The sequence below is a fragment of the Streptomyces lasalocidi genome, from assembly GCF_005280215.1.
Classification (GTDB): Bacteria; Actinomycetota; Actinomycetes; order Streptomycetales; family Streptomycetaceae; genus Streptomyces; species Streptomyces longwoodensis.
The window spans coordinates 4,350,941-4,801,708 of the sequence record NZ_SZNQ01000001.1 but is presented as its reverse complement, the minus strand read 5'-3'; the positions used below and the strand labels follow the sequence as shown (position 1 = coordinate 4,801,708).

General features: G+C 72.4%; 427 protein-coding genes, 4 tRNA genes, 3 rRNA genes and 2 riboswitches (2 of these 436 only partly in view). Of the genes, 146 read left to right on the top strand and 288 right to left on the bottom strand.

The features are described from left to right. Positions 1-506, top strand: partial view of an acetyl/propionyl/methylcrotonyl-CoA carboxylase subunit alpha gene (locus E4U91_RS21780; protein ID WP_137308386.1) — the final stretch only. It extends 1,270 nt beyond the left edge of the window; the window shows 506 of its 1,776 coding nt (coding positions 1,271-1,776); the start codon falls outside the window, past its left edge; the stop codon is at positions 504-506. 101 nt (positions 507-607) lie between these two features. Here the strand turns inward: E4U91_RS21780 and E4U91_RS21775 are convergent, their stop codons facing one another. Both E4U91_RS21775 and E4U91_RS21770 read right to left on the bottom strand, forming a co-directional pair. Further along, positions 608-1,552, bottom strand: a complete 945-nt coding sequence (locus E4U91_RS21775; RefSeq protein WP_277755334.1) for a DeoR/GlpR family DNA-binding transcription regulator — start codon at positions 1,550-1,552, stop codon at positions 608-610. A 213-nt stretch (positions 1,553-1,765) separates the two neighbouring features. Next, a complete protein-coding gene (locus tag E4U91_RS21770; RefSeq protein ID WP_067239958.1) occupies positions 1,766-3,214 on the bottom strand; it encodes an NAD(P)H-quinone dehydrogenase in 1,449 nt (482 codons plus the stop codon). A gap of 103 nt (positions 3,215-3,317) precedes the next feature. On the opposite strand from E4U91_RS21770, the gene E4U91_RS21765 reads away from it, so the two are divergent. The 4 genes from E4U91_RS21765 (at position 3,318) to E4U91_RS21750 (ending at position 7,786) form a co-directional block, all read left to right on the top strand. Further along, positions 3,318-3,755, top strand: coding sequence for a gamma-glutamylcyclotransferase family protein (locus tag E4U91_RS21765; protein WP_137308384.1), 438 nt, complete (start codon positions 3,318-3,320; stop codon positions 3,753-3,755). Positions 3,756-3,843: 88 nt separating this feature from the next. Further along, entirely contained in the window at positions 3,844-4,668 is an 825-nt protein-coding gene (locus tag E4U91_RS21760; protein ID WP_137308383.1) for a purine-nucleoside phosphorylase, read from the top strand. Positions 4,669-4,766: 98 nt separating this feature from the next. Continuing rightward, positions 4,767-6,413, top strand: coding sequence for a phospho-sugar mutase (locus E4U91_RS21755; RefSeq protein ID WP_137308382.1), 1,647 nt, complete (start codon positions 4,767-4,769; stop codon positions 6,411-6,413). Positions 6,414-6,592: 179 nt separating this feature from the next. After that, positions 6,593-7,786 carry a hypothetical protein gene (locus E4U91_RS21750; RefSeq protein WP_404765839.1) on the top strand — a complete coding sequence of 398 codons (1,194 nt, stop codon included), beginning with the start codon at positions 6,593-6,595 and terminating at the stop codon, positions 7,784-7,786. 16 nt (positions 7,787-7,802) lie between these two features. Here the strand turns inward: E4U91_RS21750 and E4U91_RS21745 are convergent, their stop codons facing one another. Beyond that, positions 7,803-8,501, bottom strand: coding sequence for a PH domain-containing protein (locus E4U91_RS21745; RefSeq protein ID WP_137308381.1), 699 nt, complete (start codon positions 8,499-8,501; stop codon positions 7,803-7,805). A gap of 129 nt (positions 8,502-8,630) precedes the next feature. On the opposite strand from E4U91_RS21745, the gene deoC reads away from it, so the two are divergent. From deoC to E4U91_RS21730, 3 genes are read left to right on the top strand one after another with little or no spacing between them, the layout of a single operon-like run. Then, a complete protein-coding gene (deoC, locus tag E4U91_RS21740; protein WP_174867841.1) occupies positions 8,631-9,596 on the top strand; it encodes a deoxyribose-phosphate aldolase in 966 nt (321 codons plus the stop codon). A gap of 6 nt (positions 9,597-9,602) precedes the next feature. After that, complete coding sequence (locus E4U91_RS21735; RefSeq protein WP_137308380.1) at positions 9,603-11,039, top strand: aldehyde dehydrogenase family protein; 1,437 nt, start codon at positions 9,603-9,605, stop codon at positions 11,037-11,039. Next, entirely contained in the window at positions 11,032-12,045 is a 1,014-nt protein-coding gene (locus tag E4U91_RS21730; RefSeq protein WP_241678654.1) for an aldehyde dehydrogenase family protein, read from the top strand. Before E4U91_RS21735 ends, E4U91_RS21730 begins: the two co-directional genes overlap by 8 nt. A 91-nt stretch (positions 12,046-12,136) precedes the next feature. On the opposite strand, the gene E4U91_RS21725 is transcribed toward E4U91_RS21730, so the two are convergent. Continuing rightward, on the bottom strand, positions 12,137-12,544 hold the full coding sequence (locus E4U91_RS21725; protein WP_137308379.1) for a hypothetical protein: 408 nt from the start codon (positions 12,542-12,544) through the stop codon (positions 12,137-12,139). A 59-nt stretch (positions 12,545-12,603) separates the two neighbouring features. Here E4U91_RS21725 and E4U91_RS21720 point away from each other — a divergent pair, with 59 nt between their 5' ends. Next, positions 12,604-13,383, top strand: a complete 780-nt coding sequence (locus E4U91_RS21720; RefSeq protein WP_241678653.1) for a uridine kinase — start codon at positions 12,604-12,606, stop codon at positions 13,381-13,383. A 254-nt stretch (positions 13,384-13,637) separates the two neighbouring features. Here E4U91_RS21720 and E4U91_RS21715 read toward each other — a convergent pair whose 3' ends face one another. Next, on the bottom strand, positions 13,638-14,375 hold the full coding sequence (locus E4U91_RS21715) for a SigE family RNA polymerase sigma factor (protein ID WP_137308378.1): 738 nt from the start codon (positions 14,373-14,375) through the stop codon (positions 13,638-13,640). Between the two features lie 262 nt (positions 14,376-14,637). On the opposite strand from E4U91_RS21715, the gene afsQ1 reads away from it, so the two are divergent. From afsQ1 to E4U91_RS21690, 5 genes are all read left to right on the top strand, one after another. Beyond that, positions 14,638-15,315 carry a two-component system response regulator AfsQ1 gene (gene afsQ1, locus E4U91_RS21710; protein WP_174867840.1) on the top strand — a complete coding sequence of 226 codons (678 nt, stop codon included), beginning with the start codon at positions 14,638-14,640 and terminating at the stop codon, positions 15,313-15,315. Beyond that, positions 15,312-16,958 (top strand): sensor histidine kinase, encoded by a 1,647-nt coding sequence (locus E4U91_RS21705; RefSeq protein WP_137308376.1) that lies wholly within the window; start codon positions 15,312-15,314, stop codon positions 16,956-16,958. The genes afsQ1 and E4U91_RS21705 overlap by 4 nt, the downstream gene beginning before the upstream one ends. After that, positions 16,955-17,566, top strand: coding sequence for a hypothetical protein (locus tag E4U91_RS21700; protein ID WP_137308375.1), 612 nt, complete (start codon positions 16,955-16,957; stop codon positions 17,564-17,566). The genes E4U91_RS21705 and E4U91_RS21700 overlap by 4 nt, the downstream gene beginning before the upstream one ends. A 93-nt stretch (positions 17,567-17,659) precedes the next feature. Beyond that, positions 17,660-18,211: a VanZ family protein gene (locus tag E4U91_RS21695; protein WP_137308374.1), complete on the top strand. Its 552-nt coding sequence runs from the start codon at positions 17,660-17,662 to the stop codon at positions 18,209-18,211. Positions 18,212-18,308: 97 nt separating this feature from the next. Beyond that, on the top strand, positions 18,309-18,509 hold the full coding sequence (locus E4U91_RS21690) for a PspC domain-containing protein (RefSeq protein ID WP_137308373.1): 201 nt from the start codon (positions 18,309-18,311) through the stop codon (positions 18,507-18,509). Between the two features lie 89 nt (positions 18,510-18,598). Here the strand turns inward: E4U91_RS21690 and E4U91_RS21685 are convergent, their stop codons facing one another. Continuing rightward, positions 18,599-18,955 carry an ATP-binding protein gene (locus E4U91_RS21685; RefSeq protein WP_137308372.1) on the bottom strand — a complete coding sequence of 119 codons (357 nt, stop codon included), beginning with the start codon at positions 18,953-18,955 and terminating at the stop codon, positions 18,599-18,601. Between the two features lie 135 nt (positions 18,956-19,090). Next, positions 19,091-20,254 (bottom strand): adenosine deaminase, encoded by a 1,164-nt coding sequence (locus tag E4U91_RS21680; RefSeq protein ID WP_137308371.1) that lies wholly within the window; start codon positions 20,252-20,254, stop codon positions 19,091-19,093. Between the two features lie 113 nt (positions 20,255-20,367). On the opposite strand from E4U91_RS21680, the gene E4U91_RS21675 reads away from it, so the two are divergent. Then, positions 20,368-21,129 carry an alpha/beta hydrolase gene (locus E4U91_RS21675; RefSeq protein WP_137308370.1) on the top strand — a complete coding sequence of 254 codons (762 nt, stop codon included), beginning with the start codon at positions 20,368-20,370 and terminating at the stop codon, positions 21,127-21,129. A 39-nt stretch (positions 21,130-21,168) separates the two neighbouring features. Here E4U91_RS21675 and E4U91_RS21670 read toward each other — a convergent pair whose 3' ends face one another. Then, a complete protein-coding gene (locus tag E4U91_RS21670; protein ID WP_137308369.1) occupies positions 21,169-22,131 on the bottom strand; it encodes a LysR family transcriptional regulator in 963 nt (320 codons plus the stop codon). A gap of 63 nt (positions 22,132-22,194) precedes the next feature. Here E4U91_RS21670 and E4U91_RS21665 point away from each other — a divergent pair, with 63 nt between their 5' ends. Both E4U91_RS21665 and E4U91_RS21660 read left to right on the top strand, forming a co-directional pair. Further along, the gene (locus E4U91_RS21665; protein WP_137308368.1) at positions 22,195-23,493 is read left to right on the top strand and encodes an MFS transporter; all 1,299 of its coding nucleotides are present in this window, start codon (positions 22,195-22,197) and stop codon (positions 23,491-23,493) included. 213 nt (positions 23,494-23,706) lie between these two features. After that, positions 23,707-24,723, top strand: a complete 1,017-nt coding sequence (locus tag E4U91_RS21660) for a sigma-70 family RNA polymerase sigma factor (RefSeq protein ID WP_137308367.1) — start codon at positions 23,707-23,709, stop codon at positions 24,721-24,723. Here the strand turns inward: E4U91_RS21660 and E4U91_RS21655 are convergent. The 8 genes from E4U91_RS21655 to E4U91_RS21620 all read right to left on the bottom strand — a co-directional run bounded on the left by E4U91_RS21655 (position 24,607) and on the right by E4U91_RS21620 (position 33,459). Then, entirely contained in the window at positions 24,607-24,960 is a 354-nt protein-coding gene (locus tag E4U91_RS21655; RefSeq protein ID WP_137308366.1) for an STAS domain-containing protein, read from the bottom strand. The two genes, E4U91_RS21660 and E4U91_RS21655, sit on opposite strands and share 117 nt — an antisense overlap. Positions 24,961-25,048: 88 nt before the next feature. Continuing rightward, the gene (locus E4U91_RS21650; RefSeq protein ID WP_137308365.1) at positions 25,049-26,332 is read right to left on the bottom strand and encodes a thymidine phosphorylase; all 1,284 of its coding nucleotides are present in this window, start codon (positions 26,330-26,332) and stop codon (positions 25,049-25,051) included. A gap of 72 nt (positions 26,333-26,404) precedes the next feature. Beyond that, positions 26,405-26,809, bottom strand: a complete 405-nt coding sequence (locus E4U91_RS21645) for a cytidine deaminase (RefSeq protein ID WP_137308364.1) — start codon at positions 26,807-26,809, stop codon at positions 26,405-26,407. Continuing rightward, a complete protein-coding gene (locus E4U91_RS21640; protein ID WP_137308363.1) occupies positions 26,806-28,068 on the bottom strand; it encodes an ABC transporter permease in 1,263 nt (420 codons plus the stop codon). Before E4U91_RS21640 ends, E4U91_RS21645 begins: the two co-directional genes overlap by 4 nt. Beyond that, positions 28,068-29,192, bottom strand: a complete 1,125-nt coding sequence (locus E4U91_RS21635; RefSeq protein ID WP_067239995.1) for an ABC transporter permease — start codon at positions 29,190-29,192, stop codon at positions 28,068-28,070. The genes E4U91_RS21640 and E4U91_RS21635 overlap by 1 nt, the downstream gene beginning before the upstream one ends. Continuing rightward, positions 29,189-30,811, bottom strand: coding sequence for an ABC transporter ATP-binding protein (locus E4U91_RS21630; protein WP_241678652.1), 1,623 nt, complete (start codon positions 30,809-30,811; stop codon positions 29,189-29,191). Before E4U91_RS21630 ends, E4U91_RS21635 begins: the two co-directional genes overlap by 4 nt. A 268-nt stretch (positions 30,812-31,079) precedes the next feature. Beyond that, entirely contained in the window at positions 31,080-32,129 is a 1,050-nt protein-coding gene (locus E4U91_RS21625) for a BMP family lipoprotein (protein ID WP_137308361.1), read from the bottom strand. Positions 32,130-32,385: 256 nt separating this feature from the next. Then, a complete protein-coding gene (locus tag E4U91_RS21620) occupies positions 32,386-33,459 on the bottom strand; it encodes a BMP family lipoprotein (protein WP_174867839.1) in 1,074 nt (357 codons plus the stop codon). 331 nt (positions 33,460-33,790) lie between these two features. Between E4U91_RS21620 and E4U91_RS21615 the strand changes: the two genes are divergently transcribed. After that, on the top strand, positions 33,791-34,264 hold the full coding sequence (locus tag E4U91_RS21615; RefSeq protein WP_137308360.1) for a carboxymuconolactone decarboxylase family protein: 474 nt from the start codon (positions 33,791-33,793) through the stop codon (positions 34,262-34,264). A gap of 184 nt (positions 34,265-34,448) precedes the next feature. After that, a complete protein-coding gene (locus tag E4U91_RS21610) occupies positions 34,449-36,086 on the top strand; it encodes a cellulase family glycosylhydrolase (protein WP_137308359.1) in 1,638 nt (545 codons plus the stop codon). Between the two features lie 88 nt (positions 36,087-36,174). Here E4U91_RS21610 and E4U91_RS21605 read toward each other — a convergent pair whose 3' ends face one another. Both E4U91_RS21605 and E4U91_RS21600 read right to left on the bottom strand, forming a co-directional pair. Further along, positions 36,175-36,870 (bottom strand): class I SAM-dependent methyltransferase, encoded by a 696-nt coding sequence (locus E4U91_RS21605; RefSeq protein ID WP_174867838.1) that lies wholly within the window; start codon positions 36,868-36,870, stop codon positions 36,175-36,177. 78 nt (positions 36,871-36,948) lie between these two features. Next, complete coding sequence (locus tag E4U91_RS21600; protein WP_137308358.1) at positions 36,949-37,248, bottom strand: hypothetical protein; 300 nt, start codon at positions 37,246-37,248, stop codon at positions 36,949-36,951. 398 nt (positions 37,249-37,646) lie between these two features. Between E4U91_RS21600 and E4U91_RS21595 the strand changes: the two genes are divergently transcribed. Beyond that, the gene (locus E4U91_RS21595) at positions 37,647-38,888 is read left to right on the top strand and encodes an amidohydrolase (RefSeq protein WP_137308357.1); all 1,242 of its coding nucleotides are present in this window, start codon (positions 37,647-37,649) and stop codon (positions 38,886-38,888) included. A gap of 45 nt (positions 38,889-38,933) precedes the next feature. On the opposite strand, the gene E4U91_RS21590 is transcribed toward E4U91_RS21595, so the two are convergent. The 5 genes from E4U91_RS21590 to E4U91_RS21570 form a co-directional block, all read right to left on the bottom strand. Then, on the bottom strand, positions 38,934-39,272 hold the full coding sequence (locus E4U91_RS21590; protein ID WP_137308356.1) for a DUF1330 domain-containing protein: 339 nt from the start codon (positions 39,270-39,272) through the stop codon (positions 38,934-38,936). A 130-nt stretch (positions 39,273-39,402) separates the two neighbouring features. Further along, positions 39,403-40,488 carry a hypothetical protein gene (locus tag E4U91_RS21585; RefSeq protein WP_137308355.1) on the bottom strand — a complete coding sequence of 362 codons (1,086 nt, stop codon included), beginning with the start codon at positions 40,486-40,488 and terminating at the stop codon, positions 39,403-39,405. A gap of 56 nt (positions 40,489-40,544) precedes the next feature. Next, positions 40,545-41,483, bottom strand: a complete 939-nt coding sequence (locus tag E4U91_RS21580) for an N-acetylneuraminate synthase family protein (protein WP_137308354.1) — start codon at positions 41,481-41,483, stop codon at positions 40,545-40,547. 14 nt (positions 41,484-41,497) lie between these two features. Further along, complete coding sequence (locus tag E4U91_RS21575; protein WP_137308353.1) at positions 41,498-42,718, bottom strand: acylneuraminate cytidylyltransferase; 1,221 nt, start codon at positions 42,716-42,718, stop codon at positions 41,498-41,500. Between the two features lie 86 nt (positions 42,719-42,804). Further along, positions 42,805-44,130, bottom strand: a complete 1,326-nt coding sequence (locus E4U91_RS21570) for a DUF6716 putative glycosyltransferase (protein ID WP_137308352.1) — start codon at positions 44,128-44,130, stop codon at positions 42,805-42,807. Between the two features lie 197 nt (positions 44,131-44,327). On the opposite strand from E4U91_RS21570, the gene E4U91_RS21565 reads away from it, so the two are divergent. The 4 genes from E4U91_RS21565 to E4U91_RS21550 all read left to right on the top strand — a co-directional run bounded on the left by E4U91_RS21565 (position 44,328) and on the right by E4U91_RS21550 (position 49,752). After that, positions 44,328-45,311, top strand: a complete 984-nt coding sequence (locus E4U91_RS21565; protein WP_137308351.1) for a glycosyltransferase family 2 protein — start codon at positions 44,328-44,330, stop codon at positions 45,309-45,311. After that, positions 45,311-46,750: a polysialyltransferase family glycosyltransferase gene (locus E4U91_RS21560; protein ID WP_137308350.1), complete on the top strand. Its 1,440-nt coding sequence runs from the start codon at positions 45,311-45,313 to the stop codon at positions 46,748-46,750. Before E4U91_RS21565 ends, E4U91_RS21560 begins: the two co-directional genes overlap by 1 nt. Positions 46,751-46,888: 138 nt before the next feature. After that, positions 46,889-48,061, top strand: coding sequence for an acyltransferase family protein (locus E4U91_RS21555; protein WP_174867837.1), 1,173 nt, complete (start codon positions 46,889-46,891; stop codon positions 48,059-48,061). Then, a complete protein-coding gene (locus E4U91_RS21550) occupies positions 48,058-49,752 on the top strand; it encodes a hypothetical protein (RefSeq protein WP_137308349.1) in 1,695 nt (564 codons plus the stop codon). Before E4U91_RS21555 ends, E4U91_RS21550 begins: the two co-directional genes overlap by 4 nt. 26 nt (positions 49,753-49,778) lie before the next feature. Here E4U91_RS21550 and E4U91_RS21545 read toward each other — a convergent pair whose 3' ends face one another. From E4U91_RS21545 to E4U91_RS21520, 6 genes are all read right to left on the bottom strand, one after another. Continuing rightward, positions 49,779-51,047, bottom strand: coding sequence for an NAD(P)/FAD-dependent oxidoreductase (locus E4U91_RS21545; RefSeq protein ID WP_137308348.1), 1,269 nt, complete (start codon positions 51,045-51,047; stop codon positions 49,779-49,781). Further along, complete coding sequence (locus tag E4U91_RS21540) at positions 51,044-51,490, bottom strand: GtrA family protein (protein ID WP_241678651.1); 447 nt, start codon at positions 51,488-51,490, stop codon at positions 51,044-51,046. The genes E4U91_RS21545 and E4U91_RS21540 overlap by 4 nt, the downstream gene beginning before the upstream one ends. Further along, positions 51,477-52,550 (bottom strand): glycosyltransferase family 2 protein, encoded by a 1,074-nt coding sequence (locus E4U91_RS21535; RefSeq protein WP_241678650.1) that lies wholly within the window; start codon positions 52,548-52,550, stop codon positions 51,477-51,479. The genes E4U91_RS21540 and E4U91_RS21535 overlap by 14 nt, the downstream gene beginning before the upstream one ends. Before the next feature lie 87 nt (positions 52,551-52,637). Further along, a complete protein-coding gene (locus E4U91_RS21530; RefSeq protein ID WP_137308347.1) occupies positions 52,638-53,984 on the bottom strand; it encodes a polysialyltransferase family glycosyltransferase in 1,347 nt (448 codons plus the stop codon). Then, the gene (locus tag E4U91_RS21525) at positions 53,981-54,964 is read right to left on the bottom strand and encodes a glycosyltransferase family 2 protein (RefSeq protein ID WP_137308346.1); all 984 of its coding nucleotides are present in this window, start codon (positions 54,962-54,964) and stop codon (positions 53,981-53,983) included. The genes E4U91_RS21530 and E4U91_RS21525 overlap by 4 nt, the downstream gene beginning before the upstream one ends. A gap of 118 nt (positions 54,965-55,082) precedes the next feature. Next, positions 55,083-55,733, bottom strand: coding sequence for a TetR/AcrR family transcriptional regulator (locus tag E4U91_RS21520; protein ID WP_137308345.1), 651 nt, complete (start codon positions 55,731-55,733; stop codon positions 55,083-55,085). A gap of 98 nt (positions 55,734-55,831) precedes the next feature. Between E4U91_RS21520 and E4U91_RS21515 the strand changes: the two genes are divergently transcribed. Then, positions 55,832-57,343, top strand: a complete 1,512-nt coding sequence (locus tag E4U91_RS21515) for an FAD-dependent monooxygenase (RefSeq protein WP_137308344.1) — start codon at positions 55,832-55,834, stop codon at positions 57,341-57,343. A gap of 25 nt (positions 57,344-57,368) precedes the next feature. Here E4U91_RS21515 and leuE read toward each other — a convergent pair whose 3' ends face one another. From leuE to E4U91_RS21480, 7 genes are all read right to left on the bottom strand, one after another. Then, positions 57,369-58,079, bottom strand: a complete 711-nt coding sequence (gene leuE / locus E4U91_RS21510) for a leucine efflux protein LeuE (protein WP_137308343.1) — start codon at positions 58,077-58,079, stop codon at positions 57,369-57,371. A gap of 79 nt (positions 58,080-58,158) precedes the next feature. Next, positions 58,159-59,739 (bottom strand): acyl-CoA mutase large subunit family protein, encoded by a 1,581-nt coding sequence (locus E4U91_RS21505; protein WP_137308342.1) that lies wholly within the window; start codon positions 59,737-59,739, stop codon positions 58,159-58,161. Between the two features lie 417 nt (positions 59,740-60,156). Continuing rightward, the gene (locus tag E4U91_RS21500; protein WP_137308341.1) at positions 60,157-61,224 is read right to left on the bottom strand and encodes a hypothetical protein; all 1,068 of its coding nucleotides are present in this window, start codon (positions 61,222-61,224) and stop codon (positions 60,157-60,159) included. After that, positions 61,224-61,886, bottom strand: coding sequence for an RNA polymerase sigma factor (locus tag E4U91_RS21495; RefSeq protein ID WP_137308340.1), 663 nt, complete (start codon positions 61,884-61,886; stop codon positions 61,224-61,226). The genes E4U91_RS21500 and E4U91_RS21495 overlap by 1 nt, the downstream gene beginning before the upstream one ends. Before the next feature lie 312 nt (positions 61,887-62,198). After that, positions 62,199-63,056, bottom strand: coding sequence for a hypothetical protein (locus tag E4U91_RS21490; RefSeq protein WP_137308339.1), 858 nt, complete (start codon positions 63,054-63,056; stop codon positions 62,199-62,201). A 123-nt stretch (positions 63,057-63,179) separates the two neighbouring features. Then, positions 63,180-63,797 (bottom strand): RNA polymerase sigma factor, encoded by a 618-nt coding sequence (locus E4U91_RS21485; protein WP_137308338.1) that lies wholly within the window; start codon positions 63,795-63,797, stop codon positions 63,180-63,182. Between the two features lie 324 nt (positions 63,798-64,121). Beyond that, complete coding sequence (locus E4U91_RS21480) at positions 64,122-64,475, bottom strand: STAS domain-containing protein (RefSeq protein WP_137308337.1); 354 nt, start codon at positions 64,473-64,475, stop codon at positions 64,122-64,124. An 899-nt stretch (positions 64,476-65,374) separates the two neighbouring features. On the opposite strand from E4U91_RS21480, the gene E4U91_RS21475 reads away from it, so the two are divergent. After that, positions 65,375-66,421 (top strand): fatty acid desaturase family protein, encoded by a 1,047-nt coding sequence (locus E4U91_RS21475; RefSeq protein WP_137308336.1) that lies wholly within the window; start codon positions 65,375-65,377, stop codon positions 66,419-66,421. 125 nt (positions 66,422-66,546) lie between these two features. Then, positions 66,547-67,638, top strand: a complete 1,092-nt coding sequence (locus tag E4U91_RS21470; protein WP_137308335.1) for an IS630 family transposase — start codon at positions 66,547-66,549, stop codon at positions 67,636-67,638. On the opposite strand, the gene E4U91_RS21465 is transcribed toward E4U91_RS21470, so the two are convergent. Continuing rightward, positions 67,635-68,255, bottom strand: coding sequence for an RNA polymerase sigma factor (locus E4U91_RS21465; RefSeq protein WP_137308334.1), 621 nt, complete (start codon positions 68,253-68,255; stop codon positions 67,635-67,637). The two genes, E4U91_RS21470 and E4U91_RS21465, sit on opposite strands and share 4 nt — an antisense overlap. Positions 68,256-68,409: 154 nt before the next feature. Here E4U91_RS21465 and E4U91_RS21460 point away from each other — a divergent pair, with 154 nt between their 5' ends. The 4 genes from E4U91_RS21460 to E4U91_RS21450 all read left to right on the top strand — a co-directional run bounded on the left by E4U91_RS21460 (position 68,410) and on the right by E4U91_RS21450 (position 71,198). Continuing rightward, positions 68,410-68,892 (top strand): Asp23/Gls24 family envelope stress response protein, encoded by a 483-nt coding sequence (locus tag E4U91_RS21460; RefSeq protein WP_137308333.1) that lies wholly within the window; start codon positions 68,410-68,412, stop codon positions 68,890-68,892. Positions 68,893-68,964: 72 nt separating this feature from the next. Further along, positions 68,965-69,132: a hypothetical protein gene (locus E4U91_RS38130; RefSeq protein WP_168218143.1), complete on the top strand. Its 168-nt coding sequence runs from the start codon at positions 68,965-68,967 to the stop codon at positions 69,130-69,132. A 307-nt stretch (positions 69,133-69,439) separates the two neighbouring features. After that, positions 69,440-69,595, top strand: coding sequence for a DUF6131 family protein (locus tag E4U91_RS21455; protein WP_137308332.1), 156 nt, complete (start codon positions 69,440-69,442; stop codon positions 69,593-69,595). 379 nt (positions 69,596-69,974) lie between these two features. After that, the gene (locus tag E4U91_RS21450; RefSeq protein ID WP_137310941.1) at positions 69,975-71,198 is read left to right on the top strand and encodes a PP2C family protein-serine/threonine phosphatase; all 1,224 of its coding nucleotides are present in this window, start codon (positions 69,975-69,977) and stop codon (positions 71,196-71,198) included. 56 nt (positions 71,199-71,254) lie between these two features. Here the strand turns inward: E4U91_RS21450 and E4U91_RS21445 are convergent, their stop codons facing one another. The 5 genes from E4U91_RS21445 to E4U91_RS21425 form a co-directional block, all read right to left on the bottom strand. After that, entirely contained in the window at positions 71,255-71,812 is a 558-nt protein-coding gene (locus tag E4U91_RS21445; protein WP_137308331.1) for a hypothetical protein, read from the bottom strand. Positions 71,813-71,818: 6 nt separating this feature from the next. Further along, positions 71,819-72,355, bottom strand: coding sequence for a DUF5994 family protein (locus E4U91_RS39610; protein ID WP_277755333.1), 537 nt, complete (start codon positions 72,353-72,355; stop codon positions 71,819-71,821). A 169-nt stretch (positions 72,356-72,524) separates the two neighbouring features. Next, positions 72,525-72,932, bottom strand: coding sequence for a hypothetical protein (locus E4U91_RS21435; protein WP_137308329.1), 408 nt, complete (start codon positions 72,930-72,932; stop codon positions 72,525-72,527). 140 nt (positions 72,933-73,072) lie between these two features. Next, complete coding sequence (locus E4U91_RS21430) at positions 73,073-73,645, bottom strand: hypothetical protein (protein WP_137308328.1); 573 nt, start codon at positions 73,643-73,645, stop codon at positions 73,073-73,075. 172 nt (positions 73,646-73,817) lie between these two features. Further along, a complete protein-coding gene (locus E4U91_RS21425; RefSeq protein ID WP_422070908.1) occupies positions 73,818-75,476 on the bottom strand; it encodes a beta-N-acetylhexosaminidase in 1,659 nt (552 codons plus the stop codon). Positions 75,477-75,630: 154 nt separating this feature from the next. Here E4U91_RS21425 and E4U91_RS21420 point away from each other — a divergent pair, with 154 nt between their 5' ends. From E4U91_RS21420 to E4U91_RS21400, 5 genes are all read left to right on the top strand, one after another. Continuing rightward, positions 75,631-76,347 (top strand): 2-oxo-4-hydroxy-4-carboxy-5-ureidoimidazoline decarboxylase, encoded by a 717-nt coding sequence (locus E4U91_RS21420; RefSeq protein WP_277755332.1) that lies wholly within the window; start codon positions 75,631-75,633, stop codon positions 76,345-76,347. Between the two features lie 217 nt (positions 76,348-76,564). Then, entirely contained in the window at positions 76,565-76,945 is a 381-nt protein-coding gene (gene sdhC / locus E4U91_RS21415; protein WP_137308327.1) for a succinate dehydrogenase, cytochrome b556 subunit, read from the top strand. Between the two features lie 5 nt (positions 76,946-76,950). Beyond that, a complete protein-coding gene (locus E4U91_RS21410; protein ID WP_137308326.1) occupies positions 76,951-77,433 on the top strand; it encodes a succinate dehydrogenase hydrophobic membrane anchor subunit in 483 nt (160 codons plus the stop codon). A gap of 19 nt (positions 77,434-77,452) precedes the next feature. Then, positions 77,453-79,207: a succinate dehydrogenase flavoprotein subunit gene (gene sdhA, locus E4U91_RS21405; protein WP_137308325.1), complete on the top strand. Its 1,755-nt coding sequence runs from the start codon at positions 77,453-77,455 to the stop codon at positions 79,205-79,207. Then, a complete protein-coding gene (locus E4U91_RS21400) occupies positions 79,207-79,986 on the top strand; it encodes a succinate dehydrogenase iron-sulfur subunit (RefSeq protein WP_137308324.1) in 780 nt (259 codons plus the stop codon). The genes sdhA and E4U91_RS21400 overlap by 1 nt, the downstream gene beginning before the upstream one ends. A gap of 82 nt (positions 79,987-80,068) precedes the next feature. On the opposite strand, the gene E4U91_RS21395 is transcribed toward E4U91_RS21400, so the two are convergent. The 3 genes from E4U91_RS21395 to E4U91_RS21385 form a co-directional block, all read right to left on the bottom strand. Beyond that, positions 80,069-80,332: a TM2 domain-containing protein gene (locus E4U91_RS21395; protein ID WP_067240044.1), complete on the bottom strand. Its 264-nt coding sequence runs from the start codon at positions 80,330-80,332 to the stop codon at positions 80,069-80,071. A gap of 239 nt (positions 80,333-80,571) precedes the next feature. Beyond that, positions 80,572-80,982 carry a DUF2752 domain-containing protein gene (locus E4U91_RS21390; protein WP_241678869.1) on the bottom strand — a complete coding sequence of 137 codons (411 nt, stop codon included), beginning with the start codon at positions 80,980-80,982 and terminating at the stop codon, positions 80,572-80,574. A 28-nt stretch (positions 80,983-81,010) separates the two neighbouring features. Further along, positions 81,011-81,505 carry a TM2 domain-containing protein gene (locus E4U91_RS21385; RefSeq protein WP_137308323.1) on the bottom strand — a complete coding sequence of 165 codons (495 nt, stop codon included), beginning with the start codon at positions 81,503-81,505 and terminating at the stop codon, positions 81,011-81,013. Between the two features lie 181 nt (positions 81,506-81,686). Here E4U91_RS21385 and E4U91_RS21380 point away from each other — a divergent pair, with 181 nt between their 5' ends. The 5 genes from E4U91_RS21380 to E4U91_RS21360 all read left to right on the top strand — a co-directional run bounded on the left by E4U91_RS21380 (position 81,687) and on the right by E4U91_RS21360 (position 84,632). After that, positions 81,687-82,097, top strand: a complete 411-nt coding sequence (locus tag E4U91_RS21380; RefSeq protein ID WP_137308322.1) for a VOC family protein — start codon at positions 81,687-81,689, stop codon at positions 82,095-82,097. A 109-nt stretch (positions 82,098-82,206) separates the two neighbouring features. Continuing rightward, the gene (locus tag E4U91_RS21375; protein ID WP_137308321.1) at positions 82,207-82,614 is read left to right on the top strand and encodes a hypothetical protein; all 408 of its coding nucleotides are present in this window, start codon (positions 82,207-82,209) and stop codon (positions 82,612-82,614) included. Continuing rightward, complete coding sequence (locus E4U91_RS21370; RefSeq protein WP_397907627.1) at positions 82,611-83,159, top strand: thiol-disulfide oxidoreductase DCC family protein; 549 nt, start codon at positions 82,611-82,613, stop codon at positions 83,157-83,159. The genes E4U91_RS21375 and E4U91_RS21370 overlap by 4 nt, the downstream gene beginning before the upstream one ends. Before the next feature lie 9 nt (positions 83,160-83,168). Further along, positions 83,169-83,924, top strand: a complete 756-nt coding sequence (locus tag E4U91_RS21365; protein ID WP_137308320.1) for a TetR family transcriptional regulator — start codon at positions 83,169-83,171, stop codon at positions 83,922-83,924. 90 nt (positions 83,925-84,014) lie between these two features. After that, positions 84,015-84,632 carry a Uma2 family endonuclease gene (locus E4U91_RS21360; protein ID WP_137308319.1) on the top strand — a complete coding sequence of 206 codons (618 nt, stop codon included), beginning with the start codon at positions 84,015-84,017 and terminating at the stop codon, positions 84,630-84,632. Here E4U91_RS21360 and E4U91_RS21355 read toward each other — a convergent pair. Then, a complete protein-coding gene (locus E4U91_RS21355) occupies positions 84,625-87,036 on the bottom strand; it encodes an MMPL family transporter (RefSeq protein ID WP_137310936.1) in 2,412 nt (803 codons plus the stop codon). The genes E4U91_RS21360 and E4U91_RS21355 overlap by 8 nt on opposite strands. 158 nt (positions 87,037-87,194) lie before the next feature. On the opposite strand from E4U91_RS21355, the gene E4U91_RS21350 reads away from it, so the two are divergent. Both E4U91_RS21350 and E4U91_RS21345 read left to right on the top strand, forming a co-directional pair. Then, positions 87,195-87,884 (top strand): response regulator transcription factor, encoded by a 690-nt coding sequence (locus E4U91_RS21350; protein WP_137308318.1) that lies wholly within the window; start codon positions 87,195-87,197, stop codon positions 87,882-87,884. After that, positions 87,881-89,359 (top strand): sensor histidine kinase, encoded by a 1,479-nt coding sequence (locus tag E4U91_RS21345; protein WP_137308317.1) that lies wholly within the window; start codon positions 87,881-87,883, stop codon positions 89,357-89,359. Before E4U91_RS21350 ends, E4U91_RS21345 begins: the two co-directional genes overlap by 4 nt. A gap of 15 nt (positions 89,360-89,374) precedes the next feature. Here E4U91_RS21345 and E4U91_RS21340 read toward each other — a convergent pair whose 3' ends face one another. The 3 genes from E4U91_RS21340 to E4U91_RS39050 all read right to left on the bottom strand — a co-directional run bounded on the left by E4U91_RS21340 (position 89,375) and on the right by E4U91_RS39050 (position 91,411). After that, the gene (locus E4U91_RS21340) at positions 89,375-89,782 is read right to left on the bottom strand and encodes an ATP-binding protein (RefSeq protein ID WP_137308316.1); all 408 of its coding nucleotides are present in this window, start codon (positions 89,780-89,782) and stop codon (positions 89,375-89,377) included. A 126-nt stretch (positions 89,783-89,908) separates the two neighbouring features. After that, positions 89,909-91,153: a metallophosphoesterase gene (locus E4U91_RS21335; protein WP_137308315.1), complete on the bottom strand. Its 1,245-nt coding sequence runs from the start codon at positions 91,151-91,153 to the stop codon at positions 89,909-89,911. 18 nt (positions 91,154-91,171) lie between these two features. Continuing rightward, positions 91,172-91,411 (bottom strand): SCO4848 family membrane protein, encoded by a 240-nt coding sequence (locus E4U91_RS39050; protein WP_067240058.1) that lies wholly within the window; start codon positions 91,409-91,411, stop codon positions 91,172-91,174. Between the two features lie 91 nt (positions 91,412-91,502). On the opposite strand from E4U91_RS39050, the gene E4U91_RS21330 reads away from it, so the two are divergent. Beyond that, positions 91,503-92,849 (top strand): D-alanyl-D-alanine carboxypeptidase family protein, encoded by a 1,347-nt coding sequence (locus tag E4U91_RS21330; RefSeq protein ID WP_323179201.1) that lies wholly within the window; start codon positions 91,503-91,505, stop codon positions 92,847-92,849. Here E4U91_RS21330 and E4U91_RS21325 read toward each other — a convergent pair. The 4 genes from E4U91_RS21325 to E4U91_RS21310 are packed head-to-tail and all read right to left on the bottom strand — an operon-like array spanning position 92,803 to position 95,681. Beyond that, complete coding sequence (locus E4U91_RS21325) at positions 92,803-93,708, bottom strand: YihY/virulence factor BrkB family protein (RefSeq protein WP_137308314.1); 906 nt, start codon at positions 93,706-93,708, stop codon at positions 92,803-92,805. The genes E4U91_RS21330 and E4U91_RS21325 overlap by 47 nt on opposite strands. Next, on the bottom strand, positions 93,696-94,142 hold the full coding sequence (locus tag E4U91_RS21320) for a GtrA family protein (protein ID WP_388118353.1): 447 nt from the start codon (positions 94,140-94,142) through the stop codon (positions 93,696-93,698). The genes E4U91_RS21325 and E4U91_RS21320 overlap by 13 nt, the downstream gene beginning before the upstream one ends. Next, positions 94,136-95,119, bottom strand: a complete 984-nt coding sequence (locus E4U91_RS21315; RefSeq protein ID WP_137308313.1) for a decaprenyl-phosphate phosphoribosyltransferase — start codon at positions 95,117-95,119, stop codon at positions 94,136-94,138. The genes E4U91_RS21320 and E4U91_RS21315 overlap by 7 nt, the downstream gene beginning before the upstream one ends. After that, a complete protein-coding gene (locus E4U91_RS21310; protein WP_168218142.1) occupies positions 95,112-95,681 on the bottom strand; it encodes a phosphatase PAP2 family protein in 570 nt (189 codons plus the stop codon). The genes E4U91_RS21315 and E4U91_RS21310 overlap by 8 nt, the downstream gene beginning before the upstream one ends. Positions 95,682-95,813: 132 nt before the next feature. On the opposite strand from E4U91_RS21310, the gene E4U91_RS21305 reads away from it, so the two are divergent. Together E4U91_RS21305 and E4U91_RS21300 are read left to right on the top strand one after the other, a co-directional pair. Further along, positions 95,814-97,169 (top strand): decaprenylphosphoryl-beta-D-ribose oxidase, encoded by a 1,356-nt coding sequence (locus E4U91_RS21305; RefSeq protein ID WP_137308312.1) that lies wholly within the window; start codon positions 95,814-95,816, stop codon positions 97,167-97,169. A gap of 54 nt (positions 97,170-97,223) precedes the next feature. After that, positions 97,224-97,979, top strand: a complete 756-nt coding sequence (locus E4U91_RS21300) for a decaprenylphospho-beta-D-erythro-pentofuranosid-2-ulose 2-reductase (RefSeq protein WP_137308311.1) — start codon at positions 97,224-97,226, stop codon at positions 97,977-97,979. Between the two features lie 25 nt (positions 97,980-98,004). Here the strand turns inward: E4U91_RS21300 and E4U91_RS21295 are convergent, their stop codons facing one another. The 5 genes from E4U91_RS21295 to E4U91_RS21275 form a co-directional block, all read right to left on the bottom strand. Further along, positions 98,005-98,589, bottom strand: coding sequence for a 2'-5' RNA ligase family protein (locus E4U91_RS21295; RefSeq protein ID WP_137308310.1), 585 nt, complete (start codon positions 98,587-98,589; stop codon positions 98,005-98,007). Between the two features lie 139 nt (positions 98,590-98,728). Beyond that, the gene (gene trpS / locus E4U91_RS21290; RefSeq protein WP_137308309.1) at positions 98,729-99,745 is read right to left on the bottom strand and encodes a tryptophan--tRNA ligase; all 1,017 of its coding nucleotides are present in this window, start codon (positions 99,743-99,745) and stop codon (positions 98,729-98,731) included. Between the two features lie 122 nt (positions 99,746-99,867). Continuing rightward, positions 99,868-101,316, bottom strand: a complete 1,449-nt coding sequence (locus E4U91_RS21285; protein ID WP_137308308.1) for a glycine hydroxymethyltransferase — start codon at positions 101,314-101,316, stop codon at positions 99,868-99,870. 33 nt (positions 101,317-101,349) lie between these two features. Beyond that, positions 101,350-101,437: riboswitch (ZMP/ZTP riboswitch) on the bottom strand. Positions 101,438-101,512: 75 nt separating this feature from the next. Continuing rightward, positions 101,513-102,703: a glutathionylspermidine synthase family protein gene (locus tag E4U91_RS21280; RefSeq protein WP_137308307.1), complete on the bottom strand. Its 1,191-nt coding sequence runs from the start codon at positions 102,701-102,703 to the stop codon at positions 101,513-101,515. Between the two features lie 55 nt (positions 102,704-102,758). Further along, complete coding sequence (locus E4U91_RS21275; RefSeq protein WP_137308306.1) at positions 102,759-103,097, bottom strand: hypothetical protein; 339 nt, start codon at positions 103,095-103,097, stop codon at positions 102,759-102,761. A gap of 137 nt (positions 103,098-103,234) precedes the next feature. Here E4U91_RS21275 and E4U91_RS21270 point away from each other — a divergent pair, with 137 nt between their 5' ends. Next, positions 103,235-104,095 (top strand): DMT family transporter, encoded by an 861-nt coding sequence (locus E4U91_RS21270; RefSeq protein ID WP_137310932.1) that lies wholly within the window; start codon positions 103,235-103,237, stop codon positions 104,093-104,095. Between the two features lie 72 nt (positions 104,096-104,167). On the opposite strand, the gene pdxR is transcribed toward E4U91_RS21270, so the two are convergent. Then, positions 104,168-105,550, bottom strand: coding sequence for a MocR-like pyridoxine biosynthesis transcription factor PdxR (gene pdxR, locus E4U91_RS21265; RefSeq protein WP_137308305.1), 1,383 nt, complete (start codon positions 105,548-105,550; stop codon positions 104,168-104,170). Positions 105,551-105,597: 47 nt separating this feature from the next. On the opposite strand from pdxR, the gene E4U91_RS21260 reads away from it, so the two are divergent. From E4U91_RS21260 to E4U91_RS21250, 3 genes are read left to right on the top strand one after another with little or no spacing between them, the layout of a single operon-like run. Beyond that, positions 105,598-106,140, top strand: a complete 543-nt coding sequence (locus E4U91_RS21260; protein WP_137308304.1) for a carboxymuconolactone decarboxylase family protein — start codon at positions 105,598-105,600, stop codon at positions 106,138-106,140. Continuing rightward, complete coding sequence (locus tag E4U91_RS21255) at positions 106,137-106,583, top strand: carboxymuconolactone decarboxylase family protein (RefSeq protein WP_137308303.1); 447 nt, start codon at positions 106,137-106,139, stop codon at positions 106,581-106,583. The genes E4U91_RS21260 and E4U91_RS21255 overlap by 4 nt, the downstream gene beginning before the upstream one ends. Then, positions 106,580-107,350: an isocitrate lyase/PEP mutase family protein gene (locus tag E4U91_RS21250; RefSeq protein WP_137308302.1), complete on the top strand. Its 771-nt coding sequence runs from the start codon at positions 106,580-106,582 to the stop codon at positions 107,348-107,350. Before E4U91_RS21255 ends, E4U91_RS21250 begins: the two co-directional genes overlap by 4 nt. A 10-nt stretch (positions 107,351-107,360) precedes the next feature. On the opposite strand, the gene E4U91_RS21245 is transcribed toward E4U91_RS21250, so the two are convergent. Further along, entirely contained in the window at positions 107,361-108,293 is a 933-nt protein-coding gene (locus tag E4U91_RS21245; protein ID WP_137308301.1) for a LysR family transcriptional regulator, read from the bottom strand. Between the two features lie 93 nt (positions 108,294-108,386). On the opposite strand from E4U91_RS21245, the gene E4U91_RS21240 reads away from it, so the two are divergent. Next, positions 108,387-109,784, top strand: a complete 1,398-nt coding sequence (locus E4U91_RS21240) for an MFS transporter (RefSeq protein ID WP_137308300.1) — start codon at positions 108,387-108,389, stop codon at positions 109,782-109,784. A 250-nt stretch (positions 109,785-110,034) separates the two neighbouring features. Here E4U91_RS21240 and E4U91_RS21235 read toward each other — a convergent pair whose 3' ends face one another. The 4 genes from E4U91_RS21235 to E4U91_RS21220 all read right to left on the bottom strand — a co-directional run bounded on the left by E4U91_RS21235 (position 110,035) and on the right by E4U91_RS21220 (position 113,564). Next, on the bottom strand, positions 110,035-111,024 hold the full coding sequence (locus tag E4U91_RS21235; RefSeq protein ID WP_137308299.1) for a malate dehydrogenase: 990 nt from the start codon (positions 111,022-111,024) through the stop codon (positions 110,035-110,037). Between the two features lie 288 nt (positions 111,025-111,312). Next, a complete protein-coding gene (locus tag E4U91_RS21230) occupies positions 111,313-111,810 on the bottom strand; it encodes a helix-turn-helix domain-containing protein (protein ID WP_137308298.1) in 498 nt (165 codons plus the stop codon). A 232-nt stretch (positions 111,811-112,042) separates the two neighbouring features. After that, positions 112,043-112,720, bottom strand: coding sequence for a DUF3017 domain-containing protein (locus E4U91_RS21225; RefSeq protein WP_241678647.1), 678 nt, complete (start codon positions 112,718-112,720; stop codon positions 112,043-112,045). Further along, positions 112,710-113,564: a bifunctional methylenetetrahydrofolate dehydrogenase/methenyltetrahydrofolate cyclohydrolase gene (locus tag E4U91_RS21220; protein WP_137308297.1), complete on the bottom strand. Its 855-nt coding sequence runs from the start codon at positions 113,562-113,564 to the stop codon at positions 112,710-112,712. The genes E4U91_RS21225 and E4U91_RS21220 overlap by 11 nt, the downstream gene beginning before the upstream one ends. Positions 113,565-113,817: 253 nt before the next feature. Between E4U91_RS21220 and E4U91_RS21215 the strand changes: the two genes are divergently transcribed. Continuing rightward, positions 113,818-114,420, top strand: a complete 603-nt coding sequence (locus E4U91_RS21215; protein WP_137308296.1) for an RDD family protein — start codon at positions 113,818-113,820, stop codon at positions 114,418-114,420. A 121-nt stretch (positions 114,421-114,541) separates the two neighbouring features. On the opposite strand, the gene purH is transcribed toward E4U91_RS21215, so the two are convergent. Together purH and purN are read right to left on the bottom strand one after the other, a co-directional pair. Further along, on the bottom strand, positions 114,542-116,104 hold the full coding sequence (gene purH, locus E4U91_RS21210; RefSeq protein WP_137308295.1) for a bifunctional phosphoribosylaminoimidazolecarboxamide formyltransferase/IMP cyclohydrolase: 1,563 nt from the start codon (positions 116,102-116,104) through the stop codon (positions 114,542-114,544). Continuing rightward, on the bottom strand, positions 116,101-116,730 hold the full coding sequence (gene purN, locus E4U91_RS21205; RefSeq protein ID WP_137308294.1) for a phosphoribosylglycinamide formyltransferase: 630 nt from the start codon (positions 116,728-116,730) through the stop codon (positions 116,101-116,103). The genes purH and purN overlap by 4 nt, the downstream gene beginning before the upstream one ends. A 296-nt stretch (positions 116,731-117,026) precedes the next feature. Here purN and E4U91_RS21200 point away from each other — a divergent pair, with 296 nt between their 5' ends. Further along, the gene (locus E4U91_RS21200; RefSeq protein ID WP_137308293.1) at positions 117,027-117,857 is read left to right on the top strand and encodes a hypothetical protein; all 831 of its coding nucleotides are present in this window, start codon (positions 117,027-117,029) and stop codon (positions 117,855-117,857) included. Between the two features lie 16 nt (positions 117,858-117,873). Here E4U91_RS21200 and E4U91_RS21195 read toward each other — a convergent pair whose 3' ends face one another. Then, positions 117,874-119,793, bottom strand: a complete 1,920-nt coding sequence (locus tag E4U91_RS21195) for a cell division protein PerM (RefSeq protein WP_137308292.1) — start codon at positions 119,791-119,793, stop codon at positions 117,874-117,876. A 95-nt stretch (positions 119,794-119,888) separates the two neighbouring features. Here E4U91_RS21195 and E4U91_RS21190 point away from each other — a divergent pair, with 95 nt between their 5' ends. Continuing rightward, positions 119,889-120,752, top strand: a complete 864-nt coding sequence (locus tag E4U91_RS21190) for an RNA polymerase sigma factor (RefSeq protein ID WP_241678646.1) — start codon at positions 119,889-119,891, stop codon at positions 120,750-120,752. Positions 120,753-120,839: 87 nt separating this feature from the next. Here E4U91_RS21190 and sucD read toward each other — a convergent pair whose 3' ends face one another. The 7 genes from sucD to E4U91_RS21155 all read right to left on the bottom strand — a co-directional run bounded on the left by sucD (position 120,840) and on the right by E4U91_RS21155 (position 129,977). Further along, a complete protein-coding gene (gene sucD / locus E4U91_RS21185; protein WP_137308290.1) occupies positions 120,840-121,724 on the bottom strand; it encodes a succinate--CoA ligase subunit alpha in 885 nt (294 codons plus the stop codon). Between the two features lie 26 nt (positions 121,725-121,750). Next, the gene (gene sucC / locus E4U91_RS21180; RefSeq protein ID WP_137308289.1) at positions 121,751-122,929 is read right to left on the bottom strand and encodes an ADP-forming succinate--CoA ligase subunit beta; all 1,179 of its coding nucleotides are present in this window, start codon (positions 122,927-122,929) and stop codon (positions 121,751-121,753) included. A 529-nt stretch (positions 122,930-123,458) separates the two neighbouring features. Next, positions 123,459-123,851 carry a hypothetical protein gene (locus tag E4U91_RS21175; RefSeq protein WP_137308288.1) on the bottom strand — a complete coding sequence of 131 codons (393 nt, stop codon included), beginning with the start codon at positions 123,849-123,851 and terminating at the stop codon, positions 123,459-123,461. A gap of 107 nt (positions 123,852-123,958) precedes the next feature. Then, complete coding sequence (locus tag E4U91_RS21170) at positions 123,959-124,987, bottom strand: hypothetical protein (protein ID WP_137308287.1); 1,029 nt, start codon at positions 124,985-124,987, stop codon at positions 123,959-123,961. 225 nt (positions 124,988-125,212) lie between these two features. Further along, a complete protein-coding gene (locus tag E4U91_RS21165) occupies positions 125,213-126,415 on the bottom strand; it encodes a VWA domain-containing protein (RefSeq protein ID WP_174867836.1) in 1,203 nt (400 codons plus the stop codon). Beyond that, the gene (locus E4U91_RS21160) at positions 126,412-128,826 is read right to left on the bottom strand and encodes a DUF5682 family protein (protein WP_168218141.1); all 2,415 of its coding nucleotides are present in this window, start codon (positions 128,824-128,826) and stop codon (positions 126,412-126,414) included. Before E4U91_RS21160 ends, E4U91_RS21165 begins: the two co-directional genes overlap by 4 nt. Further along, positions 128,823-129,977, bottom strand: coding sequence for an ATP-binding protein (locus tag E4U91_RS21155; RefSeq protein WP_137308286.1), 1,155 nt, complete (start codon positions 129,975-129,977; stop codon positions 128,823-128,825). The genes E4U91_RS21160 and E4U91_RS21155 overlap by 4 nt, the downstream gene beginning before the upstream one ends. Before the next feature lie 147 nt (positions 129,978-130,124). On the opposite strand from E4U91_RS21155, the gene E4U91_RS21150 reads away from it, so the two are divergent. Next, a complete protein-coding gene (locus tag E4U91_RS21150; RefSeq protein WP_137308285.1) occupies positions 130,125-131,501 on the top strand; it encodes an SWIM zinc finger family protein in 1,377 nt (458 codons plus the stop codon). A 127-nt stretch (positions 131,502-131,628) separates the two neighbouring features. Next, positions 131,629-133,254 carry a DUF5691 domain-containing protein gene (locus E4U91_RS21145; RefSeq protein WP_137308284.1) on the top strand — a complete coding sequence of 542 codons (1,626 nt, stop codon included), beginning with the start codon at positions 131,629-131,631 and terminating at the stop codon, positions 133,252-133,254. A gap of 116 nt (positions 133,255-133,370) precedes the next feature. Here the strand turns inward: E4U91_RS21145 and E4U91_RS21140 are convergent, their stop codons facing one another. Next, the gene (locus E4U91_RS21140; RefSeq protein ID WP_067240128.1) at positions 133,371-133,793 is read right to left on the bottom strand and encodes a coenzyme B12-dependent isobutyryl CoA mutase small subunit; all 423 of its coding nucleotides are present in this window, start codon (positions 133,791-133,793) and stop codon (positions 133,371-133,373) included. A gap of 512 nt (positions 133,794-134,305) precedes the next feature. Here E4U91_RS21140 and E4U91_RS21135 point away from each other — a divergent pair. Then, positions 134,306-135,187, top strand: a complete 882-nt coding sequence (locus E4U91_RS21135) for an esterase/lipase family protein (RefSeq protein WP_137308283.1) — start codon at positions 134,306-134,308, stop codon at positions 135,185-135,187. Between the two features lie 187 nt (positions 135,188-135,374). After that, a complete protein-coding gene (locus E4U91_RS21130) occupies positions 135,375-136,922 on the top strand; it encodes a M23 family metallopeptidase (protein ID WP_241678645.1) in 1,548 nt (515 codons plus the stop codon). Between the two features lie 99 nt (positions 136,923-137,021). On the opposite strand, the gene pcrA is transcribed toward E4U91_RS21130, so the two are convergent. Further along, positions 137,022-139,493, bottom strand: coding sequence for a DNA helicase PcrA (pcrA, locus tag E4U91_RS21125; RefSeq protein WP_137308281.1), 2,472 nt, complete (start codon positions 139,491-139,493; stop codon positions 137,022-137,024). 230 nt (positions 139,494-139,723) lie between these two features. Next, a riboswitch (cyclic di-AMP (ydaO/yuaA leader) is annotated at positions 139,724-139,899 on the top strand. A 7-nt stretch (positions 139,900-139,906) separates the two neighbouring features. Between pcrA and E4U91_RS21120 the strand changes: the two genes are divergently transcribed. Both E4U91_RS21120 and E4U91_RS21115 read left to right on the top strand, forming a co-directional pair. Next, entirely contained in the window at positions 139,907-141,109 is a 1,203-nt protein-coding gene (locus E4U91_RS21120) for a C40 family peptidase (RefSeq protein WP_137308280.1), read from the top strand. Between the two features lie 122 nt (positions 141,110-141,231). Continuing rightward, positions 141,232-142,230 carry a tellurite resistance/C4-dicarboxylate transporter family protein gene (locus E4U91_RS21115; RefSeq protein WP_137308279.1) on the top strand — a complete coding sequence of 333 codons (999 nt, stop codon included), beginning with the start codon at positions 141,232-141,234 and terminating at the stop codon, positions 142,228-142,230. Here E4U91_RS21115 and E4U91_RS21110 read toward each other — a convergent pair. Further along, the gene (locus E4U91_RS21110; RefSeq protein ID WP_137308278.1) at positions 142,208-142,561 is read right to left on the bottom strand and encodes a hypothetical protein; all 354 of its coding nucleotides are present in this window, start codon (positions 142,559-142,561) and stop codon (positions 142,208-142,210) included. The two genes, E4U91_RS21115 and E4U91_RS21110, sit on opposite strands and share 23 nt — an antisense overlap. 468 nt (positions 142,562-143,029) lie before the next feature. Between E4U91_RS21110 and E4U91_RS21105 the strand changes: the two genes are divergently transcribed. After that, entirely contained in the window at positions 143,030-144,109 is a 1,080-nt protein-coding gene (locus E4U91_RS21105) for a C40 family peptidase (protein WP_137308277.1), read from the top strand. Between the two features lie 45 nt (positions 144,110-144,154). Here E4U91_RS21105 and E4U91_RS21100 read toward each other — a convergent pair whose 3' ends face one another. After that, positions 144,155-144,880 carry a LuxR C-terminal-related transcriptional regulator gene (locus E4U91_RS21100; protein ID WP_137308276.1) on the bottom strand — a complete coding sequence of 242 codons (726 nt, stop codon included), beginning with the start codon at positions 144,878-144,880 and terminating at the stop codon, positions 144,155-144,157. Next, entirely contained in the window at positions 144,877-146,169 is a 1,293-nt protein-coding gene (locus tag E4U91_RS21095) for an ATP-binding protein (RefSeq protein WP_137308275.1), read from the bottom strand. The genes E4U91_RS21100 and E4U91_RS21095 overlap by 4 nt, the downstream gene beginning before the upstream one ends. Positions 146,170-146,596: 427 nt before the next feature. Here E4U91_RS21095 and E4U91_RS21090 point away from each other — a divergent pair, with 427 nt between their 5' ends. Beyond that, on the top strand, positions 146,597-148,090 hold the full coding sequence (locus E4U91_RS21090; RefSeq protein WP_241678868.1) for a PspC domain-containing protein: 1,494 nt from the start codon (positions 146,597-146,599) through the stop codon (positions 148,088-148,090). Further along, positions 148,077-148,379: a hypothetical protein gene (locus E4U91_RS39045; protein WP_241678644.1), complete on the top strand. Its 303-nt coding sequence runs from the start codon at positions 148,077-148,079 to the stop codon at positions 148,377-148,379. The genes E4U91_RS21090 and E4U91_RS39045 overlap by 14 nt, the downstream gene beginning before the upstream one ends. A 236-nt stretch (positions 148,380-148,615) precedes the next feature. Here the strand turns inward: E4U91_RS39045 and E4U91_RS21080 are convergent, their stop codons facing one another. The 3 genes from E4U91_RS21080 to E4U91_RS21070 all read right to left on the bottom strand — a co-directional run bounded on the left by E4U91_RS21080 (position 148,616) and on the right by E4U91_RS21070 (position 151,685). Beyond that, a complete protein-coding gene (locus E4U91_RS21080) occupies positions 148,616-149,146 on the bottom strand; it encodes a DoxX family protein (RefSeq protein WP_137308273.1) in 531 nt (176 codons plus the stop codon). Between the two features lie 147 nt (positions 149,147-149,293). Further along, positions 149,294-150,571 (bottom strand): hypothetical protein, encoded by a 1,278-nt coding sequence (locus tag E4U91_RS21075; RefSeq protein ID WP_137308272.1) that lies wholly within the window; start codon positions 150,569-150,571, stop codon positions 149,294-149,296. A 319-nt stretch (positions 150,572-150,890) separates the two neighbouring features. After that, complete coding sequence (locus E4U91_RS21070; RefSeq protein ID WP_137308271.1) at positions 150,891-151,685, bottom strand: class II aldolase/adducin family protein; 795 nt, start codon at positions 151,683-151,685, stop codon at positions 150,891-150,893. Positions 151,686-151,838: 153 nt separating this feature from the next. Here E4U91_RS21070 and E4U91_RS21065 point away from each other — a divergent pair, with 153 nt between their 5' ends. Further along, complete coding sequence (locus tag E4U91_RS21065; protein WP_137308270.1) at positions 151,839-152,327, top strand: pyridoxamine 5'-phosphate oxidase family protein; 489 nt, start codon at positions 151,839-151,841, stop codon at positions 152,325-152,327. An 80-nt stretch (positions 152,328-152,407) separates the two neighbouring features. On the opposite strand, the gene guaA is transcribed toward E4U91_RS21065, so the two are convergent. Further along, on the bottom strand, positions 152,408-153,988 hold the full coding sequence (gene guaA / locus E4U91_RS21060) for a glutamine-hydrolyzing GMP synthase (protein WP_137308269.1): 1,581 nt from the start codon (positions 153,986-153,988) through the stop codon (positions 152,408-152,410). A gap of 260 nt (positions 153,989-154,248) precedes the next feature. On the opposite strand from guaA, the gene E4U91_RS21055 reads away from it, so the two are divergent. Together E4U91_RS21055 and E4U91_RS21050 are read left to right on the top strand one after the other, a co-directional pair. Continuing rightward, positions 154,249-154,530 carry a chorismate mutase gene (locus tag E4U91_RS21055; RefSeq protein ID WP_168218140.1) on the top strand — a complete coding sequence of 94 codons (282 nt, stop codon included), beginning with the start codon at positions 154,249-154,251 and terminating at the stop codon, positions 154,528-154,530. 607 nt (positions 154,531-155,137) lie between these two features. Continuing rightward, the gene (locus E4U91_RS21050; RefSeq protein WP_241678643.1) at positions 155,138-156,298 is read left to right on the top strand and encodes an LAETG motif-containing sortase-dependent surface protein; all 1,161 of its coding nucleotides are present in this window, start codon (positions 155,138-155,140) and stop codon (positions 156,296-156,298) included. A gap of 205 nt (positions 156,299-156,503) precedes the next feature. Here the strand turns inward: E4U91_RS21050 and E4U91_RS21045 are convergent, their stop codons facing one another. The 8 genes from E4U91_RS21045 to E4U91_RS21010 form a co-directional block, all read right to left on the bottom strand. Next, positions 156,504-158,249, bottom strand: a complete 1,746-nt coding sequence (locus E4U91_RS21045; protein ID WP_137310927.1) for a GMC oxidoreductase — start codon at positions 158,247-158,249, stop codon at positions 156,504-156,506. Between the two features lie 182 nt (positions 158,250-158,431). Continuing rightward, the gene (locus E4U91_RS21040) at positions 158,432-160,051 is read right to left on the bottom strand and encodes a succinic semialdehyde dehydrogenase (protein WP_137308267.1); all 1,620 of its coding nucleotides are present in this window, start codon (positions 160,049-160,051) and stop codon (positions 158,432-158,434) included. A gap of 117 nt (positions 160,052-160,168) precedes the next feature. Next, on the bottom strand, positions 160,169-162,013 hold the full coding sequence (locus E4U91_RS21035) for a serine/threonine-protein kinase (protein WP_137308266.1): 1,845 nt from the start codon (positions 162,011-162,013) through the stop codon (positions 160,169-160,171). A gap of 56 nt (positions 162,014-162,069) precedes the next feature. Continuing rightward, complete coding sequence (locus tag E4U91_RS21030; protein WP_168218139.1) at positions 162,070-163,839, bottom strand: serine/threonine-protein kinase; 1,770 nt, start codon at positions 163,837-163,839, stop codon at positions 162,070-162,072. 103 nt (positions 163,840-163,942) lie between these two features. Beyond that, complete coding sequence (locus E4U91_RS21025; protein WP_137308264.1) at positions 163,943-165,634, bottom strand: serine/threonine-protein kinase; 1,692 nt, start codon at positions 165,632-165,634, stop codon at positions 163,943-163,945. Between the two features lie 95 nt (positions 165,635-165,729). After that, complete coding sequence (locus E4U91_RS21020) at positions 165,730-167,526, bottom strand: serine/threonine-protein kinase (protein ID WP_137308263.1); 1,797 nt, start codon at positions 167,524-167,526, stop codon at positions 165,730-165,732. A 170-nt stretch (positions 167,527-167,696) separates the two neighbouring features. Continuing rightward, complete coding sequence (locus E4U91_RS21015) at positions 167,697-170,171, bottom strand: protein kinase (protein WP_137308262.1); 2,475 nt, start codon at positions 170,169-170,171, stop codon at positions 167,697-167,699. 201 nt (positions 170,172-170,372) lie between these two features. Continuing rightward, positions 170,373-172,382, bottom strand: coding sequence for a serine/threonine-protein kinase (locus tag E4U91_RS21010; protein WP_137308261.1), 2,010 nt, complete (start codon positions 172,380-172,382; stop codon positions 170,373-170,375). Positions 172,383-172,628: 246 nt separating this feature from the next. Between E4U91_RS21010 and E4U91_RS21005 the strand changes: the two genes are divergently transcribed. Then, on the top strand, positions 172,629-173,675 hold the full coding sequence (locus E4U91_RS21005; protein WP_137308260.1) for a serine hydrolase domain-containing protein: 1,047 nt from the start codon (positions 172,629-172,631) through the stop codon (positions 173,673-173,675). Positions 173,676-173,828: 153 nt separating this feature from the next. Here the strand turns inward: E4U91_RS21005 and E4U91_RS21000 are convergent, their stop codons facing one another. Then, positions 173,829-175,535, bottom strand: coding sequence for a glycerol-3-phosphate dehydrogenase/oxidase (locus tag E4U91_RS21000; protein ID WP_137308259.1), 1,707 nt, complete (start codon positions 175,533-175,535; stop codon positions 173,829-173,831). Positions 175,536-175,817: 282 nt separating this feature from the next. On the opposite strand from E4U91_RS21000, the gene E4U91_RS20995 reads away from it, so the two are divergent. Then, positions 175,818-177,026, top strand: a complete 1,209-nt coding sequence (locus E4U91_RS20995) for a nucleotide sugar dehydrogenase (protein WP_137308258.1) — start codon at positions 175,818-175,820, stop codon at positions 177,024-177,026. 276 nt (positions 177,027-177,302) lie between these two features. Here the strand turns inward: E4U91_RS20995 and E4U91_RS20990 are convergent, their stop codons facing one another. The 4 genes from E4U91_RS20990 to E4U91_RS20975 all read right to left on the bottom strand — a co-directional run bounded on the left by E4U91_RS20990 (position 177,303) and on the right by E4U91_RS20975 (position 182,223). After that, positions 177,303-178,427: a GuaB3 family IMP dehydrogenase-related protein gene (locus tag E4U91_RS20990; RefSeq protein ID WP_137308257.1), complete on the bottom strand. Its 1,125-nt coding sequence runs from the start codon at positions 178,425-178,427 to the stop codon at positions 177,303-177,305. A gap of 183 nt (positions 178,428-178,610) precedes the next feature. Beyond that, a complete protein-coding gene (gene guaB, locus E4U91_RS20985; protein ID WP_137308256.1) occupies positions 178,611-180,119 on the bottom strand; it encodes an IMP dehydrogenase in 1,509 nt (502 codons plus the stop codon). A 153-nt stretch (positions 180,120-180,272) separates the two neighbouring features. Then, positions 180,273-180,863, bottom strand: coding sequence for a sigma-70 family RNA polymerase sigma factor (locus E4U91_RS20980; RefSeq protein ID WP_067240270.1), 591 nt, complete (start codon positions 180,861-180,863; stop codon positions 180,273-180,275). Between the two features lie 748 nt (positions 180,864-181,611). Then, the gene (locus E4U91_RS20975) at positions 181,612-182,223 is read right to left on the bottom strand and encodes a response regulator transcription factor (protein WP_003948568.1); all 612 of its coding nucleotides are present in this window, start codon (positions 182,221-182,223) and stop codon (positions 181,612-181,614) included. Between the two features lie 380 nt (positions 182,224-182,603). Here E4U91_RS20975 and E4U91_RS20970 point away from each other — a divergent pair, with 380 nt between their 5' ends. Then, on the top strand, positions 182,604-182,930 hold the full coding sequence (locus E4U91_RS20970) for a WhiB family transcriptional regulator (RefSeq protein ID WP_137308255.1): 327 nt from the start codon (positions 182,604-182,606) through the stop codon (positions 182,928-182,930). A gap of 137 nt (positions 182,931-183,067) precedes the next feature. On the opposite strand, the gene E4U91_RS20965 is transcribed toward E4U91_RS20970, so the two are convergent. Continuing rightward, entirely contained in the window at positions 183,068-183,985 is a 918-nt protein-coding gene (locus E4U91_RS20965) for a LysR family transcriptional regulator (RefSeq protein ID WP_137308254.1), read from the bottom strand. 80 nt (positions 183,986-184,065) lie between these two features. Between E4U91_RS20965 and E4U91_RS20960 the strand changes: the two genes are divergently transcribed. From E4U91_RS20960 to E4U91_RS20950, 3 genes are all read left to right on the top strand, one after another. After that, positions 184,066-184,734 (top strand): MOSC domain-containing protein, encoded by a 669-nt coding sequence (locus E4U91_RS20960; RefSeq protein ID WP_137308253.1) that lies wholly within the window; start codon positions 184,066-184,068, stop codon positions 184,732-184,734. Positions 184,735-184,828: 94 nt separating this feature from the next. Continuing rightward, a complete protein-coding gene (locus tag E4U91_RS20955) occupies positions 184,829-185,602 on the top strand; it encodes an SDR family NAD(P)-dependent oxidoreductase (RefSeq protein WP_137308252.1) in 774 nt (257 codons plus the stop codon). Positions 185,603-185,702: 100 nt separating this feature from the next. Then, positions 185,703-186,410 (top strand): ester cyclase, encoded by a 708-nt coding sequence (locus E4U91_RS20950; protein WP_137308251.1) that lies wholly within the window; start codon positions 185,703-185,705, stop codon positions 186,408-186,410. Between the two features lie 85 nt (positions 186,411-186,495). On the opposite strand, the gene groL is transcribed toward E4U91_RS20950, so the two are convergent. From groL to E4U91_RS20930, 4 genes are all read right to left on the bottom strand, one after another. After that, entirely contained in the window at positions 186,496-188,118 is a 1,623-nt protein-coding gene (gene groL, locus E4U91_RS20945; RefSeq protein WP_137308250.1) for a chaperonin GroEL, read from the bottom strand. A 138-nt stretch (positions 188,119-188,256) separates the two neighbouring features. After that, positions 188,257-188,565: a co-chaperone GroES gene (gene groES, locus E4U91_RS20940; protein ID WP_039652762.1), complete on the bottom strand. Its 309-nt coding sequence runs from the start codon at positions 188,563-188,565 to the stop codon at positions 188,257-188,259. Positions 188,566-188,806: 241 nt separating this feature from the next. After that, on the bottom strand, positions 188,807-189,613 hold the full coding sequence (locus tag E4U91_RS20935; RefSeq protein ID WP_137308249.1) for a polysaccharide deacetylase family protein: 807 nt from the start codon (positions 189,611-189,613) through the stop codon (positions 188,807-188,809). Next, positions 189,610-190,587: a polysaccharide deacetylase family protein gene (locus E4U91_RS20930; protein WP_137308248.1), complete on the bottom strand. Its 978-nt coding sequence runs from the start codon at positions 190,585-190,587 to the stop codon at positions 189,610-189,612. Before E4U91_RS20930 ends, E4U91_RS20935 begins: the two co-directional genes overlap by 4 nt. 90 nt (positions 190,588-190,677) lie before the next feature. On the opposite strand from E4U91_RS20930, the gene E4U91_RS20925 reads away from it, so the two are divergent. Beyond that, positions 190,678-191,844 carry a THUMP-like domain-containing protein gene (locus tag E4U91_RS20925; RefSeq protein ID WP_241678641.1) on the top strand — a complete coding sequence of 389 codons (1,167 nt, stop codon included), beginning with the start codon at positions 190,678-190,680 and terminating at the stop codon, positions 191,842-191,844. Between the two features lie 499 nt (positions 191,845-192,343). On the opposite strand, the gene E4U91_RS20920 is transcribed toward E4U91_RS20925, so the two are convergent. The 9 genes from E4U91_RS20920 to tsaB all read right to left on the bottom strand — a co-directional run bounded on the left by E4U91_RS20920 (position 192,344) and on the right by tsaB (position 200,956). Continuing rightward, complete coding sequence (locus tag E4U91_RS20920) at positions 192,344-193,645, bottom strand: RNA polymerase sigma factor (protein WP_137308246.1); 1,302 nt, start codon at positions 193,643-193,645, stop codon at positions 192,344-192,346. Positions 193,646-193,689: 44 nt separating this feature from the next. Continuing rightward, entirely contained in the window at positions 193,690-194,046 is a 357-nt protein-coding gene (locus E4U91_RS20915; RefSeq protein ID WP_137308245.1) for a YciI family protein, read from the bottom strand. A 144-nt stretch (positions 194,047-194,190) separates the two neighbouring features. Then, complete coding sequence (locus E4U91_RS20910; RefSeq protein WP_137308244.1) at positions 194,191-195,279, bottom strand: LCP family protein; 1,089 nt, start codon at positions 195,277-195,279, stop codon at positions 194,191-194,193. A gap of 79 nt (positions 195,280-195,358) precedes the next feature. Continuing rightward, positions 195,359-196,723: a glycoside hydrolase family 10 protein gene (locus tag E4U91_RS20905; RefSeq protein ID WP_137308243.1), complete on the bottom strand. Its 1,365-nt coding sequence runs from the start codon at positions 196,721-196,723 to the stop codon at positions 195,359-195,361. Positions 196,724-196,898: 175 nt separating this feature from the next. Next, positions 196,899-198,008 (bottom strand): LacI family DNA-binding transcriptional regulator, encoded by a 1,110-nt coding sequence (locus tag E4U91_RS20900; RefSeq protein WP_137308242.1) that lies wholly within the window; start codon positions 198,006-198,008, stop codon positions 196,899-196,901. A 402-nt stretch (positions 198,009-198,410) separates the two neighbouring features. Beyond that, positions 198,411-198,662 carry a hypothetical protein gene (locus tag E4U91_RS20895; RefSeq protein ID WP_137308241.1) on the bottom strand — a complete coding sequence of 84 codons (252 nt, stop codon included), beginning with the start codon at positions 198,660-198,662 and terminating at the stop codon, positions 198,411-198,413. Next, positions 198,659-199,789 carry a tRNA (adenosine(37)-N6)-threonylcarbamoyltransferase complex transferase subunit TsaD gene (gene tsaD, locus E4U91_RS20890; RefSeq protein ID WP_137308240.1) on the bottom strand — a complete coding sequence of 377 codons (1,131 nt, stop codon included), beginning with the start codon at positions 199,787-199,789 and terminating at the stop codon, positions 198,659-198,661. The genes E4U91_RS20895 and tsaD overlap by 4 nt, the downstream gene beginning before the upstream one ends. Further along, positions 199,782-200,297, bottom strand: coding sequence for a ribosomal protein S18-alanine N-acetyltransferase (gene rimI / locus E4U91_RS20885; RefSeq protein ID WP_168218138.1), 516 nt, complete (start codon positions 200,295-200,297; stop codon positions 199,782-199,784). The genes tsaD and rimI overlap by 8 nt, the downstream gene beginning before the upstream one ends. Beyond that, entirely contained in the window at positions 200,294-200,956 is a 663-nt protein-coding gene (gene tsaB, locus E4U91_RS20880) for a tRNA (adenosine(37)-N6)-threonylcarbamoyltransferase complex dimerization subunit type 1 TsaB (RefSeq protein WP_137308239.1), read from the bottom strand. Before tsaB ends, rimI begins: the two co-directional genes overlap by 4 nt. A 165-nt stretch (positions 200,957-201,121) precedes the next feature. Here tsaB and E4U91_RS20875 point away from each other — a divergent pair, with 165 nt between their 5' ends. Beyond that, positions 201,122-201,679: a L,D-transpeptidase gene (locus E4U91_RS20875; protein WP_137308238.1), complete on the top strand. Its 558-nt coding sequence runs from the start codon at positions 201,122-201,124 to the stop codon at positions 201,677-201,679. Between the two features lie 204 nt (positions 201,680-201,883). Here E4U91_RS20875 and E4U91_RS20870 read toward each other — a convergent pair whose 3' ends face one another. The 7 genes from E4U91_RS20870 to glmS all read right to left on the bottom strand — a co-directional run bounded on the left by E4U91_RS20870 (position 201,884) and on the right by glmS (position 209,203). After that, positions 201,884-202,078 carry a hypothetical protein gene (locus tag E4U91_RS20870; RefSeq protein WP_137308237.1) on the bottom strand — a complete coding sequence of 65 codons (195 nt, stop codon included), beginning with the start codon at positions 202,076-202,078 and terminating at the stop codon, positions 201,884-201,886. 154 nt (positions 202,079-202,232) lie between these two features. Beyond that, on the bottom strand, positions 202,233-202,745 hold the full coding sequence (tsaE, locus tag E4U91_RS20865; protein WP_137308236.1) for a tRNA (adenosine(37)-N6)-threonylcarbamoyltransferase complex ATPase subunit type 1 TsaE: 513 nt from the start codon (positions 202,743-202,745) through the stop codon (positions 202,233-202,235). Further along, positions 202,711-203,964, bottom strand: coding sequence for an alpha/beta fold hydrolase (locus E4U91_RS20860; RefSeq protein ID WP_137308235.1), 1,254 nt, complete (start codon positions 203,962-203,964; stop codon positions 202,711-202,713). Before E4U91_RS20860 ends, tsaE begins: the two co-directional genes overlap by 35 nt. Positions 203,965-204,050: 86 nt before the next feature. Then, on the bottom strand, positions 204,051-205,226 hold the full coding sequence (gene alr / locus E4U91_RS20855) for an alanine racemase (protein ID WP_137308234.1): 1,176 nt from the start codon (positions 205,224-205,226) through the stop codon (positions 204,051-204,053). A gap of 117 nt (positions 205,227-205,343) precedes the next feature. Then, complete coding sequence (locus E4U91_RS20850) at positions 205,344-206,783, bottom strand: NAD(P)H-hydrate dehydratase (RefSeq protein WP_137308233.1); 1,440 nt, start codon at positions 206,781-206,783, stop codon at positions 205,344-205,346. Between the two features lie 57 nt (positions 206,784-206,840). Next, positions 206,841-207,212 carry a holo-ACP synthase gene (locus E4U91_RS20845; protein WP_137303139.1) on the bottom strand — a complete coding sequence of 124 codons (372 nt, stop codon included), beginning with the start codon at positions 207,210-207,212 and terminating at the stop codon, positions 206,841-206,843. Positions 207,213-207,355: 143 nt separating this feature from the next. Then, a complete protein-coding gene (gene glmS / locus E4U91_RS20840) occupies positions 207,356-209,203 on the bottom strand; it encodes a glutamine--fructose-6-phosphate transaminase (isomerizing) (protein WP_137308232.1) in 1,848 nt (615 codons plus the stop codon). 176 nt (positions 209,204-209,379) lie between these two features. Here glmS and coaA point away from each other — a divergent pair, with 176 nt between their 5' ends. Both coaA and E4U91_RS20830 read left to right on the top strand, forming a co-directional pair. Then, on the top strand, positions 209,380-210,348 hold the full coding sequence (gene coaA, locus E4U91_RS20835) for a type I pantothenate kinase (protein WP_168218137.1): 969 nt from the start codon (positions 209,380-209,382) through the stop codon (positions 210,346-210,348). Positions 210,349-210,379: 31 nt separating this feature from the next. Further along, entirely contained in the window at positions 210,380-211,360 is a 981-nt protein-coding gene (locus E4U91_RS20830) for a DUF389 domain-containing protein (RefSeq protein ID WP_137308230.1), read from the top strand. A gap of 46 nt (positions 211,361-211,406) precedes the next feature. On the opposite strand, the gene glmM is transcribed toward E4U91_RS20830, so the two are convergent. The 4 genes from glmM to E4U91_RS20810 all read right to left on the bottom strand — a co-directional run bounded on the left by glmM (position 211,407) and on the right by E4U91_RS20810 (position 215,458). Beyond that, entirely contained in the window at positions 211,407-212,765 is a 1,359-nt protein-coding gene (gene glmM, locus E4U91_RS20825; protein WP_137308229.1) for a phosphoglucosamine mutase, read from the bottom strand. 252 nt (positions 212,766-213,017) lie between these two features. Further along, positions 213,018-213,530, bottom strand: coding sequence for a 30S ribosomal protein S9 (gene rpsI, locus E4U91_RS20820; RefSeq protein ID WP_067240319.1), 513 nt, complete (start codon positions 213,528-213,530; stop codon positions 213,018-213,020). 41 nt (positions 213,531-213,571) lie between these two features. Beyond that, the gene (gene rplM, locus E4U91_RS20815) at positions 213,572-214,015 is read right to left on the bottom strand and encodes a 50S ribosomal protein L13 (RefSeq protein WP_137303147.1); all 444 of its coding nucleotides are present in this window, start codon (positions 214,013-214,015) and stop codon (positions 213,572-213,574) included. A 204-nt stretch (positions 214,016-214,219) separates the two neighbouring features. After that, complete coding sequence (locus E4U91_RS20810; protein ID WP_137310925.1) at positions 214,220-215,458, bottom strand: glycosyltransferase family 87 protein; 1,239 nt, start codon at positions 215,456-215,458, stop codon at positions 214,220-214,222. Between the two features lie 80 nt (positions 215,459-215,538). Between E4U91_RS20810 and E4U91_RS20805 the strand changes: the two genes are divergently transcribed. Next, entirely contained in the window at positions 215,539-216,414 is an 876-nt protein-coding gene (locus E4U91_RS20805) for a hypothetical protein (protein ID WP_137308228.1), read from the top strand. 34 nt (positions 216,415-216,448) lie between these two features. Here E4U91_RS20805 and E4U91_RS20800 read toward each other — a convergent pair whose 3' ends face one another. From E4U91_RS20800 to E4U91_RS20780, 5 genes are all read right to left on the bottom strand, one after another. Next, positions 216,449-217,534 (bottom strand): C40 family peptidase, encoded by a 1,086-nt coding sequence (locus E4U91_RS20800; protein ID WP_137308227.1) that lies wholly within the window; start codon positions 217,532-217,534, stop codon positions 216,449-216,451. Positions 217,535-217,555: 21 nt separating this feature from the next. Further along, positions 217,556-218,038 (bottom strand): poly-gamma-glutamate biosynthesis protein PgsC/CapC, encoded by a 483-nt coding sequence (locus E4U91_RS20795; RefSeq protein ID WP_137308226.1) that lies wholly within the window; start codon positions 218,036-218,038, stop codon positions 217,556-217,558. A gap of 54 nt (positions 218,039-218,092) precedes the next feature. Further along, the gene (gene pgsB, locus E4U91_RS20790) at positions 218,093-219,697 is read right to left on the bottom strand and encodes a poly-gamma-glutamate synthase PgsB (RefSeq protein ID WP_137308225.1); all 1,605 of its coding nucleotides are present in this window, start codon (positions 219,695-219,697) and stop codon (positions 218,093-218,095) included. Positions 219,698-219,703: 6 nt separating this feature from the next. Further along, positions 219,704-221,953 carry a HAMP domain-containing protein gene (locus E4U91_RS20785; protein ID WP_174867942.1) on the bottom strand — a complete coding sequence of 750 codons (2,250 nt, stop codon included), beginning with the start codon at positions 221,951-221,953 and terminating at the stop codon, positions 219,704-219,706. A gap of 206 nt (positions 221,954-222,159) precedes the next feature. Beyond that, positions 222,160-223,326 (bottom strand): CapA family protein, encoded by a 1,167-nt coding sequence (locus tag E4U91_RS20780; protein WP_137308223.1) that lies wholly within the window; start codon positions 223,324-223,326, stop codon positions 222,160-222,162. A 104-nt stretch (positions 223,327-223,430) separates the two neighbouring features. On the opposite strand from E4U91_RS20780, the gene E4U91_RS20775 reads away from it, so the two are divergent. Then, positions 223,431-224,360: a hypothetical protein gene (locus tag E4U91_RS20775; RefSeq protein WP_241678640.1), complete on the top strand. Its 930-nt coding sequence runs from the start codon at positions 223,431-223,433 to the stop codon at positions 224,358-224,360. Positions 224,361-224,385: 25 nt separating this feature from the next. Here E4U91_RS20775 and truA read toward each other — a convergent pair whose 3' ends face one another. From truA to E4U91_RS20580, 38 genes are all read right to left on the bottom strand, one after another. After that, positions 224,386-225,249 (bottom strand): tRNA pseudouridine(38-40) synthase TruA, encoded by an 864-nt coding sequence (gene truA, locus E4U91_RS20770; protein ID WP_137308222.1) that lies wholly within the window; start codon positions 225,247-225,249, stop codon positions 224,386-224,388. A 139-nt stretch (positions 225,250-225,388) separates the two neighbouring features. After that, positions 225,389-225,889 carry a 50S ribosomal protein L17 gene (rplQ, locus tag E4U91_RS20765; protein ID WP_137308221.1) on the bottom strand — a complete coding sequence of 167 codons (501 nt, stop codon included), beginning with the start codon at positions 225,887-225,889 and terminating at the stop codon, positions 225,389-225,391. A gap of 182 nt (positions 225,890-226,071) precedes the next feature. Further along, entirely contained in the window at positions 226,072-227,094 is a 1,023-nt protein-coding gene (locus E4U91_RS20760; RefSeq protein WP_003966937.1) for a DNA-directed RNA polymerase subunit alpha, read from the bottom strand. 146 nt (positions 227,095-227,240) lie between these two features. Continuing rightward, complete coding sequence (gene rpsK, locus E4U91_RS20755; protein ID WP_055718826.1) at positions 227,241-227,645, bottom strand: 30S ribosomal protein S11; 405 nt, start codon at positions 227,643-227,645, stop codon at positions 227,241-227,243. A gap of 65 nt (positions 227,646-227,710) precedes the next feature. Next, a complete protein-coding gene (gene rpsM, locus E4U91_RS20750) occupies positions 227,711-228,091 on the bottom strand; it encodes a 30S ribosomal protein S13 (RefSeq protein WP_067240336.1) in 381 nt (126 codons plus the stop codon). A gap of 194 nt (positions 228,092-228,285) precedes the next feature. Then, positions 228,286-228,399: a 50S ribosomal protein L36 gene (gene rpmJ / locus E4U91_RS20745; RefSeq protein ID WP_004984509.1), complete on the bottom strand. Its 114-nt coding sequence runs from the start codon at positions 228,397-228,399 to the stop codon at positions 228,286-228,288. Between the two features lie 64 nt (positions 228,400-228,463). Further along, positions 228,464-228,685, bottom strand: a complete 222-nt coding sequence (gene infA, locus E4U91_RS20740; protein WP_004927214.1) for a translation initiation factor IF-1 — start codon at positions 228,683-228,685, stop codon at positions 228,464-228,466. Positions 228,686-228,868: 183 nt separating this feature from the next. Continuing rightward, positions 228,869-229,705, bottom strand: coding sequence for a type I methionyl aminopeptidase (gene map / locus E4U91_RS20735; RefSeq protein WP_137303151.1), 837 nt, complete (start codon positions 229,703-229,705; stop codon positions 228,869-228,871). Between the two features lie 98 nt (positions 229,706-229,803). After that, complete coding sequence (locus tag E4U91_RS20730) at positions 229,804-230,466, bottom strand: adenylate kinase (RefSeq protein WP_067240341.1); 663 nt, start codon at positions 230,464-230,466, stop codon at positions 229,804-229,806. Then, positions 230,466-231,779: a preprotein translocase subunit SecY gene (gene secY / locus E4U91_RS20725; RefSeq protein WP_137308220.1), complete on the bottom strand. Its 1,314-nt coding sequence runs from the start codon at positions 231,777-231,779 to the stop codon at positions 230,466-230,468. The genes E4U91_RS20730 and secY overlap by 1 nt, the downstream gene beginning before the upstream one ends. A gap of 188 nt (positions 231,780-231,967) precedes the next feature. Then, positions 231,968-232,423 (bottom strand): 50S ribosomal protein L15, encoded by a 456-nt coding sequence (rplO, locus tag E4U91_RS20720; protein ID WP_133043286.1) that lies wholly within the window; start codon positions 232,421-232,423, stop codon positions 231,968-231,970. A gap of 2 nt (positions 232,424-232,425) precedes the next feature. Next, positions 232,426-232,608, bottom strand: coding sequence for a 50S ribosomal protein L30 (gene rpmD / locus E4U91_RS20715; RefSeq protein WP_009190145.1), 183 nt, complete (start codon positions 232,606-232,608; stop codon positions 232,426-232,428). A 2-nt stretch (positions 232,609-232,610) separates the two neighbouring features. Continuing rightward, positions 232,611-233,216, bottom strand: a complete 606-nt coding sequence (rpsE, locus tag E4U91_RS20710; RefSeq protein ID WP_019753099.1) for a 30S ribosomal protein S5 — start codon at positions 233,214-233,216, stop codon at positions 232,611-232,613. A 36-nt stretch (positions 233,217-233,252) separates the two neighbouring features. Further along, a complete protein-coding gene (gene rplR / locus E4U91_RS20705) occupies positions 233,253-233,636 on the bottom strand; it encodes a 50S ribosomal protein L18 (RefSeq protein ID WP_067240348.1) in 384 nt (127 codons plus the stop codon). Positions 233,637-233,639: 3 nt separating this feature from the next. Beyond that, complete coding sequence (rplF, locus tag E4U91_RS20700; RefSeq protein ID WP_137303154.1) at positions 233,640-234,179, bottom strand: 50S ribosomal protein L6; 540 nt, start codon at positions 234,177-234,179, stop codon at positions 233,640-233,642. 24 nt (positions 234,180-234,203) lie between these two features. Further along, on the bottom strand, positions 234,204-234,602 hold the full coding sequence (gene rpsH / locus E4U91_RS20695) for a 30S ribosomal protein S8 (protein WP_014674378.1): 399 nt from the start codon (positions 234,600-234,602) through the stop codon (positions 234,204-234,206). Between the two features lie 237 nt (positions 234,603-234,839). Then, positions 234,840-235,025 (bottom strand): type Z 30S ribosomal protein S14, encoded by a 186-nt coding sequence (locus E4U91_RS20685; RefSeq protein ID WP_003956452.1) that lies wholly within the window; start codon positions 235,023-235,025, stop codon positions 234,840-234,842. A gap of 5 nt (positions 235,026-235,030) precedes the next feature. Further along, a complete protein-coding gene (gene rplE, locus E4U91_RS20680) occupies positions 235,031-235,591 on the bottom strand; it encodes a 50S ribosomal protein L5 (RefSeq protein ID WP_137303155.1) in 561 nt (186 codons plus the stop codon). Next, on the bottom strand, positions 235,591-235,914 hold the full coding sequence (rplX, locus tag E4U91_RS20675) for a 50S ribosomal protein L24 (protein WP_003992365.1): 324 nt from the start codon (positions 235,912-235,914) through the stop codon (positions 235,591-235,593). The genes rplE and rplX overlap by 1 nt, the downstream gene beginning before the upstream one ends. Positions 235,915-235,916: 2 nt before the next feature. Continuing rightward, positions 235,917-236,285, bottom strand: a complete 369-nt coding sequence (gene rplN, locus E4U91_RS20670) for a 50S ribosomal protein L14 (protein WP_003998823.1) — start codon at positions 236,283-236,285, stop codon at positions 235,917-235,919. Between the two features lie 96 nt (positions 236,286-236,381). Next, positions 236,382-236,666, bottom strand: a complete 285-nt coding sequence (gene rpsQ / locus E4U91_RS20665) for a 30S ribosomal protein S17 (protein WP_039656223.1) — start codon at positions 236,664-236,666, stop codon at positions 236,382-236,384. Continuing rightward, positions 236,663-236,887, bottom strand: a complete 225-nt coding sequence (gene rpmC / locus E4U91_RS20660; protein WP_059079052.1) for a 50S ribosomal protein L29 — start codon at positions 236,885-236,887, stop codon at positions 236,663-236,665. Before rpmC ends, rpsQ begins: the two co-directional genes overlap by 4 nt. Beyond that, complete coding sequence (gene rplP / locus E4U91_RS20655) at positions 236,887-237,306, bottom strand: 50S ribosomal protein L16 (RefSeq protein WP_009190136.1); 420 nt, start codon at positions 237,304-237,306, stop codon at positions 236,887-236,889. The genes rpmC and rplP overlap by 1 nt, the downstream gene beginning before the upstream one ends. Before the next feature lie 5 nt (positions 237,307-237,311). Then, positions 237,312-238,136, bottom strand: coding sequence for a 30S ribosomal protein S3 (rpsC, locus tag E4U91_RS20650; RefSeq protein ID WP_137308219.1), 825 nt, complete (start codon positions 238,134-238,136; stop codon positions 237,312-237,314). Beyond that, positions 238,136-238,483: a 50S ribosomal protein L22 gene (rplV, locus tag E4U91_RS20645; RefSeq protein ID WP_003974262.1), complete on the bottom strand. Its 348-nt coding sequence runs from the start codon at positions 238,481-238,483 to the stop codon at positions 238,136-238,138. The genes rpsC and rplV overlap by 1 nt, the downstream gene beginning before the upstream one ends. A gap of 44 nt (positions 238,484-238,527) precedes the next feature. After that, positions 238,528-238,809 carry a 30S ribosomal protein S19 gene (rpsS, locus tag E4U91_RS20640; RefSeq protein WP_137308218.1) on the bottom strand — a complete coding sequence of 94 codons (282 nt, stop codon included), beginning with the start codon at positions 238,807-238,809 and terminating at the stop codon, positions 238,528-238,530. 12 nt (positions 238,810-238,821) lie between these two features. After that, positions 238,822-239,658 carry a 50S ribosomal protein L2 gene (rplB, locus tag E4U91_RS20635; protein ID WP_067240357.1) on the bottom strand — a complete coding sequence of 279 codons (837 nt, stop codon included), beginning with the start codon at positions 239,656-239,658 and terminating at the stop codon, positions 238,822-238,824. Between the two features lie 40 nt (positions 239,659-239,698). Next, the gene (rplW, locus tag E4U91_RS20630; protein ID WP_067240359.1) at positions 239,699-240,118 is read right to left on the bottom strand and encodes a 50S ribosomal protein L23; all 420 of its coding nucleotides are present in this window, start codon (positions 240,116-240,118) and stop codon (positions 239,699-239,701) included. Next, positions 240,118-240,774 (bottom strand): 50S ribosomal protein L4, encoded by a 657-nt coding sequence (gene rplD / locus E4U91_RS20625; protein WP_137308217.1) that lies wholly within the window; start codon positions 240,772-240,774, stop codon positions 240,118-240,120. Before rplD ends, rplW begins: the two co-directional genes overlap by 1 nt. Before the next feature lie 7 nt (positions 240,775-240,781). Beyond that, a complete protein-coding gene (gene rplC, locus E4U91_RS20620; RefSeq protein WP_007384065.1) occupies positions 240,782-241,426 on the bottom strand; it encodes a 50S ribosomal protein L3 in 645 nt (214 codons plus the stop codon). Positions 241,427-241,443: 17 nt separating this feature from the next. Continuing rightward, positions 241,444-241,752: a 30S ribosomal protein S10 gene (gene rpsJ, locus E4U91_RS20615; RefSeq protein WP_003948644.1), complete on the bottom strand. Its 309-nt coding sequence runs from the start codon at positions 241,750-241,752 to the stop codon at positions 241,444-241,446. Between the two features lie 437 nt (positions 241,753-242,189). Beyond that, the gene (locus E4U91_RS20610) at positions 242,190-242,624 is read right to left on the bottom strand and encodes a hypothetical protein (RefSeq protein ID WP_137308216.1); all 435 of its coding nucleotides are present in this window, start codon (positions 242,622-242,624) and stop codon (positions 242,190-242,192) included. A gap of 160 nt (positions 242,625-242,784) precedes the next feature. Then, positions 242,785-243,135, bottom strand: a complete 351-nt coding sequence (locus E4U91_RS20605) for a hypothetical protein (protein WP_137308215.1) — start codon at positions 243,133-243,135, stop codon at positions 242,785-242,787. 218 nt (positions 243,136-243,353) lie between these two features. After that, positions 243,354-244,547 carry an elongation factor Tu gene (tuf, locus tag E4U91_RS20600; protein ID WP_137308214.1) on the bottom strand — a complete coding sequence of 398 codons (1,194 nt, stop codon included), beginning with the start codon at positions 244,545-244,547 and terminating at the stop codon, positions 243,354-243,356. 153 nt (positions 244,548-244,700) lie between these two features. Then, positions 244,701-246,827, bottom strand: a complete 2,127-nt coding sequence (gene fusA / locus E4U91_RS20595; RefSeq protein ID WP_137308213.1) for an elongation factor G — start codon at positions 246,825-246,827, stop codon at positions 244,701-244,703. Positions 246,828-246,866: 39 nt separating this feature from the next. Beyond that, positions 246,867-247,337, bottom strand: coding sequence for a 30S ribosomal protein S7 (gene rpsG, locus E4U91_RS20590; protein WP_067240370.1), 471 nt, complete (start codon positions 247,335-247,337; stop codon positions 246,867-246,869). Between the two features lie 2 nt (positions 247,338-247,339). After that, the gene (gene rpsL / locus E4U91_RS20585; protein WP_003948652.1) at positions 247,340-247,711 is read right to left on the bottom strand and encodes a 30S ribosomal protein S12; all 372 of its coding nucleotides are present in this window, start codon (positions 247,709-247,711) and stop codon (positions 247,340-247,342) included. A gap of 251 nt (positions 247,712-247,962) precedes the next feature. Continuing rightward, positions 247,963-248,916, bottom strand: a complete 954-nt coding sequence (locus E4U91_RS20580) for a glycosyltransferase family 2 protein (protein ID WP_266810290.1) — start codon at positions 248,914-248,916, stop codon at positions 247,963-247,965. A gap of 245 nt (positions 248,917-249,161) precedes the next feature. On the opposite strand from E4U91_RS20580, the gene E4U91_RS20575 reads away from it, so the two are divergent. Continuing rightward, a complete protein-coding gene (locus E4U91_RS20575; RefSeq protein ID WP_137308211.1) occupies positions 249,162-250,436 on the top strand; it encodes a glycosyltransferase family protein in 1,275 nt (424 codons plus the stop codon). A gap of 27 nt (positions 250,437-250,463) precedes the next feature. On the opposite strand, the gene E4U91_RS20570 is transcribed toward E4U91_RS20575, so the two are convergent. Further along, positions 250,464-250,943 (bottom strand): DUF1707 and DUF4190 domain-containing protein, encoded by a 480-nt coding sequence (locus E4U91_RS20570; RefSeq protein ID WP_137308210.1) that lies wholly within the window; start codon positions 250,941-250,943, stop codon positions 250,464-250,466. 287 nt (positions 250,944-251,230) lie between these two features. Between E4U91_RS20570 and E4U91_RS20565 the strand changes: the two genes are divergently transcribed. Continuing rightward, complete coding sequence (locus E4U91_RS20565; protein WP_067240376.1) at positions 251,231-251,500, top strand: hypothetical protein; 270 nt, start codon at positions 251,231-251,233, stop codon at positions 251,498-251,500. Between the two features lie 94 nt (positions 251,501-251,594). Here the strand turns inward: E4U91_RS20565 and E4U91_RS20560 are convergent, their stop codons facing one another. The 11 genes from E4U91_RS20560 to E4U91_RS20505 all read right to left on the bottom strand — a co-directional run bounded on the left by E4U91_RS20560 (position 251,595) and on the right by E4U91_RS20505 (position 265,829). Next, complete coding sequence (locus E4U91_RS20560) at positions 251,595-255,494, bottom strand: DNA-directed RNA polymerase subunit beta' (RefSeq protein WP_137308209.1); 3,900 nt, start codon at positions 255,492-255,494, stop codon at positions 251,595-251,597. 102 nt (positions 255,495-255,596) lie between these two features. After that, a complete protein-coding gene (rpoB, locus tag E4U91_RS20555; protein ID WP_137308208.1) occupies positions 255,597-259,082 on the bottom strand; it encodes a DNA-directed RNA polymerase subunit beta in 3,486 nt (1,161 codons plus the stop codon). 571 nt (positions 259,083-259,653) lie between these two features. Then, the gene (gene rplL / locus E4U91_RS20545) at positions 259,654-260,037 is read right to left on the bottom strand and encodes a 50S ribosomal protein L7/L12 (RefSeq protein WP_174867835.1); all 384 of its coding nucleotides are present in this window, start codon (positions 260,035-260,037) and stop codon (positions 259,654-259,656) included. 106 nt (positions 260,038-260,143) lie between these two features. Beyond that, the gene (rplJ, locus tag E4U91_RS20540) at positions 260,144-260,674 is read right to left on the bottom strand and encodes a 50S ribosomal protein L10 (protein ID WP_067240382.1); all 531 of its coding nucleotides are present in this window, start codon (positions 260,672-260,674) and stop codon (positions 260,144-260,146) included. Positions 260,675-260,961: 287 nt separating this feature from the next. Further along, complete coding sequence (locus E4U91_RS20535) at positions 260,962-261,849, bottom strand: SCO4651 family lipoprotein (protein WP_137308207.1); 888 nt, start codon at positions 261,847-261,849, stop codon at positions 260,962-260,964. Positions 261,850-261,945: 96 nt separating this feature from the next. Beyond that, positions 261,946-262,797: an SCO4651 family lipoprotein gene (locus tag E4U91_RS20530; RefSeq protein WP_137308206.1), complete on the bottom strand. Its 852-nt coding sequence runs from the start codon at positions 262,795-262,797 to the stop codon at positions 261,946-261,948. A 160-nt stretch (positions 262,798-262,957) separates the two neighbouring features. After that, complete coding sequence (rplA, locus tag E4U91_RS20525) at positions 262,958-263,683, bottom strand: 50S ribosomal protein L1 (RefSeq protein WP_067240387.1); 726 nt, start codon at positions 263,681-263,683, stop codon at positions 262,958-262,960. A gap of 79 nt (positions 263,684-263,762) precedes the next feature. Further along, positions 263,763-264,197, bottom strand: a complete 435-nt coding sequence (rplK, locus tag E4U91_RS20520; protein WP_055515278.1) for a 50S ribosomal protein L11 — start codon at positions 264,195-264,197, stop codon at positions 263,763-263,765. Positions 264,198-264,377: 180 nt separating this feature from the next. Continuing rightward, positions 264,378-265,280, bottom strand: coding sequence for a transcription termination/antitermination protein NusG (gene nusG / locus E4U91_RS20515; protein ID WP_137308205.1), 903 nt, complete (start codon positions 265,278-265,280; stop codon positions 264,378-264,380). 80 nt (positions 265,281-265,360) lie between these two features. Further along, positions 265,361-265,648: a preprotein translocase subunit SecE gene (gene secE, locus E4U91_RS20510; RefSeq protein ID WP_137308204.1), complete on the bottom strand. Its 288-nt coding sequence runs from the start codon at positions 265,646-265,648 to the stop codon at positions 265,361-265,363. A gap of 108 nt (positions 265,649-265,756) precedes the next feature. Continuing rightward, positions 265,757-265,829: transfer RNA gene (locus E4U91_RS20505), tRNA-Trp, on the bottom strand. A 228-nt stretch (positions 265,830-266,057) separates the two neighbouring features. Between E4U91_RS20505 and E4U91_RS20500 the strand changes: the two genes are divergently transcribed. Both E4U91_RS20500 and E4U91_RS20495 read left to right on the top strand, forming a co-directional pair. Next, entirely contained in the window at positions 266,058-267,284 is a 1,227-nt protein-coding gene (locus tag E4U91_RS20500; RefSeq protein ID WP_067240393.1) for a pyridoxal phosphate-dependent aminotransferase, read from the top strand. A 135-nt stretch (positions 267,285-267,419) separates the two neighbouring features. Next, the gene (locus tag E4U91_RS20495) at positions 267,420-268,460 is read left to right on the top strand and encodes an adenosine deaminase (RefSeq protein ID WP_137308203.1); all 1,041 of its coding nucleotides are present in this window, start codon (positions 267,420-267,422) and stop codon (positions 268,458-268,460) included. Positions 268,461-268,529: 69 nt separating this feature from the next. On the opposite strand, the gene E4U91_RS20490 is transcribed toward E4U91_RS20495, so the two are convergent. From E4U91_RS20490 to E4U91_RS20465, 6 genes are all read right to left on the bottom strand, one after another. After that, entirely contained in the window at positions 268,530-269,585 is a 1,056-nt protein-coding gene (locus E4U91_RS20490) for a UDP-N-acetylmuramate dehydrogenase (protein WP_137308202.1), read from the bottom strand. 214 nt (positions 269,586-269,799) lie between these two features. Beyond that, positions 269,800-270,228, bottom strand: coding sequence for a MaoC family dehydratase (locus E4U91_RS20485; RefSeq protein WP_137310922.1), 429 nt, complete (start codon positions 270,226-270,228; stop codon positions 269,800-269,802). Between the two features lie 8 nt (positions 270,229-270,236). Next, a complete protein-coding gene (locus tag E4U91_RS20480; RefSeq protein WP_137308201.1) occupies positions 270,237-270,713 on the bottom strand; it encodes a MaoC family dehydratase N-terminal domain-containing protein in 477 nt (158 codons plus the stop codon). A 137-nt stretch (positions 270,714-270,850) separates the two neighbouring features. Beyond that, on the bottom strand, positions 270,851-271,015 hold the full coding sequence (rpmG, locus tag E4U91_RS20475) for a 50S ribosomal protein L33 (protein ID WP_003948671.1): 165 nt from the start codon (positions 271,013-271,015) through the stop codon (positions 270,851-270,853). A 90-nt stretch (positions 271,016-271,105) separates the two neighbouring features. Beyond that, positions 271,106-271,178, bottom strand: a tRNA-Met gene (locus E4U91_RS20470). Positions 271,179-271,224: 46 nt separating this feature from the next. After that, a tRNA-Thr gene (locus E4U91_RS20465) sits at positions 271,225-271,297 on the bottom strand. A gap of 293 nt (positions 271,298-271,590) precedes the next feature. Here E4U91_RS20465 and E4U91_RS20460 point away from each other — a divergent pair. Further along, positions 271,591-272,850: an amidohydrolase family protein gene (locus tag E4U91_RS20460; protein ID WP_137308200.1), complete on the top strand. Its 1,260-nt coding sequence runs from the start codon at positions 271,591-271,593 to the stop codon at positions 272,848-272,850. Positions 272,851-272,962: 112 nt separating this feature from the next. Next, entirely contained in the window at positions 272,963-273,619 is a 657-nt protein-coding gene (locus E4U91_RS20455) for an SDR family oxidoreductase (RefSeq protein WP_137308199.1), read from the top strand. A 96-nt stretch (positions 273,620-273,715) separates the two neighbouring features. Here the strand turns inward: E4U91_RS20455 and E4U91_RS20450 are convergent, their stop codons facing one another. Beyond that, positions 273,716-273,928 carry a hypothetical protein gene (locus E4U91_RS20450; protein WP_067240403.1) on the bottom strand — a complete coding sequence of 71 codons (213 nt, stop codon included), beginning with the start codon at positions 273,926-273,928 and terminating at the stop codon, positions 273,716-273,718. A 98-nt stretch (positions 273,929-274,026) separates the two neighbouring features. Between E4U91_RS20450 and E4U91_RS20445 the strand changes: the two genes are divergently transcribed. Next, positions 274,027-274,314: a hypothetical protein gene (locus tag E4U91_RS20445; RefSeq protein ID WP_137308198.1), complete on the top strand. Its 288-nt coding sequence runs from the start codon at positions 274,027-274,029 to the stop codon at positions 274,312-274,314. A gap of 133 nt (positions 274,315-274,447) precedes the next feature. Here the strand turns inward: E4U91_RS20445 and E4U91_RS20440 are convergent. Continuing rightward, positions 274,448-274,529 (bottom strand) — tRNA-Tyr (locus tag E4U91_RS20440). A gap of 253 nt (positions 274,530-274,782) precedes the next feature. Between E4U91_RS20440 and E4U91_RS20435 the strand changes: the two genes are divergently transcribed. Continuing rightward, complete coding sequence (locus tag E4U91_RS20435; protein WP_137308197.1) at positions 274,783-275,271, top strand: YajQ family cyclic di-GMP-binding protein; 489 nt, start codon at positions 274,783-274,785, stop codon at positions 275,269-275,271. A 91-nt stretch (positions 275,272-275,362) separates the two neighbouring features. Here the strand turns inward: E4U91_RS20435 and E4U91_RS20430 are convergent, their stop codons facing one another. Continuing rightward, a complete protein-coding gene (locus tag E4U91_RS20430; RefSeq protein ID WP_067240408.1) occupies positions 275,363-275,629 on the bottom strand; it encodes a GlsB/YeaQ/YmgE family stress response membrane protein in 267 nt (88 codons plus the stop codon). A 154-nt stretch (positions 275,630-275,783) separates the two neighbouring features. Between E4U91_RS20430 and E4U91_RS20425 the strand changes: the two genes are divergently transcribed. After that, positions 275,784-277,034 (top strand): APC family permease, encoded by a 1,251-nt coding sequence (locus E4U91_RS20425; protein ID WP_137308196.1) that lies wholly within the window; start codon positions 275,784-275,786, stop codon positions 277,032-277,034. Between the two features lie 155 nt (positions 277,035-277,189). Here the strand turns inward: E4U91_RS20425 and E4U91_RS20420 are convergent, their stop codons facing one another. From E4U91_RS20420 to E4U91_RS20360, 13 genes are all read right to left on the bottom strand, one after another. Then, positions 277,190-277,786, bottom strand: coding sequence for an SMI1/KNR4 family protein (locus tag E4U91_RS20420; RefSeq protein ID WP_137308195.1), 597 nt, complete (start codon positions 277,784-277,786; stop codon positions 277,190-277,192). 250 nt (positions 277,787-278,036) lie between these two features. Continuing rightward, the gene (locus tag E4U91_RS20415) at positions 278,037-278,429 is read right to left on the bottom strand and encodes a YccF domain-containing protein (protein WP_137308194.1); all 393 of its coding nucleotides are present in this window, start codon (positions 278,427-278,429) and stop codon (positions 278,037-278,039) included. Then, positions 278,426-279,286, bottom strand: coding sequence for a zinc metalloprotease HtpX (gene htpX / locus E4U91_RS20410; RefSeq protein ID WP_137308193.1), 861 nt, complete (start codon positions 279,284-279,286; stop codon positions 278,426-278,428). The genes E4U91_RS20415 and htpX overlap by 4 nt, the downstream gene beginning before the upstream one ends. Positions 279,287-279,484: 198 nt before the next feature. Beyond that, complete coding sequence (locus E4U91_RS20405) at positions 279,485-281,008, bottom strand: NADH-quinone oxidoreductase subunit N (RefSeq protein WP_137308192.1); 1,524 nt, start codon at positions 281,006-281,008, stop codon at positions 279,485-279,487. Continuing rightward, entirely contained in the window at positions 281,005-282,579 is a 1,575-nt protein-coding gene (locus tag E4U91_RS20400) for a complex I subunit 4 family protein (RefSeq protein ID WP_137308191.1), read from the bottom strand. Before E4U91_RS20400 ends, E4U91_RS20405 begins: the two co-directional genes overlap by 4 nt. 6 nt (positions 282,580-282,585) lie before the next feature. Further along, complete coding sequence (locus tag E4U91_RS20395) at positions 282,586-284,580, bottom strand: NADH-quinone oxidoreductase subunit 5 family protein (RefSeq protein ID WP_137308190.1); 1,995 nt, start codon at positions 284,578-284,580, stop codon at positions 282,586-282,588. Next, complete coding sequence (gene nuoK, locus E4U91_RS20390) at positions 284,577-284,954, bottom strand: NADH-quinone oxidoreductase subunit NuoK (RefSeq protein WP_067240444.1); 378 nt, start codon at positions 284,952-284,954, stop codon at positions 284,577-284,579. The genes E4U91_RS20395 and nuoK (E4U91_RS20390) overlap by 4 nt, the downstream gene beginning before the upstream one ends. Further along, positions 284,954-285,661 (bottom strand): NADH-quinone oxidoreductase subunit J family protein, encoded by a 708-nt coding sequence (locus E4U91_RS20385; protein ID WP_137308189.1) that lies wholly within the window; start codon positions 285,659-285,661, stop codon positions 284,954-284,956. Before E4U91_RS20385 ends, nuoK (E4U91_RS20390) begins: the two co-directional genes overlap by 1 nt. Then, positions 285,658-286,482, bottom strand: a complete 825-nt coding sequence (locus tag E4U91_RS20380; protein ID WP_137308188.1) for a NuoI/complex I 23 kDa subunit family protein — start codon at positions 286,480-286,482, stop codon at positions 285,658-285,660. Before E4U91_RS20380 ends, E4U91_RS20385 begins: the two co-directional genes overlap by 4 nt. After that, a complete protein-coding gene (locus E4U91_RS20375; protein ID WP_067240449.1) occupies positions 286,483-287,451 on the bottom strand; it encodes a complex I subunit 1/NuoH family protein in 969 nt (322 codons plus the stop codon). After that, a complete protein-coding gene (locus E4U91_RS20370) occupies positions 287,448-288,854 on the bottom strand; it encodes an NADH-quinone oxidoreductase subunit C (protein WP_137308187.1) in 1,407 nt (468 codons plus the stop codon). Before E4U91_RS20370 ends, E4U91_RS20375 begins: the two co-directional genes overlap by 4 nt. Further along, positions 288,851-289,516, bottom strand: a complete 666-nt coding sequence (locus E4U91_RS20365; protein ID WP_422070907.1) for an NADH-quinone oxidoreductase subunit B — start codon at positions 289,514-289,516, stop codon at positions 288,851-288,853. Before E4U91_RS20365 ends, E4U91_RS20370 begins: the two co-directional genes overlap by 4 nt. After that, entirely contained in the window at positions 289,507-289,899 is a 393-nt protein-coding gene (locus E4U91_RS20360; RefSeq protein ID WP_079084420.1) for an NADH-quinone oxidoreductase subunit A, read from the bottom strand. The genes E4U91_RS20365 and E4U91_RS20360 overlap by 10 nt, the downstream gene beginning before the upstream one ends. A 195-nt stretch (positions 289,900-290,094) precedes the next feature. Between E4U91_RS20360 and E4U91_RS20355 the strand changes: the two genes are divergently transcribed. The 5 genes from E4U91_RS20355 (at position 290,095) to E4U91_RS20335 (ending at position 297,076) form a co-directional block, all read left to right on the top strand. Then, positions 290,095-291,306 (top strand): sensor histidine kinase, encoded by a 1,212-nt coding sequence (locus E4U91_RS20355; protein WP_137308186.1) that lies wholly within the window; start codon positions 290,095-290,097, stop codon positions 291,304-291,306. Positions 291,307-291,573: 267 nt separating this feature from the next. After that, on the top strand, positions 291,574-292,941 hold the full coding sequence (locus E4U91_RS20350) for a sensor histidine kinase (RefSeq protein ID WP_137308185.1): 1,368 nt from the start codon (positions 291,574-291,576) through the stop codon (positions 292,939-292,941). A gap of 307 nt (positions 292,942-293,248) precedes the next feature. Further along, on the top strand, positions 293,249-293,920 hold the full coding sequence (locus tag E4U91_RS20345; protein WP_067240461.1) for a response regulator transcription factor: 672 nt from the start codon (positions 293,249-293,251) through the stop codon (positions 293,918-293,920). 155 nt (positions 293,921-294,075) lie between these two features. After that, a complete protein-coding gene (locus E4U91_RS20340) occupies positions 294,076-296,004 on the top strand; it encodes a 2-oxoacid:acceptor oxidoreductase subunit alpha (protein WP_137308184.1) in 1,929 nt (642 codons plus the stop codon). Beyond that, the gene (locus tag E4U91_RS20335; protein ID WP_137308183.1) at positions 295,997-297,076 is read left to right on the top strand and encodes a 2-oxoacid:ferredoxin oxidoreductase subunit beta; all 1,080 of its coding nucleotides are present in this window, start codon (positions 295,997-295,999) and stop codon (positions 297,074-297,076) included. Before E4U91_RS20340 ends, E4U91_RS20335 begins: the two co-directional genes overlap by 8 nt. 18 nt (positions 297,077-297,094) lie before the next feature. Here E4U91_RS20335 and E4U91_RS20330 read toward each other — a convergent pair whose 3' ends face one another. Beyond that, entirely contained in the window at positions 297,095-297,505 is a 411-nt protein-coding gene (locus tag E4U91_RS20330) for a winged helix-turn-helix transcriptional regulator (protein WP_137308182.1), read from the bottom strand. A 92-nt stretch (positions 297,506-297,597) separates the two neighbouring features. Here E4U91_RS20330 and E4U91_RS20325 point away from each other — a divergent pair, with 92 nt between their 5' ends. Together E4U91_RS20325 and rarD are read left to right on the top strand one after the other, a co-directional pair. Then, positions 297,598-298,452, top strand: a complete 855-nt coding sequence (locus E4U91_RS20325; RefSeq protein ID WP_137308181.1) for an NAD(P)H-binding protein — start codon at positions 297,598-297,600, stop codon at positions 298,450-298,452. Between the two features lie 146 nt (positions 298,453-298,598). Continuing rightward, entirely contained in the window at positions 298,599-299,639 is a 1,041-nt protein-coding gene (rarD, locus tag E4U91_RS20320) for an EamA family transporter RarD (RefSeq protein WP_137308180.1), read from the top strand. A gap of 64 nt (positions 299,640-299,703) precedes the next feature. On the opposite strand, the gene E4U91_RS20315 is transcribed toward rarD, so the two are convergent. Continuing rightward, a complete protein-coding gene (locus E4U91_RS20315) occupies positions 299,704-300,321 on the bottom strand; it encodes a CGNR zinc finger domain-containing protein (RefSeq protein WP_137308179.1) in 618 nt (205 codons plus the stop codon). Between the two features lie 21 nt (positions 300,322-300,342). On the opposite strand from E4U91_RS20315, the gene E4U91_RS20310 reads away from it, so the two are divergent. Further along, the gene (locus E4U91_RS20310; protein WP_137308178.1) at positions 300,343-300,810 is read left to right on the top strand and encodes a VOC family protein; all 468 of its coding nucleotides are present in this window, start codon (positions 300,343-300,345) and stop codon (positions 300,808-300,810) included. Positions 300,811-301,026: 216 nt separating this feature from the next. Further along, positions 301,027-301,974: a M28 family metallopeptidase gene (locus tag E4U91_RS20305; RefSeq protein WP_137308177.1), complete on the top strand. Its 948-nt coding sequence runs from the start codon at positions 301,027-301,029 to the stop codon at positions 301,972-301,974. A 104-nt stretch (positions 301,975-302,078) separates the two neighbouring features. On the opposite strand, the gene E4U91_RS20300 is transcribed toward E4U91_RS20305, so the two are convergent. Then, positions 302,079-303,464: a tetratricopeptide repeat protein gene (locus tag E4U91_RS20300; protein WP_137308176.1), complete on the bottom strand. Its 1,386-nt coding sequence runs from the start codon at positions 303,462-303,464 to the stop codon at positions 302,079-302,081. Positions 303,465-303,683: 219 nt separating this feature from the next. Here E4U91_RS20300 and E4U91_RS20295 point away from each other — a divergent pair, with 219 nt between their 5' ends. Next, a complete protein-coding gene (locus E4U91_RS20295; protein ID WP_137308175.1) occupies positions 303,684-304,205 on the top strand; it encodes a hypothetical protein in 522 nt (173 codons plus the stop codon). Between the two features lie 158 nt (positions 304,206-304,363). Continuing rightward, on the top strand, positions 304,364-304,942 hold the full coding sequence (locus E4U91_RS20290) for a flavodoxin family protein (protein ID WP_137308174.1): 579 nt from the start codon (positions 304,364-304,366) through the stop codon (positions 304,940-304,942). A gap of 12 nt (positions 304,943-304,954) precedes the next feature. On the opposite strand, the gene E4U91_RS20285 is transcribed toward E4U91_RS20290, so the two are convergent. The 4 genes from E4U91_RS20285 to E4U91_RS20270 all read right to left on the bottom strand — a co-directional run bounded on the left by E4U91_RS20285 (position 304,955) and on the right by E4U91_RS20270 (position 309,662). Further along, positions 304,955-305,842, bottom strand: coding sequence for an ABC transporter permease (locus tag E4U91_RS20285; RefSeq protein ID WP_137308173.1), 888 nt, complete (start codon positions 305,840-305,842; stop codon positions 304,955-304,957). Beyond that, positions 305,829-306,890 carry an ABC transporter ATP-binding protein gene (locus tag E4U91_RS20280; protein ID WP_137308172.1) on the bottom strand — a complete coding sequence of 354 codons (1,062 nt, stop codon included), beginning with the start codon at positions 306,888-306,890 and terminating at the stop codon, positions 305,829-305,831. Before E4U91_RS20280 ends, E4U91_RS20285 begins: the two co-directional genes overlap by 14 nt. A 25-nt stretch (positions 306,891-306,915) precedes the next feature. Beyond that, on the bottom strand, positions 306,916-308,160 hold the full coding sequence (locus tag E4U91_RS20275) for a LolA family protein (protein ID WP_137308171.1): 1,245 nt from the start codon (positions 308,158-308,160) through the stop codon (positions 306,916-306,918). A gap of 491 nt (positions 308,161-308,651) precedes the next feature. Further along, positions 308,652-309,662, bottom strand: a complete 1,011-nt coding sequence (locus E4U91_RS20270; RefSeq protein WP_137308170.1) for a polyprenyl synthetase family protein — start codon at positions 309,660-309,662, stop codon at positions 308,652-308,654. Positions 309,663-310,373: 711 nt separating this feature from the next. Here E4U91_RS20270 and E4U91_RS20265 point away from each other — a divergent pair. Then, positions 310,374-310,859 carry a transglycosylase SLT domain-containing protein gene (locus tag E4U91_RS20265; RefSeq protein ID WP_137308169.1) on the top strand — a complete coding sequence of 162 codons (486 nt, stop codon included), beginning with the start codon at positions 310,374-310,376 and terminating at the stop codon, positions 310,857-310,859. A gap of 52 nt (positions 310,860-310,911) precedes the next feature. Here the strand turns inward: E4U91_RS20265 and E4U91_RS20260 are convergent, their stop codons facing one another. Next, positions 310,912-311,751 carry an HAD family hydrolase gene (locus E4U91_RS20260; RefSeq protein WP_137308168.1) on the bottom strand — a complete coding sequence of 280 codons (840 nt, stop codon included), beginning with the start codon at positions 311,749-311,751 and terminating at the stop codon, positions 310,912-310,914. A gap of 344 nt (positions 311,752-312,095) precedes the next feature. On the opposite strand from E4U91_RS20260, the gene fahA reads away from it, so the two are divergent. The 8 genes from fahA (at position 312,096) to E4U91_RS20220 (ending at position 321,870) form a co-directional block, all read left to right on the top strand. Then, positions 312,096-313,307, top strand: a complete 1,212-nt coding sequence (gene fahA / locus E4U91_RS20255; protein ID WP_137308167.1) for a fumarylacetoacetase — start codon at positions 312,096-312,098, stop codon at positions 313,305-313,307. A 158-nt stretch (positions 313,308-313,465) separates the two neighbouring features. After that, on the top strand, positions 313,466-314,404 hold the full coding sequence (locus E4U91_RS20250; RefSeq protein WP_137308166.1) for a M56 family metallopeptidase: 939 nt from the start codon (positions 313,466-313,468) through the stop codon (positions 314,402-314,404). 310 nt (positions 314,405-314,714) lie between these two features. Then, positions 314,715-315,503 carry a GntR family transcriptional regulator gene (locus E4U91_RS20245; protein WP_067240493.1) on the top strand — a complete coding sequence of 263 codons (789 nt, stop codon included), beginning with the start codon at positions 314,715-314,717 and terminating at the stop codon, positions 315,501-315,503. A 144-nt stretch (positions 315,504-315,647) separates the two neighbouring features. Then, the gene (locus tag E4U91_RS20240) at positions 315,648-315,875 is read left to right on the top strand and encodes a 4Fe-4S dicluster domain-containing protein (protein WP_067240494.1); all 228 of its coding nucleotides are present in this window, start codon (positions 315,648-315,650) and stop codon (positions 315,873-315,875) included. Between the two features lie 14 nt (positions 315,876-315,889). After that, positions 315,890-317,248 (top strand): ABC transporter substrate-binding protein, encoded by a 1,359-nt coding sequence (locus tag E4U91_RS20235; RefSeq protein ID WP_422070906.1) that lies wholly within the window; start codon positions 315,890-315,892, stop codon positions 317,246-317,248. Further along, positions 317,245-318,183: an ABC transporter permease gene (locus E4U91_RS20230; RefSeq protein ID WP_137308165.1), complete on the top strand. Its 939-nt coding sequence runs from the start codon at positions 317,245-317,247 to the stop codon at positions 318,181-318,183. The genes E4U91_RS20235 and E4U91_RS20230 overlap by 4 nt, the downstream gene beginning before the upstream one ends. Further along, entirely contained in the window at positions 318,167-318,979 is an 813-nt protein-coding gene (locus E4U91_RS20225) for an ABC transporter ATP-binding protein (RefSeq protein ID WP_137308164.1), read from the top strand. Before E4U91_RS20230 ends, E4U91_RS20225 begins: the two co-directional genes overlap by 17 nt. 11 nt (positions 318,980-318,990) lie before the next feature. Next, a complete protein-coding gene (locus E4U91_RS20220; RefSeq protein ID WP_137308163.1) occupies positions 318,991-321,870 on the top strand; it encodes a fumarate reductase/succinate dehydrogenase flavoprotein subunit in 2,880 nt (959 codons plus the stop codon). Positions 321,871-322,069: 199 nt separating this feature from the next. Here the strand turns inward: E4U91_RS20220 and recQ are convergent, their stop codons facing one another. Continuing rightward, the gene (gene recQ, locus E4U91_RS20215; protein WP_168218268.1) at positions 322,070-324,079 is read right to left on the bottom strand and encodes a DNA helicase RecQ; all 2,010 of its coding nucleotides are present in this window, start codon (positions 324,077-324,079) and stop codon (positions 322,070-322,072) included. 465 nt (positions 324,080-324,544) lie between these two features. On the opposite strand from recQ, the gene E4U91_RS20205 reads away from it, so the two are divergent. Continuing rightward, a complete protein-coding gene (locus tag E4U91_RS20205; protein ID WP_137308162.1) occupies positions 324,545-325,135 on the top strand; it encodes a hypothetical protein in 591 nt (196 codons plus the stop codon). 103 nt (positions 325,136-325,238) lie between these two features. On the opposite strand, the gene nuoN is transcribed toward E4U91_RS20205, so the two are convergent. From nuoN to E4U91_RS20135, 14 genes are all read right to left on the bottom strand, one after another. Beyond that, positions 325,239-326,888 carry an NADH-quinone oxidoreductase subunit NuoN gene (gene nuoN, locus E4U91_RS20200; RefSeq protein WP_137308161.1) on the bottom strand — a complete coding sequence of 550 codons (1,650 nt, stop codon included), beginning with the start codon at positions 326,886-326,888 and terminating at the stop codon, positions 325,239-325,241. Beyond that, the gene (locus E4U91_RS20195) at positions 326,885-328,456 is read right to left on the bottom strand and encodes an NADH-quinone oxidoreductase subunit M (protein WP_137308160.1); all 1,572 of its coding nucleotides are present in this window, start codon (positions 328,454-328,456) and stop codon (positions 326,885-326,887) included. Before E4U91_RS20195 ends, nuoN begins: the two co-directional genes overlap by 4 nt. Before the next feature lie 5 nt (positions 328,457-328,461). After that, positions 328,462-330,426: an NADH-quinone oxidoreductase subunit L gene (nuoL, locus tag E4U91_RS20190; RefSeq protein ID WP_137308159.1), complete on the bottom strand. Its 1,965-nt coding sequence runs from the start codon at positions 330,424-330,426 to the stop codon at positions 328,462-328,464. Positions 330,427-330,441: 15 nt separating this feature from the next. Further along, positions 330,442-330,741: an NADH-quinone oxidoreductase subunit NuoK gene (gene nuoK / locus E4U91_RS20185; RefSeq protein WP_067240510.1), complete on the bottom strand. Its 300-nt coding sequence runs from the start codon at positions 330,739-330,741 to the stop codon at positions 330,442-330,444. Next, positions 330,738-331,604: an NADH-quinone oxidoreductase subunit J gene (locus E4U91_RS20180; RefSeq protein WP_137308158.1), complete on the bottom strand. Its 867-nt coding sequence runs from the start codon at positions 331,602-331,604 to the stop codon at positions 330,738-330,740. The genes nuoK (E4U91_RS20185) and E4U91_RS20180 overlap by 4 nt, the downstream gene beginning before the upstream one ends. After that, positions 331,601-332,251 carry an NADH-quinone oxidoreductase subunit NuoI gene (gene nuoI / locus E4U91_RS20175; RefSeq protein WP_137308157.1) on the bottom strand — a complete coding sequence of 217 codons (651 nt, stop codon included), beginning with the start codon at positions 332,249-332,251 and terminating at the stop codon, positions 331,601-331,603. The genes E4U91_RS20180 and nuoI overlap by 4 nt, the downstream gene beginning before the upstream one ends. Then, positions 332,244-333,608, bottom strand: coding sequence for an NADH-quinone oxidoreductase subunit NuoH (gene nuoH, locus E4U91_RS20170; protein ID WP_137308156.1), 1,365 nt, complete (start codon positions 333,606-333,608; stop codon positions 332,244-332,246). Before nuoH ends, nuoI begins: the two co-directional genes overlap by 8 nt. After that, complete coding sequence (locus E4U91_RS20165; protein WP_137308155.1) at positions 333,605-336,109, bottom strand: NADH-quinone oxidoreductase subunit G; 2,505 nt, start codon at positions 336,107-336,109, stop codon at positions 333,605-333,607. Before E4U91_RS20165 ends, nuoH begins: the two co-directional genes overlap by 4 nt. Further along, the gene (nuoF, locus tag E4U91_RS20160) at positions 336,106-337,452 is read right to left on the bottom strand and encodes an NADH-quinone oxidoreductase subunit NuoF (RefSeq protein WP_137308154.1); all 1,347 of its coding nucleotides are present in this window, start codon (positions 337,450-337,452) and stop codon (positions 336,106-336,108) included. Before nuoF ends, E4U91_RS20165 begins: the two co-directional genes overlap by 4 nt. Next, positions 337,452-338,324 carry an NADH-quinone oxidoreductase subunit NuoE gene (gene nuoE / locus E4U91_RS20155; protein WP_137308153.1) on the bottom strand — a complete coding sequence of 291 codons (873 nt, stop codon included), beginning with the start codon at positions 338,322-338,324 and terminating at the stop codon, positions 337,452-337,454. The genes nuoF and nuoE overlap by 1 nt, the downstream gene beginning before the upstream one ends. Beyond that, the gene (locus E4U91_RS20150) at positions 338,321-339,661 is read right to left on the bottom strand and encodes an NADH-quinone oxidoreductase subunit D (RefSeq protein WP_137308152.1); all 1,341 of its coding nucleotides are present in this window, start codon (positions 339,659-339,661) and stop codon (positions 338,321-338,323) included. Before E4U91_RS20150 ends, nuoE begins: the two co-directional genes overlap by 4 nt. After that, a complete protein-coding gene (locus E4U91_RS20145; RefSeq protein WP_137310918.1) occupies positions 339,658-340,401 on the bottom strand; it encodes an NADH-quinone oxidoreductase subunit C in 744 nt (247 codons plus the stop codon). Before E4U91_RS20145 ends, E4U91_RS20150 begins: the two co-directional genes overlap by 4 nt. Before the next feature lie 365 nt (positions 340,402-340,766). After that, positions 340,767-341,321: a NuoB/complex I 20 kDa subunit family protein gene (locus E4U91_RS20140; RefSeq protein ID WP_067240525.1), complete on the bottom strand. Its 555-nt coding sequence runs from the start codon at positions 341,319-341,321 to the stop codon at positions 340,767-340,769. Between the two features lie 13 nt (positions 341,322-341,334). Beyond that, the gene (locus tag E4U91_RS20135) at positions 341,335-341,694 is read right to left on the bottom strand and encodes an NADH-quinone oxidoreductase subunit A (RefSeq protein ID WP_007383963.1); all 360 of its coding nucleotides are present in this window, start codon (positions 341,692-341,694) and stop codon (positions 341,335-341,337) included. Positions 341,695-342,448: 754 nt separating this feature from the next. Here E4U91_RS20135 and E4U91_RS20130 point away from each other — a divergent pair. Beyond that, on the top strand, positions 342,449-343,276 hold the full coding sequence (locus E4U91_RS20130; protein WP_137308151.1) for a C40 family peptidase: 828 nt from the start codon (positions 342,449-342,451) through the stop codon (positions 343,274-343,276). 94 nt (positions 343,277-343,370) lie between these two features. On the opposite strand, the gene E4U91_RS20125 is transcribed toward E4U91_RS20130, so the two are convergent. After that, positions 343,371-344,624, bottom strand: coding sequence for a geranylgeranyl reductase family protein (locus E4U91_RS20125; protein ID WP_137310917.1), 1,254 nt, complete (start codon positions 344,622-344,624; stop codon positions 343,371-343,373). Between the two features lie 238 nt (positions 344,625-344,862). Here E4U91_RS20125 and E4U91_RS20120 point away from each other — a divergent pair, with 238 nt between their 5' ends. Then, the gene (locus E4U91_RS20120; protein ID WP_137308150.1) at positions 344,863-345,393 is read left to right on the top strand and encodes a GNAT family N-acetyltransferase; all 531 of its coding nucleotides are present in this window, start codon (positions 344,863-344,865) and stop codon (positions 345,391-345,393) included. Between the two features lie 109 nt (positions 345,394-345,502). Then, positions 345,503-345,817, top strand: coding sequence for a PASTA domain-containing protein (locus tag E4U91_RS20115; protein ID WP_277755330.1), 315 nt, complete (start codon positions 345,503-345,505; stop codon positions 345,815-345,817). A 22-nt stretch (positions 345,818-345,839) separates the two neighbouring features. Here the strand turns inward: E4U91_RS20115 and E4U91_RS20110 are convergent, their stop codons facing one another. The 4 genes from E4U91_RS20110 to E4U91_RS20095 are packed head-to-tail and all read right to left on the bottom strand — an operon-like array spanning position 345,840 to position 350,333. Beyond that, positions 345,840-346,535, bottom strand: coding sequence for a demethylmenaquinone methyltransferase (locus E4U91_RS20110; protein ID WP_137308148.1), 696 nt, complete (start codon positions 346,533-346,535; stop codon positions 345,840-345,842). Positions 346,536-346,558: 23 nt separating this feature from the next. Beyond that, the gene (locus E4U91_RS20105; protein ID WP_137310916.1) at positions 346,559-347,650 is read right to left on the bottom strand and encodes an acyltransferase family protein; all 1,092 of its coding nucleotides are present in this window, start codon (positions 347,648-347,650) and stop codon (positions 346,559-346,561) included. Positions 347,651-347,685: 35 nt separating this feature from the next. Then, positions 347,686-349,911 carry a bifunctional polysaccharide deacetylase/glycosyltransferase family 2 protein gene (locus E4U91_RS20100; protein ID WP_137308147.1) on the bottom strand — a complete coding sequence of 742 codons (2,226 nt, stop codon included), beginning with the start codon at positions 349,909-349,911 and terminating at the stop codon, positions 347,686-347,688. Between the two features lie 20 nt (positions 349,912-349,931). Continuing rightward, complete coding sequence (locus tag E4U91_RS20095; protein WP_174867832.1) at positions 349,932-350,333, bottom strand: hypothetical protein; 402 nt, start codon at positions 350,331-350,333, stop codon at positions 349,932-349,934. A 169-nt stretch (positions 350,334-350,502) separates the two neighbouring features. Between E4U91_RS20095 and E4U91_RS20090 the strand changes: the two genes are divergently transcribed. Then, positions 350,503-351,483, top strand: a complete 981-nt coding sequence (locus tag E4U91_RS20090; protein ID WP_137308146.1) for a chitinase — start codon at positions 350,503-350,505, stop codon at positions 351,481-351,483. Between the two features lie 37 nt (positions 351,484-351,520). On the opposite strand, the gene E4U91_RS20085 is transcribed toward E4U91_RS20090, so the two are convergent. From E4U91_RS20085 to E4U91_RS20065, 5 genes are all read right to left on the bottom strand, one after another. Further along, the gene (locus tag E4U91_RS20085) at positions 351,521-352,126 is read right to left on the bottom strand and encodes an amidohydrolase family protein (protein ID WP_137308145.1); all 606 of its coding nucleotides are present in this window, start codon (positions 352,124-352,126) and stop codon (positions 351,521-351,523) included. A 7-nt stretch (positions 352,127-352,133) separates the two neighbouring features. Then, complete coding sequence (gene mqnC / locus E4U91_RS20080; protein WP_137308144.1) at positions 352,134-353,348, bottom strand: cyclic dehypoxanthinyl futalosine synthase; 1,215 nt, start codon at positions 353,346-353,348, stop codon at positions 352,134-352,136. A gap of 78 nt (positions 353,349-353,426) precedes the next feature. Continuing rightward, positions 353,427-354,227, bottom strand: coding sequence for a prepilin peptidase (locus E4U91_RS20075; RefSeq protein ID WP_137308143.1), 801 nt, complete (start codon positions 354,225-354,227; stop codon positions 353,427-353,429). A 5-nt stretch (positions 354,228-354,232) separates the two neighbouring features. Further along, positions 354,233-356,056 (bottom strand): serine/threonine-protein kinase, encoded by a 1,824-nt coding sequence (locus E4U91_RS20070; RefSeq protein ID WP_137308142.1) that lies wholly within the window; start codon positions 356,054-356,056, stop codon positions 354,233-354,235. Positions 356,057-356,127: 71 nt separating this feature from the next. Continuing rightward, entirely contained in the window at positions 356,128-356,976 is an 849-nt protein-coding gene (locus E4U91_RS20065) for a menaquinone biosynthetic enzyme MqnA/MqnD family protein (RefSeq protein WP_137308141.1), read from the bottom strand. A 298-nt stretch (positions 356,977-357,274) separates the two neighbouring features. On the opposite strand from E4U91_RS20065, the gene E4U91_RS20060 reads away from it, so the two are divergent. Both E4U91_RS20060 and E4U91_RS20055 read left to right on the top strand, forming a co-directional pair. Further along, positions 357,275-357,478 carry a cold-shock protein gene (locus E4U91_RS20060; RefSeq protein ID WP_067240544.1) on the top strand — a complete coding sequence of 68 codons (204 nt, stop codon included), beginning with the start codon at positions 357,275-357,277 and terminating at the stop codon, positions 357,476-357,478. 212 nt (positions 357,479-357,690) lie between these two features. Beyond that, positions 357,691-357,981: a hypothetical protein gene (locus E4U91_RS20055; protein WP_137308140.1), complete on the top strand. Its 291-nt coding sequence runs from the start codon at positions 357,691-357,693 to the stop codon at positions 357,979-357,981. A gap of 26 nt (positions 357,982-358,007) precedes the next feature. Here E4U91_RS20055 and E4U91_RS20050 read toward each other — a convergent pair whose 3' ends face one another. From E4U91_RS20050 to E4U91_RS20040, 3 genes are all read right to left on the bottom strand, one after another. Beyond that, positions 358,008-358,496, bottom strand: coding sequence for a hypothetical protein (locus tag E4U91_RS20050; RefSeq protein WP_179959688.1), 489 nt, complete (start codon positions 358,494-358,496; stop codon positions 358,008-358,010). 41 nt (positions 358,497-358,537) lie between these two features. Then, a complete protein-coding gene (locus tag E4U91_RS20045; RefSeq protein WP_137308138.1) occupies positions 358,538-360,457 on the bottom strand; it encodes an AMP-dependent synthetase/ligase in 1,920 nt (639 codons plus the stop codon). Positions 360,458-360,711: 254 nt separating this feature from the next. Then, positions 360,712-361,998: an acetyl-CoA C-acetyltransferase gene (locus E4U91_RS20040; protein ID WP_137308137.1), complete on the bottom strand. Its 1,287-nt coding sequence runs from the start codon at positions 361,996-361,998 to the stop codon at positions 360,712-360,714. 117 nt (positions 361,999-362,115) lie between these two features. Between E4U91_RS20040 and E4U91_RS20035 the strand changes: the two genes are divergently transcribed. Together E4U91_RS20035 and E4U91_RS20030 are read left to right on the top strand one after the other, a co-directional pair. Then, entirely contained in the window at positions 362,116-363,432 is a 1,317-nt protein-coding gene (locus E4U91_RS20035; protein WP_137308136.1) for a 3-oxoacyl-ACP reductase, read from the top strand. Further along, the gene (locus E4U91_RS20030; protein ID WP_137308135.1) at positions 363,432-364,346 is read left to right on the top strand and encodes a MaoC family dehydratase; all 915 of its coding nucleotides are present in this window, start codon (positions 363,432-363,434) and stop codon (positions 364,344-364,346) included. The genes E4U91_RS20035 and E4U91_RS20030 overlap by 1 nt, the downstream gene beginning before the upstream one ends. A 12-nt stretch (positions 364,347-364,358) precedes the next feature. Here the strand turns inward: E4U91_RS20030 and E4U91_RS20025 are convergent, their stop codons facing one another. The 8 genes from E4U91_RS20025 to E4U91_RS19990 form a co-directional block, all read right to left on the bottom strand. Beyond that, positions 364,359-365,027 carry a TetR/AcrR family transcriptional regulator gene (locus tag E4U91_RS20025; protein WP_137308134.1) on the bottom strand — a complete coding sequence of 223 codons (669 nt, stop codon included), beginning with the start codon at positions 365,025-365,027 and terminating at the stop codon, positions 364,359-364,361. Between the two features lie 61 nt (positions 365,028-365,088). Then, complete coding sequence (locus E4U91_RS20020; RefSeq protein WP_067240557.1) at positions 365,089-365,391, bottom strand: DUF4229 domain-containing protein; 303 nt, start codon at positions 365,389-365,391, stop codon at positions 365,089-365,091. A gap of 97 nt (positions 365,392-365,488) precedes the next feature. Further along, positions 365,489-366,013 (bottom strand): GNAT family N-acetyltransferase, encoded by a 525-nt coding sequence (locus E4U91_RS20015; RefSeq protein WP_137308133.1) that lies wholly within the window; start codon positions 366,011-366,013, stop codon positions 365,489-365,491. 32 nt (positions 366,014-366,045) lie between these two features. Beyond that, complete coding sequence (mqnE, locus tag E4U91_RS20010) at positions 366,046-367,209, bottom strand: aminofutalosine synthase MqnE (RefSeq protein WP_137308132.1); 1,164 nt, start codon at positions 367,207-367,209, stop codon at positions 366,046-366,048. Between the two features lie 38 nt (positions 367,210-367,247). Beyond that, positions 367,248-367,703: an Lrp/AsnC family transcriptional regulator gene (locus E4U91_RS20005; protein WP_137308131.1), complete on the bottom strand. Its 456-nt coding sequence runs from the start codon at positions 367,701-367,703 to the stop codon at positions 367,248-367,250. A gap of 105 nt (positions 367,704-367,808) precedes the next feature. Then, complete coding sequence (locus tag E4U91_RS20000) at positions 367,809-368,492, bottom strand: UbiX family flavin prenyltransferase (protein ID WP_137308130.1); 684 nt, start codon at positions 368,490-368,492, stop codon at positions 367,809-367,811. Between the two features lie 85 nt (positions 368,493-368,577). Further along, positions 368,578-369,480 carry a menaquinone biosynthesis prenyltransferase MqnP gene (gene mqnP / locus E4U91_RS19995; protein ID WP_137308129.1) on the bottom strand — a complete coding sequence of 301 codons (903 nt, stop codon included), beginning with the start codon at positions 369,478-369,480 and terminating at the stop codon, positions 368,578-368,580. Further along, positions 369,477-370,928 carry a menaquinone biosynthesis decarboxylase gene (locus tag E4U91_RS19990; protein ID WP_137308128.1) on the bottom strand — a complete coding sequence of 484 codons (1,452 nt, stop codon included), beginning with the start codon at positions 370,926-370,928 and terminating at the stop codon, positions 369,477-369,479. Before E4U91_RS19990 ends, mqnP begins: the two co-directional genes overlap by 4 nt. 195 nt (positions 370,929-371,123) lie before the next feature. Between E4U91_RS19990 and E4U91_RS19985 the strand changes: the two genes are divergently transcribed. The 3 genes from E4U91_RS19985 to E4U91_RS19975 all read left to right on the top strand — a co-directional run bounded on the left by E4U91_RS19985 (position 371,124) and on the right by E4U91_RS19975 (position 373,143). Beyond that, positions 371,124-371,513, top strand: a complete 390-nt coding sequence (locus E4U91_RS19985; RefSeq protein WP_137308127.1) for a PLD nuclease N-terminal domain-containing protein — start codon at positions 371,124-371,126, stop codon at positions 371,511-371,513. Between the two features lie 112 nt (positions 371,514-371,625). Continuing rightward, a complete protein-coding gene (locus E4U91_RS19980; RefSeq protein ID WP_137308126.1) occupies positions 371,626-372,627 on the top strand; it encodes a quinone oxidoreductase family protein in 1,002 nt (333 codons plus the stop codon). Between the two features lie 66 nt (positions 372,628-372,693). Then, positions 372,694-373,143 (top strand): nucleoside deaminase, encoded by a 450-nt coding sequence (locus E4U91_RS19975; RefSeq protein WP_137308125.1) that lies wholly within the window; start codon positions 372,694-372,696, stop codon positions 373,141-373,143. Between the two features lie 22 nt (positions 373,144-373,165). On the opposite strand, the gene E4U91_RS19970 is transcribed toward E4U91_RS19975, so the two are convergent. From E4U91_RS19970 to hemL, 8 genes are all read right to left on the bottom strand, one after another. Further along, positions 373,166-373,561, bottom strand: coding sequence for an SRPBCC domain-containing protein (locus E4U91_RS19970; protein ID WP_137308124.1), 396 nt, complete (start codon positions 373,559-373,561; stop codon positions 373,166-373,168). Between the two features lie 25 nt (positions 373,562-373,586). Then, positions 373,587-374,666, bottom strand: coding sequence for a c-type cytochrome biogenesis protein CcsB (gene ccsB / locus E4U91_RS19965; protein WP_137308123.1), 1,080 nt, complete (start codon positions 374,664-374,666; stop codon positions 373,587-373,589). Next, positions 374,663-376,381 carry a cytochrome c biogenesis protein ResB gene (gene resB, locus E4U91_RS19960; protein WP_137308122.1) on the bottom strand — a complete coding sequence of 573 codons (1,719 nt, stop codon included), beginning with the start codon at positions 376,379-376,381 and terminating at the stop codon, positions 374,663-374,665. Before resB ends, ccsB begins: the two co-directional genes overlap by 4 nt. A 3-nt stretch (positions 376,382-376,384) precedes the next feature. Further along, positions 376,385-377,158: a cytochrome c biogenesis CcdA family protein gene (locus E4U91_RS19955; protein WP_137308121.1), complete on the bottom strand. Its 774-nt coding sequence runs from the start codon at positions 377,156-377,158 to the stop codon at positions 376,385-376,387. A 1-nt stretch (position 377,159) separates the two neighbouring features. After that, positions 377,160-377,864, bottom strand: coding sequence for a TlpA family protein disulfide reductase (locus E4U91_RS19950; protein WP_137308120.1), 705 nt, complete (start codon positions 377,862-377,864; stop codon positions 377,160-377,162). Between the two features lie 82 nt (positions 377,865-377,946). Next, positions 377,947-379,275 carry a polysaccharide deacetylase family protein gene (locus tag E4U91_RS19945; RefSeq protein ID WP_137308119.1) on the bottom strand — a complete coding sequence of 443 codons (1,329 nt, stop codon included), beginning with the start codon at positions 379,273-379,275 and terminating at the stop codon, positions 377,947-377,949. A 137-nt stretch (positions 379,276-379,412) separates the two neighbouring features. Beyond that, on the bottom strand, positions 379,413-380,111 hold the full coding sequence (locus E4U91_RS19940; protein WP_137308118.1) for a histidine phosphatase family protein: 699 nt from the start codon (positions 380,109-380,111) through the stop codon (positions 379,413-379,415). After that, positions 380,108-381,454 (bottom strand): glutamate-1-semialdehyde 2,1-aminomutase, encoded by a 1,347-nt coding sequence (hemL, locus tag E4U91_RS19935; RefSeq protein ID WP_137308117.1) that lies wholly within the window; start codon positions 381,452-381,454, stop codon positions 380,108-380,110. The genes E4U91_RS19940 and hemL overlap by 4 nt, the downstream gene beginning before the upstream one ends. Before the next feature lie 362 nt (positions 381,455-381,816). Between hemL and E4U91_RS19925 the strand changes: the two genes are divergently transcribed. After that, positions 381,817-382,449, top strand: a complete 633-nt coding sequence (locus E4U91_RS19925; protein ID WP_174867831.1) for a hypothetical protein — start codon at positions 381,817-381,819, stop codon at positions 382,447-382,449. Positions 382,450-382,468: 19 nt separating this feature from the next. On the opposite strand, the gene E4U91_RS19920 is transcribed toward E4U91_RS19925, so the two are convergent. Continuing rightward, positions 382,469-383,500, bottom strand: coding sequence for an aminoglycoside phosphotransferase family protein (locus E4U91_RS19920; protein WP_137308116.1), 1,032 nt, complete (start codon positions 383,498-383,500; stop codon positions 382,469-382,471). Between the two features lie 59 nt (positions 383,501-383,559). Here E4U91_RS19920 and E4U91_RS19915 point away from each other — a divergent pair, with 59 nt between their 5' ends. The 4 genes from E4U91_RS19915 to E4U91_RS19900 all read left to right on the top strand — a co-directional run bounded on the left by E4U91_RS19915 (position 383,560) and on the right by E4U91_RS19900 (position 386,835). After that, entirely contained in the window at positions 383,560-383,955 is a 396-nt protein-coding gene (locus tag E4U91_RS19915; protein ID WP_137308115.1) for a TOBE domain-containing protein, read from the top strand. Positions 383,956-384,098: 143 nt separating this feature from the next. Then, positions 384,099-384,956: a molybdate ABC transporter substrate-binding protein gene (modA, locus tag E4U91_RS19910; protein ID WP_137308114.1), complete on the top strand. Its 858-nt coding sequence runs from the start codon at positions 384,099-384,101 to the stop codon at positions 384,954-384,956. After that, a complete protein-coding gene (modB, locus tag E4U91_RS19905) occupies positions 384,953-385,759 on the top strand; it encodes a molybdate ABC transporter permease subunit (protein ID WP_137308113.1) in 807 nt (268 codons plus the stop codon). The genes modA and modB overlap by 4 nt, the downstream gene beginning before the upstream one ends. Next, positions 385,756-386,835 carry an ABC transporter ATP-binding protein gene (locus tag E4U91_RS19900; RefSeq protein ID WP_137308112.1) on the top strand — a complete coding sequence of 360 codons (1,080 nt, stop codon included), beginning with the start codon at positions 385,756-385,758 and terminating at the stop codon, positions 386,833-386,835. Before modB ends, E4U91_RS19900 begins: the two co-directional genes overlap by 4 nt. A gap of 566 nt (positions 386,836-387,401) precedes the next feature. On the opposite strand, the gene E4U91_RS19895 is transcribed toward E4U91_RS19900, so the two are convergent. The 4 genes from E4U91_RS19895 to E4U91_RS19880 form a co-directional block, all read right to left on the bottom strand. Next, positions 387,402-388,832: a sensor histidine kinase gene (locus tag E4U91_RS19895; RefSeq protein WP_137308111.1), complete on the bottom strand. Its 1,431-nt coding sequence runs from the start codon at positions 388,830-388,832 to the stop codon at positions 387,402-387,404. Then, positions 388,833-389,585, bottom strand: a complete 753-nt coding sequence (locus E4U91_RS19890) for a response regulator transcription factor (protein WP_137308110.1) — start codon at positions 389,583-389,585, stop codon at positions 388,833-388,835. It lies immediately after the preceding gene. Positions 389,586-389,766: 181 nt separating this feature from the next. Continuing rightward, complete coding sequence (locus E4U91_RS19885) at positions 389,767-390,348, bottom strand: FMN reductase (RefSeq protein ID WP_137308109.1); 582 nt, start codon at positions 390,346-390,348, stop codon at positions 389,767-389,769. Continuing rightward, a complete protein-coding gene (locus E4U91_RS19880; protein WP_137308108.1) occupies positions 390,345-391,484 on the bottom strand; it encodes an LLM class flavin-dependent oxidoreductase in 1,140 nt (379 codons plus the stop codon). The genes E4U91_RS19885 and E4U91_RS19880 overlap by 4 nt, the downstream gene beginning before the upstream one ends. Positions 391,485-391,676: 192 nt before the next feature. On the opposite strand from E4U91_RS19880, the gene E4U91_RS19875 reads away from it, so the two are divergent. Further along, entirely contained in the window at positions 391,677-392,558 is an 882-nt protein-coding gene (locus E4U91_RS19875; protein WP_137308107.1) for a helix-turn-helix transcriptional regulator, read from the top strand. On the opposite strand, the gene E4U91_RS19870 is transcribed toward E4U91_RS19875, so the two are convergent. Together E4U91_RS19870 and E4U91_RS19865 are read right to left on the bottom strand one after the other, a co-directional pair. Beyond that, positions 392,530-393,072 carry a MarR family winged helix-turn-helix transcriptional regulator gene (locus E4U91_RS19870; RefSeq protein WP_137308106.1) on the bottom strand — a complete coding sequence of 181 codons (543 nt, stop codon included), beginning with the start codon at positions 393,070-393,072 and terminating at the stop codon, positions 392,530-392,532. The two genes, E4U91_RS19875 and E4U91_RS19870, sit on opposite strands and share 29 nt — an antisense overlap. Before the next feature lie 14 nt (positions 393,073-393,086). After that, a complete protein-coding gene (locus E4U91_RS19865) occupies positions 393,087-393,593 on the bottom strand; it encodes a hypothetical protein (protein ID WP_241678639.1) in 507 nt (168 codons plus the stop codon). 132 nt (positions 393,594-393,725) lie between these two features. Between E4U91_RS19865 and E4U91_RS19860 the strand changes: the two genes are divergently transcribed. The 3 genes from E4U91_RS19860 to E4U91_RS19850 all read left to right on the top strand — a co-directional run bounded on the left by E4U91_RS19860 (position 393,726) and on the right by E4U91_RS19850 (position 396,409). Further along, complete coding sequence (locus E4U91_RS19860; RefSeq protein ID WP_137308105.1) at positions 393,726-394,061, top strand: YnfA family protein; 336 nt, start codon at positions 393,726-393,728, stop codon at positions 394,059-394,061. 225 nt (positions 394,062-394,286) lie between these two features. Beyond that, positions 394,287-395,072 carry an SDR family NAD(P)-dependent oxidoreductase gene (locus tag E4U91_RS19855; protein WP_137308104.1) on the top strand — a complete coding sequence of 262 codons (786 nt, stop codon included), beginning with the start codon at positions 394,287-394,289 and terminating at the stop codon, positions 395,070-395,072. An 11-nt stretch (positions 395,073-395,083) separates the two neighbouring features. Next, complete coding sequence (locus tag E4U91_RS19850; RefSeq protein WP_137308103.1) at positions 395,084-396,409, top strand: GNAT family N-acetyltransferase; 1,326 nt, start codon at positions 395,084-395,086, stop codon at positions 396,407-396,409. Here the strand turns inward: E4U91_RS19850 and E4U91_RS19845 are convergent. Further along, entirely contained in the window at positions 396,381-397,574 is a 1,194-nt protein-coding gene (locus E4U91_RS19845; protein WP_137308102.1) for an RtcB family protein, read from the bottom strand. The two genes, E4U91_RS19850 and E4U91_RS19845, sit on opposite strands and share 29 nt — an antisense overlap. 204 nt (positions 397,575-397,778) lie before the next feature. On the opposite strand from E4U91_RS19845, the gene E4U91_RS19840 reads away from it, so the two are divergent. The 3 genes from E4U91_RS19840 (at position 397,779) to E4U91_RS19830 (ending at position 401,129) form a co-directional block, all read left to right on the top strand. Further along, positions 397,779-398,609, top strand: coding sequence for a DUF3558 domain-containing protein (locus E4U91_RS19840; protein ID WP_137308101.1), 831 nt, complete (start codon positions 397,779-397,781; stop codon positions 398,607-398,609). Between the two features lie 131 nt (positions 398,610-398,740). Next, the gene (locus E4U91_RS19835) at positions 398,741-399,757 is read left to right on the top strand and encodes a DUF3558 domain-containing protein (protein WP_137308100.1); all 1,017 of its coding nucleotides are present in this window, start codon (positions 398,741-398,743) and stop codon (positions 399,755-399,757) included. A 103-nt stretch (positions 399,758-399,860) separates the two neighbouring features. Beyond that, complete coding sequence (locus E4U91_RS19830; protein WP_241678638.1) at positions 399,861-401,129, top strand: DUF2637 domain-containing protein; 1,269 nt, start codon at positions 399,861-399,863, stop codon at positions 401,127-401,129. A gap of 92 nt (positions 401,130-401,221) precedes the next feature. Here E4U91_RS19830 and lysS read toward each other — a convergent pair whose 3' ends face one another. Beyond that, positions 401,222-402,964, bottom strand: a complete 1,743-nt coding sequence (gene lysS, locus E4U91_RS19825) for a lysine--tRNA ligase (protein WP_137308098.1) — start codon at positions 402,962-402,964, stop codon at positions 401,222-401,224. 137 nt (positions 402,965-403,101) lie between these two features. On the opposite strand from lysS, the gene argS reads away from it, so the two are divergent. The 5 genes from argS (at position 403,102) to E4U91_RS19800 (ending at position 409,464) form a co-directional block, all read left to right on the top strand. Then, positions 403,102-404,874, top strand: coding sequence for an arginine--tRNA ligase (argS, locus tag E4U91_RS19820; RefSeq protein ID WP_137308097.1), 1,773 nt, complete (start codon positions 403,102-403,104; stop codon positions 404,872-404,874). A gap of 80 nt (positions 404,875-404,954) precedes the next feature. Continuing rightward, positions 404,955-405,437: a DUF6507 family protein gene (locus tag E4U91_RS19815; RefSeq protein ID WP_338326674.1), complete on the top strand. Its 483-nt coding sequence runs from the start codon at positions 404,955-404,957 to the stop codon at positions 405,435-405,437. After that, the gene (locus E4U91_RS19810) at positions 405,434-407,698 is read left to right on the top strand and encodes a YwqJ-related putative deaminase (protein ID WP_137308095.1); all 2,265 of its coding nucleotides are present in this window, start codon (positions 405,434-405,436) and stop codon (positions 407,696-407,698) included. The genes E4U91_RS19815 and E4U91_RS19810 overlap by 4 nt, the downstream gene beginning before the upstream one ends. Beyond that, positions 407,698-408,066 carry a toxin-antitoxin system YwqK family antitoxin gene (locus E4U91_RS19805; protein ID WP_241678636.1) on the top strand — a complete coding sequence of 123 codons (369 nt, stop codon included), beginning with the start codon at positions 407,698-407,700 and terminating at the stop codon, positions 408,064-408,066. Before E4U91_RS19810 ends, E4U91_RS19805 begins: the two co-directional genes overlap by 1 nt. A 150-nt stretch (positions 408,067-408,216) precedes the next feature. Continuing rightward, positions 408,217-409,464 (top strand): DUF6177 family protein, encoded by a 1,248-nt coding sequence (locus E4U91_RS19800; RefSeq protein WP_338326673.1) that lies wholly within the window; start codon positions 408,217-408,219, stop codon positions 409,462-409,464. On the opposite strand, the gene E4U91_RS19795 is transcribed toward E4U91_RS19800, so the two are convergent. After that, positions 409,456-409,869 (bottom strand): ATP-binding protein, encoded by a 414-nt coding sequence (locus E4U91_RS19795; RefSeq protein ID WP_137308093.1) that lies wholly within the window; start codon positions 409,867-409,869, stop codon positions 409,456-409,458. The genes E4U91_RS19800 and E4U91_RS19795 overlap by 9 nt on opposite strands. A 113-nt stretch (positions 409,870-409,982) precedes the next feature. Here E4U91_RS19795 and E4U91_RS19790 point away from each other — a divergent pair, with 113 nt between their 5' ends. The 3 genes from E4U91_RS19790 to E4U91_RS19780 are packed head-to-tail and all read left to right on the top strand — an operon-like array spanning position 409,983 to position 411,831. Beyond that, positions 409,983-410,810, top strand: a complete 828-nt coding sequence (locus E4U91_RS19790) for a helix-turn-helix domain-containing protein (protein ID WP_137308092.1) — start codon at positions 409,983-409,985, stop codon at positions 410,808-410,810. Then, positions 410,807-410,992 (top strand): DUF397 domain-containing protein, encoded by a 186-nt coding sequence (locus E4U91_RS19785; protein WP_137308091.1) that lies wholly within the window; start codon positions 410,807-410,809, stop codon positions 410,990-410,992. Before E4U91_RS19790 ends, E4U91_RS19785 begins: the two co-directional genes overlap by 4 nt. Positions 410,993-411,039: 47 nt before the next feature. Continuing rightward, positions 411,040-411,831 carry a DUF4253 domain-containing protein gene (locus E4U91_RS19780; protein WP_137308090.1) on the top strand — a complete coding sequence of 264 codons (792 nt, stop codon included), beginning with the start codon at positions 411,040-411,042 and terminating at the stop codon, positions 411,829-411,831. An 18-nt stretch (positions 411,832-411,849) separates the two neighbouring features. Here E4U91_RS19780 and E4U91_RS19775 read toward each other — a convergent pair whose 3' ends face one another. From E4U91_RS19775 to hemB, 3 genes are all read right to left on the bottom strand, one after another. Further along, positions 411,850-413,073: an aminotransferase-like domain-containing protein gene (locus tag E4U91_RS19775; protein WP_137308089.1), complete on the bottom strand. Its 1,224-nt coding sequence runs from the start codon at positions 413,071-413,073 to the stop codon at positions 411,850-411,852. Between the two features lie 130 nt (positions 413,074-413,203). Beyond that, entirely contained in the window at positions 413,204-414,103 is a 900-nt protein-coding gene (locus tag E4U91_RS19770) for an SAM-dependent methyltransferase (protein WP_137308088.1), read from the bottom strand. A 114-nt stretch (positions 414,104-414,217) separates the two neighbouring features. After that, positions 414,218-415,210, bottom strand: coding sequence for a porphobilinogen synthase (gene hemB / locus E4U91_RS19765; protein ID WP_137308087.1), 993 nt, complete (start codon positions 415,208-415,210; stop codon positions 414,218-414,220). Positions 415,211-415,384: 174 nt separating this feature from the next. Between hemB and E4U91_RS19760 the strand changes: the two genes are divergently transcribed. Further along, on the top strand, positions 415,385-416,245 hold the full coding sequence (locus tag E4U91_RS19760; protein WP_137308086.1) for an alpha/beta fold hydrolase: 861 nt from the start codon (positions 415,385-415,387) through the stop codon (positions 416,243-416,245). A gap of 234 nt (positions 416,246-416,479) precedes the next feature. On the opposite strand, the gene E4U91_RS19755 is transcribed toward E4U91_RS19760, so the two are convergent. The 5 genes from E4U91_RS19755 to E4U91_RS19735 form a co-directional block, all read right to left on the bottom strand. Beyond that, positions 416,480-418,180, bottom strand: coding sequence for a bifunctional uroporphyrinogen-III C-methyltransferase/uroporphyrinogen-III synthase (locus tag E4U91_RS19755; RefSeq protein WP_137308085.1), 1,701 nt, complete (start codon positions 418,178-418,180; stop codon positions 416,480-416,482). Then, positions 418,177-419,169: a hydroxymethylbilane synthase gene (hemC, locus tag E4U91_RS19750; RefSeq protein ID WP_137308084.1), complete on the bottom strand. Its 993-nt coding sequence runs from the start codon at positions 419,167-419,169 to the stop codon at positions 418,177-418,179. Before hemC ends, E4U91_RS19755 begins: the two co-directional genes overlap by 4 nt. After that, on the bottom strand, positions 419,166-420,944 hold the full coding sequence (locus E4U91_RS19745; RefSeq protein ID WP_137308083.1) for a glutamyl-tRNA reductase: 1,779 nt from the start codon (positions 420,942-420,944) through the stop codon (positions 419,166-419,168). Before E4U91_RS19745 ends, hemC begins: the two co-directional genes overlap by 4 nt. Then, positions 420,941-421,702: a redox-sensing transcriptional repressor Rex gene (locus tag E4U91_RS19740; RefSeq protein WP_137308082.1), complete on the bottom strand. Its 762-nt coding sequence runs from the start codon at positions 421,700-421,702 to the stop codon at positions 420,941-420,943. Before E4U91_RS19740 ends, E4U91_RS19745 begins: the two co-directional genes overlap by 4 nt. A 280-nt stretch (positions 421,703-421,982) precedes the next feature. Continuing rightward, positions 421,983-422,267, bottom strand: a complete 285-nt coding sequence (locus tag E4U91_RS19735; RefSeq protein WP_107119741.1) for a glutaredoxin family protein — start codon at positions 422,265-422,267, stop codon at positions 421,983-421,985. A gap of 106 nt (positions 422,268-422,373) precedes the next feature. On the opposite strand from E4U91_RS19735, the gene E4U91_RS19730 reads away from it, so the two are divergent. From E4U91_RS19730 to E4U91_RS19720, 3 genes are all read left to right on the top strand, one after another. Continuing rightward, on the top strand, positions 422,374-423,288 hold the full coding sequence (locus tag E4U91_RS19730; RefSeq protein WP_137308081.1) for an HAD family hydrolase: 915 nt from the start codon (positions 422,374-422,376) through the stop codon (positions 423,286-423,288). Between the two features lie 407 nt (positions 423,289-423,695). Further along, positions 423,696-424,529: an ECF subfamily RNA polymerase sigma factor, BldN family gene (locus E4U91_RS19725; protein WP_137308080.1), complete on the top strand. Its 834-nt coding sequence runs from the start codon at positions 423,696-423,698 to the stop codon at positions 424,527-424,529. Positions 424,530-424,799: 270 nt separating this feature from the next. Further along, on the top strand, positions 424,800-426,038 hold the full coding sequence (locus E4U91_RS19720) for a DUF5667 domain-containing protein (RefSeq protein WP_137308079.1): 1,239 nt from the start codon (positions 424,800-424,802) through the stop codon (positions 426,036-426,038). 88 nt (positions 426,039-426,126) lie between these two features. Here the strand turns inward: E4U91_RS19720 and E4U91_RS19715 are convergent, their stop codons facing one another. The 12 genes from E4U91_RS19715 to E4U91_RS19660 form a co-directional block, all read right to left on the bottom strand. Next, entirely contained in the window at positions 426,127-427,224 is a 1,098-nt protein-coding gene (locus tag E4U91_RS19715; RefSeq protein WP_137308078.1) for a lysophospholipid acyltransferase family protein, read from the bottom strand. Between the two features lie 14 nt (positions 427,225-427,238). Continuing rightward, positions 427,239-428,330, bottom strand: a complete 1,092-nt coding sequence (locus E4U91_RS19710; RefSeq protein ID WP_137308077.1) for an NAD-dependent epimerase/dehydratase family protein — start codon at positions 428,328-428,330, stop codon at positions 427,239-427,241. Positions 428,331-428,546: 216 nt separating this feature from the next. Then, positions 428,547-428,645, bottom strand: a complete 99-nt coding sequence (locus tag E4U91_RS19705) for a 30S ribosomal protein bS22 (protein ID WP_003948845.1) — start codon at positions 428,643-428,645, stop codon at positions 428,547-428,549. Between the two features lie 134 nt (positions 428,646-428,779). Beyond that, a complete protein-coding gene (locus E4U91_RS19700) occupies positions 428,780-428,992 on the bottom strand; it encodes a helix-turn-helix domain-containing protein (protein WP_158101684.1) in 213 nt (70 codons plus the stop codon). 129 nt (positions 428,993-429,121) lie between these two features. Beyond that, entirely contained in the window at positions 429,122-429,937 is an 816-nt protein-coding gene (locus tag E4U91_RS19695) for a phosphatase (RefSeq protein WP_137308076.1), read from the bottom strand. Positions 429,938-430,037: 100 nt separating this feature from the next. Then, positions 430,038-431,213 carry an acetoin utilization protein AcuC gene (locus E4U91_RS19690; protein WP_137308075.1) on the bottom strand — a complete coding sequence of 392 codons (1,176 nt, stop codon included), beginning with the start codon at positions 431,211-431,213 and terminating at the stop codon, positions 430,038-430,040. Then, positions 431,164-432,387: an MFS transporter gene (locus E4U91_RS19685; protein WP_137308074.1), complete on the bottom strand. Its 1,224-nt coding sequence runs from the start codon at positions 432,385-432,387 to the stop codon at positions 431,164-431,166. The genes E4U91_RS19690 and E4U91_RS19685 overlap by 50 nt, the downstream gene beginning before the upstream one ends. 66 nt (positions 432,388-432,453) lie before the next feature. Then, on the bottom strand, positions 432,454-433,188 hold the full coding sequence (locus E4U91_RS19680; protein ID WP_241678635.1) for a VC0807 family protein: 735 nt from the start codon (positions 433,186-433,188) through the stop codon (positions 432,454-432,456). A 69-nt stretch (positions 433,189-433,257) separates the two neighbouring features. Continuing rightward, positions 433,258-433,902 (bottom strand): HAD family hydrolase, encoded by a 645-nt coding sequence (locus E4U91_RS19675; RefSeq protein WP_137308073.1) that lies wholly within the window; start codon positions 433,900-433,902, stop codon positions 433,258-433,260. Positions 433,903-433,966: 64 nt separating this feature from the next. Next, positions 433,967-434,083: ribosomal RNA gene (gene rrf / locus E4U91_RS19670) — 5S ribosomal RNA — on the bottom strand. A 93-nt stretch (positions 434,084-434,176) separates the two neighbouring features. Next, positions 434,177-437,298, bottom strand: a 23S ribosomal RNA gene (locus E4U91_RS19665). 296 nt (positions 437,299-437,594) lie between these two features. After that, positions 437,595-439,120 (bottom strand): 16S ribosomal RNA (locus E4U91_RS19660). Together the 16S, 23S and 5S rRNA genes form the textbook arrangement of a ribosomal RNA operon. 782 nt (positions 439,121-439,902) lie before the next feature. Between E4U91_RS19660 and trpS (E4U91_RS19650) the strand changes: the two genes are divergently transcribed. Then, positions 439,903-440,916 carry a tryptophan--tRNA ligase gene (gene trpS, locus E4U91_RS19650; RefSeq protein WP_137308072.1) on the top strand — a complete coding sequence of 338 codons (1,014 nt, stop codon included), beginning with the start codon at positions 439,903-439,905 and terminating at the stop codon, positions 440,914-440,916. On the opposite strand, the gene E4U91_RS19645 is transcribed toward trpS (E4U91_RS19650), so the two are convergent. After that, a complete protein-coding gene (locus tag E4U91_RS19645) occupies positions 440,868-441,899 on the bottom strand; it encodes a GlxA family transcriptional regulator (protein ID WP_137308071.1) in 1,032 nt (343 codons plus the stop codon). The genes trpS (E4U91_RS19650) and E4U91_RS19645 overlap by 49 nt on opposite strands. A 73-nt stretch (positions 441,900-441,972) precedes the next feature. On the opposite strand from E4U91_RS19645, the gene E4U91_RS19640 reads away from it, so the two are divergent. Continuing rightward, complete coding sequence (locus E4U91_RS19640; protein WP_137308070.1) at positions 441,973-442,557, top strand: cysteine hydrolase family protein; 585 nt, start codon at positions 441,973-441,975, stop codon at positions 442,555-442,557. Positions 442,558-442,588: 31 nt separating this feature from the next. Here the strand turns inward: E4U91_RS19640 and proC are convergent, their stop codons facing one another. The 6 genes from proC to E4U91_RS19605 form a co-directional block, all read right to left on the bottom strand. Then, a complete protein-coding gene (gene proC / locus E4U91_RS19635) occupies positions 442,589-443,401 on the bottom strand; it encodes a pyrroline-5-carboxylate reductase (RefSeq protein ID WP_137308069.1) in 813 nt (270 codons plus the stop codon). 187 nt (positions 443,402-443,588) lie between these two features. Continuing rightward, positions 443,589-444,380 carry an ABC transporter permease gene (locus tag E4U91_RS19630; RefSeq protein ID WP_137308068.1) on the bottom strand — a complete coding sequence of 264 codons (792 nt, stop codon included), beginning with the start codon at positions 444,378-444,380 and terminating at the stop codon, positions 443,589-443,591. Then, positions 444,377-445,249, bottom strand: a complete 873-nt coding sequence (locus tag E4U91_RS19625; protein ID WP_422070905.1) for an ABC transporter ATP-binding protein — start codon at positions 445,247-445,249, stop codon at positions 444,377-444,379. Before E4U91_RS19625 ends, E4U91_RS19630 begins: the two co-directional genes overlap by 4 nt. A gap of 57 nt (positions 445,250-445,306) precedes the next feature. After that, positions 445,307-446,107 (bottom strand): class I SAM-dependent methyltransferase, encoded by an 801-nt coding sequence (locus E4U91_RS19620; RefSeq protein ID WP_137308067.1) that lies wholly within the window; start codon positions 446,105-446,107, stop codon positions 445,307-445,309. Between the two features lie 67 nt (positions 446,108-446,174). Further along, positions 446,175-446,678, bottom strand: coding sequence for an EamA/RhaT family transporter (locus tag E4U91_RS19615; RefSeq protein WP_137308066.1), 504 nt, complete (start codon positions 446,676-446,678; stop codon positions 446,175-446,177). A 251-nt stretch (positions 446,679-446,929) separates the two neighbouring features. Continuing rightward, a complete protein-coding gene (locus E4U91_RS19605; RefSeq protein WP_137308065.1) occupies positions 446,930-447,307 on the bottom strand; it encodes an SH3 domain-containing protein in 378 nt (125 codons plus the stop codon). A gap of 181 nt (positions 447,308-447,488) precedes the next feature. Between E4U91_RS19605 and E4U91_RS19600 the strand changes: the two genes are divergently transcribed. After that, on the top strand, positions 447,489-449,771 hold the full coding sequence (locus E4U91_RS19600) for a serine/threonine-protein kinase (protein WP_137308064.1): 2,283 nt from the start codon (positions 447,489-447,491) through the stop codon (positions 449,769-449,771). A gap of 87 nt (positions 449,772-449,858) precedes the next feature. Here E4U91_RS19600 and ilvD read toward each other — a convergent pair whose 3' ends face one another. Then, positions 449,859-450,768, bottom strand: the 3' end of a protein-coding gene (gene ilvD / locus E4U91_RS19595) for a dihydroxy-acid dehydratase (RefSeq protein ID WP_137308063.1). 944 nt of this gene lie beyond the right edge of the window; 910 of the gene's 1,854 nt are visible here — the last part of the coding sequence; its start codon lies off the right edge, out of view; the stop codon is at positions 449,859-449,861.

Sequence of the window (450,768 nt, the reverse complement as noted above, 5' to 3'; positions counted from 1 at the left end):
GCGACCCGGCCTTCGCGCCGGAACTGACCGGTTCGCAGGACCCGTTCACGGTCCACACCCGGTGGATCGAGACCGAGTTCGTCAACGACATCAAGCCCTTCACCGCCCCGGCCGACGCCGAGGCGGACGAGGAGGCGGCCGGCCGTGAGACGGTCGTCGTCGAGGTCGGCGGCAAGCGCCTGGAGGTCTCCCTCCCGTCCTCGCTGGGCATGAGCCTGGCCCGCACGGGTCTGGCGGCCGGCGCCAAGCCCAAGCGCCGCGCGGCGAAGAAGTCCGGCCCCGTCGCCTCCGGCGACACCCTCGCCTCCCCCATGCAGGGCACCATCGTCAAGGTGGCCGTGGAGGAGGGCCAGGAGGTCAAGGAGGGCGACCTGGTGGTCGTCCTGGAGGCCATGAAGATGGAGCAGCCCCTCAACGCCCACAAGAGCGGCACCATCAAGGGCCTCAGCGCCGAGATCGGCGCCTCGGTGACGTCGGGCGCGGCGATCTGCGAGATCGCGGACTGACCCGCCCGCACCCCGTCCACGGTTCCCCGCGTCCCCACCAGGGCGCGGGGAACCGTGCGTTCGGGGGCGCCGTCCGGACGTCCGGCGTCCTCCCGGCGGGGTCAGCGGCGGCGCATGTCCGCGACGCGGGCCCGTTCCTGGGGGGCCGGCTGGTCGCGGTCCCGGTCGCCCAGGGCGGTGGCGGCGCGGAGCCCCGGGCCGCGTCGTGGCGCGGGCACGGGCACGTCCTGGTGGTGCCGGCGGGTCGCCGGGCCGCTATCACCGCCCGGGCTGCCGTTTCCCGACGGGGTCGCCCCCGCCACGGCGATCTGGACGCCCTGGTCGGCCAGGGCCTGGAGTTCGGTCTGGGCCCGGTCGTCGTGCGCCGGGGGTTCGTCCGTCACCAGGCGGGTGATGAGGTCCGTCGGCACGGTCTGGAACATGGTGTCGGTGCCCAGCTTGGTGTGGTCGGCGAGGACCACGACCTCCGCGGCGGCCTGCACGAGCGCGCGGTCGACCGAGGAGGAGAGCATGTTGGACGTGGACAGGCCGCGCTCGGCGGTCAGACCGCTGCCCGAGAGGAAGGCCCGGGACACCCGCAGTCCCTGCAGGGACTGTTCGGCCCCGCTGCCGACGAGGGCGTAGTTGGAGCCGCGCAGGGTGCCGCCGGTCATCACGACCTCGACGCGGTTGGCGTGGGCCAGGGCCTGGGCCACCAGCAGGGAGTTGGTGACGACCGTCAGCCCGGGGACACGGGCCAGCCGGCGCGCGAGTTCCTGGGTGGTGGTCCCCGCCCCGACCACGATGGCCTCGCCCTCTTCGACGAAGGTGGCGGCGAGGTCGGCGATGGCCGTCTTCTCGGCGGTCGCGAGATGGGACTTCTGCGGAAAGCCGGACTCCCGCGTGAACCCGCCCGGCAGTACCGCACCGCCGTGCCGGCGGTCGAGGAGTCCTTCTGCCTCCAGTGCGCGCACGTCCCGCCGTACGGTCACTTCGGAGGTCTGGACGACGCGGGCGAGCTCCCGGAGCGACACGGCCCCGTTCGCGCGCACCATTTCGAGGATCAATTGGCGACGTTCTGCAGCGAACACGAAACTGACAGTAACGCGGGCGACCGTCTGCTTTCAGCTCTTTGCGCCGAATAACAGAAGTTGTTCGCACGGTGGGGCGGGAAGTGGTATAGGGGTCGAATTACCCCTGTCGTACCCCTGCCGCACCCCTCCCGGGCCCCGCGCGTCACGGTCGGCCCCCGCCGACCTGCGGGGGAGCCGGTGGCGCGGTCAGACCTCGCCGGCCGTCTTCCGGGTGTGCAACTGCCGTGCCACTTCCGCGATCGAGCCGGAAAGGGACGGGTACACGGTGAAGGCGTTCGCGATCTGTTCGACCGTCAGGTTGTTGTCGACGGCGATCGAGATGGGGTGGATCAGTTCCGAGGCGCGGGGCGCCACGACCACGCCGCCGACCACGATGCCGGTGCCCGGACGGCAGAAGATCTTGACGAAGCCGTCGCGGATGCCCTGCATCTTGGCGCGCGGGTTGCGCAGCAGCGGCAGCTTGACCACCCGGGCGTCGATCTTGCCCCCGTCCACGTCCGCCTGGGTGTAGCCGACGGTGGCGATCTCGGGGTCGGTGAAGACGTTGGAGGAGACCGTCTTGAGGTTCAGCGGGGCCACCGCGTCGCCCAGGAAGTGGTACATGGCGATGCGGCCCTGCATGGCGGCGACGGACGCGAGGGCGAACACACCGGTCACGTCACCGGCGGCGTACACGCCCGGCGCGGTCGTGCGGGAGACCTTGTCGGTCCAGATGTGGCCCGACTCGCGCACCTTGACGCCGGCCTCCTCCAGGCCCAGCCCCTCGCTGTTGGGGATGGCGCCGACGGCCATGAGGCAGTGGCTGCCGGTGATGACCCGGCCGTCGGCGAGGGTGACCTCCACCCGGTCCCCGACGCGCTTGGCGGACTGGGCACGGGAGCGGGCCATGACGTTCATCCCGCGGCGGCGGAAGACGTCCTCCAGGACGGCGGCGGCGTCCGGGTCCTCGCCGGGCAGCACCCGGTCGCGGGAGGAGACGAGGGTGACCTTGGAGCCGAGGGCCTGGTAGGCGCCGGCGAACTCGGCGCCGGTCACGCCGGAGCCGACCACGATCAGCTCGTCGGGCAGCTCGGTGAGGTCGTAGACCTGGGTCCAGTTGAGGATGCGCTCGCCGTCCGGCTGGGCGTCGGGCAGCTCGCGCGGGTGACCGCCGGTGGCGAGCAGCACGGCGTCGGCGGTGAGGGTCTCCTCGGTGCCGTCGGCGGCGGTGACGACGACCTTGCGGGAGCCGTCGAGGGACTGCATGCCCTCCAGCCGGCCGCGGCCGCGCAGCACCCGGGCGCCGGCGCGGGTGACGGAGGCGGTGATGTCGTGCGACTGGGCGAGCGCGAGGCGCTTGACCCGGCGGTTGACCTTGCCCAGGTCCACGCCGACCACCCGGGCCGCCTGCTCCAGCGGCGGGGTGTCGTCGGCGACGATGATGCCCAGCTCCTCGTAGGAGGAGTCGAAGGTGGTCATCACCTCGGCCGTGGCGATCAGGGTCTTCGACGGCACGCAGTCGGTCAGCACCGACGCCCCGCCCAGACCGTCGCAGTCCACGACGGTCACCTCCGCGCCGAGCTGAGCGGCCACCAGCGCCGCTTCGTAGCCGCCGGGTCCGCCACCGATGATCACGATCCGAGTCACGTACCCCATTGTCCCGCACGCTTCAAGGTGCTTCCGCCCGGGGGCGCCGGGCGGGTCACCGGGGGCCGCTGGGACGCGGGTGGCGCGCGGGCCGCTGCCGTACCCTCGTCGCATGTCGCTCTACGCCGCGTACGCCGGCAATCTCGACGCCCGGCTGATGACGCGCCGCGCCCCGCACTCGCCGCTGCGCGCCACCGGCTGGCTGAGCGGCTGGCGGCTCACCTTCGGCGGCGAGCACATGGGCTGGGAGGGCGCGCTGGCGACGCTCGTCGAGGACCCGGTGTCCCAGGTCTTCGTGGCGCTGTACGACATCGCCCCGATGGACGAGGACTCGCTGGACCGCTGGGAGGGCGTGGGCCTCGGGATATACCGCCGGGTCCGGGTGCGGGCGCACACGCTGGAGGGCGAGGAGAACGCGTGGGCGTACGTCCTCGACGGCTACGAGGGCGGCCTGCCCTCGGCCCGCTACCTCGGGGAGCTCGCCGACGCGGCGGAGTCGGCGGGAGCGCCGTACGACTACGTGATGGAGCTGCGCAAGCGCCCCTGCTGACGCTCGTTGGAAACGACAAGACAACGATCGCCTTCCCGTGCGCTCTGTCATCTACGCGCGTAGGCCGGGACCGGCTACCCTCATCGGCGTGAACGCATCTCTTCTCCCGGACGACATCCAGGGCGACCCCCTCGCGGCCGCCGACGCCGCCGCCGCGCGCCTGCGCGCACTGACGGGCGCCGAGACCCACGACGTCGCCCTCGTGATGGGCTCCGGCTGGGCCCCGGCGGTGGACGCCCTGGGCGCCCCCGACGCCGAGCTCCAGGTCACCGAGCTGCCCGGCTTCCCGCCGCCGGCGGTGGAGGGCCACGGGGGCAAGATCCGCTCGTACCGCATCGGCGACAAGCGGGCGCTGGTCTTCCTCGGCCGTACGCACTTCTACGAGGGCCGGGGCGTCGCGGCGGTCGCGCACGGGGTGCGCACCGCGGTGTCCGCCGGCTGCAAGACGATCGTGCTGACCAACGGCTGCGGCGGTCTGCGCGAGGGCATGCGTCCCGGGCAGCCCGTCCTGATCAGCGACCACATCAACCTGACGGCGACCTCGCCGATCGTCGGGGCGAACTTCGTGGACCTGACCGACCTGTACTCGCCGCGGCTGCGCGCGCTGTGCAAGGAGATCGACCCGACGCTGGAGGAGGGCGTGTACGCCCAGTTCCCCGGCCCGCACTACGAGACGCCGGCCGAGATCCGGATGGCGCGGGTCATCGGGGCCGACCTGGTGGGCATGTCGACGGTGCTCGAGGCCATCGCGGCGCGGGAGGCCGGGGCCGAGGTGCTGGGGATCTCGCTGGTCACCAACCTCGCCGCCGGGATGACCGGGGAGCCGCTGAACCACGAGGAGGTCCTCCAGGCGGGCCGCGACAGCGCCACCCGCATGGGCTCCCTGCTGGCCCAGCTGCTCGGCCGCCTGTAGCCGGAGCGCCGGGGGGCCCGCCCGGCCCCCTGGTCCCGGACGGTCCGAACGACGGGCCCCCACGGCCCACCGCACCCCACACGAGAGGCTGACCCGACGTGCACGACGACCTGACCTCCCGGGCCCGGGCGTGGCTCGCCGAGGACCCGGACCCCGAGACCCGCGACGAGCTGGCCGCCCTCCTCGCGTCCGGTGACACCGCCGAGCTCGCCGCCCGCTTCGCCGGCACCCTGCAGTTCGGCACCGCCGGGCTGCGCGGCGAGCTGGGCGCCGGCCCGATGCGCATGAACCGCTCGGTCGTCATCCGCGCCGCCGCGGGCCTGGCCGCGTACCTCAAGAAGAACGGCACCCCCCACGGCGGCGCCGACGCCGGCCTGGTCGTCATCGGCTACGACGCCCGCCACAAGTCCGCGGACTTCGCCCGCGACACCGCCGCCGTGATGACCGGCGCGGGCCTGCGCGCGGCCGTCCTGCCCCGCCCGCTGCCGACCCCGGTGCTCGCGTTCGCCATACGGCACCTCGGCGCGGTCGCCGGCGTGGAGGTCACCGCCAGCCACAACCCGCCGCGCGACAACGGCTACAAGGTCTACCTGGGCGACGGCTCCCAGATCGTCCCGCCCGCCGACGCCGGCATCGCCGCGGAGATCGACGCGATCGCCGCCCTCGCCGACGTTCCGCGCCCCGACGGGGGCTGGCTGACGCTGGACGACTCCGTGCTGGAGGCGTACCTCGCGCGCACCGACGCCGTGCTGTCGCCCGGCTCGCCGCGCACCGCCCGCACCGTGTACACGGCGATGCACGGGGTCGGCAAGGACGTCCTGCTCGCCGCGTTCGCCCGGGCCGGGTTCCCCGCGCCCGTGCTGGTCGCCGAGCAGGCCGAGCCCGACCCGCTGTTCCCGACCGTGGCCTTCCCCAACCCGGAGGAGCCCGGCGCGATGGACCTCGCCTTCGCCAGGGCGCGGGAGACCGACCCGGACCTGGTGATCGCCAACGACCCGGACGCCGACCGCTGCGCCGTGGCCGTCGAGGACGGCGGCGCCTGGCGCATGCTGCGCGGCGACGAGGTGGGCGCGCTGCTCGGCGCGCACCTGGTGGCCCGCGGCGCGCGCGGCACCTTCGCCGAGTCGATCGTCTCCTCCTCCCTGCTCGGCCGGATCGCCGAGAAGGCGGGCCTGCCCTACGAGGAGACCCTGACGGGCTTCAAGTGGATCGCCCGCGTCGACGGCCTGCGCTACGGCTACGAGGAGGCACTCGGCTACTGCGTGGACCCCGAGGGGGTGCGCGACAAGGACGGCATCACCGCCGCCCTGCTCGTCACCGAGCTCGCCTCCGTCCTGAAGGCCGGGGGCCGCACCCTCGTGGACCTGCTGGACGACCTCGCCGTGGAGCACGGGCTGCACGCCACCGACCAGCTGTCGGTGCGGGTGCAGGACCTGTCGGTCATCGCCGACGCCATGCGCCGGCTGCGCGAGCACCCGCCGACGCAGCTGGCGGGCCTGCCCGTCACCCGCGCGGAGGACCTCGAGCGGGGCACGCAGACCCTGCCGCCGACCGACGGCCTGCGCTACACGCTCGACGGCGCCCGGGTGGTGGTCCGCCCCAGCGGCACCGAGCCGAAGCTGAAGTGCTACCTGGAGGTGGTCGTCCCGGTCGACGCCCACGCCGCCCTCCCGGCGGCCCGCACCCGGGCCACGGAACTCCTCGCGGCGATCAAGCGGGACCTGTCGGCGGCGGCCGGCATCTGAGGTCCCGGGGGGCGCACGGACCGTCCCCCGCACGGGTGCCGCGCGGCCCACGTCGTGGCACTCCATCGGGTGAATCCCCCGCGACAGCCGACGCACGCTGCGCGCGGGGTCGCTCCGGGCGGGCAACGGTGGACCGGTACGACCGTCCGCCCACCGAGTCCGTGCCCGGAGCCGCCGCCGTGACCTCCACCCTCCCCGACACCGCCCGCGGCGCAGGCGTCCCGGGCACCCGGCGCCGGTCCCCCGCCCCGGCCGCTCCGCGCGCGTACCGGCCGGGCCCGGCGTACGCGGCGCCCGCCCTGCTGGCGTACCTCGCGGTGCGGCTCACGGGGCTGCTGTTCCTCACCGTCTGGGCGCACCGGCGCCACCACGGCGTCTGGCCGATCCTGGCGACCCACTGGGACGCCGACTGGTACCTGGGGATCGCCGACCACGGGTACGCCCGCACCCTGGGCACCGCGTTCGACGCGAACAACCTGGCGTTCTTCCCGCTGTATCCGGTGCTGGTCAAGGCGGTCGCGGCGGTCACCCCGGGCAGCCGGGCCACGACGGGCCTGTGCCTCGCGGTCGCCGCCTCGTTCGCCGCCGCGTGGGGGATCTTCGCCGTCGGCGACCGCCTGCACGGCCGGCGCACGGGGGTGCTGCTGACCGTGCTGTGGGCGGCGCTGCCGGTCGGGCTCGTGCAGTGGATGGGGTACACCGAGTCGCTGTTCACGGCGTGCGCGGCCTGGGCGCTGTACGCGGTGCTCGCGCGGTGCTGGATCACGGCCGGGGTGCTGGCGTCGCTGGCCGGGCTCACCCGGCCGACCGGCGTCGCGGTGGCCGCCGCGGTCGCCGTGGCGGCGCTGCTCGCCCTGCGCGGGCGGCCGGTCCCGCCGCGGGCCCTGGCCGCGGTGTTCCTCGCCCCGCTCGGCTGGTGCGCGTACGTCGGCTGGGTGGGGCTGCGCCTGCACCGCTGGGACGGCTACTTCGCCGTACAGCGGCTGTGGCACAACGAGTGGGACGGCGGGGCGGAGACCCTGCGCCGGTTCCGGGAGCTGCTGGGGCGGGACTCGACGCCGGAGCTGTTCCTCGTGGTGGTGACGGTGACGCTGCTGGTGTCGGTGGTGCTGTACGGGCTGTCGCTGGCGGACCGGCAGCCGGTGGCGCTGCTGGTGTTCACCGGGGTGCTGCTGGTGATCGTGCTGGGCAGCGGCGGGGTGTACTTCCCGCGGGCCCGCTTCCTGCTGCCCGGCTTCCCGCTGCTGCTGCCCGTGGCCCTGCACCTGCACCGGGCCTCGCGGCGCTTCCTGGCGCTGGCGCTTGCAGCGGCGGTGCTGGGCGGCGCGTACTGCGGCGCCTACATGTCCCTGGTGTGGACGAGCGCCCCCTGAGCGCGCCGCCGCCCGCTCAGCCGACGGCGATGAGGATCACCAGGAGCACCGCACCCGCGAGCGCCGGGCCCAGGATCTCCCAGGCCCACCGCACGGTGACCCCGTCCGGCCCGGCCGGTGCGGGTCCCGCGGTCTTCTCGTGGTCCGCGTGCAGGTGGCGCAGCTCGTCCATCACCTTGTCGGTCTCCGCCCGCAGGGGGCCCTCGGGCACCTCCGGGAGCACGGCGCCGCGCCCACCCCTCGTAGCGCGTCCCTCACGCCCGGCCGCGGCCTCGGCCCGCACCCGCGCCTCCTTGCGCGAGGCGCGCTTGCGGGCGCGCAGGGACACCGGGACGGCCCACAGCTGGTACTTGTCGCCGTCCGCGGTGACGGCCTCGTTGGAGAAGCCGGACCGCAGCGAGACGACCTGGCCCCAGGGCAGCACGACGACCCGGAAGGGGTTGCGCACCCGCAGCCGCTCGGGGTCCGCGAACACGGCGGGCCGCAGCGTGAAGGCGACCACCAGCGGGACGCCGAGGAGCAGCGAGGCGAGCGCCAGCCAGGGGACGCGGCCCTCGCCGACGACGAGCGCGTCGATGCCGAGCCATCCCATGAGGGCGAGCAGCAGCACCCCGCCGGCCATGCCCGCGGGCGACCGGTAGATCCGGTCCTTGACGGCAGGGACGGCGGGGACCGGGGACTGCGGCTCGGGTGACTCGTGGTCGGGGGTCGTCATGCGCCCGATTCTGCCTCAGCGCCCCGCGGCCGGCCCGACCGCCTCCGCGCGCCGTTCCGCCCGCCCGCGGTGGGCCGCCGGTCACCGCCGAGGCTGTACAGCCGCTACGCGCGTAGATATGCTCGTCTGGTGACCATGCCCACTACCGCACCCACAGCCAACGCTCTCGCCGACGTCACCGCGTCCGACAGCACGCTGCGCCGCTTCCTGCACGGGCTGCCCGGCGTCGACGCGGTCGGCCTGGAGGCGCGCGCCGCCTCGCTAGGCACCCGTTCCATCAAGACCACCGCGAAGGCGTACGCGATCGACCTCGCCATCTCGATGGTCGACCTGACGACGCTGGAAGGCGCGGACACCCCGGGCAAGGTCCGGGCGCTCGGCGCCAAGGCGGTCCTGCCCGACCCGACCGACCGCACGGCGCCCGCCACGGCCGCGGTCTGCGTCTACCCCGACATGGTGGCCGTCGCCAAGCAGGCCGTCGCCGGCTCCGGCGTGAAGGTCGCCTCGGTCGCCACCGCCTTCCCCGCGGGCCGCGCCGCGCTGGAGGTGAAGCTCGCCGACGTGCGCGACGCCGTCGCCGCCGGCGCCGACGAGGTGGACATGGTCATCGACCGCGGGGCGTTCCTCGCGGGCAAGTACCTCAAGGTGTACGACGAGATCGTCGCCGTGAAGGAGGCCTGCGGCGGCGACGCCCGCCTGAAGGTCATCTTCGAGACCGGCGAGCTGTCGACGTACGACAACATCCGCCGGGCCAGCTGGCTCGGGATGCTCGCCGGCGCCGACTTCATCAAGACCTCGACCGGCAAGGTCGCCGTCAACGCGACCCCCGCGAACACCCTGTTGATGCTGGAGGCGGTCCGCGACTTCCGGGCGCAGACCGGCGTCCAGGTCGGCGTGAAGCCGGCGGGCGGCATCCGCACCAGCAAGGACGCGATCAAGTTCCTGGTCCTGGTCAACGAGACCGTGGGCGAGGACTGGCTGGACAACCACTGGTTCCGCTTCGGCGCCTCCTCGCTCCTGAACGACCTGCTGATGCAGCGCCAGAAGCTGGCCACCGGCCGCTACTCCGGCCCCGACTACGTGACGGTGGACTGATTCCCCATGGCTTCCGCATTCGAGTACGCACCGGCGCCCGAGTCCCGCTCGGTCGTCGACATCGCCCCGTCCTACGGCCTGTTCGTCGACGGTGAGTTCACCGAGGCCGCCGACGGCAAGGTCTTCAAGACGATCAGCCCCAGCACGGAGGAGGTCCTCTCCGAGGTCGCCCGCGCCGGGGCCGAGGACGTCGACCGCGCCGTCCGGGCCGCCCGCAAGGCGTTCGGGACGTGGTCGGCGCTGCCGGGCGCCGAGCGCGCCAAGTACCTGTTCCGCATCGCCCGGATCATCCAGGAGCGCAGCCGCGAGCTGGCCGTCCTGGAGACGCTGGACAACGGCAAGCCGATCCGGGAGACCCGCGACGCGGACCTCCCGCTGGTCGCCGCGCACTTCTTCTACTACGCGGGCTGGGCCGACAAGCTGGAGCACGCCGGCTTCGGCGCGCACCCGCGGCCCCTCGGCGTCGCGGGCCAGGTCATCCCCTGGAACTTCCCACTGCTGATGCTGGCGTGGAAGATCGCCCCGGCGCTGGCGACCGGCAACACGGTCGTCCTCAAGCCCGCCGAGACGACGCCCCTGTCGGCGCTGTTCTTCGCGGACGTCTGCCGCCAGGCGGGCCTGCCCCGGGGTGTCGTGAACATCCTCCCCGGCTATGGCGACGCGGGCGCCGCGCTGGTCGCGCACCCGGACGTGAACAAGGTGGCCTTCACCGGCTCCACGGCCGTCGGCAAGGAGATCGCGCGCACCGTCGCCGGCACCCGCAAGAAGCTGACGCTGGAACTGGGCGGCAAGGGCGCCAACATCGTCTTCGACGACGCCCCGATCGACCAGGCGGTGGAGGGGATCGTCAACGGCATCTTCTTCAACCAGGGCCAGGTGTGCTGCGCGGGCAGCCGCCTGCTGGTGCAGGAGTCCGTCGAGGAGGAGCTGCTGGACGCCCTCAAGCGCAGGCTGTCCACGCTGCGCCTCGGCGACCCGCTGGACAAGAACACCGACATCGGCGCGATCAACTCCGAGGAGCAGCTCACCCGGATCACCCGGCTCGTCGAGCAGGGCGAGGCGGAGGGCGCCGAGCGCTGGTCCCCGAGCTGCGAGATCCCCTCGGCGGGCTACTGGTTCGCGCCGACGCTGTTCACGAAGGTCACCCAGGCGCACACGGTCGCCCGCGACGAGATCTTCGGCCCGGTGCTGTCGGTCCTGACCTTCCGCACCCCGGACGAGGCGGTCGCCAAGGCGAACAACACGCCGTACGGCCTGTCGGCGGGCGTCTGGACGGAGAAGGGCTCGCGGATCCTGGCGGTGGCGGGCAAGCTGCGCGCGGGCGTGATCTGGTCCAACACGTTCAACAAGTTCGACCCGACCTCGCCGTTCGGCGGTTACAAGGAGTCGGGGTTCGGCCGCGAGGGCGGCCGCCACGGCCTGGAGGGGTACCTCGATGTCTGACAAGACGCACAAGGGCCACAAGGCCCAGAAGGCCCACAAGGCGGGCACGTCCCACCAGGCCGCCGCGGACGTCGAGGCCGTCCCGGCCGTCCCGGGTGACGGGGCGGGCCCGGCCGCCGGGGCCGGGCCGCGGGTGACGGTCCTCAAGACCTACAAGCTGTACGTGGGGGGGAAGTTCCCGCGTTCCGAGAGCGGTCGGGTGTACGAGGTGACTGACTCCGAGGGCAACTGGCTGGCGAACGCGCCGCGGGCGAGCCGCAAGGACGCCCGGGACGCGGTGGTGGCCGCGCGCAAGGCGTTCGGCGGCTGGTCCGGCGCGACCGCCTACAACCGCGGCCAGGTGCTGTACCGGGTCGCGGAGATGCTGGAGGGCCGCCGGCACCAGTTCGTGCGCGAGGTGGCCGACGCCGAGGGCCTGTCCGAGGCGCGGGCCGCCGGGGTCGTGGACGCCACGATCGACCGGTGGGTCTGGTACGCGGGCTGGACCGACAAGATCGCCCAGGTGACCGGCGGCGCCAACCCGGTGGCCGGCCCGTACTTCAATCTCTCCTCGCCCGAACCGACGGGCGTGGTCGCGGTGCTGGCCCCGCAGGAGTCGTCGTTCCTGGGCCTGGTCTCGGTGCTCGCCCCGGTGATCGCCACGGGCAACACCGCGGTGGTGGTGGCCAGCGAGCGCGCCCCGCTGCCCGCGCTGTCCCTGGCCGAGGTCCTGGCCACCTCCGACGTGCCGGGCGGGGTCGTCAACGTCCTGTCCGGCGGTACGGCGGAGCTCGCGGCGCCCCTGGCCGCGCACCAGGACGTCAACGCGATCGACCTCGCGGGCGCCGGCGAGCAACTGGCGAAGGAGCTGGAGGTCGCGGCGGCGGACAATCTGAAGCGGGTACTCCGTCCACAGCCTGTGGATTACTTCGCGACCCCCGGCACCGACCGCATGACGGCGTTCCTGGAGACCAAGACGGTCTGGCACCCCACGGGTTCCCTGGGCGCGTCGGGCTCGTCGTACTGACGGCCGGCCACCCCGGGGCGACACCCACCCCCTGACCAGGGCCGCGGCTCCTCCCCGTCCGGAGGGACCGCGGCCCTGCGCATGCGTGCCGTCAGGCGCCGAGCAGCCCCGTCACCTGTCCCACCAGCGGCATCGAGCCGATCGACGCCGCCTGGGCGACCGGCCGGGTCAGCATCTGGGAGTCGAGGGGCCGGAAGTCGGCGAGCTGGGTGCCGACGCCGTTGTCGAGCGGGTCGACGCCGGTGCCCGCGAGCGGGTTGGGCTTGAGGTTCGTCAGGGCGCCGGTCGCGTACGGCAGCGCTTCCGTCAGTGCCCGCAGGCCCGACTGGGGGTCGATGTGGCCGAGGGAGGTGGGACGGGTGTGCACCCCGCCCAGCAGCGGCGCGGTGTCCGCCGCGGCCGCGGCACCCGCGCCCGCACCGAGGGCGACTCCCGCGGTGGCGAGGACGGCCAGGGCACGCCGGCCGGCGGTGGTCGGGGAGGAGAGGTGTCGGGCCATCACTGCTGCCACCTTTGTGTGCGGAAAGTAAGCGGTTCAGCGCAGAGGGTAGTTGAGATGTGACGCGCGCTTCAAAGCCGACCCGCGGGGTCGTGGGCGGGCCGGGGGATGCCGCACACTGGTGTCCCGTGAGTTCCCATCCCCTCCCGCCCACGCGAGTCGTGCTGCTCTGCGGCCCTTCCGGCTCCGGCAAGTCCCTCCTCGCCGCCCGCTCGGGCCTGCCGGTCCTCAGGCTCGACGACTTCTACAAGGAGGCCGGCGACCCGACGCTGCCGCTGGTGGCGGGGAGCTCCGACATCGACTGGGACCACCCCGACTCCTGGGACGCGGACGCGGCCGTCGCGGCGATCGCCGAGCTGTGCCGCACGCGCCGTACCCGCGTCCCGGTCTACGACATCTCCCTGAGCGCCCGCACCGGCGCGGACGCGCTCGACATCGGGCCGACCCCGCTGTTCATCGCGGAGGGCATCTTCGCGGCCGAGATCGTGCGGCGCTGCCGGGAGCTGGGCCTGCTGGCGGACGCGCTGTGCCTGAGCCGCGGCCCGGTGAAGACGTTCCGCCGCCGTTTCCTGCGGGACCTGCGCGAGGGCCGCAAGTCGGTGCCGTTCCTGCTGCGCAGGGGCTGGCGCCTGATGCGCCAGGAACGCTCGATCGTGGCCCGCCAGACCGCGCTGGGCGCCCACGCCTGCGACCGCGACGAGGCCCTGGACCGGCTGGCGGCCGCGGGGACGGGCGGGGTCGGCGTGCCGGGCGCGCGGGCCGCGCACGAGGTGCGGGACGTGCCGGCCGTACGGGCCGTGCCGGACGTGCGGGACGCCCAGGAGCCGACCCCGGCGTGACGGGAGCGCCCACGGCCCTCCCCACGGAACACACGGAAGCGGGACCGGACGGACCCCCCGGCCCTCCGGTCCCGCTCCCTTTCGGTGCTCCCCCGTGCTTCCCCCTTGCTGTTCCCCCGTGTTCCCCCCGGTCGCGGTACCGCTCCCCGTACGTCCCCCGTCGGGTCCCCCCGGTACCGCTCCCGTGTTCCCCCGTGCGTTCCCCCGTGCGTTCCCCCGTTGCCGGGCCGGGGCCCGGTGTTCCCCCGTGACCCTCAGGCGACGAGCTCCCCGAAGGCGTCCTCCTCGTCACGGCCGAAGCTGAGGACCTCGTCCTCGCGCAGCCGGCGGAGCGACCGCCAGATGCTCGACTTCACCGTGCCGACACTGATGCCGAGGATGTCGGCGATCTCCGGGTCGGTGCGGCCCTCGTAGTAGCGCAGGACCAGCATCGTCCGCTGGGTCTCGGGCAGCCGGGCCAGCGCCTGCCACAGGACGGCGCGCAGCTCGGTGCCGCGCATCGCGTCCGTGTCGCCGGGCGTCTCCGGCAGCTCCTCGGTCGGGTACTCGTTCAGCTTGCGGCGGCGCCACGCGCTGATGTGCAGGTTCGTCATGGTGCGGCGCAGGTAGCCCCCGACCGCGGCCTTGTCGCTGATCCGCTCCCAGGCCCGGTAGGTCGAGAACAGCGCGCTCTGCAGCAGGTCCTCGGCCTCGAACCGGTCGCCGGTGAGGTGGTAGGCGGTGGCGTACAGGGAGGCGCGGCGCTCCTGGACGTAGGCGGTGAACTCCGCCTCCGTCAGGGAGCGGCGCTCCCCCGTCCCCTCCCCGTACGCGGCTCCCCCGTCAGCCGCCTGCTCCCCCGCGTCGGCCACGGCCACCAGGGCCGTGTGCTGACGTCCGGCGCCGCGAGCGCACCCCCGCCCGATCGCAACACCGGACTTCTCCGCACCCCGGTTCACGTCGTGCAGGCGCGTGACCACTGCGCTGGTGCTCATGCCGTGCAGCGTGTTCATCTCGCGCCCCCCGTCGTGGACTTCCGTGGTGTCCGTCTGCTCGGGCGTACGTCCTTGCCCGTGCCGAAAAGCTTGCCGAGGGGACTTCATCGCCGTGTCCGCCGACTGTCACAGACCTGTCACAGGGGCCGGTCCCGGCCGTCGTACCGCGTGTCGCGGCGACGGCCTCACGGAGGGACGGACGCGCGGTGCGGCGGGGCGGTTGCGAGTCCGGCGGCCCCACAGGTCGAACAGAACCCCCCGCATGGGCCAGAATGAGCCCGTGCCTTCCCTGTTGCTGATCGAGGACGACGACGCCATCCGTACGGCCCTGGAGCTCTCCCTGACGCGCCAGGGACACCGGGTGGCCACCGCTGCCAGCGGTGAGGACGGTCTGAAGCTGCTGCGCGAGCAGCGGCCGGATCTCATCGTGCTGGACGTCATGCTGCCCGGCATCGACGGCTTCGAGGTGTGCCGGCGCATCCGGCGCACCGACCAGCTGCCGATCATCCTGCTGACCGCGCGCAGCGACGACATCGACGTCGTCGTCGGCCTGGAGTCCGGGGCGGACGACTACGTCGTCAAGCCCGTGCAGGGCCGGGTGCTCGACGCCCGGATCCGGGCGGTGCTGCGGCGCGGGGAGCGCGAGTCGAACGACGCGGCGGCCTTCGGCAGCCTGGTCATCGACCGGGCCGCCATGACCGTCACCAAGAACGGCGAGGACCTCCAGCTGACGCCGACCGAGCTGCGGCTGCTGCTGGAGCTGAGCCGCCGTCCCGGACAGGCGCTGTCCCGGCAGCAGTTGCTGCGGCTGGTGTGGGAGCACGACTACCTCGGTGACTCGCGCCTGGTGGACGCCTGCGTCCAGCGGCTGCGCGCCAAGGTCGAGGACGTGCCCTCGTCACCGACGCTGATCCGCACGGTCCGGGGTGTCGGCTACCGCCTGGACGCGCCTCAGTGACACGCACGCACGGGGGGTTCCGCGGCTGGGCCGCGGATCGTACGGGACATCTGACCCGACTGCGCTTCACCAGCCTGCGCCTGCGGCTCGTGGTGGTGTTCGGGCTGGTCGCCCTCACCGCCGCCGTCTCGGCGTCCGGCATCGCCTACTGGCTCAACCGCGAGGCGGTGCTCACCCGCACCCAGGGCGCGGTGCTGCGCGACTTCCAGCAGGAGATGCAGAACCGCGCCGGGGCCCTGCCCGCCCACCCCGAGCAGGACGAACTCCAGCACACCGCCGGGCAGATGGCCAACAGCAGCCAGCGTTTCAGCGTGCTCCTCGTCGCCACCGGCACCGACGGCCGGACGGTCTACGGCAACTCCGGCGGGCTGAGCGGGTTCTCGCTGGACGACGTGCCGGCGTCGCTGCGCACGGCGGTGAACAAGCAGCAGCCGCTCACCGGCGGCAACAAGTCGCCGTACCACCTGTACTGGCAGCGGGTCGTCGACCACGGCACGCCGTACCTCGTCGCGGGCACGCGGGTGATCGGCGGCGGGCCGACCGGCTACCTGCGCAAGTCGCTGGAGCCCGAGGCGAAGGACCTCAACTCGCTGGCCTGGTCGCTGGGGATCGCCACCGGGCTCGCGCTGATCGGCGCCGCGCTGCTCGCGCAGGCCGCCGCCACGACCGTGCTGAAGCCGGTGCACCGGCTGGGCGTCGCCGCCCGGCGGCTCGGCGAGGGCCGGCTCGACACCCGGCTGCGGGTGTCCGGCACCGACGAACTCGCCGATCTCTCGCGGACGTTCAACAACGCCGCCGAGGCACTGGAGAAACGGGTCGCCGACATGGCCGCCCGCGACGAGGCGTCCCGGCGCTTCGTCGCCGACATGAGCCACGAGCTGCGCACCCCGCTCACCGCCATCACCGCCGTCACCGAGGTGCTGGAGGAGGAGCTGGAGGCCGAGACCGGCAGCATGGACCCGATGATCGAACCGGCCGTACGGCTGGTGGTCAGCGAGACCCGGCGGCTGAACGACCTGGTGGAGAACCTGATGGAGGTCACCCGCTTCGACGCGGGCACCGCCCGGCTGGTGCTCGACGACGTGGACGTGGCCGACCAGATCACCGCCTGCATCGACGCCCGCGCCTGGCTCGACGCGGTGGACCTGGACGCCGAGCGCGGCATCCACGCCCGCCTCGACCCGCGCCGCCTCGACGTCATCCTCGCCAACCTCGTCGGCAACGCCCTCAAGCACGGCGGCTCGCCGGTGCGGGTGTCGGTGCGCGCGGAGCGGGCGGACGCGCCGGGCAAGGAGACCGGTGACGGCGGCGACGGCGGTGAGGAGTCCGTGGTGATCGCCGTGCGCGACCACGGGCCCGGCATCCCCGAGGACGTCCTGCCGCACGTCTTCGACCGGTTCTACAAGGCCAGCGCCTCCCGGCCGCGGTCCGAGGGCAGCGGCCTCGGCCTGTCCATCGCCCAGGAGAACGCGCACATCCACGGCGGTGCCATCACCGCCGCCAACTGCCCGGAAGGCGGCGCCGTGTTCACGCTGCGGCTGCCCCGGGACGCCTCGGACCTGGCCGAGCAGCCGGGCGAGCGCGCGGGCGCGGTCCAGGTCACGGGCCGGGGCGCGGGGCAGGGCCAGGAGGACGCCCGATGAACATACGCCGACTGCCGGGCCTGCTCGCGCTGCCCGTGCTCGCCGTGCTGCTCGCCGGGTGCGGGATCCGGTCCACCGAGGTGCCGACCGACTTCGGGCCCGCGCCCTCCCGGGTGCGGTGCTCGCTCGCCGACCCCGGCCGGGCCACGCAGGGCGGCGCGGGCGTGCCCGTGCAGGTGTTCCTGCTGTGCGGGTCGTCGCTGGTGGCGGTCGACCGGGCGGTGCCGGTGCCGGACGGCGCGGCCGGCGCCGAGCGGCGGGTGCTGGTGGCGCAGGGCCTGCTCGACCAGCTGGCGCAGTCGCCGTCGGCGGCCGAGAAGGAGGCCGGGTACACCACCGACGTGCGCGGCGGCGTGACGGTGAGCGGCCCGGGCGCGGACGACCCGGATGACGCACTGCGGCTGTCCGCGGCCCCCGGCTCGCTCACGTCGTACGCCCTCGCCCAGGTGGTGTGCACGCTGTCCGACTCGGCGGCCACCGAGGGCGACGGCTCGGTGGTCCTCGGCGGCCCGGGGACGCAGCCGCCGCGCCGCTACGCCTGCACCTCCGGGGTGCGCTCCCGCCCCGGCAGCAACGAACCGCCGTCCTCCGAGGTCACCGACGGCTGAACGGTCGCGGGGCGAAGGATGTGGCGCACGCCTCGTCCGCCGGTTCGGTGGTGGTCCGGAACCGATCGTCCAGCGGCGGGCGTCTAGTGGGTCGTGCAGCGTCAAGGCTCCGTCGGCGGCAGCGCCGCGTACCGCATCCGTGTGGCCGGGGGTGTTCTCCTGGCCGCACACCTCGCGTTCGTCGCCTGGTACGCGCTGCGCCCGCTGGACGTCCCGTGGGTCGTGCCCACGAACCTGCACCCGTTCGCCGGCATCCGCGCCGACGTGGCGCTCGGCTGGCCGCAGGCGGCCCGCCGCATCGGCACCGGTCTCGGGCTGCTCGCCCCGCTGGGCGTCCTGCTGCCGCTGGTGCACGGCCGGCCGGCCGTCTCCCCGCTCGCCTCGCTGATCCGCACGGTCCTGGCGGGCGCCCTGCTGTCGCTGGTCATCGAGCTGCTCCAGACGGGCGTGCCGGGCCAGGTGGTCGACGTGGACTCGCTGCTGCTCAACACGGCCGGGGTGGGTCTCGCCCACGCCCTCGTCGTCCCCGCGGTCCGCACCCGGCTCCGCCGCAGGGCGGACCGCCGGCTCCTGCGGGCCCCCCGCCAGGAGGAACCGGTTCAGGGTCGCACCCCGACGATTCCCAGGGTCGGGATCGCCCCGTAGAGCGACGCTCGGGCGGATTCGTCCCCCTACCGTGGAAGGCACAGTCGAGGGGCCACCGGGGTCACCTCCGACGGACGTCCGCGAAGGAGCCGCTTCCATGTCCAGCCTCGCCCGACCCACCCACGGACGCGTGATCGGCGGCGTGTGCGCCGCGCTGGCCCGGCGGTTCGGCACGTCCGCCACGACGATGCGCGTGATCTTCCTGGTCTCCTGCCTGCTGCCGGGACCCCAGTTCCTGCTCTACCTGGCACTGTGGGTGCTGCTGCCCTCGGAGGACAAGGCCCGCACCGCCTGGTGACCGGCCGGCGCGCCGCGTCCGGCGCGCACCCGAACGCCGTCGGGGCGCACCGGAGTCGACCGGTGCGCCCCGACGGCGTGCGGGCGGGCTCAGCCCAGCGGGACCCCGTTCACGGGCAGGCCGTGCGTCGGCAGGCCCTGCACCGGCAGGCCGCCGAGGAGGCCGGCGACCGGCTTGGTCGGGCCCTCGGCGACGAGGCGCTCCGCGATCGGCTGGACCGCGGTCAGGCCGCGGCCGACCGCCGGCTGGGCCTGCTTCAGCGCCTGGCCGGCCCCCGGCAGCGCCTGGGCGACGGTCTCCGCCGGCAGCGTCCGGGTGACGCCGTCCAGGGTCTGGGCGGCGTCCGGCAGGGCGGCGGGGGCGGCGTTCGCCGCACCCGCGCCGGCGGCGGCGAAGGCGGCACCGAGGGTGGCGACGCCGAGGGTCTTGGCAGCAGACTGCTTCATGAATGCGTCCTCGAATGGGATACGGGGAACCGAGCGGTCCACGACCGTAAACATGCATGGGTGCCCACCGCAAACATCGAAATGCGGACGGATGGTGAAATCCTGTCCGCACTCCGCACCGCACTACCGCCCCGGTCAGCCCTCCTGGGCCGAAGAATCCCTGGTCGAAGCGGTCTGCTGGAACAGCCATTCGGATTTCAGCTCGGCATAACCGGGCTTGATCACGTCATTGATCATGGCCAGTCGTTCATCGAAAGGAATGAACGCTGATTTCATCGCATTGACGGAGAACCATTGCAGGTCGTCGAGCGTGTAACCGAATGCGTCGACCAGGTGCTCGAATTCCCGGCTCATGCTGGTGCCGGACATCAGCCGGTTGTCGGTGTTCACGGTGGCCCGGAAGTGCAGCCGCCGCAGCAGCCCGATCGGGTGCTCCTCGCACGAGGACGCCGCCCCGGTCTGGAGGTTGGAACTGGGGCACAGCTCCAGCGGGACCCGCTTGTCGCGCACGTACGACGCGAGCCGCCCGAGCTTCACGGTGCCGTCCCCGGCGACCTCGATGTCGTCGATGATGCGCACCCCGTGCCCGAGCCGGTCGGCGCCGCACCACTGGAGCGCCTGCCAGATGGACGGCAGCCCGAACGCCTCGCCGGCGTGGATGGTGAAGTGGTTGTTCTCCCGCTTCAGGAACTCGAAGGCGTCCAGGTGCCGGGTCGGCGGGTGGCCGGCCTCGGCGCCCGCGATGTCGAAGCCGACGACGCCCGCGTCCCGGTAGCGGTTGGCGAGTTCGGCGATCTCCAGGGAGCGGGCCGCGTGCCGCATGGCGGTCAGCAACGCCCCGACGCGGATGCGGTGGCCGTGGGCGCGGGCGGTGCGCTCGCCCTCCCGGAAGCCCTCGTTGACGGCCTCGACGACCTCCTCGAGGGTCAGTCCGCCCTCGAGGTGCTGCTCGGGGGCGTAGCGCACCTCGGCGTAGACCACGCCGTCCTCGGCGAGGTCCTCGGCGCACTCGCGGGCGACCCGCACCAGCGCGTCGCGGGTCTGCATGACGCCGACGGTGTGCGAGAAGGTCTCCAAGTACCGTTCCAGGGAACCGGAGTCGGCGGCCTCGCGGAACCAGACACCGAGCTTGCCGGGGTCGGTCTCGGGGAGGTGCGCGTAGCCCGTCGCGCGGGCGAGGTCCACGATCGTGCCGGGACGCAGCCCGCCGTCGAGGTGGTCGTGCAGCAGGACCTTGGGCGCCCGGCGGATCTGCTCCGGGCTGGGCGTGACGCCCGTCGCGGTGGTCTGGCTCGTCATTGCGGCACTCTAACTCCTACGCGCGTAGATCACCCGTCGCGCACGGCCGTCGATACGCAACGGTGACCCCCCGGCAGGGTGGCGTACACCAGCGCTTCTGACACTGTTCTGCCATGGCACAACAAGCGACGCCGGCCCGAACGGCCCGGCTGGGCAGGGCGATCGGACCGGAACCGACGTCGGTGAGCGGGGTCGTCCTGCTGCTGCCCGGCGGCGAGGAGGTCTCCGACCGCAGACCCTCGCCGCTGCGCGCGGCGGCCTCCGTGCGTGGCCTCGGCCGGCGGCTGGCCCGCGCCGGCCGGGACGAGGGACTGGCCACCCACGTCGTGCACTACCGCTACCGCGGCTGGAACGGCAGTGACGCCCACCCGGCGGCGGACGCGGCCTGGGCCGCGGACGAGGCGGTACGGCGCTACGGCGACGTCCCCGTGTGCCTGGCCGGTCCGGGCATGGGCGGGCGGGCGGCGCTGCGCGCGGGCGGGCACGAGGCCGTCACCTCCGTGCTGGCCCTCGCGCCCTGGCTGCCGGAGGAGGACGTGGCCGGGACGCCGGAGCCGGTACGGCAGTTGGCGGGACGGCGGGTGCTGATCGTGCACGGCACGAACGACCGGCGGACCGATCCGGAGCTGTCGTTCCGGCTGGCGGAGCGGGCGAAGAAGGCCAACCGGGAGGTGTGCCGCTTCGAAGTGCACGCCGACGGGCACGGGTTGCACCAGTACCGGGACGAAGTGCACTCGCTGGCCGAGGACTTCGTGATCGGCACCCTGTTCGGGCGGTCGTTCTCCCGCCCGGTGACGGACGCCCTCGCCGCGCCGCCGCCGCTGGGCCTGCGGATGCCCCTGGCGGCGGGGTTCGGGCGCTCGCTGCGGCGGTGACGCCCGGACGGCGCCGCGCGCCGGCGGCCGGGCGGCGCCTCAGTCGGGGAGCAGGGCGCCCCGGCGCGAGAGCAGGAACTTCTTGAAGGCCGCCACCGGCGGGGTGTCCGGGCGGTCGGCCAGCCAGGCCACCCCGATCTCGCGGACCGCCCGCGGGGCGGTGACCGCCAGCTCCACCACACCCGGCCGGGGCACCGTCGGCGGGGGCAGCAGGGCCACGCCGAGACCGGCCGCGACCAGGCCCCGCAGGGTCTCCGCCTCCTCGCCCTCGAAGGCGACCCTGGGCCGGAACCCGGCCTCGCGGCACAGCGCGTCGGTGATGCGGCGCAGCCCGTAGCCCGGTTCCAGGGTCACGAAGGTCTCCTCGGCGGCCTCGGCGAGGCGGACCCGCCTGCGGCCGGCGAGCCGGTGCTCGGCGGGGACCACCAGGCGCAGCTTCTGCTCGTCCAGGCGGCGCGCGACCAGGTCCGGCGCGTCCGGCACCGGCGAGGTCAGGCACAGGTCCAGCTGCCCCGCCCGCAGCCCCTCCAGCATCGCCTCGCCGTGGTTCTGGACCAGGCCGAAGCGCACGCGCGGGTGATCGGCGCGGAAGGCGTGCAGCAGGGCGGGTACGGTCTCGGCGCCCATGGTGTGCAGGAAGCCGAACGCGACCTTGCCGGTGGCCGCGTCGGCGTCGGCGCGGACCTCGTCGGCGGCGCGCCGCACCTCGGCGAGGGCCCGCTCGACGGAGGTGAGGAAGGTCCGGCCGGCGGGCGTCAGCGACACCGTCCGGCCGTGCCGGGCGAACAGGTCGACGCCCAGGTCCTGCTCCAGGCGGGCCATCGCGCGCGAGAGGGTGGACTGCGGGACGTTCATCTCCTGCGCGGCCCGGGTGACGTGCTCGGTGCGGGCCACACCGGCGAAGTGGGCGAGCCGCGGCGCGAGCAGCATCCCCATGTCGGTCGTGTCTTCCGTGTCACCGGACGGTGACAGGCGGGCCCCGGACCTCTGCTGATGCACCATGGGAACGATTATGGACAGTCCGTGCATTGGACGGATGAGTGGGGCGTCCGTAGCGTCGTCGGCATGTCTCCCGCCGATACCGGGGCGTCCACGACCGTGGGCGCCCGCCTGCCAGCCTGCCCCGATTCCCCGACGGACACCCCGACGGACACCCGCATGACCCCGGGCGGCCCCGGCTACCGCCGGATGAGCCTCGCCCTGTTCCTCGCGGGCGTCGCCACCTTCGCCCTGCTGTACTCCACCCAGGCGCTGCTGCCGCTCATCTCCGGGGAGTTCGGGGTCGCGGCGGGCGAGGCGAGCTGGACGGTCGCGGCGGCGACCGGCGGCCTCGCGCTGTTCGTCCTGCCGATGAGCGCCCTGTCCGAGCGCTACGGCCGCCGTACGGTGATGACGGCCTCGCTGGCGGTCGCGGTGGCCGTCGGCGTCCTGGTGCCCTTCGCGCCGTCGATCGGCGCGCTGGTGGTGCTGCGGGCGGTGCAGGGCGCCGCGCTGGCCGGGCTCCCGGCGTCGGCGACGGCGTACCTCGCGGAGGAGGTGCGGCCCAAGGCGCTGGTGACGGCGATCGGCCTGTTCGTCGCGGGCAACAGCGTCGGCGGGATGAGCGGCCGGGTCATCACCGGCTGGGTCGCGCAGGAGTGGGGCTGGCGGGTCGCCGTCGGCGTGATCGGCGCGCTCGCCGTGGCCTGCGCGGTGGCGTTCCGGCTGCTGCTGCCCGCGCCCCGGCACTTCACCCCCGGCTCGCTGCGCCCCCGGGTGCTGCTCGGCACGGTCCGCGACCACCTGGCGAACCCGCTGCTGCGCCGGCTGTACGCGATCGGCGCGCTGTTCATGACGGTGTTCGGCGGGGTCTACACGGTGATCGGCTACCGCCTCACCGAGCAGCCGTTCGGACTGCCGCAGGGCGTCGTCGGCTCGATCTTCCTGGTCTACCTGGTCGGCACCGTGTCGGCCTCGACGGCCGGCCGCCTGGTGGGCCGCCTCGGCCGCCGGGGCGCCCTGTACCTGGCGGGCGGCACCACGGCGGCGGGCCTGCTGCTGTCCCTGGGCGACCGCCTGGCGCTCGTCCTGCTGGGCCTGGTGCTCATCACCGCGGGCTTCTTCGCGGGCCACGCGGTGGCGTCCTCGGCGGTCAGCCGGACGGCCACCACGGGCCGCGCCCAGGCCTCCGCGCTCTACCAGTCCGCCTACTACGTCGGCTCCAGCGCCGGCAGCACGGTGGGCGCCCTGGCCTTCCACTCCGGCGGCTGGGCCGGGACGGTCGGCGTGGGCCTGCTCGCGGTGCTCGGCGTAGTGGGCATCACCCTGTGCGGCACGCGCGCGGCGCGGGTGGCGGCCCGCCGGGAGCCGGTGCCGGCGCACTGAGGACCCCGCCCGGCGCCCCGCGCCGGGCCCCGCGCGCCCGTCGGGTGCACGGGAGCCCAGGACGGGAGCCCAGGGCGGAAGCCCAGGTCGGAACACCCCTTCCGACCTGGGCTTTCGTGCACTCGACGGGCCGTTGTCAGTGGGCTGCGGTAGCTTCCGGAGTAGTGGCGCGAAGGCGCGGCACAGGACGGCCACAGGGGCGGGTGGACGACGATGACGGACGGCACGGCGACGGTCGAGGACCTCGACGTCAGGCTGGAGAGGCACCGGACCGAGCTGACCGGGTACTGCTACCGGATGCTCGGCTCCTCCTTCGAGGCCGAGGACGCGGTGCAGGACACGCTGGTGCGGGCCTGGCGGAGCTACGCCACGTTCGAGGGCCGGTCCAGTCTGCGCTCCTGGCTCTACCGCATCGCGACCAACGTCTGCCTGGACATGCTGACCGCGGGCAACAAGCGGGCCCGTCCGATGGACCTCCAGGAGGCCACGCCGCTGGCGCGGGCCGCCCTCTCCCCCCGCCCCGACCACACCTGGCTGGAACCCATGCCCGACGCGCGCGTGCTGCCCACGGTGGAGGACCCGGCCGAGGCAGCCGTGGCCAAGGAGTCGGTGCGGCTGGCGTTCATGGCGGCACTGCAGCAGCTGCCGCCCAAGCAGCGGGCGGTGCTGATCCTGCGCGAGGTGCTGGCCTGGCGGGCCAGTGAGGTCGCCGAGCTGCTCGGCACGTCGGTCGCGTCGGTCAACAGCGCGCTCCAGCGGGCCAGGGCGACCCTCGCCGAGCGGGACGACAAGGCGGCCTCGGCGGCCGTGTCCGACCCGCTGGACGACGAGCAGCGCAAGCTGCTGGACCGCTACGTGGCGGCCTTCGAGGGGTACGACATGACGGCGCTGACGGCACTGCTGCACGAGGACGCCGTCATGACGATGCCGCCGTTCGACCTGTGGCTGACCGGCCACGACGACATCGCCGGCTTCATGACCACGTTCGGCTCCGCGTGCGCGGGCTCACGGCTGCTGCCGGTGGAGGTCAACGGCCTGCCGGGGTTCGCGCAGTACAAGCCCGACCCGGAGAAGGGCGGCTACGCCCCCTGGGCGATCCAGGTGCTGGAGATCTCAGACGGCCGCCTCACCGGGTTCCACTTCTTCCTCGACACCCAGCGGTGGTTCCCGCTGTTCGGGGTCCCCCTCCATCTCGAAGGGGATGCCGACCAGGCCGAGCAGGGCGCGTAGCGCGGGATCGGCGCCGCGCAGCCGGAGGTGTCCCCCGGCCCGCCGGGCGGCCAGCTCCAACCGGGCCAAGGTGTCCACGACGGGCAGGCCCGGCGGTCCGGCCCCGGTGACGTCGCAGACGACCACCCGGCCGGCGGTGACCTCCAGCAGCGCCCGCACGGCGTCGCAGAGCCCCGCCACCTCGGAGCGGGTGGCGGGACCGGTCAGCGTGAGCACGGGCGGTGTCGTCGGGTCCACGTACGGTATGACCGCGGCGGACCCCCCGACTCATCGGTGCCCGGCGGCCGAGCGGGAACCGCCCCGCCCGGCCCGGTCTCCGTCGGTGTCAGGCGATGCGCTCCAGCACCACCGGCGACGGGGTGAAGGACGTGCCCGGCGCCGCGATGTCCCAGGAGCCCTCGACGGCCTGGAGCGCGTAGTCGAACCGCTCGGGGGTGTCGGTGTGCAGGGTCAGCAGCGGCTGCCCCTCGGTCACCGTGTCGCCGGGCCTGGCGTGCAGCTCGACGCCCGCGGCGGCCTGCACCGGGTCCTCCTTGCGGGCGCGGCCCGCGCCGAGGCGCCAGGCGGCGATGCCGATGTCGTAGGCGTCCAGCCGGGTCAGCACCCCGCTCGCGGGCGCCTTGACCACGTGCTGTTCCTTGGAGGTGGGCAGCGCGGCGTCCGGGTCGCCGCCCTGGGCCGCGATCATCCGGCGCCAGACGTCCATCGCCGAGCCGTCGGCCAGCGCCTTCGCCGGGTCGGCGTCGCGCACCCCGGCCGCGTCGAGCATCTCCCGCGCCAGGGCGAGGGTCAGCTCGACCACGTCCGCGGGGCCGCCGCCCGCCAGCACCTCCAGCGACTCGCGGACCTCCAGCGCGTTGCCCGCGGTCAGGCCGAGCGGGGTGGACATGTCCGTGAGCAGCGCGACGGTGCGCACACCGTGGTCGGTGCCGAGGCCGACCATGGTCGAGGCCAGCTCGCGGGCGTCCTCCACCGTCTTCATGAAGGCGCCGCTGCCGACCTTGACGTCCAGCACCAGCGAGCCGGTGCCCTCGGCGATCTTCTTGGACATGATGGACGAGGCGATCAGCGGGATCGCCTCCACCGTGCCGGTCACGTCCCGCAGCGCGTACAGCTTCTTGTCGGCGGGGGCCAGTCCGTCGCCGGCCGCGCAGATCACCGCGCCGGTGGTGTCGAGGACGTGCAGCATCTCCTCGTTGGACAGCAGCGCGCGCCAGCCGGGGATCGACTCCAGCTTGTCCAGCGTGCCGCCGGTGTGGCCGAGGCCGCGGCCGGACAGCTGCGGGACCGCCGCGCCGCAGGCGGCCACCAGCGGGGCGAGCGGCAGCGTGATTTTGTCGCCGACGCCGCCCGTGGAGTGCTTGTCGGCGGTCGGCCGGGACAGCGACGAGAAGTCCATGCGCTCGCCGGAGGCGATCATCGCGGCGGTCCAGCGGGCGATCTCGCGCCGGTTCATGCCGTTGAGCAGGATCGCCATCGCGAGGGAGGACATCTGCTCGTCGGCGACCTCGCCGCGCGTGTACGCGTCGATGACCCAGTCGATCTGCTCGTCGCTGAGCTCTCCGCGGTCCCGCTTGGTGCGGATGACGGAGACGGCGTCCATGGCCATGGCGTTCCTTCCGGGTGGTTCAAAACGTGCGCGGCCCCTCCGGCCTGACGGACTCGGAGGGGCCGCGCGATGTCACTTGGTGAGGTGGTCCGGCCCGAAGGCCTGCGGGAGCATCCGGGCCAGCGGGAGGACGCCCTCGGGGGTCTCCAGCAGCAGGTCCGGCCCGCCGAACTCGTACAGCAGCTGCCGGCAGCGGCCGCACGGCACCAGCACGTCGCCGTTGCCGTCCACGCACGTGAAGTGCGTCAGCCGGCCGCCGCCGGTGCGCTGCAGCTCGGAGACCAGCCCGCACTCGGCGCACAGGCCGAGCCCGTAGGAGGCGTTCTCCACGTTGCAGCCGGAGACCGTGCGGCCGTCGTCGACGAGGGCGGCGACCCCGACCGGGTAGCCCGAGTAGGGGGCGTACGCGTGGCGCATGGCCTCGTGGGCCAGTGCGCGCAGCGCCTCCCAGTCGCAGGTCTCCTGGGGCCGGGTCACTTGCCCTGCCCCTTCCGGTACGGCAGACCGTCCGCCTTCGGCATCCGCAGGCGCTGCGCGGACAGCGACAGCACCAGCAGCGTGACGACGTACGGCGCGGCGGTGACGACCTGGCGCGGGACCTCGTCGGTGCCGGCGTACCAGAGGAACATCACCGCGGAGATCACCAGCGTGATGACCCCGCTGATCAGCTTGCGGCGCCACAGCAGGTAGACACCGCCGACCACCAGCAGCATGGCGAGCAGCAGGATCAGCGCGTGCACGTTGGTGGTGCCGCCGCGCAGGTTGAGGCTGTCGGTGTAGCCGAACAGGCCGGCGCCCAGGGCGAGGCCGCCCGGCATCCAGTTGCCGAAGATCATCGCGGCGAGGCCGATGTAGCCGCGGCCGGCGGTCTGGCCGTCGAGGTACACGTTGGACGCGACGATCGACAGGAAGGCGCCGCCGAGGCCGGCGAAGCCACCGGAGATGATCACGGCGATGTACTTGTACTTGTAGACGTTCACGCCGAGGGACTCGGCGGCGACCGGGTTCTCGCCGCAGGAGCGCAGGCGCAGCCCGAACGCCGTACGCCACAGCACCCACCAGGTGGCGGGGACCAGGGCGACCGCGACGACGGTCAGCGGCGAGAGGTTGGTGACCAGGCCGCCGACCAGGCCGGCGATGTCGGAGACCAGGAACCAGTGCTTCTCGTTGAGCGTCTGGAGCCAGCTCGACAGGCCGGGGATGTCGAAGGTGCCCAGCGAGTCGATCGGCGGGGACTGCTTGGAGGAGCCCTGCGGGGCGTCCTCGAAGGTGAACTTCGACAGGTAGCGGGTGGTGCCGAGGGCCAGGATGTTCAGCGCCACACCGGAGACGATGTGGTTGACGTTGAACGTGACGGTGGCGATGGCGTGCAGGACGGCGCCGAGCGCGCCGCCGATGATGCCGAACGCGACACCGGTCCACGGGCCCCACTGGTAGCCGGCCCAGGCGCCGAACCAGGTGCCGAGGATCATCATGCCCTCGAGGCCGATGTTGACCACGCCCGCGCGCTCGGCCCACAGGCCGCCGAGACCGGCGAGGCCGATCGGCACGGCGAGCCGCAGGGCCGTGGACATCTGGCCGGTGGAGGTGATGCCGTCCGCGCCGGAGATCAGCCGGACGACGGAGGTGAGGACCAGCACGCCCGCGATGATCAGCAGGAGTACCGGCAGGGAGAGACGGCGGCTGCCCTTGCCGGGCTGCTGCGCCGTGGGCTTGGCGACGGTCGCGGTGCTCATCAGGCAGCCACCTCCTTCTGGGCGTTCGGGTTGGCGGCCTCGGCCGCGAGCTGGGCGCCGACCTGCTTCTGCTGGCGGCGCAGGCCCCACTGCCGTACGGCCTCGTACGAGATGACGACCGCGAAGACGATCAGGCCCTGCATGATGGTGGCGATCTCCTTCTCGTACGCCACCGGGACGGCGTAGTCGAGGGCGGGGGACGCCTTGTCGAGGAAGGCCCAGAGCAGGGCGGCCAGGGCGATGCCGCCCGGGTTGTTGCGGCCGAGCAGGGCGATGCCGATGGCGGTGAAGCCGAGGCCCGCCGGGAAGCTCAGCGAGTAGGTGTGCACGTCGCCGAGGAGCAGCGGCAGGCCGGAGATGCCGGCCACCGCGCCGGAGATCAGCATCGCGGTGAGCACCATGCGCTTGGCGTCGACGCCGGAGGCCGCGGCGGCGGTCTCGGACTCGCCGGTGGCGCGCAGGTCGAAGCCGAAGCGGGTGCGGTTGAGGACCAGCCAGTAGGCGATGCCCAGGGCGATCGCGAGGAAGACCAGGCCGTAGATCTCGCCGACGTCCTGGCCCAGGTCGATCCCGGGCACCCAGCCGGAGTCCTTCATGATGCCGGTGGTGACGTTGTCGCCGACCAGCACGCCGAGGTTGTCGGTCAGGGTGAGGTAGCCGATGACGCTGGTGGCGATCGAGTTCAGCATGATCGTCGCGACGACCTCGCTGACGCCCCGGGTCACCTTCAGCACGCCGGCGATGCCGGCCCACATGGCGCCGGTCAGCGCGCCCACCAGCAGCAGCATCGGGACCTGCAGGAAGGACGGCAGGGCGACGTGGGCGCCGACCACGGCCGTCATCATCGCGCCGAGGCGGTACTGGCCGTCGACGCCGATGTTGAACAGGTTCATGCGGAAGCCGAGGGCGACCGCGATGGCGGCGATGTAGTACAGCGACGCCTGGTTGACGATCAGCACCTGGACGTCGGAGTACCCGGCCTGCTCCAGCATCAGCCGGTACGGCTCGAACGGGTTCTTGCCGGAGGCGATCAGCACGACCGAGGTCAGCAGGATCGCCGCGACGAGCGCGATGACGGGGCCCGCCACCGCGACGAGCACGCGCTCCTTGTCGAACTTCTTCATCGGGCCTCGTCCTCCGGGGCGGTGTCCGCCGCGCTGTCTTCGGAATGGTGCAGGTGCCCGGTCGCGGCGCCGGTCATCGCGGAACCGAGCTCCTCCGGGGTGATGGTGGCGGGGTCGGCGTCGGCGACCAGCCTGCCGTCGAAGATCACCCGCAGGGTGTCCGACAGTCCGATCAGCTCGTCGAGGTCGGCGGAGATCAGCAGCACCGCCAGGCCCTCGCGGCGGGCCTCGCGGATGCGGTCCCAGATCTGGGCCTGCGCGCCGACGTCCACACCGCGGGTGGGGTGGGCGGCGATCAGGAACTTGGGGTCGTGGCTCATCTCGCGGCCGACGATCAGCTTCTGCTGGTTGCCGCCGGACAGGGAGGCCGCGGTGACGTCGATGCCGGGGGTGCGGACGTCGTACTGCTCGACGATCCGGCGGGTGTCGGCCTGGGCGCCCTTGGGGTTGAGCCAGAAGCCCTTGGCGTTCGGGGCCTCGGTGACGTGGCCGAGGATGCGGTTCTCCCAGAGCGGGGCCTCCAGGAGCAGGCCCTGGCGGTGGCGGTCCTCGGGGATGTAGCCGATGCCGGACTCGCGCCGCTTGCGGGTGGCCCAGGGGGTGATGTCCTCGCCGAGGAAGACGATCTGCCCGGAGTCGGCGGCCTTGGTGCCGATCAGCGCGTCGATCAGCTCGGTCTGGCCGTTGCCCTCGACACCGGCGATGCCCATGACCTCACCGGCGTGGATGGTGAAGGTGACGTCGTCGAGGATCTTCTTGACCTGGCCGGCGGGCGCGAACTCGGTGAGGCCCCCGGCGGCGGGCTCCTCCTCCGTGCCCAGGGACACGGCGCCGCGGGCGTGCACGGTGAGGTTCCTGACCTCCAGCACCGCGCGGTCGGTGACCGTGGACTCGGCGGTCTCCGGGGTGGGCAGCTCGCTGCCGACCATCATCTCGGCCAGCTGGCGCGGGGTGGTCTGCGCGGGGACGGCCGTCCCGACGGTCGTGCCGCGCCGGATGACGGTGATCTCGTCGGCGACGGAGAGCACCTCGCCCAGCTTGTGGGAGATGAAGATGACGGACAGGCCCTCGGACTTCAGCCCGCGCAGGTTGGCGAAGAGCGCGTCGACCTCCTGCGGCACGAGCACGGCGGTCGGCTCGTCGAGGATGAGGGTGCTCGCGCCGCGGAAGAGGACCTTGAGGATCTCGACGCGCTGGCGGTCGGCCACGCCGAGGTCCTCGACCAGGGCGTCGGGGCGCACCCCGAGGCCGTAGCGGTCGGAGATCTCCTGGATCTTGCGGCGGGCGCCGCCGCCGATGCCGTGCAGCTTCTCGCTGCCGAGGACGACGTTCTCGAGCACGGTGAGGTTGTCGGCCAGCATGAAGTGCTGGTGGACCATGCCGATGCCGCGCGCGATGGCGTCGGCGGGGCTGGAGAAGCTCACCTGCTCGCCGCCGACCGCGATGGTCCCCTCGTCCGGCTTCTGCATGCCGTAGAGGATCTTCATCAGGGTCGACTTGCCGGCGCCGTTCTCGCCGACGAGGGCGTGCACGGTGCCCTTGCGGACGGTCAGGTGGATGTCGTGGTTGGCGACGACACCGGGGAACCGCTTGGTGATGCCCGTGAGCTCCACCGCCACTGTCGACGGAGCGGTGAGCGGAGGGCTGCTGGACGCGTCGATGGCGCACTCTCCTCGGGAAAGGGGCCGCTCTACGCGCGTAGCGCCCCTGCTTTAAATAGTGCCCGGACCTGATCGCACTGCTTCCAGTCTGATCCGTTCCGAGCATTGTGCCGCGCGAACGGGGCGCGGGGAGGCCATCCTCCCCGCGCCCCGTTCCGTGGCCGTAACGCTGTCATGACAGCGTCCTCTTGGCCATGGTCCGTACGGCCTCGGCGGCCGCGCCGGGTCAGGAGGTCTTGACGGTGATGGTGCCGTTCTTGATGCCTTCCTCGGCCTTCTTCACGGCGTCCTGGATCGCCTGGTCGCCCGAGAACTTCGGGTTCGAGGACGACAGGCTCACGCCGCCGTTGGCCAGGCTGCCGCGGATCTCACCGGTCTCCGGCTTGCCGTCGTGGACGGACTTGGCCAGGCCGTAGACCGCGCCCTCGACGTTCTTCATGGCCGAGGTGAGGATCGAGGCCTTGTACTTGGCCAGCGCGTCCTGCTTGTACTGGTCGGAGTCGACGCCGATCGCCCAGACGTTGTGCGCCGCGGCGGCCTTGATCACGCCCTGGCCGGACAGGCCGGCGGCGGCGTAGAGGACGTCCGCGTGGGCGTCGATCTGGCCGTCGGCCGCGCTCTCGCCCTTGTCGGGGCTGGAGAAGCCACCCTCGGCGGCGGTCTCGGTCAGGTACTGCGACTTGACCGTGACGCCCTTCTTGGTGTCCGCGACGCCCTGCTTGAAGCCGGCCTCGAACTTGTGGATCAGGGGCACGTCCACGCCGCCGATGAAGCCGACGACGTTGGTCTTGGTGGCCTTGGCGGCGGCCACGCCCGCCAGGTAGGACGCCTGCTCCTCGTGGAAGACGAGGTTGGCGACGTTCTTCGCCTGGAAGGAGTTGTCGTCGACGATGCCGAAGGTGGTCTTCGGGAACTTCGCGGCCACCGCCTTCACGGCCGGCGCGTACGCGAAGCCGACGCCGATCACCGGGTTGTACCCCTGCTTGGCGAGGGTCTCCAGGCGCTGCGTCTTGTCCGCGTCGGACTCGCCGTCCTGCGGCTCGACCGCGGCGGACTTGTAGCCGAACTCCTTGTCGGCCTTGTCCAGGCCGGCGGTGGCCGCGTCGTTGAAGGACTGGTCGCCCTTGCCGCCGACGTCGTACGCCAGCGCGAGGCCCAGGTTCTTGTCACTGCTGCTGGAGGAGGACGACGTGGACGAGCTTCCGCAAGCGGAAACCGTCACGGCGAGGGCTGCGGTAGCAACACCCGCAACCGCGATACGGGACACCCGGCGCATGGAACGAGACTCCTTTGTGCAAGCGCCCATACCAGGCGCTGGTTCCGCCGCAGCGTAACGCGCGTAGACCAGACGGAAAAACCCTTCTGTCCGGTCCGTTATCGAGCTGTGGCCGCATTTTGCCGCCAGACTACGGACAGCAATGCGCCCCTTGCGGGAGGCAAGGGGCGCACGGATCGCAAAGGGCCCGGAGGGCCCAGTGACCCCGGCAAAAGTCAGACCTTTGGATTCCGCCGGGGCCCGGCTGCGACAGCGGTCACTGGGTCTTGACGGTGACCTTGCCGGAGGTGATGTCCTGCTTGGCCTTGTCCACCGCGCCGACCACGTCGGTCATCGCCTTGTACTTCGGGTTGGAGTCGGCGAAGCCGACGCCGTCGTTGGAGAGGCTGCCGCGGACCACGCCGCTCAGCGGCTTGCCGTCGTGGACCGACTTGACCAGGTCGTAGACCGCGCCGCCGACGTTCTTCAGGGCCGAGCCGAGGATGTGGTCCTTGTACGCGGCCAGCGAGCTCTGGCTGTACTGGTCGGAGTCGACGCCGATGACCCAGATCCCCTTGGACGCGCCCTCGGAGATCACACCCTGACCGGACAGGCCGGCCGCGTGGTAGATCACGTCGACGCCCTTCTCGATCTGGCCGCTGGCACCCTCCTTGCCCTTGTCGGGGCTGGAGAAGCCGCCCTCGGCCGGGGTCTCGGTGAGGTACTGCGACTCGATCTTGATGTTCGGGTTGACCGACTTGGCGCCCTGGACGTACCCGGCCTCGAACTTGTGGATCAGCGGGATGTCGACACCGCCGATGAAGCCGATGTGCGCCTTCTTCGACGCCTTCGCGGCGGCCACGCCGGCCAGGTAGGACGCCTGCTCCTCGTGGAAGACCAGGTCGGCGACATTCTTCGCCTGGACGGTCTCGTCGTCGATGATCCCGAAGGTGGTCTTCGGGAACTTCGCGGCCACCGCCTTCACGGCCGGCGCGTAGATGTAGCCGACGCCGATGACCGGGTTGTAGCCGGCCTGGGCCAGCTGGGTCAGGCGCTGCACCTTGTCCGCGTCGGACTCGCCGTCCTGCGGCTCGACGTCCCGGCCGCCGAGGCCGAACTCCTTCTCGGCCTTCTGGAACCCGGCGTAGGCCGCGTCGTTGAAGGACTGGTCGCCCTTGCCGCCGATGTCGTACGCGAGGCCGATGCCCTTGCCCTTGTAGCCGCCGGCGGACTCCTTGTCACCGCCCTTGGAGCTGGTGCTGGACTCACCGCACCCGGCGGCCGCGAGCGCGAGGACCGCGACGGCCACCGCTGCCTGGGAGACCCTGCTCCCCCGAGAGATCAGACGCATGACAAGCACCCTTCGTCCCCGCGGCACCGCCGACTGCGCCGGCCCGCATCCCCGATCGGCCACCTGCGGTGGCGATTCCGGCGCACAGTAACGCGCGTAGAAGGGGAGCGGAACGGGGTTCCTCGCGGCCGTTATCGATTCGTGCCGCCCCCGGGTCGCGGGCGGGTCCCGGCGGTTACGGCCGGGTGTCAGGACGGGGCGAAACGGGGCGTACCAGGCGGCGCCATCCTCCTCGTGCGTGCTGAGACGCAGGTCACATCCAGGGCTGTCACATCCGTCCGGGCCGTTCCGTCAGAGAAGTACAACCCGCTACCACGACAGAGGAGTTCTCATGGAAGCCCGGCTGAACCTCTTCGCCAACCCTTTCTTCGGCAAGGTCCTCAAGCACATCAACTCCGCGGGCAAGGCCGTCTCGGACTCGTCCCTGCCCGCCGCGACCCAGGAACTGGTGAAGATCCGCGCGAGCCAGATCAACGGCTGCGGCTTCTGCACCGACATGCACACCAAGGACGCCGCGCACGCCGGGGAGAGTGCGCAGCGCCTGCACCTGGTCGCCGTCTGGCGTGAGGCCACGGTGTTCACGGAGGCCGAACGGGCCGCCCTGGAGCTGACCGAGCAGGGCACCCGGATCGCCGACGCGGCCGGCGGCGTGTCGGACGAGGTGTGGCAGAACGCGGCCAAGCACTACGACGAGGAGCAACTCGCCGCGCTGGTCTCGCTGATCGCCATCATCAACGCCTACAACCGGGTCAACGTGATCAACCAGCAGCCGGCCGGCGACTACCAGCCGGGCATGTTCGGCTGACGGGCGCGTCGTGCGGCGGAGGGGCCGGCGCCCACGGGCGCCGGCCCCGCTCTTGTCGAACGCGCCCTTCGATCACCCACCCCGATCTCGGCGGCCCGCCCGCGCGCGAGCCTTGACGTGTACTTGGCGACCTTAGTTCCATGGGAGCGCTCCCACCCCTGTCCCCCCTCTCCCAGGAGCCGCCGTGAGACCCCCGAGAAGCGTCCTGACCGCCCTCGTCGGATTACTCGCCCTGTTCGGCCTCGCCCTGACCGCCCCCGCCGCCCACGCCGCCCAGCCGCCCCAGCCGCTCGCCGCGACCGGCCTGCACATCAGCGACGGCCGGCTGGTGGAGCGCGACGGCGACGACTTCGTGATGCGGGGCGTCAACCACGCCCACACCTGGTACCCCGGCGAACTCCAGTCGCTCGCCGACATCAAGGCGCTCGGCGCCAACACCGTCCGCGTGGTCCTCGCCGACGGCCATCGCTGGGCCGCGAACAGCGCCTCCGACGTCGCGAACGTCGTCGCCCAGTGCAAGGCGAACCGGCTCATCTGCGTCCTGGAGGTGCACGACACCACCGGCTACGGCGAGGACGCGGCGGCCGGCACCCTCGACCAGGCCGCCGACTACTGGATCGGCCTGAAGGACGTGCTGGCCGGGCAGGAGGACTACGTCGTCATCAACATCGGCAACGAGCCCTGGGGCAACACCGAACCGGCCGGCTGGACCGACCCCACCATCGCGGCGGTCAAGAAGCTGCGCGCCGCCGGGCTCCAGCACACGATCATGGTGGACGCGCCCAACTGGGGCCAGGACTGGCAGGGCGTCATGCGCGCCAACGCGCAGGCGGTCTACGCCGCCGACCCCACCGGCAACCTCCTGTTCTCCATCCACATGTACAGCGTGTTCGACACCGCGCAGGAGGTCACCGACTACCTGAACGCCTTCGTCGGCGCCCGGCTCCCCCTCGTGATCGGCGAGTTCGGCGGTCCCGCCGACCAGTGGGGCGACCCGGACGAGGACACCATGATGGCCGCCGCCCAGCAGCTCCGGCTCGGCTGGCTGGCCTGGTCCTGGAGCGGCAACACCGATCCGGTCCTCGACCTGGCGACCGACTTCGACCCGACGCGGCTCAGCGCCTGGGGCGAACGCATCTTCCACGGGGTCGACGGCATCGCGCAGACCGCGAAGGAGGCCGGCGTCTACGGCGGCGGCTCCGGGGACACCCGGGCGCCGACCGCCCCGGGCACTCCGGTCGCCTCGGCGGTCACCGCGAGCTCCGTCACCCTGACCTGGCCGGCGTCCACGGACGACGTCGGCGTCAGCGGGTACGACGTGGTCCGCGTCAGCGGCACCACCGAGACCGCGGTCGCCGCCTCCACCGCGCCCACGGCGACGGTGACGGGGCTGGGCGCGAGCACCGCGTACACGTTCGCGGTGTACGCCCGGGACGCCGCCGGCCACCGCTCGGCCCGCTCGGCGACGGTGACCGTCACCACCGGAGCCGGGACGCCCACCGGGACCTGCTCGGTCGGCTACCGGGTCGTCGGCCAGTGGCCCGGCGGCTTCCAGGGCGAGCTCGTCCTGCGCAACACCGGCACCGCCGCCCTGACCGGCTGGACGCTGGCCTTCACCTACGCCGACGGCCAGGCCCTGAGCAGCATGTGGGGCGGCACGTACGCCCAGAGCGGCGGTGCGGTGACCGTGAAGCCCGCCGCCTACACCGCCACGGTGCCGGCCGGCGGTTCGGTGACGGTCGGCTTCCTCGCGTCGAAGGGCGCCACCAACACGGCACCGACCGCGTTCACGGTGAACGGCACGGCCTGCGCGACGGGCTGAGCCGGCGCACGCGGCGCGCGGTAGCGCCGGGGGGCCGGTCCACCGAGCGCGGTGGACCGGCCCGTCCGTCGTCGGTGCCGGGCCCGTCCTACGCGGGCCGGCGGGCCAGGACGTAGCCCCGGGGCATCCGCAGCAGGGACGGTCCCTCCGGGGCGAGGACGGCGCGGGCCCGTACCTCCAGGCCCGCGCCGGTCAGGAGGCCGGCCACCGTGTCCGGGGTGCGCCAGTGGTAGCGCAGGTCCACCGGCCGGCCGTAGCGCTCGGCCAGGTGCCGGCCGTCGAGGTCCTCCTCGAACTGGAAGAGGAGCATCACGTGGCCGCCCGGGGCCAGCACGCGGCGGAACTCGGCGAAGACCGCCGGCAGGTGCTCGTCCGGGACGTGGATGATCGAGTACAGCGCGGTGATACCGCCGAGCGTGGCGTCCGGCAGGTCGAGCGCGGTCATGGAACCCACGTGGAAGCGCAGGTGGGGGTGGGCGCGGCGGGCCAGCGCGACCATGCGGGGCGAGACGTCCACGCCGAAGACCGGCACCCCGAGGGCGTGCAGCCGGGCGGTGACGTACCCCGGTCCGCTGCCGACGTCGGCCACCGGTCCGCCGCCCGCCTCCTTCACCAGGTCGGCGAAGGCGGTGAGCAGGGCGCCGTACAGCGGGCCGTCGCCCAGGCCGTCGGGATGCTCCTCGGTGTAGTCCTCGGCGATCGTGTCGTACGAGTCCCGGGCGGCCCGGAGGGCGTCCGCCAGGTCCGCCCGCGTGGTCGTGGTCCCTGCGTCGGAGTCGGTCACGGGAGCGGACTCTACCCGCGGCGGACGGGCGCGTGCGGTGAAGTGACCTGACGGGCGCGGGTGTTGGCCGGGGCGGGGTCACGGCGGCGAGTCGTCCTCGTACCGGGTGAAGCGGGCGAGCAGCCGGCCGGCGTCCGTGAGGACGGCCTCCTCGTCCGGTACGAGCCGCCGGGCTCGGGCGCGGGCGCGGCGGCCGCGCCATCCCGCGAGCCACACCAGCGTGGCCAGCACCCAGCCGGCGAGACCCGTGAGCACGATCATGGCGAGGACCATGCCCAGGAGCAGGGAGACGGCGTCGAACACGCCGAGCCGGAGCAGGGTGAAGGGATCCGGGGCACATCCGCATGCCTGCACGAGGTCGTTCGCCGGGGTCGCCATGGGGGCACCGTGCCCGGTGGCGGGGTGGGGGTCACGCCGTGTGGCCGAACCGCCGCGCGGTGGTGATGGTTCCGCCACCTGACGGACCGGGCACGGCGGCGGTGGCCGGTTCGCTGGATGGACAACTCCAGCGTTTCTGTGGCGACGCGTGGTATCCGTGGAAGAGGAAGAAAGTAGAAGGAAAGCCGGAGGAAGAGGAGGAAAGAGCAGGAGGCACGAGGAGTGCACGACGGGTGGAGCCCATGATCGGCTCGGCCGGAGGACGGGCGAGTTTACCCACCCGACACAACCGCCATGCGCCGCGCGGCCAATTTTTCTTCGCCTGACGGGTTGAAGTTTGGTGATCGTGGGTCGGTTGACCGCCCCGGCGTCCTACCCTTCAAAGGGTGAAGCAACTGATGTCCCGAGAGTCCGAGGCCGATCCCGCCGCCACCGCCGGGCACGCAGCGCTCCCCGGCGCCCTCCCGGAGGAGCTGCGCGCCGAGCTCGTCGCCTTCCGCCGCGACCTGCACATGCATCCCGAGCTCGGCAACCAGGAGTTCCGCACCACGGCCGCGATCAAGGCCCGCCTGGAGAAGGCGGGCCTGCGACCGCGGGTGCTGGGCGGGGGCACCGGCCTGATCTGTGACATCGGCGACGTCGACCCGGTCACCGGCTCCGTGATGGCGCTGCGCGCGGACATCGACGCGCTGCCCATCCCGGACACCAAGATCGACTGCGCGTACCGGTCCACGGTGCCCGACCGCGCGCACGCCTGCGGCCACGACGTGCACACCACCGTGGTGCTGGGCGCCGCCCTGGTCCTGGCCGAGCTGCACCGCGACGGCCTGCTGCCGCGCCCGGTGCGGCTGATCTTCCAGCCCGCCGAGGAGGTGCTGCCCGGCGGCGCGGCCGACGCGATCGCGTGCGGCGCGCTGGACGGGGTGGGCCGGATCATCGCCGTGCACTGCGACCCGCGGGTGGACGCCGGCCGGATCGGGCTGCGGGTCGGGCCGATCACCTCGGCCTGCGACCGGCTGGAGATCTCCCTGGAGGGCCCCGGCGGCCACACCGCCCGCCCGCACCTGACGACCGACCTGGTGACCGCGGCGGCCCGGGTGGTCACCGACGTCCCGGCGCTGGTCGGCCGGCGCATCGACACGCGCAGCGGGCTGGCGGTCACCTGGGGCCGCATCGACTGCGGTCACGCGCCGAACGTCATCCCGCAGCACGCCGAGCTGTCCGGCACGGTGCGCTGCCTCGACATCGAGGCCTGGCGGCTGGCGCCCGACATGGTGGTCGCGGCGATCGACGAGGTGGCCAACCTGCACCGGGCCAAGTCTGAGATCAACTACGTGCGGGGCGTGCCGCCGGTCGTCAACGACGCCGAGGTCGTCGACCTGCTGGACAGCGCGATGACCGCGCGCCGGGGCGCCGACTCCGTGGAGAGCACCGAGCAGAGCCTCGGCGGCGAGGACTTCTCCTGGTACCTGGAGCACGTCCCCGGCGCCATGGCCCGCCTCGGCGTCCGCCCCCCGGGCGAGCGCACGGTGCGCGACCTGCACCAGGGCGATTTCGACGCGGACGAGTCGGCGATCCGGGTGGGTGTGGAGCTGTTCACGGCGGCGGTCCTGCTGGACGCCCGCACGCGCACCGCGTAGGTCCCGCGAGTGGCCCTCTGACCGGTGCCGGCCCGCCGGCACCGGTCAGAGGGCCGCCCGCAGCGTGGCCGCCGTCGCGCGGGGGTCGTAGTCGGGCGCCACGCCCTCCGCCAGGACGATGTCCCCGGCGATGTGGTCCGTGCGCAGGTGCAGGATCTCCCGGTAGGCGGGGGACGCGTACCAGGCGCGGGCCTCGGCGAGGCCGGGGAACGCGATCAGCACGAGGTTGCCCTCGAAGCCGCCCTCCACCACCTCGGCCGGCGGGCCGTGCAGCAGGAACCGGCCCTGGAAGGGGTCCAGCGTGTCCTGGATGCGGTCGATGTACTCGACGACGTCCGGGTGCAGGGCGCTGTGGTGCAGGTGGGCAAAGGCGTAGGCGGTCATGTCCGGCTCCTTCGGCACGTCTGCTGGGGCGACGCGTCGAACGTACCGACGCCGGAGCGGGGTCGCGATTACCCGGGAGGTAAGGGCCCCCGCTCCGGTCCCGGTCGGCGCGCACGGGACCGCCGCACGCCTACGCCGGGGTCACCGCCGCCAGCCGGTGGACGCCGCGGGCCGTGGTCGTGACGCCCGCGAGAAAGCCTTCGGCGCGCGGGGAGGCGTGCTCGGTCAGCCAGCCGGGGTCGATGTCGCAGACCACGATGCGCACCTCGGTGCCGGCCAGGGCCAGCGGCAGGGTGTGCACGACCGTGGAGGGGAAGCTGAGCACGGTGCGGCCGACCGGGCCGCGGCGGGCGATCAGTTCCAGGGGCAGCTCGGGCCGGACGACCTCCAGGCCGGTCTCCACGGCCAGCCGGTGCAGCTTGTCGGCGCTCTCGCGCCGGTGGGCGAAGTAGCGGTGCACCCCGTGCGCCTCGGCCAGGGTGCGGACGGCCTCCAGGTAGCGCTCGCCGTCCACCACACCGGTCTCCACCAGGGAGGTGCCGACCAGGTCGGCGCCGTTGATCAGGTGGGGCGGGCCGAAGCGCTCCCGGGTCCAGGCGAAGGCGTTGGCGGTGACCGTGACGCCCTCGGGCCTCTCCTCGACCGGCATGGCGGAGAACACCTCCACCGTCCGGTTCCCGGCCGGGGACAGCCGGCGGCGCGCCCGGGCCGACACCGGCGCGAAGAGCAGGTCGCGCGGGGCGGGCCGGCCGCCCTTGCGGTGCCAGCGCACCAGGCGCTCGCCGCGCGCGAGCTGGGCGACGAACTCCATCGTCGCGGTGCCGTCGTCGACGACCACCAGGGACCGGGCCCGGGTGATCGTCAGCAGCAGCTGGACGTAGCGGGAGAACGGGTCGCCCATGACGACCCGGTCGGCCCGCCGCAGCAGGCCGGCCAGGGAACCGACGGTGCGGAAGGGGGCCGTGGCGCCGCCACGGGCCTCCTCCCAGCGCACCTCGTGGCCCTCCTCGCGGGCCAGCTCGGCCATCCGGCGCAGCTGGCCGCGGGTCATCGGGTCGGTCGGCGACAACACGACCAGGGTGAACCCCGCGCCGGGCTCCTCGCGCGGGCGCAGGCCCTGGGCGTGGGCCCACTCCAGCACGTTCAGGAGCTGTACCGGACTCTCGACGAAGGCGAGGGTGTGGGGGGTGCCGGTGTTCCCGGCGCGGGGGCTCATCCTCGTACGACCATCCCGTCGTGGGGCGCTGTCGGGGTGCGGATCGGCGGCCGGGGTTAGACCGTCAGGGGCTCGCCCGCCGCGGCCGCGATCTCCGCCTCGGCGACCACGCCGGTGACGCGGCGCAGCTTCTTCATCGGGCCGCGCTCGGACTCGTAGACCTTCTTCACGCCGTCGCCGAGGGACGCCTCGATGGTGCGGATGTCGCGCACCAGGCGGGTCAGGCCCTGGGGTTCGACGGAGGCGGCCTGGTCGGAGCCCCACATGGCGCGGTCCAGGGTGATGTGGCGCTCGACGAAGGCCGCGCCGAGGGCGACCGCGGCCAGCGTGGTCTGCAGGCCGGTCTCGTGGCCGGAGTAGCCGATCGGGACGTTCGGGTACTCCTTCTCCAGCGTGTTGATCACGCGGAGGTTGAGCTCCTCGGCCCTCGCCGGGTAGGTCGAGGTGGCGTGGCACATCAGGATGTTGTCGCTGCCGAGGACCTCCACCGCGTGGCGGATCTGCTTCGGGGTGGACATGCCGGTGGACAGAATGACCGTGCGGCCGGTGGCGCGCAGGGCGCGCAGCAGCTCGTCGTCGGTGAGGGAGGCGGAGGCGACCTTGTGGGCCGGGACGTCGAACTTCTCCAGGAAGGCCACGGCCTCGGTGTCCCACGGGGAGGCGAACCAGGCGATGCCCTTGTCCTTGCAGTACGCGTCGATCTGCCGGTACTCGTCCTCGCCGAACTCCACGCGGTGGCGGTAGTCGATGTACGTCATCCGGCCCCAGGGGGTGTCGCGCTCGATGTCCCACTGGTCGCGCGGGGTGCAGATCTCGGGAGTGCGCTTCTGGAACTTCACGGCGTCGCAGCCGGCTTCGGCGGCCACGTCGATCAGCTTGAAGGCGTTCTCCAGCTCGCCGTTGTGGTTGATGCCGATCTCGCCGCAGATGTAGACGGGGCGGCCCGGGCCGACCTCGCGGGAACCGAACGTGCGCAGGCGGGAGTTGGTGCTCATGGCAGGAACTGTCCTTAGGTGTGGAGGGAGTCGAGGGAGGGGCCGAGGATCCAGCCGGCGATCTCTCGGATCGCGCCGTCGCCGCCGGGGACGGTGGTGACCGCGCGTGCGGCGCCGCGTACGACGTCGTGGGCGCTCGCGACCGCCACCGGCCAGCCCACGAGGGCGAAGCACGGGAGGTCGTTGACGTCGTTGCCGACGTAGAGCACGCGCTCCGGCGCGATGCCCTGCTCCTCGCACCACTGCTTCAGCGCGAGGTCCTTGCGGTCGACGCCGTGCAGCACCGGGAGCCTCAGCTTCCGGGCCCGGGCGGCGACCACCGGGTTCTGTTCCGTGGACAGGACCAGCATCGCCAGGCCGCTGCGGCGCAGGGCGGCGATGCCCAGTCCGTCCCCGCGGTGCACGGAGACGAACTCCCGTCCGTCGGCGTCGATCAGCACCCGGTCGTCGGTCTGGGTGCCGTCGAAGTCCAGGACGACCGCGTCGATGTCACCGGCGGTCGGGAGGGCGCCCGGGCGGTCCGCGTCGAGCAGCGGGGCCAGGGCGCGGGCGCGGGCCAGGTCGTGCGGGTCGTCGATCTCCAGGACGCGCGCCGGGTCGGTGCGGACCAGTTCGGTCCGGCCGAAGAAGCGGTGGCCGTGGGTGCGGAAGCCCGCCGCGTCCATCGCGTAGGCGGCGCCGGTCTCCAGGTAGTCCTGGGGGCGGTCCTGGCGGCGCGGCCGGTGGGCCCGGTCGTGGTTGACGCCGGTGCCGCCCTCGGAGGCGTCCTCGGCGTCGCGCCAGACGAAACCGTGGAAGGGGGCGACGGTCACGGCGGTGTCGGCGCCGCGCTCGGCGACCGCGCCGGCCACCGCGTCGACGTCCTCGTGGACCAGGAAGGGGCTGGTGCACTGGACGAGCAGCACCACGTCGACGGGGGCGCCGCGCAGGGCCTCGTGGGCGTCCAGGGCGTGCAGCACGGCGGCCTCGGAGGTGGCGGTGTCACCGGCGATGGCGGCGGGCCGCAGCACGACCTCGGCGCCGGCCTGGCGGGCCACGGCGGCGATGGCCTGGTCGTCGGTGGACACGACGACGTCCGTGACGAGCCGTGCCGCCAGGCACGCCCGGACCGCCCGCACCACCAGCGGGACCCCGCCGACGGGGGCCAGGTTCTTGGCGGGCACCCCCTTGGAGCCGCCGCGCGCGGGAATCACGGCGAGCACCCGGCGCACCGGGGGGCCGTCGGGGTGGGGCATGGGGTGAACTCCTCGGTCGGGGGACGGGTGCGGCGGGGGCGGGGCGGGCTCCGTGGCTCCACCGCCCCGTGCGGCCGCGGCGGGGGTCACAGCTCGCCCATGCGGCGGATGACCGGGGCCACGCGCTGGACGCCGTGCCGGTAGGCGCCGCGGGCGGCGCGCCGGACGATCTGGCGGACGGGGCCGGGCTCCCGGTCGGCGGCCGGGGCGCCGGGCAGGAGGGAGCCGTCGGGGGCGAGGTGGTGGCGGGCGAGGACGCCGGGCAGGTAGCCGGGGGCGGTCTCGGGCGTGTAGTACGGCGCGAGCGGCGGCAGTCCCCCGGGCCGGCCGAGCAGCTCGGCGATGCGCTCGCGGGCCGCGTCGAAGGCCGACCCGTACCCTCCGTCGGCCGCGACGCCCTGCCGGGCCACCCACTCCTCGTCCGGCACGGGCCGGTGGCCGGCGTCGAGCTGGTCCCAGGAGGCGAGGCAGCCGGAGCCGACGAAGTGGTGGTTGCCGAGCGCCTCGCGCACCCCGAGGTCGGTCAGCACGACGGTGGGGACGCGGCGGTGCAGGGACTCCAGGGCGGCCGTGGAGCTGACCGTGACCATCAGGTCGGTGCGGTCCAGGACCTCGCCCATGTTGCCGTACACCAGGCGGAAGTTGGGCGGCAGGTCGAGGCGCTGCGCCAGCTTCTGGTAGGGCAGCTCCTCCAGGTGGGTGGTGTGCTCGCCCGGCCGGGAGCGCAGCTTCAGCAGCACCTCGCGCCCGGGGTGCAGCCGGGCGTGCCGGACCAGCCGCTCCAGCAGGTAGGTGCGGTCCCGGCGGGTTTCCGGCACGGACGGCTGGGCCGCGAACACCACGGTGTACGGCTCGTGTTCGCCGGTGTAGGGCGCGCCGCCGAGGAACGGCAGGGCCACCTCGGTCACCGACGAGGCGTCGGCGCCGACCCCTTCGTACACCTGCCGGAACCGCTCCGCGTCCTGGCGGGAGTTGGCGAGGACGAGGTCCGCGCCGTGGCGCAACAGCAGCCCGTCGGCGAGCTTTTCGTACACGACGCCGACGTAACCGGTGACGACGACGGGCCGGTCGGTGCGGTCCTCCCAGACCCGGCGCAGCCCGTGCAGCACGGCCTGCACACCGCCCCCGACGAGCGCGAGGACCAGCACGTCGTACGACTCCCGCGCCATGACGCGCAGGAACTCGGCCGCGGTGACCTCGCGCAGGGAGTCGGCGCGCACGCCCACCTCGGCCAGCTGGCGCGGGGTGGGGGTGGCGCGGCCGCGCAGCAGGAACCCGTCCACGACGGGCGCGGCGGGCGCGGCGGGGGCGGCGGGGGCGACGCGTCCGGCGGTCGACGCCCCCCATTTCCAGCGGGTGTCGGAGTCCGCGAGGACGGCGATCCGAAGGCTCTTCGTATTGCTCGGTGGCACGGTCAAGACGCTAGAAAGCGAAATCCAGCGACGTGCCAACCACAAGTCAACAGTGAGTTAACAACACATCACCTGGGGCCGAATCGGCTTGATTTCGGCCGGGAAGCAGAAGCGGGGCACTGTCCCGACACATCGAGTTCACCTGCTGTATCCCGGGCGGAAATTCCTGCCGCCCCGATGCGTCCTAGGGTTTCGCCGTGCCAAAGCTTTCCGTGATCGTGCCGTTCTACAACGTGCAGCAATACGCGCCGGACACCCTGGTGAGCCTGCGTGCGAACACGCGGGAGGACTTCGAGTTCCTTCTGGTCGACGACTGTTCGACCGATGCGACCCCGGACATCCTCGAGCGTGCGGAGCGCGAACTGCCGGGGGCCGTGCTCGTCAGACACGAGCGGAACGGGGGGCTGGCCACCGCGAGAAACACCGGCATCGACGCGGCGCGCGGCGATTATCTGACTTTCCTGGACGGGGACGACTGGCTCGCCCCCGGGTATTTCCCCCGGCTCCTCGCCGCCATCGAGGAACTGGGCTGCGACTTCGTGCGCACCGACCACGTCCAGTGCACCGGGCGGGCGCGCAGCATCCACCGGGTGCCGCTGGGCCGGCGCGGCACGGTGCTGAACCCGCGGGACGGCATCCTGCCCGCCGACCGGTCCACCTCGGTGGACTACGCCTACGCCTGGGCCGGCATCTACCACCGCCGCCTGGTCGACCGGGGGCTGCTGCACTTCACCGACGGACTGCGCACCGCCGAGGACCGGCCCTGGATCTGGAAGCTGCACCGGCAGGCGGACAGCTTCGCCGTGGTGGGGCTGCTGGGCGTCCACTACCGGCGCGGGGTGGCCTCCTCGCTCACCCAGATCGGCGACGTGCGGCAGCTGGACTTCATCCGCGCCTTCGACCAGGTGATCGAGGAGACCGCGCGCGACCCCGAGGCCGACCGGCTGCTGCCCAAGGCCGTGCGCACCTACTGCGCGATCATGACCCACCACCTCGGCACGATCGAGAGGTTCGAACCAGCGGTGGCCCGCCAGTTGCGCTCCCTGTGCGCGGCCGCCCTGCGGCGCATGCCGCAGGACGTCCTCGCCGAGGTCATGGACTCCATGGACACCGAGCGGGCGACCACGCTGCGGCGGGTGCGGCGCCGTCCCACGGCGGCCCGGTCGGCGGTGGCCGTCTGATGCCCGGCACCACCCGCATCTTCTGCGTCTCCACCCTGTTCGGCGCCGCGACCCTGGCCGCCGCCCTGGACGCCGGGCTGTTCGCGCCGACGGACCGCCGGCTGCTGCTGGTCACCAACAACGCGGCCAACCCGGAGACCACCCCGTCCGTCGACACGATGCCCGGCTTCGACCGGATCCGTGAGCGGTTCGACGACGTGCTGTCCTGGAACGCGACCATCACCCCCTTCCACCCCGGCGGCTGGGGCCCCCGCGCGGACGACGTCCCGATGTGGGAGCGGTACGTGAGGCTGCTGTGGGGCCTCGGCGACGACGAGGTCCACCTGGCCGTGGAGTCGATCCAGGTGAACCCGGCGCTGGCGCTGGCCCAGCTGTTCACCGGCGCCCCCCTCGACGTCTACGCCGACGGCCTGATGAGCTACGGCCCCACCCGCGACAAGATCGACCCGCTGGTCGGCACCCGCATCGACCGGCTGCTCCACCTGGACCTGGTGCCAGGCCTCACCCCGCTGCTGCTCACCGAGTTCGGCGTGCCGCCGGTGCTGGTGCCCTCGGAGGCGTTCCTGAAGGTGCTCGGCGAGCTGGCCGAGGCGGAGACCGGCATCCAGGCGGAGACCGGCACCCGGGCGGAGACCGGCACCGAGGCGGAGACCGGCACCCGGGCGGAGACCGCCACCACGGCCGGCGCCGGTCCCGGGGAGCGGCCCGCGCTGCTGCTCGGGCAGTACCTCTCGGCGCTCGGCATCCTCGGGGACGCCGAGGAGGAGCAGCTGCACCTGGCGATGGTGCGCGGCGCGGTCGCGCTCGGGCACCGCCGGCTGGTGTTCAAGCCGCACCCCACGGCACCGGCCCGCTGGTCGCGGCTGCTGGAGGAGGAGGCGCAGCGGCTGGGCGCCCGGCTGACGCTGCTGGAGCGGCCCGTCCTCGCGGAGGTCGCCTACCAGCGGCTGCGTCCGGCCCTCGTCGTCGGCTGCTTCTCCACCGCGCTGCTCACCGCGGCCGGTCTGTACGGCCTGCCCGTCGCCCGGGCCGGCACCGGCACCGTGCTGGCCCGGCTCGCGCCGTACCAGAACAGCAACCGGGTGCCGCTGACCATCGTCGACGCCCTGCTGCCGGACGTCGAGGACGGGGCGGCGGTCGGAGCGTGGAGCATGCCGGGCCCGGAGCGGGTGGCGGAGCTGGCCGCGCTGCTCAGGGCGGTCGGCTTCGCGATGCAGCCGAAGATCCACCCGTCCCTGCGGGGCGAGGCCGAGCGGTACCTCGCCGCGCACCTGGACCCGCACACCTGGCGCTACTTCAAGCGCCGGCGCCTGGCCGCGCTGGCCCTGCCCGGTGCCGTGCCGGCCCAGCTCGCCTTCCTCCCGCGCAACGCGGCCGTGCGCCGCATCGCCCGCCGGGCGCGGGCCCTGAAGAGGGGCGCCTCCGGCAACCGGCGCTGAGGGGGCGGAGTCGGGCCGGCCAGCCATTCATCCGATCGTCATGTTCACGCCCCCGGCGGGTCAGCCGTCCCTCATTCCTCATGCGCGGGAGGTCCCTAACGTGCACGCGTCCACCGACTCCCACGGAAGGTCCCCAGGATGAGCGCGGCTGACCAAGCCACGGCACCGGCACCCCCGCCGGCGCCGGCCCCGCGGCGGAACGCCCTCCTGCCCGAACCGGCCCCGGTCCGGCCCCGGGCGGAGGGCCGGCTGCGTGCGCTGGACGGGCTGCGGCTGCTGGCGGCGCTGATGGTGTGCTGCTACCACTACGCCGGCAAGAACGGCGAGGTCGCGCAGTCCTGGCACCAGTCGCCCAGCGAGGTGTTCCCGACCCTGTCGCAGTTCGCGACGTACGGCAGCCTCGGGGTGCAGTTCTTCTTCCTGATCAGCGGGTTCGTCATCTGCATGAGCAGCTGGGGCCGCAGCCTGGGCGACTTCTTCCGCTCGCGCGTGGCCCGGCTGTACCCGGCGTACTGGGCGGCGATCGTCGTCGTCACGGTGGCCGCGTACCTCCTGCCGGTGGTGACGAAGCCGCTGCGCTCGGACGAGCTCCTGGTGAACCTCACCATGCTCCAGCAGCCGATGGGCGTGGACCGGGTGCTGGGCGTGGACTGGACGCTGTGGGTCGAGGTCCGCTTCTACGCCCTGTTCGCACTGTGCGTGGTCTGGCGGGGCGTCACCTACCGGCGCGTGGTGGTGTTCTGCTGCCTGTGGACGCTGGCCGGGGCCTTCGCCCGGGTCGCGGACACCCCGCTGACCGACGAGCTGGTGATGCGCGACCACGCCCCCTACTTCATCGGCGGCCTCGCCCTCTACCTGATCCACCGCTACGGCAACGACCTGCTGCTGTGGGGCATCGTCGTGATGAGCTTCCTGCTCGGCCAGCGCTACTCGGTCACCGCGCTGTGGCACCCGGGGCCCCAGGGCGACTTCCACCGCGACCCGCACGTCATCCAGCTGATCGTCCTGGTCGCCTTCGCCGCCGTCGCCGCGGTGGCCGTGGGCTGGACGAGCCGGGCGAACGGCAGGTGGCTCACCGTGGCCGGCGCGTTGACGTACCCCTTCTACCTGATCCACGAGCACCTGGGCTGGTTCGCGATACGCGTCCTGCACCGGGGCCTCGGCCTGGACCCGTACGTCACGATCACCGGCAGCATCCTGAGCATGCTCGGGCTGGCCTGGCTGCTGCACAAGTGCGTGGAGAAACCGATCGGCCCGCGACTCAAGCGGGCCCTGGTCGTCCGCAGGGTCGAGGACCCCGCGCGGTCGTGACCGGCATGCCCACCCGGATACGTCCGGCCTCCCCCGCCGGCTGGACGACCACCGTCGTCACCGCGGGGCTGCTGCTCGCGACCACGCTCACCACCGGCGTGTTCCTCGACCTGCGGTACGTGCTCGCGGCCCTGCGCACCACGGGCCGGGCCGGGCTGTCCCCGTCGGAGGTGTTCGCGCACCGGCCGTTCTTCTACCGCTGGCTGATCGCCGGGCTCGACGCGCTCACCGCCGGGCCGGACGCGGTGCGCGAGGCGCTGATGCGGTGCGTCGGCCTGCTCCTGTGCGCGGGCGCCGGCCTGCTGCTGCACCGGGTCCTGCGCGCCCGGATGCCGGAGCGCGACGCGCTGCTCGTGTCGGGGCCGACCGCGCTCACCCTCGCCTTCGCTCCGGTCATCGACTACCTCCAGCCCGAGTGGTTCGCCCTCGTCTTCTCCGTGGTCGCCGTCGCCGCCGTGCTCGGGGTGCGCAGCCGGTGGCGGGCCGCCGCGCTCGCCGCCGCGCCGCTCGGTCTGGCCGTGCTGATGAAGTACTCGACGGCGGGCACTGCGGCGATGGCGCTGCTCGTGGTGTTCGCCGTGGACCGGCTGCGGGCCGTGCTGCTGGCCGCGGCCACCGCCGTCGCCACCGGCCTGCTGTTCGCGGTGAGTGCCTGGTCCGGCTCGCGCGAGGTGCAGTGGCTGCGCGACATGCCGCACATCAACGCGCACGCCTGGGGCAACGACCCCGTGGTCGCCTCCGAGGTGTTCCAGCGGACCGCGTACTACCTGGGCGACCGCACGGTGCTCACGCCGGTGCTCGCGCTGCTGCCGGGCGCCCTGCTGTTGTTCGCGCTGACCCTCGCCTCCCGGCGGCAGCGCGTGGAGGCGACGCTCGTCACCGTGCTGCTGGTGCTCTGCGGTGCGGCCGTCGTCGTCTACCAGGGCAACTGGTTCGCGTACCACGGGGAGAACCTGCCCGTGGTGGCGGCGGCCCTCACCGGCCTCGCGATCGGCCGCTGGTACGGCCGGCACGGCCGGCCCCCGCTCTGCCTGACCGCGCTGGCGCTGCTGCTGGGCGTGCTCACCCCGCTGCTGGCGACCGTCCGCCAGGACGTGGACGCGGCCGTGCTCGCCGGGTACGCCGCCGCCCTGGCCCTCGGCGCCGCGCTCGTCGACGTCCTGCTGTCCCGTGGCCCCCGCGGGGCGCGCGGCCCCCGGGTGCCCGCCGCCCTGCCCGTGCTGGCGCTGGTGGTGTGCCTGGCGGTGACCGTGTGGCCGTCCTCCGGGGTCCGGATCATTCTCGGCCGGCTCGTCACGACCAACGCCGAGCTGAAGGCGCAGGCCCGCTCGGCGAAGGACGCGGCCGAGCAGGTGGACGCCCGGCTGCCGGCCGGCGCCGAGGTGCAGTACCTGGTGTTCGGGCAGCAGGCGTACTACATCGGCCACCCGACGCGCTGCCGCTACCCGTTCCCGACGTTCCTCAACGTGCCCAAGCAGCTCACCGAGGTGCCGTCGCTGACGTCCGCCCGGGAGAACGTCCGCTGCATCACCCAGGAGCACCCGCCCGCGTACGCCGTCTACCAGCCCAGCTGGCTCTCGCTCGGCGTGATCGACCCGCGCATCGCCTCCGCCATCCGCACCACCTACCGGTGTCCCAGGCCCACCGACGGGCAGCAGTTGGTGGTGTGCACCCTGCGCCACCCGCACTGAGTCACTGAGTCACCGCGTCACTGTCCTCAGGCGGCCCCGGCGATGCGGGCCGCCTTGTGGCCCAGCTCCACCGAATAGCTCTGCCCGCGGTCCTGCGGATAGATCTGCGCCATCGTCGCCAGCGTCACCCCGTCGAGGTGGGTGCGGTGCCCGGGGATCAGCGCCTTGTACGCGGGCGTGACCACGGGCTGCGCGAAGGGCGCCCGGGAGAAGTGCCAGTCCTGGATCCAGGTCCGGTCGAACTCCGGGTTGATGCGCCGGAGCCACGGCAGGTACCGGTCCAGCAGCTCGGCCGGCTCGGTGGTGAAGCGCCAGTCGTCGCGCTCCACGTAGTTGCCGACGTAGAGGATGTGCCGCCCGCCGTACTCGGCCGGGTCGACCATCCGGGTGTGCTCGACGACGGCGAGGAACGGGAAGTCCGGCTCGTTGATGTTGAGCCAGTAGTACGGGATGGCGCTGCGGTCCAGTTCCAGGACGAAGCAGGTCGCGCCCAGGTACTGGTTGCGCCACACCGCGTCGTCGGCGGGGGCGTCGGCGGCCTTGGCGAAGGCCGGCTGCGGGGTGGTGACGATCAGGTGGTCGAAGGCGTAGGAGGCGCCGTCGGCGGTGCGCACGGTGACCGGCCCGCCCGCGTCGGGCTGCCGGATCGTGTCCACCCGCTTGCCGAACTCCACCTTGCCGCCGCGCTCTGCGATCCGGTCCCGCAGGGTGGCGTAGACGCGCTCGAACCCGCCGTCCAGGTAGCCGAGTTCGAAGGTGCGGCAATGCACGCGGGCCCACAGCCAGGCCATCGACACCTCGTCGGCGCGGTCGCCGAACTTGCCGCGCAGCAGCGGCTCCCAGACCGCCTCCGTGGCCCGCCGCCCGGCCCACTTGTTCAGCCAGCCCAGCGCCGTGCGGTCGGTGAAGCGCTCACCGTCGCGCACGACCTTCAACCAGGCCGACGACAGCCCGAAGCGGATGCCCGCGGGCAGCCCGTACAGGGGCGAGCGCAGCATCTCCAGCGGGGTGCTGAAGGGGTACGTGCGGCCGCCCCGGAACACGCCGGTCGTCGCCTTGTGGAAGCGCAGCGCACCGCCGAGGCCGAGGTCCTCGATCAGCTCGATCATCTGCCGGTCGCTGCGGAAGATGTGGTGGTAGTAGCGCTCCAGCGGCACTCCCCCGACGGTGATCGACGCGGCGAGTCCGCCGAGTTCGTCGGCGGCCTCCAGGACCGTGACGGCGTGGCCCTGCCGGACCGCGTCGTACGCGGCGGTCAGGCCGGTGGCTCCCGCGCCGATGACGCCGAGGTTCATCCGAAACTCCACTTTCTGTTGAGCGCGAACTGGAAGAGCAGGACGACGGGCAGCGAACCGGCCTTGACGAGGTTCGGGTCGATGCCGAGGCCCCGGGAGAACACCGCGAGCAGCACGAAGGTCAGCGCGATGCCGGTCAGGCCGACGGCGTAGAAGCGCAGGTAGCGCACCAGCAGGCGGTCCCGCCTGCGGAAGGTGAACAGGGCGTTCAGCACGAAGTTGTTGGTGATGCCGATGCTGGTGGACAGGACGTTGGCCCGCTGCTCGTGCCAGCCGGCGACGTCGTAGAGCAGCAGGAAGGCCGCCAGGTCGAGCAGCACGCCGCTCCCGCCGACCAGCGCGTACGTGATCAGCTGCCGCACGTCACGGGCCCGGCCCGGGGCCTCGGGGCACGCGGGGGTCGTGGTGCCGGTGCCGGCGGGCATCAGGTCATCGGTCGCCATGGCCGGTGTCGTCACCGCCCACGGAGACGGGAGCGGGGACGGACACGTGGACGGGGGCGGGCGCGGTGTCCGTCCCGTGCGCGATGACCTGCCGCACCGTGTACAGGGGCCTGCCCTGCACCTCGCTGTAGGTGCGGCCGATGTAGCTGCCCAGCACGCCGAGCGACAGCATCTGCACGCCGCCGAGGAAGAGGACGACCACCATGAGCATCGTCCAGCCCGACACCGTGATGTCCGGGCGCAGCACCTTCATGCCGAGCGCGTAGAGGATGCCGAGCAACGACAGCGCGAGCACCCCGAAGCCCAGCTTGGTGATCAGGCGCAGGGGCGCCGTGGAGAAGCCGGTCAGCCCGTCGACGGCGAGGCGCGCCATCTTCTTCAGCGGGTACTTGGTCTCCCCGGCGAACCGCTCGTCGCGGTCGAAGTGGACCTCGCTCTGCCGGAAGCCCATCGAGGCGACCATGCCGCGCACGAACCGGCTGCGCTCGCGGAAGCGCCGCAGCTCGTCGGCGGCGCGGCGGTCCATGAGCCGGAAGTCCCCGGTGTCCAGGGGGATGTCGACGTCGGTGGAGGAGCGCAGGACGCGGTAGAAGGCGTGCGCGGTGGTCCGCTTGAAGAACGTGTCCTGCCGGCTGCGCCGGCGGGCGTGCACGATCTCCGCGCCGTCGCGCCAGGCGTCGATCAGCTCCAGGCTGACCCGGGGCGGGTCCTGCAGGTCGGTGTCCATGACGACGACGGCGTCGCCGCGCGCCATGTCGATCCCGGCCGTGATGGCCATCTGGTGGCCGAAGTTGCGGGCGAAGTCCACGACCCGGACCCGCCGGTCGTTCTTCGCGATGTCCTCCAGGACGGCGAGCGTGCCGTCCGAGGAACCGTCGTTGACGTACACCAACTCGTACGCGTACTCGGGTCGTTCGCGCAGGGCCGCCACGAGTTCCTCGTGGAAGTGACGGATCCCGTCGAACTCGTTGAAGACGGGCAGCACATAGGAGACGAGCGCGGCGCCACCACGCTGGCGCGGCACGTGCACCTGTGGCGCCCGGCGGGATATGTCTGGCATCCGCCGAACCTAGGGGGACCATGTGAACGTGCCGCTAACGCGTGGTAAGCGGTGCGATGCCGTGAGTCGACGCGCCCCGCCCCGCCGTTACGCGGGGCGTGCCGTCGTCCGCAGCCGCCGTACGGCCCGGCGGACGGCCGGGTGGCGGCGCAGCGCCTCGGCGCGGACCTGGGCGCCGCCGGGCAGCCGCAGGCTCGTCAGCCGGCGGCGCTTGAAGTACCGCTGGTACTCGGTGAGGTGGGCGGCGAGCCAGAGCGCCGTCTCCTCGCGCAGGGCGTGGTGCTTGCGGGACTGCATGCAGTACCCCACGGCCCGCACCAGCGGGGTCAACTCCTCGGCGATGCCTTCGAGTTCCAGCGGGGTGCCGACCTCATCGCGCTCGGCGTCGGGCAGAGCCGCGTCGATGAGGGTGAGCGGCACCCGGTTGCTGTTCTCGTAGGGCGTGATGCGCTCCAGCAGCAGGTCGGTGCCGACGCGGGCGACGGGTATGCCGTAGAAGGCGGCGGCGGTCATCAGGGCCGTGGAGAAGCAGCCGATGACGAGCTTCGGCCGCAGGAACGCGAAGACCGTCTCGGCGAGGACCGGCTCGTTCAGCACGGTGAGCCGGACGCCGAGTTCACCGGCGGCCGTCTCCAGCGACTCGTTGTAGACGGAGGGCGCGCTCGGGTGCGGCTTGAACAGCACGTCCCGGTGCCCGGCGCGGGCGGCGGCCCGCAGCATGCGCAGGTGCAGTCCCTGTTCCTCGTCCTGGCTGATCAGGCCGATGGCGGAGAGGTACTGCCCGAGCAGCACGGCGGTGGGCGGGTGGTCGGCGGGCAGCAGCCCGGCGAGCAGACCGGCACCGGACGCGCCGAGCTGCGCGAGGACCTCGACCATCGCTTTGCTGGGCACGGCCTCGGGCTCGACGCCGTACTCGGACAGCAGCAGGGGCCGCAGTCCGGGCACCAGGTCGAGGTGCAGGACCCGCTCGATGCGGCTGCTCATGCCGTGCGGGATGCGGTTGCGGGTGGGGCCGTAGGTCATCAGGCCGTCTGCGTACACGTGCAGAGGGCTGTCGGCGAAGATGTCGGCGACCGCGCGGGAGGGGTTGGCCTGGATCGACTCGCAGGCGATCTCCACCGGTTCGTCGCCGAGGTCCCAGGCGAGGCGTACGGCCTTCTCCCACAGCGGGGCGTCCTGGGCGCGCGGCGCCCAGCCGGCCGGGTGGTGCGGGGAGATGAACTCGTTCCAGGAGCGCACCTCGTCGAACTCGGGCCGCAGCGTCTCGAAGCCCGGCATCCGGTCCAGCGGCGTGCTGACCTCCGGGACGGCGGCGACGTTGCTGACCACCAGGATGCGGCGGACGCCCTCACGGGGGCCGAACTGCCCGGCGCGGATCGCGGCGGTCACCGTCGCCGCCGCGTACTGGGTCGCCGAGAAGAACATCTGGATCATGCCGCCACTCCCTTCAGGCCACCGCGCACCCGGCGCAGCAGGTGTACGCGTTCCTCGCCCATCCCCACGACGGCCTTCCCCAGCTCGTCCTCGCTCATCGCGCGCAGCGCCTCGGCGGCCCGGCGCTTGAGCTCCGCGGCCACCCCGCGCTCGAACCGCCCCCGGTCCAGCAGCTGGTGGGCGATCACGACGCAGTAGTTGCGCAGCGCCTTCGTGCGCAGCCGGCCGGCCTCGGGGTCGTCGGCGAGTTCGGCGAGGACCAGGTCGAAGGAGCGGAAGAAGTCCAGCTGGCGCACGTCGCCGATCTGGGTGAGCGAACTGGCCACGCCCCGGCGGTAGAAGACCCCGCGCAGGCTGGCGACCACGTAGGACTCCGCCCTGCGGTGCAGGCCCCAGATCCACGGGCGGTCCTCGGCGGTGCGCAGCCCGTCGTGGAAGCGCAGCAGCCCCTTGTCCAGCAGGCGGCGGTGGTAGACGCCGGCCCAGGCGTAGGGGTAGTCGACCATGGTGGTGTCGTCGACCGGCAGGATCGAGGTGCGCGGGTCCAGCGGGGTGTGGCGGCGGCCCTCGGGAGCGCGGTGGACGGCCCGTTCGACGCCGGTGACCTGGACGTGGTCGGTGCGCACGAAGTCCACGTCGAACCGTTGGGCGACGTCGACGAGGCGGGCCAGGTAGCCAGGCGCCAGCCAGTCGTCGCCGTCGAGGAACGTGAGGTAGCGGCCCTCGGACGCGTCGATGCCGGTATTGCGGGCCGTGGCGAGTCCGCCGTTGTGCTCGTGCCGGATCACCCTGCTGCGCGGCAGCCGTTCCGTCAGGGCGAGCAGCGCCTCGTAGGTCCGGTCCTTGGTGGACCGGTCCTCGACGAAGACGAACTCGAAGTCGTCCCGTGCGTTGTTGACGAGGCTGGTCACCGTTTCGGAGACGTACGCCTCGATGTTGTAGCAGGGGACGACGACGGACAGGGTCGGTGTGTTGGCCACGGGTGCGCACCTGGATTCTGAGCGGGGAGTCAAGTGACTCTAAGAAAGTAAGATCAGCACCTTCATGTCCCGTCGACGACAGCCGGGTGAACTCGCTGTGACATCCGCGTCGGCGCCGTCAGGCGTGGCCGTACCGTGCCGCGATCCCGCTGATCACCAGCTCCAGGCCCTCCTCGAAGTGCCGGTCGTAGTCGGCGAAGATCTCCGGGCCGGCCGCCGCCGACAGCGGGAAGTCGGCCAGCAGCCGGGCGCGCTCCTCGACGTCGTAGCCCTCGCGGCGCTCGCCGGGCAGGGGCCGTACGCCCTGTTCCTCGATGACGAAGCCGACGGTGTACGCGTACGCCGTCGAGGAGGCCCGGACCGCCTCGGCGAGGGTGAAGCCGGCCGCCGTGAAGACGCGCAGGGTCACCTCCATCTGCACGGCGTGATCGGTGCCGGTGAAGCGTGAGCCGCTGAAGACCCGGGCCCCGTCCCGGTGGGCGAGCAGGGCCGAGCGCAGCCCGTGGTGGGTGGCGCGCAGCCGCTCCTGCCAGGTGCCGCCCGGCGCGGGACCGACGTCGGCGACCATCCGGCGGTACATCGCGGTCGCCATCTCGTCGAGCAGTGCCTGCTTGTCCTTGAAGTGCCAGTACAGCGCGGGCGCCTTGACGTCGAGCTCACGGGCGATGGCGCGCAGGGTGAGGCCGTCGAGGCCGACCTCGTTCAGCAGCGCCAGGGCGGTGTCGGCGACGCGGGCGCGGTCCAGGGGGGCTCGGCGTTCGGTGCTCACCCGGCCAAATTAACACCGTTAAGCGGCGGGCTTGACTCCTTAACGACGTTAAGGGCAGGCTGGTCGACGACGAAACTTAACAACGTTAAGGAGCAGGCATGGGCACAGGAGAGACCCGCACGGACGTCGTGATCGTCGGCGCGGGGCCCACCGGCCTCGCGCTCGGCATCGACCTGGCGCGGCGCGGGGTGGACGCGCTGGTGGTGGAGCGGGGCGGGCAGCTCGCCCCGGGCTCGCGCGGCAAGGGCTTCCAGCCCCGCACGATGGAGGTCTTCGAGGACCTCGGCGTGCTGGACGCGATCCTGGCGGCCGGGGGCACCTACCCGGTGGGCATGGTCTGGCGGGACGGCCGGCAGCTGGGCGAGCACCGGATGTTCGACCCGGCCGAGGACGGCGAGCCGCACTCCCGCTTCACCGTCCCCTGGATGGTGCCGCAGTGGCGGACCACGAGGATCCTGCACGCGCGGCTGACGGAACTGGGCGGCCGGGTGGCCTTCGGCCGCGAGGCGGTGGGCGTCGACCAGGACACCGACGGCGTGACCGTCCGCTTCGCCTCCGGAGCGCCGGTGCGCGCCCGGTACGCGGTCGCGGCCGACGGGGGCCGCTCGGTGCTGCGCCGGGCGCTGGGCATCGGCATGACCGGGGAGACAGTGGACCCGGACCCGATCCTGGTGGCGGACGTGCGCGTCGAGGGGCTGGACCGGGGGTTCTGGCACCTCTTCCCGCCGGGCGAGGCGGGCAGGGCGAGCGAGGCGCGTGAGACCGGCGGCTCCGGTGACCCCGGTGGCCCCGGTGAGTCCGACGGGAGCGGTGGGCGCCGCGGCTTCCTGGCGATCTGCCCACTGGCCGGCACGGAGGACTTCCAGCTGGTGGCGCAGTTCCCCGGCGCGGACGGGCCCGACACCTCCCTGGAGGGCATCCGCAAGGTCGTCGGCGAACGCACCCACCTGGCCCCCGAGTCGGTGACGGGGGTCGGCTGGTCCTCCGACTTCCGCCCGCGCGCGGCCCTCGCGGACCGCTTCCGCGCCGGCCGCGTGTTCCTCGCCGGCGACGCGGCCCACGTCCACTCCCCCGCGGGCGGACAGGGCCTCAACACCAGCGTGCAGGACGCCTACAACCTCGGCTGGAAGCTGGCCGCCGTGCTGACCGGGGCGGCGCCCGAGGCCCTGCTCGACACCTACGAGGAGGAGCGCCGCCCGATCGCCGCGCACATCCTGGCCCTGTCCACGGCGATCCACCGCGACCAGGCGCGGCGCGGCGCGGCTACCCGTCAACTGGGCCTCGGCTACCGGGAGTCGTCGCTGGCCGTGGCGGACCGCGAGATCCCGGGCGGGGTGCGGGCGGGCGACCGCGCGCCCGACGTGCAGGTCGACGGCGCACGCCTGCACGCGTCGCTGGCGGGCCCGCGGTGGACGCTCCTCGCGATGGGCACGCGGGCCCCGCGGACGCCGGAGGGCGTACGGGTGCTGTCCTGCCCGCCGGTGGAGCCGTTCGGCACAGGCCTGTACCTGGTCAGGCCGGACGGCTACGTGGGCTGGACGGGCACGGACCCGGAGGGCCTGGCGGCGTACGCGGCCCGGGTGGGGGCCGGAGCGGGCGCGGGAACATGACGAACGACCGCCGGGGACGGGGGCGTCAGGCGCTGGCCAGCGTCAGCTTCACCGCGAAGCCCAGGAACAGCGCGCCCGCCGCGCTCGTGGCCCCCGCGGCCAGCCGCCGGCGCCGCCGGAACGCCGCCGCGAGCCGGGTGCCGCTGAAGATCAGGGCACTGAGGTACAGGAAGCTGGCGACCTGGGCGAAGGCCCCGAGGACGACGAAGGACAGCGCCGGGTAGGCGTAGGCCGGGTCGACGAACTGGACGAAGAAGGCGACGAAGAACAGGATCGCCTTGGGGTTGAACAGGCTGACGACGAGGGCGCGCCGGTAGGGCCGTTCCTCAGCGACGGCGGGCGCACCGGCACCCGCACCAGCGCCAACACCAGCACCAGCACCAGCACCCGCCGACGGCCCGGCCAGGTCCCCGGCCGCGTCCCGCTCGCGCCGGGAGCGCCACATCCCCCACGCGGCCCGCATCATCCCGACCGCGAGCCACGTCAGGTAGCCGGCGCCGGCGTACTTCACGATGCCGAACAGCAGGGCGTTGGCCTGGAGCAGCGAGGCGACGCCCGCGGCGGACAGGGTCATCAGCACGGCGTCCCCGCACCAGACGCCGGCCGCCGCCGTGTACCCGGCCCGTACGCCCTTGCGGGCGGCGACGGACAGCACGTAGAGCGAGTTGGGGCCTGGCAGCAGGACGATCAGGACGAGTCCTGCCAGGTAGGTGGGGAGGTCGATGACGCCGAACATGGCAGGAGTGTCGCACGCGGGTGCGGCACTCCTCACCGTGGTTTCGCTCACCCGTCGGACGGCGTCCCCCGGGCGCGTCCTAGAACGCGTCCGTGGGCACGTACGTCCCCCACACGTCCCGCAGCGCGTTGCACACCTCGCCGACCGTCGCGCGGGCCCTGAGCGCGTCCTTCATCGGGTACAGGACGTTGTCCTCGCCCTCCGCGGCCTTCCTCAGCGCCGCGAGCGCCGAGTCCACCGCCGACTGGTCCCGCTCCGCGCGGAGCCGGGCGAGGCGCTCGGCCTGCTGGGCCTCGATGGCGGGGTCCACGCGCAGCGGCTCGTAGGGCTCCTCCTCGTCGAGCTGGAAGCGGTTGACGCCGACCACGACGCGCTCGCCGGCGTCGGTCTCCTGGGCGATGCGGTAGGCGTTGCGCTCGATCTCGTTCTTCTGGAAGCCGTGCTCGATGGCGGTGACCGCGCCGCCCAGGTCCTCGACCTTGCGCATCAGCTCCCGCGCGGCCGATTCGACCTCGTCGGTCATCTTCTCGATGACGTACGACCCGGCGAACGGGTCCACGGTGGCGGTCACGTCGGTCTCGTACGCGAGGACCTGCTGCGTACGCAGCGCCAGGCGGGCGGACTTGTCGGTCGGGAGCGCGATCGCCTCGTCGAAGGAGTTGGTGTGCAGGGACTGGGTGCCGCCGAGCACGGCCGCGAGGCCCTGGACGGCGACGCGCACCAGGTTCACCTCGGGCTGCTGCGCGGTGAGCTGCACACCGGCCGTCTGCGTGTGGAAGCGCAGCATCAGGGACTTCGGGTTCTTCGCCCCGAACTCCTCCTTCATCACCCGCGCCCAGATCCGGCGGGCGGCACGGAACTTGGCGACCTCCTCCAGGATCGTCGTACGGGCGACGAAGAAGAAGGACAGCCGGGGCGCGAAGTCGTCGACGTCCATGCCGGCCGCGACCGCCGTGCGGACGTACTCGATGCCGTCCGCGAGCGTGAAGGCGATCTCCTGCGCGGGGGACGCGCCGGCCTCGGCCATGTGGTAGCCGGAGATCGAGATGGTGTTCCACTTCGGGATCTCGGCCCGGCAGTACTTGAAGATGTCGGCGATCAGGCGCAGCGACGGCTTGGGCGGGAAGATGTACGTCCCGCGCGCGATGTACTCCTTCAGCACGTCGTTCTGGATGGTGCCCGTGAGCTGGTCGGCGCCGACGCCCTGCTCCTCGGCGACGAGTTGGTAGAGCAGCAGCAGGAGGGCGGCCGGGGCGTTGATCGTCATCGACGTGGACACCTTGTCCAGCGGGATCCCGCCGAACAGCACCCGCATGTCGTCGATGGAGTCGATGGCGACGCCGACCTTGCCGACCTCACCCGAGGCGATCGGGGCGTCGGAGTCGTGGCCCATCTGGGTGGGCAGGTCGAAGGCGACCGACAGGCCCATCGTGCCGTTGGCGATCAGCTGCTTGTAGCGGGCGTTGGACTCCGACGCCGTGCCGAAACCGGCGTACTGGCGCATCGTCCACGGCCGGCCCGTGTACATCGACGGGTACACACCGCGCGTGAACGGGTACGACCCCGGCTCGCCGAGCTTCTCGGCGGGGTCCCAGTCGGCCAGGGCGTCGGGTCCGTAGACCGGTTCGATGGGCAGTCCGGACTCGGACTCGCGTGCCATGCTCTGCCTCCGCGCTCTCATGGTTACTCGCCGGTACGGCCGACTCCTCGCCACGGACTGTAGCGGCGGCCGTGCGCCCTATGGAGTGGCCCACGCTGGGACCTTCCTCACAACGATGCCGTGTCGTACGCGACGCGTCATCCGAGGAGCGCGTCCTAGGGGTACGGGCGACCGGAAGTGGGGTGGGGAGGGGCGGCGACGGGGGGGGTGCCGCGAGGCGGAGTGGGGCGCGGGCGGGACCGGGGGAACGTGCCCCGCCCGCGCCAGGTGCACGAGCCGTGGGTACGGGGGGAACCCCGGCTCCGTGCGACGGCCGATGACCAGTCGGCTCACTAGTAACTGCGTGGCGGGGCCGGAAAATGTCACACCCCGGGCGGATAATTTTCGGGGAGGGGGATCGTCGCAGGTCAGAGGGGGTCAGGAGGCGTGGGCGGAGTGACTTCCGGGGGTGGGGGCGGCGTTGCGGTCCTGCCCCTGGCCGCCGTGATCATGGCCTTGGCCCTGGCCTCGGGGGGTGCCGTCGTTGCCCTGGCCCGTGCCGCCGCTGTTGGCGTTGCTCCCGCCGGCGTTCCCGTTGCCCTTGCTGCCGTTCCCGTTCCCGTTCCCGTTGTTGCCCTGGCCCGTGCCGCCGCTGTCGGCCTTGTTCCCGCCGGCGTTCCCGTTGCCGCTGTTGCCATTGCCATTGCCGTTCCCGTTGCCCTGGGTCTTGCCCTTGCCGGAGCCGCCCTTCTGCTCCTCGAGGAGGTCGGTGCAGTAGGCGGTGATGCGGGACGGGCCGCCGGCGCGGTTCTCCAGGGTGTGGCGCAGGACGGGGTTCAGGGTCCTGCCCTGACGGACCGCGCGGCAGGCGGCGGCGACCTCGGGCGGGGTGCCGTGCGCGGAACCGGGCTCGGCGGGACCGGTCGTGGTGCCGCCCTCCGAGCCGTCGACGGTGGCGGAGTCCCCCGCGCGGGGTGAGGGAGTGGGGTCGGGGTGGTCGCCGGGTCCGGGAGTGGCGGAGACCGAGGTGGCGGGCTCCGGACCGGTCCCGCCGAAGGGCTCGGGGAGCACACCGGTGCCGGCCGCTACGGCGACCCCGCCGACGGTACCGACGATCAGCGCGGCGGCCAGTCCCAAGCGGACGGAGTGCCGGCGGCGGGAGGAACGGGCGGTGCCCCGCTGCCCGGGACGGCCGATGCGGACCAGGCCGCTCCCGGTACCGGCGGGCTCCTCGCGGGCGGCGCGGAAGGCGGCGAGGGCGGCGGCCTCGCCGGGGAGTTCACCGGAACGGTCACCGAGGGCGGAAGCGGGGGCCGGGGCAGAGGCGGAGGCGGGGGCTGGCTCCGCCGCAGCGGACCCGGTGAGGGAGGCGGACAGGGCGTCGAGGGTGCGGGAGAGCCGTTCGGCCTGCTCACGGGCGGCCGGGGGGACGGTGTCGTCCGGTGACTCGCCGCGCAGCAGGCGTTCGGCCGCCTCGCCGTCCAGCCACCTGTACTCGTCGGCCATCACATGTCCTTCTGCGTCCGCGGGCACGCGTGCGTCACACCGGCGGAGGTCACCGCGCCCGAGGGCGGTCGTCGCTGGAGCGGCAGGGCGTCGAGCACCCCGGCCGTCTCCGGGTCGTCGCCGATCAGCTCGGCGAGCCTCTTCAGCCCGCGGTGGGCGGCGGTGCGGACGGCGCCGGGCCGCTTGCCGAGGGTCTCGGCGGCGGTCTTGGCGTCGAGGCCGACGACGACGCGCAGCACGACGGCCTCGGCCTGGTCCTGGGGCAGCTTGGCTATGAGGGAGAGCGTACGGCCGGTGGCGAGCGCCTCGATGGCCTCGCCCGCGGTGTCGGACGCGGCCGGCCGACCGGTCAGTTCGCTCTCGTCACCGCCGATGGCGGGGCGGCGGCCGCGCATGCGGATGTGGTCCAGGGCGCGGTTGCGGGCGATCCTGGCGGCCCAGCCGCGGAAGCGGTCGGCGTCGCCGCTGAAGCGCTGGAGGTCGCGGGCGATCTGGAGCCAGGCCTCGGAGGCGACGTCCTCGGCGTCGAGTTCGCCGACCAGGGTGCGGACGTAGCCGAGGAGCCGAGGGTGCACGGCGCGGTACACGGCACGGAACGCCGTCTCGTCCCCGCCCTGCGCCGCAAGCACCGCGGCTGTCAGCTCCGCGTCGTCCCCCAGCACCCTGTTCCTCGGTCGATGGTCGCGGTGGTCCGGCCGCCCCGCACTCGGCGCGAAAGGCACGTTACGGCGTGAAACCGCAGCGCGTCCATGTACGTCCAACATGCAACTATCTCGTGACACGGACGATGCGGACCGGGGTGTGACACAAAACGCCCGCCCGGCGCTGTAGGGAGTACGGACCGCGGCGCGGTCCGTGCCGCGCGACGGCCGGGGCCTCTCCTGTGGGGGGTGGCGGCCCCGGCCGTCGCCTCGGTACGGCCCCTCGCCCGCACCGGACACCCGACGCCCCCGGCGAGGTGTGCCGGGCCAGGGTCACGGACCCTTGCCGCCGCCGGTCTTCCCGCCGCTGGACTGTCCCTCGGACTGTCCGTTGCCCTGTCCGCCGTCCTGTCCCTTGCCCTGGGTGCCCTGGCTGCCGTTCGTGGCCGCGGCCCCCGGGGAAGCGTCGGCGCCGTTGTCCCCGGCCTTCGCGTGGGCCGTGCCCGGGGTGGCGGTGTTGCCCCGGGCCGTCCTGCCCGGCGGGGAGGCGGTCGCGGTGACGTGGGCGCAGTACGCGGTGACCCGGTCCTCGCCGCCCGCCGCCGCGACCAGCCGCTGCCAGGCGGTGGCCGTCATGGCCTTGCCGCCTTCACCGCCGGTCTTCTCGTACGCGCGGCACCGGGCCGCGGTCTCCTTCGCGGTGGCCGGGCGGGCCGGGAGCACCGGGGCGGAGGCCGGGCCGGCGGGCTCCGCGGTGGGGTGTCCGCCGGACGCGGCGGCCGACGCGGACGGGCGGGCCGTGGGGCGGGCGCCGGAGATGTCGTCGCCGGAGGAGCCGACCGTGCCGATGGCCGCGACGGCGACCCCGCCCAGGGTGAGGCTCGCGACGGCCACGGTCAGCGTGGCCCTGAGCGAACGTGCGGTGCGCCGCTGCCCCTGCTGCCGCCAGTCGTCGCGGCGGCGGGTGCGGGCACGGTGGGCGCCGGCGTCCCGGGCGGCGCGGAAGGCGGCCACGGCCCGCTGCTCGCCGTCGCCGGCCGGCCCGGTCCCGGGGCCGCGCAGGACGAGGGCCAGGAGTTCCTCCAGCCCGGCCCGGTCCCCGGTACCGGGCGTGCCGGACGCGGTGGCGCCAGGGTGCACGCACCGTCGGCGGCCGTCCGCGGCCCCGCGGTCGTCCTGCCGTTCACCCATGTCCGTTTCCGTCCCTGTCCGGTTGGTCACCGCTCACGGGACCCGGGGCCCCGCGGACGCGGGAGGCCGCCGCCCCCGGAGCGCGCGGGTCCCCCACTTCATACGGTCCGGCGCCGTCGCCGTTCATTTCGACTCACCCAGCGTCCGGGGAGCGTCATCCGTCACACCCTCCACGCCGAGCTGCCGGGCGAGCCGCTTCAGCCCTCGGTGGGCCGCGGTGCGGACGGCACCGGGCCGCTTGCCGAGCACCCGCGCGGCCGAGGGCCCGTCGAGCCCGATCACCACCCGCAGCAGCACGGCCTCGGCCTGGTCCCGGGGCAGCCCCCTGACCAGGGCCAGGGCCCGCTCGGTCGACAGGCTCTCCAGCACCTCGTCGTGCGTGCTGCGCGGCCCGGGCAGGTCGAGCACGTCCTGCTCCAGCGCGGCCGACCGGGGCCGTACCCGCATCCGGCGCAGGTGGTCGAGCGCGCGGTGCCGGGCGATCGTGGCGGTCCACCCCCGGAACCCGGCCCCGTCGCCCTGGAACCGCCCGAGGTCGCGGGCGATCTCCAGCCAGGCGTCGGAGGCGACGTCCTCGGCGTCGTCCCCCACGATCCCGCGCAGGTAGCCGAGCAGTCCCGGCTGCACGATCCGGTACGCCACCGCGAACGCGGCCTCGTCGCCGCCCTGGGCCCGCGCGACCGCCGCGCCCAGTTCCCCGTCGTACGCGTGCGCGCGCCGGGGTTCCCCTCCCTGGCCCAAGACTGTCCTCGTTCGTACGGAGTTCGTGGCGGGCGCGTGGTCCTCGTGCCGCACCGACGGTCCGGTCACCGCCACGCCCCCACGGTGATCAGCGCCCGTGTGCATGGAAGTGTCACAGTGCAACAGGCGGCCACCCGCCGGGCCGCCCGTGCGGGACCACGGAACGGGGGCGCGGAAAGCCCCCCGGGCGCCCACGCCGGGAGGCGGTTGGCGCTGCTCGCCGAGTGGTTGCGGATCCAGCCGGCCGCCGTCCGCGCCGCGGCCGGCCGGCCCGTCCGGGATGCGGGCCGCTGCGGACGTACTGTCCGCCGGAACGCCGACCCATCATCCCTGGCGCTGGGGCATTCCCTCCCCGGTGGTGCGCACCTGGCCGAGGAGGAACGCGGAGCCGGTGATGTCGAGGACGCGGGTCATCGCCCGTGACGGGTGGTGCAGGCGCAGGGTCCCTCCGGCGTCCGTGGCGAGCAGGGACGCCAGGAGGAAGGCGTTGAGGCCGCTCGCATCGCAGAAGGTGACCGCCGTGAGGTCGACGTCGATCCTGTGGATGCCGTCGTACAGGCACCGGCCCAGCACCTCACGCACCAGTGGCGCCGTGACCAGGTCGATCTCGCCGACGAGGGTGATCAGGGTGTCGGTGTCGCGGTCGTGCCGGGCGACGTTCAGCTGGGGAAGGGTCATGATTCCTCTGTTTGGGGCGGGCGCGTGGGGGGGCGGCGTCAGAGCGGGCGCGGGTCCGGGCGCCGCGTGGCACGGGCGGAACCGCGGCGCCGGGCGGAGGCCCTCGGCCGGGCGGTGTCGCCGTCCCGGCCGACGGCGGCGGCGGCGGTTGCACCTTCTTGCGGTCGTCCGGTGACCCGGGCCACGGGGTGTCAGGCCGCCGTCGGCCGGGGCAACGGCCGTCCCTGGCGGCCCGGCACGGGGTCACCGCGGACGCAGCGGCCGGATCCGCGTCGTCGGGGTGCTCGGGCACGGGAGCGGGGTCCTGCCTCGTGCGACGGGTTCGTGGGCCCCGTGTCAGCCTTCGGGGTCCCGGACCGCCGTACGGGCCCGGTCGGCCCCGGACGCCGCACGGGTGCGCGCCGCCCCCTCGTCCTCCATCAGCAGGGACGGACGAGGAGCGGAGAAAGCATAGAAAGCAGAGAAACGGGAGGAACTCGGCAACCGGTGTTCTTCGAGCGTCGGCGAGCCGTAACTGGTCGCAACCATGACGCGAACCCTGCCCCGGACCGACCGTGATCGGCCCGGCCTATTCGATCACCGGGAACGACACGGGCGTGGAAACCGGTGTGTGGAACATCCTCGGTGCCCCGAGCCTACTCCCCACGGGAGAGCAATGGAGCGGGATACCGCCTCGGCCGTCCTTGCGGCTCGGTGTGGGACGCGGCCGCCGGGGAACCCGGCGCGTACGAAGGGCCTGCGCTGCTCCCGACAGACGAAGCAGACGTCGTCCTTGCTCCGCGATCGCGTGACGCGCGTTCTCCCGGAGCGGAAGCGCACCCCACCCACGGCCCGGCCCCTGCGACTCCCGAGGCGGCACCGAGCCGGTCTGCCTCCTCAGGAGAGAGAGTTGCACCCCCATGACCAGTGACACGGTCCGGCCTCCGCGCTCGGAGACGTCCGGCAGTGATTTCGCGCGGCTGTCGAGGAAGATCGCCGATGCGGGCCTGATGGGGCGTCGCCCCGGCTACTACGCCCTGCGGAGCGCGGTGGTGGCCGGACTCTACGTCGGCAGCTGGGTCACCGTCGCGCTGCTCGGCGACAGTTGGTGGACCCTGGCGGTCGCCGCCTTCCTCGCCGTCGTCTTCGGACAGGTCGCCCTGCTCGCCCATGACGCGGCGCACCGGCAGGTGTTCCGCAGGCGCCGGGCCAGCGAGGTGTCCGGACGGATCGCCGGTGCCGGTGTCGGGATGAGCTACGGGTGGTGGCAGGACAAGCACACCCGCCACCACGCCAACCCCAACCACGAGGACCTCGATCCCGACCTCGACCCCAATCTGCTGGTCTGGTCCCCGGACCAGGCCCGGGCCGCCCAGGGTCTGCCCCGCCTGATCGGACGTCACCAGGCGTTCCTGTTCTTCCCGTTGCTCACCCTGGAGGGGTTCAACCTGCACGTGTCGAGCGCGAGGGCCCTGGCCGATCGCTCGCTCAAGCACCGCGCCCTCGACGGCACACTGCTCTACGGCCACTTCGCCGTCTACCTGGCCCTGCTGTTCTGGCTGCTGCCGCCCGGCATGGCGATCGCCTTCCTCGCCGTCCACCAGTGCCTGTTCGGGGTCTACCTCGGCTCCCTCTTCGCACCCAACCACAAGGGCATGCCGATCCTGACGGGCGAGGACCGCCCGGACTTCCTCCGTCGCCAGGTGCTCACCTCGCGCAACGTGCGCGGCGGCAGGCTCACCGACATCGCGCTGGGCGGGCTGAACCACCAGATCGAGCACCACCTGTTCCCCAGCATGCCCAGTCCCAACCTGCGCAGGGCCCGGACCATCGTGCGGCGCCACTGCGAGGAACTCGGCCTGGACTACGTCGAGACCGGGTTGATCGCCTCCTACCGTCAGGCCCTCGCCAGTCTCCACCGGGCCGGAGCGCCTCTGCGGCAGCCCCGGCTCTCCGTCGCACGCTGACGGGTCCGGCTTCCGTGGCGGCAGGTGCAGCGCACCGGTGCCCCGCGTCGGCCACGGGGTGTCCCGCGGAGACATCCCCTAGTCTTCTGAGTCAGAAGTTCCTTATATAACTGTAGGCTTGCGGTATGGCTCGTACGGGGCGGCCGAAGGCCGAGTTGGTGCTGTCGGTAGAGGAGCGGGCGGCGCTGGAGGGGTGGGTGCGGCGTCGCTCAACTCCTCAGTCCTGGGCGGTGCGGTGCCGGATCATCCTGGCCTGCGCAGACGGCATGTCGAACAAGGATGTCGGTGCCTTGGTGGGCATGACGGGGCAGTCGGTGGGCCGCTGGCGGGCGCGTTTCAACGAGCATCGGATCGCCGGCCTGGGTGACCTGCCAAGATCCGGCGGTCCCCGCTCGGTGAGCGACGAGCAGGTCGCCGCAGTAGTGAAGCGGACGCTGGAGTCGACACCGAGGAACGCTACGCACTGGTCGACGCGGGCGATGGCCAAGGAAGTGGGCCTGTCCCAGTCGACCGTGTCGCGGATCTGGCGTGCCTTCGGGCTGCAGCCCCACCGCTCGGAGACCTTCAAGTTGTCGACGGACCCGTACTTCGTCGACAAGGTGCACGATGTCGTGGGCCTGTATCTGGACCCGCCCGAGCGGGCGCTGGTGTTCTGCGTGGACGAGAAGACGCAGATCCAGGCCCTGGCCCGCTCCCAGCCGGTACTGCCGATGATGCCCGGGGTTCCTCAGCGGGTCACCCACGACTACGTCCGGGCCGGCACCACCACCTTGTTCGCGGCACTCGAGGTCGCCACTGGGAAAGTGATCGGATCCCTGCACCGCCGGCACCGGGCCGAGGAGTTCAAGAAGTTCCTGCTCAAGCTTGACCAGGAGATCCCGGCAGATCTTCAGGTGCACCTGATCCTCGACAACTACGCCACCCACAAGACGCCGGCCGTCAAGACCTGGCTGATCGCCCACCCTCGATTCCATCTGCACTTCACGCCCACCGGCTCGTCCTGGCTCAACCTCGTGGAGCGGTGGTTCGCAGAACTGACGAACAAGCAGATACGCCGAGGGACCCACAAGAGCGTCCAGGCCCTTGAGAAGGACATCCGCACCTGGATCGCCGCATGGAACACCGACCCCAAACCCTACGTCTGGACCAGGACCGCAGACGAGATCCTCGAACGCCTCGCCAGTTATTTACGCAGAATTCCTGACTCAGAAGACTAGCGCCATGGCCCCATCGTGTCCTGCAGGGACCGGCGTGCCCTGGACAGCCTTCCCCGCACGGTCGGTTCACTGGTCCGCGTCACGCAGGCGATCTCCCGGTAGGACAGGCCCTGCATCTCCCGCAGGACCCAGCAGACGCGCTGCCCGGCGTCCAGGTCCGCCAGGGCGTGGGAGAGGGCGACGGTGGCCGCCTGCTGTTCCGCGGAGCGCGAGGGCTGGCTCCCGGGGTCGCCCGCCGCGGGCTCGACCACGATGTCCAGCGAGAGGGTGGACGGCCGGCGTCGGCGCATGGTCAGGCAGCGGTTGACGGTGATCCGGTGCATCCAGGTGTGGAACTCCGCGCCGTGGCGGTACTCCGGAAGTCGCCGCCACGCACTCACGAAGGCGTCCTGCACGGCCTCCTCGGCGTCCTCGGCGTTGCCGAGCAGGCCGCGGGCCAGGGCGAGCAGGGAGAGACGGTGCCGCAGGACGAGGACGGAGAAGGCTCCCTCGTCCCCCTCGGCCGCCCGTGCGGCCAGGAGGCCGTCCGGCAGGCCGCGGCCCGCCGGACCGCCGTCCAGGGCCGCACGTACCCGCCGGTCGCGTACCGCCGGAGGGGAAGCAGTGCGTTCGGTCATGACGCTCCCGCCTGAGGCTCGGACCTCCCGGGTACCCGGGAGGCGGCATGTGACGCACATCACTTCACTTGGCCGTGAGGAACGAGCCTCGCCGGGTGTCCAACCTGCGACGGGCGCCGCACCGGTGTCCGGACGACTGATCGAGGCGACCGCCATGACGGACAACATCACCAGCGTCGGCGCAGGCAGCCGGCCCGATGCGGGTGTCAGCGCGCTCAGGGGCCGTGCCGGGACGGGGGCTCCGGCCGAGACCCGGGGCAGGACGACCATCGCGGACGGCGTGGTGGCCAAGATCGCGGGAATGGCTGCCCGTGAGGTACCGGGCATCCACAACCTGGGAGCCGGCATGGCCCGTGCTTTCGGCGCCATGCGGGAGCGCGTGCCCGGCTCGGGCGGAGGCGTCACGCGGGGAGTGAAGGTCGAGGTCGGTGAGCGGCAGGCCGCAGTGGACCTGGACGTCGTCGTCGAATACGGCGTCTCCATCGTCGACATCGCGGGTGACGTGCGCACCAACGTGATCAACGCCGTGGAACGCATGACGGGCCTGGAGGTCGTCGAGGTGAACATCGCCGTCGCCGACGTCCACCTGCCCGACGAGGAAGAGGAGGCCGCACCGGACGAGGGCCGCGTGCGGTGATCCACCGCCGCCCCTGGGGGCCGACGGCGAGTGCCCGGACGGTAGACGGCGCACGGGACGGACGTGGGTGAGATGAACGCAGCGACGACGGGCCTGGCGGCAGGCATGGCCCTGGGCTTCGCCGGTTACTTCGGTGGCTTCTGGGCCTTCCTGCTGGTCCTGGTCCTGGGCGCGGTCGGGCTGACCATCGGCCTGGCCGTGCAGGGCGACCTCGACCTGCGCTCCCGGGGACGACGGTGACAGCGCGGCGCCGTCCCCCTGGACCGGGGGCGGTTCCGCGGGCGCCCGCGGCCGGCTCCGGCCGGTCACGTGCGTGCCGCGTCGGCCGGTTGGCGCGCGGGCGGGGCGGGCGTCACGGTCCAGCGGCCGGCATGGGTCGCGCCCGCGATCCGGGGGCGCCGCGCCGTCACGTCCACCGACGTCAGCCCGCCGGACGCGGGCCCCACACCGCCACGCGCGGAGCGAGGAGGGGACCAGCCGTTACCGTGCCGCTTTCCGCGGTCCTGCGGGAACCGCGGAACAGGGGCTCAGCTCCCTTGGAGGAATCATGATCATCCTTGGCGTCATCCTGCTCGTCGTGGGCTTCCTCACCGGGATATCCATCCTGTGGACCATCGGGATCATCCTGGCGGTCATCGGCATCGTCCTGTGGATCGTCGGAGCGACGGGACACGCCGTCGGGGGCCGGCGCCACTACTGGTGACGGTACGACCGGTCGGCCGCCCCGCCGGCGGTCGTCCCGACCAAGCGGTGGACCGGTCCGCGGGCCCGCCGGTGTCCCCCGCTGCCCCGCCGTGCGGTCCGGCCCGGCCGCCGGACCGCACGGTCGCGTCGGGACGCGGCAACAGGACGACCTGAGCGCCCGCCGCCGTGCGGGCCGGGGCGGGGCGGGGCGGGCGATCCTGGGGCCGGGACGCCGGTCGCCGCAGCGGGGCGTCGGCCAGGACGGCCGTCCGGCACAACGCCGGCCGGCCGGCTCGTGTCGGGAGTGCGCATGGTTCGCGAATTGCACCGGGGAGGCGCTGCCCGTGAAGGCCGACGGCCGCACGGGACGCCTCCGGACCCCCGGCCGGGCCGCCACGATGACGCACGGTGAGGCACGGGGTGGCGAAGGTACCGCAGCCGACCGGTCGGAGGGCCTCGGGGAGCGGCTCCTGGGGACGTTGCTCGACGGGGGACACGAGCTTCCGCCGTACCGCCTCGGCGCGCTCGTCGCCCGGCAGGTCGCCGCGCTCGCCGGCCGCGACGCCACGATCCTGCTGCAGGACTACGGCCAGACATGGCTCGTCCCGCTGCCGGGCGAGGGGCTGGCAGCGGGGGGACCCCACCCGATCGACGGCTCCGACGCCGGTCGCGCCTTCAGGGACACGCAGCCCGTAGAGGTGCCGCAGGCCGACGGCGGTGTGCGGGTCCACCTGCCCCTGCTGGACGGCGGCGACCAGGTGGGCGTCATGGCCGTCACCCTGGACGCGGTCGACGACGACGACCGGCGGCTCCTGCGCCGGCTGGCCGCACTCGTGGCCGACATGCTGGTGACCAAGCACGCGTACACGGACCTCTTCTTCCGGGTACGGCGCAGGGAGCCGATGAGCGTGGCCGCGGAGATCCAGTGGTCGCTGCTGCCGCCGCTCGCGATGTCCACACCCCGGGTGGGACTGGCCGGGATCCTGGAACCGGCCTACGACGTGGCCGGGGACAGTTTCGACTACGCCCTCAACGGCGACGAGTTGCACGTGGCCATGGTCGACGCGATGGGGCACGGGCTGGACGCGGCCACCATGGCGACGGTCGCCATCGGTGCGTACCGGCACGCCCGCCGGAGCGACGTCGGACTGGCCGGCATCTACGCGTTCATGGACCGGGCCGTCGCCGAGCAGTTCGGCCCCGACCACTTCGTGACCGCTCAGATGATGAGGCTCGACACGGTCACGGGCCGGCTCCAGTGGGTGAACGCCGGCCATCCGGCGCCCCTGTTGATCCGGGGGCACCGCGTCGTGCGGCGGCTGCTCGGCCCGACGACGCTGCCCGTCGGCTTCGGCGGTCACGAGCCCCTGATCAGCGAGGTGGCCCTGGCCCCGGGAGACCGCGTCATGTGCTTCACCGACGGGCTCGTCGAGGAACGTGACGCACGGGGCGAGGAGTTCGGCGAGGAACGGCTCATCGCCCTGGTCGACGGCCTGGAGCGGACGCCGCGGGAGATCCGGTCAGTGGCCCGGTCCCTGTCCCACGGCCTCAAGCGCGCGCGGGGCGGATCCACCTCGGACGACGCGACGCTCCTGCTGGTCGAGTGGCGCGGACCCGGTTGACCGGGCCGCCGGCGGCGTCCCTCCCCCGGCCGGGTGCGGCCGGCGGACGTGGCCGTTCAGGGCGCCGCCTCCTCCTCGGGGGGAGCGGCGCCCCGCGGTGCTGACCGTGCCCGTTCCGGCACTGTTTGTTCGGCTCCTCGCGGGGTCAGCGAGAGGAGACCGGGCGTGCCGTCCGCGCCCCATGCGACGTCGATGAAGCCGGCGGCCTCCAGGCGGGCGCAGGTCGGGGCCATGGCCCCGACGGGGATGCCGAGGTCGACGCCCAGTCGCGCCCCGTCGACGACGACACGGGCCGGGGCCCGGGCGGCCCGGTGCAGCGCCCGCATGATCTCGTCCCGGTACACCTGCCGCTCCCGCAGGATCGCCATGACCTGGCGTGCCCTGGCTCCCACCGCCGGACGGAGGTCCGCGCTGCGCGCGCGTGCCGTCGCCGCGGGCCGGTCCAGGGCCGGCGCGCCGGGCCCGGGTGCGGGTGACGGGGGACCGGTCCCCGGCGGTGCATCGCCGCCGCGGACGTCGGCGACCGTGGTGTCGTGCCGGGCGTCGAGCCGGTGGATCAGTACGCAGCCGAGGGCGGCCAGGATGAGCAGGACGGCGACGAGCAGGGCGGTCACTACTCCTCACCGCCCCGGACGCCGGTCCGACACCCGGGCGAGGCCGCAGCGGGGCACCCGGAACGGCAGGGTGCCCGCTGAGTCGTCGGCCCCCGGAGCCTGCCGCACGTCGCGGGCACCCGCCCGCTCGGCCGTACGCTCCGGATCCGGGACGCCGACGAGGCCATCCGCCAGCAGCCGCCGGGCGCGCTGCGCACCGGCTTCGGGCGGGATCACCAGCACGTCCCGGCGACCATGGGCACATTTCAGGGTCAGTCGGTGGGGGTCCTGCGTACCGGTGGCGGAGTCCACCCGCACCGTGCGACCGCGAACGGACACCCAGTGCGGGACGACGGGCCAGCAGGCCGGACTGATCACGACCTCCGTGACGCGCCCCCAGGGCCCGTCGAGGGCGGCCGTCAGACCCGGCAGCTCACGGGTCAGGGCCCGGGACCGGGGCCACCAGACGCCGTCCAGGCCACCGGGGGCAGGCGTCAGGGACAGGCGGACCGGAAGCGGGGGAACGCGCGGGCCGGGGGTCCTGCGGTGGATGGTCACGGACATGGCGCGGACCCGTCCCCGGGCCGTGGTGCGACCCGGCGTCGTCGATCACCGGGAACGGCACCCGCGGCGGAGCCGGTACACGAAGAACTCCCGGTGACGGCCAGCTTACTCCGCGCACCCCGTCCGGGCCGGTGGCAGGTCGCGGCGGCCGGACGGAGCACGCCCGGCCTCAGCAGCCGCTCGCGTCCCGGCACAGCAACCGCAGCGACCCGTGGCCCGCGAAGCAGCGGTGGGACTCCTCGATCGGGTTCCAGAGGCGGCCGTCGGGGGTGCGGACCCAGTGGTCGCCGTCGCCGCTCCACCACTCGCCGCCGGTCTCACGGACGATCACCTCGCCCGCGTACGCCCCGAGTCCGCGCAGGACCTGGTCCATCGCGGCCGGGGGCGCGCCCTCGCGGCGTATGTCGTCGATCATCCGGTCGACCCGCCACAGGCTCCGCGCCGAGTAGTCCAGGTGCAGCCGTGCGCCCTCGCGCAGCGTGGCCACGGCGTCGGCCGCCCAGCGCACGGGCTTGGCGGCGGCGTGCGGCCGGGGCTGCTGGGGCGTCGTCGTCTCGTCGGGCGTCGTCTCGCTCATCGCACTGGTCACATGAACAAGAGCGGGCCCGGCGCGCCCGGTGTCACTGTTCCCGCGTGCCCTCCGTCGGAAGGGCGCGGGAACGGCGCACGGTCACCGCAACGCCCCCATACCGTGACCCCGCTGTGAGGGGCCCGCCCTCACGCCGTGCGCGCCCTCCGGGACACCGCCGCCCGCAGCACCCTCCTGCCCTCCGTGGACACCTCCAGCGCGCGGCGCAGGCCCTGGGGGCCGTGTTCGGAGAGGAGTTCGAGGACGGTGACCTGGCGGCGCAGCTCGGCCGCGGCGAGCGGCGGCATGCCCTCCGTTCGGCCCGCGCGGCGGGTGTCGACGTCCTCGGGGTCCTGCGCCGGGTCCAGCAGCCGGTGGATCCGCAGCGCGGCGACGGAGCAGGTGTCGGCCCACTCCCGCAGCTCCGCCCCGGTGCGCCGGTCCGGCGCCGCGTCGAGCATCCGGCGGGCGAGGGCCACGGCCTCCACCACGGCGGGCTCCTGGCCGGCATCCCCGTCCGCGGCCGCCTCCAGCTTGCCCCGCACCTGCTCCACCAGCTCGCCCCACCGCGCGGTGTCGGAGTCCTCCATGAGGTTGCCCCACAGCGGCCGCAGGGTCTCGTCGTCGCCCCCGAGCAGCGCCACGCACCGATCCGAACAAGCCAATCCGGCCGCGGCCAGGCCCCGCTCGTCGGCCCGCGCGATCAGTTCCACCAGGCTCATCAACGCCTCCCTCCCCGGGGCGCCATCCCTCACGGAGCCCGCACTTCCCCTTACTGCGTGCCACAGCGCCGGAGTGTCACAGACCTACCACGGCACGGCGCGCCAGGAGGCGGAACGCAAGGATTCAGCCAAGGAAGGGAGGGACGACGAGGGACGGCACGGTCCGGCGGGGTCAGCCCAGCCGTCCCGCCAGCGCCTGGAACTGGGTCCACGTCAGCGTCGGCCGACGGGCGTCCCACAGCTTCTGGGCCGTCGCCCGCAGGGGCATCCGGATGCCGGCCGCCACCTGGTCCTCGGTCTGCGCGTTCGGGTAGTCGCCCCACACGGCGAAGGACCCGCCGAGGATCTGGGCGTCGTAGCGCGCGGGAACGGCGGTCGAGCCGCGCAGCACCCTCGGCGTCCACTGCTCGTAGATGAGCCGTCCGGTCGGGTAGAAGAAGTCGTTGGGCTGCCCGAGGACGTAGTACAGGTACTTGTCGTTGTAGTTGATCACCTTGCGGCCGGCACTCAGGTACTCCACGGGCGGCCGCGCCCCGATCTCCTTGCCCGTCCAGTACCCGACCCGGATGTCCTTGTCGGGCTGCACGGACGTACCGCGGAAGAAGCCGTCGTTCCACGCGCGCGGGGTGCGGTGGTGGGCGCGGACCGTGGCGGCGCGGTCGTTGAGCCAGCCGGTGGTCAGGTCGGCGACGGTGCCGCCGGAGCCGTAGGCCGAGCGGGCCGCGGCGGCGAGCTGCGGGTAGGACGCCTCGGGGTTCGAGACCACGAGCGCCTGGTACTCGTCGCCGCCGAGGTTCCAGTCGGCGCCGGGGAACAGCCCGGCGTACTCGTCGAGCAGGTCGTCGACGATCTCGGCGGAGGCGTCCTTGGAGATGTCGATCGCGCCCCGCGTGGCGGTGCCCTGCGCGTTGCGCAGCTGGAGGTCGGGGTGCGCGGCGATGACGGCGCCGAGGTGTCCCGGCGAGTCGATCTCCGGCACGACGGTGATGTGCCGGGCGGCCGCCAGTTGGACGATCTTCTTCACCTGCGCCTTGGTCAGGTGCCGCTGCGACACGATCTCCGGGTGGGTGTCGGAGGCGATCCGGAAGCCCTGGTCGTCGGAGAAGTGCAGCCCGAGCTCGTTGTACTTCAGGTCGCCCAGCTCGCGTACCCGGTCCTCGATCCAGCCGGCCGTGTAGTACTTGCGGGCGATGTCCACCATGAAGCCGCGCCTGGGCTTGGCCGGCTGGTCGCGCACGACGCCCTCGGGCGCGGTGGAGCCGCCGTGCACCTCCTGCTTGAGCGTGCGGGTGCCGTAGAAGACGCCGGCGTCCGTGGGCCCGCTGATGGTGACCCGCCCGCCGCGCACGGTCATGGTGTACGACTCCGGGTTCGCGCCCTTGCCGGCGTTCAGCGTCAGCCGCAGGTCCCCGGCGCGTTCGTCGGACTTCTGCCCGGCGTACGCCAGCCCCAGCTCCCCGGCGATCAGCCGGCCCTCGTCGGCGAGGCGGGGATCGTCGACGACGACCCGCTTCCCGGCGGCGGGCTTCCACCCCGGCCCGCGGGCCGGCGTGTGCGACCCGACGGCGGGAATGGTCCTCGGCGCCTGCGACAAGGGGTACGTGCGGGTCGGCGCGGGGGCCGCGCTGTGCGAGCCCGCGCCCGTGGCGTCCCGGCCGGGCTCGCGCTCCCCGGCGCCCGCCGCCGACGCGTTCCCGCCGTCGCCGTCGCCGGACGTCGAGGCCCACACGCCCACGCCCACGCCGAGCCCGATCGTCGCGACGAACGCCCCGGCGATCACCGCACGCTGCCTGGTCCTGCCCTGCCGTGCCCGGCGCCTGTGACTGCTCACCCAGCCAACCTACGACTCGTACGTCCCGGAGGTGTCCACCACACGTTCCGAAACTCTCCCGTTCGAGTGAAATTCGGGCATCCGTCGGACACAGGATGACCGCTGTCGATAACGTGGCGTCACTGTTCTCACAGCATCCCCTGCCACATCGCTCGTGACGCGAGGATCCACGCTGTCCGCCCACCGCCTCCCCCACTGCCCGGGTTCGTCCGGCCGCGCGGCCATACCGGCCCTGCCCGAACAGCCCCGCCCCTGCTCCCCGCCGGTCCGCACGGCCGCCGCGACGGCCACGGCCGCCGCGACGGCCACGGCCACCGCGAGGGTCACCGCGGCCCGCACGGCCGCCCCGGCGCACGCCGTCTCCCCCGCGACCGGGCTCGCCCTGTTCAACGCCCTGACCGCCGACGAGGCGCGCTCCGTCCTGCTGGCCTGTCTGCACAGCCCGCGCTGGGCCCGTCGCGTGGCCGACCACCGTCCGTACCCGACGGTCGACGCCCTGCTCGCCGCGGCCGACGAGGCGGCGTACGACCTCGGCCCCGCGGACCTCGCCGACGCCCTGGCCGCCGAGGCGCTGCCGCCGCTGCCGGCCGGCACCTACGAGGCGGCCCACACGGCCCTGCGCGCGGCGCACGCGGCGTACGAGGCCCGCTTCGGCCACGTCTTCGTGATCTACCTGGGCGACACCCCCACGGGCGAGACCCTGGACCGCCTCCTCGAAGGCATCCGGTCACGATTGACCAACGATCCCGAGGAAGAACGGGTGCTCGCGGCCGAGGAACTGCGGCGGCTGGCGGGCGGACGGCTGCTGTCCCGCCTGACGGGCACGGCGGACAGCACGACCTGCCACGACGGCGCGGGGCGCGGCGCCTGACCGGTCCGCCCCGCGGCCCGGCCCGAGACACCCCCTAGCCCGTCCGGTGCCACCTCGATCACACGTCCGGTGCCTCTTCGATCACACCGGCAGGCCCCCCGTGAGCACCGGCTCAGCGGGTGGATACCATGCTGGGGGCCGGTGGACCGTACCCGGCCGGGCCCGACCGACACCGAAGCCGGCGCGGCCCTAGTCCCCGCTCCCGGAGGGTTCTTCCGTGCCGGCTGGAACGCTGTACCGCGGCCGGGAAGGAATGTGGTCCTGGGTGGCTCATCGAGTCACCGGCGTCCTCATCTTCTTCTTCCTGTTCGTCCACGTGCTGGACACCGCTCTCGTGCGTGTCTCCCCCGAGGACTACGACAAGGTCGTAGCCACGTACAAGACGCCGATCGTCGCCGTGCTGGAGTACGGCCTCGTCGCCGCCATCCTCTTCCACGCGCTCAACGGCCTGCGCGTCATCGCCGTCGACTTCTGGATCAAGGGCGCCCGCTACCAGAAGCAGATGCTCTGGACCGTGGTCGGCCTGTGGATCGTGCTGATGCTCGGGGCGGTCTACCCCGTCCTCGGCCACGCCGCTCGAGAACTGTTCGGGAGCTGACGCGCATGTCCACGACTGAAACCACCGCGTCCGGGATCGGCCCCGTCGAGGGCGGCTCGGTCTACAACGTCGACAACCCCGCGCCCCTCATCGAGGCCCCGCGCAAGCGCACCAAGAAGTCCCCGAAGTCGACCCGGGGCAACTTCGAGATGGCGGCCTGGCTCTTCATGCGCCTGTCCGGCGTGGTGCTGGTCGTCCTGGTCATCGGCCACCTGCTGATCCAGCTGGTGCTGGACGGCGGCGTCTCCAAGATCGGCTTCGCCTTCGTGGCGGGCCGCTGGGCGTCCCCGTTCTGGCAGGTCTGGGACCTGCTGATGCTGTGGCTCGCGATGCTGCACGGCGCCAACGGCCTGCGCACGATCATCAACGACTACGCGGAGCACGCCCAGACCCGGCTGTGGCTCAAGGGCCTGCTCTACACCGCCACGGTGTTCACCATCCTGCTGGGCACGCTGGTGATCTTCACCTTCGACCCGAACATCCGCTAGGCACGGGGCTGCGAGAATCATGAAGATCCACAAGTACGACACCGTCATCGTCGGCGCCGGTGGCGCGGGCATGCGCGCGGCCATCGAGTCGACGAAGCGCAGCCGCACCGCCGTGCTGACCAAGCTCTACCCCACCCGCTCCCACACGGGCGCCGCGCAGGGCGGCATGGCCGCCGCGCTGGCCAACGTGGAGGAGGACAACTGGGAGTGGCACACCTTCGACACGGTCAAGGGCGGTGACTACCTGGTCGACCAGGACGCCGCCGAGATCCTGGCGAAGGAGGCCATCGACTCGGTCCTCGACCTGGAGAAGATGGGCCTGCCGTTCAACCGCACGCCGGACGGCACGATCGACCAGCGCCGCTTCGGCGGTCACTCCCGCAACCACGGCGAGGCCCCGGTCCGCCGGTCCTGCTACGCCGCGGACCGCACCGGCCACATGATCCTCCAGACGCTGTACCAGAACTGCGTCAAGGAGGGCGTGGAGTTCTTCAACGAGTTCTACGTCCTGGACCAGCTGATCACCGAGGTCGACGGCGTCAAGCGCTCGGCCGGCGTCGTGGCGTACGAGCTGGCGACCGGCGAGATCCACGTCTTCCAGGCGAAGGCCGTGATCTACGCGTCCGGCGGCTGCGGCAAGTTCTTCAAGGTGACGTCGAACGCGCACACGCTGACCGGTGACGGCCAGGCCGCGGTGTACCGGCGGGGCCTGCCGCTGGAGGACATGGAGTTCTTCCAGTTCCACCCGACCGGCATCTGGCGCATGGGCATCCTGCTGACGGAGGGCGCCCGCGGTGAGGGCGGCATCCTGCGCAACAAGGACGGCGAGCGCTTCATGGAGAAGTACGCGCCGGTCATGAAGGACCTGGCGTCCCGTGACGTCGTGTCCCGGTCCATCTACACGGAGATCCGCGAGGGCCGCGGCTGCGGTCCCGAGGGCGACCACGTCTACCTGGACCTCACGCACCTCCCGCCGGAGCAGCTGGACGCCAAGCTGCCCGACATCACCGAGTTCGCGCGCACCTACCTCGGCATCGAGCCCTACACGGACCCGATCCCGATCCAGCCCACCGCGCACTACGCGATGGGCGGCATCCCGACGAACGTCGAGGGTGAGGTCCTGGCGGACAACACCACCGTCGTGCCGGGCCTGTACGCCGCCGGCGAGGTCGCCTGCGTCTCCGTGCACGGCGCCAACCGCCTGGGCACCAACTCGCTGCTGGACATCAACGTCTTCGGCAAGCGGGCCGGCATCGCGGCGGCGGAGTACAGCCAGAAGGCCGACTTCGTCGAGCTGCCGGAGCGCCCCGAGGCCCTCGTGGTCGAGCAGATCGAGCGGCTGCGGACCTCGACCGGCACCGAGCGGGTGTCGACGCTGCGCCGTGAGCTGCAGGAGACCATGGACGCCAACGTCATGGTGTTCCGCACGGAGCAGACGATCAAGACGGCCGTCGAGAAGATCGCCGAGCTGCGCGAGCGCTACAAGAACGTGGCGATCCAGGACAAGGGCAAGCGGTTCAACACGGACCTGCTGGAGGCCATCGAGCTGGGCAACCTCCTCGACCTGGCCGAGGTCATGGCGGTCTCCGCGCTGGCCCGCAAGGAGTCGCGCGGCGGTCACTACCGCGAGGACTACCCGAACCGCGACGACGTCAACTTCATGCGTCACACCATGGCGTACCGCGAAGTCGGCGCCGACGGCTCCGAGACCGTCCGTCTGGACTACAAGCCGGTCGTCCAGACCCGCTACCAGCCGATGGAGCGTAAGTACTGATGGCTACCCCTGTTCTGGAGAAGGACGACGCGGCCGGCCGCCCCGAGCCCGGTTTCGCCGACTCCCCGTACATCACGGTCACCGTCCGGGTCCGCCGGTTCAACCCGGAGGTCGCGGCCGAGGCGACCTGGGAAGACTTCCAGCTGGAGATCGACCCGAAGGAGCGCGTCCTGGACGCCCTCCACAAGATCAAGTGGGACCTGGACGGCACGCTGACGTTCCGCCGGTCCTGCGCGCACGGCATCTGCGGCTCCGACGCGATGCGGATCAACGGCAAGAACCGCCTCGCGTGCAAGACGCTGATCAAGGACCTCAACCCGGAGAAGCCGATCACGGTCGAGCCCATCAAGGGCCTGACGGTCCTGAAGGACCTGGTCGTCGACATGGAGCCGTTCTTCCAGGCGTACCGGGACGTGATGCCCTTCCTGATCACGAAGGACACCAACGAGCCGACGCGCGAGCGGCTGCAGTCCGCCGAGGACCGCGAGCGCTTCGACGACACCACCAAGTGCATCCTGTGCGCCGCGTGCACGTCGTCCTGCCCGGTGTTCTGGAACGACGGCCAGTACTTCGGCCCGGCCGCGATCGTGAACGCCCACCGCTTCATCTTCGACTCGCGTGACGAGGCCGGGGAGCAGCGGCTGGAGATCCTCAACGACCGCGACGGCGTGTGGCGCTGCCGTACGACCTTCAACTGCACGGACGCCTGCCCGCGCGGCATCGAGGTCACCAAGGCCATCGCCGAGGTCAAGCGGGCGCTGATCACCCGCCGCTTCTGAGCCGGCCGGCACACAGCACGACGGCGAGGGCCCCCTCCGGTGGGATACGGAGGGGGCCCTCGCCGTCGGTGCGCCGGTGGCGTCAGCCGCGCAGGACGCGGCCCTGCTTGTCGGTGCGGTCGTTGCTCGTCAGGAACAGGATGCCGTCGATCAGGGACCAGATGCCCAGGCCACCGCAGGTGAGCAGCTGCGCGACACCGACGCCGACGGAACCGACGTAGAACCGGCCGATGCCGAGCCCGCCGAGGAAGATCTGCAGGAGGCCCGCGACGATCTTCGACTTGTCGGAGTAGGGACGGCCCTGCGGGTCGAAGCCGAAGGGGGCGTCAGGGGTGGGGACGGTCATGTGCACTGCTCCTGGATGACGTGCTGCGAGAGTCCGGAGCGGGACGGCTCCGGAACGGAGGGCGCACGGACCCATGGCTCGGCCCACCCCCCGTAAGCGGTGAGCCTAGAGAGCGGGACGAGACCGCGGGGAGGGCCTCGGGGTGATCGTTCCTGTTCCGTGATCAAATCTTCGTCAAGTTCCGGCCTGATCCGGCCCCTGACGGGTATGAGGGTGAGTTGCCGTCAGTCCTGCGGGCGTCAGGCCAGGTTGCGGACGACGGTCCAGGTGACGGCGAGGGCGAGGATCAGCAGCTGGCCGCGGGGGCCGACGCGGGGCTGCCAGCGGCGGCCGCGCAGGCCCTCCGTCATCCAGCGGCCGAGCATCGCCAGCGCGAAGGGCGCGGCCAGCAGCAGGGCGCGGTTGTCGAGCCAAGCCTCGGTGAGGTGACCGTGCATCAGGTCGTACGCCATGCGCGTGCCGCCGCAGGCCGGGCAGAGCAGCCCGGTGACCAGGCGGAAGGGGCAGCGCGGCAGGAAGTGGCCGGGCTCGTGCGGGTCGGTGACGTACACGTAGGCGCTGCCCGCAGCGCCGGCGGCGAGCACCGCGAGGGGGCCCGCCGCCGGGTGCCGCAGCAGCGCGCGCGCCGAGGGGCGGGCCGGCGGGGGCACCGACGGGGGTGCCGGCGGGGGTGCCGCCTCAGCCACGCAGGACCCGTCCCTGGGCGTCGGTGGTGTTGCTGCTGGTCAGCAGGATGATGCCGTCGATCAGGGCCCAGATGCCGAAGCCGCCGCAGGTGAACAGCTGGGCGAGGCCGAGGCCGACGTTGCCGATGTAGAACCGGCCGACGCCGAAGGTGCCCAGGAACAGCTGGAGGATGCCCGCGACGATCTTCGACTTGTCGGAGTAGGGGCGCCCGTAGGGGTCGTAGCCGTACGGGGCGTTCGGGTCGCCGGTGTAGGAGCCGGGCGGGACGGCGCCGCCCTGGGGGTAGCCGTATCCGGGCTGCTGGTAGCCGCCCTGGGTGTAGCCCTGCTGCCCGTAGCCCGGCTGGCCGTACGCCTGCTGGCCGTAGCCCTGCTGCGGGGAGCCGTAGGGGCCGGCCTGGCCCGCCCCGTACGGGCCCTGGCCGGCGTTCGGGTAGCCGTACCCCGGCTGGGGCGGCTGCTGCGGCTGCTGCGGCTGTTCGGTCACGGCGGTGTCTCCCCGTTGGCACATGGACGGAGCTGTCGGCTCCGGCAGTGAAGTGAGTTCAGGTCATCTTGCAGGAGGGAGCGGCCCGCTGAGAAGCCGGGTCCGGGCCCGGGGCGGCGGCCGTGCGGGGCGGGGCGCGCCCCTCACGGGTTCGCGGGCGGTCCGCACCTATTCTGACGGTATGTCAGATGACCAGTCGTACGAGCTGCTCGGATTCGACAACGTCCTGCTGCCCGTCGGGGACCTCGGCGAGGCCGTGGGGTTCTACGAGCGGGCCGGGTTCGTGGTCGGCTTCCGCTTCGACGAGGGCGGGATCGCCCTGCTGAAGGTCGGGGGCGAGACCCCCGGCGTCCTGCTGCGCCGGGAGGACGGACTGGGACACCGGCCGCCGCCCTGGCCGTCCCCGCGGGTGTGGCTGGAGGTGCCGGACGCGCGGGAGGCGGCGCGCAGGCTCGCGGCGGCCGGGATCCCCCCGCTGGACGAGCCGTTCGCGGTGGCCACGGGCTGGACGGTCGAGGTGACCGACCCCTGGGGCAACGTCCTCGGCTTCACGGACTACACCAAGCGCCCGGAGCTGGGCCGCCGCGACTGACCCCGGACCGCCGGCTCCCTCCGGCCACCCCCGTCTTGAACGTGTTCAAAAACAGGTCTACAGTCACCCCCGTCAGCGTTTTTTGAACGCGTTCAAGAAGGGGTGGGGCATGGACCGCACCGTCATCGCCTACGTCATCTACCTGGTCGTCAGCATCGCGCTGACCGTCTGGGTGGCCCGGACCCTCAGCCGCAACGGCCGGGTCTTCCTCGCCGACGTGCTGCACGGCGACGAGAAGCTCGCGGACGCCGTGAACCACCTCCTGGTGGTGGGCTTCTACCTCGTCAACCTCGGCTTCGTCGCGCTGTACCTGAGCGGCGACGACACCATCGACGACGCCCGCGGCGTCTTCGAGGCCCTGTCGACCAAGCTCGGGGTCGTGCTGCTGGTGCTCGGGGTGATGCACCTGGGCAACGTGTACGTGCTCAACCGGATCCGGCGGCGCGGGCTGCTGGAGCGGGAGCAGGTGCCGCCGGTGCGGCCGCAGGGCCGCGTCGCTGCCACGCCGGGCGCGTGATCCCGGTGCCGGCCGAGGCGGCCCGCGTCCCGGTGCGCGGCCTGACCGTCCTCTACGACGCCGACTGCCCGCCGTGCGCCTTCCTGCGCGACTGGCTCGTACGGCAGCCGCAGCTCGTGCCGCTCGCCCTGGTCCCGGCCGGGTCGGAGCAGGCCCGGCGGCTGCTCCCGGGGCTCGACCATGCCGCCACCCTCGACGAGATCACCGTCGTGGACGACGCCGGTCAGGTCTACCGGGACGCCGCCGCCTGGGTCGTCACCCTGTGGGCGCTGCGCCGGCACCGGGCCCTGGCCCACCGGCTGAGCACCCCCTCGGGGCTGCGGCTCGCCCGGGGGGCGGCGCTGGCGGCGGCCAAGTGGCGCGGGGCCCACCGCGGGCGGGCGCCGGCCTGGCCGACCCCGTACGGGCCGCCGCAGGCGCAGGACCGGCCGTGGGGTGGGCAGGGCTACCGGCGGGCCGACGGGTGGGTGTACGACCCCGCCGCCGGCTGGACGTACCGGCCGGGCGGCGACGGCTGTGCCGGTGGGACCTGCGCCACTCGTTAGGCTCTGTCCGTGTCCGCGAAGAACCAGGGCGCCGGCCCCGAGGAGCCGGCCCCCGTCCCCAGCAAGTCCGAGCAGACCCGCGCGCTGATCCTGGAGACCGCGATGCGGCTGTTCCAGGAGCGCGGGTACGACAAGACGACGATGCGGGCCATCGCCCAGGAGGCCGGCGTCTCGGTCGGCAACGCGTACTACTACTTCGCGGGCAAGGAACACCTGATCCAGGGCTTCTACGACCGCCTCGCCGCCGAGCACCGGCAGGCGGTCCGCGCGGTCCTGGACCGGGAGACCGACCTGGAGGCCCGGCTGGCGGGCGTGCTGCGGGTGTGGCTGGACGTGGCGACGCCGTACCACCAGTTCGCCGTGCAGTTCTTCAAGAACGCCGCCGACCCGGACAGCCCCCTCAGCCCGTTCTCCCCGGAGAGCGAGCACGCCCGCGAGGAGGCCATCTCCGTGCACCGCGAGGTGCTGGCGGGGGCGACGCGGACCAAGGTCCCCGAGGAACTTCGGGACGTGCTGCCCGAGCTGATGTGGCTCTCCCAGATGGGCCTCGTCCTGTACTGGATCTTCGACCGCACGCAGGACCGCGAGCGCAGCTACCGCCTCGCCGAACGCGGGGCCCGCCTCACGGCCCGCGGCGTCTCCCTCGCCCGCTTCCGCCTCCTGCGCCCCCTGGTCCACGAGGTCCACGAACTCTTCACGGACTTCCTGCCGGGCATGACACGGGCACTGCCGGACCCGGGGAAGGGACGCGGGGACCGGAAGTGATCACTTACGGGTGAACGGCGTCCGTCCGGACGTGCGGGCTCGCGCCTGCCTACCATGATGCTCTCGACACCAGCCCCTAGGAGGCACGCGATGTCCGCCGCATCCGTCGAGCAGCCTTTCGACGCCGACGAGCCGTTCTCCCTCACGGCCATCGCCGACGAGGTCATGGAGCGCCATCCGGGCTACCGCGTCGAGATCATCGGAGGACATCTCCTCGTGACCCCTTCACCGGATGCCCGACACGGCCATGTGCTGACCGACCTGATGATTCCCTTCCTCGCCGCCGGGCTGCACGGAGGGGAGACCGTGGTGATCCAGAACGTCGGCATCTGGCTGCCCAGCGGCGCGGAGGACTACGCGATCCCGGATCTCGCGCTATTGGACGCCGACTACGACGATCATCACGTCGAGCGCAACGCCTACGACCCCCTCTGCTTCCGGCTCGTCGTCGAGGTCACCTCCCGCAACTGGAAGGACGACCTCAAGACCAAGGCCGCCGCCTACGCCGAGGCGAAGGTCCCGGTCTACGTCGTCGTCGACCGCAAGCACCAGCGGCTGCACGTGCTCACCGAGCCCGACGGGGGCGCGTACGCGAACCACCGCGTGCACGCCCCCGGGGAGACCGTCACCCTGCCGGACGTCATCGGGGCCGAGGTCGCCCTGGACGTGGAGGGCATCGTCACGGCCGGCCGGCGATCGGCTAGTTGACCGCGTCCACCCCGCCCCCCGTCAGTTCCACGTCGTGGGTCAGGGGGGTGTCGGGCACCGCGATGTGGCGGGCGTTCGAGTCGTGGGTGGGGGACGTCGTGGCCAGGAGGTAGGTGCCGGGGGCGGGGACCGTGAGGATGTAGGAGCCGTCGGCCAGGGTGGTGACGCGGTCCAGTTGGCGGCCGCCCTTGGACAGCAGGGTCACCGCCGCGCCGTCGACCGGGGCGCCCGAGGCGTCGCGGACGAAGCCGTGGACCGCGGAGGAGGGGCCGTCGGCGTCGGGGGCGGCCTCCGGGGCCGGGTCCTCCGCCGGTTCCACCGCCAGGTGGGGCAGGTGCCGGTCGAGCCAGGCCGGCAGCCACCAGTTGGACGTGCCGAGCAGGTGCATCGCCGCCGGGACCAGCGCCGTGCGCAGGATGAACGCGTCCAGCGCCACCGCCGCCGCGAGACCCACGCCCGCCATCGCCGCGCCCGAGTCGCCGCTGAGGACGAAGGCGAGGAAGACGCACACCATGATCAGCGCCGCCGAGTTGATGACCCGGCTGGTCTCCGCGAGGCCGACCCGCACCGCCCGCGCGTTGTCCCGGGTGTGCACCCACTCCTCGTGCATCCGGCTCACCAGGAACACCTGGTAGTCCATCGACAGGCCGAAGAGCAGGGACAGCATGATGACCGGGAGGAACGCGTTGATCGGGCCCGCCCTGCCGAGGGACAGCAGGTCCAGGCCCCAGCCCCACTGGAAGACCGCGACCAGCACGCCGAACGAGGCCGCCGCCGCGATCAGGTTCATCACCGCCGCCGTCAGCGGCACCACCAGCGAGCGGAACGCCACCAGGAGCAGCAGGAAGCCCAGCCCGATGATCGTCGCGACGAACAGCGGCAGCCGGTCTCCGGTGACCGTCGCGAAGTCCTTGGACACCGCCGTCACCCCGCCCACGTGCGCCGACGCCCCGGCCCGCGGGATCACCTCGTCGCGCAGGGTGTCGATCAGCTCGTCGGTCTCCTCGGACTGCGGGGACGTCGTCGGGACCACCTGGACCACCGTCACACCGCCGGCGGGCGGCAGCGCCGCCACCCGGGCCACGCCCTCGGTGCCCTGGATGCCCTTGACCAGCGCCGCCGTGTCGCCGCCGTCGGCCACGACCTGGAGGGGGCCGTTGAAGCCCGGCCCGAAGCCCTCGGCGAGCAGGTCGTACGCCTGGCGGGTGGTCGTGGTGGTGTCGTCGTTGCCCTGGTCGGTGGCGCCGAGGCGCAGCGACAGCACCGGCAGCGCCAGCACCGCCATGACGACCAGCGCGAGCGCCGCGACCGTACGGGGCCGCCGCTGCACGCCCGACGACCAGCGGGCCGCGAGGCCGCTCGTGCGCTCCGGCTCGGGCCCGGCCTCCGCGAGCCGGCGCCGCTGCCGGCGGCTGAGGACCCGCGGGCCCAGGAAGCCCAGCAGGGCCGGCAGCAGGGTCGTCGCCGCGAGGACGCTCAGCACCACGGTGAGGGACGTGCCGATGACCACGCCGTCCAGGAAGCGCAGGTTCGTCACCAGCATCCCGGCGAGCGCGATGCACACCGTGCCGCCCGCGAACAGCACCGCCCGCCCGGAGGTGTTCATCGCGGTGACCACCGACTCCTCCGGGTCGAGGCCGCGCAGGATGCCGCGCCGGTGCCGGGTGACGATGAACAGCGCGTAGTCGATGCCGACGCCGAGGCCGATCAGCGAGGCGAGCAGCGGGGCGAGGTCGGGGATGTCGGTGCTGTGGCTGAGCAGTTGGGTGCCGAACAGGCCCATGCCCACGCCGAAGACCGCCACCGCGATCGGCAGCAGCATCGCGAACACGGAGCCGAAGGCGAGGAAGAGCACGACGGCCGCCGCTACCAGGCCGACCATCTCGGCGAGGCCCGTCGGGGGCTCCTGCACGCGCTGGATGGCCTGGCCGCCCAACTCGACGCGCAGCCCGTCCCGTTCGGCCCCCTGTGCGGTGTCGACGACGTCCTGCACGAGCTCCTTGGGCACCTCGTTGGCCCGCTGCGTGAAGGTGACCTGCGCGTACGCGATCCGCCCGTCCCGGCTGACCTGCGCCGCGCCCTGCGCCCCGGTGTACGGGCCGGCGACGTCCCCGACGCCCTTCATCCCGGCGATCTCCTCGAGCGCGGGCTGGATGCGGGCGCGCACGTCCGCGTCGCGCACCGAGCCCTCGTCGACCTTCCACACGACGGTGTCGGTGTCGCCGGCCCGGGCCGGGAACGCCTTCTCCATCAGGTCGTACGCCTTCTTGGAGTCCGTGTTCGGGAGGGAGAAGACGTTCGCGTAGTCCGTGCCGGCCGTCGAGGCCGAGAACCCCAGGCCGAACAGCGCCCCCACCCACAGCAACAGGACCACCAGCCGGTGCCGATGGCACCACCGCGCCAATGCCGCCACGCTCAAACTCCTTCTTCGGTCGGTTCCCCCGGGTCCTGGCACCAGCATGGGTGCCCGTGCGCGCGCGAGGCCGTCGTCCGCGGCGACTCTCAAGGAACTCCAAAGCAACGGGCCGCCCGGGCACCGGCGGACCGCCCGATACTGGGGGCATGACGACGGCCCCCGGGACGGTACTGGTGGTGGAGGACGAGCCGAGCATCGCGGACGTCCTCGCCATCGCCCTGCGCTTCCACCGCTTCGAGGTGATGACCGCGGCCACGGTCCGCGCGGCGCTGGCGCTCGCCGAGCGCACCCGGCCGGACGTGGCCCTGCTGGACGTGATGCTGCCGGACGGCGACGGCCGCGAGCTCGGCCGGCGGCTGCGCAGCGAACAGCCGCAGCTGGGGCTGGTGTTCCTCACCGCGCGGGACGCGCCCGCGGAGATCGTCGGCGCGCTCGGCTTCGGCGACGACTACATCACCAAGCCGTTCGACATCGACGTGGTCGTGGCCCGGATCGGCGCGGTCGTCCGCCGCACCCGCCCGGCCGACGTCCTCCCCCGGCACGCCCCGCTGCGCCACGGCGACCTGGAGCTGGACGAGACGACGTACAGCGTCCACCGCGCGGGCCGCACCGTCGAGCTGACGCCCACCGAGTACGCGCTGCTGCGCTTCCTGGTGCGCAACGCCGGGCACATCGTGCCCAAGGAGCAACTGCTGCGCCACGTCTGGCAGTACGAGCACACCCCGCCGGAGTCCACGGTGGTGGAGACGTACATCAGCTACCTGCGGCGCAAACTCGCCGCGCTGGGCCCGCCGATGATCACGACCCGGCGCGGGGTCGGGTACGGGCTGGCATGAGGCGCCCCCGGCTGCCGGAGAAGGCGCCCCGGGCGCGGCGCGCGATCCACTCGCTGCGGGTGCAGCTCACGCTCGCCAACGTGGCGCTGCTCGCCCTCGGCATCGTGGCCACCACGGCGGTCAGCCTGATGGGCATGCGGTACTACCTGCTGGACCAAGTCGACTCCGGGCTGACCAAGACCCGCACGTCGCTCGCGAGCACCCGGCTGACGATACGTCAGATCGACTCGCTGACCGTGCTGTCGTTCGTCCGGGACCGGCTGGCGCCCGGGCAGTTCGACAAGCGGGCGACCCCCGACTCGATCTTCACCGCGGTGGACGCGCGGGGCCGCACGCAGACCCTGTTCGGCGTCGCCCCGACCCCCGCCCAGCGGGACCTGGCCGCCGCCTTCGGCGACCCGGCCGCCCTCACCTCCGACCCCGACCCGCGCTCCGTCGCCGTGCACGGCGCCGCCTACCGCGCCACCGCGGCCCGTCTCGCCGACGGCACGTACGTCCTGCTGGCCACCTCCACCGACGGGCTGCACAAGGGCATCGGCAAGGCCCTCAAGCTGGACCTGGCCGTGGGCACACTGCTGCTGGCGCTGCTGGCGTGCCTGACGCTGTTCAGCGTGCGGCGGCGGATGCGGCCGCTGGAGGACATGGTGGAGACCTCCTCGGCCATCGCCGAGGGCGACCTGACCCGGCGCGTGCCGTCGCGGCACCACTCCACCCGGGAGGTGGAACAGCTGCGCCTCGCGCTCAACTCGATGCTGCACCAGGTGGAGTCGGCGTACCGCACCCGCGAGCACAGCGCGGCCCAGCTGCGCCGGTTCGTCGCGGACGCCTCGCACGAGCTGCGCACCCCGCTGTCCGCGATCCGCGGCTACCTCCAGTTGTACGACCAGGGGATGCTGCGCGAGGCGCAGGAGCGGCGCCGGGCCTGGGACCGGATGAACGGCGAGGTGGACCGCATGGGCCGGCTCGTGGACGAGCTGCTCACCCTGGCCCGGCTGGACCAGCGGCCCGAACTGCGGCTGCGGGACGTCGACGTGGGCCGGCTGGTGCGGGACGCGGCCGAGGACCTGCGGGCGCAGCAGCCGCGGCGGCCGCTCACCGTGGACGCCGCCGCGCCGGTGCGGGTGCGCGCGGACGAGTCGGGGCTGCGCCAGGTGCTCGGCAACCTCGTCGCCAACGTCCGCACGCACACGCCCGCGGACGTGCCGGTGGAGCTCGGCGCGGAGCGGGTCGGGGGCGCGGAGGGCGTCGTACGGCTGTGGGTGCGGGACGAGGGGCCGGGGCTGGCCGAGGACGACGCGGCGCGGGTCTTCGACCGCTTCTTCCGCGCGGGCGGCGGCGCGGGCAGCGGCCTGGGGCTGGCGATCGTGCAGGGCGTGGTGCACGCCCACGGCGGCGAGGTGTCGGTGCGCACGGCACCGGGCGAGGGGCTGACCGTCACGGTGGACCTGCCGGCCCGGCGCGAGGAGTGCGACTAGGGCATGCCTTCCGGGTCAGCGGGGCGGGTCGGCGTGGACCAGGGCCCAGACCGTCTTGCCGTCGTGGCCGCGGGTCCACACGCCCCACGCGGCGGCGAGGTGTTCCACCAGGTGCAGTCCGCGGCCGTGCTCGGCGGCCGCGCCGACCCGCCGCGGGCGGGGTTCGCGCAGGCCCCCGTCGGACACCTCGACGAGGCAGGAGCCGTCGGCGAGGGCGGTGACCGCCACCTCGAACTCCCGCTCGCTGCGCGGCCCGTGGCGTACGACGTTGGTGGCCAGCTCGGACACCAGCAGGACCGCGTTGGCGAGCGCCGGGTCGTCGGGGCCGTGCCCCCAGGCGGCCAGGTGGTCACGCACCCCGCGGCGGGCGAGCGCGACGGACGCCGGGTGCCGGGGCAGCCGGAAGGAGTGGCGTCTCAGCACATCGGCTCCTCACCCCGTACGAGCCCCCGTCACAACGCGCCCGTGGGGTGACTGCCCGTCAGCGGGCACACGCATGCACGAACCGCCCACGGGACGCGGGTCCGGGGCCGCGGGTCCAGGGGCCGGTCAGGCGCGGGTCGACGCCAGTTCGATCACCGTGATGTCCGAGGGCGCCCCGACCCGGGTCGGCGGCCCCCAGGCGCCCGCGCCGCGGGAGACATAGAGCTGGGTGTCGCCGTAGCGGTCCAGGCCGGCCAGCGTCGGGTTCGCGGCGGCGGCGATGAAGTTGCCCGGCCAGAGCTGGCCGCCGTGGGTGTGGCCGGAGAGCTGGAGGTCGACGCCGTGCCGCACGGCCTCGTGGATCTGGACGGGCTGGTGGGCGAGCAGCACGCAGGCGCGGGCGGTGTCGCGGTCGTCGAGGGCCTTGGCGTAGTCGGGGCCGTGGCCCTCGCGCTCGCCGGTCACGTCGTTGACGCCGGCCAGGTCGAACCAGGGCAGTTCCGCGCGGGCGTTCTCCAGCGGGCGCAGACCGAGCCGCCGTACCTCCGCGACCCACTGCTCGGCGCCGGAGAAGTACTCGTGGTTGCCGGTGACGAACCAGCTGCCGTGCCGTGCCTCCAGCTGCGCGAGGGGCGCGGCGGCCGGGCCGAGGTCCTTCACGCTGCCGTCGACCAGGTCGCCGACCACCGCGATCAGGTCGGGCCGGGTGGAGTTGACCGTGTCGACGACCGTCTGCGCGAAGCCGCGGCCCAGGATCGGGCCCAGGTGGATGTCGCTGACCACCGCGATGCGGTACCCGTGCGCCGCGCGCGGCAGCTTGGCCAGCGGCACGGTGACCCGCTTCACCCGCGGGCCGCGCAGGACGCCGTAGGTGCCGTACCCGACGGTCCCCACGGCCGCGGCGGCCGCGGCACCGGCGACGACCCGGGAGACCAGGAGCCGGCGGGAGGGGCCGGGCTGCGCGGGCGCGGCGGGCTCGGCCGGGGGCGCGGGCTCGGCCGGGGGCGCGGCCGGGGCGGGGGACGGCGCCGGCGCGGCCGGCCGCGGGGCCCGGCGTTCCAGGACGCGCCGCAGCAGCGGGCGCACCACCTCGCCGGCCAGGACCGCGAGCAGCAGGTAGACCGACAGGGCCAGCCACAGGAACCCCGGCCAGGCCAGGACCCGCTGGAGCAGGAACGGGGCGCCGGCGCGCTCGGCCACCAGGGCGCCGACCGCCAGGATCCAGCCACCCGCGATCACGACCACTCCGGTGCGGCGCGCGCGGCCGGGACCGGTGGTCGTGTCCCGGAACAGGCGCCGCCACAGGTACCAGTTGGCCGCGACCAGCACGGCCAGGACCGCCAGGGCGAGCAGCACGTAGACGATCACCATGCGTCGTGTCCCCGTGCCCTATGACGTCCGACGCAGTGCGCGCAGGCCGCGCAACCCGATGCCCCCGATGACCGTCCCCAGTACGAAGGAGACGACGGCCAGCGTCAGGTGCACCCAGAAGAACGCGGTCGGCTGCCCGTCGTCGAAGGCCTGCCCGCTGCTGTCCTTGACCAGGTTCTTGACGAAAGTGACCCAGATGACCCAGCTCCACACCCCGAAGGCGAGCAGGAACCAGGAGAGGGGGCGGCTGAGCTTCATGGGTTCAGTATCGCCGTCCCGTGGCCGGTTCCGGGACCGGGGTGGGGAGGGCGGCGGGACTTCCCGTCGCGCGCCCGGTACGTTCTGCCTCGTGCCCGCACCGAAGATGCCGGCCGGCAGGCGGTCCCTGCTGGTCACCTCCGCCACCCTCGTGTCCCTCGCCTCGTCCCTGGCGCTCGCCGCGCCCGCCGCCGTCGCCGCGCCGACACCGACGCCCGGCCCCTCCGCCAGTCCCTCGGCCCGTCCGTCCGCCACTCCCCCGGCGGCCATGTCAACCGTCGGCGGGGCGCGCCTCGGGCAGCCCGGCACCCAGGTGCAGCTCGCGGGCGGCGCCCCCGTGCTGCCGAAGGACCTCACCGCACGCTCGTGGATCGTCGCGGACGCCGAGTCGGGCCAGGTGCTGGCCGCGCACAACGCGCACTGGCGGCTGCCCCCGGCGAGCACGCTGAAGATGCTGTTCGCGGACACCGTGCTGCCCCGCTTCCCCCGGACGCAGACCCACCAGGTGACCGTGCAGGACCTGGCGGGCGTCGGTTCGGGCTCGAGCATGGTCGGCATAAAGGAGGGCGAGACGTACACCGTCCACGACCTGTGGCTCGGGGTGTTCCTGCGCTCCGGCAACGACGCGGTGCACGTGCTGTCGGCCATGAACGGCGGTGTCCCCGCCACCGTGCAGGAGATGAACGCGCACGCCGAGGAGCTCCAGGCCCTCGACACGCACGTGATCACCCCCGACGGCTACGACGCGCCCGGCCAGGTCTCCTCGGCGTACGACCTGACGCTGTTCGCCCGCTCGGGGCTGCAGAAGAAGGACTTCCGGGAGTACTGCTCGACCGTCCGGGCGAAGTTCCCGGGCGCGACCACGACGAAGAAGGGCAAGTCGGCCCGCTCGTCCTTCGAGATCCAGAACACCAACCGGCTGCTCGCGGGCGACTACGACATCTCCCAGTACCCGGGCATCGCGGGCGTGAAGAACGGCAACACCACCAACGCGGGCGCCACCTTCACGGGTGTCGCCGAGCGGGGCGGGCGGGTGCTGCTGGTCACCGTGATGAACCCGGAGAAGCCGGACCACAACGAGGTCTACAAGGAGTCGGCGGCGCTGCTCGACTGGGGCTTCCAGGCAGCCGGCAAGGTGACCCCGGTGGGCGAGCTGGTCCGGCCCCGCGGCGGCGCGGGGGCCAGTGCGCAGCCCGGCGCCGGCGACTCGGGGGGCGAGTCCGGCCAGGCGGGCGGCGGGTCGGGCGCCTCCGGCGGGGCGGGCGCTTCGGCTAACCCCTCCGGCAGCCCGGTCGCGGCCGCCACGGGTTCGGGCCACGCGACCGGGGTGGGCACGGCGATGGCGATCGCCGCGGGCCTGATGCTGCTGCTGGGCGGGGGCGCGTTCCTCGTCAACCGTCGCTGGCCGCTGCCGGACCTGGTGCGCCGCCGACGGTGATGCCCTCCTCCGCCTTGCTGCCGGTCGCCGTCCACGCGGCGCAGTACAGGACCAGCTTCGCCGTGAAGTTGATCCACAGCAGCAGGGCGACCGGCACGCCGAACGCGCCGTACATGCTCTTCGTGGCGACACCCTGCATGTAGCTGCTGAGCAGCAGCTTGAGCAGTTCGAAGCCGACCGCGCCGACGAGCGCGGCGACGAAGAGCCGGTGGCGCGAGGGCTCGACTCCGGGCAGCAGGGTGAGGGCGTACAGCAGGACCAGGAAGTCGGCGAGGACGGCGACGGCGAAGGCCAGCACCCGCAGCAGGACGGTGCCCCAGCCGTGCTCGTCGAGGCCGAGCTGGCGTGACGTCCAGCCGATGGCGGCCGAGGCGACGGCGGACGCGGCGAAGGTGAGCAGGACGGCGCCGCCGAGGCCCAGCAGGACGCCCGCGTCCTTGGCCTTGAGCAGCAGGGGGTTCTGCTCGCTGTCGGGCAGCTCCCACACGGCGCGCAGGCAGTCGCGCACCTGGCCGACCCAGTTGATGCCGGTGAACAGCAGCACGGCACCGGCGATGAGCCCGACGGTGCCCGCGTTCTGCACGAGCGAGCCGATGTTCAACTGCTCGGAGATGCCCGGGACCTGATCGGCGATCTTGCTCTCCAGGGTCTTCTGCCGGTCCTCGCCGAGGGTGGCCGCGGCGATCGCGGCGACCACCGTGAGCAGCGGGAAGAGCGAGACGAAGCTGATGAAGGTCATGGCCGCGGCGAGCCGCGTCCACTTCACCCGGTCCAGCCGCTCGTACGACCGCCACGCGTGGGTGGTCATCAGCCGGGCGATGTACGGCCCGACGCCGGGGAGCTTCTTCAGCCAGTCCATGGTCCGACTCTGCCCTCGTCCCCGCGGAACACCCATGTGCGGGTGCCCCAGAAGCGCAGGGCCGTGGCCAGGACCATGCCGACCCCGGCCCAGGAAAGCGTGTCCGCCCGCTGGGAGGTGAGGCCGAGGCCGTAGTGGCTGACGAGGAGGCAGAGGAACTGCACCAGGGCGCCCGCCGCGTTCACCGCGAGGAAGGCGGCGCCCGAGCGCAGGGTGCGGGCGGACCGGTGGCGGTAGGTGCCGAGCGCGTTGCCGGCGTAGGCCACCGCGCAGCCGGCGAGGAACGACAGGGCCTTCGCGGTGAGCGGGTCGACGCCGGCCGGTCCGCGCAGGCCGGTGAAGACGGCGAGGTCGGCGGCGTAGGCGAGCAGGCCCACGGCGGCGAACCCGGCCAGTTCCCGGCCGCGCACCGGTCCGGCGTGCGAGGTCACCAGTCGGCCACCGCCAGCCCGTACATGGCGAGCCAGGCCAGGCCGATCAGGGCGAGGGCGCGGTCGCCGAGGACGACCTCCTCGGGTTCGCCGGCGGTGCCGCGGTCGGCGAAGACGGCGTAGCGCAGCACGGCGAGGATGAAGGGGACCATGGACAGCTGGCGCCAGGGCAGCACGCCGGTGTGCGGGACGCCGCCCTCCTCCAGCGCCCACAGGCAGTAGGCGAGGACGGCGACGCCGGCGGCGAGCTGCCAGACGAAGCGGAGGTAGCCGGTGGTGTACTCGGACAGCAGCGCGCGGGTGGCGCCGGCCGTGCCGGCCATCTGCACGGCTTCGGAGTAGCGCTTGGCGGACACCATGAACAGCGCGCCGAAGCCGGTGGTGATCAGGAACCAGCGGGACAGCGGGATGCCGAGCGCGAGTCCGCCGATCATCGCCCGCATCAGGAACCCGGTGGTGACCACCGCGAGGTCGACGACCAGCACGTGCTTGAGGCTGACGCAGTACGCCAGTTGCATGCCGAGGTAGGCGGTCAGCAGCGCGGCGACGGCGGGGGCGGTGAGCCAGACGGCGAGCGCCGGGGCGAGGACGGCGAGGGCGCCGCCGACGCCGTAGGCGACCGGGACGGGCACCTGGCCGGCGGCGACCGGGCGGTGGCGCTTGGTGGGGTGGGCGCGGTCGGCGTCGGCGTCGCGGGCGTCGTTGATCAGGTAGACGGCGGCGGCGCAGGCCGTGAACAGGGCGAAGACCAGGGCCAGTCGGCCGGCCGCGGTCCAGGAGAACAGCTGTCCGGCGGCGGCCGGGGCGGCGGCCACCAGGACGTTCTTGACCCACTGCTTGGGGCGGGTGGTCCGCAGCAGGCCGCCGAGGAGGGTGCCGGGGCGGCGGCTCGGGGGCGTGGGCCTCGGGCGCCGGGTGCGCTGTTCGAGGAGGGTGCCCGCCGGGCGTGCGGTGTCGGCGAGGGGGGCCGCCTCAGTCATGCGCTCCTCCTCGCACGCCGTGGGTGCCGGCCGGCGAGCCGGGCAGGCCGGCGCGCATCCAGCGTGCTCCCAGGCGCGCGGTGAGGGCGCCGAGGGCGGCGCCGGCGGCCACGTCGGACGGGTAGTGGACGCCGACGACCAGGCGGGACAGGCACACTGCGGCGGCGAGCGGCGGGACGGCGCGGGCGGCGCCGACGCCCAGCGCGGTGAAGGCGACGGCGGCGGCGGCCGAGGAGGTGGCGTGGGAGCTGGGGAACGAGTGCCGGCCGGCAGTGCGCACCAGGGGGTCGACGTGGGCCGGGCGGGGGCGGCGCACGAGACGCTTCACCCCCATGCTGGCGGCGTGCGCCCCGGCGGTGAGCGCGGTCGCGCGCAGCCAGGCGCCGCGCCGGTCGCGGTCCACGGCGGCCCCGGTGAGGCCCGCCGCGAGCCACAGCGCCCCGTGTTCCCCGGCCCAGGACAGGGCGCGCGCGGCGCCCGCGACGCGCGGGTCGGCGCCGCGGGCGCGCAGCGCGGAAAGGAGCCGGTGGTCGATTCCGTGTCTCTTCTCCATCTGGTCCATGTCGACTCACTGTTCACGCCCGCGGCGCCGGACCTCTGGCAATATCGGGCGACATACCATTAATCACCCATTTCGGGTAGAGCGGTATGTTTCCCGGCTGATCGCCCGGAGGTCGGCGATACGGTCACCGACATGCCTGCCGAGACCGCTTCCGTCACCGGGTGGGGCCGCACCGCCCCCTCCGTCGCCCGTCTGATCCGCCCGAGGACGTACGAGGAGGCCGTGGCCGCCGTCCGCACGTGCGGGGCGCGCGGCGGCATCCCGCGGGGGCTGGGACGGGCGTACGGCGACGCCGCGCAGAACGCGGGCGGTGCCGTGTTCGACATGACCGGCCTGGACCGCGTGCACGCGGTCGACGCCGACGGCGGCACCGTGCTGTGCGGCGCCGGGGTCTCCCTGCACCGGCTGATGGAGGTCCTGCTGCCGCTCGGCTGGTTCGTGCCGGTGACCCCCGGCACCCGTTACGTCACGGTCGGCGGCGCGATCGGCGCGGACATCCACGGCAAGAACCACCACGGCTCCGGCTCCTTCTCCCGCCACGTGCTGGCGATGGAGCTGCTCACCGCCGACGGCACCGTGCAGTCCGTGCGCCCCGGCACCGACCTGTTCGACGCCACGGCCGGCGGCATGGGCCTGACCGGGGTCATCCTCACCGCGACCCTGCAACTGCAGCCGGTGCAGACGTCCCTGATGAGCGTGGACACCGAACGCGCCACGGACCTCGACGACCTGATGGCCCGGCTGACCGCCGGCGACGACCGGTACCGCTACTCGGTCGCCTGGATCGACCTGCTCGCGCGCGGCGCCGCCACCGGCCGGGCGGTCCTCACCCGCGGCGACCACGCCCCCCTGGACGCGCTGCCGGCCGGCTCCCGCGCCCGGCGCGACCCGCTGGCCTTCCGCCCCGCCCGCCTCCCCGCGGCCCCCCGGCACCTGCCCGGCGGCCTGCTCACCCGCCGCAGCGTCGGCGCCTTCAACGAGCTCTGGTACCGCAGGGCCCCCCGGCTGCGCCGCGGCCAGCTGCAGAGCATCGCCGCGTTCTTCCACCCCCTCGACGGCGTCCCGCACTGGAACCGGATCTACGGCCGCGGCGGCTTCGTGCAGTACCAGTTCGTCGTCGAGTACGGCCAGGAGGACGCCCTGCGCCGGATCGTGGACCGCATCGCCGCCCGGCGCTGCCCGTCCTTCCTCGCCGTCCTCAAGCGGTTCGGCGACGCCGACCCCGGCTGGCTGTCCTTCCCGCGCCCCGGCTGGACCCTCGCCCTGGACGTGCCGGCCGCGCTGCCGGGCCTCGGCGCCTTCCTCGACGAGCTGGACGAGCAGGTCGCCGCGGCCGGCGGGCGCGTCTACCTCGCCAAGGACTCCCGGCTGCGCCCGGAGCTGCTCGCCGCCATGTACCCCCGGCTGGACGACTTCCGCGCCCTGCGCGCCGAGCTGGACCCGCGCGGCGTGTTCGTCTCCGACCTCGCCCGCCGGCTGTCGCTCTAGACGCCCTCCGGATCCGCTCACGTAGTCCCCCCACGCCCCTTAGGAGCTGCTGTCGTGAAGGACGCCTTCGGTCTTCCCCAGTCCCTGCTGGTCCTCGGCGGCACGTCCGAGATCGCGCTGGCCACGGCCCGCCGGCTGATCGCGCGCCGCACCCGCACCGTGTGGCTCGCCGGCCGCCCCTCCCCCGCCCTGGACGAGGCCGTCCAGGACCTGCGGGCGCACGGCGCGGACGTGCGCACCGTGGCCTTCGACGCGCTGGACCCCGACACCCACGAGGAGGCCCTGGGCAAGGTGTTCGCCGAGGGCGACATCGACCTGGTGCTGCTGGCCTTCGGCGTCCTCGGCGACCAGGCCCACGACGAGCGCGACCCGTCGGCCGCCGTGCGGGTCGCCCGCACCAACTACATCGGGGCGGTCTCCGCCGGTCTGGTCGCCGCCCGCGCCCTGCAGACCCAGGGCCACGGCTCGCTGGTGGTGCTCTCCTCGGTCGCGGGGGAACGTGCCCGGCGCGCCAACTTCATCTACGGCTCCAGCAAGGCCGGTCTCGACGCGTTCGCGCAGGGCCTCGGCGACGCCCTCCAGGGCACCGGCGTGCACGTGATGGTCGTGCGCCCCGGCTTCGTGCGCACCCGGATGACGGCCGGGCTGCCCGAGGCGCCGCTGGCCACCACCCCCGAGGCGGTCGCCACGGCGATCGAGCTGGGGCTGCGGCGGCGGTCGGAGACGGTGTGGGTGCCCGGGGTGCTCCGGGTGGTGATGTCGGCGCTGCGGCACGTGCCGCGCGGGCTGTTCCGCCGGCTGCCCGTGTAGGCGGCCGGGGCGGGCCGCCCGGGGCTCAGTGGGCCGGCAGGGTGCCCTGTTCCAGCGGGGCGGACGCCTGCGGCGGGACGACCGGGCCGCCGCCGAAGGCGTAGTCGCGCAGCTTGCGCCACACCCCGTCGGGGCCCTGCTCGTACAGGGCGAACCCGGTGCAGGACCACAGGGCCTCGTAGTCGGCGAGTTCCGCGAAGGCGCGGTCCATCGCCGCGTCCTCGATGCCGTGCGCCACGGTGACGTGCGGGTGGTACGGGAACTGCAGCTCGCGGGCCACCGGCCCGGAGGTGTCGCGGACCTGCTGCTGGAGCCGGGTGCAGGCGTCCGCGCCCTCGGCGACGCGCACGTACACGACCGGGGACAGCGGCCGGAAGGTGCCGGTGCCCGACAGCCGCATCCGGAACGGCCGGCCGGCCGCGGCGACCTCGCTCAGGTGCGCCTCGACGGCCGGCAGCGCCGCCGCCTCGACCTCGGTCGGCGGCAGCAGGGTGACGTGCGTGGGGATGCCGTGAGCCGCGGCGTCGCCGAAGCCCGCGCGCCGCTCCTGGAGCAGGCTGCCGTGGGGCTCCGGGACCGCGATCGACACGCCGATCGTTACGGTCCCCACGAGGTCTCCTGTCATCGTGTGGTCCCGGGCGGCGGGTGCCCGCCCGGGCAGCTCTCAGCTATCGACTGTACGACCGCCGCCGCCGTGTTGGACGGCCGCGGCGGTGTGCTCTACGGCTCAGTGCCCGCGAACGCCGGCTTCAGTGCTTCGCCGGGAGGAAGCCGATCCGGTCGTACGCCTGGGACAGCGTCTCGGCGGCGACGGTCCGGGCCTTCTCGGCGCCCTTGGCGAGGATCGAGTCCAGCGTCTCGGGGTCGTCCAGGTACTGGTGGGTCCGCTCGCGGAACGGCGTGACGAACTCCACCATGACCTCGGCGAGGTCGGTCTTCAGCGCGCCGTACATCTTGCCCTCGTACGCCTGCTCCAGCTCGGCGATCGTGCGGCCGGTGAGCGTGGAGTAGATGGTGAGCAGGTTGGACACGCCGGGCTTGTGCTCCGCGTCGTAGCGGATCACGGTGTCCGTGTCGGTGACGGCGCTCTTGACCTTCTTCGCGGTGGTCTTCGGGTCGTCGAGCAGGTTGACGAGGCCCTTCGGCGTGGACGCCGACTTGCTCATCTTGATCGACGGGTCCTGGAGGTCGTAGATCTTCGCCGTCTCCTTCAGGATGTACGGCGACGGGATCGTGAACGTCTCGCCGAAGCGGCCGTTGAAGCGCTCGGCGAGGTCGCGGGTCAGCTCGATGTGCTGGCGCTGGTCCTCGCCGACCGGGACCTGGTGGGCCTGGTACAGCAGGATGTCGGCGACCTGGAGGACCGGGTACGTGAACAGGCCGACGCTCGCGCGGTCGGCGCCCTGCTTGGCGGACTTGTCCTTGAACTGGGTCATGCGGCTGGCCTCGCCGAAGCCGGTGAGGCAGTTCATCACCCAGGCCAGCTGGGCGTGCTCCGGGACGTGGCTCTGCACGAACAGGGTGCAGCGGTCCGGGTCCAGGCCGGCGGCGAGCAGCTGCGCGGCGGCCAGCCGGGTGTTGGCGCGCAGGTCCGCGGGGTCCTGCGGGACGGTGATCGCGTGCAGGTCGACGACCATGTAGAACGCGTCGTGGCTCTCCTGCAGCGCCACCCACTGGCGGACGGCGCCGAGGTAGTTGCCGAGGTGGAACGAACCGGCGGTGGGCTGGATGCCGGAGAGCACGCGGGGGCGATCTGCAGTGGCCATGGGGCCCATTCTCGCAGAGCCCCGGGGTGGGCCGGGCCGGGAGGTGGGGGTGGTCCGGTGCGTGGGAGACGGGGTGACCGGACCCGGCCGGTCACCCCGTCCCGCACGCCCCTGCGGGCTGCTCAGCCCAGGTCGACCTCGGGGTACAGGGGGAAGCCCGCGACCAGGTCCGTGGCCCGCTGGGAGATCTCGTCGGCGACCTTGGCGTCCAGGACGTGCGCCGCCTTGGACGGGGCGCCCGACTTGGTGGTGCCCGCCTCGGTGGTGGTCAGCACGCGGTCGATCAGGCCCGCCACCTCGTCCATCTCCGCCGTGCCGAGGCCCCGGGTGGTGAGCGCGGGGGTGCCGACGCGGATGCCGGAGGTGTACCAGGCGCCGTTGGGGTCGGCCGGGATGGCGTTGCGGTTGGTGACGATGCCGGACTCCAGCAGCGCCGCCTCGGCCTGGCGGCCGGTGAGGCCGTAGGAGGAGGCCACGTCGATGAGGTTCAGGTGGTTGTCCGTGCCGCCGGTGACCAGGGTCGCGCCGCGGCGCGTGAGGCCCTCGGCCAGGGCGCGGGAGTTGTCCACGATCCGCCGGGCGTAGTCCTGGAAGGACGGCTGGCGGGCCTCGGCCAGGGCGACCGCCTTGGCGGCCATGACGTGCGGGAGCGGGCCGCCGAGGACCATCGGGCAGCCGCGGTCCACCTGGTCCTTGAGGGAGTCGTCGCACAGCACCATGCCGCCGCGCGGGCCGCGCAGGGACTTGTGGGTGGTGGTCGTCACGATCTGGGCGTGCGGCACCGGGTCGAAGTCGCCGGTGAGGACCTTGCCCGCGACCAGGCCGGCGAAGTGGGCCATGTCGACCATCAGCGTCGCGCCGACCTCGTCGGCGATCTCCCGCATGATCCGGAAGTTCACCAGCCGGGGGTAGGCGGAGTAGCCGGCGACGATGATCAGCGGCTTGAACTCGCGGGCCTGCGCGCGCAGGGCGTCGTAGTCGATCAGGCCGGTCGCCGGGTCGGTGCCGTAGGAGCGCTGGTCGAACATCTTGCCGGAGATGTTCGGGCGGAAGCCGTGGGTGAGGTGGCCGCCGGCGTCCAGGGACATGCCCAGCATGCGCTGGTTGCCGAACGCCTGGCGCAGCTCGGCCCAGTCGGCGTCGGTCAGGTCGTTGATCTGCCGGACGCCGGTCTTCTCCAGGAAGGGCACCTCGACGCGGTCGGCGAGGACGGCCCAGAAGGCGACCAGGTTGGCGTCGATGCCGGAGTGCGGCTGGACGTAGGCGTGCCGGGCGCCGAACAGCTCACGGGCGTGCTCGGCGGCCAGGGACTCCACGGTGTCGACGTTGCGGCAGCCGGCGTAGAAGCGGCGGCCGATCGTGCCCTCGGCGTACTTGTCGCTGAACCAGTTCCCCATCGCGAGCAGCGTCGCCGGGGAGGCGTAGTTCTCGGAGGCGATCAGCTTGAGCATCTCGCGCTGGTCGTGCACCTCCTGGCCGATGGCGTCGGCGACGCGGGGCTCGACGGCGCGGATCACGTCGAGGGCGGCACGGAAGGCGGTGGACTCGGTGGACAGCGGCTCGGCTGGCATGGGGACCTCCGGACGTCGGCGTTCAGCGTTCACGGGTACGGCCCAGGCGCACGGCACTGTGTCGAACGGGCCGCTCCCCGATGGTCGGTCCCATCCCAGCGCGCCAGTCACGGCCCACCGCCAGCCTACCGGGCGGGGCGGGCGACGCCGCCGGGCCGTCCACCATCCGGGCCGGCCGGGGCGGCGGCGGACCCGGTCAGAGGATCACGTGGGGCAGGAAGCGGGCGTACCCGTCCGTGACCAGGCCGGACGACTCGCGGATGCCGAGGCCGGCCGCCTCGCCCTCGACGACCCAGGTGCCCAGCACGACGTGGTTGCCGTCGAAGGCGGGCAGCGGGGCGAGCTGCTGGTAGCAGCAGGGTTCGTCGCGCGGGACGGGCGCGCTGCCCGCCTCGTGGACGGTGACGCCGTCGCCCTCGCGGCCCAGGAGCGGCTTGGCGACCCAGCCGGGGCCGTCGGCGTCGGCCAGCTCGCGGGGGCCGTCGAGGTGGGCCGGGAGCAGGTTGGGGTGGCCGGGGTAGAGCTCCCACAGGACCGCGAGCAGCGCCTTGTTGCTGAGCAGCATCTTCCAGGCGGGCTCGATCCACAGGGTGGAGCCGGTGCCGCCGCCGTTGTCGAGGGTGTCGAGGACGTGCCCGGCGAACCGGTCGGTGGTCAGCCACTCCCAGGGGTAGAGCTTGAAGCAGCTGCGGATGAAGCGGAGCCGGTTGTCGACGAACCGGCCGGACAGCGGGTCCCAGCCGATCTCCTCCACGGAGATCCAGTCGGTGTCCAGGCCGGCCTGCTCGGCGGTCTCCTTGAGGTAGGCGACCGTCATCAGGTCCTCGCCGAGCTCGTCGTCGGAGGAGTGCGCGAAGTACAGCGGACCGCCGGGCGGCAGCAGCTTCCCCTGGGTGCGCCAGGCGGCGACGAGCCGTTCGTGCAGGGAGTTCCACTGGTCGGCGCCGGGGAAGCGCTCCTCCATCCAGAACCACTGCGGGGACGCGGCCTCCACCAGCGAGGTCGGGGTGTCGGCGTTGTACTCCAGCAGCTTCGCCGGGCCGGTGCCGTCGTAGCGCAGGTCGAACCGGCCGTAGACGGAGGGCAGTTCGGCGCGGCGGTGCCAGGCCTCGGTGACGGCGGCGGCGACGCGCGGGTCGGTGATGCCGAGGTCGGCGAGGCGGCCGGTGGCGACGATGTGCGCGGCGGCCGCGAGGCACATGCGGTGCAGCTCCGCGACGGTCTCCTCCAGCGCCTCGACCTCCTCCAACGAGAAGACGTAGTAGGCGCTCTCGTCCCAGTAGGGCAGCAGGGAGCCGTCGGGATGGCGGGTGAGCGGGTAGATCAGGCCCTGCGCCTCGACGGTCTGCTGCCAGCCGGGGCGGGGTGCGACGGTACGGCGTTCCATGGGCGGTCGGGTCCTCGCGTCCTCGGCTCGTCGGGCTCTCGGTGCTCGGGCCGGCTCAGCCGCCGCCGCTGCCCTTGCCGCCGCCGAAGCCGCCGCGGTCGACGCCGCCGCCGTGGCCGCCCGAACCGCCGCCGCCCTTGCGGGGCTTGCTGAGGGAGCCGCCGTCGACCCAGCCGTTGCGCTTCTTGCCGCCGTAGTACCAGACGCCGGTGCGCGAGCCCGACTTGCAGTTCTTGTCCGAGACGACCTTGTAGCCCTTGGACATGGTGTAACTGTCGCGGTCCACGCAGCGCTTGTCCGGGTCCGAGGAGCAGGCGGTCAGGGCGGCGGCGAGCAGTCCCATGCCGCCGAGGACCACCGTGCCCGAGCGCAGTCGTCGCCGTGTGTCGGCCATCGTTTCCCCCGTGGTGCGTTCGCTTCCGTCGGACGTGGCGTCCGGTTCCCGTCGTCCAGCCTAGGGGCCGGTGTGACCGGCCCCGCAAGGACCCCTGCCCGGTGACCCTCGCCTACAGTCGCCTCGTGCTCTTCGGAATGGTGTGTGCCCTGGCCGCGGCCCTCTGCTTCGGTACCGCGACGGTGTTGCAGGCGATGGCCGCGCGGGCCGCCGGGACCGGCGGCGGCGAGGCCGCGCTGCTGCTGCGGGCGCTGCGGCAGTGGCGGTACCTGGCCGGACTCGCCCTGGACGGGCTGGGGTTCGTCTTCCAGATCGCCGCCCTGCGGTCCCTGCCGATCTACGTCGTGGGCGCCGCCCTGGCCTCCAGCCTCGCCGTGACCGCGGTGGTCGCGGCCCGGCTGCTGCGGGTGCGGCTGAGCCGGCGCGAGTGGGCCGCGGTGGGCGTGGTGTGCGCCGGGCTGGCGATGCTGGCGCTGGCGTCCGGGCCGGAGGGCGAGGACAGCGGGCCGCGGGCGCTGCCCTGGGTGATGCTGGGCGCGGCCGGGGCGGTGCTGGTGCTGGGCCTGGCGGGGACCCGGCTGCGGGGGCGGTCGCGGGCGCTGGTGCTGGGTCTGGGCGCCGGGTGCGGGTTCGGGGTGGTGGAGGTGGCGGTGCGCCTGATCGACTCGCTGCGCCCGGCCGACCTGTTGACCGACCCGGCGGCCTACGCCCTGCTGCTCGGCGGCGGCGCCGCGTTCCTGCTGCTCACCTCGGCCCTCCAGCGCGGCTCGGTGACCACGGCCACGGCCGGCATGGTCCTCGGCGAGACGATCGGCCCGGCCGCGGTCGGCGTCGTCTGGCTCGGCGACCGCACCCGCCCGGACCTGACCTGGCTGGCCGCCCTCGGCTTCACGGTCGCCGTGGCGGGAGCACTGGCCCTGGCACGGTTCGGGGAGGCACCGGCGGAGACCGGCACGGAGGCGGACACGGAGACCGACGCCCTGCGGGAACGAAGCTGAGCTGATCAGCGGGCGCCCCTGAAGAGCCGCCCGCTCCTCTCGGTCACCCCGCCGCACAGCCCCCGTCCACCCCTACGGCAGCACCCGGCACAAGGCCTCCAGCGCCGCCGGCCAGGCCCGGTCCGTCGGGCCTCCGTAGCCCACCACCAGGGCGTCCAGGAGGTCGGCGCGGGCCTCGGTGTGGCGGAAGCGGGACAGGCCCATCAGGGCGAGGCCCTGCCACGCGGCGGCGCGCACGACGGAGTCCTCGATGCCGGGCGGGAGCTGGAGCACGGCGTGCAGTCCGGCGGCGATCCCGGTCACCCGCACGTCCGGCGCCTGGGCGGCGACCGCCTCGACCAGGGCGTCCCGGCGGCGCCGGTACCGCAGCCGGGAGGCGCGGACATGACGGTCGTAGGCCCCGGAGGTCAGGAACTCGGCGAGGGTCAGCTGGTCGAGCACGCCCGTCGTGGGGCTGCCGACGAGCCGGGTCACCTCCCGGGTGAGGGACGGCGGCAGGACCAGCCAGGCGAGGCGCAGTCCCGGGGCGAGGGACTTGCTGGCGGTGCCGAGGTAGGCGACGTGGTCGGGCCCGAGGTCCTGGAGCGCGCCGACGGGCTGCCGGTCGTAGCGGAACTCCCCGTCGTAGTCGTCCTCCAGGACCAGCCCGCCGGTGCGCCGCGCCCAGTCGACGGCGGCGGCCCGCCGCTCGGGCCGCAGCGCGACGCCCATGGGGAACTGGTGGGCGGGGGTGAGCAGCACCGCGCCCTCGCCGTCCAGGTCCTCGGTGCGGGTGCCGTGCGCGTCGAAGGGCAGCGGCGCGGTGCGCAGCCCGGCCCGCTCCAGCAGGCTCCAGTGCGGCGGCAGGCCGTAGGACTCGACGGCGACGGTGCGCGCCCCGCGCGCGTGCAGGGCCTCGCCCAACAGCCGCAGCCCGTGGGCGAACCCGGAGCACACGACGATGTGCTCGGGGTCGGCGCGCACGCCCCGGGCCCGGGAGAGGTAGGCGGCGAGCGCGGTGCGCAGTTCGGCGCGGCCGCGGGGGTCGCCGTAGCCGAGGGCGTCGTTCGGGGCGGCGTTCAGGGCGCGGCGGGCGGCCCTGAGCCACTCAGCGCGCGGGAACGCGGCGAGGTCGGGGGTGCCGGCGTCGAGGCTGTGGGTGGGGCGGCCGGGCGCGCGCGGGTGCGGCGGCGGCGCGGGCGGCGCGGACACCGCCCGGTCGGCGACCCGCGTGCCGGAGCCCTGGCGGGCGGTCAGCCAGCCCTCGGCCACCAGGTCGGCGTACGCGTCGGCGACGGTGTTGCGGGCGATGCCGAGGTCGGCGGCGAGCGAGCGCGAGGACGGCAGACGGGTGCCGGGCGCGAGGCGCCCGCTGCGCACGGCCTCGCGCAGCGCGTCGGTCAGTCCGCGCCGCACCCGCGGCCCGGTCGGCCTCAGGTGCAGGTCGACACCCAGAGTGGCCCATGATTCCGGCATGGGAATGGACCATACTCCTGGGCTGCTTCGCTCCTAGGGTCGAGGGCATGAGTGCACAGACCACCACCCCCGACACCCCCGCAGACACCCCCGCCCCCACCGCGGACAACACCGCCCGCGCCGCCGAGCACGCCCCGCGCCTGTCCTGGACCGAGCGCGCCCCGGAGGTCTACAAGGCCATGGTCCGGCTGGACGCGGCCGCCCGGCGGGGCCTGGACCCGACGCTGTACGAGCTGGTCAAGATCCGCGCGTCGCAGATCAACCACTGCGCGTTCTGCCTGGACATGCACACCAAGGACGCCCTGGCGGCGGGCGAGAGCGTCGAGCGGATCATCCAGCTCAGCGCGTGGGAGGAGTCGCGGCACTTCTACACGGAGAAGGAGCTGGCCGCGATCGAGCTGACCGAGGCGGTCACCGTGCTCACCGACGGCTTCGTGCCGGACGAGGTCTACGAGCGGGCGGCGCGCCACTTCGAGGAGACCGAGCTGGCGCAGCTGATCGCCGCGATCACGGTGATCAACGCCTGGAACCGGTTCGGCGTGAGCACCCGCATGACGCCGGGCCACTACCAGCCGGGGCAGCACGCGTGACGACGCGCACGGGACACCTGGACCAGGCCGTCGCCCGGGCGCTGTCCGGGCTGAGCGCCGCCGCGAAGAAGGGCCTCGGCGACCCGGCGCTGGCCGAGCTGGTCGTCATCCGGGCCTCGCAGCTCAACCACTGCGCGTTCTGCCTGGACATGCACCTGCGGATCGCCCGGGAGCACGGCGTGCCCGAGCGGCAGCTCGACCTGCTCGCCGCCTGGGAGGAGGCCGGGGACGTCTTCGACGAGCGGGAGCGGGCCGCGCTCGCGCTGACCGAGGCGGTCACCGTGCTCACCGACGGCTTCGTGCCGGACGAGGTGTACGAGCGGGCGGCCCGCCACTTCGACGGGACCGCGCTCGCCCACCTGATCGGGCTGGTCGTGGCGATCAACAACTGGAACCGGGTGATGGTGAGCCGCCGGATCCCGCCCGGGGGGTACACCCCGTGAGTGCCCCGCAGACGCCCGGCGGACCGTCGGGCACGGGCAGGGCGGCGAGGTTCCGCGCCCTGCACCGGCGCCCCTCCCCCGACGACCCGCTGGTCCTGGCCGGCCCCTGGGACGCGGCGGCCGCGCGGGTGTGCGCCGACGCGGGCTTCCCCGCGCTCGCCACTCCCAGCGCGGGCGTGGCCGCTTCCCTCGGGTACGCGGACGGCGAGACACCGCCCGAGGAGATGTTCGCGGCCGTGGCCCGCATCGCCCGGGCCGTGGACGTGCCGGTCTCCGCGGACGTCGAGGACGGGTACGGGCTGGCGCCGAAGGAGCTGGTGGAGCGGCTGCTGGAGGCGGGCGCGGTCGGCTGCAACCTGGAGGACTCGGCCGGGGGCGTCCTGAAGGACCCGCGGGCGCACGCCGACTGGCTGGCCGAGGTGTGCGCCGCGGCCGGCGACGACCTGTTCGTCAACGCCCGCGTCGACACGTTCGTCCGTGGCGTCACCGACCCCGACCGGGCCATCGAGCGGGCCGCGCTGTACGTCGCCGCGGGCGCCGGCTGCGTGTACCCGATCGGCGCCCCGGTGGACGTGCTGCCGCTGCTGCGGTCCGGCATCCAGGGCCCGGTCAACGTGTTCGCCCGGCCCGACGGGGGGCCCGCCCCGTCCGAGCTGGGCGAACGGGGCGCCACCCGCGTCACCTTCGGGCCGGGCCTGCAACGGCTGGCGGCGGCGGCCCTGGCGGAGATCGCCGCCGACCTGGCGCCCCGCGGCACCGGCAGCTGACCCGGGCGGCTCAGCGGGCCGTCGGCCGGGCGGCCGACCAGTCCCGCACCAGGTCGCGCACGGTCCCGCGCAGCCAGGCGTGGGCCGGGTCGGCCTCGTGGCGCGGGTGCCAGGCCAGGCCGAGGCGCAACGGGGGCAGGGGCAGCGGGATCTCGAAGGGCACCAGACCGAGGGTGTCGGCGAGCGGCAGGCCCCAGGAGTGGACCAGGCCGACGAGGTCGGTCTCCCGGATGACGAACAGCGAGGCCGGGAGGGTGCCGACGGTGCCGGTCACCCGGCGGCGCAGCCCCAGCTCGGCGAGCGCGGCGTCGACGGGGCCGTGCAGCCGGCCGCGCCGGGAGACGATCAGGTGGTCGGCCGCCGCGAACCGCTCGGCCGTCACCTCCCCCTCCAGCAGCGGGTGTCCGGACCGCGCGACCCCGAGCATCCGGTCCTCGTGCAGGATCTCCACGTGCACCTCGGGCGCGGTGGAGTCGACCACGCCGACCTCGAGATCGGCGGTGCCGTCGCGCAGGAACGGCGCGTCCACGTGGCTCTCGCTGAGGAAGCGCAGCCGGATGCCGGGCGCCTCCTCGGCCGCGCGGGCGAAGAGCACCGCCCCGTGCGCGGCGGGCACGGCGTCGTGGCACAGGACCGTGAACGTCCGGCTGACGGTGCGCAGATCGGTGTCCGCGGCCGGTGCGAACAGCGCCCGCGCCCGCTCCACGACCGCACTCACCTCGGCGCGCACCGCGAGGGCGCGGGGGGTCGGCACCATGCGCCGCCCGGCCCGCACCAGCACCGGGTCGTCCAGCGCCCGGCGGATCCGGCCGAGCGTGCGGCTCATGGCCGGCTCGGACAAGTGCAGTCGGCGCGCGGCGCCCTGCACGCTCTGCTCCTCGAGCAGCACGTCCAGGGCGAGCAGCAGATTGAGGTCGATCCCGGTGGATTGCGTCATGTGCATGTATCCCCTGCAAAGGTTGCACTGGAGTGCAGGCCAGTGTCGCGCCTACGGTGACAGGGCATCCCACCCCTCGTCCAGCTCCCGGGAGGAGCCGTGCCCGCGCACGCCCTGAAACGCTCGACCCTGCTCACCCTGTGCGCCTGCGTGCTCGTCGCGCAGAGCATGGTGGCCGCCATCAACCTCCTCATCCCGCAACTGGGTTCGTCGTCCCTGCACCCCTCGCACACCGAGGTCCTGTGGACCGTCGACGCCTACGTCATCGTCTTCGCGGGCCTGCTCGTCCCGGCGGGCGCGCTCGGCGACCGGCACGGCCGCAAGGGCGCCCTGCTCGCCGGGCTGGCCCTGTTCGCCGCGGGCGCCGCGACCAGCGCGCTCGCCCCCGCCCCGGCCCTGCTGATCGCGGGCCGGGGCCTGTCCGGCGCGGGGGCGGCGCTGATCACCCCGGCGACGATGTCGATCCTGGTCCGGCTGGCCGGTCCCGAGCGCCGGGCGCAGGCGCTGGCGTCCTGGACGCTGGCCCTGGGCGTGGGCGGCCTCGCGGGCAACCTGGGCGGCGGCCTGGTCGGCCAGTTCCTGTCCTGGCGGGCGCTGTTCTGGGCGATGGTGCCGCTGGCTGCGGTGCTCGCCCTCGCCGTGGCGGTGACGACCCCGCGCACCGCCCGCTCCGCGCAGGGCAGCCCGGACCCGGTCGGCACGCTGCTGCTGACGGCCGGTCTGGTCGCCGTGCTGTTCGGCATCATCGAGGGCCCCGGCCACGGCTGGACCTCGGCGCGCATCTTGACGGCGTTCACGGCGGGCGCGCTGCTGCTGGCTGCCTTCACGCTGCACGCGCTGCGCTCGGCCGAACCCCTCTTCGACCCGCGGGTGTTCCGCTCCCGCGGCCTGCGCACGGCGACGCTGGGCCTCGCCACGGGCTTCTTCGGCCTGTTCGCGCTGTTCTTCGTCAACTCCCAGTACCTGCAGGAGGTGAAGGGCTTCCCGCCGGCCGTGACGGGCCTGGCGATCGTGCCGCTGATCGTCGGTATGGCGCTGGTGCCCCGGTTCGCGGCCCGCTGGGCGGCGCACCCACGTCCGGTGGTCGGCACCGGGCTCGCCCTGATCGGCCTGGGCCTGCTGGCCGCCTCCACGGCCGACGCGCACACGCCGTACCCGCTGTACGCGTGCTGGCTGCTGGTCCTGTCGGCCGGGACGGGCCTGGCCATGCCCGCGCTCACGCTGGGCGTGGTGGTGTCCCTGCCGGAGCACCGGGCGGGGCTCGGCTCGGGCCTCGGCACCTCGGCCCGGGAGGTCGGCGCTGCGCTCGGGGTCGCCGTGGCCGGGACCGCGCTCGCGGGCCACGCCGACTTCGCGTCCGGGATGGGCCCGGCGCTGCGGGTGGTGGGCACGGTGGTGCTGGTGGCGACGGCGGTCGTGGTGGCCGGCTACCGCGGCACGGGCGGCGCGGCCCCGGTGGCGTCCGGTACGGCGCCCGCGAAGGAGCCGGTGGCCTGAAACGGGACGAGTCCCGCCCCGCGCGATGCGGGACGGGACTCGTTTCTCGGAGCGCCGGGCAGGCCTTGCACCTGCATCTCCCCGCAGGAAGCGGGGCGTCTTTCCTTGGACCACCAACGCACAGTCGGCTTCCGGGACTTCCCGGCGGCCGGTGTGTGATCAACTATAGCGCATCTGCGGGCCGACGATCACACACCGGCCGGGTACGGGCTGTCGGCCGTACCCGGGGGCCCCGGCGGGCCGACGTGGCTCAGAGCAGGCCGAGGGAGCGGACCGCCTCGCGCTCCTCCGCGAGCTCCTTGACGGAGGCGTCGATCCGGGCGCGGGAGAACTCGTTGACCTCCAGGCCCTGGACGATCTCGAACCGGCCGTCCTTGGTGGTGACCGGGAAGGACGAGATGAGGCCCTCGGGGACGCCGTAGGAGCCGTCCGACGGGATGCCCATGGAGGTCCAGTCGCCCTCGGCGGTGCCGTTGACCCAGGTGTGGACGTGGTCGATGGCCGCGTTGGCCGCGGAGGCCGCGGAAGAGGCGCCCCGGGCCTCGATGATGGCGGCGCCGCGCTTGGCGACGGTCGGGATGAAGTCCTCGGCCAGCCACTTCTCGTCGTTGACGACCTCGGCGGCGTTCTTGCCGGCGACCGTGGCGTGGAAGATGTCCGGGTACTGGGTGGCGGAGTGGTTGCCCCAGATCGTCAGGCGCTTGATCTCCGAGACCGGCGTGTTCGTCTTCTTCGCGAGCTGGGTCAGCGCGCGGTTGTGGTCCAGGCGGGTCATCGCGGTGAAGCGGTCGGCCGGTACGTCCGGGGCGGCGGCCTGGGCGATCAGGGCGTTGGTGTTGGCCGGGTTGCCGACGACGAGGACCTTGATGTCGTCCGCGGCGTGGTCGTTGATGGCCTTGCCCTGGGGCTTGAAGATGCCGCCGTTGGCCTCCAGGAGGTCACCGCGCTCCATGCCCTTGGTGCGGGGGCGGGCGCCGACCAGGAGGGCGACGTTGGCGCCGTCGAAGGCGACGTTCGGGTCGTCGGTGATGTCGATGCCCTGGAGCAGCGGGAACGCGCAGTCGTCCAGCTCCATCGCGGTGCCCTCGGCGGCGCCGAGCGCCGGGGTGATCTCCAGCAGGCGCAGCTTGACCGGCACGTCCGCGCCGAGCAGCTGGCCGGAGGCGATGCGGAAGAGCAGGGCGTAACCGATCTGGCCGGCCGCGCCGGTGACGGTGACGTTCACGGGAGTGCGGGTCATGGCGTTCTCCGTATGACAGCTGGCGGGGGCGTCCCTGCCCCGGGGCGGGAACGGATGATCGATCTCTTGGCGTCAAGAGATCCACCGGTCAGGCTATCGCGCATCCGCCATCCCCGACCGCCGGGGCCGTGTGGCCCGTCCCACAGAGTGGACACCTCGTGGGGCGGCGGCCGCCGGTCCGGGAGGGGGGTGGACATGACGGCCGCCGTGGGGGGACCGGGCATCCGGGCTCCCGTGGGGGTACGGATCGCGTGCCCCGTCGGGGGCGCCCCATGCGCGCTCCGTCCGCTAGCCGAACACCAGGGCGGACACCAGTACGGCCACCAGGAGTACCGAGAGCAGCGCGACCGCCGCCAGCAGCAGGCGGCCGGGGCCCCGCGGCCGGTGGCCGGACGGGGCGTGTTCCTCCAGCCGCTCCCACCACGGGACGGTCGGGTCGTCCTCGTAGCCGCCGCCCTCGCCCCCGCCCCCGTGCCCGTCTCCCGGGCCGACGCCCTGCGCCGCCGCCGGACGCGGCCACGCCTCGACCGCCAACTCCCAGCGCACGCCGTGCCGTTCGGCGTCGGTGCCGGTCAGTCCGGCCACCCGGCACAGCGCCGCGACGGCGTGCCGGGGAGGGGGCTGGACGCCGTTGAGGTACCGCTGCCAGGAGGACTTGCTGTACGCGGTGCGCGCGCCGAGCGCGGCGAGGCTGAGTCCTGTGCCGTCCTTCAGCCGGCGCAGGTGGTCCACGAAGTGCCGTACCTCCGGCGGCAGCCCGTCCGGCAGCGGCTGCCAGGAACCCATCCCCCACCTCCACGGCGTCGTCCCCGGTCGCCCGGTCCGCCCGGCGCACCCGGCTCGTCCGGGTCCGCTCCGGGGGACGACGACGGACGGCTGTCCGGTTCCGTAGCGGAACGGTCACTTCCGTGCCACAGCGGGCTGACAGCTGTTGAACGGCACGTTCACCGTGCGGGAGCGTGGGACGCGTCGGCGGCCCGCCCTCGCTCGGGGGAGGGGACGGGCCGCCGACGTGCCGTCAGTTGCTGACCGTGAAGTGCAGGGTGTCCTTCAGGAACGGGATCTGCAGCCACGGATCGGGCTGCGCCATCAGCGCCAGCAGCACGATCGCGGCGCCCAGCACGCCGTACGTCACGATGTCGGTGAAGCGCGATCGCACGGCCAGCATGCCGACGCCCGGCAGCAGCCAGCGCAGGGCCGCACCGGCCAGCAGGGCGACGCCGATCAGGACACAGCCGACGCGGAACACGTCCAGCGCGGTCAGCAGCAGGCCCAGCGCCACCAGGCCCAGGACGGCGAGCATCGGCCACTGCCGGGCGGGCGCCGGCGCGTCCCGGGGAGCGGCCCGGCCGCCGCCCTCGGGGCGGGCGGTGTCCCGGGTGAACAGCGGGAAGCGGCGCGTGACACGGCGGGGCCGGCCCTCGGCGTCGGGTGCGCTGACCGGACCGCGGACCAGCGGCTTCTCGAACGCCTCGGCCCCCTCGGGCACGGGGCCGAGGGACCCGTCGGCGTCGTCGGGGCCCTGGGCGTCGTCCGGGTCCGGGGTACCGTCCTGGTCCGGGGCGCCGGGCGAGTCGGGGGTGTCCTGGGCGTCTTGGGCACCCTGGGTGTCCCGCGAGGGGGACGCGTCCTCCGTGGCGTCGGCGCCCTGCGGCGCGTCCTGGGCGCGGAGTTGCCGCCGTGGCTCAGCCGACACTGCGCTCCGCCGCCTCGACCACGTTGACGAGCAGCTGCGCGCGGGTCATCGGGCCGACCCCGCCGGGGTTCGGGGAGATCCAGGCGGCGACCTCGCGGACGTCGGGGTGGACGTCGCCCACGATCCGGCCCTCGGCGTTGCGCGAGACGCCGACGTCGAGGACGGCCGCACCGGGCTTGACGTCCTCCGCGCGGATCAGGTGCGCGGAGCCGGCCGCGGCCACGATGATGTCGGCGCGCTTGAGGTGCGCGGACAGGTCACGGGTGCCGGTGTGGCACTGGGTCACCGTGGCGTTCTCGCTGCGCCGGGTCATCAGCAGCGGCATCGGCCGGCCGATGGTCACACCGCGGCCGACGACCACCACTTCGGCGCCCTTGGTCTCCACGCCGTAGCGGCGCAGCAGCGTGAGCACGCCGTTGGGGGTGCAGGGCAGCGGGGCCGGCTCGTTGAGGACGAGGCGGCCGAGGTTCATCGGGTGCAGGCCGTCGGCGTCCTTGTCCGGGTCCATCAGCTCCAGGATGCGGTTCTCGTCGATGCCCCTGGGCAGCGGGAGCTGGACGATGTAACCGGTGCAGGACGGGTCCTCGTTCAGCTCGCGGACGACCGCCTCGATCTCCTCCTGCGTGGCCGTGGCGGGCAGTTCGCGCTGGATGGAGGCGATGCCGACCTCGGCGCAGTCGCGGTGCTTGCCGGCGACGTACTTCTGGCTGCCGGGGTCGTCACCGACCAGGATCGTGCCGAGGCCGGGCGTCACGCCCTTCTCCTTCAGCGCCGCCACACGGGCGGTCAGCTCGGACTTGATCTCGGCTGCGGTGGCCTTGCCATCGAGAATCTGGGCGGTCATGCCTCCATCCTCGCGGATGACCGGCCCCCGGTTCCAATCAGGGTGGCCCGCGGGCGGCCCGTTCGCCGTTCCCGTGGTGACCTCCGATGTTGCACTTGCACAACAGCCGTATATCCGACTGGACAAGTACTCGTCCGGCACATGACGATGAGCGGCGCATCACTGCGGTCCGGCAGGGGGACGAACCGCTCACGCCCACCCGTTCCTCCGCGGCATCCGCGACGTCCCCAGAGGCAACGGAGGAAACACAGTCATGAGCTTCGGCCAGCCCGGCGGCAACCCTTACGGGGAGCAGCCGCAGAACCCCCAGCAGCCCGGTTACCCGGCCTACCCGCAGGCCCCGCAGGGCATCCCGCCGCAGCAGGGCTACGGCTACCCCCAGCAGCAGCCCGGTTATCCGCAGCAGGGCTACGGCTACCCGCAGCAGCCGGGCTACGGCGCCCGCCCCGAGCTCGCCCACTGGGGCCTGCGGGTCGGCTCGTTCCTGCTCGACGGCCTGATCATCGCCGGCCCGATGTACGCGCTCATCGGCATCGCGGCCGCCATGGGCAGCGACTCGGCGGGCGGGGGCATCATCACGCTGATCGGCGTCCTGTACGCCATCGGCATGGGCTTCTACCAGCTGTACCTGGAGGGCAAGACCGGCCAGTCCACCGGCAAGAAGGTCGTCGGCACGCGCGTGCTGCGCGAGGCCGACGGCAGCACGCTGGGCTTCGGCATGGCCTTCGTCCGCCGCCTGGCGCACATCGTCGACGGCCTGCCCTGCTACCTCGGCTACCTGTGGCCGCTGTGGGACGACAAGAAGCAGACGTTCGCCGACAAGATGTGCTCGACCCTGGTGGTCCGCGCCCAGTGACCGGCGCCCGGCAGCACCGCACCACATGAGAGGGCCCGCCGACCGGAGGAACGGTCGGCGGGCCCTCTCATGCGCTCAGGGGCTCGGCCGGGCACGGCTCAGCGCTCAGCGGCTCAGCGGCTCAGTGGAAGAAGTGCCGCGTCCCCGTGAAGTACATCGTCACGCCCGCCTCCTTGGCGGCCTCCACGACCTGCTCGTCCCGGATCGAGCCGCCCGGCTGGACGATGGCCCGCACCCCGGCGCCGATCAGGATCTGCGGGCCGTCGGGAAAGGGGAAGAACGCGTCGGAGGCCGCATAGGCACCCCGGGCGCGCTCCTCACCGGCCCGCTCGACGGCCAGCTTGCAGGAGTCGACGCGGTTGACCTGGCCCATGCCGACGCCGACCGAGGCGCCGTCCTTGGCGAGCAGGATCGCGTTGGACTTCACCGCGCGGCAGGCCTTCCAGGCGAAGGCGAGCTGCTGGAGCTCCTCGGGGGACAGGGCCTCGCCGGACGCCAGCGTCCAGTGGGCCGGGTCGTCGCCCTCGGCCTGGAGCCGGTCGGCGACCTGGAGCAGCGCACCGCCGTCGATCGGCTTGACCTCGACCGGGCGGGCCGGGCCGTCGGGACAGCGCAGCACCCGGATGTTCTTCTTCTTGGTGAGGGCCTCCAGGGCCCCCTCCTCGTAGTCCGGGGCGACGATGACCTCGGTGAAGATCTCCGCGACCTGCTCCGCCATCTCCTTGCTGACCGGCCGGTTGACGGCGATGACCCCGCCGAACGCGGACAGCGGGTCGCACGCGTGCGCCTTGCGGTGCGCCTCGGCGACGTCCGAACCGACCGCGATGCCACAGGGGTTGGCGTGCTTGATGATCGCGACGCAGGGCTCGGCGTGGTCGTACGCGGCACGGCGGGCGGCGTCCGTGTCCGTGTAGTTGTTGTACGACATCTCCTTGCCGTGCAGCTGCTCGGCGGCCGCGAGCCCGCCCTCGCCGGAGGTGTAGAGGGCGGCGGGCTGGTGCGGGTTCTCGCCGTAGCGCAGGGTGTGCGCGCGCTGCAGCGAGGAGGCGACGAACTCGGGGAACTGCGAGTCGTCGGCGGGGGCGTAGGAGGACGCGAACCAGGAGGAGACGGCGATGTCGTACTCCGCCGTGTGCCGGAACGCCTCGGCGGCCAGGCGCTTGCGGGCGGCGAGGTCGAAGCCGCCGTCCTTGACGGCCGCGAGGACGTCGGCGTACCGGCCGGGGCTGGTGACCACGGCGACGGAGGGGTGGTTCTTGGCGGCGGCGCGGACCATCGACGGGCCGCCGATGTCGATCTGCTCCACGCACTCGTCCGGGGTGGCGCCGGAGGCGACGGTCTCGCGGAACGGGTAGAGGTTGACCACGACGAGGTCGAACGGCTCCACGCCCAGCTCGGCGAGCTGCTCGCGGTGGCTGTCCAGGCGCAGGTCGGCGAGGATGCCGGCGTGCACCTTCGGGTGCAGGGTCTTGACCCGGCCGTCCAGGCACTCGGGGAAGCCGGTCAGCTCCTCGACCTTGGTAACGGGGACACCGGCGGCGGCGATACGGCCGGCCGTCGACCCGGTGGAGACCAGCTCCACGCCGGCCTCGTGCAGCCCGCGGGCCAGCTCCTCCAGGCCAGTCTTGTCGTAGACGCTGACGAGCGCGCGACGAATGGCCCGCTTGTTGCTCTCGGCGGTCACTGGATAACTACCTTTCGTCCCTCAATGCGATAGCCGTTGCGGGCGAGCCGCCCCACGACCTCGACGAGCAGCCTTCGCTCGACGTCCTTGATGCGCTCGTGCAGAGCGCTCTCGTCGTCCTCGTCCCGGACCTCCACCACGCCCTGCGCGATGATCGGCCCGGTGTCGACGCCGTCGTCGACGAAGTGGACGGTGCAGCCGGTGACCCTGGCGCCGTACGCGAGCGCGTCACGGACGCCGTGGGCGCCGGGAAAACTGGGCAGCAGCGCGGGGTGGGTGTTCACGAACCGCCCGCCGAACCGCGCGAGGAACTCCTTGCCCACGATCTTCATGAACCCGGCGGACACCACCAGGTCCGGCTCGTGCGCGCCGACGGCCTCCGCGAGCGCGGCGTCCCACGCCTCGCGGCTGTCGTGGTCCTTGACCCGGCACACGAAGGTGGGCAGCCCGGCGCGCTCGGCGCGGGCCAGCCCCTCGATGCCGTCCCGGTCCGCCCCGACGGCGACGACCCGCGCTCCGTACGACTCGGCTCCGGTGCGCTCGATCTCGTCGAGCAGCGCCTGCAGGTTGGTGCCTGATCCGGAGACCAGGACGACGAGGCGCTTGGCCACGGGCTTGGCGGCCACGGTGGGGCCCTTTCTCGGGGAAGCGGTGGCGCGGTCGGCGTGCGTACGGCCGCTTTGTACGGTCGTACGAATGCTTCGCGCCCCCGGATACGGGGAAGTCTACGAAGCGGCCGACCGTCAGCAACGATACCGGCACTCCGGACGGCCCCCGTGGGACGGGGGCGTGGCCGGAAGGTAGCGTCTGCGGGAGCGGTCCCGGGAACGCCGTGGAGGCACGGCACGTTCCCCGGGTGAACGCTCACGAAGACAGCAATTCTTCGGTCACCTATTGGTCACCTAGGGGAAGACGCCTTTTGATGCCGGACCGCAGCCTGCGACCCCTCACGTTCCCCCCGCACCCCGCCCAGGGAGGGGAGCGCGTCCCGGCGCTGCTGCGGGAGCGTCCGACGTCACCCCCCGACGCACCCGGCGCTTCCGACGAGCACCGCGGGGGCGGGGACCGGCCCGGCAGGGACCACGGGGCCGACGAGGACAACCCCTTCGCGCCGCCGCCCGAGGGCACCCCCGACCGCCCCTGGCAGCCCCGTCGCCCCGCCCAGGGCTCCGACGACGACCAGGGCCACCCCCCGGCGACCGGGCAGGACCCCTCCGGGCACGGTCCGGCCGGCGCCCCGTGGGGCAGCCAGTGGAGCGACCGCCAGCCCGGCCGCTCCTCCGGCGGCTTCGGCGAGCGTCCCGGCAGCGGCCCCGAGGGCCCGGCCGGCGCCGGCGCACCCGGCCCGCGCTGGGACCCCATGGACCCCGCCCAGCGCCGGGCGCGCTACGCCCTGCTCAGCGGCATGTGGGGCTTCTTCTTCGCCCTGTTCGGCTGGCCCTACGTCGCCCTGCTGCTGGGCGCGCTCGCCCTGTACTGGGGCATCAGCGCCCTGCGCGCCAAGCCCCGCACCCCGGACCCGGAGACCCCGGCCGCGCCCGAGCCGCCCGGCCGCCCGAAGACCACGGCGGCGATCACCGGCCTGGTCACGGCGTCCCTCGCGCTGGCCCTGGTCGCGGTGGGCTTCACGGCCCAGCTGGTGTACCAGGACTACTACACGTGCACGAAGGACGCCCTGACCCACGAGGCGAGGCAGTCCTGCAGCGACCTGCTGCCGAAGGAACTGCGGGGCGTGCTGGGGACGAACGGGTAGCGGGGCGGGAGGACGGTCAGGACGTGCCCCGGTCCTGGGGGGACGGGGGCGCGGGGGGTTCGGCTTCGGCTTCGGCTTCGGCTTTCACTGTGGGAGGTTCCGGCTCGGTGTTCGCCGGGGCCTCTGGTTCCGGGGTGCGTTGCCTCAGCTCGTCCCGCAGCGCGTCCCACCGTGCCCGCAGCGCCTCGTCCCGCCAGACGTCCTCCACCGGCTCGTCCGCCGGGAGCAGGTCGTAGGCCTCGGACTCCTTCGGGTGCGGCACGGGCCGCGGGCTCGGGGGCGCGGTCGCTTCGGGGGCCACGGGGGTCACCGTCTTCTTCCGGAGGGTCACGCCGTCCCTGGGGGCCACCACGGGTGTCCTGGGGGACTTGGAGGGGCCCGACAGCTTGGACGGCTTGGCCGGTTTGGCAGGTTTGGCCGGGGTGGAGGACTTGGCGGCCGTCGCCTTGGAGGGCTCGGTCGCCTTCGGAGGGGCCGCCTTCTGCGGCGTCGCCCTGGAAGCCTCCGTCGTTCGGAAAGCCGTCGTCGTTCGGGAAGCCGTCGCCCTGGCCTCTGCCAGGGAGAGCGCCCTGGAAGCCTCCTCGGCGGCCTTGGCCGCGGCCTTGGTCACGGCCTTGGTGGCCGCCGCCGTCCGCCACCGCGCGACCCACCCGCCGCACACCCGGACCACCACCGCCACCGGCACCGCCACCCCCACGCCCCAGGCCAGCGCCGCGCCCCCGACCTGCCACCACACGGGCCCGAACCGCGCCAGCACCCCCACGCCCAGCGGGCCGCCGGCCATCCCCGCCGCCACCGCCAGCACCGCCGCGCACACCGCCGCGGCCAGCCCGGCGATCACCGCGGTCCGCCGCACGGACCACCGCATCCCGCCCCGCCCCACGAACCACCCCATCGTCACCCCGGCCGCCAGGGGCACCACCCCGGCCGCCCAGTTCCACGGGGTCCCGGCCCCGGCGTCCGGCACGGCCGCCAGCAGCGGGAACGGCGGCAGCATCGGCGCCGGGTCGGACACCCACGGCCCCACCCCGTGCCCGGCGCCCAGCGCGAACCCCGGCCCGAGCGCGTACGCCGCCCCCCACACCGCCGCGTTGGGCACCAGCGTCACGCACAGCAGCAGCACCGCGCACCGCCCGGACCACCCCTCGGTCAGCCGCAGGAACGCCTCCCGGGCCACGTCCCCGTGCCACACCGACGACACGGCGACCAGCCCGGCCCCGCCCCCGACGGACACCGCCACCGCGGCCCCGGCCGCCCGCACGGCCACCAGGAACTTCTCCCGCCCCCGCGGGCCGAGCAGCACCCGCCGGGCCCCGGGCGGCAGCAGCCGCAGCAGCCGGTCGACGGGCCCGCGGGGACGGCCGTACGCCGTCCACACGCCCGTGCCGGCCGAGAGCGCGACGACCGTGGGCAGGCCGAGCACGGTCCAGGCCCAGGAGGGCCGCAGCGATCCGCCCGCCGCGTACAGGGCGGTGCCGGCGCCGACGGTCAGGTAGCCGAGGACGACGCCCGCCCACGCCGTACGGGCGCTCACCGGTGGGACGACGCCGTCCTCGTCGGCGTCCACGGCGTCGCGCGCCGCCCGGTGGACCAGCCACACGGGCACCACGGAGAGCAGCAGTGGAGTGACGCCGACCGGGGCGGGGACGCCGGAGAGGGTGTCGGCGCGGACCAGTTCGACCCCGTGGGCCAGGAGCCACAGCGCGGCGGCGACGTGCAGCGCGCCTCCCGGCCCGCTGTCGGGGTAGGGCGAGCTGATCCACAGCACCATCACCAGCACGGTGAGCGCGCCGAGCCCCAGCCCGGCCGCGACCGCCCCGCCCACCAGACCGGCGGCCAGGCCGGGCGAACGGTCGCGCACCCGGGTGAGCAGCTGCGAGGAGGACGGTCGGCGCGGGGAGGAACGGCGAGCGGTCATCGGGATCACGCCCGTCATGCTCCCAACGACACGCGCTTTTCCCGCGTACCCGACGAAGCCCGTTGTGTCGCTCAATATATGTTTATGTACTTTTTCGTACGAGAGGGTGCCCGGTGACCCAGAGTTCCGCCACCCCGCTCCCCGCCCCCGAGGAGCGCCGAGGCCCGTGCGGGGCGGCCTCCCTGACGCCCGCTCAGGCCTTCGACGCGCTCTACGCGCTCTGCGCCCCCGCCCTCGTACGGCAGACCTTCCTGCTCACCGGCCGCCGGGAACTCGCCCGTGAATCCGTCGAGCGGGCCTTCCAGTACGCCTGGGAGCGCTGGCCCGAGGTGGCCCGCGACCCCGATCCGCCGGGCTGGGTGCGGGCCGCGGCCCACGAGTACGCCCTCTCCCCCTGGCACCGGCTGCGCCCCCGCCACCGGCACCCCGAACCCCCGCCCGCCGCACCGCCCGACCGCGCGCTGCTCGAGGCGTTCCTGACGCTGCCCCCGACGTACCGCCGCACGGTGCTCCTCTACGACGGCGTCGGCCTGGACCTGCCGGAGACGGCGGCGGAGACGGAGGCGAGCACCCCGGCAGCGGCCCACCGCCTGCTGAACGGGCGCGCGGAGATCGCCGCGCTGCTGCCCGACCTCGCCGACCCCGCCGCACTGCACCGGCGGCTGACGGAGGTGGCCTCGGCGGAGCGGCTGCGGGCCGCGAAGCCGCCGGCCGTGCGCCTGGGCAGTGAGCGCCGCGCCCGGTTCTGGACCCGCGCGGCGGTCGCCTTCACGCTCGCCGTCATCGGCGCGACGGCGCTGACCCTGCGGACGGCTCCCACGAAGTACGAGGCCCCGGTGCCGGCCGGGGAGACGGTGCGCGGGGTCCCGCCCAAACCGGCCCCGGGCACGCTCTCGGACACGGAGCTGGAGCTGCGCGCGAAGCTGCGCGCGCAGACGGTCCACGGGCCGGAGAGGCTGCTGCCGGAGGCGCGGTGAGGCGGTCCCGGGACGCGGAAGGGTCCGCGTCCCGGGGGACGCGGACCCTTCCTGCTGCCGGTTGCCGGCCTGTCGTCACGCGTGACGTCAGGCGCTCAGGATCTCCCGGGCCAGCTTCGCCGTCTCGGTCGGCGTCTTGCCGACCTTGACGCCGGCGGCCTCGAGGGCCTCCTTCTTGGCCTGGGCGGTGCCGGAGGAGCCGGAGACGATGGCGCCGGCGTGGCCCATGGTCTTGCCCTCGGGCGCGGTGAAGCCCGCGACGTAGCCGACGACCGGCTTGGTCACGTTCTCCTTGATGAAGGCCGCGGCCCGCTCCTCGGCGTCGCCGCCGATCTCACCGATCATCACGATCAGGTCGGTGTCGGGGTCGTCCTGGAAGGCGGCCAGGGCGTCGATGTGCGTGGTGCCGATGATCGGGTCGCCACCGATGCCGACGGCGGTGGAGAAGCCGATGTCCCGCAGCTCGTACATCATCTGGTACGTCAGCGTGCCGGACTTCGACACCAGGCCGATGCGGCCCGGCTTGGTGATGTCGCCCGGGATGATGCCGACGTTCGACTGGCCCGGGGTGATGATGCCGGGGCAGTTCGGGCCGATGATCCGGGTCTTGTTGCCCTTCTTGCCGGCGTACGACCAGAAGGAAGCCGTGTCGTGCACGGCGATGCCCTCGGTGATCACGACGGCCAGCGGGATCTCGGCGTCGATGGCCTCGACGACCGCGTCCTTGGTGAACTTCTCCGGCACGAAGATGACGGAGACGTCGGCGCCGGTCTTCTCGATGGCCTCCTTGACGGTCCCGAAGACGGGTACCTCGGTGCCGTCGAAGTCCACGGTCTGACCCGCCTTGCGCGGGTTGACGCCGCCCACGACGTTCGTGCCGTCACCGAGCATGAGCTTGGTGTGCTTCATGCCGGTGGCGCCGGTCATGCCCTGGACGATGACCTTGCTGTCCTTGTTGAGCCAGATAGCCATGGTGGTGTGAGTCCTCGTCCTCGTGCTTACTTGGCGGCGGCCAGCTCGGCGGCCTTGTCGGCCGCGCCGTCCATGGTGTCGACGCGCTGCACCAGCGGGTGGTCGGCGTCCGTGAGGATCTTCCGGCCCAGCTCGGCGTTGTTGCCGTCGAGGCGGACGACGAGCGGCTTCTCGACCTTCTCGCCGCGGTCCTCCAGGAGCTTCAGGGCCTGCACGATGCCGTTGGCGACCTCGTCGCAGGCGGTGATGCCACCGAAGACGTTCACGAAGACGGACTTCACGTCCGGGTCGCCCAGGATGATCTCCAGGCCGTTCGCCATCACCTGGGCGGAGGCGCCGCCGCCGATGTCCAGGAAGTTGGCGGGCTTGACGCCGCCGTGCTTCTCACCGGCGTACGCGACGACGTCCAGGGTGCTCATGACGAGACCGGCGCCGTTGCCGATGATGCCGACCTCGCCCTCGAGCTTGACGTAGTTGAGGTTCTTCTCCTTGGCGGCGGCCTCGAGCGGGTTGGCCGCGGCCTTGTCGTGGAGCTCCTCGTACTCGGGGTGACGGAACTCGGCGTTGTCGTCGAGCGACACCTTGCCGTCCAGGGCGATGACGTCGCCGGAGGCGACCTTCGCCAGCGGGTTGACCTCGACGAGGAGGGCGTCCGACTTGATGAAGGTGTCCCACAGCTTGACGAGGACGTGCGCGACCTTGTCCGCGACCTCGGCCGGGAACTTGGCGGCCGCGACGATCTCGCGGGCCTTGGCCTCGTCCACACCGTCGATCGCGTCGATCGGCGTCTTGGCGACGGCGTCCGGACGGGTGGCCGCCACCTCCTCGATCTCCATGCCGCCCTCGACGGAGGCGATGGAGAGGAAGGTGCGGTTCGCACGGTCGAGGAGGAAGGAGACGTAGTACTCCTCGACGATCTCCGGAGCGGTCTCGGCGATCATCACCTTGTGGACCGTGTGGCCCTTGATGTCCATGCCGAGGATGTCCGTCGCGCGGGCGACGGCCTCGTCCGGGGAAGCGGCCAGCTTGACGCCACCGGCCTTGCCACGACCACCGACCTTCACCTGCGCCTTGACGACGGACTTGCCGCCCAGACGCTCGGTGATCTCGCGCGCCGCCTCAGGCGTGTCGATGACTTCACCGGCCAGCACCGGTACATCGTGCTTGGCGAAGAGGTCCCTCGCCTGGTACTCGAACAGGTCCACGCGCTTCCGTCCCTATCAGTGATCTCGCGGTTCGTTGGATGCGTGGGCGTGCCGCGAAGGGCAACGTGACGACGTCCGCATGTGTCACAAGGGATGCGCACACGGTGTCCGAGCGCGCGGCATGTCCGTCTCGCAGGTTATCGCTGCTTCCGGGGGCCCCCTAAATCGCGAGTCACACCTGAGCGGTGATACCTGTCACATGATGCCGCCCTCTCTGGCACGGGGTGCCGGAGGTGAGGTGGCGGGTGGGGTCGCGCGGCACGGGTCGGGGGTCGTTCCGCGGCGCGGAGTCGACTCGGGTCCCACCGGGCTGGGGTCGGCCCGGTGGGACCCGGGGCAGCCCCGGAGGGCTGCGGTCGGCGGGTCGTCGCCTCACCCCATGAGGGCGACCCGCCTCCTCCCCGCCCCGCCGCCCGAACGGGTCCGACGGCTTTCGGCCGTCCGGGCGGCGGATGCGGCGGAGCTTGGGGGGTGTGGGGGTGTGGGGGTGTGGGGGTGTGGGGGTGTGGGGGTGTGGGGGTGTGGGGGGTCAGCTCCCGTACGGGGTGGTGGGCGCGGTGCCGGTGGGGTTTTCACCGAACAGGTGGATGGGGTTCTCGCCGACGAAGTGGGTGGAGTTCTCACCGAACAGGTGGATGGGGTTCTCGCCGACGAAGTGGGTGGAGTTCTCACCGAACAGGTGGGCGGCGTCGCGCCGGCCCTGGGCGGGGGTCGTGTCGGCGAGCAGGGCGGCCGCCCGCTCCTGCAGGGCCATGGCGTGGGCCCGGGCCGTGGCGCGTGCCTTCTCCGTGGCCCGCGCGGCCCGCGCCGCACGGGCGCCCTGGATGGCCTGGGCGGCCCGACCCCTGGGGGTCCGTACGGCGGGGGCGGGGCCGGTGGCTCCGGCGGCCGTCATGAGGGAACGGTGGGTGTTCGTGGTCATGCGCGCGTCGCATCCTTAGGGGATTCCGAGACATCGGAAGGCTGGGGGACATTCCGGGGAACCACCCGTCCGGGCACAGGGGGTGCGGACGGGCGGGAAGGTCTTCCCTAAGCGGGGAAAACGGGAATGTCCCGGTACCTGTCCCGGGTCTCGGTCGCCTCCGCACCCACGGCACCGCCGGCCAGGAGCCGCAGCGTCACCGGGTGGTGCGGGGTCACGGCGTGCGCGTCACCGTGCCGCGGCGCGCCGTTGTCCATCGCGGGCGCGTTGCCCAGCACGCCGTCGGGGTGGCCGCTGCCCGGGGCGTGCTGCGCGGGAGCCGGCGGGCTCGGCCGCGCGCCGCCGTGGTGGGCGACGCCGTGCGCCGGCCTGTCGTCGGCGCTCTGACGCGGTGCGTCCCAGGGGCCGTAGGAGGTCCCTTGGGCACGGGTAGGGGCATGGGCAGGATCGACAGGCGTGGTCGTTTGCGTGGCCGCAGCGGCCCGCCCCTGTTCCGGCGCGTGCGGCGCCGGCGTCACCGGGGTGGCGCCCTGCTGCGGCAGCTCGTCGACCGGCGCGGGCAGCGTGGTCACCGGCGGCTCGGACCCGCCGGATCCGTCGGACCCGTCGGACGGCCCGGGCACACCCGGCAGGCCGGGCAGCTGGGGAAGCTTCGGCAGGGTCGGCTCCGACGGCACGGACGGGAGCCAGGGGAGCGACGGAAGCGACGGGAGCGTGGGCAACGCGGGGAGCGAGGGCAGGGTCGGGAGCGAGGGCGACGAGGACACCGGCGGTAGCTGCGCCTGCACCCGTCCCAGTCCCTCGGCCACCGACCGCACCACATGCCCGACGGGACGTGCGACGCCCTCCCCCACGATCCGCACGACCTGCCCGGTGGGAGGGGTGGTCCCCGCGGCGGCCGGGTCCGTCGGCGAGGCGGTCTCCCCGGCGGGGTCCGCCCCGTTCGGGGCGGGTTCAGCGACCGGCCGCGACCCGGTGTCCTGCGGACCCTCCGCGGCCTGCGCCTGCCCGCCGAAGAGGAGGCCCAGCGCGAACAGCCCGCCCACCAGCAGCAGCACCCGCAGCGCATGCCTGCCCACCGCCGTGCGCGCGACGCGCAGAGCGGCGGCTCGGGGCGGAGCCGTGGGCCGGAGCAAGACGGACGGGCCTCCGTTGCGGCGGTACGGGTCGGTGTCCTGACGAGCGGTCAGGGCACGGCCGGTGCCCCGAGGGGCACGGGCCGGGGCCCTGCGGGGCGTCGAGAGGCACCGATCCTCGCACGCACGTCCCACGCTCGCGCAAGCCCCCCGTTACCGATGGGTAGGCATGTCCCGTTTTGCTGGCGGGAACAGGTCGACAAGTCGTCAGCCGCCGGGCCCGCCTCAGGCGCCGTCCGGTATCGGCAGCGGCCGCTTCTCGATCGCCGCCGCCATCACCTCCGGGAACAGGTCGGGCGTACAGGCGAACGCCGGTGCCCCGAGCGCCGCCAGGGCCGCCGCGTGCTCCCGGTCGTAGGCCGGCGCGCCCTCGTCCGACAGCGCGAGCAACGCCACGAACTGCACCCCCGACGCCTTCATCGCCGCCACCCGCTTCAGCATCTCCTGCCGTATGCCGCCCTCGTACAGGTCGCTGATCAGCACGACCACCGTGTCCGCGGGCCGGGTGATGCGGGCCTGGCAGTAGGCGAGCGCCCGGTTGATGTCCGTACCGCCGCCCAGCTGGGTGCCGAACAGGACGTCCACGGGGTCGTCGAGCTGGTCCGTGAGGTCGACGACGGAGGTGTCGAACGCGACCAGCCGCGTGGTGAGCGACCGCATCGAGGCGAGCACCGCCCCGAACACCGACGCGTACACCACCGACGCCGCCATCGACCCCGACTGGTCGATGCACAGGACCACGTCCTTGCGCACCGACCGCGCCGCCCTCCCGTACCCGACGAGCCGCTCCGGCACGACGGTGCCGTGTTCGGGCAGGTAGTGCTTGAGGTTGGCGGCGATCGTGCGGTTCCAGTCGATGTCGTGGTGGCGCGGTCTGCTGACGCGCGCACTGCGGTCGAGGGCGCCGGTGAGGGTGGCGCGCGTGCGGCTCGCGAGCCGCTTCTCCAGGTCGTCGACCACCTTGCGCACCACGGCCCGTGCCGTCTCCCTGGTGGTCTCCGGCATCGCCTTGTTGAGCGAGAGCAGCGTGCCGACGAGGTGCACGTCGGCCTCCACCGCCTCCAGCATCTCCGGCTCCAGCAGCAGCGTCGACAGCCCGAGCCGGTCGATGGCGTCCCGCTGCATGACCTGGACGACGGAGGCGGGGAAGTACGTCCGGACGTCGCCCAGCCAGCGCGCCACCGACGGCGCGGACGCCCCGAGCCCCGCCGAACGGTCCCGTCCCGCCTGCCCCTTGTCGTCCCTGCCGTACAGCGCGGAGAGCGTCTGGTCCATCGCCGCGTCCTGCCCGGACAGCCCGTGCCCGGTGCCGTCGGCCGTGTCTCCCCCGAGCACCAGCCGCCACCGCCGCAGCCGCTCGGCCGCCCCGCCGTCCGTCACCCCGGCCCCCTCGCCGTACTCGCTCCCGCTCCCCGCCTCGTCCGTCATCTCCCCGCCCCCGCCAGGCCGTCCCGCTGCCGCTCCGCTTCCTTCTCCGCCGGGTCCGTGCCGAGCAGCAGCCGCACCACGGGGAGCACGGCGGCCGCCCGCGCGGTGTCCGGCTCGGCCGCGAAACCGGCGACCCCCGCCCCGATGCCGGTGACGCCCGCCCGCTCCCCCGGTCCGCGGCGCACCAGCTCGCCCAGCGTCCGGCGCACGCCGGGTTCATACGCGGAGAACGTCCGCCGCAGCAACGGCAGGACGTCCGTGAACGCCTCCGCCGACACGCCCGTCAGCCAGCCGTCGACCAGCGCCAGCAGCCGTTCGTCGTGGACCAGCAGCATCCCGCCCCCGGCACCGCCCCCGACGAACCCCTCGATCCACGCGGCCGCGTCCGCCGGCGGTGTCCCCACCGACAGGGCGAGCCCCATGAGCCGGGCCGCCTCGTCGGCGTCCACCTCACCCCCGTCCAGCAGCAGGCGTACCGCCCGCCCCCGTATCCCCCCGGGCACGCGGTCCCGCCCGGACAGCACCCGCAGCACCGACCGCCAACGGCCGCGCAGGTCCGTGTGGCGCGGCGCGGGGCCGTCCCCCAGCAGCCCCACCGCCCCGTGCACCGCGTCCACGTGCCGCCGCATCTCCTCCGCGGCGTCGGCGTCGAGCCCCGCACACGCCGGAGGCAGTCCGACGAACACCCGCTCCGCCAGGCCCGCCGCGACCTCCGCCAGTGCCGCGGTGTCCGTGCCGCGCACGTCGCCGTAGCGCAGCGACCGGACGAGCGCCGGCAGGGCCTGGGCGAGGTGCCCGACGTCGGTGTCCAGGGCCGCCCGGTCGGCGAGGACCCGCATGACCGCCGGGAGCGCGTCCGACAGGCCGGCCAGGAGACAGCTCTCGGCGAGGCCCGTGACCTCGGCGAGCCCCGGCGCGGCGACCGCGTCCGCCTCGGCCCTGGCGGTGGCCGCCGCGAGCACCGTCGTGCCCCACATGCCCGCCTCGGCGACCCGCACCGACAGCTCCGGCTCCCACCGCAGCCGCCAGGTCTCCCGGAACGTCCCCGTGCTCCCCCGCGACACGATCCGCTCGCCCCACGCCACGCCGAGCAGCCCCAGCCGGTGCAGGAGCCTGCTGCGCTCGGCGTCGGTCTCCTTGCGCAGGTCCAGCTCCACCTCCCGCTCGCGTGCCTCAGGCTTGAACCGCAGCCGCCGCTGCTGCCGGTCGAGGTCCCGCTGCAACGGCACCGCGGGCGCGCTCGCCGGCACTTCCCCGAGCACGTCCCCGACGACCAGCCGGTCCCGGACCAGCGCCAGCGGCACGTCCGAGCCGTCGCACATCACCGCCCGCACCGCGTCGGTCGTCTCGCCCAGCCCGGGCAGCGGGCGGCCGCGCAGCACCGCGAGCGCCTCCGCCAGCCGGACCGCCTCGATGACGTGCGCCGAGGAGACGAGGCGGTCCTCCTCCCGCAGCAGCCCGGCCACCTTGGTCATCCACCGCTCCACGGGCCGGTCCGGCGCGCCGAACAGGTGCCCGTACCAGCCGGGCGAGTCGATCCCCGCGCCGTACCCGCTCGCCCGCGCCAGTCGCCGGTGCGTCCACGGCACCCAGGTCAGGTCCGCCTTGATCTTGGGCAGCCCCTTGAGCAGGGCCCGGTCGGCGGCGACGGACGCCCGCCGCCGCAGCGCCGGCACGTGCCACGCCCCGCACACCACGGCCACCCCGTCGTCCCCGACCTCCCGCCCCGCCGCCCGCGCCTGGAGCCGCATGTACGCCTCGCGTACGGCGTCCCGCTCGTGGCCCCCGTCGCCGTAGGTCTCGCGGAGCGCCCCCATCGCCTCCTCCAGCGCGGCGAACGGCGCGAACGGGTCGCCGTCCCCCACCCCCCGGTGCTCGACGACGTCCTCCCACCACCGCTCGGGGTCGTCGTACCCGGCGGCCTCGGCCAGCGCCCGGAGCGGATCGAGCCGCACGACCGCGTGCGGCGCCCCGTCAGCGGCGGCGTCCTGGTCTGCGTCGCCGTCGCTCGGGGCCTCCTCGTTCTCCTTCTCCTTCTCCTTCTCCTTCTCCCAGGCCAGCGTGTGGGTGGCGGGCAGGTCGATGAAACGGGCGGGGACGCCGTGCTCCAAGGCCCAGTGGATCGCGACCCACTCGGGGGAGAACTCGGCCAGCGGCCAGAACGCCGAGCGGCCGGGCTCGTCGACGGCATGGGCGAGCAGGGCGACCGGCGGGCGCATCCCCTCGTCGGCGGCGAGCGGGACCAACGCGTCGGCCTCGGGCGGCCCCTCGATCAGCACGACGCGCGGCCGTGCCGCCTCCAGAGCCGCCCGCACGGCCCGGGCCGACCCCGGCCCGTGGTGCCGTACGCCCAGCAGCAGGGGGCCCTCCTCGGCCGCGCCGCCACCGCCCCGGGGCGCGTCCCCGCTCACCCGCTCACGTCCCGGCAGGCGCGGTAGAAGTCGGTCCAGCCCTCGCGCTCGCGGACCACCGCTTCCAGGTACTCCTGCCAGACGACCCGGTCGGCGGCCGGGTCGCGCACGACCGCACCGAGGATGCCGGCCGCGACGTCGCCGGGCCGCAGGACGCCGTCGCCGAAGTGCGCCGCCAGGGCCAGCCCACCCGTCACCACGGAGATCGCCTCGGCCGTGGAAAGCGTGCCGCTGGGCGACTTGACCTTGGTGCGCCCGTCGGCGGTGATGCCGTCGCGCAGCTCCCGGAAGACGGTCACCACCCGGCGGATCTCGTCGATGCCGTCGGGCACGGCGGGCAGGTCCAGGGAGCGTCCGATCTGGTCGACGCGGCGGGAGACGATGTCGACCTCGGCCTCCACGCTCGCCGGGAGCGGCAGCACGACCGTGTTGAACCGGCGGCGCAGGGCGCTCGACAGCTCGTTGACGCCGCGGTCGCGGTCGTTGGCGGTGGCGATGAGGGTGAAGCCGCGGACCGCCTGCACCTCCTGGCCGAGCTCCGGTATCGGCAGCGTCTTCTCCGACAGGATGGTGATGAGGGTGTCCTGCACGTCGGCGGGGATGCGGGTCAGCTCCTCGACGCGGGCCGTCATGCCCTCCGCCATGGCCCGCATGACGGGGCTGGGCACGAGGGCGTCCCGGCTGGGGCCGTTGGCCAGCAGCTGGGCGTAGTTCCAGCCGTAGCGGATGGCCTCCTCCGGGGTGCCGGCCGTGCCCTGCACGAGGAGGGTGGAGTCGCCGCTGACCGCGGCGGCCAGGTGCTCGGACACCCAGGTCTTGGCCGTGCCGGGGACGCCGAGCAGCAGCAGGGCGCGGTCGGTGGCGAGCGTGCTGACGGCGACCTCGACGATGCGGCGGGGGCCCACGTACTTGGGGGTGATCACCGTGCCGTCCGGCAGGGTGCCGCCGAGGAGGTAGGTGGCGACCGCCCACGGCGACAGCTTCCAGCGGGGCGGGCGCGGGCGGTCGTCGTGGGCCGCGAGCGCGGTGAGTTCGTCGGCGAAGGCGTCCTCGGCGTGCGGCCGCAGGGGCTCTCCCGTACCTGCCGTGTTAGCGGGCGCGGAGTGGGTCCCGCCCGGTGTGGCGGACGTGTTGTCGGCGGTGACGGACATGGCTGGGAGTCCCCCTCCAGCTCGGCCGGTTCGGATCTGGTGACCACCTTGCACCATCCCACTGACAGTCCGTCCCGACCTGCGGAAATACCGTTCCGGGGGCGATCGGGGAACGCATTGTCAGTGGGGGGATCTACCGTCGTCGGCATGACTCAGCAGGGGGTGCGCTGGACCGCGGACCAGGTGCTGGCACTGGCGCCTGACGACGCGTCACGCACGGCGGGCAGCAGACTCGGCTCGGCCGGTGCGTGGTCGCGGACGGGGAGTTCGCGGGAGGGGGCGGTGTGGGGTCTGTGCAAGGGCAGCGGCGCGACGCCGTACCGGACGGTCGTCGACCTCGCGGACCCCTCGGGTCCGGCGTACCGGTGCAGTTGCCCCAGCCGCAAGTTCCCGTGCAAGCACGCTCTCGGACTGCTCCTGCTCTGGTCGGGCGGGCAGCCGGTGCCGCCGGCCGAGCCGCCGGAGTGGGCCGGGCAGTGGCTCACCGAGCGGCGCGAACGCCTCGGGAGGGAGCAGGCGGGGGAGGGGGAGGAGAAGGCGGAGGGGTCGGCGGCCGACGCGGCGGGGGGTGCGGCGGACCCGGAGGCGGCGCGGCGTCGTGCGGAGCGCCGGGCCGAGCGGATCGGCGCCGGCGCGACCGAGCTGGAGCAGCGGCTGGCGGACCTGCTGCGGTCCGGCCTGGCCTCGGCCGAGCAGTCGGGGTACGGGCTGTGGGAGGAGACGGCCGCCCGCATGGTCGACGCCCAGGCGCCCGGGCTGGCGGGGCGGGTCCGTGAGCTGGGCGCGATACCGGGGTCGGGACCCGGCTGGCCGGCGCGGCTGCTGGAGGAGTGCGCGCTGCTGCACCTGCTGGACCGCGGCTGGCTGCGGCGCGCCGAGCTGCCCGACGGCCTGGCGGCGACGGTGCGCAGCCGGGTCGGTCTGACCGGCACGGCGGACGGCCCGCCGGTGCGCGACAACTGGCTGGTCCTCGCCCAGTACGACACGGCGGACGCGAAGCTGACCACCCGCCGCATCTGGCTGTACGGCACCGGGTCCGGCCGCACGGCCCTGCTCCTGTCCTACGGGCCCGTGGGCCGCTCCCCGGAGCTGGCCCTGCCGGTCGGTCTCGCGCTGGACGCGGAGCTGTCCGCGTACCCGGACGCGGGCCGGCAGCGGGCCGCGCTGGTGGAGCGGCACGCCCCGCCGGAGCCGACCCCGGTGCGCCCACCGGGCGTGACGACCGTCGAGGCCGCCGCCCGCTACGGCGACGCCCTGCGCGACGACCCGTGGCTGGACTCGGTCCCGGTGACATTGGACGACGTCGTGCCGACGCCGGACGGCGACTCCTGGCAGCTCGCGGACGCCGACGGCGGCACCGCCCTGCCGCTCACGTCCTCCGCCGCGTCCCGTCCGGGCCTGTGGCGCCTGGTCGCGCTGTCGGGCGGGGCCCCGGTGAAGGTGTTCGGCGAGTGCGGCCACCGCGGTTTCACCCCGCTGACCGCCTGGCCGTCCGGCGCGGGAGAGGCGGTCCCGCTGTGCTGAGCCCCCACCGCTGCCCGCCGCCGTTCCCTCACGTCACCGCCGTATACAGGCATATCTCCGGTCACATCGGACACCCGGTTCCGTACGACGGTTCCAGCACTCGGGGATTGCGCCGGAAAGGAACGTCATGAAGGGCACCGCAGCCGCGCTGCCGCCCAGCGGCGGCACGGACACCTGGGAGGAGCTGGTCACGGCCGCCCTCCTCGGCACCGACCGGCGCACGCCGCCGGGCGTGGCCCCGGGGCCGTCGGCGCCGCTGGCCCTGCTGGACAGGGCGGCCGCCGAGACCGTACGGCGCAGGGCCGGGCTGCGGCCGGGCCCGGCCGCCCGCCGCCCCGAGCCGGCGCCCGCGGACCCGCGTCCGCCGCTGCCCGCCGCCGCGGCCCGCAGGCTAGCGATGCTGCTCGCCGACCGGCCGGGCGCGGCGTCCGGCGGCCGGCGCGGCGCGGCCCCCGACCTGATGGAACTGCTGCCCCAGTGGCTCGCCACCGCCAACGCGCGCGGGTACGCCCCTCCCCCGCAGCTCCTGGCCGCGCTGCTCGACGCGGCCCGCGGGCGCACGGACCTGCGTCCGGCCGCGCTGGAGTTCGCCGGGCCGCGGGCCCTTTGGCTGGCCCGGCTCAACCCGGACTGGCGGTTCGCGCTGCGCGCGCTGCCCGGCGGCGGGGCGGCCCTGCCCCGCCCCGAGGAGACCGACCGGGTGCGGAGGCTGTGGGAGGAGGGGCTGTTCGCCGAGCGGGTGGCCCTGCTCGCGGCCGTGCGCTCCCGCGAGCCCGACACCGCGCGCGAGCTGCTGGCGACGACCTGGGCGACGGAGCGGGCCGAGGACCGCCTGATGTTCCTGGACTCCCTGCGCACGGGCCTCGGGCCGCGCGACGAGCCCTTCCTGGAGCAGGCCCTCGCCGACCGCTCCCGCAACGTCCGGGCGACCGCGGCCGAGCTCCTGTCGGCGCTCCCGGAGTCCGCCCTCGCCGCCCGAATGGCGGTACGGGCCGCCACGTGTGTCGCCCTGGACCGCACCCGGCCCGAGCCGGCGCTCGTCGTCGAGGCTCCGCACGAGTGCGACGCGGGCATGGAGCGGGACGGTGTGGTGCCCAGGCCGCCGGCCGGGCGGGGCGAGCGGTCCTGGTGGTTCGGCCAGCTGGTGGAGGCCGCCCCGCTGGCCACCTGGCCCACGCGTCTGGGCGGCCGTACGCCGGAGCAGATCGTGGCGCTGCCGGTCGCCGACGACTGGCAGGGCGAACTGCACGCGGCCTGGTGCCGGGCCGCCGTGCGCCAGGGCGATCCGGCCTGGTCACGGGCGCTGCTGGGGCCTCCCTCGGCGCCCGAGGCGGGAGGTCCTGGGGCCGTCTCGCTCGCCGAGCGGGCCAAGCTGCTGGGCGCCTTGCCGACCGGGGAGCGGGCCGAGTGGGTGGCCGGGTTCATCGCCACGCACGGCTTGTCGGAGGCGTTCCAGCTGCTCGGCGTGTGCGCGGTCCCGTGGGCCGCGCCGCTGGGGCGGGCCGTGGTCGACGCGCTGAACATCGCCCGGGATGCGGGCAGCTACCCATGGAGTTTCAGTGGCGTCATGGGTCTCGCCGAACGCTGTCTCGACCCGTCGGAGGCCGGTCGCCTCGACGCCCTCATGGCCGTCCCGGACGAGCCGGAGGACGCGTCACCGGGTGCCGGGGGCTACTGGGCGGAGGCGTTCCAGAGGCTGGTGACGACGCTCAGGTTGCGAGGGGTGATGAGGGAGGAGCTGGAGGCGCCATGACGCTCGGTCCCGTTCACGACACGCCCGCCCACAGCCCGACGGGGCGCCCGGAGCCACGGTGGCCGTGGCTCCCGGTGGGCGCCCGTCCCGGTCCGTCCGTGCGGGGAGGCCGGGTGTCAGCTACCGGAGCCCGCCGGCTGCCGGACGTTCGCCCGCACCCAGTCGACGATCGACTGCGTCGTGGCCCCGGGCGTGAAGATCTCGGCGACGCCCTTCTCCTTCAGCGGCGGGATGTCCGCCTCCGGGATGATCCCGCCCCCGAACACGAGGATGTCCGCCGCGTCCCGCTCCTCGAGCAGGGCGATCACGGCGGCGAAGAGCGTGTTGTGGGCGCCCGACAGGATGGACAGGCCGATCGCGTCGGCGTCCTCCTGGATCGCGGTGTCCACGATCTGCTCGGGGGTCTGGTGGAGCCCGGTGTAGATGACTTCCATACCGGCGTCGCGCAGGGCACGCGCGATCACCTTGGCCCCGCGATCGTGGCCGTCGAGCCCCGGCTTGGCCACCACCACGCGGATCGGACCGGCTGCCACACCCATCACTGCCTCCATGAAGCGACTCCGTCCATCCGTACCCGCCCCGGTGCGACCTTGCACACCCGCCAGTACTCCGGACGCCCGCACCACAGCGTGCGGGGAAGTGAACGAACGTTATCGCCAGCATCCCGCAACCGGCCGTTTCACGGTGGGGACCGAGGGGGAAATCACACGGTGGGACACATTCACCGCGCGTCGATCCCCCTCCTGGCGGGGGACCAAGCGCACCGGGAGCCGCAACGGGGTCGCCGTACCGCAGCGCCGCAGGCCGTGCGGCGCGAGGACACGGCGCACCGACGCCGGCACGACGGACACGCAGGACAGGTACGGCACGACAGCGGAACGCCTCGTCGCCACACCGACACGGGGCCCCGTCCGGTCACCGGCGCCCGCGCCGTTCGCCGCTCCTTCCCGCCGCGGTGCCGCCGTGCCCCGTCGCCTTCCTCGCCCACCGTCTCCCACGAGGGCACACGGGGGTCGCAGGTGGTCCCCGGCGTGCCGACAGGAGGTCGGCCATGAAGGTCACCGACGCGTTCGAGCCGTTCCTCCCGCTGTGCCAGCGGCTGCTGCCGTGCCGGCTGGCGGGACTCTCCGTGGCCCTCCTGAAGGCGACCGCGCTGGAGTTCGCGATCCTGGCCGGGCACCTGCTCCTCTACCCGTCCGGCCTGATGCAGGAGCGCCGGGAAGCGGCCGCGCTGGAGTCCGCCGAGGGCGCCGAGGACCCGGCGCGCCTGCCCACCCAGGGGCCGCCCCCGGTCGTGCTGCTGCACGGCTTCATCGACAACCGCTCGGTGTTCGTGCTGCTGCGCCGCAGCCTCGTCCAGCACGGCAGGCACCGGGTCGAGTCGCTCAACTACTCGCCGCTGACCTGCGACATCCGCACCGCCGCCGAGCTGCTGGGCCGCCACATCGAGGAGATCTGCGACCGCACGGGCAGCCCGCAGGTCGACGTCGTCGGGCACAGCCTGGGCGGCCTCATCGCCCGCTACTACGTGCAGTGCCTCGGCGGTGACCTGCGCGTGCGGACCCTGGTCACGCTGGGCACCCCGCACTCGGGCACGCGCGTGGCGCCGCTGGCCAACGCCCACCCGATCGTGCGCCAGATGCGCCCCGAGTCCCCGCTGATCCAGGAGCTGCAGGCGCCCGCGCCCGGCTGCCGTACGCGGTTCGTCAGCTTCTGGAGCGACCTCGACCACCTGATGGACCCGCTGGAGTCCGCCTGCGTCGCCCACCCCGACCTGCGCGCGGAGAACGTGCGGGTGACCGGCGTCGGCCACCTCGCCCTGCCCGTGCACCCGGCGGTCGCCACCGGGATCCGGCAGGCCCTCGACGGGACGGGCACCCGGGACACGAACGGCACGACGAAGACGCACCGGGGCGGCCTGACGGTCGCCTGAGCCCCTCACGACTTCGAACAGAGGTCGAACATAGGGCCAAGGTCGTGCCCGCCGTCCCCCGAAACACGGCCGAATGCCCGTTTCCAGCGCGCGCGAAACCGGTCGAAGATTGTCGCGCCCGCATACCGCCGGGTACAGTCGCCGCACTGCTCTGCCAGCCCCTGTTGTCGAGGCGAAAGAGAAGTTGGTGAACGACCGTCACCCGTCGGGGACTCTGACCACCCCGACCACGGCCTCCGAGGCCGCCTCGGCGCCCTATGCGTCGTACGGCAGCCAGGAGGCCCAGTACGACGGTTACGCCACGTACGACTCCGGCTTCGACGCACAGGGTTCCCCGGGCGTCCACAGCACGGATGCCCACACTTCTGGTTTCCACGCTTCCGGCGCTTACACCCAGGATTTCACCCCGTCCGGTGCCGACCACGGCTCCCCCGCCGACCACGGCACCGCCCACGCCTACGCGACGGGCACGTACGACACCACCCAGTGGGTGACCGGCACGCACCACACCCTGCACTACGACCCGTACGCGGCCCAGCACCACGCCGCCTACGACACGGGCGCGTACGACACCACCAACTGGTCCGCGGGCTACGAGCAGTTGTCGGCCATCCCGCAGCAGACCGCGGCGCCCGACACCAGCGGCCAGTGGGACGCGAGCGCCTGGCTCCAGCCCGACCCGTCCGGCAGCCCCGCCGACCAGACCCAGCAGTGGGACTGGAACGCGCAGGGCCTCGACCAGCCGTACGACACGGGCACGTTCGACACCGGCGCCTACGACGCCACCCAGTGGAACTCCGACGGGGACACCGCGGCACCGGACGCGCACGAACAGGGTGGCGAATCGTTCGACCAGCAGGTGACGTCCGGGTACGAGGACGCCCCGGGCGACGACGGGCTCACCGCCACCGGCGAGTTGCCCGCCGTGGAGCCGGGCCCGCTCCTCGACGAGCAGGAGGAGACCGCGCCCGCCCCGCGCGCGGCCACCCGCAGCGCGAACCGCTCCCGGCGCAGACCACCCCCGAAGCGCTCCGCGCTGCTGACCGTGGCGGTGCCCTCGGTCTGCGTGATGGGCGTCGCCGGGATCGCCGCCGCGTCGGTCGGCACGTTCACCGACGACGGCAAGGAGACCAGCGCCTCCGCCGCGGAGACCAAGTCGGTCAAACCGTCCGCCGCCAACAACACGCTGGACACGCAGCTCGAGACCCTGAGCGCCGAGGCCGACAACTTCGCCGACCGGGCCAGCCGCACCCAGGAGCGCATCGACCTCAAGGCGCAGCAGGAGGCCGAGAGGAAGAAGGCGGCGGCGGAGGCGGCCCGCAAGGAGCGGCTGCGCCCCAAGTACGCCCTCCCGGTCGCCACTCGCGGACTCAGCGCCTACTTCGGCCAGTCCGGCGTCAACTGGATGTCCCTGCACACGGGCATCGACTTCCCCGTCTCCTACGGCACCACCGTGATGGCCGCGACCGACGGCACCGTGCGCACGCAGTGGAACAGCGCCTACGGCAACATGATGATCATCACGGCCAAGGACGGCACGGAGACCTGGTACTGCCACCTCTCCAGCTACCGCGTCCCCTCCGGGACGACGGTCAAGGCCGGCGAGCCCGTCGCGTACTCCGGGAACTCCGGCAACTCCACCGGCCCGCACCTGCACTTCGAGGTACGGCCCGGTGGCGGCTCGGCGATCGACCCCCTGCCGTGGCTGCGCAGTCACGGCCTGGACCCGACCTGAGCCGGAAGCCGCTGGAAGCCCCCGCCCGTCAGCGGGGGCTTCGTCATGTCACGTCAGGCGTCCCCGCCCCGGGCCCACTCGCCTCGGAGCCGGCCCACCTCAGAGCTTCTCCACGGGCGCGTACCGCAGCAGCAGCCGCTTCGGCTTGGTGTCGCCGAAGTCGATCGTCGCCTCCGCGTTCGCCCCGGTGCCCTTGACCCCGACGACGGTGCCGAGCCCGAACTGGTCGTGCGTGACCCGGTCGCCCACGGCCAGCGCGACCACCGGCTGCTCCGCGGTGCGCCGGGTGGCGAAGCCGGACGCGCCCGAGGCCGACGAACGCGACCGGGTCGACGACAGCGACGCCGCCACGCCCGAGGCCGCGGACGCGGCCGGCGCACCCGTGCGCTTCCAGTCGACGTACGAGCCCGGGATCTCCTCCAGGAACCGCGACGGCGGGTTGTACGACGGCTGTCCCCAGGCGCTGCGCATCGTCGAGCGGGTCAGGTAGAGCCGTTCCCGCGCGCGGGTGATGCCGACGTAGGCCAGGCGGCGCTCCTCCTCCAGCTCCTTGGTCTCGCCGAGGGCGCGCATGTGCGGGAACACGCCGTCCTCCATGCCGGTGAGGAACACCACCGGGAACTCCAGGCCCTTGGCGGTGTGCAGGGTCATCAGGGTGATGACGCCGGAGCCGTCCTGCTCCTCGTCGGGGATCTGGTCGGAGTCGGCGACCAGCGCGACCTGCTCGAGGAAGTCGGCCAGCGTGCCCGTCTCCCCCTCACCGCGCTCCTGCTCGAACTCCAGGGCGACGGCGGCGAGTTCCTGGAGGTTCTCGATGCGGGTCTCGTCCTGCGGGTCGGTGGACGCCTGCAACTCGGCGAGGTACCCGGTGCGTTCCAGCACGGCCTCCAGGACCGTGGCGGGACCGGCGCCCGACTCGACGATCGTCCGCAGCTCCTCCATCAGCGCGTTGAACCGCTTGACGGCGTTGGTGGAGCGCGCGGCCATGCCGTACGCCTCGTCGACGCGCTTGAGCGCCTGCGGGAAGCTGATCTTCTCGCGCTGGGAGAGGGCGTCGATCATCGCCTCGGCGCGGTCGCCGATGCCGCGCTTGGGGACGTTGAGGATGCGGCGCAGCGGCACCGAGTCCTCGGGGTTGGCGAGGACGCGCAGGTAGGCCAGGACGTCCCGGACCTCCTTGCGCTCGTAGAAGCGGACGCCGCCGACGACCTTGTAGGGCAGGCCGACGCGGATGAACACCTCTTCGAAGACACGGGACTGGGCGTTGGTGCGGTAGAAGACGGCGACGTCCCCGGCCTTGGCGTCCCCCGCGTCGACCAGGCGGTCTATCTCGTCGGCGACGAACTGCGCCTCGTCGTGCTCGTTGTCCGCGACGTAGCCGGTGATGCGCGCACCCGCGCCCGCGTTGGTCCACAGGTTCTTGGGGCGGCGGGACTCGTTGCGCTCGATGACCGCGTTGGCGGCGGACAGGATCGTCTGCGTGGAGCGGTAGTTCTGCTCCAGCAGGATCGTCGTCGCGTCCGGGTAGTCCTCCTCGAACTGGAGGATGTTGCGGATGGTCGCGCCGCGGAAGGCGTAGATCGACTGGTCGGCGTCGCCCACGACACACAGCTCGGCGGGCGGGACCACGGCCTCGGGCGGCACGTCCACGGCGTGCTCGCTGCTGCCGACCAGCTCGCGCACCAGGGCGTACTGGGCGTGGTTGGTGTCCTGGTACTCGTCGACCATCACGTGCCGGAAGCGGCGGCGGTAGTGCTCGGCGACGTCCGGGAAGGCGCGCAGCAGGTTGACCGTCGTCATGATCAGGTCGTCGAAGTCGAGGGCGTTCGCCTCGCGCAGCCGCGACTGGTACAGGGCGTAGGCCTGGGCGAGGGTCTTCTCGAAGCCGTCGGTGGCCTGGGCGGCGAAGTCCTCCTCGTCGATCAGCTCGTTCTTGAGGTTGCTGATCTTGGCGCTGAAGGACTTGGGCGGGAAGCGCTTGGGGTCGAGGTCCAGGTCACGGCAGACCAGCGCCATCAGGCGCTTGGAGTCGGCGGCGTCGTAGATCGAGAAGGACGAGGTGAAGCCGAGCTTCTTGCTCTCGCGGCGCAGGATGCGCACGCACGCGCTGTGGAAGGTCATGACCCACATCGCGTTCGCGCGCGGGCCGACCAGCTGCTCGACGCGCTCCTTCATCTCGCCCGCGGCCTTGTTGGTGAAGGTGATCGCGAGGATCTGGCCCGGGTGGACGTCGCGCTCGGCGAGCAGGTGGGCGATGCGGTGGGTGAGCACGCGGGTCTTGCCGGAGCCGGCGCCGGCGACGATGAGCAGGGGCGTGCCGGCGTGCACGACCGCGGCGCGCTGGTTGTCGTTCAGCCCGTCCAGGAGCGCCGCCGGGTCGAGCACCGGGCGCGGGGCGCCGTCGCGGTAGTGGGTCTCCCGGTCCGGGGGCGCGTCGAACTTCCCGGCGAACAGATCGTCCGGAAGCGGTTCCGGCAGGTGATCGTCCTCGGGGGGCGGCGGAGGTTCCTCCTCGTGGCCCCGCGGGGCCTGGAGGTTCGCCAGGAAGCTGTCGTCAAAGAGGCTGCTCATCGCTCTACGAGTCTAGGGGGCCCCACTGACACCCCGGTCGCCCTCCCGGAAACTGGGCAGTCGTGACGCTCCGCGCCCTTCGCGACACACTGTGCTCCGGTGCAGATCCGGACACGCCGAGGTCACGAAAATGTATCGGGCATATCACCCGTCAACCTTCCCAGGCGCCCCACGCGTTGGCTACCGTTCCGGCAGGCCGTACGACACCCACCGGCGAACGTCGCCGGGCCGCGCGGCCTCCGCCGAGTCCGGCCCGCCCCCGACGGCAGCCGGAGCCGGGGACCCACCGAGATCCTTGGGGTGAATCGGCCCGTCCTCCCGCGGGGGGACACGGCCGTAGGGCAACCCTTCCGACCGACCGCCCGAACCCGACAGCTAACCCGGTAGGCGGACCGTGGAAGGAGTCGCCTCCCTTGGCGTCGCAGCACCGCAAGCCCCGCTCCGCGGGACCACGGGTGGCCGGGATACGCCCGCCCGTCCTCGCCACCGCCGCCCTCACCTCGGTGGCCCTGCTCTCCCAGACGGCGCACGCCGCGCCCGCCGACGACGGCAGGCCCAGTCTGGAAGAGGTCGAGAAGAAGGTCGACGACCTGTACCGCCAGGCGGAGTCGGCGACCGAGAAGTACAACGCCGCCAAGGAGCAGACCGCCACCCAGCGCCGGCGCGTCGACGGCCTCCTCGACGACGTCGCCCGGCGCACCCAGGAGCTCAACACCGCGCGCGAGGACCTGGGCACCTTCGCCGCCGCCCAGTACCGCACCGGCGCCACCACCCCCGGCACGGCGACGTTCCTGCTCGCCGACACCCCGCAGGACTACTTCGACCAGACCCAGCTCATGGGGCGGATGACCGAACGGCAGAAGAGCGCGGTCGACGACTACGTGACCGAGCAGGCGGCCACGATGAAGAAGCGCCAGGAGGCCTCGCAGAGCCTGCGGACGCTCTCCGACACGCAGAGCGACCTGCGGACCGCCAAGGCCACCGTCCAGCAGAAGCTCACGGCCGCGCGCGAGCTGCTGGCGCAGCTGACGGCGCAGGAGAAGGCGCGGCTCGCCGCGATCGAGAAGCGCAAGCAGGAGGAGGCCGCACGCCAGGCGGCCGCGCTGGCGAAGCAGCAGGCCGCGGCGCGGGCGGCCCAGCAGGAGAGCGCGTCCGGGTCCAGGTCCGGGTCGGGGGCGGCATCAGGGTCGGGGTCGGGGGCGGGCTCAGGGACGTCCTCGCCGTCCGCGGGCTCGGCCGCGACGGACCCCGCCTACGCCACCAGGGCCGACAAGGCGCTCGCCTTCGCCCGCGCGCAGATCGGCAAGCCGTACGTCTGGGGCGCCACCGGCCCCGGCTCCTTCGACTGCTCCGGCCTCACCCAGGCCGCCTGGAAGGCCGCCGGCGTCACCCTCCCACGCACCACCTACGACCAGGTCGACGCGGGCACCACCGTCCCGATCTCCCAGGCCCGGCCCGGTGACCTGGTCTTCTTCTACGGCGACGTCAGCCACGTCGGCCTCTACATCGGCAACGGCATGATGATCCACGCCCCGAAGCCCGGCGCGTACGTCCGCGAGGAGTCCGTCTACTACGACGGCGAGTCGGCGATCCACAGCGTGGTGCGGCCGGCGTAGCGGCGGCGTCTTCACGGGCGCACGCGCGCGTGGCCCGCTCGCACGGCGCCCGACGCTTCCCGGGTCGTGTCGGCTTTCGCGGGGCAAGCGCGACTTTGCGGACACGGCCTAGCATCGGGCGCATGTCCGGGACCTCACCTCTGCGCGCCTGGTGGGCGCACCGTCCGCCCGCTGCCGGGGCCGCCGTGATGGCGACCGGCATCCTGTCGGTCGGGCTGCGCCTCACCGGCCACGACCTCCTGTCCCGCCTCGCCCTGCTGGTGACCGCCGTCGCCTGGGTCGCGCTCGCGGCGGACTTCGTCGTACGGCTGGCGCGCGACCGTGCGCGGTGGCTGGCCGATGCGGGCACGCCCGGGGCGCTGACGGCCGTGGCGGCCACGACGGTCCTCGGGACGAGGATCTCGGTGGCGGGGTGGCAGTCGCTCGCCGCGGCGCTGCTGGCGCTCTCCGCACTGCTCTGGCCGGTGCTGCTGGTGCGCGTCGTACGGCACGTGCGGCCGCGCATGCCGGGAGCGGTGTTCCTGTGCTGTGTGGCCACCGAGGGGCTCGCCGTGCTCGGGGCGACGCTGGCACGGGCCGACGCGGTGGCGTGGCTCGCGCACACGGCGCTGGTGTTCTTCTGGCTGGGGCTGCTGCTCTACCTCTTCGCCCTCAGCCGTTTCGACCTGCGGCAGATCGCCACGGGCGCCGGTGACCACTGGGTGGCCGGCGGGGCCCTCGCGATCTCGGCGCTGGCGGGCACGAAGCTGCTGGCCGCGGACGACGCCGGCCTGTACCTGTGGAACGGCGACGACACCGACGTCCTGCGCACCGTCACCGGGGCACTGCTGGTGCTCGACCTGGCGTGGTTCGTGGTCCTGCTGACCGCGGAGCTGCTGTGGCGGCGCCCCGGCTACGACGTGCGCCGCTGGTCGACGGTGTTCCCCCTCGGCATGACGGCCGTGGCCACCCTGTCGGTCGCCCCCGCCCTCGACGTGCCCTGGCTCAAGGGGCCGGGGCAGGTGCTGCTGTGGATCGCGGTCGCGGCCTGGCTGGCCGTGGCGGCGGGAGCGCTCACCACGGCCCGGGCGGCGCTCGCCTCGCGCGGGTGGGGACCTGCTAGGTCCACAGGACCGCGATGAACACGTTGGCCACGGTCAGCAGGCCGACCAGGCCGAACAGGCCCTTGTCCACCTTCTCGTCGTCGCGCTTCACGTAGACGAGGCCGAGGATCACGATCAGCAGCGCCAGCTTCACGCCGATCTTGACGTTGTTGACGTGCTGGTCGTCCGCCTGGTTGAGGCCGACCAGGATCACGCCGGTGACCAGCATCGTCGCCGCGCCGTGCAGCATGGCCGGAACGAAGCGGGCGGTGCCCCGGCCCATCGCCTTCATCTGGGTCAGGAAGCCGCCGAGGAGCGCGGCGATGCCGATGATGTGCAGGCCGACGAAGAGATGGATGAGTACGTCCATGGGGCCGGACTCTAATCAGCCGCCCGGACGCCCCTCGACACCGGCCCCGTGACAAGCGCCCACGGCACATCCACCCACTCGCATATATGCGTCCATAGCAGCGCGCCCCTCCCTCGCGCCTCCCCTTCCCCACATCGGTCAGCGCGCCCCGCGAAGTCGACGCCGCCGGACCTCCGACACGGTCACATGCGGTCCTCGCTCGATCCACTCGTGTCATTTCCGTACATCTCGTCACCGGGTCGACACGGACGGGCCTAGCGTCCTCCCCCAGGTGACCGGCTCTCCACCGCCGCCCGGGCCAGGGCGGCGGTCGGGCACCACCGCCGAAAGGTCCGGCGGCGCCCCCGCTCCCCCGTGCGGGGCGTCGCCGGACCCGCCCGCCGTCCCCCGCGGCCGGGCCCGAGCTCCCCGGCACCTCGCCCCTCACGAGGGCGGGGGACGGTCGTACGAAAGGACGTGCAGTCCCACGTGGCAGCGCACCGCAAGTCCCGACAGCGCTCGCTCGGCGGCCATACGGTCCGCACCGCGGCCACCCTCGCGCTCGCCGGCGCGGCCACCGCGACCGCCTTCGACGGCACCGGCCACGCCGAACCGGCGCTGACCCCGGCGCAGGTCAAGGCCAAGGTGGACAAGCTCTACCAGGAGGCGGAGGTCGCCACCGAGAAGTACAACGGCGCCAAGGAGCGGGCGCACCAGGCCGAACAGCGGCTGGAGTCGCTGCGGGACGAGGCCGCACGCAAGGAAGAGCGGCTCAACTCCGCCCGCGAGGCGCTGGGTTCCGTGGCCGCCGCGCAGTACCGCAGCGCCGGGCTCGACCCGGCCGTGCAACTGGCCCTCTCCGACGACCCCGACCAGTACCTCGACGGCGTCGCCCTCGCTGAACGCGCCGGTGACCGCCAGTCGGCCGCCGTCGCCGGCGTCCGCAAGCAGCTGCGGGAGATCGAGCAGGTGCGCGGCGCCGCCCGCGTCGAACTGTCCGCCCTGAAGACCCGGCGGGCCGAGCTCCAGCAGCAGAAGAAGACGGTCACCGACAAGCTGGACGCGGCCCGCCGGCTGCTGTCCCGGCTGACCGCCCGGGAACGCGCCCGCATCGCGGCGGACACCGCGGCCTCCGGTGCTTCCGGCCGCGCCTCACGCACCGCGCCCGGCGCGCGCACCGGCCTCGCGGCACCCGGCTCCGCGACCGCCCAGGCCCCCACCTCCCGCGCCGCCGCGGCCGTCGCCTACGCCTACTCCAAGCTCGGCAGCCCCTACGTGTGGGGCGCGACCGGCCCCAACGCCTTCGACTGCTCGGGACTCGTCCTGGCCGCCTACCGCTCCGCCGGCGTCTCCCTGCCCCGCACCACCTACGCCCAGATCGACGCCGGCCGCCGGGTCTCGCGCTCCGAACTCCGCCCCGGCGACCTGGTGTTCTTCTACTCCGGCATCAGTCACGTCGGCCTGTACGTCGGCAACGGCCGGATGATCCACGCCCCGAACCCCTCGGCCCCGGTGCGCATCGCCCCCATCGACGAAATGCCGTTCGCGGGAGCGACCCGGGTGGCGTGAACGGGCCGAGGGTGTCAGCGCATGCGGTCACCGGGAGCTGCTCGCTCAGACAAGTCTCCGGGCCGTCGCCCACCGGGTGAGCTCGTGGCGGTTGGACAACTGGAGCTTGCGCAGGACCGCCGAGACGTGGGACTCGACCGTCTTCACCGAGATGAACAGCTGCTTGGCGATTTCCTTGTAGGCGTAGCCCCGCGCGATGAGCCGCAGCACCTCGCGCTCGCGCTGGGTGAGGCGGTCGAGGTCCTCGTCGACCGGCGGGGCGTCCGTGGAGGCGAAGGCGTCCAGCACGAACCCGGCCAGCCGGGGGGAGAAGACCGCGTCGCCCTCCTGGACCCGGAAGATGGAATTGATCAGGTCGGACCCGGTGATCGTCTTGGTGACGTAGCCCCGCGCACCGCCACGGATCACGCCGATCACGTCCTCCGCCGCGTCGGAGACCGACAGGGCGAGGAAGCGGACGGGCTGCGCGGCGTCCGCCATCAGCGCGGCGCAGCGACGCAGCACCTCGACCCCGCCACCGCCCGGCAGGTGCACGTCGAGGAGGACGACCTCGGGCCGGGTCGCGGTGATCACCGTGACCGCCTGGTCGACGTCCGCGGCCTCTCCCACGACCTCCACGCCGGTCTGCTCGGTCTGGCCGATCTCCGCCTGCACCCCCGTGCGGAACATCCGGTGGTCGTCGACGAGGACCACCCGCACATGGCGCCGGCCGGCGCCGTCGGCTGCCTGCTCCCCCGCCGCCGTCGCGTTCGTCTCGGTCGGATCGCTCATGACGTCTTCTCCGCCCTCTCCATCTCCAGCTCGACCTCCGTGCCGCCGTCGGGCACCGCCCGCAGCCGCGCCGTACCGCCGTTGCGCTCCATGCGGCCGATGATCGATTCTCTGACACCCATGCGGTCGGCGGGTATGGAGTCGAGGTCGAAGCCGGGACCCCGGTCGCGCACGGACACGAAGACCGTCCTCCCCTCGACTTCGGCGTAGACCTGTACGGCGCCGCCCTCGCCACCGTACTTGGCGGCGTTGACCATCGCTTCGCGCGCGGCCTGCATCTGTGCCGCGATGCCTTCGTCGAGCGGGCAGTCCCCGACGACCACGACCTCGATGGGCACCCCGTGCTTGTCCTCGACCTCGGCGGCGTTGCGCCGGACCGCGTCGGCGAGGGTGGCCGGCTCGTCGGCCTCGTCCTTGCCGGTGCCCTCCGGCTTGTACAGCCAGGTGCGCAGGTCGCGCTCCTGGGCGCGGGCCAGGCGGCGCACCTCCGCGGCGTTCTCCGCGTTGCGCTGGATCAGGGTCAGGGTGTGCAGCACGGAGTCGTGCACGTGGGCGGCCACCTCCGCGCGCTCCTGGGCGCGGATGCGCATCAGCCGCTCCTCGGACAGGTCCTGGGTCATCCGCACCAGGTACGGTCCGGCGAGCAGGGTGATGCCGACGAGGACCGCAAGCGCCGCCTGGAGGACCGAGCCGAGGTGGGCGACCGAGCCCTGGAGGACGAAGACCCCCGAGACGCCGGCGGTGACCAGCAGGACGCCGCCGACCGTGCGCAGCAGGGTCAGGGTGCGTCTGCGGCGCCCGACCTCGACCCAGCGGGCCCGGCGGGCGTTGTCCGCCTGCCGCCACACCAGCGCGACGCCGGCGCCGACGAGGACGGCCGGCAGCAGGTAGGCCTTGGCGCCATTGCCCAGGTTGACGTTGCCGACGAAGACCACGGCGACGACGACCATGAGGAGCAGGGCGACGATCTGGCCCTTGTCCGGCTTGCGCGCCACGAGTCTGCGGCGGCCGTCGGGCGACGTCTCGGTGGTCACCAGGGACGGTGGCCTCTGCGCCTCCACCCCGCCGACGCCGAGCGGCACGAAGAACCAGAAGGCCGCGTACAGCAGCGCCCCGAGCCCGTCCGCCATGAACAGGCCCACGAACACCAGTCGCACCCAGATCACGGGCAGCCCGAGGTGCCCGGCGAGCCCCCGCGCCACACCACCCAGCCAGCGTCCGTCGCTGCTGCGGTAGAGCTTGCGCGGCGGCCGCAGTTCGACGAGTGGCGCAGTGGCGGCTTCCGGCATGCCAACGATGGTCACACGGCGGGCGGGCCCGGGCATCAGGGTTCTCCCCCGAGACGTCCCTGATCTGGAGCGTCGCCGCGCCTCGAACGCCTCCCGGCCCGGCCTCAGGGCCGATCTCAGGGTCCGACCAGGGTCGTTCCGACTGCCGCGACGGCGCCTCGCCCGCCACCATGGACCCATGACGGATCACCAGCACGCCGGGGATGCCGTGCCCGACGGGGGCGCCGCGTCCGACGCGGCCACCTCGTCCTCGCCGGCGACGCCCGGCGCCGCGGGTGAGGAGCCGCGCGCGCACGAGCGGGCGGGCGGGCGCGCGGAAGAAGGGGTGTCCGCGGGGCCCGCAGCGGGTGGGTCCGGTGCCGGTGGAGAGAGGGGTGCGCCCGAGGGGGCGGGCCGGGGTGGGGAGGCGAGCGTGGGAGAGCAGAGGGTGAGGGACGGGGTGGCAGCGGACACCGGGGCGGGTCCGGCGGGCGGGCGTCCCGAAGGTGCAGGTCCCGTCGGGTCGGGTTCCGTAGGAGCAGGGCCCGTCGGAGCGGCGGGCGCCGGGGAACGGCACACGGACGGCGACATCGGCGACGTCGGTGACGTCCGCGACGGCGGAGGGGCGACCGCGCCGGGCGGCGTCACGGGCGGCGCACCGGGGGCACCGCACCACTTCCGGCGGGACCGGGAGCACAAGATGCTCGCCGGGGTCTGCGCGGGACTGGGGCGGCAGTGCGACATGGACCCGGTGATCTTCCGGATCACCCTGGCCGTGCTGTCCGCGACCGGCGGCATAGGACTGATCTTCTACGGCTTCGCCTGGCTCTTCGTGCCGTTCGCGGACGACGACCAGAACGAGGTGCGCCGGCTGCTCACCGGCCGGGTGGACGGCCAGGCGCTGACCGCGGTGCTGTTCGCGCTGGTCGGCTGCGGGGTGTTCCTGACGATGCTGAGCAACGGCGGGGTGCTGACCTTCGCCGTGATCCTCTCCCTGCTCCTGGCCGGCGCCGGGTACTGGTCGCAGCGGCGCGGGGCGCCCGACCCCGACCCGTTGGCCGCCCAGGCCGTCGCCGACGCCCCGCCCGAGGCCCAGGCGCCACCGGTACCGGCCGCCTACCCGTCGTGGTGGCGCGAGCCGATAGTGAAGGACGGCACGCACGTCGGGGGCACTGGGTACCTGTGGGGTCCGCGCGACTCCCGCGACCACGACATCCTCGGGGCGGTCGACATCGGCCTCGACCCGTCCTACCCCCACGGCCGCGAGTCGGTGCGCGTACCGCACCAGCAGGCGGCGCGCAGGGCACGCGGTCCGCGCTGGATCGGTGGCTGGCTGTTCCTGCTGGCGCTGCTGGCGGGTGGCCTGACCAGCCGACTGGTCTGGGACGAGCACCCGCTCGGCACCAGCCTGCAGGCCGGTTTGTCGGCGGCGCTGATCGTGCTGGGCGTGGGCATCGCGGTCAGCTCCTTCCTGGGGCGGACCGGCGCCGGGTCGGTGTTCCTGGCGATCGTCACGGCGGGCCTGCTGGCCGGCTCGACGGCGCTGCCCCGGGACATCAGCACCCACTGGACGACCACGACGTGGCGCCCGGCCGCGGTGGCGGACCTGCGCCCGTCGTACGACCTCGGTACCGGCGACGCCACGCTGGACCTGTCCCGGCTGAGACCGCCCGCGGGACAGTCACTGAGCACCGATGCCGAGGTGGGACTGGGCCGGCTGCGGGTCGTCGTGCCGAGGGACGTGACGGTGCGGCTGACGATCGACGTGGGCCTGGGCGATATCCAGCTGCCGGGCGACGACCGGAAGGACGTGGACGTGCAACCCCACAAATACAAGCAGGTGACGCTGACGCCCGTCTCGGGCGGCGGGAACACCGGGACGCTCGACCTGGACCTCCAGGTCGGTGCGGGACAGGCGGAGGTGAGCCGTGCTGCGTCATGAGTTCCGGCCGGGCCGGCTGGTCGCGGGCACGTTCTTCGTCCTCGCGGGCGTCACGTTCGCGGGCGACGCGGGCGGGCTGTGGGACACGCCGTGGTTCGCGATGATCCCGATCGTCGCGGTCGGCCTCGCGCTGGCCGCCGTGACGGCACTGCTGGCCGGGGGGATACGCAGGCGCCGCCGGGGGACGGACGGCGCGGGCAGTGCGTCCGGCGGGGGTGGTGCTTCCGGCGGGGCCGAGGGCCGTGGCGGGGCTACGGCGTCCGGGGCGTGGAGGGGGCCGACGGGCTGAGGGGAGCTCGGCCGACCCGCACAGCCGGCAGACCGGTCCAGGGGTCCGTCGAGGCTGCGATGGACGTCCGTGGGGGCGCGCGTGGGCGGACGGCGAGGACTGCGTGCGGACGACGGCGCCACCCGAGCGGAAGAGTCTGCGCCGGACCGGCCCCGGCGCAGAAGCTCAGCGCCCGTCACGGCTGGCACAGGAGCTAGCGCCCGTCACCCCTGCTCAGAAGGCACCCGCACGGCTGCTCAGTACGTACCCGTTCGCCGTCGCCGTCGGGCCCGCAGTGCCGCGTCCAGGGAGAGGACCGAGGATCCGGCGAGGACCAGCGGCAGCCAGGCCATCAGGTAGGCGAGGTCGTTGCCGTAGTAGTAGGGGTCGGACGCCCAGCTGACGGTCAGCCACAGGCTGAGGGAGATGAGCGCTCCGCCGAGGGCGGCGAGGCGGGAGAAGAGGCCGAGGAGGGTGCCGATGCCGACGGCGAGTTCGCCCAAGGCCATGGCGTAGCCGAAGACGGGTGGGTTCTTCAGGGCGAAGTCGACCAGGGCGGGGATGGCCGAGGAGTCGCGGACGGCGCGCATGGTCTCGCCGATGGAGCCGGCGCCGGAGTCCTTCATGAAGGAGCTGGAGGTGAGCTTGTCCAGGCCCGCGTAGATGAACGTGACGCCGAGGAAGACCCGGAGGGGGACGAGGGCGTAGCGGGTGGCGGTGTCGCGCCAGTCCCGGTGGCCGCTGTCGGGGTAGGGGGTCTGGGTGTCGGTCCGCATGCTGTGAGTCATCTCCCGTAGCCGCCTCTCGCCCGCTGGGATGAGCTCTCACCAGACACTACGTACGAAAGGGGCGGTGCGCTCAATGGATCGGTGGACGGATCGGGTGACGGTCGCCCGGGTGGCTGTCGCCCTGTTGTCCGTCGCCCTTCCCGGTCGTCATTCGGTCACGTCGATCGTGTACCGGTTGGTCTCCACGCCGGCCGCGGTCACCACCTGGACCTCCAGCCGGCCGGGCTCCACGTCCGCCGGGACGGGGACGGTGAGGACGGCGTCCGTGGGGTTGCTGAAGCCGCCGGTGACGGGGACGAGGGGCACATGGACGTGGACGGGCCCGATGCGGACGACCATGCGGGAGAGGCGGTCGGCAGTGTGGGCGCCCGGCGGGACGAACCCGGCGCCGCGGATCTCGATGTCGTCGCCGGTGCGGATCGGGCCGTCGAGGTCGCCGGCCTCGCGGGAGCGGACGACGGAGAGGACGACCGGGCGGCCGCCCTCGGCGTACTTGCCGGCGACGTACGTGGCGGCGGAGACCAGGACGGCGACGGCCAGTCCCCAGGGCAGGTCGGGCAGCTGGTCGGGGCGGCGGGCGAGGCGCACGGCGGCGAAGGTCAGGGCGACGCCGCTGAGGACGACGTACTGGATGTCGGCGAAGGTCCCGCGGCCCGAGTCGTCGGTGAGCAGGTCGGCGGCGCGGGGGCGGTCGGCGCGGACCTTCTGCAGGCGCTGGGTCAGGACGCGCAGGCCCACCACGCGGCGCACCAGCACGGCGATCCCGCACACCACGGCGAGGACGGTCACCACGCCGGCGCCGCGGGCCAGGTCGAGGCCGGCGATGAGGGCGTCGCGCTCGGCGGGGCCGGAGGCGGCGGCCAGCCGGGCGGCCAGGACGAGGACGGCGTACCCGACCAGCAGCACCCAGGCGGTGGCGACCGCGCGGGAGGTGGACAGGCGGTTGTCCTCACCGATGACGGGAGCCAGTGCGCCACCCCGGGCACGGTGGAACCAGGAGGCCGCGGTGAGGGCGCCGGCGACGACGAGTGAGGCGAGCAGGCCGGCCGTGCGGGCGGTGGTCCAGCCCGCGCCGATCGCCGTGAGCGACTGGGCGAGCAGCAGGACGACGACGGCCGCCCAGACCGTGCAGGTGGTGCGCAGCCAGAGGCGGGCCAGCCAGGCCTGGCCCTCGGCGCGGCGGCGTTCGGCGACGAGGTCGGCGGACTGGGTGAGTTCCTCGGAGACCCACTGGCGGGAGGCCGAGGCGGAGTGGGCCACGGCCGCGGGCAGGCCCTGTCCGGCCGCGAACTCGTCCCGCTGCACCAGGAACGCGGCCACCGCGCGCCGGTGTCCCTCGCGGGCGCCGTGCGGGCAGTCGCCGCAGGTGCAGCCGCCCGCGTGCGTGCCCGGCTCCGTGTTCTGTCTCGCCTCCTGGACCGCCACGTGTGACGCCCGCCTTCCCCGCGACCCCTCAGGACGGCGGGGTTCCGCGGACCGCGGGCACCGCCGTGCAACTCCCGTACAACTGCCATGCGACGAGAGCGAATTGTGCCCTACGCGACACGTGCTCCGCCCCCCGGGTCCGGTGGGCGGACGGGACCGGCCGCGCGGGGGTGGCATCTGCGCAGGACCTGGGGCCGGCCGGGGTCGGCAGGGCCTGAAAGCCAGTTCTCCCATGGCGGGTGATGCAGGGGTCACCGTGTTGACCCCCCTTCCGGTCCCCACGGTGGAGCCGCCCCGTGCCACCCCGCCGGGGCGCGGCTCAGCTCAGCAGGTCGGGTTCGCTGCGGCTGATGTCCTGCCAGAGGGGCTGGTAGTTGATCCATGCGACCAGGTCGCCGCCGAGCTGTTCCCGGGTGGCGACGGCCTGCCGGTGGTCGATGAGCACCGGGCGGCCCGCTGCGCGGGCGGTCAGTTGCACCTGGCTGGACCGCTCCATGGACACGAACCACCAGGCGGCCGCGTCCACCGAGTCGCCGACGGTCAGCAGGCCGTGGTTGCGCAGCACCAGCGCCTTGTGGGTGCCGAGGGCGGCGGCGATGCGGCGGCCCTCCCCGGCGTCCACGGTGACGCCGGAGTAGGCGTCGTAGAGGCTGTGATCTTCGTAGAAGGCGCAGCTCTCCTGGGTGATCGGGTCGAGGAGGTCGCCCAGGGCGGCGAGGGCGCGGCCGTGCACGGAGTGGCAGTGGGCGACGGCGACCACGTCGGGGCGGGCGGCGTGCACCTGGGCGTGGACGGTGAAGGCGGCCTGGTTGACGTGGTAGCGGCCCTCGACGACCTGGCCGTCGGCGTTGACCATGACGAGGTCGCTCACGGTGACGTGCTTGAAGGGCAGGCCGAAGGGGTTGACCCAGAAGCAGTCGCTGTACTCGGGGTCGCGGGCGGTGATGTGTCCGGAGACGCCGTCCTCGAAGCCGAGGCGGCCGAAGATGCGCAGGGCGCCGGCCAGCCGTTCCTTGCGGTGCCGGCGTTCGTCCTCGACCGATTCGTGCCGGGGCGGCATGGCGAACTGCAGCCGGTCGGTGGGCAGCGGGGCGGGGGGTGTGGGCCCGTGCATCGGTCCTCCAGCACTGGGTTGCTTTACCGGGCGGAAGTTACCGTCGGTCAGCGTGGGAAAACAGTGCTGTTGATGAAGAGATGAGGGAGCGGTGAGGGAGTGCCGCTCGAATACCGGACAGGAGATGTCTGCTTTATGGGGGACGCTGGGTGCATGAGCGCGTTGCAGACCCCTGTGAACTGGGCGGCCTTCGCCGCCGCGGAACCCGATCTCGCCCGGACCGTCGAGGAGCGGTTCGGCGCCTTCACGCACCATGTCCTCGCCACGCTGCGCCGGGACGGGTCCCCGCGGACCAGCGGCCTGGAGGTGCGCTTCCTGCACGGGGAGCTGTGGCTGGGCATGATGCCGCGGTCCCTCAAGGCCCTCGACCTGCGGCGCGACCCGCGCTTCGCGCTCCAGGCCAACCCCGGGGAGGGGCAGTCGATGGGCGGGGGCGACGTACGGATCGGCGGCCGGGCGGTCGAGGTGACGGACGCCGGGGCCAAGGCGGCGTACGCACGAGAGGTGGAACCGCCGGAGCCGTTCCACCTCTTCCGTGCCGAGCTCACCGAGGTCGTGCGGACCTACGTCGAGGACGATGCCTACCTCGTCCTGCAGACCTGGAAGCCGGGCGGGCCCGTGCGCACCGTCAAGCGCGCCTAGCCCGCCATCCCCACAGACCCCGCCGTCCCCGACGTCCCCGTCGGCCTCGTCGTCCTCGTCCTCGTCGTCCTAAGGAGCGGTCACTCCCACTCGATCGTCCCCGGCGGCTTCGACGTGACGTCGAGGACGACCCGGTTGACGTCGCGGACCTCGTTCGTGATGCGGGTGGAGATCTTGGCGAGGACGTCGTACGGCAGGCGGGACCAGTCCGCGGTCATGGCGTCCTCGCTGGACACCGGGCGCAGCACGATCGGGTGGCCGTAGGTGCGGCCGTCGCCCTGGACGCCGACCGAGCGGACGTCCGCGAGCAGGACCACCGGGCACTGCCAGATGTCGCGGTCCAGGCCGGCCGCGGTCAGCTCCTCGCGGGCGATCGCGTCGGCCTCGCGGAGCAGGTCGAGCCGCTCCTTGGTGACCTCGCCGACGATCCGGATGCCCAGGCCGGGACCCGGGAACGGCTGGCGCTGGACGATCTCCTCCGGCAGGCCCAGCTCCTGGCCGACCATGCGGACCTCGTCCTTGAACAGCTGGCGCAACGGCTCGACGAGCTTGAACTCGAGGTCCTCGGGGAGGCCGCCGACGTTGTGGTGGGACTTGATGTTGGCGGCGCCGGTGCCGCCGCCGGACTCGACGACGTCCGGGTAGAGCGTGCCCTGCACCAGGAACTCCACCGCCGGGCCCTCGTCCGCGATGATCTCGGCCTGGGCCTGCTCGAAGACCCGGATGAACTCCCGGCCGATGATCTTGCGCTTCTCCTCGGGGTCGGAGACCCCGGCCAGCGCCGCGAGGAAGCGCTCCTCCGCGTCCACGACCTTCAGCTGGACGCCGGTCGCCGCGACGAAGTCCTTCTCGACCTGCTCGGTCTCGCCCTTGCGCATCAGGCCGTGGTCGACGTACACGCAGGTCAGCTGGGAGCCGATGGCCTTCTGGACCAGCGCGGCGGCCACCGCGGAGTCGACACCGCCGGACAGGCCGCAGATCGCGCGCTTGTCGCCGACCAGCTCGCGGATCGCCGCGACCTGCTCCTCGATGACGTTGTCCGTGGTCCAGCTCGGCTGCAGGCCGGCGCCGCGGTACAGGAAGTGCTCCAGCACCTGCTGGCCGTGCGTGGAGTGCATGACCTCGGGGTGGTACTGGACGCCGTAGAGCTTCTTCTCGTCGTTCTCGAAGGCGGCGACCGGGACGACGTCCGTGGACGCGGTGACCGTGAAGCCGTCGGGGGCGGCGGAGCAGGCGTCGCCGTGCGACATCCACACGTGCTGCTCGGCCGGCGTGCCCTCGAAGAGGGTGGAGGAGGCCTTGGCGACGTGCAGGTCGGTCCGGCCGTACTCACGCGCGCCGGTGTTGTCGACGGTGCCGCCCAGGGACTGCGCCATCAGCTGGAAGCCGTAGCACATGCCGAAGACGGGGACGCCGGCCTCGAAGAGCGCGCGGTCGAGACGGGGGGCGCCCTCCTCGTACACGGACGAGGGGCCGCCGGAGAGGATGATCGCCGCCGGGTTCTTGGCGAGGATCTCCTCCACCGGCGTGGTGCTGGGGACGATCTCGCTGTAGACCCGGGCCTCGCGGACTCGGCGGGCGATGAGCTGGGCGTACTGCGCGCCGAAGTCGACGACCAGGACGGTGTCGGGGGCGGCGGCAGTAGGAGTCGCTGATGACACGGGGGCCTTCCGGCGGTGGGCGGGGTCTTGGTGCTGTCCGATTCTACCGAGTGGACGCCGTGGCATACTGTCCGCATGCTCACGCACCCGACCTCCGTCTCTACCTATGGCATCCGGCCCGCCGGCTGCCATGGTCGTGCTGCTTGAGCCAACCGCCAAGCGACTTCCCAGGCGCCCCGGGCCGACAAGGTCCGGGGCGTCTGGCGTTTTCCCGGGCCGTGCCGGTCCGGGGCTCCGCCCCCCAGACCCCAGGAGCCCCCATGACCACCCTCGACGTGACCGGCGCCCGCACCTCCGACGCCGCCGACGTGATCACCGGTGCCCGGGAGCGCATCGACGCGCTCGACGACCGGATCATCGGGCTGATCCAGGAACGGATGGCCGTCTCCGCGGTGATCCAGGAGGCCCGGATCACCTCCGGCGGCCGGCGCGTGAACCTCTCCCGCGAGATGGAGGTCCTCGGCCACTACCGGGACGCGCTGGGCAAGCCCGGCACCCCCCTCGCCATGACGCTGCTCGAACTGTGCCGCGGTCGCATCTGAGTTCGACCCCGCTCTCACCCGTACGGCGCGTGACCGGCCCGGACGGCCTTCGTTGGTCCCGGTGTCCGCGTCAGCCAGGGGCGGGCCCGGAAGAACCACGCGTGGCTCGCTGGAGCGATGAGGCGTGCGGAGTGCCGCAGGCCGTGGGACCTCGCTCCAGGGAAGTGACCGGACGGCAGGGGACAGCAGCCCGGTCACCCAAGGGAACGGCCGGCCCCGGGGACGCCCGGGGCCGGCCGGCGGAACGACACCCCGCCCCCGGGCGGATCGAGACCAGCGGCGCAACCCCCCGGCGCCGCTCCCAGGCACCGGCGCTGCCCTGACGCCGGTGCTGACGAGAGAAGGGCCCCGCGGCTCCGTCCCGCGGGGCCCTTCGTCGTGCCGTTCAGCGAGGCCGCCGAGCCACCGCGCCGCCGTGCCGTGCCGCGGACGGCACGGGAAAGCCGTGACGCAGGCCACATGAGAATCTCGTCAGATCAGGCACAACCATTCACCGGCCTCACCGATCAAACGTCCAGAACCACGGGCCCTGTCCGCGCTGCGCGTGCGGAGGCCTCCCACCGTGCCGCGGTTCCGCCGGGGCACGACTGATCGTTTCGAGGTCTACATGAAGCTTCGCCGCGCCATGGTCACCGCGGCGGCGACGGCTGCCATCGTGCCGCTCGCCCTGCTGTCCGCTCCCGCCGCGTTCGCGGACACGGCCCCGACGTCGGGCACCTCCTCGTCCCAGGAGACGTCCTCGTCGCAGACCGGGGAGGGCCAGGCCTCGGACGGCGACACCAGCACCGGCACCGGCACCAGCAGCGAGGCCGACTCCGGGTCGCAGGGCCAGGACTCGCAGCAGTCCGGGGACTCGAAGGACGAGGGCACCACGGAGGGCGACGGCACCGCGCAGGGCGACGGGACGACGCAGGAGGACAACGGCTCGCAGGAGGGCAACGGCGGCCAGGACGACACCAAGCCCGGCGAGGACGACACCAAGCCCGACCAGCCGGGCGACGGCAAGCCGAGCCCGAGCAAGTCCACCCCCGAGGAGCCCTCCGAGGACCCGAGCGAGTGCCCGGTCGACGAGGACGGCGTGGACGTCGACTCGCAGCTGAGCCTCGACGTCACCGGACTGCCCGGCAAGATCGTCGCCGGCAGCGGCTGGCACACCTTCAAGCTGAGGGCCGCCAACCACAGCGACAAGGCGCTCGGCACCGTGCAGTGGCTCGCCGCGGTCGACAACGACTCGATGAGCGACGACGAGGACACCTGGCTGAGCGAGTTCGCGCAGCTGCAGTTCTTCAACCCGCAGACCAAGGCCTGGGAGTCCATCGCGGACCAGGTGGGCAACGGCTTCTACTTCGGCGAGACGACCCTCGGCGCCCGGCAGACCGTGGACATCAAGCTCCGCGTCAACATCGCCAGGAACGCGCCCGTCGGTGACGGCTACACCGTCGGCCTCGGCGGCTACGTCGACTCCGAGAAGAACTGCGTGCACAACGCGTTCGCGCTGTTCGAGTTCACGGTCCTCAAGCCCGGCAGCAGCAACGACGACCCGGGCACGGCCAAGCCGGGCAAGGCCAAGCCGGGCAAGGGCGAGCAGCCGGGCGGCGGCAAGCAGCCGCAGGGCGGCGCCGAGGAGCTCCCGGCCACCGGCAGCCTCGCCGAGACCGGTTCGAGCTCCGCGCTGCCGGTGATCGGTGCCGTCGGCGGCATCGCCGTGCTCGCCGGTGCCGGTGTGGTCTTCGCGGTGCGCCGCCGCAGCTCCGGGGCGCACGCCTGACGCACCACCGGTGGCCGTGCGCGTCGCGCGTGACGGTACGGCCCGCCACCGGTGCCGTGCCCGTCCCGCGGGACGACGGTGCGGCCCGCCCGTGAACCACAGAGGGACCTGCGCTCGGAGGGGGGCGCAGGTCCCTCTGTCGTGACGCGGGTCCCTCTTCATGACGCGGGGGCCCGGCGACGGGCCCGGCGGGTCACTGCTCGGGTCACTGCCTGGGCGGCACCGTCGGCATCCCGAGGAACGGCAGCCGCAGCGCGCCGAAGGCGTCCGCCGGGACCACCGGGCTCTTCGGCTCGACCGGCTTCAGCCGCTCGTACGCCGCCCCCTGCGCCGGACGCGGGTCCGCGTCGCCCTTGTTGGGCCAGAACGACATCGCCCGCTCGGCCTGCGCGGTGATCGTCAGCGACGGGTTCACGCCCAGGTTCGCCGAGACCGCGGCGCCGTCGACGACCGAGATGCCGGGGTGGCCGTACAGCCGGTGGTAGGGGTCGATGACGCCGGTCTCGGGCGAGTCGCCGATGGGGCAGCCGCCGAGGAAGTGGGCCGTGAGCGGGGTGCCCATCAGCTCGCCCACGTTCGATCCGGCGAAGCCGTTGATGTCGGCGGCCAGCACGGAGGCGGCCTCCGACGCCGCCTTGATCTGCGTCGGGTTGGGGGCGCCGTGGCCCTGGCGCGCGGTGAGCAGGCCCTTGCCGACGCCGTCCGGCTTCAGGTAGGTGGTCAGGGAGTTGTCCAGCGACTGCATCACCAGGCCGATGATCGTCCGCTCCGACCAGCGCCGGTTCGACAGCGACCGCAGGACCAGCAGCGGGTGTCGGGCCGCGTTGCGCAGCCACGCCAGCGCCCGCGACGAGCCCTGTGCGTAGGGGACCTGGAGGATCGACAGGCTGCCCATCGCGTTGGAGCCCCGGCCGTAGCGGACCGGCTCGATGTGGGTGTTCTCGTCCGGGTGGATGGACGACGTGATCGCGACACCGCGGGTGAAGTCGGCCCTGGGGGCGCCCGTCACCTTGCGGTAGCGCCGGTTGTCCGTCTGCGCGCCGACCAGCGCCTCGGAGTTGGTCCGGGTCAGCTCGCCCAGCCGCTTCGAGATGTACGGCAGCTGCCCGCCGGCCTTCATGCGGTGCAGCAGGGTCTGGGTGCCGTAGGTGCCGGCGGCCACGACGACCCGGCGGGCCGTGAAGAGGCGGCCCTCGGCGCTGCGGTCGTCGGTCGGCAGGGTGGCGACCGCGTACCCGCCCCGTGAGTCGTCGGTGATCGACACGACCGTCGTCATCGGGTGGACGACCGCGCCGGCCTTCTCGGCGAGGTAGAGGTAGTTCTCGTTGAGCGTGTTCTTGGCGCCGTGGCGGCAGCCCGTCATGCACTCGCCGCACTCGGCGCAGGCGGCTCGCTCCGGGCCCACGCCGCCGAAGTACGGGTCGGGCACCCGCTCGCCCGGCCGGGCCGTCGTCCGGCCGTCGGCGTCCTGGCCGTCGCCGAAGAACACGCCGACCGGGGCCAGGTGGAAGGTGTCGCCGACGCCCATCCGCTCGGCCGCCGCCTTCAGGTGGACGTCGGAGGGCGTCATCGTCGGGTTGAGCCGGACGCCGAGCATCCGCCGCGCCTGGTCGTAGTACGGCTTCAGCTCCTCCTGCCAGTCGGTGATGTCCCGCCACTGCGGGTCCTCGAAGAACGCCGTGGGCGGTACGTAGAGGGTGTTGGCGTAGTTCAGCGACCCGCCGCCGACGCCCGCGCCCGCCAGCACCATGACGTTGCCGAGCAGGTGGATGCGCTGGATGCCGTACATGCCGAGCTTCGGCGCCCACAGGTAGTTCTTCAGGTCCCAGGAGTTCTTCGGCAGGGTCTCCCGGGTGAAGCGGCGGCCGGCCTCCAGCACCCCCACCCGGTAGCCCTTCTCGGTGAGGCGCAGGGCGGTGACGCTGCCGCCGAAGCCGGAGCCGACGATGATTACGTCGTAATCGTGGGCGTCGTCGGCTTCGTGGGCGTCCTGGGCGTCACGGGCGACGTCGTGGTCGGAGCCGTCGGAGCTGCGGGAGCTGTCGGAGCTGTCCTGGGACACGTGCTCTCCTCGTCGAGAACGGGTGGGGCCGGGACGGACCGCGCCCGGCCCGGATTCCGGTGCGGCGGGTCCTACTTGAGGCGCAGGGCCTTCATCAGCCGCAGGCTGCGGCTCATGAACTGCGCGTACTTCTCGTCCGTCATCCCCAGCGCCGGCGCCATCGGCAGCAGCCGCTGCTGGGCCACCGTCTGGGCCTCCGTGTACTTGAGGATCCCCTCGGAGCCGTGGCGGCGGCCGAGGCCGGAGTCCTTCATGCCGCCCATCGGGGACTGGACGCTGCCGTACGCGGCGGCGTAGCCCTCGTTGACGTTGACCGTGCCGGCGCGCAGCCGGGCGGCGATCGCGCGGCCCCGGCGGCCGTCCCTGGTCCATACGGAGGCATTCAGGCCGTACGGCGTGGAGTTGGCCAGGTCGACGGCCTCGTCCTCGGTGCGGAAGCGGTAGACGGAGACGACCGGACCGAAGGTCTCCTCGGTGCACACCGCCATCGGCTCGGTGACGCCGTCGAGGACCGTCGGCTCGAAGAAGTACGGCCCGACGTCCGGGCGCGCGACGCCGCCGGCGAGGACCCGCGCGCCCTTGGCCACGGCCTCCTCGACGTGCCGGGTGACGGTCTCGAGCTGCCGCTCCCCCACCAGCGAGCCCATGTCGGCGCCGTAGGCGAGGGCCGTGCCCAGGCGCATCGCCCGGGTGCGGGCGGCGAAGCGTTCCAGGAAGGCGTCCGCGATCGACTCGTGGACGTACAACCGCTCGATGGAGATGCACAGTTGGCCCGCGGAGGAGAAGCAGGCGCGCACCGCGCCCGCGGCCGCCCGGTCGAGGTCGGCGTCCTCCAGGACCAGCATGGCGTTCTTGCCGCCGAGTTCGAGGGAGACGCCGACCAGGCGGGCGGCGGCGCCCTGCGCGACCTCGCGGCCGGTGCGGGTGGAGCCGGTGAAGGAGACGTAGTCGGCGTGCCGGACCACCTCGGGACCGACGACCGGGCCGTCGCCCAGGACGACCTGGAAGACCTCGGCCGGCAGGCCCGCCTCGACGAGCAGGTCGCGCGCCCACAGCGCGGTCAGGCAGGTCTCGGTGTCGGGCTTCATCACCACCGCGTTGCCCGCCACGAACGCCGGCAGGGCGTCGCCCACGGACAGCTCCAGCGGGTAGTTCCAGGGGGCGATCTGGCCGACCACTCCGCGCGGGTGGCGCAGCTCGGTGACCTTCGTCAGGGTCGGCATCGCGCCGGTGTGCCGCTTGGGACGCAGGTAGGCGGGGGCCTTGCGGCCGTAGTGGCGGGCGGCGACCGCGACGGCCTGGACCTCCTCGTGGGCGTGCAGCCGGGCCTTGCCGGTCTCCAGCTGGATCAGGTCCAGGACCTCCGCCTGGCGCTCCAGGACCAGGTCATGGAAGCGCAGCAGCACGGCAGCGCGCTCCCGTACGGGTGTGCGCTCCCACACGGCCTGCGCGGCGCGGGCCCGCTCGAAGGCGGCGGCCACGTCCTCGGGCGTGGACTCCGGCAGGTCGGCGAGCTTCTCGCCGGTGAACGGCGTGTGGTTGGCGGTCCGGCCCGAGCCGGCCACCCCCTTGGTGAGCTGGGCCACCAGCTCCGGCGTGACCACGTCGGCCGCGGTGCGGACGCCCGGCGGGACGGGGGCGACGGGGTTGGTGCCGGTAGCGGCCTTCTCAGGAGCCTGCGCGTCGGTCATGAGGCGCAGGGTATGCCGCCGGGCGCCCTTTGTGTACCCGTCGGTAACAGGGATTCACGCACCGCTCACACGCCGCCAGTGATCACTGGCACGAATGCCCTGATCAGGGGCCTTCGCTCAGCCCGGGAGGATGACGAGCCGGTCCCGAGCCGCCTTGAACAGCGCGGCCCCCTGCTTCTCCTCCGCCGACCCCTTGGGCATCTCGACCCGCAGCTCGTACTGGCGCCCGTCCTCGGTGCGGACGAAGAACTCCAGCACCCGGTGCCGGGCGTCCTGGTCGCCGTAGACGGTGTCGGACTGGACGGCGTCCCGGCCGCGCAGCGAGGTGACCGTGTACTGCGTGGTGTGCTCGTCGAAGTACGTCCAGGTCCGCGCGTGCTGCTTCGCCTGGCTCATGAGGTCGCCGCCCGGTGAGGAGTCGTACTGCACGAGGCGGACCTGGACCGAGCCGGCCGCGTACTCCACCATGCGGGGCTGGACGGTGTCGTTGCCCTGGCGGGCGAACTCCGTGTAGGCGGTGGGGAGGGAGAGCGTCGCGCGCATCGCCTGCTCGGGGTGCGCGGTCCAGCCCGCGGCGCTCGGGGCGGAGGTGGTGCCGGGGCCCGGCTTCCCGGACGACGGGCTGTGCGCCGCCGTGTTCCTCGTGTCCGCGCCGTCGTCGGAGTCGAGGACGAAGGCGGACCCGAACCAGACGGTGCCGACCAGGACCCCGCCCAGGAGGGCGAGCGGAAGGGGGCGGCGGTGGAGGGAGCGGCGCGGGGGCGACGCGGGGGCCTCCGGCCCGGTCGGTGGGGGTGGGGGCTCGACCGTCGTGCCGGGTCGGTTGGGGGTGTCGTCGTTGGAAGGTGTGCGGACGGCTGCGGGTATACGGTCGGCTTCCCGCTCGTGGACTCCTTCCGGCACGCCGTCGGCCCCGGGCGCGGCGGGCCGTGTCGCCAGCCGTCGCGTGCGTATGTCCTCGGCGAACTCCCGGAGCGCGCGCGGCTCCTGGGCTGCGGGGCCGCTCCCCGTCGACACCTCCGGTGCGGGCCACGCGTCGGCCGCGGGTACGTCCCCGGCGGCCTCCGGCACCGGTTGCGTACCGTCGGCCACCGCCCGCAGCACCGCCTCCGCCTGCTCGGCGTCCGGGCGCAGGGCGGGGTCCTTCACCAGCAGCCGGGTGAGCAACGGGCCGAGGGCTCCCGCCCGTTGCGGCTCCGGCGCGTCGGCGGTCAGGATCGCGGCGAGCGTCGACTCCAGCGACGTGCGGCGGAAGGGGGACCAGCCCTCCACGGCGGCGTACAGGAGGACGCCCAGGGACCACAGGTCGGAGGGCGGGCCGGCGATGCGGCCGGACATGCGCTCGGGGGCGACGAACTCCAGCGAGCCGACGAACTCGCCGGTCGCGGTGAGGGGGTCCTCACCCTGGACGTGGGCGATGCCGAAGTCGGTGAGGACGACCCGGCCGTGCGCGCCGAGCAGGACGTTCGCCGGTTTGACGTCCCGGTGGACGATGCCGACCGCGTGCGCGGCACGCAGGGCGCCGAGGACGGCGAGGCCGATGCGCGCGGCCTCCGGGGGCACCAGCGGGCCGCGCCGCAGCAGCTCCTGGAGGGACTCGCCGCGGACCAGCTCCATGACGATCCAGGGCAGTACGTCGAGGCCGGCCGCCCCGACCACCGGGTCGGCGCCCTCGCCGTCCGCCTCCTCGGCGACCACGTCGTGGATGGAGACGGCCGAGGGGTGGTCGACGCGGGCGGCCGCGCGGGCCTCGCGGTAGAGGCGGTGGGCGGCCCGGCGGTGCGACTCGTCACCGGGTTCGCCGGGCAACCGGGGTTCCTTGACGGCGACTTCACGGTCGACGAGCTCGTCGTGCGCCCGCCAGACCGTGCCCATGCCGCCGGAGCCGATGCGCTCCAGCAGCCGGTACCGGCCGCCGACGGTCCGCCCCTTGGCGCCCGCGGCGTCCCGGTCGTTGCTCATGCCCCATGACTACCGTGCGCGGCCCCCGGTTGTCGACGCGGCCGGCGCCCGCCCGGTCAGAGCGTGTCCACGTCCAGGTTGGCGATCGCGGTGCGGGCCACCTCGCGGCCCCGGCCGGTGAAGTCGCCCTTGCCCGGATAGGACACGGTGAGCTTGTACATGTCCCCTGCGGAGGACCGGTAGTAGAAGATCTGCACCTCGCGCGGGAGGGGGCTGCGGCTGTCGTCGGTGACGTACCTGACCGTGTTCCGGGCCGCCTTCCTGCCGTGGAAGGTGACGTTGTCGTCGGTCGCGGTGCGCGGGTGCTCGGGCATGTCGAGGCGGTAGTCGCCGCTCGCGAGGAAGTCGCCGTTGTCGGCGTACATCTCGGCCGCCGCGGACTCCTTGATGTCGGTGCCGCGGTCCTCCGACCTGCGGGCGACGGACAGCGCCAGGGAGATCGCGCCGCTGGGGTCGGTGTAGGCGACCCAGTGCCCGTCGTCCGGCGCCTTCTCGGGCACGCTCCGCACGTACGCGTCGGGGTGGGCGACCGTGGCCGTGAGGTCCTTCTCGTGGCCCTTGGACCAGTGGTCGGGCAGCGGCCCGGCGAAGGGGTCGGCGAGCACCAGGTAGGCCGCCACCGCCGCGGCCACCACGGCCGCCCCCAGCCCGATCCACGCCGTGCGCCCCAACGACCGCCTCGGGCCTGGGACTTCCACCTCGCGCACGACCGGCGCCGGCTGCGGCACGGGCGGGTTCGCCGCGGCCTGGAGCAGCGCCCGCACCCGGGCGGCGTCCGGGCGCCGGGCCGGGTCCTTCTCCAGCAGCCCGTTGATGGCCTCGGCGAGCGGACCGGTCGCCGCGGCGGGCGGCGCCGGCACGGCGTGCAGCACCGACTGGAGGGTGGCGGGGGTGTTGCTGCGGCGGAACGGCGAGACGCCTTCGGTCGCTGCGTACAGCACGACGCCCAGCGACCACAGGTCGGACGCGGGTCCCGGCCGCCGGCCCAGCACCCGCTCGGGCGCGATGTACTCGGGGGACCCGACGAACCCGCCGGTGTCGGTGAGGTTGCTCTCGCCCTCGATGTGGGCGATGCCGAAGTCGGTGAGGACGACGCGGTCGTGGCGGCCGAGCAGCACGTTGTCCGGCTTCACGTCCCGGTGCAGGATGCGCGCCGCGTGCGCGGCCTCCAGCGCGCCGAGCACCTCCAGGCCGATCCGGGCCGCCTCGCGGGCGTCGAGCGTGCCCTCCTGGAGGACGTCGCCCAGGGAGCGCCCGTGGACCAGCTCCATCACGATCCACGGGCGGCCGTCGACGACTGCCACGTCGTGCACGTTCACGACGGCGGGGTGGTCGAGGCGGGCCGCCGCGCGTGCCTCGCGGCGCATCCGCTCGAAGGCGTTGGCCCGTTCCCGCTCGGGGAGGTGGTCCGGTACCCGCGGCTCCTTGACGGCGACCTCGCGGTCCACCGTCTCGTCCTCGGCCCGCCACACGGTGCCCATGCCGCCGTGCCCGAGCCTGGCCAGCAGCCGGTAGCGCCCCGCGACGAGGCGCCCGACCCCGGGGTCCTGGGAGACGGGCGGGGGCGCGGCCGGGGCCGGGGCCTGGCCCGGTGCGGGCGTTTGCGTGGGGGACACGGGGGCCGCCGGTGCCGGGGCCTGCCCGGTGGGCCCGGAGGCCGAGGCCCACGCGGCGGACGCGGGAGACGCGGAGCCCGGTGCCTGCGCGGGAGACTCCGGGGCCGTCGGGGCCGGGCCCTGGGCCGGTACCGGCGCCGGCCGTGGCGGCTGCAGAACGAAACTCGTCGTGTCCTCGGCCCCGTGCGGGGCTCCCCCGTTGCTGCTCATGCGTCCATCCCTATCGCGCCCGGCGCCCGCCGCTCCACTCCCGGGCCCCACCGGTCACAGAGCCGTGACGTACCGGGCACGTGCCCGCTGCCCCCCCGTGGCCTCACGGGGCCATGAACGTGTCGACGGCCACGTCGAAGTACTCCCGCGCCTCGCGCACCTTGCCGACCGGCGCCGACACCCACACGTCGTAGAGCCGGTCGCCGTCCTCCCAGCACAGGTCGTAGGTGTGCCGGGGGCCCTCCGCCGCGCTGAAGCCGTTCCAGGTGAACTCCCAGAGCGCGGCGGGCCGTCCGCCGTGCGTGGTGTCGGTGACCACGCCGTCGCGGTAGCCGGGGTTGGTGTCGGTGCCCTCGGCGGCGGCGCGCTCCATCACGGCGTGCGGACCGCCGGGCCCGGGTGCGGTCACCTTGACGCCGAGGCGGAACGCGCCGTCCGGGGAGAGGTAGAAGACCCGTTCCCCCTGCGGGCTGCGGGTGAAGCCGTCCGGCACGGCGAGCGCGAACCCGGCCGGGTCGTCGGCGATGCGGTACCCGGAGGGCGCCGCCTGCCGGGCGTGGGAGGCCGGGGACACGGGCGGGGCCGGCACGGGACCGCGCGTCACGGTCACGGTGGGGTGCGGCGTGGCGGTCGCGGTGGGGGTCGGCCCGCGCGTACCGCTGCCGGTCGCGCCGTGCGGCGCCGAGCTGGCCGGGGTGCCGCCCCCGTCGCCGCCGCCGTGCATGAGCAGCGCGGCCGCCGACAGGCCGGCCCCGGCCAGCGCGGCCACCAGCAGCGCGGCGATCAGCGCGCCCCGCTTGGTGCGCGGCGGCCGGTCCCGCGGGACCGGCCGGTCGGCGGGCGCGGACGGCTCCTGCCCGAACGCACCGGCCGCCTCGCCCGGCGGCTTCCGCCGCGGCGGACCGGCCTGCGGCACGTCCCGCTGGGTCGGCGTGCGGTCGGCGGGCGCCGCGGGCACGCGTCCGGTGTCCCGGTAGGCGCGCAGCATCCGCTCCGCCTCCACCGCGTCCAGCCGCCGCTGCGGATCGCGCTCCAGCAACCCCCGTACGACGGGCAGCAGCGGCCCCGCCTCGGCCGGTGTGCGGATCTCGTCGAAGACGACGGCGTGCAGGATGCCGCCCAGCGAGTCGCGGCGGAACGGCGAGCGGCCGCTCAGGGCCGTGCACAGCAGCGCGCCCAGCGACCACAGGTCGGACTCCGGGCCGGTGCGCTCGCCGGACATGCGCTCCGGGGCGGTGTACTCGGGCGAGCCCACGAACGAACCCGTCTCGGTGAGCGTGGTGGCGCCCGCGACCTGGGCGATGCCGAAGTCGGTCAGGACGACCCGGCCGGTGCCGGACTCGATGAGGACGTTGGCGGGCTTGATGTCGCGGTGCAGGACACCGGCCTCGTGCGCGGCGCGCAGGGCACCCAGCAGGGCCAGGCCGATCCGCGCCGCCTCGGCCACGTCGACCGGGCCGTGCTCGGCGATCCGGTCGGCGAGCGAGCCGCCGTCGATCAACTCCATGACGATGTAGGGGCGTTCGTCCTCCACCACCACGTCGTGCACCACGATGATGTGCGGGTGGTGCAGCTGGGCCACCGCGCGGGCCTCGCGCAGGGTGCGGTCGCGGCGGTCGCGGGCGTCGGTGTCGTCGAGGGAGGCGTCCTGGGAGAGTTCCTTCACGGCGACGCTGCGGCCGAGCAGTTCGTCGGTCGCCCGCCACACCACGCCCATGCCGCCGCGCCCGAGCCGTGTCCGCAGCCGGTACCGGCCCGCGATCACACGGCGGTCCTCGTCCCCCTCGGTCCCCATGGGCCCCATCATGCCGCACCGGACGGTCCGCCTCCGGGGCGGTGACCGGCCAACTCCCGTGCCCCGTGGCGGCCCCGCGGCCACCGGGGCCGGGATCAGGAGGCGCCGGCGGGCTCCCGCCAACTGCGCAGCACCGACTCGAACTGCTGGGCGGTGGTGTCCCAGTCGTCGGCCGGCGAGGAGATGTACAGGACGTACTCGGTGCCGTCCCGCCCGAGGTACGTCTCCTCCTTCGCGCGCCGCGGCCCGGGGAAGTCGGTGTCCTTGGCGAGCGCGGTCCAGGTGTACTCCCACTCGGAACCCGGGCGGTCGCGGTAGACGTTGCGCTCCAGCGTCACCCGCCGGTAGTCCACGAGCCGCTTCAACTGCGTGTCCAGGTCGGCCTGGTGCTCGTAGGCGTCGTCGTAGTCCGGGGAGGTGTCCACGGCGATGCGCACGAAGTGCTCGCCGCCGTCGGGCGTGTAGTCGACCTGCTTGAGGTCGCCGTCGTCCTGGTACACCACGCGCTTCCAGCCCTGGGGCAGGGACAGCCTGAAGCCCAGCGGGTCGGTCACCGGCTGCCAGGAGTCGGGCGAGGTGCCGTCGGTCGCCGACGGGCTGGGCTGCGAGGGGCTCGGCGCGGAGGGACTCGGCGACAGGGTCGTACGGCCGTCGCCCTGGTCGTGCCGCCCGGAGTCCCACTGCTGGAGCACCACGGCGGTACCGCCGCCGATCAGCGCGGCCACGGCCACCACGAGGGCGAGCGTGCGCAACCGGCGCCGCCGCGGCGGCTGCTGGGGACGCGTGGCGGTCCCCGGCCCCGGCGGCGGCCCCATCGGGGTCGGCCCCACGGCGGTCGGACCGGTCACCGACGGCTGCGGCACGGGCGTGTGCGCGAGGGACGAGTACGGCAGGGGCGTGTGGGAGGGCGGCGTGTGCCCGTCCGGCGTCCTCGGGCCGTACGGCGCCCCGGTCGCCGCGTCGATGCCGCCGGGGTGGGTGCCGCTCGCGTAGGGCGTCCGCCCGCTGCCGCTGTCGTAGCCGGGCCGGAGGTCGGGGCCGTACTGCGTCGGCACGTACGCCTGGGCCTCGTGCGGGCTGCGGCCCTCGGCGGCCTGGGCGAGCAGGTGCTCGGCCTCGGCGGTGCCGGGGCGGGAGGCGGAGTCCTTGCGCAGCAGGGCGGTGATGACGGGGCCGAGCGGACCGGCGTACCGTGGCTCGGCGGCCTCCTCCTCGACGACGGCCTGCATGGTGGACAGCGGGGACGTGCGGCGGAACGGCGAGCGGCCCTCGACGGCCGTGTACAGGGTGGCGCCGAGCGCCCACAGGTCGGAGGACGGGCCGGGGTCCTGGCCGCGGACCCGCTCGGGGGCGAGGTAGTCGACGGAGCCGACGACCTCCCCGGTGCGGGTGATGGTGGTGTCGCCGTCGATCTGGGCGATGCCGAAGTCGGTGAGCAGGACCCGGCCGTCGTGCGAGAGCAGGACGTTGCCGGGCTTGACGTCGCGGTGCAGGACGCCGGCGGAGTGCGCGGCGCGCAGGGCGCGCAGCACCCACAGGCCGATCCGGGCGGCCTCGGCGGGCTCTAGGCGGCCCTCCTGCTTGACGGCGTCGGCGAGCGAGCGGCCCTCGACCAGCTCCATCACGATCCAGGGGCGGCCGTCGTGTTCGAGCACGTCATGCACGGTGACCACGGCGGAGTGGTTGATCCGGGCGGCGGCGCGGGCCTCGGCCCGGGTGCGCGCGAGGAGGGCCGGCTGTTCGCTCTCGGAGACGTAGAGCGCGGCGGTCAGCTCCTTGATGGCGACGGCCCGGTGCAGCAGCTCGTCGTGGGCGCGCCACACCCGGCCCATGCCGCCGCTGCCGATGGAATCGGCGAGCCGGTAGCGGCCCGCGAGGAGCAGGCCCTGCATCTGATTCACGTTGCCCCGCAATGCTCTTGACAGGGTCAGCGTAAGGATTGCCCACCGTCCACGGAACCAGCGGGGTGCCAAGGAGACCGCACTGTGACGGTTGTCGCTTCCGGCCCGCGGCGGGAACCGGAGCCGCCACCGGGCCCCCGCCGCCGTCGGCCCCGTGCCGGTCAGCCCGTGTACTGGTAAGTAGCCTGCGCCTGCTCGTAGATGCGGGTCACCTCGTCGCGCTCGGCCTCCGGGCCGCGCACCTGGACGACGTGGTAGCGGCCGTCGAGCAGCAGCGCGAGGTTGCGCACGTACAGCTCGCGCCCGCCGGTCCCCGTCCAGGTGAACTGGCCCTCCGCCATGACGCGTTCACCCACCTGGGTGGTCCGCAGCCCGGAGGCGGTGGCCCAGCTGGAGTCCCGGTACGGCTGGAGTTCGCTCTCCTTCTCCCGCTGGTAGACCATCGGATCGCCGCCGTACCGGGCCGAGGAGTCCCGCCCGGGGACGACAATCAGCTCGAAGTCCCCGTGGGAGTACACGACCTGGGCGCGCCCGTTCTTCGGCGTGCGGTCCCAGCCGTCGGCCACGGCGACGCGGAAACCGGCCGTGTCGGTGCGCAGCGTGAAGCCGTTGGCGACGGCGGGGCCGGAGCCGGACGGGGTCCCGGCGGTGGGACTGCCGCTGCCGCGCGGCGCGGGCGAGGTCTGCTCGGGCCGGGGTTCGCTGCTGCTGCTCGCCGCGGGCGGGTCGCTGACGGTGCCCGTGCCGGTGTTCTGCGCGGTGCCGTCCCGCTCGCCCGCCTTGGGCATGAACAGCACCGCGTACGCCACCGCCGCCGCCAGCACCAGCAGGATCAGCACGAGCAGGGTGCGGCCCAGGCTGCGGGGCGAACCGCTCGCCTCGTGCCGTTTGTGCCGCCCGTGGTGCGCGGGCAGCCCGGCCTTGCGGCGGCGCACCAGCTCGCCCTTGCGCCGGATGATGGGCAGCCGGCGCGGATCGGCCGGCGGCGCGGCGATCACATGGACGCCGGCCTCCGGTTCGGGCGCCGAACGCACCAGGGAGCGCAGCCAGCCGCTGAGGAGCTCCACGTCGGGGCGCTCGGTGGGGTCCTGGCGCAGCAGCGACTCCACGACCGGCCGCAGCGGCCCGCACTCCTCGGCGAACGCCGGCGGCTCCGCGCACACCAGCTGCACCAGCTCGGCGGTCGAGTCCTCGGGATAGGGCGCGTGGCCCTGGACGGCGCGGAACAGCAGGGCGCCGAGCGCCCACAGGTCGGTGGCGGGTCCGATGGGCGCGGCCAGCTGCCAGTTCTCGTGCACGGGACCGGCCTGTTCGGGCGCCCACCGCTCGGTGACCGGGCCGACCACGGCCATCCGGGCCTGCCGTGCCCGCTCGGCGGCGAGCGCGGTGGCGGGCCCGCGCGGGGCGGGCGTCCCGGTGGCGGGGTCGTCCCAGCGGGCGGGCCGCGTCCCCTGCTGTTCCCCCGTGCCGGGGCCCTCACCGGGGCCGGGGAGCTGCCGGCCGCCGTCGTACGGGGCCGGGGCGGGCAGGCCCGCCGGGGCTCCGCGCACCCCGTAGGGGTCGGCGATCTGCCCGGGCGGCTGACCGCCCGGCTGCGCGAGCCCGCTGCCGTACGGCGACGTCGGCGCGCCCTGCGCCGGGCCGCCCTCGACCGGGGTGCGGGCGCCGGGGAGCGCCGCCCGCCGGCCCTGCTGGGCTTCCTGGGCCTCCTGGATGCGGGCCGCCGCCCGCGCGCCCGCCCGGTACGCGGCGATGGCCCCGGCCCGCGCGGCCCGGATGTCCTCGGTGCTCTCCAGCGCCCGGGGGGCGAGCGCGCCACGGGACCCGGGAACGGCCGGGGAGGTGCCCCCGGGGGGCACGGGCCGCGCACTTGGAGCGGCCCCGGGTGCGCCGCGCGGGGCGGGTGGGGGCGCGGGGAGCCGGCCCGCCGCCCGCGCCTCGATGGCGGCACGGCGCGCGGCCTCGGGGTCGACCGCGCCGCCGGGTGCACCGGCCGCGCCGCCGGGACCCGGGCTGGGCCCGCCGTCGTCCTCGGCCGGCACGGGGTCGTACCCGCACAGCGCCTCCTCGGCCGCGCCGACCGCGAGCCCGGTCAGCATGATCCGGCCGTCGTCGCAGACCAGGACGGTGCGCGCGGTGATGTTGCGGTGCACCCAGCCGTGCGCGTGCAGCACCCGCAGCGCCATCAGCACGTCGGAGGCGACCTCCGCCGCCCGGTACGGCGTCAGCGTCCGCTCGGCGAGCAGCGCCGCGAGTGGCCGCGCGGCCACCAGCTCGCTGACGATCCACAGCGAGCCGCCGTCGGCGAACACGTCGAAGACCTGGTCCAAGCGGGGGTGGTCGGGGATGCCGGCGGCGGCCTGCGCGGCCTCCACAGCGCGCCGCACGACCGGGTCGGACGGCCTGCGCGTGCTCGCGCCGGGCATCCTGCGCTCACGGGCGGTGAACCCCGCGGGCAGTCCCTCCGCGTCGAGCACTTCGGCCTCGACGACCTCGGGCAACGGCACCTGGCGGACCAGGACTTCCTGTCCGCTGTAGGTGTCGAAGGCCCGGCTCTCGGTGAGTTCGTACTCGTCGGCGGGCGGCAGCGGCAGGCGGTAGCGGTCGGCGAGTACCCGCCCCGCATAGTCGTCCACGTGTGCCTCCCCCAGCCGCCCGGTCGGTCAAATCCGTTCGTGTCACGCACCGTTGTGGGCATCCGGCCGGATGCGTACGGTCCGCAAGCACTCACGATACGTGCCGGAGGCAACCCGCAAAGTGGGGATGCCAGATCTCGCCTCCCCGGCCGCTCCTTCCACGGCTTCCCGCCGCGCCGCGGCCCGAACGCCGACCCGCCGTCACTTCTTCGGCTGGAACGTCTCCGAGAGCGTCTTCCAGGTGGCCGCCCGCTCGGCACTGTTCCAGTCGGCCGCCTTCGCCGTGTACATCAGCCCGTAGCCCTGGTGGTCGTTCACCACGAAACCCCGGTCGATCGTCCGGTACGCGGTGCCGCCGTCGACGTAGGTGAACTCCCAGTCGGCCGTGTTCCAGTCGCGGTAGTCCACCTTGGCTATCCGGATCTTCTGGTACTGCGAGCGCACCATGCCGCGCTCCTGGTTCTTCCAGTCGGCGACCGGGTCGTCCTTCGGCTCGGTCGTCCAGGCGACGAGCAGCTTCTGCCCGTTCGGCCCGGTGAACCGGTCACCGGCGGAGGAGGTCTTCTGGAACGTCCACCCCTGCGGCAGCCCGATCGAGTACCCCTGGCCGCCCTTGTGCGTGGACACGGCCGTGCTCTTGCCGCCCGCCGACGTGCCCGCGCCGGTGCTGCCGCTCGTCCCGGACCCGCTGCCCGGCTCGGCGGCGGAGGAGGTCCCGGTGGGCGCGGACTGCGAGGCCGACCCGTCGGTGCCGGTCCCGCCGCTCTTGTCCTCCTTGGCGCCGGGGCTCCGGCCGGCGACCGAGCTCGCCCCGGGGCCGCCCTTGGCGCCGTCGGAACCGTCGTCGTCCCCACCGCCGAGGGTGAGGGCCAGCACCGTGCCGAGCACCGCGAGCGCCGCCACCACAGCGATGATCACCAGTGTGCGTCGCGGCACCACGTCGGTGAGCGGCGCCCGGGGCACCGGCCTCGGCGGCAGGTCGGCCGGCGGCGTCATCACGGGCCAGCCCGAACTGCGGCCCCCGCCCGAGCCGGTGGTGCCGGCGTCGTCCGCACCGCCCGCCGTCCCGGCGGACGCCGACCGCACGGAGGTCGTCGCGGCCGTGCCCGTGGACCGCGTCCCGCCGGAGCCGGCCGTGTCCGCCGTGTCGACCCCGCCCGCGGCCGTCCCGCTCGCGGACCCGTCACGCGTCCCGGCCGCCGAAGCCGCCGTCCCGCCGGCCGCGGCCGCCTTGCGCACGGACCGCAGCGCCCCGCGCAGCTTCTCGCCCGAACCGCCCTTCTCCCGCGTCCCGTCCGCCTGCTTCGGCAGCGGCACGACCTTCGTCGCGTCGGCCGGCTCGGACTCCTTCGGGTCGCGCGCGAGGACCACCGCGTTGAGCATGGCGCGCGCCCCGGCGTCGTCCAGGCGCCGCTCCGGGTCCTTGGTCAGCAGCCCGTAGATGACGTCCCGCAGCGGACCGGCGTTCTTCGGCTCCTCCAACTGCTCGGTCATCACCGCGGTGAGCGTCGCGATCGCCGAGCCCTTGTCGTACGGCGGGGTGCCCTCGACCGCCGCGTACAGCAGCCCTCCGAGCGACCACAGGTCGGCCGCCGGGCCGGGCTTGTGCCCGCGCGCCCGCTCCGGGGCGATGTAGGAGGGGGCGCCGACGAGCATGCCGGTGGAGGTGATGGACGGGTCGCCCTCGACCTGAGCGATGCCGAAGTCGGTGAGCACGACCCGGTCAGTGCCGGACTCCAGCAGCACGTTGGACGGCTTCACGTCACGGTGCAGGATGCCCTCGCGGTGCGCGGACCGCAGGACGTCCAGGACCGCCAGGCCCACCCGGGCCGCCCGCTTGGGCTCCAGCACGCCGTCCTCGCGGATCACCTCGGCGAGCGACTTGCCCTCGACGAGCTCCATCACGATCCACGGCCGGTCGTCCTCGTCGACCACGTCGAAGACCGTCACCGCGCTGTTGTTGCGGATCCTGGCGATGGCCTTGGCCTCGCGCAGCGTCCGGGTGATCAGCCGGCGCTTCTCGTCCTCGTCGATGTTCGACGGGAACCGCAACTCCTTGACGGCGACCGTCCGTCCGAGCGTCTCGTCCTCCGCGCGCCACACCGTACCCATGCCGCCGCGGCCGAGTACGTCTCCCAGCCGGTACCGCCCGGCGAGGAGACGTGCGCTCTTGTCCTGACGGGATGCTCCCGCCCGCTCCGCCTCCGACATGCGTCCCCTCAAGCAACCCGCCCTGACAGAGCCTCCATTGTCCCTCACCCGACAAGTGCCCAACGCCCCGGGTTCCCCTGTCCGGACCTCTTGCACGGCACATTTCGGCCAATAGGTGCGACACAGTTCGGCCGCGGGCTGCGACACGCCCGGAGCGGGGCCCTCCACAACTCCCCCTGCCACCCGCCACCACGGCGCACAGGGAGCGCGTGCAGGATGGGGCGCGCCCCCACGAGAGGACCCGCGATGCCGCCGCTGCTTCGAAGCCTGCGGGTCATACCCCTGGCCCTGGTGCTCCTCTGGCTCACCACGAGCGCCTCGCAGAGCGCGTCCCCGGCACCCGCGGACGCCCTGCTGCCGCTGCTGCTCACCCGGGGCGGGGTACCCGCCGCCGCCCTGCTGGCCCGTGGGGAGAACGGCACCCGCTACGCCGAGGCGGGTCCGGGCATCGCACGCGACGACCACTTCCGGGCCGGCAGCGTCACCAAGACGTTCGTCGCCACCGTGGTGCTCCAACTGGCCGCCGAGCACCGTCTGTCGCTGTCCGACCCGGTGGAGCGGTACCTGCCCGGCCTGGTGCGGGGGGCCGGCAACGACGGGCGCGCGCTGACCCTCCGTTCCCTGCTCACCCACACCAGCGGCCTGTACGACTACACCCGGGACACCAGCGGCACGGCGCCCGTCACCGCGCTGGAAGCCGTCCGTCTCGCCGTCACCCACCCTCCGGCCGACCGAGGCCGCTTCGCCTACTCCAACACCAACTACGTCCTGCTCGGCCTGGTCGTCGAACAGGTCACGGGCCGCTCCTACGCCGCCGAGGCCGAGCGGCGGCTGCTCGCTCCACTGGGTCTGACCGGCACCTCCTTCCCCGGGTCCCGCAGGACCCTTCCCCCGCCGCACGGCCGGGCCTTCGCCGCCGACGGCTCCGACGTCACCGAGCTCGACCCGCGGACGGCCGGGGCCGCGGGTTCGCTGGTGACCACGCTCGCCGACCTGGACCGCTTCTACGCGGCGCTGCTGGGCGGCCGGCTGCTGCCCCCGCGCTGGCTGCACGAGATGCTCGACACCCGTGCCGCACACGGCGTGTACGGCATGGGCCTGTTCCCCCAGCGGCTTGCGTGCGGCGTCACCGTGTGGGGGCACAACGGCCGCATAGCGGGCAGCTACGTGCGCAGCGCGGCCACCCCCGACGGCCGGCGTGTCCTGACCTTCCGGGTGAACACGACGGCGATCGCAGATCCCGGCCTCGAACCGGCCCTGCTCGCCGCCGAGTTCTGCCCTCGCACCCCGTAGAACGAGCGGGCCCCGAACGGAGATCCCGGACCACTACACCCGTTCGAGTGAATCGGCCGGGCGCCGGCTGTCACCGCGGCCGAGCGTGCGCCGCATGCCGGGCCCGGAGGACAGGTCGCCGTCGGATCCGCCGGGGAACCGAGCACCGGCCCGTCACAACGGCACGATGTCCGGCGCCCCCAGCCGCGCCGCGTCCGCCGTGTGGTCGTCCGGCTGGAGCTGGGACTCGCGCTCGGCCTCCACCCGCTTCTCGTAGTGTTCGACCTCGCGCTCGATCTGGTCCTTGTCCCAGCCCAGCACCGGCGCCATCAGCTCCGCCGCCTCACGGGCCGAGCGCGCCCCGCGGTCGAAGGTCTCGATGGAGATGCGGGTGCGCCGGGTCAGCACGTCGTCCAGGTGACGGGCACCCTCGTGCGAGGCGGCGTAGACGATCTCGGCGCGCAGGTAGTCGTCGGCGAACTGGAGCGGCTCGCCCAGCGACGGGTCGGCCGCGACCAGGTCGAGGACCTCCTCGGCCAGGGACCCGAAACGGTTCAGCAGGTGCTCGACCCGCACCACGTGCAGTCCGGTGCGGGCGGATATCCTCGCCCGCGCGTTCCACAGCGCCCGGTACCCCTCCGCGCCGAGCAGCGGGACGTCCTCCGTGACGCAGTCGGCGACGCGCAGGTCGAGCCCGTGCACCGCCTCGTCGACGGCGTCCTTGGCCATGACCCGGTACGTCGTGTACTTGCCGCCGGCCACCACGACCAGGCCGGGCACCGGGTGGGCCACGGTGTGCTCGCGCGACAGCTTGCTGGTGGCGTCCGACTCGCCGGCCAGCAGCGGCCGCAGCCCCGCGTACACCCCTTCGACGTCGTCCCTGGTCAGCGGCACCGACAGCACCGAGTTCACGTGCTCCAGGAGGTAGTCGATGTCGGCGCTGGACGCGGCCGGGTGGGCCTTGTCGAGGTCCCAGTCGGTGTCGGTGGTGCCGATGATCCAGTGCCGGCCCCACGGGATGACGAACAGCACCGACTTCTCGGTGCGCAGGATCAGTCCGCTGGTGGAGTTGATGCGGTCCTTGGGCACGACGAGGTGGATGCCCTTGGACGCCCGGACGTGGAACTGCCCGCGGGAGCCGACCATCGCCTGGGTGTCGTCGGTCCACACGCCCGTGGCGTTGACGACCTGCTTGGCGCGGACCTCGTACTCGCCGCCGCCCTCGACGTCCTGCACCCGGGCGCCGACGACCCGCTCGCCCTCGCGCAGGAAACCCGTGACGCGCGCGCGGTTGGCCACCTTCGCGCCGTAGGCCGCCGCCGTGCGGACCAGGGCCGCGACGAAGCGGGCGTCGTCCATCTGGGCGTCGTAGTACTGCAGCGCGCCGACCAGCGCGTCCTTCTTCAGCGCGGGGGCGACGCGCAGGGCGTGGCGGCGGGACAGGTGGCGGTGCGTGGGCAGGCCCCGGCCGTGCCCGCGGGCCATGGACATCGCGTCGTAGAGGGCGACGCCCGACCCGGCGTACAGCCGCTCCCAGCCCTTGTGCTGGAGCGGGTAGAGGAACGGCACCGGCTTGACCAGGTGCGGCGCCAGGCGCTCCAGCAGCAGACCGCGCTCCTTGAGCGCCTCCCGCACGAGGGCGAAGTCGAGCATCTCCAGGTAGCGCAGGCCGCCGTGGATGAGCTTGCTGGACCGGCTGGAGGTGCCCGAGGCCCAGTCGCGGGCCTCCACCAGTCCCGTGGACAGGCCGCGGGTGACCGCGTCGAGGGCCGTGCCCGCGCCGACCACCCCGCCTCCCACGACCAGCACGTCCAGTTCGCGCTCCGCCATGGCCGCCAGTGACTCGGCTCGCTGCGCCGGCCCCAGTGTCGCTGTCCTCACCGCTGCCTCCCGCTGTCCGTCGCGTCGGCCGCACCTTCAGGGCGAGGCCCGGTCTTCCTTCCCCATGCCCAAATTCTGACCGGGATGCCCGACATCAGCCACCACTCGCCCCCAGCCTGTGGACAACCCCCACGGGAGCGGAACGGACCGGCCGGAAAACACAGTCGATCAATCCCACATAACGGTCATATTTACTCCTAGTCTGACATTGCGCTCGCTCGTCCTGTCCACAGGGCTTGCGTGCCTGCCCCGCTTCGGTTACTGGGAAGGACGGCCCACGCCATGCCCGCAGATCTCGCCGTCATCGGACTCGGCCCGCTCGGCCTGCCCCTCGCCCAGGCGGCGGTCGCGGCGGGCATCCCCACGCTCGGGTACGCCACCGGGCCCGAGGCCGGCTCCGTCAGCCCCGCCGAACTGCGCCGGATGCTCTCGGGGGGCTTCCGGCGCACCGCCAACGCGGCCGAGCTGGGGAGGGTGCGCACAGCCGTCATCTGCGCGCCCACCCCGCGCGACGCGGACGGCGGGCTCGACCTGAGCCTCGTGGAACAGGCCGCGCGCACCCTGGCGGGGCACCTGCGGCCGCACACCACGGTCATCCTGGAGTCGCCGGTGCCGCCCGGGACCACGGAGGACTTCCTGCGGCCGCTGCTGGAGGAGACCTCGGGGCTGCGCGCCGGGCGCGACTTCCAGCTCGCGTACTCGCCCTGCCGCGTCGACCCCGGCAACCGGGTCTTCACGCCCGGCAACACGCCCAAGGTGATCGGCGGCCTCACGCCCGCGTGCACGGAGTCCGCCGCCGCGTTCTACAGCCGGCTGACCGAGAAGGTGGTACGCGCGCGTGGGCTGCGCGAGGCGGAGACCGTGCAGCTCCTGGAGACCAACTTCCGGCACGTGAACATCGCGCTCGTCAACGAGATGGCCGTGCTGTGCCACGAGTTGGGCGTCGACCTGTGGGACGTCATCCGCTGCGCGGAGACCAAGCCGTTCGGGTTCCAGGCCTTCCGGCCGGGGCCCGGGGTCGGCGGGCACGCGGTGCCGCTCGACCGCGCCGGGCAGGCCGGCGGCCCGCTGCGCATGGTGGAACTGGCCCAGCAGGTCAACAGCCGCATGCCGCGCTACGTCGTCCAGCGCGCGGCCGCGCTGCTCAACGAGCACGGCAAGTCCGCCCGGGGCGCGCGCGTGCTGCTCCTCGGCGTCACCTACAAGCCCGACCTCGCCGACCAGCAGGGCACGCCCGCGCGGGAGATCGCGATCCGGCTGATGGAGCTCGGCGCGTCCGTCAGCTACCACGACCCGCACGTCCCGTCCTGGAGCGTCCTGGACCGCCCGGTGCCCCGCGCGGACTCCCTCTACGAGGCCGCCGCCGACGCCGACCTCACGATCCTCGTCCAACAGCACCGCACGTACGACCTCCAGGGCCTGTCGGTGAAGGCCCAACTCCTCCTGGACACCCGCGGCGCGACACCGACGGGGGCGGCGCACCGGCTGTGAGGGGGGGCGCGAGGTGGTGCGCGGTCCCTGGACTGCTGGCACAGGGGTGGGGGCGCCGGTAATCTGGCAACAGGTGGAGCCCACCGCAGCGGGTACTGCGGCAGGCTCCTGATGGTTCACGGGTGTCCGTCCCTACCTCTCATAGGGGCGGCCGCTCACCATCCGAAAAGTCGCAAGATCCACCACCCGCGGGTCCGACCCGCCGCGGCCACGTACGCAGAAGGGCCGGTCACCCCCCTCAGGGGAGTGACCGGCCCTTGCGTCTGCCCGGTGGGGCTAGCGGCGGTGCTGGGAGTCCGCCACCGTCACCTCGACCCGCTGGAACTCCTTCAGCTCGCTGTAGCCCGTCGTGGCCATCGCGCGGCGCAGGGCGCCGAAGAGGTTCATGGAGCCGTCGGGGGTGTGGGACGGGCCCGCGAGGACCTCCTCGATCGTGCCGACCGTGCCGAGGTCGACCTTCTTGCCGCGCGGCAGCTCCTCGTTGACGGCCTCCATGCCCCAGTGGTGGCCCCGGCCCGGCGCGTCCGTCGCGCGGGCCAGCGGGGAGCCCATCATCACGGCATCGGCGCCGCAGGCGATCGCCTTCGGCAGGTCGCCGGACCAGCCGACACCGCCGTCCGCGATCACGTGCACGTACCGGCCGCCGGACTCGTCCATGTAGTCGCGGCGGGCCGCCGCCACGTCCGCGACCGCCGTCGCCATCGGGACCTGGATGCCCAGCACGTTGCGCGTGGTGTGCGCCGCGCCGCCGCCGAAGCCGACCAGCACGCCCGCGGCGCCGGTGCGCATCAGGTGCAGCGCCGCCGTGTACGTGGCGCAGCCGCCGACGATCACCGGGACGTCCAGCTCGTAGATGAACTGCTTCAGGTTCAGCGGCTCGTGCGCACCGGAGACGTGCTCCGCCGAGACCGTCGTGCCGCGGATGACGAAGATGTCCACGCCGGCGTCCACGACCGCCTTGGAGAACTGCGCCGTGCGCTGCGGGGACAGCGCGGCCGCCGTGACCACGCCGGAGTCGCGCACCTCCTTGATGCGCGCGCCGATCAGCTCCTCCTTGATGGGGGCCGCGTAGATCTCCTGGAGGCGGCGGGTGGCCGACTCGGCGGGCAGCTCCACGATCTCGTCGAGCAGCGGCTGCGGGTCCTCGTAGCGCGTCCACAGGCCCTCGAGGTTCAGCACGCCCAGGCCGCCCAGCTCACCGATGCGGATCGCGGTGGCCGGGGAGACGACCGAGTCCATGGGGGCGGCCAGGAACGGCAGCTCGAAGCGGTAGGCGTCGATCTGCCAGGCGATCGAGACCTCCTTCGGGTCGCGCGTACGACGGCTGGGGACGACGGCGATGTCGTCGAAGGCGTACGCCCGGCGGCCGCGCTTGCCGCGCCCGATCTCGATCTCAGTCACGTCTGTGGCCTTTCCCTGATGCGTTGCAGCGTCTTCCAGTATCGCCGACGGTCGCCGACCGTCACGACAGCGGACGCCCGGACGGACCGGGAACGCGCCGAGGGCGGCCCCGGATGGTCCCGGGGCCGCCCTCGGCGGACAGGCGTCGCACAGGCGCGGACAGGCGTCACGCGCGCGTGCGCGTCACCGCTTGGCGCTGTAGTTCGGCGCCTCGACCGTCATCTGGATGTCGTGCGGGTGGCTCTCCTTCAGGCCCGCCGACGTGATCCGCACGAAGCGGCCGTTGGACTGCAGCTCGGGCACCGTGCGGCCGCCGACGTAGAACATCGACTGGCGCAGGCCGCCGACCAGCTGGTGGACGACGGAGGACAGCGGGCCCCGGTAGGGCACCTGGCCCTCGATGCCCTCGGGGATCAGCTGCTCGTCGGAGGCGACGCCCTCCTGGAAGTAGCGGTCCTTGGAGAACGACCTGCGGTCGCCGCGGGTCTGCATGGCGCCCAGCGAGCCCATGCCGCGGTACGACTTGAACTGCTTGCCGTTGATGAACATCAGCTCGCCCGGGGACTCCTCGCAGCCCGCGAGCAGCGAGCCCAGCATCACCGTGTCGGCGCCGGCCACCAGCGCCTTGGCGATGTCGCCGGAGTACTGCAGGCCGCCGTCGCCGATGACCGGGACACCCGCCGCGCGGGCGGCCTCGGCGGCCTCGTAGATGGCCGTGACCTGCGGGACGCCGACACCGGCGACCACTCGGGTCGTGCAGATGGAGCCGGGGCCGACACCGACCTTGATGCCGTCGGCGCCCGCGTCGACGAGCGCCTTGGCGCCGTCGCGGGTGGCGATGTTGCCGCCGATGACGTCGACGCGCGTGTGGTTCGACTTGATCTTGGCGATCATGTCGCCGACCAGACGGGAGTGGCCGTGCGCGGTGTCGACGACGATGAAGTCGACGCCCGCCTCGATCAGGGCCTGGGCGCGCTCGAAGGCGTCACCGGCGACACCGACCGCGGCACCGACCAGCAGGCGGCCCTCGGCGTCCTTCGCGGCGTTGGGGTACTTCTCCGCCTTGACGAAGTCCTTGACGGTGATCAGGCCCTTGAGGACGCCCTCGTCGTCGACCAGCGGCAGCTTCTCGATCTTGTGCTTGCGCAGCAGCTCCATGGCCTCGACGCCGGAGATGCCGACCTTGCCGGTGACCAGCGGCATCGGCGTCATGACCTCGCGCACCCGGCGCGTGCGGTCCGACTCGAAGGCCATGTCGCGGTTGGTGACGATGCCGAGCAGCTTCTTGTTGCCGTCGGTGACCGGCACACCGCTGATGCGGAACTTGGCGCACAGCGCGTCGGCCTCGGCCAGCGTGGCGTCCGGGTGCACGGTGATCGGGTCGGCGACCATCCCCGACTCGGACCGCTTGACCAGGTCGACCTGGTTGGCCTGGTCCTCGATGGAGAGGTTGCGGTGCAGGACGCCGACGCCGCCCTGGCGGGCCATCGCGATCGCCATGCGCGACTCGGTGACCTTGTCCATGGCGGCGGACAGCAGCGGGATGTTCACCCGCACGTTCTTGGAGACGTACGAGGCGGTGTCGATCTCGTCGGGTGCCATGTCCGACGCGCCCGGCAGCAGCAGCACGTCGTCGTAGGTCAGCCCGAGCGTCGCGAATTTGTCGGGCACTCCGTCGACGTTGGCAGTCATGACACCTTCCCCAAATGGCCTTGATCGGTGCGGATGTCCATGCTAACGGGAAGCGGGGTGGTCTCATTCCACGGCCGGAGGCCGCCTTAGGCTTCGTACGTTCGTACGGACCGCACCAACGCCCTGTTCACGAACGGGCCAACTCCGGGCGCCCTACTGCTCGGCGAGCGCGCGCAGCCGGCTCAGCGCGCGGTGCTGCGCCACCCGTACCGCTCCGGGTGACATTCCCAACATCTGTCCGGTCTCCTCGGCGGTCAGCCCCACCGCGATCCGCAGCAGCAGCAGCTCGCGCTGGTTCTCGGGCAGGTTGGCGAGCAGCTTCTTCGCCCACTCCGCGTCGCTGCTCAGCAGGGCGCGCTCCTCGGGTCCGAGGGAGTCGTCGGGCCGCTCGGGCATCTCGTCGGAGGGCACCGCCGTGGACCCGGGGTGGCGCATGGCCGCCCGCTGGAGGTCGGCCACCTTGTGCGCGGCGATGGCGAAGACGAACGCCTCGAAGGGGCGGCCGGTGTCCTTGTAGCGCGGCAGGGCGAGCAGGACGGCGACGCAGACCTCCTGCGCCAGGTCCTCCACGAAGTGCCGGGCGTCGCCGGGCAGCCGGGACAGACGGGTGCGGCAGTAGCGCAGCGCGAGGGGGTGGACGTGGGCGAGCAAGTCGTGCGTCGCCTGCTCGTCCCCGTCGACGGCGCGGTGCACGAGTGGGCCGATCGTCCCCTGGGCAGGAGTGGCCGCCTCGTCGTCGCGCATCGGTCCATGGTGCCCTGCGGCCGTCGGGTCCGTGGCACCGCGCCCGTCGTTGTGCACCGAAGCGTTATGAGCAGGTGCGCCGGAACTCATCTCCTGCGCCCTCCCCTTCCGCTCGACCGAATCGTCCCCGAGGAACTCCACACCTCAAGGATGCGGCATCCGCGCCGAAACGAGCAGCGGCCGTCGCGACCGAGCGGGCGACGCCCCTCGCGCGGGCCCGCCGGGACGGGCGCGTGACCCCGCTCGTACGAGCCCGCCAGGACGCCGCGGGTGGCCCGTACGGCACCGGCCGGAGGGACGGGCGTCCACCACGGCCGACCTGCGCGGAACCGCCCGGCCGAGGCCGGCGCCCGGCGCGGCGGCCGGTCGCCCGGCGGCCACGCACGCGTGCGGGACGACGGGCCGCATACGGGACGAAAGGGCGCAACGCCGTGAGAAAGAACGCACCGCCGAGCCGCCGCGTGACCTCCGGCGGGCGGAGTTCCCGCCCGGCCGACGGGTCCCGGGCCGCGGGTCCCAGGCCGTGTCTTCCGGGTCAGCCGAGGGCGTCGACCGGACGGGAGGGCCCCCGCTCCGGCACGGCCGGGCGCGGGCACCCCGGTCCCGGCGGCCACGCCGCAGCGCGCAACAGTGCCGCGGTGGGCGTCGCCGCGGGGGGCGCCCCCGTCCCGTTCGGGTGGGACGGGTGCGCGTGCCGCGCCGTACGCCCCCGGGGGACGGGGCACCGGGACGAACCGGGAGACACGGCCTAGCGGACGAGACCCCACCGGAAGCCCAGCGCGACCGCGTGGGCGCGGTCGGAGGCGCCGAGCTTCTTGAACAGCCGCCGGGCGTGGGTCTTGACGGTGTCCTCGGAGAGGAACAGCTCGCGGCCGATCTCCGCGTTGGAGCGGCCGTGGCTCATGCCCTCGAGCACCTGGATCTCCCGCGCGGTGAGCGTGGGTGCGGCGCCCATCTCGGCCGACCGCAGCCTGCGCGGGGCGAGCCGCCAGGTCGGGTCGGCGAGGGCCTGGGTCACTGTGGCCCTCAACTCCGCGCGCGAGGCGTCCTTGTGCAGGTAGCCCCGGGCGCCGGCGGCGACCGCGAGCGCCACGCCGTCCAGGTCCTCGGCGACCGTCAGCATGATGATGCGTGCGCCGGGGTCGGCGGACAGCAGCCGCCGCACGGTCTCGACGCCGCCCAGACCGGGCATGCGCACGTCCATCAGGATGAGGTCGGATCGGTCGGCGCCCCAGCGGCGGAGGACTTCCTCGCCGTTGGCCGCCGTGGTCACGCGCTCGACGCCGGGCACGGTCGCGACCGCGCGGCGCAGCGCCTCTCGGGCAAGCGGGGAGTCGTCACAGACGAGGACGGAAGTCATGGCCGCCCTCCGCAGCTGATGCGCGTCACCTTGTGCCTCCAGGCTGGTACGTATCGTCACCTGTGCGGTCGACCGTCTCGGACGCCTGTCCGAGCGCTTGTGTTTTCAACCGCCTCCGCACTCTCAACGACGGTCACTCGAAAGAGTTACGGGGCTGCGTGCAGTCTTCGGCACTCTACGTGAGGGGCCGGACACGACCCGGGGAAGCGCTGCCGACCCTCAACCTTTCATCACAAGCCGTGCCCCATTCGGCCCCATTTCTTCCCTTTTCCTGGTGTCTGAGGCTAGATTCGCAATGAGTCATATTTTCATCTCCTTAGATCGTAGTTGTACGGTCGTGGGCACCGTATCCGCTCAGAACGGCTACAAGGGGTCACGCAATGGCAGATTTCTCCCGCCTTCCCGGACCGAACGCGGACCTGTGGGACTGGCAGCTGCTGGCTGCCTGTCGCGGGGTGGACAGCTCGCTCTTCTTCCATCCGGAGGGCGAGCGCGGGGCGGCCCGGAGCGCTCGCGAGAACTCGGCCAAGGAGGTCTGCATGAGGTGCCCGGTACGTGCTCAGTGCGCGGCGCACGCGTTGGCGGTGCGCGAGCCGTACGGGGTGTGGGGCGGGTTGACCGAGGACGAGCGCGAGGAGCTGATGGGGCGGGCACGCACCCGCCTCGTATCGGCGTCGAGCAGCATGGACACCGCTTCGAACAACTGAAGGAACGTTTCCGCACGATTTTCGTACGTGTCGTCACCCCTCAGTGCGCCGGCGGAGGGCATCCCGGACGTCAGGTCGGGATGCCCTCCGTGTCTTTTTCCGCCGGAGTCGTCTTCGGACGACGTGGGTCCCCGCGCTCAGCGCGGCCGCGCCGCCCGCTGCAGTTCACCCAGCGTCGCCGCCACCGCCGGCACCTGCGCCAGGTCGGGCAGGGTCAGCGCGACGATCTCGCGGCGCACCGCCGGTTCCAGCGTCACCGTGCGCGCACCGCGCGGGCGTACGGAGGCGACGGCCAGCTGCGGCAGGACGGCCACGCCGAGACCGGCGCCGACCAGGCCCACCACGGCCGGGTAGTCGTCGGTGGCGAAGTCGATGCGCGGCGTGAAGCCCGCGCCCTCGCACACCTGCACCAACTGGCCCCGGCAGCGCGGGCACCCCGCGATCCACGGCTCGTCGGCCAGGTCCCCGATGGCGACGGACCCGGCGGCGGCCAGCCGGTGCCGCTCGGGCACGAGCCCGACCAGACGGTCGGTCAGCAGCGGCCGTACGACCAGGTCGTCCCACTCCTCGGGGCCCGGGGCGCGCTCGGCGCCGGCCGGCCTCTCGTAGCGGAAGGCGAGGGCGACGTCGCAGTCGCCGGCGCGCAGCTTGTCCACCGACTCGGGCGGCTCGGCCTCCTCCAAGGAGACGCGGGTGCCGGGGTGGGCGGCGCGCAGGGCGGCCAGGGCGGTGGGGACGAGGGTCGAGCTGCCGCTCGGGAACGACACCAGCCGGACCCGGCCGGCGCGCAGTCCGGCGATCGCGGCGACCTCCTCCTCGGCCGCGGTCAGACCGGCGAGGATGCCGGACGCGTGCCGGACGAGGGCCTCGCCCGCCTGGGTCAGGCGCATCTCGCGTCCGGTGCGCACCAGCAGGGGCGTGCCGACGGACGCCTCCAGGGCCTTCATCTGCTGGCTGACGGCGGGCTGGGTGCAGCCCAGCTCGCGTCCCGCCGCGGAGAAGGAGCCCGTGGCGGCGACGGCGCGCAGCACACGGAGATGACGGGCCTCGATCACCCCCCGAGCATAAGCCAGGCTTGGGCCGCGCGCCGAATAATGCGTGGACGCTTTGACCCCGGCCCGCCTACCGTGCGGGCATGAGGCTTCTCTCCCTGAACCTGGGCCGGGCCGTGGCCGTGCCGTACACCGACCAGCCGCAGGGCCTGACCGGGATCGACAAGCGGCCCGTCGACCACCCCGTGCTGGTCACGGCGCCCGGCCCCAAGGGCACCGGGGGCAGCGGCCTGGCCGGGGACACGGTGTGCGACCTGCGCCACCACGGCGGGGACGACCAGGCGGTGTACGCCGTCGCGCGCGAGGACCTCGACGCGTGGGAGCGCGAGCTGGGGCGCCCGCTGGCGAACGGCTCGTTCGGCGAGAACCTCACCACCGAGGGGCTCGACGTGTCGGACGCGCTGATCGGCGAGCGCTGGCAGGTGGGGGCCGGGCTGGTGCTGGAGGTGACGGGCGGCCGGATCCCGTGCCGGACGTTCCAGGGCCACCTGGGCGAGCGGGGCTGGGTCAAGCGGTTCACGCAGAAGGGCGCGACGGGCGCGTACCTGCGGGTGATCGTGCCGGGCGAGATCCGCGCGGGGGACGCGATACGGGTCGTGCACCGGCCCGCGCACGGGGTGACCGCCCGGATGGAGTTCCGCGCCACGACCACCGAGCGGGACCTGCTGCCGCGGCTGCTGGACGCGGGCGGGGCGCTGCACCCGGAGGCGCTGGCGCAGGCGCGGAAGTACGTCGCGCGGCACGGCGGCTGAGCCCGCGTCACCCGGGGCGGGGCACCGCTTCCCACCTGGTGGGACGGGCCCGTGCGGACCGGACGCCGGCACTCCGGGTCACTACGCTGCTGCCATGACAACGGCTCTGATTACGGGATCGACCGCGGGCATCGGTGCCGCGTTCGCGCGGCGGCTGGCGGCGGACGGGCACGACCTGGTGCTCGTCGCACGGGACACCAAGCGGCTGCGGGAGCAGGCGACCGAACTGCACGACCGGCACGGCATCGAGGCGGAGGTGCTGACGGCCGACCTGGCGGCCGACGCGGGCATCGAGGCGGTCACCGCCCGGCTCGGCGACCGGCGCCACCCCGTCGACCTGCTGGTCAACAACGCCGGCTTCGGCAACAAGGGCCGTTACCTGGAGGTCTCGCTGGCCGACGAGCTGCGGATGCTCAAGGTGCACTGCGAGGCGGTGCTGCGCCTGACGTCGGCGGCGACGGAGTCCATGCGGGACCGCGGGCGCGGGGGCGTCGTCAACGTGGCGTCGGTCGCCGCGTTCGTGCCGCGCGGGACGTACGGCGCCTCCAAGGCGTGGGTCGTGCAGTTCACCCAGGGCGTGGCGCGGGACCTCGGGGGCAGCGGGGTGCGGCTGATGGCGCTGTGCCCCGGGTTCGTGCGCACGGAGTTCCACGAGCGGGCCGGGATGGGCACGGACAACATCCCCGGCTGGATGTGGCTGGACGCGGACAAGGTGGTCGCGACGGCGCTGCACGACCTGGCCCGCGGGCGGACGCTGTCGATCCCGGACCCGCGCTACAAGGCGCTGATGGGCGCGGCGAAGCTGGTGCCGCGCGGGATGCTGGGCGGCCTGTCGTCGCGGACGGGGCGCAAGTACGGGCCGCAGTGAGACCGTCCCGGGCGGGCTGCCGGTGACCGGGGGCGCCGTGCGCCCGCCGGTGGGAAAATGGGCGCGACGGTACCCGACCACGGGGGACCGGAGGCGTGCCATGACCTTCGTACAGCTCATCGAGTGCAGGACGAGCCGGCTGGACGAGATGAACCGGCTCATGGACGAGTGGGTCGAGAAGACCAGGGGGAAGCGGACGGCGACGCACGCGGTGGTCGGCACGGACCGCTCGGACGCGTCGCACGTCGTCGAGATCGTGGAGTTCCCGTCGTACGAGGAGGCGATGCGGAACTCGAACCTCCCCGAGACCGACGAGGTCTTCCGGGACATGGTCGCCCTGTGCGACGAGATGCCGACGTTCACCGACCTGGAGGTGGTGCGCGACGCGCAGCTCGCCGAGGACACCGCGCGGCGGTTCTTCGAGGTGCTCGCCACCCCGGGTGACCTGCCCCCGCTCAACGACCTGCTCGACGAGGACGTGCACAGCGTCGATCCGGTCAACCCGGAGCCCACGATCGGGCTGGACGCGGTGCGCGCCGAGTTCCGGATGTGGCGCGGCGCCTTCGACTTCGTGTTCACGGTCGAGGACCTGGTCGCGCAGAGCGGCCGGGCCTGCGCCCGCTGGACCTGGAACGCCACCCACACGGGCGACTTCCTGGGCATCGCCCCCACCGGCGAGCGGGTCACCATGACCGGGATGACGATGTGCGGCTTCGGTTCTGACGGCAAGATCACCGAGCTGTGGTGGCAGCACGACCAGCTGGGGCTGATGCGGCAACTGGGGGCGCTGGAGCCGCTGGAGCGGTGACCCGGGGCCGGGGGAACGCGCGGTGCCCGGCACCCCCCGTGAGGGGTGCCGGGCACCGTTCGTTCAGCTCAGGCCAGCTCAGGGCTCAGTGGGAGTGCCCGTGGCTGTGGCCCGCGGCCGGCTCTTCCTCTTCCTTCTTCTCGACGACCAGGGTCTCGGTCGTGAGCAGCAGGGAGGCGATGGAGGCGGCGTTCTCCAGGGCGGAGCGGGTGACCTTGACCGGGTCGATGACGCCGGCCTTGACCAGGTCGCCGTACTCGCCGGTGGCGGCGTTGTAGCCGCTGCCCTTCTCGAGCTCGGCGACCTTGGAGACGATGACGTAGCCCTCGAGGCCCGCGTTCTCGGCGATCCAGCGCAGCGGCTCGACGGCGGCCTTGCGGACCACGGAGACGCCGGTGGCCTCGTCGCCGGTCTTGTCGAGGTTGCCCTCGAGGACCTTGACGGCGTGGACCAGGGCGGAGCCACCACCGGAGACGATGCCCTCCTCGACCGCGGCGCGGGTCGCGGAGATGGCGTCCTCCAGACGGTGCTTCTTCTCCTTCAGCTCCACCTCGGTGGCGGCGCCGACCTTGATCACGCACACGCCGCCGGCCAGCTTCGCGAGGCGCTCCTGGAGCTTCTCGCGGTCCCAGTCGGAGTCGGTGTTCTCGATCTCGGCCTTGATCTGCGCGACGCGGCCCTGGACGTCGGCGGAGTTGCCGCCGCCGTCGACGAGGGTGGTGTCGTCCTTGGTGACGGTGACGCGGCGGGCGGAGCCGAGCACGTCGATGCCGACCTGGTCGAGCTTGAGGCCGACCTCCTCGGAGATGACGGTGGCGCCGGTCAGGACGGCCATGTCCTGCAGCATCGCCTTGCGGCGGTCACCGAAGCCCGGGGCCTTGACGGCCACCGCGTTGAAGGTGCCGCGGATCTTGTTGACGACCAGGGTCGACAGGGCCTCGCCCTCGACGTCCTCGGCGATGATCAGCAGCGGCTTGGAGGAGTTGGTCTGGATGACCTTCTCCAGCAGCGGCAGCAGGTCGGCGATGGAGGAGATCTTGCCCTGGTTGATGAGGATGTAGGGGTCCTCCAGGACGGCCTCCATGCGCTCCTGGTCCGTCACAAAGTACGGCGACAGGTAGCCCTTGTCGAAGGCCATGCCCTCGGTGAAGTCCAGCTCCAGGCCGAAGGTGTTGGACTCCTCGACGGTGATGACACCGTCCTTGCCGACCTTGTCCATCGCCTCGGCGATGAGCTCGCCGACCTGCTGGTCCTGGGCGGACAGCGCGGCGACGGCGGCGATGTCGGACTTCTCGTCGATCGGGCGGGCCGAGGCGAGCAGGTCCTCCGAGACCGCCTTGACCGCGGCGTCGATGCCCTTCTTCAGGGCGGCCGGGGAGGCACCGGCGGCGACGTTCTTCAGGCCCTCGCGCACCAGCGCCTGGGCGAGCACGGTGGCGGTGGTGGTGCCGTCACCCGCGATGTCGTTGGTCTTGGTCGCCACCTCCTTCACCAGCTGGGCACCGAGGTTCTCGTACGGGTCCTCGATCTCGACCTCACGGGCGATCGTGACACCGTCGTTGGTGATGGTGGGGGCGCCGAACTTCTTGTCGATGACGACGTTGCGGCCCTTGGGGCCGATCGTCACCTTGACCGTGTCGGCCAGCTTGTTGACGCCGCGCTCGAGGGCGCGACGGGCGTCCTCGTCGAACTTCAGGATCTTCGCCATGACAGCGGGAGCCCTCTCGAAATCTTGGGCGGAAAAACCGGGTGTAATGAGCCGCGCCCCCGGCGCCCGGCTGATTAATGGTCGCGGGGGCCAGGGGCGCAGATCTAGCAAAGGCGCTTCACGAGGAAGCGGGGTGAACTACTTCTCGATGATCGCGAGCACGTCGCGAGCCGAGAGGACGAGGTACTCCTCGCCGTTGTACTTCACCTCGGTGCCGCCGTACTTGCTGTACAGGACGACGTCGCCGACCTTGACGTCGAGCGGCAGGCGCTCTCCGTTCTCGAAGCGGCCCGGGCCCACGGCGAGGACGGCGCCCTCCTGGGGCTTCTCCTTCGCGGTGTCCGGGATGACCAGGCCAGAGGCCGTGGTCTGCTCGGCGTCGAGCGGCTGGACCACGATGCGGTCCTCGAGCGGCTTGATGGCAACCTTGGAGCTGGCGGTCGTCACGATCCGACCTCCCCCTTCGGAGATCTCACGGGGTTAACTGTCTGAGGTGGCGACCAGGTCGATCCGTCGTCGCGGGTGCCGGACCTGCCCGTCGCGTTGTTGGCACTCTCACGTGGGGAGTGCCAGAGCCGAGACTATGACCGCGATTAGCACTCGGTCAAGCGGAGTGCCAACGACGCCCGGTGTGTCCGCGCCGGACACCCCCGTGCCCGGGGCTCCCGCGGGGCGGTTTCAGAGGTAGTCAGAGGTAGTCCTCCAGATGTCCCACCGTCAGTCCCTGCCCCTGGACGGCCCGCAGCAGACGCGTGGTGCGCTCCCGCAGCCCCGGGCCGGACAGCTCGTCGGGGTCGACGGTGACGATGTCGCCGGGGAGCAGCCGGTGCGGGCCGTGGGTGAAGGTGAGCTCGGGGGCCCCCATGGCGGCCCGCCACAGGACGACGGCCGTGATGCCGCAGTCGGCGGCGGCGCGCAGGGTCGTCGTGTCGTACGTGCCGTAGGGCGGGCGGAACAGGCGCGGGCGCACGCCGAAGCGAGCGTGGAGCTTGTCCTGCTGGCCGCAGATCTCGGCGCGCTGGCCGGCGGGGGGCAGGCCGCGCAGGGCCGCGTGGTCCAGGGTGTGGTTCTCCAGGTCGGCGCCGACCGCCCGCAGGCGCGCGAAGTGGCCGTAACCGGGGCCGACCACGCTGTCGGTGAGGAACATGCTCACCGGGAGCCGCAGTTCGCGGACCATGTCGACGAAGCGGGGGTCGCGTTCGGCGCCGTCGTCGTAGGTGAGGAAGACCACGGGGTCGCGGGTGGGGACCCGGTCGACGACGCGGGGCGGGGCGGAGCGCGACGGGCCGCCGGGCAGCGGGTGGCGCGGGGCGGGGGCCAGCGGGGTGGCCAGGCCCCAGCGCCGGTGGGCGGGTGCGGCGGCCGCGCCGTGCGGGTGCACGCGTTCGGCGGCCTTCTTGCCGAGCCGTTCGATGGGGTCGACCGACTGGGCGCAGCCGGCCAGGACGAGCAGTGCGGTCGCCGCCGCGGCGGCCGCCAGCCCCCGGGGCCTCACAGGTAGTCCTCCAGCCGGGCCACCGCGTACCCCTTGGCCGTGACCTTGTTCAGGAACCGGCGGACCATGTCGGGCATGGTGCCCTTCCACTCGCTGCGGCCCCGGAAGTGGGTCAGCACGATGTCGCCGGGGTGCAGGTCGCGGTCGCCCTCGCGGTAGTCCCAGTGGTCGACGAAGACCTCCTCGTCCCACAGCGCGGCGTAGCGGATCCCGCAGCTCTTCGCGGCGCGCAGGGTGTCCCGGTCGTAGTTGCCGTAGGGCGGCCGGAAGACGGTCGGGCGCCTGCCGTACCGCTCCTCAAGGACGCGCTGCATGCCGCAGATCTCGGCCTTCTGGCGGGCGTAGGACAGCGCCGGCAGGTAGGGGTGGTGCAGCGTGTGGTTGTTCAGGGTCACGCCCGCGGCCTGCATCCTCTTGAAGTAGCCGTAGTCCTCCTTGATCAGGAAGTCGGAGAGGAAGGCGGTGTACGGCACCTTCAGGTCACTCATCATGCGCAGGAACGCCGGGTCCTTCTCGGCGCCGTCGTCGATGGTGAGGAAGACGACCCTGTCCCGGGTGGGGACGGTGGTGAGGACCGGCGGCAGGCCGAGTTCCTCGTGCCCGTCGACCTCGAAGCCCTCGCGGGTGGTGATGTGCGGCTTGCGCGCGGGCGGCGCCGGCGCGGGGAGCGGCACCCGGCGCAGGCCCCAGCGCCTCGCGGCGGCGACCCGGGCCGCCTGCTCGGCGCGCAGCCTCCCGGCGTACGACATCAGCGCGCGGGCCGGACCGGCCTGCTCGGGCTGCTGGCCCGCCGCGGGGTCGCCGCCCGGGGCGTCGCCCCCCGTGCGCCCGCAGCCGGCCGGGGCGAGGGCGAGGAGGGCCAGGAGCAGGAGGACGCGCCGGGCGCCGGCCCCGCGGCGCCCACCGCCCCCCGCACCGGGCCGCCCCATGGACTCCCCCTTCCGCTTTTCATCGTTTTGTACGACTGCTCGCATGGAGCCGGATCTTCCCAGCCGCCGTCGGGGAACCCGGCCCGACACCGCGGCCGGCGGCGTACGGTCCTCCGACTGGCCCACAATGAGCCGGTGAACGACCTCGCTCCCCTGCTGACCCCCGAGGGCCGGGCCCTCCTCGACGAGGTGCGCGGCACCGCGCCCGCCGACGAACTCGCCGTCGCCACCCGGCTGCGCCGCGACCACCCCGCGCCGCTGGTCTCGGCGGCCCTCGCCCAGGCCCGGCTGCGGCAGCGGGCGGTGGCGAAGTTCGGCACCGAGGACGCGCACCGGATGTTCTTCACGCCCCACGGGGTCGAGCAGTCGACCCGGGCGAGCGTGGCCGCGTACCGGGCCGCGCGGCTGACGGAGCTGGGCGTGACCTCGGTGGCCGACCTGTGCTGCGGCATCGGCGGGGACGCGATCGCGCTCGCCCGCGCCGGGATCCGGGTCCTCGCGGTGGACCGCGACCCGGCGACGGCGGCGACCGCGCGGGCCAACGCGGACGCGCTCGGTCTCGCCGGTCTGATCGAGGTGCGCGAGGCCGACGTCACGGAGGTCGACACCTCCGGTCACGACGCGGTCTTCGTCGACCCCGCCCGGCGCGGCGGACGCGGCCGGATCTTCGACCCGGAGGCGTACTCGCCGCCCCTGTCCTGGGCGGTCGCGGCGGCCCGCACGGCCCGGGTCGCCGCGCTGAAGATCGCGCCCGGCGTCCCGCACGAGGCGGTCCCGGCCGACGCCGAGGCCGAGTGGATCTCGGACCACGGGGACGTGAAGGAGGCGGTGCTGTGGTTCGGCACCGAGCCGGGCGCCGTCCGCGCGACCCTCCTGCCGGGTCCCCGCGCCCTGCGCGGCGCCGGCCTGCCCGACCCGCCGGTCCGCCCCCTCGGCCGCTACCTCTACGAGCCCGACGGCGCCGTCATCCGTGCCCACCTGGTCGCCGACGTGGCCGCGGAACTGGACGGCGGCCTGCTCGACGCGACCATCGCCTACGTCACCGCCGACACGCTGCGCCCCACCCCGTACGCCACCGCGTACGAGATCACCGACCAGCTCCCCTTCAACGTCAAGAGGCTGAAGGCGCTGCTCCGTGAGCGCGGGGTGGGCGTGCTCACCGTGAAGAAGCGCGGCTCGGCGGTGGAGCCGGAGGAACTGCGCCGGAAGGTCAAGCCGCAGGGCCCGAACGCGGCGACGGTGTTCCTCACGCGCGTGGCGGGCGCCCCGACGATGCTGATCGGCGGGCCGGCCGCGGTCTGAGTCCGCCGGGGCGCTCCTCGCCCCCGGGGCGCGGGCCGGTCCGGGGCACCGGCCGTCTCCCAGGCGCGGGCCGTTCCGGGGCGCCGGCCGTTCCCGGACGCCGGCCATGCCGGAGACGCACGCCGCATGCCGGCCCGCTGGTCGTCTGCCACGCGCCCGCCGACCCGGCGCCTCAGCCGTCCCCGTGGCGCACGCCATTCAGGGGGCGCGGGCCGTTCCGGGCAGCGGCGTCCCTGTGCCGCTCCCCATGTGCTCCGGCGCGCCGATCGTCCCCGACGCGCACGCCGCGTACCGGCCCGCTGGTTGTACGCCAGGCGCACGCCGTTCCGGGGCGCCGGTCGTCGTGAGTGCGCCGTCGGCCCCCGGCACGCCCGCCGCGGGCAGGCGCGCCCTCCGCGGTCAGGCGCTCGCTCGTCGTCCCCGGGGCGCTGGTCGTCCCCAGGGCGCTGGTCGTCCCCAGGGCGCCGGTCGTGCCCGGGGCGCTGGTCGCCGGCGTGGCTCAGGACTCGGCGTCCAGGTCAGCCAGCCGTTCCAGGAGCAGGTCGCGTTCCCGGGTGTTGGACGTGAGGGACGCCGCGCGTTCGAGTTCCGTGCGGGCCTCCGCCGTGCGGCCGAGGCGGGTCAGCAGGTCGCCGCGGACGCTGGGCAGCAGGTGGTAGTCGCGCAGGGCCGGTTCACCGGCGAGGGCGTCGACCAGGGCCAGGGCCTCGGCCGGGCCCTCGGCCATCGACACGGCCACCGCGCGGTTGAGCTCGACCACCGGGGACGGGGAGCGGACCGCGAGGAGGCCGTACAGGATGGCGATGGTGCGCCAGTCGGTGTCCTCGTAGGCGTACGCGTGCGCGTGGCACGCGGCGATGGCCGCCTGGAGCGCGTACGGGCCGGGCGGGCCGGAGCCGGCGGACTCGGCGCGGGCGAGGGCCGTGATGCCGCGGGTGATGAGCATGCGGTTCCAGCGGCGGCGGTTCTGGTCCCGCAGCAGGACCGGCCTGCCGTCCGGGTCGGTGCGCGCCGGCGTGCGCGACGCCTGGAACTCCAGCAGCGCCGCCAGGGCGTGCACCTCGGACTCCTTCGGCATCAGGCCCTGGAGCCGGCGGGCCAGCCGCAGCGCGTCCTCGCACAGCGCCGGGCGCAGCCAGTCGTCGCCGGCCGTCGCCGCGTACCCCTCGTTGAAGATCAGGTAGATGACGTCCAGGACCGAGCCCAGGCGGGCCTCGCGGTCGGGGCCGTAGGGCACCTCGAAGGCGACGTTGCGCCGGGCGAGGGTGCGCTTGGCGCGGACGATGCGCTGGGCGACGGTCGGCTCGGGCACCAGGAAGGCGCGTGCGATCTCGGCCGTGGACAGACCGCCGAGCAGCCGCAGCACCAGGGCGGTGCGGGCCTCGGCCGACAGCACCGGGTGGCAGGCCGTGAACACCAGGCGCAGCAGGTCGTCGTCGATGTCGTCCGGGTCGGCGGGTTCCTCGAACGGCTGGACGGTGTCCAGGTCCCGGCCGAGCTCCGCCAGTTTGCGGGCGTAGGTCTCCCGGCGGCGCACCAGGTCGACCGCGCGGCGCCGGGCGGTGGTCGTCAGCCAGGCGCCCGGGTTGTCCGGCACGCCGTCGCGCGGCCACTGCTCCAGCGCGGCGACCAGCGCGTCCTGCGCCAGCTCCTCGGCGATGCCGACGTCCCGCACGACCCGGGCCGCGGCGGCGACGACGCGCGGGGACTCCAGCCGGAACACGGTCTCGATGGCCCGGCGCGAGTCGTCGGTACCGGGGCGGCCGCGCTCGGGGGCGGCGGCGGTGGGCTGTCGTTCCACAGCCCACCATCGAACACCCCGAGCGGCGGCGAGCCAAGCGGAGGTCAGCCCTCCGCGATCTCGCGGACCTCGCACGTCACCGTCCAGAACGGCTCGTGCACCTTCAGAAACCGCTTGGTCCACTCCAGCGCCTCGGCCCGGTCCTTGCACTGCATGATCGCGTAGCCGCCGACGACCTCCTTGGCCTCGGTGAACGGCCCGTCCGTCACCGACAGCTCGCCGCCCTCCCAGTGCACCCGCGTGCCCTGCGCGGACGGCGTGAGGCCGGCGGTGTCGAGCATCACCCCGGCCCTGGTGATCTCCTCGATCAGCTCGCCCATCCGCTGCATCAGCTCGGGGCTCGGGCCCTCGGCGGGGGCGGACGCCTCGTCGATCTTCACGAGGGACAGGTAGCGCGGCATGGTGACTCCTCGGGTCGGCGGCGGGGTCCGTCCCCGCCTTCCACACCTACGTCGATCGGCGCGCGGCGGGATCGACACGAGGCCCGGAAATTCCCCGGACGTTTTTTCCGGCGGCCGGGACGGCCGGCCCGCGTCCCGTCCGGGCTACCGCAGCGACTGCCACAGCTGCCGCGCCTGCGGCTGCTTCGCCACCACCCGGTTGGGGTCGGAGGGGGCCGTGACCACCGGCATGGTCACCGTCGTCACACCACCGGAGGTGAGGCCCTCCAGGCTCCGGCCCAGCTTCGTCAGCTCGCCCAGCGAGTCCAGGCCGGTGTCCGTGGTGAGGCCGGCGGTGAGCGCGTCGGCGACCCGGTACAGCCGGGCCGGGTCGGTCAGCAGGCCGGCGTGCGCGATCTGGTCGAGCAGGGCCTTCACCAGCTTCTGCTGGAGCCCTATGCGTCCCAGGTCGCTGCCGTCGCCTATGCCGTGCCGGGTGCGTGCCAGCGCGAGGGCGGTCGTGCCGTCGAGGTGGTGGGTGCCGGCCGCCAGGTGCAGGTGGCTGTCGTCGTCGTCGATGTCCTGGTCCGTGGTGACGGTGACCCCGCCGAGCGCGTCGACGATGCGGGCGAACCCCGAGAAGTCGACCTCGACGTAGTGGTCCATGCGCACACCGGTGAGCGACTCGACGGTCTTGACCGCGCACACCGGACCGCCCACCTCGTAGGCGGTGTTGAACATGACGCCGTGCGCGACCGACGTCGGCCCGCCGGAGGTCCGCGGGCAGGACGGCCGGGTCACCAGGGTGTCGCGCGGGATGCTCACCAGGGTCGCGCTCCTGCGCCCCGCGTCGACGTGCACCACCATCGCCGTGTCGGAGCGGGCGCCGCCGCTGTCGCCGCCCCCGAGCGCCTTGTTCTCCTTGCCGCTGCGCGAGTCGGAGCCGAGGACCAGGAGGGTGAGGGCCCCGGTCGGCAGCGGGGTGGCGTCGGCCCCGGACGCCGAGGGGGCGGTGACCGCCCTGGCCGGGCGGTCGTCGCCGAGCGCGCCGTCGATGTCGACGCCGGTGATGTTGTCGTCGAGGTGCCGGTAGGCCCAGCCCGCCGCCGCCACGCCCAGGACCAGGGCACCCGCCAGGGTGAGCCCGGCGGCCTTCCACAGGACCGGCCGCCGGCCTCGTCGTCCGCCGAGTGCGCCGTGTCCGCCGAGTTCGCCGAGTTCGCCGTCTTCGCCCTGCTCCTCGTGTCGCGTCACAGCAGGAACGTACGTCCGAATTATGAGGGCGCTGTGAGGAACGGCGGCCCGGTCCGGCTTTCTTGCGGGAATCTCACGTTCAGCCCAGCGTCACGGTCGGCACCGGATTGCCCCCGTTCCACGTGCCGTTGAAGCCGAAGGTGACCGAACCGCCGTCCGGGACCGTGCCGTTGTAGGAGGCGTTGGTGCACGTGACGGCCGCGCCCGACTGGGTGCAGGAGGCGTTCCACGCCTGGGTGACCTGCTGCCCGGCGCCGTACGTCCACGTCGCCTTCCACGACGACAGCGCGGCCCCCGAGCAGGCGATCCGCACCTGGCCGGTGAACCCGGTGTTCCACTGGTTGACGACGCTGTACGTGGCCGAGCAGGCGCCGGTCGGCGGGGTGGTCGTCGTGCCGCCGAGGGCTTCCGCGATCGCGTAGTAGGCCGGTTTCGGCGCGTAGGTGGCGTCGTACGGCGTCGCGGCCCCGTAGCCCGGGAAGGTGCCCTCCACCCAGGAGTCGGAGTCGGCGAAGCCCCACACGGTGAGGTTGACGCAGCGCGTCACCGCCACGCACGCGGCCGTCACCGCCTTGTAGTCGGCGGCCTGCTGGGCCAGCTTGGCGCTGTCGGCGGGCAGCGCCATGCGCACGTCCAGCTCGGTGATCGCCACGTCGACGCCCAGGTCGGCGAAGCGCTGGATGTTCTGCTGGAGGGTGGAGGGCACCTGGCCCAGGATCAGGTGCGCCTGCAACCCGACCCCGTCGATCGGGACGCCGCGCTCCTTCAGCGACTTGACCAGGTTGTACAGCGCCGTGGACTTCGCGTTGACGCCCTCGACGTTGTAGTCGTTGATGTAGAGCTTGGCGGCCGGGTCGGCGGCGTGGGCCCAGGTCAGGGCGTTGGCGATGTAGTCGGTGCCGAGGCCGTTGTACCAGAGGCTGGTGCGGTAGGTGCCGTCCTCGTTGAACGGCTCGTTCACGACGTCCCAGGCGGCGATCCTGCCCTTGTAGCGGCCGACCTCGGTGCTGATGTGGTCCTGCAGCAGGGTGGCGAGCTGGGCGGACGTCCAGCTGCCGTTGGTCAGCCAGCCCGGGTTCTGGTTGTGCCAGACCAGGGTGTGGCCGCGCACCTGCTGCCCGTGGGCCTGGGCGAAGGCGACGATCTGGTCGGCCTCGGTCCAGTCGAAGGTCCCCCGGGCCGGCTCGACCGACTCCCACTTCATGGCGTTGCCGGGGGTCAGCGAGCCGAACTGGGAGCCGGCCAGGTCGCCGTAGGTGCCGGTCAGCTTGGAGCCGGTGACCGCGGTGCCGATGACCTTGCCCTTCGCGGCGGCGAGGTCGCGCAGCGGGGTGTCGGCGGCGTGGGCGCTGCCGCCGCCCGCGGCGATCAGGGCGGCCGTGGCGGCCACGCCCGCGCACAGGGCGGCGAGCCGGGTGCGCAGGGAGGTGCTGGAGGATCTCATGGCGGGTGCCTCCGAAAGTTTCGGCCGTTCAACCGATTGACTTCGCAGGAGTGTGGAGGGGCCCGCCCCACCCGTCAATACGTCATCTTTCGGCCACCGGCTTCACCCGCGCACCGGTTTCCTCCCCGGCACCGACCTGACTCCGGGCACCAGCGTGGACGCGGGCCCCTCCCGCTCACTCGGCCCCCGGCGCCCCCGTGCTCGCCCGCACCACCAGGCTCGTCGCCAGCTCCACCCGGGTCGCGGCCGAGGCCTCGTCGGCGCGGCCGAGTTCCAGCACCAGCCGGGCCGCCGCCTCGGCCATCTCGGTCAGCGGCTGCCGTACGGTCGTCAGCGGCGGGCCGACCCAGCGGGCCACCGGCAGGTCGTCGAAGCCGACCACGCTGACGTCCTCCGGGATGCGCAGGCCCAGCTCACGGGCGGCCTCGTACAGGCCGAGCGCCTGGAGGTCGTTGCCGGCGAAGACCGCGGTGGGGCGGTCGGGGCGGGAGAGCAGCTCGCGGCCGAGCCGGTAGCCGGTCTCGTGGTGGAAGTCACCCGTCTTGATCAGCCCCGGGTCGACCGGCAGCCCGGCGGTCTCCAGGGCGGCCCGGTAGCCGTCGATGCGGGCCCGGCTGCACATCATCGCCGGGGGCCCGCTGATCGCGCCGATCCGCCGGTGGCCGAGGTCGACCAGGTGCCGGGTGGCGGCGAGGCCGCCCTGCCAGTTGGTCGCGCCGATCGAGGGCACGTCGGCGCCCGGGTCGCCGGCCGGATCCATCACCACGAAGGGGATGGAGCGGCTGGTGAGCAGCGCGCGCTGGGACTCGTCGAGCTCGGACAGCACCAGCACCACGCCGTGCGGGCGACGCGCGGCGACCTGGTCGGCCCAGGTCCGGCCCGGGGTCAGCCGCCCCGCGCTCTCGCTGAGCACCACACTGAGCCCCGCGTCCCGCGCCACGTTCTCCACGCCCCGGATGACCTCCATCGCCCAGGCGCTCTCCAGCTCGTGGAAGACCAGGTCGAGCAGGGGCGAGCGGGTCGCCTCGGCACGCCGGCGCCGGTAGCCGTGGGCACGCAGCAGCTCCTCGACGCGGGTCCGGGTCGCGGGGGCGACGTCGGCGCGGCCGTTGAGGACCTTCGAAACAGTCGGCGCGGACACACCGGCCTCGCGGGCGATCTCCGCGAGGGTGGCGGTCTGCGCCGCCCGGCCCTCGGCCCGTGGCGCCGATCGTTCTTGCGCAGGCGTCGCCGACCGGTCCTGCGCTGTGGTCGTCCGCGTCTCAGCGGGCTCGGGGGGTCTCATGGCCGCGATCGTATCCCCGCGCGACCTCTTGACGAACCCCTGGCGGCGCCATAGGTTCCCGGAACATTCGACCTACTCATCGAAACATTCGCCCGGGGCCTCGTCACCGACTCGGTGACTCACCGGCCCGGTACAGGAGTTCCATGACGGGCGAGTTGCCGGACGTGCTGGTGGCGACCGGCGTTGCGGTGGTCCGGGTCCCGCTGACCGGCCGCCCCTGCGCCTTCGGCCGCCGGCACGGGCGCCTGGGCGGGGTGGTCCAGGCGTCCTTGCGGGGGAGGAGGGCGGCCCGGCGGTGGAGGGAGCGCTGCCGGGCCGCGCCTCCCCGCGCGTCTCGGCCCACCGCCGAAGCCGGGCCGCGGCCCGTCTCGGTCCACCGCCGGAGCCGGTCCCCTGCCCGCCTCAGTCCACCGTCTCGAACCGCCACCGGTGCACCGGGCGGCCGACCAGCGCGCCGTCCGGCTCGGGCAGTTCCGGGAGTTCGGCGTCGTAGGGCGCGTCCCACCAGGTGATGACCAGGACGCGGTCCTGCGGGGCACGGAAGGTCTCCCGGCGCAGCGGGGTCCCGGCGAGGTGCTGGGCGCGCGCCCAGGCGAGCAGGTCGGCGCCGCGCCCGTCGACCGCCCGCGCCTCCCACATCAGGGCGACCGTCACGAGTACAGGTTCTCCTCACCGAGCTCGTGCACGTGGTCGTGGTCGTGGTCGTGTCCGTGCGTCTGCGCGTGGTTGCGGCCCGGCACGTGCGGGTCCGTCACCGGCAGGGACGAGTCGGCCGACAGGTCCCAGTCGGAGGCGGACCGGTTCCGGGCGACCATCTCCGCGCCCAGCGCGGCCACCATCGCGCCGTTGTCCGTGCACAGCTTGGGGCGCGGCACCCGCAGCCGGATGCCGGCCGCCTCGCAGCGCTCCTGGGCCAGGGCGCGCAGCCGGGAGTTGGCGGCCACTCCCCCGCCGATCATCAGGTGGTCGACGCCCTCGTCCTTGCAGGCGCGCACCGCCTTGCGGGTCAGCACGTCGACCACGGCCTCCTGGAAGGACGCCGCCACGTCCCGCACGGGGACGTCCTCGCCCGCGGCCCGCCTGGCCTCGATCCAGCGGGCCACCGCGGTCTTCAGGCCGGAGAAGGAGAAGTCGTAGGCCGGGTCGCGCGGGCCGGTCAGGCCGCGCGGGAAGGCGATCGCGCCCGGGTCGCCCTCGCGCGCGTAGCGGTCGATGACCGGACCGCCGGGGAAGCCCAGGTCCAGCACGCGCGCGATCTTGTCGAACGCCTCGCCGGCCGCGTCGTCGATGGTCGCGCCGAGCGGGCGGACGTCCGAGGTGATGTCGGCGGACAGCAGCAGGGAGCTGTGGCCGCCGGACACCAGCAGCGCCATGGTCGGCTCCGGCAGCGGGCCGTGCTCCAGCTGGTCCACGCAGATGTGGGAGGCGAGGTGGTTCACGCCGTACAGGGGCTTGCCGAGGGCGTAGGCGTACGCCTTGGCCGCCGAGACGCCCACCAGCAGGGCGCCGGCCAGGCCGGGGCCCGCCGTCACCGCGATGCCGTCGAGGTCGCGGGCCGACACGCCCGCCTCCTTCAGGGCGCGGTCGATGGTCGGGACCATGGCCTCCAGGTGGGCCCGGGAGGCGACCTCGGGCACCACGCCGCCGAAGCGGGCGTGCTCGTCGACGCTGGAGGCGACGGCGTCGGCCAGCAGGGTGGTGCCGCGCACGACGCCGACGCCGGTCTCGTCGCAGGAGGTCTCGATGCCGAGGACGAGGGGCTCGTCCCGTGAGTCAGCCATGGGTCTCGGTTCCTTGTACGCCGTTCACGGAGGTGGCCGGGTCGGTCAGGCGCATCACCAGCGCGTCCACGTTGCCCGGTTGGTAGTAGCCGCGCCGGAAGCCGATCGGCTCGAAGCCGAACCGCTCGTACAGCTTCTGCGCGCGGACGTTGTCGACCCGGCACTCGAGCATCACCTCGGCGCACTCGAAGGTCGTGGCCGCCCGCAGCAGCTCGGTGAGCAGGCGCCCGCCGAGCCCGGTGCCCCAGTGGTCGCGGGCGACGGCGATGGTCTGGACGTCGGCCAGCTCACCGGAGGAGGCGAGGCCCGCGTAGCCGACCAGCCGCTCGCCGGCCTCGGCCACCACGTACCGCCGGGTGGCCTCCGGGCCGCGGGCGTGCGCCAGCTCGGACCAGAACATGCCCCGGGACCAGGCGTCCTCGGGGAAGAGGTTCCTCTCCAGCTCCAGCACGGGGTCGATGTCCCACCAGCGCATCTCGCGCAGGCGAGGAGTCACGGGCTCGGTCACTTGGGGGTGACCACCTTGTAATTCTTGGGGACCTGGGCGTCCGGCCGGCGCAGGTACAGCGGGCGCGGCCGGGGCAGCTCCTCGCCGGCCGCCAGCCGCTCGGCGGCCAGCCGGGCCAGGGCCGCGGCGGAGACGTGCTCCGGCTCGTGGGCCACGGGGAAGGTGTCGGGGTACAGCAGCGCGCCCGCGCCCACGGCCGGGAGCCCGGCCACCCGCTCGGCGATGTCCGCCGGCCGGTCCACGGCCGGGTCGGTCAGCCGGGTGCGCGCGTCGGCGTAGGTCGCCCAGTAGACCTCCTTGCGGCGGGCGTCCGTCGCCACGACGAACGGTCCCTGGCCCGCGGCGAGGCCGGAGGCGTGGGCGAGGCCGTCGAGGGTGCACACGCCGTAGACGGGGACGCCGAGGGCGAGCCCGAAGGTGTCGGCGGTCATCAGGCCGACGCGCAGCCCGGTGTAGGGGCCGGGGCCGGTGCCGACGACGACCGCGGTGACGGCGTCGAGCGTGAGGCCGGCCTCGGCGAGGACGCGGTCCACGGCGGGCAGCAGCAGCTCGCCGTGGCGGCGCGCGTCCACCTGGCTCGACGAGGCGATGACGTCCGTCCCGTCGTGCAGCGCGACGGTGACGGCGGGGGTGGCGGTATCCAGAGCGAGCAAGAGCACGCAAACAGCCTACGGCGCCCCGGGCGGCGGCACCGCCGCCCCGGCGGGACCCACGGCGACTGCTAACGTCGCCCCACATCCCTACATATCCCGACACACCCGTACAACACGGCGATTCCGTGCGACACGGTACGTCCGTACGAGCCGAGGCAGAGGTGGGCGCAGGTGGCAAGCAGCAGCGCGGGGATCGTGGCCGGGCTCACCGCGGCGGCCCTGGCGACCGTCGGCTTCCTCGCCTGGCAGGCGGCGGCGCACGTGCCCGCCGACCTCGCGCACCGGGCCGGCGCGACACAGGCGCCCGGCATCGGCGCCACCAAGGCGCCCCGCGACCGCAGCCGGCCGGACGCGCTGCCGTCGGGCTCCGGGAAGGGTGAACGGGTCGTGTACTCGGTGGACGACGACCGGGTGTGGCTGGTCGGCGCGGACGGCACGGTGCGGCGCACCTTCACGGTGACGCCCGGCGCCCTCGACCCGTCGCCGGGCGCCTACGCGGTCACCTCGCGCGCGAACCGGATCACCGGCACGGACGGCACCCCCGTGGAACACGTCGTCCGCTTCGCGACCGCGCAGGGGCTGGCGATCGGGTTCAGCGCCGCCGTGGACGGCTCGACGCCCGCTGCGGGGGCGGACGTCAGGACGGGCGCCGTCCGCGCGTCACGCGCGGACGGGAACGCGCTGTGGGACTTCGCGACGCTCGGCACGCGGGTCGTGGTGATCCGCTGACAGCGCCACGGCCCGAGACCCACGGAGCCTGAACCCCGACGCCACGACCACCCACCCCAGGGACGCGGGGAACTGCGCGACCAACCACGACGGCACCGCACACACACGACGGCCGAAGCCACCCACCCCAGGGGCGCGGGGAACTGCGCGACCAACCACGACGGCACCGCAGGCAGATGGCGGCCGAAGCCCCCAGGCGCACGCTCAGGCGGCCTCACGGTGGCCGCGGGCGGCAGGGCGTTCGTGGGACTCAGGGGCGCGCGGCGGCCGGGAGACGGCGTCGGCGGCCGCGCAGGAGGCCAGCAGGTCGGCCATGGACACCGCGGGCACGGGCGCGCCCCCCGTGGAACCGGCCACGGGGGAGAACGCCGGGTACCGCCGGGGCTGGGGCGCGGGCATGGACGCCTCCTGATGGTCGGGGGCGGCGTGGTTAGGCAGACCTAACCACGAACTGGATACCATGTGACCACGCCCGGCGCTCCCGGCGCAATACGTGCCGACACCCTGTCGGCAAACGTTCCCGCCCGCCCCGGCCCCGCCGCCGGGAACGCGCTCAGGCCGCCAGCACGCCCAGGTCGACGGCGCCCCACCGTTCACCCACGGGGGTGAGCGTGACGTGCCGTACCTCGTCCGTGGTGTCGCCCACCGCGCGGTGCAGCGTGATGTGCAGCCGGTCCTCGGTCAGCTCCTCGACCTTGCCCTCGCCCCACTCCACGACGACCACCGAGTCCGGCAGCGACACGTCCAGGTCGAGGTCCTCCATCTCGTCGAGCCCGCCGGCGAGCCGGTAGGCGTCGACGTGGACGAGCGGCGGGCCGTCCCCGAGGGACGGGTGGACGCGGGCGATCACGAACGTCGGCGAGGTGACCGCGCCCCGCACCCCGAGCCCTTCGCCCAGGCCGCGCGTGAGGGTCGTCTTGCCCGCGCCGAGCTCCCCGCTGAGCATCACGAGGTCACCGGCGCGCAGCAGTTTCGCGAGCTCGCGGCCCAGCTCCCGCATCTGCTCGGCGGAGGTGACGGTCAGGCGGAGGTCAGCCGCGTCGTGCGGTGCTGCTGGTGCTTCCATAGCCACCCACGGTAGCCCCTGCCGGGACGGCGCCGACGCGGGTGAGCAGGTCGGCGAGGCGGTCGGTGACCACTTCGGGGTGTTCCAGCATCACCAGGTGCCCGGCGTCCGGCACCAGGACCAGCTCGGCCTCGGGCAGCAGGTCGGCGATGGCCTCGCTGTGCTCGCTGGGCGTGACCAGGTCGCCGATGCCGGCGAGCACCAGCACCGGCAGGTCCGTGAAGCGGGCCAGGGCCTCGGTCTTGTCGTGGTCGGTGAAGGCCGGGTAGAACTCGGCGACCACGTCGATGGGCGTGCCCTCGATCATCCGCTCGGCGAACCGGGCGACGGCCGGGTCGACGTCCCGGGACGCGAACGAGTACCGCTTGACGACCCCCGCGAACAGGTCGGCGGTCGCCCGGCGCCCGCGCTCCACCAGCTCGGCCTGCTGGCCCAGCGCCCGCAGCACCCCCGGCAGCACCCGCCGCACCGCGTTGACGCCGGCCACCGGCAGCCCGAAGTTGACCTCGCCGAGCCGTCCGGACGACGTCCCCACGAAGGCCGTGGCGACGACCCGCTCGCGGATCAGCTCGGGGTACTGCGCGGCCAGCGCCATGACGGTCATCCCGCCCATGGAGTGGCCCACCAGCACGATCGGCCCGTCGGGCACGGCCGCGTCGAGGACGGCCTTCAGGTCGCGGCCCAGCTGGTCGATGGTGAGCGGCACGTCGTCCTGGACCTGCGCCACTCCGCGCCCCGAGCGGCCGTGGCTGCGCTGGTCCCAGTGCACGGTGCGCACGACGCCCCGCAGCGCCGCCCGCTGGAAGTGCCAGGAGTCCTGGTTGAGGCAGTAGCCGTGGCTGAACACCACGGTGACCGGGGCGGGTTCCTTGCGGCCGAAGAGGCGGCGCCGGCGCCCGGCGAGCGCGGCCGGCGGCTCGACCTCGTCGACCTCGTAGTACAGCTCGGTGCCGTCGTCGGCGTACGCCGTGCCGGGCGTGCCGCGCAGCGCGCCGTAGGGGCCGGCCGAGTCCAGGGCGAGGAGGGCCTTCCTGCGTATGCCCCGGCCGACGGTCATCCGCTCGATCGCGACCCCCGCCGCGGCGCCCGCGGCGAGGACGCCCAGCGCGGCCCCCGCGAGGCCCGTGGTCCGGCGCCAGCCACCGGCCGCCCCCGCGGCGGACGCGGCGACCGCCGCCGAGGCGAGGCCCGCCACCCCCTCCGCACTGCTCTCGCTCACGTACCGCTCCTCATCGCCGTCCGGCCGGTGCCCCGGGCGGGGTCCCCCCGTGGGGAAGCCCCCCGAGGGGACTCCCTGCCTGGCGGTTACCCCGCTCGTCCCTCGTTCACGTGGACGCGGGGCACCCGTGCGCCGACGCGGGTCACGATCTCGTAGCCGATCGTGCCCGCGGCCTGCGCCCAGTCCTCGGCGGTCGGCTCCCCGCGGTCACCGGGGCCGAACAGTACGGCCTCGTCCCCCGGCGCCGGCCGGTCGCCCCCCAGGTCGACGACGAACTGGTCCATGGCGATGCGCCCGGCGACCGTCCGCCACTTGCCCCCGACCAGCACCGGGCCGGTGCCCGAGGCGTGCCGGGGCACCCCGTCGGCGTACCCGAGCGGGACGAGGCCCAGCGTGGTCGCGCCGGGCGTGACGTAGTGGTGGCCGTAGCTCACGCCGTGGCCGCCGGGCACCTCCTTGACCAGGGCGAGGGAGGCGGACAGCGTCATCACGGGCCGCAGTCCCAGGTCGGCGCTGCTGCCGAGGGCCGGGGCGGGCGAGAGGCCGTACATCGCGATGCCGGGGCGCACCAGGTCGAAGTGCGTCTCGGGCAGGGTGAGCGTGGCGGGCGAGTTGGCGATGTGCCGCACCTCGGGGCGCACGCCCAGGTCCTCGGCGTGCGCGACCATCGCGCGGAACAGCGACAGCTGCGCGCCGATGGAGGGGTGGCCGGGCTCGTCGGCGCAGGCGAAGTGGGACCACAGGCCGGTGACGCGCAGCAGCCCGGCGCGTTCGGCCCGCAGCGCCTCGGCGACCAGACCGGGCCAGTCGTCGGGCTGGCAGCCGTTGCGGCCGAGCCCGGTGTCGGCCTTGAGCTGCACGCGCGCGACGCGGGAGGTCCCGCGCAGCGCCTCGGTCAGCTCGCGCAGCGCCCACGGGTCGCTGACGGAGAGGTCGACGTCGGCCTCGACGGCCTCCCGCCAGGGGCCGCCCGGCGTCCACAGCCAGCACAGCACGCGGACGTCCGCGGGCAGGCCGGCGTGCGCGCGGACCGCCAGGGCCTCCTCGGGCGTGGCGGTGCCGATCCAGGTGGCGCCCGCCGCCACGGCCGCGCGGGCGCAGGGGAGCGCGCCGTGGCCGTAGCCGTCGGCCTTGACCACGGCCATGAAGGCCGCGCCGGGGGCCTTCGCGCGCAGGGTGCGCACGTTGGCCCGCAGGGCGGCCAGATCGATCTCGGCGCGGGCGCGCGGTGTTCCGCCCCGCGGTGGTGCAGTCTCACTCATCGCGCCCAGTGTCTCAGAGGGACGGCCCGGCGATCCCGGCCCGGGCGGCCGCGGGACGGGGTGGCGGAGCGGCTCCCCGCCCCCGACGCGCCCCTCCGTACGGCCTTTCGGCCCCGCCTACCCCCGTACGACGTCCCGCCAGGCCATGCTCACGGCCTCCGCGACCTGGTGCGCCCGCACCGGCGCGCCCCGCGCCGCGAGCCTTCCGGCCAGTCCGTGCAGGTAGGCCGCCACGCTCCCGGCGTCCCGCGCCGACAGGCCGGCCGCGAGCAGGGAGCCCGCCACGCCGGACAGCACGTCCCCGCTCCCGGCGGTCGCCAGCCAGGGCGTGCCCGTGGCGTTCACCCGGACCGGCGCCGCGCCGCCGGGGTCGGCGACCAGTGTGGTCGAGCCCTTCAGCAGCACGGTCGCCCCGTAGGCCTCGGCCAGCTCCCGCACCGCGGTGAGCCGGCCCGCCTCGACCTCCGCCCGGGACACCCCGAGCAGGGCGGCCGCCTCGCCCGCGTGCGGGGTCAGGAGGGTGGGTGCCGTGCGGGCGCGCACGGCGTCCCGGTCGGCGAGGCGCAGCCCGTCCGCGTCGATCAGCACGGGCACCTCGGCGGCGACCACCTCGGCGACGGTGGCCGCGTCCTCCCCGGCCCCGGGTCCGACGGCCCACGCCTGGACGCGCCCCGCCTTCGCCGGGCCCGTGTCGGAGACGAGGGTCTCGGGGTAGCGGGCGATCACGGCGTCCCCGGCCGCCCCGACGTACCGCACGGCCCCGGCGCCGCCCCGCAGGGCCCCGGCGACGGCCAGGACGGCGGCGCCCGGGTAGCGGTCGGACCCGGCGGCGACGCCGACCACGCCGCGCCGGTACTTGTCGCTCTCGGCCGCGGGCGTCGGCAGCAGCCGGGCCACGTCGGCGTGCTGCAACGCCTCCAGCTCGGCCCCGTCCGGGGGCAGGTCCAGCCCGATGTCGACGAGCCGCACGGAACCGGCGTACTCGCGCGCCGGGTCGATCAGCAGCCCCGGCTTGTGCGTGCCGAAGGTGACGGTCAGGTCGGCCCGTACGGCCTCCCCGCGCACCTCGCCGGTGTCGGCCTCGACGCCGCTGGGCAGGTCGACGGCGACCACCGCGGCCCGCGACGCGGCGGCGGCGCGCGCCAGCGCGGCGGCCTCCGGCCGCAGTCCGCCCTTCCCGCCGATGCCCACGATCCCGTCGACGACCAGGTCCGCGCGGGCGACGGCGTCCTCGGCGCGGTCCCGCTCGAGAACGGCGCCCCCGGCGCGGCGGAACGCCGCGAGTCCCGCGGGGTGCGCGCGCCCGGGTGCCAGCAGCACGGCCGCGACCCCCGCCCCGCGCCGGGCCAGCCGGGCCCCGGCGTACAGGGCGTCGCCGCCGTTGTCCCCGCTGCCGACCAGCAGCACGACCCGGCTGCCGTACACCCGGTCCAGCAACTCGGCGCAGGCGGCGGCCAGTCCGGCGGCGGCCCGCTGCATCAGCGCCCCCTCGGGGAGCCGTGCCATCAACTGCCGCTCAGCGGCCCGTACGGTCTCGACGCGATAGGCAGTACGCATGGCCCCCAGTCTCACACCGACCGCCCGCGACCGGCGCGGGGAACCCCGGACCGTGGGTCACCCCTCCGCGACCACCATGGCCGAGGCGATCCCCGCGTCGTGGCTCAACGACAGGTGCCACGCCCGCACCCCCAGCTCGGCGGCCCGCGCCGCCACGGTCCCGCGCACCCGCAGCCGTGGCTGCCCGCTGGCCTCGACGAAGACCTCCGCGTCCGTCCACAGCAGCCCGCCGGGAGCCCCCAGCGCCTTGGCCACCGCCTCCTTCGCCGCGAACCGCGCCGCCAGCGACGCCACCCCGCGCCGTGCCCCGCTCGGCAGCAGCAACTCCCGCTCCACGAAGAGCCGTTGCGCCAGCCCGGGCGTACGTTCCAGCGACGCGGCGAACCGCTCGATCTCGGCCACGTCGATACCGACCCCGATGATGCTCATGCGCAGCACCCTACGGGCGGCGAAGGGCCCACGCCGGGTACGGCGACGCCGCGCGGGCCGGGTTCCGGGCGCGGGCCCGCGGGAAGGCCCCGGCCGGAGCAACTGTCCCTCCCGGCCGGGGCCTTGCGCGCGCCGAGGACGGCCTACTCGACCGTGACCGACTTCGCCAGGTTGCGCGGCTGGTCGACCTCGTTGCCCCGGGCGGTGGCCAGTTCGCAGGCGAACACCTGCAGCGGCACGGTCGCCACCAGCGGCTGCAGCAGCACCGGGGTCGCGGGGATGCGGACCAGGTGGTCGGCGTACGGCGTCACCGCCTCGTCGCCCTCCTCCGCGATGACGATCGTGCGGGCACCGCGCGCCCGGATCTCCTGGATGTTGGAGACGATCTTGTCGTGGAGCACGGACCGGCCGCGCGGCGAGGGCACCACGACGACCACGGGCAGGTCCTCCTCGATCAGCGCGATCGGCCCGTGCTTCAGCTCGCCCGCCGCGAAGCCCTCGGCGTGCATGTAGGCGAGCTCCTTCAGCTTCAGGGCGCCCTCCAGCGCGACCGGGTAGCCCACGTGCCGGCCGAGGAACAGCACCGTGTCCTTGTCGGCGAGGGACCGGGCCAGCTCGCGCACCGGCTCCATGGTCTCCAGCACCCGGTCCACCGCACCCGCGATCTGCGACAGGTCCCGGATCACCGCGCGGATCTCGTCGCCCCACTTGGTGCCGCGCACCTGCCCGAGGTACAGCGCGACCAGGTAGCAGGCGACCAGCTGGGTGAGGAACGCCTTCGTCGAGGCGACGGCGACCTCCGGTCCGGCGTGCGTGTAGAGCACCGCGTCCGACTCGCGCGGGATCGTCGAGCCGTTGGTGTTGCAGATCGCCAGCACCCGGGAGCCCTGCTCGCGCGCGTGGCGCAGCGCCATCAGCGTGTCCATGGTCTCGCCGGACTGGGAGATCGCGATGACCAGGGAGCGGGAGTCGAGGATCGGGTCCCGGTAGCGGAACTCGCTGGCCAGCTCCACCTCGCAGGGGATCCGCGTCCAGTGCTCGATGGCGTACTTGGCGATCATCCCGGCGTGGAAGGCCGTACCGCAGGCGACGATGACGACCTTGTCGACCTCACGCAGCTCCGCGGCGCTGATCCGCACCTCGTCCAGGCTCAGCGAGCCCGCCGCGTCGATCCGGCCCAGCAGGGTGTCGGCGACCGCCTTGGGCTGCTCGGCGATCTCCTTCAGCATGAAGTAGTCGTAGCCGCCCTTCTCCGCGGCCGACGCGTCCCAGTCCACGTGGTACGTCCGCACGTCCGCCGGACGCCCGTCGAAGCCGGTGACCGTCACCCCGTCGCGGCGCAGCTCCACGACCTGGTCCTGGCCGAGTTCGACGGCCTGGCGGGTGTGCTCGATGAACGCGGCGACGTCCGAGGCGAGGAAGGACTCACCCTCGCCGACACCGACCACGAGCGGCGAGTTGCGCCGCGCGCCGACCACCACGTCCGGCTCGTCCGCGTGCACGGCGACCAGGGTGAACGCGCCCTCCAGCCGCCGGCACACCAGCCGCATCGCCTCGGCGAGGTCGGCGCAGGACGAGAACTCCTCGGCCAGCAGGTGCGCGACGACCTCCGTGTCGGTCTCCGAGACCAGCTCGTGCCCGCGCTCGGCCAGCTCGGCGCGCAGCACGGCGAAGTTCTCGATGATGCCGTTGTGCACGACGGCCACGCGCCCGGCGTTGTCCAGGTGCGGGTGGGCGTTGGCGTCGGTGGGCCCGCCGTGCGTGGCCCAGCGGGTGTGCCCGATCCCGGTCGTCCCCGTCGGCAGCGGCCGGTCGACCAGCTCCTTCTCCAGATTGACGAGCTTGCCGGCCTTCTTCGCCGCGGCGAGTCCCCCGTCGGCCGGCACGGCGACGCCCGCCGAGTCGTAGCCGCGGTACTCCAGCCGCTTCAGTCCGGCCATCACGACATCGAGCGCAGACTGCGCCCCCACGTAACCCACGATTCCGCACATGCGCGGCAGCCTACGGTCCTAACGCCGCCGAAATCGGCCCCTGCGTGCCCGATTCCGGAAATTCCCGCGCCCGTACGACCCCGCGCGGACGCCCGTCCCGCACAGCGTGACGGACCCCACCCGCCACGCCGTTCGAACTCCGTTAACAATGGACTGTGATCTCTCCGGTCCCCCCGATGCCCCGGAGCGCCCACCGGCAGCGGCCGGAGGCGACTCCCTACGTCGACCTCACCCGTACGGAGTGGAGCGCGCTGCGCGACAAGACGCCGCTGCCGCTGACCGCCGAGGAGGTCGAGAAGCTGCGCGGCCTCGGTGACGTCATCGACCTGGACGAGGTGCGGGACATCTACCTGCCGCTGTCCCGGCTGCTCAACCTCTACGTCGGCGCCACGGACGGCCTGCGCAGCGCCCTGAACACCTTCCTCGGCGAACAGGGCTCCCAGTCCGGCACCCCCTTCGTGATAGGCGTCGCCGGGTCGGTCGCGGTCGGCAAGTCGACCGTGGCCCGGCTGCTGCAGGCCCTGCTCTCCCGCTGGCCGGAGCACCCGCGCGTGGAGCTGGTCACCACCGACGGCTTCCTGCTGCCCACCCGGGAGCTGGAGGCCCGCGGCCTGATGTCCCGCAAGGGCTTCCCCGAGTCCTACGACCGCCGCGCCCTGACCCGCTTCGTCGCCGACATCAAGGCCGGCAAGCACGAGGTGACCGCCCCGGTCTACTCCCACCTGATCTACGACATCGTCCCGGGCGAGAAGCTCACCGTGCGCCGGCCCGACATCCTGATCGTCGAGGGCCTGAACGTGCTCCAGCCGGCGCTGCCCGGCACGGACGGCCGCACCCGCGTCGGCCTCGCCGACTACTTCGACTTCAGCGTGTACGTCGACGCGAGCGCCGAGGACATCGAGCGCTGGTACCTCAACCGCTTCAAGAAGCTGCGCCAGACGGCCTTCCAGAAGCCGGACTCGTACTTCCGCAAGTACACCCAGGTCTCCGAGGAGGAGGCCCTCGACTACGCCCGCGGCCTGTGGCGCACGATCAACAAGCCCAACCTGGTCGAGAACATCGCGCCCACCCGCGGCCGCGCCACCCTGGTGCTGCGCAAGGGCCCCGACCACACGGTCCAGCGCCTGCGCCTGCGCAAGCTCTGAGGGCTCGGGGCCGCCTGCTACAAAGGGCGGCATGCTGCACCTGCGCCTGATCACGCCGGCCGACCGCACCGAGGACGTGGTCCGGCTGATCGAGAAGACCGTCGGCACCACGCACCTGGTGGTGCTGCCGGGCACCGCCCGCAACCCCGCCGGCGACGTCGTCCTGTGCGACGTGGCCCGCGAGGCCGGCGACGAACTCCTCGGCGGGCTCCAGAAGTTGGGCCTGGACCGCACCGGCTCGATCGCCGTCGAGAACATCGACCTGTCGCTGTCCAGGCGGGCCGACGAGGCCGAGGCGGAGGCACCCGGCGAGGGCGCGGACGCCGTGCTGTGGGAGCACCTGGCCGAGGCGACCCACGAGGAGTCGACGCTCTCCGTCACCTACGTCGCCTTCATCACCCTCGCCACGATGATCGCGGCCTGCGGTGTGGTCCTGGACAACGCGATCCTGATCGTGGGCGCGATGGCGGTCGGCCCGGAGTTCGGGCCCCTGGCGGGCATCTGCACGGCGATCGTGCAGCGGGCCCCGCGGCTGGCGCTGCGCTCACTGGTCGCGCTGCTGGCCGGCTTCGCGGCGGCGATGGCGGTGACGGCGGGCTTCAGCCTCTTCATGGACGCCGTCGGCCTGTTCAGCAAGGGCCAGTTGGAGGCGGACCGGCCCAACACGGGCTTCATCTACGCCCCGGACTGGTTCTCGTTCGTGGTGGCGGTCCTGGCGGGCGCGGCGGGCATGCTGTCCCTGACGTCGGCCAAGTCGGGCGCCCTGGTGGGCGTGGCGATCTCGGTGACGACGGTCCCCGCCGCGGCGAACGCGGCCGTGGCGCTGATCTACAGCGACACCAACCAGGCCGGCCGCTCGACCGAGCAGCTCCTGCTCAACCTGCTGGGCATCGTCCTGGCGGGGACCCTGACCCTGACGGCGCAGAAGGTCTTCTGGCGACTGCAGCGCCGACGGCAGCGGGGGCAGGAGCAGCAGCAGCCGGGACACCAGCAGCAGGGGCCGGGCGCTTGAGGGGGCGGGGCCTCGTCCGGCCCCGCCCCTCCCCCGCGCACCGGGCTCAGCCCAGCGCGGACTTCACCGCGTCGGCCAGCCGGCCGGCCACCGACCGGGCCTGCTCGATGTCGGCCGCCTCCACCATCACGCGCACCAGCGGCTCGGTGCCCGACGAGCGCAGCAGCACCCGCCCGGTCGCGCCCAGCTCGCGCTCGGCCTCGGCGACCGCGGCCGCGAGGTCGGCCGAGGTGGTGACCCGGGACTTGTCGACGTCGGGAACGTTGATCAGCACCTGCGGCAGGCGCTCCATGACGGACGCCAGGTCCTGCAGCGTCCGTCCGGACTGGGCCACCCGCGCGGCGAGCAGCAGCCCGGTCAGGGTGCCGTCGCCGGTCGTCGCGTGGTCGAGGATGATCACGTGGCCGGACTGCTCGCCGCCGAGCGCGTAGCCGTGCTCCTTCATCTCCTCGAGCACGTACCGGTCGCCCACCGCCGTCTGCACCAGCCGCAGCCCCTCCCGCTCCAGGGCGAGCTTGAAGCCGAGGTTGGACATGACGGTCGCGACGACCGTGTCGGAGCGCAGCACGCCCCGCTCGCGCAGGGCGAGGGCCAGCACCGCGAGGATCTGGTCGCCGTCGACCTCCGCGCCGGTGTGGTCGACGGCCAGGCACCGGTCGGCGTCGCCGTCGTGCGCGATGCCCAGGTCCGCGCCGTGCTCCACGACGGCGGCCTTGAGCGGGCCCAGGTGGGTCGAGCCGCACCCGTCGTTGATGTTGAGGCCGTCCGGCTCGGCGCCGATGGTGACGACCTCGGCACCGGCCTGCCGGAACGCCTCCGGCGAGACCCCGGCGGCGGCGCCGTGCGCCTCGTCCAGCACGATCCGCAGCCCGTCGAGCCGGTTCGGCAGCACGCCGATCAGGTGCTCGACGTAGCGGTCGAAGCCCTCGTCGTAGGAGCGCACGCGTCCCACGCCCGCGCCGGTCGGCCGCTGCCACGGCTCGCCGCGCCGGTGCTCCTCGTAGACGGTCTCGATCTTGTCCTCGAGCTCGTCGGCGAGCTTGTGCCCGCCGCGGGCGAAGAACTTGACGCCGTTGTCCGGCATGGCGTTGTGGCTGGCGGAGAGCATGACGCCGAGGTCGGCGCCGAGGGCGCCGGTGAGGTGGGCGACCGCGGGCGTCGGCAGCACGCCGACCCGCAGCACGTCCACGCCCGCGCTGGCCAGTCCCGCCACCACGGCGGCCTCCAGGAACTCCCCGGACGCACGCGGGTCCCGTCCGACCACCGCGGTCGCCCGGTGGCCCTCGAACGTGCCCGCCTCGGCCAGCACGTGGGCCGCCGCGACGGACAGACCGAGGGCCATCTCGGCCGTCAGATCCGCGTTGGCGACACCGCGCACGCCGTCCGTGCCGAAGAGTCGTCCCACTTGTCCTCCTGAGGAAGCGTCAGTCGCGGGCGCCGGAGCCGTGCCAGGTGCGGCCCGCACGGCTGCTCCGGCGTCCCAGGCATTCCATGCCTGTGAACATCCGATCACACAAGCCTTTGAGTGTCTTGTGTCGTTATACGCCCGAAGGGGGCGATACACGAACGCCCCGGCGGCACAGTGGTGTGCCGCCGGGGCGTTCGGAGTACGTACGGGCCCCACGGGGGCCGCAGGCGTACGAGCAGGCAGCGAAGCTTAGCGCTTGCTGTACTGCGGGGCCTTGCGGGCCTTCTTCAGACCGGCCTTCTTGCGCTCGACCGCACGGTCGTCGCGGCGCAGGAAGCCCGCCTTCTTCAGCGCGCCGCGGTTGTTGTCCACGTCGGCCTCGTTCAGCGCACGGGCCACACCGAGGCGCAGGGCGCCGGCCTGACCGGAGACGCCGCCACCCGCGATGCGGGCGATGACGTCGTAGCGGCCCTCGAGCTCGAGGACCTTGAACGGCTCGTTGACTTCCTGCTGGTGCACCTTGTTCGGGAAGTAGTCCTCGAGGGTGCGACCGTTGATCTTCCACTTGCCGGTGCCCGGGACGATCCGGACACGGGCGATGGCGTTCTTGCGGCGGCCCAGGCCGGCGGCCGGCTGGGGGTCGCCGAAGCGGGACGCCATCGACTCCGAGGTGTACTCACCCTCGACGGGGACCTCGGACTCGGTGGTGTAGCTGTCGATGTCAAGCTCTTCGAGCGGCTGCTCGGCAGTGGTCTCGGCCACGGTTCTCCTCAGATTCTCTTCAGTCTTGGGGGTGGCCGGACTTACTGCGCGACCTGGGTGATCTCGAACGGCTGCGGCTGCTGCGCGCCGTGCGGGTGCTGGTCACCCTTGTAGACCTTCAGCTTCGAGAGCATCTGACGGCCCAGCGAGTTCTTGGGGAGCATGCCCTTGACGGCCTTCTCGATGGCCTTCTCGGGGTTCTTGTCCAGCAGCTCGTCGTAGCGGACGGAGCGCAGACCACCCGGGTAGCCGGAGTGGCGGTACGCCATCTTCTGGGTCCGCTTGTTGCCGGACAGGTGCACCTTGTCGGCGTTGATGATGATGACGAAGTCACCCGTGTCAACGTGAGGCGCGTAGATCGGCTTGTGCTTGCCACGCAGGATGGAGGCAGCAGTGGAGGCCAGACGGCCCAGGACGACGTCCTGAGCGTCGATGACGTGCCACTGACGCGTCACATCGCCGGGCTTGGGGCTGTACGTACGCACGGTTCGTAGCCTTCGCTTCTTCAGTGAATGGTCCTGACAAGGTCACCGAAGCGATCACGACAGCCCAGACCGCACTGCGGTGACGCAAACCGCGTGCTGGTCGCTGGTCATCGGCCCGGTGGACCGGTGTAAGGGCCCGTCCCGTGAGAATGAGCAAGCCAATACACAACGAAGATGCAGAGTACCCGGATCCGACCTGGCGGGTCAAAACGCGGGATCGCTGCCTGTTCCCGAGGATACCGGCACCGGTGCCCCGGCGCGGCCGGGCGCCGGGTCCGTGCCGCGCGAGGGCCCGGGACGGGCGGGGCGGGTGGTGCCGGCGGGACGGGCGGTGCGGGCGACCGCCAGGGCCAGGGCGCCCAGGGTCGCCGCGTCCCGGAACGCCCTGCGGGTCACCGGTTCCAGGAAGGGCCAGGTCACGCCCGGGAGCTGCGGGACCAGCGCGAGCCAGAACCAGGGGCCCCGGGCCACCGAACCGGCGTACGGCAGGCCGGCCAGCAACAGCGGCAGGACGACGACCAGGTAGTGGTCGTAGGAGGGCCGGGAGACGAGGAACGCCGACAGCATCAGCCCGCACGCCGCCTCGGCGAGCCGCAGCGGACCGGGGCCGCCCCGCCGCCAGCGCAGCCAGGCGCACGCCGTCCCCGCCGCGCAGGCCGCCAGCGCCAGGGCCCGGGCGAGGGGCGCGGGCACCCCGAGCCGCGGCAGCACCGCCGCCGGGGAGGCCTCGTAGAGCCGGACGAAGGCGTCGTCGCCGTGCAGCAGGAAGGGCAGCGTGCGGGTGACGAAGCCCGCCGGGTCGGGCAGCGCGAGCGCGCACAGGACCGAGACGACGGCCGGCACGGCGAGCAGCACCGCCAGCGCCCGCCACCGGCGCGCGCACACGAACAGCAGCGCCACCGGGGCCAGCAGCGGCTTGACCGCGAGGGTCGCGCCGATCACCGCGCCCGCCGCGACCCACCGTTCCCGGCCCGCCAGCAGCAGCGCCAGCGGCAGCGCGAGCGCGGCCGACACCGTCCAGTTGCCGAGCCGCACCAGGTGCGCGAACGGCGCGAACCCGGCCGCGAGCGCGGTCAGGCCCAGCACGGCGAAGCGGCTGCCGAGCGGCACCCGGTGCAGCCGCAGCGCGCAGGCCCACGCCGCCACCAGGCACGCGGTCACCGCGCACGGCACCAGCACCCGCACCAGGGCGTGCGGCAGCAGGGCCTGGGGCGCGGCGGCGAGCACCGCGCCGGGGAGGTAGAGGAAGTGCGGGTCGTCGTAGGGGGAGCCGCCGGCCAGCCAGGTGCGGGCGGCGCGCACGACGATCGCGTTGTCCATGCCGCCGTCCGGGGTGGCTCTCACCACCTGTCCGGACAAGGCGCCCAGGACCGCCGCCGGCGCGATCCACCACGGCCAGGGGGAACGCTGCACCAACCACCCGAAGATGTCGCTTTTGCCCATAGTCACGCGGGCAACGCTAGGCGCCGATGGGCTCGTTGGCGCGGAACAGCACACCCCGGGCCCCGTCTAAGATGCGCCCCATGAGCTATGGGCAGGGGGGACCTCAGTCCCAGTGGGACCCTTGGAAACCGAACTCGCAGCAGCCGTGGAGCGACGGCGATGGCGGGCAGTCCCCGGACTGGGCGGCACTCGCCGAGGCGTCCGAGACCCGCAACAAGCGCCGCAGGCTGCTGTTCATCGGCGGGGGCGTGCTGGCCGTCGTCGGCATAGGCACCGCCGTGGCGATGGGCGTCGTCTCGGCGGACGACGACGGGAAGGCCGGCCGGCCCACCTCGTCGCTGCCCGCGACCGCGGAGCTGCCGAGCGGATCCGGCACCCCGTCCTTCGCCCCGACCAGCGCGCCGCCGCCGCTGGACCCGAAGGAGTTCGTGGCCAGCAAGGCCAAGGACACCGCCCCGAACGGGCCGGGCATCATGTTCCCCGGCCGGCAGCTCACCATGGGCGCCAACGTGTACAAGAAGGGCCCGACGGCCGACACCACCGCGTGCGCCACCGCCGTCAAGGGCAGCCTGCCCGGCGTCCTCACCGCCAACGGCTGCACCCGCCTGATGCGCGTCACCTACACCCGCGACGGCATCGCCGTGACCGTCGGCGTGGCCGTCTTCGACACCGAGGCGCAGGCCCTGAAGGCCAAGCAGCAGGCCGACCGCAAGAGCTTCGTGCAGGCCCTGTCCGGCAAGGGCGTGGCCGCCTTCTGCAACGGCGCGGTGTGCCGCTCGACGACCAACTCCTACGGCCGCTACGCCTACTTCACCCTCACCGGGTTCACCGACGGCAAGAACGTCACCACCAAGGACACCCAGGTGTTCACCACCGGCGACGACCTGGCCCAGTTCACCTTCCAGCAGATCCGCCGCCGCGGCGAGACCCAGGCGTCGGCCGCCGCGGGCGAGTAGGGGTCCGCTGCCGCGGCGGCGTGGCGCCGGCCGGTCAGAGCCGCTTGGCGCTGCGCAGCGACTTGGCGTAGTAGCCGTTGCCGTCCAGCCGGGAGACACCGCCGACGTCGCCGATGGTGGGTCCGTTGACCTCCTCACGGCTGGACACGAAGATCAGGTGGCCCTCGGTGTCGTAGCCGAGCACCATGCCCACGTGGTCCAGCCGCTCGCCGGTCCGCTGGTCGAGCTTGAAGAAGACGAGGTCGCCGGGCTGGAGCTGGTCGATCGCGGACGGCCGGTCCTCCGGCGTCACACCGGCCAGCGGCAGCACGTCGACGCCCTCGTCGGAACGGGCCATGCCGTTGGCGGTGCGGGGCAGGCCGTTGCCCGACGTGTCCGAGGACATCAGCGGGTAGCGGGCCCGGTACCCCAGCACCATGCGCATGAAGCCCGAGCAGTCCAGGGACCTGGCGCGCAGGGTCTCCGGAGTGCCGACCACACCGTCCCGGAAGGGGTAGCGGATGCCGAGGTAGTCGTAGAAGTCGGACTGCTCCAGGCGCAGGTCGCCGCCCTCGGCGCCGGTGGTGTTCAGCGGGCCGAAGTTCGCGTCGCCGGCGTAGGCCACGCCCTGCTCGTCCTTCTTCTCCGGGGCGCCCACCACGTACTGGAAGGCCGTCGCGAAGAGGTCGGCCTCCTTGCTCTCCCGGTACTCGCCGTACCACTCCTTGAACCACGCGCTGGTCTCGGAGCCCTTCTTCCACGGCTTGGGCATGAGCCGGACCCAGTCGGTCGTGGAGACCTTGGAGGAGGTCGAGCTGGGCTCCTGGAAGGTGCGGGCCGGCCCGGTCAGGGTCGCGAGGCGCGCCCCGTCGGTGAACACGCCGTCGATCTGGCCGTCGGCACCGCGCAGCACCGAGCGCGCGGGGTTCTCCAGCCGGTCCCACCTGACCTCGCCGCGGTCGCCGGACCTGCCGCCCGAGCCGCCCTTGCCGTCCAGGACCCCGATGTCACGGACCTCGGTGATCCCGTCCGGCTCCTGCTTGCGCAGTTCGACCGTGAGGAAGCCGGAGACCCCGACCAGGGCCAGCACCACCAGACCCGAGACGACCGGACGCGACTTCTTCTTGCCTTTCCCTGCCATCGGTTTACTCCTCGGTTGCGGTCAGACGGTGGGCATGACGCCGAGCAACAGGCCGGCGGCGATGACGATGTAGGCCATCAGGGAGACCGTGCCGGTGGCCAGCAGGGTGGCCCCCTTGGGCTGGCGCACCATCTGGTAGGCGATGAGGCCGGGCACGATGAAGCCCAGGGTCTGGTTGCCGTACATCAGCGGGAACTCCAGCGACAGCACGATCATCACGGTGGCCTGGAGCAGCACGCCCAGGAGGACCACCGCGGCGAACAGGCGCTTGCCGTAGAGGATCACCAGCCGCTGCATGACCTTGGTGCCCGCGTAGGTCAGGGCGGTGACCCCCACCACCATCGCCGCGCGCTGCAGGTCCTCGATCAGGGTGAGGGCCAGCCAGCCGGGCGTGATCATGCCGCCGGGCGACAGGTTGGTGGTCAGGTAGCACAGCAGCGAGAAGAACAGGCCGACGGCGATGCCGAGGGCGGCCATCTCGGGGGTCAGTGCGGCGGTGGTCAACGAAGTCTCCGGGCAGGTGTACGGGGTGGGTGAGGGCTGGGGCCCGCGAAGGGGTCAGGGACGCGGGGGCGGTCCGCCGCCCTCACCGGCCGGGTGCCGGGGTCCGCCGTAGGGGTCGTCGGGGAGGTCGTCGTGGGCCTGGCCGGACGGCGGCCAGTTCCGCCGGGGGGTGAAGAACGAGGGCTCCGGCTGCGCGGTCCACGAGGCGTCGGTGTACTCGTCGTACTGCGGGGCGTGCTGCTCCTGCTGTGCGTACTGCGGGTACTGCGCGTACTGCGCGTACTGCTGATCCGACGGGTCCTGCCGTCCGTGGGGCACCGCCGGGTCGGCGGGCAGGCGGACCAGGGGGATCTCCTGGGTGCGGGAGGCCTGGTAGCGCTCCTCGTACGCCGTCGGGTACGACGCGTACGGGTCCAGCCGCGGTGCCTGGGCCGGGACCTGGGCGACCGGGCTCGGCTCCGTCCGGCGACCGGTGTCGCTCTCGTCCGGCGGCAGCTCGGCCAGGTACTCCAGCAGTTCCTCGCCCTGCCCGTGGATGTTGCCGATGGCGACGAGGGAGGAGTCGTCGGACATGCGGCCCAGCAGCACCGGCATGAACTCGTCGGCGGAGCGCCGCTCGCCCCCGAGATCGACCGCCCGGTCCCGCCACTGCGCCGGGATGGCGTCGATGGCGCTCTTGGCCGGATGCCCGATGACGAAGACGTTGTCCGGTTCGAGGGCGGGGATGATCTCGCCCATCTGCCCGTTGCGCTCCACCCGGTCCGGACGGCAGTTGATCACGACGTTCAGGGGGCGGCGGATGGCGCCGAGGTCGAGCAACTGGTTGATGTTCATCAGCGTCGACTCGGGGTCGTTGGCCGCGAAGACGTTGGCGAAGGCCACCCGCTTGCCCTCGGCCACGTACCGGTCCACGGAGAGCACGCCGGGGTCCGGCGGCGCGTCGTACATGCCCTGGAGGGCGGTCTGCCGCTCCACGCCGAGGAGTTCGGCGACGACCAGGGCGATGGCGACGTTCTCCTTGAACGTGAACCAGCTGAAGCCGCGCAGCTCCTCGTCGGTGACCATCTCGGGGTCGGCGTAGATCAGCCGGCAGTTCCGGGCGTCGGCCTCCTCCTGGAGGATGTGGAAGCGCTCCTTCTCGGCGGTGACGCAGATGCCGTCCTGCGGCATCGAGCGGCACAGCGAACGGGCCACGTCGTCGAGGGTCGGGCCCATCTCGGCGAGGTGGTCCTCGCGGACGTTGCACAGCACGCCGATCGTCGACCGGATCAGCTTGCTCTGGTTGACCTCCTGCAGGGCGGGCATGACCGCCATGCACTCGATGACCAGGGCGTCGGGCCGGTAGGTGGCGGCGCGGCGGACGATGCCGATCTGCTCCACCACGTTGGCGATGCCGAACTTGCGGTAGACCGGTTCCTCGGTGGCGTCCGGGTGGATGAAGCGCGCCGCCGTACCGGTCGTCTTGGCGACGGTGACCAGGTCACCGCCGCGCAGGGCACCGGCGCACAGCCGGGTGATGGACGACTTGCCGCGGATGCCGTTGACCAGCACCCGCGAGGGTATGGAGTGCAGGGCGGCGTAGTGCCGTCGCTGCTCCACGATGCCCGCGACGAGCAGGAACAGGCTGCACACCAGCAGGACGAAGTAGAGGTAGAGCACGGGGAGTCACTTTCCTCCGGCGCCGAGCCGGTGATCGGCGGGTGGGCGGGCCTGCTGCTGTCTGCGTGCCTGCACCTGCTGGCGGATCAGTTCCAGGCTGCGGACGACGGCGCCCACCTCGTCCTGGTAGCGCGGGTAGTGCACGGTCTTGAGGTCGCCGTCGGCCAGCTTCTCGGCGTCGGCCGCCAGGGCCCGCAGCGGCCGGGCGACCACCAGGTACACCCAGCCCAGACTCACGATGATCGCGGCGAGGCCGAGCAGGCCGGCGAGCACGCTGCGGTCCTCGCGCTCGTAGGCGGTGATCCGGAAGCCGTTGGCGTTCTGCCAGCTGACGACGGTCCAGCCGATGTCGGACGCGACGCCGCCGCCGGAGAAGGGGGCCGCCGCGGCGACGGTGACCTTGCCGCCGTCGCGCAGGAGCAGTCCGTTCTCGACGGCGCCGGAGCCCACCTGCACGGTGCCGGCCCGGACCAGGTCGGTGAGGGCGTTGTTCGGCAGTTTCTCGAAGGCGAGGAAGCCGCGGCTGGAGGCCAGGGTCCGGGTCCCGGAGTCCACGACCCTGACCTCACCGAGACCGGGACGGGTCAGCAGGGCGTTGAGGAACTGGACCCGTATCTCACCGACCAGGGTGAGGCCCTTGTGCCCGGGCACGGACGCCCCGGCCTGGAGCACGGGGGTGCGGCCGCCCTCGCCGGACACCCTCACCAGCGGCAGGTCCTTGTCGTCGCTCCAGGCGTGGGGGTCGCCGCCGGCCCGGGTGACGGTCCTCCCGTCGTCGTCGACGACGTAGAGGGCCTGGTACCGGGTGTGCTCGCGCAGCGCGTCCTGCAGCAGCGCGGTGTCGGCGGCGGTGTCCTTCACGTCGAGGAGGCGGGAGGTGGAGACCAGGTCGGCCTGGGCCTCGTTCAGCGCCCTGCGGACCCGGTCGGCCACCAGGTCGGTGCGGTCGCGCTGGTCGTTGACCAGGCTGGCGGGGATGCTGACCGAGCCGTCGGTGCGGTTCAGCAGCAGGCCCACGGGCACGCACCACAGCAGGAGCAGGACGGCGGTCAGCGCGAGGGGCACGCGCACCCCGAACCGGGTGGCCCTGCCGCCGCGGCCCGCGCCGCCCTCGCCCTCCGGGCCGCCGAGCTGTACCCGCAGCCGTTCCAGGGCGGAACCGATGCGGGCGACCTCACCCCAGCCGGGCACGCCGACGGGGCGGGTCAGGTCGCCGCGGGCGAGGCGCCGGGACTCCAGGAACAGCCGCAGCAGCGGGCGCTGGACGCTCGCCCAGAGCACCAGGGCGGACAGCATGCCGACCACCACCAGGGCCCCGGCCGCGATCAGGCCGTACAGACCCCGGCCGGCGTCGGCCGCGGTCTGCTGCTGGACGACGGGCAGCAGGGCGACGACGGTGAGGCCGAGTCCCGCGGCGACGCTCTCCTTGTCAGCCGGGTCGGAGGAGGCGAGGGAGGCGTATCCGGCGGTGGAGACACGGCCGTTGTAGTCGTCGCCGAGCAGGGTGCCGCTGACGCCCGGGTAGCCGCGGGAGCCCGGCTCCTTGGCGGCGGCGGGGTGCCGGTCGGTCAGCTGTGCCGCCCGGTCGGCCAGCACGCCCATCTGCTTCTGCTGGAAGGAGAGTTCCTTGCGCTCCTGATCGGAGTTGAGCGCCTCGGACTGCTCGAAGCCCGCCGTCGCGAGGACCTCGCCGTCCCGCGCCACGACGGCCATGGTGCGGAACGGGCCGAGGTTGATGGCGGGCACGGCCAGGCTGTTGGAGGCGATGAGCAACTGCTGCGACTGGCCCTTGCGGTCCAGCACGGCCATCGTCATCAGGCGGACGTCACCGGTCTCCAGCCGCACCATGCGCGGGGTCAGCGCGCGGTCACCGGTGAGGTCGTCCTTCTTCAGCCAGGCGAGCGGGATCGGCTCGCCGCGCGCCGCGAGCACGTCGCCGCTCTTGAGGTCCAGCACGGTGGTGCCGGTCCACTTCTGGTAGGTCTTGCTCAGGTCGGACAGCACGCGCTCCGGCTCGGCCGGCCCGCCCGCGTTCAGCGCGTCGGCGGTGCGCCGCAGGTCGGTGACCCGTTCGTCGACGGAGGCGCGGAGGGCGATCGCCCCGTCCTCCGCGAAGTGCTGCTGCGAGGAGAGCACCGCCTTCGGCACGACGGGCTCACCCCCGGGACCGAGCACTTGGGCCGTCAGCCCGGCCAGCGCGAGGATCAGCACGCACAGCACGGCGATCGGCGGCCGGATGCCACCGAGCAGCGGCATGTCCGCTCGTCTGCGGCTGCGGCGCCGTCCGTGCGCCGCACCCGCGGCCCTGCTCGATGTCACCGATGACCATCCTCGGTCTCTACACGCGTTCAGTACGCATCGTGAGACGGCGTTCCAGCCGGCTCATGAGGCGCTCTCTGACAAAAGACTGGTTCACGGGGCCGGGGTTGCGTCCGCGGCACCATGCGGGAATGTGGGTCTGCTCACTCCTTGAGCGAGAGCGGTGCGAGACCGTCGCCCCCGGGAGCCCCCCGGTTGTAGAGGAACCCGCTGGTCCGGTCCGCGGCGAGCCGGTAGCGGGCCTGCCGCTCCTCGGACAGCCCGTCGGGGTGGTCCAGTGCCGTCTGCACGTCCACCAGCCGGATGTCCTGCACCGCGCCGGCGGGCACCTTCTGTCCCGCCTCCACCTCCGGCGGGATGTCCACCATCGTGGTGCGGTAGCGCGCCTTGACGTCCCAGCCGTGGGCGGTCTCCCGGAACTCGAACCAGCCGATGGCCCCCTCCTCGGTCAGTCCCGTCGGTGAGGAGTGGCGGGCGACCTGGTTGCCGAGTCCGTACGCGATCCAGGTGCCGTTGAGCTTCTGGATGGGCTGCACCACGTGGGCGTGGTGCCCGATCACCAGGTCGATCCCGGTCTCCTCGGTGAGGCGCCGGGCCAGCTCCAGCTGCGGGACGCTGGGCTCGTTGTAGTGCTCGAGCCCCCAGTGCACCGAGAGGATCACCACCTCGGCGCCCTGCTGACGTGCCCGGGTCTCGGCCTTCTTGATCGCATCGGTGTCGAGCCGGTTGAAGGCCCAGGACTCCTTCTTGGGCGTGGGGTTGAGGAACGACTCCCACGAATAGGCGAGGTGGGCGACCTTGACGCCGTTGACCTCGCGGATGTTGATCTTCTGTGACTCCTCGCGCGAGCGCGCCGAACCGGTGTGGCCGAGGCCCACCTCGTCCATGGCGTCCAGCGTGTTGCGCACGCCCTTCATGCCGTGGTCGAAGGAGTGGTTGGACGCCGTCGAGCAGGTGTCGTACCCGACGTCCTTCAAGGTGGTGAGGATCTGCGGCGGGACCAGGAACTCGGGGTAGCCCTCGAAGGGGCCCTTCGGTTCGCCCACCGGCGTCTCCATGTGACAGATCGCCAGGTCGGCCTTGCTGATGACCGGCTTCGCCCCGGCGAGCAGCGGCCCGAAGTCCAGTCCCTCGATCCCCTTGCCGGTCTCCTCGGCGTCCTTGGCCGCCTGTTCGACGATCTCGGGGTGGATGAGAATGTCACCAGCGGCGGCCACCGTGAACGATCGCCCGCCCGGCTTCGCCTGCGCCCCTTCGGTCCCTGACGCACAGGAAGCGGTCAGCGCGGCCGCCAGCAGAATGGCCGCCATCCGGCCCGTAGGGAGAGACTTACGGAATGTCACCGATTCATGGTCACATGCGCTGCTCACGTATCCTCGGAGTAAACATCACAAAAGCATCACTATCCCTTCGCATGTTCTCCCTGGTGGGCGTTTTGGCGCTGTTCCTCCCCCTCTCCGGTTGCGGATCGGCCCCCGACCGACCGGCCGGGCGGACCGAACCCTCGGCGAAGGAACTGGTGGACCTCAGCAGCCGGGTCCTGTCGTACACGGCGACGTTCCGACCCGACGCCCCCTACACGCCACCCGACGGCGAGCAGCGCGAGCAACTGGCCCGGGCCGTCGGACGCCTCCTGACGGGCGACGCCCGCACGGCGGAACACCTCCTCGCTCCGATCGGCCTCAAGGTGACCCGGCTCACCGACACCCCCTCCGGCCGCCGCTACGACGAGATCGCCGCCACCGGTCACGGCGACAGCGCGCACTGGGGCCGGCTGTACCTGAACGCCGACTCCAGGGTCCGCTGGAGCGCACAGGTGCCGCACCCGGTGTCCGACCGGGGCACCGAGCGGCTCGGCCTGCGCCTGCTGGAGGACAACACGGGCGGAGCGCTGGTCCTGGCCGGCGCGCACCGCCGGGCCGGCCGCACGGACGCCGCCGACGTCGCCCACCGTGAGGACAGCGCGTTCCACGCCATCGTCGTGGAGCTGCAGAAGCGGGGTGTGCCCGGGGTCCAGTTGCACGGGTTCGCCGAGGAACAGGGGGAGGACGACGAGGACGACCGCTACGACGCCGTCCTGTCCACCGGCGCCGTCCAGAGCGCGCCCGCCGAGGTCGTCGCGCTGGCCGACCGCTTCGAGGCGGAAGGGCTGCGGGTCTGCCGGGGCTGGTCCGCCCGCTGCCGCCTGGAAGGCCGGACGAACGTCCAGGGCAAGGCGGCGCAGCGGCAGCACGTGACGTTCGTGCACCTGGAACTCGCGCCGAGCGCCCGGGGCACCGGGCGGGACGCCGACAGGGCGGCCGACGGCCTGGCGGGCCTGCTCACGGCGTGGGCGCAGGACTGACGGGGTCCCGCCGCGGACGCCGTGCTCAGCAGCAGCCGGCCCCGGGCGCCAGGGGCAGCGACCGCTTGTTGCGTGCCTCCCGGCTGCGGGCGGCCAGCAGCTCGTCGGCCGGGTAGCCGACCTCCTCCAGCGTCAGCCCGTGCGGCCGCACGACGTGCACGGCGGAGTCCCGGACCCCGGCGGCCAGCACCTTGCCCGGCCAGTCCGGCGGGCGGTGCCCGTCGCCCACGAACAGCAGCGCGCCGATGAGCGAGCGGACCATGTTGTGGCAGAAGGCGTCGGCCCGCACGGTCGCGGTGATGATCCCGTCGGCGCCCTTGGCCAGGCTCAGCTGCTGCAGGGTGCGGATGGTGGTCGCCCCCTCCCGCTTCTTGCAGTAGGCGGCGAAGTCGTGCTCGCCCAGCAGCGCCCGGGCGGCCTCGTTCATGGCGTCCACGTCCAGGGGCCAGTCGTGCCACAGGACGTGGCCGCGCAGCAGCGGGTCCACTCCCCCGGGGTTGTCGGTGACGCGGTAGGCGTAGCGCCGCCAGACGGCCGAGAACCGCGCGTCGAAGCCCTGCGGGGCCTCGCGCAGCGCCCACACCCGCACGTCCTTGGGCAGCCGCCCGGCGAGCCGCTTCAGCAGCTTGTCGTGGTGCTCGCCCCACACCTCACGCGGCAGGTCGACGTGCGCGACCTGCCCGCGCGCGTGCACCCCGGCGTCGGTCCGCCCGGCGACGGTCAGCTCGTACGTCTCCCGCGACCGCGTCACGGTGCGCAGGGCGTCCTCGATCTCCCCCTGCACCGTCCGCCGGCCCCCGGCCTGCTTGGCCCAGCCGGAGAACTCGCTCCCGTCATAGGAGAGATCCAGCCGCACCCGCACGGATCCGGCCTCAACTTCGTCACTCACCCAGAGATCCTCTCACCAACACGAAAGCGGGCCCGCCCTTGAAAAGGACGGACCCGCAAACGCCGCAAAGGGGCGCGGGGAACTGCGCGACAAGCCACGACGAAGCCGCAGCCGCCGTCGCACAGCCCCCGGCGGACGCTTACGCGTCCTTGGACTCCTCGGCCGGAGCCTCGTCGGCCTTGGCCGTGTCGACCTTGGTCTCCGTGGCCTCGGGCGCCTCGGCGTCCTTGGCGGCACGCTTCGTCGCCGCCTCGGCCTCACCGGTGGCCTGCTGCGCGACCGTCAGCGCCTCGACCAGCTCGATGACCGCCATGGGCGCGTTGTCGCCACGGCGGTTGCCGACCTTGGTGATGCGGGTGTAACCACCGGGACGGTTCTCGTACCGCGGGCCGATCTCGGTGAAGAGCGTGTGGACGATGCTCTTGTCCGTGATGACCGAGAGCACCTGACGGCGGTTGTGAAGGTCACCCTTCTTCGCCTTGGTGATCAGACGCTCGGCGTACGGCCGCAGACGGCGGGCCTTCGCCTCGGTGGTGGTGATCTTGCCGTGCTCGAAGAGGCTCTTGGCGAGGTTCGCGAGGAGCAGCTTCTCGTGCGCGGCGCTGCCGCCCAGACGGGCACCCTTGGTGGGCTTCGGCATGGTTCTTCTCCTGTGTGTCTGCCCCGGCCGTATCAGGTACCGAAGTCAGTATCCGAGCAGGCGGTCGCCTGTCGAAGATCCGGTCAGGGCCCCGGAAGGGGCCTGACCGGAGGGGGCGCGGGGAACTGCGCGATCGAGCACAGCGCACCCGCACCCGGGTACGGACCGGAAGGCCCGAGCTGTCAGTACTGCTCGGTCTCGACGAATCCGGCGTCCGCGTCGTCGTCCGCCCCGAAGGCGTCGGCGGCGGCGGTCGGGTCGAATCCGGGCGGGCTGTCCTTGAGGGCCAGGCCCATGCCGGCCAGCTTCGCCTTGACCTCGTCGATGGACTTCGCACCGAAGTTGCGGATGTCCAGCAGGTCCGCCTCGGACCGCGCCACGAGCTCACCCACGGAGTGGATGCCCTCGCGCTTGAGGCAGTTGTAGGAGCGGACCGTGAGCTCCAGCTCCTCGATCGGCAGCGCCAGGTCGGCGGCCAGGGCGGCGTCCGTCGGGGACGGGCCCATGTCGATGCCCTCGGCGTCGATGTTGAGCTCGCGCGCCAGACCGAACAGCTCGACCAGGGTCTTGCCGGCCGACGCCATGGCGTCACGGGGACGCATGGCCTGCTTGGTCTCGACGTCGACGATCAGCTTGTCGAAGTCGGTGCGCTGCTCGACACGCGTGGCCTCGACCTTGTACGTGACCTTGAGCACCGGCGAGTAGATGGAGTCGACCGGGATGCGGCCGATCTCCTGGCCCACCTGCTTGTTCTGCACGGCGGAGACGTAGCCGCGACCGCGCTCGACGGTCAGCTCCATCTCCAGCTTGCCCTTGCCGTTGAGCGTGGCGAGGACGAGGTCGGGGTTGTGCACCTCGACACCGGCCGGGGGCGCGATGTCGGCGGCGGTGACCAGACCCGGGCCCTGCTTGCGCAGGTACATCACGACCGGCTCGTCGTGCTCCGAGGAGACGACCAGCTGCTTGATGTTGAGGATCAGGTCGGTGACGTCCTCCTTGACGCCCGGCACGGTGGTGAACTCGTGCAGGACACCGTCGATGCGGATGCTGGTGACAGCCGCACCGGGGATGGAGGACAGCAGGGTCCGGCGGAGGGAGTTGCCGAGGGTGTAACCGAAGCCCGGCTCCAGCGGCTCGATCACGAACCGGGAGCGGAACTCGTCGACGACCTCTTCGGTCAACGAGGGACGCTGAGCGATCAGCATGTGGGGATCAGATCCTTCATTCGTGGACGCCCGCTATTTGACGTCCGACGGGAACCGCGCCCGTGAGGAACGCGGGTACTGCAAGGGTACGGGCGGCACGGCCCCTTCACGGAGCCGTACCGCCCGGAACACCCGGTGAAGCGAGGTCAGACGCGACGACGCTTCGGCGGACGGCAGCCATTGTGCGGGGTCGGGGTGACGTCCTGGATGGAGCCGACCTCGAGGCCCGTGGCCTGCAGGGAACGGATCGCGGTCTCACGACCGGCACCCGGACCCTTGACGAACACGTCGACCTTGCGCATGCCGTGCTCCTGGGCGCGGCGGGCAGCCGACTCGGCGGCCATCTGCGCGGCGAACGGCGTGGACTTGCGCGAGCCCTTGAAGCCGACGTGGCCGGCGGAGGCCCAGGAGATCACGTTGCCGCTCGGGTCCGTGATGGACACGATCGTGTTGTTGAACGTGCTCTTGATGTGCGCCTGGCCGTGCGCGACGTTCTTCTTTTCCTTGCGGCGCACCTTCTTGGCAGCGCCCTGACGACCCTTGGGGGGCATCTACTAACTCCTACGGGAGGTGGTCGGTCCTACAGCGAAGACCGTGGACAGGTGTCCGCTGCGGACTACTTCTTGCCCGGCTTCTTCTTGCCGGCGATGGCGCGACGCGGGCCCTTGCGGGTCCGGGCGTTGGTGCTGGTGCGCTGACCGCGGACGGGCAGACCGCGACGGTGACGGAGACCCTGGTAGGTACCGATCTCGACCTTGCGGCGGATGTCGGCCTGGATCTCGCGACGGAGGTCACCCTCGGTCTTGATGTTGTTGTCGACGTACTCGCGGATCGCGACGAGCTGCTCTTCGGTGAGGTCCCGAACACGGGTGTTCGGGTCGACGCCGGTCGCGGCCAGCGTCTCCTTCGAGAGCGTCCGGCCGATGCCGAACACGTAGGTCAGGGCGATCTCCACGCGCTTTTCGCGCGGGATGTCGACACCGGAAACGCGTGCCATTCAATGGCTCCTGGTGATCTTCGGAGGTCTTCCACAGAACCGGTTCCCGGCCGCCGTATGAGGTACGGAACGGGTCCCCGGCCTCCGAACCGGGGGTGTCAGGTCCGAGGGACCTGGGATCTGCGTATGAACATATTCAGCTCGCGTCGCGCGAAACTCTGCGGCAGTGGTGCAGAGGGTGTGCGATCGTGCGATCAGCCCTGGCGCTGCTTGTGGCGCGGGTTCTCGCAGATGATCATGACCCGGCCGTGACGGCGGATCACCCTGCACTTGTCGCAGATCTTCTTGACGCTCGGCTTGACCTTCATGGGATGTGAGGTTCTCCGGGTCAGTTGCCGGCAGCCCCGCCCGAGGGCGGAACGTGGGCAAGATCTACTTGTACCGGTAGACGATCCGGCCACGCGTCAGGTCGTACGGAGAGAGCTCCACCACGACCCGGTCGTCAGGGAGGATGCGGATGTAGTGCATGCGCATCTTGCCGCTGATGTGTGCCAGGACCTGGTGGCCGTTCTGGAGCTCGACCCTGAACATGGCGTTCGGAAGAGACTCGACGACAGTGCCCTCGATCTCGATGGCACCTTGCTTCTTGGCCACGCTTCGCCCTTCGAATCGACTACCTTGATCGACTCCGTACGCACGCATGCAGACATGCGGGTGCACGAGAGCCGACGAGTCAGTCTACGTCAGCGCACCCGGAAAGACGAATCGCGGAAGTCTGCCCCGCAGGGGAGATCACCATGCGGGGCAGCGGGGAGAAGGTCTCGCGGCGGAACAGGGTCAGCCCAGCGGGTCCGGCGCCGCCGTGACACCCAGCTCGGCCAGCTTGGCCCGGCCGCCGTCGGGCGCCGTGAGCACCAGCGGGCCCTCCTCGGTCAGCGCGACGGAGTGCTCCCAGTGCGAGGACCAGGTGCCGTCGGTGGTGATGACGGTCCAGTCGTCGGACAGCACGCGCGTCTTCGGGGTGCCGAGCGACACCATCGGCTCGATCGCCAGGCAGAAGCCGGGCACCAGCTTGGGGCCCTTGCCGCGACGCCGGTCGACGTAGTTCAGCAGGTGCGGGTCCATGTGCATCTCGGTGCCGATGCCGTGGCCGCCGTAGTCCTCGATGATCCCGTACCGGCCGCCGCCCGGCTTGGGCTGGCGGCGGATGTACGTCTCGATGGCCCGGGAGACGTCGACGAGCCGGTTGCCCTGCTTCATGGCCGCGATGCCGGCCCACATCGACTCCTCGGTCACCCGGGAGAGCTCCAGCAGCTCCGGGGCGTGACCCGAGCCCACGAAGGCCGTGTAGGCCGCGTCGCCGTGCCAGCCGTCGACGATCGCGCCGCAGTCGATGGAGATGACGTCGCCGTCCTTCAGGACGACGTCCTCGGACGGGATGCCGTGCACCACCACGTCGTTCACCGAGGTGCAGATGGTCGCCGGGAACCCGCCGTACCCCAGGAAGTTGGACTTCGCGCCGTGCTCGGCGAGCACCTTGCGGGCCACCTCGTCCAGGTCCTTGGTGGAGGCACCCGGGACGGCCGCCTCACGCGTGGCGGCGTGGATCGCGGCGACGACCAGCCCCGCCGCACGCATCCTGGCGATCTGCTCGGGGCTCTTGATCTGCACCATGGGGGCCTGCGCTCTCCGTCACTCGCGTCAACCGGTTACGTACACAACACTACGGCCGTGACGCCCGCAGGGGCGTCACGGCCGCAGACGACCGACGACTACTGGTCGTCGCCGTCACGCTTCAGCGCCGCCAGCGCGCGACCCGTGACCTCTTCCACCGGACCCATGGAGTCGATCGTCACGACCAGGCCCTGGGCCTTGTAGTAGTCGATGATCGGCTCGGTCTGCGTGTGGTAGACCTCCAGCCGCTTGCGGACGGTCTCCTCGGAGTCGTCGTCGCGCTGGTACAGCTCGCCGCCGCACACGTCGCACACGCCCTCGCGGGCCGGCTTCTTGTACGTCACGTGGAAGACGTGCGCCGAGTCGTTGCGGCAGACACGCCGGCCGGCGATCCGCTTGACGACCTCCTCCTCGGGGGCCTCGAGGTCCAGCACGGCGTCCAGCTTGATCTGCTCGGTCTCCAGCAGTTCGTCCAGCGCCTCGGCCTGGGAGACGTTGCGCGGGAACCCGTCGAGCAGGAAGCCGTTCGCTGCGTCCGGCTGCTCCATGCGGTCCTTGGCCATCGCGATCGTCACCTCGTCGGGGACGAGGTTGCCGGCGTCCATGTAGGACTTCGCGAGCTTGCCGAGTTCCGTCTGCCCGCTGATGTTGGCGCGGAACAGATCACCGGTGGAGATGTGGGGTACACGCAGCTTCTCTGCGAGGCGCGTGGCCTGCGTTCCCTTACCGGCACCCGGCGGCCCGACGAGGACGATACGCATCAGCGGAGGAACCCTTCGTAATTGCGCTGCTGGAGCTGGCTCTCGATCTGCTTCACCGTCTCGAGACCCACACCCACGATGATCAGGATGCTGGTCCCGCCGAACGGGAAGTTCTGGCTTGCCCCGAAGCCAACCAACGCCATCGTCGGTACGAGAGCGATCAGTCCCAGATACAGCGAACCCGGCCAGGTGATCCGGTTGAGCACGTACGAGAGGTACTCAGCGGTCGGTCGGCCAGCCCGGATGCCCGGGATGAAGCCACCATACTTCTTCATGTTGTCCGCGACTTCCTCGGGGTTGAAGGAGATCGCCACGTAGAAGAACGCGAAGAACACGATGAGCAAGAAGTACAGAGTGATGTAGATCGGGTGGTCGCCCTTGACCAGGTTCTGTTCGATCCAGCGCTTCCAGCCGGAGTCGTTCTTGGAGAACTGTGCGATCAGGGCGGGGATGTAGAGCAGCGACGAGGCGAAGATGACCGGGATCACACCGGCCTGGTTCACCTTCAGCGGGATGTACGTCGAGGTACCGCCGTAGGACCGGCGCCCGATCATGCGCTTCGCGTACTGCACGGGGATGCGGCGCTGGGCCTGCTCGACGAAGACCACCAGGCCGACCATGACCAGGCCCACCAGGATCACGGTGCCGAACTCGATCCAGCCGCCGGCCAGCGTGCCCTGCTTCTTGATGGCCCACAGCGCGGACGGGAAGGTCGCGGCGATCGAGATGAACATCAGGATCGACATGCCGTTGCCGATGCCGCGGTCGGTGATGAGCTCACCGAGCCACATCACGACGGCCGTGCCCGCGGTCATGCAGATGACCATGGTGATGGTGCTGAAGATCGCGCGGTCCGGGACGATCTGGTTCGCGACCGTGCAACCGGAGAACAGGGCGCCGCTGCGGGCGGTGGCCACCAGGCCGGTGCCCTGCAGGATGGCGAGCGCCACGGTGAGGTACCGGGTGTACTGCGTGATCTTCGCGGTACCGGCCTGGCCCTCCTTCTTGAGGGCTTCCAGGCGCGGGATGACCACGGTCAGCAGCTGGAGGATGATGCTCGCCGTGATGTACGGCATGATGCCCAGCGCGAAGACCGTGATCTGCAGCAGTGCGCCGCCGCTGAACATGTTGACCAGACCGAACAGGCCCTGGTTGCCGGACGCCTGGTCCACACACTCCTGGACGCTCTTGTAGTCGACGCCCGGGATCGGGATGTGCGTACCCACCCGGTACACCACGATGATGGCGAGCGTGAAGAGCAGCTTCTTGCGCAGGTCGGGCGTCCTGAACGCCCGGGCGAACGCGGTGAGCACGGTGCCTCCTGCGACCCCCGCGCATCAGCGTCAAGGGTGACGGTCTTGAGGTTCGACGAATACGAATAGAGAACAGCGCAGGCCACCTTACCCGCGACACAGCTCCCTCGGAACGACCAACCGGGGATACCCCTTTTATGGGGTATCCCCGGTCGGGATCGCTCACGTCATCGAGGCGCCTGAGGAGTTCAGACGAGCTCGGTGACAGTACCGCCGGCGGCGGTGATCTTCTCCTTGGCGGAGCCGGAGACGGCGTCGACCGTCACCTGCAGCGCCACGGAGATCTCGCCCTGGCCGAGCACCTTGACCAGCGCGTTCTTGCGAACGGCGCCCTTGGCCACCAGACCCTCGACGGTGACCTCGCCACCCTCGGGGTAGAGCGAGGCCAGCTTGTCGAGGTTCACGACCTGGTACTCGGTCTTGAACGGGTTCTTGAAGCCCTTCAGCTTCGGGAGGCGCATGTGCAGCGGCATCTGGCCGCCCTCGAAGCGCTCCGGAACCTGGTAACGGGCCTTCGTGCCCTTGGTACCACGACCGGCCGTCTTACCCTTCGACGCCTCACCACGACCGACACGGGTCTTGGCGGTCTTGGCGCCCGGGGCGGGACGGAGGTTGTGGATCTTGAGCGGGTTGTTCTCCGCCATGATCAGTCGACCTCCTCGACCGTCACGAGGTGGCGGACGGTGTGCACCATGCCGCGGAACTCGGGGCGGTCCTCCTTGACGACCACGTCACCCAGGCGCTTGAGGCCCAGGGAACGCAGGGTGTCACGGTGGTTCTGCTTGCTGCCGATGTAGGACTTCGTCTGCGTGATCTTGAGCTGCGCCATGATTACGCACCCGCCCCGGCACGCGCACGAAGGAGGGCCGCGGGAGCGACGTCCTCGAGGGGCAGACCGCGGCGGGCCGCGATCTCCTCGGGACGCTGCAGGCCCTTGAGGGCCTCCACGGTCGCGTGCACGATGTTGATCGCGTTGTCGGAGCCGAGCGACTTCGACAGCACGTCGTGGATACCGGCGCACTCGAGCACGGCACGCACCGGGCCACCGGCGATCACGCCGGTACCGGGGGACGCCGGCTTGAGCAGCACGACACCGGCCGCCTTCTCACCCTGGATGGGGTGCGGGATGGTGCCCTGGATGCGGGGGACCTTGAAGAAGTGCTTCTTGGCCTCCTCAACACCCTTGGCGATGGCGGCCGGCACCTCCTTGGCCTTGCCGTATCCGACACCCACGGTGCCGTCACCGTCGCCCACCACGACCAGCGCGGTGAAGCTGAAGCGACGACCACCCTTCACAACCTTGGCGACGCGGTTGATCGCGACGACGCGCTCAACGTACGCGGTCTTCTCGGCGGCAGCAGCGCCGCCGTCACGGCCCTTCCGGTCCCGCCGCTCGCCGCCACCGGCACCGCTTCCGCGGCGCTGGGGTCCAGCCATTGGATTACCTCTCTCTTTCCGCTAGCTACAAGCGGCTCAGAACTTGAGCCCGGCCTCGCGGGCGGCGTCCGCCAGGGCGGCGATGCGCCCGGCGTACTGGTTGCCACCACGGTCGAACACGACGGCCTCGACACCGGCGGCCTTGGCACGCTCGGCGACCAGGGCGCCGACCTGCTTGGCCTGCGCGGACTTGTCGCCCTCGCCACCACGGATCGACGCGTCCAGGGTGGACGCCGATGCCAGGGTGTGGCCCTTCAGGTCGTCGATCACCTGCGCCACGATGTGGCGGTTGGAGCGGGTCACGACCAGACGGGGGCGCTCCGCCGTACCGGCGATCCGCTTGCGGATCCGGATGTGACGGCGCTTGATCGCGGCGCGCTTGTAGGCGTCGCCCTTGAGGATCTTCTGCCCGTATGCCATGGCTTACTTACCCGCCTTTCCGACCTTGCGGCGGATGACTTCGCCCTCGTACTTGACGCCCTTGGCCTTGTACGGGTCGGGCTTGCGCAGCTTGCGGATGTTGGCCGCGACCTCGCCGACCTTCTGCTTGTCGATGCCCTCGACCTGGAATCGGGTCGGGGTGTCGACCTTGAAGGTGATGCCCTCGGGGGCCTCGACCGTGATCGGGTGGCTGTAACCGAGCGCGAACTCGAGGTTCGAGCCCTTGGCGGTCACGCGGTAACCGACACCACTGATTTCGAGCTTCTTCACGTAACCCTGGGTCACGCCGGTGATCATGTTCGCCACCAGCGTGCGGGACAGGCCGTGCAGGGCCTTGCTCTGACGCTCGTCGTTGGGGCGGGTCACCTGCAGGGTGCCGTCTTCGCCCTTGGCGATGTCGATCGGAGCAGCGACGGTGTGGGTCAGCTCGCCCTTGGGGCCCTTGACCTTGACCGTGCGGCCGTCGATGGTGACGTCCACGCCGGCGGGAACCGCGATGGGGAGCTTGCCGATGCGCGACATAGCTGTTTCCTCCGTTCCCTTCCGCTACCAGACGTAGGCGAGGACTTCCCCACCCACGCCCTTCTTGCCGGCCTGCTTGTCGGTGAGGAGCCCGTGCGACGTGGAGATGATGGCCACGCCCAGGCCGCCGAGCACCTTCGGCAGGTTGGTGGACTTCGCGTACACCCGGAGACCGGGCTTGGAGATCCGCTTGATGCCCGCGATGGAGCGCTCACGGTTCGGGCCGAACTTCAGCTCGAGGACGAGGTTCTTGCCGACCTCGGCGTCCTCGACCTTCCAGCCCGTGATGAAGCCCTCCTGCTGGAGGATCTCCGCGATGTGCGACTTGATCTTGGAGTGCGGCATCGACACCGAGTCGTGGTACGCCGAGTTCGCGTTACGCAGACGCGTGAGCATGTCTGCGATCGGATCAGTCATGGTCATGAATTGGCCTTCGGCCTCTCTCGCCGGGGTTTCCTGGTGCGCCATCCCTCTCCCCGATCCGAGACGGGACGGGTGCGGCGCGGTGGACCTACGGCGTAGTAAGCAAACGTTAGCGGGTCGTGCCCGCGGGTGTACGGGCGGCGGCAGACGCCCAACCCCACAAGCCTAAGGCATGCGAGGTGGGCGTCCGACCGCCCGTACTGCTTACCGAGAGCCTTGGAGTCCCTAAGTCGGGGACTACCAGGAGCTCTTGGTCACGCCCGGCAGCTCGCCGCGGTGAGCCATCTCACGAAGGCACACGCGGCAGAGGCCGAACTTGCGGTACACGGAGTGCGGACGGCCGCAGCGCTGGCAGCGGGTGTACGCGCGCACACCGAACTTGGGCTTGCGAGCAGCCTTCGCGATGAGAGCCTTCTTCGCCATCTCGCTCACGCCTCCTTGAACGGGAAGCCGAGGTGACGGAGGAGCGCGCGGCCCTCTTCGTCGTTGGTCGCCGTGGTGACCACGGTGATGTCCATACCCCGGACGCGGTCGATCTTGTCCTGGTCGATCTCGTGGAACATGACCTGCTCCGTGAGACCGAAGGTGTAGTTGCCACGGCCGTCGAACTGCTTGGGGGACAGGCCGCGGAAGTCGCGGATGCGCGGGAGCGCCAGCGACAGGGTGCGGTCCAGGAACTCCCACATGCGGTCGCCACGGAGCGTGACGTGGGCGCCGATCGGCTGACCCTCGCGCAGCTTGAACTGCGCGATGGACTTGCGGGCCTTGGTGACGGCCGGCTTCTGACCGGTGATGGTGGTCAGGTCGCGGATCGCGCCCTCGATGAGCTTCGAGTCACGGGCGGCGTCGCCGACACCCATGTTGACCACGATCTTGACGAGGCCCGGAACCTGCATGACGTTCGCGTACTGGAACTGGTCACGCAGCTTCTGGATGATCTCCTCGCGGTACTTCTGCTTCAGACGCGGAGTCACGGTGGTGGTAGCCATCAGATGTCCTCACCCGTCCGCTTGGCAACGCGGATCTTGTTGCCCTCGTCGTCGAAGCGGTAACCGACACGCGTGACGACCTTGTTGCCGTCCTTCTCCACGACCAGCTGGACGTTGGAGACGTGGATCGGGGCCTCGGTCGTGACGATGCCGCCGGCCTGGGAACCGCGAGCGGTCGGACCGGCCTTCGTGTGCTTCTTGACCCGGTTGACACCCTCGACCAGGACGCGGTCCTCGCGGGGGAAGGCCGCGATGACCTTGCCCTGCTTGCCCTTGTCCTTACCGGTGATGACCTGGACCAGGTCGCCCTTCTTGATCTTCATGCTTACAGCACCTCCGGAGCCAGCGAGATGATCTTCATGAACTTCTTCTCGCGCAGCTCACGCCCGACCGGGCCGAAGATGCGGGTGCCGCGAGGGTCGCCGTCGTTCTTCAGAATGACGGCGGCGTTCTCGTCGAAGCGGATGTACGAGCCGTCCGGACGGCGGCGCTCCTTGACGGTGCGAACGATGACCGCCTTGACGACGTCACCCTTCTTCACGTTGCCACCGGGGATCGCGTCCTTGACGGTGGCGACGATGACGTCACCGATGCCCGCGTAGCGGCGACCGGAGCCACCGAGCACACGGATGCAAAGGATTTCCTTCGCCCCCGTGTTGTCGGCGACGCGCAGTCGCGACTCCTGCTGGATCACGTCTATCTCCTGATCGTCTGCCGGTTCCCCGGGGGCCGCTTCTCAGCGGCCCCCGGAGCCTGGCGGAACTCTCCTGCGGGGTCTGCCCCGCAGGAATTACTTGGCCTTCTCGAGGATCTCGACGACGCGCCAGCGCTTCGTCGCGGACAGCGGCCGGGTCTCCATCAGGAGGACGCGGTCGCCGACACCCGCGGCGTTCTGCTCGTCGTGCGCCTTGAGCTTGTTCGTACGGCGGATGACCTTGCCGTACAGCGCGTGCTTCACACGGTCCTCGACGGCGACGACGACGGTCTTGTCCATCTTGTCGCTGACGACGAGACCCTCACGGGTCTTGCGGAAGCCGCGCGCTTCCTTGTTCTCAGTCACGTTGCTCTCGCTCATGCGTTCTCCACCGTTTCGATGCCCAGCTCACGCTCGCGCATCAGGGTGTAGATCCGCGCGATGTCCTTACGGACGGCCTTCAGCCGACCGTGGTTTTCGAGCTGACCCGTGGCCGCCTGGAAGCGGAGGTTGAACAGCTCTTCCTTGGCCTCGCGGAGCTTGTTCAGAAGCTCCTCGTTGCCCAGCTCGCGCAGCTCGGACGCCTTGGTACCGGCCGACATCACGCTTCACCTGCCTCGCGCTTGACGATCCGGCACTTCATCGGCAGCTTGTGGGCCGCACGCGTCAGCGCCTCACGGGCGATCTTCTCGTTGGGGTACGACAGCTCGAACATGACGCGTCCGGGCTTGACGTTGGCGATCCACCACTCCGGGGAACCCTTACCGGAACCCATGCGGGTCTCGGCCGGCTTCTTGGTGAGGGGACGGTCCGGGTAGATGTTGATCCAGACCTTGCCGCCACGCTTGATGTGGCGGGTCATCGCGATACGGGCCGCCTCGATCTGGCGGTTCGTCACGTAGGCCGGGGTCAGCGCCTGGATGCCGTACTCGCCGAACGCAACCTGCGTGCCACCCTTGGACATGCCGTTGCGCTTGGGGTGGTGCTGCTTGCGGTGCTTGACCCTACGGGGGATCAGCATGGTGGTCAGGCCTCCGTTCCGGTGCTCTCAGCCGGAGCGGCGGCGGGCGCTTCGGCCTGGGGGGCCTCGGCAGCCGGAGCCTGCTGCTGCGGCTTGCGACCGCGCCGCTCGCCACCGCGGCCACCACGGGCCGGGCGGTCGGCGCCACCGCGGGCCGGGCGGTTACCCGCACGGGCGGCAGCGTTCTCGGCGCGGACCTCGGCGATGTTCTTCACGTCGCCCTTGTAGATCCAGACCTTCACGCCGATGCGGCCGAAGGTCGTCTTGGCCTCGAAGAAGCCGTAGTCCACGTTCGCGCGGAGCGTGTGCAGGGGCACGCGGCCCTCGCGGTAGAACTCCGAGCGGGACATCTCGGCGCCGCCGAGGCGGCCACCGCACTGGATCTTGATGCCCTTGGCGCCGGCCTTCATGGCGGACTGCATGCTCTTGCGCATGGCCCGACGGAAGGAGACGCGGGAGGAGAGCTGCTCGGCGACGGCCTGGGCCACGAGCTGAGCGTCCGTCTCGGGGTTCTTGACCTCGAGGATGTTCAGCTGGACCTGCTTGCCGGTGAGCTTCTCGAGGTCGCCGCGGATGCGGTCGGCCTCGGCGCCGCGGCGGCCGATGACGATGCCCGGACGAGCGGTGTGGATGTCCACCCGCACGCGGTCACGGGTGCGCTCGATCTCGACCTTGGAGATGCCGGCGCGCTCCATGCCGGACGTCATCATCCGACGGATGGCGACGTCTTCCTTGACGTAGTCCTTGTACAGCTTGTCGGCGTACCAGCGCGACTTGAAGTCGGTGGTGATGCCGAGCCGGAACCCGTGCGGGTTTACCTTCTGGCCCATTACCGGGTTCCTTCCTTGCTGCTGACGACCACGGTGATGTGGCTGGTCCGCTTGCGGATCCGGTAGGCGCGGCCCTGGGCACGCGGCCGGAACCGCTTCAGGGTCGGGCCCTCGTCGACGTAGGCCTCGGAGATGAAGAGGCTGTCGGCGTCGGTGTGGTCGTAGTTGTGCGCGGCGTTGGCAATGGCGCTGTCCAGCACCTTGCCCACCGGCACCGAGGCGGCCTGCGGAGCGAATCGCAGGACGGCCTGGGCCTCCGTGGCGTCCATGCCACGGATGAGGTCCACCACGCGGCGGGCCTTCATGGGCGTGACGCGGATGTACCGCGCCTGGGCCCTGGCTTCCATGGTTGTCCCTTCAGTTACTTACGTGTCTGAATGCGATCCGCTGCCTAGCGGCGCTTCGACTTCCGGTCTTCCTTGACGTGACCCCGGAAGGTGCGCGTCGGCGAGAACTCGCCGAGCTTGTGCCCGACCATCGACTCGGTGACGAACACCGGGATGTGGGTCTTGCCGTTGTGCACCGCGATCGTGTGCCCGAGCATCGCCGGGATGATCATGGAGCGCCGAGACCAGGTCTTGATGACGTTCTTGGTGCCGGCTTCGTTCTGAGCGTCCACCTTCTTGACGAGGTGGTCGTCGACGAAGGGCCCCTTCTTCAAGCTACGAGGCATCTCAACCCGTCCTTAGCGCTTCTTGTTCGTCTTGCGGCGGCGGACGATGTACTTGTTGCTCGCCTTCTTGGGAGAACGAGTACGACCTTCCTTCTGACCCCAGGGGCTGACTGGGTGGCGACCACCGGAGGTCTTGCCCTCACCACCACCGTGGGGGTGGTCAACCGGGTTCATCGCCACACCGCGAACGGTCGGGCGGACGCCCAGCCAGCGCTTGCGGCCGGCCTTGCCCCAGTTGATGTTGCTCTGCTCGGCGTTGCCGACCTCGCCGACCGTGGCGCGGCAGCGCTGGTCGACCAGGCGGATCTCACCGGAGGGCATGCGGAGGTGGGCCATCGAGCCCTCCTTCGCGAGCAGCTGCACGGAGGCACCGGCGGAGCGGGCGAACTTGGCGCCGCCGCCCGGACGAAGCTCCACGGAGTGGATCGTCGTACCGACCGGGATGTTGCGCAGCGCCAGGTTGTTTCCGGGCTTGATGTCGGCCGACGGGCCGTTCTCGATCCGGTCGCCCTGGTTGAGGCCCTTGGGGGCCAGGATGTAGCGCTTCTCGCCGTCCGCGTAGTGCAGGAGCGCGATGCGCGCGGTGCGGTTCGGGTCGTACTCGATGTGCGCGACCTTCGCCGGCACGCCGTCCTTGTCGTGACGACGGAAGTCGATCACTCGGTAGGCGCGCTTGTGGCCACCGCCCTGGTGGCGGACGGTCACACGACCGGAATTGTTACGGCCGCCCTTGCTGTGCAGGGGACGGACCAGCGACTTCTCCGGCGTGGACCGCGTGACCTCGACGAAGTCGGCGACGCTGGAGCCACGACGGCCCGGAGTCGTCGGCTTGTACTTGCGGATACCCATTTCTCAGTCCTCGTCCGATATCGAACGATCCGGACCTCCGTCAGGAGGTCGGACCGCCGAAGATGTCGATACGGTCGCCCTCGGCGAGGGTCACGATCGCGCGCTTGGTCGCCGCACGCTGGCCGAAGCCGGTGCGGGTCCGCTTGCGCTTGCCCTGGCGGTTGATCGTGTTGACCCCGGTGACCTTGACCGAGAAGACCGCCTGGACGGCCTCCTTGATCTGGGTCTTGTTGGCCCGCGGGTCGACGACGAACGTGTACTTGTTGTCGTCGAGCAGCGCGTAGCTCTTCTCGGACACGACCGGCTTCAGCAGGACGTCACGGGGGTCCGTGTACGCCTTGCTCGCCGGGGTGACGACGGTGTTCTTGCCCTCGGCGGCGTGGCGGCGCGCCTTCGCGACGCGCGCGGCCTTGGCGGCCTTCGCCGCCTTGGAGGCAATGCTCGGGTGACGCGTGGCCATCAGACCTCGCTCCCTTCGGTGTCGTTGGCCTTCGGGCCGGCGACGAAGGACTCGAGAGCGGCCTGGGTGAAGACCACGTCGTCCGAGACGATCACGTCGTACGTGTTCAGCTGGCCCGGCTCCAGGATGTGGACCTGGGGCAGGTTGCGGGCGGACAGCCACGCGGCCTCGTCGGCGCGCTCGACGACCAGGAGCAGGTTCTTGCGCTCCGAGATCTTGCCGAACAGGCCCTTCGCGGCCTTGGTGGACGGGGTCTCGCCCTCGATCACGCCGGAGACGACGTGGATGCGGTTCGCGCGGGCCCGGTCGGTGAGGGCGTGCCGCAGGGCGGCGGCCTTCATCTTCTTCGGGGTGCGCTGCGAGTAGTCACGCGGCACGGGACCGTGCACGACGCCACCACCGGCGAACTGCGGCGCGCGGGTCGAACCCTGGCGGGCGCGGCCGGTGCCCTTCTGGCGGTACGGCTTCTTGCCGCCACCACGGACTTCACCGCGGGTCTTGGTCTTGTGCGTGCCCTGGCGGGCAGCCGCGTTCTGCGCGACGACGACCTGGTGGATCAGCGGGATGCTGATCTTCTCCACGCCGAAGATCTCCGCGGGGAGCTCGACGCTACCGGTCTTCTCGCCGGCAGGCGAAAGGATGTCAACAGTGCTCATCGGTACCTCAGGCCCCCTTGGCCGCGGTGCGGACCAGGACGAGGCCGCCGTTCGGACCGGGAACCGCGCCCTTGATGAGCAGCAGACCCTTCTCCGCGTCAACGGCGTGGACGGTCAGGTTCTGGGTGGTGACGCGCTCGTTGCCCATGCGACCCGCCATGCGGAGGCCCTTGAACACACGGCCCGGGGTGGCGCAGCCACCGATGGAACCGGGCGAGCGGTGCTTGCGCTGGGTGCCGTGTCCGGCGCCGAGGCCCTTGAAGTTGTGACGCTTCATGACACCGGCGAAGCCCTTGCCCTTGCTCTTGCCGGTCACGTCGACCTTGATGCCGGCCTCGAACACCTCGGCGGTGATCTCCTGGCCGAGGGTGTACTCGCTGGCGTCAGCGGTACGGATCTCGACGAGGTGGCGGCGGGGAGTGACGTCGGCCTTGGCGAAGTGGCCCTTGAGGGGCTTGTTCACCTTGCGCGGGTCGATCTCGCCGAACGCGATCTGGACGGACTCGTAGCCGTCGGCGTCGTTCGTGCGGACCTGGGTGACGACGTTGGGGCCGGCCTTGACGACGGTGACCGGAACAACACGGTTGTTCTCGTCCCACACCTGCGTCATGCCGAGCTTCTCGCCCAGGATGCCCTTGATCTGCTTAGCCATCGTTCAGATCACCGGCCTCAGAGCTTGATCTCGATGTCGACACCGGCCGGGAGGTCGAGTCGCATCAGGGAGTCAACGGTCTTGGGGGTCGGGTCGAGGATGTCGATCAGGCGCTTGTGCGTGCGCATCTCGAAGTGCTCGCGCGAGTCCTTGTACTTGTGCGGCGACTTGATGACGCAGTACACGTTCTTCTCAGTGGGCAGCGGCACCGGGCCCGCGACCGACGCACCGGTACGGGTCACCGTCTCGACGATCTTCTTCGCCGAGGAGTCGATGACCTCGTGGTCGTAGGCCTTGAGCCGGATGCGGATCTTCTGTCCCGCCATGGCTACTCAGTAGTCCTGTCTCTTCTTACGCTCCGGAACCCGGTGGTTCCGCCTTCTTCTCCGACCCACGCGGTCGGGCGTGTCGCGCTCCCGCTGACACAGATGTCCCTTGTTCGGACATCCCTTCGGGGAATGCACACGGCCCTGCCGGAACCGCAGACCGGGGGCGAAGGCCCACCGGGCGCCTGGCCGGTGCCGCACTGCACTTCCCGGAAGATTCCCGTACGTCCGCCCCAGCGCTGCCATGTGGCAGTTGGGGCGACGAGTACTGTGGGACTCGCTTCCGGTCCCCCCGGCGGGAGGCGCACAGCATCAACACTCGACCGAGCAACTCGGACAGTCTGCCACAAGGGACGGGGGCCTGGCCAATCGAGCCGGAGAGAATACCCCGCGAGTGACGTACGTCAAACACGAGGCCGAGCGGCCGCCGCCCGTCCTCAGGCGTGGCGCACCGCTCCCGGGCGGCTGCCCTCGAAGGCCTCCAGGAAGTCCCGGACGACGTCGCGGGAGAACGGGTCGGCGTCCGGGTCCGCCGGCGTCACCACGCTGACCGCGTAGAGGACCTCCCCGAGCGGCTGGGGGTGGGCCCGGTAGAAGACGGCGTACGGGCCCTGTCCCGCGGCGTCCGCGCCGTGGCCGGCGCCCTCCCCGGCGTCCTCCTCCGGTCGGCCGGAGGAGAACGTGACGGCCGACGGCCGGCCGTCCTCGCCGGGCTCCGGCAGGTGCCAGTCCCCGAGGGCGTCCGGCGGCAGCGGCTCCCCGTCCACGTGCAGGCCGGGCCAGCGCTGCTGGGCGCGGCGGACGAAGCGGAACATGGCGTGGAACAGCGACGAGTCCGCGACGAAATCCGTCGCGTAGCCGGTCGGCAACATCTGTCCTCCGTGCCGTGGATGCCGTCGTGCGGGTGCGGTGGAGCGGCCTCGGCCGCCGCCGGACCCCGTCAGCCTAGAGACCTAGCCCCTCCCCCGGGTTCCGCACAACCGATTCCGCCCCTTCGGCACGCTCCACGGCGCGGCGGGTTGACGCCGCGGCTCAGGGACTCCCCCAGGAGCGCCGCCCGGCGCCCCCGCGGCCACGGCCCGCCGCCCCCGTCCCGGAAGGCGTGCGGGGCCGGCGCGGGGCGACGGGGCCCCGCCCCGTGCGCCGGCCGACGGCCAGGCTCAGCGCGCCGGTGCCCAGCCCGATCAGGCCGAGCCGCACGCACCACTGCCCGGCCAGCCCGTGCCCGCACAGCGGCTCCACCGCGAGCAGGGCCGTGCCCAGCGGGAAGCTGGCCAGGACGACGGCCAGCACCAGCCGGAACGGCGGCTCCGTGGTCAGGGTGAGCAGGGAGCCGGCCAGCACGACGACGACGGCGACGACGACAAGCACGGCGGTGTCCATGCCTCCACCCTTACGGCCGTGGACGCGCCGGGCGTCCGCCAGGAGCACGAACGGCGCCTCTGCCCCGGGAGGGACCCGGTGTCCCCCCTGAGGACTACACGGCCCCGCCCAGGGCCGTGCCGGAGCATGCGAAAGGGCCCGTACGAACGAGTCGTACGGGCCCCCTCAGGTGCTCGCAGCTGGAGCTACCGGGTCAACAGACCCCAAGCAAGCGGAGCTTACTTGACGATCTTGGTGACCTGGCCGGCGCCGACGGTCCGGCCACCCTCACGGATGGCGAACTTCAGGCCCTCCTCCATGGCGACGGGCTGGATCAGCTCGACGCGCATCTCGGTGTTGTCGCCCGGCATGACCATCTCGGTGCCCTCGGGGAGGTGCACGACGCCGGTCACGTCCGTGGTACGGAAGTAGAACTGCGGGCGGTAGTTGTTGAAGAACGGGGTGTGACGGCCACCCTCGTCCTTCGACAGGATGTAGGCCTGGGCCTCGAACTCGGTGTGCGGGGTGACCGAGCCCGGCTTGATGATGACCTGGCCGCGCTCGACGTCCTCGCGCTTGATGCCGCGGAGCAGCAGACCGACGTTCTCACCGGCCTGGCCCTCGTCGAGCAGCTTGCGGAACATCTCGATGCCGGTGACCGTGGTGGTGGTCTTCTCGGTCTTGATGCCGATGATGTCGACGGTCTCGTTGACCTTGAGGACACCACGCTCGATGCGGCCGGTGACGACCGTACCGCGACCGGTGATCGTGAAGACGTCCTCGATCGGCATCAGGAACGGCTTGTCGACGTCACGCTCGGGCTCCGGGATGGACTCGTCGACGGCCTTCATCAGGTCGAGGACGGACTGCGTCCACTGGGAGTCGCCCTCCAGCGCCTTCAGCGCGGAGACGCGGACGACCGGCAGGTCGTCGCCCGGGAACTCGTACTCGGACAGGAGCTCACGGACCTCGAGCTCGACGAGCTCCATGATCTCCTCGTCGTCCACCATGTCGGCCTTGTTCAGGGCGACGACGATGTACGGCACGCCGACCTGGCGGGCCAGGAGCACGTGCTCCTTGGTCTGCGGCATCGGGCCGTCGGTGGCCGCGACCACGAGGATGGCGCCGTCCATCTGCGCCGCACCCGTGATCATGTTCTTGATGTAGTCCGCGTGACCGGGGCAGTCGACGTGGGCGTAGTGACGGGTCTCCGTCTGGTACTCGACGTGCGCGATGGAGATGGTGATACCGCGCTGGCGCTCCTCGGGCGCCTTGTCGATGTTGTCGAACGCGGTGGCCTCGTTCAGGTCCGGGTACGCGTCGTGCAGCACCTTGGTAATGGCGGCCGTGAGGGTCGTCTTACCGTGGTCGATGTGACCGATGGTGCCGATGTTGACGTGCGGCTTAGTCCGCTCGAACTTCGCCTTCGCCACTGGGGTCCTCCTGGGAGTGGTTCTGGTACGCCTTACTTCATCGGCGCCAGGTGATCTTTGCTGTCAGGTCCCGGGCCCCGGGGCAAACACCTTTTTCGGGCGTTTGCCCCGCGAGGCTCCGGAGTCAAGCCTAAGGCGTGGGAACGCGGTGCGTTACTCGCCCTTGGCCTTCGCGATGATCTCCTCGGCGACGTTCCGGGGAACCTCGGCGTAGGAGTCGAACTGCATGGAGTAGCTGGCGCGGCCGGACGTCTTGCTGCGCAGGTCGCCGACGTAACCGAACATCTCCGAGAGGGGCACGAGACCCTTCACGACGCGGGCACCGGCCCGCTCCTCCATGGCCTGGATCTGGCCACGGCGGGAGTTGATGTCGCCGATGACGTCACCCATGTAGTCCTCGGGCGTGGTGACCTCGACGGCCATCATCGGCTCGAGCAGCACGGGGCTGGCCTTGCGCGCGGCCTCCTTGAAGGCCTGCGAACCGGCGATCTTGAACGCGAGCTCGGAGGAGTCCACCTCGTGGTAGGCACCGTCGAGCAGCGTGACGCGCACGCCGGTCATCTCGTAGCCCGCGAGGATGCCGAACTGCATGGCCTCCTGGGCGCCGGCGTCGACCGAAGGGATGTACTCCTTCGGGATGCGACCACCGGTCACCTTGTTCACGAACTCGTACGAGGTGTCGCCGCTCTCGATCGGCTCGACCGCGATGATGACCCGACCGAACTGACCGGTACCACCGGTCTGCTTCTTGTGGGTGTACTCGACCTTTTCCACAGCCTTGCGGATGGTCTCGCGGTACGCGACCTGCGGCTTGCCGACGTTGGCCTCGACCTTGAACTCACGGCGCATGCGGTCGACCAGCACCTCGAGGTGCAGCTCGCCCATACCGCCGATGATGGTCTGGCCGGTCTCCTCGTTGGTGGAGACCTGGAAGGACGGGTCCTCCTCGGCCAGGCGCTGGATCGCGACGCCCAGCTTCTCCTGGTCGCCCTTCGACTTGGGCTCGATGGCGACCTGGATCACCGGCGCCGGGAAGTCCATGGACTCCAGGATCACCGGGGACTTCTCGTCGGACAGCGTCTCACCGGTGGTGGTCTGCTTCAGGCCCATGACGGCGACGATGTCGCCGGCGCCCACCGACTCGATCTCCTCACGCTTGTTCGCGTGCATGCGGTAGATCTTGCCGATGCGCTCCTTGCGGCCCTTGACGGAGTTCAGCACCGAGGTGCCGGACTGCAGGCGGCCGGAGTACACGCGGACGAAGGTGAGCTTGCCCAGGTGCGGGTCGCTCATGATCTTGAACGCCAGCGCGGAGAGCGGCTCGTCGTCCGAGGGCTTGCGCTTGATGACCGTCTCCGGGTCCTTGACGTCGTGGCCCTCGATGGCCTCGATGTCGACCGGGGACGGCAGGTAGCGCACGACCGCGTCGAGCAGGGGCTGGACGCCCTTGTTCTTGAACGCGGTGCCGCAGAACACCGGGGTCACGGTGGTGCCGGTGCCCTTGCCGGACGCGATGGTGATACGACGGACCGCGGCGTACAGCTGCTCCTCGGTGGGCTCCTCGCCCTCCAGGTACAGCTCCATGATCTCTTCGTCGTTCTCGGCGACGGCCTCGACCAGCTTGGCGCGCCATTCCTCGGCGGCCTCGGTGTGCGTGGCCGGGATGTCGACGGTGTCGTACATCTCGCCCTTGGTCGCCTCGGCGGACCAGACCAGGGCCTTCATCTTCACCAGGTCGACGACACCCTTGAAGTCCGCCTCGGCGCCGATCGGCAGCTGCATGACGAGCGGCTGGGCGCCCAGGCGGTCGGTGATCATGTCGACGCAGCGGTGGAACTCGGCACCGGTGCGGTCCAGCTTGTTGACGAAGCAGATGCGCGGAACGCCGTAGCGGTCCGCCTGACGCCACACCGTCTCGGACTGGGGCTCCACGCCGGCGACGCCGTCGAACACCGTGACAGCACCGTCGAGCACGCGCAGGGAGCGCTCCACCTCGACGGTGAAGTCCACGTGACCCGGCGTGTCGATGATGTTGATGGTGTGGTCGACGTCTTCCAGCGACCAGTGACAGGTGGTGGCAGCAGAGGTGATCGTGATGCCACGCTCCTGCTCCTGCTCCATCCAGTCCATGGTGGCAGCGCCGTCGTGGACCTCACCGATCTTGTAGGACACACCGGTGTAGAACAGGATCCGCTCGGTGGTGGTCGTCTTGCCCGCGTCGATGTGGGCCATGATGCCGATGTTGCGCACCTTGGCCAGGTCAAGCGAAGTGGTAGCCATAAGGCTTCAGTCTTCTCTCGGTCTCGATGTGGGTTGCGACTACCAGCGGTAGTGCGCGAAGGCCTTGTTGGACTCGGCCATCTTGTGCGTGTCCTCGCGCTTCTTCACAGCGGCACCCAGGCCGTTGCTGGCGTCGAGGAGCTCGTTCAGCAGACGCTCGGTCATGGTCTTCTCGCGACGGGCGCGGGAGTAACCGACGAGCCAGCGCAGCGCCAGGGTGTTGGCACGACCGGGCTTGACCTCGATCGGGACCTGGTAGGTGGCGCCACCGACACGGCGGGACTTGACCTCGATGGTCGGCTTGATGTTCTCGAGCGCGCGCTTCAGCGTGATGACCGGGTCGTTGCCGGTCTTCTCGCGCAGGCCCTCCATGGCGCCGTAGACGATGCGCTCGGCGGTGGAGCGCTTGCCGTTCAGCAGCACCTTGTTGATGAGGGAGGTCACCAGAGGAGAACCGTAGACCGGGTCGATGATGACCGGGCGCTTCGGGGCGGGGCCCTTACGAGGCATTCTTACTTCTCCTTCTTGGCGCCGTAACGGCTGCGAGCCTGCTTGCGGTTCTTGACACCCTGGGTGTCGAGCGAACCGCGGATGATCTTGTAGCGAACACCCGGCAGGTCCTTCACACGGCCGCCGCGCACGAGCACGATGGAGTGCTCCTGCAGGTTGTGTCCCTCACCCGGAATGTAAGCGGTGACCTCGATCCCGCTGGTCAGACGCACACGCGCGACCTTACGCAGGGCCGAGTTCGGCTTCTTCGGGGTGGTCGTGAACACACGCGTGCAGACGCCCCGACGCTGAGGGGAACCCTCGAGTGCGGGCGTCTTGTTCTTCTCGACCTTGTCCTGCCGGCCCTTGCGGACCAGCTGCTGGATCGTAGGCACTACTTCTCCGGTTTCTGTGTGCCGATGGGTACAGCTAACCTGGAACGTCGCCGACCCACGCGGTCGGGTGTGTCGAATCCCGCGGACTCCCGCCGCCGGGGCGGAGAGAAGCGCAGATTGCGGTGGCCGCTCAGGGACCCCGTGTGCGGTTCGAAGGCACGCACAAGGGCCAGGGCACACCCCAGGCACAAGGTCTGAGCGTACCCAGCGCACGTACTCCGGTCAAAACAGAAACCGGAGAGCCCGTCTCCTTACCACAGGGAACGCCGTCGCGCGACCGGGGATTCCTCGGCCGAGTCGTGGCCCACGTAGTACGACGGACGGTTCTGCACCGCCGTGTAGATCCGGGCGACGTACTCCCCGAGCAGCCCCACGCAGATCAGCTGGACGGCACCGATGAAGAGCACCCCGGTGAACAGGGACGTCCACCCCGGGACCGTGCGGCCGAGCGCGTACGCCCCCAACGTGTACCCCATCAGACCGAGGCACACCAGGAACGCGCAGCCGCCGAGCCAGGTGGCCAGCCGCAGCGGCGCCGCCGAGAAGCTGGTCACACTGTCCACCGCGAGCCGGATCATCCGCCCCAGCGGGTACTTGCTGCGCCCGGCCGTGCGCGCGGCCCGCTCGTAGGTGACCCGCCCGCTGGGGAACCCCAGCCAGGGCACCAGCAGCCGGTAGACGCGCTGCTGGTCCGGCAGCTCCTTCAGCGCGTCCACCGCGGCCCGGCTGAGCAGCCGGAAGTCGCCCGCCTGATCGGGCACCGACGGCCCCGCGAGCCGGCGCACGAGCCGGTAGTACACGGCCGCCGTCCACCGCTTGAAGCCGGTGTCGCTCGCCCGGTCCGCGCGGATGCCGTAGACGATGTCCAGGCCCTCGTCCCGGGCCAGCCGCAGCATGTCGGGGATCTTCTCGGGCGGGTCCTGGAGGTCGGCGTCCAGGCTGACGACGTACTCCCCCACCGCCCGGTCCAGCCCGGCGGTGAGCGCCGCCTGGTGGCCGCAGTTGCGGCGCAGCCCTATGACCCGCAGCTCGGGCCAGCCGAGCCGGAAGGCCGCGAGCAGGTCGGCGGTGCGGTCGGTGCTGCCGTCGTCGACGGCGACGAGCTCGTAGGGCACGCCCAGGGCGTCGAGGACCGGGCGGAGCCTGCCGACGAGGGCGGGCAGGGCCTCCTCCTCGTCGTACATCGGTATGACGACCGACAGCACGGTCGTCGCGGCCGGCCCCCCGGATCCCGCGGGGGCGCGGGATTCCGCCGATCCCCCGGATTGCGCCAATTCCCCGGGCTCCCCGGATTCCTCGGACACCCGCCCCTCCCCCCTCCGTCGCGCACGTGCGACTCTGTGGCCGCACGCACACGACTCTGTTGTGATCTTATGACTGGCACGTTCACGACCATCCGGACAGCGGGACGCCCCGTGGCCCGGCGGTCGGCCGAGGGGGGACCGCGGGGATGAGCACCGCTTCCAGGGACACGGCGGAGGACTCCGCCCGCCCCGGCGAACCGGCCGGACGGCCCCGCACGGGCCGCCTGTCGCTGCCGCCCGCCGCCCGACCCTACGCGCCCCCGCTGCTCCTGTACGGCGTCACCAAGCTCGTCGGCCTCACCATCTTCGCGTGTCTGCTCGAGTACGCCGGGGAGTACCGGAAAAAGGAGCCGCGGTTCGGCGGCGGCGCCCACTGGTGGGACGTGCTGCAGACCTGGGACGGCTGGTGGTACCTCCAGGTCGCCGAGAAGGGCTACGACCCGCGGCCCCTCCAGCCACTGGCGCCGGGCGGGCTGTTCACGGTCCAGCAGAACTCGGTCGCCTTCTTCCCGCTGTACCCCGGCCTGATCCGGGGCGTCTCCGAGGTGACCGGCCTCGGTGTGTACGGCTCCGCGATCCTGGTGTCGGTGCTGGCGTCCTTCGTCGCGGCCGCCGGCATCTACGCGGTGGTCTCGGCCCTGGCCGGCACGCGCGCGGGGACGATCGCCGCCGGACTGTGGGCGGTGGCCCCCGGCGCGGGCGTCGAGTGGGCGGTGTACTCGGAGTCGCTGTTCGTGGCGATCGCCGCCTGGGCCTGCTGGTGCGTGATGACGAAGCGCTGGCTGGCGGCGGGCCTGCTGGCCTTCTTCGCGGGCCTGAACCGGCCCACCTCGGCCGCCCTCATCGGCGCCGTGGGCCTCGCCGCCCTCGTCACGCTGCTGCGGCCGGACAGCCGCCGCGACCAGGGCGTCCTCGGCCCGGTGTACGCGATGGTCGCGGCGCCGCTCGGGCTGCTGACCTACATCACCTGGGTCGGGCTGAGCATGGGCGACCTGACGGCGTACTTCACGCTCCAGCGCGAGGGGTGGGCGCACTACTTCGACGGGGGCGCGTACACCCTGGACGTGCTGCGCAACGTCGCCGTCGGGCACAACGACTACCTGTTCGCCTTCTCCGTCCCCGACCTGCTCGGTGTGCAGCTGGTGATCGCGCTGCCGTTCCTGATCGCGCTGATGCTGCGCAGGAAGCCGCCGCTGGTGCTGGTGGCGTACACCCTGGCGAGCGTGGTGACGGTGCTCGGCACCCAGCAGATGTTCGGCAACACCGCCCGCTACCTGCTGCCCGTCTTCCCGCTGCTGCTGGCGCCCGCGGCCGCGCTGAGCCGGCTGAAGTGGCCGACACTGACGCTGTTCTTCACGACGGCGGCGGTGGCCTCGGGCTGGTACGCGCACTACGTGATCTTCGAGCTGGGCATCCCGTAGGGGCCGTGCGCCCGCCCGCGCAGGGCGTCAGGCGCCGGAGGCCGTCGCCAGCGTGAGGATGAGCACCACCACCGCCCAGCCCGCGACCGACAGCCAGCCCAGGACCAGGCCGGCCAGCGCGAAGCCGTCACCGCCCTCGCCGGTGCGGCGGATCTCCGAGCGGGCGGTGTGCCCGAGGATCACCGCCGGGATGCCGGTGAGGCCCATCGTCATCGTGGTGAGGATCCCGCACACCATGGCGCCGACCGCCTTGCCGTTGGTCGGCGGGGCGGGCGCCGGCAGGAAGGTGCGCGGCACGGGGGCGGCGTAGGGCTGCGGGAGGGCCGGCTGGGCGGCCAGGGGGCCCTGGGGCAGGTCAGCGACGAGCAGGGACAGCTCGCCCACCGTGCGCGCCTCGTAGGCCCGGGCCACCCGCTTCTCGAACTCGGGCTGCTGCAGGCGCCCCTCGCTGAACCCTGCTCTGAGCACGTCGACGGCGCGCTCGCGGTCGGCGTGGGAGGCGAGCATGGCCCCACTGCTCTGCCCCTGCCACGGCTGCCATGGCGACGGATACGACACGGACCCACCTCCCCCGGTGGCTGACTGCCTCCATCATGACCCAACGCGGCGCGGACGGGCGCGGTTCCCTCCAGGCGGTGCGCCGGTATACACCGTGACGCAGCGTCACGAATCGACTTCGACAAACACGGAGCGACACCACCGGAATGCTCGTACACTCGTTCGAACCAGTGCCGCGCCGGTCCCGCGCCGGCGCACCACCGAGGGGACGGCATCACCGTGGAACGGAGAGACCCATGACCGATCCGCCGCACTTCCCGCCCGACCCGACCGCCGTCGCCGTCGAGCTGGAGCGGCTGCGCGGCACCGTCGAGGCCGGCTTCGCCCGGATCGACGGCTCGCTCGCGCTGCTGGTCCAGCGCAGCGACCAGACCGACCGACAGCTCGCCGACCACGAGCAGCGCCTGGAGGCCCTGGAGCGCTCCCGCTGGCCGCTCGCCAGCGTCGGCACGCTGGCCGCCGTCGCCACGGTCCTCGTCACGGCGTGGCAGCTCGCCGGCCGCTGACCCGCCCGGACACACCGAAGGGCGGCCACCCCGTTGCGCACGGGATGGCCGCCCTTCGGCTCGTTCTTCAGCTACTCACCAGCCGAGCTTCCGCTCACTGGTTGTAGGGACCGTAGTCGTAGTCCTCCAGCGGGACGGCCTGGCCGGAGCCGGTGCCGAACGGCGAGTAGTCGATGTCGTCGTAGCCGACGGCCGAGTACATCGCGGCCTTGGCCTCCTCGGTCGGCTCCACCCGGATGTTGCGGTAGCGGGACAGGCCCGTACCGGCCGGGATGAGCTTACCGATGATGACGTTCTCCTTGAGGCCGATGAGGCTGTCGGACTTGGCGTTGATCGCCGCGTCCGTCAGGACTCGGGTCGTCTCCTGGAAGGAGGCGGCCGACAGCCAGGATTCCGTCGCCAGCGAGGCCTTGGTGATACCCATCAGCTGCGGACGACCGGAGGCCGGGTGACCGCCCTCCTGGACCACACGACGGTTCTCCTGCTCGAAGCGGGAGCGCTCGACCAGCTCGCCGGGCAGCAGCTCGGCGTCGCCGGACTCGATGATCGTCACGCGGCGCAGCATCTGCCGGATGATGATCTCGATGTGCTTGTCGTGGATCGACACGCCCTGCGAGTTGTACACCTTCTGGACCTCGCCGACCAGGTGGACCTGGACGGCACGCTGGCCCAGGATGCGCAGCACGTCGTGCGGGTTGGTGGCACCCACGGTGAGCTTCTGGCCCACCTCGACGTGCTCGCCCTCGCTGACCAGGAGTCGGGCGCGCTTCGAGATCGGGTACGCCGTCTCGTCGCTGCCGTCGTCCGGCGTGATGACGATCTTCTTGGTCTTCTCGGTCTCCTCGATCCGCACGCGGCCGGAGGCCTCGGAGATCGGGGCGACACCCTTCGGGGTACGGGCCTCGAAGAGCTCGACGACACGCGGCAGACCCTGGGTGATGTCGTCACCGGCCACACCACCGGTGTGGAAGGTACGCATCGTCAGCTGGGTACCGGGCTCACCGATGGACTGGGCGGCGATGATGCCGACCGCCTCACCGATGTCGACCAGCTTGCCGGTGGCCAACGAGCGGCCGTAGCACATGGCGCAGGTGCCGACGGCGGACTCGCAGGTCAGGACCGAGCGGGTCTTGACCGTCCCCACGCCGTGGCGGACGAGCTCCTCGATGAGGACGTCGCCCAGGTCGGTGCCGGCCGGGGCCAGCACCTTGCCGTCGACGACGATGTCCTCGGCGAGGCAGCGCGCGTACACGGACGTCTCGACGTCGTCCGCCTTGCGCAGCACGCCGTCCGCGCCGCGCTCCGCGATGACCAGCTTGAGGCCGCGGTCGGTGCCGCAGTCCTCCTCGCGGATGATGACGTCCTGGGAGACGTCGACCAGACGACGGGTGAGGTAACCCGAGTCGGCGGTCCGCAGGGCGGTGTCCGCCAGACCCTTACGGGCACCGTGGGTGGAGATGAAGTACTCCAGCACGGACAGGCCCTCACGGAAGGACGCCTTGATCGGACGCGGGATCGTCTCGTTCTTCGCGTTCGACACCAGACCACGCATACCGGCGATCTGACGCATCTGCATCATGTTGCCTCGTGCACCCGAGTTCACCATCATGAAGATCGGGTTGGTCTTCGGGAAGTTGTCGTTCATCGCCTCGGCGACCTCGTTGGTCGCCTTGGTCCAGATCGCGATGAGCTCCTGCGTGCGCTCGTCCTTGGTGATCAGACCGCGCTCGTACTGCTTCTGGACCTTCTCGTCCTGCGCCTCGTAGCCCTTGACGATCTCCTTCTTCGCCTCGGGAACGACGACGTCGGAGATGGCCACGGTGACGCCGGACCGGGTCGCCCAGAAGAAGCCGGCCGCCTTCAGGTTGTCGAGCGTCGCCGCCACGATGACCTTCGGGTAGCGCTCGGCGAGGTCGTTGACGATCTCGGAGAGCTGCTTCTTGCCGACCTCGTAGTCGACGAACGGGTAGTCCTCGGGCAGCAGCTCGTTGAAGAGCGCACGGCCCAGCGTGGTCTGCAGCCGGAAGGTGTCACCCTGCTGCCACTCGGGCTCGCCCTCCTCGCGCGCGGGCGGCGTCCAGCCACGCGGCGGGATGGTGCCCACCGGGAAGCGGATGTCGACCGGCGTCTGGAGCGACAGCTCGCCCGCGTCGAACGCCATGATCGCCTCGGCGACGGACGCGAACGAGCGGCCCTCGCCCTTGACGCCCCGGCCCTCGGCGTCCGTGGTGAGGAAGAACAGACCGAGGACCATGTCCTGGGTCGGCATCGTCACCGGACGGCCGTCGGCGGGCTTGAGGATGTTGTTCGAGGACAGCATCAGGATGCGGGCCTCGGCCTGCGCCTCCGCGGACAGCGGCAGGTGCACGGCCATCTGGTCACCGTCGAAGTCCGCGTTGAACGCGGTGCACACGAGCGGGTGGATCTGGATGGCCTTGCCCTCGACCAGCTGCGGCTCGAAGGCCTGGATGCCGAGGCGGTGCAGGGTGGGCGCACGGTTCAGCAGCACCGGGTGCTCGGCGATGACCTCTTCGAGGACGTCGTACACCACGGTGCGGCCGCGCTCGACCATGCGCTTGGCCGACTTGATGTTCTGCGCGTGGTTCAGGTCGACCAGGCGCTTCATCACGAACGGCTTGAACAGCTCCAGCGCCATCGCCTTCGGCAGACCGCACTGGTGCAGCTTCAGCTGCGGACCGACGACGATCACGGAACGCGCGGAGTAGTCCACGCGCTTGCCGAGCAGGTTCTGGCGGAAGCGGCCCTGCTTGCCCTTGAGCATGTCGGACAGCGACTTCAGCGGACGGTTGCCGGGGCCCGTGACCGGGCGGCCGCGGCGGCCGTTGTCGAAGAGCGCGTCGACGGCCTCCTGGAGCATGCGCTTCTCGTTGTTCACGATGATCTCGGGCGCGCCGAGGTCGAGAAGCCGCTTCAGGCGGTTGTTGCGGTTGATGACACGGCGGTACAGGTCGTTCAGGTCGGAGGTCGCGAAGCGGCCACCGTCCAGCTGCACCATCGGACGCAGGTCCGGCGGGATGACCGGCACGCAGTCGAGCACCATGCCCTTGGGGCTGTTGGACGTCTGCAGGAACGCGGAGACGACCTTCAGGCGCTTGAGCGCACGGGTCTTCTTCTGGCCCTTGCCGGTGCGGATGATCTCGCGGAGCTTCTCGGCCTCCTCGTCGAGGTCGAAGGACTCCAGGCGCTTCTGCAGCGCCGCGGCACCCATCGAACCGTCGAAGTACGTGCCGAAGCGGTCGCGCAGCTCGCGGTAGAGCAGCTCGTCGCCCTCGAGGTCCTGGACCTTGAGGTTCTTGAACCGGGTCCACACCTCGTCGAGGCGGTCGATCTCGCGCTGCGCACGGTCGCGCAGCTGCTTCATCTCGCGCTCGGCACCCTCGCGCACCTTGCGGCGCACGTCGGCCTTGGCGCCCTCGGCCTCGAGCTCGGCCAGGTCGGTCTCGAGCTTCTTGGCGCGGGTCTCCAGGTCGGCGTCCCGGCGGTTCTCGATCTGCTGGCGCTCGACCGAGACGTGCGCCTCCAGGGAGGGCAGGTCGCGGGTGCGGCGCTCCTCGTCGACGAACGTGATCATGTACGCCGCGAAGTAGATGACCTTCTCGAGGTCCTTGGGGGCCAGGTCCAGCAGGTAGCCGAGCCGGCTCGGGACACCCTTGAAGTACCAGATGTGCGTGACGGGCGCGGCGAGCTCGATGTGGCCCATCCGCTCACGGCGCACCTTGGCGCGCGTGACCTCGACGCCACAGCGCTCGCAGATGATGCCCTTGAAGCGGACGCGCTTGTACTTGCCGCAGTAGCACTCCCAGTCCCGGGTCGGACCGAAGATCTTCTCGCAGAAGAGCCCGTCCTTTTCCGGCTTGAGCGTGCGGTAGTTGATGGTCTCGGGCTTCTTGACCTCGCCGTGGCTCCACTGACGGATGTCGTCAGCGGTGGCCAGGCCGATCCGGAGCTCGTCGAAGAAGTTGACGTCGAGCACTATGCGTCAATCCCTCTCAGGGTCGTGAGTCTGTGGTCTGAAACGGGGGCCTGGGGGTCGGCGGGGGCCACGCGCGGTGGCGCGGCCCCGGCCGGACTCCCGTCAGACCTCTTCGACGCTGCTCGGCTCGCGCCGGGACAGGTCGATGCCGAGCTCCTCCGCAGCGCGGAAGACGTCCTCGTCGGTGTCACGCATCTCGATGGACATACCGTCGCTGGACAGCACCTCCACGTTCAGGCAGAGCGACTGCATCTCCTTGATGAGCACCTTGAAGGACTCGGGGATGCCGGGCTCGGGGATGTTCTCGCCCTTGACGATGGCCTCGTAGACCTTCACGCGGCCGGTGACGTCGTCGGACTTGATGGTCAGCAGCTCCTGGAGGGCGTACGCGGCGCCGTAGGCCTCGAGGGCCCACACCTCCATCTCGCCGAAGCGCTGGCCACCGAACTGCGCCTTACCACCCAGCGGCTGCTGGGTGATCATGGAGTACGGGCCGGTCGAGCGGGCGTGGAGCTTGTCGTCGACCAGGTGGTGCAGCTTCAGGATGTACATGTACCCGATCGAGATCGGGTCCGGGAACGGCTCACCGGAGCGGCCGTCGAACAGCCGCGCCTTGCCGGTCGGCTGCACCATCCGCTCACCGTCCCGGTTGGGGATGGTGTGCTGCAGCAGGCCCGCCAGCTCGTCCTCACGGGCACCGTCGAAGACCGGGGTCGCGACGTTGGTGCCGGGGGCGACCTGGTCGGCGCCGATGGCCTGGAGGCGCTGGGCCCACTCCTCCCCGAGGCCGGAGACGTCCCAGCCGCGGCTGGCGAGCCAGCCGAGGTGGATCTCCAGGACCTGTCCCGGGTTCATGCGGGACGGCACACCCAGCGGGTTGAGGATGATGTCGACCGGGGTGCCGTCCTCCAGGAACGGCATGTCCTCGATCGGCAGGATCTTGGAGATGACGCCCTTGTTGCCGTGGCGGCCGGCGAGCTTGTCACCGTCGGTGATCTTGCGCTTCTGCGCGACGTAGACGCGCACCAGCTGGTTCACACCGGGGGGAAGCTCGTCGCCCTCCTCGCGGTCGAAGACGCGCACGCCGATGACCTTGCCGATCTCGCCGTGCGGCACCTTCAGCGAGGTGTCACGGACCTCACGGGCCTTCTCACCGAAGATCGCGCGCAGCAGACGCTCCTCGGGGGTCAGCTCGGTCTCGCCCTTCGGGGTCACCTTGCCGACGAGGATGTCGCCGGCGACGACCTCGGCGCCGATGCGGATGATGCCGCGCTCGTCGAGGTCGGCGAGGACCTCCTCGGAGACGTTCGGGATGTCCCGGGTGATCTCCTCGGGGCCGAGCTTGGTGTCACGGGCGTCGACCTCGTGCTCCTCGATGTGGATCGAGGAGAGGACGTCGTCCTGCACGAGGCGCTGCGACAGGATGATCGCGTCCTCGTAGTTGTGACCCTCCCACGGCATGAACGCCACGAGCAGGTTCTTGCCCAGGGCCATCTCGCCGTTCTCGGTGGCCGGGCCGTCCGCGAGCACCTGGCCCGTGACGATCCGGTCGCCCTCGTCGACGACGACCTTCTGGTTGACCGAGGTGCCCTGGTTGGACCGGGAGAACTTGTGCAGGCGGTACGTGATGTACGTGCCGTCGTCGTTCGCCGTGGTGATGTAGTCCGCGGAGACCTCCTGGACCACACCGTCCTTCTCGGCCTTGACCACGTCGCCGGCGTCGACCGCGGAGCGGTACTCCATGCCAGTGCCGACGAGCGGCGCCTCGCTCTTGATGAGCGGGACGGCCTGGCGCATCATGTTCGCGCCCATGAGGGCACGGTTGGCGTCGTCGTGCTCGAGGAAGGGGATCATGGCGGTCGCGACCGACACCATCTGGCGCGGCGAGACGTCCATGTAGTCGACGTCCTCGGGAGCGACGTAGTCGACCTCGCCGCCACGGCGGCGGACCAGGACGCGGCTCTCCTCGAAGCGGAGGTCGTCCGTCAGCGGCGCGTTGGCCTGCGCGATGACGAAGCGGTCCTCCTCGTCGGCGGTCAGGTAGTCGACCTCGTCGGTGACCTGGCCCTCGAACACCTTGCGGTAGGGGGTCTCGACGAAACCGAACGCGTTGACCCGGCCGTAGGAGGCGAGCGAGCCGATCAGACCGATGTTCGGGCCTTCGGGCGTCTCGATCGGGCACATGCGGCCGTAGTGCGAGGGGTGCACGTCACGGACCTCGAAGCCGGCCCGCTCACGGGAGAGACCACCCGGGCCGAGCGCGGACAGACGACGCTTGTGCGTCAGCCCGGACAGCGGGTTGTTCTGGTCCATGAACTGGGACAGCTGGCTGGTGCCGAAGAACTCCTTGATGGAGGCGACGACCGGCCGGATGTTGATCAGGGTCTGCGGCGTGATCGCCTCGACGTCCTGGGTCGTCATCCGCTCGCGGACGACACGCTCCATGCGCGCCAGACCCGTGCGGACCTGGTTCTGGATGAGCTCGCCGACGCTGCGCAGGCGGCGGTTGCCGAAGTGGTCGATGTCGTCGGTCTCGACGACGATGTCCGTACCGCTGTCGCCGACCGTCTCGGTCTCGCCCGCGTGCAGCTTCACCAGGTACTTGATCGTCGAGATGATGTCCTCGACGGTCAGGATGCCGGCGTCCAGCGGCGCGTCCGCGCCCAGCTTCTTGTTGACCTTGTAGCGGCCGACCTTGGCCAGGTCGTAGCGCTTGGGGTTGAAGTAGAGGTTCTCCAGCAGCGTCTGCGCGGCCTCACGCGTGGGGGGCTCGCCCGGACGCAGCTTGCGGTAGATGTCGAGCAGCGCGTCGTCCTGGCCCTGGGTGTGGTCCTTCTCCAGGGTGGCGCGCATCGACTCGTACTCGCCGAACTCCTCGAGGATCTGCTCGGTGGTCCAGCCGAGCGCCTTGAGCAGGACGGTGACGGACTGCTTGCGCTTGCGGTCGATGCGGACGCCGACCATGTCGCGCTTGTCGATCTCCATCTCCAGCCAGGCACCCCGGGACGGGATGATCTTGGCCGAGAAGATGTCCTTGTCGGACGTCTTGTCGATGCTGGAGTCGAAGTACACGCCCGGCGAACGGACCAGCTGCGACACGACGACACGCTCGGTGCCGTTGATGACGAAGGTGCCCTTGTTGGTCATGAGCGGGAAGTCGCCCATGAAGACCGTCTGGGACTTGATCTCGCCGGTCTCGTTGTTGGTGAACTCGGCCGTGACGAAGAGCGGGGCGGCGTACGTGAAGTCGCGCTCCTTGCACTCGTCGATGGAGTTCTTCGGCGGCTCGAAACGGTGGTCGCGGAACGTCAGCGACATCGACCCGGAGAAGTCCTCGATCGGGGAGATCTCCTCGAAGATCTCCTCCAGACCGGACTTGGTGGGGACGTCCTGACCGTTCTCGAGGGCCTCCTCGACGCGAGCCTTCCACGCGTCGTTGCCGAGCAGCCAGTCGAAGCTCTCGGTTTGCAGCGCGAGAAGGTTCGGAACCTCGAGGGGCTCCTTGATCTTTGCAAAGGAGATGCGCAGCGGGGCGGTGCTGGCAGCGTTGTTCGTATTCGCGGTCGAGGCGTTGCGCGAGGCGGCCAAGAGGGGGTCCTTCCGAGGGCTCGGACTCACTACGCGCTTCCGGCCCCTCGCCAGTGCGGCAGAGACGGGAATCCCCGGTCGGGAATGTTCCGGTCGTCCGTGCTGAGGCGAGGGCAGACCCCTGGTGACGGGCAGGGGACAGCTAACAGGCAGCGCAAAGGGTCAGTGTAGCCAGTTGGCACACTGATGTCCAGTCCCGGTTTGCAGCCCGGTTTTCAATCACCCTCGCTGTCCTCAACGCCTGCGGCATGCCTGCCCTCAACGCACGTTGATACTGCCCTCTTCGCCGCCGATCCATGCCTCGGATTCGGACCGTTGTGACGACGCGTCCTGAGAATTGCGCGCTGCGTGCGGTTCGTCAAGGCCCCCCGGCCCGCACCAGGGGCGTCCGGAGACACGACGAAGATCACCATACCCCCGTTGAACAGGGGCGCAAGGCAACCGCGGCCGCGCCCCCAGGAACGCCGAAGAGCGACCACCCGGATGGATGATCGCTCTTCGGTGCGCTCGCGTTACAGCCCTACGGGACCGTTCCGGTCACGCGGTGAGGTTCAGGCGAACCTCGAGGGTGTCACTTGACCTCGACGGAGGCGCCGGCGGCCTTGAGGGACTCGGCGGCCTTCTCGGCCTGCTCCTTGTTGACCTTCTCGAGGACCGGCTTCGGGGTGCCGTCGACCAGGTCCTTGGCCTCCTTGAGGCCCAGGGAGGTGAGCTCGCGCACGACCTTGATGACCTGGATCTTCTTCTCGCCGGCACCGGTGAGGACGACGTCGAACTCGTCCTTCTCCTCCGGGGCCTCGGCGGCGGCGCCGCCACCCTGGCCGGCGACGACGACCGGGGCGGCCGCGGCGGCGGTGACGTCGAACTTCTCCTCGAACGCCTTCACGAACTCGGAAAGCTGGATGAGGGTCATGTTCTCGAACTCGGCAAGCAGTTCGTCCTGGGTGAGAGCCATGATGGCTTTCCTTCCACTATTCGGCAGGTGCCGGATGTACATGAGTGGCGGGCGTACGTTGGCCCGCTAGACCGCTGCCGGGGCGGCGGTCATGATGCGAGCCGAATTACTCGGCACCGCCCTGCTCGTCCTGCTTGGCGCGAAGCGCGTCCAGGGTGCGGACCAGCTTCGTCGGGAGCGCCTGGAGGAGCTGAGCAGTCTGCGTCTGCTTGCCCTTCATGGCACCCGCCAGCTTGGAGAGCAGAACCTCGCGGGACTCGAGGTCCGCAAGCTTCTTGATCTCGTCGGCGGACAGCGCCTTGCCGTCAAGGACACCGCCCTTGATGACGAGGTTCGGGTTGTCCTTGGCGAAGTCACGGAGACCCTTCGCCGACTCCACCGGGTCACCGGTGACGAAGGCGACTGCCGTCGGACCGTTGAACAGGTCGTCCAGCGTCGAGATCCCGGCCTCGTTGGCCGCAATCTTGGTCAGCGTGTTCTTCACCACGGCGTACTGGGCGTTCTCACCGAGCGACCGGCGCAGCGTCTTGAGCTGTGCCACGGTGAGACCGCGGTACTCGGTCAGCACGGCAGCGCTTGAGTTGCGGAACTGCTCCGTCAACTCGGCCACCGCGGCAGCCTTGTCGGGCCTCGCCATAGAGCCTCGGCCTCCTTCCGGGTGATTCTGACCGCGCGGACCCGAAGGAGGACTGGGGAAAACGAAACGCCCCGGCGCAGGCGCTCGGGGCGGACTCGACCGGGCGCACGCACGAGGACGCACATGCTCCGGGAGTTCTTCCACAATCACCTGCGCGGGTCGTCCACTTTGCAGCGGATCCTTCGGCCACCGCGCACCCTTCCGGCGCACGGCAACGACCAGCGGTCTTTGGCTTCTGTAGGAGCGTACGGGACCGGGTCGCCGTCAAGCAAATCGGTCCGTACGGGTCACGTCCGGCCCGCCTCGCCGAGGTCCCGGAACATCTCCAGGAAGTCGAAGGTCTGGGCGGCCGGGGGCGGGGTGACCTGGGCCTTCGCGCCGTAGTCGGCGTAGGTCATGCTCATCTCGACGGTGCCCTCGGGGGTGTCCATGGCGACGTCCATCCGCACCGGGAGGTCGTCCTGGTCGACCCAGACCTCGGTGTCGTAGCCCTTGATCCCGGACTTCTGGATGGAGCCGAGCAGTTGCTTGCGCTCGGCGGGGCCGAGGAGGTCGAGGGAGTCGTTGGAGTCCATCATCTCCTCGACGGTCAGCGTGCCCTTGTAGTGCTCGGCCCGCTGTCCGTCGATCTTCTCGCTGCCCAGGTGCTTGAGGTTGGGCGAGTCGAGCAGCAGGGCGAGCTGCTGGGCGGGGTCCTGGTTCATGTCCGCCAGGCCGCCGCTCATCTTCCGGCCGAGCGCGTCCCCGCCCGACTCCTCGGCGAGCGCGCCAAGGTCCATCTTCATCCAGCGCTTGCCGCCCAGGTCGGCCTCGCGCGCGGCGGCCTCGCCCATGTCCATGTACATGACGTTGTCGCGCCAGATCATCCGGACCTTCTTCGGGGCGTCCGGCTCGGCGGCCAGCGCGGAGCCCTCCACCGTGAGGTCCATGACGGCGGGGTCCCAGCCGAGGACGCCGCTCGCCGTCATGTCCCCGCCGTCCTTCATGGTGTCCGGCGCCGACATGGTCATGGTCACCCGGGCCGACTTGGCCTCGGTGGTCTTCTCGAAGGCCGCGGTCAGCACCTGGGCCGCGGAGCGCTGCGCGCCCTGCCCGTCCGAGCCGCCGTCCTGGCAGGCCACCGCGCCGGTCAGGAGCAGCACCGCCCCCGCCGAGCCGTACAACGTCCTCTTCATGGTCCCCCCGCACCTCACGGCTTCATGACGTTCCCTTTACCCGGCCCGAGCGTATCGGGGCGTCGGGCCGCCGTCTCCGGGATTTCCCGGGACCGCTCACGACTGGGGGGCCAGCTCCGTGAAGTCGGCGGTGTCCCCGGCGGGCGGCGCGGTGACCGCGACCCGGGTGCCGTAGTCGTCGTAGTACGCGGTCTGCGTGTAGCCGCCGCTGGTGGTGCGGCCCTTCTCGACCTTCTTCACCAGCAGGTTCCGCTGGTCGACCCAGATGTCCACGCTCCCGCCGGTCATCCCGGCCCGGGTCAGCTGGGCCCTCAGTTCCGCGTCGGAGACGTCGGCCACTTCTACGGTGCCGGTCCAGTGCGTCGTACGGCGGCCCGCGACCGTCTCCGTGCCGGTGCGGCGGACGTCGTCGGACTCCAGCAGCAGCTTCACCGACTGGCCGGGGGTGGTGTTGCGGACCTGCTCGGCGAAGTCGGCCCCGGCGGCGCCGTCGAGGGCGTCCAGGTCGTCGTAGGCGTAGCGGATCCAGTGCCGGCCGCCCGCCCGGCGGGCGAACGCGTCGCCCAGGCGCGCGTAGTAGGCGTCCGGCAGGTAGCGGGCCTGCATCGACGTCACGCCCAGCGCCCGCATCTGCTCGGCCGTGGCACCGCCGGTGTACGTGATGGTCAGGGTGCCGGTGAGCCGGTCGCGCCAGCGCAGCGCCCCGTCGGCCCGCAGCGAGAGCTGGCCGCCCATCACGGTCGTGGAGCGCACCCGGGCCGAGGCGGCGCCGTCGGTGGCCCGCTGGGCGGCGCGCAGGGCGGCGAGGGAGGCCGCCGCGGCGGGGGAGGTGGCCGTCGGCTTCGCGGGCCGGCCCGCGGAGGACGCCGTGCAGGACGCCCCCGTCAGCGCGGCCGCGGTCACCAGCACCGCCGACACCACTGCCCGGCACGCCCTCGTGACCCGCATCGGTACCTCCCCCCGGCGATGGCCCTCATCGCACGCTAGCCCAGAAGAGGGCGCGCGCTCCGGGAAAGTTCCGCACCGGCCGCCGCCGCGGTGGGACGCCGGGGAACGGGAACGAGCCCCGCACCTCGGAAGGTGCGGGGCCCGTCGGCAGACCGGGGTCTCAGACCGACGCCGGGTCCTCCTCGACGAGGAGGTTGCGGGTGCGGTTGGGGTCCAGCGGGATGCCGGGGCCGATCGTGGTGGAGAGGGCGGCCTTCTTGATGTAGCGGCCCTTCGCGGCGGACGGCTTCAGACGGAGGATCTCCTCCAGCGCGGCGCCGTAGTTCTCCACCAGCTTGGCGTCGTCGAAGGACACCTTGCCGATGATGAAGTGCAGGTTCGAGTGCTTGTCGACGCGGAACTCGATCTTGCCGCCCTTGATGTCGGTGACGGCCTTGGCGACGTCGGGGGTGACGGTGCCGGTCTTCGGGTTCGGCATCAGACCACGGGGGCCGAGGACGCGGCCGAGGCGGCCGACCTTGCCCATGAGGTCCGGGGTGGCGACGACGGCGTCGAAGTCCAGACGGCCCTTCGACACCTCGTCGATCAGCTCGTCGGCGCCGACGATGTCGGCGCCCGCGGCACGCGCGGCCTCGGCACGGTCACCGGTCGCGAAGACCAGGACCCGGGCGGTCTTACCGGTGCCGTGCGGGAGGTTCACGGTGCCACGGACCATCTGGTCGGCCTTGCGCGGGTCGACACCCAGGCGGAAGGCGACCTCGACGGTGCCGTCGAACTTGGTCGTGGAGGTCTCCTTGGCGAGACGGACGGCCTCGAGCGGGGCGTAGAGCTTGTCCCGGTCGACCTTGGCGTCCGCAGCGCGGAGAGACTTGCTGCGCTTGCTCACTACTGCTCCTGTGTGTTCTTGAGGAGTCGTGGTGCGGGCCGAGCAGGCCCTGCCACTACTACTGCTGGGGGGAAGGGGCTCAGCCCTCGACCGTGATGCCCATGGAGCGGGCGGTGCCGGCGATGATCTTCGACGCGGCGTCCAGGTCGTTGGCGTTCAGGTCGGGGAGCTTGGTCTGGGCGATCTCGCGGACCTGCGCCTCGGTGATCTTGGCGACCTTGGTCTTGTGCGGCTCGCCGGAGCCCTTCTCGACACCCGCGGCCTTGAGGATCATCTTGGCGGCCGGCGGCGTCTTGGTGATGAAGGTGAAGGAGCGGTCCTCGTAGACCGTGATCTCCACCGGGATCACCCAGCCACGCTGCGACTCGGTCGCGGCGTTGTACGCCTTGCAGAACTCCATGATGTTGACGCCGTGCTGACCCAGCGCGGGGCCGACCGGCGGGGCGGGGTTCGCCGCACCGGCGTTGATCTGGAGCTTGATGAGCCCCGTGACCTTCTTCTTCTTGGGAGGCATTGCTCTCCGGGTCCTTTCCTTCGGGTCCATGCCCGCGGCCGGGTCGCGACCCTGACGCAGGCATACCGCACAACGATAACGGGTATAGATGCGCGGCCAAAAACGAGCAGGTCAGACAAGCTGGACAGCCGGTCTGACCTGCTCGGGGTTCGGTGGGGAAGAGCCCGCTCCGGTACGGAGCTAGTTCTTCTGGATCTGGTCGAAGCTGAGCTCGACCGGCGTCTCCCGGCCGAAGATCTCGACGAGACCCTTGACCTTCTTGGAGTCGGCGTTGATCTCGTTGATCGTGGCCTGGAGGGTGGCGAACGGGCCGTCCGTGACGGTGACCGAGTCGCCGACCTCGAAGTCCAGCACCTGGACCTCGACCTTGCGCTGCGGCGCCGGCTTGCCCTCGGCCTCGGCGGCCTCGCGGGCGGCCTTCTCCTCGGCCTCCGGGGCGAGCATCTTGACGATCTCGTCCAGGGTCAGCGGGTACGGGTCGTAGGCGTTGCCCACGAAGCCGGTGACGCCCGGGGTGTTGCGGACGACGCCCCAGGACTCGTTCGTCAGGTCCATGCGGACCAGGACGTAACCCGGCAGCTTGTTCTGCTTGATCGTCTTGCGGTCGCCGTTCTTGATCTGGACGACCTCTTCCTGCGGCACCTCGGCCTGGAAGATGTAGTCCTCGACGTTCAGCGAGACGGCGCGCTGCTCCAGGTTGGTCTTCACGCGGTTCTCGTAGCCGGCGTAGGTGTGGATCACGTACCACTCGCCGGGCAGGGAGCGCAGCTCGTCGCGCAGGGCCTGGACCGGGTCCACGGGCTCGGCGGGCTCCTCCTCGGCGGCCTCGGCCTCGTCGGCGCCGGCCTCCTCGGTGTCGTCCGTGTCCTCGGCGGACGCGGTGTCCTCGACGGACGCGGCGTCCTCGGCCTCGGCGTCGTCCTCGGCGAGCAGCGCGGCGTCCTCGGCGGTCTCGTCCGCGTCGGCAGCCCCGGCCTCGTCCAGGTCCTCGTCCGCGCCCCCGACGTTGTCGAGCTCGTCGTCGACGGACTCGACGCCTTCTCCACGTGGCTCGACGGCGTCGTTCAGGTTCTGGTCAGACACGGTGGCTGCTTCTTCCTGGATACATAGGGGTGGAACATGCGAAACGGGCGCCGGATACCTCGGCGCCCTTCGCTCTCGACTCAGCCGAAGACGTACTTGGCGGCGTGGCTGAGTCCATAGTCAATCACGGTCACCACGGCGATCATGATGGCGACGAAGAAGATCACCACGGTCGTGTACGACGTCAGCTGGTTGCGCGTCGGCCAGACGACCTTGCGGAGTTCCGCGACGATCTGCCGGTAGAAGAGCGCGAGCCGCTTCAGCGGGCCCTTCTTGGCGCGCTTGCCGCCCTTGCGCGACCTCTTCTTGCTCTCCGGCGCCTCGTCCTGTGCATCAGGCGTGTCGATGGAGCCCACGGCGTCCGCCATTCGTCCTCACCTGATCCCGGGTCGTGGCCGTGCCGCGCCCGGTCTGAGCCGCACGGCGGTGCATTGCTGTACGTACCTGCGCACACATCCTGGCGAAGGTGTGTGAAGCAGGGCCGGAGGGACTTGAACCCCCAACCGCCGGTTTTGGAGACCGGTGCTCTACCAATTGAGCTACGACCCTTTGCGTGTCCCCCAACCTACCGCATCCACCCGGATGCTCGGTGTGCACCGACGGCGGCACGGCTGCTGGAGGCCAACGACGTGTGAGTGTACGTGGTCCTGGGGCACCTAGTCGAACGGAAAGTGCTCTTGGCGGGAATCAGTCTGATGTTCTGTCGGCTCCCCGGTCGGTTCCCAGTCCGTGAAACCGGCGTGCCGGGCAGGTTTCGGGTCTGGAACCATGGGCCCCATGAGCGCTGCAACCCCTCCCACCGAGCGCCGGGTCTCGGCCCGCATCGGCGCGATCTCCGAGTCCGCCACCCTCGCCGTGGACGCCAAGGCCAAGGCCCTGAAGGCCGCCGGGCGTCCGGTGATCGGCTTCGGCGCCGGTGAGCCCGACTTCCCGACGCCCGACTACATCGTCGAGGCGGCCGTCGAGGCCTGCAAGAACCCGAAGTACCACCGGTACACCCCGGCCGGCGGCCTGCCCGAGCTGAAGGCCGCGATCGCCGCGAAGACCAAGCGCGACTCGGACTACGAGGTCGACCCGTCGCAGATCCTGGTCACCAACGGCGGCAAGCAGGCCATCTACGAGGCGTTCGCCGCGATCCTCGACCCGGGCGACGAGGTCATCGTCCCGGCGCCGTACTGGACGACCTACCCGGAGTCGATCCGGCTGGCCGGCGGTGTCCCGGTGGAGGTGGTCGCCGACGAGACGACCGGCTACCGGGTCTCCGTCGAGCAGCTGGAGGCGGCGCGCACGGAGAAGACCAAGGTCGTCCTGTTCGTCTCCCCCTCCAACCCGACCGGCGCGGTCTACAGCGCCGAGGAGGCCGAGGCGATCGGCCGCTGGGCCGTCGAGCACGGCCTGTGGGTGCTGACCGACGAGATCTACGAGCACCTGGTCTACGGCGACGCGACCTTCGTCTCGCTGCCGGCGATCCTGCCCGAGCTGCGCGACAAGTGCATCGTGGTCAACGGCGTCGCCAAGACGTACGCCATGACCGGCTGGCGCGTGGGCTGGATCATCGGCCCGAAGGACGTCGTCAAGGCCGCGACGAACCTCCAGTCGCACGCCACGTCGAACGTCTCCAACGTGGCGCAGGCCGCGGCGCTCGCGGCGGTCTCCGGCGACCTGTCGGCCGTCGACACGATGCGCGAGGCGTTCGACCGGCGGCGCAGGACGATCGTGCGGATGCTCAACGAGATCGACGGCGTGCTCTGCCCGGAGCCCGAGGGCGCGTTCTACGCCTACCCCTCGGTGAAGGCGCTGATCGGCAAGGAGATCCGCGGCAGGCGTCCGCAGGACACCGTCGAGCTGGCCGCGCTCATCCTGGAGGAGGCCGAGGTCGCGGTCGTCCCGGGCGAGGCGTTCGGCACGCCGGGCTACCTGCGGCTGTCCTACGCCCTCGGCGACGAGGACCTGGTGGAGGGCGTCAGCCGGATCCAGAAGCTGCTGGCGGAGGCGCGGGACTGACCCGCGTCCCCCTCCCGACAGGGCACCCCGGGCACGTCCCGGGGTGCCCTGTCCGTTCCAGTTCGTTCGTTCGGGCAAGACCCCGTCCGGGGAATCCGCTTCCGGCAGGCCGCCGCCGTACGGCAGGATCCTGGGATGGAGCGTGTACGTGATGTCTCTGAGCTGCCGAAAGCCCATCTGCACCTGCACTTCACCGGCTCGATGCGGCCGGCGACCCTGCTGGAGCTGGCCGACAAGTACGGGATGCGCCTGCCGGAGGCGCTGACCGACGCGCTGACCGGCGGGGAACCGCCCCGGCTGCGGGCGACGGACGAGCGCGGCTGGTTCCGCTTCCAGCGGCTGTACGACGCCGCGCGCTCGTGCATCAGGGGGCCGGAGGACATCCAGCGGCTGGTCCGCGAGGCCGCCGAGGAGGACATCAGGGACGGCTCGGGCTGGCTGGAGATCCAGGTGGACCCCACGTCGTACGCCCCGCGGCTGGGCGGGCTGATCGCGGCGATGGAGGTCATCCTGGACGCCGTGGACGCGGCCGGCCGCGAGACGGGCCTCGGCATGCGCGTCCTGGTCGCCGCCAACCGGATGAAGCACCCGCTGGACGCGCGCACCCTCGCGCGGCTCGCGGTGCGCTACACCGACCGGGGCGTGGTCGGCTTCGGGCTGTCCAACGACGAACGCCGGGGCATGGCGCGCGACTTCGACCGCGCCTTCCACATCGCGCGCGAGGGCGGCCTGCTGTCGGCGCCGCACGGCGGCGAGCTGACCGGCCCGGCGTCGGTCCGCGACTGCCTGGACGACCTGCACGCCTCGCGCATCGGCCACGGCGTGCGCGCGGCGGAGGACCCGCGGCTGCTGCAGCGGCTCGCCGACCGTCAGATCACCTGCGAGGTGTGCCCGACGTCGAACGTGGCGCTGGGCGTCTACGAGAAGCCGGAGGACGTGCCGCTGCGCACGCTCTTCGAGGCGGGCGTCCCGATGGCCCTGGGCGCCGACGACCCGCTCCTGTTCGGTTCGCGCCTCGCCGCCCAGTACGAGCTGGCCCGCCGCCACCACGGCTTCACGGACCGGGAACTGGCGGAACTGGCCCGGCAGTCGATCCGGGGCTCGGCGGCCCCGGAGGACGTGAGGACCAAGCTCCTGGCGGGCGTGGACGACTGGCTGGCGACGGATCCGGCGTAGAGCCGGGAGGGCCGGGAGGGCCGGGAGGGCGGAGAGGGCCTAAGAGGGCGGGGAGGGCCGCCGGTCGTCTCAGAGCTGGACGCCGACCGTCACCGGCTCGTTGACCAGGGTGACGCCGAACGCCTCGCGCACCCCGGCGACGACCTCGCGGGCCAGCGCCAGCAGGTCCTCGGTGGTGGCCCCGCCCCGGTTGGTCAGGGCGAGCGTGTGCTTCGTGGAGATGCGGGCGGGTCCGCTGCCGTAGCCCTTGGTGAAGCCGGCCTTGTCGATCAGCCAGGCGGCGGAGGTCTTGGTGCGGCCGGGGCCGGCCGGATAGGCGGGCGGCTCGGCCTCCTCGCCCAGCCGCTCCTTCACGCGCGCGTGGAAGGCCGCGAAGTCGGCGTCGGTGAGGATCGGGTTGGTGAAGAAGGACCCGGCGGACCAGGTGTCGTGGTCCTCGGGGTCGAGCACCATGCCCTTCCCGGCGCGCAGCTTCAGCACGGACTCGCGCGCGTCGGCGAGCGGCACGCGGTCGCCCGGCTCGACGCCCAGCGCGCGGGCGGTCTCGGCGTACTTCAGGGGCGCGGACAGGCCCCTGGCGTCCTCCAGCTCGAAGCGGACGCGCAGGACGACGTAGCGCTCGGGGTCGGCCTTGAAGCGGCTGTGCCGGTAGGAGAAGGCGCACTCGGCGCCGGAGAGCGCGACGGTCTCGCCGGACGTGCGGTCGTAGGCGACGACCTCGGTGATCGTGCTGGACACTTCCTGGCCGTACGCGCCGACGTTCTGGATCGGCGTGGCGCCCGCGGAGCCGGGGATGCCGGCCAGGCACTCGATGCCCGCGAGGCCGGCCTCGACCGTGCGGCCGACGGCGTCGGTCCACACCTCGCCGGCGGCCAGCTCCAGTCGGTTGCCGACGAGTTCGAACCCGCGCGTGGCGATCTTCAGCGCGGTCCCGTCGAAGCCCTTGTCCCCGATGACGAGGTTCGACCCGCCGCCGACGACCAGCAGCGGCGTCCCGGCGGCGTCGGCCTCCCGCACGGCCTCGACGACCTCGGCGTCGGTCGTGGCGGTCACCAGGCGCGCCGCGGGCCCACCGAGCCGGAAGGTGGTCAGGGGGGCGAGGGGAACATCGTGAAGTACCTGCACGGTCCCACCCTACGAGACCCTCCGGGGGCGGAGCCGCCGAGACGGCCGGCGGAACGGGCGGGACGGCGGCACGCTCGGGCGCGACGGGGCACCGTTGCCCAACTCGTGCGCGCGGCGCGCATTTACGGTGCTCCGGCCGGGTAGGACGTACCCGCCCGGGTAAGAGGCGCTCTCCTGGCGTGCGCCTCTTACCCGGCTCCTGCGCCGGTCGGGCTCACGCCAGTCGGACGACCGCCCGGGACATGCCGAGCACCTTCTGGCCGCCGCTGGTGACCGTGAGGTCCACGCGGACGGTGTGGTCGTCCAGCTTGGCGGCGACCTTGCCGGTGACCTCGATCACGGCCCCCTTGTCGTCGTCGGGCACGACGACGGGCCGGGTGAAGCGGACGCCGTACTCGACGACCGCGCCGGGGTCGCCGGTCCAGTCGGTGACCACCCGGATCGCCTCGGCCATGGTGAACATGCCGTGCGCGATGACGTCCGGCAGTCCGACCTCCTTGGCGAACCTCTCGTTCCAGTGGATGGGGTTGAAGTCCCCGGAGGCCCCCGCGTACCGGACGAGGGTGTCCCGGGTCACCGGGAACGTCCGCGCGGGCAGCTCGGTGCCGACCTCGACGTCGTCGTAAGCGATCTTCGCCGTCATGGTGGTGCTCACGCCTCCCCTGCCGCGGTGTCCTGCGCGGCGTCGGCCCCGCGCGCCACGAGCTTGGTCCACGCGGTGGCCACGTGCTCGCCCGCCTCGTCGTGCACCTCGCCGCGGATGTCCAGGATCTCGTTGCCGGCCATGGACCGGATCGTCTCGATCGTGGAGGTCACGCTCAGCCGGTCGCCGGCGCGCACGGGACGGACGTAGGAGAACTTCTGGTCGCCGTGCACCACGCGGTCGTAGTCGAGGCCGAGCTGGGGGTCGCGCACGACCTGGCCGGCGGCCTTGAAGGTGATGGCGAACACGAAGGTCGGCGGGGCGATCACATCGGGGTGCCCGAGCGCCTTCGCGGCCTCCGGGTCCGTGTACGCGGGGTTGGCGTCGCCCACCGCCTCGGCGAACTCACGGATCTTCTCCCGGCCCACCTCGTAGGGCTCGGTGGGCGGGTAGCTCCGCCCCACGAAGGACTGGTCGAGCGCCATGGCCCGGCACCTCCTGATGTTGGCTGTGGTTGACCTCGTGGTCAGCCCGCGGCCGGCCGGAACCGGCCGGTAACCGGGGCCGGAACGACACGAGGCCGCCCCCCGACTGCGGGGGCGGCCTCGTGTACGAGCCTGATTTATCGCGTTTCGCGGTGCGCGGTGTGCGCGTTGCAACGCGGGCAGTGCTTCTTCATCTCCAGACGATCCGGGTTGTTACGCCGGTTCTTCTTGGTGATGTAGTTCCGCTCCTTGCACTCCACGCAGGCCAGCGTGATCTTCGGGCGGACGTCGGTGGCAGCCACGTGAGTGCTCCTAAGACGAACGGATGGACTGGTTCAACACAACGAAGAGTAGCCGATCGAAGGACCGACCCCACAATCGGCTACTGTCAGTAGCGGTGACCGGACTTGAACCGGTGACACAGCGATTATGAGCCGCTTGCTCTACCGACTGAGCTACACCGCTTCGGATCAATCGGAACCCGTCTCGCGACGGGAACCTCTCTCACCAGAGCCCCAAAACGGAATCGAACCGTTGACCTTCTCCTTACCATGGAGACGCTCTGCCGACTGAGCTATTGGGGCGAGCGATGAAGACATTACACGGTCCCCTGCCGTTCGCCCAAATCCGTTTCGCGCCCTTCGACCGGGCCCTCTCCGCGGCCTCCCACAGGGCCTCCGCGCGGCCCCGCCACGAGCGCTCCGTGACCGTCCCGCGGCCCGTCCGCGCGGGTGGCTGCGCACCGCACCGGCGGGCCGCGCGCGCCTGCGCCCGTACGCCCAGGCCACGCCGGTACGACTATTGCGCTCCTCCCCGACACCGCGGTACCGCCGCCCTAGGCTCGACTCACTCTGCGTGATCTTGCCCCTGGAGTGCGATGTCCGACAGCCAGCCGCAGCAGCCCTCCTCGTCGTCCTCGCCGGACGCCGCGGGGCGGCCGGACCCGGCCGCCCTCCTGCTGTGCGGCGCCCGTCTCACCGACGGCCGCACGGTGGACGTGCGGCTGGGCGGCGGACGGATCGAGGCGGTCGGCACCGCGGGCAGCCTGGCCGCCGGGCCGGTCCGCGGTTCGCGCGTCGACCTGACCGGTTACCTCCTGCTGCCGGCCCCCGCCGAGCCGCACGCCCACGCCGACACGGCCCTGTCCGCCGACACCGACGGTCCCGTGTCGTACGTCCCCGAGGACGTCCAGCGCCGCGCCACCGAGGCGGCCCTGCTCCAGCTCGGCCACGGCGCGACCGCGCTGCGCGCGCACGTACGCGTGGGCGACGTCCAGGGCCTGGGCGCGCTGGGCGCCGTCCTGCAGGCCCGGCGCTCGCTGCGGGGCCTCGCCGAGCTGACCACGGTCGCGGTCCCCCGGCTGCTGACCGGGGCGGCCGGCGCGGACGGGCTCGCGATGCTGCGCGACGCGCTGAAGATGGGCGCGTCGGTGGTCGGCGGCTGCCCGGACCTCGACCCCGACCCCACGGGGTACGTGGAGGCCGTCCTGGAGGTCGCCTCCGAGCACGGCTGTCCCGTCGACCTGCACACCGACGCCGCCGACCCGGCCCGCCTCGCGCGCGTGGCGGTGATGGCGGGCGGCCTGCGGCCCGGGGTCACCCTCAGCCCGTGCGGCGGCCTGGCCCGGCTGCCCGCCGACGCCGCCTCGCGCACCGCCGACCAGCTCGCCGCCGCGGGCATCACCGTGGTGTGCCTGCCGCAGGGCGGCTGCGGGGGCGTGGAGGACCACGGCACGGCGCCCGTACGACTGCTGCGCGCGGCCGGCGTGCGCCTCGCGGCGGGCAGCGGCGCCCTGCGGGACGTGTCCAACCCGGTGGGCCGGGGCGACCCGCTGGAGGCGGCGTACCTGCTGGCCTCACGCCACGGCCTGCGCCCCGAGGACGCCTACGACGCGGTCAGCACGTCCGCACGGGCGGTGCTGGGCCTGCCCGAGGTGCGGGTGGAGGCGGGCTTCCCGGCCGACCTGCTGGCGGTGCGCGGCGACCGGCTGTCGGCGGCGCTGTCGCTCGCGTACAGCAGGATCGTGATCCACCGGGGGCGCGTGGTGGCACGGACCAGCGCGGTCCGCGAGTACTGCAACTCGGCGGTGGCGGCGGAACTGGGGCTGCCGCGGCAGGGGCGGGGGGAGGTGTCGTAGGGCGGTGCTGTCCCCGGGGGCGACGGGACGGGGCGTGATGGTGGTGCGCGCGGCGGGTGGGGCGCCGGGAGTCGTACGGCGTCGACGGCCGTCGGGGCGTACGGTCGGAATCATGCGCATTGTCATCGCTGGTGGTCATGGTCAGATCGCGCTGCGGCTGGAGCGGTTGCTCGCCGCGCGCGGGGACGAGGTAGCGGGGATCATCCGCAAGCCGGAACAGGCCGACGCGCTGCGGGAGGCGGGCGCCGAACCGGTGCTGCTGGACCTGGAGTCGGCGTCGGTCGAGGAGGTCGCGGAGCGGCTGCGCGGCGCGGACGCGGTGGTGTTCGCGGCGGGCGCGGGCCCGAACAGCGGGGTGGCCCGCAAGGACACGGTGGACAAGGGAGCGGCGGTGCTGTTCGCGGACGCGGCGGTCCGCGCGGGCGTTCGCCGGTTCCTGATCGTCTCCTCGATGGGTGCGGACGCCGGGCACCAGGGCGACGGGGTCTTCGACGTCTACCTGCGCGCCAAGGGCGAGGCGGACGCGTACGTGCAGGGCCTGGACGCCCTCGACTGGACGGTACTGCGGCCCGGTTCGCTGACGGACGACGCGGGCACGGGCATGGTGCGCCTGGAGGCCCGCACGGGCCGCGGTCCGGTCCCCCGCGACGACGTGGCGAGGGTCCTGGCCGAGCTGCTGGACACCCCGGCGACGGCGGGCCTGACGCTGGAACTGATCAGCGGCTCGGCGCCGGTGTCGGTGGCGGTCAAGTCGGTGGCGGGCAACTGAGGACGGCTGCGCGGGTGATCCGGGTGGTGACGTGAGCGACCCGGGTGACCCGGGTAGCCCGAATGGCCCCAATGGCCCTGAGTCAGAAGAGGGGCGTCAGAAGAGGGGCATCTGCCCGGGAATCTCGGGGACGACGTAGCCGTCCAGGGAGGGCTGCACGGCGTCGAGTTGGGCGGGGCGGCGGGAGCCGGGGCAGGACGTGAGCAGCCCGCTCCCCCGCGCGCCGGGCGGGTCGTGCCGGGCGAACCGGCCGGCGACGACGGCGATCTCGCGGCGGCACTCGGGGCAGGTGCGGCGACGGCTGGACATGGAGCCAGTGTGCCGCAGTGGGCCACGCGGGTACGGCGCCGCGACGTGCGCCGCGCTCGCCGCGCGGATGGGCCGTGACCTCCCTAGCATCCGTACTCGTGGCACATACCTTCGAGGAACTCGTGGCGAAGCAGCGCGCGGCGGACGAGGCCCATGTGCGGGTCCTCCAGCTGCGGGACAACTACGGCGCCCCCACGGCGTCCCCCTGGTCGCAGACCCAGACGGACACGTACGAGACGGCCTGGCGCGCCTGGCGCGACCTGGCCCGGGACGTGCAGGCCACGGTGACCGAGTACGCGAAGGAGGAAGGCAGGTCGCGCATCGAGGTCGAGGCGGAGGTGAAACGGGCGGCCCAGACGCCGGGGAACGGGTCACCCGGGGCGTAGCCCCCGCCGAGCACGCCGCCCGGACGTCGCGCCGGCGGCGATGAGGGTCCATGGCGGCCAGGGCGGTCCCCCTTACACACCGAAAGGCCCCCGCCTCCGCGTTTCCGCAGAAGGCAGGGGCCTCTCGTCCGTGTGGCGGCGCCAGGATTCGAACCTGGGAAGGCTGAGCCGGCAGATTTACAGTCTGCTCCCTTTGGCCGCTCGGGCACACCGCCGGGTTTGCTGCCCCTCGCACTGCTTTTCGGCGGTGCTCCGTGGCAACGACGTAAACAATACCCGATCCCGGGGGGTGCTCCGCCACCCGATTGATCACCACCCGGCCCCGGCGAGGTGGCTAGGCTTGTGCGGATGCGGCCCGGGCCCCGACCCGGTCGGCCGGTCGTCCTCGCGGACGCCGACGCGCACCCGTTGACATCGATACGCACTGATACGCACCGATACGCACCCCGATACAAGGAGCCACAGGACATGGCCGACTCCAGTTTCGACATCGTCTCGAAGGTCGAGCGGCAGGAGGTCGACAACGCCCTCAACCAGGCCGCCAAGGAGATCTCCCAGCGCTACGACTTCAAGGGCGTGGGCGCCTCGATCTCGTGGTCCGGCGACAAGATCCTCATGGAGGCGAACTCCGAGGACCGGGTGAAGGCCGTCCTCGACGTCTTCCAGTCGAAGCTCATCAAGCGCGGGATCTCGCTGAAGGCCCTGGACGCGGGCGAGCCGCAACTGTCCGGCAAGGAGTACAAGCTCTTCGCGTCGATCGAGGAGGGCATCTCCCAGGACAACGCCAAGAAGGTCGCGAAGATCATCCGTGACGAGGGCCCCAAGGGCGTCAAGGCCCAGGTCCAGGGCGACGAACTGCGCGTCAGCTCCAAGAGCCGCGACGACCTCCAGACCGTCATCGCCCTGCTCAAGGGCAAGGATTTCGACTTCGCGCTGCAGTTCGTGAACTACCGCTAGGCGTGGGTGTGCAGGGGTGGGCACCACGTGGTGCCCACCCTTTCCGTTGCCTGACGTGCCCTTCCGTCCCCGGCCCGGTGCCGGCGCGTGTTCAGTCGCGGGAGTTGCCGAACACGATCCGGTAGAGGATCAGCAGGACCAGGGAGCCGCCTATCGCGGACGCCCAGGTCGCCGCGTCGAAGAAGTCCTTGCTGACGGGGTGGTCCAGCCAGCGGGCCGAGATCCAGCCGCCGACGAAGGCGCCCGCGACCCCGATCAGGGTCGTGCCCACGAGACCGCCCGGGTCGCGGCCCGGGAGCAGGATCTTGGCGATGACGCCGGCCAACAGTCCGAGGATGATCCAGGCGAGGATGCTCATGCCCGGGAACCTGCCCTTCTGTCCTGTGCACACACTGTCCCGGGACTGTGGTTCCGGTCCGTGGCGGCGCTGTTCGTCTGCCTGTTCGTACCTTGTTCCGTGGACGACGCCCTGACGCGGTCCGGTGGTTCCCCTGGTCAGTAGGGTGCGGCGCATGACACCGTCCGGTTCCACCGCGGAACTCCGGCGCACCCTGGGGCTCGGCGACGCCGTCGTCATCGGGCTCGGCTCGATGGTCGGCGCCGGCATCTTCGCGGCGCTCGGGCCCGCCGCCCACACCGCGGGCTCCGGGCTGCTGCTCGGCCTCGCCGTAGCCGCCGTGGTGGCCTACTGCAACGCCGTCGCGTCGGCCCGCCTCGCCGCCGTGTATCCGGCGTCCGGTGGCACGTACGTCTACGGCCGTGAGCGGCTCGGCCCGTTCTGGGGCTACCTCGCCGGCTGGTCGTTCGTCGTCGGCAAGACGGCCTCGTGCGCGGCGATGGCGCTGACGGTCGGCGCGTACGTCTGGCCCGGGCAGGCACACGCCGTGGCGGTCGCGGCCGTGGTGGCGCTGACGGCCGTGAACTACGGCGGCATCCAGAAGTCGGCCTGGCTGACCCGGGTCGTCGTCGCGGTCGTCCTGGCGGTGCTGGCCAGTGTCGTGGTCGTGTGTCTGGGGTCGGACTCCTTCGCTGCGGAACGGTTGGACATCGGGGCCTCCTGGGGCGCCGGCGGGGTGCTGGAGGCGGCGGGCCTGCTCTTCTTCGCCTTCGCCGGGTACGCGCGCATCGCGACCCTCGGCGAGGAGGTGCGGGACCCGGCGCGCACCATCCCCCGCGCGATCCGGCTGGCTCTCGGTGTCGCGCTGGTCGTGTACGCGTGTGTGGCGGTTGCCGTCCTTTCCGTGCTGGGTGCGGGTGCTCTCGGGCGCTCCGGCGCGCCGTTGGCGGACGCGGTGCGCGCGGCCGGGGTGCCGGGGCTGGTGCCGGTGGTACGGGTCGGGGCGGCGGTGGGGGCGCTGGGTTCGTTGCTCGCCCTGATCCTGGGTGTCTCCCGGACCACGCTGGCCATGGCGCGGGACCGGCACCTGCCCGGCGCGCTGGCCGCCGTGCACCCGCGCTTCCACGTGCCGCACCGGGCCGAGCTGGCCGTGGGCGCGGTGGTCGCCGTCCTCGCCGCCACGGTGGACGTGCGGGGCGCGATCGGCTTCTCCTCCTTCGGTGTGCTGACGTACTACGCGGTGGCCAACGCCTCCGCCTGGACCCTGGACGCGAGGGTCGGGGCGCGGGTGCTGCCGGCGCTGGGACTGGCCGGGTGCGCGGTCCTGGCCTTCTCGCTGCCGGGGACGTCGGTGGCCGTGGGTGCGGGGGTGATCGCGGTGGGCGTGGTCGCGTACGGGGTGCGGCGGCGGTTCGCCGGGCGTTAGTCAGGGGCGGGGCCCTGCGCGGTGGTTGACCGGGCGTCGGCAGACGCCGGCGTCGGCGGGGTATGCGGTGACGGGTGGATGGGCGCTGACCGATCGGGGGGGCGCTGGCGGATCGGTGGGCACTGACGGGTCGGGCGTCAGCCGAGCGGGCTGCGTCAGCCGGCCGTCCGTCGGGCCGCCGGGCTGGGTGTCCCGGCAGCGGTGCCCGTGCGTATGCGGAACTCCTCCCACGGCGCCATTTCCATGTCCTCGTCCGTGGCGTCGTACCAGCCCGTGCCGTCGACCCAGGCGCGCAGCCAGTCCGTGAGGCGGGGAGCGTCCACGAACCAGGCGTGGTCGGCGTCTCCGGGGTTGGGTTCGAAGAGGAGGACCCGGGCGTGCGGGGAGAGGCAGTCGACGCAGGCGTACATCGCGCAGCCCCAGTGGGATATCGGCAGGACGCCTTCGGGCCAGGGCCAGTCGGGGTCGTCCTGACCCTGCTCGCGGTAGGTGAGGTACTGGGCGACGGCAGCGGGCTCGCCGGCCGGTGGGCTGTCGAGCAGGGGCAGCAGGCCGTACTCGGGCCCGAACCCGCCGTCTCCTATGCGCAGGTAGAGGTCGGCGAGCAGCGGCGGCAGCGAGAAGCCGAGGGCGGCCTCGGCGCGGGTCAGGGTGTCCGCGTCGACGGGCGCGGGCAGGGTGGGCCAGCCCCAGGGGCGGGTGGTGCGGGCCTTGGCCGCCACCCGTGCCAGCAACTGCTCGTTCTCGGTCATGCGTTCATGATGCGGGCCGCCACTGACAGCCGTGCGGGCCTGTGGACAAGTCGGTGGCTGTGGACAACTGGCTGTGGCCTGGGACCGGTCGACGCCAGTCTGCAGCCCCGCGGAACCGCGGGACTGCGGGACTGCGGGACTGCGGGACTGCGGGACTGCGGGACTGCGGGACTGCGGCGCTATGGCCTGCAGGGAGCGGCCGGGCATCAGCGGGCCGCGGTCGACGGAGCGGTCCGTCGGTGAGGGCGGCTCAGCGTGCGGCGAACGGCTCGTCCGTCGGCACGATCTCGCGACCGAGCGGGAACAGCGAGACCGGGATCAGCTTGAAGTTGGCCACGCCGAACGGGATGCCGATGATCGTGATGCACAGCAGCAGCCCGGTGACGATGTGGCCGAGCGCCAGCCACCAGCCCGCGAGGACGAGCCAGAGCACGTTGCCGACGCAGGACGGGGCGCCCGCGTCGCGCCGCTCGACCGTGGTGTAGCCGAACGGCCAGAGGGCGTAGACACCGATGCGGAACGCCGCGACGCCGAACGGGATGCCGATGATGGTGATGCAGAGGATCAGGCCCGCCGCCAGGTAGGCGAGGAACAGCCAGAAGCCGCTCAGGACGAGCCATATGACGTTCAGGATGGTTCTCACGGGTGACCTGCCATCTTCTCGAGGCGGGCGATGCGCTCCCCCATCGGAGGGTGCGTCGAGAACATCTTCGACAGCCCCTGCCCCGGGCGGAACGGATTGGCGATCATCATGTGGCTGGCGGTCTCGATGCGGGGCTCCGGGGGCAGCGGGAGCTGCTTGGTGCCCACCTCGAGCTTGCGCAGGGCCCCGGCGAGCGCCAGCGGGTCGCCGGTGAGCCGGGCGCCGGACGCGTCCGCCTCGTACTCCCGGGAGCGGCTGATGGCGAGCTGGATGAGGCTCGCCGCCAGCGGTCCCAGAATCATGATCAGGAGCATGCCGAGGAGGCCAGGGCCGTCGTCGTCGTCCGAGCGGCCGATGGGGATCAGCCAGGCGAAGTTCACCAGGAACATGATCACCGAGGCCAGGGCGCCGGCGACGGACGAAATGAGGATGTCGCGGTTGTAGACGTGGCTGAGCTCGTGGCCGATCACCCCGCGCAGCTCGCGCTCGTCGAGGATGCGCAGGATGCCCTCCGTGCAGCACACCGCGGCGTTGCGCGGGTTGCGGCCGGTCGCGAAGGCGTTGGGCGCCTCGGTCGGCGAGATGTACAGGCGGGGCATCGGCTGACGGGCCTGGGTGGAGAGCTCACGCACCATGCGGTACAGCCCCGGTGCCTCGAACTCGCTCACCGGGCGGGCGCGCATGGCGCGCAGGGCCATCTTGTCGCTGTTCCAGTACGCGTACGCGTTGGTGCCGAGCGCGACGAGGACCGCGACGATCAGTCCCGTACGGCCGAAGAAGCCGCCGATGACGATGATGAGCGCCGACAGTCCCCCGAGGAGAACTGCGGTCCTGAGCCCGTTGTGCCGGCGGTGCACGGTACGCCCTCCAAGTCGTGCGGCAGGAGAACCCTTTGCTGGTCGATCTGCGGTCCTGTCTGGTGTCACGTCCAGTGGACCCTCCCGTCATGGTCAACGCCAGGCGGAAGTCACGAGTTCCCTTGTACCCGGGCGGGCAGGGGTGAGCCGTCCGGGTGACGGCCCCCCGCAGCGCCGGCCGTGCGTGACGGCCGGCGCTCAGAACAGCGTCGTGTCGGCGAAGCGCAGGACCAGCTGGGGCGCCCCGGACAGCGCGATGCCGACGACCGCGGTCAGCGTGATCGCGGCGGTGAGCGGCGCGGGCACGCGGTGCTTCGCCGGCTCGCCCTCGGGGGCGCGGAACAGCAGGGCCGTCCACTGGAGGTAGTAGAACAGCGCGATCACGACGTTGGCGGCCATGACGACGGCGAGCCAGCCCAGGCCCGCGTCGACGGCGGCGGAGAACACGGTGACCTTCGCGAACAGGCCGATGATGCCCGGCGGGAGTCCGGCCAGGCACAGCAGGAAGAAGGCGAGGAGCAGCGCCGTGACGGGGTGGGACGCGTACAGGCCGCGATAGTCGGCGACGCGGTTCTCGCGGGCGGTGCGGCCGACCAGCGCGGCCACCGCGAAGGCGCCGAGGTTCACGGCGGCGTACATGAGGGCGTACGCGAGCGTGGAGCCGACGGCGTGCTCGGCGTCGTCGGAGTAGGCGGCCGCGGCGATCGGCACCAGGAGGTAGCCGGCCTGGCCCACGGAGGACCAGGCGAGCAGACGTACGGCGCTGTACGCGCGCGTGGTGCGCTGGCGCAGCGCGCCGACGTTGCCGACGGTCATGGTGAGCGCGGCCAGGGCGGCGAGGGCGGGGCCCCAGACGTCGGCGTACGACGGGAAGGCGACGACGGTGACGAGGATGAGGCCGGAGAAGCCGACCGCCTTGCCGACCACGGAGAGGTAGGCGGCGATCGGCAGGGGGGCGCCGACGTAGGTGTCGGGGACCCAGAAGTGGAACGGCACGGCGGCCGTCTTGAAGGCGAAGCCGACGAGGGTGAGGACGACGCCGGTCTGCGCGAGGGTGTGCAGCTGCCCGTCGACGTGCTGGATGCGGTCGGCGACCTGGGTCAGGTGGAGGGTGCCGGTCGTCGCGTAGACGAAGCTGATGCCCAGCAGACTGACGGCGGTCGCGGTGACGGACGACAGGAAGAACTTCAGGGCCGCCTCGGAGGACCTGCGGTCGCCGTGGCGCAACCCGACGAGGGCGAAGGCGGGCAGGGAGGCGACCTCCAGGGCGACGATCAGGGTGGCGAGGTCGCGGGAGGCGGGCAGGAGGGCGGCTCCCGCGGCGGAGGACAGCAGCAGGAACCAGAACTCGCCCTCGGGGAGCTCCTTGCGCGCGTCCTTCAGCGCGGTGACCGACAGCAGGGCGGCGAGCAGGGCTCCGCCGAGGACCAGGAACTGGATGACCAGGGTGAAGCGGTCGACGGTGTAGCTGCACGCGTCGCGCGTGCCGGTCACGCAGAAGGTGGACCGGTCGCCGTCGAGCAGGGGCAGCAGCAGGGCCGCGGAGGCGGCCAGGCCGGCCACCGACAGCCAGCCGAGGAGCTGCTTCCTCGCGTCGGGCAAGAACAGGTCGGCGACGAGGACGGCGAGGGCGACGACCGCCGCGAGCGTGGGCGGGGCGATCGCGAGCCAGTCGACCGACTGGACGAGGGTGCCGGCCAGCGGCTGGGCCAGGGAGCTCATCGGGTGCCTCCTGCGAGGAGCTGCTGCACGGCCGGGTCGGTCAGGCCGAGCAGGGTCCTGGGCCACAGTCCGGCGACGACGGTGAGGGCGACGAGCGGGGTCCAGGCGGCGAACTCGTAGGAGCGCACGTCGGTGAGGGCGGGCGCGTCCCGCGGTACGGCGCCCATGCAGACGCGGCGGACGACCACCAGCAGGTACGCGGCCGTCAGCAGCGTGCCGAGGGCGCCGATCGCGGTGAAGGTGAGGAACGCGGGCCGGCTGAGGTCGGCGGCGGGGCGGAACGCGCCGAACAGGGCCAGCATCTCGCCCCAGAACCCGGCGAGGCCGGGCAGTCCGAGGGAGGCGACGGCGCCGAAGGCGAGCAGGCCGCCCAGGCGGGGCGCCTTGCCGTACAGCGCGGCGCCCGTCCCCTCGGCGAGGCTGTCGAGGTCGGTGGTGCCGGTGCGGTCCTTCAGGGCGCCGACCAGGAAGAACAGCAGGCCGGTGATGAGGCCGTGGGCGATGTTGGCGAACAGGGCGCCGTTCACACCGGTCGGGGTCATGGTGGCGATGCCGAGGAGGACGAAGCCCATGTGGCCCACGGAGGAGTAGGCGATCAGTCGTTTGAGGTCGCCCTTGGCGCCCTGCTTGGCGAGGGCCAGGCAGGCCAGCGATCCGTAGATGATGCCGACGACGGCGAACGCGGCGAGGTACGGCGCGAAGGTGCGGAAGCCGTCGGGTGCGATCGGCAGCAGGATCCGGACGAACCCGTACGTGCCCATCTTCAGCAAAACGCCCGCCAGCAGTACCGAGCCCACGGTCGGCGCGGCGGTGTGGGCGTCGGGCAGCCAGCTGTGCAGCGGCCACATCGGGGTCTTCACGGCGAGGCCGATGCCGATCGCCAGAACGGCGATGACCTGCACGGACGTGGACAGCGACCGGCCGTTGTCAGTGGCGAGTGCCACCATGTCGAACGTGCCCGCCCTCAGACCGATGAGGAGCAGGCCGAGCAGCATGACCACCGAGCCGAGCAGCGTGTACAGGATGAACTTCCAGGCGGCCGCGGTCCGGCCCTCGCCGCCCCAGCGGGCGATGAGGAAGTACATCGGGATCAGGACCATCTCGAAGGCGAGGAAGAACAGCAGCAGGTCCAGGACGGCGAAGGTCGCGAGGGTGCCGGACTCCAGGACGAGCACCAGGGCCACGAAGCCCTTCGCGCTGGGACCCGCGGGCATCTTGAAGTAGCTGTAGAGCGCGCTCAGGAAGGTCAGCAGCGCCGTGAGGACCACGAGGGGGAGGGAGATGCCGTCGATGCCGAGGTGGATGCGCACGTCGAGTGCGGGGATCCAGCTGATGTCCGTGCTCGCCTGGATCCTCGACGGATGGTCGTGGTCGAAGCCGAGCGCGAGGACGATCGCGGCGACGAGGACCGCGCCGGTGACGGTCACGCCGTGCCGCAGCACGGCCTGCTCGGGCGACTTCCCCTTCAGCCCGGGCGGGGCCGGCAGGAGGGCGGCGGCCGCGCCGAGGAGCGGCCCGACCACGACGAACGCCAGGAGGAACTGCATCACGGACTCGTTGATATCGATCACGCCTGCTCACGCTCCCGTGGCGACGAGGACGGCGGCGACTGCGAGGACGACGGTGCCGGCGAGCAGCGCGCTCACATAGGTCTGCACGTTGCCGGTCTGGGCGCGCCGTACGGCGGCGCCCAACCAGCGGGGTAGGACGCCCGCACCGCGTACGTAGGTCTCGACGACCTCGCGGTCCAGGAACCGCACCAGCGAGGCACCGGCCAGCACCGGCCGCACGAAGAGCGCCGTGTAGACGGCGTCCAGGTGGAAGCCGACGGCCGCGTGCCGGTGCAGCGGGCCGAGCAGCAGCCGTCCGGGGTCGGCGGGGTCGGGCGCCGAGGCCACGTCGCCGTACGCGGGCGCGTGGGTGGCGATCGCCTCGGCCTCGACCTGGCCGGCGTCGCCCCCGGGGTGGGCGGCGACCGCTCCGAGCGGCACGCGTGCAGCGAGCCCGGTGAGGTGCCGCCAGGCCGCGTAGGTGACGAGGCCGCCGATCAGGGCGACCCCGGTGCCGAGCACGGACGTGGTCAGGGTCGGGGCGAGGTCGTTGCCGTCGAACCAGTCGGGGAGCGTGCGGTAGGCGAGGCCGCCCAGGGCGAGGGACGGCACGGCGAGCACCCACAGCACGACGGTCATCGTCAGCGGCTGGCGGCCGTGGTCGGGGGCCTGCGCCCCGTGGCCGCGGAACGCCAGCAGCCACAGGCGTGTCGCGTAGGCGGCGGTCAGGAAGGCGGTGAGGAGACCGGCGACGAGGACGATCCAGCCCGTCGCGGCGGGCACGTGCCCGGTGGGACCGGCCGTGACGTGCTCGGCGGCGCCGAGGACGGACTCCTTGGAGAAGAAGCCGCTGAACGGCGGGATCGCAGCGAGCGCCAGGAGCGCCACGGTCATCGTCCAGTAGGCGTCCGGGACGCGGTCCCGCAGGCCGCTCATGCGGGACATGGCGGCGAGCGAGTTGGTGCCGGCGGCGTGGATGACCATGCCGGCCGCGAGGAACAGCAGCGCCTTGAAGGCGCCGTGGGACAGGAGGTGGAAGACGGCGGCGCCGCGGTCGCCGACGGCGAGGGCACCGGTCATGTAGCCGAGCTGGCCGATCGTCGAGTACGCGAGGACGCGCTTGATGTCGTCCTGGGCCAGCGCGGCGAGCCCGGACCCGGTCATCGTGATAGCGGCCATGACGGCCATGACGACCATCGCGGCGGCGGACGCCTCGAACACGGGGAGGAGCCGGGCGATGAAGTAGACACCGGCGGCGACCATCGTGGCGGCGTGGATGAGCGCGGAGACGGGAGTGGGGCCCGCCATCGCGTCGGGGAGCCAGGTGTGCAGCGGGAACTGCGCCGACTTGCCCGCCACACCGGCCAGGAGCAGCAGTGCGATCACCGTCGGGTGGTCGAGACCGCCGTGCGCGACGGTGTCGAGGACCCGGGTGATGCGGAACGACCCGGCGTCGGTGGCGAGGGCGAACAGGCCGATCAGGAAGGGAACGTCGCCGAGCTTGGTGACCAGGAAGGCCTTGAGGGAGGCGGCGCGCGCCTCGGGGGTCTCCCAGTAGTGGCCGACCAGGAAGTACGAGCAGATGCCCATGACCTCCCAGCCGACCAGCAGCACGATCAGGTCGCCGGAGTAGACGACGAGCAGCATCGCGGAGGTGAACAGCGACACGAGGGCGGCGTACGACGGGTAACGGGGGTCGTCGCGCAGGTAGCCCGTGGAGTAGATCTGCACGCAGGAGGCGACCAGGCCGACGAGGACGGCGACCAGGGCGGCGAAGCCGTCGATGTGCAGGGCGAGGTACACCGGGACGGAGCCGGTGGGGGTGAGTTCGGTGGCCGCGTCGATGGCGGCGTCCCCGCCCTGGCGCACGGCGACCAGCACGGCCAGGACGAAGGCGGTGAGCGTCGGCAGGACGGCGAGCGGGCGCACGAAGCCGGGTGCGGTGCGGCCCAGCAGCAGGCCGGCGACGGCACCGAGGAACGGCAGGAGGGGGACGAGGACGGCGAGGGTGGTCGTGGTCACGCGGTGGCCTCAGCCTTCTCCGCCGCGGGGGCGTCGCCGTCGGTGCCGCTCCCGTGCCCTTCGGCGGTGTCGCGGAGCTTGTCGATGTCCGAGGTGCCGCGGTTGCGGTACACGGCGAGGACGATCGCCAGGCCGATGCCGATCTCGGCGGCGGCGATGGCGATGGTGAACAGGGTCAGGGCCTGACCGGAGTGCAGAGTCTCCTCGGCGGTACGGCTGAGCCAGACGTCGAAGGCGACCAGGTTGAGGTTGACGGCGTTGAGCATCAGCTCGACCGACATCAGGACCAGGATCGCGTTGCGGCGGGCGAGGACGCCGTACACGCCGGTGCAGAAGAGGAGGGCGGACAGGACGGCGGGATAGGCGAGGTGCATCAGCGGGCGCCTTCCTGCTCGGTGGGGCGGTGTCCCCCGGACGGGTGATTCCGGGATTCCGGGACGGCAGGGGAACCGCCGGACGAGTCCCGGGAGTTCACAGGGGGAGAGCTCTTCTCCGCCCTGGCCTTGCGGGACAGGACGATCGCGCCGACCAGGGCCGCGAGGAGGAGGACGGAGAGGGCCTCGAAGGGCAGGACCCAGTGCTGGAAGAGGCTCGCTCCGGTGACCGCCGTGGAGCCGGCGGCCGGACCGTCCAGGTCGATCCAGGTGGTGCGGAAGGCGTCGACGACCACCCAGATCAGCGCGGCCGCCGCGGCGACGGCGACCGTGAGGGCAGCCCAGCGGTTGGCGGAGTCGGCGTCCGGGGAGCGGCCGATGGGGGCCCTGGTGAGCATCAGACCGAAAAGGAGGAGGACGACGACGGAGCCCACGTAGATGAGGACCTGCACCCAGGCGATGAACTCGGCGGTGAGCAGGAGGTACTCGACGGCGAGCCCACCGAGTGCGACCACCAGCCAGAGGGCGGCGTGCACCAGCTGCCGGGTGGTGACGGTGACGAGGGCGGCGCCGAAGGTGAGCAGGCCGACGAGGAGGAAGGCGATCTCCACGCCGGTCGGCGAGAGGAAGCCGTGTGCGGCGGCGGCCAGGGGCACACCGCTCGGACCGGGGTGGGCCGTCACGGCCGTGGCGAAGGCGTGGGTCATTCCTGCCCCTCCTGCTTCGGCTGGGGCTCAGTGCCGGGCCGGGCGGAGGCGGACGGGTCCGGCTGCGACCGGTCGCCCGCGGCGGGCCGGTCCGAAGGCAGGCTCGTGGGCCGGCTGGACGGGCTGGATGGGCTGGACGGGCTGGACGGGCTGGACGGGCTGGACGGGCTGGACGGGCTGGACGGGCTGGACGGGCGAGGCTGGTCGGTCTGCTGCTGCGAGTCGCCCTGGGCTCGGGTGGGGCCCTCGGCGGCGCGAACCTGCTCGTCGGCGTGGGGTTCGGTGACCGGCGGGGTCTGCTGGGCCGCGAGCTTCTCGGCGCTCTTGCGGGCGGCGGCGATCTCCTTCGGTTCCTCGGCACCCGGGTCGAGGGCCGGCGGGGCCGGGACGGTCCACATCCACTCGCGCAGCTTGTCGCGCTCGTGGGTGAGGTCGCGGATGTCGGTCTCGGCGTACTCGAACTCCGGGGACCAGAACAGGGCGTCGAAAGGACAGACCTCGATGCAGATACCGCAGTACATGCACAGGGAGAAGTCGATGGCGAAGCGGTCGAGGACGTTGCGGCTGCGCTCGCGGCCACCGGGGGTCGCCGCCGGGACCGTCTCCTTGTGGGAGTCGATGTAGATGCACCAGTCGGGGCACTCACGGGCGCACAGCATGCAGACCGTGCAGTTCTCCTCGAACAGGCCGATCACCCCGCGGGTGCGGGGCGCGAGGTCGGGCTGGGCGTCCGGGTACTGCTCGGTGACCGTCTTCCTGGTCATCGTGCGGAGGGTGACGGCCAGGCCCTTGGCGAGGCCGGAGCCAGGGATGGGGGCCATTTAGGAGATCACCACCTTGACGATGCCGGTGAGGGCGATCTGAGCGAGGGAGAGGGGGACGAGGAGGGTCCAGGAGAACTTCTGGAGCTGGTCCTCGCGCAGGCGGGGGTAGGTGACGCGCAGCCAGATCACGACGAAGGCGAGGATCGCGGTCTTCAGCAGGGTCCAGACCCAGCCGAGGCCGTCGGCACCCCAGGGGCCGTGCCAGCCGCCCAGGAAGAGGACGGTGGTCAGGCCGCACAGGACGACGATCCCGGCGTACTCGGCGAGGAGGAACAGAGCGAAGCGCAGGCCCGTGTACTCGGTGTAGGCGCCGAAGATGATCTCCGAGTCGGCGACGGGCATGTCGAACGGCGGCCGCTGGAGCTCGGCGAGGCCGGCGATGAAGAAGACGAGGGCACCGGTGATCTGCCACGGCAGCCACCACCACTCGAAGGCGTCGACGATGCCGGGCAAGGAGACCGTGCCGGCGGCCATCGCCACGGAGGCGGCGGCGAGCAGCATCGGGAGTTCGTAGGACAGGAGCTGAGCGGCGGTGCGCAGGCCGCCGAGGAGGGAGAACTTGTTGGCGGAGGCCCAGCCAGCCATCAGTGAGCCGAGGACGCCCACGCCCATCACGGCCAGGACGAAGAACACACCCGCGTCCAGCACCTGGCCGACGGCGCCCTCGCCGGGGCCGATGGGGATGGCGAGCAGCACGAGCAGGTACGGCAACAGCGCCACGGCGGGGGCCAGCTGGAAGATGCGGCGGTCCGCACCCGCCGGAACGACGTCCTCCTTCTGCGCGAACTTCACGCCGTCGGCGATGAGCTGGGCCCAGCCGTGGAAGCCGCCGGCGTACATCGGGCCGAGGCGGCCCTGCATGTGGGCCATCACCTTGTGCTCGGTCTGACCGACGATCAGGGGGAAGGTGAGGAAGACGACGAAGACGATCAGGAGTCGCAGGGCGACGTCGAGAGCGTCGTTCACTGCGGGCCTCCTGGGGGGTCCTCGGGGGTCTGGGGAGCGCGGGGGGCTTTGCGGGCCGGGGAAGGGTCGGGCGCGTGGGGGGTGCCGGGCGCGTCTTCCCGTTCGGGGGCTTCGCTCGCCGGGGGTTCGGGGGCGGGCGTCATCTCCGGTGCGGAGGTCGGCTCCGACGCTGCGTCGGGCTGAGCCTCAGGTCCGGGCTGGGCCTCAGGTCCGGGCTGGGCCTCAGGTCCGGGCTGAACCTCAGGTCCGGGCTGAACCTCAGGTCCGGGCTGAACCTCAGGTCCGGGCTGGGCCTCGGGTCCCGGTTGAGCTTCCGGTCCGGGCAGCCCTGCCGGTTGGGCCCCGGCCCCGGCCCCGGCCCCGGCCTCAGGCTCGGGCTCGTCGAAGGCCGGGCGGGCGTGGTGCCACGGGGCGTCGGCGCTGCGCGGGGGCGTCGCCGGGCGGGGCGGGGACGCGCCGGGGGTCGCCGGGCCGTCCTGGGCACGCTGGGAAGCGGAGCCCTGGGACGCGCTGCGGGCACGGCGAGGTCCGGACGGGGCGGTCGGAGGCGCCTCCGCGCCGGTGGCCTCGTCGGAGGGGGCGGGGGCAGCCTGGCTCGCCGAGCCCTGCGCCGCGGTGCGGCTGCGCCTCGGCGCGGGGGCAGGCGTCGTACCGGCACCCGTCCCTGCGCCCGCGCCCACGCCCGAACTCGTATCCGCGCCCGCGCCCGCGCTCGCGTCCGCCGCGGGCGTCGACTGGCTCGCTGAGCCCTCCGCTGTCGTGCGGGTGCGGCGGGGTGGGCGGTCCGTGGTGGGGCGGGGTGCGGTGCGGGTGGGGCGGGCGGGGGCCGGGGGGAGCTGGCCCTTCAGGGGGCCCCACTCGTTGGGGTCGGGGACGCCCGGGGGGAGCATCTGGCGGCGCTTGGGGCCGCCGTGGTCGGACTCGCCGGGTTCCTTGGCGCCGGGCCAGGCCTTGGCGACGCGGGCGGCGAGGACGAAGTCCTTGCGCAGGGGGTGGCCCTCGAAATTCTCCGGGAGGAGGAGGTGGTCGAGGCCAGGGTGGCCGGTGAAGTCGACGCCGAACATCTCGTGGGTCTCGCGCTCGTGCCAGGCGGCGCCGGAGTAGATCTCCACGGCGGACGGCAGGGCCGGCGTGGCGTGCGGGACGGTGGTGCGCAGCAGCAGGCGTCGCAGCGGAGTGAGAGAGGCGAGGTGGGCGCAGACGCGGAAGCCGACGCCGGGTTCGTCGACGGCGCTGAGCCAGTCGAAGTAGGTGCAGGTCAGCTCGGAGCGGGCGGTGCGCAGGGCGTCGAGCCAGGCGGTGGGCGGAACGTCGACGGTGAGGACGGCGTAGGACTCCTCGGCCGTGGCGTCGGGGCCGAAGAGCTCCTCGGCGGGGGCCGGCAGCCAGCCGACGGTGGTCATCGGGCCTCCCCCGCGCTGTTCCCGGGAGCGGGCGGCACGACCAGGTCGGACTGGAGGGCGGCGACGGAGGGGCGGGCGGGGGTGCCGTAGCGCTCGCCCAGGGACTCGCGCGCGATCTTCTCCTGGAGCTTGAGGATGCCCTGGAGCAGGGCCTCGGGGCGCGGCGGGCAGCCGGGGACGTAGACGTCGACCGGGATGATCTGGTCGACGCCCTTGGTCACGGCGTAGGAGTCCCAGTAGGGGCCGCCGCAGTTGCTGCACGCGCCGAAGGAGATGACGTACTTCGGCTCGGGCATCTGCTCGTACAGGCGTTTGACGGCGGGGGCCATCTTGTCGGTGACCGTGCCGGAGACGACCATCAGGTCGGCCTGGCGTGGGCCCGGCGCGAACGGGATCACGCCGAGGCGGATGAAGTCGTGGCGGGCCATGGACGCGGCGATGAACTCGATGGCGCAGCAGGCCAGGCCGAAGTTGAAGACCCAGAGCGAGTAGCGGCGGCCCCAGTTGAGGACCACCTTCATGGGCTCGGGGGCGAGGCGGGCGAGCGAGCCGAGCCGCTTCGGCTCCGGCAGCATCACCGGCTCGGGTGCGGGGTGCGGTCCCGGCGCGGTCTCCGGCCGGGTGGCGGCCGGGCGCGCGTCGGCGGACGGGTTCACGTCCATGCCAGGACACCCTTCTTGTATGCGTACAGCAGGCCCACGGTGAGGAAGCCCAGGAAGATGAACATCTCCACCAGCGTGGCCGCGCCGTAGCCGGGCGCGGCGAACACCGTCGCCCACGGGAAGAGGAAGATCGAGTCGACCGCGAAGATGACGTAGAGGAAGGCGTAGACGTAGTAGCGGACCTGGGTGTGGGCCCAGCCCTCGCCGACGGGGTCGACGCCGCACTCGTAGGTGAGGAGTTTCTCGGGGGTGGGCACCACCGGACGCAGCAGGCGTCCGGCGCCGAAGGCGACCGCGACGAACAGCACGCCCACGACGGCCAGCAGGCCGACGACCGAGTACGACTCGAAGTAGCCCGCCGCGACGACGGTCGGCTCCCGCAGCGTCTCCCGCAACGTCCGCCCCTCGCTCCCTGCCCTCGACACGTTCGACGATCCGTACGCACGCGAGTCTAGGGCCTGCTAAAGGGACCGTAAGCAGCCCGTCGCACCTCGAGGTGCGGGGGTGGGGTTTTCCCCCGTCCGCCCGGGCGGCGAACTCCATGGCGCGTGGCTCCGGGGCGCGGCACGCTAACGCATATGACCGCACCCGCACCCGCACCGGCCCTCGCCCCGCAGCGGGGCGCCGCGCCCGGCGCCGACGCTCCGCTGCCCCCGCCCCGCCTCGCCTACGACGCGCAGACCTGGAAGGAGATCGCCCATCTGCTGGCGAACCTGCCGCTGTCGCTGGCCGGGTTCGTCTACGTGATGACGGTGACCTTCACGGGCGCCATGCTGAGCCTGACCGTGATCGGTCTGCCGCTGCTGGCGCTCGGCCTGATGGGCGCGCGGCTGCTGGGGCGGGCCGAGCGGGCGCGGGCCAGGGCGCTGCTGGGGGTGCGGATCGAGGAGCCGAGCCCGTTGCCGCTGCGTCGGGCGGGCGGTCTGCAGGGGATGTGGCTGGTCCTGAAGGACCCGGTGGGCTGGCGGACGATCCTGTACGACCTGATCCGGCTGCCGTGGGGCATCCTCACCTTCACGGTGACGCTGACCTCGTTGTTCGTGCTGTGGCCGGTGCTGCCGTTCCTGGCGCGCGGGCTGACCAACGCCGACCGGGCGATGGTGCGGGCGCTGCTGTCCCCCTCCGACGAGCTGGAGCGCCGCATCGCGGAACTGGAGTCGGACCGGGGGGTCGTGGTGGACACCGCGGCGGCCGACCTGCGGCGCATCGAACGGGACCTGCACGACGGCGCGCAGGCCCGGCTGGTGAACCTCGCGATGGGGCTGGGCCTGGCCAAGGAGAAGCTGCTCGAGGGACAGGCGGACGACCAGGTGGCCGCCATGGTCGACGAGGCGCACGGCGAGGTGAAGCTCGCGCTGCAGGAGCTGCGCGACCTGGCCCGTGGCATCCACCCCGCCGTCCTCACCGACCGCGGGCTGGACGCGGCGCTGTCGTCGGTCGCCTCGCGCTGCACGGTGCCGGTGAAGGTGACGGCCGATCTGCCGTCGCGGCCGGCCGCGGCCATCGAGGGCATCGCCTACTTCACCGTCTCGGAGCTGCTGCAGAACATCAGCAAGCACAGCGGGGCGCGGCAGGCGAGCGTGGAGGTGTGGCGCTCGGACGACCGGCTGCTCGTCCAGGTCTGGGACGACGGCCACGGCGGGGCGAGCCTCGACGCCGGCAGCGGCATGCGCGGGCTCGCGGAACGCCTCGACGCGGTCGACGGCCTGTTCGTCGTGGACTCCCCGCCCGGCGGCCCCACGACGGTGACGGCCGAGCTGCCCTGGCGGGACCGCACCGAGCAGTTCTGAACGGGGGCCGCGCGCCGCGCCCCCGACCGGGGTCCCGGCGGGACGGCCGTGGCCGCGGGGTGGGGAAAACCCCCGGGGCAAGACGCCGACGGACCGCATGGTCCGCGGGGCGCGGGTCGAGGAGGGTGGAGGTACGAGGCCACCCGGACGGGCAGCCCCAGGACGACCGACACACGGCAGACGAGCGGCACGACCGACACACGGCGGACGAACGGCAGACCAGCGGCACGACCGCAAGCGGCAGACGAGCAGAAACGGACCACGCCGATGACCACGGAGTACGGACGGTACGCCGAGCACTACGGGCCGGCGCGCGAACCCGCGGACGAGCGGGGACGCGAGCGGGGCCACCTGCTGCCCGCCGGGCTGCGGGCGCCCTTCGAGGGGCGCAGCTGGCGCGAGTTCGCGTACGTGCTGACCAGCCTGCCGATCAGCATCGTGCTGTTCACGTACGCCGTGACGATGGTGGCGCTGGGCGCGGGGCTGCTGGTGACGTTCCTCGGCGTGCCGGTGCTCGCGGCGGCGCTGGCCGGCTGCCGGGGCTTCGGGACGCTGGAGCGGGCGCGGGCGCGGGGGCTGCTGCGGCTGGAGGTGGCCGAGCCGGAGCCGTTGCGGCCGCGCGGGCGGGGGATGTTCGCGTGGATGGGGGCGGTGCTGAAGAGCGGGACGTCCTGGCGGCACCTGCTGTACTCGGTGCTGCAGCTGCCCTGGTCGACGTTCTCGTTCGTGGTGGCGGTCAACTTCTGGGTGTACGGGTGGGCGCTGCTGACGTACCCGCTGTGGTTCTGGGTGTTCCCGATGTACGGCGGGCAGGGCGGGCTGCAGCTGTACGGGGACGAGCAGCACAGCGTGTACCTGGACAACCCGTTCGAGATCGCGGTGACGGCGGCGGTGGGCCTGCTGTTCACGCTGGCCACGCCGTGGATCGTGCGGGCGCTGACCACGGTGGACCGGCTGATGGTGCACGGGCTGCTCGGCCCGTCGAAGCTGGTGTCGCGGGTGGTGGAGCTGGAGTCGGACCGGGGGGTCGTGGTGGACACCGCGGCGGCCGACCTGCGGCGCATCGAGCGCGACCTGCACGACGGCGCGCAGGCCCGGCTGGTGAACCTCGCCATGGACCTGGGGCTCGCGAAGGAGAAGCTGCGGGAGGACCCGCAGGAGGCCGCGCGGATGGTGGACGAGGCGCACGGTGAGGTGAAGACGGCCCTCCAGGAGCTGCGCGACCTGGCCCGCGGCATCCACCCCGCCGTCCTCACCGACCGCGGGCTGGACGCGGCGCTGTCGTCGGTCGCCTCGCGCTGCACGGTGCCGGTGCGGGTGGAGGTGGACCTGGCGGAGCGGCCGGCGCCGGCCATCGAGGGGATCGCGTACTTCACGGTGTCGGAGCTCCTGCAGAACGTCAGCAAGCACAGTGGCGCCCGGGGGGCGTCGGTGGAGGTGTGGCGGGCCGGCGACCGGCTGATGGTGCAGGTCGTCGACGACGGCGCCGGCGGGGCCGACGCGGCCAAGGGCTCCGGTCTGGCGGGGCTGGCCGGCCGGCTGGACGCGGTGGACGGGATCCTGGTGGTGGACTCACCGGCGGGCGGCCCCACGCGCGTGACGGCGGAACTGCCGTGGCGGGGGACGGTGGGGTGAGACGGCGCAAGGTGAGCCTGACGGGGTAGGTGAGCCTGACGAGGTGAGCGTCGCCGGACGACGTTGCGGCGTGAGCACCGCGGGATGGACGTCGTCGGGTGGGTGAGGGGCGGTCCGGGGGCGGGTGTCCCCCGGACCGCCCCTCACCCGCGCCCCTGACCCACCCCCACCCGCGTCCCCCGACCACCCCGCCCCCGCCGGTTCTCCTTTCTGTCCGGGCCCGTTTGCTGGGATGCTGGGTCCACCCCGGGCGGGTCGCGTGATGGAGTCGGCCCGGTGGGGACGCCGGTGCGGGGGGACACAGATCGTGGAGGACAGGGTGCGGGTCGTCATCGCCGAGGACTCGGTGTTGTTGCGCGAAGGGCTGACGCGGCTGCTCACCGACCGCGGGCACGAGGTCGTCGCCGGGGTCGGGGACGCCGAGGCGCTGGTGAAGACGATCACCGAGCTGCACGCCGAGCAGGCGCTGCCCGACGTCGTCGTGGCCGACGTGCGCATGCCGCCCACGCACACCGACGAGGGCGTACGGGCCGCCGTACAGCTGCGGCGGACGCATCCCGGGCTCGGGGTGCTGGTGCTGTCGCAGTACGTGGAGGAGCGGTACGCCACCGAGCTGCTCGCCGGTTCCAGCCGGGGCGTCGGCTACCTGCTGAAGGACCGGGTGGCCGAGGTGCGCGAGTTCGTCGACGCGGTCGTGCGCGTGGCGGAGGGCGGTACGGCGCTGGACCCGGAGGTGGTCGCCCAGCTGCTCGGGCGCAGCCGCAAGCAGGACGTGCTCGCGGGACTGACCCCGCGGGAGCGCGAGGTGCTGGGGCTGATGGCCGAGGGGCGCACCAACTCGGCGATCGCCAAGCAGCTCGTGGTGAGCGACGGAGCCGTGGAGAAGCACGTCAGCAACATCTTCCTCAAGCTGGGGCTGTCCCCGAGCGAGGGCGACCACCGCCGGGTGCTGGCCGTGCTGACCTACCTCAACTCCTGAGGCCCGGGACGAACCGGTGACCGGAAGGTGAGACGTAGGGGTGTCGGTAGGGGCGAATGGCCCGGGAAGGCGACCCTTACCGACGTAGGGTTGAACGTGGGACGGCCTTCGGGAAGGCCGCTCCCCGACAGCCGCCTCGAGGGAGGTCCAGTTCAGTGACCAGTCAGGTCAGCAGCCCAGCGGAGCAGGCCGACGGAACCGTCGTAGGAGAGCAGCGCAAACCGGCCGGGACCAAGGACGTCCGTCGCCTCGACCGGGTGATCATCAGGTTCGCGGGCGACTCCGGTGACGGCATGCAGCTCACCGGTGACCGTTTCACGTCGGAGACGGCCTCCTTCGGGAACGATCTGTCCACACTCCCCAACTTCCCCGCCGAGATCCGCGCCCCCGCCGGCACCCTCCCCGGCGTCTCGTCCTTCCAGCTGCACTTCGCCGACCACGACATCCTCACCCCCGGGGACGCGCCGAACGTCCTGGTCGCCATGAACCCCGCCGCGCTGAAGGCGAACATCGCCGACGTGCCGCGCGGCGCCGAGATCATCGTCAACACGGACGAGTTCACCAAGCGGGCGATGCAGAAGGTCGGCTACGCGGCCTCGCCCCTGGAGGACGGCTCGCTCGACGGCTACCACCTGCACCCGGTGCCGCTGACCACGCTGACCGTGGAGGCCCTGAAGGACTTCGACCTCAGCCGCAAGGAGGCCGAGCGCAGCAAGAACATGTTCGCGCTGGGTCTGCTGTCGTGGATGTACCACCGGCCGACCGAGGGCACGGAGAGGTTCCTGCGGACGAAGTTCGCGAAGAAGCCGGAGATCGCCGAGGCGAACATCGCGGCGTTCCGCGCGGGCTGGAACTTCGGTGAGACGACGGAGGACTTCGCCGTCTCCTACGAGGTGGCGCCGGCCGCGCAGGCGTTCCCGGTGGGCACCTACCGCAACATCTCCGGCAACCTGGCCCTGGCGTACGGGCTGATCACCGCCTCGCGCCAGGCCGACCTGCCGCTGTTCCTGGGCTCCTACCCGATCACCCCGGCCTCGGACATCCTGCACGAGCTGAGCCGGCACAAGAACTTCGGTGTGCGCACGTTCCAGGCCGAGGACGAGATCGCGGGTATCGGCGCGGCGCTGGGGGCCGCGTTCGGCGGGTCGCTCGCCGTGACCACGACCTCCGGGCCGGGTGTGGCACTGAAGTCGGAGACGATCGGCCTGGCGGTCTCGCTGGAGCTGCCGCTGCTGATCGTGGACATCCAGCGCGGTGGCCCCTCGACGGGCCTGCCGACCAAGACCGAGCAGGCGGACCTGCTCCAGGCGATGTACGGCCGCAACGGCGAGGCCCCGGTCCCGGTGGTCGCCCCGAAGACCCCGGCCGACTGCTTCGACGCCGCCGTCGAGGCCGCCCGCATCGCCCTGACCTACCGCACGCCGGTCTTCCTGCTCTCCGACGGCTACCTCGCCAACGGCTCCGAGCCCTGGCGCATCCCCGAACTCGACGAACTGCCCGACCTGCGCGTCCAGTTCGCGCAAGGCCCGAACCACACCCTGGACGACGGCACCGAGGTCTTCTGGCCCTACCTGCGCGACCCGCAGACCCTCGCCCGCCCCTGGGCCGTCCCCGGCACACCCGGCCTGGAACACCGCATCGGCGGCATCGAGAAGCAGGACGGCACCGGCAACATCTCCTACGACCCCGCCAACCACGACTTCATGGTCCGCACCCGGCAGGCCAAGATCGACGGGATCGACGTACCCGACGTGGAGGTGGACGACCCGCACGGCGCCCGCACCCTGGTGCTCGGCTGGGGTTCCACCTACGGGCCGATCACCGCGGCGGTCCGCCGGCTGCGCACCGCCGGCGAGTCCATCGCGCAGGCCCACCTGCGCCACCTCAACCCCTTCCCGCGCAATCTCGGGGAGGTGCTGCAGCGGTACGACAAGGTCGTGGTCCCCGAGATGAACCTCGGCCAGCTCGCCACCCTGATCCGGGCGAGGTACCTCGTGGACGCGCAGTCGTACAACCAGGTCAACGGCATGCCGTTCAAGGCGGAACAGCTCGCCACGGCGCTGAAGGAGGCCATCGATGACTGAGACGACCACGGAAGGCACGGGCACGATCGAGGCGCTTTCACTGGTGCCGAAGGCGGAGGCCCGGCAGTCGATGAAGGACTTCAAGTCCGACCAGGAAGTGCGCTGGTGCCCCGGCTGCGGCGACTACGCGATCCTCGCCGCCGTCCAGGGCTTCATGCCCGAACTCGGCCTGGCCCGCGAGAACATCGTCTTCGTCTCCGGCATCGGCTGCTCCTCCCGCTTCCCGTACTACATGAACACCTACGGGATGCACTCCATCCACGGCCGCGCCCCCGCCATCGCCACCGGCCTCGCCGCCTCCCGCCGCGACCTCAGCGTCTGGGTCGTCACCGGCGACGGCGACGCCCTGTCCATCGGCGGCAACCACCTCATCCACGCCCTGCGCCGCAACGTCAACCTCAAGATCCTCCTCTTCAACAACCGCATCTACGGCCTCACCAAGGGCCAGTACTCCCCCACGTCCGAGGTCGGCAAGATCACCAAGTCCACGCCGATGGGCTCCCTCGACGCCCCTTTCAACCCCGTCTCCCTCGCCCTCGGCGCCGAGGCGTCCTTCGTCGCCCGCACCGTCGACTCCGACCGCAAGCACCTCACCGAAACCCTGCGCCAGGCCGCCGCCCACCCCGGCACCGCACTCATCGAGATCTACCAGAACTGCAACATCTTCAACGACGGCGCCTTCGACGCCCTGAAGGACAAGCAGTCCGCCGAAGAGGCCGTCATCCGCCTGGAACACGGCCGGCCGATCCGCTTCGGCAGCGACCTGTCCAAGGGGGTCGTCCGGGACGCGCGGACCGGTGACCTGAAGGTGGTGGCGGTGACCCCGGAGAACGAGGAGCAGGTCCTGGTGCACGACGCCCACGCGGCCTCCCCGACGACGGCGTTCGCGCTGTCCCGGCTGGCCGACCCGGACACGCTGCACCACACCCCCGTCGGGGTGTTCCGCTCGGTGGACCGGCCCGTCTACGACACGCTGATGTCCGACCAGCTCGACACCGCGATCGAGCAGCAGGGCAAGGGCGACCTGGCCGCGCTGCTGGCGGGCGGCGACACCTGGACGGTCGTCGGCTGAGTCGGCGTCAGCGGTGTGTCACGAGGCCCGGGACCTGAGTGCCCGGGCCTCGTCGTACGCCCGGCGGGCTTCTTCCACCTGCCCCAGGCGGCCCTCGGTCCACAGGGTGAGCGCGCGCACCTGCTCCGCCGCCTCCCGGCCGAGGCCGGTCAGCGAGTAGTCGACGCGGGGCGGGATGACCGGGTGGGCGTCGCGGTGGACCATGCCGTCCCGCTCCAGGGTCTGGAGGGTCTGGGTGAGCATCTTCTCGCTGACGTCCCTGCCGTACCGGCCGACGGCGCGGCGCAGCTCGCTGAACCGGTAGGGGCGCTCCAGCAGCTCGAGGAGGACGAGGACGCCCCAGCGGCTGGTGACGTGCTCCAGCACGAGGCGGTGGGGGCACATGCGCTCGGCGTCGGACGCGGCGTTCACCTGCTTGCTTACGGCCATGCCAGTACCTTACTTCAAAGTGGGTACTTTCGTTCAGTTAGCGCCAACTCTAGGGTTAGTGCATCAGCCACCCCCACAAGGAGTTGTGAACCATGAGCATCGTCGTCACCGGAGCCACCGGACACCTCGGCCGCCACGTCGTGGAGCAGTTGCTGGAGAAGGTCCCGGCGGAGCAGATCACCGCCGTCGTGCGTGACGAGGCGAAGGCCGCCGACCTCGCGGCGCGCGGGGTGCGGCTGGCCGTGGCCGACTACAACCGGCCCGAGACCTTCGACGGGGTCGTCTCGGCCGGCGACAAGGTCCTGCTGATCTCGGGCAACGAGTTCGACAAGGGCCGTCCGCAGCAGCACCGGGTCGTCATCGACGCGGCCAAGGCCGCCGGTGCCGCACTCCTCGCGTACACCAGCGCCCCCGGCACCCTCACCGCCGCGCTCGCCGACGACCACCGGGCCACCGAGGAGACGCTGCTCGCCTCGGGCCTGCCGTACGTGCTGCTGCGCAACGGCTGGTACCACGAGAACTACACCGAGAACCTCGCGCCCGTCCTCGAGCACCACGCCGTCGTCGCGGCCGCCGGCGAGGGCCGTGTGTCCTCCGCCGCCCGCGCCGACTACGCGGCGGCCGCGGTCGCCGTGCTGACCGGCAAGGGCCACGAGAACGCGACGTACGAGCTGGGCGGCGACACCGCGTGGAGCTTCGCCGAGTACGCGGCCGAGCTCAGCGCGCAGACCGGCCAGGAGATCGTCTACAACGCCGTGTCCACCGAGGTGCTCACCGGCATCCTGGCCGGCGCCGGGCTGCCCGCCCCGCTGGCCGGGGTCCTCGCGGGCGTCGACGCCTCGATCGAGAAGGGCGAGCTGGTCGTCCCCAGCGGCGACCTGGCCCGGCTGATCGGCCGCCCGACGACGCCGCTGTCCGAGGCGATCGCGGCGGCGCTGAAGGGCTGAGGGGGAGCCGAGCGGCGAAGTCGATCACGCCCGGGCCGCTCCCGCCCCCGCCCGTCATGACCGTATGGCGATACGGGCATGACAGACGGGGGTCCGCGGAGTTACCTTCGACCACGCGTGCGTGCGTGGAGTGAGAAGGAGTGGCCGTGGCCGGAAAGTCCAGGAGCGAGCAGCGCATAGGTCTGCTGAACGGCTTCGCGGCCTACGGCATGTGGGGGCTGGTCCCCCTGTTCTGGCCGCTCCTCAAGCCCGCCGGCGCGGTGGAGATCCTGGCCCACCGGATGGTGTGGTCGCTCGCCTTCGTCGCCGTCGCCCTCCTCTTCATCCGGCGCTGGGCGTGGGCCGGTGAGCTGCTGCGGCAGCCACGCCGGCTCGCCCTGCTCACCGTGGCCGCCGCGGTGATCACCGTGAACTGGGGCGTCTACATCTGGGCGGTGAACGCCGGGCACGTCGTCGAGGCGTCCCTCGGGTACTTCATCAACCCGCTGGTCACCATCGCGATGGGCGTGCTGATCCTGAAGGAGCGGCTGCGGCCCGTGCAGTGGGCCGCGGTCGGCGTCACCGTCGTCGCCGTGGTCGTCCTGACCGTCGGCTACGGCCGGCCGCCGTGGATCTCCCTGTGCCTGGCCTTCTCGTTCGCCACGTACGGGCTGGTCAAGAAGAAGGTCAACCTCGGCGGGGTGGAGTCGCTCGCCGCGGAGACCGCGATCCAGTTCCTGCCCGCGGTGGCCTACCTGACGTGGCTGAGCACACGCGGCGAGTCCACGTTCGTCTCCGAGGGCACGGGCCACTCCGCGCTGCTGGCCGCGACCGGCGTGGTCACGGCGATCCCGCTGGTCTGCTTCGGCGCGGCGGCGATCCGCGTGCCGCTGTCGACCCTCGGACTGCTGCAGTACCTGGCGCCGGTCTTCCAGTTCCTGCTGGGCATCGCCTACTTCCACGAGGAGATGCCGGCCGAGCGCTGGGCGGGCTTCGCCCTGGTGTGGCTGGCCCTGTCGATGCTCACCTGGGACGCGCTGCGCACCGCGCGGCGGGCCCGGCGGTGGGCCCCGCTGGGTGAGTCCCGCAGGTCGCAGGTCGCCCCGGTCGCTACGACTCCTGCCGCTGCTCCGGCTGCTACGGCTCCTGCCGCTGCCACGGCTGCTCCGGCTGCTACGACTGCCACGGCCGCGCCGACCGACGCCTGACGCTGCTCCCGGCGAGCCTGCCGAACGGGGCTGCCGGGCGGCCCTGCCGGGTGGGCGGGCCTCGCTAGAGGGGCCGACTGCGGGCCCGGTGTGCCCGTACCTTCGCCCGGTTCCCGCAGTGTTCCATCGCGCACCAGCGCCTGCGGCCCGGGCGTGAGGTGTCGACGAACAGCAGGTAGCAGTCGTGGGCGCCGCACTCGCGGACGCGGCCGGCGTACGGCCCGGTGAACAGGTCGATCGCGTCGCGCGCGACGGTCGACAGCAGGCCGGTCCCGGTGGCACCCGGCGCCCACGCGCGCGTGCCGTCGGCGAGGAGACGGGTCACCAGCGGAGGCGCCGCGGCCGCCGCGTTGACCACCTCGACGTGCCCCGCGTCGAGCGGCCGGCCATGGGCGCGGTCCGCCGTCAGCAGGAAGAGGGCGTCACGCACGGCGCGGGCGCGCTCCAGCTCGGCCCCGGAGACGGTGAGGTCCAGCCCGTCGGGAAGGCGGCTGCGGGTGGCCCACGCCACCAGGTCGGCGGGCTCGTGCAGCACCTCGTACCGCGCGAACGCACCCGGCCCGCCGGTCGTCAGCAGTTCCAGGCAGAGGGCGCCCGGGTCGAAGCGGTAGGGCTTGCCGTCGTGGGAGACCAGGGTCAGACCGGGTGACCGTTCCGGCGGTTCCGTTGCGCGCTCACTCATGTAACCATTATAAGTGGTTACATGACGCAGACCACTCCCGCACCCGTGCACTTCAAGCTCGTCGTCGACTGCGCCGACCCGCACGCCCAGGCCGACTTCTGGGCCGCCGCGCTGCACTACGAGACCGAGGACAACAGCGCGCTGATCGAGCGGCTGCTCGCGATGGGCGCGCTGCCCGGCGAGGCCACCGTGGAGTTCCACGGCCGCGCCGCCTTCCGCGACCTGGTCGCCGTGCGCCACCCCGACGACCCCGTCGACGCGGACAGCGGCACCGGGCTGGGGCGCCGGCTGCTGTTCCAGCGGGTGCCGGAGGCCAAGACCACGAAGAACCGGCTGCACCTCGACCTGCACGTGGGCGGCGAGCGCCGCGCCGGGGAGGTCGAGCGGCTGACCGCGCTCGGCGCGCGCGTGGAGCGGGAGGTGAAGGAGCCGTCGGGCCAGTGGGTGGTGATGACGGACCCGGAGGGCAACGAGTTCTGCGTGCAGTGAGTGCGTGCAGTGAGTGGGTGCAGTGAGTAGGTGCAGTGAGCGCCAGGGGGACGTTTCGATAGGCGAACTCCGTGTCCGGATGGCGCTCTTGACGCAAAGTCAGTCCCGGCTCCACCATCCAGGCACCCCATTCACTGTGGGTTCCTGTGGGCTCCCCCGCGCCTCGAGTGGCGGCCACCCCCAGGGGAACCCCGCTGGAAGCCGGAGTCCCCCACCATGAAGCTCTCCGTTTCCGGGCGGGCGGCGGCCGCTGCCGTCGTCGCCGCCACCACCCTCCTCGCCACCGGATCCCTGGCCGGCGCGGCGCCCGCCACCCCCGCGGTCGCCGCCGCGCCCGACATCCCCGTGGCCAACGTCAAGGCGCACCTGTCCCAGTTCCAGTCCATAGCGACCGCCAACGGCGGCAACCGGGCGCACGGCCGCACCGGTTACCGTGCCTCGCTCGACTACGTGAAGGCCAAGCTGGACGCCGCCGGGTTCACCACGACCATCCAGCAGTTCACGTCCTCCAGCCGCACCGGCTACAACCTGATAGCCGACTGGCCCGGCGGTGACACCACGCGGGTCGTCATGGCCGGCTCCCACCTCGACAGCGTCACCGCGGGCCCCGGCATCAACGACAACGGCTCCGGCTCGGCCGCCGTCCTGGAGACCGCGCTAGCCGTGTCCCGCGCCGGCCTCCAGCCCACCCGGCACCTGCGGTTCGCCTGGTGGGGCGCGGAGGAGCTGGGGATGGTCGGATCCCGCTACTACGTCAACAACCTGTCGTCGACCAACCGCTCACGGATCAGCGCCTACCTGAACTTCGACATGATCGGCTCGCCGAACCCCGGCTACTTCGTCTACGACGACGACCCCACCATCGAGCAGACCTTCAAGACGTACTTCTCGGGCCTCGGCGTCCCCACCGAGATCGAGACCGAGGGCGACGGCCGCTCCGACCACGCCCCGTTCAAGAACGTGGGGATACCCGTGGGCGGCCTGTTCAGCGGCGCCGACTACGTCAAGACATCGGCGCAGGCGGCCAAGTGGGGCGGCACGGCCGGCCAGCCCTTCGACCGCTGCTACCACTCCTCGTGCGACACGATCGCCAACCTCAACGACACGGCCCTGGACCGCAACGCCGACGCGCTGGCGTACGCGGTGTGGACGTTGTCCTCGTAGCGGCGCCCGGGACGACAGGTCGGCCGGTCGGTCGGGTCGTGTCGGTCGGTCGGTCGGGTAGTTCGGGTAGGTCGGGTCGACGTCGTGGAGGCGGCGGCCCGGCCTCACGCTCCGGCGGTGCGGGCCCGCTGGGCCAGGCGCAGCATGCGGGCGCGGGCCGACTCGAGTTCCTCGGGGTCCTCGGCGGCCGGGCCGTCCTCGGCCACCAACTCCGTCCACAGCCCGATCAGTTCCGTGCCCAGGTTCAGGCCCTGGAGGGGGTCGCGCACGGCACGCCAGGCCGCGGCGGCGCTCTGGACGTTGCCGTACGCGGCCTCGGCGTCGCCCGCGCGGCGGTGGATGCCGGCCAGTTCCAGGGAGACGTGGAAGGCGCGGAGCGCGTCACCGGACAGGTAGGCGATGTAGGCGCCCAGTTCGCGGAGCGTCAGCACCTCGGGGTGGGCCGGGCCCAGCGTGCCCGACGCCTCGGCCACGGTCCGCTCCGCGAGCTGCGCCGCCGCGTCTATACGACCCGCCCTGACCGCCTCGTTGATCCGTGCCGTCGGCTCGGCGAGCACCGCGGGCGTCCCGTCGGTCCCGGTCGCCGTCCGGGGGTCCTCCCCGAGCACCGCCTCGGCGACCGCGTCGAACCCCCGCGCGGGCGTGTGCTTGGGCTCCGGGTCGGCCTCGGCCAGCGCGGGGCCGAGCTCCAGACCGAGGTCACGGGTGGCGGGGGACGCGGGGGCGGCCGGGGCTGGGGGCTGCGCCGGGTCCGTGGGTACGGCCGTCGCGTGCTCCGGGGACGGGTCCATCGCGGGGGGCGGGCCGAAGACACCCGTCGGCGGGGCGACCGTGCCGGGCGCGGGGGCCGCATCCTGCGGCTCGGGCACCGCGCGCAGCCGGAACGTCGGCGCGGCGTCCCGCACCGGCTCGGACACGGACCGCAGGAGGTGCGTGGGCTTGTCACGGGCCGGCTCGGAGGACGGGAGCTCCTGGGGAGCGGCGGAGTGTTCCGAGGCGACAGGGTGCTCGGAGGCGGCGGCGTGTCCGGAGACGGGCGCGGGACCGGGCGCCGTCGGCGTCTCCGATGCGGGCCCGGGCGCAGATGTAGGCAGGGGCGCGGGCGCGCGCTCCGGCGTGGGCGTCGTTACCGGCGCCGCCGCCTCCCCCAGGGGTGCCATCCGCGCCGGCTCCCCCGTGAAGTGGCTCGAACCGTCCGTGTCGACCCGCAGCGGGACGACGTAGCCGATGCGCGTGTCGTGGACCGTGGCGAGCACGGGGTGCCCGGTGGCGAGGGCGATGCGGTGCAGGTGGCGCAGGACGGCGTGCTGGGCCTCCTCACCGTCGGCCGCGGCGACCGGCACCCCGCCGATCGTCGCGCCGGCCCCGCCCGGACCCGTACCGCCGACGCGGACGTCGAGCGGCACCACGCCGGCCGTCGGGCTCCCGGCGGCGAGCTTCTGGTCCCGCTTCTTCTCGCGGTTCGTCTTCTCGCGGCTCAGTCGAGACATCGGTTCCCTCACACTCGGATGCGTGGGGAAGCCGTAGGGCTCCGCTCCCCAGCGTCACGATCCGGTCCTGCATTTACTGTTGAAGTCTCACCGCTCGCCCCCGGTGCACACGTCACCACGCTGTCACAGCATCGTTCCAGGAACCCACCGCACCCTGGACGCGGCACCGGACACCGGGGCCCGCGGCGGTTGACGGCCGACGAGGAGGGGGTACGGCAGATGCGGACGACGGACGCGCGCGGCGGACCGGAGATCTGGTTGCGCGGCCCGGTCGCCCCACCGGATCCGGGTACCTACGGCCCCGCCGCACACCTCGGAGCCCCGCGCCGTTTCTCCTGGCTGGCCACGCACGGAGGCGCCGGCGCCACCACGCTGTCCCGCGTCTACGGCGGCCACGACTGCGGCCGTAACTGGCCCGGACCGGGCGACCCGGCGTCGGTGCTGCTCGTCGCGCGCACGCACGCGTACGGCATCGAGGCGGCCCTGCGCACCGTGGAGGTCTTCCGGCGCGGCCAGGCGCCGCATGGGCTCGTCCTGGACGCGGTGGCGCTGGTCGCGGACGCGCCGGGCAGGCTGCCGCGCCCGCTGGCCCAGGACGTACGGCTGCTCGAGTCCGTCGTGGACGTCCACCGCGTCCCGTGGGTGCCCGCCTGGCGCCTCGGCGACCTCACCGGCCCGCCGCCCCGCGAGACGGACACCCTCATCCGCCTCACCGGTGCGCACACCGGCTGGAGCGGGTGACCCCGCGGCGCAGACCCAAGGGTCCGCCGACCGGTACCGGTGGTGGTCTCGCCGCGCGGCGGAGGGCAGTTGCTGCTGGACTTCGCGGAGCTTTATATTCAGACGCATAAGATGCGTACGCATACGATGAGCGTCGATCCATCTTCAGGGAGGGCCCCGTGACCCGACGTTTCCTGTTCGTGCTGGGCAGCAGTCGCCCGGACGGCAACACCGAACTGCTCGCGCGGACCGCCGCCGAGCAACTGCCCGCCGGGACCGAGCAGGAGTGGTTCAACCTGGCCGAGCAGCCGCTGCCGGACTTCGTGGACGTGCGGCACGACGCCGAGGTACCGCGCCCGGAGGGCCCCGCGGCGCACCTCCTGGAGGCGACGCTCGCCGCGACGGACCTGGTGATCGCCTCGCCGCTGTACTGGTACTCGGTGTCCGCCCAGACCAAGCGCTACCTGGACCACTGGGCGGGCTGGCTGCGCCTGCCCGGCGTCGACTTCAAGGCGCGCATGGCGGGCCGCACGCTGTGGGGCGTCACCGCGCTGGCGCACGAGGAGTTCGAGGTCGCCGATCCGCTGGTCGGCACCCTGCGCCACTCGGCCGCGTACCTCGGCATGCGGTTCGGCGGGGTGCTGCTCGGCAACGGCAGCAAGCCCGGTGACGTCCGCACGGACACCGAGGCGCTGGCCCGGGCGAAGACCTTCTTCGCGCAGGAGGCACCCTTCGCGCGCTTCCCGTACGAACGCTGAGCCGTGGTGGGCTCAGGTGGTGATGTCCTTCGTCGTGAAGCGCGCCCAGGCCGCCGAGCCGAACACGGCCACGTAGAGGGCCTGAAGGCCGAGGTTCTTCTGGAGGTCGTCCCAGTAGACGGGCTCGCGCATCAGGTCGGCGAAGGACAGCCAGTAGTGCGGGAAGAGGTAGGGCTGGACCGCGTGCAACTGCGGTATCTGGTCGACGATCTGCACGGTCGTCAGCAGGCCCACGGTCGTGGCCATCGCCGCGATGCCGCTGTTGGTGAGCGTGGAGACGAACAGCCCGAGCGCCGCGAACCCCAGCAGTGACGCGGCGACGACCAGCGCGATCAGCAGGGCGCGCGCCAGTCCCTCCCCGAAGGTGATGCGGGTACCCGAGATGGTGGTGAGGTCGCCGAGCGGGAACAGCAACGCGCCCACCGCCAGGGCGGACGCGGCCACCACGAGGGTGGCCAGCAGGCAGAAGGCGACCGTGGTGACGTACTTGGCGAGCAGCAGGCGCGTACGGCCGGCCGGGGCGACGAGCAGGTAGCGCAGGGTGCCCGCGCTCGCCTCGCCCGCGATCGCGTCACCGGCGACGACGCCGACGGCCATCGGCAGGAAGAACGGCAGTGTCGCGGCCAGCCCGGTGAACACCAGGAACAGGCCATTGTTCGTCACCTGCGCCATGAACGCCGGCCCCGCGCCCCCGTCCCCGCCACCGGAGCCGCCGCCAGGGCCGCCGTCCGACTCGATCTTGACGGCGATCCCGACCAGCACCGGCACGGCGGCCAGCACCGCGAGCAGCGCCAGGGTCCGCCAGCGCCGCAGGGTGACGGTGAACTCTCCGACGAAGAGCCCGAGGCCCCACGACCGGCGCACCAGCACGCCCGCGCCGACGGTGTCAGCCCGCGACATCGAACCCCTCCCCCGTCAGCGCCACGAACGCATCCTCCAGCGAAGCCCCGCGCACGCCGAAGCCGCGCACCCGGACGCCTGCGGCGACCAACGCGGCGTTCAGCTCGGCCGGTTCCCGCTCCGGCGGCTCGCCGGTGACCCTGTCGTCCCGCTCCTCCACGACGACATCGCCGACGCCCTGTTCCTTCAGCACGCGCGCGGCCTCCGCCGTGTCGGGCGTCGTGACCACCAGCCGGCCGCGCGCCCGGGCGGCCAGCTCGGCCACGGCGCCCTGCACCAGCAGCCGCCCGCGCGCCATCACGGCCGCGTGCGTGCAGACCTGCTCGATCTCGTCGAGGAGGTGGGAGGACAGGAAGACGGTGGTGCCGTCGGACGCCAGTTCCCGCACCAGCGACCTGATCTCCCGCATGCCCTGCGGGTCGAGTCCGTTGGTGGGCTCGTCCAGGACGAGCAGCCGGCGCGGCTGGAGCAGCGCCGCGGCGAGTCCGAGCCGCTGCTTCATGCCGAGCGAGTACGCGCGTGCCCTCTTGCCCGCGGCCGCCGACAGCCCCACCCGCTCCAGCGCCGCGCCGACCCGGGCACGCCGGGTGCGCGGGTCGGCGGTGGGATCGGCGGCGTCGTAGCGCAGCAGGTTGTCCCGGCCGGACAGGTGCCCGTACAGCGCCGGCCCCTCGATGAGGGCACCGACCTGCGGCAGTACGGTGCGCACGGCCCGGGGCATGGGCTGCCCGAGCACGTGCGCCGTGCCGGAGGTCGGCTCGATCAGCCCCATCAGCATGCGGATGGTGGTGGTCTTGCCGGAGCCGTTGGGGCCGAGGAAGCCGAAGACGCTGCCCTCGGGGACGGTCAGGTCCAAGCCGTCAACGGCCACGTGCCCGCCGCGGAAGCGCTTGGTGAGGGCACGGGTGCGGATGACTGCGCCTTCGGCATGGTCGCCGTCGCCCGCGTGGCCGCCGGCGTCTGCCGGGCCGCTGTCCTCGGCCAGGCGGTCGTCCTGGACGTGTCCGTCGTCCCCGGCGCGGCCGCTGTCCTCCGCTCCCGTGCCCATCGACTCCCCGTGTTCCCGTGCCGGTCTACTTCTTCGCCGCCGCGTCGGCGGCCTTCACCAGGGCGTCCTTGGTGACCGCGCCGGCGTAGACCTTGCCGTCGTCGGTGATGAGGGCGTTGACCAGGCGCGTCGAGAAGACGGTCCCGGAGCCGAACTTGCCGGTGACCTTGTCGCCGAAGGAGCCGAGGAAGTCCCCGAACGCGCCCGCCTCGCCCTTGGAGGACCCGGAAGAGCCGGAGGCGGACGGCAGCCCGCTGCCGGAGCCGGTGTCGAAGGCGGCGATGGAGTCCCATCCGTCACCCAGGACGTTCAGCCCGTCGAGGCCGCCGAGCCCCTCGCCACCGGGGAGACCGGCGTCGCCCTTGTCCTTGCCCGCGACCGAGTGACCGGCGTCGTCGCCCTCGGTGACCTTCGCACCCTTGGGCGGGGTGAAGTCGAAGGTCGAGGCGGCGGGCTTGGCGAAGTGGACCTTGGTGAAGCCGGCGTCCACGACGGCGGCGCCGCCGCTCTTCGGGGTGAGGGTGAACTTCAGGGGCAGCCCCGTCTTCGCGTCGACGGCGATGCTGATGGCGCCGACGGTGGAGTCGGCGTCCTTCGGCTTGACGAGCAGCTTGTAGGCGTCGCGTCCGGCGACGTGCACGGTGCCGTCCACGGTGACCGACGTGGTGCCGTCGACGGCCTTGAGGGCCTGGTCGGCGAACTCCTTGGGGGTGGGCGCCTGCTCGGCCCCGGTCCTGCCGCTCTCCTTGCCGTGGGCGTCGGCGCCCTCGGGGGCCTTGGAGTGGTACACCTCGTCGGAGGCGCTGTCGTAGCCCCACACGTCCGTGCCGTTGTGGATGACGCTGTACTCGGCGGCGTCCTCCAGCAAGGAGACCTTCTGGCGGTCGGGGCCGTCGGCGGCGATCCGCAGGGTGTGCGTGCCGGAGGCGAGTTCGGTGAGCCGCGCGGAGGGGTCGGCCGAGGAGCCGTCCCCCGAGCCGCCGGCGCCACCGCCGGCGGACGCGAGGCTGCCTGCCAGACCCCCGAGGTCCGGCAGGCCGAGGTCGGTGGTGATCTTCACGGTGCCGGAAAGCTGTTCGACGTCCGAGGCCGCGATCTTCTCGATCAGCTGCTGTGCCGTGATCTTCGGCAGGTCGGGGTCGCCGGAGTCGGCGAGCGCCGGGACCAGCCCGATGGTCGCCGCCGCCACGCCCACCACGGTCACGGGGACGACGTACCGCACAGCCTTGCGCCGGCCACTGGTGGTGTCGTCGGATGCGTACGGTGCCATGTGTGCCTACCTCCGTAGTCGGCGGCAACTGCCGCCATTCTCACCCGAATCGGTGAGCAGTGGTGAAGTCCGTGTCATCCATCTGACCAAATCCCCCCGCGTTAGGCGTCAACCCGCGGAGCCAACTCGACGTACGCCTGGGGTATGACGTGGGGGTGGAGGGGGCCTTAGGGGTCGCCGGGGCAGGGCCTCGGCGGCGGGGTGGGTCAGGCTGCGGCGGCAGGTGAGTCGGGGCTGCGGCGGCGGGCCGGCGTCGGGGTGGCCGGGGGCAGGGGGTGGGGTCCCCGGTTGGGGGCGGAGCCCTGCCAGGAGGGCGAGTCCCCGTCGGGATGCGGCGTCCTGCGGGGATGCGGGGCCTTCACCGGGGGCCCTCACCGGGATGCGAGCCTCCGGGCAAGATGCGGGACTCCCGCCGGGATGCGGAGCCTCCGCGAGATCGCGGAACCCCGCCGGGAAGCCGGGCACCACGCTCAGGGCCGGACGGGGTCGCCTCAGCCCGCCCGGTGCACCACCAGGTCGCACAGCTCCACCAGCGACCGCTTCGCGTCGCACTCCGTCAGCGGGGCCAGCGCGGCCCGCGCCTCCTCGGCGTACCGCACGGTGTCCCGTCGCGCCTGCTCCAGCGCGGGGTGCGCCCGCAGCGCGGCCAGCGCCTCGGCGTGCCGTGCGTCGTCGCTCAGGTCGGAGTCCAGCAGCTCGCACAGCGCGACGTCCTCGGGGTGCCCCAGCCGGGCCGCCCTCTCGCGCAGCCGCAGTACCGGCAGCGTGGGGATGCCCTCGCGCAGGTCCGTGCCCGGCGTCTTGCCCGACTCGTGCGAGTCCGAGGCGACGTCCAACACGTCGTCCGCAAGCTGGAAGGCGACGCCCAGCCGCTCGCCGTACTGGGTGAGGACGTCCACGACCGTCTCGTCGGCGCCGGACATCATCGCCCCGAACCGGCACGAGACCGCGACCAGCGACCCGGTCTTGCCGCCGAGGACGTCGAGGTAGTGCTCCACGGGGTCCCGGCCGTCGGTCGGCCCGGCGGTCTCCAGGATCTGCCCGGTCACGAGCCGTTCGAACGCGAGCGCCTGCACCCGCACCGCCTCGGGCCCGAGGTCCGCGAGGATCTGCGAGGCGCGCGCGAACAGGAAGTCGCCGGTCAGCACGGCCACCGAGTTGCCCCAGCGGGTGTTCGCGCTGTCCACCCCGCGCCGCACCTGGGCCTCGTCCATGACGTCGTCGTGGTACAGCGTGGCCAGGTGGGTCAGCTCGACGACGACGGCCGACGGCACGACCCCGGGCGCGTACGGGTCGCCGAACTGTGCCGCGAGCATCACGAGCAGCGGCCGGAACCGCTTCCCGCCCGCACGCACGAGGTGCTGCGCTGCCTGCGTGATGAAGGGGACCTCGCTCTTGGTGGCCTCGAGCAAGCCTTCCTCGACAGCCGCCAATCCGGCCTGGACATCGGCTTCCAGAGCCTGGTCCCGCACGCTCAGCCCGAACGGCCCGACGACGGTCACGAGGGATCTCCTGTCTGCTGGTGTCTGCTGGCGCTTACGCGGTTTGTCGATACGTCGCTGCCATCACTCAAGTCAGCGTATCCGGTCACCTTTCGATCACCGAGAGGCCCCAGGGCTGCCAGACGGGCGGAAACAGACATTTATCCACTTACCGGAAAATAGCAATTTCGATCACGCGGCCACATTCATTAGCCACTAGTTGAGTCTATTGCCCGATTTGCCACTCTTGTCGACGGTGGTGAGTTGGCTCACTTCCGCCACTCCAACCCCATCTGTCCGACGCCGCGTCTACTTCCTTCCCGTCCGCGCCAGTTGAGGCTTGGCAACTGCAAAGGATCAAGCACACCAAAAGCCTCAAACAAAGATCAATAGGCCCGAGCTGTGAATCCGCTACTTGTTCCGGACATGCGCTCTCGCATACGTTCCCGGCCGTCGGGTGGACGCCGAATCCTGCCGCCGCCCGATCCCACCCATCGACGATCACTCACGCACGGCAGGAGCGGGGGACCCAGGTAGAACGCCGACGCAAACGTCGTACGCAGTACGCAGTGATCAGCACCGAGCACCCAGTACTCGGCGCTGAGCACGCAGTACGACGCACCGCGCCGGCTAGGGGTGAAGCCGCGCCGCCGTACCCCACGGCGGCCGGCCGGGCACCTCCCAGCCCGAACCCGACAGCTCACCTCGCAGGCGACGGAGAGGAACTTCCCCATGTCCGCAAACGCTCAGCCCCGTCGTGCCCGCATGAGCCGTCTCAAGCGCACCCTGGTCCTCGCCGGCACCGGCGCGGCCGTGCTCGCCGTCCCGCTGGTCGGTGCGACCAGCGCCTCCGCGGCCACGACCGCCACCACCGCCTCCACCACGGTCGCCGGCTACCCGAACAACCTCGACGGCTGGATCCGCGAGTCCCTCGCGATCATGGCCCAGAAGGGCATCCCGGGCAGCTACGACGGCATCTACCGCAACGTCATGCGGGAGTCCTCCGGCAACCCGAACGCCATCAACCTCTGGGACTCCAACGCCGTCGCGGGCACCCCCTCCAAGGGCCTGCTCCAGGTGATCGACCCGACCTTCGCCGCCTACCACGTCGACGGCACCTCGTGGGACCCGTACGACCCGGTCGCCAACATCACCGCCGCCTGCAACTACGCGGCCGACCGCTACGGCTCGATCGACAACGTGTTCGGCGCCTACTAGGCCTCCCGGCGGCAGCCCCGCCGGAGGGCGCGCGGGTCGGAGCGCCCGCGGGTCACAGGAAGAGACGTTCGAGGACGACGGCCACGCCGTCGTCCTCGTTCGACGTCGTCACCTCGTCGGCCACCGCCTTCAGCTCCGGATGGGCGTTGGCCATCGCGACCCCGTACCCGGCCCAGTCGAACATCGGCACGTCGTTGGGCATGTCCCCGAAGGCGACCGTGTCGGCCGGGCCGACGCCGAGGTGCTCGGCGGCCAGCGCCAGCCCCGTCGCCTTGGTGATGCCGCACGGCTGGAGCTCCACCGTGCCCGGCCCCGACATGGTGACCGTGGCCAGCGAGCCCACCACCGAGCGGGCCGTCGCCGCCAGCTCGTCGTCGGACAGGTCGGGGTGGCGCAGCAGCACCTTGCTGATCGGCGCGCACCACAGGTCGTCGCGCCGCCCGACCCGCAGGGCCGGCAGGGTGGGGTGCGGCATCCGGTAGCCCGGCTCGATGAGCGTCAGCCCGTCCACGCCGTCCTGGTCGACGGCGGCGTACACCTGGCCCACCTCGGCCTCGATCTTGCCCAGCGCGGTCTCCGCCAGCTCCCGGTCCAAGGTGACCGACCACAGCAGGCGGTCGGTGCCGGCGTCGTACAGCTGCGCGCCCTGTCCGCACACCGCGAGCCCCCTGCCGCGCAGGTGCTCCAGCAGCGGCCGCACCCGGGGAGCCGGCCGGCCGGTCACCACCAGGTGGCGGGCGCCGGCGTCGGTGACGCGCGTCAGTGCGAGGAGCGACCGGTCGGAGAAGGTGTCGTCGCCGCGGAGCAGCGTTCCGTCCAGGTCGGTGGCGATGAGCGCGTACGCGGAGCGCCGGGCAGGTGTGAAGGGTGCAGAGGTGAGGGGTGCGGCCATGATCAGAGAATACGGACATCGCGTCTTCCCGACTCATTTCCCGTTGACGGGAGTTGGGGCCTGTCTGTCAGCTTTCACTCCCGCCTGACACTGACCGGAAAAGATCTCCTGCGTCTCGTTTTCCGCCCGTTGCGGCACACCGAGGCGTATGCGGTACTTCGGCACGCGGCCGTCGCCGCAGCGCCCGGGCCAGAGTCGGCGGAGCCGGCCATCACCCCGCCCGTCCCACCGGTGCCGCCCCGTGCCGCTCGTGCGAGGTCAGCCGTAACGTGTGGCCCGGCTCCCGCCGACGGCGGGGCACCCGCGAGCACGACATGGCGAACACGAAAGCGAGGCAGCACCCGATGCCCCCGTTCGACCTTCCCGAGGGCGACCCCTTCGGCCCGCACAACCTCCCGTACGGCGTCTTCTCCCGCCCCGGCAACCCGGAGCGCACGGTCGGCGTGCGGCTCGGCGACCACGTCCTCGACGCGGGCGCCGCGGCCCGAGCCCTCGGCTCGCCCCACGCGGCCCTCCTCGCCGCGCCGACCCTCCACCCCCTGCTGGCGGCCGGCAGGCCGACGTGGTCGCAGGTACGCGCCGCGCTGCACGCGTGGGTGACCGACCCGGCCCACCGGCCGGTGCTCGAACCCCTGCTGCACCCCCTGTCCTCGGTGACCCTGCACCTGCCGTTCGAGGTCGCCGACTACGTCGACTTCTACGCCTCCGAGCACCACGCCCGGAACGTCGGCCAGATCTTCCGTCCCGACGCGGCCGACTCCCTCACCCCGAACTGGAAGCACCTGCCGATCGGCTACCACGGCCGGTCCGGCACGGTCGTGGTGTCCGGCACCGACGTCGTGCGCCCCGCGGGGCAGCGCAAGGGCCCGGCCGACCCGGCCCCGGTGTTCGGCCCGTCCGTCCGGCTCGACATCGAGGCGGAGGTCGGCTTCGTCGTCGGCACGCCCTCGCCGATGGGCAGCCCGGTCGGCCTGGACGACTTCCGCGACCACGTCTTCGGCCTGTGCCTGCTGAACGACTGGTCGGCCCGCGACATCCAGGCCTGGGAGTACGTCCCCCTCGGACCGTTCCTCGGCAAGTCGTTCGCCACGTCGGTGTCCGCCTGGATCACCCCGCTGGAAGCACTCGACCACGCGCGCGTGGCCCCGCCGCAGCGCACGCACCCCCTGCTGCCCTACCTGGACGACTCGGCGCAGGAACCCGCCGGCTACGACCTGCGCATCTCCGTCGCGATCAACGGCCATGTGGTCTCCGAACCCCCCTTCTCCACCATGTACTGGACCGCGGCCCAGCAGCTCGCCCACATGACGGTCAACGGCGCCTCCCTGCGCACCGGCGACCTGTACGGCTCCGGCACCGTGAGCGGCCCGACCGAGCGCGAGCGCGGCTCCCTGCTGGAGCTGACCTGGAACGGCCGCGACCCGCTGGAACTCCCCGACGACAAGCGGACGTTCCTGGAGGACGGCGACGTGGTGACCCTGTCGGCGTGGGCCCCCGGCCCCGACGGCCTGCGGGTCTCCCTGGGCGAGGTGACCGGGCGCATCGTCGCGGGCTGACGGACGAGGCGTACGGCGTCATACTGGCGGTCGTACAGGCGGCGGGCACGGCCTCCGTGCACGGCTCGCCGCCCCCGCACCACCAGAGCCGTGTCCCGCCTCGCAGCACCACGCACCGTCCACAGCAGCTCTTCCCGACCGGATCCGGAGCCCGTGGCATGACCGTCTGCCTGCTCCTGCTGAGCGCCGTCGCTCTCATGGCCGCCTGGCCGGTCCCCCGTGCCCTCACGCGCGCGTCCTGGCCGGAACAGGAACCGGTCGTCGCCCTCTGGGTCTGGCAGTGCCTGGTCGCCACGGTGCTGCTGTGCTGTCTGACGGCCCTGACCCTGGGCACCGCCGCCGTCTTCCACACCGTCCGCACCCAGGTCTTCGCACCCGCGCCGCCCGGTGTGGCCGAGGCGTACGACCTCACCACCGCCCCGGTCTGGGCCGCCACCCTCACCCTGCTGCTGGCCTGCGGAGCCGCTTGGACCACGGCGATGCTCGCCCGCGAACTCATCGAGGCCCGCCGTCGGCGCGGCCGGGCCCGGGCCCACCTGCGCGAGCGGGCCCCCGATCTGCCCGGCGGTCTGCCGTCCGGCCGTGGCCCCCTGCTGGTCCTGGAGGACGAGTACCCGGACGCCTGGTGGCTGCCCGGCAGCCCGCCCCAGCTGATCGTCACCACCGGTGCGCTGCACCGCCTCACCTCCCACCAGCTCGACGCCGTCCTGACCCACGAACGCGGCCACGCCCGCGCCCACCACGACTGGCTGCTGCACCTGTCGACCGCCCTGGCGACGGGCTTCCCGCGCGTGCCGCTCTTCGCCCACTTCTGCGACCAGACCCACCGCCTGGTCGAACTCGCCGCCGACGACACGGCCTCCCGCCGCTGCGGCCACCTGACCACGGCCCTCGCCCTGATCGAGCTGAACCAGCACCGGGGCGTCCTGTCCTGCGCCAACAGCCACCGCCTCCTGGGGGAGCGCGTCGACCGGCTGCTGGAGCCCCCGCCGCGGCTGGGCCGCCGCCACCGTGCCCTGACGACGACCGTGGCGTCCCTGGTCCCCCTCCTCCCGCTGCTGATCACCTTCGCACCGGGACTGACGGCACTGACCTGAGCTGGGCCGTACTGCCCTCTCATCCGAGGCCGAGCGGGCGGCCACCGGTCCGCGCGCGCTTGAGGGTGCCAGCCACTCTGCCGAGGAGCAGCACGGGTGCGGCGGGAGTCTTCGCCGGCACGAGCCGAGTCGGGCTGTGCCGGTGGCGCCCGACGCGGTCCGTGCCGGTGTGGCACAAGTCCCGCCGGCAGTGGCAGATCTTGCCGCCATCAGGAAGAAACCGCAGATCAGCGCGCCTGTCGACCTACCGTCAGGTGGCGCAACACTTCCGCAACACCCCTTTTCCTAGCGTCTCGGTATGGTTCCAGCCATGCCACCCACCGACCGCATCCGGGACCACGCCGGCCAGGGCGCGACCACCGTCGCCGCCCACCGTGCGCGGCGCAGGCTGCGCGCGGATCGGGCACGCCAGCTCGCCGACCTGCTCCGCCGCCAACTGCTCACCGACGGCTTCGGGTCCGGCACGCTCCCCCATGAATCGCTGCTCGCCACCGACTACCGCACCTCCCGCAACACCGTCCGCGAAGCGCTCGACCTGCTGCGCTCCGAGGGCCTCGTCGACCGCCTGCCGGGCGTCGGCACGGTGGTCGTGGCCCGCAAGTACCCCCATGGGCTCGACCGGCTGATGGGCCTGGCCGAGACCCTCCACGAACACGGCCGCGTCACCAACGAGGTCCGTACCGTGGGCCCGGTGTCGGCACCGGCCCCCGTGGCCGACCGGCTTCACCTCCCGCCCGGCGCGGACGTCCTCTACATCGAACGCCTGCGCCGCCTGAACGGCCTCCCTCTCTCCCTGGACCTCACCTACATCCCCCTTGACCTCGGCACCGCCCTGCTCGGCGCCGACCTCGAGAACACCGACGTCTTCCGCCTCCTGGAGTCGATCACCGGCCGTCCCCTCGGCCACGCCGACATCACGCTGGAGGCCGTGAACGCCGACGCCCACTCCGCCGCCGTCCTGGAGGCACCGCGAGGCGCCGCCGTCCTGATGTTGGAACGCCTGACGCACCTGGCCGACGGCCGGCCCGTCGACCTGGAGTTCATCCGCTTCCGTGGCGACCGCATCTCGATGAGCGGCCTGCTCCACCGCACCGCCTGATCCCGACCGTTCTCATCTGCCCGTCCCCGTCCGTCAGTTCTTCCCGGCGCGCTGTCGGCGCCTGCACTCCTTCATCGTTCGGCGGGACCTCGTCGGTTCACGACCGGGCGGACCAATTCGGGAATTCCTTCTCTGGAGACCGCCATGCCCTTGGTGCCCCAGCGGGCCGACGTGCCCGTGACCATCGACGAGTCGAAGTGCATCGACGGCTGCACCCTCTGCGTGGACATGTGCCCGCTGGACTCGCTGGCCATCGACACCGACAGCGGCAAGGCGTACATGCACGTCGACGAGTGCTGGTACTGCGGCCCGTGCGCGGCCCGCTGTCCCACTGGAGCCGTCACGGTCAACATGCCCTACCTGCTCCGGTGAAAGGTCTCCCCGTCATGTCCCGAACGTCCCTGCATCGCACCGCGGTCGCCACCGCCACCGCCACGCTGCTGCTTGCGCTGTCCGCGTGCGGCGGCAGCGCGGCGGCCGGCGACGGCGGCACGATCACCGTGACCGTCGGCTACCAGTCGAAGACCATCAACACGGTCACCGCCGGCACGCTGCTGCGCTCCCTCGGCTACTTCGAGAAGCAACTGAACGCCCTGGGCGACGGGCACGACTACAAGGTCGTCTGGCAGGACTACGCCACCGGCGCCCCCATCACCGCCCAGATGACCGCCGGGAAGATCGACATCGGCTCGATGGGCGACTTCCCGCTGCTCATCAACGCGGCTCGCGGCAAGCAGCTCGGCCGCCCCACCCACCTGGTGTCGGTCACCGGCTACAACCTGCGCGGTGGCCTCAACACCATCGTCACCGCCCCCGACTCCAAGCTGACGTCGCTGAAGGACCTCAAGGGGAAGAAGGTCTCCACGAGTGTCGGCTCCGCGGCCGACGGGACGCTGGTGCGAGCGCTGAAGCGCGCGAACATCGACGCCGACACGGGCATCGAGAAGCTCAACCAGCAGCCTGCGGTGGGTGCGTCGGCCCTCTCGGCCGGCAGCGCCGACGCGCTCTCCCAGTTCGTGGCCTGGCCGGGACTCCTCGCCTACCAGGGCAAGGCGAAGGCCCTTTACGACGGCGCGGAGCTGGACCTGCCCACCTTCCACGGCGTCACCGCCCGCCAGGACTTCGCGAAGAAACGCCCGTCCGTGCTGGAGGCGTTCCTGAAGGCCCAGGCACAGGCCACCGACTACCTGAACGCCCACCCGGTCGCAGCCGCCGAAAAGGTCGCGAAGGCCACCCGACTGCCCGCCGAGGTCGTCTACCTCTACAACGGTGCTCACGGCATCTCGACCTTCGACCCGGCACTCAAGCCGCAACTCGTGTCGGCGCTGAAGGAGGACGTGTCGATCCTGAAGGCGGCCAAGCTCACGGGCGATGTGGACGTGGACGCGTTCGTCGACGACCAGTACGTGAAGAAGGCGCTCGGCGCGACGTACGCGCAGAAGCTCTCCGCCGCTCCCCCGGCGGCCGCGAGCGAGGTCTGGCCCAAGGGCGCCGACCGGACGCAGGCCTTCGCCTCGCCCACCGCGCTGCTCTCCTACCTGTCCGCACACCGCGACGGTGTCCGCGCCGCCTACGTCCCGGACGCCACCACCGGCACTCTCTGGTTCGCCGACAAGGCGGTCTGGGTCGCCGACGGCGAGCACCTGCTGCCCTTCGTCGCCCCGTCCACCGCCCAGGCCTATGCCGACGGCCACAGCGGCGCGCGGGTCGTCACCTACAGCGAGGCACTGGAGGCGGCCTCATGACCCGCCACGCACTGCGCCGGTATGCGCTCCGCCTCGCCTCGCTGGTCACCGCCCTGGGGCTGTGGCAGCTGCTCACCGGCCTCGACGTGGACATCTGGCTGCGGTTCTCGCAGTTCCCCACCGTCACCGACGTGGCTCACGCGTTCGCCGGCCGTCTCACCGGCAGCGACTACTGGACCGATCTCACCGACAGCCTGACCCGCATCCTGGCGGGCTTCCTGCTGGCCGCCGTCCTGGGCGTGGCCGTGGGCGTGCTCGTGGCGCGCTCGCGGCTCGCCGAGGACCTGCTCGGCCCGGTCCTGGAGGTCGTCCGGCCGATCCCCGCGATCGCCCTCGTCCCGGTCGCGATCCTGCTTTTCCCCTCCAACGAGCAGGGCATCGTCTTCATCACCTTCACCGCCGCCTTCTTTCCCGTGCTCGTCTCCACGCGGCACGCGGTCCGTGCGCTCACCCCCGTCTGGGAGGAGGCGGTGCGCACGATGGGCGGCGGCAGGTGGCGCATCCTGGGCTCGGTGGTCCTGCCCGGCGCACTGCCCGGCATCTTCGGCGGGCTGTCGGTGGGCATCGGGGTGTCCTGGATCTGTGTGATCTCCGCCGAGATGATCTCCGGCCAGTACGGCGTCGGCTACCGCACCTGGCAGGACTACACGGTCGTCGACTACCCGGGCGTGTTCGTCGGCATGGTCACCATCGGCGTCCTCGGCTGGGTCACTTCCACGGCGGTGGAGCTCCTCGGCCGGCGGTTGACGCGGTGGCTGCCCCGCACCTCGTACGTGCCCGGTGGTCGATCCCGCTCCGCGATGCTCCCCGCCCCCGCCTCCGCCCGCGTACCGGTCGTGGTGAAGGCCGAGGGCGACTCCCAGTACCAGTCCGATGCCCAGCAGCAGGGCAGCGGCGAGACCGAGCAGGAGGCGCGTGATGAGCACCTCGTCTGAGACCACCGCACCGGCGGCCGTCCCGGCGTCGACCTCGGCTTCCCGGGCCGCAGGCGCAACCGCACCCGGGGCCGGGCTCCGCTTCGACGCCGCGGTGCTCGGCCGTCCCGGTGCTCCCGTGCTGCACGACGTCACCCTCGACGTCCGGCCCGGGGAGATCCTCACCGTCGTGGGCCCGTCGGGCTGCGGGAAGTCGACGCTGTTGCGGACGCTCGCCGGGTTGCTGGCCCCGCTGGCCGGGTCGGTGGAGCAGGACGGCAGGCCGTTGACCGGGCCGTCCGCCGACCGGGCGCTGGTCTTCCAGGAGGACGCGTTGTTGCCCTGGCGCACCTTGCGCGGCAACGTCGAGCTGCCGCTCGCCATCCAGGGAGTCCCGCGCTCCGAGCGGCGCGAGCAGGCCGGTTCCTGGGTCACCCGGGTCGGGCTGGACGCGCAGGCGAAGCAGTTGCCGCACCGGGTGTCGGGCGGGCAGCGCCAGCGCGCCCAGCTGGCCCGCGCCCTGGCCGGTGCCCCGCGTGCCGTCCTCATGGACGAGCCGTTCGGCGCGCTCGACGCCCAGACCCGTTCCGGCATGCAGGACCTGCTGGTCGAGGTGTTGCGCGGCACGGGCGCGACCGTCGTCTTCGTCACCCATGACGTGGACGAGGCGCTCTTCCTCGGCGACCGCGTCGCCCTGCTGGCCGCCGGCCGTGTGGCGTCCGTGCGTGACGTACCGCGCCCGCGCGACCGCGGAGCCCTCGACGACCCGGCCCGCGTGGCCCTGCGCCGCGCCGTCCTCTCCTCGCTCGGCACCTGAAAGGTCCCCCGGTGACCCCTCCCGTGAACGCCCCCGTGCCCGCCGCCCCCGCGATCCCCACCCTCGCCGACGCCGAGGAACTGACCTGCGACGTCCTGGTCATCGGCGGCGGGACCGCCGGCACCATGGCCGCCCTCACCGCCGCCGAACACGGCGCGGACGTCCTGCTCTTGGAGAAGGCGCACGTCCGTCACTCGGGCGCGCTCGCCATGGGCATGGACGGGGTCAACAACGCGGTCGTCCCCGGCCGGGCCGAGCCCGACGACTACGTCGCCGAGATCACGCGCGCCAACGACGGCATCGTCGACCAGTCCACGGTGCGCCAGACGGCGACCCGCGGCTTCGCCATGGTCCAGCGACTGGAGTCGTACGGGGTCAAGTTCGAGAAGGACGAGTTTGGCGCGTACGCGGTCCGCCAGGTGCACCGCTCCGGCTCGTACGTACTGCCGATGCCGGAAGGCAAGGACGTCAAGAAGGTCCTGTACCGGCAGCTTCGGCGTCGTGAGATGCGGGAGCGGATACGCATCGAGAACCGGGTGATGCCGGTGCGCGTGCTGACGGCCGGGGGCGCGGCGGTGGGCGCGGCGGGGTTCAACACCCGTACCGGGGCGTTCGTCACCGTCCGCGCGGGCGCCGTGATCCTGGCGACCGGCGCCTGCGGCCGCCTCGGTCTGCCGGCCTCCGGATACCTGTACGGGACGTACGAGAACCCGACCAACGCCGGTGACGGTTACGCCATGGCCTACCACGCGGGTGCCGAGCTGACCGGGATCGAGTGCTTCCAGATCAATCCCCTGATCAAGGACTACAACGGGCCCGCGTGCGCCTACGTCGCCAATCCCTTCGGCGGCTACCAGGTCAACCGGCACGGCGAGCGCTTCGTCGACTCCGACTACTGGTCCGGGCAGATGATGGCCGAGTTCGCCGCCGAGGTCGCCAGCGACCGCGGCCCGGTCTACCTGAAGCTCAGCCACCTGCCCGAGGAGTCGGTCTCCGCCCTCGAGTCCATCCTGCACTCCACCGAGCGGCCCACCCGCGGCACCTTCCACGCGGGCCGGGGGCACGACTACCGCACCCATGACGTCGAGATGCACATCTCCGAGATCGGTCTGTGCGGCGGGCACTCCGCTTCCGGCGTCCGCGTCGACGACCACGCCCGTACGACCGTCCCGCGCCTGTACGCGGCCGGTGACCTGGCCTGCGTCCCGCACAACTACATGATCGGCGCGTTCGTCTTCGGCGATCTGGCCGGTGCGGACGCCTCCCGGTACACGGCCTACGCAGGGGAGCTGCCGGCCGACCAGCTGCACGAGGCGCACGAGTTGATCTACCGCCCGCTGCGCAACCCGGACGGCCCGCCGCAGCCCCAGGTCGAGTACAAGCTGCGCCGCTTCGTCAACGACTACGTGGCCCCGCCGAAGTCGGGCGCCCGCCTCTCGCTCGCGCTGGAGGCCTTCGAGCGGATGCGCGACGACATCGCCGCCATGGGCGCCCGCACCCCGCACGAACTGATGCGTTGCGCGGAGGTCACCTTCATCCGTGACTGCGCCGAGATGGCCGCCCGTGCCTCCCTGGCCCGTACGGAGTCCCGTTGGGGCCTCTACCACGACCGGCTGGACCACCCCGAGCGTGACGACGTCTCCTGGTTCCACCACCTCGACCTGCACAAGTCCCCCTCCGGTGCCATGGAGTTCACGGCTCGTCCCGTGGCTCCCTACCTCGTGCCGGTGGACGGTTTCGCTCCCACCGGCGGCCCATCGCGTGCGCTCGGCGAGGTCCGCGCCGAGGACGTGGCGACCGCGGGCTCCCGGGACGTCGCCCCGGTCGCCGCTCGTGCCGCCACGAGCGGAACCCCCGACGACACGCTGGTTCCCGAGCCCGTCGGCACGGGTCATTCCAGCCAAGCCGTGTCGGTCTCCGCCCCGGGGGCGAGCGCCCTCGCCTCCCCCGCGCCGACCGCACCGGCGTCCGACCGACTCCTCGCGCTGATCGCCCTCGCCGACGAGCAACCCGAACTCGATGCCCTGCGCCCCTACCTGTCCGACCCCGACCCCGCCGTCCGGCGCGAGGCCGTCGCCGTGCTGACCGAGACGGTGCCCGTGGGAACCGGGCCCGCCCTCGCCGCCGCCCTGCGCGACCCCGCGCCCGAGGTGCGCGCTGCCGCGGCCGCTTCCCTGCGCGAACTCGTCGAGACGCTTCCGCCCGAACCCGCCCTGGGCGACGGACTGGCCGCCGCGCTGGCCGAGTCCGGTCCGGCCGCCGACCCCGCCGTAAGGGCCGCCGCGCTGGACGTCCTGCGGGCGCTGCGGTGGGGCGACACCGCCCTGTTCGCCCGCTCGCTGTCCGACGCCGACACGGCCGTACGGATCGCGGCCGTTCGCGCCCTGGTCTCCGTCGACGCCGTCGACGCCCTGGCCACCGCCGCTCCCGCCGACCCGTCCCGTGAGGTCCGGGTCGCGATCGCCAAAGCCCTCGCCACGGTGACGACCGACCGGCCGGCCACGAAGGACCGTCACGGCCCCGCGCCCGTTGTCCTGAGCGCCCTGATCGCACTCGTCGACGACCCGGACGCCCTGGTGCGGGCCGCCGCCTACGGCGCGCTCGGCACCACCGGCTGCCCGGCACCCCTCGCCGCCCGTGCCGTCGCGGCCTTGTCCGACCCCGCCTGGCAGGTACGGTCCGGGGCGGCCACCGCACTGTCCTCGGCGGACCCCGACACGGCCGTACCCGCCCTCGCCAAGGCCCTGGCCGACGTGAACGCCGACGTCCGCAAGGCCGCGGTGCTCGCGCTGACCCGGCACCGCGAGCTGCCCGAAGCGAGGGCGGCCCTCGCCACGGTCAGGTCGGACTCCGACGCGGACGTCAGGGCGTACGCCTCCCGCGCGCTGTGACACGAGGGGCGGCCGACGGGCGGTGGTCAGCGGAGGGCCGTTCGCCGGACAACTGGGCCGCCGGGACCATGGCGGCGGCCCACAGGCTGCGGCGCCCCGAGCGCCCGTCCCGCCCAGGCTCCGCCGGGCGACGCGCCCTACGCGCCCCACGCGCCCAGTCCGCCCGAGGGCTCCGTCGCCCGGCGCCCCGGTCCGCCCCCTATATCCAGTCGTCGGGCTCCGGCTCCGCGTCCATCTCCGGCCAGTCGTCCGCCGCCGGGTCACCCTGGGCGGCCGCCTTGCCGCCACCCGCTTCCCCGTCGTCCGGCGTCCCGCCCAGCCCGGCCAGGACCCCGATCACGCCCTCGCCGTACGTCACCAGCTTCTTCTCGCCGACCCCGCTGATGCCGCCGAGCTGGGCCACCGACGTGGGCCAGGCGGTGACGATCTCCCGGAGGGTGGCGTCGTGGAAGATGACGTACGCCGGGACGCCCTGCTCGCGGGCCTGCTCGGCGCGCCAGGCGCGCAGTGCCTCGAAAGCGGGGAGCAGGCTCTCCGGCAGTTCCGGGACGGCCGTCTTGGCCTTGCGCTCGCCCCGGCCCGACGAGGACCCCGCCTTGGCGCTGGTGGGCCGCTTCGGTTCCTTGCGCAACGGAACCTCGCGCTCGCGCCGCAGCACCGAGCCGCTGGCCTCGGTCAGCACCAGGGTGCCGTAGTCACCCTCGACGGCGAGCAACCCCTGGGCCAGCAGCTGCCGGACCACTCCGCGCCATTCGGCTTCGCTGAGCTCCTGGCCGATGCCGAACACGGACAGCTGGTCGTGGTCGAACTGGATGACCTTGCCCGTGCGCTTGCCCAGCAGGATGTCGACGATCTGGACGGCGCCGAACTTCTGTCCCCGCTCGCGCTGGAGCCGCACCACCGTCGACAGCACCTTCTGGGCGGCGACGGTGCCGTCCCAGGTCTCCGGCGGGGTGAGGCAGGTGTCGCAGTTGCCGCAGCCCGCCTCACCGGGCTCCTGCCCGAAGTAGTTGAGGAGCTGGCCCCGGCGGCACTGGGCCGTCTCGCACAGGGCCAGCATCGCGTCCAGGTGGGCCTGGGCGCGGCGGCGGAACGCCTCGTCGCCCTCTCCGGACTGGATGAGCTTGCGCTGCTGGATGACGTCGTTGAGGCCGTAGGCCATCCAGGCCGTGGACGGCAGGCCGTCGCGTCCGGCGCGGCCGGTCTCCTGGTAGTAGCCCTCGACCGACTTGGGCAGGTCGAGGTGGGCGACGAACCGCACGTCCGGCTTGTCGATGCCCATGCCGAACGCGATGGTCGCGACCACCACCAGGCCCTCCTCACGGAGGAACCGCGCCTGGTGCCTCGCGCGCGTGCCCGCGTCGAGACCCGCGTGGTACGGCACCGCCTCGATGCCGTTGCCGCTGAGGAATTCCGCCGTCTTGTCGACGGAGTTGCGCGACAGGCAGTACACGATGCCCGCGTCGCCCGGGTGCTCCTCGCGCAGGAAGCTCAGCAGCTGCTTCTTGGGGTCGGCCTTCGGCACGATCCGGTACTGGATGTTGGGCCGGTCGAAGCTGGCCTCGAAGTGCCGGGCCGTCGGCATGTCGAGCCGCTGGGTGATCTCCTGGTGCGTCGCGCGCGTGGCCGTCGCGGTGAGCGCGATGCGCGGGACGTCCGGCCAGCGCTCGCCGAGCAGTGACAGCGCCAGGTAGTCGGGGCGGAAGTCGTGGCCCCACTGGGACACGCAGTGCGCCTCGTCGATCGCGAAGACGGAGATCTTGCCGCGGGAGAGGAGGTCCAGCGTGGAGTCGAGGCGCAGCCGCTCCGGCGCCAGGTACAGCAGGTCCAGCTCGCCGGCCAGGAACTCGGCCTCGACGACCCGTCGCTCGTCGAAGTCCTGGCTGGAGTTGACGAACCCGGCGCGCACGCCGAGGGCCCGCAGCGCGTCCACCTGGTCCTGCATCAGCGCGATCAGTGGGGAGACGACGATGCCCGTGCCGGGTCTGACCAGGGCCGGGATCTGGTAGCACAGCGACTTGCCGCCGCCGGTCGGCATGAGGACGACCGCGTCGCCGCCCGCCACCACGTGGTCAATGATCGCTTCCTGCTCACCGCGGAAGGCGTCGTACCCGAAGACCCGGTGCAGCGTGGCCCGCGCCTCGCTGCTCCCGTCCGCCGTCGGCATGTCCACTTCGGTCATCACACCCGTCCCGCCCGTCCCGCCCATCGCCTCGTCCCCCGTACGTCGTCCCTCGACCACTGCGTCCACCATAGGGGCCGGGACCGACAGCGTCGGAGTTATCCACAGGCTGCGCATCCGATCACCTGCCCGACGGCCCGCCCCTCACCCCGCCGGAACCCGTCTCACCTGGTCCACCTGGTCCACCCGACCCGCCCGGCCCACCGCCCCACCGGGCCCACCCGCCCCACCGAACAGCCGGCCACCCGATCGACGCACAGGGCGGTCAACCCATCGGCCGCCCCGCCTGGCACCCCCCGTACCCCGAGGACATGCTGACCGAGCAGGGCAGCGGCGGGAGCCCCACGCACCCGTCGCCGCCCGGCACGCAACGCTGCCCGGTACCGCGCCCTCTCCCCGTACTCCGAGCGTCCACCAGCGCCCAACTCCGCCGCTCTCCCGCACCCTTCCTCCCCCTCCCCCCACACCAGACCCCGCCCCGAGGAGTCCCCCATGCCCGTCCGGCTCGCCAAGACCGTCCTCACCCTGGCCGCCTCGCTCGCCCTCTCCCTGCCCGCCGCCTCGTCCGCCCTCGCCACCGCCCCGGCCCACGGCCACCCCGCCGAACGCGGAGCGCACGGGCGGGCCGCGAGCCCGGATCCCGGCGCGCTGCTCCCGCTGACGAAGGCGTACGGGGCGACCATGAAGTACCGGTCCGTGCCCCGCGCGCTCGCCGACGGCTACGAGGAGCATCTGTGCATGGCCCGCGACGAGGGCGGGATGGGCTTCCACTACTTCAACGAGGCGCTGTTCGGTTCCCTGGACCCCGCGAAGCCCGCGGGTCTGCTCTACGAGGACGACGGCCGGGGCGGCCGCCGGCTCGTCGGCGTGGAGTGGGTCGTCCCGGTCGACGCCGCCGGCACCACCCGACCGCGGCTGTTCGGGCAGGACTTCCAGGGCCCCATGGACGGGCACTACCCGGGCATGCCGCGCCACTACGACCTGCACGCGTGGCTGTACAAGCACAACCCGAAGGGCACCTTCGCCCAGTGGAACCCCCGGGTGATGTGCCCGACCACCTCCTCGAGCACGACTCACAGCTGACCCGGCACTCCCGCATCACGCCGAAGGGCCCCGGCCCCTCCGAAGAGGAACCGGGGCCCGGCCGCCGTACGAGTCGTACGGCCGCGCGGCACTCAGCCGTGCCTCACCGCACGAAGACTCCCGCCTGGCCCGCCAGGTGCAGGAAGTACTGCGGTGCCACACCCAGCACCAGCGTGACCGCCACGCCGACGCCGATCGCCGTCATCGTCAGCGGTGAGGGCACCGCGACGGTCGGGCCCTCGGGCCGCGGCTCGCTGAAGAACATCAGCACGATCACGCGGATGTAGAAGAACGCTGCGATCGCCGACGAGATCACACCGACCACGACCAGCGGACCGGCACCGCCCTCCGCGGCGGCCTTGAAGACGGCGAACTTGCCCGCGAAGCCGGACGTCAGCGGGATGCCCGCGAAGGCCAGCAGGAACACCGCGAACACGGCCGCCACCAGCGGCGAACGCCGGCCCAGCCCCGCCCACTTGGACAGGTGGGTCGCCTCGCCGCCCGCGTCGCGCACCAGGGTGACGACGGCGAAGGCGCCGATCGTCACGAAGGAGTACGCGGCCAGGTAGAAGAGGACGGACGACACACCGTCCGGGTTGGTGGCGATGACGCCCGCGAGGATGAAGCCCGCGTGCGCGATCGACGAGTACGCCAGCAGCCGCTTGATGTCGGTCTGCGTGATCGCGACGATCGCACCGCCGAGCATGGTGATGATCGCCACCCCCCACATGACCGGCCGCCAGTCCCAGCGCAGGCCCGGCAGCACGACGTACAGGATCCGCAGCAGGGCGCCGAAGGCGGCGACCTTGGTGGCGGCGGCCATGAAGCCGGTGACGGGGGTCGGGGCGCCCTGGTAGACGTCGGGCGTCCACATGTGGAAGGGCACCGCGCCCACCTTGAACAGCAGGCCCATCACGATCAGCGCGGTGCCGATGAGCAGCAGCGCGTCGTTGCCCATGGTGTCGGCGAGCGCCGGGTCGACGGTGGTGAGGGTGCCGTCGACGACCTGGGAGATCGTCGCGTAGGACACCGAGCCCGCGTACCCGTAGAGCAGGGCGATGCCGAACAGGGTGAACGCGGAGGCGAACGCGCCGAGCAGGAAGTACTTCACCGCGGCTTCCTGCGACATGAGCCGCTTGCGGCGGGCCAGGGCGCACAGCAGGTACAGCGGGAGGGAGAAGACCTCCAGGGCCACGAACAGCGTCAGCAGGTCGTTGGCCGCCGGGAAGATCAGCATGCCCGTGACCGCGAAGAGCAGCAGCGGGAACACCTCGGTGGTGGTGAAGCCGGCCCTCACGGCGGCCTTCTCGCTGTCGCTGCCGGGCACGGAGGCGGCCTGCGCGGCGAAGGAGTCGACGTGGTTGCCGTGCGCCTGCGGGTCGAGCTTGCGCTCGGCGAAGGTGAACAGGCCGACCAGCGCGGCCAGCAGGATCGTGCCCTGCAGGAACAGCGCCGGTCCGTCGACCGCGACGGCGCCCATGGCGGCGATGTGCGCCTTGGTGGTGCCGTAGCCGTCGGCCGCGAGCGCGACGACCGCCGCGAAGGCGGCGCACAGGGCCACGACCGACACGAACAGCTGGGCGTAGTAGCGGGACTTGCGCGGCACGAACGCCTCGACCAGTACTCCGACGATCGCCGCGCCCACGACGATCAGGGTGGGCGACAGCTGCCCGTATTCGATCTTCGGCGAGTCGATCTTGGTGATCGGACCGGCCGCGGTTGTCCACAGGCTGTGGACGGCTACTGCGCTCACTTGGCCGCCTCCACCTCGGGCTTGGGGTCGCTCTTGTGTACGTCGGACATGGTCTGCTTGACCGCCGGGTTGACGATGTCCGCGACGGGCTTGGGGTAGACGCCGAGGACGATGAGCAGGACGACCAGCGGCCCGACGACCAGCAGCTCGCGCATCCGGAGGTCGGGCATCGCCGAGACCTCCGGCTTGACCGGGCCGGTCATCGTCCGCTGGTACAGGACGAGGGTGTAGAGCGCGGCCAGCACGATGCCGAGGGTGGCGACGATGCCGATCGCCGGATACCGGGTGAACGTGCCGACCAGGACCAGGAACTCGCTGACGAACGGTGCCAGGCCCGGCAGCGACAGCGTCGCGAGGCCACCGATCAGGAACGTGCCGGCGAGGACCGGGGCGACCTTCTGCACGCCGCCGTAGTCCGCGATGAGCCGCGAGCCGCGCCGCGAGATCAGGAAGCCGGCGACCAGCATCAGCGCGGCCGTGGACAGGCCGTGGTTGACCATGTACAGCGTCGCGCCGGACTGCCCCTGGCTGGTCATCGCGAAGATGCCCATGACGATGAAGCCGAAGTGCGAGATCGACGCGTACGCCACCAGCCGCTTGATGTCGCGCTGTCCGACGGCGAGCAGCGCGCCGTAGATGATGCTGATCACGGCGAGGACCAGGATGACGGGCGTCGCCCACTTGCTGGCCTCCGGGAAGAGCTGGAGGCAGTAGCGGAGCATCGCGAAGGTGCCCACCTTGTCGACGACCGCCGTGATGAGCACGGCGACCGGGGCGGTGGCCTCACCCATGGCGTTGGGCAGCCAGGTGTGCAGCGGCCACAGGGGCGCCTTCACCGCGAAGGCGAAGAAGAAGCCGAGGAACAGCCAGCGTTCGGTGTTGGTCGCCATGTCGAGCGAGCCGTTGGCCCGCGCCTGGGCGATCTCCTGGAGGCTGAAGTTCCCGGCGACCACGTACAGCCCGATCACCGCGGCCAGCATGATCAGGCCGCCGACGAGGTTGTAGAGGAGGAACTTCACGGCCGCGTACGACCGTTGCGTCGACGCCACCTGCTCGCCGTGCGCGTGGGCCCGGTCCCCGAAGCCGCCGATGAGGAAGTACATCGGGATCAGCATGGCTTCGAAGAAGATGTAGAAGAGGAAGACGTCGGTGGCCTCGAAGGAGAGGATCACCATCGCCTCGACGCCGAGGATCAGCGCGAAGAAGCCCTGGGTGGGCCGCCACCGCTTGCTGCCGGTCTCCAGCGGGTCGGCGTCGTGCCAGCCCGCGAGGAGGATGAACGGGATCAGCAGGGCGGTCAGCGCGATCAGCGCGACCGCGATGCCGTCGACGCCCAGTTCGTAGCGCACCCCGAAGTCCGCGATCCAGGCGTGCGACTCGGTGAGCTGGTAGCGGTCGCCGTCCGGGTCGAAGCGCACCAGGACGGTGATCGCCAGGGCGAGCGTGCCCAGTGAGAAGAGCAGCGCGAGCGCCTTGGCGGCGTCGCGGCGCGCGGCCGGTACGGCAGCCGTGGCGATCGCCCCGATGGCCGGGAGCACCGCCGTCGCTGTCAGCAGAGGAAAGGACATCGGTATCAGACCGCCCTCATCAGCAGGGTCGCGGCGACCAGGAGGGCCGCACCGCCGAACATCGAGACCGCGTACGACCGCGCGAAGCCGTTCTGCAGCCTGCGCATCCGCCCGGACAGGCCGCCGACGGAGGCCGCCGTGCCGTTGACGACGCCGTCGACCAGGGTGTGGTCGACGTAGACCAGGGACCGGGTGAGGTGCTCGCCGCCGCGCACCAGGACCACGTGGTTGAAGTCGTCCTGGTACAGGTCGCGGCGGGCGGCCCGGGTGAGCAGCGACCCGCGCGGGGCGACGGCGGGGACCGGGCGGCGGCCGTACTGCGCGTACGCGATCGCCACGCCGATCACCAGGACCGCCATGGTGGCCAATGTGACCGTGAGGGCGCTGACCGGGGAGTCGCCGTGCTCGTAGCCGGTGACGGGCTCCAGCCAGTGCAGGAAGCGCTCGCCGATGCTGAAGAACGCGCCGGCGAACACGGACCCGACGGCCAGCACGATCATGGGGATCGTCATGACCTTGGGCGACTCGTGCGGGTGCGGCTCGCTGTGCTCGCCGCGGGTCTCGGCGGCGGGCTCCACGCTGGGCCGGTCCGGCGACGGCGTCGGGGCGTTGCGCCAGCGCTCCTCGCCGAAGAACGTCATCAGCATCACGCGCGTCATGTAGTAGGCGGTGATGGCCGCGCCGAGCAGGGCGCAGGCGCCGAGGATCCAGCCCTCGGTGCCGCCCTTGGCGAACGCCGCCTCGATGATCTTGTCCTTGGAGAAGAAGCCGGACAGGCCCGGGAAGCCGATGATGGCCAGGTAGCCGAGGCCGAACGTGATGAACGTGATCGGCATGTATTTGCGCAGACCGCCGTAGCGGCGCATGTCGACCTCGTCGTTCATGCCGTGCATCACCGAGCCGGCGCCGAGGAACAGCCCGGCCTTGAAGAAGCCGTGCGTCACCAGGTGCATGATCGCGAAGACGTAGCCGATCGGGCCGAGGCCCGCCGCCAGCACCATGTAGCCGATCTGCGACATGGTCGAGCCGGCCAGCGCCTTCTTGATGTCGTCCTTGGCGCAACCGACGATCGCACCGAACAGGAGCGTGACGGCACCGACGACGGTGACGACCAGTTGCGCGTCGGGCGCGGCGTTGAAGATCGTGCCGGAGCGGACGATCAGGTAGACGCCGGCGGTGACCATGGTCGCCGCGTGGATGAGCGCGGAGACCGGGGTCGGGCCCTCCATGGCGTCGCCGAGCCAGGACTGCAGCGGTACCTGGGCGGACTTGCCGCAGGCGGCGAGCAGCAGCATCAGGGCGATCGCGGTGAGCTTGCCCTCGCCGGCGCCGCCGACCAGCCCGGGGTCCTCGTGGGTGCCGAGCACCGGCCCGAAGGCGAAGGTCCCGAAGGTGGTGAACATCAGCATGATGGCGATCGACAGGCCCACGTCGCCGACGCGGTTGACGAGGAACGCCTTCTTCGCCGCGGTGGCCGCGCTGGGCTTGTGCTGCCAGAAGCCGATGAGCAGGTAGGAGGCGAGACCGACGCCCTCCCAGCCGACGTACAGCAGCAGGTAGTTGTCGGCGAGGACGAGCAGCAGCATCGCCGCGAGGAACAGGTTGAGGTAGCCGAAGAAGCGGCGGCGCCGCTCGTCGTGCTCCATGTACCCGACCGAGTACAGGTGGATCAGCGATCCGACGCCCGTGATGAGCAGGACGAACGTCATGGACAGCTGGTCCAGGCGGAAGGTGACGTCCGCCTGGAAGCCCTGGACCGGGATCCAGGTGAACAGGTGCTGGACAAGCGTGCGGTCCGCGGTGTCCTTGCCGAGCAGGTCGCTGAAGAGGATCAGGCCGAACACGAAGGACACGGCCGACAGGAGCGTGCCGATCCAGTGGCCGACGGCGTCGAGCCGACGGCCGCCGACCAGCAGGACGGCCGCTCCGAGCAGGGGCGCCGCGATGAGCAGCGCGATCAGGTTCTCCACGTTTCTTCCGACCCCTTACAGCTTCATCAGGCTGGCGTCGTCGACCGAGGCCGAGTGGCGGGCGCGGAACACCGACACGATGATCGCGAGTCCGACCACGACCTCCGCGGCGGCGACGACCATCGTGAAGAAGGCGATGATCTGGCCGTCGAGGTTGCCGTGCATCCGCGAGAACGCGACGAAGGCGAGGTTGCAGGCGTTGAGCATGAGCTCCACGCACATGAACACCACGATCGCGTTGCGCCGGATGAGCACGCCCGTGGCACCGATCGTGAACAGCAGGGCGGCGAGGTAGAGGTAGTTGACCGGGTTCACTTCGACGCCTCCTCGGTGCGCTGGGAGGTCCGCTCGGGGGTCCGCTTGAACAGCGGCGGCTCGACCGCGCCCCGCTCCAGGCGCTCACCGGCGCGCTGTTCGAGGGCCTTGAGGTCGTTGAGCGCCTCGGCCGACACGTCCCGGATCTGACCGCGCTCGCGCAGCGTCTTGCTGACGGTGAGCTCGGAGGGGGTGCCGTCGGGCAGCAGGCCGGCGATGTCCACGGCGTTGTGCCGCGCGTACACGCCGGGGGCCGGCAGCGGCGGGATGTACGTGCCCTCGCGGACGCGCTGCTCGGCCAGCTCGCGCTGGGTGCGGGCGCGCTCGGTGCGCTCGCGGTGGGTGAGCACCATCGCGCCGACGGCGGCCGTGATGAGCAGGGCGCCGGTGATCTCGAAGGCGAAGACGTACTTGGTGAAGATCAGGGCCGCGAGTCCCTCGACGTTGCCGCCGGAGTTGGCCTGGGTGAGGCCGTTGAACTCCTTCAGGGAGGCGTTGCCGATCCCGGCGAACAGCAGGACGCCGAAGCCGAGTCCGCACAGCAGGGCCAGCCAGCGCTGGCCCTTGATGGTCTCCTTCAAGGAGTCGGCCGCGGTCACGCCGACGAGCATCACCACGAACAGGAACAGCATCATGATCGCGCCGGTGTAGACGACGACCTGCACGATGCCCAGGAAGTAGGCGCCATTGGCGAGGTAGAAGACCGCCAGGACGATCATGGTGCCGGCGAGGCAGAGCGCGCTGTGCACGGCCCGCCTCATGAAGACCGTGCACAGGGCGCCGATCACCGCGACGGTGCCGAGGACCCAGAACTGGACGGCCTCGCCGGTGGAGGTGGAGTAGGCGGCGAGCGGGGTGCTCATCGGCCGGTCACCTCCTGCGACGCCGGCTCGTCCGCCCCGAAGGTGGACGACGCCTCCTGCGGCGCCTCGCCCTTGGACAGGGCGGCCTGCCGCTCGGTGCCGGGCGCGGCCTCGGTCACGAGCCCGCGGTAGTAGTCCTGCTCGTCCATGCCGGGGTAGATCGCGTGGGGCGTGTCGACCATGCCCTCGTCGAGCCCGGCGAGCAGCTGCTCCTTGGTGTAGATGAGGTTGGCGCGGCTGGAGTCGGCCAGTTCGAACTCGTTGGTCATCGTCAGCGCGCGCGTGGGGCACGCCTCGATGCACAGGCCGCACAGGATGCAGCGGGCGTAGTTGATCTGGTACACGCGCCCGTACCGCTCGCCCGGGGAGTAGCGCTCCTCCTCGGTGTTGTCCGCGCCCTCGACGTAGATGGCGTCGGCGGGACAGGCCCAGGCGCACAGCTCGCAGCCGACGCACTTCTCCAGGCCGTCCGGATGGCGGTTGAGCTGGTGCCGTCCGTGGAACCGCGGAGCCGTGGTCTTCTGCTGCTCCGGGTACTGCTCGGTCAGCCGCTTCTTGAACATGGCCTTGAAGGTCACGCCGAAGCCGGCGACGGGATTCATGAAGCCGGGCTTCATCGGCTCGGACTCCTTCGGCTCCTCAGCCATCGGACGCCTCCTTTCCCTCCAGAGATCCGTCACTCTGAGTATCGACCCCACCACTGACAATGAGCTCCCGCTCCCGGCGCGGGCGGCGCCTGGGCACCGGCGGCAGCTCCTGTCCGGGCAGCGGCGGCACGGGGAAACCGCCCGCCATCGGGTCGAAGCCGGGGGGCTGTTCGGCGCTCGGCGCGCTCTCCTTGGACTTCTGGCGGAACATGTCGGCCACGAAGGAGACCAGCAGCAGGGCCAGCACGGCGCCGCCGACGTAGAGGGCGATGTCGGCGAAGTCGTAGTGCTCGTTGCGCAGGGTCCGTACGGTCGCGACGAGCATCAGCCAGGTCACGGAGACCGGGATGAGGACCTTCCAGCCGAGCTTCATCAGCTGGTCGTAGCGCACGCGCGGGAGCGTGCCGCGCAGCCAGATGAACACGAACAGCAGCAGCTGCACCTTGAGGACGAACCAGAGCATCGGCCACCAGCCGTGGTTCGCGCCCTCCCAGAAGGTGCTGACGGGCCACGGGGCGCGCCAGCCGCCGAGGAAGAGGGTGGCCGACACCGCCGACACCGTCACCATGTTCGCGTACTCGGCGAGCATGAACAGCGCGAACTTGATCGACGAGTACTCGGTGTTGAAGCCGCCCACCAGGTCGCCCTCGGACTCGGGCATGTCGAAGGGGGCGCGGTTGGTCTCGCCGACCATGGTGACGATGTAGAGGATGAAGGACACCGGCAACAGCAGGACGTACCAGCGGTCCGTCTGCTGGTCGACGATCGTCGACGTCGACATGGAGCCGGAGTAGAGGAACACCGAGGCGAACGCCGCGCCCATGGCGATCTCGTACGAGATCATCTGGGCGCAGGAGCGCAGGCCGCCCAGCAGCGGGTAGGTGGAGCCGGAGCTCCAGCCCGCCAGGACGATGCCGTAGATGCCGACCGAGGCGACCGCGAGGATGTACAGCAGCGCGATCGGCAGGTCGGTGAGCTGCATCGTGGTGCGCGTGCCGAAGATCGAGACCTCGTTGTCGGCCGGGCCGAAGGGGATCACGGCGATCGCCATGAACGCCGGGACAACCGCGATGATCGGCGCGAGGATGTAGACGACCTTGTCCGCGCGCTTGACGACGACGTCTTCCTTCAGCATCAGCTTCACGCCGTCGGCGAGCGACTGGAGCATCCCCCAGGGGCCGTGCCGGTTGGGGCCGATGCGCAGCTGCATCCAGGCCACGACCTTGCGCTCCCACACGATGGAGAACAGCACGGTCACCAGGACGAAGGCGAAGCAGAACACGGCCTTGACGACGACCAGCCACCAGGGGTCGCGGCCGAACATCGAGAGGTCCTCAGCGGCGAAGTACGGGCTCATGCCTCCACCTCCTGGGGGACGTCGGCGGCCGGCGTCGCCGGGCCGATGCGGACGAGGGAGCCGGGCCGCGCGCCGGTGTCGGAGGCGACGCCCCGGCCGGTGGAGTTGAGCGGCAGCCAGACCACGCGGTCGGGCATCTCGGTGATGTGCACCGGCAGTTCCACCGCGCCGGCCGGTCCGGTGACGGAGAGCAACTCGCCGTCCGCGACGCCCGCCTCGGCGGCGGTGGCCGGCGAGACGCGCGCGCGTGCCGCGTGCCGCGTCCCGGCGAGCGCCTCGTCGCCCTCCTGCAGCAGGCCCTGGTCGAGCAGCAGCCGGTGCCCGGCGAGCACGGCCTCCCCGGCCGCCGGCCGCGGCAGTGCGCCCCCGGTGTCCAGCGGGTCGGCGGCCCGGGCGCCCTCCCAGGCGCCGAGGCGGTCGATCTCCGCGCGCGTGGTGCGCAGGTCCGGCAGACCGAGGTGGACGTCCATGGCGTCGGCCAGCATCTGCAGCACGCGCGCGTCGGTGGGCGCCAGGCGCCGGGTCATCTGGTCGGGCTTGAGCGCGGCGTCGAAGAAGCGCACCCTGCCCTCCCAGTTGAGGAAGGCGCCGGGCTTCTCCGCGACCGCGGCGACGGGCAGGACGACGTCGGCGCGCTCGGTGACCTCGCTGGGCCGCAGTTCCAGCGAGACGACGAAGCCGACCTCGTCGAGGGCGGCACGCGCGCGGGCCGGGTCGGGCAGGTCGGCGAGTTCGACGCCCGCCACGAGCAGCGCCTGCAGCTCGCCGTCCTCAGCGGCCTGGATGATCTGGCCGGTGTCGCGGCCGTAGCGCAGCGGGAGTTCGGCGAGGCCCCAGACGGCGGCGACCTCGTCGCGCGCGCGGGGGTCGGTGGCCGGGCGGCCGCCGGGCAGCAGCGACGGCAGGGCACCCGCCTCGATCGCGCCCCGCTCCCCGGCCCGGCGCGGGATCCACACCAGCCGGGCACCGGTCGCGGTCGCCGCGCGTACGGCGGCGGTGAGACCGCCGGGCACCGCGGCCAGCCGCTCGCCGACGACGATGACGGCGCCCTCGGTGCGCAGTGCCGCGCCCGCGAGGGCGCCGTCGCCTTCGAGGCCGACCTGGCCGGCGAGCGCGTCGAGCCAGTCGGTCTCGGTGCCCGGGGCGGCAGGCAGCAGCGTGCCGCCCGCCTTCTGCAGACCGCGCGTGGCGTGCGTGGCCAGGGCGTACACCTTCTGGCCGTGCTTGCGCCAGGCCTTGCGCAGCCGCAGGAAGACGCCGGGCGCCTCCTCCTCGGCCTCGAACCCGACCAGCAGGACGGCGGGCGCCTGCTCCAGGGCGGTGTACGTGACGCCCGTACCGTCGAGGTCGCGGCCGTGACCGGCGACCCGGGCGGCGAGGAAGTCGGCCTCCTCGCCGCTGTGCACGCGGGCGCGGAAGTCGATGTCGTTGGTGTCGAGCGCCACGCGCGCGAACTTGCTGTACGCGTAGGCGTCCTCGACGGTGAGGCGGCCGCCGGTCAGGACGCCGGTGCGGCCGCGCGAGGCGAGCAGCCCCTGCGCGGCGATCTGCAGCGCCTCCGGCCAGGAGGCCGGCTCCAGCTCGCCCTCCGCGTTGCGCACGAGGGGCGTCTCCAGCCGGTCCTTCTGCTGCGCGTACCGGAACGCGAAGCGCCCCTTGTCGCAGATCCACTCCTCGTTGACCTCGGGGTCGGTGGCCGCGAGGCGCCGCATGACCTTGCCGCGCCGGTGGTCCGTGCGGGTGGCGCAGCCGCCGGAGCAGTGCTCGCACACCGACGGCGAGGAGACCAGGTCGAACGGGCGGGAGCGGAACCGGTAGGCGGCCGAGGTGAGCGCGCCGACCGGGCAGATCTGGATGGTGTTGCCGGAGAAGTACGACTCGAACGGGTCGCCCTCGCCGGTGCCGACCTGCTGCAGCGCGCCCCGCTCGATCAGTTCGATCATCGGGTCGCCGGCGACCTGGTTGGAGAAGCGGGTGCAGCGCGCGCACAGCACGCACCGCTCGCGGTCGAGCAGCACCTGCGTGGAGATCGGCACGGGCTTCTCGTAGGTGCGCTTGCGGCCCTCGAAGCGGGACTCGGCGTTGCCGTGGGACATCGCCTGGTTCTGCAGCGGGCACTCGCCGCCCTTGTCGCACACCGGGCAGTCCAGCGGGTGGTTGATGAGCAGCAGCTCCATCACGCCGTGCTGGGCCTTCTCGGCGACCTGCGAGGTGAGCTGCGTCTTCACCACCATGCCGTCGGTGCAGGTGATGGTGCAGGACGCCATGGGCTTGCGCTGACCCTCGACCTCGACGATGCACTGGCGGCAGGCGCCCGCGGGGTCGAGGAGGGGGTGGTCGCAGAAGCGGGGGATCTCGATGCCGAGCTGTTCGGCGGCCCGGATGACCAGGGTGCCCTTGGGCACGCTGATCCCGATGCCGTCGATCGTCAGCGACACGAGGTCCTCCGGCGGGACCGCCGCCTCTCCTCCGCCGGAGGGAGCACTGGTGGTCACGGTCATCCGTTCACCTCCGGGCGGTCCGCCCAGGCCGTCGACTTGGCCGGGTCGAAGGGGCAGCCCCGGCCCGTGATGTGCTGCTCGTACTCCTCGCGGAAGTACTTCAGCGAGGAGAAGATCGGCGAGGCGGCGCCGTCGCCGAGGGCGCAGAACGACTTGCCGTTGATGTTGTCGGCGATGTCGTTCAGCTTGTCGAGGTCGCTCATGGCGCCCTTGCCGGCCTCGATGTCGCGCAGCAGCTGCACGAGCCAGTAGGTGCCCTCGCGGCAGGGCGTGCACTTGCCGCAGGACTCGTGGGCGTAGAACTCGGTCCAGCGGGTCACGGCCCGCACCACGCAGGTGGTCTCGTCGAAGCACTGGAGCGCCTTGGTGCCGAGCATGGAACCGGCGGCGCCCACCCCCTCGTAGTCGAGGGGGACGTCCAGGTGCTCTTCGGTGAACATCGGCGTGGAGGAGCCGCCCGGCGTCCAGAACTTCAGCCGGTGGCCCGGCCGCATGCCGCCGCTCATCTCCAGCAGCTGGCGCAGGGTGATGCCGAGCGGCGCCTCGTACTGGCCGGGGCTGGCGACGTGGCCGCTGAGCGAGTAGAGCGTGAAGCCCGGGGACTTCTCGCTGCCCATCGACCGGAACCAGTCCTTGCCCCGCTGCAGGATCGCGGGAACCGACGCGATCGACTCGACGTTGTTCACGACAGTGGGGCACGCGTAGAGGCCCGCCACAGCAGGGAAGGGAGGACGGAGCCGCGGTTGACCCCGGCGGCCTTCGAGGGAGTCCAGCAGCGCGGTCTCCTCACCGCAGATGTACGCGCCCGCGCCCGCGTGCACGGTGAGTTCGAGGTCGAGTCCGCTGCCCAGGACGTTCTCGCCCAGGTAGCCGGCCTCGTAGGCCTCGCGCACGGCCGCGTGCAACCGCCGCAGCACGGGGACGACTTCACCCCGCAGGTAGATGAACGCGTGCGAGGACCTGATGGCGTAGCACGCGATGACGATGCCCTCGATGAGGCTGTGCGGGTTCGCGAAGAGGAGCGGGATGTCCTTGCACGTCCCCGGCTCCGACTCGTCGGCGTTGACAACAAGATAGTGCGGCTTTCCGTCCCCCTGGGGGATGAACTGCCACTTCATCCCCGTCGGGAACCCCGCGCCGCCGCGGCCGCGCAGACCGGAGTCCTTCACGTACGCGATCAGGTCGTCCGGCGACATGGCGAGCGCCTTGCGGAGCCCCTCGTACCCCTCGTGCCTCCGGTAGACGTCCAGGGTCCAGGACCGGTCCTCGTCCCAGAAGGCCGACAGCACGGGTGCGAGCAGCTTCTCGGGGCCGGTGTCCTTCAGTTCGGGTGCCAAGGTCATCACTCCCCCTCCTCGGCGGTGGGCCCGGCCGGGTGGGCCGGGTCGGAGGCCGACGTGTCCTGCGGCGCGTCGTGCGAACTGAGGTGTTCGTTCGGCGACGGCTCGTGCACCGTGCCGCCGTGCGGCTCGTCGTGCGGGCCGCCGTCGCGCGGATGGACCACGCGCGCGGGTGCGACCTCTCCCCTTGCCAGGCGAAGACCCACCAACGACGCCGGTCCCGCGCTGCCGCCCGCCTCGACGGCCCCGTCCCGCTCGTCGGGGAAGCCGGCCAGGATCCGCGCGGTCTCCTTGAAGGTGCACAGCGGCGCCCCGCGCGTGGGCGAGACGGTCTGCCCCGTGCGCAGGTCGTCCACCAGGCGCTTGGCGCTGTGCACGTCCTGGTTGTCGAAGAACTCCCAGTTGACCATCACGACCGGCGCGAAGTCGCAGGCCGCGTTGCACTCGATGTGCTCCAGGGTGATCTTCCCGTCGTCGGTGGTCTCACCGTTGCCGACACCGAGGTGGTCCTGGAGCGCCTCGAAGATGGCGTCGCCGCCCATCACGGCGCACAGGGTGTTGGTGCAGACGCCCACCTGGTAGTCACCGCTCGGCTTGCGCCGGTACATGGTGTAGAAGGTGGCGACGGCGGTGACCTCGGCCGTGGTCAGGCCGAGGACGTCCGCGCAGAACTGCATCCCGGTGCGCGTGACGTGACCCTCCTCCGCCTGCACGAGGTGCAGCAGCGGCAGGAGCGCGGAGCGGGAGTCGGGGTAGCGCGCGACGACCTCGCGCGCGTCGGCCTCGAGCCGGGCGCGGACGTCGTCCGGGTACGCGGGTGCGGGCAGTTCGGGCATGCCCAGGCTGACGCCCCGCTCCGAAGAACTGGTGGTCACCGGTCGACGCCTCCCATCACGGGGTCGATGGACGCGACGGCGACGATGACGTCGGCGACCTGGCCGCCTTCGCACATCGCCGCCATGGCCTGCAGGTTGGTGAAGGACGGGTCACGGAAGTGGACCCGGTAGGGGCGGGTGGCGCCGTCGGACACGACGTGCACCCCGAGTTCGCCCTTGGGCGACTCCACGGCCACGTACGCCTGGCCCGGCGGGACGCGGAAGCCCTCGGTGACCAGCTTGAAGTGGTGGATCAGGGCCTCCATGGAGGTGCCCATGATCTGCTTGATGTGGTCGAGGGAGTTGCCGAGCCCGTCGGGTCCCAGGGCGAGCTGGGCGGGCCAGGCGATCTTCTTGTCGGCGACCATCACCGGGCCGGGCCGGAGCCGGTCCAGGCACTGCTCGATGATCCGCAGCGACTGGCGCATCTCCTCTATGCGGATGAGGAAGCGGCCGTAGGCGTCGCAGGAGTCGGCGGTCGGGACGTCGAAGTCGTACGTCTCGTAGCCGCAGTACGGCTGCGCCTTGCGCAGGTCGTGCGGCAGGCCGGTGGCGCGCAGGATGGGTCCGCTGGCGCCGAGGGCCACGCAGCCGGCCAGGTCGAGGTAGCCGACGTCCTGCATGCGGGCCTTGAAGATGGGGTTCCCGGTGGCGAGCTTGTCGTACTCCGGGAGGTTGCGCTTCATCTTCTTCACGAACTCGCGGACCTGGTCCACCGCGCCGGGCGGCAGGTCCTGGGCGAGTCCGCCGGGCCGGATGTACGCGTGGTTCATGCGCAGGCCCGTGATGAGCTCGTAGAGGTCGAGAATCATTTCACGATCACGGAACCCGTAGATCATGATCGTGGTGGCGCCGAGCTCCATCCCGCCGGTGGCGATGCACACCAGGTGGGAGGAGAGCCGGTTCAGCTCCATCAGGAGCACCCGGACGATCTCGGCCCGCTCGGGGATCTGGTCCTCGATGCCGAGGAGCTTCTCGACGGCGAGGCAGTAGGCGGTCTCGTTGAAGAAGGACGTCAGGTAGTCCATGCGCGTCACGAACGTGGTGCCCTGCGTCCAGGTCCGGTACTCGAGGTTCTTCTCGATCCCGGTGTGGAGGTAGCCGATGCCGCAGCGGGCCTCGGTGACCGTCTCGCCCTCGATCTCCAGGATGAGCCGCAGCACTCCGTGGGTGGAGGGGTGCTGGGGACCCATGTTGACGACGATGCGCTCGTCGTCCGCGTGGACCGCCGACCGGGCGACCTCGTCCCAGTCGCCGCCGGTGACGGTGTAGACGGCTCCCTCGGTGGTCTCGCGCGCCGAGGCCGCCGATGCGGCGAATGCTGACTGCGTGCTCACGAGTACGACCTCCGCTGGTCCGGGGCCGGGATCTGGGCGCCCTTGTACTCGACGGGGATGCCGCCGAGGGGATAGTCCTTGCGCTGCGGATGGCCCTGCCAGTCGTCCGGCATCATGATCCGCGTCAGGGCCGGGTGACCGTCGAAGACGATGCCGAAGAAGTCGTACGTCTCGCGCTCGTGCCAGTCGTTCGTCGGGTAGACGGAGACCAGGGACGGGATGCGCGGGTCGGCGTCGGGGGCGCTGACTTCCAGGCGGATCAGCCGGTTGTGGGTGATCGAGCGCAGGTGGTAGACGGCGTGCAGCTCGCGGCCCTTGTCGTGCGGGTAGTGGACGCCGCTGACGCCGGTGCACAGTTCGAAGCGCAGGGCCGGGTCGTCGCGCAGGGTGCGGGCGACGCGCGGCAGGTGCTCGCGCTCGATGTGGAAGGTGAGCTCGCCGCGGTCGACGACCGTCCGCTCGATGGCGTTGTCCGGGAGGAGTCCCTGTTCCTCCAGCGCGCCCTCGAGTTCGTCGGCGACCTCGTCGAACCAGCCGCCGTAGGGCCGGCTCGCCGGGCCCGGGAGCCGCACCGAGCGGACCAGGCCGCCGTAGCCGGAGGTGTCGCCGCCGTTGTTGGCGCCGAACATGCCGCGCTGGACGCGGATCTCCTCGCCGCCGTCGCCCCGCTGGCCGGGGAGGTTGGAGGCGGAGAGGTCCTTGTCGGGGTTCGGCCCGGCGACGCCGTGCGCCTCGGTCACCGGCTTCGCCCCGGCCGCGTCGCTCGCCTTGGCCTCGGGCGCCTTCGCACCGGCCTCCCCGGCCGTCTTCGCGTCAGCCGTCTTCGCGTCAGCCGCACCGGCCGCCTTGTCGTCAGCCGCCTTCGCCCCGGCCGGCTCGGACGCCTTCGCCCCGGCGGCTTCGTTCGCCGTCGCGCCGCCCGGCTCGCCGGCCTTCGCACCGTCCGGCTGCCCGGCGCCGTCCGTTCCCTTCGCGCCGGGGGCGCCGTTCGCCCCACCCGGCTGGTTCGCCCCACCCGGCTGGTTCGCCCCACCCGGCTGCTTCGTGCCGTCAGGCTCGTTCACGCCGTCCGGCTGCTTCGCGCCGTGGGTGCCGTTCGCGTCGCTCATCGCAGCAGCCCCTTCATCTCGATCGTGGGCAGGGCCGTGAGCGCCGCTTCCTCCGCCTCGCGGGCCGCCTCCTCGGCGTTCACGCCGAGCTTGGAGTTCTGGATCTTGTGGTGGAGCTTGAGGATCGCGTCCACCAGCATCTCGGGGCGCGGCGGGCAGCCGGGCAGGTAGATGTCGACCGGGACGACGTGGTCGACGCCCTGGACGATCGAGTAGTTGTTGAACATGCCGCCGGAGGACGCGCACACGCCCATGGAGATGACCCACTTGGGGTTCGGCATCTGGTCGTAGACCTGCCGCAGCACCGGCGCCATCTTCTGGCTGACCCGGCCGGCGACGATCATCAGGTCCGCCTGGCGGGGCGAGCCGCGGAAGACCTCCATGCCGAAGCGCGCCAGGTCGTAGCGCCCGGCGCCGGTGGTCATCATTTCGATGGCGCAGCAGGCGAGTCCGAAGGTGGCGGGGAAGACGGACGCCTTGCGCACCCAGCCCGCGGCCTGCTCGACGGTGGTCAGCAGGAAGCCGCTCGGCAGCTTTTCTTCGAGTCCCATGTCGTTGAGCCCCTCAGTCCCATTCCAGGCCGCCGCGCCGCCACACGTACGCGTATGCGACGAAGACGGTGAGCACGAAGAGCAGCATCTCCACGAGCCCGAAAACACCCAGGGCGTCGAAGGTGACGGCCCAGGGGTAGAGGAAGACGATCTCGATGTCGAAGACGATGAAGAGCATCGCCGTCAGGTAGTACTTGATGGGGAAGCGCCCGCCGCCGGCCGGCGTGGGGGTCGGCTCGATGCCGCACTCGTAGGCTTCGAGCTTGGCGCGGTTGTACCGCTTCGGACCGATCAGCGTGGCCATGACCACGGAGAAGATCGCAAAGCCTGCCCCGAGGGCTCCCAGTACGAGGATGGGCGCATACGCGTTCACCGCTCCTCGCTCCTCTCAGTCGGCACTGACTGCTGGCGGTTGCGTCCGGCTCACGCCCGCCCCACGCGCCCCACGAACCCCGCTCGTCCCGGCGAAGATCGAGAACATGTGAAGCAGGTCACAAGCCCAACTGCCTCGCATCTTATGCCTGCCGCTCTGTGATCTGCGACACGGGGTATTGCACAAGCTTTGTGATCTCCACCACCTGACGAAGGATCATGAAGTCATATCAGCGGTGATCTTCATACGCGAAGCGTCAGAGTGATCACAAGAAGTGACATTCTCGCTCGTCATCGCAGGCGAGAGGGTGCGTCTCCATATCAAGAGGGTTCCCACGCATGCAAATTGGCGTTGGGCGCGGACCCTTGGTAGAGGACCGCGTTCACACATCAGAGGGACGCCAGGGGCCGATGTGGACGGCGGGCGACCGCGTGCGCGCGTTCACGAGCGGACCGGGACGCTCCACGGGCCGTCGGACGCGGCCGGCCCAGTGATCGTTCCGTGACCTCCGCCACATGATGAGAGGCGCCTGAGAACCGGGCTTGGCCAACGGTCTCAACCAATGGTAGGTGGCGGGCAATCCGGACGTAACAGCGAAAGCCCATGATCACAGGCATGATCACCTGCGTCCGCAATGTCCGTTACGGCGTCAATAAGGAACCGGATGCCGGGGAGTTGGGGCGCGCATTGAACAAGTGTGGCGCACCACACGTTTCTTGAAGGTATGGAGGAGCCCCTGGTACCGCTTGTACCCATGTCCCACACCGCTCACATACGCAGCCACCGGAAACCCCGCTCCCGCACCGCGTCGACGATCGCGATGCGGGCCGGAGTCGCCGGTGGCATCCTCAGCACCGTGGCAGTGGCCGGAGCCTCGGCCGCGGCGAACGCGGCCGAGCCGGTGACGCAGACGCTCGAACTGCCCACCCTGACGGCCGACCTGTCCGCGCAGGTCGCCCAGTCCGCGGAGGCCACGCAGCTGGCCGCCGCGAACTACCAGCTCCAGGCGGAGCGCGACGCGGCCGCCGCCGCGGCCGCCAAGGAGGCCGCGAAGGACCTCGCCGCCGCCAAGAAGGCCGAGGCCCGCAAGAAGGCCGCGGAGGAGGCCCGTCAGGCCGCCGCCGAGCGCGCCTCGCGCGACTCCCAGCGCACCACGCTCGCCGCTGCCGCCGACACCGGCTCCGGCAGCGTCAGCACGTCCACGTCCACGTCCGCCTCCACGGCGACCGGTTCGGCCGCGGCGGTCATCGACTTCGTGCGGGCGCAGGTCGGCGACGCGTACGTCTCCGGCGGCACCGGCCCCAACTCGTGGGACTGTTCCGGCCTGGTGCAGGCCGCCTTCCGGCAGGTCGGCATCGACCTGCCGCGCGTCTCCCAGGACCAGTCGACCGCCGGCACCCAGGTGTCGCTGGACAACCTCCAGCCGGGCGACATCCTCTACTGGGGCGGCGCGGGCAGCGCCTACCACGTGGCGGTGTACGTCGGTGGCGGCATGTTCGTGGGCGCGCAGAACCCGTCCACCGGTGTGGTCGAGAAGCCGCTCTCCTACGACCCGCCGTCCGGCGCGGTGCGGGTGCTCTGACCGGCAGCAGCACGGGAAGCACGACGAGACGACGAAAGGGTCGCAGCCGCCGAGCGGCTGCGACCCTTTCGTCGTGCGGTCGTGCGGTCGCGCGTCAGGCCTTCGGGGCCACCTTGCTCAGGCCGTTGATGAGGCGGTCCATCGCGTCGCCGCCCGTCGGGTCCGTCAGGTTGGCGAGCAGCTTGAGGGTGAACTTCATCAGCATCGGGTGGGTCAGGCCGCGCTGGGCGGCGATCTTCATGACCTTCGGGTTGCCGATGAGCTTCACGAAGGCGCGGCCCAGCGTGTAGTAGCCGCCGTAGGTGTCCTTGAGGATCCGCGGGTAGCGCTGGAGGGCCAGTTCGCGCTGGCCGGGCGTCGCGCGCGCGTGGGCCTGGACGATGACGTCGGCGACGATCTGCCCGGACTCCATGGCGTAGGCGATGCCCTCGCCGTTGAAGGGGTTCACCAGGCCGCCGGCGTCGCCGACGAGGAGCAGGCCCTTGGTGTAGTGCGGCTGGCGGTTGAAGGCCATGGGCAGGGCGGCGCCGCGGATCGGGCCGGTCATGTTCTCCGGGGTGTAGCCCCAGTCCTCGGGCATCGACGCGCACCAGGCCTTGAGCACCTCGCGCCAGTCCAGCTCCTTGAAGGAGTCGGAGGTGTTGAGGACGCCGAGGCCGACGTTGGAGGTGCCGTCGCCCATGCCGAAGATCCAGCCGTAGCCGGGCAGCAGGCGGTCCTCGCCGGGGCCGCGCCGGTCCCACAGCTCCAGCCAGGACTCCAGGTAGTCGTCCTCGTGGCGCGGGGAGGTGAAGTACGTCCGCACGGCGACGCCCATCGGGCGGTCCTCGCGGCGGTGCAGGCCCATCGCCAGGGACAGGCGGGTGGAGTTGCCGTCGGCGGCGACCACCAGCGGCGCGTGGAAGGTGACCTCGCGCTTGTCCTCGCCGAGCTTGGCCCGCACGCCGGTGATGCGGCCGGTGCGGTCGTCGACGAGGGGCGCGCCGACGTTGCAGCGCTCGTACAGGCGGGCGCCCGCCTTCTGCGCCTGGCGGGCGAGTTGCTCGTCGAAGTCGTCGCGCTTGCGGACCAGGCCGTAGTCGGGGAAGGAGGCCAGGTCCGGCCAGTCCAGCTGGAGCCGGACGCCGCCGCCGATGATGCGCAGGCCCTTGTTGCGCAGCCAGCCGGCCTCCTCGGAGATGTCGATCCCCATGGCGACGAGCTGCTTGACGGCGCGCGGGGTGAGGCCGTCGCCGCAGACCTTCTCGCGCGGGAACTCGGTCTTCTCCAGGAGCAGCACGTCGAGGCCGGCCTTGGCGAGGTGGTAGGCGGTGGTGGAACCGGCCGGTCCCGCGCCCACGACGATCACGTCGGCGGTGTTGTTCCCGGCGAACGGCTCGAAGGACGGCGAGGACTCGGTGGCGGACGAGGGCCCGGCGGGCGACGAGGACCCCGCGGAGGACGAGGACTCGGAGGAGGGCTCGGGAAGGGGTTCGGTCTCGACGGTCACGGCGGGATCTCCCCAAGTTCGACATCTGCGTGCCGGCGGGCACTGGACATGGGCAGTCTATTCAGCAGAATTGATCACCCGGCTGAAGGGCTGCCCCGTGAACCGAGCTCTCCCCGCAGTACGGCTGCGCGTCCCCACCGACGAGGACGCGGTCGCCTGGCACCGGGTCTTCGACGACCCGGAGGTGATGGAGTTCCACGGCGGGCGCTCCGCGGAGCTGTTCGTCTACGAGGAACTCACCGCCCGCCAGCGTCGGCACGACGCCGAGCACGGCTTCTGCCTGTGGACGGTGCTCGACGAGTCCGACCGGGTCATCGGCTTCACCGGCGCCCAGCCGTGGCCGCGGGACTGGGGTCCGCGGGGCGAGATCGAGATCGGCTGGCGGCTCGGACGGGAGTTCTGGGGCCGGGGGTACGTCACGGCGGCCGCGCACATGACGCTGGAACGGGTGCGGGACGCGGGCGTGCCGACGGTGGTGGCGATGGTCGACGCGCGCAACTCCCGGTCGATCGCGGTGACCCGGCGGCTGGGGATGCGGCTCGCCGAGGTGTTCACCACGCCGACGTCACAGCGGGAGGGCCACTGCTACCGGCTGGATCTCGCCCCCGCCAACGATAACGCAGCGTAATCGACTGTCACAGAACGCCACTTGGCGCTTCCGGGCGGCACTCCTGGCGGTTACCCTGCCAGTACCGCTGGGGGTGACATCTGTGCTCATACCGCCCAAGACTCCCGAAGTGCGCGTGCCCAGGCTCGTCGGTCTCATGGCCGTGGACGCGCGCGAGACGGCCCGCGCGTACGGCGTGCTGCTGGCCGCGCCCGACCGGCCCGAGTTCGGCCGCACGGTCGTCGACCACGTCGTACGGCAGTACCCGCCGCCCGGGACCGGGATACCGCGCGGGGCCGTCGTCACCGTGTGGTTCGACTTCGGCGAGGGGGAGGGCGGCGGCGGGTCGGGCGTGCGCGAACCGCGCGTGCCGGGACCGGGCGGGGGCGGGCTGGAACGCGAACTGGACCGGCCGGGGGACGCCTTCGAGGCGATCGTCCGCTGAGACGGCGCCCACCGGCCCGGTCTCAGCTCTCCTTGAAGCCCCGGTGCAGGGCCACGACCCCGCCCGTGAGGTTCCGCCACGCCACCCGCGACCAGCCGGCCCCGCGCAGGCGCTCGGCCAGGGCGGGCTGGTCGGGCCAGGCGCGGATGGACTCGGCGAGGTAGACGTACGCGTCGGGGTTGGAGGAGACCGCGCGGGCGACGGGGGGCAGCGCGCGCATCAGGTACTCGGTGTAGACGGTGCGGAAGGGCGCCCAGGTGGGGTGGGAGAACTCGCAGATGACGACCCGGCCGCCGGGCCGCGTCACGCGGTGCATCTCGCGCAGGGCCGCGTCGAAGTCCTGCACGTTGCGCAGCCCGAAGGAGATGCTCACGGCGTCGAAGGTGTCGTCCTTGAACGGCAGCCGCGTCGCGTCGCCCGCGGTGAACGGCAGCCAGGGCTGGCGCCTCTTGCCGACCTGGAGCATGCCGAGCGAGAAGTCGCAGGGGACGACGTAGGCGCCGGTCCTGGCGAAGGGCAGCGAGGACGTCGCCGTGCCCGCCGCGAGGTCCAGGACCTTCTGCGCGGGGCGCGCGTCGACCGCCCGCGCCACCTCCTTGCGCCAGCGCCGGTCCTGTCCCAGGGACAGCACGTCGTTGGTCAGGTCGTACCGTTCCGCCACGTTGTCGAACATCGAAGCGACTTCGTGCGGCTGCTTGTCCAGGGATGCGCGGGTCACGGGCCCATTGTTGCAGCCCGGCCTCACGGCAGGAGCCGGGGCTTCCTGCGCGCCGCGAGGTCCTCCACCCAGCCGCACAGCAGCACGGACAGCGCGATCAGCACCCAGCCGACGCCGAACAGGAACCACTGGCTGTCCAGCGGGAGGTGCGCCGCGAGGGCGGGCACGTCCCAGAACCGGTCGATCAGCGGGACGGCGACGACCAGGGCGATCTCGTGCCAGAGGTAGATCGTCACCGCGCGCGCGTTGAAGACGGTGACGGTCCGGTCCAGGCGGCGGTACCGGGTGAGCCCGGCGAAGTCGACGCGGAAGTACGCCTTCGCCCACATCAGCAGCAGCACGGCGCCCGCCGACCAGAAGGCCTGCGCGAGGGGGTCCTCGTCCAGGTCGTAGGTGCCGTGGGCCGCCTGGTGGGAGAAGGCGTACCAGCCGCCGAACGCGAGCGCGGCCAGCGCCGCCGGCACCACCGCCGCCGGCCTCAGCCGGCGCAGGACGCCGTCGCGGTGCGCGAAGCCGGCCAGCCAGCAGAAGAGGTACGTCGCCAGGTCCCACAGGGCGCTGCCCGCCCGGCCGTCCGGCCCGGCCCAGACGAACTGGAGCACCAGGACCGGCGCGAGGGACAGGGCCAGCACCGGCAGCGGGGCCAGGCGGAACACCCGCAGCAGCAGCGGCGAGAGCAGCACGAACCACAGGTAGGTGCGCAGGTACCAGAGGATCTCCCACGCCTGCTCGCCCCACGCGTTGCCCGGCGGATCGCCCAGCGGCACGATCCAGAAGACGATCTCCCGGCCCGGCATCCAGCCGTGGACCAGCATCGCGGCGACGACGAACACGCCCCAGAACCAGAACGGCGGCAGCAGCCTGCGCAGCCGGCCGCGGACCACGGAGAGCGCGGGGCGCTCCAGGGACTTCGCCATCAGGGTGCCGGCCAGGGCGAACATGATCCCCATGGAGGGGAACACCAGGCCGGCCCAGGCCCAGCCGAAGGTGTGGTACGCGACGACCCGGATGAGGGCCAGCGCCCGGAGGGTGTCGAAGTAGCGGTCCCGGCCGGCGGGGGGCCGGGCCGCGTGCCGGGCCGGGGGGTTCCGCTCGTCGGCCGCCTTCGGCTCCACCGCGGAGGGATACGCGTACCCCTGCTGCTCCCCGCTCACGAGCTCACCCCGGACGGGGTGCCGACCTCGCCCGTGCGCTTCAGTTTCTGCCAGCGCAGGCGGCCGCCGGTCAGCGCCGTGACGCAGGAGTGGATCAGCACCAGGTACATCATCTGCCGGTAGGCGAGCTGCTGGAGCGGCATCATCAGCAGGTAGCGGTACTTCTCCCGGTCGAGGCGGAAGGCGTAGGCGGCGCAGAGGAGTTGGACGCCGAGCACGGCCAGCCAGGCGAACAGGGCCGCCCGGAAGTCGACGAAGACCATCGAGTAGACGGTGAACACGTCGATCAGCGGCGCGAAGAGGGGCGTGACGACCTGGAACAACACCACCAGCGGCATGCCGACCCGGCCGAAGCGCCCCGAAGGCCCCTTGTCCGTCAGCGACTTGCGGTGCTTCCACAGCGCCTGCATGGTGCCGTAGGACCAGCGGTAGCGCTGCGACCACAGCTGCTTCAGGGAGCCCGGCGCCTCGGTCCACGCACGCGCGTGCTCCTGGTAGACCACCTGCCACCCCGCCCGGTGCAAGGCGATGGTGATGTCGGTGTCCTCGGCGAGGGTGTCCTCGCTCATCCCGCCGGCCTCCAGCACCGCCTCCCGCCGGAACGCGCCGATCGCGCCCGGGATCGTGGGCATGCAGCGCAGCAGGTCGTACATGCGGCGGTCGAGGTTGAAGCCCATCACGTACTCGATGTGCTGCCAGGCGCCGATGAGGGTGTCGCGGTTGCCGACCTTGGCGTTGCCGGCGACGGCGCCGACGCGCGGGTCGGCGAAGGGTTGCACGAGCTGCCGCACGGTGTCCGGTTCGAAGACGGTGTCGCCGTCCATCATCACCACGATGTCGTGACGGGCGCTGCGGACGCCGTTGTTGAGGGCGGCGGGCTTGCCGGCGTTCTCCTGTCGGACGATCCGGACGTTGCGCATGCCGAGCCGGTCGGCGGCGGCCCGCGCGATACCGGAGGTGCCGTCGGTGGAGCCGTCGTCGACCACGACGACCTCGATCGGATGGGTGCTGCGTGCCAGCGACTCCAGGGTGTTGGCGATGCACTCCTTCTCGTTGTACGCCGGGACGATCACGCTGACCGGGCGGGTGACGGGCGGACCCCAGTCGAAGCGGCGTCTGTTGCGCTGCCGGTGGTGGCGGCGGGCGAGGACGAGCATCATCGCGAAGCGGCCCATGACCGCGACGCCGACGACCATCAGGCCCACGCTCAGCGCCGGCACGGTCCACTCGGCGACCGCGACGGCCGCGACCAGCGCCTTGCCCTCGTAGAGGGTGACGCCGGTGGCCGGGCGGTGGGCGGCCTGGAGCCGGCCGGTCCCGCCGACGGCCCGGGCCCCGCCCCGCTGCTCCTCCAGGACCCCGCTGACGGTGGTGAAGGTGTAGCCCTTCGCCTTCATCTTCTCGATGTACTCCGGCAGCGCGGCGATCGTCTGGGAGCGTTCGCCGCCCGCGTCGTGGAACAGCACCGAGGCGCCCTCGCCGTCCTCGGGCGTGGCCCACCGGACGATCTTCGAGACGCCCGGCCGCTTCCAGTCGTCGCTGTCGGTGTCGACGAAGACGCTGGTGTAGCCCTCCTCGCCGAGCTCCTGGTAGACGGGCCAGCTGTAGTTGTCGATGGCGTCCGTCCCGGAGGAGTAGGGCGCGCGGAACAGAGTCGTCGTGATGCCCGCCGCGCCGGCCAGCGCGAGCTGGGTCTGGGTGATCTCCCGGTGGACGCGGGCGCTGCTCTGGTACGACAGGTCGACGTGCGTGAAGGTGTGGATGCCGACCTCGTTGCCCTGGCGCACCAGGTTCCGCACGATGCCCGGGTAGCGGGACACCATCGAGCCGACCAGGAAGAACGTGCCCGGCACGTCGTACTTCTCGAGGACGGCCAGTACCTGGGGCGTCCAGGTGGGGTTGGGGCCGTCGTCGAAGGTGAGCGCGATCGTCTTGTCGGGGACGGAGACGGTCGTGGCCCGTCCGCCCCGGAAGGTGAGGATCGGACCGCCGTCGAGGACCGCGTCGGGCACCTCGCTGGAACTGGCCCCCGTGCGCACGCGCTGGTCGCCGCCGACCTCGGCGCGCAGGTAGCCGTCGAGGAGCATCACGCTGGTCAGCGCCAGCAGGAGCAGCGCGGCGAGGATGACGCGCGGTTTCTGGAGCGCCGCGGCCCGGCCCGCCGCCCGTTCGATGCGGGTGGGGGCGCGGCGGCGGCCGCGGGAGGACGTCGTCGTGGTCATGGTGGTGGTGTGCGTTCCCGTCAGTCGGCGGCCGCGGAGGCGGTGGGGGTGGCGATCGGCGACGCGGCGCCCGTGGGGGGCACGGGGGAGGTGGGTGCCGCGGTGGGCGCGCCGGACGGCCGGCCGGCCGGGTCGCCGTGGCCGCCCGCGGGACGGAGGCCGCCGGGGCCGCCCCGGGCGCTGTCGCCGAACGGCAGCAGCGACGACGGCGTCAGGTCCGTGCCCCAGCCCATGAAGGCGGCGCCGAGGACGGCCGCGTAGGCGAGGCAGCCGGCGCCGAGGAGCAGGCCGATGCGCCGCAGCACCTTCGAACGGCGCCCGGAGGTGTCGACGAAGACGGGGCCCTCCACGGAGTCGTTCCCGCGTTTGCGACGGCGACCGCGCGCGGCGGCGCGGTGTTCGATGGCAGGCTCGGATTGCATTCCCCGGACAGTAGGTGCGTTTGTGTGCCGGGAGCTCTGGTCACGTTGTGAGCGAGCCGTGAGGAAGGGCCTGACCTGTCACTTCCCTGAGAAAATGAACTGCTGGCCGCTCTGGTGTGAGAGATTTCCGGTCGCGGGACGGACGTCACGAGAGCGGGTGCATTACGCAATGAGGAGTTTCCTGAGGCCGTTGACCGGGCTCACCTGTCTGTTCGCACTGGCGACGGCTGGATGCTCCGGGACGCCGGAGCACGAGAGCCGGGGGCAGGAGAGCCCGACCGCGTACGCGCCGTACGTCAGCGCCACCGAGGCCTCCGCCAACGACGCGGCCGGTTCGCCGGCGTCGTACAACCTGGCCTTCGTGATCTCGGACGACAGCACCTGCACCCCGCGCTGGAACGGCACGCACGCCGTGGACGACGCGACCGTGGCCACCCGGATCAGCGCGCTGAAGAAGAACGGCGCGAGCGTGCGGGTCTCCTTCGGCGGCGCCTCCGGCAAGGAACTGGCGGCGACCTGCGACAGCGTCTCCGCGCTGGCCGAGGCGTACGGCGCGGCCCTCGACGCGGCCGGCTCCACGCAGGCCGACTTCGACATCGAGGGCGACGAGTTGACCGACTCCGCCTCCGTCGCGCTGCGTTCACGGGCGATCGCCCTGCTCCAGCGGGAACGGCCGGGCCTGACCGTGACCTTCACCCTCCCGGTGATGCCGTCCGGACTCGACGCGGACGGCCTGGCGCTGCTCACCTCGGCGAACACGTACGACGTCCAGGTCTCCACCGTCAACCTGATGACGATGAACTACGGCGAGTCGTACGACGGCGACATGGGCGACTACGCGATCACCTCGGCGACCGCCGCGCACACCCAGCTGGCGAAGCTCTTCGGCACGTCCGGCGCGGCGGCCTGGCGGGGCATGGCCCTCACCTCGATGATCGGCGTGAACGACGTCGCCGGTGAGACGTTCACCCTGTCCGACGCGGCCCAGGTGCGCACGTTCGCCGAGGGCAAGGGCGTGGGCTGGGTGTCGATGTGGTCGGCGTTCCGCGACCAGCAGTGCGGCGCGGACGCCTCCACCGAGGACGCGCTGACCACGTGCAGCGGGGTGCGGCAGGAGACCGGGGCGTTCGCGGAGGCCTTCGCGCGGTAGCCGCCGGGAAGCCGCGGCCGCGGGGCCCCGGGCGCGCTCAGCGCCTGCGGTACACCAGCCGGCCGCCGACCACCGTCGCCACGCACGTCCCCGCCCCGCGTTCCGCGAGCTCGGACTCGTCGCGCACGTCGAACACGGCGAAGCGGGCGGCGGACCCCCGCACGCGAGGCGGCAAGAACTCGACGGGCAGGCCCGAGGCGTACGGGTCGAGCGACGGCACCCCGCCGGGGCGCCCGGTGCGGCCCACCACGCCGAGCCCGGTGCGCCGTACGGCGTCCCGCACGGCGCGGTTGCGCAACTCCTCGCAGGCCGCCGCTACCGTGCCGTGGGCCAGCATCCGCTGCACCCCGCGCCGGGCGCTCGCGCCCCAACGGGCGTCGTCCGGGGCGAGGTTCGCGAGCGCGTCGCCGGTCAGCGGCTCGGTGCCCAGCGCGTCGGCCTCACGGGGATCCGGGTGGTACGCCTCCTCCAGCAGTTCCGTGCCGTGGAGGTTGAGCAGCCCGGGCGTGAGGATGCCGGGCCACTCCCGCACGCGCGCGTGCGGGTGCGCCGCGACCACGTCCGCCAGGGGCCCGGCGTCCGCGATCCACTCGCCCCGCACGGCGAGCGCGTGCCCGCGCGCGTCCGCGTGAATCGTCAGCACGGACCGCTCAGTTGGGGGCGAGGAGCTTCAGCTCCGGGTGGGCCGTGCCGCCCTCGATGGCCGTGGAGGAGATGTGCGAGACCACGCGGTCGTCGACGGGGTCGTTCGCCGGGTCGTCGTGCACGACGAGGTGCTCGTACGTCGTCGCGCGCTGGGCCGGCACCCGTCCCGCCTTGCGGATCAGGTCGATGATCTCCAGGCGGTTGGAGCGGTGCTTGGCGCCGGCCGAGGAGACGACGTTCTCCTCCAGCATGATCGAGCCGAGGTCGTCCGCGCCGTAGTGCAGGGACAGCTGGCCGACCTCCTTGCCGGTCGTCAGCCAGGAGCCCTGGATGTGCTGGACGTTGTCGAGGAACAGCCGGGCGATGGCGATCATCCGCAGGTACTCGAAGATCGTCGCCTGGGTGCGGCCCTTGAGGTGGTTGTTCTCGGGCTGGTACGTGTACGGGATGAAGGCCCGGAAGCCCCCGGTGCGGTCCTGGACGTCGCGGATCATCCGCAGGTGCTCGATGCGCTCGGCGTTGGTCTCACCGGTGCCCATGAGCATGGTCGAGGTGGACTCCACGCCCAGCCGGTGCGCGGTCTCCATGATCGCCAGCCAGCGCTCGCCGCTCTCCTTCAGCGGGGCGATGGCCTTGCGCGGCCGCTCGGGCAGCAGTTCGGCGCCCGCGCCGGCGAAGGAGTCCAGTCCGGCCTCGTGGATGCGGGTGATGGCCTCCTCGACCGACACCCCGCTGATCCGCGCCATGTGCTCGACCTCGGAGGCGCCCAGCGAGTGGATCACCAGCTGCGGGAAGGCGTCCTTGATGGCCTTGAAGTGCGACTCGTAGTACTCGACGCCGTAGTCCGGGTGGTGGCCGCCCTGGAACATGATCTGCGTGCCGCCGAGTTCGACGGTCTCGGCGCAGCGCCGCAGGATGTCGTCGAGGTCGCGCGTCCAGCCCTTGGCGGTGTCCTTGGGGGCGGCGTAGAAGGCGCAGAACTTGCACGCCGTGACGCACACGTTCGTGTAGTTGATGTTCCGCTCGATGATGTACGTCGCGATGTGCTCGGTCCCCGCGTACTTGCGGCGGCGCACGGCGTCGGCGGCGGCGCCCAGCGCGTGCAGTGGGGCGTCGCGGTAGAGGACGAGCGCCTCCTCGGGGGTGATCCGCCCACCCGCGGCGGCACGGTCGAGGACGGCTGTGACATCGATGGGGGTGAGGTCGGCCTTCTCGGTCACCGGCGTCCCTTTCGCAAGGCTCACAAGGGTTGTGGACGGACTGAGCCAGCCTACGCCAGCCCGCTCGGGCACCCGAGGTCAGGCCGCACCGGCGCCGATCAGGACGCCCGTGAGCGTGCCCGCGAGCAGAAACGGCCCGAACGGGATCACCGTCCTGCGGTCCGCCCGCCGCGCCAGGACCAGCACCCCGCCGTACAGCGCGCCGAGCACGAACGCGGCGAGCGTGCCGAGCATCACCGTCGGCCAGCCGTACCAGCCGAGCACGGCCCCCGCCCCGAGCGACAGCTTCACGTCGCCGAAGGCCATCCCGGAGGGGTTGAGGAGGTGCAGCACCAGGTAGGCACCGCCGAGGGCGACCGTGCCGAGCAGGGCCGTCGTCCAGTCCCCGGCGTGCTCCGGCAGCAGGGCGGCCGCGCCGAGCAGCGCGGGGGCGGCCGCGGCGAGCGACAGGGTGAGCGGGTCCGGCAGCCGGTGCACCGCCAGGTCGACGGCCGCGAGCAGCACGCCCACGGGCGCGAGCAGCAGCCACACCGCGAGCTCGGGCCGCGTCCCGGTCGCGGCGGCGAGGACGGCGCAGAGCAGGGCGGTGACCACGGCGAACGGAAGGGGGCGGGGGCCGTACGCCACCCCGCCGCACGGTGCGCACCGCGCGGGGCCGAGCCAGCCCGTGACCGGGTGCCCGACGGGACACGCGTCCCGCCAGCCGTACCCCTCGAATGCCTCCGCCGCCGTCTCCGCCTCCGTTTCCGTGTCCTCCGGCTCTGTGTCCTCCGGCTCCGGCAGCGGCACGGAGAACCGGTGGGCCGGGCGCGGCAGCAGGGTTCCGGCCGCCGCTCCCCACAGCGCGGCGGCCAGGACGAGGAGCAGGTCGAATGGCACGCCGCTCACCCGACCCGCGCCATCCGCGCGACGGGCTCGCCCTCCGCCGCGCTGTCCGAGCGGTACGTCAGGTCGTCGCCGGTGGGCACGAGCCGCACGGTGTGCGGGGTCGGGTTGCAGCCGCCGTGGTTGGACGCGGCGCCGGTGGAGGTGGCCACCACCTCGCTCGCGGTGACCTGCTTCAGCGTGAGCAGGTCGACGCAGACCGAGCCGAGCACGTCGGTCTGGCGCAGCTCGCCGATCCCCTGCCCCACCGTCGCCTTGTGGAGCGTCACCCGGAACGTCCCCATGGGCAGCGTCCCCCCGAGCCCGCTGCCCTCGCCCTCCCAGGTGCCGACGTACCGGGCGGGCAGCGCGCCGGATCCGCCGGAGGCCGTCGGCGCGGGGCTGGAGGCGCCGGGGCTGGACGCGCCCGGGCTGGAGGTGCCCGGGCCGGACGGGCCGCCGGTGCTCGGGCCGGGCCTGTCGGAGTCCGCGGCCGGGGGCGACGACTGCGCGCCCGCGGCCCCGCTGTCGCCGTCGCGGTCGCCGCCGGGCACCAGGTCGAAGAGGACCGCCGAGCCGAGCGTCACGGCGGCCAGCGCCCCGGCCACTGCGAGCGCGACCGTGCAGCTCAGCCGCCGCCCGCGGCCGCCGTCCCCGGGCGCCACCCCGGCGGCGACGGTGACGGACACCTTGCCGGGCTTGTCGTCCCGTGGCGCCGGTACGACGGTGGAGGCGCCGCCGTGCGGCCCCGCCGGGGCGTCCGCGGGCGTCCGGGACCCGGGCATCACCGGCGGCGGCCCGAAGGTGCCGTGGGTCGCGGCCCGGTCGGCGGGCGGGCCCGTCTCCCGGCCGCCCGTCGCCGTCGTCGTGTCCGACTGCACCGCCATGCCGTCGAAGCCGACCGGCCCCGACGCCACCGGCGCGGCGCCCGGGCCGGTGGCCGCGCCCTCCAGGTTCAGCAGCTGGACGGCGCTGCGGCCCACCTGTTCCACCAGCGGCCCCGGCAGCCAGCCGGCCGTCACCAGCCGGGCCGCGCCCTGCGGGGCGAGCCGCCGGGCCGCCTCGGCGGGGGTGGGCCGCGCGGCCGGGTCCTTGGCCAGGCACGCCTCGACGACGTCCCGCAGCTCGCCCGGGGCCAGCTCCCCCAGCTCCGGCTGCTCGTGCACGACCTTGTAGAGGAGCGCGGCCGAGGTGTCGCCGCGGAAGGGCGGCGCGCCGGCCGCGGCGTACGCGAGGACGGCGCCCAGGGAGAAGACGTCGGCCGCGCCGGAGGCGCCCTTGCCCAGGATCTGCTCGGGGGCCATGTAGCCGGGCGAGCCGACGGAGACGCCCGTGGAGGTGAGGGAGGCCGTGCCGTCGGTGGCGCGGGCGATGCCGAAGTCGATCAGCAGGGGGCCGTCCATGGTGAGCAGCACGTTGGACGGCTTCACGTCGCGGTGGACGAGGCCCAGGTCGTGCACGGCGGTCAGCGCCTCGGCGAGGCCCGCGCCCAGCACCCGTACGGTGTGCCCGGGCAGCGGCTCGCCGTGCGGGCCGACCGCGGCGGCCAGGGACGGCCCGGCCGCGTACGCCGTGGCGACCCAGGGCACCGCGGCGTCCGGGTCGGCGTCCAGCACCGGCGCGGTCCAGGCGCCGCCCACCCGGCGTGCCGCGTCCACCTCGCGCCGGAAGCGGGCGCGGAACTCCTCGTCGAGCGCGAAGTGGGGGTGCACGATCTTCACGGCGACCGTGCGCCCGCCCGCGCTGCGCCCCAGGTAGACCCGGCCCATGCCGCCGGCCCCGAGCCGGCCGAGCAGCCGGTAGGGCCCGACGACCGTGGGCTCGTCCGCTCCGAGCGGCTGCATGCCGTCCACCCCTCCCCCGTGCGGCACCCCGCGCGACCGCGCGCGGCGCCCTGTGAGAACTCAGAGGCAGGTTACGGCCGCAGCAGTTCCACCCTCACGTCCGCGGGGAAACCCGTCGTGGGGCCGACCCGGCGCGCGAACTCGGTCACGGCCTCCAGCTGGGGCGCGCCGAACCGGAAGTCCAGGGTGGTGAAGTACCGCTCGAGGACCTTCTCGTCGAACGCCTCCCAGCGCGCCGCCTGTTCGGCGACCTTGCCGACCTCCTCCAGGGACAGGTTGCGGGAGGCGAGGAAGGCCTCGTGGACCTTGCGCGTGATGAGCGGCTCGCGCTCCAGGTAGTCGCGGCGTGCCGCCCACACCGCGAAGACGAACGGCAGGCCGGTCCACTCCTTCCACAGCGCGCCCAGGTCGTGCACGGTCAGGCCGTAGCGGGGGCCGTCGAGCAGGTTGGCCCGCAGCGCGGCGTCGCCGATGAGGACGGCGGCGTCGGCCTCCTGCATCATCACGCTGAGGTCGGGCGGGCAGGTGTAGTACTCCGGGGTGACGCCGTAGCGGTCGGCCAGCAGCAGCTGGGCCAGGCGCACGGACGTGCGGGAGGTGGAGCCGAGGGCGACGCGGGCGCCGTCCAGCTGCTCCAGGGGGACCTGCGAGACGATCACGCAGCTCATCACCGGGCCGTCGCAGCCGACGGCGATGTCGGGGAAGGCGACCAGCTCGTCGGCGTGCTTGAGGAACTCGACCAGGGTGATCGGCCCGATGTCGAGGTCTCCCTGCACCAGCTGCTCGCTGAGCTTCTCGGGGGTGTCCTTCGTCAGCTCGAAGTCGAGGAGCGTGCCCGTTCTCGCGAGCCCCCAGTAGAGGGGCAGGCAGTTCAGGAACTGGATGTGGCCGACGCGCGGCCGGGTGCGAGAATTGTCCACATCGCGAGGCTAGACCCCATCCGGTACGCTGCGAGCTTCACCCCCCGCCGTCGGGCGTCGTCAACCACTCGGGCACGGTTCAAACATCCGAGTGATGTGATCTTGACCCCTGTTGCTTTCGGCTGCCCGCGTGCTAGGCTCGCCGCAAGTTGCAGTTTGGTTTCCCTTGCAGTACAGAGCCTGCGGAGCATGTGACCGCGGGCTCTCGTCGTTTTCAGACGTACGCAGTTGTGCAGAACATCGTCTTCACACTTGCTGGTTCTGGAGCAGGGCAACCCTTTGGGCCCAAGGAGGGCTTATGGCTACCGGAACCGTGAAGTGGTTCAACGCCGAAAAGGGCTTTGGCTTCATCGCCCAGGAAGGCGGCGGCCCGGACGTCTTCGTCCACTACTCCGCGATCAACTCGACCGGCTTCCGGTCCCTCGAGGAGAACCAGCAGGTGTCCTTCGACGTCACGCAGGGCCCGAAGGGCCCGCAGGCGGAGAACGTCACCCCCGTCTGATCCGGGGCTGACCAGGCCCTGAGCACAGACTCCGAGTGCAGTACCCAAGGAGCCCCGCGCCGCAAGGCGACGGGGCTCCTGCCTTTGCGCCGGCCGTCCGCGGAGGGGTCCCACCACCCGGCCCCCCTTCCGCCGTCCCGTCTTCCGGACGGCTCCCCCGTTCGGCCCCGTCCGTCCGGGCGAAATCCCCCGACGCTCCTGTGAGGAGGCAGGTGCCCGGAGGGTTCGACCGGGTGCTCGCCGGCTGGTCGGCCGGTGGACCGGTGGCCTACGTGGAAGCCGAGTACTTCGGCGGTGTGGGCGAGCAGCGGGCGGCCGTCTGGGAGGGCGGCGCCCTCGTCCTGGGCCCGCTCCACGCCGAGGAGGGCCGGCCGTTCCCGCCGGCCGGCAGTCCGGTCTCCCGGGCGCTGCGCCGGCTGGGGGTCGCGGCGCGGGCCGGCGAGGACGAGTTCTCCGCCGTCGGGTTGCACCGGCACCGCACCAGCGGGGGCTGGGTGGCCTGACGGCGCGGTGTCCCGGGGACGTGTCCCTACGGGCGGGACGCCGGGTCCTCGTCCTCCAGCGGGTCCTGCGCCACGGTGGGCGCCGTCGCCAGGGCCTTCTCGTACGGGGTCCGGGCGAAGGTGAACGGGCCCAGGGGCAGGGTGCCCCACTGGGGCCGGTGGGGCTGGCGGAACGCGGTCCAGGTGATCGACTCCGGGGTCGTGCCGATGTGGGCCAGCAGGGGCCAGCAGTCCCAGATGCCGCAGGGGCAGCCCAGGACGGGGGCGGTGTCCGCCGGGGTCAGGAAGTGGGCGGGGGCGAACTCCGCCGCGGGGAGGCCGGCGTGCTGGGTCAGGAGGAGTTCCTCCTCCTCGCGCTCCTGGTCGTCGAACTGGTCCGCCAGCTCCGGGTGCCACAGGGCGCGGGTCGCGTCCGCCACCCGCCGGCGCAGGTCCACGCCGTCGACGCGCACGGCCCACACGGAAGCGCGGGGGTGCTCCGGAGCGGGGTGGCGGAGGAACTCGATCGTGTTCACCCGGGCATCCTCGGCCGCCCGCACAGGCCCGCGCCAACCCTTTACTGCGGCGGGTACAGCCCCTCCACGACGTCGGCGAAGTCCCGCAGGACCTGGTCGCGCCGGAGTTTCATCGACGGGGTGAGGTGGCCGGCCTCCTCCGTGAAGTCCACCGGGAGCACGGCGAAGCGGCGGATCGACTCGGGGCGGGAGACGAGCTTGTTCGCCTCGTCCAGGGCCCGTTGGAGCACCGCCCTCAGGTCGTCGTCGTCCAGGAGGAGTTCGGCGGGGACCGGGTGCTTGCCGTTCATCTGCCGCCAGTGGGTGATGCCGTCGGGGTCGAGGGTGATCAGGGCGGAGACGTAGGGGCGGCCGTCGCCGACGAGCATCACCTGGGAGATCAGCGGGTGGGAGCGCAGCCAGTTCTCCAGCGGGGCGGGCGCCACGCTCTTGCCGCCCGCGGTGATGATCATCTCCTTCTTGCGGCCGGTGATCGTCAGGTAGCCCTCGTCGTCCAGCTGCCCGAGGTCGCCGGTCGGCAGCCAGCCGTCGCGGGCCGCGGGGACGACCCCGCCGGCCGCCGGGTCCCAGTAGCCGCGCAGCACGTGGTCGCCGGCGAGCAGGATCTCGCCGTCGGCGGCGATGCGCACCCGGGTGCCGGGCAGCGGCCAGCCGACGGTGCCGAGGCGGGGCTTGAGCGGCGGGGTGACCGTGGACGCGCCGGTCGTCTCGGTCAGGCCGTAGCCCTCGTAGATCTCGATGCCCGCGCCCAGGTAGAAGGCGGCCAGGCGGCGGCCGAGCGGGGAGCCGCCGCAGATGGCGTGCCGGACGCGGCCGCCCATGGCGTTGCGGATCCGCCGGTAGACCAGCGGGTCGTAGAAGGTGCGGGCGGCCCGCAGCGTGGCGCCCGGCCCCGGTCCGGCGCCGGTCTTGTGGGCCTCGACCGCCTCGCCGTAGCGGCGCGCGACGGCCGCCGCGCGGTCGAAGGCGGACAGCCGGCCGCCCGCCTCGGCCCGGGCGCGCGCGGTGTTGAAGATCTTCTCCAGCATGTACGGGATGGCCAGCAGGCACGTGGGGCGGAACGCCGCGAGGTCGGGCAGCAGGTCCTCGGACTTCAGGCTGGGCGCGTGGCCCAGCCGCACCCGGGCGCGCAGGCAGGCGATGGCCACCATGCGCCCGAACACGTGGGACAGGGGCAGGAAGAGCAGGACGGAGAGGTCGTCGCCGCCCGCCCTGAAGACCGGGTGGAGGAGCTCGACGGCGTTGTCGACCTCGGCGAAGAAGTTGCCGTGGGTGAGCGCGCAGCCCTTGGGCCGGCCGGTGGTGCCGGACGTGTAGATGAGGGTGGCGAGGGTGTCGGGGCCCAGCACGCCCCGGCGCACGGACACTTCCCCGTCCGTCACGTGCGCCGCGCCGACCTCGCCCAGCCGGTCGAGGTGCCCCTTGTCCATGACCCACACGTGCCGCAGGTCGGGGATGCGGTCGCGCTCCGGGCCGAGCGCGGCGGCCTGGGCGACGGTCTCCGTGACCAGGGCGACCGCGCCGGAGTCCTGGAGGATCCAGCGGGTCTGGAACACGGACGAGGTCGGGTAGACGGGCACGGTGACCAGCCCGGCCGCCCAGGCGGCGAAGTCCAGCAGCGTCCACTCGTACGTGGTGCGCGCCATGATGGCGATGCGGTCGCCCGGCACCAGCCCCTCGGCGATCAGCCCCTTGGCCAGGGCCAGCACCTGCGCCGCGAAGTGCTCGGCCGTCACATCGCTCCAGCGGCCGTCCGGCCACCTGCGGCTGAGGGCCACCGCGCCCGGCGCGGCCGAGGCGTTGTCGAAGGGCAGGTCGGCGAGCGAACCGTGCCGCACCGGCTGCGCGAACGCCGGTACGGACGCCTCGCGCACGACCCCGTCCAGGCGCAGCGTCTCGGGCCGGACGAGGACGGGGGGAGCCGTGTCGTAGTCGGCGGAGGTGGGGTGTGCGGTGGACACGGGCGGCTCCCTGGGCGTGCAGCGACGAGAACTGCTTGCTGCATGAACTACGTGCCTCGTGTGTCGAGGCGTTCACCGCGGTACGTCCCGGAAAGGTGTTACCGCCGGTCAGGCAGTGGATCGTACGGGCCTGACGTGAGCGTGCTGTGAGGTTTCCGGGTTGCTCCGGGGCCGGGGCTGTGCATTCTTGCGGATCATGTGAGTGACCCTCAGGTATGCCGTCGCCGGGCGCCCCGGACCGCTCCTGGCCGGGCTCAGTCCCGCTCCAGCACCGCCGTCACCCCCTGCCCGCCGGCCGCGCACACGGAGATCAACCCCCGTCCCGGTCCGCCGCGTTCGGCGAGCAGCTTGGCCAGGGTGGCGACGACGCGCGCGCCGGTCGCCGCGAACGGGTGCCCGGTCGCCAGCGAGGAGCCGGCGACGTTGAGCCGGTCCCGGTCCACCGGGGCCAGGCCGCGCTTCTCCCAGGCCGCCAGGGTGGCCAGCACCTGGGAGGCGAACGCCTCGTGGATCTCGACCAGGTCGAAGTCCTCGATGCCGTACCCGGCGCGCTCCAGCATGCGCGGCACCGCGTGCGCGGGCGCCATCAGCAGGCCGTCCTCGCCGTCGGCCACGTCACCGTGCACGAAGTCGACGGCCGCCGTCGCGTACGTGGTGAGGTACGCGAGCGGGCGCAGGCCGCGCGCCTCGGCCCACTCCTCGGAGGCCAGCAGCACGACCGCGGCGCCGTCCGTCAGCGGGGTCGAATTGCCCGCGGTCATCGTCGGGTCGGGGGCGTCGAGGCCGAACACCGGCTTCAGGCGCGCGAGTTGCTCCGTGGTCGAGTCCGGGCGCAGGTTCTGGTCGCGCTCCAGGCCGCGGAAGGGGACGACCAGGTCGTCGAAGAAGCCCCGCTCGTAGGCGGCGGCCAGCCGCCGGTGGCTGGTGGCCGCCAGGTCGTCCTGCGCCTCGCGGCCGATGCCCCAGGCGCGGGCGGTCACCGCCGCGTGCTCGCCCATCGACAGGCCGGTGCGCGGCTCGGCGTTGCGGGGGACGTCCGGGACGAGGTGGCCGGGGCGGATCCGGGCGAGCGCCTTGAGCCGTTCACGGGTGGACCGGGCCCGGCGGGCCTCCAGCAGGATGCGCCGGAGCCGGTCGTTGACGCCGAGGGGCGCGTCGCTCGCCGTGTCCGCGCCGCCCGCGACCGCCGACTCGGTCTGACCGAGGGCGATCTTGTTGGCGGCGGCGATGACCGCCTGGAGTCCCGTGCCGCACGCCTGCTGGACGTCGTACGCCGGGGTGCGCGGGTCGAGGGCGGAGCCGAGGACGGTCTCGCGGGCCAGGTTGAAGTCCCGGCTGTGCTTGAGGACGGCTCCGGCCACCACCTCGTCCACCGCGCCCGGCCCCCGCAGCCCGAAGCGGTCGGCGAGGCCGTCCACCGCCGCGGTGAGCAGGTCCTGGTTGGACGCGGTGGCGTAGGGGCCGTCGGAGCGGGCGAACGGGACACGACTCCCGCCGATGATCGCCACACGCCGGGCCCGGGGCGGTTGCACGGGGCTCATCTCGACCTGCTCCTCATGGTCACGTAGCATTACCTCCGGTAACCTTACTCTGCAGTAAGGACTGGGGTAAGACACGGGGACACGACAACGCGTCAGGGACACCGGGGAGTTGTGCACATGCCCGACCGCTATCTGAGCTTCACCCGCACCGCGCCCGGCCGGTTCCTCACCCGCCGGCTCGGCCTGCCCCAGCCGGCCGCCCTGCACCGCTGGTCCCCCGACCGCCCCGCCCTCGACGGCCCCCTGCTCGCCCTCACGGCCGGCCCCTCGGCCCTCGACCTCGCACCCGTGCTCGCGCGCACGGGGCCGGCCGTCGACCCGGCCGCCGGTGCCGCCCGCCCGGCCGCCGTCGTCCTCGACGCCACCGGGGTCCGGGACGTCGACACGCTCGCCGGGGTGCACGCGGCCCTCCACCCGGTCGTGCGGTCCGTCGTCCCGAGCGGGCGGATCGTCGTCCTCGGGGCGCCGCTCGACCCGGCCGACCACCACCAGTCGGCCGCCCAGCAGGCCCTGGAGGGCTTCATCCGGTCGCTCGGCAAGGAGATCGGCGGGGGCAGGACCGTGAACCTGGTTCGGCTCACCGACGCGGGCGCCGCCGAGTCCACCCTGCGCTTCCTGCTCTCCCCCAGGTCCGCTTACGTCAGCGGCCAGGTGATCGACGTCCTCGCGGCGGCCGGCCCCGTCCCGCCGGCCGACCCCGGCCGCCCACTCGCCGGCCGCACCGCCCTGGTCACCGGGGCCGCCCGGGGCATCGGCGCGGCCGTCGCCGAGACGCTGGCCCGCGACGGCGCCCGGGTCGTCGTCCTCGACGTGCCGCAGGCCGCACAGGACGCCCGGCGCCTCGCCGACCGCCTCGGCGGCACCGCGCTCACCCTGGACATCACGGCCGCGGACGCGGGCGAACGGATCGCCGCCGAACTCCCGGGCGGACTCGACGTCCTGGTCCACAACGCCGGCGTCACCCGCGACCGCCGCCTGGTCAACATGCCCGCCGAGCGCTGGAGTTCCGTGCTGGACGTCAACCTCGCGAGCGTGCTGCGCACCACCGACGCCCTGCTCGCCGAGGGCACCCTGCGCCCGGGCGGGCGGATCGTCGCCACCGCCTCCATCGCGGGCCTCGCGGGCAACGCCGGGCAGACCAACTACGGGGCGAGCAAGGCCGGGATCGTCGGTCTCGTGCGGTCCCTGGCGCCCCGCGCGCTGGCCGAGCACGGCGTGACGGTGAACGCGGTTGCGCCGGGCTTCATCGAGACGCGGATGACGGCCGCGGTCCCGCTGTTCATCCGGGAGGCGGGCCGCCGGATGAACTCCCTCGCCCAGGGCGGACTGCCCGTGGACGTCGCCGAGACCACCGCCTGGCTGGCCGACCCCGCGTCCGGCGCGGTCAACGGACAGGTCGTGCGCGTGTGCGGCCAGAGCCTGCTGGGGGCGTGATGACCACCACGGACCCGTCGACGCCGCCCACCCCCTCGGCCCCCCGCACGGCCGGTCCCCCGCTGGGCCTGCTGCTCGCGCGCGGGGCGCTGCTCTCCCCCTTCAAGCGCCCGCGCGCCGACGCCGGCCACCCGCGGGACCGGATCGTGCTGCCCGGCCTGCGCGTCGACCTGGCGCGGCTGGCCGCCTACGAGCGGGTGTGCGGCTTCGCCCCCGGGGACGACGGGCTGCCGGTGACGTACCCGCACGTGCTCGGCTTCCCGTCGGCCGTGCGGCTGATGAGCCGGCGGGACTTCCCGCTGCCGCTGCTCGGGCTGGTGCACACCTCGATCGACGTCACCCGGCACACCGCGCTCCCGGCCACCGAGCCGTACGACCTCGCCGTGCACGTGGAGGGACTGGCCCCGCACCGGCGCGGCACGGAGGCCACCGTGGCCACCGCACTGCGCTCCGGCGGGGAGGTGGTGTGGGAGTCGCGCAGCACCTACCTGGCCCGGCACCGGACACGGCGTCCCGTGGCGGAGGCGTCCGGCGCGGGCAAGGGGGACGACGCCGAAGGAGTGCCGCTGCCGGTCCTCGACGAGTGGCGGCTCTCGGGGGACGTCGGGCGCCGGTACGGTGCCGCCTCCGGTGACCGCAACCCCATCCACCTGCACCCGCTCACCGCCCGCCTGTTCGGCTTCCCCCGGGCCATCGCGCACGGCATGTGGACCGTGGCGCGCTGCCTGGCCGCGCACGGCACCCCGGCGGCGGTCCGGGTGCACGCCGGCTTCCGGGCGCCGGTGCTGCTGCCGGGCACGGTGGTGTTCGCGGCGGACGGCGACCGCTTCACGCTGCGCGGCCCCGGGGAGGGCGGACGGCTGCACGTGAGCGGGCGGGTGGAGCGCCTCCCCGCACCGGGGCCCCGCGGGTGACGGGACCGACGACTAGTCGGCCGGCCGGGTGAGCGGTTCCTCCTCCGGCGGGGACCAGGGGCGGCCCGCCATCAGGTCGCCGAGGCCCGACCAGGCGAAGTTCATCAGGGTGGTGGCCGCCTGGCGGGCCGTGACGCCCTCGGTGGCGTTGGCCCAGTCGGCCAGGGACTCGGCGGCGCCGACCAGGGCCTCGGCCAGTCCGGCGACCTCCCGCTCGGGCAGGGCGGGGTTGCGGTGCGCCTCACGGGCCGCGGCCGCGATGAGCTGGGTGACGAAGGTGACGATCTCGTCGCGCATCGCCGTGACCTCGGCCGCGAACACCTCGCCGTGGGTGCGGGCCTGGAGGTGCAGCACCGACCAGGCGTCGGGGTGCTGCGCGGTGTGCGCGAAGAACGCCCGCAGGCCGTCCCAGAGTTGGCGGTCGGCGGGCAGGTCGGTGCCGACGCCGGCCCGCACCGCCGCGACGAGGGCGGTGGCCTCCCGGCGGATGCACGCGGTGAAGAGGTCTTCCTTGGAGTTCAGGTACAGGTAGACCAACGGCTTGGACACGCCCGCGAGTTCGGCGATCTCGTCCATGGACGCGGCCGTGTACCCGCGTTGGCCGAAGGTCCGCACGGCGGCGTCCAGCATCTGCTGCTCACGGACCGCGCGCGGCATCCGCTTGGTCTTCACGGCACCCATGGGGCCAAGGGTAGTTGGGCGGTGCCGCGGACCGGCCCCTCCGCGGGGCGGAGGCGGTCCCTCAGGAGGCCGTCCGCTGGGAGGCGGTGGTCTCGTCGACGACCGCGTCCTCCTGGGAGCGGTTGGCGTCGAGGTTGGCCTTCATCCGGTCCACCCGGCGCACGACCGTCTCCGAGGCCCGGTCGCGCTCCTTGCGCAGCAGCACGAAGCTGAGGGGGGCGGAGATCACCAGCGAGAGCAGGACGACCCACATGCCGTTGGAGTCGCCGAGGCCGCGCGGGACGATCCCGGAGTAGACGAGACCCCAGACGACCACGAGGCAGCCCACGAAGATCCCGAGGCGCATCAGCGTGTAGCGGAGCATCTCAATCCACTCTTCCGATTCCAAAAAGGGACACCCTGGCAGCTTCCAGTAGAGCACGCCGGGAGACGGATCTTGGCAGGGGGTCCGGGGGCTCCGGTCAGCGCAGCGGCAGCAGCAGGATGACGTCGTCGCGGTCGTCGCCCGGGGCGACCCGGATGGCGTCGGGCACCCGGCCGACCTCCTTGTAGCCGCAGGAGGCGTAGAACCGCTCCAGGCCGAGCCCGCCCCGGCAGGTGAGCCGGATCGCCTCGATGCCCTCGATGCCGCGGGCCGCGTCCGCGGCGGCGGCGAGCAGGTCGCGGCCGTACCCCTTGCCCTGGTGGCGCGGGTGGACCATGACCGTGTAGAGCCACAGCCAGTGGGCCATCAGCCGGTGCGTGTTGAGGGTGAGGAAGGCCGTCGCGGCGATCCGCCCGCCCTCGTCGTGCCCGACGAGCAGCCGGGTGCGGCCCTCCGCCATCGCGACCAGGTGCTTGACCAGCTCCGGCCGGACGACCTCCGGCGTCACCGGCGGCACGAACCCGACGGAGCCCCCGGCGTTGGACACGTCCGTCCACAGCCCGAGGACACCGTCGCGCAGCGCGGGGGTGACGGCGGGGTCGAGAGTGAAAGTAAGGGACACGTTCGTATCGTAACCCTTACCGATCCACGACGTCAGACCCGCATCGGCTGCGGCGACTCCCGGCGCGCGGGGTCCGGGCCGTCGTACTCGCGGATGATCTCGTACCGCGTGTTGCGCTCCACCGGGCGGAAGCCCGCGTCGCGGATCAGCTCCAGCAGGTCCTCGCGGGTCAGCTTGTTCGGCGTGCCGTAGTTGTCCGCGTCGTGCGTGATCTTGTACTCGACGACCGAGCCGTCCATGTCGTCCGCGCCGTGCTGGAGGGCGAGCTGCGCGGTCTGGACGCCGTGCATCACCCAGAAGACCTTCACGTGCGGGACGTTGTCGAACAGCAGCCGCGAGACCGCGAAGGTCTTCAGCGCCTCCGCGCCCGTCGCCATCTGGGTGCGCGCCTGGAGCCGGTTGCGGACCTTGCCGTCCTGCACGTCCACGAAGTCGTGCTGGTAGCGCAGCGGGATGAAGACCTGGAACCCGCCGGTCTCGTCCTGGAGTTCGCGCAGCCGCAGCACGTGGTCCACGCGATGGCGCGGCTCCTCGATGTGGCCGTACAGCATGGTGCACGGGGTCTTCAGACCCTTCTCGTGCGCCAGGCGGTGGATGCGCGACCAGTCCTCCCAGTGGGTGCGGTGGTCCACGATGTGCCGGCGGACCTCCCAGTCGAAGATCTCGGCGCCGCCGCCGGTCAGCGACTCCAGACCGGCGTCGATCAGCTCGTCCAGGATCTCGCTCGCGCTCAGCCCGGAGATCGTCTCGAAGTGGTGGATCTCCGTCGCGGTGAACGCCTTCAGCGAGACGTCCGGCAGGGCCGCCTTCAGCTCCCGCAGCGAGCGCGGGTAGTAGCGCCACGGCAGGTTCGGGTGCAGGCCGTTGACGATGTGCAGCTCGGTGAGGTTCTCGCCCTCCATCGCCTTGGCGAGCTTCACGGCCTCCTCGATGCGCATCGTGTACGCGTCCTTCTCGCCCGGCTTGCGCTGGAACGAGCAGTAGGCGCAGGACGCCGTGCACACGTTGGTCATGTTGAGGTGCCGGTTGACGTTGAAGTGCACCACGTCGCCGTTCTTGCGGGTGCGCACCTCGTGGGCCAGGCCGCCGAGCCAGGCCAGGTCGTCCGACGCGTACAGGGCGATGCCGTCCTCGCGGGTCAGCCGCTCACCGGCCCTGACCTTCTCCTCCAGCTCGCGCTTGAGACCGACGTCCATGCCCACACCTTTCTCCGACAGCCCGACCCACGGTATCCCTAGACCTCTTCGGGCAGTTCCCCGACCCGGTTCTCCCACTTCGTGGACAGCACGATCGTGGTACGGGTGCGGGACACGCCCTTGGTGCCGCTGAGCCGGCGGATGATCCGCTCCAGACCGTCCACGTCACTGGCCCGCACCTTGAGCATGAACGAGTCGTCGCCGGCGATGAACCAGCAGTCCTCGATCTCGGTGAAGTCCTTCAGCCGGCGCGCCACGTCCTCGTGGTCGGCCGCGTCGGACAGCGAGATGCCGATCAGGGCGATCACGCCGAGGCCGAGCTGGGCCGCGTTCACGGTGGCCCGGTAACCGGTGATGACGCCGGCCGCCTCCAGCCGGTTGATGCGGTCGGTGACGCTGGGTCCCGACAGGCCGACGAGGCGCCCCAGCTCCGCGTAGGAGGCCCGGCCGTTCTCCCTCAGGGCCTGGATGAGCTGCCTGTCCACCGCGTCCATGCGATCGAAGCCTTCCGGTGAAAGTCGCTTTTCGGTTGAGGTAGTGCGAGGTGCTGCGAAGTACGAGGTACTGCGAGGTGCTGCGAGGTAGTGCGGGGTGCCCGGCTACCGGGTCGGTGCGGGTGCCGCACCGCCGCCCAGTTCGCCCTTCCAGCGCCGGTACAGGCCGTGCTCGACGCCCGCCGCGTCCAGCACCCGCCCGGCGACGAAGTCCACCAGGTCCTGGATGTGCGTGGCGCCCGCGTAGAAGCCGGGTGAGGCCGGCACGACACTCGCCCCGGCGTCGTCCAGCGCGACGAGGTGGCGCAGCGTCTGGCCGTTCAGCGGGGTCTCCCGCACGGCCACCACCAGCCTGCGGCGCTCCTTCAGTGTGACGCTCGCCGCCCGCTGCAGCAGGTCCTTCGACAGCCCCAGCGCCACGCCCGCGACACAGGCCGTCGAGGCCGGCACGATCAGCATGCCCTTGACGCGGTACGACCCCGACGACGGCCCGGCGGCCAGGTCCCCGGGGCTCCAGTACCGCACGTCGTCGAGCCCGGGGGCGAAGGCGTCGGGCTTGCCGTCGGCCCCGCGGGCCAGCCATGCGCCCAGGTCGTCCCGCCAGTGGGCGTCGCGGAAGGAGATGCCGGTCTCGTCCAGCAGCGTCAGCCGTGCGGCCCGGCTGACCACCAGGTCGACGCTCTCCCCGGCGGCGATCAGCGCCCGCAGCACGGCGGCCGCGTAGGGCGTCCCGGAAGCCCCGGACACCCCCACGATCCAAGGCGCGCGCTGCTTTTCTCCTGCGTTCACACGACGAGCCTACCGGCGCGTCGCGCGGGACCGAGGACCGGCCGCACCCCTTGCGGGTGTCCGCCGTGGCCCGGCCCCGCGTCCGCTACGGCGTCAGCCCCCGCACCAGCAGGTCCAGCAGCGCGCACACGAACAGGGCGATGCCGATGAAGCCGTTCACACTGAAGAAGGCCCGGTTCAGGCGGGACAGGTCGTGCGGGCGGACCAGGGAGTGCTCGTAGACGAAGGCGCCCGCGACGATCAGCAGGCCAAGCCAGAAGAAGGCGCCCGCGTCGGTGGCGACGGCGTACCAGGCGAACAGGGCCGTGGTGATCACGTGGCACCCGCGCGCCGCCCGGATCGCGGCCGGGATGCCGAAGCGGGCCGGCACCGAGCGCACGCCGATCCGGCGGTCGGTCTCCACGTCCTGGCAGGCGTAGATCAGGTCGAAGCCGCCGATCCAGATGCCCACCGCGAGGCCGAGGATCACCGCGTCCCAGGACCACTCGCCGCTGATCGCGAGCCAGCCGCCGATCGGGCCCATCGCCTGGGCGACGCCCAGGATGGCCTGCGGGAAGTTCGTGAACCGCTTGCCGTACGGGTACACCACCATCGGGACCACCGCGACGGGGGCGAGCGCCAGGCACAGCGGGTTCAGCAGCGCGGCCGCGCCGAGGAACACCACCAGGGCGATCAGCGCGCCGGTCCAGGCGTGCCGGACGGACATCGCTCCGGTGACCAGCTCCCGCTGCGCGGTGCGCGGGTTGCGGGCGTCGATCTCGCGGTCGATGATCCGGTTGACCGCCATGGCGAAGGTGCGCAGGCCCACCATGCAGACGGTGACCAGCAGCAGCCGGCCCCAGTGGATGTTGCGGTCCCAGGCGTACATCGCGGTCAGCGAGGCGATGTAGGCGAAGGGCAGCGCGAACACGGAGTGCTCGATCATCACCAGGCGCAGGAACGCCTTGGTGCGCCCCGGCGTGGGGATCGCGGCGGACGCTGAGCTCACAGCCCGTACTCCTTCCAGCGGCGGTCGACCAGGGCCGCGGTGTCCGGGTCGGACAGGACCATCTCGGGCCACCCGCCGTCGCGCGTGTACCCCTCCTCCGGCCACTTCCGCGTCGCGTCGATGCCCGCCTTGCCGCCCCAGAACTGCTGGTAGGAGGCGTGGTCGAGGTGGTCGACGGGGCCCTCGACCACCGTGAGGTCGCGGGTGTAGTCGGTGTTGCCGAGGGCGCGCCAGGCGACCTCGTGCAGGTCGTGCACGTCACAGTCGGCGTCGACGACCACGATCAGCTTGGTCAGGGACATCATGTGCGCGCCCCAGACGGCGTGCATCACCTTCTGGGCGTGCTTGGGGTACTTCTTGTCGATCGAGACGATCGCGCAGTTGTGGAAGCCGCCGGCCTCGGGCAGGTGGTAGTCCACGATGTCCGGGACGATGATCTTCAGCAGGGGCAGGAAGAAGCGTTCCGTCGCGCGGCCCAGCGGCCCGTCCTCGGTCGGGGGGCGGCCGACGACGATCGACTGGAGCAGGGGCTTGCGGCGCATCGTGACGCAGTCGATGGTCAGCGCCGGGAAGGGCTCCTGCGGGGTGTAGAAGCCGGTGTGGTCGCCGAAGGGGCCCTCGGGCCGCATCTCGCCGGGCTCCAGCCAGCCCTCCAGGACGACCTCGGCCTGCGCGGGCACCTGGAGCGGGACCGTCTTGCAGTCGACCATCTCGATGCGCTTGCCCGCGATGAACCCGGCGAAGAGGTACTCGTCGATGTCGCCGGGCAGCGGGGCGGTGGAGGCGTAGGTGACGGCGGGCGGGCAGCCGAAGGCGATGGCCACGGGCAGCCGCTCGCCGCGCCGGGCGGCGACCTGGTAGTGGTTGCGGCTGTCCTTGTGGATCTGCCAGTGCATGCCGATGGTGCGCCGGTCGTGGCGCTGGAGGCGGTACAGGCCGAGGTTGCGGATCCCGGTCTCCGGGTCCTTGGTGTGGGTGAGCCCCAGGTTGAAGAAGGAGCCGCCGTCCTGGGGCCAGGTGAACAGCGCGGGCAGCCGGTCGAGGTCGACGTCGTCGCCGCGCAGGACGACCTCCTGCACGGGGGCGTCCTTGACCTTCTTCGGCGGCACGTGGGTCATCGCGCCGAGCTTGCCGAAGGCCTCGCGCACGCCCACGAACCCGTGCGGCAGCTCGGGCCGCAGCAGCCCGCCGATCTTGTCGGAGATGTCGCCGTACGACGACAGCCCGAGCGCCTTGAGCAGGCGGCGGTCGGTGCCGAAGACGTTCATGGCGAGGGGCATGTCGGAGCCGCGCACGTTCTCGAAGAGCAGCGCGGGCCCGCCGGACTTCTGGACCCGGTCGACGATCTCCCCGACCTCCAGGTACGGATCGACCTCCGCCTTGACGCGCTTGAGGTCGCCTTCGCGTTCCAGTGCCCTGAGCAGGGAACGAAGATCGTCGTAAGCCATGCGTCCCAGTATCGCCGAGGCCCCTGTCCGTCCCGCGCGCGGGGCCGCCCGTGGCCCGCCGGGCTGGTTGCCCCTTTGTCCCGCTATGGCCCCGCTCCGGCCGCCGGGTGGGAGGGGTTCGCACCCACCCGCTAGCCTGTGCGCGTCATCGGGGCCCTCGGGGCCCCGCAACCGTCTCCTGGGGGTCGCACCACCATGTTCCGGCTGTTGATGTACCTCGTGCCGCTGGCGCTGACGATCTTCGCGTTCATCGACTGCCTGAACACGCCCGAGGACGAGGCCCGGCACCTGCCGAAGATCGCCTGGGTGTTCATCATCCTGCTGTTCTGGATCGTCGGCCCGATCGCGTGGCTGGCCGCGGGCAGGGCGCGGACCGCGCCGGCGGGCGGGCGCACCCCCTCCGAGTGGCACCGCAACCACCGCCCGCAGTACGTCGCCCCCGACGACAACCCCGAGTTCCTGAAGTCCCTCGCCGAGGAGAACAAGCGCGACGAGGCGCTGCTGAAGGACTGGGAGGCGGACCTGCGCCGCCGCGAGGAGGAGCTGCGCCGCAAGGAGCGGGGCGAGGACGCGCAGGGTTCCTGACGGGGGCCGCGGCCGCCCGGCGCACCGCTTGCGCTTGTTCGATGACCGTCGTAGTTTGACGGTCATCGTATCTCTACGGCTCCGCTCCCCCTGCCGGAAGGACGGCTGCAGCATGCGCGCGATCGAGTTCCAGGAGTACGGCGGCCCCGAGGTCCTGCGGGTCGTGGACGCCGAGGTGCCCGAGCCGGGTCCCGGCCGGGTGAGCGTGGACGTGGCCTGGACGGGGGTCAACTTCGCCGATCTGAAGGCGCGTTCCGAGGGGTACCGGGTGCCCGCGCTCCCCCACCGCCCCGGCCTGGAGGTCTCCGGCCGCGTCCGGGCCGTCGGTGCGGGCGTGACGGGACTGGCCGTCGGCCAGGAGGTGGCCGCGCTGACCGAGGGCGGGGCGTACGCCGAGGTCGTCGTCGCCGACGCGGCGACCGTCTTCCCGGTCCCGGCCGGCGTCGGCCTGCGCACGGCGGCCACCCTGCCGACGGTGCTGCCGACCGCGTACGCGCTGCTGCACTCCGTGGGCCGGCTCCAGCCCGGCGAGAGCGTGCTCGTGCAGGGCGCGGCGGGCGGGGTCGGCACGGTGGCGGGCCAACTGGCGCGCGCGGCGGGCGCGGGCGCGGTGTACGGGGTGGTGTCCTCGCAGTCCAAGGCGCGGTACGCCCGCGAGCACGGCTACGACGAGGTGTACGTCGGGGACGTCGAGGCGGGGCCGGGAGCGGCGGGCGGCCTGCCCGAGTGGGTGCGGGCGGCCACCGGCGGCCGGGGCGTGGACCTCGCCCTCGACGCCGTGGGCGGCGAGACCTTCCGGCAGTCCCTGGCCTCGCTCGCCGTCTTCGGGCGGCTGGTCTCCTTCGGCAACGCGAGCTCCGCCGAGCCGTGGCACGTGGGGCAGCCGGAGCTGTACCCGGGCGGCCGGTCGGTCGGCGGCTTCTCCATCCTGACCCTGGCGAAGACCTCCCCGGCTCACCTGCGGGCGCTGGCGGAGCGGGCGTTCGCCACGGCGGTCGACGGGACCGTGACCCTGCCGGTCACCGCGGAGTTCGACCTGGCGGACGCGGCGGAGGCCCACCGGCTGATGGGGACCCGGGCGAGCACCGGCAAACTGCTGCTGCGGGTCGGCTGAGCGGCCCGGCCGTCCGCGGGCACCGGCTCCGCGGACCGGGCGCGACGAGGACGGGAGAGCGCACGCATGGACCAGGCACGGGCGCGTGAGTGGCTCGCCACGGCGGTGGCGGAGGCGCGGGCCGGGCTCGCCGAGGGCGGCATCCCCATCGGCGCCGCGCTCTACGGCCCCGACGGCACCCTGCTGGGCCGCGGCCACAACCGCCGCGTCCAGGACGGCGACCCCTCGGCGCACGCGGAGACAGCGGCCTTCCGCGCGGCCGGCCGACAGCGGACGTACCGCGGCACGACGATGGTCACCACGCTGTCGCCCTGCTGGTACTGCTCGGGCCTGGTCCGCCAGTTCGGCATCTCCCGGGTGGTGGTCGGCGAGGCCGAGACCTTCCACGGCGGCCACGACTGGCTGGCCGGGCACGGCGTGGAGATCGTCCTCCTGGACGACCCCGGGTGCGTCGCGATGATGCGCTCCTTCATCGCGAGCGAACCGGCGCTGTGGAACGAGGACATCGGCGAGTGACCCCCGCCGGGCCGCCCGAGTCCTAACCCAGCTTCGCGATCAGGCGTTCGAGGCGGTCGCGCCAGTCCTGTTCCGAGGCGCCCTCGCCGCGGAACTCGTGGGAGAAGCGCAGGGCGCTGCCGTGGCCGCCGTCGGGTTCCAGGTGGAAGCGGACGCGGGCGCCGTCGTCGAGGGTGTACTCGGCGATCCGGTCGACGTCCCACGCGGTGACCTGGCCGGCGCCCAGGCCGCGCAGGGCGACCGTGCCGCCGAGCCGGGGCTCGAGCACGTCCACGGCGGTCCACCAGGCGCCGAGCCCCTCGGGGGTGGAGAGCGCCGGCCAGACCGCCTCCATCGGCTGCGGGAACTTCACCAGGAAGTGCAGGATGTGCGTGTTCCCGTGGGTCTGGCTGGTGCCCTGTTCAATGGAACCGGTCATGTCTCCAGGGTGCCCCCTGACCGGCTCAGACGCCCGCGTAGGAGTGCTTGCCGGAGACGAAGATGTTGACGCCGTAGTAGTTGAACAGCCAGCAGCCGAAGGCGATCAGGACCAGGTAGGCGGCCTTGCGGCCCTTCCAGCCGGCCGTGGCGCGGGCGTGCAGGTAGCCGGCGTAGGCGACCCAGGTGATGAAGGACCAGGTCTCCTTGGGGTCCCAGCCCCAGTAGCGGCCCCAGGCGTCGCCCGCCCAGATGGCGCCCGCGATGATCGTGAACGTCCACAGCGGGAAGACGGCCGCGTTGACGCGGTAGGAGAACTTGTCCAGGGACGCGGCGGAGGGCAGCCGGTCCAGGACGGAGTTCGCGAAGCGGCCGGGCGTGCCGCCGCCGGCCAGCTTGGTCTCGTAGCCGTCCTTGAAGAGGTACAGGATGGTGGCGACCGCGCCGACGTAGAACACCGCTCCGCAAAAGATCGCGGTGGAGACGTGGATGTACAGCCAGTACGAGTGCAGCGCCGGGACCAGCTGGTCGCTCGCGGTGTACAGGACGGTGACCGCGAGGCCCAGGTCGAGCAGGACCGTGGTGGTCAGGAACAGGCCGAGCCAGCGGACGTTCTTCCTCAGCGCCAGCAGGGCGAGGTAGACGCCGACGGCGACCGTGGAGAACGTGATGTTGAACTCGTACATGTTGCCCCACGGCGCCCGCTCCACGGAGGCCGCGCGGGCGATGACGCCGGCCAGCTCCACCGCGAAGGCCAGCACGGTGAGGGAGACCGCGATCCGGCCGTACAGGTCGCCCTGCTCGTCCCCGCCGTGCGCGCCCGGCCCGTCGGGCACGTCCCGCGACCCGGACGCCGAGCGCACGACGACCTCCGGCCGCTCCAGGACGGCGGTCCCGCCGTTCTGGCGGACGGTGACGGCCGGCGCCTTCGTCCGGCGGGCCTCGGCAGTCAGCGCGGCGGCGGTGCGCCCGACCTTGCTGCGGCTGCCGAACAGCCACTCCAGGATGTACGCGAAGAAGGCCAGGGTGTAGACGGCCATCGCGGAGTAGATCAGCGTGTTGCTGATGTTCGCGAGGTGTTCGTTGGTGGCGGCGGCGAGGGTCACTGCTGCTCAGCCCCTTCGGCAGGTACGACGTGAGGGTCGGGGTCGGGGGAAACTGCGGGGTCGGGATCCGGGTCCGGGGCACCGGGGGCCCGCTCGTACAGGAGGCCGGCGAGGTCGCCGAGCTCCTCGGGCACCTTGGCGGACTCGCTGCGGCCGAGCCCGGCCATCTCGACGACGGTGACGCCGTCGTCGCCCGGCACGGCGCGCACCCACACACGGCGGCGCTGCAGGAACAGGGAGCCGGCCAGTCCGAGGATCGCGGCGAGGGCGCCGGCCAGGGCCCAGCCGCCGCCCGGCTCCTGGACCACCTGGAAGTTGGCCCACTGCCTGGTGCCCTCGTAGGTGACCGAGCCGGCGCCGCCGGGCAGGGTCAGGGTCTCGCCGGGCTTGAGGTTGCCGCGGACCTGGAGGCCCTTGGCGTCCTTGTAGTCCTTCATGTGGGACTTGTCGAGCTGGTAGACGCTCTGCGGGATGCCCGAGTCGACGCCCAGGTCGCCGTGGTAGGGCTCGAGGTTCAGCAGCGGGTTGATCAGCGCCGGGAACTGCGAGCCGGCCTCGGTGCCCGTGCCGCCGAACGTCGGGTAGAAGAACGCCTTGATGCCGAGCTGCTCGGTCGCGCCCCGGGCGTTCCGGTAGCCGTCCATGACCTTGACCACGCCGGTCGAGGTGACGTTGTTGTCCAGCGGCAGCAGCGGGACGGCGTCGCGGTAGACCACGTCGCCCTTGCCGTCGCGGACCGTCATCACGGGCGCGTAGCCGTGCGCGGTGAGGTAGACCTTGGCGTCGCCGATCTCCAGCGGGTGGTTGACCTTGACGGTGGTCTTCTTCTCCTTGCCGTAGGCGCCCTCGCTGTAGGTGAGGGCGGCCTGGTACGTGCGCGGAGTGCCCCGGTTGGGCCCCGTCATCTCGTAGGTGCCGGTGAACTTGTCCAGGTGGAAGCTGAACGGCACCAGGTCGTCGGAGCTGAAGAGGCTGCCGGACTTGAAGTCGTCGTACTGGGTGAGCGTGTTGGAGAAGCCGTCGCCCTCGACGACCAGCTTGTTGCCCTCGGACTTGAACAGCTGGCCCCAGCCGAAGGCGACCAGCAGCACGATCAGCGCGACGTGGAAGGCGAGGTTGCCGATCTCGCGCAGGTAGCCCTTCTCGGCGGCGACCGCGTCCCCCGCGGTGTGCGCCCGGAAGCGGCGCTTCTTCAGCAGGGCCAGCGCGGCCTCGCGCACCTGCTCCGGCGACGCCCCGGTGCGCCAGGTGGTGTACGCGGGCAGCCGGGTCAGCCGCCGCGGGGCGCCCGGCGGGCGGCTGCGCACCTGGCCGACGAACTGCCAGGTGCGGGGCACGATGCAGCCGATGAGGGAGACGAACAGCAGGAGGTAGATCGCGGAGAACCACACCGAGCTGTACACGTGGAACAGCCCGAGCCGCTCGTACACCGGGCCGAGGGTGGTGTGGGCCGCGCGGAAGGCGGCGACCTTGGTGGCGTCGGTGCCGGTCTGCGGGATCAGCGAGCCGGGGATCGCGGCGAGCGCGAGCAGCAGCAGGAGCAGCAGCGCGACCCGCATGGAGGTCAGCTGCCGCCAGAACCAGCGGGCCCAGCCGACGACGCCGAGCGCCGGGAGCCGGTGCGCGGAGTCCTCGGGCGCGGTGGAGAGCTGGGAGCCCGCCTCGGCCAGCTCCCGGTCGCCCGTCGGGTCGGTGGGCGCGGTGGTCTTGCTCATCGGTCAGATCCCCACAGTGAAGCCGTTGGACCAGGTCTGCATGTCCTGCACGATGCGGTCCCAGGCGCCGGTGAGCAGCAGCACACCGGTCACGATCATCATCGTGCCGCCGATCCTCAGCACCCAGGTGTAGTGGCGCTTGACCCAGGCGAAGGCACCGAGCGCCTTGCGGAAGGCGACCGCGGCGAGCACGAACGGCACACCGAGGCCGAGGCAGTAGGCGACGGTCAGTATGGCACCGCGTCCCGCGCTGCCCTCGTTGTAGGAGAGGGCGAGGACCGAGGTGAGGGTCGGGCCGATGCAGGGCGTCCAGCCGATGCCGAACAGGGCGCCCAGGAAGGGGGCGCCGATCAGTCCGGTGGTGGGGGCGCGGTGGAAGCGGAACTCGCGCTGGGTGAGCCAGGGCATCAGGCCCATGAAGAACACGCCCATGCCGATCATCAGCACGCCGAGGACCTTGGACAGCACGCCCTTGTTGGCCTGGAGCGAGTCGCCGAAGTAGCCGAACAGGGCCCCGCTGGAGACGAACACGGCGGTGAAGCCGAGGACGAACAGGGAGGCGCCGGCGACCATCCGGCCGCGCTTGGCCTCCGCGAGGTCGGTGCCGGTGACCCCGGTCACGTAGGAGAGGTAGCCGGGGACGAGGGGCAGCACACACGGGGAGAAGAAGGAGACCAGGCCGCCGAGGACCGCGACGGGCAGGGCGACCAGCAGGGCGCCGTGCAGCACGGTCTGGTTGGGGTCGGTGGCCGCGGCCAGCGTCGACACTGCGGTCACGTCACTTCTCCGCGAGGACCGGGTCGATCATCTTGCGCAGCTTGGTCTCGCTGAGCGGGGCCAGCGAGCGCGCGGCGATCCGGCCCTGCCGGTCGAGGACCAGGGTGGAGGGGATCGCCTGGAGGTTGAGGGTGCCCTTCTCGAAGCGCAGCAGCAGCTTGCCCGCCGGGTCGTAGAGGCTGGGGTAGCTGATGCCCTGCTGCTTCTCGAAGGCGAGGGCGTTGGCGTCGCTGGTGTCGCGGGTGTTGATGCCGACGAACTGCACGCCCCGCGCCTTGACCTGCTGGTAGACCTTCTCGAAGTTGGGTGCCTCGGCCCGGCAGGGCGCGCACCACGATCCCCAGACGTTGAGGACGACGACCTGGCCCTTGTAGGCGGCGACGTCGAGCTGCTTGCCGTCCAGGGTCGCGCCGGAGAGGTCGGGGGCGGTGGTCCGCTCGCCGCGGTCGACGGTGGAGATGCCGTCCTCGCCCATGACGAAGTTGGTGTCGCCGCCTCCGCCGGAGGTCCCTCCGGAGCTGCACGCGGTGAGCAGCAGCCCCGCGGCCGCGGCGCCGGCGACCGCCGTGAGGGCGGTGCGCCGCGTCGGCCGGACGGCCGGGCGGGGGGCGTCGGCGAGGCCGGACGGCCCCGAGGCACGGGGTGAGCCGGACGGGCGGGGTGCGCTGGTCGAGCGCAGGGGTAGGGCGCGGCGGGCGGCACTCATGTGAAAAGTTTCGCATGCCCGTTCTGGGGATCTTGCCCGCCCCCCTTGCGGGCGGAAATCCGCATTTCAGGCGGCGGTTCCGTCACGCCGCGGGGCTCTGCGTGCCCGCACCGGCGGGGGTCCCGGTGCCGGTGCCCGTGGGGGTCCCGGCGCCCGTGCCGAGGAACGTCTTCCAGCCGCCGGCCGGCTGCTGTCCGACCTCCAGGGTGCGCAGCCTGTCCAGCACCTCGGGCTTCTGGACGTCCATCCAGTCCACGAACTGCCGGAAGGAGACGAGCCGGACGTCGGCGCCCTTCTCCTTCTCGCGGGCGATGTGCGTGAACGCCTCCTCGACGGCGTCCATGTAGATGCCGCCGTTCCAGCGCTCGAAGTGGTTGCCTATGAACAGCGGTGCCCGATTCGTCTCGTACGCCCGCTGGAAGCCGGATATGTAGGCCTGGGCCGCCTGCCGCCGCCAGGCCGGGTGGTTGTGGGCGGGCGCGTTGGTCGAGTTGACCGACTGGTTGGCGAGCATGTTGTAGTCCATCGACAGCACCTCGAAGCTGCGGCCGGGGAACGGCACCTGCTGCAGCGGCAGGTCCCACAGCCCCTGCCGCTTCTGCGGCCAGACCTGGCGGCCGCCGGGCGAGGAGGCGTCGTAGCGCCAGCCGAGGGCGCGGGCGGTGGGCAGCAGGTTGTCCTGCCCGAGCAGGCACGGCGTGCGGCCGCCGACCAGTTCCTTGTCGTAGTCGAAGGGGAGCGCGGGCAGGTCGGTCCAGCCGGTGTGGGTGCGCCACTGCTTCACGAACGACTTCGCCTGGTCGATCTCGCTGCGCCACTGCTGCGGCGTCCAGTGGGCGACGGATCCGTGGCCCTCGCCGCAGAAGTGGCCGTTGAAGTGGGTGCCGATCTCGTGCCCCTCCAGCCAGGCGCGGCGGACGTTCTTCAGCGTCTCCTTGATGTGGTCGTCGGTGAGGTAGCCGATGTCGGAGGCGCCGCGGGCGTTGTTCGGGGGGTCGTAGAGCCGCTTCTTCGCCTCGGGCAGCAGGTACAGGCCCGACAGGAAGAAGGTCATGGACGCGCCGTGCTCGCGCGCGAGGTCGAGGAAGCGCGGGAAGAGGCCGTTGCCGACCTCGCCGGCGCCGTCCCAGGAGAAGACGACGAACTGCGGGGGCTGCTGGCCCGGCTCCAGCGGCACCGGCTTGCCGGGCTGGTGGGGCTGCTTGCCGGTGAAGGAGGTGGACCCGTCGCCGATGGGGCGGGCGGTGGCGGTGGCGCTCGGCCTGCCCGACGGGTCCTTGGAGGACCCGTCCGATCCGCCGGACCCGCCCGACCCGGTTCCGGAGGTGAGGGTGCCGCAGCCTGCCAGTCCGGCGGAGGCCGCCGCACCTGCGCCGATTCCGAGTGCTCCCCTGCGGGTGAGAATGCGCATGCGCGTCCCCCGTTCGTTCACGTGCTTGGGTGGTCACCCAGTCAGAGCACGTCACGAACGGGGGGGGTTCCGCGGAAAGGTCCGGATTCCGTAACAGGTCGGCTGCCCTGTTACCTGCGGTGGGCGCCCGGGTACGGTCAGGCGCCGAACGCCTTGCCCTGCCCCTTGCCCTGCTGCCCCCTGACCGGCTTGGCGCCGGCGAGGAGGTGGGCCGGGACCAGGTCGCGGGCCGGCTCGCTGTAGCCGACGGAGACGATCCGGTCGCCCCGGTAGGTGAACGTGGTCAGCGAGGCGAGCGTGCACTGCCGCTTGCGCGGGTCGTGCCACAGCCGGCGCTTCTCGACGTACGACCGCACGATCCAGATCGGCAGCTGGTGGCTCACCAGCACCGCCTCGTGCCCCCGGGCCCGCTCCTTGGCGGAGTCCAGCGCGCCCATCATCCGCACGACCTGGTCGATGTACGGCTCGCCCCAGGACGGCTTCATCGGGTTGACCAGGTACTTCCAGTTGCCCGGCCGGCGCAGCGCACCGTCGCCGACGCCGAAGGTCTTGCCCTGAAAGGTGTTCTCCGCCTCGATCAGCCGCTCGTCGGTGGCGAGGTCGAGACCGTGCGCCTTGGCGATCGGCGTGGCGGTCTCCTGCGCCCGCTCCAGCGGGGACGCGCAGACGTACGTCACGTCCCGCGAGGACAGGTGCTCGGCGACCCGGTCGGCCATCTGCCGGCCGAGCTCGGACAGGTGGTAGCCGGGCAGCCGGCCGTAGAGGACCCCGTCCGGGTTCTCGACCTCGCCGTGCCGCATCAGGTGGACGACGGTGATGTCGGTGCTGCTGCTCATGCGGGCGTGGCCTCCGCTGCGGCTCGGGCCGCCGCCGGGAGGGCGTCGGCGATCGTCTGAAGGGCCCGCTCGTCGTGGGCCGTGGACACGAACCACGACTCGAACGAGGACGGCGGCAGGTAGACGCCGTTCGCGAGCAGGGCGTGGAAGAAGGCGGTGTAGCGGTACGACTCCTGCGCCCGGGCGTCCTCGTAGGTGCGCACCGGGCGGTCGGTGAAGAACACCGAGAACATGTTGGAGGCGCTCTGCACGGTGTGCGCGACGCCCTCCTTGCCGAGGGCCTCCGAGACCAGCGCCTGGATCTGCTCGGACACGGCGTTGACCCGCGCGTAGGCGGCGTCGTCGAGGAGGCGCAGCTGGGCGAGGCCGGCGGCGGTGGCGACCGGGTTCCCGGAGAGGGTGCCGGCCTGGTAGACGGGCCCGGCGGGGGCGAGGTGCGCCATGACGTCGGCGCGCCCGCCGAACGCGGCCGCGGGGAAGCCGCCGCCCATGACCTTGCCGAAGGTCATCAGGTCGGGGACCACGCCGTCGATGCCGTACCAGCCGCTGCGGCTGGTGCGGAAGCCGGTCATGACCTCGTCGGAGATGTAGAGGGCGCCGTTGGTGGCGCAGGCGTCCTTGAGGCCCTGGTTGAAGCCGGGCAGCGGCGGGACGACGCCCATGTTGCCCGGGGACGCCTCGGTGATCACGCATGCGATCTCACCGGGGTGCCGGTGGAAGGCCTCCTGCACGGCCTCGAGGTCGTTGTACGGCAGCACGATCGTGTCGCCGGCCTGGGCGCCGGTGACGCCCGGGGTGTCGGGCAGCGCGAAGGTGGCGAGGCCGGAGCCGGCGGCGGCGAGCAGGGCGTCGACGTGGCCGTGGTAGCACCCGGCGAACTTGATGACCTTGGACCGGCCGGTGAAGCCGCGGGCCAGGCGGATGGCGCTCATGGTGGCCTCGGTGCCGCTGGAGACCAGCCGCACCTGCTCCACGGGCGCCACGCGCGCGACGATCTCCTCGGCGAGCGCGACCTCGCCCTCACCGGGCGTGCCGAAGGACGTGCCGCGGGCGACGGCGTCCTGGACGGCGGCGATCACCTCGGGGTGGGAGTGCCCGAGGATCATGGGCCCCCAGGAGCACACCAGGTCGACGTACTCGCGCCCGTCGACGTCGGTGAGCCAGGCGCCCTGGCCCGACACCATGAACCGGGGCGTGCCGCCGACCGCGCGGAAGGCGCGCACCGGGGAGTTCACCCCGCCCGGCGTGACGGCGGCCGCGCGGTCGAACAGTGCCTGGGAGACAGGCGCTTCGTAGGGGTAGGGCGCCGCGGAGGGCGCTCCCGAAGAGGGCGTTTCGCTCATGACCTGCGACTTCTCCGACCTTCTCCGACTTGCTCGGACTCCGGATGCTGGGTGACCTCCTCAGGGTAGGCCAGGGGGCCGACGGGGCAGCGGGGCGTGTGGACGGGCGGGCGGGTCGGCACCGGCCGGTGATCGAACTCATGCGGGCGCCGGTGATCTGCGAAACTGGCTCCTGATACACAGAGTTCTTGAACGGACGGCCCGCGCGGCCCGTGATGGTCAGGGACCGGGCAGATCCTGCGCCCCTGCGGAGAGGTGTTTCAGCGCACGTTTCGGCGGGCGGCCGTGGGGGAGGTCACTGACACGATGATCGGGTTGCGCGGCGGGGGCCACGCGTCCTAGAAAAGCAGTCGGGTGGAGATATGCATCGCGGTGGCGGACTGGGCGAGGGGACTGACGACCTCGGTCCTCGACGTGCCCGGCGGGGAAGGCACCGGCGCGACGCGGAGGAAGCGAACGAGGCACGTAAGGCACAGGGTGCACCGGGCGAGTCCGAGCGGATCGACCGGCTGGGCCGGGTGGACCCGCTGCGGGCCGGGAGCAGGAATGGTGGTCGGGTGGGGGTGACGTACAAGTACTTCGGCGCGCCGGACGGCGCGACCGCGGCCCGGGTCCCGATCTCGATGCGCCCCGAGGAACTCGGCGGCGACGAGCTCGGCATGGGCGGCATGTTCACCAAGATCAAGCCCGAGACCATGGCCGCGATGGTCCTCACCGGCATCGAGGGCGTCCCCCTGCACAAGGTCCCCCCGCTGGAACTGGTCGTCCTGCACCCCGACTACGCGGTCGTGAAGCTCCCCATGACGGTCGTCGACCCCCTGCGCGACATCGGCGAGGAAGCGGTCGGCGCGGCGGCGTTCATCTGGTCGACGGTCCCGGACCGGGGCGGCCCGCGGGACGCGTTCAACGTGTACCAGCTGCTGCACGAGTGGCAGGACTTCAGCCACCGACTCCACGAGGCGGGACACCAGCCTTACTGCCTGGTCTGGCCCTGAGCTGACCGCGGCCGGCCCGTCAGGGGCGTCGCGCCGGCAGGGGTGACAGGGCCGGCCAGCGGGTGAGGAGGGTGGTGCGCAGGGTTGTGGTCAGGTGGCCCAGGTGGGCGAGGTCGTCGCGCGTCGTGGCCAGGTCGGCGACGACACCCAGGCGGTGGACGAGCCGCCGGCGGGCCGTCGCGGTGCCCCAGCGCCAGTCCTCGTGCGGGATCCTCGCCAGGTGGTCGACGGTCCCCCGGTGCGCCCGCTCGACCAGCGCGTCCCCCCTCAGCAGCCAGCCCGCGCACGCGTCCGTGAGGTCTCCCCGCACGTCGGCGCCGGTCGCGCGGCGCCACGCCGTGCGGTACGCGGTCTCCGCCGCGTCGAGCAGCGGCCGGTCCGGGGCGGTGGCGCACCAGCAGGTCGGGAAACCGATGCGCAGGTAGGCGAGTTCCACCAGGCCGTTGCCCAGCGCGGCCTGTTCGAAGTCGATGAACCTGAGCCCGCCGCTGCCGGTGTGCAGGTCGTTGCCCGGGCACGGGTCGCCGTGCAGGAGGGCATGGCCGGGGGTGCGGGCCAGGCGGTCGACCAGGGCCTCCAGCTCGGCGCGGACCGCGGAGGGCACCGCGCAGCCGAGGGTGCGCGCCAGACCGAGGAAGGCGTCGACGTCGGCCCCGGTGGGTCCCGACCAGGCGGGCAGGAGGCCGGCGTCGTCCGGGCCGGTGGCCGCGTGCAGGCGGGCCAGCGCCTCGGCGTAGCCGATCACCCAGTCCCCGGGCGGCGGGCGCTCCTCCACGTGCTCCAGGACCAGCACCCGTGCGCCGGGGTCGACGCCGAGCACCCCGGGGACGACGGGTGGGTCGACCCGGGACGCCAGCCGGAGAGCGGTCACCTCGCGCGCGTACCGGTCCTCGGCCTCGGGACCCTCGACCAGCTGCTTGACCACCACCGGCGTACCGGACAGCTCGGCCCGCCACACCCGCGACCGCGGACTGCTGGCCAGCCCGCGCACCCGGCGGGGTACACCCAGCTCCGCCCTCAGCCCCTCGCCCCACGGCAGTCGCGCTCGCATGCCCGCATCCTCCCCGCCGCACGCGGTGCGTGTCCCGGTGCTGGCCTATCTTGGCGCGCATGCAGTCATACACGATCGGTCAGGCCGCGCGGCTGCTCGGAGTGAGCCCGGACACCGCCCGGCGGTGGGCGGACGCGGGCCGGGTGGCCACCCACCGCGACGAGCACGGCAAGCGGCTCGTCGACGGCAAGGACCTGGCCGCCTTCTCCGTGGAGCTCGCGCGCACCGGCAGCGGCGAGGAGGACGTCCCCACCACCTCCGTCCGCAACGCCTTCCCCGGCATCGTCACCGCCATCAAGCTCGGGGACGTCGCCGCCCAGGTGGAGATCCAGGCCGGACCGCACCGCCTGGTGTCCCTGCTGACCCGGGAGGCCGTGGAGGAACTGGGCCTGGAGGTCGGCATGGAGGCCACGGCCCGGGTGAAGTCCACCAACGTGCACGTCGACCGGACCTGAGGACCGTCGTACGATCGCACATGCCAGGCACGGCGCACTCAGGACCTGCTCATGCGATGTAACTAGGGGCTTTTGCCTCGCAGGTGCGGCATTATCATCGGACCGTGGCCGAGTCCGTCAGGACCCGAGGAAATGGACCCGTGATGACCCGTTCCGTGCGCCGGACCCACCGGACCCGTCGGACGCTTCAGGTGGCCGGTGCGGGGTTCGCCGCCCTGCTGGCCCTGAGCGCCTGCTCCGACTCGGGCTCCGGTTCCGGCTCCGACGCGTCCGGGAAGAGCTCCGCCGCCGCGGGTTCCTCCGGCAAGGACTCCCCCGGCAAGCTGTCCGGTGAGGTGACCGTCTTCGCCGCCGCCTCGCTGAAGGAGAGCTTCACCGCGCTGGGCAAGGAGTTCGAGCAGGCGCACCCCGGCACCGAGGTCACCTTCAGCTTCGGCGGCAGCGACGCCCTGGCCGCGAGCATCACCGGGGGCGCGCCCGCCGACGTGTTCGCCTCCGCCAGCCCGAAGACGATGAAGATCGTGACCGACGCGGGCGACGCCGCCGGCACGCCCGCCACCTTCGTCCGCAACCAGCTGGAGATCGCGACCCTCCCGGGCAACCCCGACGAGATCGCCTCCCTGAAGGACCTCACCCGGTCGGACCTGAAGGTCGTGCTGTGCGACAAGGCCGTGCCGTGCGGGGCCGCCGCCCAGAAGGCCCTGGACGCCGGCGGACTGGAGCTCACCCCGGTCTCCTACGAGGAGGACGTCAAGTCCGCGCTCAACAAGGTCGTGTTGAAGGAGGCCGACGCCGCCGTCGTGTACAGGACCGATGTGCGGGCCGCCGGTGCCAAGGTGGAGGGCGTGGACTTCCCCGAGTCGGCCGACGCCGTCAACGACTACCCGATCACCCTCCTCAAGGGCGCGCGCCACACCGACGCCGCCGAGGCGTTCATCGCCCTCGTGCGCTCCGCAGAGGGCCAGAAGGTCCTGACCGGGGCCGGGTTCCTCGCGCCGTGACGCCCCCGCCACCGCGCCCCGGCCGTGGCGGCGCCCCGCTGCCGCTGCTGCTGCCCGCGCTGGCCGGGCTGGTGTTCCTGGTACTGCCGCTGGTGGCGCTGCTGGTCCGCGCCCCCTGGCGGAGCATGCCGGACCTGCTGACCAGCGCCGAGGTGTGGCAGGCGCTGCGGCTGTCCCTGGTGTGCGCGACGGCGGCGACCGCGGTGAGCCTGGTGCTCGGGGTGCCGCTGGCCTGGCTGCTGGCCCGGGTCGAGTTCCGGGGGCGAGGGCTGGTGCGGGCCCTGGTCACGCTGCCGCTCGTCCTGCCGCCCGTGGTGGGCGGTGTGGCGCTGCTGATGGCGCTCGGCCGCAACGGGGTGGTGGGGCGCTGGCTGGACTCCTGGTTCGGGCTCACGCTGCCGTTCACCACCACCGGCGTGGTGATCGCCGAGGCGTTCGTCGCGATGCCGTTCCTCGTCATCAGCGTCGAGGGCACCCTGCGGGCCGCCGACCCCCGCTACGAGGAGGCCGCCACGACGCTGGGCGCCTCCCGCTTCACCGCGTTCCGCCGGGTGACCCTGCCGCTCATCGCTCCCGGTGTCGCCGCGGGTGCCGTCCTCGCGTGGGCGCGGGCGCTCGGCGAGTTCGGCGCGACCATCACCTTCGCCGGCAACTTCCCCGGCCGCACCCAGACCATGCCGCTCGCGGTCTACCTCGCCCTGCAGAACGACCCCGAGGCGGCGATCGCCCTCAGCCTGGTCCTGCTCGCCGTGTCGATCGCGGTGCTGGCGGGCCTGCGCGACCGCTGGATGACCGCCTCATGACCGTCAAGGACCCGACCGCCTCCGCGCCGCGCCCCGCCGAAGGGCTGGACGCCCACCTGGTCGTGGAGCGGGGCGCGTTCCGGCTCGACGTGGCGCTGTCCGCGGCCCCCGGTGACGTCGTCGCGCTCCTCGGCCCCAACGGCGCCGGCAAGACGACCGCGCTGCGCGCCCTCGCCGGTCTCGTCCCGCTGTCCGGCGGTCATCTACGGCTGGACGGCGCGCCGTTGGAGCGTACGGCGCCGGAGGACCGCCCGGTCGGCGTGGTCTTCCAGGACTACCTGCTCTTCCCCCACCTGTCCGCGCTGGACAACGTCGCGTTCGGACCGCGCTGCCGGGGCGCCGGGCGGGCGGAGGCCCGGGCGCAGGCCGCCGAGTGGCTGGCGCGCATGGGCCTCGCCGAGCACGCGGCGAGCAAGCCGCGCAGGCTCTCCGGCGGCCAGGCCCAGCGCGTCGCCCTCGCCCGCGCCCTGGCCACCCACCCGCGACTGCTGCTCCTCGACGAGCCGCTGGCCGCCCTCGACGCCCGCACCCGCCTCGACGTGCGCGCCCAACTCCGCCACCACCTGGCCGAGTTCGAGGCGGTCGCGGTGCTCGTGACGCACGACCCGCTGGACGCGATGGTCCTGGCCGACCGCCTCGTCGTCATCGAGGACGGCCGCAGCGTCCAGGAGGGCGGACCGTCCGACATCGCCCGCCACCCGCGCACCGACTACATCGCCCACCTGGTCGGCCTCAACCTCTACCGGGGCGAGGCCGCGGGACACACGGTCCGCCTGGACGCCGGGCCCGCGATCATCACGACCGAGGACCTCAGCGGCCCGGTCTTCGTCGCCTTCCCGCCCAGTGCGGTCACCCTGCACCGCGACCGCCCGACCGGCTCCAGCGCCCGCAACCTCTGGCGCTGCGAGGTGGCCGGCCTGGAGACCCACGGCGACCGGATCCGCCTCGCCCTCAGCGGCGAACTCCCCCTGGCCGCGGACCTCACCACCCTCGCCGCCGCCGAACTGGGCCTGCGCCCCGGCACGAAGGTCTGGGCGACCCTCAAGGCAACCCAGACCCACGCCTACCCGGCGTGACCCGCCCGGGTCGTCGGGGGCGGGGGGTATATCAGGGGTGGCGCGGGAACTGTCGGGGCGACGGGAGGTGGGCGGGGCGGTTGTGGGGTCTGTGCGGGACGATGGGGCTTGATCGCGCAGTTCCCCGCGCCCCTGGGTGCGTGGGTGGTGCGGACTTCATATCCCCTGCGGGCCGTCGTCGGCTTGTCGCGCAGTTCCCCGCGCCCCTGCGTGTGTGGGTGGTGCGGTCCTCGTCTCCCCTGCGGGCCGTCGTCGGCTTGTCGCGCAGTTCCCCGCGCCCCTGAGGCCGGGTGAGCGGAGCGGGCTGTCCGGGGCTCGGGGTCGCTCGGGGCGCGGACTGTCCGGAGCCGGAGCTGCCAGGGCGCGAGCTGTCCGAAGCGAGGGCTGTCAGGGGCGCGGGGAACTGCGCGACCAGCCCCCGCCGGCCCGCAGGGGCCACGAGGCCGCCCCACCCACAGCCCCAGGGGCGCGGGGAACTGCGCAACCACCCCCCACAGACCCGCACCCGAACAACGCACGACCGCCCCCACCCACCCGCACCGCACCGCACCGCACCGCACCAAACCCTACGGCCGCCCACCCACCGTGAACCCGATCACCGCCCCACCCCCCGCCCGCCGAAACGCAAACGGCGTGCCCCCGTGCGACAGCGCAACCTCCCGCACGATTGACAACCCCAGCCCCGACCCCGGCAGGGACCGCGCATCCGCAGCCCGGTAGAACCGGTCGAACACCCGCGTGAGATCGCACTCGGCGATCCCGGGCCCCCGGTCCAGCACCTCCACCCGCACCGTCCCCGGCCGCGCCGGCCCGGTGACGCTGATCTCGACCGGCGCCTTCCCGCCCCGGTCGAACTTGGTGGCGTTCTCCACGAGGTTCGACACCGCCCGCGTCAGCATCCCCGGCCGCCCGTCGGTGGTGGTGTCCCCACTGGCCCGCACGAGCACCTCCCGCCCGGTACGGCGCCGGGCGAGCGCCGCGACCTCCTCGGCGATCTCCCCCAGGTCCACCCGCTGCGGCGGCTCCGTGCCGGACTGCCCGGCCGCCAGCTCGACGAGTTCGTTGACCAGGTCGGTCAGCTCCCGCGCCTCCTGGGTGAGGTCGGCGACCAGGTCGTCGCGGGTCCCGGGCGGCAGCTCGTCGATCCGGCGCAGCAGGGAGATGTTGGTGCGCAGGGACGTCAGCGGCGTCCGCAGCTCGTGGCCGGCGTCCTGGACGAGTCGGCGCTGGTCCTCCTCCGACTGCGCGAGGCGGCCCAGCATCCGGTCGAACGCCCGGCCGAGCCGCCCCACCTCGTCGGAACCGGTGACGGGCACCTGCACCCCGAGCTGCCGGGTGCGGGCCACGTCCTCCGCGGCGGAGGTGAGGATGACCAGCCGGCGCGTGATGCGCCGGGCCAGCCACCAGCCGAACAGCCCGGCCGCCGTGACGACCGCCGCCATGAGGATCAGCGTGCGCTGCTGGAGCGCCCGCAGCAGGTCCTCGGTGTCGCTGAACTCCTGCGCGACCTGCACGGCACCCCGGCCGCTGCCGAGGGAGACGGTCGCGATGCGGTAGACGTCGCTGCCGACGTCGACGTCCTTGTGCGCGGTCATCCGCCCGGCCGTCGCCGTGGCGGCGGTGGCCCGGTCGGCGGCGGTCACCGGCAGCCCGGGCCGCCCGGGGTCCACGACGGCGCCGTCCGGGCCGAGGACCTGTACGTCGGTGCGGGCGGGGCGGACAAGGTCGTGGCCCGGCGCTGAGGAGGAGAAGTCCTCCGGGGTCATCGCGTGCTGGCGGACCTCGTCCCGCAGGTCCTGCACCACCTCGTCGAAGACGGACTGCTGGTCGACGCGGACCAGCCGGGCGGCGGCGTTGTACGACAGGATGCCGACCAGGACGGTCACGGCGGCGGTGACGGCCGCGAAGGACACCGCGAAGGTCGTGCCGAGCGAGACGAGCTTGGGCCGCCGCCGGGCCAGCAGCCGGCGCAGCCGGACGCCGGGGGCGGTGCGCACTCAGTCCTCCCGCAGGACGTAGCCGACGCCGCGCACGGTGTGGATGAGCTGCGGCGCGCCGGGCTCGTCGAGCTTGCGGCGCAGGTAGCCGACGTAGACGGCGAGGTTCTTGGAGCCGGGGCCGAAGTCGTAGCCCCAGATGCGGTCGTAGATCGTGGAGTGGTCGAGCACGATGCCCGCGTTGCGGACGAGCAGCTCCAGCAGCTCGAACTCGGTGCGGGTCAGTTCCAGCTCGCGGCCGCCGCGCCAGGCCCGGCGGGCCTGGGGGTCCATGCGCAGGCCGGCGGCGGTCAGGAGCCGTTCGGCGGGGGGCTCGGGCTCCCGGACGCCGGGGGCGGGGGCGCCGGGACCGGTGGTGCCGGCGGCGCTCGCGGTGCCGGTGGTGCTGCTCGTACGGCGCAGGAGGGCGCGCAGGCGGGCGAAGACCTCCTCGACGTCGAAGGGCTTCACGACGTAGTCGTCGGCGCCGGCGTCCAGGCCCGCGATGCGGTCCGCGGTCTCCACGAGGGCGGTGAGCATGAGGATGGGCGTGCGGTCGCCCTCGGCGCGCAGCACGCGGCACACCTGGAGGCCGTCGATGCCCGGCATCATCACGTCGAGGACCAGGACGTCCGGCGGGCTCTTGTGCGCCTGCGCCAGCGCCTCCACGCCGTCGGCGACCGCGGTGACCTGGTAGCCCTCCAGGGTCAGCGCCCGTTCGAGGGCGTGACGGATGGCGCGGTCGTCTTCGGCGAGGAGCAGGGTCTGAGGCACGGGTCCAGTCTGCCAAGGCCTCCGGCGGTTGGGCGGGGGTGGGATGGGCGGGGGTGGGCTTCTTACTGGGCTCTCACCGTGTCGTGGGCGTTGTGCCGTCTGGCGGTCGTCTTGCGGGTGCGGGCCGGTGAGGGCTGGTCGCGCAGTTCCCCGCGCCCCTTGGGGTGGGCCCCGTGCCCCCCTATTTCAGGAGTTCGGCGAAGGGGGTGACCTCGAAGTCGGTCTTCCGAGTGCCGTGGGTCGGGGTGAGGCCCCGCATGAGGGTGGTCAGTTCGGTGGCCGCCCGTTCGACGCGGTCGGCCAGGCCGTCCGGGCCGCCCCAGTCCTCCGACGCGGCGTAGACCCCGGTGGGCACGACCACGGCCCGCAGGTACGCGAACAGCGGCCGCAGCGCGTGCTCCAGGACCAGCGAGTGCCGTGCCGTGCCCCCGGTCGCGGCGATCAGCACCGGCTTGCCCGTCAGCGCGTCCTTGTCCAGCACGTCGAAGAAGGACTTGAACAGTCCGCTGTACGACGCGGAGAACACCGGCGTGACGACGATCAGCCCGCCGGCCCCGGCCACCGCGTCCAGCGCGGCGGCCAGCGCCCGGCCCGGGAAGCCGTTGGTGAAGTGGTGGGCGATCTCCACGGCGAGCTCCCGCAGCTCCACCACTTGGACGTCCAGGTCCTCGGCCCGGCGTTCCACCGCCGCGGCCAGCCGGTCCCCCAGCAGCCGCGTCGACGACGGCACGCTCAGCCCCGCGGACACCACGACGAGCTTCATGCCACGACCTCCTGTTCCTTGACTTCCTGGTCCTCGGCCTCCTGGTCCTCGGCCTCCTGGTCCCTGCGGGCGGCGGCCAGCAGGGACGGGTGGGTCGGCGCCTCCGGCACCCCGGCCGGGCGGCCCACCGCGAACTCCTTGCGCAGCACCGGCACGACCTCCTCGCCCAGCAGGTCGATCTGCTCCAGCACGGTCTTCAGCGGCAGCCCGGCGTGGTCCATCAGGAACAGCTGGCGCTGGTAGTCACCGGCGTACTCCCGGAAGGCCAGCGTCTTCTCGATGACCTGCTGCGGGGAGCCGACGGTCAGCGGGGTCTGCTCGGTGAAGTCCTCCAGCGACGGCCCGTGGCCGTACACCGGCGCGTTGTCGAAGTAGGGGCGGAACTCGCGGACCGCGTCCTGGGACTTGGGGCGCATGAACACCTGGCCGCCGAGGCCGACGATGGCCTGCTCGGGCGTCCCGTGGCCGTAGTGCGCGTACCGGTCGCGGTAGAGCTCGACCATCCGCTTGGTGTGGTCGGCCGGCCAGAAGATGTTGTTGTGGAAGAAGCCGTCGCCGTAGTACGCGGCCTGCTCGGCGATCTCCGGCGAGCGGATCGAGCCGTGCCAGACGAACGGCGGGACCCCGTCCAGGGGGCGCGGGGTGGAGGTGAAGCCCTGCAGCGGGGTGCGGAACTTGCCCTCCCAGTCCACGACGTCCTCGCGCCACAGCCGGTGCAGCAGCGCGTAGTTCTCGACGGCGAGGTTGATGCCCTGGCGGATGTCCTTGCCGAACCAGGGGTAGACCGGGCCGGTGTTGCCGCGGCCCATCATCAGGTCCACCCGGCCGTCGGCGAGGTGCTGGAGCATCGCGAAGTCCTCCGCGATCTTCACCGGGTCGTTGGTGGTGATGAGCGTGGTGGAGGTGGAGAGGACCAGCCGCTGCGTCTGCGCCGCGATGTAGCCGAGCATCGTGGTCGGGGAGGACGGCACGAACGGCGGGTTGTGGTGCTCGCCGGTCGCGAAGACGTCCAGTCCGACCTCCTCGGCCTTGAGCGCGATGGCGACCATGGCCTTGATCCGCTCGCGCTCGGTCGGCGTACGCCCCGTGGTGGGGTCCGGCGTGACGTCGCCGACCGTGAAGATCCCGAACTGCATGGCCGCTCACCCTCCGCATTTGGTTGACGATTAAACTATACGGGCAAACAGCGGCCCCCGTCCCCGTATTCCGCCCCGCCCCCCTGCTCCCCTGCTCCCCTGCTGTTCTGCGCTCCCCTGCTGTTCTGCCCTTCTGCTCTCCTGCTGTTCTGCTCCCCTGCGACTGTCGGACCCCCGTCCTACGATCGCCCCATGGCCGCTCCCCGCCGTGACACCCGAGGCATCGTGGACGCCGCGGAGCTCTTCGCCCGTGTGCGCTTCCGCCGCCGCGAACCCGCCGAGGCCCTGCGCCCCTACCTGGAGCACTACTGGCTGATCGACTGGGACCTCCCCCAGCCGTACGCCTCCCACGTCGTCCCGCACCCGTCGGTCAACATCGTCTTCCAGCGCTTCGGCGACCAGGACCCGTTCGCCGAGGTCTCCGGCATCGGCCTCGAGCTCTTCACGCAGAAGCTGGAGGGGTGGGGCCGGGTCTGCGGCGTCCAGTTCCGGCCGGGTGGCTTCCGCCCCTTCTTCCCGGACCACCCGGTGTCCGACTGGACCGGCCGCCGGGTCCGCTTCCCCCAGGCCCTGACGGGCCCGGCGCCCCAGGAGGCCGCGCGGGCCATGGAAGCTACGCCGGACACGGGCGGCACGCACGCCGTGCCCGCCATGCACGCCACGGTCGCCGCCGTCCTCGACCCGCCCGAGGAGGACGACCGCGTCGCCGCCCTCGACGCCTTCCTGCTCTCCCTCGGCCCCCGCCCCGACCCCCAGGCCGACCTGGCGATGTCCCTGGTCGAGCGCATCCGCACCGACCGCGGCATCCGCCGCGTCGCCGACTTCGCCCGCGCCGAGGGGCTCTCCGTACGGCTGCTGCAGCGGCTCTTCTCGGCGTACGTCGGCGTCGGCCCCAAGTGGGTGATCCTGCGCTACCGCATCCACGAGGCCCTGGAGCGCGCCGAGACCGAACGCGCGGTCGACTGGGCTGCCCTCGCCGCCGACCTCGGCTACGCCGACCAGGCCCACCTGGTCCGCGACTTCACCGCGACCGTGGGCGTTCCCCCTACGGCGTACGCCCAGGCCGTGCGCTGACGGACCCCTCCGGTCCGCCGTTCCCCGGGTCGCGCACCCTTCCTGATCTCAGCCGGGCGACCTGCTCCCCGCTGAACTGCACCGTCCGCCGCATGTGACCGACGATCGCGGCGAGTTCCTCCTCCTCCAGGCCCTCGAACAGCGCCGAGCGGTCGCCGCCCAGCCGCTCCCACATCCGCCGGAACTCGGCGATCCGCTCCGGGACCGTCGCCACCAGCACCTTGCGCCGGTCGGCCGCGTCCCGCTCCCGGCGGACGTACCCGGCCCGCTCCAGCCGGTCCACCAGCCGCGTCGCCGACCCGGTCGTCAGGCCCGTCAGCTGGGCGACCCGGCCGGTCGTGACCGGCCCCGGCTCCAGCGTGAGCAGGTTCAGGCACTGCAGGTCGGTCGGGTGCAGCCCCAGGTGGTCGGCGACGGCCTGGTTGAACAGCGCGTACGAGGCGACGTAGCGGTGGGAGACGACGGACAGCTCGTCGAGCAGCCGGACCCGCGCGTACCCGGAGTAGCCGGACATCCGTGCACCACCTGTCAGAAGGAGTACGTGTCGCCGGTGGCCGGCACCAGCAGCCGCTGCCGGTCGTTCCCCCGGCCGCGGTCCACGGCCCCGGCGGCCCACACCATGTCGACGGTCGGCGTCACCTCCGCCGGGCGCCCCCGCAGCCACACCCCCAGCGCGAGCTCCCGGCCCCAGCCGTCCGCGTCCAGCGCGCCCGTACGGCACATCACGTCCCGCTCACCGGTGCGCGCGCACCCGGCTGGCAGCCGCTGTGCGCGCCGGGCGAGCGGCAGCAACCAACGCAGCCGCACCGTCGTGTCGGGAACGGCCGAGGGCCCGTGGTCGCGCGGGGTCAGCCGTACGTCGACGCGGCCCCCGTCGAGCACCGCGTACCCGTGGTGGGTGAGCCCGGCCCCCGGCGCCGGCTCCTGGGCCCGGGCCGGTCCGGCGGCGAGCGCGGCCACCGGCAGCAGGGCGGCCGGCACCCCCGGCGGAGCGAGAACCCGCGCACGGCGCCTGCCGCCCACTGCCACCACCACGGTCACTCCTCGGCCGACCGGACCCACGGGACCTGGTGATGTATCCCCCGCCCGCCGCCCGGCAGGCGCCCTCCAACAGGTGACGTCACCCGAGCCGGGCCCCGCGCGGGGGGCGTCTGCGAAGCTGCCCCCATGTCGATCCTCCGCTCCGTCGCCCTCTTCGTCGTCGCCGCGCTGTTCGAGATCGGCGGGGCCTGGCTGGTGTGGCAGGGCGTGCGCGAACACCGCGGCTGGCTGTGGATCACCGGGGGTGTCCTGGCGCTGGGCGCGTACGGCTTCGCCGCCACGTTCCAGCCCGACGCCCACTTCGGCCGGATCCTCGCCGCGTACGGCGGTGTCTTCGTCGCGGGCTCGCTGGTGTGGGGCGCGGTCGTCGACGGCTACCGGCCGGACCGCTGGGACGTCACGGGCGCGCTGGTCTGCCTGGCGGGCATGGCACTGATCATGTACGCGCCGCGCGGGAACTGAACGCGGTTCCACCGCGCGGACCGACCGCCCCTTCGCCGGGCCGCGCACGGAGACCGACCACCCCTGCCCATGACCGCCCCTTCGCCGGGCCGCGCACGGGCACCGACCGCCCCTCCCCGGCCCACCCGCGACGAAGACGCCCCGCCCCCACCGGCCCCCCGGCGCCGAACACCCCCCGCTTATCCTGGCGGGGCCACCCGTCGTCCGCACGAGGAGTCGCCCTCCATGGCCACCGCCCCCGCCGCCCCGTCCGCCGCCTCCCGCATCGCCGTCGTGACGGGCGCGAGCAGCGGCATCGGCGCCGCCACGGCCCGCCGGCTGGCCGCGGCCGGCTACCGGGTCGTCCTCACCGCCCGCCGCGAGGACCGCGTCGAGGCGCTCGCCAAGGAGATCACCGAGGCCGGCGGCTCCGCGACCGCGTACCGCCTGGACGTCACCGACCGGGCGGCCGTCGACGAGTTCGCCACCGCCTTCAAGACCATCGGCGTGCTCGTGAACAACGCGGGCGGCGCGCTCGGCGCCGACCCGGTCGCCACCGGTGACCCCGAGGACTGGCGCACGATGTACGAGACGAACGTCCTCGGCACCCTCAACGTCACCCAGGCCCTGCTCCCCAAGCTGGAGGCGAGCGGCGACGGCACGGTGGTCGTGGTGTCCTCGACGGCCGGGCACGGTACGTACGAGGGCGGCGGGGGCTACGTCGCCGCCAAGCACGGCGCCCACGTCCTCGCCGAGACGCTGCGGCTGGAGATCGTCGGCAGGCCGGTCCGGGTCATCGAGATCGCGCCCGGCATGGTCAAGACGGACGAGTTCGCGCTCACCCGCTTCGGCGGCGACCGCGAGAGGGCGGAGAAGGTCTACGAGGGCGTCGCCGAGCCCCTCACCGCGGACGACGTCGCCGAGACGATCACCTGGGCCGTCACCCGCCCCAGCCACGTCAACGTCGACCTGCTGGTCCTGCGCCCGCGCGCCCAGGCGTCGAACACCAAGGTCCACCGGGAACAGCGGTAGGACGGGGCGGCGTGGACCGGCACATACCCTTCGACGCCCTGCACAACGTCCGTGACCTGGGCGGCTACCGCACCGCGGACGGCCGCCACCGCGTCCGGCCCGGCCTGCTGTACCGCGCCGACTCCCTCGGCAAGCTGCGCCCCGGCACCGCGGATTGGGACCGCTTCCTCGCCCTGGGCGTGGGCACGGTGATCGACCTGCGCCACGGCTGGGAGATCGAGGCGCGGGGCCGGGTCCCCGAGGACGCCTCCTTCACGTACCGCCACCTGAGCATCGAGCACCGCCCCTACGACCAGGCGGCCCTGACGGCGGACGTCGACCCCGGCCCGTACCTCGCGGAGCGCTTCCTGGAGGTGGCCCACGACGGCCACGCGGAGATCCGCACCGCCCTGGAACTGATCGCGGACGCACGCGAGCCGGTGGTCTTCCACTGCGCGTCGGGCAAGGACCGCACCGGCGAGCTGGCCGCCCTGGTGCTGACCCTCCTGGATGTCCCCGAGACGACGGTCGTCGAGGACTTCACCCTCACCGCACTGGCCACCGGTGCCCTGCTGGCGGAGTGGAGCGCCCGCAACGGCGGCCGCACGCCCACCTGGCCGGCCTTCGGGACGACCCCCGCCTCGGTGATGCGCCTGTTCCTGGCGGCGCTGCGCGAGCGGCACGGCTCGGTCGACGCCTACGTCGCCACGGTCCTGGGGATGGACGTCGACGCCCTGAAGGCCGGCCTGCGCGCCCGCTACCTGGAGGAGCCGCCCGCCGGCGGGCCGGAGCCGGTGTACCGCCGGGCGACCCCGGCCGACGCGCCCGCGCTGGTGCGCCTGTACTCCACGGCGGCCCTGTGGCAGCAGGCCCGCGGCATCGACCAGTGGCAGCCCGGCGCGAAGGACGAGGAGCACTTCCTGCACCGCATGCGCGAGGGCGAGGTCTGGCTGGCCCACACCGGCCCCCACCTGACCGGCGCCTACGAGCTGTGGTGGACCGACCTCGCGGCCTGGGGCCCCCGCCCCGCCGACGCGGGCTATATCCACCGCCTCATGGTCACCCCGCACACGGCCCCACCGGGCACCGGCCGCCACCTCCTCGCCCACGCCGAGTCCCGCATCACGGCCACCGGCCGCACCCACGCCCGCCTGGACTGCCTCGCCACGAACCCCCGCCTGCGCGCGTACTACGAGAAGGCGGGCTACACCGTCGTAGGAGAACAACGCGCGAAGACGGACGGCACGGGCAGCCCGTACACGGTGACCCTGCTGGAGAAGCGGCTCGGGGACCGGCCCGGGCCGGACCGGTCCCTGCGCACGGTCGGGGTCAGCCCTTCACGCAGACGACCTGCTTGAGCTTCGCCACCACCTGGACGAGGTCCCGCTGCTGGTCGATGACCTGCTCGATCGGCTTGTAGGCGCCCGGGATCTCGTCCACCACACCGGAGTCCTTGCGGCACTCCACGCCCCGCGTCTGCTCCTCCAGGTCCTTCGTGGAGAAGCGGCGCTTGGCGGCGTTGCGGCTCATCCGCCGACCGGCGCCGTGGGACGCGGAGTTGAAGGACTTCTCGTTGCCGAGACCCTTCACGATGTACGAGCCGGTGCCCATCGAGCCCGGGATGATCCCGTAGTCGCCCGAGCCCGCCCGGATCGCGCCCTTGCGGGTCACCAGCAGGTCCATCCCCTCGTACCGCTCCTCCGCCACGTAGTTGTGGTGACAGGAGATCTCCTGCTCGAAGGTGGGCTTCGCCTTCTTGAACTCCTTACGCACGACGTCCTTGAGCAGCGCCATCATCAGGGTGCGGTTGTACTTGGCGTACTCCTGCGCCCAGAACAGGTCGTTGCGGTAGGCCGCCATCTGCGGGGTGTCCGCCACGAACACGGCGAGGTCGCGGTCGACGAGCCCCTGGTTGTGCGGCAGGCGCTGCGCGATGCCGATGTGGTGCTCGGCGAGTTCCTTGCCGATGTTGCGGGAGCCGGAGTGCAGCATCAGCCACACCGTGCCCTCCGAATCGAGGCACACCTCGACGAAGTGGTTTCCGGATCCGAGCGTTCCCATCTGCTTCTCGGCTCGTTCCTGACGGAATCTGACCGCTTCGGCGACGTCACCGAATCGCCCCCAGAAGTCATCCCACCCCGCCGTCGCCAGCCCGTGGAAGCCCCCCGGGTCCACCGGGTCCGCGTGCATCCCCCGGCCCACCGGGATCGCCTGCTCGATGCGCGAGCGCAGGCGGGAGAGGTCGCCCGGCAGGTCGTTCGCGGTCAGGGACGTCCTCACCGCCGACATGCCGCAGCCGATGTCCACCCCCACCGCCGCCGGGCACACCGCGCCCTGCATGGCGATGACCGAGCCGACCGTCGCGCCCTTGCCGTAGTGGACGTCCGGCATGACCGCCAGGCCCTTGATCCACGGCAGCGTCGCGACGTTGCGCAGCTGCTGGAGCGCGCCCTCCTCGACGGTCGCCGGGTCGGCCCACATGCGGATCGGCACCTTCGCGCCCGGCATCTCGACGTACGACATGACGTCCTCATTCCCCCGGAAAACAGATGAACGTAGTGAATCGCAAAACCGGCACCATAGGCCGCGAATGGGACGCCGGACCGGCGTGCGCGGTGGTGCGTGCGATACACATTGTCTCCAGGAGCCACCCCCGCCCGGCAACGCAATTACCAGCGGGGACACTGGACTCCGCGACCAGGCCGCCCACCCCGAGAGGAGCCGACCGTGCAGCGGAAGGCGTACGTAACCGGCGTCGCCGCCCTCCTCGCGGCGCTGCTGGCCGGCTGCACCGGCGGTTCGGACGACGGCGGTTCCGACGACAACTCCAAGTCGGGACAGGCCGGCACGGTCACCGCGCCCGCCCAGCCCGGCAAGTACGCCACGCTGCCCGAGCCGTGCGGCGCCGTCCCGCGGGGCACCCTCGACGCGCTCCTGCCGGGCGTCCGGCTGCTGCCGGACCAGCAGCAGCGCGAGGCGGCCTACGACGGCTCCCCCACCCTCACCTTCGACACGGACCGCAAGGTCGGCTGCCGCTGGAAGGTCGAGTCGAGCGACGCCACCGACCACCTCTCGGTGGACTTCGAGCGCGTCGTGTCCTACGCGAACGCGGTCAGCGACGACGCGCAGGCGGAGCAGCTGTTCGCGGAGGAGCGGGACGCGGCGGACCTGCCGGAGCCGGCGCCGAGCGGCACGGGCGGCGGCACCCCGTCGGCGAGCGTGAGCACCTCCCCCGCCGGTGCCGCCTCCGCCCCGGCGAGCGGCACACCGTCCCCCTCGGCCTCGGCCTCGGCCTCGTCTTCAGCTGCCTCCGCCGACCTCCAGCCCCGCACGCTGGACGACCTCGGTGACGAGGCGTTCCTCAACGACGTCCTCAGCAGCTCGGGTTCGACGGCGAAACAGCGCACGATCACTGTGGCGTTCCGCACGTCCAACGTCATCGTGACCCTCCAGTACGAGGAGCAGCCGGCCACCGTCGGTGCCGTCCCGGACAGCAAGGAAATGCAGGACAAGGCCCGGAAACTGGCCTCCCAGCTGGCCGACGCGCTCGCCGGTTAGGCGCGCGGCGGGCGGCGCCGCGGGGGCCGGGAAGCGGAACCGCGCCGCTTGTCCACCGCGTACCGTGGCCCCTCGGACCCGATCCGACCGGGCCGACCGGACCCGATCCGACCGCAGGAACCACGAGCGTCATGAGTGAAGGAACCATGCAGCGACGAGCCCAGCGAGACGACCAGAGCGACCGGACCGACCGCAGTGAGCCGGGCGTCCTGACCGACGGCGGTGGCCGGCGGGTACGGCGCGCGTCCCGGGCCGGCGGCGTGAACCGCGCCCTGGCCGCCGCGGCCGCCCTCCCCGTGCTGCTGTTCGCCGCGGCCTGCTCCTCGGACTCCGGCTCCGACGACTCCGCGGGCTCGGGCAGCACCGCCCGGGCGGACTCCGGCGGCTCCTCGGCGTCCGAGACGGCGAGCGCGGCGCCGACCGTGCAGGCGGCGGCGTTCAAGGCGTTGCCGAAGGCGTGCGCGACGCTGTCCGCGAAGACCCTGACCGAGCTGGTGCCGAAGGCGAAGGCCAAGCAGGGCACGTCCACCGACCCGGAGGACCGGGCGAGCTGCTCCTGGAGCAGCCTGGACAACAACGGCGTCAAGGGCTCGCAGTTCCGCTGGCTGAACGTGTCGCTGCTGCGCTTCGAGTCGGACGCGACGCGGGGCGCCGGTGACCGGCTGGCGCAGGAGTACTACGCGAAGCAGGTCAAGGACGCGCAGGCCGTGGCGGGTGCCAAGGGCACGACGTCGCAGGCGGTCGCCGGCACGGGCGACCAGGCGACGGTGGTGCGCTACGACCTGAAGAAGAAGGAAGGCGCCTTCAAGCAGCAGACGGTCGTCGCCCGCGTGGAGAACGTGGTCGTCACCGTCGACTACAACGGCGCGGGTCTGGCCGGGGACAAGACGCCCAGTGCCGACACCCTGGTGAAGGCGGCCGAGAAGGCGGCGAAGGAGGCCGTGGCGTCGGTCCGCGCGGCCAACGGCGAGGGCAACGGCGGTGCCGGGTCGGGTGGTTCGACCGGGAAGCCGTCGGCGTCGGCGTCGCCGTCGAAGTCCTCCACGGCGTCGTCGGCGCCCTCCGCGTCCCCGTCGGTATCCCCCTCGGCGTCCGCCGCGAAGGCGGCCGCGGCGGGAGCCTCTCCCTCCGCTTCGCACAACAGCTGACGGACCGGCACCACGTGCCCCGCACACATGTGCCACTCTGTTGCGCGCAACGACACGCAATGGGGAGGGAGTACGAGTGGCAGCGCCGATACAGCTGACTCGGATGCACCGCGTTCTCATCGGCGTGGTGGTGGCCGGCGCCGTGGTCATCGCCGGCATCGGTTTCGCCGGTTCGTACGCGGCCGTCCGGGAACTGGCCCTCAAGAAGGGCTTCGGGAACTTCTCGTACGTGTTCCCGGTCGGCATCGACGCCGGCATCTGCGTCCTGCTGGCCCTGGACCTGCTGCTGACGTGGATCCGCATCCCCTTCCCGCTGCTGCGGCAGACGGCGTGGCTGCTGACGGCGGCGACCATCGCGTTCAACGGCGCGGCGGCCTGGCCGGACCCGCTGGGCGTGGGCATGCACGCCGTCATCCCGGTGCTGTTCGTGGTGTCGGTGGAGGCGGCCCGCCACGCGATCGGCCGGATCGCGGACATCACGGCGGACAAGCACATGGAGGGCGTGCGGCTGACCCGCTGGCTGCTGTCCCCGGTGCCGACGTTCCTGCTGTGGCGGCGGATGAAGCTGTGGGAGCTGCGCTCGTACGAGCAGGTCATCAAGCTGGAGCAGGAACGTCTCGTCTACCAGGCGCGGCTGCGCTCGCGCTTCGGCCGGGCGTGGCGGCGCAAGGCCCCGGTGGAGTCGCTGATGCCGTTGCGGCTGGCGCGCTACGGGGTGCCGCTCGCAGAGACGGCCCCGGCGGGCCTGGCGGCGGCGGGCATCGAGCCGGTGCTGCTGCCGCCGGCCCCGCAGCAGCAGTCGCTCGCGGCGGTGCCGGAGTTCGCGGGAGTGGCGGCGGCCGGACCGGTGCCGGTGCCGGTGGGCCAGGCGGCGCCCGGTCCCGCGCGGCGCTTCGAGCCGGCGGCCGAGCCGGAGCCGGAGGTGAGCCCGTGGCTGCACGCCCGGGACCCGCGGCAGATCGAGTACCACGGGGGCTACGACCCCAACTACGACCCGGAAGCGCAGTACGCGGACTGGTACGAGGAGCAGCAGCAGGCCGAGCAGTACCAGGACCAGTACCTGCAGGAGCCCCCGCCGGAGGAGCCGGAACCCTCGCCGGAGGAGACGGGCAGCTTCCCGATCCCGGTGGCCCCGGGCCGCACCCGGGAGCTCGGCGAGGGCGGCGGCGCCCCGGAGCCGACCGAGGAGGACTACTACCAGGTCTTCAAGCAGTCGATCAGCAGTGGCAGCGGGTATCCGACGGCCCGTGAGCTGAGCGAGAACGTCGAGGCGGAGTTCGGCCTGGCGCTGCTGCCGGAGGACGCCAAGCGGATGGTCAACCGCTTCACGAACCGCTACAACGCGGAGCTGGAAGAGGACCACATCGCCTGAGCCACCACGTCGCCCGACCCTCAGCGGCGGCGGGCACGCAGGAAGGGGGCCCTCCCCGGGGAGGGCCCCCTTCTCATGCGTGCGTCACCGGGCTACTCGCCGAGCAGCCGCCGCACCCGCTCCTGGCCCACGGCCAGCAGGAGGGTCGGCAGGCGCGGGCCGGTGTCCCGGCCCACCAGCAGGTGGTAGAGCAGCGCGAAGAACGCCCGCTGGGCGGCCTTGATCTCGGCGGGCAGTTCCTTGGGCGTGGCGTCGGCGGAGAACCCGGCCTGCACCTTGGGCACGCCGTAGACGAGGTGCGTCAGCCCGTCCAGCGACCAGTGGTCGGCCAGCCCGTCGAGCAGCAGCCGTACGGACTCGCGGCCGCGGTCGTCGAGGGACTTCAGCAGCTCGGTGTCGGGCTCCTCGCGCACGATGGTGCGCTGGTCGGCGGGCACGTGGGTGTTGATCCACGCCTCGGCCTTGTCGTATCGGGGCCGTGCCTCGTCGAGCGATCCGAGCGGCTGGTCGGGGTCGAGTTCGCTGAGGATGCGCAGCGCCTGGTCCGCGTGGCCGGCGGTGATGTCGGCGACGGAGGCCAGCGTCCGGTACGGCAGCGGCCGCGGGGTGCGCGGCAGCTCACCGGCGGCGGTGCGCACGGCGCGGGAGTGGGCGGCGGCGTCGGCGGGCAGGGCGGTGCCGTCGGCGACCTTGGCGTCGAGCTTGTCCCACTCGTCGTAGAGCCGCTGGATCTCCTGGTCGAAGGCGATCTTGAACGACTGGTTCGGCCGGCGGCGGGCGTAGAGCCAGCGCAGCAGCTGGGGCTCCATGATCTGCAGCGCGTCGGCCGGGGTGGGCACGCCGCCGCGGGAGGAGGACATCTTGGCCATGCCGGAGATGCCGACGAAGGCGTACATCGGCCCGATGGGCTGCTCGCCGCCGAAGATGCCGACGATCTGCCCGCCGACCTGGAAGCTGGAGCCGGGCGAGGAGTGGTCGACGCCGCTGGGCTCGAAGACGACGCCCTCGTAGGCCCAGCGCATGGGCCAGTCGACCTTCCAGACCAGCTTGCCGCGGTTGAACTCCGTCAGTCGCACGGTCTCGGAGAAGCCGCACGCCGAGCAGGTGTAGGTGAGCTCGGTGGTGTCGTCGTCGTAGGAGGTGACGGTGGTGAGGTCCTTCTCGCAGTTGCCGCAGTACGGCTTGTACGGGAAGTACCCGGCGGAGCCGGAGGAGCCGTCGTCCTCGGCGGCGGCGCCGGAGCCCTCGGCGGCCTCCAGCTCGGCCTCGTCGAGGGGCTTCTGGGACTGCTTGGGGCCGGTCTTGGGCTTGGTGCGGTACTGGGCGAGCACGGCGTCGATGTCGGCGCGGTGCTTCATGGCGTGCAGGATCTGCTCGCGGTAGACGCCGGAGGTGTACTGCGCGGTCTGGCTGATCCCGTCGTACTCGACGCCCAGCTCGGTGAGCGAGGCGGCCATCGCCGCCTTGAAGTGCTCGGCCCAGTTGGGGTGCGCGGAGCCCTTGGGGGCGGGCACCGAGGTGAGGGGCTTGCCGATGTGCTCGGACCAGGTCTCGTCGACGCCGGGGACGCCGGCCGGGACCTTGCGGTAGCGGTCGTAGTCGTCCCAGGAGATCAGGTGGCGCACCTGGTACCCGCGGCGGCGGATCTCGTCGGCGACCAGGTGCGGGGTCATGACCTCGCGGAGGTTGCCGAGGTGGATCGGGCCGGACGGGGAGAGCCCGGACGCGACGACGACCGGTTTGCCCGGGGCCCGGCGCTCCGACGCCTCGATGACCTCGTCCGCGAAACGGGAGACCCAGTCGGTGGTCTCGGTGCTCTGAGCCACGATCGGCACGTCCTCTGATCTGGAGCTGGAAGGGGATTGGACCTTCCCATACTCCCAGACCGCGCCCTGACCGGGAAAACGGCTTTACCCCCCGTGGGATACTGAGTGGGTCTATCCATTCCACGAGGAGAACGGCACCCCTTCCTATGGCCTCGGTCACGTCCCTCAGCGACTCCGTCCAGCAGCACCTGTCGTCCGCGATCTCGGCCGCCCTGCCCGAGGCCGGTTCCGCGGACCCGCTGCTGCGACGAAGCGACCGGGCGGACTACCAGGCCAACGGCATGCTGGCGCTGGCCAAGAAGGCCGGCGCGAACCCGCGGGAGCTGGCGGCGCAGGTCGTCTCCCGGGTGGTCACCGGTGACGTGATCGCGGACGTCGAGGTGTCGGGCCCCGGCTTCCTGAACGTCACCGTCGCGGACGGGGCGATCGTGCGGAACCTCGCCGCGCGGTACGCGGACGACACCGGCCGCCTCGGTGTGCCGTTCGCGGCGCAGCCGGGCACCACGGTGATCGACTACGCCCAGCCGAACGTGGCGAAGGAGATGCACGTCGGCCACCTGCGGTCCGCCGTCATCGGCGACGCGGTGGTCCAACTGCTGGAGTTCACCGGGGAGACGGTGGTGCGCCGGCACCACATCGGCGACTGGGGCACCCAGTTCGGCATGCTCATCCAGTACCTGGACGAGCACCCGCACGAGCTGGACCACGGCGGCGCCCGGGTGAGCGGCGAGGAGGCGATGTCCGGCCTGGACCGCCTCTACAAGGCCGCGCGCAGGAAGTTCGACTCCGACGAGGAGTTCAAGACGCGCGCCCGGCGCCGGGTGGTGGACCTCCAGGCGGGCGACGAGCACACGCTGGCGATCTGGCAGAAGTTCGTCGACGAGTCGAAGATCTACTTCTTCTCCGTCTTCGAGAAGCTGGACATGGAGATCCGGGACGCCGACATCGTCGGCGAGTCCGGGTACAACGACATGCTCGCCGAGACGTGCCGCCTGCTGGAGGAGTCCGGCGTGGCGGTCCGCTCGGAGGGCGCGCTGTGCGTGTTCTTCGACGACATCAAGGGCCCCGACGGCAAGCCGGTCCCGCTGATCGTCCAGAAGTCCGACGGCGGCTACGGCTACGCGGCGACCGACCTGTCCGCGATCCGCGACCGCGTCTTCCACCTCAAGGCGAACACGCTGCTGTACGTCGTGGACGCCCGGCAGTCCCTGCACTTCCGGATGGTCTTCGAGACGGCCCGCCGGGCCGGCTGGCTGAACGACGACGTCAAGGCGGTGCAGCTCGCCTTCGGCACGGTCCTCGGCAAGGACGGCAAGCCGTTCAAGACGCGTGAGGGCGAGACGGTCAAGCTCGTCGACCTCCTCGACGAGGCGATCGACCGGGCGACGGCCGTGGTGCGCGAGAAGGACACCCAGGGCCTGCTGGGCGAGGAGGAGATCACCGAGCGGGGCACCCAGGTGGGCATCGGCGCGGTGAAGTACGCGGACCTGTCGACGTCGGCGGCCCGCGACTACAAGTTCGACCTGGACCAGATGGTCTCCCTCAACGGCGACACGTCGGTCTACCTCCAGTACGCCTACGCCCGCATCCACTCCATCCTCCGCAAGGCCGGCGAGGTCCGCCCCGCGGCCCACCCGGAACTGGAACTCCACCCGGCGGAGCGGGCGCTGGGCCTGCACGTGGACGCGTTCGCGGAGACGGTGGGGGAGGCGGCGGCGGAGTACGCCCCGCACAAGCTGGCCGCATACCTGTACCAACTGGCCTCCCTCTTCACGACGTTCTACGACAAGTGCCCGGTCATCAAGCCGGAGCCGCCGCGGGACGTCGCGGAGAACCGCCTGTTCCTGTCGGACGTGACGGCGAAGACGCTGCACCGGGGCATGGCCCTGCTGGGCATCAGGACGCCTGAGCGCCTCTGACGCCGCGTCAACCGCACGCGTGCACGGCCCCGTCGGGATCCTTCCGGCGGGGCCGTTGCGTTGGCGTCCTCCGACATCACGTGCCGAACGGATCCGGCCATCCGCCATGGATCTGCGTTGCGAATGCAACATCGCGTGCGACAACATGTTCGACGATCGACGGCACGCGCGGGAGTACGGGGGGCGATGTGACGGGCTGGGACATCGATGTCGCGGGGGTGCGGGGGGTTCTGCGGAACACCGGCACGGTGGCGAAGGACCTGTCGGACACGGGTATGGCGATGCAAGACAACCTGGAGGACGCGGCGTCGGCCGCGGGGACGCTGACCGATCAGTTCGGTCCGTACGCGAGCACGGCGGGTCTGGTCGGCGCCGCGCTGAGTGCGTTCCTGGAGCACTGGACGCGGGACCTGGTCTACCTGTCGGACCGGACGTCCCGTTCGGTGAACGGAGCCGCGGAGGCCACCGGCCACTACATCCAGGGTGACCTCACGATGGCCGCGACGGCGCAGCGTGAGGCGGCCAAGGAGCCGAAGGTGGACCTGCCGAGGGTGGACAGGTGAGCGACGGGGCGACGCTGATCGACCCGTCGGGCATTCCGCACTTCATCGGGGACCTGTCCACGCTGGACGTGGACGTGATGTTGCTGACCGCGAACGCGGCGCAGTTCCGGGCGTCGGGTGCGGACATCCACACCACGTTCCAGGGGCTGTCGGCGGTCTACCACGCTCCCGAGGCGGGAGCGCTGCTGTCCTCCACGGAGCCGGTGAGGACGAAGTCGGACGCGTTCGCCGATGACCTGGAGAAGGTCGTGTCGGCCCTGTCCGAGTACAGCGCCGAGGTGCAGCCGCTGGTCGACAGGCTGGAGACGCTGAAGGTGGACGCGACGGCGTTCGTCGCCTCGGTGAGCGGGGACGAGGACTGGCGCAAGGATCAGGACAAGGTCGACCGCAACAACTCGCTGTGGCGGGAGGTCAACCATGCGGTCGCCGCGTTCCAGGCCGCCGAGCGGCGGGCGTACAACAAGATCATGGGGCTGATCGGCGGGCAGAAGCTCACCGTCGACGACGGCTCGCACGGCGACACCATGTACGGCTACCGCGCCGACGACCTCGACCACGCCCGGCAGACCCCCTGGGGTGCGCCGGCCGAGCGGGAGTACGAGGGCTGGGACTGGCTCCGCCACGAGGCCGGGCAGGTGTGGGAGGGCATCTGGACCGACGGCGTGATCGGCACGATCCACGGGGTGGGCACGCTGTTCGGCTCGGACGGCTCGCACGCGGCGGGCGAGGCGTGGAAGAACCTGGCCAAGCTCGGTACGGCGTCCGCGCTCACGTCGGCGACGTTCGGCACGTGGTGGCTGGTGCCCGAGGACCAGCAGCCCACGTGGCTGCGTGAGTCGCGCGAGGCGCACAAGGGGATGGTCAAGGGCCTGGTCGCGTGGGACACCTGGCAGACCAACCCCGCCCGCGCGGCCGGCGCCGTCACGTTTAACGTGCTCACCATCCTCGGCACGGAAGGCGCGGGCACGGCTGCCAGGACGGGCGCCGCCGCCCGCACCCTGTCGGTCGTGGGCAAGGTCGGCCGGGCCATCGACCCCATGACGTACGCCGGCAAGGCGGGCAAGTTCGCCTTCGTCAAGGTCGGCGACGCGTTCAGCAAGCTCAAGGACCTCCGCACGGGCGCCACGTACGCCCTGCCCGAGGCACCCCTGGCGGAACGCCCGCCCGCGATCCCGGAGCACGCCGCGGAACTGGTCGACGACGCGGGCCACCGCGTCTACCTCGACACGAGGACGGGCGACGTCCTGAACGCGGACGGAACGGTCCGCCAGCACGCGGGGGAGGCGGCCCACGAGCCCTCGGCCCATGACCGGTCCACGCTGCAGACAGGCACTCAGCGAGCCCACGCGCAGGACCTGGTCGGTTCGAGTGCCAGACATGACGCACCAGGCACGTCCCCCACAGCCCATCATGAGCCGCCAGGGAGCGGGACAGGTGGTATCCGGGACCACGGCAACGGACCCGGGACACCGCACGACCCCGCCTCGTCACACCACGAAACACACACGGGCACCCATGAAACAGATCACGGCGCGCACCAAGGCGACAACGAATCCGGCACCTCGACGAGCCATTCCGAGGGCGGCCATGACGCGCACGGCATCGACGGTGCGTCCACCCTGGACGACCTGCTCGTGGACGAGAATCCGCTGCCTCCGCCCGGACCTGGCGAGAAGATTCTGGGCGACCTGCCGGAAAGCCGGGTGCAGCGAACTTCCGACGGTTTGATTTCCCACGTGGACGGACGACCGGTGACTGAGTTCCTGGATCAGCTGTCTCACGAGCGGGCGCTGAGCTACCTGGACGCGAAGGAGACCGGCGCCTTCCCGCGCGCCCAGACCGGTGCCTGCGTGGGATCAGTGGTCGACCTGCGTACAGGGCGCGTGGTTGAGGGAATCAATGGGCCCAAGGGGCCGGATGGAGAGCTTTCTCCGGACGATCTGCATCCGACCTTACTGGAGCGCTACAAACAAATCGTTCACGCACCGCCCCACCGCGCACCCATCTTGGCGCACGCCGAAGTGAAGGCGGCCAACGAGTTGCTGTGGGCCCGTACCAGGTTGGGACTACCTGATGACGCCAGCGCATTGCGAGAGATGCGCGCATCGGTCCAGTTCCCCTTCATGAGCAACTTGGAGACGGGCGTCCGTCCTCGCCCCGCCCCCTTTTGCGGCAACTGCAACCATATGCTGGACGGTGTGCCCAGCAGTCATGGGCGATACCTGAAAGACCCGCCGAGCGCCGAGAACTGGATCCCCTGATGGCCTTGCAAAGAATTGACATCGACAGTCCTGACGTCTTCATTGACGAGGCAGAGGTTTGCTACTACCAAGGAAGTGCCTTCACGGGAGAGGTCGTCGAGTACCAGCGAGGTTCACTGGTCAACCTGATCACCTACGAGGAAGGGGTCGAGAACGGCCCCCTCCGCGAGTGGTACACCGACGGCACTCTGAGGTCAGAGTGCGTGATGCGTGACGGTTATGCCGTAGGTGAGTCCCGGCGATGGCACCCCAACGGCAGGCTCGCGTCGCGCATCCTCATGAGCGAAAACGGATTGCAACAGATCACTCGGTTCGAGTGGGACGAAGACGGAAACCTCACCAAAGAATGGCATGCAGAAGGGACCTGAGAAGCCGAGATGGCCCAAGACGTCATCGTGCTCACTCCGAAAATTCCGGACGCGCGCTCGCTGTTGGTCGGGCTGTTCGCCGGTGGCCCTGAGTTGCGCCTGACCGAGGACCATGGCGGGGGAGTCGTTCAGCTGTGCAGCCCGGACGGCGTGCCTCTCGTTACCGTCGAGGCTCCTCTGCTCGTCCACACCCCTGGGGAAGCTGAACGCCTGCTCGGCCCGGAAGTCTCTGCTCCCCCGCTCCCCTACTGGTGGACAGAGACCCGCGCCTCCTCCGCCGTACCGGAGGCGACGCCGCTCGCGGGCTCAGTCGGCGGACGCCTGACGACCCTGCTCGGCGGCACGGTGTGGCCCCCGCAGACGGCAACGACCCGCACCGTCGAGATACCGGGAGACCGGGACCGTACTGACACAGCCCGCCACGACGGTTTCGCGGCCACCGTCGACGTCCTGACGGAGTCGACGGCCGTCGTCCTCTCCGACCGTCCCGTCCTGCCCCTCACCACCCGGCTCGCCGACACGCTCCGGACCGCCACCGCGGCGAACCGCGCCCTGCACCTGGTCACCCCGCCGCACACCCGACTGACACTCCCGTTGCGCCGCGCCCTCGGCGGCTCCCCCAACCGGTGGGTCGTGCAGGACCCGCAAGGCGGCTATTACGACGGCTCATCCGGCATTCGACTCGCCTGGCGGGACGGCACATTCACAGCGGCGACCGACACCGAGCCGCCCGTTCCCGCGGTCGCTCCCGAACGTCGGCTGACCCTCACCTTCCGCACGGTTCAGGTCCCCGACGCCGACCTCACGCTCGGCTTGGGCCTAGAAGCAGCCTGGCGCCGCCTGACCGGCGCGCCACCCGTCGGCTGGAGCACCGCGGAACCCGTCAACCTCCCCTGGTCACCGGCACAGCTCACGGACCTCGCCCGCACCCGCGCACCCGCCCCGACGCATGTCGTGGCGATCGGCCGACCGGACCGCCCGGGCATCGCCACCCTGCGCGTCTCGCGCACGACGGCCGGTGTAGCTCAGGACGTCACCCTCAGCCTGGGGTACGCCTCCCCCACGGACGTGCCGATCGACGTCATCGAATCCCTCGCGGAACTCCTGGTGACCGAGCACCGCCTCACGACGATGCTCACCACCCTCCAGGCGGGACGCTCGGACCTGACGTTCGCGCCGGGGCCTGAAGTCCCGCCCGTGCCCTTGTCGTTCACTCTCGGAGCTCGGGACGTGCACTGCGTAGGCCTCGCCCACGCCGGCCACCCGCCCCTCCCCACGCCCCCTCGCCGACTCGGCCGCCCCAGCGCCCCGGCCCTGCACTACCTCTTCGCCGACAGCCCCGACACCGACCCCTGGGCACAACTTCGCAGGCTGACAGCCCACCTCAAGTCACCCTGAGTCGGACCCGAACTCGCACCACACCGCCTTACCGAGCTCCCGCTGCCGCACGCCCCACTTGTCACTGAGTAACGTCACCAGCAGCAGACCCCGGCCGCCCTCGGCGCAGGTCTCCCCGGCCGTCGCGCGCGGCTCGCCGCCGCCGCTGTCGTGGACCTCGACGCGCAGCACCCGGCCGTCCCACCTGAGGAACACCAGCAACTGCCGTCCCGGCGGCACCCCGTGCAGCACCGCGTTCGTCACCAGCTCGCTCACGCACAGCAACACGTCCTCGGTTCGCTCCCACCCGGCCAGGCCCCAGCCCGTCAGCGTCTCGTCCGCGAACCCCCGCGCCCGCGGCACGGACCTGCGCTCCCGTCGGAAGAACCTCTGCCTCAGCGGCGGGAGTTGGATCGTCTCGTTCACGGGACGACTGTCGCTCACCGTCACTACCGTGGATCACTCGGTGAACCCGTACGGAAATTTTGTACGGGTTCCTACCGGGTCGCGTACGGATGCCTCGGGGGATGGGACCCACCATGAACGCCAGGAAGCTCCCGCCGAAGGAGAACCTCTCCTCCATGAAGATGCTCGGCCGCCAACTCGGCACCGCCCGCCGGGCCGCCGGCCTCACCCAGAGCGCCCTCGGCGAGATGGTCCGCCTGGACGAGGAGACCATCGCCTCCATCGAACAGGGCCGCCGTTCCCTCAAGTCCGACCTCGCCCACCTTCTCGACGAGATCCTCCAGACCAAGGGCCTCCTGGCCACCGGAGTCGCCAACCTCCCGGAGACCGACCAGTTCCCGCTGTGGGCCGAGGAGTACATGGAGCAGGAGCGCGTTGCGATCGCCCTGTCCCTCTATGCCAACCAGGTGCTTCCCGGCCTGCTTCAGACACGGAGCTACGCAGGCGCCGTGTTGCGCGAACGGGTTCCGGCGTATGACAGGGAGGAGCTGGAGACCAAGGTCGCCGCGCGAATGGACCGGCAGCAGATCCTCCACCGCAAGAGTCCCCCAACGGTCAGCTTCGTCGTCTGGGAGCCCGTCCTCCACCTCGCCGTCGGCGGCCCCGACATCCGGCGTGAGCAGCTCGAACACCTCCGTGGGTGCACCCGACTACCCAACCTGTCGCTCCAGTTCCTGCCCCTGACCAGCCCGTCCCACGCCGGCCTCGATGGCCCGCTCATCATCCTCGAAACCCCTGATCACCAGCACTTGGCGTACATCGAGGGCCAGCGCGGCAGCCAGTGGGTCTCCAACGCCGACGAGGTGTCCTTCATGTCGCGCAAGTATGCGATGCTGCGGGCACAGGCCCTGTCGCCCCAAGAGTCACAACGCCTGCTGGACCGTCTGCTAGGAGAGCAATGAGCACTGCGCTTCAGTGGTTCAAGTCGAGCTACAGCGGCAGCGAGGGCGGTGAGTGCGTGGAGGTCGCCAAGTCCCCCCAGGCCATCCACGTCCGCGATTCCAAGACGGCCCCCCACCACGCCCCCACCCTCCACATCACCCCCGCCACCTGGACCCACTTCCTCGCCCACGCCGTGAAGTGACCTGCGGCCGGAAGCCGTTGTCAGTGGGCGCCCCTACAGTCGGCGGCATGGCGACTCTTCCCAATCCGCTGCCCGCCCTGGCCACCGATCCGAGTGGGCGTTCGCTCGGGCTCCGGCTCCCGCCGGGGCGGCTGATCGACGTCACGGAGGACGGGCCGTGGCACGAGCCCTTGCTGTGGCACGCCGACAAGTCCGCCGCGCCCGGCACCTGGAGCGCGCTCGGCGGGCCCGCGGCGCGGGCGGGGCTGCTGCCCGTGCTGGTGGACCTCGGCGGGTCGCAGGGCGGGCCCGAGGGGTGGGAGCTGCTGCCCGGCGAGGTGTCGTACCCGGGGGACCACGACCCGGACGAGGTGCTGGCCGAGTACTGGGAGGAGTGCGCCGCCGAGGACGAGCCGTGGCCCGGGCTCGGCGAGAGCAGACCCGGTGCGACCGCCACGCCGGACGTGCGGGCCGCGGAGGTCGCCGACGGGCTGTCCGCCGAGTGCCCCTCCTGGTTCAAGGACCCCCACCTGGCCCTGGTGTCCGCCCGCCGCAGCGCCGACATACCCGCGGCCGTCGGCTGGACGGGCCCGCTGAACCACGAGAGCGACGTCGCGCGCCTGTGCGCCGTGCTGCGCACCTGGGAGGACCGCTTCGGGCTGCGCGTCGTCGGCCTGGGCTTCGACGTCCTGGTCGCGTCCCTCGCCGCCCCGCCGGCCACCCTCACGGAGGCCGAGCAGGTGGCGGCGGAGCACTTCGCGTTCTGCCCGGACAACGTCTGGCAGAGCGGCCCGGGCACGCTCGACGCCTACGCCAAGGGGCTCGTCGGCGAGCACGCCTGGACCTTCTGGTGGGACTGAGACGGCCCCGCCCAGGACTCAACTCCCCGGCAGCAAGCCGCGGCCCAGGCGCCGCAGGCCCTCCGTGATCTCCTCCGGCGTCTGGGTCACGAAGCACAGCCGCAGCGTGCCCGGGTCGGGGGTGCCGGCGTAGAAGGGCGCGCCGGGGACGTAGGCCACGTCCTCGGCGACGACCCGGGGCAGCAGCGCGGTGGTGTCGTACGGCTCCGGCAGCCGCGCCCAGAGGAACATGCCGCCCTCGGGGCGGTTCCAGGTGGAGCCCTCGGGCAGCGCGCCGGGCAGGGCGGCGAGCATGGCGTCGCGGCGCTCGCGGTAGACGCCGGCCACCCTGGCGACGTGGGCGTCGAGGTCGTACTCCGTGAGGTAGCGGGCGGCGGCCAGCTGGTTCACGGTCGGGGTGTGCAGGTCGGCGGCCTGCTTGGCGACGGCGCAGGCGCGGCGCAGCTCGGCGGGGGCGCGCAGCCAGCCCAGGCGCAGTCCGGGGGCCATGACCTTGGAGAACGAGCCGAGCAGCACGGTGCGGTCGCGGGCGTCGTCGCAGGTCGCGATCCAGGGCACGCGCTCGCCCTCGTAGCGCAGTTCGCCGTACGGGTCGTCCTCGACGATCCACAGGCCGTGGCGCGCGGCGACGGCGGCGAGCGCGGCGCGGCGGCCGGCGGGCAGGGTGCGGCCGGTGGGGTTCTGGAAGGTGGGGACGGTGTAGAGCAGCTTGGGCCGCTCGCGCACGACGAGGTCGGCGAGGGCGTCCGGGTCGGGGCCGTCGGCGTCGCCCGGGACGGCGAGGACGCGGGCGCCGGCGAGGCCGAAGACCTGGAGGGCGGCGAGGTAGCAGGGCTCCTCGACGAGGACGGTGTCACCGGGGTCGAGGAGCGCGCCGGCGAGGAGGGAGAGGGCCTGCTGGGAGCCGGTGGTGACGAGCAGGTCGTCGGCGTCGGTGGTGAGTCCGCGGGCGGTGTGCCGAGCGGCGAGGAGGTCGCGCAGTGCGGGTTCGCCCTCGGTGGTGGCGTACTGCAGGGCCCGCGCGGGGAGTTCGTCGAGCACGTACCGGAAGGCGGCGGCCACCCCGGCCCGGTCGAAGACGTCCGGGGCGGGCAGCCCGCCGGCGAAGTTGATGACCTCGGGGCGGGCGGTGACGGCGAGGATGTCCCGCACCGGCGACCCGCCGACGGTCCGTGCGCGGGCGGCGAGCGGCGGCGGGGCGGCGGCTTCGCGGGGGCGGGCGGTTTCCGGGGCGACGGTCATGGGACGGCTCCTTCGGCTGCGGGCGGGCGACTCGCGTTGCCCGCAGCCTAGGGAGATGGGTGCCGTCTACACATGACCTTTTCGGGATATGGACGCCACCTGGGCCGCCTCCGCGGTCACGGCTTGGCGGTCACGGCTTGGCGGCCACGCCCCCGTAGACGTTGATGTCGGCGTCCGTCACGTCGTTTATGTCGTAGTAACGGACCTTCTCGATGTCGTCGAGGGAGGCCAGGTACGCCGGGTCGGGCTGCTCGGGGACCGGGGCGGGCTCGGAGCGCCAGTGGTGCACCGGGACCACGCCGGGCTCGGCGAGCACCAGGCCGTTGCCGGTGAAGAACCGCTCGACGTCGGCGCGCGACCGCAGCACGAAGGTGAAACCGCGCTCGGTGTACGTGCGTTGGACGGCGCGGATGTTCTCCGGGTTGAGGTCGTCGGTGAGGTGGCTGAGCACCAGCCGGCTGCCGGCGGGCAGCGCGTCCACCAGCTCGCGGACGATCGGGTACGCCTCCTCGTCCTCGATGAAGTGCAGGATCGCCACCAGGCACAGCGCGATCGGCTGGTCGAAGTCGAGGGTCTTGGCGGCCTGTTCGAGGATCTGCGCGGGGCTCTTCAGGTCGGCGTCGATGTAGTCGGTGCGGCCCTCGGACCCCGAGGTGAGCAGCGCCCGCGCGTGGGCGAGGACGACGGGGTCGTTGTCGACGTAGACCACCCGGGAGTCGGGGATGATCCGCTGGGCGATCTGGTGGACGTTCTCGGCGGTCGGCAGGCCGGTGCCGATGTCCAGCCACTGCCGGATGCCGTCCTCCTGGACCAGCGCGGTCACCGCGCGGCGGAGGAAGTCGCGGTTGTGCCGCACGTCGAGGTAGCCGCGCGGGTTGGCGGCGAGACCGGCGGCCGCGGCGGCCCGGTCGACGGGGTAGTTGTCCTTGCCGCCGAGGAAGACGTCGTACACCCGCGCCGGATGCGCCTTGCTGGTGTCGATCCGTCTGCGCAGCTCGGCGGGGTCCTGGTCGAGCGCGTCACCGGACATGGGGGTCTCCCTGGTTCATGAGCAGGTCGGTGTCAGCCGACGAACAACCGCGGCAGTGGGCAACAACCTAACTCCTGAGGGCACTTGAAGGTGCCCGAAGACCCCCTCCCGGGGTCAGCCCAGCGTCCGGGCGACCTCCGTCGCCCAGTAGGTGAGGATGGTGCGGGCGCCGGCCCGCTTGATGCCGGTGAGGGCCTCCAGGATCGCGCGGTCGCGGTCGATCCAGCCCTTCTCGGCGGCGGCCTCGATCATCGCGTACTCGCCGGAGACCTGGTACGCGGCGACGGGCACGTCCACGGCGTCGGCGACCCGGGCGAGGACGTCGAGGTACGGGCCGGCCGGCTTGACCATGACCATGTCGGCGCCCTCCTCGAGGTCGAGGGCGAGCTCGCGCAGCGACTCGCGCCAGTTGGCGGGGTCCTGCTGGTACGTCTGCCGGTCGCCGCGCAGGGACGACCCGACGGCCTCGCGGAAGGGACCGAAGAACGCGGAGGAGTACTTGGCGGTGTAGGCGAGGATCGCCACGTCCTCGCGGCCGATCTGGTCGAGCGCGTCACGGATGACGCCGATCTGCCCGTCCATCATCCCGCTCGGCCCGACGACGTGGGCGCCGGCGTCGGCCTGCACCTGCGCCATCTCGGCGTACCGCTCCAGGGTGGCGTCGTTGTCGACCCGGCCCTGGTCGTCCAGGACACCGCAGTGCCCGTGGTCGGTGAACTCGTCGAGGCACAGGTCGGCCATCACGAGCAGGTCGTCGCCGACCTCGGCCCGCACGTCGCGCAGGGCGACCTGGAGGATGCCGTCCGGGTCGGTCCCGGCGGTGCCGAGGGCGTCCTTCTTGGTGTCCTCCGGCACGCCGAACAGCATGATCCCGGAGACCCCGGCCTCGGCGGCCTCCACGGCGGCCTTCTTCAGGCTGTCGCGCGTGTGCTGCACTACCCCGGGCATGGCCCCGATCGGCACCGGCTCGCCCACGCCCTCCCGCACGAAGGCGGGGAGGATGAAGTCGGCGGGGTGCAGCCGCGTCTCGGCGACCATCCGCCGCATGACCGGACTGGTCCGCAGCCGCCGCGGCCGCGCACCGGGAAAGGATCCGTACTTCGCCATACGTCTACGCTACGCCCGCCGGGCCGGTGCCTTTGCCGACGCCCAGTCGGCCCAGCAGGGCCCGGGAAGGCCGTCCGGGACCGCACGTCGTCCGCCGTGGTGTCGGCGCCGCCGCGCCGGGAACCCGCGCCCCGCACCTGGTGGCGTCGACGCGAGGGCGGGAGGCACGCGAGCGTGTTCGAGGGATTCGAGACCAGGCACGTCGAGACCGGTGAGGCGTCCGTCTTCGTGCGGTACGGCGGGGACGGCCCGCCGGTGGTCCTGCTGCACGGCCATCCCCGTACGTCCGCGACCTGGCACCGGGTCGCCCCGCTGCTGGTGGACCGCGGCTTCACCGTCGTCTGCCCGGACCTGCGCGGCTACGGCCGCTCCCGGGGCCCGGCCCCGGCGCCGGACCACAGCGCCCACTCCAAGCGGGCGGTGGCCGGTGACGTGGTGGCGGTGATGCGCGCGCTGGGGCACGAACGGTTCGCGCTCGTCGGGCACGACCGCGGGGCCGCCGTCGCCTTCCGCCTGGCGCTGGACCACCCGCGGGCGGTGGAGCGGGTGGCGCTGGTCGACGGCCTGCCGATCAGCGAGCACCTGGCGCGCATCACACCGGAGTTCGCGACCCAGTGGTGGCACTGGTTCTTCTTCGCCCAGCCTGATACCCCGGAGCGCGTCATCAACGCCGACCCGGACGCCTGGTACCGGGGCGACCCGCGGGTCATGGGCCGGGAGAACCACGACGAGTTCCGGGAGGCCACCCGCGACCCGGAGGTGGTGCGCGCGATGCTGGAGGACTACCGGGCGGGTCTCACCGTCGACCGCCGCCACGAGGAGGAGGACCGCGCCGCCGGCACACGCGTGCGGTGCCCGGCGCTGATCCTGTGGTCGCTCCGCGACGACCTGGAGCAGCTGTACGGCGACCCGTTGCGGATCTGGCGCGACTGGGCGACGGACGTCCGCGGCCACGGCATCGACTCCGGCCACCACGTCGCGGAGGAGGCCCCGCAGGACTTGGCGGCGGCCCTGGCGGACTTCTTCGCTGCCTGACCGGACGCTTCAGCTGCCCCTGGCGCTGCGGAGCGCCGGGGCCGGCTCCTGAGCCCGGTGGGCAGGCCGCTGCCAGACGTGCCACCGGCCACTGCAGCGGAGCCATCGCGGGCCACCGGCAGCCCATGCCACCGCAACGGACCGGGGGCCCGGCGGCCGTAGCCCCCGGACCCCCGGTCCGTGTCCCGCGGCGGGATCCGGCGCCCCAGCGCCCGACCACCCCGCCGCCCTGCATCACGTCGCCCGACGCCTCCGTGCCCCCGGCCGCCGCTCGCTCGGCCGCGTCACCGGGTCGCCCGCCTCCAGGGCCGCCGCCCGTCGGCGCAGGCCGAAGTCGGCCAGGGCCTCGGCGAGCTTGTGCACCGACGGCTCCGGTGCCATGACGTCCACCCGCAGCCCGTGCTCCTCGGCCGTCTTGGCCGTGGCCGGGCCGATGCACGCGATGACGGTGACGTTGTGCGGCTTGCCGGCGATGCCGACCAGGTTGCGGACCGTCGAGGACGACGTGAAGAGCACCGCGTCGAAGCCGCCGCCCTTGATCGCCTCACGGGTCTCGGCCGGCGGCGGCGAGGCGCGCACGGTCCGGTAGGCCGTGACGTCGTCGACCTCCCAGCCGAGCTCGATCAGCCCGGCCACCAGGGTCTCGGTGGCGATGTCGGCGCGCGGCAGGAAGACGCGGTCGATCGGGTCGAAGACCGGGTCGTAGGGCGGCCAGTCCTCCAGGAGGCCGGCCGCGGACTGCTCGCCCGACGGGACGAGGTCGGGCTTCACGCCGAAGGCGATCAGGGCCTTGGCCGTCTGCTCGCCCACCGCGGCGACCTTGATGCCCGCGAACGCGCGGGCGTCGAGCCCGTACTCCTCGAACTTCTCACGGACCGCCCGCACCGCGTTGACCGACGTGAAGGCGATCCACTCGTAGCGCCCGGTCACCAGGCCCTTGACGGCGCGCTCCATCTGCTGGGGCGTGCGCGGCGGCTCGACGGCGATCGTCGGCACCTCGTGCGGGACGGCCCCGTAGGACCGCAGCTGGTCGGAGAGCGACGCCGCCTGCTCCTTCGTGCGGGGCACGAGGACCTTCCAGCCGAACAGCGGCTTGGACTCGAACCACGCCAGCTGGTCGCGCAGGGCGGGGGCGGAACGCTCGCCGACCACGGCTATCACCGGGCGGCCGCCCTCCGGGGAGGGCAGCACCTTGGCCTGCTTCAGGGTCTGCGCGATGGTGCCGAGGGTGGCGTTCCAGGTGCGCTGGCGGGTGGTCGTCCCGGCGACGGTCACCGTGAGCGGGGTGTCGGGCTTGCGCCCGGCCGCCACCAGCTCACCGGCGGCCGCGGCGACGGAGTCCAGCGTCGTCGAGACGACGACCGTGCCGTCGGAGGCGCCCACCTCGGTCCAGCACCGGTCGGACGCCGTGCGGGCGTCCACGAACCGGACGTCCGCGCCCTGGGCGTCGCGCAGCGGCACACCGGCGTACGCGGGCACGCCGACCACCGCCGCGACACCCGGCACCACCTCGAAGGGAACGCCAGCGGCCGCACAGGCGAGCATTTCCTCCGCCGCGTACGTATCAAGTCCCGGGTCCCCGGGCACCGCACGGACGACCCGCCTGCCGCCCCGCGCGGCCTCCATGACAAGATGTGCGGCATCCCGCACGGCGGGGACAGCAGCGGTTGTTGACGCGCCGTCAACAACCGTCGGCTGGGGTGTGCCCGGGACCGGAACGAGGTCCGGTGAAGGGTCCGCGTTCACGACGGACACGCCCGGCCTGGCGTGCGCACGCACGACGTCGAGCACCTCGTGCTCGGCGACGAGGACGTCCGCGTTCGCCAGCGCCTCGACGGCGCGCAGGGTCAGCAGTCCCGGATCCCCGGGTCCGGCACCGAGGAAGGTGACGTGCCCGTGTTCAGGACCGGCGGCAGGAAGGGCGGTGGGGCTCACTGTGCTCGCTCCCCCATCAGACCGGCCGCGCCCTGGGCGAGCATCTCGGCGGCGAGGTGCCGACCGAGCGTCGCCGCCTGGTCGTGCGTCTCGGGCACGGGACCGGTGGTGGACAGCTGCACCATGCGGGAGCCGTCGGTCGTGCCGACGACGCCGCGCAGGCGCATTTCGTTGACAATCTGCCCGTCCGCGTGGGGGTTGCCCCGCTCGAACGGTGCCGGGAACGGAAGGTCGGCCAGCGCGCCCACGGGCGCGGAGCAGCCGGCCTCCAGGGCGGCGAGCAGCGACCGCTCGGCCGTCACGGCGACCCGGGTGAACGGGTCGTCGAGCTCGGCGAGCGCGGCGATCAGGTCCGCCTGGTCGGCGGGGCACTCGACCGCCAGGGCCCCCTGGCCGGGGGCCGGCAGCACGGTGTCGACCGAGAGGAAGTCGGTGACCTCCTCGCCTCGGCCGATCCGGTTCAGCCCGGCGGCGGCGAGGACGACGGCGTCCAGTTCCCCGTCGCGGACGTACCCGATGCGGGTGTCGACGTTGCCGCGTATCGGCACGGTCTCTATGTCGAGGCCGTGGGTGCGCGCGTACGCGTTGAGCTGCGCCATGCGCCGCGGCGAGCCGGTGCCGATGCGCGCGCCGCGCGGCAGGTCGGTGAACTTCAGCGCGTCCCGGGCGACGATCACGTCCCGCGGGTCCTCGCGCACGGGCACGGCCGCCAGCACCAGCTCCTCGGGCTGGCTCGTCGGCAGGTCCTTCAGCGAGTGAACCGCGAAGTCGACCTCGCCCCGCAGCAGCGCGTCGCGCAGCGCGGTGACGAAGACGCCGGTACCGCCGATCTGCGCGAGGTGCTCGCGCGAGGTGTCGCCGTAGGTGGTGATCTCGACGAGCTCGACGGGCCGTCCGGTCACCTGGCTCACGGCGTCCGCCACTTGCCCGGACTGGGCCATGGCGAGTCTGCTCCGCCTGGTCCCGAGCCTCAGTGCCTTCTCAGTCATCGCTGGCCCTCGGTTCTGGCCTTCTTCTCGGTGCTGTTCTCGGTGGTGCTGTCCTCGGCGCGGGAGACGGAGGCCACCGTCTCGGGGTCGAGGTCGAACAAGGTGCGCAGCGCGTCCGCGTACCCGGCTCCGCCCGGCTCGGCCGCGAGCTGCTTGACCCGCACCGTCGGCGCGTGCAGCAGCTTGTCCACGACCCGCTTGACGGTCTGGGTGATCTCGGCGCGGTGCTTGTCGTCGAGGGCGGGCAGCCGCCCCTCGAGGCGGGCGATCTCGCCGGCGACGACGTCGGCGGCCATGGCGCGCAGGGCGACGACGGTCGGCGTGATGTGGGCGGCGCGCTGGGCGGCGCCGAAGGCGGCCACCTCGTCGGACACGATGCGGCGCACCTGGTCGACGTCGGCGGCCATCGGCGCGTCCGCGGAGGCCTCGGCGAGCGACTCGATGTCGACCAGCCGTACCCCGGCGAGCCGGTGCGCGGCCGGGTCGATGTCGCGCGGCATGGCGAGGTCGAGCAGGAACAGCACGGGCTCGGGCCGTACGACGTCGGCGACCGGCTCGGGCCTGCGGCGCTCGGGGATCCGCCCGACGGCGGCGACGGCCGCGGCGAGCGCCGCGATGGCGTCGGCGTCCTCGGCGGGGTCGAGCGGGACGGCGGTGCCCGGCCGGGTCGCGGTGCCGGCCGCGGAGCGCGGGGCGCGGGGCGCGGCGTCGGGGGCGCCGTTGTCGACCCAGGCGGCGTGCTGCTCCAGCTCGGCGGCGCCCATCCCGGCCACGGCGGCCTCGCCGGCCACGGAGAAGCCGGCGGTCGCCTGCACGGCGGGCAGGTCGAGCGGGCAGCCCTCGTCGGTGCCGAGGGAGGTGGGCGGCAGCGGCGCCCGCTGCGCGCGGGGGTCCGCGGGCGCGTCGGGCTGCGGCGTGGGTATGGCGTGGCCGGTGCGGCCGTCCACGGAGGTCGCGACCGCCTCGGCCGTCAGCACGAGTCCGGTCGCGCCGGTACAGGAGACGGCCACGTCGGCACGTGTCAGTTCGGCGGCGACGGCGTCCATGGGCACCGCGCGGGCCGTCACGGCCGTGCCCTCGGCGTCGGTGAGGATCTGCGCGAGGCGCTCGGCGCGCTCGAAGGTGCGGTTGGCGACGACGATCTCGGCGACCCCGGCGCGCGCGAGGGTCGCGGCGGCCAGCGAGGACATCGATCCGGCGCCGATGACCAGCGCCTTCTTGCCGCGCGCCCAGTCGGGCACCGCGCCGTCCCCGGCGAGCTGCTCCAGGCCGAAGGTGACCAGCGACTGCCCGGCCCGGTCGATGCCGGTCTCGGAGTGGGCGCGCTTGCCGACCCGCAGGGCCTGCTGGAACAGCTCGTTCAGCAGCCGTCCGGCGGTGTGCAGGTCCTGCGCCTTGGCCAGGGAGTCCTTGATCTGTCCGAGGACCTGGCCCTCGCCGACGACCATGGAGTCCAGTCCGCAGGCCACCGAGAACAGGTGGTGGACGGCCCGGTCCTCGTAGTGCACGTAGAGGTAGGGGGTGAGCTCCTCCAGCCCGACCCCGCTGTGCTGGGCGAGGAGGGTGGACAGCTCGGCGACGCCCGCGTGGAACTTGTCCACGTCGGCGTACAGCTCGATGCGGTTGCAGGTGGCCAGCAGCGCGGCCTCGGCGGCCGGCTCGGCGGCGACGGTGTCCTGGAGCAACTTGATCTGCGCGTCCGGCCCCAGCGAGGCCCGCTCCAGCACGCTGACCGGGGCACTGCGGTGGCTCAGTCCGACGACGAGGAGGCTCATGCCGGCATCACGGCGGGTACGTCCCCGTCGGGTCCCTGGTCCGCCGCGTCGGAGCGGGCCGCGGCGGCCTGCTGGGCCGCCCCGTTGCCCGCTTCCTCGCCGGCCTTGCGCTGCTCGTGGAAGGCGAGGATCTGCAGCTCGATGGAGAGGTCCACCTTGCGCACGTCGACGCCGTCGGGCACGGACAGCACGGTCGGCGCGAAGTTCAGGATGGAGGTGACGCCGGCGGCCACGAGCCGGTCGCAGACCTGCTGGGCGGCGCCGGCGGGCGTCGCGATCACGCCGATGCTCACACCGTTGTCCTGGATGATCTTCTCCAGTTCGTCGGTGTGCTGCACGGGGATGCCCGCGACGGGCTTGCCGGCCATCGCCGGGTCGGCGTCTATCAGGGCGGCGACCCGGAACCCGCGCGAGGCGAACCCGCCGTAGTTGGCGAGCGCGGCGCCGAGGTTGCCGATGCCGACGATGACGACGGGCCAGTCCTGCGTCAGGCCCAGCTCCCGGGAGATCTGGTAGACGAGGTACTCGACGTCGTAGCCCACGCCGCGCGTCCCGTAGGAGCCCAGGTAGGAGAAGTCCTTGCGCAGCTTGGCGGAGTTGACGCCGGCCGCGGCCGCGAGCTCCTCGGAGGAGACCGTGGGGACCGAGCGCTCCGACAGTGCGGTCAGGGCGCGGAGGTACAGCGGAAGGCGGGCGACGGTGGCCTCGGGAATCCCTCGGCTACGGGTCGCCGGTCGGTGAGTTCGGCCAGTTGCCACGGTGCTCCTGCGGGTAGAGCGGGGCTGTAGGCGGTCAGACGTCCCACGACCGCCCCGTCGTATGCAGGCTATGTCTTTGTGAACGCGTGCACAAAGATGGTGTCCGATTTGCCCGGCCAACGTGACCGGGGTCACGCGATCCCCGCGCGGCTGCGGGGAACCGGCGTACACACGCCCGCGTTCCTTCCTTGTCGGGGGCAAAACCGCCCACTCTCCTCACGAATCCCGCCCCCGAGACCAAGTCGCCGTCGATCCTAAGCGACGCGGCGACCCGTTTGGACTAGTCGGTCAGCGCCTTGCGCAGCCGTTGCTCGTTCACGCGCCAGAAGGTGTGCTGCCGTCCGTCCACGAGGACGACCGGGATCTGTTCCCAGTACTGCTCGTGGAGGCGGGGGTCCTGGGTGATGTCCTGCTTCTCCCAGGGGACGCCGAGGTCGCCGCACACCTTCTCGACCACCTCCTGCGCCTCCTCGCACAGGTGGCAGTCGGGCTTCCCGATGAGCGTGACCAGCCGGTCCTGCGGGGCGGGGCCCTTACGACGAAAGAGGGGACTCATGCCAGCCATTCTCACGCCTCGCCGCTCCCTCTTTAACGGTCCGGACGCGGAGAGTTCACGGCGTTCCCACCCGGCGGCTGCGGGAATCCGCACGTGGAATGGCTATGCTCACGCCATGGCCGCTCTCGGATGGCTCACCCCCCGCAGGCGCTCCGCCACGGCGCGGAGCGTGCTGGCCGGCGAGGCCTCGGCGGAGGCCGCCCGCAAGTCCACGCAGGAGACCCAGCCGGCCGGCGAACCGGTGTTCCCGGTCCTGGGGGACGACCGGGCCGCCGCCTTCTTCGACCTGGACAACACCGTGATGCAGGGCGCCGCCCTCTTCCACTTCGGCCGGGGCCTGTACAAGCGGAAGTTCTTCGAGACGCGCGACCTGGTCCGCTTCGCCTGGCAGCAGGCGTGGTTCCGGCTGGCCGGCATCGAGGACCCCGAGCACATGCAGGAGGCCCGCGACTCGGCGCTGTCCATCGTCAAGGGCCACCGCGTCTCCGAGCTGCAGTCGATCGGCGAGGAGATCTACGACGAGTACATGGCCGAGCGCATCTGGCCGGGCACCCGGGCGCTGGCCCAGGCACACCTGGACGCGGGCCAGAAGGTGTGGCTGGTCACCGCGGCCCCGGTGGAGATCGCCCAGGTCATCGCCCGGCGCCTGGGGCTGACCGGCGCGCTGGGCACGGTGGCCGAGTCGGTCGACGGGGTCTACACGGGCCGGCTGGTCGGCGAGCCGCTGCACGGCCCGGCCAAGGCGGAGGCGGTGCGCGCGCTGGCCGCGGCGGAGGGCCTGGACCTGTCCCGCTGCGCCGCCTACAGCGACAGCCACAACGACATCCCGATGCTGTCCCTGGTGGGCCACCCCTACGCCATCAACCCGGACAGCAAGCTGCGCAAGCACGCGCGCGAGCTGGAGTGGCGCCTGCGCGACTACCGCACCGGCCGCAAGGCGGCGAAGGTGGGCATCCCGGCCGCGGCGGGCGTGGGCGCGGTGGCGGGCGGCACGGCGGCGGCCATCGCGCTGCACCGGCGCCGCCGGTAGTCACGCGCCGGACCGTCGCGGCGTCCGCCGGCCGATCGGGCCGATCACGTGCGCCGCTCGATTCGATCACTTGCGTCGCCTTCGGCGACACCCCCGGACGAAGCGACCAATCCCACGGTCGTACCCCGCCGGAGCCGCTTCCAGTCCTCTTGTCGGCGGACAGCCACAACATGTCCCGTATCACCCTCCGATACGAACCGATCCGATCAGTATTCGGTCACACCCAGGCACTGGACCGAGCGTCAAACGGATACGGAAGCGACGCAATCGATGATTTGAGCAACTCGGTGTAGCAGGCCCTGCACGAAGCGTTATTCTCCTCAGACGCAATCCGGTACCCCTCCGTCGCTACGACGGGTGAACGGTCCCGCACTGCACGTGATGGAAGCTCTGCCTCTGGGAGTCTTGTGTACCCACATGTCGGGGTTGACGCCTCGGGCCTGGCTACGCTGCGCGCAACAGTCGCAACGGTCAAAGAGACGCTGCGCGGCCTCGTCCCCACCGCGTACGCCGTCCCCGCCCTCGCCACGGCCGCCGCACCGGCCGGCCCGGCCTACGCACTGGCCGACGGCCTCGAGCAGGTGCCGGGGCGCAGCGCCGTCGTCGAGGGACGGCGGGCGGGCGAAGGGCGCGCGGCCGTCAGACGCGGACGCGCGGCGGCGACCACCGCCCGGCGGCCCGCCGCCGACAGCGACAGCGCCCGGATGATGGACCTCGTGGAGCGCGCCCAGGCCGGCGAGGCCGACGCCTTCGGCCGCCTCTACGACCAGTACAGCGACACCGTCTACCGCTACATCTACTACCGCGTCGGGGGCCGGGCCACGGCCGAGGACCTCACCAGTGAGACGTTCCTGCGCGCGCTGCGCCGCATCGGCACCTTCACCTGGCAGGGCCGCGACTTCGGTGCCTGGCTCGTCACCATCGCCCGCAACCTCGTCGCCGACCACTTCAAGTCGAGCCGCTTCCGGCTGGAGGTCACCACCGGCGAGATGCTCGACGCCAACGAGGTCGAGCGCTCCCCGGAGGACTCCGTCCTGGAGTCCCTGTCCAACGCCGCCCTCCTCGACGCCGTGCGCCGGCTCAACCCCCAGCAGCAGGAGTGCGTGACGCTGCGTTTCCTCCAGGGCCTCTCGGTCGCCGAGACCGCGCGCGTCATGGGCAAGAACGAGGGGGCCATCAAGACCCTCCAGTACCGGGCCGTGCGCACGCTGGCCCGCCTCCTCCCGGACGACGCCCGCTGAGCGTCCCGTACCCGCCGAGCCGGCCCCACCCGGCCCCACCCCCACGTTCCGCGATCCCCAACTCACGGTCAGTGACAGTCCGTTGACTTCCCGATCCGATCATCCGCCGTCCGTAACCCAAGTGCCGCGCCAGTCGTTGTGCGGGATACAGGCCCCCTGTGGTCACGTCCCGGCCGTCCTCGATCACCCGATCGGGGGGAACCGGTCGAAGACGTGCAACCCCGAGAACCCCAGGGGAGTCGACCGTCATGACGAGAGGAGGTGCCGCCAGTGATCGCGAACGTATCGGCGCACCGGCGGGCGAACGCCTTCGCCCAAGCCCTTCAGGAGCAGTCCGAACAGGGCCCGGCGGCCGAGCAGTCCGAAGGACCTGCACCGGCACCGGCCGCTGCGGACGAGACCGGGCAGGGCCGGATGCTGGCCCTCGCCACGAGCCTCGCCGAGCTGCCCAGACCCGAGCTCGACCCCGAGGTCAAGGTCGTGCAGCGGGCCCAGCTGGTCGCCGCCATGGAGGCCATGCTCCAGGAAGGCAGGTTCGGGGGCGAGGCCACGGACCCTTCGGTGCCCGAGCAGCGCTCCGCCCGGCGGGGCGCACACCGGGCGACCCCGCTGGGCAGGTTCCGCCCCCGCAGCCGGCTCGCCAAGAGCCTCACCGCGGGCGGCCTCAGCGTGGGTGTCGCCGCGGGCGCGTTCGGCGGGGTGGCCGCCGCCAGCTCCGACGCCCTCCCCGGTGACTCGCTCTACGGCCTCAAGCGCGGCATCGAGGACTTCAAGCTCAACTACCTCGCCGAGGGCGACAGCGAGCGCGGCCAGGCGTACCTCGACCTGGCGTCCACCCGGCTGAACGAGGCGCGCCGGCTCCTGGAGCGCGGCCGCGGCGGCGACCTCGACCACGACTCCGTGAGCGAGATCCGCCGCACCCTGTTCGGCATGCAGCACGACGCCTCCGAGGGCCACCGCCTGCTGCACGAGGCCTACGAGCGCGACCCCCGGTCCCTGGTCCCCATCCAGGCCCTGTCGTCGTTCTCGCAGTCCCACCGCGAGGCGTGGAGCAAGCTGCGCGACCGGCTGCCGGTGCAGCTCGGGGACGTCAGTGAGCAGGTGTCGTCGGTGCTCGACGCCATAGACCAGGAAGTCGCGCCGCTGCAGTCCCTGCTCCCGCAGCCCCCGGCCCGGGGCGGCGGCACGGGGACCGGCCCGGGCACGGGCTCCGCGTCGGCCGGCGCCTCCAGCAGCGACCGCTCCACCTCGCCGAGCACCGGCAGCGGCCCGGCGGCCGGCGGTCACACCGGCGACGGCAGCGGCAGCCCCAGCCGCTCCGCGAGCTCCAGCGCGTCGGACGACGGCCTGCTCGGCGGCAACACCGGCGGCCTGCTGGACCCGCCGAAGGACAGCGCCGGCACCACCTCGCCGCCCGTCCTGCCGAGCACCCAGCCGGACGTGACGATCCCGCCGCTGCTCCCGGGCCTGCTGCCCGGACTGGGCATCGACGGCGAGGACGCCGACTAGCGGCGGTCCGCGCGCCACAGACGGGGGCGCCCTTCCCGGAGGAGGGCGCCCCCGTCGGCGTACCCACCGGCCCGGCAGGCCGCCGGGGCTAGAAGAACACCGACCGCCGCTGCACCAGCAGCTTGTACAGGGTGTGCTGGATCTGCTCGCGCACCTGGTCGGTCAGGTTGAACATCAGCATCGGGTCCTCGGCGGCCTCCGGCGGGTAGCCGTCCGTCGGGATCGGCTCGCCGAACTGGATCGTCCACTTGGTGGGCAGCGGAACCGCGCCCAGCGGACCGAGCCACGGGAACGTCGGCGTCAGCGGGAAGTACGGGAAGCCCAGCACCCGGGCCAGCGTCTTGGCGTTGCCGAGCATCGGGTAGATCTCCTCCGCCCCGACGATCGAGCAGGGAATGATCGGCGCGCCGTGCCGCAGTGCCGTGGAGACGAAGCCGCCCCGGCCGAACCGCTGGAGCTTGTAGCGCTCGCTGAACGGCTTGCCGATGCCCTTGAAGCCCTCCGGCATGACCCCCACCAGCTCGCCCTGCTCCAGCAGCCGTTCGGCGTCCTCGGCGCAGGCCAGGGTGTGCCCGAGCTTGCGGGCGAGCTCGTTGACGACCGGCAGCACGAACACCAGGTCGGCGGCGAGCAGCCGCAGGTGCCGGCCCGCCGGGTGGTGGTCGTGCACGGCGACCTGCATCATCAGGCCGTCCAGCGGCAGCGTCCCGGAGTGGTTGGCGACGATCAGCGCACCACCGTCGGCCGGGATGTTCTCGACGCCCTTCACCTCGACCCGGAAGTACTTCTCGTACACCGGTCGCAGCAGCGACATCAGGACCTGGTCGGTCAGCTCCTCGTCGTAGCCGAAGTCGTCGACCTCGTAGTCCCCGGTGAGACGGCGGCGCAGGAACGCGAGTCCGCCCGCGATGCGCCGCTCCAGCCCGCCGGCGTCCGCCCGCTGCGCCTCGTCCGGCGCGGGGACGTCGTCCGGTGCGGCGGCCCCGCCGGGCAGGGCCTGGAGGTCACCGGCGTCCCGTGTCCCGCCGTCGTCCCGGGCCTCGCCCGCGCCGTGGAGCTCGCGCACCGGCACCGGCTGCTCGCCACCGGTGCGCCGGCTCCCCGTGCCACGGCGCCGCGGCGGCCGCTGCGCGGCGCTCCCGCGGGACCGGTCGTCGTCGAACGGAATGACCTTGGCGTCCGCCATCGTTGCTGCGCTCCTCAGTTGGCGCTCTGCGTCGGGGAGTGGGACGTCGGTGCGGCAGACCCTTCGGGGCCGCCGCCGCCCGGCACGGCCAGGGCGGCGACCCGGTCGACGGCCCCGGCCACGGCCTGCGGGGGCAGCAGCCCCGGCCCCCGGCTGCGGGCGAAGTCCGCGAAGGTCTCCGCCGTCGTGTACTTGGGGACGAAGCCCAGGGTCTCGCGCATCTGGTCCGTCGCCACGACCCGGCCGTGCGTGAGCAGGCGGATCTGCTCGGGGGAGAAGTCCGTCATCCCCAGCGTACGCACCAGCGAGCCGGCCCACGTGACGGCCGGCAGCAGCAGCGGCACGGTGGGCCGCCCGAGCCGCCGGGAGCACTGGGACAGCAGCAGCACCCCGTCCCCGGCGATGTTGAACGTCCCGCTGTTGAGGGTGCCCCGGCGCGGCTCGCGCGAGGCGATCCGCAGCACGTCGATCACGTCGTCCTCGTGCACGAACTGCAGCCGCGGGTCGTAGCCGAACACCGTCGGCAGCACCGGCAGCGAGAAGTACGCGGCGAGCGGCGTCTCGGCGGTGGGACCGAGGATGTTGGCGAACCGCAGCACGCTCACGGCGACGTCGGGCCGGCGCCGGGCGAACCCGCGCACATAGCCCTCGACCTCGCAGGTGTCCTTGGCGAAACCGCCGCTCGGCAGCGACTTGGCCGGGGTCGACTCGGTGAACACGGCCGGGTCCCGGGGCGCCGACCCGTACACGTTGGTGCTGGACTTCACCACCAGCCGCTGCACCTTGGGGGACTTCTGGCAGGCACCGAGCAGCTGCATGGTGCCGATGACGTTGGTCTCCTTCACCGTGGCCCGGCTGCCGCTGCCCAACGCGGTCGCCGTGACGTCCAGGTGGACGACGGTGTCGGCGCCGGTCTCGGCGAGCACCCGCGCGATGGTGGGCTGCCGGATGTCGGCCTGGATGAACTCGGCGCCGCCCAGGTGGTGCTCGGGCCGCACCGCGTCCACGGCGACGACCCGGTCGACCTCCGGGTCACGCTGGATCCGCCGGACGAACCGGCCGCCCAGCTGACGGGCCACCCCGGTCACGAGCACGACCTTGCCCACGGTGCAGCGCCTTCCTTCCAGGACCTTCAGGACCGACCTGCGACAGGACCCTCCGTCCGGCGGGTTTCCCCTCTGCGTCAACTTATCGGTTCGATGTCGCCCTGTGACGACCACGCGATGCCCGATGACCGAAACCGCCCCGGAAAGACGCGTGGCCCCCCACCGAAATCCCGGTGGGGGGCCACAACACGCTTTCGCGGCTCGCGTCGCGCGAACTTACTTCTTGTTACGACGCTGGACGCGCGTGCGCTTGAGCAGCTTGCGGTGCTTCTTCTTGGCCATCCGCTTGCGCCGCTTCTTGATAACAGAGCCCACGACTACCCTCGCTCACTTCTCATCACTCGGTGTTTGGGCGCCATGGGCCCACACGACCTACGAGGGGCTAGCCTACCCGCCCGAGTGCCGAGGCCGTTAATCGAGCGTCGGGGGCCGCTGTCGGCCGGTTTCCACTAGGCGGTTTCCACCCCCACGTAGCTGTCGCGGAGGTACTCGTGAACCGCGTTCTCGGGGACGCGGAAGGACCGCCCCACCCGGATCGCGGGCAGATGACCACTGTGCACCAGGCGGTACACGGTCATCTTGGACACTCGCATCACCGAGGCGACTTCCGCCACGGTAAGGAACTGGACCTCGCTCAGAGGCCTCTCGCCGGCTGCTGCCATGACACACCTGAACCTTCCGCACTCGACGGCCACCGGCTTCCCCTTCCGGTGACTCTTCGTCGTTGCGTGCTCACTCCCCAGACTAGGGGCGGGTGATGCGAGTGGGGAAGAGGTGCACCCATCGGCGGCCTACTGTGACAGACACGCTCGATTGAGTACGTAGCGGGCCAGCGGCAGGTAGTGGCCGCCCCGGACGCCGTCGTCGACCGGGACGACGGCGGACACCACGCCCTGCGCCTGCCCCACGAAGGGCGCCGGGTCGTCCGTGTCGGCCAGGCCGACCGCCTCGAACCCCAGCTGACCTGCCCCGCAGACCCATCCGTGGTCCCCGATCACCAGCTGTGGCAGCGGTCCGCCGGCCTCGGCGGCGGCATCCAGGGCCACCCGGACCGGCAGCGGCGAGTGGCAGTGCGCGCCGGTCGTGCTCCCGGCGCGAAGGCCCCCGCCCTCCCGCACGAACCCGACGCCCCGTACGTACGCGAGGTTGTACGTGCGTAGACCGAACCGGGTCGTTATGTCGACACAGCGACCCTGCGCCGGGGTGAGGACAGTACATCCCCCCGCCGACAAGGCGTCCGCGAGACGGACGTAGAAACCGAGCAGCCGGTGCGGGTGCCCGGTGCCGATCAGCACCGCTCCCCGGCGCCGCACCACCTCCGCGAGCCGCCCGGCGAACGCGTCCAGGCCGGCCAGGGTCAGCGCCGGGTCGATCACGTCCGGTCCGGTCACGCACCGGGGGTCGGGCGGCACGCCCACCCGCTCGGCCATCACCGCCAGCACGTCCCCGAAGCCCCACCCGCTTCCGGGATCGATCCCGAGCAGCACCCGCGGGTCCCGGGCCGCGAACGCCCGGTAGCTGCGCAGCCCCGCCTCCCGGGAGGTGCCCACCACCCCCGCCAGCCGGGAGCCCACCAGATGCCCCCGCAGGGCCCCCGCGCTCACCACCCGACGATCCTGGCGCAGCGCCCGGGGGCGGACCAGCGGATCGGGGGAACTGCGCACGGTCGGCCTAACGGCACCCGGCCGGGGACCGGACCCCCGGGTCCTACGCCAGCAGCCCCCGCAGCGGGAACACCGACCGCCGCGTCGCCAGCACCGCCTGGTCCAGCCGGTCCGCCGGGTCGTAGCCCGCCTCCCACGGGGACCACTGCACCGGCCACCGCCCGTCCGTCATCCGCATCGGCCCCAGCTGCCGGGTCCGCGCGTACACGGCCTGCCGCCAGCTCTCCGGGATCACCGTCTCCGGCGCCACCTCCCGGCCCGCCGCGATCCCCACCAGGTGCGCCCACGACCGCGGCACCACCTCCACCACGGCGTATCCACCACCGCCCAGCGCCACCCACCTGCCGGCCGCGTGCGCGTGCGCCAGCTCGTGGCACGCCACCTGCACGGCCCGCTGCGCGTCCAGCGACACCGCCAGGTGCGCCAGCGGGTCCTCGAAGTGGGTGTCCGCGCCGTGCTGGGTCACCAGCACGTCCGGCCGGAACTCCGCGAGCAGCTCGGGCACCACCGCGTGGAACGCCCGCAGCCACCCGGCGTCCCCGGTCCCCGCGGGCAGCGCCACGTTCACCGCGGAGCCCTCCGCCGCACCGGCCGCCCCGGTCTCCTCCGGCCAGCCGGTCTGCGGGAACAGCGTCCGCGGATGCTCGTGCAGCGAGATCGTCAGCACCCGGGGGTCGTCCCAGAACGCCGCCTGCACACCGTCCCCGTGGTGCACGTCGACGTCCACGTACGCGACCCGCTGGGCACCCAGCTCCAGCAGCCGCGCGATCGCGAGCGCCGCGTCGTTGTAGACGCAGAACCCGGACGCGGCACCGGGCATGGCGTGGTGCAGCCCGCCCGCGAAGTTCACCGCGTGCAGCGCCTCACCCCGCCACACGGCCTCCGCCGCGCCCACCGACTGCCCCGCGATCAGCGCGCTGACCTCGTGCATGCCCGCGAACGCGGGGTCGTCCAGGGTGCCGAGCCCGTACGCCTCGTCGGCCGAACGGGGGTCGGCGGACGCCGCCTTCACGGCGTCGATGTAGTCCTCGCGGTGCACCAGGCGCAGCGTCGACTCCCCGGCCGGCTTGGCCGCGACGACGCCCACCTCCCGGTCCAGCCCGAGGGCGTCCACCAGCTTCCGGGTCAGCTCCAGCCGGACCGGATCCATCGGATGCTCGGGCCCGAAGTCATAGCCCGTTACTGCCTCGTCCCACATCAGCTGTGCGCGGCCGCTCATGCCCGCCACCGTATCGGTCCGGTTGACGCGCGAACGACCGGGCGTACACCAACGTCAGCGACACGAGCACCATCGGGACGAGCATCGCCCCGCGGTAGCTCCAGGCGTCGCCGAGCGCCCCCACCAACGGCGAGCCCACCAGGAACCCGACGTAGTTGAAGATGTTCAGCCGGGCGATCGCCGCGTCCGAGGCCCCCGGGAACAGCCGCCCGGCCGCCGCGAACGTCTGCGGCACCAGCACGCACAACCCCAGCCCCAGCAGCGTGAACCCGAGCATCCCCACCCACGGCCCCGGCGCCACGGCCACCACGGCGAACCCCGCCGCGGCCACCACGGCCCCGCCCCGCACCACCGCCACGGCCCCCAACCGTCGCACCCCGAAGTCCCCGATGGCCCGCCCCAGCAGCGTGGTCACCATGTACACGTTGTACGGCACCGTCGCCAGCTGCTCGGAACTCCCCAGCACGTCCTGGAGGTACTTGGCACTCCAGTTGGACACGGTCGAGTCGCCGATGTACGCGAACGACATCACCAGGCACAGCGGCAGCAGCAGCTTGAAGACGAGCGCCCCGCCCTCCCCGCCACCGCCGGAGCCCTGCACACCGGGCTCCGCCGGGCCCGCGTCGACGTACCACCGGCTCCCCACCAGCACCGCCGGCAACAGCACCGCCGCCACCGGCAGGTACGACACCCACAGCGCCAGGTGCCAGTGCGCCCCCACCCACGCGAGCGACGCCCCGACGATGCCGCCCAGGCTGTACGCCGCGTGGAAACTCAGCATGATGCTGCGCCCGTACGACCGCTGCAGGCTCACCCCGAGCATGTTCATGGACGCGTCCAGTGCACCGACCGCCAGCCCGAACACCGCGAGCGAGACGGCCAGTTCGACCATCCGCTCCCCCGCCCCGACCCCGAGCAGCGCCAGCAGCACCACCGGCTGGGACCAGCGCAGCACCACGCTGGGCCGGACCCGCTTCACCAGCTGCTCGGTCGTCACGCTCCCGATGCCGGCCAGCACGGGCACGGCGGCCAGGAAGACGGGCAGCAGCGCGTCGGACACCCCGTAGCGGTCCTGGACGGCCGGGATGCGGGTCACGAGCAGGGCGAAGGCGACGCCCTGCGCGAGGAAGCCGAACGCCAGCGAGGCCCTGCCGCGCCGCAGCACATCAGTCATGGCGGCGAGCGTAGGGCCCCGGGCTACTGCTGGGTAGATCCGGCCAAAGATGAATTCTCCTCAGCTTTACCGGGCGAGGGCGACCTCGGGCACGTCCGCGGTCCGGGCGGACACGGCCCCGGTCCCCGCGCCGGTGGTGGCGTCGGCCTCCCGGTCGGCCTCGACCTCGGCCAGCAGCATCCGCGCCATCGGCCCGGCGGCCAGCGCACCGCTCACCAGGAACGCCGACCCCAGGGTGACCACCACGATCACGGACCCGAGCCACACCATGGTGTCCACGGGCAGGGTGTACACACCGACGACCCGCACGACGCACTCCGCGAGCAGGAAGCCGCCCCACACCCCCGAGAACACCCGCTCGGCCCGCCGGAAGTCAGCGGACCCGGTGCACAGCCGCTCCCAGACCGCTTCCCGCTCCGCCCGCCCCTTGACGAGCCACGGCTTCATGGCGGCGGTCATCAGGGGCTTGCCGAGCGCCACGGACACCAGCACCCCGAGCCCGACGACACTGCCCACCGCGCTCTCCTTGGCGAGCATGAGCCGCGGGTCCCCGGACACCAGGCCCAGCAGCAGCCCGACGACGTTGACCGAGAGGATCAGCGCTGCGAGCCCGTTGACCGCGCGCTCGCGGACCACGCCCCACGCGGTCCGCAGCGCCGGCACCACGCTGCTGCCCGCCAGCGCGGCGAACGTGCTCGTCCCGAACCCGTCCTTGAGCAGGTAGTAGCCGCCGACGGGCACCGCGACATCCACGATCAGGGGAGCCAGGGCCGGGCGCTTCGCGTGCGTCTTCGTCGTCATGCCCTCAGCTTCGCCGCCGAGGGGGGCCGCCCGGTAGGAACGATCGTCCCGACCTCCGCATGACAGATGTCAGACGAGCAGGTCGGCCAACTCCCCCATGTGCGCGAAGACTTTGCCGGCCCCGGCGAGCTTCTCGGCGGGCGTCATAGCGGTGAACCCGACCACGTCCATCCCGGCCGCGACCGCCGCCTGCACACCCAGCGGGGAGTCCTCGACGACGATGCACCGCTCCGGTGCGACGCCCATCTCCCGGGCCGCGTGGAGGAAGAGATCGGGCGCCGGCTTGCCCCGCCCGACGTCCTGCGAGCTGAAGATCCGCCCCTCGTCGAACCACCGGTCCAGCCCCGTCACCCGGTGCCCCACCCGGATCCGCTCATGGCTCCCGGACGAGGCCACGCAGTACGGCACCCCCTCGGCCCGCAGCCGCTCCAGCACCTCGGTGACCCCCGCCACGGGCTTCAACTCCCGCTCGAAGGCGGCGAACACCCGGGCGTGGAAGACGTCGTCGAAGTCCGCCGGCAGCCGCTGCCCGGTCCGCTCCAGCACCAGGTCGTGGATGCGGTGCATCGCGGACCCCATGTAGTCGCGTATCGAGTCCTCGTACGTCGTCGGGTGCCCGAGCTCGGTGAGGTACGCGGCGAGGTGCCGGTTCGACAGGGGCTCACTGTCGACGAGCACACCGTCGTTGTCGAAGATGACGAGGTCATAGCGCATGACAGTGAGCCTAAACGCAGAAAAGCCCCGTGCCGAATGGCACGGGGCTTTCCTTGTAAGAATTGTTCGGCGGTGTCCTACTCTCCCACAGGGTCCCCCCTGCAGTACCATCGGCGCTGTAAGGCTTAGCTTCCGGGTTCGAAATGTAACCGGGCGTTTCCCCTACGCTATGACCACCGAAACACTATGAAACTGTCGAACAATGCCGCACCACACCCTTACGGGCATGGGGCTGTTCGTGGTTTCAGAACCAACACAGTGGACGCGAGCAACTGAGGACAAGCCCTCGGCCTATTAGTACCGGTCACCTCCACACGTTACCGTGCTTCCAGATCCGGCCTATCAACCCAGTCGTCTACTGGGAGCCTTACCCCATCAAGTGGGTGGGAGTCCTCATCTCGAAGCAGGCTTCCCGCTTAGATGCTTTCAGCGGTTATCCCTCCCGAACGTAGCCAACCAGCCATGCCCTTGGCAGGACAACTGGCACACCAGAGGTTCGTCCGTCCCGGTCCTCTCGTACTAGGGACAGCCCTTCTCAAGACTCCTACGCGCACAGCGGATAGGGACCGAACTGTCTCACGACGTTCTAAACCCAGCTCGCGTACCGCTTTAATGGGCGAACAGCCCAACCCTTGGGACCGACTCCAGCCCCAGGATGCGACGAGCCGACATCGAGGTGCCAAACCATCCCGTCGATATGGACTCTTGGGGAAGATCAGCCTGTTATCCCCGGGGTACCTTTTATCCGTTGAGCGACGGCGCTTCCACAAGCCACCGCCGGATCACTAGTCCCGACTTTCGTCCCTGCTCGACCCGTCGGTCTCACAGTCAAGCTCCCTTGTGCACTTACACTCAACACCTGATTGCCAACCAGGCTGAGGGAACCTTTGGGCGCCTCCGTTACCCTTTAGGAGGCAACCGCCCCAGTTAAACTACCCATCAGACACTGTCCCTGATCCGGATCACGGACCCAGGTTAGACATCCAGCACGACCAGACTGGTATTTCAACGACGACTCCACAACCACTGGCGTGGCCGCTTCAAAGTCTCCCAGCTATCCTACACAAGCCGAACCGAACACCAATATCAAACTGTAGTAAAGGTCCCGGGGTCTTTCCGTCCTGCTGCGCGAAACGAGCATCTTTACTCGTAGTGCAATTTCACCGGGCCTATGGTTGAGACAGTCGAGAAGTCGTTACGCCATTCGTGCAGGTCGGAACTTACCCGACAAGGAATTTCGCTACCTTAGGATGGTTATAGTTACCACCGCCGTTTACTGGCGCTTAAGTTCTCAGCTTCGCCCCACCGAAATGGAGCTAACCGGTCCCCTTAACGTTCCAGCACCGGGCAGGCGTCAGTCCGTATACATCGCCTTACGGCTTCGCACGGACCTGTGTTTTTAGTAAACAGTCGCTTCTCGCAGGTCTCTGCGGCCACCCCCAGCTCAGAGTGCAAAACTCATCACCGGATGTGGCCCCCCTTCTCCCGAAGTTACGGGGGCATTTTGCCGAGTTCCTTAACCATAGTTCACCCGAACGCCTCGGTATTCTCTACCTGACCACCTGAGTCGGTTTAGGGTACGGGCCGCCATGAAACTCGCTAGAGGCTTTTCTCGACAGCATAGGATCATCCACTTCACCACAATCGGCTCGGCATCAGGTCTCAGCCTTGTGTGATCCGGATTTGCCTGGATCACGGCCTACACCCTTACCCCGGGACAACCACCGCCCGGGCTGGACTACCTTCCTGCGTCACCCCATCACTCACCTACTACCAGATCGGGTCAGCGGCTCCACCACTCCCCTCAACTCCGAAGAGATCAGGGCGGCTTCACGGCCTTAGCATCACTGGATTCGATGTTTGACGCTTCACAGCGGGTACCGGAATATCAACCGGTTATCCATCGACTACGCCTGTCGGCCTCGCCTTAGGTCCCGACTTACCCTGGGCAGATCAGCTTGACCCAGGAACCCTTAGTCAATCGGCGCACACGTTTCTCACGTGTGTATCGCTACTCATGCCTGCATTCTCACTCGTCAACCGTCCACGACTACCTTCCAGTGCCGCTTCACCCGGCAGACGACGCTCCCCTACCCATCACAGCCGGCGTTGGCCGTATATGCTGCAATGACACGACTTCGGCGGTACGCTTGAGCCCCGCTACATTGTCGGCGCGGAATCACTAGACCAGTGAGCTATTACGCACTCTTTCAAGGGTGGCTGCTTCTAAGCCAACCTCCTGGTTGTCTCTGCGACTCCACATCCTTTCCCACTTAGCGTACGCTTAGGGGCCTTAGTCGATGCTCTGGGCTGTTTCCCTCTCGACCATGGAGCTTATCCCCCACAGTCTCACTGCCGCGCTCTCACTTACCGGCATTCGGAGTTTGGCTAAGGTCAGTAACCCGGTAGGGCCCATCGCCTATCCAGTGCTCTACCTCCGGCAAGAAACACACGACGCTGCACCTAAATGCATTTCGGGGAGAACCAGCTATCACGGAGTTTGATTGGCCTTTCACCCCTAACCACAGGTCATCCCCCAGGTTTTCAACCCTGGTGGGTTCGGTCCTCCACGAAGTCTTACCTCCGCTTCAACCTGCCCATGGCTAGATCACTCCGCTTCGGGTCTTGAGCGTGCTACTGAAACGCCCTGTTCGGACTCGCTTTCGCTACGGCTACCCCACCCGGGTTAACCTCGCAACACACCGCAAACTCGCAGGCTCATTCTTCAAAAGGCACGCAGTCACGAGAACAAGGCAAGCCTCGTTCCGACGCTCCCACGGCTTGTAGGCACACGGTTTCAGGTACTATTTCACTCCCCTCCCGGGGTACTTTTCACCATTCCCTCACGGTACTATCCGCTATCGGTCACCAGGGAATATTTAGGCTTAGCGGGTGGTCCCGCCAGATTCACACGGGATTTCTCGGGCCCCGTGCTACTTGGGTGTCTCTCAAACGAGCCGCTGACGTTTCGACTACGGGGGTCTTACCCTCTACGCCGGACCTTTCGCATGTCCTTCGTCTACATCAACGGTTTCTGACTCGCCTCACAGCCGGCAGACTGTGAAAGAGAGATCCCACAACCCCGTATGCGCAACCCCTGCCGGGTCTCACACGCATACGGTTTGGCCTCATCCAGTTTCGCTCGCCACTACTCCCGGAATCACGGTTGTTTTCTCTTCCTGAGGGTACTGAGATGTTTCACTTCCCCTCGTTCCCTCCACACTGCCTATGTGTTCAGCAGTGGGTGACAGCCCATGACGACTGCCGGGTTTCCCCATTCGGAAACCCCCGGATCAAAGCCTGGTTGACGGCTCCCCGGGGACTATCGCGGCCTCCCACGTCCTTCATCGGTTCCTGGTGCCAAGGCATCCACCGTGCGCCCTTAAAAACTTGGCCACAGATGCTCGCGTCCACTGTGCAGTTCTCAAACAACGACCAGCCACCCATCACCCCGAACCCTTACGGTTCGAGTGCACTGGGGCCGGCGACTGAGGAAGTTCATTCCCTCAGACACCCAACAGCGTGCCCGACCCGATCCGTCCGTCCTCCCTGCGTTCCACGCCGAAGCAGTACTAACAGGAGACTTCCAGACCGTGCCGAATAATCAACGTTCCACCCATGAGCAACCAGCACCGGACATTCGCCGATGTACTGGCCTCTGGACCGCGAAGCGGCCTAGAAGTGCTCCTTAGAAAGGAGGTGATCCAGCCGCACCTTCCGGTACGGCTACCTTGTTACGACTTCGTCCCAATCGCTAGTCCCACCTTCGACGGCTCCCTCCCACAAGGGGTTGGGCCACCGGCTTCGGGTGTTACCAACTTTCGTGACGTGACGGGCGGTGTGTACAAGGCCCGGGAACGTATTCACCGCAGCAATGCTGATCTGCGATTACTAGCAACTCCGACTTCATGGGGTCGAGTTGCAGACCCCAATCCGAACTGAGACCGGCTTTTTGAGATTCGCTCCACCTCACGGTATCGCAGCTCATTGTACCGGCCATTGTAGCACGTGTGCAGCCCAAGACATAAGGGGCATGATGACTTGACGTCGTCCCCACCTTCCTCCGAGTTGACCCCGGCGGTCTCCTGTGAGTCCCCATCACCCCGAAGGGCATGCTGGCAACACAGGACAAGGGTTGCGCTCGTTGCGGGACTTAACCCAACATCTCACGACACGAGCTGACGACAGCCATGCACCACCTGTACACCGACCACAAGGGGGCGCCTGTCTCCAGACGTTTCCGGTGTATGTCAAGCCTTGGTAAGGTTCTTCGCGTTGCGTCGAATTAAGCCACATGCTCCGCTGCTTGTGCGGGCCCCCGTCAATTCCTTTGAGTTTTAGCCTTGCGGCCGTACTCCCCAGGCGGGGAACTTAATGCGTTAGCTGCGGCACCGACGACGTGGAATGTCGCCAACACCTAGTTCCCACCGTTTACGGCGTGGACTACCAGGGTATCTAATCCTGTTCGCTCCCCACGCTTTCGCTCCTCAGCGTCAGTAATGGCCCAGAGATCCGCCTTCGCCACCGGTGTTCCTCCTGATATCTGCGCATTTCACCGCTACACCAGGAATTCCGATCTCCCCTACCACACTCTAGCTAGCCCGTATCGAATGCAGACCCGGGGTTAAGCCCCGGGCTTTCACACCCGACGTGACAAGCCGCCTACGAGCTCTTTACGCCCAATAATTCCGGACAACGCTTGCGCCCTACGTATTACCGCGGCTGCTGGCACGTAGTTAGCCGGCGCTTCTTCTGCAGGTACCGTCACTTTCGCTTCTTCCCTGCTGAAAGAGGTTTACAACCCGAAGGCCGTCATCCCTCACGCGGCGTCGCTGCATCAGGCTTTCGCCCATTGTGCAATATTCCCCACTGCTGCCTCCCGTAGGAGTCTGGGCCGTGTCTCAGTCCCAGTGTGGCCGGTCGCCCTCTCAGGCCGGCTACCCGTCGTCGCCTTGGTGAGCCGTTACCTCACCAACAAGCTGATAGGCCGCGGGCTCATCCTTCACCGCCGGAGCTTTCGACCCTCACAGATGCCTGCAAGAGTGATATCCGGTATTAGACCCCGTTTCCAGGGCTTGTCCCAGAGTGAAGGGCAGATTGCCCACGTGTTACTCACCCGTTCGCCACTAATCCCCACCGAAGTGGTTCATCGTTCGACTTGCATGTGTTAAGCACGCCGCCAGCGTTCGTCCTGAGCCAGGATCAAACTCTCCGTGAATGTTTTCCCGTAATCGGGATGAACACCACGAGAGCGGAACCGTCGAGCGGAATAGGCCCGACGGTTCACAGCGTCCTCGCTGTGTCTTCTTCAAAGGAACCTCGTCCCGGTCGTGATGACCGGAGACGGGGTATCAACATATCTGGCGTTGATTTTTGGCACGCTGTTGAGTTCTCAAGGAACGGTCGCTTCCTTTGTACTCACCCGAGAGACTCTCTCGCGGCTTTCCTCCGGGCGCTTCCCTTCGGTCTTGCGTTTCCGACTCTATCAGATCCTTTCGGCGTCTGATTCCCAGTCAGAGGGGGTTGTCTTCCCGGCTGTTGGGCCGTTCCGACGAGTGAGACTTTAGCGGATTCCCGGCTCCCGAGCTAATCGGGGGCCTGCGCCCTTTCGAACGCGGAGTCCTCATTTCGCGAATACGCACGCATGAGCGTGCCAAGTCCACGACGACGAATCATCGCTTCTTGGTGAGTACCTGCGGAATGGCTGTCCGGGGACCGACCGGAGTCGGCGCTCACGTCGGACAACCCGGAGAACAGTACGGACCAGGTCGGGGTGTGTCAACTTGCCTGCTCGGAGCCCGTCCGAGGCGTACCGTGGACGCCATGACGACGCGTACGTACCGACAGCTCTGGTGGGCCGCCTGACGGCGGCCGTGCTGACGTACGCACACCAACGGCCGCCGCTTCGGCGGCCGTTCGCGTTTCTCCCGCCAAGGGCTTCGGGCTCCGGGGGTCGGCCGCCGGGACGGCGGCTCCGATCCGAGAGGGAGAAGAGACGAGATGACGCGGGTCTTCAGTGGGATCAAGCCGACCGGGCACCTGACGCTGGGGAACTACCTGGGCGCCATGCGGCAATGGGCCGCGGTGGACCAGCACCGGTCCGACGCACTGTTCTGCGTGGTCGATCTGCACGCGCTCACCGTCGACCACGACCCGGCGCGGGTGCGCCGGCTCAGTCGGCAGGCGGCCACGCTGCTGCTGGCGGCCGGGCTGGATCCCGAGCTGTGCACCCTCTTCGTGCAGAGCCACGTCGACGAGCACGCGCGGCTGTCGTACGTGCTGGAGTGCGTGGCGACCGACGGGGAGATGCGGCGGATGATCCAGTACCGGGAGAAGGCCGCGCGGGAGCGGGAGCGCGGGGGCAGCGTGCGGCTGTCGCTGCTGACGTACCCGGTGCTGATGGCGGCGGACATCCTGGCGTACGGGACGGACGAGGTGCCGGTCGGGGACGACCAGGCGCAGCACGTGGAGCTGACCCGGGACCTGGCGCTGCGGTTCAACCAGCGGTACGGCGGGACGTTCGTGGTGCCGCGGGCGACGGTGCCGAAGGTGGCGGCGCGGGTGATGAACCTGCAGGACCCGACGTCGAAGATGGGCAAGAGCGACGACTCGGGGCCGGGGATCGTGTACCTGCTCGACGAGCCGGAGGTCGTGCGGAAGAAGGTCGTGCGGGCGGTGACGGACAGCGGGCGGGACGTCGTGTACGACCGGGAGGGGCGGCCCGGGGTCGCGAACCTGCTGGAGGTGCTGGCCGCCTGCACCGGGGGTGAGCCGGGTGCGCTGGCCGGGGCGTACGGGTCGTACGGGCAGCTGAAGAAGGACACCGCCGAGGCCGTGGTGGAGGTGTTGCGGCCGGTGCGGGCGCGGCACCAGGAGCTGTGCGCCGATCCCGGGTTCGTGGAGGGCGTGCTGCGGGCGGGTGCGGAGAAGGCGCGGGCGATGGCGCGGCCGACGGTGGACGCGGCCTACCGGGCGATCGGGTTGTTGCCGCCGGTGCCGAACGCGGCCCGGTAGGCGCGGGGGCTGGTGGCGAGGCGCGATGCGAAGTGCTGGCGCATCGTGACCTCGCTGCCGAAGCCGGCCCGGCGGGCGACCTCGGGCATGGGGAGGTCGGTGCGTTCGAGGAGTTTCTGGGCGGCGGCGAGGCGCTGGTCGAGGAGCCAGCGCAGCGGGGTCGTACCGGTGGCCGCGGTGAAGTGGCGGGCGAAGGTGCGCGGTGCCATGCCGGCGCGGGCGGCGAGGCCGGCGACGGTGAGCGGTTCGTGCAGGTGGCGCAGGGCGTGTTCGCGGACGGCGGCGAGGGTGTCGGCGTCGCGGTCGGCGGGTGGGGTGGGGTGTTCGATGAACTGGGCCTGGCCGCCGGTGCGGAAGGGGGCCGTGACCATGGAGCGGGCGATGGTGGCGGCGGCCTCGGCGCCGTGGGAGCGGCGGACCAGGTGGAGGCAGAGGTCGATGCCGGCCGCGGTGCCCGCGGCGGTCCAGATGTTGTCGTCCTCGAGGAAGAGGGCGTCCGGGACGACGTCCACGCGCGGGTGGTGGGTGCGCAGGAGGTCGATGAGGTTCCAGTGGGTGATGGCGCGGCGGCCGTCGAGGAGGCCGGCCTGGGCGAGGGTGAAGGCGCCGCCGCACAGGGCGGCGAGGGGGGTGCCGTGGGCGTGGGCGCGGCGCAGGGCGTCCAGGACCGGGGCCGGGGCGGGGGTGAGGTGGTCGTCGAGGCCCGGGACCACGATGAGGTCGGCGCGCCGCAGCCAGCTCAGGGCGCGGTCGGCGTGGAGGGTGAGGCCGCCGCGCAGCGGGACGGGGGTCGCGGGGTCGGCGGCGACGCGGCGCAGGTCGAAGGCGGGGGCGCCGCGGTCGGTGCGGTCGGTGCCCCAGACCTCGGTGATGACGGAGACGTCGAAGGCGCGGATGCCGGGGAAGGCGACGAGGGCGACGCGGTAGGGGGCTGCGCCGCGGGGCTTCAGGTGGTCGGGCTGGGCGCGCTGCGGGTCGGCCATGGTGGCAGTAAACCATCGATCGATGACTTTTCCGGATCTGGGACCCGGGGGCCGGCGGCGGGATGCTCGACGCATGGAGATAGCGGAGAACGCAGCGCTGGTGGTCGTGGACGTGCAGAAGGGCTTCGAGGAGGCCGGTTTCTGGGGGCCGCGGAACAATCCGGGGGCCGACGAGAACGTCGCCGCCCTCATCGACGTGTGGCAGGCGACGGGGCGGCCGGTGGTGTTCGTACGGCACGACTCGGTGCAGCCCGACTCGCCGTTGCGCGTGGGGCGGGCCGGGAACGGCTTCAAGGAGTACGTGGAGGCGCGGCGCGGGAAGGGCACCGGCGGTGAGCTGCTGGTGACGAAGTCCGTGAACTCGGCGTTCTACGGGACGCCCGACCTGGGGGCGTGGCTGACGGCGGCCGGGATCGGGCAGCTCGTGCTGGCCGGCATCCAGACGAACATGTGTGTGGAGACGACCGCGCGGATGGGCGGGAACCTGGGCTACGACGTGGTGGTGGCGCTGGACGCGACGCACACGTTCGACCTGGTGGGGCCGTTCGGCTGGCGGCGTACGGCGGAGGAGCTGGCGCAGGCCACCGCGGTGTCGCTGCACGGGGGCGGCTTCGCGCGCGTGGTGACGACGCAGGACGTCGTGACCGCGGCGAAGTGACCCGCCCCTTTCCCTTCTGCTGGGTCGGCCGTCAGTCCTTGGTGCCGGAGGCCAGCTCGCGGCTGCGGTCGCGGGCGGCTTCCAGGGCGGCGATGAGGGCGGCCCGTACGCCGTGGTTCTCCAGCTCGCGGATGGCGTTGATGGTCGTGCCCGCGGGGGAGGTGACGTTCTCGCGGAGCTTGACCGGGTGTTCGCCGCTGTCGCGGAGCATGGTCGCGGCGCCGATCGCGGACTGGACGATCAGGTCGTGGGCCTTGTCGCGGGGCAGGCCGAGCAGGATGCCGGCGTCGGTCATGGCCTCGACGAGGTAGAAGAAGTACGCCGGTCCCGAGCCGGACAGGGCCGTGCAGGCGTCCTGCTGGTTCTCCGGGACGCGCAGGGTCTTGCCGACGGCGCCGAAGATCTCCTCGGCGTGGGTGAGGTGGTCGGCGGTGGCGTGGGTGCCGGCGGAGATGACGGACATCGCCTCGTCGACGAGGGCGGGGGTGTTCGTCATGACGCGGACCACCGGGGTGCCCTCGGTGAGGCGCTCCTCGATGAACGCCGTGGTGATGCCGGCGGCACCGCTGATGACCAGGCGGTCGGCGGGGACGTGCGGCGCGAGTTCGTCGAGGAGGCTGCCCATGTCCTGCGGCTTGACGGTGAGGATGAGGGTGTCGGCACCCTTGGCGGCTTCGGCGTTGGTGACCGGGGTGACGCCGTAGCGGCTGCGGAGTTCCTCGGCGCGCTCGGGGCGGCGGGCGGTGACCAGGAGGTCGGCCGGGGTCCAGCCGCCGCGGATCATGCCGCTGAGCAGGGCTTCGCCGATCTTGCCGGTGCCGAGGACTGCGACGGTCTGGGTCATGGCTGCGGTGCCCTCCGTGGGTGCGTCGTCCTGGGGGCATCCTCCCATTCGGGGCGGGCGGCGGGGGGTGGTGTCCGGGAGGTGGGACGTGGGGGGGGTGCGGAGGGGTGGGGCGGAAGGGGCGAGGCCGGAGGTGCGGGCGGGAGGTGCGGGCCGGAGGTGCCGGCCGGAGGTGCCGGCCGGGGGGTTACGCCGTTCGGCGTCGCAGGGTGGCCGCTCCCAGGCAGAGGACGAGGAGGGCGCAGCCGGCGACGACCAGGACGTCCCGTACGAAGGTGGCGGTCATGTCGGTGTGCCGGAGGACCTCGTTCATGCCGTCCACCGCGTAGGACATGGGCAGGACGTCGGAGACGGCCTCCAGCACGGGGTGCATGGCGTCGCGCGGGGTGAACAGGCCGCACAGCAGGAGCTGCGGGAAGATCACCGCCGGCATGAACTGGACCGCCTGGAACTCGGAGGCGGCGAAGGCCGACACGAACAGGCCGAGGGCCGTGCCCAGCAGCGCGTCGAGCAGCGCCACCAGGAGCAGCAGCCACGGGGAGCCGGTGACGTCGAGGCCCAGGAGCCAGAGGGCGAGGCCGGTGGCGAGGGCGGACTGGACGATCGCGAGGGCGCCGAAGGCCAGGGCGTAGCCGGCGATGACGTCGCCCTTGCCGAGCGGCATGGCGAGGAGGCGTTCGAGGGTGCCGGAGGTACGCTCGCGCAGGGTGGCGATGGACGTCACCAGGAACATCGTGATCAGCGGGAAGATCCCGAGCAGGGACGCGCCGATGCTGTCGAACGTGCGCGGGCTGCCTTCGAACACGTAGCGCAGCAGGACCAGCAGGACGCACGGGATGAGGACCAGCAGGGCGATCGTGCGCGGGTCGTGGCGCAGTTGGCGCAGGACGCGGGTCGCGGTGGCGAGCGTGCGGGCGGGGCTGAGGGCGCGGGCGGGTGCCGGTGCCGGTGCCGCGGGGGTCGTGGCGGTGGTGCTCATCGGGTCGTCGTCTCCTTCGCGCCCTCGGTGCGCTGCGCCGCGGGCTCCGTCCTGTCCGTCCTGTGCACTGTTCCGGCCGCGGCTTCGTCGACCAGGTGCAGGAACGCCGCCTCGACCGTGTCGGCGCCGGTGCGCTCGCGCAGGGCGTCGGGGGTGTCGTCGGCGAGGATCTCGCCCTCGCGCATGAGGAGGAGGCGGTGGCAGCGCTCGGCCTCGTCCATGACGTGCGAGGAGATCAGCAGGGTGGCGCCGCGGGCGGCGAGCCGGTGGAAGAGGGTCCACAGGTCGCGGCGCAGCACCGGGTCGAGGCCGACGGTCGGCTCGTCGAGGACCAGCAGCTCGGGGGTGCCGAGCAGGGCGACGGCGAGGGAGACGCGGTTGCGCTGGCCGCCGGAGAGGTTGCCGGCGAGGGCGTCGGCGTGGGTCGTGAGGTCCACCTCGGCGAGGACCCGGTCGACGTCGGCACGGCGGGCGGCGGCCGGGCTCGCCGGGGACAGGACTGCGGCGAAGTAGTCGAGGTTCTGCCGGACGGACAGGTCGTCGTAGACCGACGGGGCCTGGGTGACGTAGCCGACGCGGGTGCGCAGGGCCGGATCGCCGGCCGGGCGGCCGAGGACGTCGAGCGTGCCGGTGACCTTGGCCTGGGTGCCGACGATCGAGCGCATCAACGTCGACTTGCCGCAGCCGGAGGGGCCGAGCAGGCCGGTGATCTGTCCCCGGGGGACGGTGAAGCGGAGGTCCCGCAGGACGGTGCGGGGGCCTCGGGTGACGGTGAGGGCGTCGGCGCGGAGGGCGGGGCCGGGGTGGGAGCCGGGGTCGGGGTGGGAGGCGGAAGTGGGTTCGGGTGGACGGACTGAATTAATCATCATGTGATGATTAAATGACCTGGGTGGGGGGTGCCGTCAAGTGGCGACGGGGATCGGAGGTCAGGAGCGGGTCGCCACCAGCAGTTCCACGTCGTACGTCTCCTCGACGACGCCGTCCGGGAAGACGTCGCGGAGGTGCCGGCGCTCCTCGGTGAGGAACGCGGTGGCGCTCGCCTCGCCGTGCACGAGGAAGACCGAGTGGCTGCCGAGGTTGGCCAGGTGGGTGTCTAGGGGGACGCGGCGGCTCCAGCGGACGCTGCGGCGGGCGAGGGCGAGCTGTCCGGACGCGTCGGCGAGGGCGGCGCGGGAGCCGTCGCCGTGCGTCGCGACCACACTGCCCGGGCCGAAGTGCCGCTCCAGGCGGCGGGCCTGGTCGGCCGCCCAGGGCAGGTCCAGCGCGCTGGTGTTCCACCACAGGGCCAGCGCGCCACCGGGCCGCAGCACCCGCACGGCTTCCGGGACCGAGCGGGCGGGGTCGGTCCAGTGCCAGGACTGGGCGTAGGTGAGGAGGTCGAGGGAGGCGGTGGCCAGGGGGAGGCGGTCGCCGTCGCCCCGGACGAGCGGCACGTCCGGGAGGGCCCGGCGGAACTCGGCCGCCATGCCTGCGCCGGGTTCCACGGCGACGACGTCGGCTCCGCGCGCGTGGAGGAGGGCGGTGGCGATGCCGGTACCGGCGCCCACGTCCGCGACGCGGGCCCCTTCCAGCGGGCGGCCGGCGAGGTCCTCGACGGCGTCGAGGAGGGCGGGCGGGTAGGAGGGGCGGTTCGCGGCGTACTGGGCCGCGGCGGCGTTGAAGGAGCCGGCCCGGGCGCTGGGGGTGACGGCGGGCGCGGGCGCGGTGGGGTCCTCGGGTGGCGTCATGGGGTGATGGTGACGCCGGGTGGGGCGAGGGGGACAGGGGGCCGTGGCCGACCCGGCCGCCCCGGGGTCAGGAGCGGCGGCGCTTCCTCGTCGGGTTGCCCGTGCGGCGGGACGTGCGGCGGCGGTGCCGGTCGAGGGCGGCCTCGTACTCCTCGCGGTGCAGCTTCTCGCCGGGGGCCTCGGTGAGGGAGCGGAAGAAGTAGGCGAGCAAGGAGCCGATGAAGCCGATGGCCAGCAGGCCGCGCAGGGACGCCTGGCGGTCGGGGTCGGGCCGCTGGGTGAAGCCGTCCCAGGTGTGGCGGAAGGCGAGCGCGCTGCACACGGCGAACATGACGACGACCAGGACGGTGACGAAGGTGCCGATGTCGGCGATCTGCAGCCCCTGGTAGGCGAAGCGCAGGACGAGGCAGGAGACGACGGCGGCGGCGAGCGAGCCGACGGCCACGCCGACGCGGCGGGGCGTGTAGCCCCTTTCGTGCTCCACCCAGGTCGTGCCGAAGAAGCGCAGGGGCTCGGGGCGCGGGCCCGTGGAGCCCGCCGTGGTGTCCGGGGTGCCGTTGTCGTCGCTCACGCGTCGATTATGGCTCCGGTCGGGGCGGGCTCCCGGGCTGGGTGGCGCGAGGCCGGGTGGCGCAAGGCCGGGCGGTGCCGGGCCGGGCGGTGCCGGGCCAGGCGGTGCCGGACCAGGCGGTGCCGGACCAGGCGGTGCCGGACCAGGCGGTGCCGGACCAGGCGGTGCCGGACCAGGCGGTGCCGGACCAGGCGGTGCCGGACCAGGCGGTGCCGGGCCAGGCGGTGCCGGGCCAGGCGGTGCTCGGTCGGTCAGAGGGCGCAGCGCGACGCCACGTAGCCGTCGCTGCCCGTCTTCACGAACGCGTCGGACACGAACTCGCCGCTGGCGATGTTGTCCCAGATGTTCGACGTGCCGTAGGGGCCCGAGACGGTCGTGCCCGGCGTCTGGCAGTAGATCGCGACCTTGGACCCCTCGGGCAGGACGCGGACGATGCTGTAGCCCGTGCCCGGGCCGCTGCGGACGTTGAGGCGCACGCCCGGGGCGACCGGGTAGTAGGTGACGACCGCGGCGGTTGCCGTGACGATCTCGACCTCCGCGACGACGCCGGCCCCCGTGGTGGTCCCCGCCTCCGCGACGACGCCGGTGTCCCCGGCTCCGACGGTCTCCTCGATGCGCTCGACAGACATGAAAAACCTCCCCCGTTGAACCCCATGACTGCCATGGGGCCCCAGTGATTCCCCACCGACGCCATTTGAAACACGTGTGCGCGATTCGCACGAGGACGCCAGCACGCCTCCTCTGTCCCGTACGGGTCATCGACTAGGCTCCGTGCGTCGCGCGCGCGAACGAACAGCACGGGGGTGGTTCATGACGCCACAGCGCAACACCGGAGCGGGCGCGGAAGCGGAACTTCCCGGACTTCCCGAGTACACCGGCCACTACGTCCTGGAGTCCTGTCTGGGCTCCGGCGGCATGGGCGTCGTCCACCTGGCCCGCAGCACCTCGGGCATGCGGGTCGCGGTGAAGGTGGTGCACGCCGAGTTCGCCAAGGACCCCGAGTTCAGGGGCCGTTTCCGGCAGGAGGTGGCCGCCGCCCGACGCGTGAGCGGCGCCTTCACCGCACCCGTCGTCGACGCCGACCCGGAGGCCGAACGCCCCTGGATGGCGACCCTGTTCATTCCCGGCCCCACCCTCTCCGACCGCGTGAAGCGGAACGGGCCGTTGGCGCCCGGGGAGTTGCGGCGGCTGATGGCCGGGCTCGCGGAGGCGCTGCGCGACATCCACCGGGTCGGCGTCGTGCACCGCGACCTCAAGCCGAGCAACGTACTGCTCGCCGAGGACGGCCCGAAGGTGATCGACTTCGGCATCTCCCGGCCCAAGGACAGCGAACTGCGGACCGAGACGGGCAAGTTGATCGGCACGCCGCCGTTCATGGCGCCGGAGCAGTTCCGGCGGCCGCGCGAGGTGGGGCCGGCGGCGGACGTCTTCGCGTTGGGGTCGGTGATGGTGCACGCGGCGACGGGGCGCGGGCCGTTCGACTCCGACAGCCCGTACGTCGTGGCCTACCAGGTGGTGCACCACGAGCCCGACATGACCGGCGTACCGGAGAACCTGGCCCCGCTGGTGCTGCGGTGCCTGGCGAAGGAGCCCGAGGAGCGGCCCACGCCGGACGAACTGATGCGTGCGCTGCGGTCGGTGGCGGCCTCGTACGACACACAGGCGTTCATACCGGCGCAGCGGCCGGAGGGTGGCCCGGCGAGCGTAGGCGGTCCGGCGAGTGTGGGCGGTCCGGTCGGCGGCAGCGGTCCGGGGAGCGGGGGCGGTCCCGTGCCCGGCACCGACGGTGGCGGCGTGCCGGATGGCGCGGCCGACCCCGGTGACACCGACGACCCCGCCATTGCCGGTGACTCCGCTGACGTCACGAACGCCACCGACGCCACGGACGCCGCCGAGCCGGCCGGGCCTTCCGTGGGCCGGCTCCGCCGCAGGGTGTCGCGGCGCGTGGCCCTGGTGGCCGCGACGCTGGGGCTCGTCGTCGGAGGGGTGTTCGCCTCGGTGGAGCTCGCGGGCGGAGCGGCCTCGTCGCCGAACACGGACCCTGGGACCACGGCGGCCGGATTCACGGCGTGGGAGGTGGCATCGGTGTCCGGGGCGGCGTCCGTGCCGCGGTGCTCGTACGGCTCGGGGACGTTGTTCTGCGCCCAGTCGGGCCTGGTCTTCGCGCTGGACGCCTCCGACGGCGCCCTGCGGTGGAAGCACCGCGTCAGGAAGGCGTACGGGAGTGCCCCGCCGGTGCTCGCCGGGGGCCTGGTGCAGCCGATGGCGGACCAGGAGCGGCAGTTGCAGGGGCTCGACCCCCGTACGGGCAGGCCCCGCTGGACGCGCGACATGCCCGCGCACGTCGGGCTGCGGGTGGTCGGTGACACCATGCTGCTCACGGCGGCCGACGGCACGGTCACGGCCGTGGCCGGCGCGTCCGGCGCGACCACGTGGCGCCACGCGCTCCCCGGCCGGGGCACCCCCGCCTTCTCCTCGTTCACCGGTGACCCGCTGGCCTACGCCACCAGCGCGTCCGACGCCGGCAGCACGAAGGTCACCGCGGTCGACCCCGGCACCGGGACCGTGCGCTGGGACGCCAGGCTGAACGGCACGCTGACACCGGTCGGCAGCAGCGACGGCCGCCTGTTCTTCCTCGCGGTCGACAAGGGCTCCGGCTTCACGGACGCGATCGTCCGGTACGACCCCGTCTCGGGCGCGACGCGCCGGGTGCCGTTGCCGGTGGACCGCGCCGATCCGGTGGTCGGCGTGCGCGGTGACGTCGTGTACCTGCTGGCCACCGGCGGGTCCCTGGAGGCCGTGGACATGGGCGCGCGCAAGCGGCTGTGGCACCTGGAGACGGGGGTGACCCGCGGTTCGGCGCCCGTGGTCGCCGGGGACCACCTCTACCTCACCGCCCCGGACGGCCGGCTCCTGGCCGTGGACGCCCGCGACGGCAGCCTCCTGGGCCAGACGCCGCCGCGGCTCGGTGCGAACTCCGACGAGGTCAGCGGGTACCTGCCGGTGCCGGTGGTGGCCGACGGCCGCGTCCACGCCACCGCCCCCGACGGCACCGTCTTCGCGGTGGACGGGCGGGACCCGGCCGGGTGGTGACGGCGAGGGCCGCCTCCCTCGCGGGAAGCGGCCCTCGGTCGTGCCCGTACGGATTCCGCGGCCCGTGCTGCCTGGGCCCGCTGGGGCTCAGCCCAGCTTGGACACGTCGCGCACCGCGCCCTTGTCGGCGCTGGTGGCCATCGCGGCGTAGGCCCGCAGCGCCGCGCTGACCTTGCGGTCGCGGTTCTTGGGCGCGTACACGCCGCCGAGCGCCTGCTCGCGGCGCGCCAGCTCCGCCTCGTTCACGAGGAGTTCGATCGTGCGGCCGGGGATGTCGATGCGGATCCGGTCGCCGTCCTCGACGAGCGCGATCGTGCCGCCGGACGCCGCCTCGGGCGAGGCGTGGCCGATGGACAGGCCGGACGTGCCGCCGGAGAAGCGGCCGTCGGTGACCAGCGCGCACGCCTTGCCCAGGCCGCGGCCCTTGAGGTACGAGGTCGGGTAGAGCATCTCCTGCATGCCCGGTCCGCCCTTGGGGCCCTCGTAGCGGATGACCACCACGTCGCCCTCCTTGACCTGCTGGGTCAGGATCTTCTGGACGGCGTCCTCCTGGGACTCGCAGACCACCGCGGGGCCCTCGAAGGTCCAGATGGACGGGTCCACGCCGGCCGTCTTGACCACGCAGCCGTCCACGGCGAGGTTGCCCCTGAGGACCGCGAGCCCGCCGTCCTGCGAGTAGGCGTGCTCCAGGCTGCGGATGCAGCCGCCCTCGGCGTCCACGTCGAGCGCCTCCCAGCGCTCCGACTGGGAGAAGGCCTCCGCCGAGCGGACGCAGCCCGGCGCCGCGTGCCACAGCTCGACCGCCTCGGGGGAGGGCGAACCGCCGCGCACGTCCCACGTCTTGAGCCAGTCCGACAGCGACGGGCTGTGCACCGAGTGCACGTCCTCGTTCAGCAGGCCCGCGCGGTGCAGCTCGCCGAGCAGGGCGGGGATGCCGCCGGCCCGGTGCACGTCCTCCATGTAGTACGTGCGGTCCTTGGCGACGTTGGGCGCCACC

Bases quoted from the DNA above. Each gene is read 5' to 3' on its own strand.
- E4U91_RS21770 (WP_067239958.1), bottom strand. From the start codon at position 3,214: ATGGGGTACGTGACTCGGATCGTGATCATCGGTGGCGGACCCGGCGGC.
- E4U91_RS21765 (WP_137308384.1), top strand. From the start codon at position 3,318: ATGTCGCTCTACGCCGCGTACGCCGGCAATCTCGACGCCCGGCTGATG.
- E4U91_RS21745 (WP_137308381.1), bottom strand. From the start codon at position 8,501: ATGACGACCCCCGACCACGAGTCACCCGAGCCGCAGTCCCCGGTCCCC.
- E4U91_RS21735 (WP_137308380.1), top strand. From the start codon at position 9,603: ATGGCTTCCGCATTCGAGTACGCACCGGCGCCCGAGTCCCGCTCGGTC.
- E4U91_RS21730 (WP_241678654.1), top strand. From the start codon at position 11,032: ATGTCTGACAAGACGCACAAGGGCCACAAGGCCCAGAAGGCCCACAAG.
- E4U91_RS21725 (WP_137308379.1), bottom strand. From the start codon at position 12,544: ATGGCCCGACACCTCTCCTCCCCGACCACCGCCGGCCGGCGTGCCCTG.
- E4U91_RS21715 (WP_137308378.1), bottom strand. From the start codon at position 14,375: ATGAACACGCTGCACGGCATGAGCACCAGCGCAGTGGTCACGCGCCTG.
- E4U91_RS21700 (WP_137308375.1), top strand. From the start codon at position 16,955: ATGAACATACGCCGACTGCCGGGCCTGCTCGCGCTGCCCGTGCTCGCC.
- E4U91_RS21690 (WP_137308373.1), top strand. From the start codon at position 18,309: ATGTCCAGCCTCGCCCGACCCACCCACGGACGCGTGATCGGCGGCGTG.
- E4U91_RS21685 (WP_137308372.1), bottom strand. From the start codon at position 18,955: ATGAAGCAGTCTGCTGCCAAGACCCTCGGCGTCGCCACCCTCGGTGCC.
- E4U91_RS21680 (WP_137308371.1), bottom strand. From the start codon at position 20,254: ATGACGAGCCAGACCACCGCGACGGGCGTCACGCCCAGCCCGGAGCAG.
- E4U91_RS21675 (WP_137308370.1), top strand. From the start codon at position 20,368: ATGGCACAACAAGCGACGCCGGCCCGAACGGCCCGGCTGGGCAGGGCG.
- E4U91_RS21670 (WP_137308369.1), bottom strand. From the start codon at position 22,131: ATGGTGCATCAGCAGAGGTCCGGGGCCCGCCTGTCACCGTCCGGTGAC.
- E4U91_RS21665 (WP_137308368.1), top strand. From the start codon at position 22,195: ATGTCTCCCGCCGATACCGGGGCGTCCACGACCGTGGGCGCCCGCCTG.
- E4U91_RS21660 (WP_137308367.1), top strand. From the start codon at position 23,707: ATGACGGACGGCACGGCGACGGTCGAGGACCTCGACGTCAGGCTGGAG.
- E4U91_RS21650 (WP_137308365.1), bottom strand. From the start codon at position 26,332: ATGGCCATGGACGCCGTCTCCGTCATCCGCACCAAGCGGGACCGCGGA.
- E4U91_RS21640 (WP_137308363.1), bottom strand. From the start codon at position 28,068: ATGAGCACCGCGACCGTCGCCAAGCCCACGGCGCAGCAGCCCGGCAAG.
- E4U91_RS21635 (WP_067239995.1), bottom strand. From the start codon at position 29,192: ATGAAGAAGTTCGACAAGGAGCGCGTGCTCGTCGCGGTGGCGGGCCCC.
- E4U91_RS21625 (WP_137308361.1), bottom strand. From the start codon at position 32,129: ATGCGCCGGGTGTCCCGTATCGCGGTTGCGGGTGTTGCTACCGCAGCC.
- E4U91_RS21620 (WP_174867839.1), bottom strand. From the start codon at position 33,459: ATGCGTCTGATCTCTCGGGGGAGCAGGGTCTCCCAGGCAGCGGTGGCC.
- E4U91_RS21615 (WP_137308360.1), top strand. From the start codon at position 33,791: ATGGAAGCCCGGCTGAACCTCTTCGCCAACCCTTTCTTCGGCAAGGTC.
- E4U91_RS21600 (WP_137308358.1), bottom strand. From the start codon at position 37,248: ATGGCGACCCCGGCGAACGACCTCGTGCAGGCATGCGGATGTGCCCCG.
- E4U91_RS21595 (WP_137308357.1), top strand. From the start codon at position 37,647: ATGTCCCGAGAGTCCGAGGCCGATCCCGCCGCCACCGCCGGGCACGCA.
- E4U91_RS21590 (WP_137308356.1), bottom strand. From the start codon at position 39,272: ATGACCGCCTACGCCTTTGCCCACCTGCACCACAGCGCCCTGCACCCG.
- E4U91_RS21585 (WP_137308355.1), bottom strand. From the start codon at position 40,488: ATGAGCCCCCGCGCCGGGAACACCGGCACCCCCCACACCCTCGCCTTC.
- E4U91_RS21580 (WP_137308354.1), bottom strand. From the start codon at position 41,483: ATGAGCACCAACTCCCGCCTGCGCACGTTCGGTTCCCGCGAGGTCGGC.
- E4U91_RS21575 (WP_137308353.1), bottom strand. From the start codon at position 42,718: ATGCCCCACCCCGACGGCCCCCCGGTGCGCCGGGTGCTCGCCGTGATT.
- E4U91_RS21560 (WP_137308350.1), top strand. From the start codon at position 45,311: ATGCCCGGCACCACCCGCATCTTCTGCGTCTCCACCCTGTTCGGCGCC.
- E4U91_RS21555 (WP_174867837.1), top strand. From the start codon at position 46,889: ATGAGCGCGGCTGACCAAGCCACGGCACCGGCACCCCCGCCGGCGCCG.
- E4U91_RS21545 (WP_137308348.1), bottom strand. From the start codon at position 51,047: ATGAACCTCGGCGTCATCGGCGCGGGAGCCACCGGCCTGACCGCCGCG.
- E4U91_RS21540 (WP_241678651.1), bottom strand. From the start codon at position 51,490: ATGGCGACCGATGACCTGATGCCCGCCGGCACCGGCACCACGACCCCC.
- E4U91_RS21535 (WP_241678650.1), bottom strand. From the start codon at position 52,550: ATGCCAGACATATCCCGCCGGGCGCCACAGGTGCACGTGCCGCGCCAG.
- E4U91_RS21530 (WP_137308347.1), bottom strand. From the start codon at position 53,984: ATGATCCAGATGTTCTTCTCGGCGACCCAGTACGCGGCGGCGACGGTG.
- E4U91_RS21515 (WP_137308344.1), top strand. From the start codon at position 55,832: ATGGGCACAGGAGAGACCCGCACGGACGTCGTGATCGTCGGCGCGGGG.
- leuE (WP_137308343.1), bottom strand. From the start codon at position 58,079: ATGTTCGGCGTCATCGACCTCCCCACCTACCTGGCAGGACTCGTCCTG.
- E4U91_RS21505 (WP_137308342.1), bottom strand. From the start codon at position 59,739: ATGGCACGCGAGTCCGAGTCCGGACTGCCCATCGAACCGGTCTACGGA.
- E4U91_RS21500 (WP_137308341.1), bottom strand. From the start codon at position 61,224: ATGGCCGACGAGTACAGGTGGCTGGACGGCGAGGCGGCCGAACGCCTG.
- E4U91_RS21490 (WP_137308339.1), bottom strand. From the start codon at position 63,056: ATGGGTGAACGGCAGGACGACCGCGGGGCCGCGGACGGCCGCCGACGG.
- E4U91_RS21480 (WP_137308337.1), bottom strand. From the start codon at position 64,475: ATGACCCTTCCCCAGCTGAACGTCGCCCGGCACGACCGCGACACCGAC.
- E4U91_RS21475 (WP_137308336.1), top strand. From the start codon at position 65,375: ATGACCAGTGACACGGTCCGGCCTCCGCGCTCGGAGACGTCCGGCAGT.
- E4U91_RS21470 (WP_137308335.1), top strand. From the start codon at position 66,547: ATGGCTCGTACGGGGCGGCCGAAGGCCGAGTTGGTGCTGTCGGTAGAG.
- E4U91_RS21465 (WP_137308334.1), bottom strand. From the start codon at position 68,255: ATGACCGAACGCACTGCTTCCCCTCCGGCGGTACGCGACCGGCGGGTA.
- E4U91_RS21460 (WP_137308333.1), top strand. From the start codon at position 68,410: ATGACGGACAACATCACCAGCGTCGGCGCAGGCAGCCGGCCCGATGCG.
- E4U91_RS38130 (WP_168218143.1), top strand. From the start codon at position 68,965: ATGAACGCAGCGACGACGGGCCTGGCGGCAGGCATGGCCCTGGGCTTC.
- E4U91_RS21455 (WP_137308332.1), top strand. From the start codon at position 69,440: ATGATCATCCTTGGCGTCATCCTGCTCGTCGTGGGCTTCCTCACCGGG.
- E4U91_RS21450 (WP_137310941.1), top strand. From the start codon at position 69,975: ATGACGCACGGTGAGGCACGGGGTGGCGAAGGTACCGCAGCCGACCGG.
- E4U91_RS39610 (WP_277755333.1), bottom strand. From the start codon at position 72,355: ATGTCCGTGACCATCCACCGCAGGACCCCCGGCCCGCGCGTTCCCCCG.
- E4U91_RS21435 (WP_137308329.1), bottom strand. From the start codon at position 72,932: ATGAGCGAGACGACGCCCGACGAGACGACGACGCCCCAGCAGCCCCGG.
- E4U91_RS21430 (WP_137308328.1), bottom strand. From the start codon at position 73,645: ATGAGCCTGGTGGAACTGATCGCGCGGGCCGACGAGCGGGGCCTGGCC.
- E4U91_RS21410 (WP_137308326.1), top strand. From the start codon at position 76,951: ATGTCCACGACTGAAACCACCGCGTCCGGGATCGGCCCCGTCGAGGGC.
- sdhA (WP_137308325.1), top strand. From the start codon at position 77,453: ATGAAGATCCACAAGTACGACACCGTCATCGTCGGCGCCGGTGGCGCG.
- E4U91_RS21400 (WP_137308324.1), top strand. From the start codon at position 79,207: ATGGCTACCCCTGTTCTGGAGAAGGACGACGCGGCCGGCCGCCCCGAG.
- E4U91_RS21395 (WP_067240044.1), bottom strand. From the start codon at position 80,332: ATGACCGTCCCCACCCCTGACGCCCCCTTCGGCTTCGACCCGCAGGGC.
- E4U91_RS21380 (WP_137308322.1), top strand. From the start codon at position 81,687: ATGTCAGATGACCAGTCGTACGAGCTGCTCGGATTCGACAACGTCCTG.
- E4U91_RS21375 (WP_137308321.1), top strand. From the start codon at position 82,207: ATGGACCGCACCGTCATCGCCTACGTCATCTACCTGGTCGTCAGCATC.
- E4U91_RS21360 (WP_137308319.1), top strand. From the start codon at position 84,015: ATGTCCGCCGCATCCGTCGAGCAGCCTTTCGACGCCGACGAGCCGTTC.
- E4U91_RS21350 (WP_137308318.1), top strand. From the start codon at position 87,195: ATGACGACGGCCCCCGGGACGGTACTGGTGGTGGAGGACGAGCCGAGC.
- E4U91_RS21345 (WP_137308317.1), top strand. From the start codon at position 87,881: ATGAGGCGCCCCCGGCTGCCGGAGAAGGCGCCCCGGGCGCGGCGCGCG.
- E4U91_RS21335 (WP_137308315.1), bottom strand. From the start codon at position 91,153: ATGGTGATCGTCTACGTGCTGCTCGCCCTGGCGGTCCTGGCCGTGCTG.
- E4U91_RS39050 (WP_067240058.1), bottom strand. From the start codon at position 91,411: ATGAAGCTCAGCCGCCCCCTCTCCTGGTTCCTGCTCGCCTTCGGGGTG.
- E4U91_RS21325 (WP_137308314.1), bottom strand. From the start codon at position 93,708: ATGGACTGGCTGAAGAAGCTCCCCGGCGTCGGGCCGTACATCGCCCGG.
- E4U91_RS21315 (WP_137308313.1), bottom strand. From the start codon at position 95,119: ATGACTGAGGCGGCCCCCCTCGCCGACACCGCACGCCCGGCGGGCACC.
- E4U91_RS21310 (WP_168218142.1), bottom strand. From the start codon at position 95,681: ATGGACCAGATGGAGAAGAGACACGGAATCGACCACCGGCTCCTTTCC.
- E4U91_RS21305 (WP_137308312.1), top strand. From the start codon at position 95,814: ATGCCTGCCGAGACCGCTTCCGTCACCGGGTGGGGCCGCACCGCCCCC.
- trpS (WP_137308309.1), bottom strand. From the start codon at position 99,745: ATGGCCACTGCAGATCGCCCCCGCGTGCTCTCCGGCATCCAGCCCACC.
- E4U91_RS21285 (WP_137308308.1), bottom strand. From the start codon at position 101,316: ATGCCAGCCGAGCCGCTGTCCACCGAGTCCACCGCCTTCCGTGCCGCC.
- E4U91_RS21280 (WP_137308307.1), bottom strand. From the start codon at position 102,703: ATGGAACGCCGTACCGTCGCACCCCGCCCCGGCTGGCAGCAGACCGTC.
- E4U91_RS21275 (WP_137308306.1), bottom strand. From the start codon at position 103,097: ATGGCCGACACACGGCGACGACTGCGCTCGGGCACGGTGGTCCTCGGC.
- E4U91_RS21270 (WP_137310932.1), top strand. From the start codon at position 103,235: ATGGTGTGTGCCCTGGCCGCGGCCCTCTGCTTCGGTACCGCGACGGTG.
- pdxR (WP_137308305.1), bottom strand. From the start codon at position 105,550: ATGCCGGAATCATGGGCCACTCTGGGTGTCGACCTGCACCTGAGGCCG.
- E4U91_RS21260 (WP_137308304.1), top strand. From the start codon at position 105,598: ATGAGTGCACAGACCACCACCCCCGACACCCCCGCAGACACCCCCGCC.
- E4U91_RS21245 (WP_137308301.1), bottom strand. From the start codon at position 108,293: ATGCACATGACGCAATCCACCGGGATCGACCTCAATCTGCTGCTCGCC.
- E4U91_RS21235 (WP_137308299.1), bottom strand. From the start codon at position 111,024: ATGACCCGCACTCCCGTGAACGTCACCGTCACCGGCGCGGCCGGCCAG.
- E4U91_RS21230 (WP_137308298.1), bottom strand. From the start codon at position 111,810: ATGGGTTCCTGGCAGCCGCTGCCGGACGGGCTGCCGCCGGAGGTACGG.
- E4U91_RS21220 (WP_137308297.1), bottom strand. From the start codon at position 113,564: ATGACCGCCCAGATTCTCGATGGCAAGGCCACCGCAGCCGAGATCAAG.
- E4U91_RS21215 (WP_137308296.1), top strand. From the start codon at position 113,818: ATGAGCTTCGGCCAGCCCGGCGGCAACCCTTACGGGGAGCAGCCGCAG.
- E4U91_RS21200 (WP_137308293.1), top strand. From the start codon at position 117,027: ATGCCGGACCGCAGCCTGCGACCCCTCACGTTCCCCCCGCACCCCGCC.
- E4U91_RS21195 (WP_137308292.1), bottom strand. From the start codon at position 119,793: ATGACGGGCGTGATCCCGATGACCGCTCGCCGTTCCTCCCCGCGCCGA.
- sucD (WP_137308290.1), bottom strand. From the start codon at position 121,724: ATGGCTATCTGGCTCAACAAGGACAGCAAGGTCATCGTCCAGGGCATG.
- E4U91_RS21175 (WP_137308288.1), bottom strand. From the start codon at position 123,851: ATGACCACGAACACCCACCGTTCCCTCATGACGGCCGCCGGAGCCACC.
- E4U91_RS21165 (WP_174867836.1), bottom strand. From the start codon at position 126,415: ATGACGGACGAGGCGGGGAGCGGGAGCGAGTACGGCGAGGGGGCCGGG.
- E4U91_RS21155 (WP_137308286.1), bottom strand. From the start codon at position 129,977: ATGTCCGTCACCGCCGACAACACGTCCGCCACACCGGGCGGGACCCAC.
- E4U91_RS21150 (WP_137308285.1), top strand. From the start codon at position 130,125: ATGACTCAGCAGGGGGTGCGCTGGACCGCGGACCAGGTGCTGGCACTG.
- E4U91_RS21145 (WP_137308284.1), top strand. From the start codon at position 131,629: ATGAAGGGCACCGCAGCCGCGCTGCCGCCCAGCGGCGGCACGGACACC.
- E4U91_RS21140 (WP_067240128.1), bottom strand. From the start codon at position 133,793: ATGGGTGTGGCAGCCGGTCCGATCCGCGTGGTGGTGGCCAAGCCGGGG.
- E4U91_RS21135 (WP_137308283.1), top strand. From the start codon at position 134,306: ATGAAGGTCACCGACGCGTTCGAGCCGTTCCTCCCGCTGTGCCAGCGG.
- pcrA (WP_137308281.1), bottom strand. From the start codon at position 139,493: ATGAGCAGCCTCTTTGACGACAGCTTCCTGGCGAACCTCCAGGCCCCG.
- E4U91_RS21115 (WP_137308279.1), top strand. From the start codon at position 141,232: ATGTCCGGGACCTCACCTCTGCGCGCCTGGTGGGCGCACCGTCCGCCC.
- E4U91_RS21110 (WP_137308278.1), bottom strand. From the start codon at position 142,561: ATGGACGTACTCATCCATCTCTTCGTCGGCCTGCACATCATCGGCATC.
- E4U91_RS21100 (WP_137308276.1), bottom strand. From the start codon at position 144,880: ATGAGCGATCCGACCGAGACGAACGCGACGGCGGCGGGGGAGCAGGCA.
- E4U91_RS21095 (WP_137308275.1), bottom strand. From the start codon at position 146,169: ATGCCGGAAGCCGCCACTGCGCCACTCGTCGAACTGCGGCCGCCGCGC.
- E4U91_RS21080 (WP_137308273.1), bottom strand. From the start codon at position 149,146: ATGACTCACAGCATGCGGACCGACACCCAGACCCCCTACCCCGACAGC.
- E4U91_RS21070 (WP_137308271.1), bottom strand. From the start codon at position 151,685: ATGCACGGGCCCACACCCCCCGCCCCGCTGCCCACCGACCGGCTGCAG.
- E4U91_RS21065 (WP_137308270.1), top strand. From the start codon at position 151,839: ATGAGCGCGTTGCAGACCCCTGTGAACTGGGCGGCCTTCGCCGCCGCG.
- E4U91_RS21055 (WP_168218140.1), top strand. From the start codon at position 154,249: ATGACCACCCTCGACGTGACCGGCGCCCGCACCTCCGACGCCGCCGAC.
- E4U91_RS21050 (WP_241678643.1), top strand. From the start codon at position 155,138: ATGAAGCTTCGCCGCGCCATGGTCACCGCGGCGGCGACGGCTGCCATC.
- E4U91_RS21040 (WP_137308267.1), bottom strand. From the start codon at position 160,051: ATGACCGACGCGCAGGCTCCTGAGAAGGCCGCTACCGGCACCAACCCC.
- E4U91_RS21035 (WP_137308266.1), bottom strand. From the start codon at position 162,013: ATGAGCAACGACCGGGACGCCGCGGGCGCCAAGGGGCGGACCGTCGGC.
- E4U91_RS21030 (WP_168218139.1), bottom strand. From the start codon at position 163,839: ATGAGCAGCAACGGGGGAGCCCCGCACGGGGCCGAGGACACGACGAGT.
- E4U91_RS21025 (WP_137308264.1), bottom strand. From the start codon at position 165,634: ATGGGGACCGAGGGGGACGAGGACCGCCGTGTGATCGCGGGCCGGTAC.
- E4U91_RS21020 (WP_137308263.1), bottom strand. From the start codon at position 167,526: ATGCAGGGCCTGCTCCTCGCGGGCCGCTACCGGCTCGCCGATTCCATC.
- E4U91_RS21010 (WP_137308261.1), bottom strand. From the start codon at position 172,382: ATGTCGGAGGCGGAGCGGGCGGGAGCATCCCGTCAGGACAAGAGCGCA.
- E4U91_RS21005 (WP_137308260.1), top strand. From the start codon at position 172,629: ATGCCGCCGCTGCTTCGAAGCCTGCGGGTCATACCCCTGGCCCTGGTG.
- E4U91_RS20995 (WP_137308258.1), top strand. From the start codon at position 175,818: ATGCCCGCAGATCTCGCCGTCATCGGACTCGGCCCGCTCGGCCTGCCC.
- guaB (WP_137308256.1), bottom strand. From the start codon at position 180,119: ATGACTGCCAACGTCGACGGAGTGCCCGACAAATTCGCGACGCTCGGG.
- E4U91_RS20980 (WP_067240270.1), bottom strand. From the start codon at position 180,863: ATGCGCGACGACGAGGCGGCCACTCCTGCCCAGGGGACGATCGGCCCA.
- E4U91_RS20975 (WP_003948568.1), bottom strand. From the start codon at position 182,223: ATGACTTCCGTCCTCGTCTGTGACGACTCCCCGCTTGCCCGAGAGGCG.
- E4U91_RS20970 (WP_137308255.1), top strand. From the start codon at position 182,604: ATGGCAGATTTCTCCCGCCTTCCCGGACCGAACGCGGACCTGTGGGAC.
- E4U91_RS20960 (WP_137308253.1), top strand. From the start codon at position 184,066: ATGAGGCTTCTCTCCCTGAACCTGGGCCGGGCCGTGGCCGTGCCGTAC.
- E4U91_RS20955 (WP_137308252.1), top strand. From the start codon at position 184,829: ATGACAACGGCTCTGATTACGGGATCGACCGCGGGCATCGGTGCCGCG.
- E4U91_RS20950 (WP_137308251.1), top strand. From the start codon at position 185,703: ATGACCTTCGTACAGCTCATCGAGTGCAGGACGAGCCGGCTGGACGAG.
- groL (WP_137308250.1), bottom strand. From the start codon at position 188,118: ATGGCGAAGATCCTGAAGTTCGACGAGGACGCCCGTCGCGCCCTCGAG.
- E4U91_RS20930 (WP_137308248.1), bottom strand. From the start codon at position 190,587: ATGCGAGCAGTCGTACAAAACGATGAAAAGCGGAAGGGGGAGTCCATG.
- E4U91_RS20915 (WP_137308245.1), bottom strand. From the start codon at position 194,046: ATGCCGCGCTACCTGTCCCTCGTGAAGATCGACGAGGCGTCCGCCCCC.
- E4U91_RS20905 (WP_137308243.1), bottom strand. From the start codon at position 196,723: ATGAGATCCTCCAGCACCTCCCTGCGCACCCGGCTCGCCGCCCTGTGC.
- E4U91_RS20900 (WP_137308242.1), bottom strand. From the start codon at position 198,008: ATGAGACCCCCCGAGCCCGCTGAGACGCGGACGACCACAGCGCAGGAC.
- tsaD (WP_137308240.1), bottom strand. From the start codon at position 199,789: ATGGCTGACTCACGGGACGAGCCCCTCGTCCTCGGCATCGAGACCTCC.
- E4U91_RS20870 (WP_137308237.1), bottom strand. From the start codon at position 202,078: ATGCCCGCGCCCCAGCCCCGGCGGTACCCGGCGTTCTCCCCCGTGGCC.
- tsaE (WP_137308236.1), bottom strand. From the start codon at position 202,745: ATGGAAGCACCAGCAGCACCGCACGACGCGGCTGACCTCCGCCTGACC.
- alr (WP_137308234.1), bottom strand. From the start codon at position 205,226: ATGAGTGAGACTGCACCACCGCGGGGCGGAACACCGCGCGCCCGCGCC.
- E4U91_RS20850 (WP_137308233.1), bottom strand. From the start codon at position 206,783: ATGCGTACTGCCTATCGCGTCGAGACCGTACGGGCCGCTGAGCGGCAG.
- E4U91_RS20845 (WP_137303139.1), bottom strand. From the start codon at position 207,212: ATGAGCATCATCGGGGTCGGTATCGACGTGGCCGAGATCGAGCGGTTC.
- glmS (WP_137308232.1), bottom strand. From the start codon at position 209,203: ATGTGCGGAATCGTGGGTTACGTGGGGGCGCAGTCTGCGCTCGATGTC.
- coaA (WP_168218137.1), top strand. From the start codon at position 209,380: ATGCCCCGGAGCGCCCACCGGCAGCGGCCGGAGGCGACTCCCTACGTC.
- E4U91_RS20830 (WP_137308230.1), top strand. From the start codon at position 210,380: ATGCTGCACCTGCGCCTGATCACGCCGGCCGACCGCACCGAGGACGTG.
- E4U91_RS20810 (WP_137310925.1), bottom strand. From the start codon at position 215,458: ATGGGCAAAAGCGACATCTTCGGGTGGTTGGTGCAGCGTTCCCCCTGG.
- E4U91_RS20805 (WP_137308228.1), top strand. From the start codon at position 215,539: ATGAGCTATGGGCAGGGGGGACCTCAGTCCCAGTGGGACCCTTGGAAA.
- E4U91_RS20800 (WP_137308227.1), bottom strand. From the start codon at position 217,534: ATGGCAGGGAAAGGCAAGAAGAAGTCGCGTCCGGTCGTCTCGGGTCTG.
- E4U91_RS20785 (WP_174867942.1), bottom strand. From the start codon at position 221,953: ATGCCGCTGCTCGGTGGCATCCGGCCGCCGATCGCCGTGCTGTGCGTG.
- E4U91_RS20780 (WP_137308223.1), bottom strand. From the start codon at position 223,326: ATGGCGGCCATTCTGCTGGCGGCCGCGCTGACCGCTTCCTGTGCGTCA.
- E4U91_RS20775 (WP_241678640.1), top strand. From the start codon at position 223,431: ATGTTCTCCCTGGTGGGCGTTTTGGCGCTGTTCCTCCCCCTCTCCGGT.
- rplQ (WP_137308221.1), bottom strand. From the start codon at position 225,889: ATGCCGAAGCCCACCAAGGGTGCCCGTCTGGGCGGCAGCGCCGCGCAC.
- E4U91_RS20760 (WP_003966937.1), bottom strand. From the start codon at position 227,094: ATGCTGATCGCTCAGCGTCCCTCGTTGACCGAAGAGGTCGTCGACGAG.
- rpsK (WP_055718826.1), bottom strand. From the start codon at position 227,645: ATGCCCCCCAAGGGTCGTCAGGGCGCTGCCAAGAAGGTGCGCCGCAAG.
- rpsM (WP_067240336.1), bottom strand. From the start codon at position 228,091: ATGGCACGCGTTTCCGGTGTCGACATCCCGCGCGAAAAGCGCGTGGAG.
- rpmJ (WP_004984509.1), bottom strand. From the start codon at position 228,399: ATGAAGGTCAAGCCGAGCGTCAAGAAGATCTGCGACAAGTGCAGGGTG.
- map (WP_137303151.1), bottom strand. From the start codon at position 229,705: ATGGTGCAGATCAAGAGCCCCGAGCAGATCGCCAGGATGCGTGCGGCG.
- E4U91_RS20730 (WP_067240341.1), bottom strand. From the start codon at position 230,466: ATGCGTATCGTCCTCGTCGGGCCGCCGGGTGCCGGTAAGGGAACGCAG.
- rplO (WP_133043286.1), bottom strand. From the start codon at position 232,423: ATGGCGGAGAACAACCCGCTCAAGATCCACAACCTCCGTCCCGCCCCG.
- rpmD (WP_009190145.1), bottom strand. From the start codon at position 232,608: ATGGCGCAGCTCAAGATCACGCAGACGAAGTCCTACATCGGCAGCAAG.
- rpsE (WP_019753099.1), bottom strand. From the start codon at position 233,216: ATGGCTGGACCCCAGCGCCGCGGAAGCGGTGCCGGTGGCGGCGAGCGG.
- rplR (WP_067240348.1), bottom strand. From the start codon at position 233,636: ATGGCATACGGGCAGAAGATCCTCAAGGGCGACGCCTACAAGCGCGCC.
- rplF (WP_137303154.1), bottom strand. From the start codon at position 234,179: ATGTCGCGCATCGGCAAGCTCCCCATCGCGGTTCCCGCCGGCGTGGAC.
- rpsH (WP_014674378.1), bottom strand. From the start codon at position 234,602: ATGACCATGACTGATCCGATCGCAGACATGCTCACGCGTCTGCGTAAC.
- E4U91_RS20685 (WP_003956452.1), bottom strand. From the start codon at position 235,025: ATGGCGAAGAAGGCTCTCATCGCGAAGGCTGCTCGCAAGCCCAAGTTC.
- rplE (WP_137303155.1), bottom strand. From the start codon at position 235,591: ATGGCTACCACCACCGTGACTCCGCGTCTGAAGCAGAAGTACCGCGAG.
- rplX (WP_003992365.1), bottom strand. From the start codon at position 235,914: ATGAAGATCAAGAAGGGCGACCTGGTCCAGGTCATCACCGGTAAGGAC.
- rpsQ (WP_039656223.1), bottom strand. From the start codon at position 236,666: ATGAGCGAGAGCAACGTGACTGAGAACAAGGAAGCGCGCGGCTTCCGC.
- rpmC (WP_059079052.1), bottom strand. From the start codon at position 236,887: ATGTCGGCCGGTACCAAGGCGTCCGAGCTGCGCGAGCTGGGCAACGAG.
- rplP (WP_009190136.1), bottom strand. From the start codon at position 237,306: ATGCTGATCCCCCGTAGGGTCAAGCACCGCAAGCAGCACCACCCCAAG.
- rpsC (WP_137308219.1), bottom strand. From the start codon at position 238,136: ATGGGCCAGAAGGTAAACCCGCACGGGTTCCGGCTCGGCATCACCACC.
- rplV (WP_003974262.1), bottom strand. From the start codon at position 238,483: ATGGAAGCCAGGGCCCAGGCGCGGTACATCCGCGTCACGCCCATGAAG.
- rpsS (WP_137308218.1), bottom strand. From the start codon at position 238,809: ATGCCTCGTAGCTTGAAGAAGGGGCCCTTCGTCGACGACCACCTCGTC.
- rplB (WP_067240357.1), bottom strand. From the start codon at position 239,658: ATGGGTATCCGCAAGTACAAGCCGACGACTCCGGGCCGTCGTGGCTCC.
- rplW (WP_067240359.1), bottom strand. From the start codon at position 240,118: ATGGCCACGCGTCACCCGAGCATTGCCTCCAAGGCGGCGAAGGCCGCC.
- rplD (WP_137308217.1), bottom strand. From the start codon at position 240,774: ATGAGCACTGTTGACATCCTTTCGCCTGCCGGCGAGAAGACCGGTAGC.
- rplC (WP_007384065.1), bottom strand. From the start codon at position 241,426: ATGGCTAAGCAGATCAAGGGCATCCTGGGCGAGAAGCTCGGCATGACG.
- rpsJ (WP_003948644.1), bottom strand. From the start codon at position 241,752: ATGGCGGGACAGAAGATCCGCATCCGGCTCAAGGCCTACGACCACGAG.
- E4U91_RS20610 (WP_137308216.1), bottom strand. From the start codon at position 242,624: ATGTTGCCGACCGGCTACGCGACGGATTTCGTCGCGGACTCGTCGCTG.
- E4U91_RS20605 (WP_137308215.1), bottom strand. From the start codon at position 243,135: ATGGACACCGCCGTGCTTGTCGTCGTCGCCGTCGTCGTCGTGCTGGCC.
- fusA (WP_137308213.1), bottom strand. From the start codon at position 246,827: ATGGCTACCACTTCGCTTGACCTGGCCAAGGTGCGCAACATCGGCATC.
- rpsG (WP_067240370.1), bottom strand. From the start codon at position 247,337: ATGCCTCGTAAGGGCCCCGCCCCGAAGCGCCCGGTCATCATCGACCCG.
- E4U91_RS20575 (WP_137308211.1), top strand. From the start codon at position 249,162: ATGAGCACCGCTTCCAGGGACACGGCGGAGGACTCCGCCCGCCCCGGC.
- E4U91_RS20570 (WP_137308210.1), bottom strand. From the start codon at position 250,943: ATGCTCGCCTCCCACGCCGACCGCGAGCGCGCCGTCGACGTGCTCAGA.
- E4U91_RS20565 (WP_067240376.1), top strand. From the start codon at position 251,231: ATGACCGATCCGCCGCACTTCCCGCCCGACCCGACCGCCGTCGCCGTC.
- rplL (WP_174867835.1), bottom strand. From the start codon at position 260,037: ATGGCTCTCACCCAGGACGAACTGCTTGCCGAGTTCGAGAACATGACC.
- rplJ (WP_067240382.1), bottom strand. From the start codon at position 260,674: ATGGCGAGGCCCGACAAGGCTGCCGCGGTGGCCGAGTTGACGGAGCAG.
- E4U91_RS20535 (WP_137308207.1), bottom strand. From the start codon at position 261,849: ATGAAGAGGACGTTGTACGGCTCGGCGGGGGCGGTGCTGCTCCTGACC.
- E4U91_RS20530 (WP_137308206.1), bottom strand. From the start codon at position 262,797: ATGCGGGTCACGAGGGCGTGCCGGGCAGTGGTGTCGGCGGTGCTGGTG.
- rplK (WP_055515278.1), bottom strand. From the start codon at position 264,197: ATGCCTCCCAAGAAGAAGAAGGTCACGGGGCTCATCAAGCTCCAGATC.
- secE (WP_137308204.1), bottom strand. From the start codon at position 265,648: ATGGCGGACGCCGTGGGCTCCATCGACACGCCTGATGCACAGGACGAG.
- E4U91_RS20500 (WP_067240393.1), top strand. From the start codon at position 266,058: ATGAGCGCTGCAACCCCTCCCACCGAGCGCCGGGTCTCGGCCCGCATC.
- E4U91_RS20495 (WP_137308203.1), top strand. From the start codon at position 267,420: ATGGAGCGTGTACGTGATGTCTCTGAGCTGCCGAAAGCCCATCTGCAC.
- E4U91_RS20485 (WP_137310922.1), bottom strand. From the start codon at position 270,228: ATGACGGCGAAGATCGCTTACGACGACGTCGAGGTCGGCACCGAGCTG.
- E4U91_RS20480 (WP_137308201.1), bottom strand. From the start codon at position 270,713: ATGGCGCTCGACCAGTCCTTCGTGGGGCGGAGCTACCCGCCCACCGAG.
- E4U91_RS20460 (WP_137308200.1), top strand. From the start codon at position 271,591: ATGTCCGACAGCCAGCCGCAGCAGCCCTCCTCGTCGTCCTCGCCGGAC.
- E4U91_RS20455 (WP_137308199.1), top strand. From the start codon at position 272,963: ATGCGCATTGTCATCGCTGGTGGTCATGGTCAGATCGCGCTGCGGCTG.
- E4U91_RS20450 (WP_067240403.1), bottom strand. From the start codon at position 273,928: ATGTCCAGCCGTCGCCGCACCTGCCCCGAGTGCCGCCGCGAGATCGCC.
- E4U91_RS20435 (WP_137308197.1), top strand. From the start codon at position 274,783: ATGGCCGACTCCAGTTTCGACATCGTCTCGAAGGTCGAGCGGCAGGAG.
- E4U91_RS20430 (WP_067240408.1), bottom strand. From the start codon at position 275,629: ATGAGCATCCTCGCCTGGATCATCCTCGGACTGTTGGCCGGCGTCATC.
- E4U91_RS20425 (WP_137308196.1), top strand. From the start codon at position 275,784: ATGACACCGTCCGGTTCCACCGCGGAACTCCGGCGCACCCTGGGGCTC.
- E4U91_RS20420 (WP_137308195.1), bottom strand. From the start codon at position 277,786: ATGACCGAGAACGAGCAGTTGCTGGCACGGGTGGCGGCCAAGGCCCGC.
- E4U91_RS20405 (WP_137308192.1), bottom strand. From the start codon at position 281,008: ATGAGCTCCCTGGCCCAGCCGCTGGCCGGCACCCTCGTCCAGTCGGTC.
- nuoK (WP_067240444.1), bottom strand. From the start codon at position 284,954: ATGCACCTCGCCTATCCCGCCGTCCTGTCCGCCCTCCTCTTCTGCACC.
- E4U91_RS20385 (WP_137308189.1), bottom strand. From the start codon at position 285,661: ATGACCCACGCCTTCGCCACGGCCGTGACGGCCCACCCCGGTCCGAGC.
- E4U91_RS20380 (WP_137308188.1), bottom strand. From the start codon at position 286,482: ATGGCCCCCATCCCTGGCTCCGGCCTCGCCAAGGGCCTGGCCGTCACC.
- E4U91_RS20370 (WP_137308187.1), bottom strand. From the start codon at position 288,854: ATGACCACCGTCGGCTGGCTGCCGGCCCCCGCCGAGGAGCTCTTCGGC.
- E4U91_RS20365 (WP_422070907.1), bottom strand. From the start codon at position 289,516: ATGGACGTGAACCCGTCCGCCGACGCGCGCCCGGCCGCCACCCGGCCG.
- E4U91_RS20355 (WP_137308186.1), top strand. From the start codon at position 290,095: ATGACCGCACCCGCACCCGCACCGGCCCTCGCCCCGCAGCGGGGCGCC.
- E4U91_RS20350 (WP_137308185.1), top strand. From the start codon at position 291,574: ATGACCACGGAGTACGGACGGTACGCCGAGCACTACGGGCCGGCGCGC.
- E4U91_RS20335 (WP_137308183.1), top strand. From the start codon at position 295,997: ATGACTGAGACGACCACGGAAGGCACGGGCACGATCGAGGCGCTTTCA.
- E4U91_RS20330 (WP_137308182.1), bottom strand. From the start codon at position 297,505: ATGGCCGTAAGCAAGCAGGTGAACGCCGCGTCCGACGCCGAGCGCATG.
- E4U91_RS20325 (WP_137308181.1), top strand. From the start codon at position 297,598: ATGAGCATCGTCGTCACCGGAGCCACCGGACACCTCGGCCGCCACGTC.
- E4U91_RS20315 (WP_137308179.1), bottom strand. From the start codon at position 300,321: ATGAGTGAGCGCGCAACGGAACCGCCGGAACGGTCACCCGGTCTGACC.
- E4U91_RS20310 (WP_137308178.1), top strand. From the start codon at position 300,343: ATGACGCAGACCACTCCCGCACCCGTGCACTTCAAGCTCGTCGTCGAC.
- E4U91_RS20305 (WP_137308177.1), top strand. From the start codon at position 301,027: ATGAAGCTCTCCGTTTCCGGGCGGGCGGCGGCCGCTGCCGTCGTCGCC.
- E4U91_RS20300 (WP_137308176.1), bottom strand. From the start codon at position 303,464: ATGTCTCGACTGAGCCGCGAGAAGACGAACCGCGAGAAGAAGCGGGAC.
- E4U91_RS20295 (WP_137308175.1), top strand. From the start codon at position 303,684: ATGCGGACGACGGACGCGCGCGGCGGACCGGAGATCTGGTTGCGCGGC.
- E4U91_RS20285 (WP_137308173.1), bottom strand. From the start codon at position 305,842: ATGTCGCGGGCTGACACCGTCGGCGCGGGCGTGCTGGTGCGCCGGTCG.
- E4U91_RS20280 (WP_137308172.1), bottom strand. From the start codon at position 306,890: ATGGGCACGGGAGCGGAGGACAGCGGCCGCGCCGGGGACGACGGACAC.
- E4U91_RS20275 (WP_137308171.1), bottom strand. From the start codon at position 308,160: ATGGCACCGTACGCATCCGACGACACCACCAGTGGCCGGCGCAAGGCT.
- E4U91_RS20265 (WP_137308169.1), top strand. From the start codon at position 310,374: ATGTCCGCAAACGCTCAGCCCCGTCGTGCCCGCATGAGCCGTCTCAAG.
- E4U91_RS20260 (WP_137308168.1), bottom strand. From the start codon at position 311,751: ATGGCCGCACCCCTCACCTCTGCACCCTTCACACCTGCCCGGCGCTCC.
- fahA (WP_137308167.1), top strand. From the start codon at position 312,096: ATGCCCCCGTTCGACCTTCCCGAGGGCGACCCCTTCGGCCCGCACAAC.
- E4U91_RS20250 (WP_137308166.1), top strand. From the start codon at position 313,466: ATGACCGTCTGCCTGCTCCTGCTGAGCGCCGTCGCTCTCATGGCCGCC.
- E4U91_RS20245 (WP_067240493.1), top strand. From the start codon at position 314,715: ATGCCACCCACCGACCGCATCCGGGACCACGCCGGCCAGGGCGCGACC.
- E4U91_RS20240 (WP_067240494.1), top strand. From the start codon at position 315,648: ATGCCCTTGGTGCCCCAGCGGGCCGACGTGCCCGTGACCATCGACGAG.
- E4U91_RS20235 (WP_422070906.1), top strand. From the start codon at position 315,890: ATGTCCCGAACGTCCCTGCATCGCACCGCGGTCGCCACCGCCACCGCC.
- E4U91_RS20230 (WP_137308165.1), top strand. From the start codon at position 317,245: ATGACCCGCCACGCACTGCGCCGGTATGCGCTCCGCCTCGCCTCGCTG.
- E4U91_RS20225 (WP_137308164.1), top strand. From the start codon at position 318,167: ATGAGCACCTCGTCTGAGACCACCGCACCGGCGGCCGTCCCGGCGTCG.
- recQ (WP_168218268.1), bottom strand. From the start codon at position 324,079: ATGGGCGGGACGGGCGGGACGGGTGTGATGACCGAAGTGGACATGCCG.
- E4U91_RS20205 (WP_137308162.1), top strand. From the start codon at position 324,545: ATGCCCGTCCGGCTCGCCAAGACCGTCCTCACCCTGGCCGCCTCGCTC.
- E4U91_RS20195 (WP_137308160.1), bottom strand. From the start codon at position 328,456: ATGTCCTTTCCTCTGCTGACAGCGACGGCGGTGCTCCCGGCCATCGGG.
- E4U91_RS20180 (WP_137308158.1), bottom strand. From the start codon at position 331,604: ATGAGCACCCCGCTCGCCGCCTACTCCACCTCCACCGGCGAGGCCGTC.
- nuoI (WP_137308157.1), bottom strand. From the start codon at position 332,251: ATGGCTGAGGAGCCGAAGGAGTCCGAGCCGATGAAGCCCGGCTTCATG.
- nuoH (WP_137308156.1), bottom strand. From the start codon at position 333,608: ATGAGCCCGTACTTCGCCGCTGAGGACCTCTCGATGTTCGGCCGCGAC.
- E4U91_RS20165 (WP_137308155.1), bottom strand. From the start codon at position 336,109: ATGACCGTGACCACCAGTGCTCCCTCCGGCGGAGGAGAGGCGGCGGTC.
- nuoF (WP_137308154.1), bottom strand. From the start codon at position 337,452: ATGACCTTGGCACCCGAACTGAAGGACACCGGCCCCGAGAAGCTGCTC.
- E4U91_RS20140 (WP_067240525.1), bottom strand. From the start codon at position 341,321: ATGGGACTCGAAGAAAAGCTGCCGAGCGGCTTCCTGCTGACCACCGTC.
- E4U91_RS20130 (WP_137308151.1), top strand. From the start codon at position 342,449: ATGTCCCACACCGCTCACATACGCAGCCACCGGAAACCCCGCTCCCGC.
- E4U91_RS20100 (WP_137308147.1), bottom strand. From the start codon at position 349,911: ATGACCACGACGACGTCCTCCCGCGGCCGCCGCCGCGCCCCCACCCGC.
- E4U91_RS20095 (WP_174867832.1), bottom strand. From the start codon at position 350,333: ATGCAATCCGAGCCTGCCATCGAACACCGCGCCGCCGCGCGCGGTCGC.
- E4U91_RS20090 (WP_137308146.1), top strand. From the start codon at position 350,503: ATGAGGAGTTTCCTGAGGCCGTTGACCGGGCTCACCTGTCTGTTCGCA.
- E4U91_RS20070 (WP_137308142.1), bottom strand. From the start codon at position 356,056: ATGCAGCCGCTCGGAGCGGACGAGCCCACGGTCGTCGGGCCCTACCGG.
- E4U91_RS20060 (WP_067240544.1), top strand. From the start codon at position 357,275: ATGGCTACCGGAACCGTGAAGTGGTTCAACGCCGAAAAGGGCTTTGGC.
- E4U91_RS20040 (WP_137308137.1), bottom strand. From the start codon at position 361,998: ATGAGCCCCGTGCAACCGCCCCGGGCCCGGCGTGTGGCGATCATCGGC.
- E4U91_RS20035 (WP_137308136.1), top strand. From the start codon at position 362,116: ATGCCCGACCGCTATCTGAGCTTCACCCGCACCGCGCCCGGCCGGTTC.
- E4U91_RS20030 (WP_137308135.1), top strand. From the start codon at position 363,432: ATGACCACCACGGACCCGTCGACGCCGCCCACCCCCTCGGCCCCCCGC.
- E4U91_RS20025 (WP_137308134.1), bottom strand. From the start codon at position 365,027: ATGGGTGCCGTGAAGACCAAGCGGATGCCGCGCGCGGTCCGTGAGCAG.
- E4U91_RS20020 (WP_067240557.1), bottom strand. From the start codon at position 365,391: ATGCTCCGCTACACGCTGATGCGCCTCGGGATCTTCGTGGGCTGCCTC.
- mqnE (WP_137308132.1), bottom strand. From the start codon at position 367,209: ATGGACGTCGGTCTCAAGCGCGAGCTGGAGGAGAAGGTCAGGGCCGGT.
- E4U91_RS20005 (WP_137308131.1), bottom strand. From the start codon at position 367,703: ATGGACGCGGTGGACAGGCAGCTCATCCAGGCCCTGAGGGAGAACGGC.
- E4U91_RS19990 (WP_137308128.1), bottom strand. From the start codon at position 370,928: ATGGCTTACGACGATCTTCGTTCCCTGCTCAGGGCACTGGAACGCGAA.
- E4U91_RS19985 (WP_137308127.1), top strand. From the start codon at position 371,124: ATGTTCCGGCTGTTGATGTACCTCGTGCCGCTGGCGCTGACGATCTTC.
- E4U91_RS19980 (WP_137308126.1), top strand. From the start codon at position 371,626: ATGCGCGCGATCGAGTTCCAGGAGTACGGCGGCCCCGAGGTCCTGCGG.
- E4U91_RS19975 (WP_137308125.1), top strand. From the start codon at position 372,694: ATGGACCAGGCACGGGCGCGTGAGTGGCTCGCCACGGCGGTGGCGGAG.
- E4U91_RS19970 (WP_137308124.1), bottom strand. From the start codon at position 373,561: ATGACCGGTTCCATTGAACAGGGCACCAGCCAGACCCACGGGAACACG.
- resB (WP_137308122.1), bottom strand. From the start codon at position 376,381: ATGAGCAAGACCACCGCGCCCACCGACCCGACGGGCGACCGGGAGCTG.
- E4U91_RS19950 (WP_137308120.1), bottom strand. From the start codon at position 377,864: ATGAGTGCCGCCCGCCGCGCCCTACCCCTGCGCTCGACCAGCGCACCC.
- E4U91_RS19945 (WP_137308119.1), bottom strand. From the start codon at position 379,275: ATGCGCATTCTCACCCGCAGGGGAGCACTCGGAATCGGCGCAGGTGCG.
- E4U91_RS19940 (WP_137308118.1), bottom strand. From the start codon at position 380,111: ATGAGCAGCAGCACCGACATCACCGTCGTCCACCTGATGCGGCACGGC.
- hemL (WP_137308117.1), bottom strand. From the start codon at position 381,454: ATGAGCGAAACGCCCTCTTCGGGAGCGCCCTCCGCGGCGCCCTACCCC.
- E4U91_RS19925 (WP_174867831.1), top strand. From the start codon at position 381,817: ATGCATCGCGGTGGCGGACTGGGCGAGGGGACTGACGACCTCGGTCCT.
- E4U91_RS19920 (WP_137308116.1), bottom strand. From the start codon at position 383,500: ATGCGAGCGCGACTGCCGTGGGGCGAGGGGCTGAGGGCGGAGCTGGGT.
- E4U91_RS19915 (WP_137308115.1), top strand. From the start codon at position 383,560: ATGCAGTCATACACGATCGGTCAGGCCGCGCGGCTGCTCGGAGTGAGC.
- modA (WP_137308114.1), top strand. From the start codon at position 384,099: ATGACCCGTTCCGTGCGCCGGACCCACCGGACCCGTCGGACGCTTCAG.
- E4U91_RS19900 (WP_137308112.1), top strand. From the start codon at position 385,756: ATGACCGTCAAGGACCCGACCGCCTCCGCGCCGCGCCCCGCCGAAGGG.
- E4U91_RS19885 (WP_137308109.1), bottom strand. From the start codon at position 390,348: ATGAAGCTCGTCGTGGTGTCCGCGGGGCTGAGCGTGCCGTCGTCGACG.
- E4U91_RS19880 (WP_137308108.1), bottom strand. From the start codon at position 391,484: ATGCAGTTCGGGATCTTCACGGTCGGCGACGTCACGCCGGACCCCACC.
- E4U91_RS19875 (WP_137308107.1), top strand. From the start codon at position 391,677: ATGGCCGCTCCCCGCCGTGACACCCGAGGCATCGTGGACGCCGCGGAG.
- E4U91_RS19870 (WP_137308106.1), bottom strand. From the start codon at position 393,072: ATGTCCGGCTACTCCGGGTACGCGCGGGTCCGGCTGCTCGACGAGCTG.
- E4U91_RS19860 (WP_137308105.1), top strand. From the start codon at position 393,726: ATGTCGATCCTCCGCTCCGTCGCCCTCTTCGTCGTCGCCGCGCTGTTC.
- E4U91_RS19855 (WP_137308104.1), top strand. From the start codon at position 394,287: ATGGCCACCGCCCCCGCCGCCCCGTCCGCCGCCTCCCGCATCGCCGTC.
- E4U91_RS19845 (WP_137308102.1), bottom strand. From the start codon at position 397,574: ATGTCGTACGTCGAGATGCCGGGCGCGAAGGTGCCGATCCGCATGTGG.
- E4U91_RS19835 (WP_137308100.1), top strand. From the start codon at position 398,741: ATGAGTGAAGGAACCATGCAGCGACGAGCCCAGCGAGACGACCAGAGC.
- E4U91_RS19830 (WP_241678638.1), top strand. From the start codon at position 399,861: ATGCACCGCGTTCTCATCGGCGTGGTGGTGGCCGGCGCCGTGGTCATC.
- argS (WP_137308097.1), top strand. From the start codon at position 403,102: ATGGCCTCGGTCACGTCCCTCAGCGACTCCGTCCAGCAGCACCTGTCG.
- E4U91_RS19805 (WP_241678636.1), top strand. From the start codon at position 407,698: ATGGCCTTGCAAAGAATTGACATCGACAGTCCTGACGTCTTCATTGAC.
- E4U91_RS19790 (WP_137308092.1), top strand. From the start codon at position 409,983: ATGAACGCCAGGAAGCTCCCGCCGAAGGAGAACCTCTCCTCCATGAAG.
- E4U91_RS19785 (WP_137308091.1), top strand. From the start codon at position 410,807: ATGAGCACTGCGCTTCAGTGGTTCAAGTCGAGCTACAGCGGCAGCGAG.
- E4U91_RS19780 (WP_137308090.1), top strand. From the start codon at position 411,040: ATGGCGACTCTTCCCAATCCGCTGCCCGCCCTGGCCACCGATCCGAGT.
- E4U91_RS19775 (WP_137308089.1), bottom strand. From the start codon at position 413,073: ATGACCGTCGCCCCGGAAACCGCCCGCCCCCGCGAAGCCGCCGCCCCG.
- E4U91_RS19770 (WP_137308088.1), bottom strand. From the start codon at position 414,103: ATGTCCGGTGACGCGCTCGACCAGGACCCCGCCGAGCTGCGCAGACGG.
- hemB (WP_137308087.1), bottom strand. From the start codon at position 415,210: ATGGCGAAGTACGGATCCTTTCCCGGTGCGCGGCCGCGGCGGCTGCGG.
- hemC (WP_137308084.1), bottom strand. From the start codon at position 419,169: ATGACTGAGAAGGCACTGAGGCTCGGGACCAGGCGGAGCAGACTCGCC.
- E4U91_RS19745 (WP_137308083.1), bottom strand. From the start codon at position 420,944: ATGAGCCTCCTCGTCGTCGGACTGAGCCACCGCAGTGCCCCGGTCAGC.
- E4U91_RS19735 (WP_107119741.1), bottom strand. From the start codon at position 422,267: ATGGCTGGCATGAGTCCCCTCTTTCGTCGTAAGGGCCCCGCCCCGCAG.
- E4U91_RS19730 (WP_137308081.1), top strand. From the start codon at position 422,374: ATGGCCGCTCTCGGATGGCTCACCCCCCGCAGGCGCTCCGCCACGGCG.
- E4U91_RS19715 (WP_137308078.1), bottom strand. From the start codon at position 427,224: ATGGCGGACGCCAAGGTCATTCCGTTCGACGACGACCGGTCCCGCGGG.
- E4U91_RS19700 (WP_158101684.1), bottom strand. From the start codon at position 428,992: ATGGCAGCAGCCGGCGAGAGGCCTCTGAGCGAGGTCCAGTTCCTTACC.
- E4U91_RS19690 (WP_137308075.1), bottom strand. From the start codon at position 431,213: ATGAGCGGCCGCGCACAGCTGATGTGGGACGAGGCAGTAACGGGCTAT.
- E4U91_RS19685 (WP_137308074.1), bottom strand. From the start codon at position 432,387: ATGACTGATGTGCTGCGGCGCGGCAGGGCCTCGCTGGCGTTCGGCTTC.
- E4U91_RS19680 (WP_241678635.1), bottom strand. From the start codon at position 433,188: ATGACGACGAAGACGCACGCGAAGCGCCCGGCCCTGGCTCCCCTGATC.
- E4U91_RS19675 (WP_137308073.1), bottom strand. From the start codon at position 433,902: ATGCGCTATGACCTCGTCATCTTCGACAACGACGGTGTGCTCGTCGAC.
- trpS (WP_137308072.1), top strand. From the start codon at position 439,903: ATGACGCGGGTCTTCAGTGGGATCAAGCCGACCGGGCACCTGACGCTG.
- E4U91_RS19645 (WP_137308071.1), bottom strand. From the start codon at position 441,899: ATGGCCGACCCGCAGCGCGCCCAGCCCGACCACCTGAAGCCCCGCGGC.
- E4U91_RS19640 (WP_137308070.1), top strand. From the start codon at position 441,973: ATGGAGATAGCGGAGAACGCAGCGCTGGTGGTCGTGGACGTGCAGAAG.
- proC (WP_137308069.1), bottom strand. From the start codon at position 443,401: ATGACCCAGACCGTCGCAGTCCTCGGCACCGGCAAGATCGGCGAAGCC.
- E4U91_RS19630 (WP_137308068.1), bottom strand. From the start codon at position 444,380: ATGAGCACCACCGCCACGACCCCCGCGGCACCGGCACCGGCACCCGCC.
- E4U91_RS19625 (WP_422070905.1), bottom strand. From the start codon at position 445,249: ATGATGATTAATTCAGTCCGTCCACCCGAACCCACTTCCGCCTCCCAC.
- E4U91_RS19620 (WP_137308067.1), bottom strand. From the start codon at position 446,107: ATGACGCCACCCGAGGACCCCACCGCGCCCGCGCCCGCCGTCACCCCC.
- E4U91_RS19605 (WP_137308065.1), bottom strand. From the start codon at position 447,307: ATGTCTGTCGAGCGCATCGAGGAGACCGTCGGAGCCGGGGACACCGGC.
- E4U91_RS19600 (WP_137308064.1), top strand. From the start codon at position 447,489: ATGACGCCACAGCGCAACACCGGAGCGGGCGCGGAAGCGGAACTTCCC.